The 446,477-nt window shown below is 66.2% G+C and carries 451 protein-coding genes, 6 tRNA genes and 3 pseudogenes (2 of these 460 only partly in view); 199 read left to right on the forward strand and 261 right to left on the reverse strand.

Features of this window, described 5'->3' with window-relative positions; all coding sequences use genetic code 11:
* A protein-coding gene (locus tag WDM86_05965) for an acetyl/propionyl/methylcrotonyl-CoA carboxylase subunit alpha (GenBank protein ID MEI9989565.1) crosses the window boundary here: on the forward strand, nt 1-1,023 show its 3' portion. It extends 855 nt beyond the left edge of the window; only the last 1,023 of its 1,878 coding nucleotides appear in the window; its start codon lies off the left edge, out of view; its stop codon occupies nt 1,021-1,023.
* Nucleotides 1,020-1,454 carry a DUF1489 domain-containing protein gene (locus WDM86_05970; GenBank protein ID MEI9989566.1) on the forward strand — a complete coding sequence of 145 codons (435 nt, stop codon included), beginning with the start codon at nt 1,020-1,022 and terminating at the stop codon, nt 1,452-1,454. The genes WDM86_05965 and WDM86_05970 overlap by 4 nt, the downstream gene beginning before the upstream one ends.
* Nucleotides 1,455-1,463: 9 nt before the next feature.
* Here WDM86_05970 and panC read toward each other — a convergent pair whose 3' ends face one another.
* Nucleotides 1,464-2,309 carry a pantoate--beta-alanine ligase gene (gene panC, locus WDM86_05975; protein ID MEI9989567.1) on the reverse strand — a complete coding sequence of 282 codons (846 nt, stop codon included), beginning with the start codon at nt 2,307-2,309 and terminating at the stop codon, nt 1,464-1,466.
* Nucleotides 2,310-2,377: 68 nt separating this feature from the next.
* On the opposite strand from panC, the gene putA reads away from it, so the two are divergent.
* The 3 genes from putA to WDM86_05990 all read left to right on the forward strand — a co-directional run bounded on the left by putA (nt 2,378) and on the right by WDM86_05990 (nt 7,101).
* Nucleotides 2,378-5,488 carry a bifunctional proline dehydrogenase/L-glutamate gamma-semialdehyde dehydrogenase PutA gene (putA, locus tag WDM86_05980; GenBank protein MEI9989568.1) on the forward strand — a complete coding sequence of 1,037 codons (3,111 nt, stop codon included), beginning with the start codon at nt 2,378-2,380 and terminating at the stop codon, nt 5,486-5,488.
* A gap of 200 nt (nt 5,489-5,688) precedes the next feature.
* Nucleotides 5,689-6,390 (forward strand): hypothetical protein, encoded by a 702-nt coding sequence (locus tag WDM86_05985; GenBank protein ID MEI9989569.1) that lies wholly within the window; start codon nt 5,689-5,691, stop codon nt 6,388-6,390.
* Nucleotides 6,391-7,101 carry a DnaJ domain-containing protein gene (locus WDM86_05990; GenBank protein MEI9989570.1) on the forward strand — a complete coding sequence of 237 codons (711 nt, stop codon included), beginning with the start codon at nt 6,391-6,393 and terminating at the stop codon, nt 7,099-7,101.
* Here WDM86_05990 and WDM86_05995 read toward each other — a convergent pair whose 3' ends face one another.
* Entirely contained in the window at nt 7,102-7,953 is an 852-nt protein-coding gene (locus WDM86_05995) for an SPOR domain-containing protein (protein ID MEI9989571.1), read from the reverse strand.
* Nucleotides 7,954-8,520 (reverse strand): annotated as a pseudogene (locus tag WDM86_06000) (D-alanyl-D-alanine carboxypeptidase family protein).
* A 535-nt stretch (nt 8,521-9,055) separates the two neighbouring features.
* Here WDM86_06000 and WDM86_06005 point away from each other — a divergent pair.
* The 4 genes from WDM86_06005 (at nt 9,056) to WDM86_06020 (ending at nt 12,829) form a co-directional block, all read left to right on the forward strand.
* Complete coding sequence (locus tag WDM86_06005; GenBank protein MEI9989572.1) at nt 9,056-9,517, forward strand: phasin family protein; 462 nt, start codon at nt 9,056-9,058, stop codon at nt 9,515-9,517.
* Nucleotides 9,518-9,697: 180 nt separating this feature from the next.
* The gene (gene clpS / locus WDM86_06010) at nt 9,698-10,051 is read left to right on the forward strand and encodes an ATP-dependent Clp protease adapter ClpS (protein ID MEI9989573.1); all 354 of its coding nucleotides are present in this window, start codon (nt 9,698-9,700) and stop codon (nt 10,049-10,051) included.
* Nucleotides 10,052-10,058: 7 nt separating this feature from the next.
* Nucleotides 10,059-12,389 (forward strand): ATP-dependent Clp protease ATP-binding subunit ClpA, encoded by a 2,331-nt coding sequence (gene clpA, locus WDM86_06015; protein MEI9989574.1) that lies wholly within the window; start codon nt 10,059-10,061, stop codon nt 12,387-12,389.
* A gap of 17 nt (nt 12,390-12,406) precedes the next feature.
* Complete coding sequence (locus WDM86_06020) at nt 12,407-12,829, forward strand: hypothetical protein (protein ID MEI9989575.1); 423 nt, start codon at nt 12,407-12,409, stop codon at nt 12,827-12,829.
* A gap of 135 nt (nt 12,830-12,964) precedes the next feature.
* Here the strand turns inward: WDM86_06020 and WDM86_06025 are convergent, their stop codons facing one another.
* Together WDM86_06025 and WDM86_06030 are read right to left on the reverse strand one after the other, a co-directional pair.
* Nucleotides 12,965-13,303: a helix-turn-helix domain-containing protein gene (locus WDM86_06025; GenBank protein MEI9989576.1), complete on the reverse strand. Its 339-nt coding sequence runs from the start codon at nt 13,301-13,303 to the stop codon at nt 12,965-12,967.
* The gene (locus WDM86_06030) at nt 13,300-13,623 is read right to left on the reverse strand and encodes a type II toxin-antitoxin system RelE/ParE family toxin (protein MEI9989577.1); all 324 of its coding nucleotides are present in this window, start codon (nt 13,621-13,623) and stop codon (nt 13,300-13,302) included. Before WDM86_06030 ends, WDM86_06025 begins: the two co-directional genes overlap by 4 nt.
* A 162-nt stretch (nt 13,624-13,785) precedes the next feature.
* On the opposite strand from WDM86_06030, the gene WDM86_06035 reads away from it, so the two are divergent.
* On the forward strand, nt 13,786-14,115 hold the full coding sequence (locus WDM86_06035) for a hypothetical protein (GenBank protein MEI9989578.1): 330 nt from the start codon (nt 13,786-13,788) through the stop codon (nt 14,113-14,115).
* A 360-nt stretch (nt 14,116-14,475) separates the two neighbouring features.
* Here WDM86_06035 and WDM86_06040 read toward each other — a convergent pair whose 3' ends face one another.
* The 5 genes from WDM86_06040 to WDM86_06060 are packed head-to-tail and all read right to left on the reverse strand — an operon-like array spanning nt 14,476 to nt 17,089.
* Entirely contained in the window at nt 14,476-14,721 is a 246-nt protein-coding gene (locus tag WDM86_06040; protein ID MEI9989579.1) for a hypothetical protein, read from the reverse strand.
* A gap of 28 nt (nt 14,722-14,749) precedes the next feature.
* Nucleotides 14,750-15,040: an antibiotic biosynthesis monooxygenase gene (locus tag WDM86_06045; protein ID MEI9989580.1), complete on the reverse strand. Its 291-nt coding sequence runs from the start codon at nt 15,038-15,040 to the stop codon at nt 14,750-14,752.
* Nucleotides 15,037-15,453, reverse strand: coding sequence for an HIT family protein (locus WDM86_06050; protein MEI9989581.1), 417 nt, complete (start codon nt 15,451-15,453; stop codon nt 15,037-15,039). The genes WDM86_06045 and WDM86_06050 overlap by 4 nt, the downstream gene beginning before the upstream one ends.
* The gene (locus WDM86_06055) at nt 15,453-16,631 is read right to left on the reverse strand and encodes a GNAT family N-acetyltransferase (protein ID MEI9989582.1); all 1,179 of its coding nucleotides are present in this window, start codon (nt 16,629-16,631) and stop codon (nt 15,453-15,455) included. The genes WDM86_06050 and WDM86_06055 overlap by 1 nt, the downstream gene beginning before the upstream one ends.
* A complete protein-coding gene (locus WDM86_06060) occupies nt 16,628-17,089 on the reverse strand; it encodes a RidA family protein (protein MEI9989583.1) in 462 nt (153 codons plus the stop codon). Before WDM86_06060 ends, WDM86_06055 begins: the two co-directional genes overlap by 4 nt.
* A 60-nt stretch (nt 17,090-17,149) precedes the next feature.
* Between WDM86_06060 and WDM86_06065 the strand changes: the two genes are divergently transcribed.
* From WDM86_06065 to WDM86_06075, 3 genes are read left to right on the forward strand one after another with little or no spacing between them, the layout of a single operon-like run.
* On the forward strand, nt 17,150-18,196 hold the full coding sequence (locus WDM86_06065) for an agmatine deiminase family protein (protein MEI9989584.1): 1,047 nt from the start codon (nt 17,150-17,152) through the stop codon (nt 18,194-18,196).
* Complete coding sequence (gene aguB / locus WDM86_06070) at nt 18,193-19,053, forward strand: N-carbamoylputrescine amidase (protein ID MEI9989585.1); 861 nt, start codon at nt 18,193-18,195, stop codon at nt 19,051-19,053. The genes WDM86_06065 and aguB overlap by 4 nt, the downstream gene beginning before the upstream one ends.
* A 12-nt stretch (nt 19,054-19,065) precedes the next feature.
* A complete protein-coding gene (locus WDM86_06075; GenBank protein ID MEI9989586.1) occupies nt 19,066-19,866 on the forward strand; it encodes a DUF1849 family protein in 801 nt (266 codons plus the stop codon).
* Here the strand turns inward: WDM86_06075 and WDM86_06080 are convergent.
* Genes WDM86_06080 through WDM86_06095 form a run of 4 tightly spaced genes read right to left on the reverse strand, consistent with a single transcriptional unit; the run spans nt 19,849 to nt 22,963 of the window.
* On the reverse strand, nt 19,849-21,120 hold the full coding sequence (locus tag WDM86_06080) for a DNA polymerase IV (protein MEI9989587.1): 1,272 nt from the start codon (nt 21,118-21,120) through the stop codon (nt 19,849-19,851). The genes WDM86_06075 and WDM86_06080 overlap by 18 nt on opposite strands.
* Nucleotides 21,117-22,034 carry an ROK family protein gene (locus WDM86_06085; protein ID MEI9989588.1) on the reverse strand — a complete coding sequence of 306 codons (918 nt, stop codon included), beginning with the start codon at nt 22,032-22,034 and terminating at the stop codon, nt 21,117-21,119. The genes WDM86_06080 and WDM86_06085 overlap by 4 nt, the downstream gene beginning before the upstream one ends.
* The gene (locus WDM86_06090; protein ID MEI9989589.1) at nt 22,035-22,688 is read right to left on the reverse strand and encodes a hypothetical protein; all 654 of its coding nucleotides are present in this window, start codon (nt 22,686-22,688) and stop codon (nt 22,035-22,037) included. It abuts the gene before it with no gap.
* A complete protein-coding gene (locus WDM86_06095; protein MEI9989590.1) occupies nt 22,685-22,963 on the reverse strand; it encodes a DUF3572 domain-containing protein in 279 nt (92 codons plus the stop codon). The genes WDM86_06090 and WDM86_06095 overlap by 4 nt, the downstream gene beginning before the upstream one ends.
* A gap of 355 nt (nt 22,964-23,318) precedes the next feature.
* On the opposite strand from WDM86_06095, the gene WDM86_06100 reads away from it, so the two are divergent.
* Both WDM86_06100 and WDM86_06105 read left to right on the forward strand, forming a co-directional pair.
* The gene (locus WDM86_06100; protein MEI9989591.1) at nt 23,319-23,693 is read left to right on the forward strand and encodes a response regulator; all 375 of its coding nucleotides are present in this window, start codon (nt 23,319-23,321) and stop codon (nt 23,691-23,693) included.
* A 10-nt stretch (nt 23,694-23,703) separates the two neighbouring features.
* Nucleotides 23,704-25,080, forward strand: coding sequence for a PleD family two-component system response regulator (locus tag WDM86_06105; protein MEI9989592.1), 1,377 nt, complete (start codon nt 23,704-23,706; stop codon nt 25,078-25,080).
* Between the two features lie 30 nt (nt 25,081-25,110).
* On the opposite strand, the gene WDM86_06110 is transcribed toward WDM86_06105, so the two are convergent.
* Entirely contained in the window at nt 25,111-25,869 is a 759-nt protein-coding gene (locus tag WDM86_06110; protein ID MEI9989593.1) for an SDR family NAD(P)-dependent oxidoreductase, read from the reverse strand.
* Between the two features lie 71 nt (nt 25,870-25,940).
* Between WDM86_06110 and WDM86_06115 the strand changes: the two genes are divergently transcribed.
* Nucleotides 25,941-26,600 carry a DsbA family oxidoreductase gene (locus WDM86_06115; GenBank protein ID MEI9989594.1) on the forward strand — a complete coding sequence of 220 codons (660 nt, stop codon included), beginning with the start codon at nt 25,941-25,943 and terminating at the stop codon, nt 26,598-26,600.
* Here the strand turns inward: WDM86_06115 and WDM86_06120 are convergent.
* The gene (locus tag WDM86_06120; GenBank protein ID MEI9989595.1) at nt 26,563-26,961 is read right to left on the reverse strand and encodes a hypothetical protein; all 399 of its coding nucleotides are present in this window, start codon (nt 26,959-26,961) and stop codon (nt 26,563-26,565) included. The two genes, WDM86_06115 and WDM86_06120, sit on opposite strands and share 38 nt — an antisense overlap.
* A gap of 76 nt (nt 26,962-27,037) precedes the next feature.
* Between WDM86_06120 and WDM86_06125 the strand changes: the two genes are divergently transcribed.
* Nucleotides 27,038-28,156, forward strand: a complete 1,119-nt coding sequence (locus tag WDM86_06125; GenBank protein MEI9989596.1) for a CaiB/BaiF CoA-transferase family protein — start codon at nt 27,038-27,040, stop codon at nt 28,154-28,156.
* 6 nt (nt 28,157-28,162) lie between these two features.
* A complete protein-coding gene (locus WDM86_06130) occupies nt 28,163-28,897 on the forward strand; it encodes a histidine phosphatase family protein (GenBank protein ID MEI9989597.1) in 735 nt (244 codons plus the stop codon).
* Between the two features lie 49 nt (nt 28,898-28,946).
* Here WDM86_06130 and xth read toward each other — a convergent pair whose 3' ends face one another.
* The 6 genes from xth to WDM86_06160 form a co-directional block, all read right to left on the reverse strand.
* Complete coding sequence (gene xth, locus WDM86_06135) at nt 28,947-29,729, reverse strand: exodeoxyribonuclease III (GenBank protein ID MEI9989598.1); 783 nt, start codon at nt 29,727-29,729, stop codon at nt 28,947-28,949.
* 298 nt (nt 29,730-30,027) lie between these two features.
* Nucleotides 30,028-31,317 (reverse strand): alpha/beta fold hydrolase, encoded by a 1,290-nt coding sequence (locus WDM86_06140; protein MEI9989599.1) that lies wholly within the window; start codon nt 31,315-31,317, stop codon nt 30,028-30,030.
* Nucleotides 31,314-31,952: an SdpI family protein gene (locus WDM86_06145; protein ID MEI9989600.1), complete on the reverse strand. Its 639-nt coding sequence runs from the start codon at nt 31,950-31,952 to the stop codon at nt 31,314-31,316. Before WDM86_06145 ends, WDM86_06140 begins: the two co-directional genes overlap by 4 nt.
* Nucleotides 31,949-32,251 carry an autorepressor SdpR family transcription factor gene (locus WDM86_06150; protein ID MEI9989601.1) on the reverse strand — a complete coding sequence of 101 codons (303 nt, stop codon included), beginning with the start codon at nt 32,249-32,251 and terminating at the stop codon, nt 31,949-31,951. Before WDM86_06150 ends, WDM86_06145 begins: the two co-directional genes overlap by 4 nt.
* Nucleotides 32,252-32,320: 69 nt before the next feature.
* A complete protein-coding gene (gene erpA, locus WDM86_06155) occupies nt 32,321-32,662 on the reverse strand; it encodes an iron-sulfur cluster insertion protein ErpA (GenBank protein ID MEI9989602.1) in 342 nt (113 codons plus the stop codon).
* 126 nt (nt 32,663-32,788) lie between these two features.
* Nucleotides 32,789-33,187 (reverse strand): GFA family protein, encoded by a 399-nt coding sequence (locus WDM86_06160; GenBank protein ID MEI9989603.1) that lies wholly within the window; start codon nt 33,185-33,187, stop codon nt 32,789-32,791.
* Between the two features lie 122 nt (nt 33,188-33,309).
* Here WDM86_06160 and dgt point away from each other — a divergent pair, with 122 nt between their 5' ends.
* From dgt to scpB, 5 genes are all read left to right on the forward strand, one after another.
* Entirely contained in the window at nt 33,310-34,620 is a 1,311-nt protein-coding gene (gene dgt, locus WDM86_06165; protein MEI9989604.1) for a dNTP triphosphohydrolase, read from the forward strand.
* 70 nt (nt 34,621-34,690) lie between these two features.
* Nucleotides 34,691-35,506: an SPOR domain-containing protein gene (locus tag WDM86_06170; GenBank protein ID MEI9989605.1), complete on the forward strand. Its 816-nt coding sequence runs from the start codon at nt 34,691-34,693 to the stop codon at nt 35,504-35,506.
* 21 nt (nt 35,507-35,527) lie between these two features.
* Entirely contained in the window at nt 35,528-36,556 is a 1,029-nt protein-coding gene (nagZ, locus tag WDM86_06175; GenBank protein ID MEI9989606.1) for a beta-N-acetylhexosaminidase, read from the forward strand.
* Nucleotides 36,553-37,377, forward strand: a complete 825-nt coding sequence (locus tag WDM86_06180; protein ID MEI9989607.1) for a ScpA family protein — start codon at nt 36,553-36,555, stop codon at nt 37,375-37,377. The genes nagZ and WDM86_06180 overlap by 4 nt, the downstream gene beginning before the upstream one ends.
* The gene (scpB, locus tag WDM86_06185) at nt 37,374-38,117 is read left to right on the forward strand and encodes an SMC-Scp complex subunit ScpB (GenBank protein ID MEI9989608.1); all 744 of its coding nucleotides are present in this window, start codon (nt 37,374-37,376) and stop codon (nt 38,115-38,117) included. The genes WDM86_06180 and scpB overlap by 4 nt, the downstream gene beginning before the upstream one ends.
* A gap of 8 nt (nt 38,118-38,125) precedes the next feature.
* Here the strand turns inward: scpB and WDM86_06190 are convergent, their stop codons facing one another.
* Nucleotides 38,126-38,857, reverse strand: coding sequence for a hypothetical protein (locus tag WDM86_06190; protein ID MEI9989609.1), 732 nt, complete (start codon nt 38,855-38,857; stop codon nt 38,126-38,128).
* A 129-nt stretch (nt 38,858-38,986) separates the two neighbouring features.
* On the opposite strand from WDM86_06190, the gene WDM86_06195 reads away from it, so the two are divergent.
* Together WDM86_06195 and WDM86_06200 are read left to right on the forward strand one after the other, a co-directional pair.
* On the forward strand, nt 38,987-40,546 hold the full coding sequence (locus tag WDM86_06195) for a radical SAM protein (protein ID MEI9989610.1): 1,560 nt from the start codon (nt 38,987-38,989) through the stop codon (nt 40,544-40,546).
* A complete protein-coding gene (locus WDM86_06200) occupies nt 40,543-40,851 on the forward strand; it encodes a hypothetical protein (protein MEI9989611.1) in 309 nt (102 codons plus the stop codon). Before WDM86_06195 ends, WDM86_06200 begins: the two co-directional genes overlap by 4 nt.
* A gap of 56 nt (nt 40,852-40,907) precedes the next feature.
* Here the strand turns inward: WDM86_06200 and rnd are convergent, their stop codons facing one another.
* Entirely contained in the window at nt 40,908-42,062 is a 1,155-nt protein-coding gene (gene rnd / locus WDM86_06205; GenBank protein MEI9989612.1) for a ribonuclease D, read from the reverse strand.
* A 39-nt stretch (nt 42,063-42,101) separates the two neighbouring features.
* Nucleotides 42,102-43,988, reverse strand: a complete 1,887-nt coding sequence (locus tag WDM86_06210; protein ID MEI9989613.1) for an alkaline phosphatase family protein — start codon at nt 43,986-43,988, stop codon at nt 42,102-42,104.
* A gap of 126 nt (nt 43,989-44,114) precedes the next feature.
* Between WDM86_06210 and aspS the strand changes: the two genes are divergently transcribed.
* Nucleotides 44,115-45,914, forward strand: coding sequence for an aspartate--tRNA ligase (aspS, locus tag WDM86_06215; protein MEI9989614.1), 1,800 nt, complete (start codon nt 44,115-44,117; stop codon nt 45,912-45,914).
* A gap of 252 nt (nt 45,915-46,166) precedes the next feature.
* On the opposite strand, the gene WDM86_06220 is transcribed toward aspS, so the two are convergent.
* The 11 genes from WDM86_06220 to WDM86_06270 all read right to left on the reverse strand — a co-directional run bounded on the left by WDM86_06220 (nt 46,167) and on the right by WDM86_06270 (nt 54,827).
* On the reverse strand, nt 46,167-46,658 hold the full coding sequence (locus tag WDM86_06220) for an ATP F0F1 synthase subunit B (GenBank protein MEI9989615.1): 492 nt from the start codon (nt 46,656-46,658) through the stop codon (nt 46,167-46,169).
* Between the two features lie 2 nt (nt 46,659-46,660).
* Complete coding sequence (locus WDM86_06225) at nt 46,661-47,203, reverse strand: hypothetical protein (protein ID MEI9989616.1); 543 nt, start codon at nt 47,201-47,203, stop codon at nt 46,661-46,663.
* A 2-nt stretch (nt 47,204-47,205) separates the two neighbouring features.
* Nucleotides 47,206-47,433 carry a F0F1 ATP synthase subunit C gene (locus WDM86_06230; protein MEI9989617.1) on the reverse strand — a complete coding sequence of 76 codons (228 nt, stop codon included), beginning with the start codon at nt 47,431-47,433 and terminating at the stop codon, nt 47,206-47,208.
* A gap of 19 nt (nt 47,434-47,452) precedes the next feature.
* Entirely contained in the window at nt 47,453-48,214 is a 762-nt protein-coding gene (locus tag WDM86_06235) for a F0F1 ATP synthase subunit A (GenBank protein MEI9989618.1), read from the reverse strand.
* Nucleotides 48,215-48,224: 10 nt separating this feature from the next.
* Entirely contained in the window at nt 48,225-48,569 is a 345-nt protein-coding gene (locus tag WDM86_06240) for an AtpZ/AtpI family protein (protein ID MEI9989619.1), read from the reverse strand.
* Nucleotides 48,570-48,746: 177 nt separating this feature from the next.
* On the reverse strand, nt 48,747-49,082 hold the full coding sequence (locus WDM86_06245) for a DUF5615 family PIN-like protein (protein MEI9989620.1): 336 nt from the start codon (nt 49,080-49,082) through the stop codon (nt 48,747-48,749).
* An 8-nt stretch (nt 49,083-49,090) separates the two neighbouring features.
* Nucleotides 49,091-49,324 carry a DUF433 domain-containing protein gene (locus tag WDM86_06250; GenBank protein ID MEI9989621.1) on the reverse strand — a complete coding sequence of 78 codons (234 nt, stop codon included), beginning with the start codon at nt 49,322-49,324 and terminating at the stop codon, nt 49,091-49,093.
* 41 nt (nt 49,325-49,365) lie between these two features.
* On the reverse strand, nt 49,366-52,824 hold the full coding sequence (locus tag WDM86_06255; GenBank protein MEI9989622.1) for an AAA family ATPase: 3,459 nt from the start codon (nt 52,822-52,824) through the stop codon (nt 49,366-49,368).
* A gap of 37 nt (nt 52,825-52,861) precedes the next feature.
* On the reverse strand, nt 52,862-53,524 hold the full coding sequence (locus tag WDM86_06260; GenBank protein ID MEI9989623.1) for a thioredoxin domain-containing protein: 663 nt from the start codon (nt 53,522-53,524) through the stop codon (nt 52,862-52,864).
* Between the two features lie 86 nt (nt 53,525-53,610).
* Nucleotides 53,611-54,273: a DsbA family protein gene (locus WDM86_06265; protein ID MEI9989624.1), complete on the reverse strand. Its 663-nt coding sequence runs from the start codon at nt 54,271-54,273 to the stop codon at nt 53,611-53,613.
* A gap of 56 nt (nt 54,274-54,329) precedes the next feature.
* Entirely contained in the window at nt 54,330-54,827 is a 498-nt protein-coding gene (locus tag WDM86_06270) for a DciA family protein (GenBank protein ID MEI9989625.1), read from the reverse strand.
* A 9-nt stretch (nt 54,828-54,836) separates the two neighbouring features.
* On the opposite strand from WDM86_06270, the gene mutY reads away from it, so the two are divergent.
* Entirely contained in the window at nt 54,837-55,934 is a 1,098-nt protein-coding gene (gene mutY / locus WDM86_06275) for an A/G-specific adenine glycosylase (protein ID MEI9989626.1), read from the forward strand.
* 2 nt (nt 55,935-55,936) lie between these two features.
* On the opposite strand, the gene WDM86_06280 is transcribed toward mutY, so the two are convergent.
* Nucleotides 55,937-56,362, reverse strand: coding sequence for a hypothetical protein (locus tag WDM86_06280; protein ID MEI9989627.1), 426 nt, complete (start codon nt 56,360-56,362; stop codon nt 55,937-55,939).
* Between the two features lie 96 nt (nt 56,363-56,458).
* On the opposite strand from WDM86_06280, the gene WDM86_06285 reads away from it, so the two are divergent.
* The gene (locus tag WDM86_06285; GenBank protein MEI9989628.1) at nt 56,459-57,385 is read left to right on the forward strand and encodes a LysR family transcriptional regulator; all 927 of its coding nucleotides are present in this window, start codon (nt 56,459-56,461) and stop codon (nt 57,383-57,385) included.
* A gap of 496 nt (nt 57,386-57,881) precedes the next feature.
* On the opposite strand, the gene WDM86_06290 is transcribed toward WDM86_06285, so the two are convergent.
* The 3 genes from WDM86_06290 to WDM86_06300 form a co-directional block, all read right to left on the reverse strand.
* A complete protein-coding gene (locus WDM86_06290) occupies nt 57,882-58,958 on the reverse strand; it encodes a site-specific DNA-methyltransferase (GenBank protein MEI9989629.1) in 1,077 nt (358 codons plus the stop codon).
* 73 nt (nt 58,959-59,031) lie between these two features.
* Nucleotides 59,032-59,694: a ribonuclease HII gene (locus WDM86_06295; GenBank protein MEI9989630.1), complete on the reverse strand. Its 663-nt coding sequence runs from the start codon at nt 59,692-59,694 to the stop codon at nt 59,032-59,034.
* A 74-nt stretch (nt 59,695-59,768) separates the two neighbouring features.
* Nucleotides 59,769-60,140 (reverse strand): SET domain-containing protein-lysine N-methyltransferase, encoded by a 372-nt coding sequence (locus WDM86_06300; protein ID MEI9989631.1) that lies wholly within the window; start codon nt 60,138-60,140, stop codon nt 59,769-59,771.
* A 225-nt stretch (nt 60,141-60,365) separates the two neighbouring features.
* On the opposite strand from WDM86_06300, the gene WDM86_06305 reads away from it, so the two are divergent.
* A complete protein-coding gene (locus WDM86_06305) occupies nt 60,366-60,554 on the forward strand; it encodes a hypothetical protein (protein ID MEI9989632.1) in 189 nt (62 codons plus the stop codon).
* A 90-nt stretch (nt 60,555-60,644) separates the two neighbouring features.
* On the opposite strand, the gene WDM86_06310 is transcribed toward WDM86_06305, so the two are convergent.
* Nucleotides 60,645-61,775 (reverse strand): PA0069 family radical SAM protein, encoded by a 1,131-nt coding sequence (locus WDM86_06310; protein MEI9989633.1) that lies wholly within the window; start codon nt 61,773-61,775, stop codon nt 60,645-60,647.
* 124 nt (nt 61,776-61,899) lie between these two features.
* On the opposite strand from WDM86_06310, the gene WDM86_06315 reads away from it, so the two are divergent.
* Nucleotides 61,900-62,724: a hypothetical protein gene (locus WDM86_06315; protein MEI9989634.1), complete on the forward strand. Its 825-nt coding sequence runs from the start codon at nt 61,900-61,902 to the stop codon at nt 62,722-62,724.
* 36 nt (nt 62,725-62,760) lie between these two features.
* Here the strand turns inward: WDM86_06315 and WDM86_06320 are convergent, their stop codons facing one another.
* Nucleotides 62,761-63,936 carry a phytanoyl-CoA dioxygenase family protein gene (locus tag WDM86_06320; protein MEI9989635.1) on the reverse strand — a complete coding sequence of 392 codons (1,176 nt, stop codon included), beginning with the start codon at nt 63,934-63,936 and terminating at the stop codon, nt 62,761-62,763.
* A 94-nt stretch (nt 63,937-64,030) separates the two neighbouring features.
* Here WDM86_06320 and WDM86_06325 point away from each other — a divergent pair, with 94 nt between their 5' ends.
* On the forward strand, nt 64,031-64,687 hold the full coding sequence (locus tag WDM86_06325; protein ID MEI9989636.1) for a glycosyltransferase: 657 nt from the start codon (nt 64,031-64,033) through the stop codon (nt 64,685-64,687).
* 17 nt (nt 64,688-64,704) lie between these two features.
* Here WDM86_06325 and WDM86_06330 read toward each other — a convergent pair whose 3' ends face one another.
* The 5 genes from WDM86_06330 to WDM86_06350 form a co-directional block, all read right to left on the reverse strand.
* Nucleotides 64,705-65,085 (reverse strand): GIY-YIG nuclease family protein, encoded by a 381-nt coding sequence (locus WDM86_06330; GenBank protein ID MEI9989637.1) that lies wholly within the window; start codon nt 65,083-65,085, stop codon nt 64,705-64,707.
* A gap of 65 nt (nt 65,086-65,150) precedes the next feature.
* A complete protein-coding gene (locus WDM86_06335; protein ID MEI9989638.1) occupies nt 65,151-65,426 on the reverse strand; it encodes a MoaD/ThiS family protein in 276 nt (91 codons plus the stop codon).
* Nucleotides 65,423-66,550, reverse strand: coding sequence for a sialidase family protein (locus tag WDM86_06340; GenBank protein ID MEI9989639.1), 1,128 nt, complete (start codon nt 66,548-66,550; stop codon nt 65,423-65,425). The genes WDM86_06335 and WDM86_06340 overlap by 4 nt, the downstream gene beginning before the upstream one ends.
* Before the next feature lie 35 nt (nt 66,551-66,585).
* Nucleotides 66,586-67,833: a DUF6596 domain-containing protein gene (locus tag WDM86_06345; GenBank protein MEI9989640.1), complete on the reverse strand. Its 1,248-nt coding sequence runs from the start codon at nt 67,831-67,833 to the stop codon at nt 66,586-66,588.
* A 4-nt stretch (nt 67,834-67,837) separates the two neighbouring features.
* Complete coding sequence (locus tag WDM86_06350; GenBank protein MEI9989641.1) at nt 67,838-68,185, reverse strand: YciI family protein; 348 nt, start codon at nt 68,183-68,185, stop codon at nt 67,838-67,840.
* A 155-nt stretch (nt 68,186-68,340) separates the two neighbouring features.
* On the opposite strand from WDM86_06350, the gene WDM86_06355 reads away from it, so the two are divergent.
* Nucleotides 68,341-68,565, forward strand: coding sequence for a hypothetical protein (locus tag WDM86_06355; GenBank protein MEI9989642.1), 225 nt, complete (start codon nt 68,341-68,343; stop codon nt 68,563-68,565).
* A 129-nt stretch (nt 68,566-68,694) separates the two neighbouring features.
* On the opposite strand, the gene moaB is transcribed toward WDM86_06355, so the two are convergent.
* The 4 genes from moaB to WDM86_06375 are packed head-to-tail and all read right to left on the reverse strand — an operon-like array spanning nt 68,695 to nt 72,048.
* Nucleotides 68,695-69,231: a molybdenum cofactor biosynthesis protein B gene (gene moaB / locus WDM86_06360; protein MEI9989643.1), complete on the reverse strand. Its 537-nt coding sequence runs from the start codon at nt 69,229-69,231 to the stop codon at nt 68,695-68,697.
* Nucleotides 69,218-71,035, reverse strand: coding sequence for a lytic transglycosylase domain-containing protein (locus WDM86_06365; protein ID MEI9989644.1), 1,818 nt, complete (start codon nt 71,033-71,035; stop codon nt 69,218-69,220). Before WDM86_06365 ends, moaB begins: the two co-directional genes overlap by 14 nt.
* Nucleotides 71,036-71,061: 26 nt before the next feature.
* Nucleotides 71,062-71,895: a uracil-DNA glycosylase gene (locus WDM86_06370; protein ID MEI9989645.1), complete on the reverse strand. Its 834-nt coding sequence runs from the start codon at nt 71,893-71,895 to the stop codon at nt 71,062-71,064.
* Nucleotides 71,896-71,901: 6 nt separating this feature from the next.
* Complete coding sequence (locus tag WDM86_06375; GenBank protein ID MEI9989646.1) at nt 71,902-72,048, reverse strand: hypothetical protein; 147 nt, start codon at nt 72,046-72,048, stop codon at nt 71,902-71,904.
* A 108-nt stretch (nt 72,049-72,156) separates the two neighbouring features.
* Between WDM86_06375 and WDM86_06380 the strand changes: the two genes are divergently transcribed.
* From WDM86_06380 to WDM86_06390, 3 genes are read left to right on the forward strand one after another with little or no spacing between them, the layout of a single operon-like run.
* Nucleotides 72,157-73,809 (forward strand): electron transfer flavoprotein-ubiquinone oxidoreductase, encoded by a 1,653-nt coding sequence (locus WDM86_06380; protein ID MEI9989647.1) that lies wholly within the window; start codon nt 72,157-72,159, stop codon nt 73,807-73,809.
* Between the two features lie 9 nt (nt 73,810-73,818).
* Nucleotides 73,819-75,522, forward strand: coding sequence for a tetratricopeptide repeat protein (locus tag WDM86_06385; GenBank protein MEI9989648.1), 1,704 nt, complete (start codon nt 73,819-73,821; stop codon nt 75,520-75,522).
* Entirely contained in the window at nt 75,506-76,372 is an 867-nt protein-coding gene (locus WDM86_06390; GenBank protein ID MEI9989649.1) for a 4-(cytidine 5'-diphospho)-2-C-methyl-D-erythritol kinase, read from the forward strand. Before WDM86_06385 ends, WDM86_06390 begins: the two co-directional genes overlap by 17 nt.
* Before the next feature lie 133 nt (nt 76,373-76,505).
* Here the strand turns inward: WDM86_06390 and WDM86_06395 are convergent, their stop codons facing one another.
* Nucleotides 76,506-77,522, reverse strand: coding sequence for a polyprenyl synthetase family protein (locus WDM86_06395; protein ID MEI9989650.1), 1,017 nt, complete (start codon nt 77,520-77,522; stop codon nt 76,506-76,508).
* A gap of 103 nt (nt 77,523-77,625) precedes the next feature.
* On the opposite strand from WDM86_06395, the gene WDM86_06400 reads away from it, so the two are divergent.
* From WDM86_06400 to WDM86_06410, 3 genes are read left to right on the forward strand one after another with little or no spacing between them, the layout of a single operon-like run.
* Nucleotides 77,626-78,561, forward strand: coding sequence for a DUF2007 domain-containing protein (locus WDM86_06400; protein ID MEI9989651.1), 936 nt, complete (start codon nt 77,626-77,628; stop codon nt 78,559-78,561).
* Nucleotides 78,558-79,088, forward strand: coding sequence for a VOC family protein (locus WDM86_06405; GenBank protein ID MEI9989652.1), 531 nt, complete (start codon nt 78,558-78,560; stop codon nt 79,086-79,088). Before WDM86_06400 ends, WDM86_06405 begins: the two co-directional genes overlap by 4 nt.
* Nucleotides 79,085-79,816 (forward strand): transporter, encoded by a 732-nt coding sequence (locus tag WDM86_06410; GenBank protein ID MEI9989653.1) that lies wholly within the window; start codon nt 79,085-79,087, stop codon nt 79,814-79,816. Before WDM86_06405 ends, WDM86_06410 begins: the two co-directional genes overlap by 4 nt.
* 26 nt (nt 79,817-79,842) lie before the next feature.
* Here WDM86_06410 and WDM86_06415 read toward each other — a convergent pair whose 3' ends face one another.
* On the reverse strand, nt 79,843-81,360 hold the full coding sequence (locus WDM86_06415; GenBank protein MEI9989654.1) for a M20/M25/M40 family metallo-hydrolase: 1,518 nt from the start codon (nt 81,358-81,360) through the stop codon (nt 79,843-79,845).
* A 288-nt stretch (nt 81,361-81,648) separates the two neighbouring features.
* On the opposite strand from WDM86_06415, the gene WDM86_06420 reads away from it, so the two are divergent.
* Together WDM86_06420 and glyS are read left to right on the forward strand one after the other, a co-directional pair.
* On the forward strand, nt 81,649-82,527 hold the full coding sequence (locus WDM86_06420; GenBank protein ID MEI9989655.1) for a glycine--tRNA ligase subunit alpha: 879 nt from the start codon (nt 81,649-81,651) through the stop codon (nt 82,525-82,527).
* A 3-nt stretch (nt 82,528-82,530) separates the two neighbouring features.
* Nucleotides 82,531-84,729: a glycine--tRNA ligase subunit beta gene (gene glyS / locus WDM86_06425; protein MEI9989656.1), complete on the forward strand. Its 2,199-nt coding sequence runs from the start codon at nt 82,531-82,533 to the stop codon at nt 84,727-84,729.
* Between the two features lie 121 nt (nt 84,730-84,850).
* Here the strand turns inward: glyS and WDM86_06430 are convergent, their stop codons facing one another.
* Together WDM86_06430 and WDM86_06435 are read right to left on the reverse strand one after the other, a co-directional pair.
* Complete coding sequence (locus WDM86_06430) at nt 84,851-85,138, reverse strand: DUF4242 domain-containing protein (GenBank protein ID MEI9989657.1); 288 nt, start codon at nt 85,136-85,138, stop codon at nt 84,851-84,853.
* A 34-nt stretch (nt 85,139-85,172) separates the two neighbouring features.
* Nucleotides 85,173-85,571, reverse strand: a complete 399-nt coding sequence (locus WDM86_06435) for an MAPEG family protein (GenBank protein ID MEI9989658.1) — start codon at nt 85,569-85,571, stop codon at nt 85,173-85,175.
* A gap of 162 nt (nt 85,572-85,733) precedes the next feature.
* On the opposite strand from WDM86_06435, the gene ppdK reads away from it, so the two are divergent.
* Both ppdK and WDM86_06445 read left to right on the forward strand, forming a co-directional pair.
* Nucleotides 85,734-88,409, forward strand: coding sequence for a pyruvate, phosphate dikinase (gene ppdK / locus WDM86_06440; GenBank protein ID MEI9989659.1), 2,676 nt, complete (start codon nt 85,734-85,736; stop codon nt 88,407-88,409).
* Nucleotides 88,410-88,602: 193 nt separating this feature from the next.
* A complete protein-coding gene (locus tag WDM86_06445) occupies nt 88,603-89,256 on the forward strand; it encodes a cell wall hydrolase (GenBank protein MEI9989660.1) in 654 nt (217 codons plus the stop codon).
* Between the two features lie 71 nt (nt 89,257-89,327).
* Here the strand turns inward: WDM86_06445 and WDM86_06450 are convergent, their stop codons facing one another.
* The 10 genes from WDM86_06450 to WDM86_06495 form a co-directional block, all read right to left on the reverse strand.
* A complete protein-coding gene (locus WDM86_06450) occupies nt 89,328-90,098 on the reverse strand; it encodes an SDR family oxidoreductase (GenBank protein ID MEI9989661.1) in 771 nt (256 codons plus the stop codon).
* Nucleotides 90,099-90,131: 33 nt separating this feature from the next.
* On the reverse strand, nt 90,132-90,989 hold the full coding sequence (nadC, locus tag WDM86_06455; GenBank protein ID MEI9989662.1) for a carboxylating nicotinate-nucleotide diphosphorylase: 858 nt from the start codon (nt 90,987-90,989) through the stop codon (nt 90,132-90,134).
* The gene (locus WDM86_06460) at nt 90,989-92,572 is read right to left on the reverse strand and encodes an L-aspartate oxidase (GenBank protein MEI9989663.1); all 1,584 of its coding nucleotides are present in this window, start codon (nt 92,570-92,572) and stop codon (nt 90,989-90,991) included. Before WDM86_06460 ends, nadC begins: the two co-directional genes overlap by 1 nt.
* The gene (nadA, locus tag WDM86_06465) at nt 92,573-93,604 is read right to left on the reverse strand and encodes a quinolinate synthase NadA (GenBank protein ID MEI9989664.1); all 1,032 of its coding nucleotides are present in this window, start codon (nt 93,602-93,604) and stop codon (nt 92,573-92,575) included.
* A gap of 196 nt (nt 93,605-93,800) precedes the next feature.
* The gene (locus WDM86_06470) at nt 93,801-94,328 is read right to left on the reverse strand and encodes a hypothetical protein (protein ID MEI9989665.1); all 528 of its coding nucleotides are present in this window, start codon (nt 94,326-94,328) and stop codon (nt 93,801-93,803) included.
* Nucleotides 94,329-94,344: 16 nt separating this feature from the next.
* The gene (locus WDM86_06475) at nt 94,345-94,899 is read right to left on the reverse strand and encodes a response regulator (GenBank protein MEI9989666.1); all 555 of its coding nucleotides are present in this window, start codon (nt 94,897-94,899) and stop codon (nt 94,345-94,347) included.
* A gap of 128 nt (nt 94,900-95,027) precedes the next feature.
* Nucleotides 95,028-95,570, reverse strand: coding sequence for a DUF1697 domain-containing protein (locus WDM86_06480; GenBank protein MEI9989667.1), 543 nt, complete (start codon nt 95,568-95,570; stop codon nt 95,028-95,030).
* Complete coding sequence (locus WDM86_06485) at nt 95,567-96,526, reverse strand: hypothetical protein (protein MEI9989668.1); 960 nt, start codon at nt 96,524-96,526, stop codon at nt 95,567-95,569. Before WDM86_06485 ends, WDM86_06480 begins: the two co-directional genes overlap by 4 nt.
* Nucleotides 96,523-97,041 (reverse strand): hypothetical protein, encoded by a 519-nt coding sequence (locus tag WDM86_06490; GenBank protein ID MEI9989669.1) that lies wholly within the window; start codon nt 97,039-97,041, stop codon nt 96,523-96,525. Before WDM86_06490 ends, WDM86_06485 begins: the two co-directional genes overlap by 4 nt.
* Nucleotides 97,042-97,078: 37 nt before the next feature.
* Nucleotides 97,079-97,666: an HD family hydrolase gene (locus WDM86_06495; GenBank protein MEI9989670.1), complete on the reverse strand. Its 588-nt coding sequence runs from the start codon at nt 97,664-97,666 to the stop codon at nt 97,079-97,081.
* 133 nt (nt 97,667-97,799) lie between these two features.
* Between WDM86_06495 and WDM86_06500 the strand changes: the two genes are divergently transcribed.
* Nucleotides 97,800-100,190 carry an AAA family ATPase gene (locus WDM86_06500; protein ID MEI9989671.1) on the forward strand — a complete coding sequence of 797 codons (2,391 nt, stop codon included), beginning with the start codon at nt 97,800-97,802 and terminating at the stop codon, nt 100,188-100,190.
* 47 nt (nt 100,191-100,237) lie between these two features.
* Nucleotides 100,238-101,107, forward strand: a complete 870-nt coding sequence (locus tag WDM86_06505; protein MEI9989672.1) for a universal stress protein — start codon at nt 100,238-100,240, stop codon at nt 101,105-101,107.
* A 3-nt stretch (nt 101,108-101,110) separates the two neighbouring features.
* Here the strand turns inward: WDM86_06505 and WDM86_06510 are convergent, their stop codons facing one another.
* The 3 genes from WDM86_06510 to WDM86_06520 all read right to left on the reverse strand — a co-directional run bounded on the left by WDM86_06510 (nt 101,111) and on the right by WDM86_06520 (nt 103,080).
* On the reverse strand, nt 101,111-101,494 hold the full coding sequence (locus WDM86_06510; GenBank protein ID MEI9989673.1) for a hypothetical protein: 384 nt from the start codon (nt 101,492-101,494) through the stop codon (nt 101,111-101,113).
* Nucleotides 101,495-101,534: 40 nt separating this feature from the next.
* Nucleotides 101,535-101,777, reverse strand: coding sequence for a hypothetical protein (locus WDM86_06515; GenBank protein ID MEI9989674.1), 243 nt, complete (start codon nt 101,775-101,777; stop codon nt 101,535-101,537).
* A 181-nt stretch (nt 101,778-101,958) separates the two neighbouring features.
* Nucleotides 101,959-103,080, reverse strand: a complete 1,122-nt coding sequence (locus tag WDM86_06520) for a beta-ketoacyl-ACP synthase III (GenBank protein ID MEI9989675.1) — start codon at nt 103,078-103,080, stop codon at nt 101,959-101,961.
* A gap of 144 nt (nt 103,081-103,224) precedes the next feature.
* Here WDM86_06520 and WDM86_06525 point away from each other — a divergent pair, with 144 nt between their 5' ends.
* From WDM86_06525 to queE, 3 genes are read left to right on the forward strand one after another with little or no spacing between them, the layout of a single operon-like run.
* Nucleotides 103,225-104,571 (forward strand): PAS domain-containing sensor histidine kinase, encoded by a 1,347-nt coding sequence (locus tag WDM86_06525; GenBank protein MEI9989676.1) that lies wholly within the window; start codon nt 103,225-103,227, stop codon nt 104,569-104,571.
* A gap of 38 nt (nt 104,572-104,609) precedes the next feature.
* The gene (gene queC / locus WDM86_06530; protein MEI9989677.1) at nt 104,610-105,296 is read left to right on the forward strand and encodes a 7-cyano-7-deazaguanine synthase QueC; all 687 of its coding nucleotides are present in this window, start codon (nt 104,610-104,612) and stop codon (nt 105,294-105,296) included.
* Nucleotides 105,293-105,922, forward strand: coding sequence for a 7-carboxy-7-deazaguanine synthase (gene queE, locus WDM86_06535; GenBank protein MEI9989678.1), 630 nt, complete (start codon nt 105,293-105,295; stop codon nt 105,920-105,922). The genes queC and queE overlap by 4 nt, the downstream gene beginning before the upstream one ends.
* 171 nt (nt 105,923-106,093) lie before the next feature.
* Here the strand turns inward: queE and WDM86_06540 are convergent, their stop codons facing one another.
* The 3 genes from WDM86_06540 to WDM86_06550 are packed head-to-tail and all read right to left on the reverse strand — an operon-like array spanning nt 106,094 to nt 107,786.
* On the reverse strand, nt 106,094-106,585 hold the full coding sequence (locus tag WDM86_06540) for a sulfatase/phosphatase domain-containing protein (protein MEI9989679.1): 492 nt from the start codon (nt 106,583-106,585) through the stop codon (nt 106,094-106,096).
* Nucleotides 106,552-107,625 (reverse strand): sulfatase-like hydrolase/transferase, encoded by a 1,074-nt coding sequence (locus WDM86_06545; GenBank protein ID MEI9989680.1) that lies wholly within the window; start codon nt 107,623-107,625, stop codon nt 106,552-106,554. The genes WDM86_06540 and WDM86_06545 overlap by 34 nt, the downstream gene beginning before the upstream one ends.
* 14 nt (nt 107,626-107,639) lie before the next feature.
* Nucleotides 107,640-107,786 carry a hypothetical protein gene (locus WDM86_06550; protein ID MEI9989681.1) on the reverse strand — a complete coding sequence of 49 codons (147 nt, stop codon included), beginning with the start codon at nt 107,784-107,786 and terminating at the stop codon, nt 107,640-107,642.
* 32 nt (nt 107,787-107,818) lie between these two features.
* Between WDM86_06550 and WDM86_06555 the strand changes: the two genes are divergently transcribed.
* From WDM86_06555 to WDM86_06565, 3 genes are all read left to right on the forward strand, one after another.
* Entirely contained in the window at nt 107,819-108,373 is a 555-nt protein-coding gene (locus tag WDM86_06555) for a hypothetical protein (protein ID MEI9989682.1), read from the forward strand.
* Nucleotides 108,374-108,827: 454 nt separating this feature from the next.
* Nucleotides 108,828-109,016, forward strand: a complete 189-nt coding sequence (locus WDM86_06560) for a hypothetical protein (protein ID MEI9989683.1) — start codon at nt 108,828-108,830, stop codon at nt 109,014-109,016.
* Complete coding sequence (locus WDM86_06565; protein ID MEI9989684.1) at nt 109,010-109,261, forward strand: hypothetical protein; 252 nt, start codon at nt 109,010-109,012, stop codon at nt 109,259-109,261. The genes WDM86_06560 and WDM86_06565 overlap by 7 nt, the downstream gene beginning before the upstream one ends.
* Before the next feature lie 211 nt (nt 109,262-109,472).
* Here the strand turns inward: WDM86_06565 and WDM86_06570 are convergent, their stop codons facing one another.
* A complete protein-coding gene (locus WDM86_06570) occupies nt 109,473-110,732 on the reverse strand; it encodes an FAD-binding oxidoreductase (GenBank protein ID MEI9989685.1) in 1,260 nt (419 codons plus the stop codon).
* Between the two features lie 104 nt (nt 110,733-110,836).
* On the opposite strand from WDM86_06570, the gene WDM86_06575 reads away from it, so the two are divergent.
* Entirely contained in the window at nt 110,837-111,067 is a 231-nt protein-coding gene (locus tag WDM86_06575; GenBank protein MEI9989686.1) for a DUF3126 family protein, read from the forward strand.
* A 6-nt stretch (nt 111,068-111,073) separates the two neighbouring features.
* Here the strand turns inward: WDM86_06575 and recQ are convergent, their stop codons facing one another.
* A complete protein-coding gene (gene recQ, locus WDM86_06580; GenBank protein MEI9989687.1) occupies nt 111,074-112,879 on the reverse strand; it encodes a DNA helicase RecQ in 1,806 nt (601 codons plus the stop codon).
* A 336-nt stretch (nt 112,880-113,215) separates the two neighbouring features.
* On the opposite strand from recQ, the gene WDM86_06585 reads away from it, so the two are divergent.
* A complete protein-coding gene (locus tag WDM86_06585) occupies nt 113,216-114,217 on the forward strand; it encodes a hypothetical protein (GenBank protein MEI9989688.1) in 1,002 nt (333 codons plus the stop codon).
* On the opposite strand, the gene WDM86_06590 is transcribed toward WDM86_06585, so the two are convergent.
* Nucleotides 114,214-114,960, reverse strand: a complete 747-nt coding sequence (locus WDM86_06590; GenBank protein MEI9989689.1) for a hypothetical protein — start codon at nt 114,958-114,960, stop codon at nt 114,214-114,216. The genes WDM86_06585 and WDM86_06590 overlap by 4 nt on opposite strands.
* A 277-nt stretch (nt 114,961-115,237) precedes the next feature.
* Here WDM86_06590 and WDM86_06595 point away from each other — a divergent pair, with 277 nt between their 5' ends.
* Entirely contained in the window at nt 115,238-115,513 is a 276-nt protein-coding gene (locus WDM86_06595) for a hypothetical protein (GenBank protein MEI9989690.1), read from the forward strand.
* A 49-nt stretch (nt 115,514-115,562) separates the two neighbouring features.
* Here WDM86_06595 and WDM86_06600 read toward each other — a convergent pair whose 3' ends face one another.
* The gene (locus WDM86_06600; GenBank protein MEI9989691.1) at nt 115,563-116,303 is read right to left on the reverse strand and encodes a PhoH family protein; all 741 of its coding nucleotides are present in this window, start codon (nt 116,301-116,303) and stop codon (nt 115,563-115,565) included.
* A gap of 208 nt (nt 116,304-116,511) precedes the next feature.
* Nucleotides 116,512-117,429, reverse strand: a complete 918-nt coding sequence (locus WDM86_06605) for a DUF6635 family protein (GenBank protein MEI9989692.1) — start codon at nt 117,427-117,429, stop codon at nt 116,512-116,514.
* A gap of 80 nt (nt 117,430-117,509) precedes the next feature.
* Between WDM86_06605 and WDM86_06610 the strand changes: the two genes are divergently transcribed.
* Nucleotides 117,510-118,037, forward strand: coding sequence for a gamma carbonic anhydrase family protein (locus WDM86_06610; protein ID MEI9989693.1), 528 nt, complete (start codon nt 117,510-117,512; stop codon nt 118,035-118,037).
* 3 nt (nt 118,038-118,040) lie between these two features.
* Here WDM86_06610 and WDM86_06615 read toward each other — a convergent pair whose 3' ends face one another.
* Nucleotides 118,041-118,640, reverse strand: a complete 600-nt coding sequence (locus WDM86_06615; GenBank protein MEI9989694.1) for a DUF4339 domain-containing protein — start codon at nt 118,638-118,640, stop codon at nt 118,041-118,043.
* Between the two features lie 107 nt (nt 118,641-118,747).
* Between WDM86_06615 and WDM86_06620 the strand changes: the two genes are divergently transcribed.
* On the forward strand, nt 118,748-119,548 hold the full coding sequence (locus WDM86_06620; GenBank protein MEI9989695.1) for an enoyl-CoA hydratase-related protein: 801 nt from the start codon (nt 118,748-118,750) through the stop codon (nt 119,546-119,548).
* Nucleotides 119,549-119,619: 71 nt separating this feature from the next.
* On the opposite strand, the gene WDM86_06625 is transcribed toward WDM86_06620, so the two are convergent.
* A complete protein-coding gene (locus WDM86_06625; GenBank protein MEI9989696.1) occupies nt 119,620-120,090 on the reverse strand; it encodes a hypothetical protein in 471 nt (156 codons plus the stop codon).
* A gap of 190 nt (nt 120,091-120,280) precedes the next feature.
* Here WDM86_06625 and WDM86_06630 point away from each other — a divergent pair, with 190 nt between their 5' ends.
* Entirely contained in the window at nt 120,281-122,968 is a 2,688-nt protein-coding gene (locus WDM86_06630) for a M1 family aminopeptidase (GenBank protein ID MEI9989697.1), read from the forward strand.
* A 20-nt stretch (nt 122,969-122,988) separates the two neighbouring features.
* Here the strand turns inward: WDM86_06630 and WDM86_06635 are convergent, their stop codons facing one another.
* The 7 genes from WDM86_06635 to sdhC form a co-directional block, all read right to left on the reverse strand.
* On the reverse strand, nt 122,989-123,627 hold the full coding sequence (locus tag WDM86_06635; protein ID MEI9989698.1) for a hypothetical protein: 639 nt from the start codon (nt 123,625-123,627) through the stop codon (nt 122,989-122,991).
* Nucleotides 123,628-123,710: 83 nt separating this feature from the next.
* On the reverse strand, nt 123,711-124,121 hold the full coding sequence (locus WDM86_06640) for a DUF2306 domain-containing protein (GenBank protein MEI9989699.1): 411 nt from the start codon (nt 124,119-124,121) through the stop codon (nt 123,711-123,713).
* Nucleotides 124,122-124,201: 80 nt separating this feature from the next.
* Nucleotides 124,202-124,396 (reverse strand): hypothetical protein, encoded by a 195-nt coding sequence (locus WDM86_06645; GenBank protein ID MEI9989700.1) that lies wholly within the window; start codon nt 124,394-124,396, stop codon nt 124,202-124,204.
* A gap of 51 nt (nt 124,397-124,447) precedes the next feature.
* Nucleotides 124,448-125,254 (reverse strand): FkbM family methyltransferase, encoded by an 807-nt coding sequence (locus WDM86_06650; GenBank protein ID MEI9989701.1) that lies wholly within the window; start codon nt 125,252-125,254, stop codon nt 124,448-124,450.
* Between the two features lie 386 nt (nt 125,255-125,640).
* On the reverse strand, nt 125,641-127,431 hold the full coding sequence (sdhA, locus tag WDM86_06655; GenBank protein ID MEI9989702.1) for a succinate dehydrogenase flavoprotein subunit: 1,791 nt from the start codon (nt 127,429-127,431) through the stop codon (nt 125,641-125,643).
* On the reverse strand, nt 127,428-127,811 hold the full coding sequence (gene sdhD / locus WDM86_06660; GenBank protein MEI9989703.1) for a succinate dehydrogenase, hydrophobic membrane anchor protein: 384 nt from the start codon (nt 127,809-127,811) through the stop codon (nt 127,428-127,430). Before sdhD ends, sdhA begins: the two co-directional genes overlap by 4 nt.
* Nucleotides 127,808-128,227, reverse strand: a complete 420-nt coding sequence (gene sdhC / locus WDM86_06665) for a succinate dehydrogenase, cytochrome b556 subunit (GenBank protein ID MEI9989704.1) — start codon at nt 128,225-128,227, stop codon at nt 127,808-127,810. Before sdhC ends, sdhD begins: the two co-directional genes overlap by 4 nt.
* Nucleotides 128,228-128,428: 201 nt before the next feature.
* Here sdhC and WDM86_06670 point away from each other — a divergent pair, with 201 nt between their 5' ends.
* The 5 genes from WDM86_06670 to WDM86_06690 all read left to right on the forward strand — a co-directional run bounded on the left by WDM86_06670 (nt 128,429) and on the right by WDM86_06690 (nt 133,425).
* Nucleotides 128,429-129,871 carry a hypothetical protein gene (locus tag WDM86_06670; protein MEI9989705.1) on the forward strand — a complete coding sequence of 481 codons (1,443 nt, stop codon included), beginning with the start codon at nt 128,429-128,431 and terminating at the stop codon, nt 129,869-129,871.
* 51 nt (nt 129,872-129,922) lie between these two features.
* Complete coding sequence (gene rpe, locus WDM86_06675; GenBank protein MEI9989706.1) at nt 129,923-130,582, forward strand: ribulose-phosphate 3-epimerase; 660 nt, start codon at nt 129,923-129,925, stop codon at nt 130,580-130,582.
* Between the two features lie 4 nt (nt 130,583-130,586).
* Complete coding sequence (locus WDM86_06680) at nt 130,587-132,296, forward strand: heparinase II/III family protein (protein MEI9989707.1); 1,710 nt, start codon at nt 130,587-130,589, stop codon at nt 132,294-132,296.
* A 75-nt stretch (nt 132,297-132,371) separates the two neighbouring features.
* The gene (locus WDM86_06685; protein MEI9989708.1) at nt 132,372-133,166 is read left to right on the forward strand and encodes a succinate dehydrogenase iron-sulfur subunit; all 795 of its coding nucleotides are present in this window, start codon (nt 132,372-132,374) and stop codon (nt 133,164-133,166) included.
* A gap of 4 nt (nt 133,167-133,170) precedes the next feature.
* Nucleotides 133,171-133,425, forward strand: coding sequence for a hypothetical protein (locus tag WDM86_06690; protein ID MEI9989709.1), 255 nt, complete (start codon nt 133,171-133,173; stop codon nt 133,423-133,425).
* Nucleotides 133,426-133,459: 34 nt separating this feature from the next.
* Here the strand turns inward: WDM86_06690 and WDM86_06695 are convergent, their stop codons facing one another.
* The 6 genes from WDM86_06695 to WDM86_06720 form a co-directional block, all read right to left on the reverse strand.
* Nucleotides 133,460-134,317 carry a ferritin-like domain-containing protein gene (locus WDM86_06695; protein ID MEI9989710.1) on the reverse strand — a complete coding sequence of 286 codons (858 nt, stop codon included), beginning with the start codon at nt 134,315-134,317 and terminating at the stop codon, nt 133,460-133,462.
* Between the two features lie 120 nt (nt 134,318-134,437).
* Nucleotides 134,438-134,833 (reverse strand): F0F1 ATP synthase subunit epsilon, encoded by a 396-nt coding sequence (locus tag WDM86_06700; GenBank protein ID MEI9989711.1) that lies wholly within the window; start codon nt 134,831-134,833, stop codon nt 134,438-134,440.
* Nucleotides 134,834-134,982: 149 nt separating this feature from the next.
* Nucleotides 134,983-136,458: a F0F1 ATP synthase subunit beta gene (atpD, locus tag WDM86_06705; protein MEI9989712.1), complete on the reverse strand. Its 1,476-nt coding sequence runs from the start codon at nt 136,456-136,458 to the stop codon at nt 134,983-134,985.
* 24 nt (nt 136,459-136,482) lie between these two features.
* Nucleotides 136,483-137,346: a F0F1 ATP synthase subunit gamma gene (locus tag WDM86_06710; GenBank protein ID MEI9989713.1), complete on the reverse strand. Its 864-nt coding sequence runs from the start codon at nt 137,344-137,346 to the stop codon at nt 136,483-136,485.
* 19 nt (nt 137,347-137,365) lie between these two features.
* The gene (gene atpA, locus WDM86_06715) at nt 137,366-138,907 is read right to left on the reverse strand and encodes a F0F1 ATP synthase subunit alpha (protein ID MEI9989714.1); all 1,542 of its coding nucleotides are present in this window, start codon (nt 138,905-138,907) and stop codon (nt 137,366-137,368) included.
* 2 nt (nt 138,908-138,909) lie between these two features.
* Nucleotides 138,910-139,467, reverse strand: a complete 558-nt coding sequence (locus tag WDM86_06720; GenBank protein ID MEI9989715.1) for a F0F1 ATP synthase subunit delta — start codon at nt 139,465-139,467, stop codon at nt 138,910-138,912.
* Nucleotides 139,468-139,748: 281 nt separating this feature from the next.
* Between WDM86_06720 and WDM86_06725 the strand changes: the two genes are divergently transcribed.
* Nucleotides 139,749-140,129: a hypothetical protein gene (locus WDM86_06725; protein MEI9989716.1), complete on the forward strand. Its 381-nt coding sequence runs from the start codon at nt 139,749-139,751 to the stop codon at nt 140,127-140,129.
* On the opposite strand, the gene WDM86_06730 is transcribed toward WDM86_06725, so the two are convergent.
* Nucleotides 140,073-140,531, reverse strand: a complete 459-nt coding sequence (locus WDM86_06730) for a helix-turn-helix domain-containing protein (protein MEI9989717.1) — start codon at nt 140,529-140,531, stop codon at nt 140,073-140,075. The two genes, WDM86_06725 and WDM86_06730, sit on opposite strands and share 57 nt — an antisense overlap.
* Before the next feature lie 99 nt (nt 140,532-140,630).
* On the opposite strand from WDM86_06730, the gene WDM86_06735 reads away from it, so the two are divergent.
* The gene (locus tag WDM86_06735; protein MEI9989718.1) at nt 140,631-141,212 is read left to right on the forward strand and encodes an NAD(P)H-dependent oxidoreductase; all 582 of its coding nucleotides are present in this window, start codon (nt 140,631-140,633) and stop codon (nt 141,210-141,212) included.
* A gap of 98 nt (nt 141,213-141,310) precedes the next feature.
* Here WDM86_06735 and lepB read toward each other — a convergent pair whose 3' ends face one another.
* Nucleotides 141,311-142,102: a signal peptidase I gene (gene lepB, locus WDM86_06740; protein ID MEI9989719.1), complete on the reverse strand. Its 792-nt coding sequence runs from the start codon at nt 142,100-142,102 to the stop codon at nt 141,311-141,313.
* Between the two features lie 116 nt (nt 142,103-142,218).
* Here lepB and queF point away from each other — a divergent pair, with 116 nt between their 5' ends.
* On the forward strand, nt 142,219-142,671 hold the full coding sequence (gene queF, locus WDM86_06745) for a preQ(1) synthase (protein MEI9989720.1): 453 nt from the start codon (nt 142,219-142,221) through the stop codon (nt 142,669-142,671).
* Entirely contained in the window at nt 142,671-143,138 is a 468-nt protein-coding gene (locus WDM86_06750) for a GNAT family N-acetyltransferase (protein ID MEI9989721.1), read from the forward strand. The genes queF and WDM86_06750 overlap by 1 nt, the downstream gene beginning before the upstream one ends.
* Nucleotides 143,139-143,164: 26 nt before the next feature.
* On the opposite strand, the gene WDM86_06755 is transcribed toward WDM86_06750, so the two are convergent.
* From WDM86_06755 to WDM86_06770, 4 genes are read right to left on the reverse strand one after another with little or no spacing between them, the layout of a single operon-like run.
* Complete coding sequence (locus WDM86_06755) at nt 143,165-143,785, reverse strand: SHOCT domain-containing protein (protein MEI9989722.1); 621 nt, start codon at nt 143,783-143,785, stop codon at nt 143,165-143,167.
* 51 nt (nt 143,786-143,836) lie between these two features.
* The gene (locus tag WDM86_06760) at nt 143,837-144,433 is read right to left on the reverse strand and encodes a DNA-3-methyladenine glycosylase I (GenBank protein ID MEI9989723.1); all 597 of its coding nucleotides are present in this window, start codon (nt 144,431-144,433) and stop codon (nt 143,837-143,839) included.
* Nucleotides 144,430-144,906: a VOC family protein gene (locus tag WDM86_06765; protein ID MEI9989724.1), complete on the reverse strand. Its 477-nt coding sequence runs from the start codon at nt 144,904-144,906 to the stop codon at nt 144,430-144,432. Before WDM86_06765 ends, WDM86_06760 begins: the two co-directional genes overlap by 4 nt.
* Nucleotides 144,907-144,962: 56 nt before the next feature.
* The gene (locus WDM86_06770; protein MEI9989725.1) at nt 144,963-145,748 is read right to left on the reverse strand and encodes a hypothetical protein; all 786 of its coding nucleotides are present in this window, start codon (nt 145,746-145,748) and stop codon (nt 144,963-144,965) included.
* A gap of 65 nt (nt 145,749-145,813) precedes the next feature.
* Between WDM86_06770 and WDM86_06775 the strand changes: the two genes are divergently transcribed.
* From WDM86_06775 to WDM86_06790, 4 genes are read left to right on the forward strand one after another with little or no spacing between them, the layout of a single operon-like run.
* Nucleotides 145,814-147,151, forward strand: a complete 1,338-nt coding sequence (locus tag WDM86_06775) for a dihydroorotase (GenBank protein MEI9989726.1) — start codon at nt 145,814-145,816, stop codon at nt 147,149-147,151.
* Nucleotides 147,148-147,582 (forward strand): PaaI family thioesterase, encoded by a 435-nt coding sequence (locus WDM86_06780; GenBank protein MEI9989727.1) that lies wholly within the window; start codon nt 147,148-147,150, stop codon nt 147,580-147,582. The genes WDM86_06775 and WDM86_06780 overlap by 4 nt, the downstream gene beginning before the upstream one ends.
* Before the next feature lie 58 nt (nt 147,583-147,640).
* Nucleotides 147,641-148,627, forward strand: a complete 987-nt coding sequence (locus WDM86_06785) for an MDR family oxidoreductase (protein MEI9989728.1) — start codon at nt 147,641-147,643, stop codon at nt 148,625-148,627.
* 12 nt (nt 148,628-148,639) lie between these two features.
* Nucleotides 148,640-149,290 carry a LysE family transporter gene (locus tag WDM86_06790; protein ID MEI9989729.1) on the forward strand — a complete coding sequence of 217 codons (651 nt, stop codon included), beginning with the start codon at nt 148,640-148,642 and terminating at the stop codon, nt 149,288-149,290.
* Nucleotides 149,291-149,293: 3 nt separating this feature from the next.
* On the opposite strand, the gene WDM86_06795 is transcribed toward WDM86_06790, so the two are convergent.
* Nucleotides 149,294-150,265, reverse strand: coding sequence for a nitronate monooxygenase family protein (locus tag WDM86_06795; GenBank protein MEI9989730.1), 972 nt, complete (start codon nt 150,263-150,265; stop codon nt 149,294-149,296).
* Between the two features lie 112 nt (nt 150,266-150,377).
* Between WDM86_06795 and WDM86_06800 the strand changes: the two genes are divergently transcribed.
* Nucleotides 150,378-151,220, forward strand: coding sequence for a hypothetical protein (locus WDM86_06800; GenBank protein ID MEI9989731.1), 843 nt, complete (start codon nt 150,378-150,380; stop codon nt 151,218-151,220).
* Nucleotides 151,221-151,233: 13 nt separating this feature from the next.
* Here WDM86_06800 and WDM86_06805 read toward each other — a convergent pair whose 3' ends face one another.
* Nucleotides 151,234-152,517 (reverse strand): Hsp70 family protein, encoded by a 1,284-nt coding sequence (locus tag WDM86_06805; GenBank protein MEI9989732.1) that lies wholly within the window; start codon nt 152,515-152,517, stop codon nt 151,234-151,236.
* A 104-nt stretch (nt 152,518-152,621) separates the two neighbouring features.
* Nucleotides 152,622-153,254, reverse strand: coding sequence for a DUF2306 domain-containing protein (locus WDM86_06810; protein ID MEI9989733.1), 633 nt, complete (start codon nt 153,252-153,254; stop codon nt 152,622-152,624).
* Between the two features lie 69 nt (nt 153,255-153,323).
* Here WDM86_06810 and WDM86_06815 point away from each other — a divergent pair, with 69 nt between their 5' ends.
* Nucleotides 153,324-153,971, forward strand: coding sequence for a TetR/AcrR family transcriptional regulator (locus WDM86_06815; protein MEI9989734.1), 648 nt, complete (start codon nt 153,324-153,326; stop codon nt 153,969-153,971).
* Here the strand turns inward: WDM86_06815 and WDM86_06820 are convergent.
* Nucleotides 153,961-154,740, reverse strand: coding sequence for an SDR family oxidoreductase (locus WDM86_06820; GenBank protein MEI9989735.1), 780 nt, complete (start codon nt 154,738-154,740; stop codon nt 153,961-153,963). The genes WDM86_06815 and WDM86_06820 overlap by 11 nt on opposite strands.
* Nucleotides 154,741-154,889: 149 nt before the next feature.
* Between WDM86_06820 and WDM86_06825 the strand changes: the two genes are divergently transcribed.
* From WDM86_06825 to WDM86_06840, 4 genes are all read left to right on the forward strand, one after another.
* Nucleotides 154,890-156,143: a hypothetical protein gene (locus WDM86_06825; GenBank protein MEI9989736.1), complete on the forward strand. Its 1,254-nt coding sequence runs from the start codon at nt 154,890-154,892 to the stop codon at nt 156,141-156,143.
* A gap of 1 nt (nt 156,144) precedes the next feature.
* Nucleotides 156,145-156,603, forward strand: coding sequence for a hypothetical protein (locus WDM86_06830; GenBank protein ID MEI9989737.1), 459 nt, complete (start codon nt 156,145-156,147; stop codon nt 156,601-156,603).
* Nucleotides 156,604-156,750: 147 nt separating this feature from the next.
* The gene (locus tag WDM86_06835) at nt 156,751-157,269 is read left to right on the forward strand and encodes an FKBP-type peptidyl-prolyl cis-trans isomerase (protein MEI9989738.1); all 519 of its coding nucleotides are present in this window, start codon (nt 156,751-156,753) and stop codon (nt 157,267-157,269) included.
* Between the two features lie 66 nt (nt 157,270-157,335).
* Nucleotides 157,336-159,996 (forward strand): glycosyltransferase, encoded by a 2,661-nt coding sequence (locus WDM86_06840; protein MEI9989739.1) that lies wholly within the window; start codon nt 157,336-157,338, stop codon nt 159,994-159,996.
* Between the two features lie 132 nt (nt 159,997-160,128).
* Here WDM86_06840 and WDM86_06845 read toward each other — a convergent pair whose 3' ends face one another.
* From WDM86_06845 to WDM86_06865, 5 genes are read right to left on the reverse strand one after another with little or no spacing between them, the layout of a single operon-like run.
* A complete protein-coding gene (locus WDM86_06845; protein MEI9989740.1) occupies nt 160,129-161,511 on the reverse strand; it encodes an FAD-binding oxidoreductase in 1,383 nt (460 codons plus the stop codon).
* Entirely contained in the window at nt 161,508-162,452 is a 945-nt protein-coding gene (locus WDM86_06850) for an L-threonylcarbamoyladenylate synthase (GenBank protein MEI9989741.1), read from the reverse strand. Before WDM86_06850 ends, WDM86_06845 begins: the two co-directional genes overlap by 4 nt.
* A 20-nt stretch (nt 162,453-162,472) precedes the next feature.
* Entirely contained in the window at nt 162,473-163,033 is a 561-nt protein-coding gene (locus WDM86_06855; GenBank protein ID MEI9989742.1) for a YceI family protein, read from the reverse strand.
* Nucleotides 163,030-163,614 (reverse strand): cytochrome b, encoded by a 585-nt coding sequence (locus WDM86_06860; GenBank protein ID MEI9989743.1) that lies wholly within the window; start codon nt 163,612-163,614, stop codon nt 163,030-163,032. Before WDM86_06860 ends, WDM86_06855 begins: the two co-directional genes overlap by 4 nt.
* Before the next feature lie 3 nt (nt 163,615-163,617).
* Nucleotides 163,618-164,232 (reverse strand): YceI family protein, encoded by a 615-nt coding sequence (locus WDM86_06865; GenBank protein MEI9989744.1) that lies wholly within the window; start codon nt 164,230-164,232, stop codon nt 163,618-163,620.
* Nucleotides 164,233-164,381: 149 nt separating this feature from the next.
* On the opposite strand from WDM86_06865, the gene WDM86_06870 reads away from it, so the two are divergent.
* Both WDM86_06870 and WDM86_06875 read left to right on the forward strand, forming a co-directional pair.
* Nucleotides 164,382-165,437 carry an MBL fold metallo-hydrolase gene (locus WDM86_06870; protein MEI9989745.1) on the forward strand — a complete coding sequence of 352 codons (1,056 nt, stop codon included), beginning with the start codon at nt 164,382-164,384 and terminating at the stop codon, nt 165,435-165,437.
* 63 nt (nt 165,438-165,500) lie between these two features.
* Nucleotides 165,501-166,277: a thermonuclease family protein gene (locus tag WDM86_06875; GenBank protein MEI9989746.1), complete on the forward strand. Its 777-nt coding sequence runs from the start codon at nt 165,501-165,503 to the stop codon at nt 166,275-166,277.
* Between the two features lie 220 nt (nt 166,278-166,497).
* Here WDM86_06875 and WDM86_06880 read toward each other — a convergent pair whose 3' ends face one another.
* The 4 genes from WDM86_06880 to WDM86_06895 form a co-directional block, all read right to left on the reverse strand.
* The gene (locus tag WDM86_06880) at nt 166,498-167,067 is read right to left on the reverse strand and encodes a CarD family transcriptional regulator (GenBank protein ID MEI9989747.1); all 570 of its coding nucleotides are present in this window, start codon (nt 167,065-167,067) and stop codon (nt 166,498-166,500) included.
* Nucleotides 167,068-167,373: 306 nt separating this feature from the next.
* A complete protein-coding gene (gene fdxA / locus WDM86_06885; GenBank protein ID MEI9989748.1) occupies nt 167,374-167,712 on the reverse strand; it encodes a ferredoxin FdxA in 339 nt (112 codons plus the stop codon).
* Between the two features lie 46 nt (nt 167,713-167,758).
* On the reverse strand, nt 167,759-168,058 hold the full coding sequence (locus WDM86_06890) for an RNA-binding S4 domain-containing protein (protein MEI9989749.1): 300 nt from the start codon (nt 168,056-168,058) through the stop codon (nt 167,759-167,761).
* Complete coding sequence (locus WDM86_06895) at nt 168,055-170,631, reverse strand: helicase-related protein (protein MEI9989750.1); 2,577 nt, start codon at nt 170,629-170,631, stop codon at nt 168,055-168,057. The genes WDM86_06890 and WDM86_06895 overlap by 4 nt, the downstream gene beginning before the upstream one ends.
* Before the next feature lie 357 nt (nt 170,632-170,988).
* Between WDM86_06895 and scpA the strand changes: the two genes are divergently transcribed.
* Genes scpA through WDM86_06910 form a run of 3 tightly spaced genes read left to right on the forward strand, consistent with a single transcriptional unit; the run spans nt 170,989 to nt 174,448 of the window.
* Nucleotides 170,989-173,142 (forward strand): methylmalonyl-CoA mutase, encoded by a 2,154-nt coding sequence (gene scpA / locus WDM86_06900; GenBank protein ID MEI9989751.1) that lies wholly within the window; start codon nt 170,989-170,991, stop codon nt 173,140-173,142.
* A gap of 29 nt (nt 173,143-173,171) precedes the next feature.
* Entirely contained in the window at nt 173,172-173,564 is a 393-nt protein-coding gene (locus tag WDM86_06905) for a hypothetical protein (protein ID MEI9989752.1), read from the forward strand.
* On the forward strand, nt 173,561-174,448 hold the full coding sequence (locus WDM86_06910; GenBank protein MEI9989753.1) for a 2-dehydropantoate 2-reductase: 888 nt from the start codon (nt 173,561-173,563) through the stop codon (nt 174,446-174,448). The genes WDM86_06905 and WDM86_06910 overlap by 4 nt, the downstream gene beginning before the upstream one ends.
* 322 nt (nt 174,449-174,770) lie before the next feature.
* On the opposite strand, the gene WDM86_06915 is transcribed toward WDM86_06910, so the two are convergent.
* Entirely contained in the window at nt 174,771-175,004 is a 234-nt protein-coding gene (locus WDM86_06915) for a DUF433 domain-containing protein (GenBank protein ID MEI9989754.1), read from the reverse strand.
* A gap of 66 nt (nt 175,005-175,070) precedes the next feature.
* Nucleotides 175,071-175,925, reverse strand: a complete 855-nt coding sequence (locus WDM86_06920) for a DUF3108 domain-containing protein (protein ID MEI9989755.1) — start codon at nt 175,923-175,925, stop codon at nt 175,071-175,073.
* A gap of 67 nt (nt 175,926-175,992) precedes the next feature.
* Here WDM86_06920 and meaB point away from each other — a divergent pair, with 67 nt between their 5' ends.
* Entirely contained in the window at nt 175,993-176,994 is a 1,002-nt protein-coding gene (gene meaB, locus WDM86_06925) for a methylmalonyl Co-A mutase-associated GTPase MeaB (GenBank protein ID MEI9989756.1), read from the forward strand.
* Between the two features lie 38 nt (nt 176,995-177,032).
* On the opposite strand, the gene WDM86_06930 is transcribed toward meaB, so the two are convergent.
* Both WDM86_06930 and WDM86_06935 read right to left on the reverse strand, forming a co-directional pair.
* Complete coding sequence (locus WDM86_06930) at nt 177,033-177,782, reverse strand: glucose 1-dehydrogenase (protein MEI9989757.1); 750 nt, start codon at nt 177,780-177,782, stop codon at nt 177,033-177,035.
* Nucleotides 177,783-177,859: 77 nt separating this feature from the next.
* Nucleotides 177,860-178,150 (reverse strand): helix-turn-helix domain-containing protein, encoded by a 291-nt coding sequence (locus WDM86_06935; protein ID MEI9989758.1) that lies wholly within the window; start codon nt 178,148-178,150, stop codon nt 177,860-177,862.
* Nucleotides 178,151-178,262: 112 nt separating this feature from the next.
* Here WDM86_06935 and rpmB point away from each other — a divergent pair, with 112 nt between their 5' ends.
* Both rpmB and WDM86_06945 read left to right on the forward strand, forming a co-directional pair.
* The gene (gene rpmB / locus WDM86_06940; GenBank protein MEI9989759.1) at nt 178,263-178,559 is read left to right on the forward strand and encodes a 50S ribosomal protein L28; all 297 of its coding nucleotides are present in this window, start codon (nt 178,263-178,265) and stop codon (nt 178,557-178,559) included.
* A gap of 187 nt (nt 178,560-178,746) precedes the next feature.
* Nucleotides 178,747-179,457, forward strand: a complete 711-nt coding sequence (locus WDM86_06945; GenBank protein ID MEI9989760.1) for a hypothetical protein — start codon at nt 178,747-178,749, stop codon at nt 179,455-179,457.
* Between the two features lie 16 nt (nt 179,458-179,473).
* On the opposite strand, the gene WDM86_06950 is transcribed toward WDM86_06945, so the two are convergent.
* From WDM86_06950 to WDM86_06965, 4 genes are all read right to left on the reverse strand, one after another.
* Nucleotides 179,474-180,231, reverse strand: a protein-coding gene (locus WDM86_06950) for an IS5 family transposase (protein MEI9989761.1) whose coding sequence is annotated in 2 segments (ribosomal slippage) — nt 179,474-179,892 and nt 179,892-180,231 — 759 coding nt in all. Because the reading frame shifts where the segments join, the coding sequence is not laid out codon by codon here.
* A gap of 221 nt (nt 180,232-180,452) precedes the next feature.
* A complete protein-coding gene (gene cobT, locus WDM86_06955; GenBank protein MEI9989762.1) occupies nt 180,453-182,333 on the reverse strand; it encodes a cobaltochelatase subunit CobT in 1,881 nt (626 codons plus the stop codon).
* 139 nt (nt 182,334-182,472) lie between these two features.
* A complete protein-coding gene (cobS, locus tag WDM86_06960; protein ID MEI9989763.1) occupies nt 182,473-183,465 on the reverse strand; it encodes a cobaltochelatase subunit CobS in 993 nt (330 codons plus the stop codon).
* 69 nt (nt 183,466-183,534) lie between these two features.
* Nucleotides 183,535-184,140 (reverse strand): J domain-containing protein, encoded by a 606-nt coding sequence (locus WDM86_06965; protein ID MEI9989764.1) that lies wholly within the window; start codon nt 184,138-184,140, stop codon nt 183,535-183,537.
* A gap of 90 nt (nt 184,141-184,230) precedes the next feature.
* On the opposite strand from WDM86_06965, the gene WDM86_06970 reads away from it, so the two are divergent.
* A complete protein-coding gene (locus tag WDM86_06970; protein ID MEI9989765.1) occupies nt 184,231-184,509 on the forward strand; it encodes a BolA family protein in 279 nt (92 codons plus the stop codon).
* Between the two features lie 164 nt (nt 184,510-184,673).
* Here the strand turns inward: WDM86_06970 and WDM86_06975 are convergent, their stop codons facing one another.
* The 3 genes from WDM86_06975 to WDM86_06985 all read right to left on the reverse strand — a co-directional run bounded on the left by WDM86_06975 (nt 184,674) and on the right by WDM86_06985 (nt 187,669).
* Nucleotides 184,674-185,960, reverse strand: coding sequence for an HlyC/CorC family transporter (locus tag WDM86_06975; protein MEI9989766.1), 1,287 nt, complete (start codon nt 185,958-185,960; stop codon nt 184,674-184,676).
* Between the two features lie 90 nt (nt 185,961-186,050).
* Nucleotides 186,051-187,142: a 3-dehydroquinate synthase gene (gene aroB, locus WDM86_06980; GenBank protein ID MEI9989767.1), complete on the reverse strand. Its 1,092-nt coding sequence runs from the start codon at nt 187,140-187,142 to the stop codon at nt 186,051-186,053.
* Entirely contained in the window at nt 187,139-187,669 is a 531-nt protein-coding gene (locus tag WDM86_06985) for a shikimate kinase (protein MEI9989768.1), read from the reverse strand. Before WDM86_06985 ends, aroB begins: the two co-directional genes overlap by 4 nt.
* A gap of 88 nt (nt 187,670-187,757) precedes the next feature.
* Here WDM86_06985 and WDM86_06990 point away from each other — a divergent pair, with 88 nt between their 5' ends.
* From WDM86_06990 to WDM86_07010, 5 genes are all read left to right on the forward strand, one after another.
* Nucleotides 187,758-187,925, forward strand: coding sequence for a hypothetical protein (locus WDM86_06990; GenBank protein ID MEI9989769.1), 168 nt, complete (start codon nt 187,758-187,760; stop codon nt 187,923-187,925).
* Nucleotides 187,906-189,699, forward strand: a complete 1,794-nt coding sequence (locus tag WDM86_06995) for a hypothetical protein (protein ID MEI9989770.1) — start codon at nt 187,906-187,908, stop codon at nt 189,697-189,699. The genes WDM86_06990 and WDM86_06995 overlap by 20 nt, the downstream gene beginning before the upstream one ends.
* Nucleotides 189,696-190,613, forward strand: a complete 918-nt coding sequence (locus tag WDM86_07000) for a site-specific tyrosine recombinase XerD (GenBank protein MEI9989771.1) — start codon at nt 189,696-189,698, stop codon at nt 190,611-190,613. The genes WDM86_06995 and WDM86_07000 overlap by 4 nt, the downstream gene beginning before the upstream one ends.
* A gap of 154 nt (nt 190,614-190,767) precedes the next feature.
* Nucleotides 190,768-191,760 (forward strand): CoA ester lyase, encoded by a 993-nt coding sequence (locus WDM86_07005; protein ID MEI9989772.1) that lies wholly within the window; start codon nt 190,768-190,770, stop codon nt 191,758-191,760.
* Between the two features lie 203 nt (nt 191,761-191,963).
* Nucleotides 191,964-192,923: an acetyl-CoA carboxylase carboxyltransferase subunit alpha gene (locus WDM86_07010; protein MEI9989773.1), complete on the forward strand. Its 960-nt coding sequence runs from the start codon at nt 191,964-191,966 to the stop codon at nt 192,921-192,923.
* Between the two features lie 149 nt (nt 192,924-193,072).
* Here WDM86_07010 and WDM86_07015 read toward each other — a convergent pair whose 3' ends face one another.
* Nucleotides 193,073-194,221: an epoxide hydrolase family protein gene (locus tag WDM86_07015; protein MEI9989774.1), complete on the reverse strand. Its 1,149-nt coding sequence runs from the start codon at nt 194,219-194,221 to the stop codon at nt 193,073-193,075.
* Between WDM86_07015 and WDM86_07020 the strand changes: the two genes are divergently transcribed.
* On the forward strand, nt 194,205-195,365 hold the full coding sequence (locus WDM86_07020; protein ID MEI9989775.1) for a hypothetical protein: 1,161 nt from the start codon (nt 194,205-194,207) through the stop codon (nt 195,363-195,365). The genes WDM86_07015 and WDM86_07020 overlap by 17 nt on opposite strands.
* Nucleotides 195,362-195,931: a hypothetical protein gene (locus tag WDM86_07025; protein ID MEI9989776.1), complete on the forward strand. Its 570-nt coding sequence runs from the start codon at nt 195,362-195,364 to the stop codon at nt 195,929-195,931. The genes WDM86_07020 and WDM86_07025 overlap by 4 nt, the downstream gene beginning before the upstream one ends.
* 3 nt (nt 195,932-195,934) lie before the next feature.
* Here WDM86_07025 and WDM86_07030 read toward each other — a convergent pair whose 3' ends face one another.
* Together WDM86_07030 and secA are read right to left on the reverse strand one after the other, a co-directional pair.
* Nucleotides 195,935-196,870: a magnesium transporter CorA family protein gene (locus WDM86_07030; GenBank protein MEI9989777.1), complete on the reverse strand. Its 936-nt coding sequence runs from the start codon at nt 196,868-196,870 to the stop codon at nt 195,935-195,937.
* 35 nt (nt 196,871-196,905) lie between these two features.
* Nucleotides 196,906-199,695 carry a preprotein translocase subunit SecA gene (secA, locus tag WDM86_07035; protein MEI9989778.1) on the reverse strand — a complete coding sequence of 930 codons (2,790 nt, stop codon included), beginning with the start codon at nt 199,693-199,695 and terminating at the stop codon, nt 196,906-196,908.
* 146 nt (nt 199,696-199,841) lie between these two features.
* Between secA and argJ the strand changes: the two genes are divergently transcribed.
* The 4 genes from argJ to WDM86_07055 all read left to right on the forward strand — a co-directional run bounded on the left by argJ (nt 199,842) and on the right by WDM86_07055 (nt 202,908).
* Nucleotides 199,842-201,116 carry a bifunctional glutamate N-acetyltransferase/amino-acid acetyltransferase ArgJ gene (gene argJ, locus WDM86_07040; GenBank protein ID MEI9989779.1) on the forward strand — a complete coding sequence of 425 codons (1,275 nt, stop codon included), beginning with the start codon at nt 199,842-199,844 and terminating at the stop codon, nt 201,114-201,116.
* A gap of 150 nt (nt 201,117-201,266) precedes the next feature.
* The gene (locus WDM86_07045) at nt 201,267-201,479 is read left to right on the forward strand and encodes a hypothetical protein (protein ID MEI9989780.1); all 213 of its coding nucleotides are present in this window, start codon (nt 201,267-201,269) and stop codon (nt 201,477-201,479) included.
* On the forward strand, nt 201,445-201,999 hold the full coding sequence (locus WDM86_07050) for a GNAT family N-acetyltransferase (GenBank protein MEI9989781.1): 555 nt from the start codon (nt 201,445-201,447) through the stop codon (nt 201,997-201,999). Before WDM86_07045 ends, WDM86_07050 begins: the two co-directional genes overlap by 35 nt.
* A 66-nt stretch (nt 202,000-202,065) precedes the next feature.
* Nucleotides 202,066-202,908 (forward strand): alpha/beta hydrolase, encoded by an 843-nt coding sequence (locus WDM86_07055; GenBank protein ID MEI9989782.1) that lies wholly within the window; start codon nt 202,066-202,068, stop codon nt 202,906-202,908.
* A 12-nt stretch (nt 202,909-202,920) separates the two neighbouring features.
* Here WDM86_07055 and WDM86_07060 read toward each other — a convergent pair whose 3' ends face one another.
* Together WDM86_07060 and WDM86_07065 are read right to left on the reverse strand one after the other, a co-directional pair.
* On the reverse strand, nt 202,921-203,349 hold the full coding sequence (locus WDM86_07060; protein MEI9989783.1) for a nuclear transport factor 2 family protein: 429 nt from the start codon (nt 203,347-203,349) through the stop codon (nt 202,921-202,923).
* A gap of 30 nt (nt 203,350-203,379) precedes the next feature.
* On the reverse strand, nt 203,380-203,910 hold the full coding sequence (locus tag WDM86_07065) for an inorganic diphosphatase (GenBank protein MEI9989784.1): 531 nt from the start codon (nt 203,908-203,910) through the stop codon (nt 203,380-203,382).
* 165 nt (nt 203,911-204,075) lie between these two features.
* Between WDM86_07065 and WDM86_07070 the strand changes: the two genes are divergently transcribed.
* Nucleotides 204,076-204,489: a (deoxy)nucleoside triphosphate pyrophosphohydrolase gene (locus WDM86_07070; GenBank protein ID MEI9989785.1), complete on the forward strand. Its 414-nt coding sequence runs from the start codon at nt 204,076-204,078 to the stop codon at nt 204,487-204,489.
* A 120-nt stretch (nt 204,490-204,609) separates the two neighbouring features.
* On the opposite strand, the gene WDM86_07075 is transcribed toward WDM86_07070, so the two are convergent.
* Complete coding sequence (locus WDM86_07075; GenBank protein MEI9989786.1) at nt 204,610-205,428, reverse strand: methyltransferase domain-containing protein; 819 nt, start codon at nt 205,426-205,428, stop codon at nt 204,610-204,612.
* A gap of 17 nt (nt 205,429-205,445) precedes the next feature.
* On the opposite strand from WDM86_07075, the gene WDM86_07080 reads away from it, so the two are divergent.
* The 6 genes from WDM86_07080 to WDM86_07105 all read left to right on the forward strand — a co-directional run bounded on the left by WDM86_07080 (nt 205,446) and on the right by WDM86_07105 (nt 208,764).
* Entirely contained in the window at nt 205,446-206,225 is a 780-nt protein-coding gene (locus tag WDM86_07080) for a ComF family protein (protein ID MEI9989787.1), read from the forward strand.
* Nucleotides 206,226-206,258: 33 nt separating this feature from the next.
* A complete protein-coding gene (grxC, locus tag WDM86_07085; GenBank protein ID MEI9989788.1) occupies nt 206,259-206,516 on the forward strand; it encodes a glutaredoxin 3 in 258 nt (85 codons plus the stop codon).
* Between the two features lie 145 nt (nt 206,517-206,661).
* Nucleotides 206,662-207,063 carry a hypothetical protein gene (locus WDM86_07090; protein MEI9989789.1) on the forward strand — a complete coding sequence of 134 codons (402 nt, stop codon included), beginning with the start codon at nt 206,662-206,664 and terminating at the stop codon, nt 207,061-207,063.
* Between the two features lie 11 nt (nt 207,064-207,074).
* The gene (locus WDM86_07095) at nt 207,075-207,359 is read left to right on the forward strand and encodes a hypothetical protein (protein ID MEI9989790.1); all 285 of its coding nucleotides are present in this window, start codon (nt 207,075-207,077) and stop codon (nt 207,357-207,359) included.
* Between the two features lie 38 nt (nt 207,360-207,397).
* The gene (locus tag WDM86_07100; GenBank protein ID MEI9989791.1) at nt 207,398-208,222 is read left to right on the forward strand and encodes a carbon-nitrogen hydrolase family protein; all 825 of its coding nucleotides are present in this window, start codon (nt 207,398-207,400) and stop codon (nt 208,220-208,222) included.
* Nucleotides 208,223-208,350: 128 nt separating this feature from the next.
* Nucleotides 208,351-208,764, forward strand: coding sequence for a DUF1178 family protein (locus tag WDM86_07105; protein ID MEI9989792.1), 414 nt, complete (start codon nt 208,351-208,353; stop codon nt 208,762-208,764).
* Between the two features lie 7 nt (nt 208,765-208,771).
* On the opposite strand, the gene ubiG is transcribed toward WDM86_07105, so the two are convergent.
* Nucleotides 208,772-209,500 (reverse strand): bifunctional 2-polyprenyl-6-hydroxyphenol methylase/3-demethylubiquinol 3-O-methyltransferase UbiG, encoded by a 729-nt coding sequence (gene ubiG / locus WDM86_07110; protein MEI9989793.1) that lies wholly within the window; start codon nt 209,498-209,500, stop codon nt 208,772-208,774.
* A 123-nt stretch (nt 209,501-209,623) separates the two neighbouring features.
* Here ubiG and WDM86_07115 point away from each other — a divergent pair, with 123 nt between their 5' ends.
* The 11 genes from WDM86_07115 (at nt 209,624) to WDM86_07165 (ending at nt 223,429) form a co-directional block, all read left to right on the forward strand.
* Nucleotides 209,624-210,616: a hypothetical protein gene (locus WDM86_07115; protein ID MEI9989794.1), complete on the forward strand. Its 993-nt coding sequence runs from the start codon at nt 209,624-209,626 to the stop codon at nt 210,614-210,616.
* 224 nt (nt 210,617-210,840) lie between these two features.
* A complete protein-coding gene (locus WDM86_07120; GenBank protein MEI9989795.1) occupies nt 210,841-212,088 on the forward strand; it encodes an aspartate kinase in 1,248 nt (415 codons plus the stop codon).
* A 160-nt stretch (nt 212,089-212,248) separates the two neighbouring features.
* A complete protein-coding gene (ptsP, locus tag WDM86_07125) occupies nt 212,249-214,507 on the forward strand; it encodes a phosphoenolpyruvate--protein phosphotransferase (protein ID MEI9989796.1) in 2,259 nt (752 codons plus the stop codon).
* A 92-nt stretch (nt 214,508-214,599) separates the two neighbouring features.
* The gene (locus WDM86_07130) at nt 214,600-214,911 is read left to right on the forward strand and encodes a hypothetical protein (GenBank protein MEI9989797.1); all 312 of its coding nucleotides are present in this window, start codon (nt 214,600-214,602) and stop codon (nt 214,909-214,911) included.
* Nucleotides 214,912-215,056: 145 nt separating this feature from the next.
* The gene (locus WDM86_07135) at nt 215,057-216,022 is read left to right on the forward strand and encodes a RodZ domain-containing protein (GenBank protein MEI9989798.1); all 966 of its coding nucleotides are present in this window, start codon (nt 215,057-215,059) and stop codon (nt 216,020-216,022) included.
* Nucleotides 216,022-217,161 carry a flavodoxin-dependent (E)-4-hydroxy-3-methylbut-2-enyl-diphosphate synthase gene (ispG, locus tag WDM86_07140; GenBank protein MEI9989799.1) on the forward strand — a complete coding sequence of 380 codons (1,140 nt, stop codon included), beginning with the start codon at nt 216,022-216,024 and terminating at the stop codon, nt 217,159-217,161. The genes WDM86_07135 and ispG overlap by 1 nt, the downstream gene beginning before the upstream one ends.
* 25 nt (nt 217,162-217,186) lie before the next feature.
* Entirely contained in the window at nt 217,187-218,998 is a 1,812-nt protein-coding gene (locus WDM86_07145; protein MEI9989800.1) for a hypothetical protein, read from the forward strand.
* 106 nt (nt 218,999-219,104) lie between these two features.
* Nucleotides 219,105-220,184, forward strand: a complete 1,080-nt coding sequence (gene prfA, locus WDM86_07150) for a peptide chain release factor 1 (GenBank protein ID MEI9989801.1) — start codon at nt 219,105-219,107, stop codon at nt 220,182-220,184.
* Nucleotides 220,181-221,038, forward strand: coding sequence for a peptide chain release factor N(5)-glutamine methyltransferase (prmC, locus tag WDM86_07155; protein MEI9989802.1), 858 nt, complete (start codon nt 220,181-220,183; stop codon nt 221,036-221,038). Before prfA ends, prmC begins: the two co-directional genes overlap by 4 nt.
* A 250-nt stretch (nt 221,039-221,288) precedes the next feature.
* Nucleotides 221,289-221,741, forward strand: a complete 453-nt coding sequence (locus WDM86_07160; protein MEI9989803.1) for a DUF4167 domain-containing protein — start codon at nt 221,289-221,291, stop codon at nt 221,739-221,741.
* 359 nt (nt 221,742-222,100) lie between these two features.
* Entirely contained in the window at nt 222,101-223,429 is a 1,329-nt protein-coding gene (locus WDM86_07165) for an MFS transporter (GenBank protein ID MEI9989804.1), read from the forward strand.
* Here WDM86_07165 and WDM86_07170 read toward each other — a convergent pair.
* Entirely contained in the window at nt 223,329-223,832 is a 504-nt protein-coding gene (locus WDM86_07170) for a MarR family transcriptional regulator (protein ID MEI9989805.1), read from the reverse strand. The genes WDM86_07165 and WDM86_07170 overlap by 101 nt on opposite strands.
* Nucleotides 223,833-223,864: 32 nt before the next feature.
* Between WDM86_07170 and WDM86_07175 the strand changes: the two genes are divergently transcribed.
* From WDM86_07175 to WDM86_07205, 7 genes are all read left to right on the forward strand, one after another.
* Nucleotides 223,865-225,355, forward strand: coding sequence for an FAD-dependent oxidoreductase (locus WDM86_07175; protein ID MEI9989806.1), 1,491 nt, complete (start codon nt 223,865-223,867; stop codon nt 225,353-225,355).
* Between the two features lie 130 nt (nt 225,356-225,485).
* Nucleotides 225,486-228,116 (forward strand): ATP-dependent chaperone ClpB, encoded by a 2,631-nt coding sequence (gene clpB / locus WDM86_07180; protein MEI9989807.1) that lies wholly within the window; start codon nt 225,486-225,488, stop codon nt 228,114-228,116.
* A 140-nt stretch (nt 228,117-228,256) separates the two neighbouring features.
* Nucleotides 228,257-228,544 carry a RebB family R body protein gene (locus WDM86_07185; protein ID MEI9989808.1) on the forward strand — a complete coding sequence of 96 codons (288 nt, stop codon included), beginning with the start codon at nt 228,257-228,259 and terminating at the stop codon, nt 228,542-228,544.
* 1 nt (nt 228,545) lies between these two features.
* Nucleotides 228,546-228,869, forward strand: coding sequence for a RebB family R body protein (locus WDM86_07190; protein ID MEI9989809.1), 324 nt, complete (start codon nt 228,546-228,548; stop codon nt 228,867-228,869).
* Nucleotides 228,870-228,871: 2 nt separating this feature from the next.
* Nucleotides 228,872-229,147: a RebB family R body protein gene (locus WDM86_07195; GenBank protein MEI9989810.1), complete on the forward strand. Its 276-nt coding sequence runs from the start codon at nt 228,872-228,874 to the stop codon at nt 229,145-229,147.
* Nucleotides 229,144-229,416, forward strand: a complete 273-nt coding sequence (locus WDM86_07200) for a hypothetical protein (protein MEI9989811.1) — start codon at nt 229,144-229,146, stop codon at nt 229,414-229,416. Before WDM86_07195 ends, WDM86_07200 begins: the two co-directional genes overlap by 4 nt.
* Before the next feature lie 67 nt (nt 229,417-229,483).
* A complete protein-coding gene (locus WDM86_07205; GenBank protein ID MEI9989812.1) occupies nt 229,484-230,131 on the forward strand; it encodes a dihydrofolate reductase family protein in 648 nt (215 codons plus the stop codon).
* 152 nt (nt 230,132-230,283) lie between these two features.
* Here WDM86_07205 and WDM86_07210 read toward each other — a convergent pair whose 3' ends face one another.
* From WDM86_07210 to WDM86_07235, 6 genes are all read right to left on the reverse strand, one after another.
* Nucleotides 230,284-231,243, reverse strand: a complete 960-nt coding sequence (locus WDM86_07210; GenBank protein MEI9989813.1) for an alpha/beta hydrolase-fold protein — start codon at nt 231,241-231,243, stop codon at nt 230,284-230,286.
* 7 nt (nt 231,244-231,250) lie between these two features.
* Nucleotides 231,251-232,063 (reverse strand): transglutaminase family protein, encoded by an 813-nt coding sequence (locus WDM86_07215; protein ID MEI9989814.1) that lies wholly within the window; start codon nt 232,061-232,063, stop codon nt 231,251-231,253.
* Nucleotides 232,064-232,079: 16 nt separating this feature from the next.
* Nucleotides 232,080-232,994 (reverse strand): transglutaminase family protein, encoded by a 915-nt coding sequence (locus WDM86_07220; GenBank protein ID MEI9989815.1) that lies wholly within the window; start codon nt 232,992-232,994, stop codon nt 232,080-232,082.
* 90 nt (nt 232,995-233,084) lie between these two features.
* On the reverse strand, nt 233,085-234,716 hold the full coding sequence (locus tag WDM86_07225; protein MEI9989816.1) for a peptidoglycan DD-metalloendopeptidase family protein: 1,632 nt from the start codon (nt 234,714-234,716) through the stop codon (nt 233,085-233,087).
* A 382-nt stretch (nt 234,717-235,098) separates the two neighbouring features.
* Nucleotides 235,099-236,007: a sensor domain-containing protein gene (locus WDM86_07230; GenBank protein ID MEI9989817.1), complete on the reverse strand. Its 909-nt coding sequence runs from the start codon at nt 236,005-236,007 to the stop codon at nt 235,099-235,101.
* Entirely contained in the window at nt 235,982-236,386 is a 405-nt protein-coding gene (locus WDM86_07235; GenBank protein ID MEI9989818.1) for a PadR family transcriptional regulator, read from the reverse strand. The genes WDM86_07230 and WDM86_07235 overlap by 26 nt, the downstream gene beginning before the upstream one ends.
* A gap of 564 nt (nt 236,387-236,950) precedes the next feature.
* On the opposite strand from WDM86_07235, the gene WDM86_07240 reads away from it, so the two are divergent.
* Both WDM86_07240 and WDM86_07245 read left to right on the forward strand, forming a co-directional pair.
* The gene (locus WDM86_07240) at nt 236,951-237,778 is read left to right on the forward strand and encodes a hypothetical protein (GenBank protein MEI9989819.1); all 828 of its coding nucleotides are present in this window, start codon (nt 236,951-236,953) and stop codon (nt 237,776-237,778) included.
* A 426-nt stretch (nt 237,779-238,204) separates the two neighbouring features.
* Nucleotides 238,205-238,780 carry a XamI family restriction endonuclease gene (locus WDM86_07245; protein MEI9989820.1) on the forward strand — a complete coding sequence of 192 codons (576 nt, stop codon included), beginning with the start codon at nt 238,205-238,207 and terminating at the stop codon, nt 238,778-238,780.
* Nucleotides 238,781-239,291: 511 nt separating this feature from the next.
* On the opposite strand, the gene WDM86_07250 is transcribed toward WDM86_07245, so the two are convergent.
* Complete coding sequence (locus tag WDM86_07250) at nt 239,292-239,570, reverse strand: hypothetical protein (protein MEI9989821.1); 279 nt, start codon at nt 239,568-239,570, stop codon at nt 239,292-239,294.
* A 2-nt stretch (nt 239,571-239,572) separates the two neighbouring features.
* Here WDM86_07250 and WDM86_07255 point away from each other — a divergent pair, with 2 nt between their 5' ends.
* Nucleotides 239,573-240,397 (forward strand): arylamine N-acetyltransferase, encoded by an 825-nt coding sequence (locus WDM86_07255; protein MEI9989822.1) that lies wholly within the window; start codon nt 239,573-239,575, stop codon nt 240,395-240,397.
* 80 nt (nt 240,398-240,477) lie between these two features.
* On the opposite strand, the gene WDM86_07260 is transcribed toward WDM86_07255, so the two are convergent.
* The 6 genes and pseudogenes from WDM86_07260 to WDM86_07285 form a co-directional block, all read right to left on the reverse strand.
* Nucleotides 240,478-240,756, reverse strand: a complete 279-nt coding sequence (locus WDM86_07260; protein MEI9989823.1) for a hypothetical protein — start codon at nt 240,754-240,756, stop codon at nt 240,478-240,480.
* A 282-nt stretch (nt 240,757-241,038) separates the two neighbouring features.
* The gene (locus WDM86_07265) at nt 241,039-243,165 is read right to left on the reverse strand and encodes a GLUG motif-containing protein (protein MEI9989824.1); all 2,127 of its coding nucleotides are present in this window, start codon (nt 243,163-243,165) and stop codon (nt 241,039-241,041) included.
* Nucleotides 243,162-245,186, reverse strand: coding sequence for a hypothetical protein (locus WDM86_07270; protein ID MEI9989825.1), 2,025 nt, complete (start codon nt 245,184-245,186; stop codon nt 243,162-243,164). The genes WDM86_07265 and WDM86_07270 overlap by 4 nt, the downstream gene beginning before the upstream one ends.
* Nucleotides 245,187-246,240: 1,054 nt before the next feature.
* Nucleotides 246,241-247,065 (reverse strand): annotated as a pseudogene (locus tag WDM86_07275) (filamentous hemagglutinin N-terminal domain-containing protein).
* A gap of 354 nt (nt 247,066-247,419) precedes the next feature.
* On the reverse strand, nt 247,420-248,310 hold the full coding sequence (locus tag WDM86_07280) for an SDR family oxidoreductase (GenBank protein MEI9989826.1): 891 nt from the start codon (nt 248,308-248,310) through the stop codon (nt 247,420-247,422).
* Nucleotides 248,311-248,338: 28 nt separating this feature from the next.
* A complete protein-coding gene (locus tag WDM86_07285) occupies nt 248,339-249,058 on the reverse strand; it encodes an SDR family oxidoreductase (protein ID MEI9989827.1) in 720 nt (239 codons plus the stop codon).
* 100 nt (nt 249,059-249,158) lie between these two features.
* On the opposite strand from WDM86_07285, the gene WDM86_07290 reads away from it, so the two are divergent.
* Entirely contained in the window at nt 249,159-249,986 is an 828-nt protein-coding gene (locus WDM86_07290) for a helix-turn-helix transcriptional regulator (GenBank protein ID MEI9989828.1), read from the forward strand.
* 106 nt (nt 249,987-250,092) lie between these two features.
* Here the strand turns inward: WDM86_07290 and WDM86_07295 are convergent, their stop codons facing one another.
* From WDM86_07295 to WDM86_07310, 4 genes are read right to left on the reverse strand one after another with little or no spacing between them, the layout of a single operon-like run.
* Entirely contained in the window at nt 250,093-251,202 is a 1,110-nt protein-coding gene (locus WDM86_07295; protein MEI9989829.1) for a hypothetical protein, read from the reverse strand.
* Between the two features lie 18 nt (nt 251,203-251,220).
* On the reverse strand, nt 251,221-253,014 hold the full coding sequence (locus WDM86_07300) for a POTRA domain-containing protein (protein MEI9989830.1): 1,794 nt from the start codon (nt 253,012-253,014) through the stop codon (nt 251,221-251,223).
* Nucleotides 252,977-262,939: a GLUG motif-containing protein gene (locus WDM86_07305; GenBank protein MEI9989831.1), complete on the reverse strand. Its 9,963-nt coding sequence runs from the start codon at nt 262,937-262,939 to the stop codon at nt 252,977-252,979. Before WDM86_07305 ends, WDM86_07300 begins: the two co-directional genes overlap by 38 nt.
* Complete coding sequence (locus WDM86_07310; GenBank protein ID MEI9989832.1) at nt 262,932-263,147, reverse strand: hypothetical protein; 216 nt, start codon at nt 263,145-263,147, stop codon at nt 262,932-262,934. Before WDM86_07310 ends, WDM86_07305 begins: the two co-directional genes overlap by 8 nt.
* A gap of 408 nt (nt 263,148-263,555) precedes the next feature.
* On the opposite strand from WDM86_07310, the gene WDM86_07315 reads away from it, so the two are divergent.
* Entirely contained in the window at nt 263,556-264,497 is a 942-nt protein-coding gene (locus WDM86_07315) for a hypothetical protein (protein ID MEI9989833.1), read from the forward strand.
* A gap of 326 nt (nt 264,498-264,823) precedes the next feature.
* On the opposite strand, the gene WDM86_07320 is transcribed toward WDM86_07315, so the two are convergent.
* A tRNA-Ile gene (locus WDM86_07320) sits at nt 264,824-264,900 on the reverse strand.
* A 150-nt stretch (nt 264,901-265,050) separates the two neighbouring features.
* Between WDM86_07320 and WDM86_07325 the strand changes: the two genes are divergently transcribed.
* Nucleotides 265,051-265,761 (forward strand): SIMPL domain-containing protein, encoded by a 711-nt coding sequence (locus tag WDM86_07325; GenBank protein MEI9989834.1) that lies wholly within the window; start codon nt 265,051-265,053, stop codon nt 265,759-265,761.
* Nucleotides 265,762-265,786: 25 nt separating this feature from the next.
* On the opposite strand, the gene WDM86_07330 is transcribed toward WDM86_07325, so the two are convergent.
* Nucleotides 265,787-267,685, reverse strand: a complete 1,899-nt coding sequence (locus WDM86_07330; protein MEI9989835.1) for a M3 family oligoendopeptidase — start codon at nt 267,683-267,685, stop codon at nt 265,787-265,789.
* A 119-nt stretch (nt 267,686-267,804) separates the two neighbouring features.
* Between WDM86_07330 and WDM86_07335 the strand changes: the two genes are divergently transcribed.
* From WDM86_07335 to WDM86_07345, 3 genes are read left to right on the forward strand one after another with little or no spacing between them, the layout of a single operon-like run.
* On the forward strand, nt 267,805-269,832 hold the full coding sequence (locus WDM86_07335; protein ID MEI9989836.1) for a M3 family metallopeptidase: 2,028 nt from the start codon (nt 267,805-267,807) through the stop codon (nt 269,830-269,832).
* Nucleotides 269,829-270,332, forward strand: a complete 504-nt coding sequence (locus WDM86_07340; GenBank protein MEI9989837.1) for a thioredoxin family protein — start codon at nt 269,829-269,831, stop codon at nt 270,330-270,332. The genes WDM86_07335 and WDM86_07340 overlap by 4 nt, the downstream gene beginning before the upstream one ends.
* On the forward strand, nt 270,329-271,093 hold the full coding sequence (locus WDM86_07345; protein ID MEI9989838.1) for an enoyl-CoA hydratase/isomerase family protein: 765 nt from the start codon (nt 270,329-270,331) through the stop codon (nt 271,091-271,093). The genes WDM86_07340 and WDM86_07345 overlap by 4 nt, the downstream gene beginning before the upstream one ends.
* Here the strand turns inward: WDM86_07345 and WDM86_07350 are convergent.
* Nucleotides 271,080-271,691 carry a DUF1800 family protein gene (locus WDM86_07350; protein ID MEI9989839.1) on the reverse strand — a complete coding sequence of 204 codons (612 nt, stop codon included), beginning with the start codon at nt 271,689-271,691 and terminating at the stop codon, nt 271,080-271,082. The two genes, WDM86_07345 and WDM86_07350, sit on opposite strands and share 14 nt — an antisense overlap.
* 179 nt (nt 271,692-271,870) lie before the next feature.
* On the opposite strand from WDM86_07350, the gene WDM86_07355 reads away from it, so the two are divergent.
* The 3 genes from WDM86_07355 (at nt 271,871) to WDM86_07365 (ending at nt 275,809) form a co-directional block, all read left to right on the forward strand.
* Nucleotides 271,871-271,945: transfer RNA gene (locus WDM86_07355), tRNA-Gly, on the forward strand.
* Nucleotides 271,946-272,693: 748 nt separating this feature from the next.
* A complete protein-coding gene (locus tag WDM86_07360; protein ID MEI9989840.1) occupies nt 272,694-274,160 on the forward strand; it encodes an exopolysaccharide biosynthesis polyprenyl glycosylphosphotransferase in 1,467 nt (488 codons plus the stop codon).
* Nucleotides 274,161-274,967: 807 nt separating this feature from the next.
* Nucleotides 274,968-275,809 (forward strand): IS5 family transposase gene (locus WDM86_07365; protein ID MEI9989841.1). Its coding sequence is split into 2 segments (ribosomal slippage): nt 274,968-275,355 and nt 275,355-275,809, totalling 843 coding nucleotides; the frame shifts between segments, so codons are not numbered across the junction.
* 106 nt (nt 275,810-275,915) lie between these two features.
* Here the strand turns inward: WDM86_07365 and WDM86_07370 are convergent.
* The gene (locus WDM86_07370) at nt 275,916-277,052 is read right to left on the reverse strand and encodes an acyltransferase (protein ID MEI9989842.1); all 1,137 of its coding nucleotides are present in this window, start codon (nt 277,050-277,052) and stop codon (nt 275,916-275,918) included.
* A gap of 518 nt (nt 277,053-277,570) precedes the next feature.
* Here WDM86_07370 and WDM86_07375 point away from each other — a divergent pair.
* A complete protein-coding gene (locus WDM86_07375; GenBank protein ID MEI9989843.1) occupies nt 277,571-279,718 on the forward strand; it encodes a hypothetical protein in 2,148 nt (715 codons plus the stop codon).
* A 43-nt stretch (nt 279,719-279,761) separates the two neighbouring features.
* On the opposite strand, the gene WDM86_07380 is transcribed toward WDM86_07375, so the two are convergent.
* The 19 genes from WDM86_07380 to WDM86_07470 all read right to left on the reverse strand — a co-directional run bounded on the left by WDM86_07380 (nt 279,762) and on the right by WDM86_07470 (nt 302,893).
* A complete protein-coding gene (locus tag WDM86_07380) occupies nt 279,762-280,439 on the reverse strand; it encodes a hypothetical protein (protein ID MEI9989844.1) in 678 nt (225 codons plus the stop codon).
* A gap of 273 nt (nt 280,440-280,712) precedes the next feature.
* A complete protein-coding gene (locus WDM86_07385; protein MEI9989845.1) occupies nt 280,713-282,245 on the reverse strand; it encodes a lipopolysaccharide biosynthesis protein in 1,533 nt (510 codons plus the stop codon).
* Nucleotides 282,242-283,396, reverse strand: coding sequence for a glycosyltransferase family 4 protein (locus tag WDM86_07390; GenBank protein ID MEI9989846.1), 1,155 nt, complete (start codon nt 283,394-283,396; stop codon nt 282,242-282,244). Before WDM86_07390 ends, WDM86_07385 begins: the two co-directional genes overlap by 4 nt.
* Complete coding sequence (locus tag WDM86_07395) at nt 283,377-284,525, reverse strand: hypothetical protein (GenBank protein ID MEI9989847.1); 1,149 nt, start codon at nt 284,523-284,525, stop codon at nt 283,377-283,379. Before WDM86_07395 ends, WDM86_07390 begins: the two co-directional genes overlap by 20 nt.
* A gap of 57 nt (nt 284,526-284,582) precedes the next feature.
* Nucleotides 284,583-285,422: an FkbM family methyltransferase gene (locus WDM86_07400; GenBank protein ID MEI9989848.1), complete on the reverse strand. Its 840-nt coding sequence runs from the start codon at nt 285,420-285,422 to the stop codon at nt 284,583-284,585.
* Between the two features lie 186 nt (nt 285,423-285,608).
* Nucleotides 285,609-286,877, reverse strand: a complete 1,269-nt coding sequence (locus tag WDM86_07405; GenBank protein ID MEI9989849.1) for a glycosyltransferase family 4 protein — start codon at nt 286,875-286,877, stop codon at nt 285,609-285,611.
* Between the two features lie 102 nt (nt 286,878-286,979).
* Complete coding sequence (locus WDM86_07410; GenBank protein ID MEI9989850.1) at nt 286,980-288,572, reverse strand: hypothetical protein; 1,593 nt, start codon at nt 288,570-288,572, stop codon at nt 286,980-286,982.
* Nucleotides 288,573-288,693: 121 nt separating this feature from the next.
* A complete protein-coding gene (locus tag WDM86_07415; GenBank protein MEI9989851.1) occupies nt 288,694-289,923 on the reverse strand; it encodes a glycosyltransferase in 1,230 nt (409 codons plus the stop codon).
* A complete protein-coding gene (locus tag WDM86_07420) occupies nt 289,920-291,029 on the reverse strand; it encodes a glycosyltransferase (protein ID MEI9989852.1) in 1,110 nt (369 codons plus the stop codon). Before WDM86_07420 ends, WDM86_07415 begins: the two co-directional genes overlap by 4 nt.
* The gene (locus WDM86_07425) at nt 291,017-292,138 is read right to left on the reverse strand and encodes a glycosyltransferase (GenBank protein MEI9989853.1); all 1,122 of its coding nucleotides are present in this window, start codon (nt 292,136-292,138) and stop codon (nt 291,017-291,019) included. Before WDM86_07425 ends, WDM86_07420 begins: the two co-directional genes overlap by 13 nt.
* Before the next feature lie 45 nt (nt 292,139-292,183).
* Nucleotides 292,184-293,131 carry a UDP-glucuronic acid decarboxylase family protein gene (locus WDM86_07430; protein ID MEI9989854.1) on the reverse strand — a complete coding sequence of 316 codons (948 nt, stop codon included), beginning with the start codon at nt 293,129-293,131 and terminating at the stop codon, nt 292,184-292,186.
* 1,064 nt (nt 293,132-294,195) lie between these two features.
* Nucleotides 294,196-295,692 carry an O-antigen ligase family protein gene (locus WDM86_07435; protein ID MEI9989855.1) on the reverse strand — a complete coding sequence of 499 codons (1,497 nt, stop codon included), beginning with the start codon at nt 295,690-295,692 and terminating at the stop codon, nt 294,196-294,198.
* Complete coding sequence (locus tag WDM86_07440) at nt 295,689-296,366, reverse strand: hypothetical protein (GenBank protein MEI9989856.1); 678 nt, start codon at nt 296,364-296,366, stop codon at nt 295,689-295,691. The genes WDM86_07435 and WDM86_07440 overlap by 4 nt, the downstream gene beginning before the upstream one ends.
* A 23-nt stretch (nt 296,367-296,389) precedes the next feature.
* The gene (locus tag WDM86_07445; protein ID MEI9989857.1) at nt 296,390-298,618 is read right to left on the reverse strand and encodes a polysaccharide biosynthesis tyrosine autokinase; all 2,229 of its coding nucleotides are present in this window, start codon (nt 298,616-298,618) and stop codon (nt 296,390-296,392) included.
* Between the two features lie 141 nt (nt 298,619-298,759).
* Nucleotides 298,760-300,262, reverse strand: coding sequence for an outer membrane beta-barrel protein (locus tag WDM86_07450; protein MEI9989858.1), 1,503 nt, complete (start codon nt 300,260-300,262; stop codon nt 298,760-298,762).
* 204 nt (nt 300,263-300,466) lie between these two features.
* Complete coding sequence (locus tag WDM86_07455; GenBank protein MEI9989859.1) at nt 300,467-301,087, reverse strand: hypothetical protein; 621 nt, start codon at nt 301,085-301,087, stop codon at nt 300,467-300,469.
* A 93-nt stretch (nt 301,088-301,180) separates the two neighbouring features.
* Nucleotides 301,181-301,321: a hypothetical protein gene (locus WDM86_07460; GenBank protein MEI9989860.1), complete on the reverse strand. Its 141-nt coding sequence runs from the start codon at nt 301,319-301,321 to the stop codon at nt 301,181-301,183.
* A gap of 40 nt (nt 301,322-301,361) precedes the next feature.
* Nucleotides 301,362-302,021: a polysaccharide biosynthesis/export family protein gene (locus WDM86_07465; protein ID MEI9989861.1), complete on the reverse strand. Its 660-nt coding sequence runs from the start codon at nt 302,019-302,021 to the stop codon at nt 301,362-301,364.
* Nucleotides 302,022-302,077: 56 nt separating this feature from the next.
* Nucleotides 302,078-302,893, reverse strand: coding sequence for a metallophosphoesterase family protein (locus WDM86_07470; GenBank protein MEI9989862.1), 816 nt, complete (start codon nt 302,891-302,893; stop codon nt 302,078-302,080).
* A 234-nt stretch (nt 302,894-303,127) separates the two neighbouring features.
* Between WDM86_07470 and WDM86_07475 the strand changes: the two genes are divergently transcribed.
* The gene (locus WDM86_07475) at nt 303,128-303,832 is read left to right on the forward strand and encodes a transglutaminase-like cysteine peptidase (protein MEI9989863.1); all 705 of its coding nucleotides are present in this window, start codon (nt 303,128-303,130) and stop codon (nt 303,830-303,832) included.
* Between the two features lie 164 nt (nt 303,833-303,996).
* Here WDM86_07475 and WDM86_07480 read toward each other — a convergent pair whose 3' ends face one another.
* On the reverse strand, nt 303,997-304,248 hold the full coding sequence (locus tag WDM86_07480) for a hypothetical protein (GenBank protein MEI9989864.1): 252 nt from the start codon (nt 304,246-304,248) through the stop codon (nt 303,997-303,999).
* A 656-nt stretch (nt 304,249-304,904) separates the two neighbouring features.
* Here WDM86_07480 and katG point away from each other — a divergent pair.
* Nucleotides 304,905-307,115, forward strand: coding sequence for a catalase/peroxidase HPI (gene katG, locus WDM86_07485; GenBank protein ID MEI9989865.1), 2,211 nt, complete (start codon nt 304,905-304,907; stop codon nt 307,113-307,115).
* An 11-nt stretch (nt 307,116-307,126) separates the two neighbouring features.
* On the opposite strand, the gene WDM86_07490 is transcribed toward katG, so the two are convergent.
* From WDM86_07490 to WDM86_07515, 6 genes are all read right to left on the reverse strand, one after another.
* The gene (locus WDM86_07490) at nt 307,127-308,197 is read right to left on the reverse strand and encodes a hypothetical protein (GenBank protein ID MEI9989866.1); all 1,071 of its coding nucleotides are present in this window, start codon (nt 308,195-308,197) and stop codon (nt 307,127-307,129) included.
* 245 nt (nt 308,198-308,442) lie between these two features.
* Nucleotides 308,443-308,874 carry an OsmC family protein gene (locus tag WDM86_07495; protein MEI9989867.1) on the reverse strand — a complete coding sequence of 144 codons (432 nt, stop codon included), beginning with the start codon at nt 308,872-308,874 and terminating at the stop codon, nt 308,443-308,445.
* 44 nt (nt 308,875-308,918) lie between these two features.
* The gene (locus WDM86_07500) at nt 308,919-310,283 is read right to left on the reverse strand and encodes a cytochrome c (GenBank protein MEI9989868.1); all 1,365 of its coding nucleotides are present in this window, start codon (nt 310,281-310,283) and stop codon (nt 308,919-308,921) included.
* The gene (locus tag WDM86_07505) at nt 310,280-312,475 is read right to left on the reverse strand and encodes a molybdopterin cofactor-binding domain-containing protein (protein MEI9989869.1); all 2,196 of its coding nucleotides are present in this window, start codon (nt 312,473-312,475) and stop codon (nt 310,280-310,282) included. Before WDM86_07505 ends, WDM86_07500 begins: the two co-directional genes overlap by 4 nt.
* A gap of 19 nt (nt 312,476-312,494) precedes the next feature.
* Complete coding sequence (locus WDM86_07510) at nt 312,495-312,956, reverse strand: (2Fe-2S)-binding protein (protein MEI9989870.1); 462 nt, start codon at nt 312,954-312,956, stop codon at nt 312,495-312,497.
* 127 nt (nt 312,957-313,083) lie between these two features.
* Nucleotides 313,084-313,536 carry an ATP-binding protein gene (locus WDM86_07515; protein MEI9989871.1) on the reverse strand — a complete coding sequence of 151 codons (453 nt, stop codon included), beginning with the start codon at nt 313,534-313,536 and terminating at the stop codon, nt 313,084-313,086.
* Between WDM86_07515 and WDM86_07520 the strand changes: the two genes are divergently transcribed.
* On the forward strand, nt 313,535-313,951 hold the full coding sequence (locus WDM86_07520) for a hypothetical protein (protein MEI9989872.1): 417 nt from the start codon (nt 313,535-313,537) through the stop codon (nt 313,949-313,951). The genes WDM86_07515 and WDM86_07520 overlap by 2 nt on opposite strands.
* Before the next feature lie 213 nt (nt 313,952-314,164).
* Here WDM86_07520 and wrbA read toward each other — a convergent pair whose 3' ends face one another.
* The 3 genes from wrbA to WDM86_07535 form a co-directional block, all read right to left on the reverse strand.
* On the reverse strand, nt 314,165-314,764 hold the full coding sequence (gene wrbA, locus WDM86_07525) for an NAD(P)H:quinone oxidoreductase (GenBank protein MEI9989873.1): 600 nt from the start codon (nt 314,762-314,764) through the stop codon (nt 314,165-314,167).
* A 107-nt stretch (nt 314,765-314,871) separates the two neighbouring features.
* Nucleotides 314,872-315,783 carry a methyltransferase gene (locus WDM86_07530; protein ID MEI9989874.1) on the reverse strand — a complete coding sequence of 304 codons (912 nt, stop codon included), beginning with the start codon at nt 315,781-315,783 and terminating at the stop codon, nt 314,872-314,874.
* The gene (locus WDM86_07535; protein ID MEI9989875.1) at nt 315,780-316,691 is read right to left on the reverse strand and encodes a 2-dehydro-3-deoxygalactonokinase; all 912 of its coding nucleotides are present in this window, start codon (nt 316,689-316,691) and stop codon (nt 315,780-315,782) included. The genes WDM86_07530 and WDM86_07535 overlap by 4 nt, the downstream gene beginning before the upstream one ends.
* A 64-nt stretch (nt 316,692-316,755) precedes the next feature.
* Between WDM86_07535 and WDM86_07540 the strand changes: the two genes are divergently transcribed.
* On the forward strand, nt 316,756-316,929 hold the full coding sequence (locus WDM86_07540; protein MEI9989876.1) for a hypothetical protein: 174 nt from the start codon (nt 316,756-316,758) through the stop codon (nt 316,927-316,929).
* A gap of 4 nt (nt 316,930-316,933) precedes the next feature.
* Here WDM86_07540 and WDM86_07545 read toward each other — a convergent pair whose 3' ends face one another.
* A complete protein-coding gene (locus tag WDM86_07545) occupies nt 316,934-317,680 on the reverse strand; it encodes a hypothetical protein (protein MEI9989877.1) in 747 nt (248 codons plus the stop codon).
* 115 nt (nt 317,681-317,795) lie between these two features.
* On the opposite strand from WDM86_07545, the gene WDM86_07550 reads away from it, so the two are divergent.
* From WDM86_07550 to WDM86_07560, 3 genes are read left to right on the forward strand one after another with little or no spacing between them, the layout of a single operon-like run.
* A complete protein-coding gene (locus WDM86_07550) occupies nt 317,796-318,692 on the forward strand; it encodes an ABC transporter permease (protein MEI9989878.1) in 897 nt (298 codons plus the stop codon).
* Nucleotides 318,692-319,501, forward strand: coding sequence for an ABC transporter permease (locus tag WDM86_07555; protein ID MEI9989879.1), 810 nt, complete (start codon nt 318,692-318,694; stop codon nt 319,499-319,501). The genes WDM86_07550 and WDM86_07555 overlap by 1 nt, the downstream gene beginning before the upstream one ends.
* Nucleotides 319,498-320,565, forward strand: coding sequence for an ABC transporter ATP-binding protein (locus WDM86_07560; GenBank protein MEI9989880.1), 1,068 nt, complete (start codon nt 319,498-319,500; stop codon nt 320,563-320,565). The genes WDM86_07555 and WDM86_07560 overlap by 4 nt, the downstream gene beginning before the upstream one ends.
* On the opposite strand, the gene WDM86_07565 is transcribed toward WDM86_07560, so the two are convergent.
* From WDM86_07565 to ccmE, 8 genes are all read right to left on the reverse strand, one after another.
* The gene (locus WDM86_07565) at nt 320,562-323,432 is read right to left on the reverse strand and encodes a bifunctional [glutamine synthetase] adenylyltransferase/[glutamine synthetase]-adenylyl-L-tyrosine phosphorylase (GenBank protein ID MEI9989881.1); all 2,871 of its coding nucleotides are present in this window, start codon (nt 323,430-323,432) and stop codon (nt 320,562-320,564) included. The genes WDM86_07560 and WDM86_07565 overlap by 4 nt on opposite strands.
* An 86-nt stretch (nt 323,433-323,518) precedes the next feature.
* On the reverse strand, nt 323,519-324,730 hold the full coding sequence (locus tag WDM86_07570; protein MEI9989882.1) for a hypothetical protein: 1,212 nt from the start codon (nt 324,728-324,730) through the stop codon (nt 323,519-323,521).
* 201 nt (nt 324,731-324,931) lie between these two features.
* Nucleotides 324,932-326,314, reverse strand: coding sequence for a HAMP domain-containing sensor histidine kinase (locus WDM86_07575; GenBank protein MEI9989883.1), 1,383 nt, complete (start codon nt 326,312-326,314; stop codon nt 324,932-324,934).
* Between the two features lie 3 nt (nt 326,315-326,317).
* Nucleotides 326,318-327,004 carry a response regulator transcription factor gene (locus WDM86_07580; protein MEI9989884.1) on the reverse strand — a complete coding sequence of 229 codons (687 nt, stop codon included), beginning with the start codon at nt 327,002-327,004 and terminating at the stop codon, nt 326,318-326,320.
* 162 nt (nt 327,005-327,166) lie between these two features.
* Nucleotides 327,167-328,723 carry a DegQ family serine endoprotease gene (locus WDM86_07585; protein MEI9989885.1) on the reverse strand — a complete coding sequence of 519 codons (1,557 nt, stop codon included), beginning with the start codon at nt 328,721-328,723 and terminating at the stop codon, nt 327,167-327,169.
* A gap of 132 nt (nt 328,724-328,855) precedes the next feature.
* Entirely contained in the window at nt 328,856-329,254 is a 399-nt protein-coding gene (locus WDM86_07590) for a cytochrome c-type biogenesis protein (GenBank protein ID MEI9989886.1), read from the reverse strand.
* Nucleotides 329,251-331,173, reverse strand: coding sequence for a heme lyase CcmF/NrfE family subunit (locus tag WDM86_07595; protein MEI9989887.1), 1,923 nt, complete (start codon nt 331,171-331,173; stop codon nt 329,251-329,253). The genes WDM86_07590 and WDM86_07595 overlap by 4 nt, the downstream gene beginning before the upstream one ends.
* A gap of 10 nt (nt 331,174-331,183) precedes the next feature.
* Nucleotides 331,184-331,627: a cytochrome c maturation protein CcmE gene (ccmE, locus tag WDM86_07600; protein ID MEI9989888.1), complete on the reverse strand. Its 444-nt coding sequence runs from the start codon at nt 331,625-331,627 to the stop codon at nt 331,184-331,186.
* A gap of 119 nt (nt 331,628-331,746) precedes the next feature.
* Here ccmE and WDM86_07605 point away from each other — a divergent pair, with 119 nt between their 5' ends.
* On the forward strand, nt 331,747-332,322 hold the full coding sequence (locus WDM86_07605) for a hypothetical protein (GenBank protein MEI9989889.1): 576 nt from the start codon (nt 331,747-331,749) through the stop codon (nt 332,320-332,322).
* A 4-nt stretch (nt 332,323-332,326) separates the two neighbouring features.
* Nucleotides 332,327-332,914 (forward strand): hypothetical protein, encoded by a 588-nt coding sequence (locus WDM86_07610; GenBank protein MEI9989890.1) that lies wholly within the window; start codon nt 332,327-332,329, stop codon nt 332,912-332,914.
* Nucleotides 332,915-332,963: 49 nt separating this feature from the next.
* On the opposite strand, the gene WDM86_07615 is transcribed toward WDM86_07610, so the two are convergent.
* Entirely contained in the window at nt 332,964-333,305 is a 342-nt protein-coding gene (locus WDM86_07615; protein MEI9989891.1) for a hypothetical protein, read from the reverse strand.
* A gap of 107 nt (nt 333,306-333,412) precedes the next feature.
* Here WDM86_07615 and WDM86_07620 point away from each other — a divergent pair, with 107 nt between their 5' ends.
* Complete coding sequence (locus WDM86_07620; GenBank protein MEI9989892.1) at nt 333,413-334,621, forward strand: CoA transferase; 1,209 nt, start codon at nt 333,413-333,415, stop codon at nt 334,619-334,621.
* An 8-nt stretch (nt 334,622-334,629) separates the two neighbouring features.
* Here the strand turns inward: WDM86_07620 and WDM86_07625 are convergent, their stop codons facing one another.
* From WDM86_07625 to WDM86_07650, 6 genes are all read right to left on the reverse strand, one after another.
* Nucleotides 334,630-334,920, reverse strand: a complete 291-nt coding sequence (locus WDM86_07625) for a type II toxin-antitoxin system RelE/ParE family toxin (protein ID MEI9989893.1) — start codon at nt 334,918-334,920, stop codon at nt 334,630-334,632.
* Nucleotides 334,920-335,192, reverse strand: coding sequence for a type II toxin-antitoxin system ParD family antitoxin (locus WDM86_07630; protein MEI9989894.1), 273 nt, complete (start codon nt 335,190-335,192; stop codon nt 334,920-334,922). The genes WDM86_07625 and WDM86_07630 overlap by 1 nt, the downstream gene beginning before the upstream one ends.
* A gap of 43 nt (nt 335,193-335,235) precedes the next feature.
* A complete protein-coding gene (locus WDM86_07635) occupies nt 335,236-336,633 on the reverse strand; it encodes a hypothetical protein (protein ID MEI9989895.1) in 1,398 nt (465 codons plus the stop codon).
* Between the two features lie 114 nt (nt 336,634-336,747).
* Nucleotides 336,748-338,133, reverse strand: coding sequence for a sensor histidine kinase (locus WDM86_07640; GenBank protein MEI9989896.1), 1,386 nt, complete (start codon nt 338,131-338,133; stop codon nt 336,748-336,750).
* Nucleotides 338,134-338,301: 168 nt separating this feature from the next.
* A complete protein-coding gene (locus WDM86_07645) occupies nt 338,302-338,976 on the reverse strand; it encodes a response regulator transcription factor (protein ID MEI9989897.1) in 675 nt (224 codons plus the stop codon).
* Nucleotides 338,973-339,512 (reverse strand): hypothetical protein, encoded by a 540-nt coding sequence (locus WDM86_07650; GenBank protein ID MEI9989898.1) that lies wholly within the window; start codon nt 339,510-339,512, stop codon nt 338,973-338,975. The genes WDM86_07645 and WDM86_07650 overlap by 4 nt, the downstream gene beginning before the upstream one ends.
* A 174-nt stretch (nt 339,513-339,686) precedes the next feature.
* Here WDM86_07650 and WDM86_07655 point away from each other — a divergent pair, with 174 nt between their 5' ends.
* Both WDM86_07655 and WDM86_07660 read left to right on the forward strand, forming a co-directional pair.
* Nucleotides 339,687-339,986 carry a hypothetical protein gene (locus WDM86_07655; protein ID MEI9989899.1) on the forward strand — a complete coding sequence of 100 codons (300 nt, stop codon included), beginning with the start codon at nt 339,687-339,689 and terminating at the stop codon, nt 339,984-339,986.
* Nucleotides 339,987-340,219: 233 nt separating this feature from the next.
* Nucleotides 340,220-340,792 carry a DNA-3-methyladenine glycosylase gene (locus WDM86_07660; protein MEI9989900.1) on the forward strand — a complete coding sequence of 191 codons (573 nt, stop codon included), beginning with the start codon at nt 340,220-340,222 and terminating at the stop codon, nt 340,790-340,792.
* Nucleotides 340,793-340,820: 28 nt separating this feature from the next.
* On the opposite strand, the gene WDM86_07665 is transcribed toward WDM86_07660, so the two are convergent.
* Complete coding sequence (locus tag WDM86_07665; GenBank protein ID MEI9989901.1) at nt 340,821-341,495, reverse strand: nitroreductase; 675 nt, start codon at nt 341,493-341,495, stop codon at nt 340,821-340,823.
* Nucleotides 341,496-341,571: 76 nt separating this feature from the next.
* Complete coding sequence (locus tag WDM86_07670) at nt 341,572-342,177, reverse strand: methyltransferase domain-containing protein (protein ID MEI9989902.1); 606 nt, start codon at nt 342,175-342,177, stop codon at nt 341,572-341,574.
* A 284-nt stretch (nt 342,178-342,461) separates the two neighbouring features.
* On the opposite strand from WDM86_07670, the gene WDM86_07675 reads away from it, so the two are divergent.
* A complete protein-coding gene (locus WDM86_07675; protein ID MEI9989903.1) occupies nt 342,462-343,094 on the forward strand; it encodes a hypothetical protein in 633 nt (210 codons plus the stop codon).
* Between the two features lie 55 nt (nt 343,095-343,149).
* Here the strand turns inward: WDM86_07675 and WDM86_07680 are convergent, their stop codons facing one another.
* The 16 genes and pseudogenes from WDM86_07680 to WDM86_07755 form a co-directional block, all read right to left on the reverse strand.
* Nucleotides 343,150-343,314: a hypothetical protein gene (locus WDM86_07680; GenBank protein ID MEI9989904.1), complete on the reverse strand. Its 165-nt coding sequence runs from the start codon at nt 343,312-343,314 to the stop codon at nt 343,150-343,152.
* A gap of 244 nt (nt 343,315-343,558) precedes the next feature.
* Nucleotides 343,559-344,797 (reverse strand): DUF2793 domain-containing protein, encoded by a 1,239-nt coding sequence (locus tag WDM86_07685; protein ID MEI9989905.1) that lies wholly within the window; start codon nt 344,795-344,797, stop codon nt 343,559-343,561.
* A complete protein-coding gene (locus WDM86_07690) occupies nt 344,790-347,156 on the reverse strand; it encodes a glycoside hydrolase/phage tail family protein (GenBank protein MEI9989906.1) in 2,367 nt (788 codons plus the stop codon). The genes WDM86_07685 and WDM86_07690 overlap by 8 nt, the downstream gene beginning before the upstream one ends.
* A gap of 53 nt (nt 347,157-347,209) precedes the next feature.
* Nucleotides 347,210-348,718: pseudogene (locus WDM86_07695) on the reverse strand (glycoside hydrolase TIM-barrel-like domain-containing protein).
* Nucleotides 348,719-348,765: 47 nt separating this feature from the next.
* The gene (locus WDM86_07700; GenBank protein ID MEI9989907.1) at nt 348,766-349,188 is read right to left on the reverse strand and encodes a hypothetical protein; all 423 of its coding nucleotides are present in this window, start codon (nt 349,186-349,188) and stop codon (nt 348,766-348,768) included.
* A complete protein-coding gene (locus WDM86_07705) occupies nt 349,178-350,059 on the reverse strand; it encodes a DUF2163 domain-containing protein (GenBank protein MEI9989908.1) in 882 nt (293 codons plus the stop codon). The genes WDM86_07700 and WDM86_07705 overlap by 11 nt, the downstream gene beginning before the upstream one ends.
* Nucleotides 350,056-350,676, reverse strand: a complete 621-nt coding sequence (locus tag WDM86_07710) for a DUF2460 domain-containing protein (protein MEI9989909.1) — start codon at nt 350,674-350,676, stop codon at nt 350,056-350,058. Before WDM86_07710 ends, WDM86_07705 begins: the two co-directional genes overlap by 4 nt.
* On the reverse strand, nt 350,676-351,209 hold the full coding sequence (locus WDM86_07715; protein MEI9989910.1) for a phage tail tape measure C-terminal domain-containing protein: 534 nt from the start codon (nt 351,207-351,209) through the stop codon (nt 350,676-350,678). The genes WDM86_07710 and WDM86_07715 overlap by 1 nt, the downstream gene beginning before the upstream one ends.
* Nucleotides 351,210-351,492: 283 nt before the next feature.
* Entirely contained in the window at nt 351,493-351,840 is a 348-nt protein-coding gene (locus tag WDM86_07720; GenBank protein ID MEI9989911.1) for a GTA-gp10 family protein, read from the reverse strand.
* Nucleotides 351,841-351,962: 122 nt separating this feature from the next.
* Nucleotides 351,963-352,379, reverse strand: coding sequence for a phage major tail protein, TP901-1 family (locus tag WDM86_07725; protein ID MEI9989912.1), 417 nt, complete (start codon nt 352,377-352,379; stop codon nt 351,963-351,965).
* 134 nt (nt 352,380-352,513) lie between these two features.
* Nucleotides 352,514-352,918 (reverse strand): DUF3168 domain-containing protein, encoded by a 405-nt coding sequence (locus tag WDM86_07730; protein MEI9989913.1) that lies wholly within the window; start codon nt 352,916-352,918, stop codon nt 352,514-352,516.
* Entirely contained in the window at nt 352,915-353,241 is a 327-nt protein-coding gene (locus tag WDM86_07735; protein MEI9989914.1) for a phage head closure protein, read from the reverse strand. Before WDM86_07735 ends, WDM86_07730 begins: the two co-directional genes overlap by 4 nt.
* 9 nt (nt 353,242-353,250) lie before the next feature.
* Entirely contained in the window at nt 353,251-353,814 is a 564-nt protein-coding gene (locus WDM86_07740) for a head-tail connector protein (protein MEI9989915.1), read from the reverse strand.
* Between the two features lie 188 nt (nt 353,815-354,002).
* Entirely contained in the window at nt 354,003-355,241 is a 1,239-nt protein-coding gene (locus WDM86_07745; protein ID MEI9989916.1) for a phage major capsid protein, read from the reverse strand.
* 1 nt (nt 355,242) lies between these two features.
* A complete protein-coding gene (locus WDM86_07750; GenBank protein MEI9989917.1) occupies nt 355,243-355,806 on the reverse strand; it encodes an HK97 family phage prohead protease in 564 nt (187 codons plus the stop codon).
* 31 nt (nt 355,807-355,837) lie between these two features.
* Nucleotides 355,838-356,098, reverse strand: coding sequence for a hypothetical protein (locus WDM86_07755; GenBank protein MEI9989918.1), 261 nt, complete (start codon nt 356,096-356,098; stop codon nt 355,838-355,840).
* 110 nt (nt 356,099-356,208) lie between these two features.
* On the opposite strand from WDM86_07755, the gene WDM86_07760 reads away from it, so the two are divergent.
* Nucleotides 356,209-356,787, forward strand: coding sequence for a hypothetical protein (locus WDM86_07760; protein ID MEI9989919.1), 579 nt, complete (start codon nt 356,209-356,211; stop codon nt 356,785-356,787).
* Here WDM86_07760 and WDM86_07765 read toward each other — a convergent pair.
* The 4 genes from WDM86_07765 to WDM86_07780 form a co-directional block, all read right to left on the reverse strand.
* Nucleotides 356,763-357,914: a phage portal protein gene (locus WDM86_07765; protein ID MEI9989920.1), complete on the reverse strand. Its 1,152-nt coding sequence runs from the start codon at nt 357,912-357,914 to the stop codon at nt 356,763-356,765. The two genes, WDM86_07760 and WDM86_07765, sit on opposite strands and share 25 nt — an antisense overlap.
* A 167-nt stretch (nt 357,915-358,081) precedes the next feature.
* The gene (locus WDM86_07770; GenBank protein ID MEI9989921.1) at nt 358,082-359,401 is read right to left on the reverse strand and encodes a terminase family protein; all 1,320 of its coding nucleotides are present in this window, start codon (nt 359,399-359,401) and stop codon (nt 358,082-358,084) included.
* Nucleotides 359,289-359,969: a hypothetical protein gene (locus WDM86_07775; protein MEI9989922.1), complete on the reverse strand. Its 681-nt coding sequence runs from the start codon at nt 359,967-359,969 to the stop codon at nt 359,289-359,291. The genes WDM86_07770 and WDM86_07775 overlap by 113 nt, the downstream gene beginning before the upstream one ends.
* Nucleotides 359,970-360,151: 182 nt before the next feature.
* Nucleotides 360,152-360,946, reverse strand: coding sequence for an enoyl-CoA hydratase/isomerase family protein (locus WDM86_07780; protein ID MEI9989923.1), 795 nt, complete (start codon nt 360,944-360,946; stop codon nt 360,152-360,154).
* Nucleotides 360,947-361,103: 157 nt separating this feature from the next.
* Here WDM86_07780 and WDM86_07785 point away from each other — a divergent pair, with 157 nt between their 5' ends.
* Nucleotides 361,104-361,586 carry a hypothetical protein gene (locus tag WDM86_07785; protein MEI9989924.1) on the forward strand — a complete coding sequence of 161 codons (483 nt, stop codon included), beginning with the start codon at nt 361,104-361,106 and terminating at the stop codon, nt 361,584-361,586.
* A gap of 173 nt (nt 361,587-361,759) precedes the next feature.
* Here the strand turns inward: WDM86_07785 and WDM86_07790 are convergent, their stop codons facing one another.
* Entirely contained in the window at nt 361,760-362,632 is an 873-nt protein-coding gene (locus WDM86_07790) for an aldo/keto reductase family oxidoreductase (GenBank protein MEI9989925.1), read from the reverse strand.
* 95 nt (nt 362,633-362,727) lie between these two features.
* On the opposite strand from WDM86_07790, the gene WDM86_07795 reads away from it, so the two are divergent.
* Entirely contained in the window at nt 362,728-363,618 is an 891-nt protein-coding gene (locus tag WDM86_07795; GenBank protein ID MEI9989926.1) for a LysR family transcriptional regulator, read from the forward strand.
* 80 nt (nt 363,619-363,698) lie between these two features.
* Nucleotides 363,699-365,882, forward strand: a complete 2,184-nt coding sequence (locus tag WDM86_07800; GenBank protein ID MEI9989927.1) for a PBP1A family penicillin-binding protein — start codon at nt 363,699-363,701, stop codon at nt 365,880-365,882.
* Nucleotides 365,883-366,327: 445 nt separating this feature from the next.
* Here WDM86_07800 and WDM86_07805 read toward each other — a convergent pair whose 3' ends face one another.
* Nucleotides 366,328-367,107 (reverse strand): RMD1 family protein, encoded by a 780-nt coding sequence (locus tag WDM86_07805; GenBank protein MEI9989928.1) that lies wholly within the window; start codon nt 367,105-367,107, stop codon nt 366,328-366,330.
* A 256-nt stretch (nt 367,108-367,363) separates the two neighbouring features.
* Between WDM86_07805 and WDM86_07810 the strand changes: the two genes are divergently transcribed.
* Both WDM86_07810 and WDM86_07815 read left to right on the forward strand, forming a co-directional pair.
* On the forward strand, nt 367,364-368,356 hold the full coding sequence (locus WDM86_07810) for an ABC transporter substrate-binding protein (GenBank protein MEI9989929.1): 993 nt from the start codon (nt 367,364-367,366) through the stop codon (nt 368,354-368,356).
* A gap of 7 nt (nt 368,357-368,363) precedes the next feature.
* Nucleotides 368,364-369,110, forward strand: a complete 747-nt coding sequence (locus WDM86_07815; protein MEI9989930.1) for an ABC transporter ATP-binding protein — start codon at nt 368,364-368,366, stop codon at nt 369,108-369,110.
* A gap of 7 nt (nt 369,111-369,117) precedes the next feature.
* On the opposite strand, the gene WDM86_07820 is transcribed toward WDM86_07815, so the two are convergent.
* Both WDM86_07820 and WDM86_07825 read right to left on the reverse strand, forming a co-directional pair.
* Nucleotides 369,118-369,441, reverse strand: coding sequence for a BrnA antitoxin family protein (locus WDM86_07820; GenBank protein ID MEI9989931.1), 324 nt, complete (start codon nt 369,439-369,441; stop codon nt 369,118-369,120).
* Entirely contained in the window at nt 369,431-369,694 is a 264-nt protein-coding gene (locus tag WDM86_07825; protein ID MEI9989932.1) for a BrnT family toxin, read from the reverse strand. The genes WDM86_07820 and WDM86_07825 overlap by 11 nt, the downstream gene beginning before the upstream one ends.
* A 65-nt stretch (nt 369,695-369,759) precedes the next feature.
* On the opposite strand from WDM86_07825, the gene WDM86_07830 reads away from it, so the two are divergent.
* From WDM86_07830 to WDM86_07840, 3 genes are read left to right on the forward strand one after another with little or no spacing between them, the layout of a single operon-like run.
* A complete protein-coding gene (locus WDM86_07830) occupies nt 369,760-370,545 on the forward strand; it encodes an ABC transporter permease (GenBank protein ID MEI9989933.1) in 786 nt (261 codons plus the stop codon).
* A 27-nt stretch (nt 370,546-370,572) separates the two neighbouring features.
* Nucleotides 370,573-370,926, forward strand: a complete 354-nt coding sequence (locus WDM86_07835) for a type II toxin-antitoxin system RelE/ParE family toxin (protein MEI9989934.1) — start codon at nt 370,573-370,575, stop codon at nt 370,924-370,926.
* A complete protein-coding gene (locus WDM86_07840) occupies nt 370,913-371,260 on the forward strand; it encodes a helix-turn-helix transcriptional regulator (GenBank protein ID MEI9989935.1) in 348 nt (115 codons plus the stop codon). The genes WDM86_07835 and WDM86_07840 overlap by 14 nt, the downstream gene beginning before the upstream one ends.
* Here WDM86_07840 and WDM86_07845 read toward each other — a convergent pair.
* Nucleotides 371,257-371,670, reverse strand: a complete 414-nt coding sequence (locus WDM86_07845) for a PaaI family thioesterase (protein ID MEI9989936.1) — start codon at nt 371,668-371,670, stop codon at nt 371,257-371,259. The two genes, WDM86_07840 and WDM86_07845, sit on opposite strands and share 4 nt — an antisense overlap.
* Nucleotides 371,667-372,980 (reverse strand): MFS transporter, encoded by a 1,314-nt coding sequence (locus WDM86_07850; protein MEI9989937.1) that lies wholly within the window; start codon nt 372,978-372,980, stop codon nt 371,667-371,669. Before WDM86_07850 ends, WDM86_07845 begins: the two co-directional genes overlap by 4 nt.
* 359 nt (nt 372,981-373,339) lie before the next feature.
* Here WDM86_07850 and WDM86_07855 point away from each other — a divergent pair, with 359 nt between their 5' ends.
* The gene (locus WDM86_07855; protein MEI9989938.1) at nt 373,340-374,290 is read left to right on the forward strand and encodes an IS110 family transposase; all 951 of its coding nucleotides are present in this window, start codon (nt 373,340-373,342) and stop codon (nt 374,288-374,290) included.
* Nucleotides 374,291-374,345: 55 nt separating this feature from the next.
* On the opposite strand, the gene WDM86_07860 is transcribed toward WDM86_07855, so the two are convergent.
* The 6 genes from WDM86_07860 to WDM86_07885 are packed head-to-tail and all read right to left on the reverse strand — an operon-like array spanning nt 374,346 to nt 381,597.
* Nucleotides 374,346-375,713: an APC family permease gene (locus tag WDM86_07860; protein ID MEI9989939.1), complete on the reverse strand. Its 1,368-nt coding sequence runs from the start codon at nt 375,711-375,713 to the stop codon at nt 374,346-374,348.
* On the reverse strand, nt 375,710-377,101 hold the full coding sequence (locus WDM86_07865; GenBank protein ID MEI9989940.1) for an APC family permease: 1,392 nt from the start codon (nt 377,099-377,101) through the stop codon (nt 375,710-375,712). The genes WDM86_07860 and WDM86_07865 overlap by 4 nt, the downstream gene beginning before the upstream one ends.
* Nucleotides 377,094-379,010 carry a hypothetical protein gene (locus WDM86_07870; GenBank protein MEI9989941.1) on the reverse strand — a complete coding sequence of 639 codons (1,917 nt, stop codon included), beginning with the start codon at nt 379,008-379,010 and terminating at the stop codon, nt 377,094-377,096. The genes WDM86_07865 and WDM86_07870 overlap by 8 nt, the downstream gene beginning before the upstream one ends.
* Nucleotides 379,003-380,922 carry a hypothetical protein gene (locus tag WDM86_07875; protein MEI9989942.1) on the reverse strand — a complete coding sequence of 640 codons (1,920 nt, stop codon included), beginning with the start codon at nt 380,920-380,922 and terminating at the stop codon, nt 379,003-379,005. Before WDM86_07875 ends, WDM86_07870 begins: the two co-directional genes overlap by 8 nt.
* A 42-nt stretch (nt 380,923-380,964) precedes the next feature.
* Nucleotides 380,965-381,360, reverse strand: a complete 396-nt coding sequence (locus WDM86_07880; GenBank protein ID MEI9989943.1) for a type II toxin-antitoxin system VapC family toxin — start codon at nt 381,358-381,360, stop codon at nt 380,965-380,967.
* 6 nt (nt 381,361-381,366) lie between these two features.
* Nucleotides 381,367-381,597 carry a hypothetical protein gene (locus WDM86_07885; GenBank protein MEI9989944.1) on the reverse strand — a complete coding sequence of 77 codons (231 nt, stop codon included), beginning with the start codon at nt 381,595-381,597 and terminating at the stop codon, nt 381,367-381,369.
* Between the two features lie 177 nt (nt 381,598-381,774).
* Between WDM86_07885 and WDM86_07890 the strand changes: the two genes are divergently transcribed.
* The 8 genes from WDM86_07890 (at nt 381,775) to WDM86_07925 (ending at nt 388,092) form a co-directional block, all read left to right on the forward strand.
* Nucleotides 381,775-382,077, forward strand: coding sequence for a DUF2849 domain-containing protein (locus tag WDM86_07890; protein MEI9989945.1), 303 nt, complete (start codon nt 381,775-381,777; stop codon nt 382,075-382,077).
* A gap of 124 nt (nt 382,078-382,201) precedes the next feature.
* Complete coding sequence (locus WDM86_07895) at nt 382,202-383,863, forward strand: nitrite/sulfite reductase (GenBank protein MEI9989946.1); 1,662 nt, start codon at nt 382,202-382,204, stop codon at nt 383,861-383,863.
* Nucleotides 383,864-383,897: 34 nt separating this feature from the next.
* On the forward strand, nt 383,898-384,347 hold the full coding sequence (locus WDM86_07900; protein MEI9989947.1) for a DUF934 domain-containing protein: 450 nt from the start codon (nt 383,898-383,900) through the stop codon (nt 384,345-384,347).
* 61 nt (nt 384,348-384,408) lie between these two features.
* Nucleotides 384,409-384,651: an AbrB/MazE/SpoVT family DNA-binding domain-containing protein gene (locus WDM86_07905; GenBank protein MEI9989948.1), complete on the forward strand. Its 243-nt coding sequence runs from the start codon at nt 384,409-384,411 to the stop codon at nt 384,649-384,651.
* On the forward strand, nt 384,648-385,046 hold the full coding sequence (locus WDM86_07910) for a type II toxin-antitoxin system VapC family toxin (protein ID MEI9989949.1): 399 nt from the start codon (nt 384,648-384,650) through the stop codon (nt 385,044-385,046). Before WDM86_07905 ends, WDM86_07910 begins: the two co-directional genes overlap by 4 nt.
* 85 nt (nt 385,047-385,131) lie before the next feature.
* Nucleotides 385,132-386,451: an MFS transporter gene (locus WDM86_07915; protein MEI9989950.1), complete on the forward strand. Its 1,320-nt coding sequence runs from the start codon at nt 385,132-385,134 to the stop codon at nt 386,449-386,451.
* A complete protein-coding gene (locus WDM86_07920; GenBank protein ID MEI9989951.1) occupies nt 386,451-387,149 on the forward strand; it encodes a DUF969 domain-containing protein in 699 nt (232 codons plus the stop codon). Before WDM86_07915 ends, WDM86_07920 begins: the two co-directional genes overlap by 1 nt.
* A gap of 1 nt (nt 387,150) precedes the next feature.
* Nucleotides 387,151-388,092: a DUF979 domain-containing protein gene (locus tag WDM86_07925; protein ID MEI9989952.1), complete on the forward strand. Its 942-nt coding sequence runs from the start codon at nt 387,151-387,153 to the stop codon at nt 388,090-388,092.
* A 1-nt stretch (nt 388,093) separates the two neighbouring features.
* On the opposite strand, the gene WDM86_07930 is transcribed toward WDM86_07925, so the two are convergent.
* On the reverse strand, nt 388,094-389,170 hold the full coding sequence (locus WDM86_07930; protein MEI9989953.1) for an aromatic ring-hydroxylating dioxygenase subunit alpha: 1,077 nt from the start codon (nt 389,168-389,170) through the stop codon (nt 388,094-388,096).
* A gap of 170 nt (nt 389,171-389,340) precedes the next feature.
* Here WDM86_07930 and WDM86_07935 point away from each other — a divergent pair, with 170 nt between their 5' ends.
* The 5 genes from WDM86_07935 (at nt 389,341) to WDM86_07955 (ending at nt 393,391) form a co-directional block, all read left to right on the forward strand.
* Complete coding sequence (locus WDM86_07935) at nt 389,341-389,712, forward strand: VOC family protein (protein ID MEI9989954.1); 372 nt, start codon at nt 389,341-389,343, stop codon at nt 389,710-389,712.
* A gap of 77 nt (nt 389,713-389,789) precedes the next feature.
* Nucleotides 389,790-390,959 carry an alanine racemase gene (locus tag WDM86_07940; GenBank protein MEI9989955.1) on the forward strand — a complete coding sequence of 390 codons (1,170 nt, stop codon included), beginning with the start codon at nt 389,790-389,792 and terminating at the stop codon, nt 390,957-390,959.
* Nucleotides 390,960-391,103: 144 nt separating this feature from the next.
* Nucleotides 391,104-391,670 (forward strand): hypothetical protein, encoded by a 567-nt coding sequence (locus WDM86_07945; protein ID MEI9989956.1) that lies wholly within the window; start codon nt 391,104-391,106, stop codon nt 391,668-391,670.
* Nucleotides 391,671-391,733: 63 nt separating this feature from the next.
* Nucleotides 391,734-392,396 carry a hypothetical protein gene (locus tag WDM86_07950; GenBank protein ID MEI9989957.1) on the forward strand — a complete coding sequence of 221 codons (663 nt, stop codon included), beginning with the start codon at nt 391,734-391,736 and terminating at the stop codon, nt 392,394-392,396.
* Nucleotides 392,397-392,476: 80 nt separating this feature from the next.
* Nucleotides 392,477-393,391: an alpha/beta hydrolase gene (locus WDM86_07955; GenBank protein ID MEI9989958.1), complete on the forward strand. Its 915-nt coding sequence runs from the start codon at nt 392,477-392,479 to the stop codon at nt 393,389-393,391.
* Between the two features lie 24 nt (nt 393,392-393,415).
* On the opposite strand, the gene WDM86_07960 is transcribed toward WDM86_07955, so the two are convergent.
* Nucleotides 393,416-394,960: a peptide chain release factor 3 gene (locus WDM86_07960; GenBank protein MEI9989959.1), complete on the reverse strand. Its 1,545-nt coding sequence runs from the start codon at nt 394,958-394,960 to the stop codon at nt 393,416-393,418.
* Nucleotides 394,961-395,090: 130 nt separating this feature from the next.
* On the opposite strand from WDM86_07960, the gene WDM86_07965 reads away from it, so the two are divergent.
* The gene (locus WDM86_07965) at nt 395,091-395,714 is read left to right on the forward strand and encodes a hypothetical protein (protein MEI9989960.1); all 624 of its coding nucleotides are present in this window, start codon (nt 395,091-395,093) and stop codon (nt 395,712-395,714) included.
* A 5-nt stretch (nt 395,715-395,719) separates the two neighbouring features.
* On the opposite strand, the gene WDM86_07970 is transcribed toward WDM86_07965, so the two are convergent.
* The 3 genes from WDM86_07970 to WDM86_07980 are packed head-to-tail and all read right to left on the reverse strand — an operon-like array spanning nt 395,720 to nt 397,302.
* Nucleotides 395,720-396,349, reverse strand: a complete 630-nt coding sequence (locus tag WDM86_07970; GenBank protein MEI9989961.1) for a TMEM175 family protein — start codon at nt 396,347-396,349, stop codon at nt 395,720-395,722.
* A gap of 58 nt (nt 396,350-396,407) precedes the next feature.
* Nucleotides 396,408-396,743: a DUF1491 family protein gene (locus tag WDM86_07975; protein ID MEI9989962.1), complete on the reverse strand. Its 336-nt coding sequence runs from the start codon at nt 396,741-396,743 to the stop codon at nt 396,408-396,410.
* 28 nt (nt 396,744-396,771) lie between these two features.
* A complete protein-coding gene (locus WDM86_07980) occupies nt 396,772-397,302 on the reverse strand; it encodes a PAS domain-containing protein (GenBank protein MEI9989963.1) in 531 nt (176 codons plus the stop codon).
* 103 nt (nt 397,303-397,405) lie between these two features.
* Between WDM86_07980 and WDM86_07985 the strand changes: the two genes are divergently transcribed.
* Nucleotides 397,406-398,302: a hypothetical protein gene (locus WDM86_07985; protein MEI9989964.1), complete on the forward strand. Its 897-nt coding sequence runs from the start codon at nt 397,406-397,408 to the stop codon at nt 398,300-398,302.
* Nucleotides 398,303-398,306: 4 nt separating this feature from the next.
* Here WDM86_07985 and WDM86_07990 read toward each other — a convergent pair whose 3' ends face one another.
* On the reverse strand, nt 398,307-400,034 hold the full coding sequence (locus tag WDM86_07990; protein MEI9989965.1) for an ATP-binding protein: 1,728 nt from the start codon (nt 400,032-400,034) through the stop codon (nt 398,307-398,309).
* 227 nt (nt 400,035-400,261) lie between these two features.
* Here WDM86_07990 and WDM86_07995 point away from each other — a divergent pair, with 227 nt between their 5' ends.
* Nucleotides 400,262-401,848, forward strand: a complete 1,587-nt coding sequence (locus WDM86_07995) for a PAS-domain containing protein (GenBank protein MEI9989966.1) — start codon at nt 400,262-400,264, stop codon at nt 401,846-401,848.
* Here the strand turns inward: WDM86_07995 and WDM86_08000 are convergent.
* Nucleotides 401,814-403,253 carry an amidase family protein gene (locus WDM86_08000; protein MEI9989967.1) on the reverse strand — a complete coding sequence of 480 codons (1,440 nt, stop codon included), beginning with the start codon at nt 403,251-403,253 and terminating at the stop codon, nt 401,814-401,816. The two genes, WDM86_07995 and WDM86_08000, sit on opposite strands and share 35 nt — an antisense overlap.
* Before the next feature lie 303 nt (nt 403,254-403,556).
* On the opposite strand from WDM86_08000, the gene WDM86_08005 reads away from it, so the two are divergent.
* Both WDM86_08005 and WDM86_08010 read left to right on the forward strand, forming a co-directional pair.
* The gene (locus WDM86_08005) at nt 403,557-403,826 is read left to right on the forward strand and encodes a hypothetical protein (GenBank protein ID MEI9989968.1); all 270 of its coding nucleotides are present in this window, start codon (nt 403,557-403,559) and stop codon (nt 403,824-403,826) included.
* Nucleotides 403,827-403,906: 80 nt separating this feature from the next.
* Nucleotides 403,907-404,371, forward strand: a complete 465-nt coding sequence (locus tag WDM86_08010; protein ID MEI9989969.1) for a MaoC family dehydratase — start codon at nt 403,907-403,909, stop codon at nt 404,369-404,371.
* 47 nt (nt 404,372-404,418) lie between these two features.
* Here the strand turns inward: WDM86_08010 and WDM86_08015 are convergent, their stop codons facing one another.
* The 7 genes from WDM86_08015 to WDM86_08045 all read right to left on the reverse strand — a co-directional run bounded on the left by WDM86_08015 (nt 404,419) and on the right by WDM86_08045 (nt 409,207).
* Complete coding sequence (locus tag WDM86_08015; GenBank protein ID MEI9989970.1) at nt 404,419-405,813, reverse strand: DHA2 family efflux MFS transporter permease subunit; 1,395 nt, start codon at nt 405,811-405,813, stop codon at nt 404,419-404,421.
* Entirely contained in the window at nt 405,810-406,139 is a 330-nt protein-coding gene (locus WDM86_08020) for a hypothetical protein (GenBank protein MEI9989971.1), read from the reverse strand. Before WDM86_08020 ends, WDM86_08015 begins: the two co-directional genes overlap by 4 nt.
* A gap of 2 nt (nt 406,140-406,141) precedes the next feature.
* Nucleotides 406,142-406,705, reverse strand: a complete 564-nt coding sequence (locus tag WDM86_08025; GenBank protein ID MEI9989972.1) for an isochorismatase family protein — start codon at nt 406,703-406,705, stop codon at nt 406,142-406,144.
* 13 nt (nt 406,706-406,718) lie between these two features.
* Entirely contained in the window at nt 406,719-407,171 is a 453-nt protein-coding gene (locus WDM86_08030; protein MEI9989973.1) for a MarR family transcriptional regulator, read from the reverse strand.
* A gap of 65 nt (nt 407,172-407,236) precedes the next feature.
* Entirely contained in the window at nt 407,237-408,016 is a 780-nt protein-coding gene (locus WDM86_08035) for a DUF6456 domain-containing protein (GenBank protein ID MEI9989974.1), read from the reverse strand.
* Nucleotides 408,013-408,360 carry a helix-turn-helix domain-containing protein gene (locus tag WDM86_08040; protein ID MEI9989975.1) on the reverse strand — a complete coding sequence of 116 codons (348 nt, stop codon included), beginning with the start codon at nt 408,358-408,360 and terminating at the stop codon, nt 408,013-408,015. The genes WDM86_08035 and WDM86_08040 overlap by 4 nt, the downstream gene beginning before the upstream one ends.
* Before the next feature lie 292 nt (nt 408,361-408,652).
* Nucleotides 408,653-409,207, reverse strand: coding sequence for a hypothetical protein (locus WDM86_08045; protein ID MEI9989976.1), 555 nt, complete (start codon nt 409,205-409,207; stop codon nt 408,653-408,655).
* 110 nt (nt 409,208-409,317) lie between these two features.
* On the opposite strand from WDM86_08045, the gene WDM86_08050 reads away from it, so the two are divergent.
* Both WDM86_08050 and WDM86_08055 read left to right on the forward strand, forming a co-directional pair.
* Nucleotides 409,318-409,641 carry a hypothetical protein gene (locus WDM86_08050; GenBank protein MEI9989977.1) on the forward strand — a complete coding sequence of 108 codons (324 nt, stop codon included), beginning with the start codon at nt 409,318-409,320 and terminating at the stop codon, nt 409,639-409,641.
* Entirely contained in the window at nt 409,638-409,904 is a 267-nt protein-coding gene (locus tag WDM86_08055) for a hypothetical protein (protein MEI9989978.1), read from the forward strand. The genes WDM86_08050 and WDM86_08055 overlap by 4 nt, the downstream gene beginning before the upstream one ends.
* Nucleotides 409,905-410,178: 274 nt before the next feature.
* Here WDM86_08055 and WDM86_08060 read toward each other — a convergent pair whose 3' ends face one another.
* Nucleotides 410,179-411,396 (reverse strand): threonine ammonia-lyase, encoded by a 1,218-nt coding sequence (locus WDM86_08060; protein MEI9989979.1) that lies wholly within the window; start codon nt 411,394-411,396, stop codon nt 410,179-410,181.
* A 21-nt stretch (nt 411,397-411,417) separates the two neighbouring features.
* A tRNA-Met gene (locus WDM86_08065) sits at nt 411,418-411,492 on the reverse strand.
* Between the two features lie 102 nt (nt 411,493-411,594).
* On the opposite strand from WDM86_08065, the gene WDM86_08070 reads away from it, so the two are divergent.
* Together WDM86_08070 and WDM86_08075 are read left to right on the forward strand one after the other, a co-directional pair.
* Nucleotides 411,595-411,951: an MmcQ/YjbR family DNA-binding protein gene (locus WDM86_08070; protein ID MEI9989980.1), complete on the forward strand. Its 357-nt coding sequence runs from the start codon at nt 411,595-411,597 to the stop codon at nt 411,949-411,951.
* Nucleotides 411,948-412,322: a VOC family protein gene (locus WDM86_08075; protein ID MEI9989981.1), complete on the forward strand. Its 375-nt coding sequence runs from the start codon at nt 411,948-411,950 to the stop codon at nt 412,320-412,322. The genes WDM86_08070 and WDM86_08075 overlap by 4 nt, the downstream gene beginning before the upstream one ends.
* On the opposite strand, the gene WDM86_08080 is transcribed toward WDM86_08075, so the two are convergent.
* The 3 genes from WDM86_08080 to WDM86_08090 all read right to left on the reverse strand — a co-directional run bounded on the left by WDM86_08080 (nt 412,319) and on the right by WDM86_08090 (nt 413,168).
* Complete coding sequence (locus WDM86_08080; GenBank protein ID MEI9989982.1) at nt 412,319-412,879, reverse strand: hypothetical protein; 561 nt, start codon at nt 412,877-412,879, stop codon at nt 412,319-412,321. The two genes, WDM86_08075 and WDM86_08080, sit on opposite strands and share 4 nt — an antisense overlap.
* A 73-nt stretch (nt 412,880-412,952) precedes the next feature.
* Nucleotides 412,953-413,027: transfer RNA gene (locus WDM86_08085), tRNA-Lys, on the reverse strand.
* Nucleotides 413,028-413,094: 67 nt separating this feature from the next.
* Nucleotides 413,095-413,168, reverse strand: a tRNA-Gln gene (locus WDM86_08090).
* A gap of 131 nt (nt 413,169-413,299) precedes the next feature.
* Here WDM86_08090 and WDM86_08095 point away from each other — a divergent pair.
* Nucleotides 413,300-413,374, forward strand: a tRNA-Glu gene (locus WDM86_08095).
* A 252-nt stretch (nt 413,375-413,626) separates the two neighbouring features.
* On the opposite strand, the gene WDM86_08100 is transcribed toward WDM86_08095, so the two are convergent.
* From WDM86_08100 to flgK, 4 genes are all read right to left on the reverse strand, one after another.
* Nucleotides 413,627-414,253, reverse strand: a complete 627-nt coding sequence (locus tag WDM86_08100) for a hypothetical protein (protein ID MEI9989983.1) — start codon at nt 414,251-414,253, stop codon at nt 413,627-413,629.
* Entirely contained in the window at nt 414,250-414,750 is a 501-nt protein-coding gene (locus WDM86_08105) for a hypothetical protein (protein MEI9989984.1), read from the reverse strand. The genes WDM86_08100 and WDM86_08105 overlap by 4 nt, the downstream gene beginning before the upstream one ends.
* Nucleotides 414,751-414,941: 191 nt before the next feature.
* Nucleotides 414,942-415,889 carry a flagellin gene (locus WDM86_08110; GenBank protein MEI9989985.1) on the reverse strand — a complete coding sequence of 316 codons (948 nt, stop codon included), beginning with the start codon at nt 415,887-415,889 and terminating at the stop codon, nt 414,942-414,944.
* Nucleotides 415,890-415,899: 10 nt separating this feature from the next.
* Nucleotides 415,900-418,038: a flagellar hook-associated protein FlgK gene (gene flgK, locus WDM86_08115; protein ID MEI9989986.1), complete on the reverse strand. Its 2,139-nt coding sequence runs from the start codon at nt 418,036-418,038 to the stop codon at nt 415,900-415,902.
* 263 nt (nt 418,039-418,301) lie between these two features.
* Between flgK and WDM86_08120 the strand changes: the two genes are divergently transcribed.
* From WDM86_08120 to WDM86_08190, 15 genes are all read left to right on the forward strand, one after another.
* On the forward strand, nt 418,302-419,729 hold the full coding sequence (locus tag WDM86_08120; protein MEI9989987.1) for a flagellar hook-length control protein FliK: 1,428 nt from the start codon (nt 418,302-418,304) through the stop codon (nt 419,727-419,729).
* A 10-nt stretch (nt 419,730-419,739) separates the two neighbouring features.
* On the forward strand, nt 419,740-420,417 hold the full coding sequence (locus WDM86_08125) for a flagellar hook capping FlgD N-terminal domain-containing protein (protein ID MEI9989988.1): 678 nt from the start codon (nt 419,740-419,742) through the stop codon (nt 420,415-420,417).
* A gap of 79 nt (nt 420,418-420,496) precedes the next feature.
* Nucleotides 420,497-421,819, forward strand: a complete 1,323-nt coding sequence (locus WDM86_08130; protein ID MEI9989989.1) for a flagellar hook protein FlgE — start codon at nt 420,497-420,499, stop codon at nt 421,817-421,819.
* A 170-nt stretch (nt 421,820-421,989) separates the two neighbouring features.
* The gene (locus tag WDM86_08135) at nt 421,990-422,265 is read left to right on the forward strand and encodes a DUF1153 domain-containing protein (protein MEI9989990.1); all 276 of its coding nucleotides are present in this window, start codon (nt 421,990-421,992) and stop codon (nt 422,263-422,265) included.
* Nucleotides 422,266-422,456: 191 nt separating this feature from the next.
* Nucleotides 422,457-424,091, forward strand: a complete 1,635-nt coding sequence (gene fliF, locus WDM86_08140; protein MEI9989991.1) for a flagellar basal-body MS-ring/collar protein FliF — start codon at nt 422,457-422,459, stop codon at nt 424,089-424,091.
* Between the two features lie 6 nt (nt 424,092-424,097).
* Nucleotides 424,098-425,132, forward strand: coding sequence for a flagellar motor switch protein FliG (gene fliG, locus WDM86_08145; GenBank protein ID MEI9989992.1), 1,035 nt, complete (start codon nt 424,098-424,100; stop codon nt 425,130-425,132).
* A complete protein-coding gene (locus WDM86_08150) occupies nt 425,132-425,749 on the forward strand; it encodes a FliH/SctL family protein (protein MEI9989993.1) in 618 nt (205 codons plus the stop codon). Before fliG ends, WDM86_08150 begins: the two co-directional genes overlap by 1 nt.
* 3 nt (nt 425,750-425,752) lie before the next feature.
* Nucleotides 425,753-426,109 (forward strand): flagellar motor switch protein FliN, encoded by a 357-nt coding sequence (gene fliN / locus WDM86_08155; GenBank protein MEI9989994.1) that lies wholly within the window; start codon nt 425,753-425,755, stop codon nt 426,107-426,109.
* 20 nt (nt 426,110-426,129) lie between these two features.
* Nucleotides 426,130-427,506 (forward strand): sigma-54 dependent transcriptional regulator, encoded by a 1,377-nt coding sequence (locus WDM86_08160; protein ID MEI9989995.1) that lies wholly within the window; start codon nt 426,130-426,132, stop codon nt 427,504-427,506.
* 153 nt (nt 427,507-427,659) lie between these two features.
* Complete coding sequence (gene flhA / locus WDM86_08165; GenBank protein ID MEI9989996.1) at nt 427,660-429,786, forward strand: flagellar biosynthesis protein FlhA; 2,127 nt, start codon at nt 427,660-427,662, stop codon at nt 429,784-429,786.
* Nucleotides 429,787-429,966: 180 nt separating this feature from the next.
* Nucleotides 429,967-430,992 carry a hypothetical protein gene (locus WDM86_08170; GenBank protein ID MEI9989997.1) on the forward strand — a complete coding sequence of 342 codons (1,026 nt, stop codon included), beginning with the start codon at nt 429,967-429,969 and terminating at the stop codon, nt 430,990-430,992.
* Nucleotides 430,989-431,771 (forward strand): P-loop NTPase, encoded by a 783-nt coding sequence (locus WDM86_08175; protein ID MEI9989998.1) that lies wholly within the window; start codon nt 430,989-430,991, stop codon nt 431,769-431,771. Before WDM86_08170 ends, WDM86_08175 begins: the two co-directional genes overlap by 4 nt.
* A 138-nt stretch (nt 431,772-431,909) precedes the next feature.
* Complete coding sequence (locus WDM86_08180; GenBank protein ID MEI9989999.1) at nt 431,910-432,251, forward strand: hypothetical protein; 342 nt, start codon at nt 431,910-431,912, stop codon at nt 432,249-432,251.
* Between the two features lie 50 nt (nt 432,252-432,301).
* On the forward strand, nt 432,302-432,853 hold the full coding sequence (locus WDM86_08185) for a LemA family protein (protein MEI9990000.1): 552 nt from the start codon (nt 432,302-432,304) through the stop codon (nt 432,851-432,853).
* Nucleotides 432,853-434,874: a DUF2207 domain-containing protein gene (locus tag WDM86_08190; GenBank protein ID MEI9990001.1), complete on the forward strand. Its 2,022-nt coding sequence runs from the start codon at nt 432,853-432,855 to the stop codon at nt 434,872-434,874. Before WDM86_08185 ends, WDM86_08190 begins: the two co-directional genes overlap by 1 nt.
* A gap of 4 nt (nt 434,875-434,878) precedes the next feature.
* On the opposite strand, the gene WDM86_08195 is transcribed toward WDM86_08190, so the two are convergent.
* From WDM86_08195 to fliI, 3 genes are all read right to left on the reverse strand, one after another.
* On the reverse strand, nt 434,879-435,295 hold the full coding sequence (locus tag WDM86_08195) for a DoxX family protein (protein ID MEI9990002.1): 417 nt from the start codon (nt 435,293-435,295) through the stop codon (nt 434,879-434,881).
* A 188-nt stretch (nt 435,296-435,483) separates the two neighbouring features.
* Nucleotides 435,484-435,912: a flagellar FliJ family protein gene (locus tag WDM86_08200; protein MEI9990003.1), complete on the reverse strand. Its 429-nt coding sequence runs from the start codon at nt 435,910-435,912 to the stop codon at nt 435,484-435,486.
* Nucleotides 435,909-437,249, reverse strand: a complete 1,341-nt coding sequence (fliI, locus tag WDM86_08205) for a flagellar protein export ATPase FliI (protein ID MEI9990004.1) — start codon at nt 437,247-437,249, stop codon at nt 435,909-435,911. The genes WDM86_08200 and fliI overlap by 4 nt, the downstream gene beginning before the upstream one ends.
* 236 nt (nt 437,250-437,485) lie before the next feature.
* Between fliI and WDM86_08210 the strand changes: the two genes are divergently transcribed.
* The gene (locus WDM86_08210; GenBank protein MEI9990005.1) at nt 437,486-438,184 is read left to right on the forward strand and encodes a response regulator transcription factor; all 699 of its coding nucleotides are present in this window, start codon (nt 437,486-437,488) and stop codon (nt 438,182-438,184) included.
* 82 nt (nt 438,185-438,266) lie between these two features.
* Here the strand turns inward: WDM86_08210 and WDM86_08215 are convergent, their stop codons facing one another.
* The 3 genes from WDM86_08215 to WDM86_08225 all read right to left on the reverse strand — a co-directional run bounded on the left by WDM86_08215 (nt 438,267) and on the right by WDM86_08225 (nt 441,904).
* Nucleotides 438,267-438,908, reverse strand: a complete 642-nt coding sequence (locus WDM86_08215) for a hypothetical protein (protein MEI9990006.1) — start codon at nt 438,906-438,908, stop codon at nt 438,267-438,269.
* Nucleotides 438,909-439,016: 108 nt separating this feature from the next.
* Entirely contained in the window at nt 439,017-440,081 is a 1,065-nt protein-coding gene (locus WDM86_08220) for an SMP-30/gluconolactonase/LRE family protein (protein MEI9990007.1), read from the reverse strand.
* Between the two features lie 2 nt (nt 440,082-440,083).
* Nucleotides 440,084-441,904, reverse strand: a complete 1,821-nt coding sequence (locus WDM86_08225; GenBank protein MEI9990008.1) for an ABC transporter transmembrane domain-containing protein — start codon at nt 441,902-441,904, stop codon at nt 440,084-440,086.
* A 110-nt stretch (nt 441,905-442,014) separates the two neighbouring features.
* On the opposite strand from WDM86_08225, the gene WDM86_08230 reads away from it, so the two are divergent.
* A complete protein-coding gene (locus tag WDM86_08230) occupies nt 442,015-443,049 on the forward strand; it encodes an SDR family oxidoreductase (GenBank protein ID MEI9990009.1) in 1,035 nt (344 codons plus the stop codon).
* Between the two features lie 75 nt (nt 443,050-443,124).
* Nucleotides 443,125-443,349: a 50S ribosomal protein L31 gene (gene rpmE, locus WDM86_08235; GenBank protein MEI9990010.1), complete on the forward strand. Its 225-nt coding sequence runs from the start codon at nt 443,125-443,127 to the stop codon at nt 443,347-443,349.
* 131 nt (nt 443,350-443,480) lie between these two features.
* Here rpmE and WDM86_08240 read toward each other — a convergent pair whose 3' ends face one another.
* Both WDM86_08240 and WDM86_08245 read right to left on the reverse strand, forming a co-directional pair.
* Nucleotides 443,481-443,993: a DUF1465 family protein gene (locus WDM86_08240; GenBank protein ID MEI9990011.1), complete on the reverse strand. Its 513-nt coding sequence runs from the start codon at nt 443,991-443,993 to the stop codon at nt 443,481-443,483.
* Between the two features lie 158 nt (nt 443,994-444,151).
* Nucleotides 444,152-444,343, reverse strand: coding sequence for a DUF1192 domain-containing protein (locus WDM86_08245; protein ID MEI9990012.1), 192 nt, complete (start codon nt 444,341-444,343; stop codon nt 444,152-444,154).
* A 62-nt stretch (nt 444,344-444,405) separates the two neighbouring features.
* Here WDM86_08245 and WDM86_08250 point away from each other — a divergent pair, with 62 nt between their 5' ends.
* The gene (locus tag WDM86_08250; protein ID MEI9990013.1) at nt 444,406-445,380 is read left to right on the forward strand and encodes an NAD(P)H-quinone oxidoreductase; all 975 of its coding nucleotides are present in this window, start codon (nt 444,406-444,408) and stop codon (nt 445,378-445,380) included.
* Between the two features lie 63 nt (nt 445,381-445,443).
* The gene (locus WDM86_08255) at nt 445,444-446,349 is read left to right on the forward strand and encodes a hypothetical protein (GenBank protein ID MEI9990014.1); all 906 of its coding nucleotides are present in this window, start codon (nt 445,444-445,446) and stop codon (nt 446,347-446,349) included.
* Here WDM86_08255 and WDM86_08260 read toward each other — a convergent pair.
* Nucleotides 446,341-446,477 (reverse strand): IS5 family transposase gene (locus WDM86_08260; protein ID MEI9990015.1) (it continues 711 nt past the right edge of the window). Within the gene, nt 446,341-446,477 belong to an annotated coding region that runs on past the window's edge; the region does not span the whole gene. The genes WDM86_08255 and WDM86_08260 overlap by 9 nt on opposite strands.

The following is a 446,477-nucleotide window of genomic DNA, read 5'->3' on the forward strand; positions in this document are numbered from 1 at the left end:
GCCGACCGCATCTGGTTCATGGAGATGAACACGCGGCTGCAGGTCGAGCATCCCGTGACCGAGGCGATCACCGGCACCGATCTCGTCGAATGGCAGCTCCGCGTCGCCGCCGGCGAACCGCTTCCGAAACTGCAGCCCGATCTCGCCATCGCCGGCCACGCCATCGAGGTCCGGCTCTACGCCGAGGATCCGCAGGCCGGCTTTCTCCCCTCGATCGGCACGCTGGAGCGCCTGCGCTTCCCGCAAGGCGTGCGCATCGACAGCGGCGTGCGCGAGGGCGATGTCGTGACGCCGTTCTACGATCCGATGATCGCCAAGGTGATCGCCCATGGCCCGACGCGCGACGACGCGATCCGGACGCTCGCCGCCGCGCTGGACGAAACGCAGATCGCCGGCCTGAAGACCAACAACGCGTTCCTCGCCCGCGCCCTGCGCGAACCCGACTTCCGCGCCGGCGACATCGACACCGCCTTCATCGAGCGCCACCTGGCCAGCCTCGTTCCGCCGCCCACGCTGCCGCCGCGCATTCTGTCCGCCGCCGCCGATTTCATCGTCCATGAACACACGGCCGAAAGCGCCGATCCCTGGGCCGCGCGCGACGGCTTCCGCCTCGGCGGTGCCAAGACGCCCCGTATCGCCTTCGCCGTCGACGGCAAGCCGGTGTTGGCGCCGGCCGCCGCCTCGCCGGACGCGACCGCGATCCGTCTCGCCAACGGCGCCGTCGCGGTGATGGAAAAGGGCGAGACCTACACGGTGCGCGAATACGATCCCTTCGACGCCGCCGATGCCGCGGGCTCCGCCACCGACCGCGTCGTGACGCCGATGCCGGGCAAGATCATCCAGGTCCTCGTCAAGTCGGGCGACGCGGTGAAGCCGGGCCAGGCGCTCGCCGTTCTCGAAGCGATGAAGATGGAGCACACCCTGGCCGCGCCCGGCGCCGCGACCGTGGAGGCCGTCGCCGTCGCGGTCGGCGATCAGGTCGGCGAGGGCACCATCGTCGTGCGCTTTGTGGTGTCGGCATGACTCTGCACATCCTCAAGCTCTGCGTCGGCGTCGAGACGGTCGAGGAGCTGGCGCAATGGCAGGCCGGCCGCGTCCGCGATCAGAAGAAGCGCGGCGTGAAAACGCCCGAACTGATCCACGTCACCCGCATGATGCCCAAGCGCAAGGACGAGGTCCTGGACGGCGGCTCGCTCTATTGGGTGATCAAGGGCCAGATCGCGGTGCGCCAGACGCTGATCGACATCCGCCGCGTGACCAAGAACGGCACGCCGCATTGCGGCCTGGTCTACGCGCCCGAGCTGGTGCCGGTGCGCCGCCGCGCCCACCGCGCCTTCCAGGGCTGGCGCTATCTCCCCGCGAAGGACGCCCCGCCCGACGCGCGCGGCGCCAAGGGCCTCGAAAAGCTTCCCGAAAGGCTGCAGGCCGAACTGGTCGAACTGGGTCTTCTGTGACGCGGGCGTTCACACCGCCATGTTGTCGATCAGCCGCGTCGCGCCGATCTTTGCCGCCGCGAGAATCCGCGCCGGCCGGTCGAGGCTTTCGATCTTTTCCAGGCTCGCCGCGTCGCGGATCGCGACATAGTCGACGGACTCGAATCCCGCTTCCAGCAGATCGCTGCGCCCGAACTGTTCCGCCACCGCGACGCTGTCGCCACGTTTCAACCGCGCGACGGCATCGCGCAGGACAAGATTGAGCCGCCCGGCGATCCGGCGCTGTTCGGGCTTGAGATAGGCGTTGCGCGACGACATCGCGAGCCCGTCGGCCTCGCGCACGATCGGCCCGCCGGCGATCTCGATCGGCAGGCCGAGATCGGCCGTCAGGCGGCGGATGACCAGAAGCTGCTGGTAGTCCTTCTCGCCGAAGATGGCGACATCCGGCATCGCCGCGATCAGCAGCTTCGATACGACCGTGGCGACACCCGCGAAGAAATGCGGCCGGAAGTCGGTTTCGAGGCCATTGGCGGGTCCGCCGACCTCGATCCGCGTCGCGAAGCCTTGCGGATACATCTCCGCGACCGACGGCGCGAAAATCAGGTCGAGCGCGGCCCCGCCGAGCTTGGCGGCATCGCTCGTGAGGTCGCGCGGATAGCGGTCGAAATCTTCGTGCGGCGCGAACTGCGCCGGGTTCACAAAGATGCTGGCGACGCTCCTGTCGGCGCGGCTTTGTGTCTCGCGCACCAGCGACAGATGCCCATCATGTAGCGCCCCCATCGTCGGCACCAGCCCGATGCGCGCGCCGTCGCGGCGCCATCCGGCAATCCGAGCGCGCAGCGCGGCGATGGTCGTGACGATCTCGGGCGTTTTCATCGCGCGAACATAGCGCGCCGGGCAGGGGCCGCGCTACAATCGCCTCCGCCATCCGAACCGACATCGCCATGACGCCGCCGCGCGACGCAATCTCAGCCGCCTATCTCGCCGACGAAGACGCCATCGTGGACCGGCGCATCGCCCAGGCCACGCTGTCGCCCGCCGAGGCGCGGGAGACCGCCCGCGTCGCGGCCGACCTGGTCGCGCGCATCCGCAAGGCCGGCGGCAAGAGCGGCGGCATCGACGCCTTCATGCGTGAATACGCGCTGTCGAGCGAGGAGGGCGTGGCCCTGATGTGCCTCGCCGAGGCGCTGCTGCGGGTCCCCGACGCGGAGACCGCCGACCGGCTGATCCGCGACAAGATCGGCGGCGCGCAATGGGACCGCCACCGCGCCAAATCGGACTCGCTGTTCGTCAACGCCTCGACCTGGGCGCTGATGCTGACGGGCCGCATCGTCCGCCTGGACGAGACCTCGAAATGGGATTTCGACGGCATCTTCAGGAAGCTGGTCGCCCGTTCGGGCGAGCCGGTGATCCGCCAGGCCGTCACCTATGCGATGCGCATCCTCGGCCGCCAATTCGTGCTCGGCCGCACCATCGGCGAGGCGCTGAAGGAGGCGAGGCCGCTGGCCGAGAAGGGCTACCGCTTCTCCTTCGACATGCTGGGCGAGGCCGCCTACACCAAGGCCGACGCGGCGCGCTACGCGCGGTCTTACCGCGATGCCCTCGACGTCATTGCCGCGACGACCCCGAAGGACTCCCGCGCGATCTTCGAGCGCCCCAGCCTGTCGGTAAAGCTCTCCGCGCTCCATCCGCGCTACGAATGGGTCAAGCGCGAGCGGGTCTTCGCCGAGTTGGTGCCGGTCGTGCTGTCGCTGGGCGCCCGCGCCCGCGCCGCCGACATTGCGCTCACCGTCGACGCGGAGGAGGCTGAGCGCCTCGATCTGATGCTCGATCTGTTCGAAGCCTTCGGCGCGGCGCCGGAGCTCGCCGGCTGGGACGGCCTCGGCCTCGCGGTGCAGGCCTATCAGAAGCGCGCCATGCCGGTGCTCGCCTGGCTGATCGATCTGGCGCGGCGCCAGGGCCGGCGCATTCCGGTGCGCCTGGTGAAGGGCGCCTATTGGGACAGCGAGATCAAGCGCGGCCAGGAACTGGGCCTCGACGACTATCCGGTGTTCACGCGCAAGGCCGCGACCGACACGTCCTACCTCGCCTGCGCCCGCGTCATGCTCGGCGCCGGCGCCGCGCTCTATCCGCAATTCGCGACCCACAACGCCCATTCGCTCGCCGCGATCGACGCGCTGGCCGGCGGCCGGCGCGACTTCGAATATCAGCGCCTGCACGGCATGGGCGAGGCGCTGCACGAGATCCATCGCGAGCTGGGCGGCGTGCCGACGCGCATCTATGCGCCGGTCGGCAGCCATGAGGACCTTCTCGCCTATCTCGTCCGCCGCCTGCTGGAGAACGGCGCCAACACCTCCTTCGTCAACCGCCTCGCCGACGACGACGCGCCGGTCGCCGACATCATCGCCGATCCGGTGGCCCAGATCGCCGCCGCCCATCCGCATCGCAATCCCCGGATCGCGTTGCCGAAGGACATTCTGGGCGAGCGGAAGAACGCGCACGGCTTCCTGCTGAGCGATCCGAAGATCAGCGAACCGCTGTTGTCGCAGATCGAAGAAATTCTGCGGACCCGCCACGACGCGGCGCCCGTCATTGCCGGCGCGGTGAGCGGCGGCGCGCCGTCCGAGATTCGAGATCCCACGGATCGCCGCCGGATCGTCGGTACGGTCCTCGAGACCGCCTCGGACGACGCGCGCGCCGCGTTGGCACTGGCGCACAAGGCGCAGCCTGATTGGGACGCGACGGGCGGCAAGGTCCGCGCCGGCATTCTTTATCGCGCCGCCGATCTCTTCGAGAAGAACCGGCCGCTCCTGATGGCGCTGGCGGTGCGCGAGGCCGGCAAGACGTTGCCGAACGCCTTGGGCGAAGTCCGCGAGGCCGTCGATTTCCTGCGCTATTACGCGACCCGCGCCGCGCGGACCTTCGAAGAGCCGCTGCGCCTGCCCGGGCCGACCGGCGAGTCGAACGAGCTGACGCTGCACGGGCGCGGCGTCTTCGCCTGCATCAGCCCGTGGAATTTCCCGCTGTCGATCTTCGCCGGCCAGGTCGCCGGCGCGCTCGCCGCCGGCAATGGCGTGCTCGCCAAGCCCGCCGAGCAGACGCCGCTGATCGCCGCCGCCGCCGTCCGGCTGCTGCACGAGGCGGGCGTGCCGGCGAATGTGCTTCATCTGCTCCCCGGCGACGGCCCGCGCATCGGCAACGTGTTGTTCGCCGATCCGCGCCTTGCCGGCGTCGCCTTCACCGGCTCCACCGACGCCGCCAACGCCATCAACCGCGCGCTCGCCGCGCGCAGCGGCCCCATCGCCACGCTGATCGCCGAGACCGGCGGCCAGAACGCGATGATCGTGGATTCCACCGCGCTGCCCGAACAGGTCGCGCGCGACGCGCTGGCCTCGGCGTTCGACAGCGCCGGCCAGCGTTGCTCGGCCCTGCGCGTGCTGTTCGTGCAGGACGATGTCGCCGACAAGATGCTGGCCATCCTGCTCGGCGCGATGGACGAATTGAAGATCGGCGATCCGTTGCGGCTCGACACCGATATCGGCCCGGTGATCGACGAAGCCGCCCGCGAGATGCTGGAAACCCACGCGGCGCGGATGACCCGCGAGGCCAGGCTGCTGCGCAAGCTCACGGTGCCGCCGGAATTGTCGAACGGCATCTTCTTCGCGCCGCACGCCTTCGAATTGGATTCCCTCGACCGGCTGAAGCGCGAGGTGTTCGGCCCGGTGTTGCACGTGATCCGCTATTCCGCCGACAGCCTCGGCAAGGTGTGCGACGCGATCAACGCGACGTCGTTCGGATTGACGCTCGGCGTCCACAGCCGGATCGAGGAGACCGCCGATTTCGTCCGCGCCCGCGTCCGGGTCGGCAACATCTACGTCAACCGCAACCAGATCGGCGCCGTGGTCGGCGTCCAGCCCTTCGGCGGCGAGGGCCTGTCCGGCACCGGCCCCAAGGCCGGCGGCCCGCACTACCTGCCGCGCTTCGCCCTGGAGCGCACCTACACCGTCAACACCGCCGCCGCCGGCGGCAACACGGCGCTGCTCAGTTCGAGTTAGGGTGGGGCGGGTGCTTCCGCCTCCATCTCCACTGTCATGCCCGCGAAGGCGGGCATCCAGCGTCCCAAGCACCGTTCCTGTTGCTCTGGATTCCCGCTTTCGCGGGAATGACAAGTTGTGAGAGGGGCATCAAACTCGCCCTATCGTTCCTACACTTGGAATCGCGCCTTCGAATGCCGACATTGCGACCGGAGGGACTCATGGCCAGCGACAATCTTCCGTCCAAACCGTCCTCGGCGGGCGACATCGATGCCTTTCTCGGCCGCGCCGCCAAGCTTCCCACGCTCGCCCAGACCAAGGGGCGCCTGATCTTCGCCATCGACGCGACGATGAGCCGCCAGCCGACCTGGGCCAAGGCGACCGAGATCCAGAGCGACATGTTCGCCGTCGCGCAATCCATCGGCGGTCTTGCGGTGCAGCTCGTCTATTTCCGCGGCCACGAATTTCGCGCCAGCGACTGGACCGCCTCGGCCACCGTGCTCGCCAACCGCATGCGCGACGTGACCTGCCGCAGCGGCTTCACCCAGCTTTGCCGGGTGCTCGGCCACGCGGCGGCCGAGGCCGGCCGGACCAAGGTCGGCGCGCTGGTCTATGTCGGCGATGCCTTCGAGGAAAGCCCGGACGCGGCAGCGGCCGAGGCGGGCAAGCTGGCGCTTCTGGGCGTGCCGGCCTTCATGTTCCACGAGGGCGACGACCCGCATGCCGGCGCGGTCTTCCGCGACATCGCGCGCCTGACCAAGGGCATCTATGCCCGCTTCGATTCCGGCGCTGCCAAGCAGCTTCGCGACCTTCTCATGGCCGCCGCGATCTACGCCACCGGCGGCGCCGTGGCGCTGCGCGAGCACGCCGCGAAGACGGGCGGCGAATTCCTTCGGATCGCCGACCAGATGGACCGCAAATAGATGGGCGAGTTCCTGCTCGGCGCCGTCGTCCTGGTGCTGCTGATCCTTTTGCTGCGCGCCTTCGCGGGCGCCAATCCGACCGCGCTGGCGAAGGGCCTGCGCTATGTCGGCGCCGGCGTCCTGGCGGCCCTGGCCGTCGGCCTCTTCTTCCTCGACCGGCCGGCGGTTGCGGTGTTCGTCGCGAGCGCCGCCTGGGGCGTCTTCACCGGCGGCCATGCCTGGCCCGGCGGCTGGCCGCATTTCGGCCGCTGGGGCAAGTCGGCGTCGTCGCGCGGCCAGACGACCGGCGTGCGCACCTCCTGGCTGGAGATGGAGCTCGATCATGACAGCGGCGAGATGCGCGGCACGGTCCTGCGCGGCGCCCATGCCGGAAGGCGCCTCGACCAGCTCGACAAGAAAGCCCTGTCGGAGCTCTACGCCGAAGCCGCATCGGACGATGCGGAAACCAAAAGGCTGCTCGAAGCCTGGCTCGACCGCACCTTCGGAACCGACTGGCGCCAGGACTTCGAACCCTCGCCGCCCGAACGCGCCGCGACCGGCATGACGCGCGCCGAAGCGCTGAAGGTCCTCGGCCTCACGGAGGGCGCCTCGGAGGAAGACATCCGCGCCGCGCATCGCCGCCTGATGCTGCAGAACCATCCCGATCGCGGCGGCACCGACTATCTCGCCTCGAAGATCAACGAAGCGAAAGACATCCTGCTCGGGACCTGATCAGCGCGACGACGCCAGCACCGTGAAGCAGGTCTGGCCGCGCTGGGTCAGCCGCGAGCAGACTTCCCGCGCCTCGCGCTCGACGAACGGCCCGAACCGCGCGCGATAGAGCGTGTGGCCGTCGACGCCCGTGAAGGGGATCACGAGCCGCGCCGCCTGGCCCAGGATGTCCATCGATTTCTCGGCATAGGACGCGAGCTGGCCGCGTGCCTGGTTGATGTCGGCGAAGGCGCCGATCTGGATCGTCCAGGCCTTCGGCCCCATCACGACCGGCGTGCCGGCGTCGCCGATGTCGCCCTCGCCGATATCGCTGCGCAGCCGCGCGGCCGGCTTGGCGGTCGGCGCGATGGCGGCCGCGACCTGCACCGGCTTCGGCTTGACGACCGGCAGGTCGGTGGCGGCGACCAGGACCTGCTGCGGCTTCGCCTTGGGCCTGGGCGCGTTGGCCACCCGGATCGGCACGGGGGCCGGCGCCGGGCGCGGCGGCGGCGGGGCGACGGCGACGCGCTGCGGCGGCGGCTGGTAGACCGGAACGGCGGCCGCCGGCGGCGGCGGCGGGGCCGCCTGCGCCACCACGGGCGCGGTGGTGGGGCGCGGCGGCGGCGGGGCCGCGATCACATTGGCGTCGTCGTCCTGGTCGGTGGTGGCGGCGGCCTCCGCGGCCTCCTCGTCGTCGGCGGCGGCCGGCGCGACGTCGAGGGTCGCGACCACGGGCGGCGCGTTCACGGCGACGTTGCGCCACGGAACCCCGGCATGCGCCACCAGCGTCGGATTGACGGCGATCTTCGCGAACGCGTCGTCGAGCAGGCGGACCATCTCCAGGTCGCGGCGGTGCGCGGTGCGCCCGCCCATCACCACGCCGATCACATGGCTTCCGTTGCGCACCACCGACGAGACCAGGTTGAAGCCGGACATGCCGGTGTAGCCGGTCTTGATGCCGTCGGCGCCGTCATAGCGGCCGATCAGGTTGTCATGGGTGACGTAATTGGTGCCCCGGAAGGTGAAGCCCGGCGTCGCGAAATAGGGGAAATACTGCGGAAAATCATAGGCCAGATGGCGCGCCAGGACGAGCAAATCGCTGGCGGTGGTGATCTGCAGCGGATCGGGCAGGCCCGAGGCGTTGTGGTAGAACGTGTCGCGCATGCCGAGCGCCCGCGCCTTGGCGGTCATCAGCTCGGCGAAATGGCCTTCGGTGCCGCCCAGCGCCTCGCCGATCGCCACCGCGACGTCGTTCGCCGAGCGCACCACGATCGCCTTGATCGCGGTGTCGACCGGGATCATGTCGCCGGCATAGAGGTGCAGGTTGGTCGGGTGCTGGGTCGCGGCATGCTCGGAGATCGGCAGCATGGTCTGCATCGTCACGTCGCCGCGCTTCAGCGCCTCGAACAGCAGATACAGCGTCATCATCTTGGTCAGCGAGGCGGGGGTGGCGCTCGGCCGAGGCGTTGCGGGCGTAGAGCACCCGGCCGGTCTCGCCGTCGGCGATCAGCGCGGCGTCCTTGCCCGGATCGGTGGCGCCCATCGGTATCGGGATGCGCGCGCGAAAGCCGCCCCGGTGGTGGTGCCCCCGGGCCAGGGCGGTGTCGGCGCCTGCCGTAAGGGCAAGGGCCAGGACAGCCACCGCGACCAGCGTCCGCATGAGCGCGCCGAAGGCGGCGCGCGGCTGCTCAGACATCACAGCCCCGTTTCGTTAATGTCGGCGCCCCAAACAGGTTCGATAAGACCAAATCGAAGCTCCTATCGCAATTGGAATTGATCGTAGGAAGCCCCCATTTACGAACCGTTAACGCTCAGGTCCATAAGGGTTATTCCCGGTCGGATGGGAACCTTGGGTGCGGTGCAGCATTCCTCTTGACATAACCGCTGCTGCACTGCATATAGATCATGTTGCACCGCAACAAGGCCGCTGGCCGAACCCGACGGTGCGCCATGAACCTGACGAGGAGTATTCATTATGGCGAAAGCAAAAACGGCCGGCGAGAAGCTCAACGGCACGACGGAGACCATCGAGACCGCGTTCAAGACCGGCACCGAGGCGCTCAAGGCGAATTTCGAGAAGGCCGTGAAGAGCTACGACCAGCTCCTGGGCTTCTCCAAGGACACGGTTGAGGCCTATGTGAAGGCCGCGAACGTGGCCGGCAAGGGCGCCGAGACGCTGCACAACGAAATCTACGGCTACTCCAAGGCCGCCATCGAAGGCTCGATCGCCAACGCGAAGGCCCTGATGGCCTCGAAGTCGGCGCATGAGGCGTTCGAGCTGCAGACCGGCTTCGCGAAGTCGGCGTTCGAATCCTACATCGGCGAGCTGACCAAGCTCGGCGAGCTCATGGTCGCCACCAGCAAGGAATCGCTCGAGCCGATCCAGGGCCGCGTCCAGGCCTGGGTCGATGTCGTGCAGAGCGCACGCGCGGCTTGATCCTCCGCCCGAATACGCCGCAAGGCGTCTGAAAAGGCCCGGGAGCGATCCCGGGCCTTTTCTTTTCCGCGCCCGCCGGCCGCGATAACCGCGCCGCCATTGCGTGCTTTATGGGGGCTTTGCTCCGGCCCCTTATGGAATAGGATGCGCATCCCTATATTCGGTTTATGATACGGCGACATGAAAGACGGACGTGACGGGCGCGGCCAGGGCGGCCAGGGAACACGCGACGGTGACGGCGCCGGCACGGGCATCGTCACGAAGACGCGGCCGAAGACCAAGAAGCCGAGCATGTACAAGGTGCTCCTGCTCAACGACGACTACACGCCGATGGAGTTCGTCGTCCACATCCTGGAGAAGATCTTCAACAAGAGCCGGGAACAGGCCGTCGAGATCATGCTGCACGTCCACCGCCACGGCGTCGGCATCTGCGGCGTTTTCACCTATGATGTCGCCGAAACCAAGGTCGCGCAGGTCATTGAATTCGCCCGCCGCCACCAGCATCCTCTGCAATGCACCATGGAGAAGGAGTAGCGTCTAGATGCCCTCACTCTCGCGAAGCCTCGAACAAGCACTACATCGCGCCATCAAGCTCGCGAGCGACCGGCACCATGAATACGCCACGCCCGAGCACCTGCTGCTCGCTTTGATGGACGACACCGACGCGGCCCAGGTGATGAAGGCCTGCAATGTCGACCTCGAAGCATTGCGCAAGACCGTGCAGAAATATGTCGACGAAGAGCTCATGACGCTGGTGATCGAGGACGGCGAGGACGCCAAGCCGACCACCGGCTTTCAGCGCGTCGTGCAGCGCGCCGTGCTGCACGTCCAGAATTCCGGCCGCGAGGAAGTCACCGGCGCCAATGTCCTCGTCGCGCTGTTCACCGAGCGCGAGAGCCACGCCGTCTATTTCCTGCAAGAGCAGAACATGACGCGGCTCGACGCGGTCTCCTATATGAGCCACGGCATCGCCAAGCGCCCCGGAATGAGCCAGCAGAAGGCCGCCAAGGGCGCCGAGGAAGAGGGCGAGGAGGGCGAGCCCAAGAACAAGCAGGGCACCGAGGCGCTCGAAGCCTATTGCGTGAACCTGAACGAGAAGGCCAAGCAGGGCCGCGTCGATCCGTTGATCGGCCGCCTCGCCGAGGTCGACCGCACCATCCAGATCCTCTGCCGCCGGCAGAAGAACAATCCGTTGTTCGTCGGCGATCCCGGCGTCGGCAAGACCGCCATCGCCGAAGGCCTGGCCCGCAAGATCGTCAAGGGCGAGGTGCCCGAGGTCTTGAAGAACAGCGTCATCTACTCGCTCGACATGGGCTCCTTGATCGCCGGCACGCGCTATCGCGGCGATTTCGAGGAGCGGCTGAAATCGGTCGTGAAGGAGCTGGAGGCGCTGAAGGGCGCGATCCTGTTCATCGACGAGATCCACACCGTGATCGGCGCCGGCGCCACCTCGGGCGGCGCGATGGACGCCTCGAACCTGCTGAAGCCCGCGCTCCAGGCCGGCACGCTGCGCTGCATCGGCTCGACCACCTACAAGGAATACCGCCAGTATTTCGAGAAGGATCGCGCGCTGGTGCGCCGCTTCCAGAAGATCGATGTCGTGGAGCCGACCATCCCCGACACGATCAAGATCATGATGGGCATCAAGCCCTATTACGAGGAGTTCCACAAAGTCCGCTACACGACCGATGCGGTGAAGGCCGCGGTGGAGCTGTCGGCGAAATACATCAACGACCGCAAGCTGCCGGACAAGGCGATCGACGTGATCGACGAGGTCGGCGCCTCGCAGATGCTGCTCCCCGAGTCGCGGCGCAAGAAGGTCATCGGCGTGAAAGAGGTCGAGGACGTCATCGCCACCATGGCGCGCATTCCTCCCAAGTCGGTGTCGAAGGACGACACCGAGGCGCTGCGCACGCTGGAAGCCGATCTCAAGCTGGCGGTGTTCGGCCAGGACAAGGCGCTGCATGCGCTGGCGAGCGCGATCAAGCTCGCCCGCGCCGGCCTGCGCGCGCCGGAAAAGCCGATCGGCTCCTATCTGTTCAGCGGCCCCACCGGCGTCGGCAAGACCGAAGCCGCCAAGCAGCTTGCGAAGACGCTGGGCGTCGAATTGCTGCGCTTCGACATGTCGGAATACATGGAGCGCCACACCGTCAGCCGCCTGATCGGCGCGCCGCCGGGCTATGTCGGCTTCGACCAGGGCGGCCTGCTCACCGACGGTGTCGACCAGCATCCGCATTGCGTGCTGCTGCTCGACGAGGTGGAGAAGGCGCATCCCGACCTGTTCAACATCCTTTTGCAGGTGATGGACCACGGCAAGCTGACCGACCACAACGGCAAGAAGATCGATTTCCGCAACGTGGTCCTGATCATGACCACGAATGCGGGCGCCTCCGACGCCGCCAAGGACGCCATCGGCTTCGGCCGCGGCAAGCGCGAAGGCGAGGACGAGGAAGCGATCAAGAAGCTGTTCACGCCGGAATTCCGCAACCGTCTCGACGCGACGATCACCTTCGCGCCGCTCGGCCGCGAGACCATCGACCGCGTGGTCGAGAAGTTCGTGCTGGAGCTCGAGGCGCAGCTTACGGACCGCGACGTGACCTTCGATCTGACGCCGGAAGCGACGCGCTGGCTGGGCGAGAAGGGCTATGACGACGCCTTCGGCGCGCGGCCTCTGGCCCGCGTGATCCAGGAGAATCTCAAGAAGCCTTTGGCGGACGAGATTCTGTTCGGCAAGCTGAAGGACGGCGGCACGGTGCGTGTGTTGCTGGATCGCGACGCCGACAAGCTGGCCTTCGAGTTCATCACGGAAACCGGCAAGAAGCCGAAGGCCCTCCCGCCGCCGAAAAAGCCGAAGGCGGAAGAGAGCGTGTAGGGCTTCGGGAGGTTGACGTGACTCCGCTCGAGCGCATCACTGCGCGCGTCAACCGGCTCGGCGATGTGAACGCACCTGGCACGCCGCTGCCGCTGCTGACCATTGCGGAGTTCTTCGACGGCAACGACAACGTGGGCAGCATCGGAGCCAATTTACCCGGTTCGCCGCCCCCCTCCGTCTTTCGCGCCTTGTGCGAGGCGATTGCCGCTCGTGGCGATGTCAAGGATTTGCGCGTCCTGGTCAGCCAATTCGACGAGCCGGATTGGCCATTCTCGGATGCGATCTATGTGATGACGGCTGCTGAGCCGGAAGAGGTTCTGAGTTGGTTTCCGAAAGAGCTTGCGCCGGACGAAGTCTTCATCCGCCCTTTCGACGACGACGCGTTCGAACCCTACGACGTTCCGCCGGGGACACGCCCGATCGGTTGCTGGTGGGATTGACGTTCGGGCCGCAGCTTTGAACCAACGCCAATCCGCCATCGACGCCGCCCAGCACGTCATCGATGCCTTCACGGCCGCGTTCAACGCGCGCGACTTCCCGGCATTCGAGGCGACGTTCAAACGGAAGTCGAGGGGTTAGCGGCCCGCGGCGGTTCGGCGAGTGCGATGCGCTTCTCTTGATGCACTCTTTGGCTCGAACGTGATCTTCAGCTGCGTCCCCGTCGCGCGGGCATAGCGCCGGAGCGTTTCCAGAGAGGGATTTCCGCGCCCGCCTTCGAGCCTCGCCACGGCGGGCTGCGAGGTGCGCATGCGCTTGGCGATGTCCTGCTGGGACAGATCGGCACTCGTCCGCGCCGCGATCAGCGCCGCCGCCAGGGCGAATTCCTCGTCCAACGCCGCATAGGCGGCGCGGTACGCGGGGTCCTTCCGCCACTTGGCGAAACTCTTCTCCACCGGGATCGGCTTGTTCTTCACGAAACCTCCTTCGCGCGTTCCCGCGCCAACTCCAACTCGCGCCTCGGCGTCTTCTCCGTCTTCTTGACGAAGGTACGCAAGACCACGATCCGCCGCGCCGACGCCGTCATGTAGACGGCACGAGCGATGCCGTCGCGCCCCGTCAGTCGCATCTCCCAGAGCCTGCCTTCGAGATGCTTCACATAGGGCTCGTGGACCTTTTCGAGCCCATTGTCGCGGATGAGGGTTACGATCCGCTCGAACCTGGCGCGCATATCGGCCGGCAAGGCGTGCAACTCGGCCGGTGCGGCGGCGTTCACAAAAACAACCGTCCAGTTCACGCTCGCCTCCCGTATATACCATGTATGATATATATGCAAAGTTGTCAAGCCAGCCGTCGGATGTGTATCGGACGCCGACGTCTAGATGTTGCTGAGGGAGATCGACTTTGACCGACCGCCAATCCGCCATCGACGCCGCTCAGGGCGGTCCTGGATGCCTTCATGACCGCGTTCAACGCGCGCGACATCCCGGCCTTCGAGGCGACGTTCAATTTTCCTTCTGTGCGGCTGGCATCGAACACGATGGTCATCCTGAACAAGGGCGACATGACGCCGGAGCGTTTCACGACCGGTGCGCTGGCGGAGTGGGACCACTCCGCCTGGGAGCGGCGCGCCGTCATCCATGCCGGCGCCGACAAGGTGCACATCGACACGCGCTTCACCCGCTACCGCAAGGACGGCTCGGTGATCGGCGGCTTCGACTCGATCTACGTCATCACCTGCGAGAACGTCCATTGGGGCGTGAAGGCGCGGTCGTCCTTCGCCCCCTGAAAAATATTTTCGCGCAACAAAATATCGTTCGCCGCGCTGCAGCACTCGGACATATCCCACACCCATCGGGAAAATCTCCGCGTTCTCCGCGCCTCCGCGTGAGTCTGGTCGTGGATAAGTCCGCATACGGATTTATTTCCGCGCGCCCCTTGAACCGAGTCGGTCTACGCACCAAATCACACAAATCCTGACAATTGCATCCGGACGAAAGGCGGCGCTTCGGCGCCCGCCACGCATTCGCCGCATCGGCGAGGAAAGGCAGCCATGCGCGAAGCCGCTATCCAGGAACAAACGCCAAGTCCGGCAAGGGCTTGGACGTCATCGGCGCCAATCGAACCGCTTTTTCGCTTCGAAGGATGGTCAGTCCCGCCGGCTCATCGCATTGGCGACCCAGCGGGCACGGCGGTCTTCACGGGCGCTGTTGATCGCCAGAACGGCGTGCACGAAGGCAATGAGCCACAGCAGGAAGCCCGCATGGAAGAAGATGATCGTGACCCAGCAGACGATCGCCAGAATGTAGAGGATGAAGTTGAACAGCGCCGAGATCGGCTTGCCCGTCAGGAGCAGCGCGAGCGGCGAACAGAAGATCGCGACCAGGTAGATCATGGCTCCGATATAGCCATCACCGCGCCGCCTACAAGGGATTGCCGTAATGCTGCACGACCGGAAACGGCTCGTAGAACCCATGCAACAGCTCGCGCCAGGGGCCGTAGCGGTCCGACTGGCGGAAGCCGACGCTATGGGCCTCGACCGAGCTCCACCACACCAGCATCAGATAGCGGTCCTTGGTCTCGACGCAGGGCCGCACTTCCATTTTCTGGAAGCCCTCCGTCGCCTCGATCAGCGGCCGGGCCTTCGCCAGCGCGGCCTCGAAGGCCGCCGCCTGGCCTTTCCTGATGTTGAGGATGGCGTGCTCGACGATCACAGCGCGGCCTTGATCTTGTCCGCGATCGGCAGCAGCGTCTTGGGATCGACCATCTTGCGGCCGTGGAAATTCATGTCGAGCCCATGATCGCGCGGCAGGATATGGAAGTGCAGATGCGGCACCGACTGGCCCGAGGCCTTGTCGTTGAGCTGGACCAGCATGATGCCGGGAACGCCGAGCGCCTTTTTCACCGCGGCGGCGACCTTCTGCGTCGTCTTGATCGCGGCGGCGGCGCCCTCGGGCGAAAGATCGAAAATGGTCTCGGCCGCCTCCTTGGGGATCACCAAAGTGTGGCCCTGCGTCGCCGGCATGATGTCCAGGAAGGCGAGGGTGAGGTCGTCCTCGTAAATCGCGATCTTCGGCAACTCGCCGCGCAGGATCTTCGCGAAGACGTTGTTGGGATCGTAGGCCATCAGTCCTCCTCCGGCGCTTCGACTTTGCGGAACGGCCCGCGCTCGGCCAGTTCCTCGATATGTTCGGCGACGGCCGCGCGCTCGCGTTTCAGATAGTCGTCGACGGCGCGGCGCAGGCCCTCATGCGCGATGTAATGCGCGCTGTAGGTCGGCGTCGGCATGTAGCCGCGCAGCAGCTTGTGGGCGCCCTGGGCGCCCGCCTCGACCTTGGTGAACTTGTTCTGAATGGCGAAGTCGATCGCCTGATAATAGCAGGTCTCGAAATGCAGGAACGGCACGAACTCGGTGCAGCCCCAGTTCCTGCCGTAGAGCACGCCGCCGCCGGAGAAGTTCAGCGCGCCGGCGATGGTGCGGCCGCCGCGCCGCGCGAAGATGAGGACGACCTGGTCGGCCATGGCGGCGCCGATCCGGCTGAAGAAGTCACGGGTGAGATAAGGCCGGCCCCATTTGCGCCCGCCGGTGTCCATGTAGAACGCGAAGAACTGGTCCCAATCGGCCTCGGTGATGGCGCTGCCCGTGCGCCAGTCGAATTCGATGCCGGCCTCGCGCACCGCGGCGCGTTCCTTGCGCAGGTTCTTGCGCTTCGAAGAGGAAAGTTCGGCAAGGAACTGATCGAAGGTATCGTAGCCGCGGTTTTCCCAATGGAATTGCTGATCGGTGCGCTGGAGATAGCCAATGGCGCCGGCCGCGCGCCATTCGTCTTCGGTCAGGAAGGTGATGTGCAGCGACGACGCCTTCAACTCGCGGACCGCCGTGGCGCCGGTCGCCAGCAGGGCCTCGCGAACCGCCGCGACATCGGCGCCCGGCGCGACCAGCAGGCGGGGGCCGGTCACCGGCGTGAACGGAACGGAGCATTGCAGCTTGGGATAGTAGTCGCCGCCGGCGCGTTCCAGCGCGTCGGCCCAGGCGGAATCGAAGACGTATTCGCCCTGGCTGTGGTTCTTCAGATAGGTCGGCAGGAGGCCGACGATCCGGCCCTCATGTTCGATGACGAGATGCGACGGCCGCCAGCCGGTGCGCGCCGTGGCCGAGCCGGATTCCTCGCAGGCCGCGAAGAATTCGTAGCGGGTGAAGGGGTGCGGATCGGCGACGCCGTCCGGATTGGCGCAGGCGTTCCAGGCGGCTTTGCCGATCTCGGCGGCGCGTCCGGCGATGCGGGCTGTGAATTCGCCGGTCACGCGATCTCGAACACCGCTTCGACCTCGGTGGCCACGTTGCGCGGCAACGAGCCCGCGCCGACCGCGGCGCGGGCGTGTTTTCCGGCCTCGCCGAACACCGCGACGAACAGGTCCGAGGCGCCGTTGGCGACTTCCGGATGCTGCGCGAAGCCGGGAACGGCGTTGACGAAGACGGTGACTTTCACCACGCGCTTGACGCGGTCTAGGTCGCCGCCGCAGGCCGCCTTGGCCTGCGCGATCACGTTGATGGCGCAGAGCCGCGCCGCCGCCTTGCCGTCTTCCAGGCTCAGTTCCTGGCCCACGGTGCCGACATATTTCAGCCCGTCGGTGGTGATGGTGACCTGACCGGAAACGTAGACGAGGTTGCCGCTGACGACATAGGGCACATAGCTCGCCACCGGTGCCGGCGGGCTGGGAAGCACGATGTCGAGTTCTTTCAGGCGATGGTCGATGCTCATGTGTCGTCCTCTCGAGTGCAAAACATTATCGCGGGCCGGCGCGGCGCGCTATAAGCGAGCATGACCAAACGGCTGGATGCCGACGATCCGTGTCCCGCGCGCGACGGCTATGCGATGCCGGCCGAGTGGGCGGCACATGCGCACACCTGGATGTGCTGGCCCTGCCGCACGGAGGCCTGGGGCGGCCCGGAAGGCTTGCTGCGCGCCAAACAGGCAACCGCGCGCGTGGCGCGGGCGATCTCGACCTTCGAGCCCGTCATCATCGCGGCTCGTCCGACGGACGCGGCCGAGGCGAAACTGGCGACGCAGGGCAAGACCGCGGTCTTCGAGGTGCCGCTGGACGATTCCTGGGCGCGCGACATCGGCCCGACCTTCGTGACCTCGCCGGACGGCAGGCGGGCCGCGGTGCAGTGGCAGTTCAACGCCTGGGGCAACAAATATCATCCGTGGACGGAGGACGCCCAGTTCGCGACCCGGGCCGCCCGGCAGGCCGACGTTCCGGTTTACATCGCACCGCTGGTTTGCGAGGGCGGGGCGATCCACACGGATGGGGAGGGCACGCTGATCACCACGGAGCAATGTCTGCTCAATCCCAACCGCAATCCGCATCTCGACCGCCAGCAGGTCGAGGAGCGGCTGGCACTTTATACCGGCGCGCGCCGGGTCATCTGGCTCGGCGAAGGCTTTTCCGACGACGAGACCGACGGCCATATCGACAACATCGCCTGCTTCGCGGCGCCCGGCCGCGTCCTGGTCGGCGTGCCGTCGTCGCGCGGCCATCCGGATTTCGAACCGGTCATGGAAACCATTCGCCGCCTCGAAGATGCGCGCGACGCGCAGGGCCGCCGCATCGAGATCGTCGAGCTGGAGCAGCCGCGCAAGGCCGGCAGCGATTGGCGCGGCCGGCCGCTGCAGGCCAGCTATGTGAACTTCTATCTCGCCAATGGCGGCGTGGTCATGCCGGGCTTCGACGATCCGAACGATGAAAAGGCCCGCGCCGCGCTGGCCGATTGTTTCGCGGGCCGCGATGTCCTTCAGATCCACGCGCTCGACATCGTCGCGGGCGGCGGCGGCATTCACTGCATCACGCAACAGGAACCGGAATGAGGAACGTCACCTTCGCCGCGACACAGTTCGCCTGCTCCTGGGATCGCGCGGCGAATGTCGCCAAGGCCAAGGATCTCGTGCGCGACGCGGCCGGGCGCGGCGCGAACGCCATCCTGATCCAGGAACTTTTCGAGACGCCTTACTTCTGTCAGGACCAGTCGGCCGACTACTACAAGCTCGCCGCGCCGTTCGAGGGAAATCCGCTGATAGTTGCGATGGCGGAACTCGCGAAGGAGCTCCGCGTCGTTTTGCCCATCAGTTTTTTCGAGCGTGCGGGCCATTCGCACTTCAACTCCCTTGCCATGATCGATGCAGACGGTACCGTGCTCGGGCTGTATCGGAAGTCGCACATTCCCGATGGGCCGGGCTACCAGGAAAAGTTCTACTTCACGCCGGGCGATACCGGCTTCAAGGCTTGGCGCACGCGGTTCGGGACTTTCGGTGCCGCGATCTGCTGGGACCAGTGGTTCCCCGAGAGTGCGCGCGCCATGGCGTTGATGGGTGCCGAAGCCCTGTTCTATCCGACCGCGATCGGCAGCGAGCCGCCGCCGGCGCCTCCGGTCGACAGCCGCGACCATTGGCGCCGCGTGATGCAGGGCCATGCCGGCGCGAACTACATGCCGCTGATCGCCTCCAATCGCATCGGCACCGAAAAAGGCTTGGCGGGCGAGATCACATTCTACGGTTCCTCCTTCATCGCCGGCCCGACGGGCGCGATCGAGGCGGAACTGGACCGAACGCACGAAGGCGTGGCGACCGCGACTTTCGATCTCGACGAGATCGCGAAGGCGCGGGCGTCTTGGGGTTTGTTCCGCGACCGGCGGCCGGATCTGTACGGACCGCTGGTCGGGCATTGACGGAGTAAGACCGTGAAACGTGTCGTCTTCCTGGCCGCTTTGCTGGCGGCAACGATGTCCGCCGCGCAGGCGGTACCGGTCGTGCTGGGTTCGCACCGCGCGCAATACGACGTGACGCTCGCCTCGACGCAGCCGGGCGGCATGGTCGCGGTGCGCGGCCACAGCGTGATCGAATTCCGCGACGTCTGCACCGGCTGGACCACGACGCAGCGCTTCATCGCCGACATGACGGATGGCAAGGCGAGCGCGCTGCACAGCGATTACATCGTTTCCTCCAGCGAGGATAAGCAGGGGCGGCAGATCCGCTTCAAGGTGCGCAATTTCGTCAACGGCAAGGCGACGCAGCATTTCGACGGCACCGGCATTCTCGCCTCGACCGGCGGCGAGGTGCGGATGACCTCGCCGCACGGCCAGCATTTCGCGCTGCCCAACGGCACGCTGCTGCCGACCCAGCACACGCTGGCGGTGTTGCGCGCCGCGGCAGCGGGCCACGATTCCTTTCACCAGACGGTGTTCCAGGGCGGCGACAGCACCGATCTCTACGACACCGCGACGGTGATCGGCCGTCCGGTATCGAAGGCGAAGCTGAAGGACGACAGCGCCGTGGACGGCAATGGCCTGCTCGCGGGATTGTCCGCCTGGCCGGTCCTGATCAGCTATTTCCCCCACGACTCGCAGGGCGAGCGCGCGGACTATGAAGTGGCCTATCGGCTCTACGCGAACGGCGTGATCTCCTCGATGACGCTGATCTATCCGAATTTCACGATGAAGGCCGAACTGGTGAAGCTGGAAAAGCTACCGTCGAAGTGCTGAGCGCGCCGCGCGGCCTTTCACGACGGCTTCACCGCCGAACTTCGCGCGGACCTTGTCCATCGCCCGCTCGGTCGCGGCGCGCTTGGCCGAACCGTCGTCGACCAGATCGGCCGGATCGCAATCGGTATCCGGCGCGAGCTGGCTGATGCCGACGCCGAGCAGGCGGAAGGCGGTGCCGTCGGCTTCGCGGCGCAGGGCCTCCCGCGCGGTTCTGAAGATGCGGTCGGCAAGCTGGGTCGGGGAGTCCAGCGAAACGCTTCGCGTGCGGGTTCGAAATCCCGCCGTCTTCAGCTTGAGCACGACGGTGCGTCCGCCATGGCCGGAGGCCTTGGCGCGGGCTGAAACGCGCTCGGCCTGCCGCCACAATACCGCTTCGAGGTCCTCGAATTTCGCGATGTTGGTATCGAACGTCGTTTCGGAAGAGATGCTCTTGAGTTCACCGTCGGGATCGACCTTGCGGCTGTCCTGCGCATGGGCGAGATGGTGCAGCCACAGGCCGGTGTTGCCATAGCGCCGCGCCAGATCCTTTGCCGCCATGTCCTGGATCTGGCCGATATGGGTGATGCCGTCCTTGGCGAGGCGCGCCTGCAGCGCCGCGCCGGCGCCGCGGATGAAACCGACCGGCTTGTCGCGCAGGAAGGCGACGGCCTCCGCCTCGCCGATCACCGCGAAGCCGCGCGGCTTGTCGAGTTCGCTGGCGAGCTTGGCGAGGAATTTGTTGAAGCTGAGGCCGATGGAGACCGTGATCCCGACTTCGATTTCGATCCGTTTCGCCAGCCGTGCCATCAGCTTGGCGGGCGCAAGGCCGTGGAGCATTTGCGTGCCGGAAAGATCGAGAAACGCCTCGTCCAGCGACAGCGGTTCGACCTGCGGCGTCAGTTCCAGCATCATGCCGCGGATCGCCTTGGCGGCGGCGGTATATTTGGCGAAGTTCGGCTTGATGACGACGGCCTTCGGACAGAGTTCGAGCGCCTTGAACATCGGCATCGCCGAACGCACGCCGTCGATGCGCGCGACATAGCAGGCGGTCGACACCACGCCGCGGCGCGAGCCGCCGCCGACGATCACGGGCTTGTCGCGCAATTCGGGATTGTCGCGTTTTTCGATTGCCGCGTAGAACGCATCGCAGTCCATATGCGCGATGGCGAGGCTGTCGAGTTCGTCGTGCGCGAGCAGGCGAAGGCTGCCGCAGGTCGCGCATCGTTTCGCGCCCGCTCGCGCGTCCGCCAGGCAGTCGCGGCAGAAGGCACTCACCCTGCGGCCGCCGCTTCGGCCTCGCTCCACAGCCAGGCCGCGCCGCGCACGCCGCTCGAATCGCCGTGGCGGTTCTTGACGATCCGCGTGCGTCCTTCCGGCGTGAAGGCATAGCTTTCCACCCGGGCGGGCAGCTCGTCGTAGATGGCGTCGATGTTCGACAAACCGCCGCCGATCACGATGGCGTCCGGATCGAGCACGTTGACGATGGTCGAAAGCGAGCGCGCGAAGCGATCGTAGAAGTCCTCCATCGCGGCACGGGCTGCCGGGTCGCCGGTCGCCGCAGCCGTCGCGATGTCCGGACCGCGAAGGTCGCGGCCCGTATGGCGCTTGAAATCGGCGGCAAGTCCCGTGCCGCTGATCCAGGCTTCGATGCAGCCCTTGCGGCCGCAATAGCATTGCGGGGCTGCTTCGATCTCATCGGGCCGGGGCGCGGGCAGGGGATTGTGGCCCCATTCGCCGGCGATGCCGTGGGCGCCCGCCAGCACGCGCCGTCCGACGCTGACACCGCCGCCGCAGCCGGTGCCGACGATCACGCCGAACACCACGTCCGCGTCGGCGCCGGCCCCGTCGCTGGCCTCGGACAGCGTAAAGCAATTCGCGTCGTTGGCGACGCGCACCGGCCGGCCGAGCGCCGCCGCGAGGTCGCGGTCGAGCGGATGGCCGATCAGCCGGGTGGAGTTGGCGTTCTTCACCAGGGCCGTATTGCGGCTGATCGTTCCGGGTATCGCGACGCCGACCGTGCCGGTCGTGCCGAGCTTCGCTTCCGCCGCGCGCACGAGGTCGCGCATGGCGCGGATCGTATCGTCATAGACGGTTTGCGGCGTGGGTATCCGCTCGCGCAAGGTCACGCGGCTGCCATCCAGCGCGACGATCTCGATCTTCGTTCCGCCGAGGTCGATTCCGAGCCGCACTCAGTGCCCCGCTTCGTCGAGGCGCGCATGGACGAAGGCGCCGGCCTCGGCCCAGTCGTTGGCGCGCAGATGGGCATGGGTGGCCGGCGGCAGCAGCGGCTTCAGCCTTTCGTCGCCGATCAGATGGATGCGGAACACCTCCGGCGCCGCTTCGGCGACCGAAGCCAGGTGCTGCGGGATGTCGTCGACGAAGAAGGACGCGGCCGCGCGCGACGTCAGCGCCTTGACGGCGGGGCCCTTGGGTCCGCTGTTCGCCACGACCGGAAAGTGCAGGCCGTGTATTTGAAGATTGCGCAGGCGCGCCGGGGCCTGCGCCTCGGAAATATTGGTCAGCACGACCACATCGGCGCGTGCCCCGAACGAGGCAAGCGCGTCGGCGGCGCCTTCCACGAGGTCGAGCGAATCAAGGTCGCCGCGGAATGCGTCGAGCAGCGCGGTGACTTCGACGTCGAGTACGGGCGTGTTGTCGTCCAGGCGCTTCACATTGCCGTGCAGGCGATAGCTCGACAGGTCGAGGTAAAGCCCGTTGTTCCGCAGGAAGCGGTCGAAGCCGTCGACGAATCGCAGCAGCACCTCGTCGGCATCGACGATGACGAGCGGCCGCCCGGGGCTCAGTCTGGCGCTCGCCGCGCCGATGTCGAAACGCGCGCTCATCCGGCCAGGACGTGCCTTGCCAGGTGGATATCGCGCGATTCCAGCGATTCGCCGTCGCAGAAACCGGTCAGAAGCGCATCGTCGGCCAGCAAAAAGTCCAACACCGAGCCGAGCAGTTCCGGCTCGGCCGCCCGGTCGCGCAGATCCTGCGGTTCCACGCCCGACAGGGCCAGGAAGCGATCACGGCTATCGGACAGATTCATCAGATACGCCAATCCTTTGAGCGCCAAAGTTTCCGCGCTCTCGCGCGCCATTTGTCCGCGGGCCTTCATCATGTCCGCATTCTGTGGCCGGGGCTTGGCGCGACACAAGGGACCGCCGGGACACCGGAGAAGGACGGCGTGCAGACGAGCCTTTGTTCCTCGGGGTCGAAACAAGTTATATCGACGAACCGCACCTGCCGGTTGTATTGCCGCGAGGCCGCCGGCGAAACGGCTTTAGGTCGTTGGAATCGCGCGGAAAACGGCTGCGGCCAAATGCGCGGCCAAGCGCCGCCGCCAAGGTTTCGTTGAGGGAGCGTTAAGACATCCGATCTAATACTGCGCCTACCCGGGGGCCAGTCCGCAGAATTTCGTACGCGGCCATTGGCTTAGGCAGCGATTGGGCGCGCGGGAGCTGGAGTGTGACCTCATGGACGTCAAGACCAAGACCGTGCTGATCGTCGAGGACAACGAGCTCAACATGAAGCTGTTCCACGATCTGCTGGACGCCCATGGCTACAACATCCTGCAGACCAAGGATGGCATGGAAGCGCTCGACATCGCGCGCGAGCATCGCCCCGACCTCATCCTGATGGACATCCAGCTTCCCGAAGTGTCGGGCCTGGAAGTCACCAAATGGCTCAAGGAAGACGATTCGCTGAAGGCGATTCCGGTCGTCGCCGTCACCGCCTTCGCGATGAAGGGCGACGAGGAAGTCATCCGGCAGGGCGGCTGCGAGGCTTACATCTCCAAGCCGATCTCCGTCACGAGTTTCCTGGACACTGTCCGCCGGTTCATCGGGTAAGGCACACGCCATGACGGCGCGCGTTCTGGTCGTCGACGACATCCTCTCCAACGTCAAGCTTCTCGAGGCGAAGCTGACGGCGGAATATTTCGAGGTCGTCAGCGCGTTCAACGGGCTGGAATGCCTCGCCAAGATCGATCAGGCGGCGCCCGACATCGTGCTTCTCGACGTGATGATGCCGGGCATGGACGGCTTCGAGGTCTGCCGCCGCATCAAGAACAATCCCAAGACGGCTCATATCCCGGTCGTAATGGTCACGGCGCTGGACCAGCCGTCCGACCGCGTCGCGGGCCTGGATGCCGGCGCCGACGATTTCCTCACCAAGCCGGTCGACGACGCGGCACTGTTCGCCCGGGTGCGCAGCCTGGTGCGCCTCAAGATGATGACCGACGAATTGCGGATGCGCGAGACGACCGGCCAGAGCATGGGTCTGATCGATCCGGCGGCGACACTGATGGACGCCAATCCGACCGGCCGCATCCTGATCATCGAGGACCGGCCGGAATCGGTCGCCTGGTTCGCCAATGCGCTGCAGCCCGGCGGCCATGAGGTCGCTTCGGTCGATACCTTCGAGGAAGCGCTGGTGCGCGTGCGCGGCGGCGACTACGACCTCATCGTGGTCAGCCTTGGCATGCGCGGCTTTGACGGGCTGCGGCTGTGCTCACAGCTCCGCTCGCTGCCGGAAGGGCGCAACGTGCCGATCCTTGTCGTCGTCACCGATGGCGACCGCCGCAAGCTCAACCAGGCGCTCGAAATGGGCGTCAACGACTATCTCACCCGTCCGGTCGACAAGAACGAGCTGGTGGCGCGCGTCCGCACCCAGCTGCGCAAGAAGCGCTATTCCGACCGGCTGCGCCACAACGTGCAGCTCAGCCTGGAGATGGCGATCACCGACCAGCTCACCGGCCTGCACAATCGCCGCTACATGGCGCGTCACCTCGACAATCTGGTGTCCAACGCGGTGCGCAGCGGCAAGCCGCTTGCCTTCCTGATCATGGACATCGACTTCTTCAAGGCGGTCAATGACGGGCACGGCCACGACATCGGCGACGAGGTGCTCAAGGAATTCGCCAACCGCATCTCCGCCAATGTCCGCGGCATCGACTTGGCCTGCCGTTATGGCGGCGAGGAATTCGTGGTCGTCATGCCGGACACCGACATGAACCTCGCCTATTCGATCGCCGAGCGCCTGCGCAAGAGCATCGAGACGACACCCATCGTGATCTCGCGGGCACCCGGCCGGCTCGCCATCACCATCTCCATCGGCATCGCGGGCACGCAAGGACCGGGCGACATGGCTGAAGCGCTGCTGCACCGCGCCGACCAGGCGCTCTACAGCGCCAAGCGCAACGGCCGCAACCGCGTCGTCACCGCGGCGGCGGCGTAACGTTCCTCGGGGCTTGTCCCTCCAACGTACTCACAGCGCCTGGCCGTCGTCCACGGTCAGCAGCGAGCCGGTGATGGCGCGCGAGGCGTCGGATGCGAGCAGCAGGAGCATGCCGTCGAGATCGCTCTCCCGCGCGAGGCGCTTGCGCGGAAAGCTTGCGACCTGCGCCTTGCCCTTGTCGGAGGCGAACCATGCGTCGTTCAACTCGGTCTCGATGAAGCCGGGGCAGAGCGCGTTGACGTTGATGCCCTTGCGGGCCCATTCGCGCGCCAGGCACTGGGTCATCATCGCGACTCCGGCCTTCGAGATGCAGTAGGGTGTGACGCCCGGCAGCACGCGATAGGCGCCGATGGACGCGATGTTGATGATGCGCCCTTCCCGCTTGCCCGCGATCATGCGGCGGCCGACCTCGGTTGCGAGGAGGAAGGGCGCGCGCAGATTGGTCGCCATCACCTTGTCGAAATCGTCCGCCGAGATTTCCACCGAAAGGCCGAGCACGCTGAGGCCGGCGTTGTTCACCAGAATGTCGATCGGGCCGAGCGCGGCTTCGGCGGCATCGAGCGCCGGCGCGATGGCGGCGGCGTCGGTCACGTCGAGCGGGATCGCGGCGGCGCGGCCGCCGGCGGATTCGATTTCGGCTTTCACCTCCGCGAGACGGTCGGGGCGGCGGCCGGATAGCGCGACCGCCGCCCCGGCACCGGCCAGGATTTTCGCGAAGTGCCGTCCGAGGCCGCTGGTCGCACCCGTCACGAAGGCGACCCGGCCGGCAAGGTCATTCCGATCGGTCATGTATCTCTCGCAAACTCAAGATGTTGCGCATTGTTTTGCGGTTTCGGCATCTTTCTTGGTAAGCTTCCGCCATGCAGATCGACGTCGTCTCCGACACGGTGTGTCCGTGGTGTTTCATTGGCAAGCGCCGACTCGGCCGCGCGCTGGCGATGCGGCCGGATGTCCCGGTCGAAGTATTCTGGCGGCCCTATCAGCTCGATCCCACGATCCCGCGTGAAGGCGTCGACCGGCGGGCCTATATGAAAGCCAAGTTCGGCGACTCGCCGCGCACCGCCGCGATGGGCGAGACGATCCGCGGCGAAGGCGCCGGCGAGGGCATCGACTTCGCCCTCGATAAAATCGTCAAGTCGCCCAATACGCTGGACTCGCACCGGCTGATCCGCTGGGCCGGCGGCGCGGGCGTGCAGGACGACGTGGTCGAGCGGCTGTTCAAGGCGTATTTCATCGAAGGGCGCGATATCGGCGATCCCGGTGTCCTGACCGATGTGGCCGGCGAAGCCGGAATGGACACGGTCCTGGTGCGTAATCTGCTCGCCGGCGATGCCGATTACGCACTCGTCGAGCGCGAGGCGGGCATGGCCAACCAGATGGGCATCAGCGGCGTGCCGACCTTTATCTTCGACAGCAAGTTCATGATCTCGGGCGCGCGCGAGCCGGAGATCCTGGCGCGGGTCATCGACAAGGCGCTGCAGGCTAGGGACGAGCAGGCGGCGGGCCGATCGGCGCCGTGACCGAATTGGTCTCCGATAGCACTTTCACCTGGACCGTCGCGTAGCGCGGCAGCGGGAACACCGCCGTCGCGGTGACCGGCAGCAGCGCCTGGATCACGACCTCGCCGGCACCCGGCGGCGAGGCGAGGAACTCGATCACCTCGGTGTCGGATTCGGGAACGCGAAATTCCTTCATGTGCAGGCGCGGCAGTTTCCAGCCGCCGCTTCGCACCGCGCCCGTCGCGCTGACCACGAGACGGTTCCGGACGATCGCGGCGGTGACCTTGTCGATCTTGAAGACCAGCGTCGGGGCCGCATCCGCGCCGGTTGCCGTAGCGGCGGCAAGGGCGAAGATCAGGCCGGCGAGAACGGTATGGCGCATGCTCTTCCCCTTCTGTTGTCCTGTCCGAAACGGACGGCTAAGAGGGAAATGCGGCGCAATTGCGATGAGGGTTTGCATGGGTCCCCTGAAGGGCATTCGGATCGTGGAATTCGCCGGAATCGGGCCGGGTCCCTTCGCGGCGATGCTGCTGTCCGACATGGGCGCCGAGGTCATCCGCATCGATCGCAAGGGCGGCCGTTCGCCGTCGAACGGCGAAGTGACCTATCGCGGCCGCAAGGCGGTGGCGCTCGACATGAAGAAGCCCGAGGCCGTCGAGGCGGCGCTGGAGCTGATCGACCGGGCGGATGCGCTGATCGAAGGCTTCCGCCCCGGCGTGATGGAACGGCTGGGCGTCGGACCCGATGTGTGCCTCAAGCGCAATCCGAAACTCGTCTATGGCCGCATGACCGGCTGGGGCCAGACCGGACCGCTGGCCAGCGCGGCGGGCCACGACATCAACTACATCGCGCTCACCGGCGCGCTGCACGGCATCGGTCCGGCCGGCGGCAAGCCGGTGCTGCCGCTCAACCTGGTCGGCGATTTCGGCGGCGGCGCGCTCTATCTCGCCTTCGGCGTGGTGTGCGGCATCCTGGAGGCGCGGGCCTCGGGCAAGGGCCAGGTGGTCGATGCCGCGATGACCGACGGCGCGGCGTCGCTGATGGCGATGTTCTACGGCATGACGGCGATGGGCATGTGGAAGGATGAGCGGGGTGCGAACCTGCTCGACGGCGCGGCGCATTTCTACGACACCTATGAGACCAAGGATGGCAAGTTCATCGCGCTCGGCTCGATCGAGCCGCAATTCTACAAGGAGCTGATGGAGCGGGCGGACATCACCGATCCGGCGTTCGCGGCGCAGATGGATCGGGATGCGTGGCCTTCGCTGAAAGAGAAGCTTGCGGTCGTGATCAAGACCAGGACGCGCGACGAATGGGATGCGATCATGTTGGGCTCCGATGTCTGTTATGCGCCGGTGCTGTCCTTGGCTGAGGCGCCGAAGCATCCGCACAATGTGGCGCGGCAGGCCTTCGTCGAGATCGGCGGCGTGACGCAGCCGGCGCCGGCACCGCGCTTTTCGCGCACCGTGCCGCAGGTGCAGGGACCGCCGGAGGGCGCGGACAGCGCCGGCGCGCTGGCCGCGTGGGGCTTCTCGCCGGACACCATCGCAAAACTGACAAGTGCGGGTGCGATCTAGAGATTCATGAGCGCGCTTCCCGGAACGGCTTCGCGCCGGCGCATCTATCTGATGCGGCACGGCCATGTCGACTACCTCGCCAGGCATGTCGCGGCGGAAGGCGCGATCAACATCGTGCCCTTGACGACGCGCGGGCGGCTCCAGGCGGAAGCGGCGGGCGCCGCGCTTTCGCATGTCGTCTTCGACCGCGCGGTTTGCTCGGGCTATCCGCGCACCCATCAGACGGCGTCCCATGTGCTGGCGGCGCAGACGGCGCCGCCGGCGCTTGCGATCGACGCGGACCTGGTCGAGATCGCCGGCGGGCAGATGAACCCGCCGCCCACGAGCCGCGCCGAACTGATCGAGCGCATGAAGGTGCGGTTCTCCGAGGCGGGCAATCCGGGCGCCACCAACCATGATGGCGGCGAGGAATATGCGAAGGCGCAGGCGCGGGCGGTGGGTGCGCTGAAGCGGCTGCTCGGCGAGGCGGGCTGGCACACGGCGCTGGTGGTGGCGCATGAGGGCATCAACCGGCTGGTGCTGAGCTGGGCCTGCGGCGCGGGGCTTTCCGCGATGGGCGCGTTCGAACAGGATACGGGGTGCATCAACGTCCTCGACTTCGACCTCGATGCGGAGGGTGGGATCGTGCGGGCGATGATCAAGTCGGTGAACCTCACGCCGTACAACTGGCTGAAGCACGGGATGAACATGACGAGCCTGGAGGCGATCTTCGAGCGCGACGCGACGGAGGAGCTGCGCTGACGCGTCAGCCCTCTTCATTCATCGATCGGGCCATGACATCGGTGTGACTCTAGATCGCCAATTCGCACCACACCGGGACGTGGTCGGAGGGTTTCTCGCGTTCGCGGACGTATTTGTCGATGGCGCAGGTCTTGAGGCGGTCGGCGGCCTGGGGCGTCAACATGATGTGGTCGATGCGGATGCCGTTGTCGCGCTCGAACGAGCCGGCGAAATAATCCCAGAACGTGTACCGGTGCGGCTCGGCATTGCAGGCGCGGAAGGCGTCGGTGTAGCCGAGGTTCGCGAGCTTGCGGAACGCGGCGCGCGATTCGGGCTGATACAGCGCGTCCTTCATCCAGTTCTTCGGATCCTTGCAGTCTTCCGGCATCGGAATGATGTTGTAGTCGCCCATCAGGGCCACGGCTTCCTCGCCCGCGAGCAGCGCCTTGGCGCGCTTGTGCAGCCGCTCGTGCCAGGCGAGCTTGTAGGTGAATTTCTCCGTGCCGAACGGATTGCCGTTGGGCGCGTAGATCGAGGCGACGCGCACCACGCCCGCCGCGCCGGGGATCACCGCCTCCATGTAGCGCGAATGGTTGTCTTCGTCGTCGCCGGGCAGGCGCGGGGTCACGTCCTCCATCGGCCGCTTGGAGAGGATCGCGACGCCGTTGTAGCTCTTCTGTCCGTGTACGGCGCAATTATAGCCGAGGGCCTCGAACGCCTCGCGCGGGAATTGCTCCTCCTGGCATTTCAGTTCCTGCAGGCAGACGACATCGGGGTTGGCTTCCTTGAGCCACAGCACGGCCGCGTCGAGGCGCGTGCGGATCGAATTGACGTTCCAAGTGGCGAATTTCATGGCGGCCCTCGATGAGGCGGCAAGTCTAGCGGGGATTCGGCGCGCGGTCTCGCGCCGGCGACGCGTTGGCGTCGTCCGCGGTCTGCTCATAGCTGTTGGGATATGCGTGATTTGGTGCCTGGACCGACTCGGTTCAAGGGGCCGACGAAAATTTTTCCGGACGCGATTTTATCGGCCGTTATCCAACGGAGGACTTACGCGGAGCCGCGGAGGACGCGGAGGAATCTGTTTTGCCGCGTGGATAAGTTTTTCGGGCGCGTTGCGGCCAACGATATTTTGTTGCCGCGAAATATTTTTCTCAGTGCGTTTTGATGAAGCTCGCGATGGTGTCGACGAGGCCGGGCGCGAGCGGGAGGCTCGGATCGGTTTCGGCCACGCCGGGCGGCGGAAGCTTCAGCGCATGCGTCATGCCCGGCACGACCAGCAAGGTCGCGTCCGGCCGCGCGGCGGCGAGCGCCTTGGCGTCCTCGACCAGGATGTTGCGGTCGGCGTCGCCCTGCACGATCAGCACGGGAACGGTCAGCCGCTTGAGCAGCGCGGCCGGATCGAGCGCGATCTCCGAGAGGACATAGGGCTGCAGGCTGGGGCGGAACAGCAGATCGTTCGCCGGCCGGTCGACCGTGCGGCCGGCGGAAAGCGCGTCGATGGCGTCGTAATAGGATTTGCGCTGGTCGTCCGGCAGGTGGGCGAGCTGGGCGCGCAGCACCTCGGCCATCGTCCGCCCCGGACCGGCCAGGAGGATGAGGCCGCAGATGTCGGGATTGTCCCGCGCCGCGAGCTCGGCGATCAGCGCGCCTTCGCTATGGCCGGCGAGCCAGACGCATTTCGCGCCGGTTCGGGCCATCAAATCCTTGGCCCAGGCCTTGGCGTCGTCGACATAGTTTCCGACGCGCATATCGGCTTCGCCATGCATCGCGGCGGCGCTGCCGCCGACGCCGCGCTTGTCGGTGCGCAGCGAGGCGATGCCCTGCAGGGCCAGTCCGTAGGCCAGCAGGCGCTGCGTATCGGCTTTGTAGCCGAAGGTCGGGGAATTGCCGTTGCGGTCGGTTGGGCCGGAGCCGGCGATCATCAGGACCGCCGGCGGCGACGGCGCGGCGCCGGCATAGGCGAGCGTGCCGGCCAGCCTGTCGCCGCCGAGGTTCAGCGACCGGTCGGTTTCGGCGATGCCGGCGGGGCGCGGCAGCGTGGCGGGTTGCGCGGGCGCGGGGGTGCCGAGCGGGTGCCAGGCGAGGGCCAGGGGAACGGCCACGCCGCGCTGGCTCCAGGTGCCCGTCAAGGCTTTTCCGTCCGGCGCGAGAACGCCGTCGAACCTGCCGGCGATCAGGGGAATGTCGAGCACGACCCTGTCGCCGTCGCGGGAAGCGGTCGCCACCGGCATTTTGACGCCGCCCTGGTCGACGCTGATCAGCGTCGCCGATATCCCGGCGGCGACGGTCTCGATGTGGAAGACGATGCGCAGCTTCTGGGGGCCGGCGACGATGGTGCCGCTCCAGTCGCCGTCGATGGCGGGCTGCGCCGCGCCCGCGCCCAGCGGCAGCAATAGGGCGCAGGAGAAGAGCAGGACGGCGAGAGACAGGCGCTCGATCATATGTTGTCCCCTTTCAGGCGGGCCCGCTTCTGCCGGGCGAAGTGCCACGACGCGCCGATCACCACGATCGCCGTCGCCAGCGTGGCGCCTGTCGCGATCCGGGTCGTCGCCGACGCGTCGAAGATGAGCGCGGCGTTGAGGACGACGAAGCCGCAGATCACGAAGATCCAGCCGCCGAAGCGGTGCGTCTTGTCCCAGACTTCGTCGTCGGCGAGGGTCCAAGGGGTTCGGATGCCGGCGAAATGATTGGGCCGCAGCTTGCCGCTCACATTGCCGATGACGATCAGCGCGATTCCGGATGCGGCATGGACAAGGTTCGGACCGGCCCAGGCGAGATGGAACACCGGGCCCAGGGCGACGCTGAAGCTTGCCGCCGACATCGACGTGACGGCAAGCCAGATCGCGCCATAGGCCGATTGCGATTGGAAAAGATTGCGGCCACGGGGTGTGATCCACGGTACGGCGGCGAACAGGAGCCAGAACAGCGCCGCCAGGGCCGGGATGAAGAAGAGCAGCGCCACGCGGGCGAAATTGGCGGCGAGCGCGACCGGCATTCGCAGTGCGATCACGGCCGCCACGGCGAACATGCCGAGGACGAGAAGGGCGCTGACGGCGGCGTAGGGCTTGGCGATCATGCGAGGCCCTTGGCGGCGCGCGCGCGGCGCGGCTTGGGCTGGCCGATGCCGAAACCGTCCGCGAAGCCGAGCAGGGCGTCTTCGAGCACCGAAAGATTGAGGCGGTAGGTGACGGTGGTGCCGCTCTTCTCGGCGGTGACGAGGCCGGCGTCGCGCAGGATGGTGAAATGTCCCGACAGTGTCGGCTTGCTGACGCTGAAATGCGACGCGATCTCGCCGGCATTCATGTTGCGCGCGCGCAGAAGCTGAAGGATGCGGCGGCGGGTCGGATCGGCGAGGGCGCGGAAGACGAGGTTCATGTTCGGTATTTAGGCAAATACCGAATTAAAATTCAAGCGCGAAACGCGGCGTGCCGGGGGGAAAACCGCTTAGACCGAGAAGCTGGTGCCGCAGCCGCAGGAGGATTGGGCGTTGGGGTTGTTGACCTTGAAGGCGGCGCCGATCAGGTCGGTGGAGAAATCGATCTCCGCGCCCTTCAGGAAGTCCAGGCTGACCGGATCGATCAGCACCGTGGCGCCGTCGCGCTCCACCACCAGGTCGTCGTCCATCCGCGCGTCGTCGAGCGCGAAATTGTACTGGAACCCCGAGCAGCCGCCGCCGGTCACCGCCAGCCGGAGCATGGTGGGCGCGGGTTCCGATTTCAGGATGTCCGCGATGCGCTTGGCGGCGCGGGCGGAAACGGTCACGGGCAGGGCGGTTTCGACGGTCATCTTCTCTATCTAGTACGCCGGGGCGCTCTAAAAAAGGGGCTCACGCGGAGGCGCGGAGACGCGGAGGGGCGAAACTCCGCGTCCTCCGCGGCTCCGCGCGCGGAATAAGCCGGTGCGGACCGGGGTTTACCACGGCGATTGGCGATGGCGCGGCGCCGCGTCGGTGGTGTCGAACCAGCCGATGTCGCTTTCGGTCCAGATATGCAGGTCCGGCTTGACCAGCGCGGGGTCGTCCAGCGTGGCGGCGTTGACGCCGATCCGCGCCGCGCCGTCGCGGCGGAAGACAAGCTGGGTCCCGCAGGCGCCGCAGAACTCCCGCTGAACCTGCGCCGTCGAGCGATAAAGGGCGGGCGCGCCGCGCGTGTAGCGAAAATCGGCCGCTCCGACATTCGCGAAAGCGGCGAACGCGGCGCCGAGCGATCTTTGGCAGGAGCGGCAATGGCAGATGACGGTCCGGACCACCTCGCCCTCGACGGCATAGCGCAACGCGCCGCAATGGCAGCCGCCTTCGATCGGTGCGCTCACGGACGCGGCTCGCGGGGGACGGGAATTGTGATGGCCATGGCGCCAATCTAACGCCGGCACCACAGGGCGCGGCGTGCGGAATTTGGATAGCCCCCATGCGCCGGCCATGACAAATTGCGGGCATGCAGAGTCGCGAGACCGCACAGCCGCCCGGCCGCCTTCTCCCGCCGATCTACCTTCCCCCGGCCGAACGCGCGTCCTTCGCGGCGCGGCCTTCCGACAGCCGGGGGCGGTTCTTCGCGGAGCCGGAGAGCGCGACGCGGACCTGCTATCAGCGCGACCGCGACCGGATCATCCATTCCGCCGCCTTCCGGCGGATGAAGCACAAGACCCAGGTCTTCGTGCAGCATGAGGGCGATTATTACCGCACAAGGCTGACGCATTCGCTGGAGGTGGCGCAGATCGCGCGCAGCCTAGCGCGCGTGCTGGCGCTGGACGAGGACCTGGCCGAGAGCCTGGCGCTGGCGCACGACCTCGGCCACACCCCGTTCGGCCATGCCGGCGAGGAGGCGCTGAACGCCGTAACCGAATCCATCGGCGGCTTCGATCACAACGCCCACGCGCTGCGGCTGGTGACCAAGCTCGAACACCGCTATGCGGCGTTCGACGGGCTGAACCTGACCTGGGAGACGCTGGAGGGGCTGGTCAAGCACAACGGACCTTTGATTTCCCCCCTCCGCCCTTCGCCGGCCGAGGGGCCGGCTACGGGCACCTCCCCCGCCGGCGCTCCGCGCGCGGGGGAGGCGGGCCTTTCTTCGCGGCCGATGGTATTGCCTGGGCCGATCCAGTCCTTCGACGCGCGCTGGACGCTCGATCTGGCGCACTGGCCGTCGCTGGAGGCGCAGGTGGCGGCGATGGCGGACGACATCGCCTATGTGAACCACGACATCGACGACGGTTTGCGGGCCGAGCTGTTCACCATCGACGATCTCGCCGGCGCGCCGCTGGCGGGCGAGCATGTCCGCGAGGTCATCGCGCGGTTCGGGCGGCTCGAACTCGGGCGCTTCATCGGCGAGCTCGTCCGTACACTGATGAGCCGGATGGTCGACGACCTGTTGGCGCAAACGCGGGCGCGGATCGCCGCGGCGGGACTGGCCTCGGCGCGGGATGTCCGCGCGCAGGCGCTGGCCCTGGCGGCGTTTTCCCCGGCCATGGGGTCGCAGGTGGAGGCGCTCAAGCGCTTCCTGTTCGCGCACATGTATCGCCATCCGCGCGTGATGGTTCCGATCGGGCGGGCCAAGGCGGTGGTCGCGGAATTGTTCGCGGCGTTCAGCGCGGAACCCGCCAAAATGCCCGCCGACTGGGCGGCGCTGTGCGGCGCGCCGGGCGACGCGGTGACCGGCGGGGTGGTGCGCGATTACATCGCGGGGATGACCGATCGCTACGCCTTGCTGGAATATGGCCGGGTTTTCCGCGAGGTTATCGAGCTTTAGGCCTTGCCGGTGCCATGATTCGGGCGCGGACGGGTGCTAGATTGGTTTCAAGAGAATCGGAGCCGGAGCCATGGCCAATTTCGAGAGAGGATCGGACGACGTTCGCGTGTTCGACGCCGCCGAGGACGAGGAAGACGTCGAAGGCTCGCGCCTTCCGCTTCTGATCGTCATCGCGCTGCTCGTGCTGGCGGCGTTCGGCGCGGTGGTCTGGCTCGCCTATCAGAAGGGCGTGCAGCAGGGCCATGCGGAGGCGCCGCGCGTGATCGCGGCCGCGCAGGGACCGGCCAAGGTCGCGCCCGAGAATGCCGGCGGGACGCCGACGCCCTATACGGGTCTCAAGATCTATCAGCAGCCCGCGCCGTCGGACGCGGAGGCCAGCGGCGATACCGCGCCGCCCTCGAACGATGCGATGAAGCCGGCGCCGGCTCCCGTCCAGGCGACGCCGGCCCCGCCGCCGCCCAAGCCTGTCGCTACGGCGCCGGTGCAGACGCCGGCCGTGACGGCGCCGCCGCCGGCCGCGCCCAAGCCGGCGCCGGTTGTCGCCAAGCCCGCGCCGGTCGAGCCGAAGACTGTGCCGGCCCAGACCGTGGCAGCGCCGCCCAAGCCGGCGCCCGCGCCCGTCGTGGCGCCGGCCGCGCCCGCCGGGTCCGGGTTGCTGCAGATCGGATCGTACAAGTCGGAGGCGGACGCGAATGCCGCCTGGGCCGCGTACAAGGCCAAGCACGCTTCGCTGGTGAGCGGATTGTCGTCCGATGTGAAATCGGCGGACCTCGGGGCCAAGGGGACTTGGTACCGCCTGCGCATCGTGGCGGGCAGCAAGGCCGAGGCGAGCGCTTTGTGCGCCAAGCTGAAGGCCGAAGGCGGCGATTGTCTCCTGGCCAAATAAGCCGGGCGGAAGAGCAGGGGCATGCGAACACGCGCGATCTATGGCTGCGCCGGCTTGGAGCTTGGCGCCGCGGAGCGGGATTTTTTCCGCGAGGTTCAGCCTTGGGGATTCGTCCTGTTCGCACGGAACATCGATACGCCCGACCAGATCCGCGCGCTGGTGGCGGCGCTGCGCGAGACGGTCGGCGATGCGCGCGCGCCGGTGCTGATCGACCAGGAAGGCGGGCGCGTGGCGCGGCTGAAGCCGCCCGTGTGGAAGGCCAGGCTGCCCGCGGCGCGCTTCGGAGAAATCTATGCGGCGAACCATGAAGCGGCGCTCGAAGCGGTCTACCTGAACGCGCGGTTGATCGCGCACGATTTGACGGAGCTCGGCATCAACGTCGATTGCCTGCCGGTGCTCGATGTGCCGATCGAGGGTGCCGATGCGGTGATCGGCGACCGTGCCTTTGCCCACGATCCCGCGGCGATCATCGATCTGGGCCGGGCGCAGATCGAGGGACTGCTGGAGGGCGGCGTGCTGCCCATCATGAAGCACATTCCCGGCCATGGCCGCGCCACGGCCGATTCGCATCTGGCGCTGCCGCGCGTCGCGACCGAGGCCGAGGAACTCAGCGCCACGGATTTCGTGACCTTCCGCAGTCTCAACACCTGCCCGATGGCGATGACGGCGCATGTCGTCTACGAGGCCATCGATCCCCAGCGCCCGGCGACCACCAGCCCGAAAGTGATTCGCGACGTGATTCGCGGCGAGATCGGTTTCGACGGCCTGTTGATATCGGACGATCTTTCGATGAACGCGCTGGACGGGCCCTTGCCGGTGCGTACAAAGGCGGCTCTGTTTGCGGGCTGCGATGTGGTGCTTCACTGCAACGGCAAGATGGATGAGATGGCCGAAGTGGCATCCGAGGTGAAGGAACTGGACGGGCAGGCGCTGCGGCGCGCGGAACATGCGCTGTCGCATCTGAGCGTGCCCGACGCGTTCGATCCGGCGGCCGCCGAGGCGCGCCTCGCCGAGCTCATGGCCGCCAATCACGCCGGCGTGAGCGCATGAGCGACCCGGGCGAGAATTTCGGCGATTTCGACGCCATCGTGGCCCCGGCCGACGAAGCGCTGATGATCCATGTCGACGGCTTCGAAGGGCCGCTCGACCTGCTCCTGACCCTGGCGCGCAACCAGAAGGTCGACATCGCCAAGATCTCGATTCTGAAGCTCGCGGACCAGTATCTCGAATTCATCGAATCCGCCAAGAAGATGAACCTGGAGCTGGCGGCCGACTATCTGGTGATGGCGGCGTGGCTGGCCTATCTCAAGTCGCGGCTCATCCTGCCGCAGCCGCCTTCGGTGGACGGCGAACCGTCGGCCGACGAGATGGCGACGCGGCTGCGCTGGCGGCTGCAGCGGCTGGAGGCGATGCGCCAGGCGGCGGCGCGGCTGATGGCCGGCGACCGGCTGGGGCGCGACGTGTTCGGGCGCGGCGATCCGGAGCCGGTCAATGTCGTCAAGCTCAAGACCTACAAGGACACGCTGTTCGACCTTCTGACCGCCTATGCGACGCAGCGCACCAAGACGCTGGGCGGCCGGACCTATGTGCGCCAGCACGCGCCGGTGCTCCTGATCGAGGAGGCCCGGGCGCGGCTGGAGCGGATGCTGGGCCGCATCGCCGACTGGAGCGGGCTGGAGCGGCTTCTGCCGTTCGAATGGTCCGGCGGGCAGCGGCGGCGCTCGGCCATCGCGTCCACGCTGTTGGCCTGCCTGGAGCTGGCGCGGGACGGGCGGATCGAGATCCGCCAGATGGCGCCGTTCGAAGAGGTTTATATTCGCGACAAGATCGCAGCTTTTTCAGTCGACGAAACAGCAAAGGTCACGCCATGAGTGGAGTCGCCCGCCTGGTCGCCAAGATCGAAACGGAAATGGGAGTGGAAGTGGAACAAGAGGGGGCCGAGTTTGCGGCCGAGACGCCGGCGGAAGCTGTGGGCGTAAACCCCGAGCATTTGCGCATGATCGAAGCGCTGCTGTTCGCCGCCGGCGAGCCGCTGGATGCGAAGGCGCTGTCAACATCTTTGCCGGAAGGCGCGGACGTGCCGGCGCTGCTGGCCGAGCTTCAGGCGGGCTATGAGAAACACGGTGTAAACCTTTCGAATGTCGCGGGAAAATGGCAGTTCCGCACCGCGCCGGACCTCGCTTTCCTGCTGCGCAAGGAGCAGCCCGAGCAGCGGCGGCTGAGCCGCGCCGCGATCGAGACTCTGGCGATCATCGCCTATCATCAGCCGGTGACGCGGGCGGAGATCGAGGATATTCGCGGCGTCATGTTGTCCAAGGGGACGCTTGATGTCCTCATGGAAATTGGCTGGGTGAAGATCCGCGGCCGCAAGAAGACGCCGGGCCGGCCGGTGACCTTCGGCACGACGGAGACTTTCCTGGTCCAGTTCGGGCTGGAGAATGTGAACCACCTGCCGGGCGTGGACGAGCTGAAGGCGGCCGGCTTCCTGGAAGCCATCCCGCCCGCCGGCTTCGACGTGCCGAGCCCGAGCGACGAGCTGGGGCCGGACGAAGACCCCTATACCGGCGAGGAAGAAGCCGATCTTGCGACCGGCGGGCCGGAGCTGAACTAGGCGGTGCGTCAGGCCGGCGAAACCAGCGTCGCGAGTGCGGCGAACGCGGCGAGCTCCGCGGCGCCGGTCGCGAGCGTCATCGCATAAAAGCGGCGGGCGGTCGCGGGATCGAACCAGTTCCATTTGCGGGACCGTCCCCGGATCGCGACGCCGTCGACCAGCGCGAAGGCCGCGATCGCGGGCGCGGCGGCCCAGGCCGGGCCGCCGGCGATCGCGAGATAGACCAGGCCGCGCGAGCCGACATGGCCGAGCGTGGCGCCGAGCCGCTCGATGAACAGCATGTGGCGCACCCAGGGTGAGAGCCGGGCGCCCGCCAGCCAGGCTTCCAGCACTTGCGGATCCAGTCCGCGCAGCCGTTCGGCGATGCCGCTGGCCAGCACGAAGGCGATCTCGCTCGAAGACGCGCCGATGCCGAAAGCCACGATGCCGCTTGCATCGGGGCGCACGCCCGACCAGAGGACGGCGGCGGCCAGCAGGCCGAGTTCGTCGACCGCCGAGAACAGGCCCCACGCGGCGGCGCCGGCGATGCCGGCTTCCACGCGCCGGCGCACGCCCGAAAGGCGCATCAGGCCAAATTTCACCGCGACCGCCACGGCCCAGCTCGCGGCGCCGATCGCCAGGCACGGTCCGGCGGACGGCGCGGCGAAGCCGAGCGCCAGCGGCGGGACGATCATCAGCGCCAGGGTGCCGAACAAGGACGGCAGGCCCGACGGCACGGCGGACTGTGGAACTGGCGTCATGGAAAACCGGGCTTTTCATGGATTCAATGGATGTTGCAAGTATTCGTATAGTATTACTGTTGACAACCTTGAGTTATATTATATTCTCCAATGAACGTCGTGACGCAGACCTGTAAAGGCGCTCGCTCCATGATTGTTCTTCTGATCGCTCCGCCCATCATGGACTATGTGCAAGGTCGGCTGGTGTCGATCGCGATGGACGCGCATCGCGAATGCCCGCCCTACGGGATGTATCTGCTGGTCAGCATTCTGCGCGCGCAGGGCCACGAGGTGATCTTCGCCGACCTGATTTCCGACGGCACCTCCTCGGTGAGCGCCTATGATGACGCCATCGCGCGGGCCGAGCTGGTCGGGATCGGCGCCACGTCGATGTCGTGGCCGACGGCGGTGGCGGTCCTGAAACAGGTTCGCGAACGGCGCCCCGACGTGCCGGTGGTCGCGGGCGGCATCCATCCCACGATGTTCGACCGCTATGTGCTGACCGCGTTTCCGGTCGACTACATCATCCGCGGCGAGGGCGAGATCGGCCTGGCGGCGCTGGCCCAGGCGCTGGAGCGCGGCGGCGACCTTGCCACGGTGCCCAACCTGTCGTGGAAGACGCCCGAAGGGGAGATCGTCCGCAATCCGCTGCACCAGTTGATCGCGCCCGAGGCGCTGCCCGATTTTCCGCTGCCCGACTACAGCCGGCTTCCGGAGGGGATCTACAGCGCGCTGTCGATCGAATCCTCGCGCGGCTGCGCCTTCGATTGTTCGTTCTGCAGCACGTCCTACCGGCGGACCTGGCGCGGCATCGAGCCGGAGGCGTTTGTCGACCGGCTGGAGACGATCATGCCGCATGCCGGGCGCACGACGCTCGGCAACATCCACATCATCGACGACGAGTTCTCGATGAACCCGGCGCGCGCCACCCAGATCGCCAAGGTCATCGCCCGCCGCGGATTGAATCCGGCGCTGGTGTTCGATTCGCGCGCCAACGACCTTCTGAAGGAAGGCTATGTCGACGCCATCGCGCCGTTCACCAGCCAGTTCCTGGTCGGCGCGGAATGCGGCTATGACGAGGGGCTCGGGCGCATCGGCAAGGGCACGACCTGCGAGAAGCTCGACCTCGCGGCGGGCATCCTGGCGAAATACGGCATCGCCGGGCGCGCCGATTTCTCCTTCGTTCTCGGGCTGCCCTGGGAGAGCCGGGCGGAGGTCGAGAAGACCATCGCCTTCGCGGTGAACCTGCACGCCACCTATGGCGTGCGCATCCTGCTGCAATGGTATTGCCAGATCCCCGGCTCGCGCCTGTGGGACGAGGCGCAAGCGCGCGGCGCGGTCACCGAGGCGATGTACGACGATTACGGGTTCTTCAGCGACCTGTATCTGTTCCGCAGCGGCGTCAACCTGACGCCCGACGAGATCTACGCGATCTCGGACAAGGTGGCCGGCGTATTGACGCTGGCCCAGGTCCAGTACCCCACGCACAACATGATCGAATACGCGTTTCCCGATCCGGTCGCGCGCTACTACCCCCGGATCCTGCAGAGCTTCCACGACACCGGGCTTGCCAGCCTGCGCGACGTCGCCCGTCCGCAAGGCCACAAGCAGAAATCGCGCGAGGCCAGGCGCGAGAAGCCCGCCGCGACGCGGGTGGGAATTCCATTGCGGCACTTTGAAGGAGTCCACCAGAAAGGAAGTGTGACATGACCGACGTACATCCGAGCGAAGTGAAATATGCCGAGGCGATGCGCAAGGTGTTCACCGACGCCGCGGTGCAGAAGAAACTGGAGCATGATCCGGTCGGGACCCTGGAAGGGCTCGGCTTCGATCTCAGCGCCGACGCCAAGCACAAGCTCAAGGCGGGCGGCGCGGCGCAGGCCGAACTGGGCGTCGCCGCGGTCCCGGCGGTGCTCGTGCGGGTCGTGACGAGCGGCACGCGTCCCGCCGTGAGCGTGGTCGTGCAGTCTTCGACCTTCGCATCGACGCGGGGCAAGGCGGCCGAACTCGACTGAACGGCAGCGAGGGCGCGGGCGGTTTCGCCGCGCGCCCTCTCATGCCGCTTGCCGGATCAGTCCTCCAGCTCCACCACGACCGCTTCGCCGCCTTCCAGCGCGATGGCGAGGTCGCCCTTGCGCAGGGCCAGCGCGTCGTTGCCGAAGACCTGGGCGCGCCAGCCATGCAGGGCGGGAACGCCTTCGTCTTCCAGCGCCGCCAGGCGCTCGATGTCGTCGGCGTTGGCGATCAGGCGCGGCGCGACGCCGACGGCCTCGGCGCGCAGGCGCAGCAGGGTCTTCAGAAGATCGACCGCGGCCTGCGACGGCTCGCGGCGGCGGCGCGGGCGGTCGTGCTCCAGCGGCTCGGGCGGCTTGGCGTGGCGGCCTTCCTCGATGGCGTCCATCAGCGTCTTGCCCAGCCGCGAATTGGCGAAGCCCTTGGGCACGGCGCGGATGCGTTCCAGCGCCTCGGCATCCTCCGGCGGATGGGCGGCGATCTCCATCAGCGCCTCGTCCTTGAGGACGCGGCCGCGCGGGATGTCGCGCGCCTGGGCCTCGCGCTCGCGCCAGGCGGCGAGCGCGGCGATCATCGCCAGGAAGCGTTTGTTGGAGGTACGCGGCTTCAGCCGCTTCCAGGCGATCTCGGGCTGCATCGCGTAGAGGTCGGGGTCCTGCAGCGCGGCGATCTCCTCCTGCACCCAGGCGGCGCGGCCGGTCTTCTCGAGCTGCTTCTTCAGATATTCGTAGATCGTGCGCAGATGGGTGACGTCGCCGATCGCGTAGTCGAGCTGCTTCTGGCTCAGCGGCCGGCGCGACCAATCCGTGAAGCGCGAGGATTTGTCGATCTCGACATGGGCGATCTTGCGGCACAGCGTTTCATAGGACGCCGCATCGCCGAAGCCCGCGACCATCGCGGCGATCTGGCTGTCGAACAAGGGATCGGGGATCATGCCGCCCTGGTGGTGGAAGATCTCGATGTCCTGCCGCGCGGCGTGCAGCACCTTGACGATGCCGGGCTTCTTCAACAGCTCGTAGAACGGCGCCAGATCGATGCCCTCGGCCAGGGGGTCGACGATGGCCTCGACGCCGGGCGCCGCCACCTGGATCAGGCAGAGCTTGGGCCAATAGGTCTGGTCGCGCATGAACTCGGTGTCGAGCGCGATATAGGGCGCGTCCTCCAGGTCGGCGATGAGGGCGCCGAGGTCGGCATTGTTGTCCACGATCCGCATCGGATCGTGATAGCGGATTCGCGCGGCGCTTGCGCGCGGCTATTTGGCCTTCAGGCCGACCGTCCGGCCCGGAATGCCGCCGGCGTCGAAATAGCGGACGCCGCCTACGTCCTGGTACTCCAGAACGGTGGCGAGGCCGCCGGCGCCGGGGGCCGAGCGGAGCGTGCCGGAGGTCGCCTTGACCGGCGCGCCGCCCGCCAGGGCCTCGGTCGCGGGGCGGCCGGTGAGGGTGCCGGGACCCGCCAAAGATATCCCCAGGATATGGGCGATGGTCGGCGCGATGTCGGCGTTGCTGACCGGCGCGGTGTCGACGAAGCCCTTGCGGAAGTCCGGGCCGATGGCGGCCATGAAGTTCCGCGTGTCGGCGCGGCTGAAGGTGCCGTGCATGCCCTGGCCGGTGTGGAGCGGCGTGTCGGCGATCTCCACGGTGCAGAGCAGGGCCTGGGGCGCCGTGCAGCCCTTGGCGAGGAAGGAGCGGAAGCCGACCACGATGGCGGGCCGCGGCACGTTCGAGGAACCGATCAGGTTGATCTTGCTCATCGGCAGGGCGCCGGCGAAGGCGGCGGGATCGGCGCCCAGCAGCGCGTCGTTGACGAACAGCGCGCCGACATAGGGCGCCGAGACCAGCTTGGCGAAGACCGCCTTGGCGGTCGCGGCGCCGTTCGGTCCCGGCGCGTAGATGAAGTCCGAGCCGCCATTCGAGGCGACGATGGCCACCGGCGCGTCCGGCGTCGGGCCGATCAGGGCGTTGCCTTGGCTCGGGCGGTCGCCGTCGTCGCGGATGATCTCGGTGTTGGAGCGGTCGGGATCGAACAGCTTCTGGCCCCCCAGCCACGCGGCGACGTCGAAGGCGAGGAAGCCCTGAGGCAGCGAGGCCGGCGGCGTCGAACCGTCGGCCGGCGGGGTGCCCTTGGCGATGGTCGAGAAGCCGTGATCGGCGGTGACGAAGATGTCGGTGTTGCCGTCCTGGCCGGCGAGCTTGAGCGCCTCCATCAACACGCGGAGCTGGAAGTCGGCGCTGGCGATGGCGATGCGCGCCGACGGGCTGTTGATGCCGGGGACGAGACGGCCCTCGCTGTCGATCGCCGAATGCTGCGTCGCGTCGGGATCGCGCGACCAGTACAGCATCACGAAGGGCTTGCCGTTGTCCTTGAGGTCGGGAACCAGCGCCTGGGCGGCGATGGAGACCAGCCAGGCCTGCTGCGTCAGGTTCGGCGCGCTGGTGAAGGCGGGGCGGTCGTCGCCGGAGACGGCGAAGGCCTCGGCGCCGAGCGCGCCGTTCAGCCTGGTGCTCCTGGTCGGCGTGCCGTCGGCATTGGCCGGGCGGTTGGTGGCGTCGTCGATGAAGACGCCGAGCGGATCGTCGACGCGCGCGTCCTTGGCATCGAGCGAGCCGAGGTTCTGGATCGCGGCCGGACCTTTCTTGCCGAGGATGGCGGTGTTGAAGCCGGCGGCGCGCGCGGCGCCGATCAGCGTGGTCTGGCCCATATAGCCGTCGTGGAAATGGTCCTTCACGTCGCGCAGGACGCAATCGTCCTCCAGGAAGGTCACGACCGCGCCGAGGCGGCAGGGCACGGGGAAATCGACGAACAGCGTGTTGCCGTAATCGCCGGTGTCGCCGAGATAGTGGCCCGAGGCGATGGCCGAGGCGTTGGCGGTGGTGACCGTGGGATAGATCGAATGGCTGTTGGCGAAATCGACGCCGTCCTTGCGGATGCGGGCGAAGGTCGGCGCCACGTCGGGATTGACGCTGTCGTAACGCAGGCCGTCGGCGACGAAGACGATCACGTTGTGCGGCTTGCCCGGGGCGGCGGGCGCCGTTTGCGCCGGCGGGATCGGCTTGGCGTGGCGGGCCGGCTTGGCTGAGGCGGGCAGGGCGACGGCGAAGGCCAGGGCGGCAAGGACGGCGAGACGGATCGGCTTCATCAAGGGAATCCTCTATTCTGTCCGTAGCTTAGGCCGGGTTTCGCGACAGTTTCACTATGCCCGTCCGGGCCTTGACCGCGACACGGATACCCGTCAAACACCGCTGCTTTCAAAGGTTTTTTCGCCATGCATGCCTATCGGACCCACACTTGCGGCCAGCTTCGCAAGAGCGATGTCGGACAGACCGTCCGGCTCTCCGGCTGGGTCAACCGGCGGCGCGATCATGGCGGGCTGCTGTTCATCGATTTGCGCGACCATTACGGCATCACGCAATGCGTGGTCGAGCCGGACGAGCCGGCTTTCGCCGAGTGCGACAAGGCGCGCTCCGAATGGGTGCTGACGCTGACCGGCCGCGTCGTGGCGCGGACGGCGGAGACCGTCAACAAGGACCTGCCGACCGGCGAGGTCGAGATTCGCATCGACGCGGTGACGGTGCAGGCGACGGCGCCGGAACTGCCGGTGCCGGTGTTCGGCGACCTCGACTACCCTGAGGAGACGCGGCTGAAATACCGCTTCCTCGATTTGCGCCGCGAGCGGCTGCACAGGAACATCGTGTTGCGCTCCAAGATCATCCAATCGCTCCGCACACGGATGATCGGGCAGGGCTTCACCGAATACCAGACGCCGATCCTGACCGCGAGCTCGCCCGAAGGCGCGCGCGATTTCCTGGTACCGTCGCGGCGCTATCCGGGGCATTTCTACGCGCTGCCGCAGGCGCCGCAGCAGTTCAAGCAGCTCATCATGGTGGCGGGCTTCGACCGCTATTTCCAGATCGCGCCGTGTTTCCGCGACGAGGACGGCCGCGCCGACCGCTCGCCGGGCGAATTCTACCAGCTCGACATGGAGATGAGCTTCGTTACCCAAGAGGACGTGTTCGACGCGATCCAGCCGGTGCTGCTGGGGACCTTCGAGGAATTCGCGGAAGGCCGGAAGGTGTATGCGGAGGTGCCGCACATCACCTATGAAGACGCGGCGCTGAAATACGGCACCGACAAGCCGGACCTGCGCAATCCGATCGTGATCTGCGACGTGTCGGACGTGTTCGCGCGCGACGACGTGGCATTCAAGGCGTTCAAGGGCAAGACGGTGCGGGCGATCCCGGCGCCGGGCGCCGCCGCGCAGCCGCGCTCGTTCTTCGACAAGCTGAACGACTGGGCGCGCAGCGAAGGCGCGGCGGGATTGGGCTACGTGATCTTCGAAGCCGACGGCGACAAGATCGTGGGCAAAGGTCCCATCGCCAAGTTCATCCCCGAAGCGGCGCAAGCGGAACTGATCGCGCGCGCCGGCATCAAGGCGGGCGACGCGCTGTTCTTCGCCGCTGACAAGACCGAGCGGGCCGCGAAGCTCGCCGGGCTGGCGCGCACGCGCATCGGCACGGAACTGAAGCTGGTCGAGGAGGGCGTCTTCAAGTTCTGCTGGATCGTCGACATGCCGATGTATGAGTGGAACGAGGACGAAAAGCGCATCGATTTCGGGCACAACCCGTTCTCGCTGCCGCAGTTCCCGACGCCCGATTTCATGGCGCTGGACGCCGAGCGCGACCGCGAGACGATCCTGGGCATCAAGGTCTTCCAGTACGACATCGTGTGCAACGGCTATGAGATGCTGTCGGGCGCGGTGCGCAACCGCGACCCCGAGGTGATGCTGAAAGCGTTCGAGATCGCCGGCAGCGGCCGCGATTTCACCGAGAGCAAGTTCGGCGGCATGCTGAACGCGTTCCGCCACGGGGCGCCGCCGCATGGCGGCTGCGCGGTGGGCCTGGAGCGCGTGGTGATGCTGCTGGCCGGCGAGGAGAACATCCGCGAGGTCACGATGTTCCCGATGAACCAGCAGGGCCAGGACCTCCTGATGAACGCCCCGACCGAGGTGCTGCCCAAGCAGCTGCGCGAACTGCATATCCGCGTGGTGCAGCCGGAGAAGGCGTAGACCGCGCGATTGCTCGGATTGACCGTATTTTCGCGGTCGCTCAGGCCGACGAGGCGCGGCTCTGGATCGGCAGCACGATCACTCATGGAAGATTCGATTCACGCGGAGAACGCGAAGAACAAGAAGCTTCCGCGTTCTCCGCGGCTCCGCGTGTGTCCTTGTTGCGCGCGACCAGGATGCGCAAGCAGCGGCCGTGATCATCGTCATCGCCGGGACAAGCCCGGCGATGACGATGATTGGGATGGGGAAAGCCTAGTTCAGCTTGCTGCCCAGCGACTTGATGCTGGTCTCGATCATCGCGGCGGCGCGGGCTTCGTCCAGCCGGGCGGCGATCAGCTTCTCGGCGGCGGCGGTCGCGGCGTCGGCGGCGAGCTGGCGGATCTCCGACATCGCGGCGGCCTCGGCCTGGGCGATCTTGTCCTGCGCGACCTGGGCGCGGCGCGCGATCTGCTGGCTCAATGTCGCGCGCGCCTCGACGGCGAAACGCTGCGCTTCCGCCTTGGCCTCGTCGACGATGGATTGCGCTTCGCGGTCGGCGCCGGCCGCCTTGGCCTTCAGGCCGGCCAGCGTCGCCGCGGCCTCCTCGCGCAGGCGGCGCGCCTCGTCGAGCTCGGCCTTGATGACGGCGGCGCGCGAATCGAGCAGGCCGGCGACCATCTTCGGCACGCCGACATAAAGCAGGAGGCCGATCACGGCGACGAAGCCGACCGCGACCCAGGTTTCGGGTTCCAGAAGGAATTCCATGGTCAGCTTCCCGTGGCGGTGCGGACCGCGGCGGCCGCGTCGTCGGCCGAGACGGTCTCGCCGGTCAGATGGGCGACGATGGCGATGGCCGCTTCCTCCGCCGCCTTGACGACCTGCGAGCGCGCCGCGTCGCGCGAGGCGGCGATGCGGGCCTCGGCGGTGGCGATGTCGTCATGCGCCTTGGCGCCGGCCGCGGTGCGGTCGCGCTCGAGCTCGTCGGCGATCGCCTTGCGGTTGGCGTCGGCCAGCGACTGGGCGCGGGCGCGGGCGCCGGCGAGCGCGACCTGGTAGCTGGCCTCCGCGGCTTCGGCGCCGCCGCGGTCCTTCTGCGCCGCCGCCAGATCGTCGGCGATGCGGTGGCGCCGCGCCGTGATCGTGCCGGCGATGCGCGGGCCGGCGACGCGCCACAACACGACGAACAGGAAGGCGAAGGTGATCGCGAGCCAGAACAGCTGGCTCGGGAACGTCTCCGTCTTGAACGGCGGAAAACCGGCGCCCTTGTGAGGAGCCGCCCCCGTCGTCGCCGTGGTCGCCGCGTCCGCCATTATCAGAACGCGAACAGGATGAGCAGCGCGATGACGAGGCCGAACAGGCCGGTGGCTTCGCACAGCGCGAAGCCGAGGAGCAGGTTGGTCGACTGGGTGGCCGCGGCGCCCGGGTTGCGCAGCGCGCCCGACAGATAACTGCCGAACACGTTGCCGATGCCGATGCCGGCGCCGACGAGGGCGATACAGGCAAGGCCCGCGCCGATCATTTTCGCTGCTGCGAGATCCATGGTGTGACTTCCTTTGCGTTCAGTGATGGTCGTGGAGGTGGAGGGCTTCGTTGAGGTAGATGCAGGTGAGGATCGCGAAGACATAGGCCTGGAGGAACGCGACCAGCAGCTCCAGCAGCATGATCGCGACGATCAGCGCCATCGGCGCGATGGAGAGGATCGAGAGCACGCCGCCGGCGCCGCCGAGCAGCACGACGAAGCCGCCGAACACCGCGAGCATGGTGTGGCCGGCCAGCATGTTGGCGAAGAGACGCACCGAAAGGCTGATCGGGCGGGTGAGGAAGGAAATCACCTCGATCGGGATCAGCAGGATCAGCAGATACCACGGTGCTTGCGGCACGAAGAGCTTCAAGAAGCCGATGCCGTGCTTGGCGAAGCCGACGATCAGCACCGTCAGGATCACCAGGCAGGCCAGCGCGAAGGTCACGGCGATCTGGCTGGTCACCGTGAACGAGCCGGGGATCATGCCGAAGAAATTGCTGAACAGCACGAAGATGAAGAGCGTGAAGACGAAGGGAAAGAATTTCAGCCCGTCCTCGCCCGCCGCGCTCTGCAGCATGTTGGCGACGAATTCGTAGGACAGCTCCGCCATCGACTGGCCGCGCGACGGCACCAAGGCGCGGCGCGACATGGCCAGCGTGAGGAACAGCGAGGCGGCGACCGCGACGATGATCATCAGCAGCGCCTGGTTGGTGAAATAGATGTCGTGACCCGCGATGGAGAGGAGCGGCCGCGCGATGAGCGGCTTGACCTCGAACTGCTCCATCGGGTTTAGCGCCATCGCCACGGGGTCAATTCTCCTCGTCGTCCCTGACCGAGGGGGCTGGCCCATGGGCCGCCATCTCGGCGTTGATTTCTCCGGCCGCGCGCATCACGTTGCGGATTCCCGCCGCGGCGCCCAGCACGAACAGCACGATGAGGAAGACCGGTTTGGTATGGACACCGAAATGTCCGAACAGCCAGTCGATGCCCCATCCCAAGGCGCCGCCCACCAGCAGCGCCGCCACGAGCTCCGTCGCGAAACGGGAGGCGATGCCCAGTTGCGTCGGCGCCGCCCGCTTCACGGGCGCGGCGTGCTTCGCCTGGGCTTCGTCCAGCCGCTTGCCGAGATCGCGCAGATTTCGAGGGTCGGGCATCGAAGACCTTCCCGTCTCTTTTGGCCGAAATTCCGCGCTAAACCGGCCTTCGCGGCTCGCTCGAAGGCGCGCGGAACATAGGGTTGGGTTTTGGAGGTGTCAACAACGCAAGAATGGCCGTAAGTAGCGGAACTTGCTGGCAAAATATGAGGCGCGGCGATATGCGCGCCGGTTCCTCTACCAATTCAATTCCACCAACCGAGCACCGGTATCGAAGCGATTCAGGATCGTGGAGAAATCTCTCTCGAATCGATAGAGCAATTGCCAGTTGGAACAATTGCCCAAGCAAACGCGCAAAACACGGGGGCCAGGCGTAGCTGCGGCCGGCACGATGAAGTCGGCATCTTTGGTGACGATGATAGCCTCGCGCTCGATGGCATAGCGCCAGATATCCTTATCCTCCGCTTGGCCCAGACCCAGGTCGAGGACGTGAATTCCATCATGACCCTTGGTTCGGAGATAAGGAACCAATTGTCGAGGGATATGGACGTCGCAGACGAAGAAAACGCCCATTCTCGGGGCTATTCCGCAGCTTTGACGACGGGATGCTCGAGCGCGTTTGCGGCGTATGCCAGGGCCGCGCGAATGTCATCGGCCTCAAGGAAATCGAAGTCGGCCAATATCTCCTCGGGTGTCATACCGCCAGCGAGCATCTGGAGAATGTCGATGACGCGCATGCGGTAACCCCTGATGCAAGGGCGGCCGCTCATCTTGCCCGGCTCGACGGTGATGCGCTTCAGCAGGTCTTCCGACATGGTCGTTAACATAGCGCAATCGGCCAAAAAGGGCCACTTGCCTACTCCGCCGCCACCTTCTCGGCCTGGGCGAGGGTCACGGAGACGAGCTGGCTGACGCCGCGCTCCGCCATCGTCACGCCGAACAGGCGGTGCATGCGGCTCATCGTCAGCGCGTGGTGGGTGATCACCAGGAAGCGCGTGTCGGTCAGGCGGGTCATCTCGTCGAGCATGTTGCAGAAGCGCTCGACATTGGCGTCGTCGAGCGGCGCGTCCACCTCGTCCAGCACGCAGACCGGCGCCGGGTTCACCAGGAACACCGCGAAGATCAGCGCCATCGCGGTCAGCGCCTGCTCGCCGCCCGACAGCAGCGCCAGCGACTGGAGCCGCTTGCCCGGCGGGCGGGCGAAGATCTCCAGGCCGGCTTCGAGCGGGTCTTCCGATTCGGTCAGCGTGAGCTTGGCCTCGCCACCTTCGAACAGCTTGCCGAACAGCGTCTGGAAGTTGGCGTTGACCTTCTCGAAGGAGGCGATCAGGCGCTCGCGGCCTTCCTTGTTCAGGCTGGTGATGCCGCGGCGCAGGCGCTCGATGGCGCCGACGAGGTCGTCGCGGTCGGCGATGAAGGCCTGCAGCCGGGTCTCGTGCTCGGCCGCCTCTTCCTCGGCGCGAAGGTTTACGCCGCCGAGCTGCTCGCGCTCCTGCTTGAGCTTCTCGACGCGCTTGTCGGCCTGTTCGAGCGGGGGCAGTTCTTCGCCCTCCCTGATCTCGGCGCGTTCGGGCAGGTCTTCCGGCGTCGCTTCCAGCTCGTCGCGGATGCGGTCGCGCAGTTCGGCGATGCGCGCGTTGGCGGCTTCGAACAGCGCCTGGCCGCGGGCGCGTTCCTCGCGGGCGGCGGAGAGCGCGGCGTCGGCGGATTTCGCCGCCTTGTCGGCTTCGGCGAGAACGGTCTCGGCGACGGCGCGGGCGTCGGCCGCTTCCTGCCGCGCGACATCGGCCGCGCCGATGGCGTCGAGCAGCGCGCCGCGCTTGGCGGCGATCGCTTCGGGCAGGGCCTCGGCCGTGGCGAGTTCGGCGGAGAGTTCCTCGCGGCGGCGCTCCAGTTCCTCGATATGGCTGAGCGCGGCCTGGCGGCGTTCTTCCCAGCGACCGCGCTCGTCGGCGATGGCCGTGAGCCGGCGGGCGCGGACCTCGCCCTCGCGCTTGAGGCCATCGAAGGTGGCGCGCGCTTCGGAGTAGGCGGTGCGCGCCTCGGCATTGCGGCCGCGCGCGGTCGCGACATCGTTGGTGAGCGTCACGCCGTCGCCGAGCTGTTCCAGCTCGGTTTCGGCGGCGCGGCGCGATTCGAGCGCGGCGTCGTGGCTCTGCGTCAGGCGGCGGATTTCGGCTTCGAGCGAGGCGAGCTGCGAGGCGCGCTCGGCGGCGGCGCGGGCGGCCTTGGTCGCGAAATCCTGCGCGGCGATCAATGACTGGTCGAAGTCGCGCTGCTCGCGCTCGGCGGCGCGTTCGGCGTCGCGGGCGGCGACCGCGGCCTCCTTGGCGGCGGTCCAGGTGGCGAACACCGCGGCGCGGCGCTCGCGCGCGCCTTCGATCTCAATATCGAGCGCGGCGAGGCGGTTCTTCTGCGACAGGCGGATGGCGGCGGCGGACGGCGCGTCGGCGCTCGCCGAATAGCCGTCCCAGCGCCACAGATCGCCGCGCGGCGAGACCAGGCGCTGGCCGGGCTTGAGTTCGAGCTGCAGGCCCTTGCCCTGATCAGGAAACACGACGCCGGTCAGCGCCAGGCGGCGCGCCAGCGCGCTGGGACCCTTCACGAAATCGCCGAGCGGCCTTGCGCCCTCGGGCAGCGGCGCGCCTTCGTAATAATAGAGTCCGAGATCGCGCCAGTGATGCGGCGAGGCCTCGTCCAGCGGCGCGTCGAGATCGTCGCCCAGCGCGGCGGCCAAGGCCGCCTCGTAGCCGGGCTGCACGGTCACCGCATCGACCAGCGGCGGAAAGAGATCGTGGCCGTCGGGACGCAACAGGTCGCCCAGCGCCTTGGCCTCGGCCGACAGGCGCTGCCATTCGCGCTCCGCCTCTTCGAGCGGCGTGCGGGTCTCGCTTTCGATCCGCTGCGCCTCGGCGAGCGATTCGCGCGCGGCGGCGGCGGCGGCACGCGCCGTCTCGGCCAAGGCACGGGCACGTTCGGCGGCGTCTTCCGCGTCGCGGACGTCCGGCGCCTGGGCGGCTGCTTGCATCGCGGCGTTCAGGCGGGCCTGGGCCTGCTGAAGCTGGGCGGCGCTGGTCTCGGCGAGCGCGCCGGCGAGTTCGCGCGAGCGTTCGGCGCTCGCCTTGCGGGCGTTCCACTCGGCGAGTTCGGCGGTGAGGCGTTCGAGCGTCTTTTCTGCCTCTCCCAGCGCTTCGTTCAGGCTCGCGGCAAGCGCGTCGGCTTCGACGAGTTCGTCGGCGGAGCGGGCGATGGCGGCTTCGAGCGTCTCGGTTTCGGACGAGAGCGTGCCGAGCGCCGCCTGCGCGTCGTTGTCGAGCACGCGGTCGCGTTCGATATCCTGTTCGGTCTGGCCGATGCGCTGGCGCAAGCGCTGCGCGGTCTCGCGCGCGCGGGCCTCTTCCCGTTCGAGCTGTTCGCGCTCGACGGTGAGGCGGTGCAAAGCGGCGTTGCGTTCGGCCTCGGTCTGGCGCAGCGGCGGCAATCCGCTGGCCGCGTTCGCCTGCGCGGTCGAGGCTTCGGCCGCCAGCGCGGTGCAGGCTTCGACCGCGGCGATCGCGGCGGCGAGATTCTCCTCGTCGGCGCGCAGGCGCAGTTCGGCGGCGGTCCAGCGCAGGTGATGCGCCAGCGCCTCGGCCTTGCGGATATGGCCGGAGAGGTTGCGGTAGCGCGAGGCCTGGCGCGCCTGGCGCTTGAGGCTGGCGAGCTGGCCTTCGACCTCGTGGATGACGTCTTCCAGCCGGCCCATATTGGTTTCGGCGGCGCGCAGGCGCAGCTCCGCCTCATGGCGGCGCTGGTGCAGGCCCGCGATGCCGGCGGCCTCTTCCAGGATGGCGCGGCGCGCCAGCGGCTTCTGGCTGATCAGCAGGCCGATCTGGCCCTGGCGCACGAAGGCGGTCGAGCCGGCGCCGGACGACGCATCGGCGAAGAAAAGCTGCACGTCGCGCTGGCGCACGTCGCGGCCGTTGATGCGATAGACCGAACCGGCCTCGCGCTCGATGCGGCGGGAGACTTCGATCGAATCGTATTCGTTCCAGGCGCCGGTGGCGGTGCGGTCGGTGTTGTCGACGAACAGCGTGACCTCGGCCATGTTGCGGGCCGGGCGCCCGCCGGAGCCGGCGAAGATCACGTCGTCCATCTCGCCGCCGCGCAGCGAGGACGGGCGCGTCTCGCCCATCACCCAGCGCAGCGCGTCGAACAGGTTGGATTTGCCGCAGCCATTGGGCCCGACCACGGCGGTCAGCCCGGGCTCGACATGCAACTCGGTCGGTTCGACGAAGGACTTGAAACCCGACAGCCGGAGCCTGGTGAACTTCAAATGCTGTGCGCCGTCCTACGCTTTAAAGCCGGCGGTGCTACTTTTTCGCCAGCAGTGAATCCAACTTCGCCTTGATCTCGGGCCATTGCGCGCCGGCCGTCTGCACTTCGCCGTTGATGACGAAGGTCGGCGTGCCGTTGATCCCGTACCGCGTCTGGGCGTCCTGCGAGACGGCCATGACGCGGGCATTCTTGTCCTTGTCCCGCATGCAGGCGACGGCTTGATCGGCGCTCATACCGGCGATTCGCGCCTGGCCGACCAGTCCGCCCTCGACGTCCTGCACGCCGTTTTCCGGGTCCCACTTGTCCTGATTCCGGTAGAGCTGGTCAATGAACGCGAAATAGTTATCCGCAGGCAAACAGCGGGCGAGCGACTCGGCGGCGACGTCGGGCTGGCCGATGGGGAAGACGCGGAAGATGTAAAAGACCTTGCCGGTGTCGATATACTGCGATTTGAGGACCGGGATGCCTTCCTCGTTGAACCGCGCGCAGTGCGGGCACATCGGCGCGGCATATTCGATGGCGACGATCTTGGCCTTGGGATTGCCCAGCGTCCGGTCCTCGGCGGTGAGGTTGGTGCTGGCGCCGGCCGCCGGAACGATGGCCGCCCCGCCCGAATTTCCCATCACGTACCAGGCGACGGCGCCGAGAACGACCAGCGCCAGGACGACGGCACCGACAAGGATCTGGTTGCGACTCACGGGCGCTCTCTCCAATTTGGAACCGCCTGCTTTTGGCAGACCGGCCGCAAAGCTTCAATGCCGGCAAGACAGCGCGGAACAGGGGGCTATTTCAAGAGCTTGGCGTCGAGGGCGGCTTTCATGGCCGTCCAGGGCCATTCGCCGCTATAGGCCTTCTGGCCGTCGACGATGAAGGTGGGCGTGGCATTGACGCCGTAGCGGGTGGCGCCGTCCTGCGCGATCCGCAGGGTGCGGGCCTGGGTGTCCTTGTCGTCGATGCACTGGCCGGCCTTGTCTTCCGGCATGCCGGTGGTGGCGGCCATCGCGATCAGCGCGGCGCGCACGTCGAGGATGGTGTGGCCGTCGGGGTCCCATTTCTCCTGGTTGCGGAAGAGGAAGTCGATGAAGGCGAAATACCGCGACCGGGGCAGGCAGCGCGCGATGCCTTCGGCGCCGATATCGGGATCGCCGATGGGAAAGACGCGGAAGGTGTAGAACACCTTGCCGGTATCGATGTACTCGGCCTTCAGCCGGGGAAATTCGTTCATGTCGAAGCGGGCGCAGATCGGGCACATCGGCGCGGCGTATTCGATCATCTTGATCGGGGCGTCGGGCGAGCCGAGCGTGAATTCGTAGTCGGCGGGCGTGGCGGCCTGGGCGTCGGCGGACGGGGTTTCGTCGTCGCGCTCATGCGACGTGTACCAGGCGAAGATGCCGAGCCCGACCAATGCCAGGACGATGATGCCGAGGAGGACCTGGTTGCGGTTCACCTTGTGCGCTCCTCGCGCCGGTTGCTCCGCCGTTTTGGCAGAGCGCCCAAGATCGTTCAATCGGCACCGCGTCCGCGGGTGCGCTGGCGGGCGAGATTGAGCAGGGCCTGGCCGAGCTCCGGCGGTCCCTGCCAGCGCCGCGCCGGATCGGCGGACGAGGGATCGGTGGGCTTGGGACGTTTCGGCGGCGGCGGATGGCGCTCGGCCAGCGGGCCCTGCACGAAGCGCAGGCGCACGACGGCGACGCGGCCGAGATAGGAATTGATCCGGGCGCACAGCGCGCGGCTCTCGTGCTGAAGGAACAGGGCCGCCGCCGGCTCGGCCTTCAGGGTGAGCAGGCCGCCGCTCGCCGTTTCGGAGAGCCGGATCGGGCGGGCGAGGCGCGCGGTCTCGGCGCCGGCGATCTCGGCCCAGCGCAGCACGAGCGAGGGATCGGCGAAACCGGCGCGCGCGAAGGCGGTCCGGGCGGCAAGCGTCGCGTCGCCGCCGACCTCGCCGATCCAGCCGCGACGCTTGGGCGGTTCTGGTTGTTTCTCGGACTTCTCTTGCGCCATGGTGCGAGTATGCCCGCCTCCACGAAGAAGAAGCAAAAGCCGACCGGCGTTTCCGCACGGCAACTGCTCGATTGGTACGACGCGAACCGGCGCAGCCTGCCATGGCGCGCCAAGCCGGGACGCCGGGCCGATCCGTATCATGTGTGGCTCTCGGAGATCATGCTGCAGCAGACGACGGTGCAGGCGGTCGGCGCCTATTACGTCAAGTTCCTCAAGGCGTGGCCGACGGTCGGCGCGCTGGCCGCCGCCGAGCAGGACGAGGTGCTGACCGCCTGGGCCGGCCTCGGCTATTACGCGCGGGCGCGCAACCTGCATGCGGCGGCGAAGGTCGTGGCGGGCGAGATGGGTGGTGCGTTTCCGGAGAGCTTCGAAGGCTTGCGCGCGCTGCCGGGCGTCGGCGACTACACCGCCGGCGCGATTGCGGCGATCGCGTTCGACCTGCCGCATGCCGCGATGGATGCCAATGCCGAGCGGGTGATCGCGCGGGTGTTCGCGATCGGCGAGCCGCTGCCGAAATCCAAGCCGGCGATGCGGGAGGCGCTGCAGGCGCTGGTGCCGGCGAAGCGGGCAGGGGATTTCGCGCAAGCGCTGATGGATCTGGGCTCGCTGATCTGCACGCCGAAGCGGCCGGCCTGTCCGCGCTGTCCGTGGTTCGAGGATTGCGAAGCGCGGCGGCGCGGCATCCCGGAAGAATTGCCGGTGAAGGCGCCGAAGATGGTGCGGCCGCTGAAGCGCGGCGCGGCGTTCGTGGCGCGCGACGCGGAGGGCGCGGTGCTGCTGGTGAAGCGGCCCGAGAAGGGGCTGCTCGGCAACATGATGCAGCCGCCGCTGGGGGCGTGGGGCGAGGATTTTCCGACTCGCGACGAGGCGCTGAAACAGGCGCCGTTCCAGGCCGATTGGCATAAGCGCGTCGGCATCGTCCGCCACGGCTTCACGCATTTCGAGTTGGAGATCGAGGTGTATGTGGCGGAGGTCGCGAAGCGGCCGCCGGTCGCCGGCGCTGTCTGGGCAGGCGACCTCGCGGCCGTCGCGCTGCCCACGGTGATGAAGAAGCTCGTCGAGCATGCCTTTCCCGATGAAGGGCCGCTCTTCGCGCGACGGCGCTAGCCTCACCGGAACGACCAGGAGCGCCAGCCCTTTGCCAGGACGTAGCTGAGCAGCGTCACCACGGCGAGGCTGCCGTCGACCATCACGATGTTGCTGCTATCGTCCGAGACTGACGCGCCGGCGATGTGCGTCGGCACGATGAACAGCACGAAGATCGTGATCGCCGCCTTGTGGAAGAAGGCGAGCTCCCAGATGCCGGGCAGGCGGCGCGGCAAAAGGCCGAGCAGGATGAAGAGGCCGGCGAAGACCAGGAAGGCCAGCATCCGCCACGCCTCGATGTTGATCCGCGCTGGCGCGATGGCGTGGAAGCCGAGCGCGGCATTGGCGAAGGCGCCAATCGAGGCGATGCCGAGGACGAGCATCAGGAGGCGCGCGAGGCGGTCGCGGGCGGGCGAGACGCCGGGCTGCCGGGTGGATTGGGACGTCATCGATGGTCTCCCGTTTGGGTCTGCATCCTTTCAAGATTGGCGCGTCCGGCTGTAAAATAAATTGCTGAGCTTCGTTCTTCTGCTATAGGAAAAACCATGAGCCAGGAGCCGGATTGGACGCTTTACCGGACGTTCCTCACTGTCATGCGGCATGGCTCGCTGTCGGCGGCGGCTCGCCTGCTGGACCTGACGCAACCCACCGTCGCGCGGCATATCGCGCTGCTCGAAGCGGCGCTGGAGGTGGATTTGTTCCTGCGCTCGCCGCGCGGCCTGTCGCCGACCGACATCGCGCGCGATCTGCTGCCGCAAGCCGAGGCGATTGCCGCCGCCGCGGCGACGCTGATGCGGACGGCCGAGAGCGGCAAGGGCGAGATGACGGGCTGCGTGAAGATCAGCGCCAGCGAGAACATGGGCGTGGAGCGCCTGCCGCCGATCCTCGCCGCGCTGCGCCGTCAGCATCCGCGGCTCGATATCCAGCTCGTGCTGTCGGACGATGTGCAGGACCTGTTGGCGCGCGAGGCGGACGTTGCTGTCCGGCAGGCGATCCCGACGCAGAACGCGCTGTTCGTCAAAAAGCTGGCGCCGACGGCGATCGGGCTTTATGCCCATCGCGCCTATCTGGAGCGTAGGGGCGAGCCGCGCTCGCTCGATGCGTTAGGCGATCACGATCTTATCGGCTTCGATACGCAGACGCCGGCGCGACGCGCGGTATCGCAGGGGTTTCCGGAGCTGAAGAATCTGCGCTTTGCGTTACGGGCCGACAGCGACCTGGCGCAGCTTGCCGCAATCCGGTGCGGCTTGGGGATCGGCCTCACGCAAGCCAACATCGCGGCCCTCGATCCGAACCTGAAGCGTGTGCTGGCAGACAAGTTCTCTTTCGAGCTGCCGCTTTGGATCGCGATGCACGAAGACCTGAAATCGAGCGCCATCTGCCGCGCAGTGTTCGATGCGCTGGCGAAGGGCCTTTCAGCGCCGGTTCGCTGGTCCGGGAAGGGAATTGTAAACCAAGCCCTCGACTTTTGAGCGCGACGTCCCCCGCCGCGCCTGTGAGGCGGCAGTTCCTCGCCTTAAATATCCTGGCGAGGAGGACACCAGATGGCGATTCCGCAAGCGCGTAGACGGATAGGCCGGCGTGCCGCGCGCCGCCTGGCTCTCAGCGAGGCACAGGGCCATCGTTGCTGTTATTGCGGCATCGCATTGGCTGACCCCAGCGTGAGCCCCAACTCGGCGACTCTAGAGCACGTGATTCCGATGGCGGCCGGCGGCTGGGACGGCTGGCTGAACACCGTCGTCGCCTGCCGGCTCTGCAATTTGGGACGGGGGGCGATGGTGGCCACGTCCTATTTCGGTCTGGTCCGCAAATTTGGCCGTGACGGCGCGCGTGAGAGGGGGCTGGCTTGGTATCGACGCCAGATGCTGCGCGGACGAGACGGCGCGAGCCGTGTCTGCCGCGAACAGCATCGTTCCGCTCCGCTCTATCGTATGCTGGCGCAGGTCGGCAGCGGCTGGCGGCGCGCGGTTAGGCGAGATCGGCCCGCAGCCGCTGACGCAGCACGTCGATCGGTACCAGCGCGCCGTTGTGCTCGTATTGCCAGAAGGTCCAGCCGTTGCACGCATCGAGCCCCTGCACATGCGCGCCCATCTGGTGGATCGAGCCCGTCGCGTCCGCCGTCACCAGCGTGCCGTCGGCGCGCACCTTGGCGCGGTGGCGCTTCTGGGTGCCGTGCAGCACGGTGCCCGGCGGCAGGAGGCCGCGCTCGACCACCCAGCCGAACGGGATGCGCGGCTCGGAGCGCTTGGACTTGGTGACTTCGATGGCGTCGTCCGGCGCGCGGGTCACGGCGGCGATGCGCTCGCGCGCGATGCGGGCGTAGTCGCGGTCGCGCTCCAGCCCGATGAAATGGCGGCCCAGCCGCCGCGCCACCGCGCCGGTGGTGCCGGAGCCGAAGAACGGGTCGAGCACGACGTCGCCGGGCCTGGTCGAGGCCACGATCACGCGGTGGAGCAGCGCCTCGGGCTTCTGAGTCGAATGCGCCTTCTGGCCGTCGGCGCCCTTCAGCCGCTCATTGCCGGCGCAGATCGGCAGCGTCCAGTCCGAGCGCATCTGCAATTCGTCGTTCAGCGCCTTCATTGCCTCGTAGTTGAAGGTGTATTGCTGCTTGGGCGTCTTGGTCGCCCAGATCAGCGTCTCGTGCGCGTTGGTGAAGCGGCGGCCGCGGAAATTCGGCATCGGGTTGGTCTTGCGCCACACCACGTCGTTCAGGATCCAGAAGCCGAGGTCCTGCAGGATCGCGCCGACCCGGAAGATGTTGTGGTAGGAGCCGATCACCCACAGCGTGCCGGTGTCCTTCAGCACGCGGCGTGCCTCGGTCAGCCATTCGCGGGTGAAGCGGTCGTACTCGGCGAAGCTGCCGAACTGGTCCCAGGCGTCGTCCACGGCGTCGACCTTGGACTGGTCGGGGCGGCGAAGCTCGTTCTTGAGCTGGAGATTGTAGGGCGGGTCGGCGAAGACGAGGTCGGCGACGCCGTCGGGCAGCGTCCGCATGCCTTGGACGCAATCGCCCTCGATCACCTGATCCAGCTTCGTGCCCGCCATGCGCCCCACCGTTTATCAACAGAAGGGCGCACAGTGATTCGGCGGCGAGTCGCCGTCAAGAGTCCGTTTTGAATCAGGGCGTTAATGCGGAGTCTTCGAGAGCGGCGATTTTGGAGTCCCCAGGATTCACACCGTACAAGATGTTGTGGACGGGCGCGAAACTGCGCCGGTGGTGGTGGCAGGGGCCGTGCCGGGTCAGCGCCGACAGGTGCTCCGGCGTGCCGTAACCTTTGTTGGTCAGCCAGCCGTAATGCGGATGCGCCGCGTGCAGCGCCGCCATCATGCGGTCGCGCGTGACCTTGGCGATGATCGAGGCGGCGGCGATGGAGACCGACTTGGCGTCGCCGTCCACGATGGTGTCGCAGGGGCAGGGCAGCGCCGGCGCGTCGTTGCCGTCGACCAGCGCGAAGGCGGCGGCGACGTCCAAGGCGCGGACGGCGCGGGCCATCGCCATATGCGTCGCCTGACGGATGTTGATGAGGTCGATCTCGTCGACCGACGCCTCGCCGACGCCGACCGCGACGGCGGCGGCCATGATCAGCGGGAACAGTTCCTCGCGCGTCTCGGCATCGAGCTGTTTGGAGTCGTTCAGGCCCTTGGGAATCTTCTTGCGGTCGAGGATCACCGCTGCCGCGACCACCGGACCCGCCAGCGGGCCGCGCCCGGCCTCGTCCACCCCGGCCACGGGGCCGGGGCGGAGCTTCAGCACGCGCGATTCGTAGATGTAGTGGGGCATCGTCTCGACAGTATCAGGACGATTCGGTCGGAAAAGCGAACGGAGCGGGTCCGCCGCGACTTATGCACATTCCCTCACGCCGATTTCGCGAACCACAGCGGCACGCCGTAGTCGATCGTGAGTTCCTCGCCTTGCGCGATGTCGCGCAGGGCGTGGACGGCGATCTCGTCGGCGTCGTAGCGGTGGTCGAAAGTCACGTTCGGCGCCTCGGAATGATTGTAGAGGCTGAGATAGCCCAGCCCGATGGCGCACTCCTTCCCCGGTGCCAGCCCGCCCGGCGCGTCCTCGCCCCAGGCGAGGCTGTAATCGGTGAGGCCGGGACATTCGGAATCGGCGAGCGCCAGCGGCAGGACCGGCGAGCATTCCAGCATCTCGCCCTGGGCGATGGCGGCGGTGGCGACGACGCCGCGGCCTTTGCCGGCGAGGCGCTTCCAGGCGATCTTCATGTCCGACTCATTGCTGGAACCGATATCGAGTTTCCGCGCCGGCGCGATCCTGTCGAGGGTGAGCGAAGCCGCAGCGCCAAGCGACGCGGATTTCCCGCCTTCGCTCCGCCCTGCCGTTTCATAATGGCACAGGCGCGCGGCATAAGGGGCCGGTCCGTACGTATATCAAACGAATTATCCGCGCGTCGCGCCGGGCCTATCACTGTGCGCAACGGAGTGCGCAACATGACGGACGAGTATCTCGTGCAATCGACGGCGGATGTTCTGCTCGCGGGGTTTCCGCGCGAGGCGCGCCGGATCGCGATCCTGCTGTGGGACGATTGCATGACGCAGGGCGATAGCGCGCGCGCCGACATGTGGGCCGACGTGGCGCACGCGATCGAACAGATGACGCGGCGCGACCGGCTGAATTAGTCCGCGTCGCCCCGGATCGTTTCCCGGAACATTTTCGGCCATTCGAACCGCGAAAAAATCGCGGGGGATCCCCTCCCGACCTTCTTTCGATCAGACCGTCGCTCGCGCCGGTTCGGCTTCGAACAGGCTGAGCTGGTCGCCGGTCCTGGGCGGGCGCTTGAACTTGGCGAGCGACAGCGGACGGGAATTCTGGTTCAGGCCCAGCCGCTTGACCGCCATGTGGAAGCGGCGCGCGATCATCTCGGCATAGGGCCCGGTGCCCTTCATGCGCACGTTCCACTGCGCGTCGTAATCCTTGCCGCCGCGCATCGAGCGGATCAGCGACATGACGTGTTTGGCGCGGTTCGGCTCATGCGCCTCCAGCCATTCGCGGAACAGGTCCTTGATCTCGAGCGGCAGGCGCAAGAGCACATAGCCGGCCGAGGTCGCGCCATGCTTGACCGCGGCGGCGAGCACCGCTTCCATCTCCCCGTCGTTGAGCGCGGGGATGGCGGGGGCGAACATCACGGCCGTCGGGATGCCGGCCTCAGACAGCGCCCGGATCGCGGCGAGGCGGCGCTGCGGCGTGCCGGCGCGCGGCTCCATCGAACGGGCGAGGCGGCGGTCGAGCGTGGTGACCGAGAGCGCGACCTTGGCGAGGCCGTCCTTCGCCATCCCCGACAAGATGTCGATGTCGCGCATGATGAGCGGGGATTTCGTCACGATGCCGACGGGATGGCGGAAATCGCGCAGCACTTCGAGGACCGAGCGCATGATGCGCATCTTCTTCTCGATCGGCTGATAGGGATCGGTGTTGGTGCCGATGGCGATGACCTTGGGCACATAGCCGGGCGCCGACAATTCCTTCACGAGAAGCTCGGCGGCGTTCGGCTTGGCGAACAGGCGCGACTCGAAATCGGCGCCGGGCGACATGCCGAGATAGGCGTGGGTCGGCCGCGCGAAGCAGTAGATGCAGCCATGCTCGCAGCCGCGATAGGGGTTGATCGACTGGTCGAACGAGATGTCGGGCGATTTGTTGCGCGCGATGATGGTGCGGGTGGCGTCGCGGATGACCTCGGTGCGCAGCGGCGGCGGCGCGCCGTCCTCGTCGCGCCAGCCATCGTCCCAGCCGTCGTCGACCAGCACGCGCGCCTGAGTCTCGTAGCGCCCCACCGCGTTGGAAAGCGCCCCGCGCCCCCGCAAAAGGCGCCTGTCGGTGGTGATGTCTAGGACCGTCGTCATGGTGACGAGGAATATAGGGCGATGATGAGAACAAAGCAAGTACATAATTGGCGTAGGCGATTATCCCGGACTTGCCGGTCGGCACGGAATGGAAGACTGAGACCCGCCGTAAGACAGGACCGTCATGCCCCAAACCCACGCCCCTTCCGAGCATCTCGCGATCGATTTCGGGATGGTGATGCATGCCTGGGGCGCGCTGCGCCAGGCGCTGGCCAAGCTGCCGATGCTGTTCCTCAGCGGCGCGCTCGTCACCGCGCTGCTGACTTTCGCCGCCTGGAAGCTGCAGGGCGCCTATCACGACCTGCTGTCGGGCGCGCCCGACAGGCTGCGCGACGCAATCGATTTCGGCTACACGCTCGCGATCGACATCCTCGATTCGATCGTGATGGCGGCGGTCGCGGTGCCGGTGCATCGCATGGTGCTGCTCGGCGAGACGCGCGACGGCTTCGTCGCGCTGTTCTCCGGGCGCACCTGGCGCTTTGCCTTCTGGCTTGTCGTGCTGGAGATGAGCGCCTTCCTGGCGCTGCTGCCGCTGCCGCTCCTGCTGCGGGCCTCGCCCGTCGAGACCTATCTCGTGGTGGCGGCGATGGCCGCGTTTCTTGTCGCGCTCGCCTTCGTGGTGGTGCGGCTGAGCCTGGTCTTCCCCGCCATCGCCATCGATGTGCGCGGCGGCGCCGCGGCGAGCTGGGCGCTGTCGCGCGGCCGCTTCTGGCGCATCGTGGTGACCGCGGTCTTCACGCTGATCCCGCTGCTGTTCGCCATGCTGCTGGCGACGCTGGCGGCGAGCTGGCTCATCGGATTGTCGGGCTCGCTCGTCAATGTGTTCGACACGCTGATGTGGTTCGAGATCGTCGTCACCGCGCTGTCGCGCCCCATCGGCGTCGCGCTGGCCGCCGCGGTGCTGTCGTGGAACTATCGCCTCGCGCGCGAGGAGATGGCCGAGTCCTAGCCGGAACGGCAGCCATTGCGCGTCACGCGCGCGGGGTCAAATCGTCTCCTTCGCCTCTTTCCGCTTGGCCGCCAGCGGATGCATGACGCCGGCGCCGGCGGGCCACACGCCCGGTTCGGTCTTGATGTAGCGGCAGGCGCGCCGGGCGTGCGGCGACAGCGTCTCCCAGATTTCGTGCGGCATCGACTTCCAATAGGCCGACGCGTCCACCCAGGGCGCGTGGTATTCCACATTGGGCATGGCGCGGATTTCGCGGCTGAGATTCGGCGTGGCGCCGTGCCAGGCGCGGTTGTCGCGGAACACGCCGGCGCCGGCCTTGGCGCCGACCAGGGTGGAGAGCCGCATCCATTCCGGCTCGTCGGCGAGCAGCGGCGGCTTGGGGACGCGGCCCTGGGTGCCCGGGATCTGCCGCACCGGCCCGTTCTCCCAGGTGAAGTCGCTCATCAGGAAGTTGATGGTGACGTGCGGCGGCGTGCGCTCCAGGATGAGCGAGGCGGTGGCGGGGTCCAGTTCGTCCGTGCCCGGAACGGTTTTGAGCGTGATGCCGACGCGGCCTGCCTGTTCGCGCCGGGCCGGCGTGATCTCGAAGCTGTCGCGGGTGTCGGAATGCAGGCCCTGATATTCGATCGCCCCGGGCAGGCACAGATCGCCGCCGGCGCCGCGCACGAAATAGTCCGACGTGCCGAAGATCCTGGTCAGGATCGGCGTCGTGGTCGGCAGGTCGATCATCGAGGCCCAGACCGGATCGTGCAGCAATTCGCGCGAGGCGGACGCCGTGCCGTAGGAATAGCGGTGGGGCAGGCGGCTGGTCTCGGTGACGTATTTGCGGCCCCCCTCGCCCTTGATCGCGAGGAGCTGCGCCAGCACGCGCGCGCTCGCCGCGCGCCAGGTTTCCAGCCGCTCGGGATCGAGCAGAGCGTTCACCACCACGAAGCCGTCGCGGAAGAAGATGCGCGCGGCGCGCTCCACTTCATGCGGCTCGACGATCTCCAGGCCGACGATGCCGTTCTTGTCGCGCAGGCGGGCGCGCAGACGCTCGACGTCCGGGTCGTCATAGACCCGGTTGGCCGGCGCTCGCGGGTCGACCCGGCCGGACGCCAGCTCGGGGACATAGGGCCGGCCGGTCTCGTCGGTGGTTTCGTTGGGCGGGGTGGCGGCGTCCCAGCCGATATCCGTCTCGCCGAAGATTCGGAGCGTCTCCAGGTGGGTCATCGAAGGCCCCTGTATTGGCGGTAACATTCTGCCTCTTTACCCATGCGACGAGAAATATTTTGTCGGTCCCGCCGGGCCGGGTAATAGTTACGGCATGATAAGCGTCGTCATCCCGACTCTCAATTCGCAGGCCGCGCTGCCGCGCTGTTTCGACAGCCTGATCGGCGCGACGGTCCGTGGGCTGGTGAAGGAAGTTGTCGTAGCGGACGGCGGCTCGACCGACGAGACGCTCGCCATCGCCGACGGCACGGGCTGCCATGTGGCGCGGGGGCGCAAGAGCCGGGCGTCGCGGCTGATCGCCGGCGCCGCGACGGCGCGGGGCGACTGGCTGCTGTTCCTCCTGCCGGAGACCGCGCTGGAGGCCGGCTGGGAGAACGAGGCCGATTCGTTCATGGCGAGCGCCACGCTGGAGCGGCCGCGCGCCGCGGCGTTCCGCTATGCGCTCGACGATTTCGCCGGGAGCGCGCGGCGGCGCGAGGCGATGGTGGCGTGGCGCACGCGGCTGTTCGCGCTACCCTATGCCGACCAGGGGCTGCTGATCCCCAAGCGGATGTACCAGAAGCTCGGCGGCCATCGCGAGGTCGCGATGGAGGACGCCGATCTGGTGCGCCGCATCGGCCGCACGCGGCTGGTGCAGCTTCGCAGCAACGCGATCAACAAGCCCGAACGCACCGAGCCGCGCCGCGGCGCCCTGGTGGCGATGCTGCACGCGCTGCGCGTGCCGGTGAGCGTGGTGGCGCGGATCGGGTAGGGATTCCCAAGTCAGTCCTATCCTTTTTCGTCATCGCCGGGCTCGTCCCGGCGACCCATGAACACCCAATCCGGCAATTTGCGGTTCATCCCAACCAAGTTCGGATACAGGTCATCCCAAAAGGGATTTTCCCGCTCGATCAGATTGATCTTCCATTCGCGCGGATATTTTTTGATCGATTTTTCGCGCCGGATGGCGGCAACCATGCTTTCGAACGGCTCGTACCAGACGAGGCGATGGACACTGTACTTCTTGGTGAAGCCGTCGATCAGCCCTTCGCGGTGCTCGTGAATGCGAGTGGGCAATTTGCTGGTGACGCCGGTATAGATTGTGCCGTGACGGCGGCTCGCCATCATGTAGACGGCGATGAACACGTTGAAGGTGTCTTTCGCGACCAAATTCAAGTTCCGTGTTCATGGGTGGCCGGCACAAGGCCGGCCATGACGATCTTGAATTGAAAATACTATCCTCCCGCGAGCGCGTTCGTAATCACCACTTCGTCGTCATCCTTCAACCGCCGCGCGCCCGCTTCCCTGGCGCGGACCATCGCGCCGTCGTGGAGGAAGACGATGTTGGGGCGGATCGCGCCGGCCTCGTCGAACAGATGCAGCGCGAGCGGCGGATGCTGCTTCGCCAGATCGTTCAGCGCGGCGGCGATGGAACCGCCTTGCGCTTCGAGGACGCGCCGTCGGCCGGTCACGGCGCGCAGGATCGGCGGCAATTGCACGCGGATGCTCACGCGGCGTAGGCCTCAACGCTCAGGATGCGCGGAAGGCCGCTCGCCACTTCGCGCCAGCTCTCGCCGAGATCGCCGCTGCCATAGATCGTGCCCGACGCGGTGCCGAAATAGAGTCCGCCGCGCTGGTCGGCCGACAGCGAGCCGCGCAGCACCGCGGTGTAGCAATCGCCGGGAAGCCCGTTGGTCAGCGGTTCCCAGCGCCGGCCGTCGCGCGAGCGGTAGACCGCGAGCTGGCCGCCGCGCGGAAAGCGGAAATTGTCGCCATCGAGCGGCACGACGAAGACGGCGCCGGATTTCAGGTCCATCGCGCTCGCGAAACCGAAGCTGCAGCGATAGCCGTCCGACAATTCGGCGACCGGCAATCCGTCTTCCATGACCTCCCAGCTGTCGCCGCCGTCGAGGCTCTTGTGCACACCACGGTGTTCCTGGCGGTAGAGGATGTTCGCGTCGGCGGGATCGTGCTGCACGCTGTGGACGCATTGCCCGGTCGCGGCCGGCGCGGAATCGACGGCCGGATTCACGCCCTTGTTCTTCGGCGTCCAGGTCTTGCCGCCGTCGTCGCTGCGGAAGAAGCCCGCCGCCGAGACGCCGACCCAGAGGCGGTTGGGATCCTTGGCATCGGTGAGGATCGTGTGGGCGCCGAGCCCGCCGAAACCCGGCGACCAGGTCTCGCGGCCCGGCTGCTCGTTGAAGCCGTCGACCGGCTGCCACGAGGCGCCGCGATCGCGGCTGACGAACAGGCCGGCCTCCGAGACGCCGGCATAGAGCGCGCCATGCGCGGCATGGAGCGTCCAGATCTGGTCGACGAAGCGGCCGCCGCCGTTGAGCAGCCCGCCGAAATCGTCGCGCGCGATCAGGCGGTGATGCTCGGCATTGCCGCGATCGGTGGGGCGATAGCGCGGCGCGGCATCGAGCTGCTTCCAGTCCGCCATGTCGTCGCTCGCGAACAGCGCGACGCCGTAATTGGGACTGTTCACCGCGATATAGGCGCGGCCCTGTTCGTCCCTTACGCTCGCCGTCACCGGCCAGCCGGGCAGGACGAAATCGCGGTCCCAGTTCCGTCCGTCCCTGCTCTTGAGGATGGCGGCGCCCTTGGGCGTGCCGACGATGAGGGAGATGCTCAAACCTTCCTCCTGTCCTTTTCGGGAGCGTAGCGCCGTCAGTGCCGCGTCGCCAGCCGCGCGCGCCGGCGCTGCAGGAACGCGCGGATGGCGGGATCGGCCTGCAGGCCGATGGCCTGTTCATAGGCGTCGTCGGCTTGCGCGATCCGGCCCTGGCGCGCAAGCAATTCGGCGCGCGCCGCCCAATAAGGCTGGTGCTGCGCCAGGCGCGGATCGGCCGACAAGGCGTCGAGCGCGGCGAGGCCTTCCTCGGCGCCCGCCGTTTCCGCCAGCGCGACGGCGCGGTTGATGGCCACGACCGGCGAGGCGGCGAGCGCGAACAATGCGTCGTAGAGCGCGAGGATCGCGTGCCAGTCGGGGCCGCCGGTCAGGCGGCGGACATTGTGCGCCGATTGTATCGCGGCTTCGAGCTGGAAGCGGCCGAGGATATGCATGGCGCCGGCGCGCCGCAGCAGCGTCTCGGCCTGGTCCATCGCGGCGGCGTCCCAGAGGGCGATGTCCTGCTCGCCGAGCGGCACGAAATCGCCGCCCGCGTCGCGCCGCGCCGCCCGGCGGGCCTCCGAATGCAGCATCAGGGCGAGCAGGCCGAGCGCCTCGGGTTCTTCCGGCAGGAGCGAAGCGACAAGGCGGCCGAGCCAGATCGCCTCGCCGGCGAGGTTGCGGCGCCGCGGATCGGTGCCGGCCGGATCGCTCCAGCCCTCGGCATAGGCGGCGTAGATCGCCTGCAGCACCGCGTCGAGGCGCGGGCGAAGCTCGTCGCGCGCCGGCACGCGGAAGGGGATGCCGGCACCGCGTATCTTGGCCTTGGCGCGCACCAGGCGCTGGCCCATCGCCGACGGCGCGACGAGGAAGGCACTGGCGATGGCGGCGGCGTCGAAGCCGAGAACGGTCTGCAGGATCAAGGGCGCGCGGACCGCTTCGTCGATCGCGGGATGGGCGCAGGCGAACATCAGCGCGAGGCGCTCGTCGGGAATGTCGGCTTGCGGCTGCGTTACCATTTCTTCCGCCAGGAGTGCGAGATGCGAGGCCGCGTCCTCGCCGCGCCGGCGCCGCCGGCCGGCGTCGATCGCCTTGCGCCGCGCGGCGGTCAGGAGCCAGGCCTGCGGATTGTCCGGCACGCCGCGCAGGGGCCAGGTTTCGAGCGCCGCCGCGAAAGCCTCGGACAGCGCGTCCTCGGCCGCCGCGACGTCGCGCGTGCGGGCGGCGAGGAAGGCGACGAGCTTGCCATAGCTTTCGCGCGCCACCGCTTGCGCGGCATCGCGGGCAAGCGCGCCGCCCTCGCTCATCGCATCACATCTGCCAGACGGGACGCACTTCCATCGTGCCCAGGCCGGCGCCGGGACAGCGCGCCGCCCAGGCGATGGCCGCGTCGAGATCGGGCGCCTCGATCAGGTAATAGCCGCCGAGCTGTTCCTTGGTCTCGGCATAGGGGCCGTTGAGCACCTGGGTCTTGCCGTCGGCGACGCGCACGGTGGTGGCGGTGGCGATGGGTTTCAGCCGGTCGGCGGACACCAGGGCGCCGGCCTTTTTCAGCGCCTCGGTATAGGCGCCATAGGCGGCCATCACCTGGCCCATGTCCTGCTCGCTGCGCTTCGCCAGTTCGGCCTCGTTGTCGTAGATCAACAGCATGTACTGCATGACGGTCTCCTTCGCCGGCCGGCTCCATGCGCGGCCCGACAGGATGACGCGCGGGGCGGGCGGATTTCGACAGGGGCAGACAAATTTGTCATGTCCGGGTCGCGATTGCCCGCAAATTTGCGTGCTGAAAACTGCAAAAATGTTATATTTCGCCTATGATAAGGGATCAAATTGCAGCCGTGCTGGAAAGTGTCCGATCCTGGCCGGAACAGGATCAAGCCGAACTCGCCGAACTGGCACGCGAGATCGAGGCCCGGCGTAAGGGCGTCTATCAATTGACCGACGACGAACGGGCCGCGATCGAAATAGCCCGCCGCAGCGAGATCGTGCCGGACGATGATGTCGCGGCCTTCTGGAAGGCGCGCGGCATCGCAATTTGATAAAAGTTGTCATGGCCCGCGAATGCGGGCCACCCAGGTGACATCCGCTCCGAACGTGCAGGTTTCAACTGGGTCCGCCGTTCGTACGCTGTCGCTACGAACTCGCGGCGGATGACACCGAGCGGAAGACTAACGCCTGTGCTCTTCCAGCCTCGGCATGATGTCGACGAAGTTGCAGGGCTTGTGGCGGATGTCGAGCTGGTATTTCAAAATCCCGTCCCAGCCGTCCTTCACCGCGCCCGGCGAGCCGGGCAGGGCGAAGAGATAGGTCCCCTTGGCGACGCCGGCGCAGGCCCTGGACTGCAGCGTCGAGGTGCCGACCTTGGCGAAGCTGATCTGGTGGAAGATCACCGAGAAGCCGTCGATCTCCTTCTCGAACAGCGGTTTCATCGCCTCGACCGTCACATCACGGCCGGTGAGGCCTGTGCCGCCGGTCGAGATCACGACGTCGATCCCAGGATCGTCGATCCAGGCCTGAAGCTGCGCCGCGATTTTGTCCTTGTCGTCGCGCAGCAGCATGCGCGCGGCGAGGATGTGTCCCGCCTCGGCGATGCGCCCGGCGAGTGTGTCGCCGGACTTGTCCTCCGCCGCGGTCCGCGTATCCGACACGGTCAGCACCGCGATGCGGACGGGGATGAAGGCGACGGTCTCGTCAATACCGGGCATCACTGACGACCTGGTTGTCGGGCGGCGGCGGCGCGACCACGGGCGGCTTGGGCGCCGGCGGCTGGGCCGGCGCGCGATAGATCGGCCATTGGCCGGCGACGGTCTGGTCCAAGGTCGGCGTCGGCTCGCCGAGGCGCCGGCTGTACAGCCAGTGATACATCAGCAGGCGCTTCACATAGAACCGTGTCTCGGTGATGCGGATGCTCTCGATGAATTCGAGCGCGTCGTCTTCCTTGCCGGCGCGCGCGTTGATCCAGCCGGCGAGGCGCAGCGGCCCGGCGTTGTAGGCCGACGGCACCTGCACGAGATTGCCGCCATAGGTGTCGAGCAGATAGGCGATGTAGCGCTGGCCGATGGACATGTTGTAGGTCGGATCGCTGAGCGCGGAGACCGCGCCGCTGCCGCCGAACTTGGCCGCGGTCGGCGGCATGAGCTGCATCAGGCCGCGGGCGCCGGCCGGCGACACGGCATCGGCGACGAAGCGGCTCTCGCAGCGGATGAAGGCGAGCACCAGCGAGGGATCGATGGTGTAGCCGCCGTCCGGCTTGTAGCCGGGAACGGGAAACAGGCCGGTGAGCAGAACGCCGGTGCGCGCCACGGTCTCGCTGGCGCGCAGTTCGATGTTGGTCGCGTTCATGCGGCGGGCGAGCGCGGCATAGCCCATGTCGCGGCTGCCGTCGCTTTCGCCGAAGGCGCGGTTGAGTTCGCCCGGAACGGCGGCGCGTTCCTCGCCCACTTGGGTCAGCGCCACGGCGCGATGCGCGGAGGGCACCGCCATGATGGCGGCGAAATCGGCGGCGGTCAGGACGGGATCGCGGAATCCGGTCTGGGTGTCCTGGCCGAGCATCTTCTCGGCCAGCAGGCCGTAGAAGCTCGGTTGCTCGCGCGCGGCGGCGTTGAGCAGAGTGACGACGCGCTGCGGATCGCCGTAGCGCAGATGGGCGCGCGCCGCCCAGAACGCGGCCTGGGCGCGCAGATAGTTCGGAACGCTGCCCGTCGCCGCCAGCACTTCGAGGCGGTTGGCGGCGTCCTCGTAATTGCCGAGCCGATAGGCCGCGAAGCCGGCGTACCAGTCGAGCACCGGCGTCGTGAGCCGGACGTCGCCCTTCACGCCCATCGCCGCGTCATAGGCCGCCTGATCCTCGCCCTCGGCGATGTAGGAGGCGGAGACGCGGCTGATCAGGCGCGCCAGGTCGTAGGGCGCCGCGCCGGCGTCCTGTGCCTGATGCACCACGGCATAGGCCTGGTCCGGCTGGTCGGCCTTGATGAAGCGTTCGACCTGCGCCTGCGCGTTGCGTCCCGCCTCGGTGGTGAGCGGCGGATCGGAGGTGTCGAACTCCTCATAGCCGCCGCCGCGCCGGCGCCCGGGCGGGGCGGGGACCGGCACGCTTGCGGTCATGACGACGGCGACGACGTGATGGCGTTTGTGCACGCGCTTGGAGGCGCGCTGCACCGCCAGCCGGTAGACGCGGTCGGCGATCGGCAGCTCGGCGTATTGGTGCATCCAGTCGACCAGTTCGGCCAGCGAGGCATGGCCGCGCGGCGACAGATAGTGCTCGGCCAGGACATAGCCTTCGAGCGAGCGGTCGGAGACCTTGGTGTAGAGGTCCTTGGCGTCATCAAAACGACCGGCGCGCTCGGCGGCGAAGACCTGGCGGTAGAGCGTCACGTCGGCGGGCGAGAGGATCTCCATCGGAACCGAGACGGCGGCGCCGGCATCCTCGGGCAGCGGCATGTCGGCGCGCGCGACGCCGAACGTCGCGGCGGCGGCGAGGGCCAAGGCAGTCCAGGTCGCAAGACGCATCAAAAAGTTCCGCATCAAAGGGTGAGCTATTTCGCGTTCAGATCGTCCAGCCTGTCGGCCACCGCCTGCAAATCGCGCCAGGCCAGTTTCTTATGCGCGGGCTGCCGGAGCAAGTAGGCCGGATGCAGCGTCGGCATCACGGGAACCATCCGCGTCCCGATCCGGTATTCCAGCCAGCGGCCGCGAATCTTCATGATCCCATCATTCAAGCCTAGCACATGCCGCGCCGACACCGCGCCCAGGAGGATCAGGATGCGCGGCTGCGCGAGTTCGATGTGGCGGCGCAGAAAGGGGATGCACATCGCGACCTCGCCGGGATCGGGATTGCGGTTGTCCGGCGGGCGCCACGGCATGACGTTGGCGATATAGGCGGAGCTCCGGTCGAGACCGATCGCCGCCAGCATGCGGTCGAGCAGCTTGCCGGCGCGACCGACGAAGGGCAGGCCGGCGGCGTCTTCGTCCTTGCCCGGGGCTTCGCCGATGAACATCACGCCGCTCGCCGGATTGCCGTCGGCGAAGACGGTGTGCTTGGCGAGCTTCTTGAGCTGCGAGCCGTCGAAGGCTTCGAGCGCGGCCTTTAGTTCCGCCAGGCTGTTGCAGCGCGCGGAGATTTCCAGCGCCGAGCTGAACCCGTCCGTCGCCAGCGGCGCGACATTGGTGGGGGTGATCTGCGCGAGGGGGCGCGGGCCTTCGGGTCGTTGCGGCGCGGGTTTCGCCGGAGCGACGGCGGCTGGCCGAGCCGTCTGCGCGGGAGGCGGCGTTTTCGCAATGAACCGATCCACCGGCGCTTCGCCGATGGCTTCGTCGGCACCGGCGTCGAGGAGCCAGGACAGGGTGGAGAGCGGGTCGGCGTTCGACATGTCCGGCTAGCTGAAGACCACGAAGCAATGATGGGCATCCGTGCAGGTGCGCGGCCCAAACCAAGTCACCGCGGCGATCAGGATAAGGACGCCCGCCGCGACGGTGCCCACACCGGCCACGGCCGCGATCAAACTCCGCTGAATCAACGTCATGACCATCCGCCTTTCCGCTAGGGACCGTAGCATGATTTGCGCCGGTTGACCGCCGATTCCGCCCGCCCCATAAGGGGTTTACGGGGATGAAATTGGGTTTTCAGGTCGATGGCCGAAGAAGTTCAGCGCGAGAGCATGGAATACGACGTCGTGATCGTCGGCGGCGGCCCCGCGGGGCTCGCGAGCGCGATCCGGCTCAAGCAGATCAATCCCGAGATCACGGTCTGCCTGCTCGAAAAGGGGTCCGAGGTCGGCGCGCATATCCTGTCGGGCGCGGTGATCGATCCGATCGGGCTGAACGAGCTCATCCCCGACTGGAAGGCGAAGGGCGCGCCGCTCGACACGCCGGTGACCGACGATCGCTTCTACATGCTGGGACCGGCGGGACATATCCGCATCCCGAATTTCATCTTCCCGCCCTTCATGTCGAACCACGGCAACTACATCGCGAGCCTGTCGAATGTCTGCAAATGGCTGGCGACCGAAGCCGAAGCGCTGGGCGTGGAGATCTATCCCGGATTCCCGGCCGCCGATCTCGTCGTCGAAAACGGCGTGGTGAAGGGCGTGACCACCGGCGATCTCGGCATCGCCAAGGACGGCCATCACAAGGCGGGCTTCACGCCCGGCATGAACATCCTGGGCAAATACACGCTGTTCGCGGAAGGTGCGCGCGGCTCGCTGACCAAGCGGCTGCTCAACGACTACAATCTCAGCGAGGGCCGCGACTACCAGAAATTCGGCATCGGCATCAAGGAGCTCTGGGAGCTGCCCGCCGACCAGCACAAGAAGGGCCTGGTGCTGCACACCATGGGCTGGCCGCTCGACAACGGCACGGGTGGCGGCGTGTTCATGTACCATTGGGGCGAGAATTTCTGCTCCATCGGCTTCGTGGTGCACCTGAACTACTCCAACCCCTATCTCTCGCCCTTCGACGAGATGCAGCGGGTCAAGCAGCATCCGGTGCTCAAGCAATATCTCCAGGGCGGCAAGCGCATCGGCTATGGCGCGCGCGCCATCACCGAAGGCGGCCTGCAGTCGGTGCCGAAGCTGGCCTTCCCGGGCGGGGCGCTCGTGGGCTGCGCCGCGGGCTTCGTCAATGTGCCGCGCATCAAGGGCAGCCACAACGCGATGAAGACGGGCATGCTGGCGGCCGAAGCGGTCGCGGCCGCGCTCGCCGCGGGCCGCGCTGGCGACACGCTGGACGGCTACGAGGCCAGCTATCGCGCCAGCCATGTCTACAAGGACCTGCACCGGGTCCGGAACGTCAAGCCGCTATGGTCCCGGTTCGGGACGATCCTGGGCCTGGTGCCGCTGGGCGGCATCGACATGTGGTTCAACCAATTGTTCGGCTTTTCGCCGTTCGGGACGCTGAAGCACGGCAAGCCGGACTATGCGACGCTGAAACCGGCGGCGGACTCGCGGAAGATCGCCTATCCCCGGCCGGACGGCGTTATCAGTTTCGACAAACTTTCGTCGGTATTCTTATCCAATACAAACCATGAGGAAGATCAGCCGGTTCACCTGAAATTGACCGATCCCGCGATCCCGATCCGGGATAACCTTCCCCGGTACGACGAGCCGGCGCAGCGCTATTGTCCGGCCGGCGTCTACGAGGTCGTGCAGGAAGCGGCCGGGCCGCGTTTTCAGATCAACGCGCAGAACTGCGTGCACTGCAAGACCTGCGACATCAAGGATCCGGCGCAGAACATCAACTGGGTGACGCCGGAAGGCGGGGGCGGACCGAACTACCCCAACATGTGAGGATAAAGGTTGCGCATCGCTCTACGGATTTCGGCCCTGGCTCTCGCGATCGCGCTGGGCGCCTGCGCGGCCGCCGACCACGCCACGACCGCGCAGACCGGACCGGCCGCCGCCGCGGATTCGACGGAGTTCGGGAACTATCTCTCGGCGCGCTTCGCGGCCAGTCAGCACAACATGAAGGACGCGGCGCTTTACTATCGCGCCAGCCTCGCCGCCGATCCCGATAACAAGGACCTGCTCGCGCTGTCCTTCTTCTTCTCGACCTCGGCGGGCGACGTGCCGGACGCGGCGAAGCTGGCCGACCGCGTCGTCGCGGTCCAGGCCGATGACCGCGCGGCACGGCTGACGCTGGCGGTGGCCGCGCTCAAGCGGCGCGACTATGCCGGCGCGCGCAAGCAGATGTCGCTGTCGGCCAAGGGACCGTTCAGCTCGCTGACCGTGTCGTTGATCGATGCCTGGGCGGCGGCCGGCCAGGGCGACAAGGCCGCGGCGGAAGGCGAGCTGGCGGCGCTGCGCGCCCAGGGCGGCGCCGATGCGCTGGCGATGTATCACCTCGCCTTGCTGGCCGATTTCGTCGGCGACGACGCGCTGGCCGATACGTCCTATCGCAGCGCGCTGGCTTCCGGCCCGACGCCGCGGATCGTGGATGCCTTCGGCCGCTATCTGGAGCGCAACGGAAAGTCCGACGAGGCGGCGGCGCTCTACACGCGGGCGGCGCAGGAAGTCGGCATCAAGGAGATCGCGGCGGCGGGCCTCGCCCGCATCAAGAACCATAAGAAGCCCGACGGGCTGATCCCGCGCGCCGAAGACGGCGCCGCCGAGGCGCTGTTCGGCATCGCGGCCTCGCTGACCGACCAGGCGAGCGCGGACGTCTCGATCCTGTATCTGCGGCTGGCGCTCTATCTGCGGCCCGACCTCGACCTCGGCGCGGTGCTGCTCGCCGACCGGCTGGAGGGCTTGCAGAAATACGACGACTCCATCGCGGCCTATGGCATGGTGCCGAAAAGCTCGCCCTATTGGCGGCTGGCGGCGGTGGAGATCGCGCTCGACGAGGCGCGGCTTGGCCGCACCGACGACGCGATCGCCAAGCTCAAGGACCTGACGGCGGCCAATCCGGCGGATTCGGAAGCCTGGACGGCGCTGGGCGACACCTATCGCAGCGCGAGCAAGTTCCTGGAGGCGGCCGACGCCTACGATCACGCGCTGGCGCTGCGCGGCGACGCGAAGGCGAACGACTGGCCGCTCTATTTCGCCCGCGCCGTGGCGGAGCAGGGGACGCAGAACTGGAGCGCCGCCGAGATCGATCTGAAAAAGGCGCTGGCGCTGTCGCCCAACGAGCCGACGCTGCTCAACTATCTCGGCTACACCTGGGTCGACCAGAACCGCAACATCCCCGAGGCGCTGGCGATGCTGGAGAAGGCGCGCGCCTTGAAGCCGAGCGACGGCTATATCGCCGACAGCGTGGGCTGGGCCTATTACAAGCTCGGCCGCTTCGCCGACGCGGCCAAGGCGCTGGAGAGCGCGGTCGAACTGGTGCCGGGCGATCCGACGATCAACGACCATCTGGGCGACGCCTATTGGCGGGTGGGGCGCAAGCTCGACGCGACGTTCCAGTGGAACCACGCGCTGGCCTTCGGGCCGTCCGACGCCGACAAGGCCGTGATCGAGAAGAAGCTCAAGGACGGACTGGACACCGGTGCCAAGCCGAACTGAGGAATTCGCGCCGGCGAAGATCAACCTGTTCCTGCATGTCGGAGACAAGCGTGCCGACGGCTATCACGCGCTGGAAAGCCTCGTCGTTTTCGTCGATGCCGGCGACACCCTGACATTCGAAAGCGCGGACGCGCTTTCGTTGGCGATCGACGGGCCGTTCGGCGAGGGACTGGCGGCGGAGACGGACAATCTCGTGCTGCGCGCGGCGCGGGCGCTTGGCGAACATGCCGGCATCGACAAGGGCGCGGCGATCACGCTGACCAAGAACCTGCCGGTGGCCTCGGGCATCGGCGGCGGCTCGGCGGACGCGGCGGCGGCGCTGCGCGGCCTGGCGCGGTTGTGGGGCCTCGATATCGGATCCGACACGATGATGAAGATCGCCGAGACGCTCGGCTCCGACGTGCCGGTCTGCGTGGCGAGTCGCTCCGCCTGGATGGAAGGCCGCGGCGAGATCGTAACGCGCGCCGCGGGCGTGCCGCCGGCGGCGCTGGTGCTGGTCAATCCGGGTATCGCGGTGCCGACCGGCCCGGTGTTCCAGGCGCTGACGACGCGGCGGGGCGTAGGCCCGGTCGCGCACGAATTGCGCGCCGGGGATTCGGAAGTGCTGGCAAGACTCCTCCGGTCGATGTCCAACGATCTGGAGGCGCCGGCGAAGGCGATCGCGCCGGCCGTGCGCGATGTCCTCGGCGAGCTGTCGCGGATGCCCGACATCCTGCTGGCGCGGATGTCCGGCAGCGGCGCGACCTGTTTCGGCCTGTTCGAGGACGAGACCGGCGCGCAAATGGCAGCGATCGCGCTCGAACATTCGCATCCGGGCTGGTGGGTGAAGGCAACGCGGGTGCTGGGGTAGTCAAAAATCGGTGTCATTCGCCGCGAGTTCGTAGCGACAGCGTGCGAACGGCGAACCCAGGTGAAACCTGCGCTGATGTCAGCTGGGTCCGCCGCATTCGCGGCGGATGACAGGGTGTTGTGTTGAAACGGCTCTAATATGCCCGCTCGACGCAGAAATCCGCGATGTCGGCCAGCGCGGCGCGGATGTCGCTCGCCGGCAGCGGCGCCAGCGCCTGCTTGGCGCTGTCGGCATAGAGCCGCGCCCGCGTCATGGTTTCCTGGATCGCGCCGGTCTCCTCGACATAGGTGATGGCGCGTTCGAGGTCGGATTCGCTCTGCGGTCCGCCCTCGATGGCGCGCTTCCAGAAGGTCTGTGCCTTCGCGTCGGCGCGGGCATAGGCGAGGATGACCGGCAGCGTGACCTTGGCTTCGCGAAAATCGTCGCCGACCGCCTTGCCCATCAGCGCCTGGCGGCCGGAATAGTCGAGCGCGTCGTCGACGAGCTGGAAGGCGATGCCCAGGCTCATGCCATAGGCACGCAGCGCGCGGACGAAATCGGCGCCGCGGTCGCACAGCGTCGCGCCCGATTCGGCGGCGGCGGCGAACAGCTCCGCCGTCTTGGCCCCGACCACTTTCAGATAGTGCTCCTCCGTCGTCGCGAGATTGCTCTCCGATTTGAGCTGCATCACCTCGCCCTCGGCGATGATCGCCGAGGCGCCGGCGAGAATCTCCAGCACGCGCAGCGAGCCGGTGCCGACCATCATCTCGAAGGCGCGGGAGAACAGGAAGTCGCCGACCAGCACCGTCGCCTTGTTGCCCCAGACGAGATTGGCCGCGACCTTGCCACGCCGCAGCGTGCTGGCGTCGACCACATCGTCGTGCAGGAGCGTGGCGGTGTGGATGAACTCGACCGCGGCGGCGAGATTGACGTGCTTGTCGCCGCCATAGCCGCCCATCTGCGCGGCGGCGAGCGACAGCATCGGGCGCAACCGCTTGCCGCCCGAATCGATCAGGTGCTTGGCCAGATCGGGAATGAGCGCCACGGCGCTGCCCATCCTTGTGTGGATCATGCGGTCGGTCGCCGCCATGTCGTCGGCCACCAGCGCGTGCAGGCGCTCCACCGGTGAGACGCCGTCGCTTCTGGTCTTGCGCAGATCGGGCTTGAGCATAGGCTCGGTCCTTGCCGGAGGCGCCCGGCATTTGCGACATTGGTAGGGGAACCCAACCCCGTCAAGCCGACCTATCCCCGCAGCACCCGAGCGAAAAACACCGATGCGGCCCGTCCTCAAGACCAACGATCCCGTGCTGCTCAGCTTCGCGCAGAGCCTGCTCGCGCAGGGCGATATTGCGAGCGTGGTGTTCGACGAGAACGCGAGCGTGATGGACGGCAGTCTGGGCATTTTGCCGCGCCGGCTGATGGTGGCCGACGAGGATCTGGAGCGCGGCAAGACCCTCTTGCGCGAGGGCCTGGCGCGGCGCGACGCGCCCAAAGAGGTCAGCGAAGACCGGTTTCTCGGCGGCAAGCTCGTCGTGCGGCAGTTCCGCGATGGATTTCGCGCCGGACTGGACGCGGTGATGCTGGCGGCGGCGGTTCCGGCGGGCGAGGGCGACGAAATCTTGGAACTCGGCAGCGGCGCGGGAACGGCGAGCCTGTGCCTGGCGGCACGCGTGCCGGGCGCGCGCCTGACCGGGGCGGAGATCGAAAGCGAGTTGGTGACGCTGGCGAATCGGAACGCGACGGCGAACGGGATGGGCGAACGCGCGGTGTTCGTGACGGTCGATGCGCTCGATCTGCCGGCGGACATGAAGCGGGACTACGATCACGTCCTGTGCAATCCGCCATTCCATGGCGGCGAGGGCGAGACTTCGCCCGACGCGGCGCGGGTGCTGGCGATGCAGGACAATGGGACGTTGCCGGACTGGCTCGCGGCCGGCTTGAAGCGGACGATTTCGGGAGGAACCTTCACCGCGATCCTGCGCGCCGACCGTCTCGGCGAGGCGCTGGCGGCATTGCCGCGGACGGGTGTGCGTGTCTTTCCGCTCTGGCCGCGGGACGGCGAGCCGGCCAAGCGCGTCATCGTGCAGGCGACGAAAGGCTCGCGGGCGCCGCTTGCGCTGCTGCACGGGCTGGTGCTGCACGAAGCGGACGGGTCCTACACCGCGGCGGCCGATGCCGTGCTGCGCGGCGAAACGGGGCTCGATCTTTGAGCCGGATCTTCGGAAACGTCCGCCAGAACGGCTATGTCGTGCGCGACATCGAGGCGGCGATGCGCCATTGGACCGAAGTGCTCGGCGTGGGGCCGTTCTACTATATCGAGCGGGTCGCGATGGACTGGTTCCGCTATCGCGGCGCCCCGTCGGCGCCGCAGGTCAGCATCGCGCTGGCCAATAGCGGGGCATTGCAGATCGAGTTGATCCAGCAGCGCAACGATGCGCCGAGCATGTACCGCGACTTCCTGGAAGCCGGCCGCGAGGGCCTGCAGCACATGTCGTACTGGACGACCGATTATCAGGCGGCGCTCGACCGCTTCACCGGCCTCGGTTACCGGATCGGACAGGAAGGCCAGATCGGCGGGCCCAAGGGCCGGTTCGTCTATTTCGACACCGAGGCGCATCCGGGAACGGTGATCGAGGTCTCCGACATCTCGGGCGGCAAGGGCGTTTTCTTCGAGCGCATCAGAAAGGCGGCCGAGACCTGGGACGGCTCGCGCCCGGTCCGGCCGGTCAAGGCGTGAACCGCCTACGCCTGGGCGCGTTGGCGGCCATCCTGTCGGCTTCCCATGCCTGGGCCGGGCCGCCCTATGTCACGGACGATCCCGAGCCGACCGATGTCGGCCATTACGAGATCTATCTCTTTGCCGGCGGCACGGCGATGCGCGACGGTTCGGGCGGCGAGGGAGGCATCGATTTCAATTACGGCGCGGCGCCCGACCTGCAATTGACGGCGGTTCTGCCGCTCGACTGGGACCGACCGACCGGCGGTCCGTCGCGCGTCGATCTGGGCAACATCGAACTCGCGGCCAAGTACAGGTTTCTCCATCAGGACGATTTCGGCGTCGATGTCGCGTTCTTTCCGGGCGTGATCCTGCCGGCGGGATCGCCAGCGGTCGGCGAGCGGCACGTCTCGCTGCTGCTGCCGATCTGGATCGAACGGTCCTGGGGCGCATGGTCCACGTTCGGGGGCGGGGGCTGCACGATCAACCACGGCGGCGATTCGCGGAATTTCTGCCAGATGGGCTGGGCGCTGACGAACCAGATCACGCCGGCGCTGCAGATCGGCGCCGAACTCTATCACCAGACCGCGGACACCATCGGCGGCAGGGCCTCGACCGGCATCGGGGTCGGCGCGACCTACGACCTCAACGACAATCTCCATGTGATGGCGTCGGCCGGACCGGGCATCCAGAACGCGGAAGAGACCGACCGCGCCACATGGTACGCGGCGTTGCTCGTGACGTTTTAGAGTCCCGAGCACCTGTCAGCCATGCGTCATCCCGTTGCCGCGATCTGGTAGAGGTACTGCACGTAAGCGAGCGTCGCGTCGTCGAAGCCGGCGATCTTCGGATTGCCGCTCTCGATCACATAGAACTCGTTGGGCGCGTGCGCCCCGGTGCCGTAGCCCATGCCGAAATGGCTGGCGGCGAGGCGCAGCGGCGCGCCGGTGAAATTCACCCCCGGCCACGATCCCGCGCCGCGCGGGCTGAGCGACGGCGGATAGCCGAGCCGGGTGTAGAGCGCGATCTCGGACTGGATCAGCGAACTCTTCTCGTCGGTCTCGGTCGGATCGTAGCCGCCGCTGACATTGAGCTCGATGTCGGTGAAGCCGTTCTTGTCGAGGAAGGCGCGCAGCTTGCCGCGGACCTCGGCCAGCGTCATGTCGGGCACGAGGCGGCAGTCGATCTTGGCGACCGCGCGGCCGGGCAGGATCGTCTTGCCGCCCGGGCCGGTATAGCCGGCGACCAGGCCCTCGATGTTGATCGTGGGCTGCGACGCCAGCCGCTCCATCGCCGCCTCGAACGGCAGATTGTCGATCCAGTGCGAGACGCCGAGCGCGCTCATCTCGGCCGCCTCGTTGCGCGCGCGCACCGAGGCCGCGATCAGGTCTTTCTGGTGCCGGCTGAGCGGGCGCACATGCTCGAACCAGCCGTCCACCGCCGGCGTGTTGCCATCGGCCGAGACCAGCGTGTTGAGCGCGTGGATCAGCCGCCAAGTCGGGCTGTCCACCGCCGCCTTGAGGCTGGAATGGATGTCGTGCGTCGGCCCGCGGCCCCAATGCGCGCCGGAGGAGACCAGCTCGGCCTCCATGATGCCCTTGGCGCCGAGCTGGATGGCGACACCGCCGGTGGTGTCCTGCGAGGCGGACGGCATGGTGATGCCGACGCATGTCTTCAGCGCCGCCAGGATGTCCGGCCGCTGCACGATTTCGGAGAAATGCGGCGAGCCGATCTCCTCCTCGCCCTCGGCGACCAGCACGAGATTGACCGGCAGCTTGCGCCCGCTGGCCTTGAACGCGGCGAGCGCGGCGAGGAACGTCGCCTCCGGCCCCTTCTGGTTCACCGCGCCGCGGCCGACGATGACCTTGCCGAAATTCGGCTTGTCGACCAGCCGGCCCTCGAGCGGCGGCGACGACCATTCCGCCGGATCGTACTGCTTCACGTCGTACATGAAGTAGAGGCCGAAGGTCTTGGGCGCGCCGGCGTCCAGCGTGGCGAACACGCCCGGCACGCCGCTGGTCGGCACGATTTCGACGTGCTGGAAGCCCGCCTCGCGCGCGAGGTTGGCCATGTATTCGGCGCCCTCCTTGGTGTTGCGGTTTTCCGCCGCGATGGAGGGAAACGCGATCCAGTCCCGCAGCCGCTTGAGCGCGGCGGGATGGCCGTCGGCGATCGCCTTCTTGACGTCGGCCAGATCGTCGGCGGCGCGGGCGGCGAAGGGCATCGCCAGGGTGGCGGCGGCGGCCGCGCCGGCCAACAGGACGGTGCGCCGGTCGGCGGTGTGCTCGGACATGCGATATCTCCCTCTCTTGGCGCCAGTTTGGTCGGGGGCGGCGGCACAAAGCAAGCTATCGGACCGTCCAATTCTCTCACCAAACAAACGGTGTCATTCGCCGCGAATGCGGCGAACCCAGGTGACGACCTTGCGTCGGTGGTGCGGGTTTCAGCTGGGTCCGCCGCATTCGCGGCGGATGACAACTTTATTTGAATTTGGGACCTCCATTTTCTTCAAGGCTCAATGCCTTGTAGCCCGGCGTCCCGGCCTATAGTTTCCGCCCCCTCGATTTTGGGCTTCGACACCATGGCCAAGACGTTCCAGGACCTGATCCTGACGCTGCAGAATTTCTGGGCGTCGAAGGGTTGCCTGATCCTCCAGCCTTACGACGACCAGATGGGCGCCGGCACGTTCCATCCGGCGACGACGCTGCGCGCGCTGGGGCCCCGGCCGTGGCGCGCCGCCTATGTCCAGCCGTCGCGGCGGCCCAAGGACGGCCGCTATGGCGAGAACCCGAACCGGCTGCAGCACTATTACCAGTTCCAGGTGATCATGAAGCCGGCGCCTTCCGACATCCAGGACCTCTATCTGGAGAGCGTGCGCGCCATCGGGCTCGATCCGGCGCTGCACGACATCCGCTTCGTCGAGGACGATTGGGAAAGCCCGACGCTGGGCGCCTGGGGGCTGGGGTGGGAGGTGTGGTGCGACGGGATGGAGATTTCCCAGTTCACCTATTTCCAGCAGGTCGGCGGCATCGATTGCGATCCGGTGTCGGCGGAGATCACCTACGGGCTCGAGCGGCTGGCGATGTATGTGCAGAATGTCGAGTTCGTCTACGACCTCGCGTTCAACGAGCAGTTCCGCTACGGCGAAGTGTTCCACCAGGCCGAGCAGGAATTCTCCGCCTACAATTTCGAGATGGCCGATACCGAGATCCTGTTCCGGCACTTCAAGGACGCCGAGAAGCAGTGCCAGGAGCTGATTTCCGGCAACGAGAAGCTGGCGCTGCCGGCTTACGACCAGTGCATCAAGGCGAGCCACACCTTCAACCTGCTCGACGCGCGCGGCGTGATCAGCGTGACGGAGCGGGCGGCCTATATCGGCCGGGTGCGGGCGCTGGCCAAGGCCTGCTGCGAGGCCTGGCTGGCGACGCCGATGGGCGACTACAAGCCGAGGTTCGGGTGAGCGATGTCTGATCTCCTGCTCGAACTTTTCAGCGAAGAAATCCCCGCGCGCATGCAGGCGCAGGCGGCGAAGGACCTGGAGCGCCTCGTCGTCGGCGCGTTGTCGGATCGCGGGCTCCTGTTCGAAGGCGTCAAGGCGTTCGCCGGGCCGCGGCGGCTGACGCTGGTGGTGAGCGGCCTGCCGGCGAAGCAGCCGAACGTCAGCGAGGAAAAGAAAGGCCCGCGCGTCGGCGCGCCGGACAAGGCGGTGCAGGGTTTTCTGCGCTCGGCCGGCGTGCGGCTCGAAGATTGCGTGACGCGCGACGACGGCAAGGGCGAGTTCTATGTCGCGATCATCGAACTGAAAGGCCGCGCGACCGCCGACGTGATCGCGGAATTCCTGCCCGACGTTCTGGCCAAGCTGCCCTGGCCCAAATCGATGCGCTGGCCGCAAACGACCAATACGCCGGTGCGCTGGGTGCGGCCGCTGCATGCGATCCTGTGCACGCTGGACGGCGAGGTCGTGTCGTTCACGTTTGCCGGGGTGACCAGCAATAACCGCACGCGGGGCCACCGCTTCCTGTCGAGCGGCGAGATCGAGGTCAAGCGGTTCGAGGACTATGCGAAGAAGCTGCGCGACGCGCATGTCGTGCTCGACGCCGAGGAGCGCAAGGCGATCATCTTCGAGGGCATGAAGGGCGCCGCCTTCGTGCATGGGCTGGAGATGATCCCGGACGAGGGCCTTCTGGATGAGGTCGCGGGGCTGGTGGAATGGCCGGTGGTGCTGATCGGCGCCATCGAGGACCAGTTCATGGACGTGCCGCCGGAGATTTTGCAGACGGCGATGCGGACGCATCAGAAATATTTCAGCCTGCGCGATCCGGCGACCGGCAAGTTCGCGAGCCGCTTCGCACTGGTGGCGAATATGATCGCCGACGACGGCGGCATCAACATCGTCGCCGGCAACGAGCGCGTGCTGCGGGCGCGGTTGAGCGATGCGAAATTCTTCTGGGACCAGGACCGCAAACGCACCCTGGAAAGCCGCGTCGAGGACCTGAAGGCCATCGTGTTCCACGCCAAGCTTGGGACGCAGTACGAGCGGGTCGAGCGCATCGAAGCGCTGGCCGGCGAAATCGCCGAGAAGATCGGCGCCGATGTCGCGAAGGCGAAACGCGCCGCGCGCCTGTGCAAGGCGGATTTGACGACCGGCGTCGTCGGCGAATTCCCCGAGCTGCAAGGCGTGATGGGCAGGTACTACGCGCTTAATGACGGGGAAGATTCCGCAGTCGCCGATGCCATCCGTGATCACTATAAGCCCCAAGGCCCCACTGATGTGGTGCCGTCAAGTGCAGAAGCCGTTGCCACTGCACTGGCAGACAAGCTTGACCAATTGATTGGTTTCTTCGCGGCTGACGAGAAGCCGAGCGGCTCGGGCGATCCCTATGCGCTACGTAGGGCAGCGCTTGGCGTAATTCGTCTGATACTTTCATCTGGAATACGATTACGGCTTGCGTCGCTCGAAAGCCCAGTGTCGACGCACATTCTTCGATTCGACATCGAAGAATTGGCGGAAATGCGTATTTCAAATAAGCTGGCGAGGGACGATGGCCCGCGCTTGCATCCCAACCCTGTCGTCCATCGCATATTGCGAGTCAAAGCGGAAGACGCTGCTGCCTACGATAAGGTTGTTGGAATTTCAAACGATTTGCTTGGTTTCTTCGCCGACCGCCTGAAAGTCGCCCTTCGCGAAAAAGGTACACGTCACGATCTGATCGACGCCGTGTTCTCGCTCGGCAATGAGGACGATCTCGTGCGTCTCGTGGCCCGGGTCGAGGCGTTGCAGGCGTTCCTCAAGACCGACGACGGTGCGAACCTGCTCACCGCCTATCGCCGTGCGGCGAATATCCTCAAGGCCGAGGAGAAAAAGGACAAGATCGCCTATGACGGCGAGCCGGACCCCGAGGCGTTCGCCCTCCCGGAAGAGAAGGCGCTGTTCGTCGAACTCGCCACCGCGTCCGAACTCATCAAGGCCGAGATCGAGCGCGAGCGCTTCGCCGAGGCGATGGGCGTGATGGCGCGGCTGCGCGGGCCGGTCGATGCCTTCTTCGAGAAGGTCACGGTGAACGACAAGGACGCGGGGTTGCGCAAGAACCGGCTGCTGCTGCTGTCGCGGCTGCGCGCCGTGCTGCACACGGTGGCGGATTTTTCGAAGATCGAGGGGTAGGTCATGTCTCCCGCTTGCGGGAGAGGTCGACGGCGCGAAGCGGCGTCGGGTGAGGGGATGGCGCAGGCCCTCACCCGCTCGCTGCGCTCGCGACCTCTCCCGCTCCGCGGGAGAGATTAAATCACGCCCCGTCCTTTTCCGTCGTCGGGTCGATCATCTTGCGGATCTCGGTGATCTTGGTCGCGGGGAATCCGGAGAGCTCGGCGTGCTTCTTGATGATCGCCTCGTCCTTGGCGAGGTAGACGCAGAACGTCTTGTCCGCCGCCACATAGCTCTCCTGCCACTGGATGTCCGGGCCGAGCTCCTTCAGCACCTTGTTGGACTGGGCGGCGGCGCCCTTGAGCTGCTCGCGCTCGAAGGAGCCGACGGCGGGGATGTCGCGTTCGATGATGAATTTTCGCAAGGTCATGGCATCACTCCTCCTTGAACGGGCCGGCGCCGGGTCAATTCCCGAGCGGCGGGATGAAGAAGAACACCCACATCGCCAGCACCGCGAAATTCGACAGCGCGAACAGTGCCGTCCTGTGCGAGCGCTTGTCATAGGTCAGGTGCACGGCGCTGTGGGCGGCGCGCAGGGCGACGTAGATCCAGGCCAGCCAGAGCATCGTGTCGTCGGTCCGCCCGGCGAGGATCGCCATCAGGCAGACGATGTAGAACAGGACCGGCATCTCCAGCAGGTCGGCGAAATTGGGATTGTGGGTGCCGCCGGGGATGTCGCCGGTGGCGCTGTTCTGCACCTCGGACCGGCCGCCGAACATCCGCCGCGCCGGAACGAACAAAAGGACGAAGAAGGTGATTCCGGCAAGCACGCCCATGGGCGCGAAAAGGGGGCTTTGGGTCATGAGCGAGTCCTGGGTGGCGGCGGGACGTTAGCGCTGTCACTCCGAACTGTCATGGGTGCATCGGGCGTGTTGTCATCTCGCCATGCGCCGGGATAGTGCTCTACGATCACCTGGGTGGCCCGCATTCGCGGGCCATGACACCGGTAGGATGCGGACAGGGCAATGGCAAAGTGGGTCTATTCGTTCGGTAACGGCACCGCCGAGGGCGAGGCCGGGATGCGCAATCTGCTCGGCGGCAAGGGCGCGAACCTGGCCGAGATGAGCAATCTGGGGCTTCCCGTCCCGCCCGGCTTTTCCATCACCACCGAGGTCTGCACATATTATTATGCGCATGGCGAAACCTATCCGCCCGAGCTGAAGCCGGAGGCCGAGGCGGCGCTGGCGCGCATCGGCGAGCTGGCGGGCGGGCGGCTGGGCGATCCGGCGCGGCCGCTGCTGGTCTCGGTCCGGTCCGGCGCGCGGGTCTCGATGCCCGGCATGATGGACACGGTGCTCAATCTCGGCCTCAACGCCGAGACGACGGAGGGCCTGGCCCGCATCACCGGCGACGCGCGCTTCGCCTACGATTCCTATCGCCGCTTCATCCAGATGTATTCCGACGTGGTGCTGGGCGTCGAACATTCGGTGTTCGAGGAAATCCTGGACAGCGAGAAGGAGGACCGGGGCTTCGAACTCGACACCGACCTCACGGCGGAGGACCTCAAGAAGATCGCCGGCCTGTTCAAGGCCCGCGTCGCCAAGACGCTGGGCCGGCCGTTCCCGGAAGACGTGCACGAGCAGCTCTGGGGCGCGATCGGCGCGGTGTTCGGCTCCTGGCAGAGCCCGCGCGCCAACACCTATCGCCGCATCCACAACATCCCGGAGGATTGGGGCACGGCGGTGACGGTGCAGGCGATGGTGTTCGGCAATCGCGGCGAGACCTCGGCCACCGGCGTCGCCTTCACGCGCGATCCCTCGACCGGCGAGAACATCCTTTATGGCGAGTTCCTGATCAACGCCCAGGGCGAGGACGTCGTCGCCGGTCTGCGCACGCCGCAATCGATCTCCAAGGCGGTGCGCGAGCGCCAGGGCGCCAAGCGGCCCTCGATGGAAGAGGCGATGCCCAAGGCCTTCGCCGAGCTGAAGGCGATCTGCGACCGGCTGGAGAACCACTACCGCGACATGCAGGACCTGGAATTCACGGTGCAGGAAGGCAAGCTCTTCATGCTCCAGACCCGCGGCGGCAAGCGCACGGCGGAGGCTGCGCTCAAGATCGCGGTGGACATGGAGCGCGAAGGGCTGATCGACCGGCATGCCGCGGTGGCGCGCGTCGATCCCTCGGCGCTGGACCAGCTTCTGCATCCCACCCTCGATCCCAATTCGCCGCGCGAGCAGATCGCGGCCGGGCTGGCGGCGTCGCCGGGCGCGGCGACGGGCGAGGCGGTGTTCACCGCCGACGAGGCGGAGAAGCTCGCGGCCGAGAACCGCGACGTCATCCTGGTGCGCGCCGAGACCAGTCCGGAGGACATCCACGGCATGCACGCGGCCCGGGGCATCCTGACCGCGCGCGGCGGCATGACGAGCCATGCGGCGGTGGTGGCGCGCGGCATGGGGCGGCCCTGCGTCTCCGGCGCCGGCGCGATCAAGATCGACGTGGCGGGCGGGGTGATGGTCTGCGGCCGCCACACCATCCGGCGCGGCGATATCATCACCATCGACGGCAGCAGCGGGACGGTGTTCAAGGGCCGGGTCGAGCTGCGCCAGCCGGAGCTGACGGGCGATTTCGGCGTGCTGATGGGCTGGGCGGATTCGATCCGTACGCTGAAGGTCCGCACCAACGCGGACACGCCGGAAGACGCCGCGACGGCGCGCAAATTCGGCGCCGAGGGCATCGGGCTGTGCCGCACCGAGCACATGTTCTTCGACGCCGACCGCATTATCGCGGTGCGCCAGATGATCCTGGCCGACGTCAAGGCGGAGCGCGAGGCGGCGCTGGCCAAATTGCTGCCGATGCAGCGCCACGATTTCGAGGGCATCTTCAAGGCGATGGAGGGGCTTCCCGTCACCATCCGGCTGCTCGATCCGCCGCTGCACGAATTTTTGCCGCAAAAGGACGAGGAGATCGCGGAGGTGGCGCGCGCCGCCGGCAGCGATCCGGCGAAATTGCGCGCCCGCGCCATCGCGCTGCACGAATCCAATCCGATGCTGGGCCATCGCGGCGTGCGCCTCGGCATCACCTATCCCGAGATCTACGAGATGCAGGTGCGCGCCATCCTGGAGGCGGCGCTCAACGTGCAGGCGGCGGGCGGCGCACCGGTGCAACTGGAGATCATGGTGCCGCTGGTGGCGTTCAAGACCGAACTCGACCGCATCAAGGAGCGCATCGACGCGGTGGCCGCCGCGGTCGCCGCCGAGCGCGGCAAGGCGCCGGATTACATGGTCGGCACGATGATCGAGCTGCCGCGCGCCGCGCTGCGGGCGCGGGAGATCGCGGAGAGCGCCGAATTCTTCTCCTTCGGCACCAACGATCTGACCCAGACGACGATCGGAATCAGCCGCGACGACGCCGGCGGCTTCCTCACCGAATATCTCAACAAGGGCCTGATCGCGCGCGATCCGTTCGTCAGCATCGATGTCGACGGCGTCGGCGAACTCGTGCGCATCGCGGCGGAGCGCGGACGCGCGGCGCGCGCCAATCTCAAGCTCGGCATCTGCGGCGAGCATGGCGGCGATCCGGATTCGATCCGATTCTGTCACGACAGCGGCCTCGACTACGTGTCGTGTTCGCCGTTCCGCGTGCCCGTCGCGCGCCTCGCCGCGGCGCAGGCGGCGTTGGCGAATCGCAAACGCGGTGATTAATCCTTGTACGGACGATGCAGGAAAACCCTGGGTTTTCCGGCGTCAAATGACGCCGCGTCACGAATAAGCAATTTTTGATTTGACGATTCGATTTTTTGTCGGCACAAGCCGCGCTCACATCGAGGGCGGGGACCATTCGGAATTGTTTTTATCAAGTGAACTGAAATCCGAAAGAGTCGAGAAAGCCGAGATCATGAAAACCAGAGATGCCTTGTCGCGATCCGATCGCGTGCTTGTCGGTGCGCTTGCCATCGTGCTCGCCACCGCGAGCGCCGCCGTCGGCGCTTCGCTCAATGCTCGTCCGCATACGGACGAAATACGCGTCATCAAGGTCGAGAAGCCGGTGGTGCGGGTCGTGCGCGCGCCGGCCATTCCTGCGACGATTCCGGTGCAGGGTTCGTCGACCAATGTCGTGCTGACGCGCCTTCTGCAGGAACACACCTGCCTCTCCGAGGTGATGTATTACGAGGCCCGCGGCGAGGGCGAGGAAGGCCAGAAGGCGGTCGCCGAAGTGGTCTTCCACCGCATGAACACGGGCAATTACGGCCATTCGATCTGCGCCGTGGTCTATGAGGGCGTGGGCACCGGCACCTGCCAGTTCAGCTTCGCCTGCGACGGCGCGCGCGAGGCGACGCACGAGCCCGGCCCGTGGCGCGAGGCGCAGGCCATCGCGGCCCGCATCATGGTCGGCGAGGAGCAGCTCCAGAATGCCACCAACGGCGCGGTGAACTTCCACACGACCGCCGTGCAGCCGGAGTGGTCGGACTCCGGCCACTATGTTCGCACGGTGCAGATCGGCAACCACGTCTTCTACCGCCGTGGCCGCGCCAAGCTGAACGGCGCATAGTTCGCGCACTCTTGGAATAGAAAACGCCGGAGCGCGCCAAACGCTCCGGCGTTTTGTTTGGCGGAGGGCGCTCAGAAATTCACACGCCGGCTGATTGCGCCGTCCACCAGCATGTTGATGCCGGTGGTGAAGGACGAAGCGGGACTCGCCAGGAACACGGCGGCGTTGGCGATGTCCTGCGGCGTCGCCATGCGGCCCGTCGGATTGCGTTCCATCGCGCCCTTGAACACGGCGGGCATGTTCTTCTCGATCATCTGCCACACGCCGCCGTCGAAATAGACCGTGCCGGGCGAGACGACATTGGTGCGGATGTGCAGCTTGGCGTATTGCCGCGCCAGGCCCTTGGCGTAGTGGATCAGCGCCGCTTTGATCGGACCGTAGGAGCTGGCGCTGTCGCTCTCCGCCGCCGACACGGACGAGATGATCACGACGGCGGCATCGCCGTTCGCGGTCGCGGCCTTCTCCAGGAACGGCTTGGCGGCATCGAAGGCGTTGACGATGCCGAGCACGTCGAGCTTGAAGTTCTGTTCCCAGGAGGCCGGATCGCCGCCTTGCGCCATCGCGCCGGCATTGGAGACGAGGATGTCGATGCCGCCGAGCTCGCCGCCCGCACCGGCGATCCACGCCTTGAGGGCTTCGCCGTCCATGATGTCGACCGGAGCGCCGGTCGCCTTGACGTCCTTGTCCTTCAGCGCCGCGACCGCGTCTTTCACCTGGTCGGCGTTGCGGGCGCAGATCGCGACATTGGCGCCTTCGTTTGCCAGCGTGTCGGCGATGGCGCGCCCAATGCCGCGCGTGCCGCCGAGGATGACGGCGTTCTTGCCCTTGAGATGAAGGTCCATGTGCGTCTCCGGATTGTTCCGGGCGCAGCTTATCTAGAAGTCGAGCGCCACGTCGAGGTTCGGCGCGCTATGCGTGATCGCCCCGGAGGAGATGTAGTCGATGCCGGTTTCCGCGATGGCGCGGACGGTGGCGAGCGTGACGTTGCCGGAGGCTTCCAATGTCGCGCGGCCCTTGGCCAGCGCGACGGCCTGGCGAAGCGTATCGGGCGTCATGTTGTCGAGCAGGATGGTGTCGACGCCCAGCGACAGAGCTTCTTCGAGTTGGGCGAGACTGTCCACTTCGAGTTCGATCCTCGCCATGTGGCCGAGGCCGGCGCGCACGCGTTCGATGGCGGGCTTGATGCCGCCGGCGGCGACGAGATGGTTGTCCTTGATCAGCACCGCGTCGTCGAGGCCGAAGCGGTGGTTGAAGCCGCCGCCGCAGCGCACCGCGTATTTCTCCAGCACGCGCAGGCCGGGCGTCGTCTTGCGGGTGCAGACGATGCGCGCTTTGGTGCCCGCGACCGCGTCGACCAGCGCCCGCGTCGCGGTGGCGACGCCGGAAAGATGGCCGGTGAAATTCAGCGCGACGCGCTCGCCGGTCAGCACGCCGCGCGCCGGACCGGATATGACCGCGACGACCGTTCCGGCCTCCACCGTCGATCCGTCGGGCGCGCGGACCTCGAACGAAAGAGAGGGATCGGCGAACCGAAAGGCGATCCGCGCCGCGATCAGTCCCGCGATGGTGCCCGGCTTGCGCGCCACGAGCTTCGCCGTCGCTTGGGTGTCGGCGGGAACCGTCAATTCGCTGGTGATGTCGCCGGCGCGGCCCAAATCCTCTTCGAGCGCATGGCGCACGATGGGCTCGACCAGCAGCGCGTGCGGCGTGCGTGCGAAGGGCAGGGCGATCATCAGACGGCGGCGCGGATGGACTGCTGGCCGGCCCGTTCGGTATCGATGCGCTCGGCATCGGCCAGCGTCATGAAGGTGCGCTTGGGCGCGGCGTCGGTCGCGGGATAGTCGGTGCGGTAGTGGCCGCCGCGGCTTTCGTGCCGGGCCAACGCCGCCGCCGTCACCAGACGCGCCGCCGAGGTCATGTTGAGCAAAGCGGGCTCGCTGCCGCCGGCACGCTCGACCTGGCCGATCACCGCGAGCGCTTCGCGCAGGCCCGCCGCGTCGCGCTCCAGGCCGACATGACGCGTCATCGCATCGCGCAGCACATGCGGCGGCGCGGGCGAGGCGAAGCGCTCGGGCGCCGGCGGGTTGCCGCGGCCCGGCTGCGCCAGAACGGTCGCCGCGATGTCGTCGGCGGCGCGGGCGCCGAACACGATGGCTTCGAGCAGCGAATTGGAGGCGAGCCGGTTGGCGCCGTGCAGGCCGGTCGCGGCGCACTCGCCCACGACCCACAGGCCGTCGAGCGAGGAGCGGGCGCGCGCGTCGCTGGCGACGCCGCCCATGTGATAGTGCGCGGCCGGCGCGACGGGGATCGGCCGCGTCGCCGGATCGATGCCGGCGGCGATGCAGGCGCCGTAGACGGTCGGGAAGCGCTGCGCGAAGCTGGCGCCGATCGCCTTGGTGCAATCGAGATAGGTCTTGTGGCCGGCGGCGCGCTCGCGATGCAGGGCGCGGGCGACGACATCGCGCGGCGCCAGCTCGGCGTCGGGATGCACGTCGGGCATGAAGCGGCGGCCGGTTTCGTCCACCAGGATCGCGCCTTCGCCGCGCAGCGCCTCGGTCGCCAGTGGCGCGGGGTCCTTGCCGATGTCGATGGCGGTCGGATGGAACTGGACGAATTCCGGATCGGCGATGATCGCACCAGCGCGCGCCGCCATGCCGAGGCCTTCGCCGCGCGATTCCAGCGGGTTGGTCGTCACGGCATAGAGTGCGCCGACGCCGCCGGTCGCGAACACGATGGCTGGGGCGCGGAACAGGACGAGGCGGGTGTGCGGGCCATAGCCGGTACGGGCGAACAGGCCGGTGACGCGGCCGTCCTCGACCGCCAGTTCGACGGCGTGGAAGCCCTCGCGCAGCGTGATCGACGGCGTCGCCAGCGCGCGCTCGGCGAGCGTGCGCGAGATTTCCGCGCCGGCGCGGTCGCCTTTGACATGCACGATGCGGTTGCGGGCATGCGCCGCCTCGCGGCCGAGCGCCAGCGTGCCGTCCGCCTTGCGGTCGAACGGCGCGCCATAGGCGAGCAGGTCCTCGATCCGCTCCGGCGCTTCGCGTGCCACCAGCGCCGCGATGGCGGGGTCGCAGAGGCCGGCGCCGGCCGCCAGCGTATCGGCGGCGTGGCTCTGCCAGCTATCGTCGGCGCCCATCGCCGCGGCGATGCCGCCCTGGGCCCAGGCGCTCGAACCGGACAGACCGGGCCGCGTGCCGGCCAGCACGGTGACGGGAAACGGCGCGAGCTTGAGCGCGGTGAACAATCCGGCGATGCCGGCGCCCAGGATGAGCGCGCCCTTGCAGGCAATGACGCTGTCGATGTTGTGGGCCATTTAAGCGGCTTTCTTGACCGGAAGCTTGACCGCCAGCATGCGGTCGATGGCGCGTTTGGCACGGTGCGCGATGACCGGATCGACCGTCACCTCGACCGTCATGGTCTGCAGCGCGTGCAGGATCTTGTCGAGCGTGATGCGCTTCATGTGCGGGCACAGATTGCACGGCCGCACGAATTCGATGTCGGGATATTCCGCCGCGACGTTGTCGCTCATCGAGCATTCGGTGACCATCACCACGCTCTTGGGCCGGTAGCTGCCGACATAGTCGATCAGCGCGGCGGTCGAGCCGGCGAAGTCGGCTTCGGCGACGACTTCCGGCGGGCATTCGGGATGGGCCAGCACCACGATGCCGGGATGCGCCTTGCGGTAGTCGCGGATCTCGGCGGCGGTGAAGCGCTCATGCACCTCGCAGGCGCCTTCCCAGGTGATGACCTTCACGCCCGTCAGGTTGGCGACGTTCTGCGCCAGGTACTTGTCGGGGATCATGATCACGGTGTCGGTGCCGAATTCGCGGGCGATCTCCTCGACCACCGCGACCGCGTTGGACGAGGTACAGCACACGTCGCTCTCCGCCTTCACGTCGGCGGAGGTGTTCACATAGGTCACCACCGGCAGGCCGGGATATTTCTGCCTGAGCAGGCGCACATCGGCGCCGGTGATCGAGGCGGCCAGCGAGCAGCCGGCGCGCGGATCGGGGATGAGCACGGTCTTGTCCGGCGAAAGGATCTTCGAGGTCTCGGCCATGAAATGCACGCCGGCCTGGACGATCACCTTGGCATCGGTGCGCGCCGCCTCGCGCGCCAGCGCCAGGCTGTCGCCGACGAAGTCGGAGACGCAGTGGAAAATCTCCGGCGTCATGTAATTGTGTCCGAGGATCACCGCGTTCCGCTCGCGCTTGAGGCGGTTGATCTCCGCGATCACCGGCGCGAACACCGGCCATTCGATTTCCGGAATGACATGGCTGACTTTGCGGTACAGCGGTTCGGTCGCCCGTGCGACGGCTGCGGTATAGGCCAGTTCGACACCCATTTTGCGTCTCCCAATTCTGCCGCTATTAATGCTCAACTTGAGCATATATGTAGGGCAAAAAGACCGGCCTTCAAGGGCCGGTCTTTCTTGTCAGTTATGCTACATCTGAGCATAAAGCTGTCAAGCGACTTGGAAAAAGCCGGGAATTCCGCCTTTCCGAGGGGGCGGCGGCCGAACGGAAGCCTGGCATGGGCGGCTATGGCGCGGCGGCGGCGACGAACTCGTCCTGGCCCGCGGCTTCCGCCAGCGATCCGAATTTGAAGTGATCGGTGACCTTGGCGAGCTCGGCCAGCATCTGGGTGGTGTGTCCGGCCGACAGCGCCATCGTGCCGGGCGCGAGCAGGTGCATGGTCTGGACATGCACCGCGATGGGCGCGCGATCATGCAAGCCGGCACGCAGCAGACCGTCGGCCAGGTCGCACAGGCTGCGCGCGGCGGTGTCTAGCGCGGCATAGCCGAACATCCCGGCCAGCGTGACGACCTGGTCGGCGTGCTTGAGGACGGCCGAGATCCGCTCGGCGTCCAGGCCGCGGCCGGCGTCGAAGGCGATCTCTTCCATCGCGGCGATCGCGGCGCGGATCGCGCCGTCGGCCTCCGCGCGCATCGATTCCAGGCTCCGGGCCGCGGCGTCGACCGCATCGTCGCGCAGCAAGCCGCCGGGGCGCGCCGCGAGTTCGGCGAGCCTTATGGTGGGGAAGAACACCTTCTTCTTTGCTTTGGCCATGATCTTGCCGCTCCTTTCAGGCCGCGGAATTGACGTTCTGCTGTTCGGCGACAGTGTCGTCGTCCGAAGCCTGGTTGTCGGTATCGCGCTTGTAGGTGCCGTCCAGCGGCGGCAGATCCCTAAAACGGCGATCGGGGCCGGTGAATTCTCCCGCTTCGATGAAGGGCCGCGAATTGCGCGCGATCCAGCTGATGCGGTCGAACAGCGCCGCAGGAGAAAGCGGTTTCTTGACGACGAGATTGGCGCCCGCGTCGCGCGCCGACGCGACGAGGCGAAGCTGGGTATAGCCGCTCATCACGATCACCGGCACGAAGCGGAAGGGGCTTTTCTCCTGGCGCCGGATCCAGCGGATGAAGTCGGCGCTCGTCATGTCGGGCAGCGCGCCTTCGACCACGATGAGATCGGCGTAGTGATGGGTGAGGTGATGCTTGGCCTGCGCGCCGGTCTCGCACACCTTGGGCGAGTCCATGCCGAAGCCGCGAAACATCTGCGCGACGAGCCCACGCGTGAAGTGGTCGCTGTCTATCAGAATCGTCGTGACACTACGCAGGTTCAGGCGAGATTGTGCCATGCTGAGCCGCCCCGGGGCCGTGATCGCACTTGAAAGCGGGCAGAGCCTAGAGCGGATTGGTTAACGACGTGTAAGTACCGGTCGTTGAATTAAGGATGCGTACCCACTTTGGGTAGTAACGAGGCGCATCAGCCTGGCGCCATCGCGGCCAGCTTGAGCACGGTGTTCCAATTCCGCGCCGTCCCCGGCATGCCCAGATGGCGCGCGAGCACCGCCGGCGTCAGCTTCGACTGACCCATGCCGTCGGGATAGAACATGTAGGCCTGCCGCCCGCCGGCGCGCACGACCTCGCGCCCCTTGATGGCCGCCTGGAGCGCCTCGAAGGCCGCCGCCGTCGGCGCCTCGCGCAGGAACAGGACATGGACGCGGGCCCCGTCGGCCCTGGCCTCCTTGGCGAAGGGATTTGCCGCGACCAGCGCGGCGAGATCCTTCGGCGTCCGCACATGGATGTCGGAGGTCAGGCCGAACGCCTTCGCGCACAAGGCTTCGAGCTTCTTTTCCGTCGCGGCGGGCGCCAGCGCGCCGGCGTCGAACACCAGATTGCCGCTTTGCAGGAGCGTGCGGACGTCCTTGAATCCGGCCTTCTCGACCGCGGCGCGCAGATTGGCCATCGGCAGGACCGCCGTGCCGCCGACATTCACCGCGCGGAGCAGGGCGATCTGGACGCTCATGACGCCTTGCGCGCGCCCAGGCGCACGCCGGGGGCGGGACGCTCGCGCAGCACCTCGCGGCGGAAGCGGAACAATTCGGCGGGACGGCCGCGCGCTTGGCTCGCGAATTTGCCGGTGCCCTCGACAAGGCCCTGGCCCTCCATCAGGCGGCGGAAATTCTGCTTGTGCAGGCGGATGCCGGAGATCGCCTCGACCGTGCGCTGCAGTTCGAGCAGCGTGAAGCTGGGCGGCATCAGTTCGAACACGACGGGGCGGTATTTCATCTTGCCGCGCAGCCGCGCGATGGCGGTCGCCAGGATGCGGCGATGGTCGAACATCATGCTGGTGCCCAGCGCCGGCAGGGCCACCGCCGGCTTGCGGCCGTCGCGCATCGCTTCGTGGACAAGACCGGCTTCATAGAGAAGCTCATAGCGTTCGAGCACCTTCTCCTCGTCCCAGGCGAGGCCGTCGATGCCGAAGCACAGCCGGATCCGTTCGCGCCGCAGCTCCGCGATCTCGTTGTTGGCGGCCGCCTTGGCGAACTGCCGCAGCGCCGGGACGATGATGGTATCGATCAGCGCCGGCTTGGCGTCGCGCCAATCCTCCCAGGGGAAATAGCGATACCAGTCGCTCCATTGCGTGTCGGGGCTCTTGCGCTCGCCGGCCTGGCGCGTCAGCGCGAGATAGCCGACCGACACGACGCGCGCGCCCTCGTCGGGCTTGGGCAGGTGACGGCCGCGGTCGCCGAAGGTGTAGAGCTGCTCGGCATAGCCGAGTTCGAGCTTGGTCTGCTCGCCGACCCAGCGGCGCAAGCCGCTGTCCAGCGTGCGGTGGTTCAAGGGATCGAACGGGCCGAAGGGCAGGGCGTCCTCGGCGCCGGGATGCTGCACGACCAGGACGCAGGGCCGCTCGTCGGCGACCGAAACGATGGCGGCCGACAGGCCGATACTGACGACATGCTCGGCGATCGCGCTCACAGGCCCACCAGGGGGAATTCGACCACGTCTCCTTCCGCGACCATCTTGCCGGCGCCGATGCTCTTGATCGCCTCGACCATGCGGCCCTGGCGGCCGAGCAGCTCGTCGGCATGGCGCACGAGCAGGGCATTGGGATAGGCGTGCGGCGCGCGGCTGCGGATCGCCTTGGCGGCATAGAGCTCGCTGCCGCGGCCGAGCCGGTCGCACAGGACGATATAGGTCGCCGCCATGGACCGGCTGATCCCGGCCCAGCAATGGACCAGCATCGGGTCCTCCGCCGGCCAGGTGCGGGCGAAAGAGAGCAGCTCCTCGACATGGGTCTGTTCGGGCGGGGTGTCGCCGGCGGCGGCGTCGACCACGTCGTTCATGCCCAGGCGCAGATGGCGCTCCCGCGGGAAGCCCGCCGGGGTCTCGATCATGTGGTCCGGCGAGAGCAGCGTCACGATGTGGGACGGCCGGTGAACCCGGATGACGTCCTCGACGGCGGAAAGCGGCGTGACCAGGATGCGGGACATGTCCTCTTGCTAGCCGAGGAAAGCGACAGGAGGAAGGCTAAGCTGCCAGCTTCTTGAACCTGTCCAGAAATTGGGCTTGCGCCTCGGCGGTCGGGAGGGGCACCAGCTTGGGGGTGCGCACCGAGGGCGGCGGCACGACGAAGATCTTGCGGGCGACCTCCAGCTCGAAGCCGGCGAGCTGGGTGGCTTCGAAATAGGCCGCGATCAGGTCGGCCTTTTTGAAGAGCTTTGTCAGGACCGCCGGAAGCGTCGCCGGCAGCCCGAAGCGCAGGTGAATCGCGCTCTGAAGTTTCAACTCCAAGGCCTTGTAATTCGTGCCGATTACAACCTTGAACGGCGAAATGAGGTCACCGATAACATACTCCGGCGCGTCGTGCAGGAGGGCCATCAGGCGGGTTTCCCGGGTCAGGCCCGGCCGAAGCTCGGAGGTGATCCGCTCCACCAGGACGCAATGCTGGGCGACCGAGAAGGCATGCTCGCCCTTGGTCTGGCCGTTCCAGCGCGCGACCCGGGCCAGGCCATGGGCGATGTCCTCGATCTCCACGTCCACCGGGGACGGGTCGAGCAGGTCCAGGCGGCGGCCGCTCAGCATGCGCTGCCAGGCGCGGGGTTTGTCCTTGGCCATCCGGTTTCCGTCGATTCGAAGGGTGAGGGTTTAACCAAACCGGCCCCCCGGCGCGAGCCTTGCTTTGCTCCCCTGGCAACGAGCCGAAGCCGTGCCGAAAAGGTGCGGTCCTCTGGCTGCGCGGGGAAGACGGATGAGCGTGAAGCCCCTGGGGGCGGAGAGGCTGCGGCTGGTCACCGATCCGGACCGGCTGCCCTTCGAGAGCACGGCCGGCCTGCCCGAGCCCATAGGGCCGGTCGGGCAGGACCGCGCCATGCGGGCGCTCAATTTCGGCGCCGGGATGGCCCAGCCGGGGTTCAATCTCTTCGTCACCGGCCCGCAAGGGTCGGGCAAGCGCAATTCCGTGCGCCGGGCGCTGGAGCGGCTGGCCGCCGCCATGCCGGCGGCACCCGACATCGCCTATGTGTTCAATTTTGAACAGCCGCACCGGCCGCGCGCCCTGCGCTTCGCGGCGGGAGATGGGGTACGCTTCAAGGCGGCGCTGGCCGAGTTCGTCGCTGGCCTGAAGACCTGCATGCCGCGTTTGTTCGAGGGCGAGGACTACCGCAAGCGCCGCTCCGCGCTGGAGCAGGATTTCCACGATGCCGCCGAGGCGGCGATCGACCGGCTGCGCCGCGACGCCGAGGCCCAGGGACTGGCCCTGGTCGAACGCGACCGCGGCTTCGACTTCCGCCCAACCCGCGACGGGCTGGCGATGTCGGAGGACGACTACCGCGCTTTGTCCAAGGCGGAACGCGAGCGGCTCGCCGAAGAGACCCGCCTGCTGCGCGGCACGCTCGAAAAGACCATGGAGCGCCTCGAAGCCCTGCGCCTCGCCGCGGTGGAGAAGATCAAGGCGCTGGAGCGCCAGCTCGGCGAACACGCGATCGGCGCCCTCGTCGCGCCCTTGGCGCAGCACTTCACCCAGCACCGCGAGGCACATGCCCATCTGGCGGCGATCTACAAGGACGTGCTGGGCCAGATCGAGGCGCTGCAGGCGCTGGCGCGCGGCGAGGAGCGGCGCGAGGCCGTGCCGATTCACCGCTACGAGGTCAATCTGATCGTCGACAATGCGAGCGCGACGGGCGCGCCGGTCGTCACGCTCGGCTTGCCGTCGCTGACGCAACTGGTCGGCAAGGTCGAGCATGTGACGGTGATGATGACCGTCGTCACCGATTTCCGCCACATCAAGGCCGGCGCGCTGCACCACGCCAATGGCGGGTTCCTGCTGATCGACGCGCTGGACCTGGCGCGGCAGGACGTCTCCTGGGAGGCGCTGAAACGGGCGCTGACGACGCGCAAGGTGAAGATCGAGAGCCTGTCGGAGATCCACGACCGCGCCTCGTCGGTGACCATCCAGCCCGAGCCGGTGGCGCTGGACGTCAAGATCGTCTTGTTCGGCGAGGCCTGGGTCTATCAGCGGCTCGGCCAGATCGATCCGGAATTCGCCGACCTGTTCAAGGTCCAGGCGGATTTCTCCGCGACCGCGCTGCGCAACGACGAGAACTGCGCCGGCCTCATCGCCGCCATGGCGTCGATGGCGCGGACCGAAGGATTGAAACAGCTCGACCGCTCCGGCGCGGCGCGGCTGATCGACGAGGCGGCGCGCCAGGCCGGCGATGCCGAGAAGATCAGCGTGCGCACCGGCCGCCTCGCCGACCTGGTGCGCGAGGCCGATCACTATGCGGCGCTGTCGGGCATGAGCCTGATCGGCGCGGAGGATATCGCCGCTGCCGTCGCGGCGCGCGACGACCGCTCCGGCCGGCTCAAGGCGCTGGAGCACGAATTGGTGCAGCGGCGCATCCTGTTCATCGACACCGAGGGCGAGAAGGCCGGGCAGGTGAACGGCCTCACCGTGCTGAGCGCCGCCGGCTTCGCCTTCGGCATGCCGGCGCGCATCACGGCGCAAGTGGCGCCGGGCGAGGGCCGCATCGTCGATATCGAGCGCGTCGCCAAGTTCAGCGGCCCCAGCCACGTCAAGGGCGTGCAGATCCTGTCGGGCTATCTCAGCGGCGCCTATGCCACCGGCCGGCCGTTGTCGATCCATGCCAGCGTCGCCTTCGAGCAATCCTACGGGCCGATCGACGGCGACAGCGCCAGCGCCGCCGAACTGATTGCGATCCTGTCGGCGATCGCGCAGGTGCCGGTGCGCCAGTCGATCGCCATCACCGGCTCGATCAACCAGCACGGCCAGATGCAGCCGATCGGCGGCGCCAACGAGAAGATCGAGGGCTTCTTCGACATCTGCGCGGCGCGCGGCCTTGGCGGGCATCACGGCGTGATCATCCCTGCGGCCAATGTCGTGACGCTGATGCTGCGCGAGGACGTGGTCGAGGCGGCCCGGCTGGGCAACTTCGCGGTCTACGCGGTCGAGACGGTGGACGAGGCGATCGGCGTCCTCACCGGCATGACGCCCGGCTCGCGGCGCCGCGACGGCGCTTTTCCGCGCCGCAGCTTCAACCGCAAGGTCCAGGAGCGGCTGGTCGATTTCTCCCGCCCGCGCCTTCTGAAGCCGGTGCACCTTGACGGCTGGTGGCGGATTTAGGAACGCTGTTCGGCGATCGCGCGTTCCAAGGCGCACCGGAGGCATCCATGACGTTCGTGAAAATCCTGGCCCCGCTCACGGGTGGGTCGCGCGATGCGGCGGTGCTGGCCAGCGCCTTCGCCGCCGCCCAGCCGTTCCACGCCCATGTCGCCGCGCTGTTCGTGCGGCCCGATGCCATGGACGCGATGCCGTTCTACGGCGAGAGCGTCTCGACCGTTGTGATGCAGGAAATCGCCGAGGCGACGACGAAAGCCTCCGACGAGGCGAGCGCCAAGGCGCAGGCCACGCTGCGGGCCGCGGCGGCCGAGGCGGGGGCTGCGATCACGGCGGCGCCGGAACTGCGTGACGCGCCCAGCGCGTCGTTCAAGGAAGTCACCGGCAACTTCGCCGACCAGGTGACGCTGGCGGCGCGGCTGTCCGATCTCGTCGTGTTCGGCGCGCTCAAGGAGGACGACCGCCCCGGCCTGACCGAGGCGTTCGAGGCGACGCTGCTGGAAACCGGGCGGCCGGTCCTGATCAGCGCCCATGCCGCGCCAGCGAGCTTCTGCCACAACAAGATCGCGCTCGCCTGGAACGACAGCGTGGCCTCGGCCCATGCGGTGACCGCGGCGCTGCCCTTCCTCAAATGCGCCGCGTCGGTGGAGATCCTCTGCGTCAAGCGCGGCAAGGAGGATGCGATCGACGCGAGCGAGCTGAAGACCTATCTGAAGCTGCGCGGCATCGACGCCAGCGAGCGCGCGATCGATGCCGGCACGCGCGTGGTGGGCGACGTGCTGCTCGAAGAGGCGTCGAAGGGCGGGGCGGGAATGCTGGTCGCCGGCGGCTACGGCCACAGCCGCCTGCGCGAGATGTTCTTCGCCGGCGTGACGCGGCACGTGGTGAGCCATGCGGCGCTGCCGTTGTTTTTGGTGCATTAACCGTCAGGACAAGTCGCGAAAGCCCCCGATCGTCCAAGTGATCCCCAAAAATACCATCCCCAAAAGAAGTATGCCAGACAGTGCCTCTTCAGCGAAAGTAATCAGCGACGCGACAGCGACGTCCCTAGTCATTTGCGGGCGCGGAACGCCTTTTGGCTCTGGACCACAATCGTTTGGATTGCCTGGTACTAGATGGTCTTGTCGAGCAAAATAACAACCGGCCCAATCACCGGATGGCTTTAGAGCCAGCTGATATTCAACGGCGCTTGGCGCACCAATGTAAATCGCATGCATCGCAAGCGGCACGTTTTGCATATAGCCAACAATCAAAATCCCCAGCGCCGAGAGAACTATCCAGGCTCGGAAAAGACCGCGTTTCCAGTTCATTTCCTGCCCTTTCTGTCGAGGATCAGCACATCCGCGCCGTCTAGCAAATTACTTCGATTTCTGGTTTGCCGCAGATAATCACATAGCTTTTGTCGATCCGAAGTACATGGAAGCCTCGATCTTGAGCCTCATCCTTTAGGTCCTTGAGCGACGATTTTGTGTGCACGTCAACCACGCTGCGATATAGCAAGCCACCGCTGGCGCGCTTGACCCTCTTGGCATCAAAGTATCTTTTTGCTGCCTGTTTTCGCGCTCGGTCCGAGGGCACCGATTTATTTGTCATTTTCCAATTCCTTATTTTCAAGCCCCTCTCTTGTGATGAGGCCGGCGAACATCTAGCGGCGATAGCACACACGAAACGCTTTTTGTCTGGGGGACTTTTCTCTCCGCCCCGGCACCTTCCCCACCCGAAAGTCGCTTCGCGATTTTCGACCTCCCGACAAAGGGGGAGGTGATGGTCGACCCTACAGCTTTCGCAGGATTACACTGCCCGCCGAATAGCCCGCGCCGAACGAGCAGAGCAGGCCGATGTCGCCTTTTTTCAGATCGGCGCTGTATTTGTGGAAGGCAATCACCGAACCCGCCGAGCTGGTGTTGGCGTATTCGTCCAGGATGTTCGGCGCCTCGCCGGGCACGGGATCGCGGCCCAGCACGCGCCGCGCGATCATCTCGTTCATGCCGAGATTGGCCTGGTGCAGCCATAGCCGCTTCAGCGCCGCCGGCGCGATGCCGTTCTGGGCCAAATGGCCGGTGATAAGCTCCGACACCATCGGCACGACTTCCTTGAACACCTTGCGGCCCTCCTGGACGAAGAGCTTGTCCGGCTTGCCGATGCCCTCGGGCGCGGCGCGGTTCAGGAATCCGAAATTGTTGCGGATGTTGTTGGAGAACTTGGTCTTCAGCCGCGTCGCGAGGATTTCCCACGCATTGCCGCCCTGCGCGGTCTGGCTGCGCTCGACGACGAAGGCGGTCGCCACGTCGCCGAAGATGAAATGGCTGTCGCGGTCGCGGAAGTTGAGATGGCCCGAACAGATCTCCGGATTGCACACCAGGATCGCGCGGGCATGGCCGGCCGCGACCATGTCGGCGGCGGCCTGGAGCGCGAAGGTCGCCGACGAGCAGGCGACGTTCATGTCGAAGCCGAAACCGTCGATGCCGAGCGCGTCCTGCACCTCGACCGCCATGGCCGGATAGGCCCGCTGCATGTTGGAGGCGCCGACCAGGACGCCGTCGATGTCGGCCGGCACGCGGTCGGCGGCCTTCAGCGCGTCGCGCGCCGCGCTCACCGCCATCTCGGCCAGGAGGGAGTTCTGATCGTTCGGCCGCTCGGGAATGCGCGGGCACATGATGTCGGGATCGAGGATGCCCGCCTTGTCGACGACATAGCGCGCCTGGATGCCGGACGCCTTGACGATGAACTCGGCGGAGGATTCAACCAGCGCCGTCGCCGTGCCGGCGGCGATGGCCTGCGCATTGGCCGCGTTTGTATTTCGTACATAAGTATTAAAGGCCGTCACCAACTCGTCGTTCGAGATCGAATTGGGCGGCGTGTATAGGCCGGTGCCGCTTACGGCGAGCGTCGTCACGCGTGCCATCCCTTTGAAATACCTGCCGGTTGAAGCTGGCGCAGGGAGCGGTCAAAGGCAAGCAATTCACCAACTGATAAACCCGGCGTTCAGACATTCCGCCTAAGAATTCAACCCATTGTGGTGTAGCGGGTGCGGGGCGGCGTGGATTTGGCCTGGACGGCGAGCAGGACGGTTGCGCGCGAGACCCGCCCGGGACTCGCCGGCGCGCTGCTGGCGTTCAGCCTGGGCGCGGTGATGGCGGCCGCGGCGTTGCGGGCACCGGCCGGCGAAGCGATCGCGGGCCTTGTGGTTTTCGCGCTGCTCGGCGGCGCGGTGTACTTTCTCACCCGGCTAGCGGAGCGCAGCGACGAGCGGCTGCTCACGGCGGAATCGAGCTATCGCGCCTTCTTCGAGCATGCACTCGAGGGCATTTTCCGCACCACGCCGGACGGGCGCTATATCGACGCCAACCCGGCGCTCGCTCGCATCTACGGCTATGGCAGCGTCGCGGCGCTGAAGGCCGGCCTGACCAACATCGCCGACCAGCTCTATGTCGATCCGTCGCGGCGCGCGCAGTTCCAGGCGCTGATGCATGCCGACGACCAGGTGAGCGCCTTCGAATCGGAAATCCGCCGACGCGACGGCGCGACGATCTGGATCTCGGAGAATGCGCGGGCGGTGCGCGATTGGACCGGACGCATCGTCTGCTACGAAGGCACGGTCGAGGACGTCACGGCGCGCTATGCCGCGCAGCGCGCCCTGCGCAAGGCGCTCGCCGAAGCCGAGGAGGCGAGCCGCGCCAAGAGCGCCTTCCTGGCGGCGATGAGCCATGAACTGAAGACGCCCCTCAACGCCGTGCTCGGCTTTTCCGAGATCATCAAGGACGAGGTGCTGGGTCCGATCCAACCGCGGCGCTACCGCGCCTATGCCAGCGACATCCATGCCAGCGGCACGCGGCTCCTGGCGATCATTTCCGATGTGCTGGACGTGGCGCGGCTGTCCGGCGGCGCGATCACGCTGAACGCGCGGCCCTGCGCGGTCGCGGCGCTGGCGGAGGAAGCGGTGGCGCTGGCCCGCATCGCCACCGAGGATCGCCGCGAAGTCGCCATCGAAATCGCCGCCGGATTGCCCCAGGTGGACGCCGACCCCCAGCGCCTGCGCCAGAGCCTCGCCAATCTCTTGAGCAACGCCCTGAAATTCACGCCGGAGGGCGGCCGGATCGTGCTGAAGGCGTGGCAGGACGCCGGCGGCGGGATCTGCCTGGCGGTGCGCGACACCGGCATCGGCATGGACCGCGGCAAGATCGCGGCCGCTTTGGAGCCGTTTCGCCAGCTCGACGGCAGCCTGGCGCGGCGCTTCGAGGGGGCGGGTCTGGGCCTCGCCATCACCAAATCCCTGGTCGAGCTGCATGGCGGAACGCTCGCCATCGAGAGCGCGGTCGGCGCCGGAACGACGGTGACCATCGCGCTGCCGCCGGCGCGGACGCTCACGCTGGCGCTGGCGAGCTAGCTCTCGCCTTGGCGGGCGCGGGGCGCTAAAAGCCGCGGATGAAAACGGCTCTGGTACTCTTTTCCGGCGGACAGGATTCGACGACCTGCCTCGCCTGGGCGCTCTCCCATTTCGAACTGGTCGAGACGGTTGGGTTCGACTACGGCCAGCGCCACCGCGTGGAACTCGATGCGCGGCCGGTGCTGCGCGAGGCGATCGCGCGCTTTCCGCAATGGGCGGGGCGGCTCGGCGCGGATCATCTACTGCCCATCGACACGCTGCGCACGATCGGCGGCACGGCGCTGACCGATGACATGAAGATCGAGATGGGCGCGAACGGGTTGCCGACGACCTTCGTGCCGGGACGCAATCTGATGTTCCTGACGGCGGCGGCGGCGCTCGCCTATCGGCGCGGTATCGCTGATCTGGTCGGCGGCATGTGCGAGACCGATTTCTCCGGCTATCCCGATTGCCGCGACGAGACGATAAAGGCGATGGCGCGGTCGCTATCGCTGGGGCTGGCGCGCGACACGCGGGTGCACACGCCGCTGATGTGGCTCGACAAGGCGGCGACGTGGAAGCTGGCGGAAGAGCTCGGCGGCGCGGCCCTGATCGAGCTGATCGTGCGCGAGACGGTCACCTGCTATGAGGGCAATCCGGCGCCGCACGATTGGGGCAAGGGCTGCGGCACCTGTCCGGCCTGCGAGCTGCGCGCGAAGGGCTACGAAAAGTACCGCGCGGCATGACGTACTCCGTCAAGGAGATCTACTACACGCTGCAGGGCGAAGGCGCGCAGGCCGGGCGCGCGGCGGTGTTCCTGCGCTTCGCCGGCTGCAATCTGTGGAGCGGATTGGAGCGCGACCGCGCCACGGCGCAATGCCGCTTCTGCGACACCGATTTCGTGGGGACCGACGGGCCGGGGGGCGGAAAGTTCGCGGACGCCGAGGCGCTGGCCGATGCAGTCGCCGAAAAATGGCCGGGCGGCGGTAAGCCCTATGTCGTCTGCACCGGCGGCGAGCCGCTCTTGCAGCTCGACGAGGCCGCCATCGCGGCGCTGCACGCGAAGGGCTTCGAGATCGGCATCGAGACCAACGGCACGCAGGAGCCGCCGGTGGGGATCGACTGGATCTGCGTCAGCCCCAAGGCGCGCGCCGATCTTGTGCTGACGCGCGGCAATGAATTGAAGCTGATCTATCCGCAGGAGGGCGCCGAGCCGGAACGCTATGCCGGTCTCGCCTTCGCGAACTTCTTCCTTCAGCCGATGGACGACGCGGCGCGCGCCACGAACACGCAGGCGGCGACCGCGTATTGCCTGGCGCATCCGCAATGGCGCTTGAGCCTGCAGACCCACAAGCTGATCGGAATTCGTTAGACGCCCCGATCGGGCGCTCGCCAAAATCAAACAAGGTGTCATGCCCCGCGAATGCGGGGCACCCAGTTGACGCATGCGATGCAGGATTTCACCTGGGTCCGCCGTTCGTACGCTGTCGCTACGAACTCGCGGCGGATGACATCGTGTTGTGTAAGCGTCTGAGCCAGGATGCTAGACCGACGCCTCGACCTTGCGCCGCCGTGTGTCGCCCTTCGGCGTGCGCTCACGCAGATCGTCCAGCAGGTCGCGCTTCGTCGCGGCGGCCGACGGCTCGTTCCACAGATTGCGCCACTGCCTCGGATCATTCTTGAGATCGTAGAGTTCGCCCTCGTCGCCTTCATAGATCGAGGTCTTGCCATAGGCCGTGATCGTCCAGCCGTCGCGATACAGCGTGCGCAGCGACACCGAGACGCCTTCGAACTCGCTGTCCCATTCGGTGAACACCGCTTCGCGCTTCGCGGCGGCCGCCGTGTCGCGGGGCCGGGCGGTGCCTTCCATCCAGTCCGGCGTCTCGATGCCGGCGATCTCGCAGAAGGTCGGCGCGAAATCGACCTGGCCGACGGGCGCTGCAAAACTCGCGGGCGCCACCGTCGCGTTCGGCGCCGGACGCCAGATCAGCGGCAGCCGCATCAGGCTGTCGACATGGTGCGGGCCCTTGAACAACAGGCCGAATCGCCCTGGAACTCGCCATGGTCGGTGGAGAAGATCACGTCGGTGTCGCCGTCCCAGCCGCGCGCGGCGACGCGGCCCATGACGCGGCCGACCGCCTCGTCGATCAGCTCGTTCTTGATGTGCGTCATCGCATCGATCTCGCGGAGCTGGTCGGTGGTCAGGCTCGACGGCACCCAGGCCGGCGGCGCCTCGAAGCAGGTCATCCGCTTGCCGGTCCACCAGTCGCGCCAGTGGTGCGGCTTGCCGGAGAGAATCGCGTCAATCTTTTCCGCGCTGCCGGGATAGCCTTCAGGCACGGACAGGTCGCGCCAGTTGTGGCGGCCGAGCTCGCTTTGCGGCGGGTCCCAGGGATGATGCGGATCGGGGAAGCTCATCCACACGAACCAGTCCTCGTCGGGCGCGAGCGAGTCGAGATAGGCGATGGTGCGGTCGGCGACCCAGTCGGTGTGATAGAGCCCGCGCGGCGTCGCATTGCGTTTCACCTGCACGGCGCCCGTGTCGCCGGCGCCGAACGAATTCTGGTGCAGGTCCATGCCGAGCACCGGATAGAAATTGTCCAGCACCTCGGGATGCGTCTTCATCAGCCATTGCGCGTAGTGCAGCGGCCCGCGCGCGCCATGCGCCGCCAGCTCCATGTGATCGAAGCCGCGATGCGGGCCGAACGTGCCTTCGCGGCCCATGCGGTTCTCGGGGAATTTCCCCATCAGATCGAGGAAGGGCTCGAAATGCGCCTTGCCGATCAGCGCGGTGCGATAGTTCTTCTTGTCCTTCAAGAGCCGCGCCACCGAGGGCGCGTCCTGCGGCAGCGGCACGCCGTTCATCCACACGCCGTGGGTGGTGACGTATTGCCCGGTGATCATCGTGGCGCGCGCCGGCATGCAGACGACGTTCTGCGCGTGGCAGCGCGTATAGTTGATCCCGGCCCTGGCCAGCGCGTCGATATGCGGCGTGCGCGCGATCTTCTGCCCGTTGGCGCCGATGGCGTCGAAGCGCATCTGGTCGGTGGTGATGAAAAGGATTTTGCGGCCCATGTCGTGTCCGATTGCTAGAACCGCGTGACGATCTTCGCCAGGTCGGGCCGCACGCGTTCCTCGAGCGGTTGCGCCGGCTGGCCGATATAGACATACCCAGCGATGCGCTCGCCGGATTTGAGCCCGAGCCGGTCGCGTACGCCAGGTGGAAGGCGCACCATTCGGTCAGCCAGTTGGCGACGAAGCCCATCGCGTGCGCCGCGATCAGCATGTTCTGGCACACCGCGCCGGCGGACAGCACCTGCTCCCATTCCGGAATCGGGATCGCCTCGCGCACGCGGCTGACCACGGCCACCACGACCGGCGCGCGCAGGAAGCGGTGGCGCTCCAGATCGAGACGTTCCTGCCCCGCCGGCTCGGTTTCGAGCAGGCTCGCCGCCAGGAGTTCACCCATGCGGCGGCGGGCTTCGCCCTCGAACACGATGAAGCGCCAGGGGAACAGCTTGCCGTGATCCGGCACCCGCGCGGCGGCGGTCAGGATCGTTTCGAGCTGCTCGGGCGAAGGCCCCGGTCCCGTCATGGTCTTGGCCGAGCCGGAACGGCGCGACAGCAGCAGGTCGATGGCATTGGGGGCGGGACGGTTGAGGGCGGGCGTTGCGGAATCCATATCGGGCCTATGCGAGGGCAAGGGGTTGGCGGCGTGCGGCAGCACCCTATCTTAGGTCAGGAAGGGTCGGGGGCGAGCCTTGAGGGGACGTTCGCGCATCTGACGCGTTCTTTTGTCACAAACCCGCGTCGGCTGCTATAAGGCGGCGCTTCGGGAGCGAAATGGCCGTCAAACGCGAGAAAATCGCCACCTGCGATCCGATCTGGCACGCCTTGCGGGAGCAGGCGGAAACCCTGGCCGAGCGCGAGCGGCGCTGGCCAGCTTCGTGCACGGCGCCGTGCTTAAGCACGATCGGCTGGAGAACGCGGTCTCCTATCACCTGGCCAAGAAGATCGGGTCGGAAGACCTCTCGCCGATGATGACGCGCGAGAATCTTCGAGGAGGCGATGACCGCCGATCCGGGAAATCGGCGACGCGGTGCGCGCCGACCTCTCGCGGCGGTGTTCGACCGCGACCCGGCCTGCAAGGCGCATATCGAGGCGCTGCTGTTCTACAAGGGCTTCCAGGCGCTGGAATGCCACCGCATCGCCCATTGGCTGTGGCACCAGAACCGCCGCGCCATGGCGCGCTATTTCCAGACGTCGGCATTTCGGAGATGTTCGGGGTCGACATCCATCCCGCCGCGAAGATGGGCAAGGGCATCATGATCGACCACGCCACCGGTGTGGTGATCGGCGAGACGGCGGTGGTGGAGGACGACGTCTCCATCATGCAGGGCGTGACGCTCGGCGGCACCGGCAAGGATCGGGCGACCGCCATCCCAAGGTGCGCCGCGGCGTGCTGATTTCGCTCGGCGCCAAGATCCTCGGCAATATCGAGATCGGCGAGTATTCGCGCATCGGCGCGGGAAGCGTGGTGCTGAAGCCCGTGCCCCCCGGCTGCACCGCGGTCGGCGTACCGGCCCGGCTGACCAACTGCGCCGCCGGCGACCGCCCGTCCGCACGAGATGAACCAGGTCATCGAATACGACCAGGACAAGAGCGGCTGAAGGCGATTCACGCGGAGTCGCGGAGAACGCGGAGCGTTTAGGCTCGGTTCAGTTTGAGGTGCCAACACGAAAATCGTCATTGCCCGGCTCGTCCGGGCAATCCATTTTTCGTGGGGCCAAATTGGATCGCCCGCATGAAGCGGGCGATGACGCCCCTCTTTAAATAGTGCAGTTCAAACAAAATGAACCAGGAGCTCCGCGTTTCTCCGCGGCGTCCGCGTGCAAATACTGATTCGCGGCGTTAGCTCGGGTTCAAAACAAGTCGGCCCACTTCAACAGCGTCAGCGCCGCCGTGACCATCGGCTTGCGCAGCAGCGGCCCGCCGGGGAATTTGCGCGGCGGCCACACACGCCAGGATGTCGAAACGTTCCGGCCGTCCCAGCGCCGCCTCCGCCAGCGCCTTGCCGCCCAGGACCGATAGCGCGACGCCATGGCCGGAATAGCCGTGACCGAACAGGACGCGCGATCCGAGGCGCCCGAAAATGCGGCATGCGCGTGCGCGTGATGCCGACCGTGCCGCGCCAGCCATAGTCGATGGCGGTGTCCGCCAGGGCCGGAAACACCTTCAGCATGCGCGGACGAACCATCGCGACGATATCGGAAGGCGGATTCCAATAGCTCTCGCGCCCGGCGAAGATCAGACGGCCGTCGGCGCTCTTGCGGTAATAGTCGAGCACATGGCGCGTATCGGCGACCGCGAGATCGCTGGGAAGGATGCTCGCGCTCAATCGCGCCGAGCGGCGCGGTGGCGATGAGGAAGCTCTCGACATGCGCGATATAGGGCGCGAGCTCGGGCGCCAGCGCGTCGCTGAAGGCGTCGCAGGCCAGCACCACATGGTCGGCGCGAACCCGTCCATAGGCTGTCTCGACCACGCCGTCGTCGCGCGCGATGGCGAGGGCGGGGCTGTCTTCATACAGAACCGCGCCGGCGTCCGATGCCAGCGCCGCGAGCCGCCGCGCGAATTTGAGCGGATGAAGATGTCCGCCGCCGCCGTCGAACCGCGCGGCGGGATAGGCCGTCGTGCCAAGCGTCGCCGCTGTCTCGACGCGGTCCAGCATGCGCAATTCGCGATAGCCGTAACGCGCTTCGATATGGGCCGCGTCTTCGGCGAGATGGCGAGCGGCGCTTGCATTGTGCGCGGCGATGACGAGGCCGCGCTTCAGGTCGCAGCCTTCGCACGCGAGATCGAAGACGAGGGCGCGAGCCTCCTCGCTCAGCCGCCACAGATCGCGCGCCTGGCTTTCGCCGAGCCAGCGTTCGAGTTCCGCCTGGTCCTTGCGGTGGCCGGGATGAATCTGTCCGCCATTGCGTCCCGAGGCCGCGAAGCCGATCGTCTCGGCTTCGACGAGCACAACCTTGGCGCCGGCCCGCGCGGCATGGAGCGCGGCGGAGAGGCCGGTATAGCCGCCGCCCACGACGCAGACATCGGCGCCGATATCGCCCGCCAGCGGGGCGCGCGGCGCGGCGGCGGCGGCGCTGGCGGCATAATAGCCTTGGGGTTGCGCGCTCATGGCCGCGTGCTTGCGCGCGCCTGGGGTGCGCGGTCAAGTTCGGGCCTTGACCGGGCCCGGCACGCGTGCAAGTTGGGCCTTCCCAATCTTCTCCGGAGACACCGTTGACCCGCAGCGAAATCTGGCGCCTCGAGAAATACCTGCGCAACCTGTTCCGCCTGGACACGATCACCATCGTGGAGCGGCCCAAGCAGGCGGATTCGGTCGAGGTGCAGGTCGCCGGCGAATTCATCGGCGTGATCTTCAAGGACGAGGAGGACGGCGAGACGTCCTATGCCTTCAACATGGCGATCCTGGAAATGGATTTGCCGGAAGCGCCGTCGAGCCGGACGTAGGAGAATCTACTCTCCCCGTATCACCTTCAGGAACACTTCCCCGAACTCCTGCAGCTTCTTCGCGCCGACGCCGTTGACCTCGGCGAACTCGGCCGTCGTTTGCGGACGGCGTTCGACCATGTCCTGGAGCGTGCGGTCGGGGAAGATCGCATAGGCCGGCACGCGGCGCTGCTTGGCGAGGCGCAGGCGCAGATCCTTGAGCGCCGCCAGCAGCGGCGCGTCGGCGTCGTCCGACTGGGCCGCGGCGATGGCGCGGATCGAGCGCTTGGCCGGCGCGCGGGGCGGCGCCGGACGATGATGAAACGTCCCTTCGCCGCGCAGCAAAGCGCGGCCCTTGTCCGCCAGGGTGAGCCCGCCATAGCCGGCGATATCGAGAGCCAGGAAACCGCCGGCCACAAGCTGGCGCAGGATGGTCTGCCATTCCGCCTGGCTCTGCGCCGCGCCGCTGCCGAAGGCGGCGAGCCTATCGTGGCCGCTGCTGGCGACCTTGTCGCCCGCCATGCCGCGCAGCACATTGGCGATATGCACCGCGCCATAGCGCTCGCCGGTCTGGCGCACGGCCTCGAGCGCGAGCCGCGCCGGCGCCGTCGCGTCGATCAGCGCGCCCGGCTCGCGGCAGATATCGCAATTGCCGCACGGCTCGGCGGTCTCGCCGAAATAGTGCAGCAGGATCTGGCGGCGGCAGGTCGTGGCCTCGCAATAGCCGATCAGGGCGTTCAGCCGCTGGTGCTCGCGGCGGCGGCGATCCTCGCCGGCTTCCTCCTGGTCGATGAACATCCGCCGCATGCGGATGTCGCCCAGCCCGAACAGCATATGCGCCTCGGCCTCGGCGCCGTCGCGGCCGGCGCGGCCGATCTCCTGGTAATAAGCCTCGACGCTGCCGGGCAAATCGGCGTGGAACACGAAGCGCACGTCGGATTTGTCGATGCCCATGCCGAAGGCAATGGTCGCGACCATCACGATGGCGGGCTCGGTCATGAACAGGTTCTGGTTCGCCTCGCGCGCCTCCTTCTCCATGCCGGCGTGATAGGCGAGGGCGCGGATGCCGTGCTTGTTCAGCATCTCCGCGGTGGCGTCGGTTTTCTTGCGCGACAGGCAATAGACGATGCCGCTCTGGCCGCGATGCCGTTCGAGGAAGCGCAGCAATTGCGCGGTGCTCTCGCGCTTGGGCTCGACGGCGAGGCGGATATTCGGCCGGTCGAAGCCGAGCACGACCTGCTCCGCGTCGCCGCCGAACAGCTTGGCCACCACGTCGGCGCGGGTCGCGTCGTCGGCGGTGGCGGTCAGCGCCGCGATCGGCACGCGGGGGAAGATTTCACGCAAGCGTGAAAGGGCCTCGTATTCGGGCCGGAAGGCCGGGCCCCATTGCGAGATGCAATGCGCCTCGTCGATGGCGATGAGGCGGACGTCGAGCTTCGCCAGCGCCTCCAGCATGCGCTCGGTCATCAGCCGCTCGGGCGCCAGATAGAGCAGGCGGGTCTCGCCCGCGGCGGCGCGGCGCCACGCCGCGACATTGGCCTCGCGCGCCTGCGCCGAATTGATCGAATCCGCCGCGACTCCGGCCAGGCGCAGCGCCGAGACCTGGTCCTGCATCAGCGCGACGAGCGGCGAGACCACGACGGTCAGCCCGCCCCTGACCAGCGCCGGCACCTGGAAGCACAGCGACTTGCCCGAGCCGGTCGGCATCACGGTCAAGACGTTGCGGCCGGCCAGAAGCGCGTCCATCGCCGCTTCCTGCCCGGGGCGGAACGCCTCGTAGCCGAACACGTCCTTCAGGACTTGCCGCTTGGAATCGACGCTGTGGAAATTCATGGCGCGAACCTGCCCGAGGCGCGGGGCGCGCGCAATCGGCGCGCTTGAGCGGGTTGTGCGCGAGTGCGATCATGGCGCCATGCCGCATCGCGACCCGCGCCGCACGGAGCAGCCTTGGCGATCCTGACCTTTGCGTTCCGCATGCGCTGGGCGATTCTGGTCTTGCTTGTCCTGGTCGCGGCGGCGGGCGGTGTTGCCGGCCTGCGAGGCCTTGCCCTGCCGCGCGAGGCGTTGGCCTTAGGCGCGGCGTCCTTCGCGCTCGCGACGGGTGTCGGCTTCGTTCATTTTCGTCACGCCGGCCTGGCGGGCATCGCGGCCATCGCCCCGGCTTTGGGGATGATCGCGGCGGGCGCCTTCGCGCGGCACCTGGCGCCGGGCGATTTGCTGGCGGTCTACGGCGTGGGCAGCGTCGCGGCGGCGCTGGCCGGCGGCGAGATCGTGCGCCGCATACTGGTCGAGGGCGCGGAAGACGCCGCGACGCTGTCGCTCGCGCGGCTGTTCGCGCCCACGCTGCTGGCCGCGGTCGCGGGCGCGGCCGTGCTGGCTGCGTGGCTGTTTCGCGGCGAACCGGCGCTCGCCCTGGATGCCGCGTGCGTGCTTCTTGCAAGCACTGTCTTCGGCGTCCTCGTCACGGCATTCGGCGCGTCGGTTCTTCCGTTCGGCGAAGGCTTCTTCACGGCGGCGAACCGCGTGCGGGAGCGGCGCGAGCACCTGTTGCGCACGCCAACCGCAATCGTCGAACCGCGCTGGGCCTTGAGCATAACCGGCATCGCGATCGTGATGGCCGTGCTCGGATGGTTCGGCGTCGCGCCGTTCCTCGCGCACGGCGCATGGATCGCTAAGCCCGCGTTCTGGGGCGCGTCGACCTTGGGTGTCTTCCTGTTCGCTTTCGCGGCAGGCCGGGACTGGCGCGAGGCGCTGGCCGCGACGGCGGCGCTCGCTGCGTTCGTCCTGCTGATCCTTTGGCTGTGGAGTCAGGCTCTCGGTCGTATTTCGCCGGCGGCGTTCGTCGAGATCGTGACGGCATCGAGCGCGGCCTATATGCCGATGCTGGCGCTCATGTCCGCGCGGCGGCGCTTCCTGGCGGCCGGCGACGAATCCGGCGTGGCGCGGCTGCGCGCGCTGGAGGAGCTCGGCGCATCGCCCTATTTCGCGGCGGCGGTTTCGGTGGTGGTCCTTCTGCCTTGGATCGTGCTGCACGGCTCGGCCGCCGTGCTGGCGGCGATGTTCGCATTGGCGGGTGTCGCGGCAATCGTCGTGCAGCCTGCCATCGCGACCGCGCTGGAAGGGTTCATCCCGCGCCGCCGCTCCTTGAACCAGCTTTACGGACGCGGCTAAGGCTCCGCCGCGGCCTGCGGCTTGGGCGGTTTCTCGAATTGCTCGATCAGCCGGTCGACGCCCTGGCCGATCTCCTGCCAGCGCGCCAGATGCTCGCGCTTGAAGCGATAGGACAGCGCCACGGCATGCGCGATCGGCCGGTCGCGCAGGCAGCTCGGGCTCGGGACTTCCGGGGACAGGCGGTCGCAGCGCAGCACCTGCAGCCCTTCCGGCGTCTGGCCGACGAACAGGTCCTGGTTGCGATAGCCGGAATCTTCGCGGAACGTATACTGCGTCAGCCCGAACGGCCCCGGCGTGCCGCGCGGATTGGAAATATAGGCGCTGTAGATGCGCGACAGCCTATCGGCCTCGGTCAGGTTCAGCTGCTCCTCGCGGATCAGCAGGAAGACCACCGGCGAGTCCGGCGTGTTGGCGGTGAAGTTGGATGCCTCCCAATTCGACCAGCCGGCCATGTCGGGAAGGATCGCGAACAGAGCGAGGTCCTTGCGCGTGCCGCCCTGGCGGGCGCTTTCGAACTGCAGGTAGTTGGCGGGAACCCAGAGCTTCAGATCGTGGACGCGCAGGGCGATGAGATCGCCGCGCGAGGTCGGCGCGACCTGTTCCTCCAGGAAATTCGGCGCCGTCGGGGCGAGATAGTAGAGCAGCACCAGCGCCGACAGCGCCGCCGTCACCAGGAAGACGCCCAGTGGGATCAGCCAGCCGGAGCGTTTGCGGATCGTGCCGTCGGTATCGGAATACGTCATCTTCAAGTCCAGGCCCGACTCGGACGAGTCGTGCCGGCTATCCTTAACATAGAGGTCGCAACGATCCGTCGGGTGCGGCGCGGCCTGCGCCAAATTGTTTCGCGGCGTGGCGCGGAAGCCGCGCCGCATGGCGCATTATCCGGAACCGCTGTTCCGCAGTCGGACGCATCGAAATGGCACAGCGGATGCGCAATTCGGCGTCAATCGCGAGGCACGGTGCCTGCATCCGTCGCTCCTGGCGGTTCCACTGGGGCGAAGATTGTATCGGGATATCTTTTTGGTCGCGTTCGCGACACTCGCGGGGTTCACCGCCTCGGGCATTCTCGCCAACCTCTACCGGATGGTCGCCAAGAAGCCGGAGACGCTGGGCGGCCGGCTCGGCTATGCCGCCGTCATGGTCATCGCGGGGCCGAACGTGCTGTTCGAGAACGCGGCGACCTCGTTCCGCGCCAAGGATTGTTCCAGCTTCGCGTTCTGGCTGGCCGCCTCGATCTCCGCCTATTGGAGCTTCGGCCTGGGCATGATCGTGATCGAGATCGGGCTGTCGGTCTGAACGAGGTGTCATGGCCCCACGGCCATGACACCTCGCAGGCATTGTCGCTTCAGAGCACCGTCAGCATGCCCGCGACCAGCGGGTGGCGCACGATGTCGGCGTCGGAGAGGCGTACGACCGAGATTTCCGGCACGCGTTCCAGCCGCTCGGCGATGTCGCCCAGGCCCGACATGCCTTTCAGCAGGTCGGTCTGGTCGGGGTCGCCGGTGAGCACCATGGTCGAGCGCCAGCCCAGGCGCGTCAGCAGCATCTTGAGCTGGGTGTAGGTGCAGTTCTGCGCCTCGTCGATCACGACATAGCAATCGCTGAGCGTGCGGCCGCGCATATAGGCGACGGGCGCGATCTCGATCACGCCGTCGGCGAGCAGGGCCTTGAGGCGCTTGGTGCCGAGCCGTTCGGTCAGCGCGTCGTAAAGCGGGCGCAGATAGGGCGCGAGCTTTTCGTTGAGATCGCCCGGGAGGAAGCCGAGATTCTCGCCGGCCTCGACCGCGGGACGCGACAGCACGATGCGGCCGCAGCGCCCGGCTTCGAGCGCTTCAACGGCTTTGGCGATGGCGAGATAGGTCTTGCCGGTTCCGGCCGGGCCGAGCGCCAGGACGACGGAGCGCTCTTCGATGGCGTCGAGCAGGATCTGCTGCGTCGCGCTCATCGCGCGGATGTTTTTTACGTATTTGCGGTCGCGGACGTCGTCGTCGCCGCGCGGATTCCAGCCGCCGCGGGAAGGGAAGGGGTGAACGTTTTCGGATTCCTGAAAGTCGCGAGCTTTGTAACGCGCGGAACGCTTGGCCATGGAGACTCCCTGGTCAGGAACGAGATACTTGGGTTGACGGAGATATCGGCGTGCGTGGAAGGGCGGACTTCGGTGCCCGGGTATTTTGGGAATGAAGTGCAAAGCTGCACTAAATCCGGCCCCCTCTATGTCGAATCACGCTCCGACAAGAAAAGCGTAGCAGCGTTTGTGCGACGGCGATGTGAAATCTGTGGATTGTTGCGTTCGGTTACGTCCGCATATGGCCCGCGATCGAGACGATCGCGTCGACCAGATCGATCAGCCGTGCCGCATATTGTTCCGGGATCGCGAGCCGCGCGTCGCCGCCGAGAAAGGCGCTTTCCAGCGTGTCGAGCAGCGCGACCAGGCGCAGGTGATGGATGCCGAGCGCGCTCTGGATCGGATCGGTGACGACACCGGCGAAGGCCGCCGCCGTAGCGCTCGCCGCCAGCACCGCGCCGGTCACGCTGAAGGCCGCGAAACCGCCGATCTTGGCGCCCAGCGCCTGCGCCAGCGCGGGCCCGAGCGTGAGGAACCCCGGCGTCGCCTGGTGCAGCAGCGCACCGCCCGCCGCCATCGTCACGCCGGCGCTGACCACTTCGCCGGCCGCGCCGCGCGCGTTCAGATAGATCGCCACCTGTTGGGCCAGCTTCTCGTCCATCATCAGGCGCTGCTGCTCGCCCCACGGACCGTTGAGCGCGCCGAGCGCGCCGTCGAGGCGGCTGTCGCCGAGAATCTCGACCGCCAGCGCGTCGTGGAAACTCGGCTCGCCGAAGCCGGTATAGGGAAGTTCCAACAGATCGACGATCAGGTGGCGCTCGATCTCGACCGTTACGGTGGTGCGGAAGAAGAGTTCGCGGGCGCGCAGGCGCGCCGCTGTTTCCTTCCGCCCCGCCAGCTTGAGCACGGACGCGGCGGCGTTCAGGCCGAGCTGCGGCCCGGCCAGCGCGGCGTTCAGCGGCGCGCGCCACAGATCGTGGCCGAAGGCGTTGCGATGGGTTTCCAGCGCGCCCTTCAGCGAGAAGGTACGCTCGACGAAAGCGGGCACGCGGCTGCGCCGCTTGCGGAAATAGGTGCGGATCGAATCCTCGACGATGCTGTGCGCGATCGCGTGGTCGAGGGCCGGCAGTCTCGAAGCAGGAGCCATGACGCCAGTATGCCCTTCAAGCCTCGCCTTCGCAAAATTGTCCTGCCACAATGGCGGCGCAATCCTGTCACGGGACTTTCATGCCGATCTACGCGCTGGACGATGCGACGCCCGACCTTCCGCCCGAGGGCGACTATTGGGTCGCGCCCACCGCCGTCCTGATCGGCAGGGTGCGGCTGCTGAAGGGCGCCAGCGTCTGGTGGGGCAGCGTCCTGCGCGGCGACAATGACTGGATCGTGATCGGCGAGAATTCCAACATCCAGGACAATTCGGTGATCCACACCGATCCGGGCCAGCCCGTGACCGTGGGCGCCAACTGCACAATCGGCCATCGCGTGATCCTGCATTCGACCACGATCGGGGACGGCTCGCTGATCGGCATGGGCTCGACCCTGCTCAACCGCACCCGCATCGGGGCGAACTGCCTGGTCGGCGCCAATTCGCTGGTGACCGAGGGCAAGGAATTCGAGGACGGCTCGATGATCCTGGGCGCTCCGGCGCGGCGCGCGCGGGCGCTGCTGGAGGAGGAACTGGCGGTGCTGAAGCTGGGCGCCGCGAGCTATGTCTACAACCACCAGCGCTACAGGACCCAGCTGCGGCCGGCGTGACGGTCAGCCGGCCTTGGCGATCACGTCGTGCTGGGCGGTCCACACGCGGCGGATGCGGGTGTCGGCTTCGGGGCCGAAATTGAACCAGGCGGCCTTGTTGTGCGTCGCGTCGACGATGAACAGCATGTCCATCTTGCCCAGCTTCTGGACGAGGGCGTTGCGGATCTGGTTGATCGGCTGGTCGCTGATCAAGAGCCAGGCCTGCGGCATCAGCGGATAGGCCGGCCCCATGTTCATGATCTCTTCCTCCAGACCGGAGATCGAGCGCGACTTCATGTCGGCGACGACGACGAAACGGCCGCGCTCGCCGGTGCGCGGCTCGTCGTTGCTGCGCCCGAAGGTCGGCGAGATGGTGTCGTCCTCGCTCTCGACGCCGCTGGCGGTGACGAATTTGCCGGTCGCCGAGGGCGCCGGCGCGTTGGCGGGCGCGAAGAACCGCGCCAGCATGGGATAGGTCCCGGCGGCGCGGAACTGGCTGTTGCCCGCCGGCGCCACGAGCGAATGCGCCGCCAGCCGTCCCTCGCCGACGAAGGCCTGGAGCTGCTGCTCGGTATAGGGGCCATAGGTTTGGCCCCCCGCGTTGATGGTCCAGTTATCCGACATGAGAACTTTCCGTTGCTGCCGAAAAGTTACGTTCAAATGGTTACGCAAGCCTTGCCGCCGCCGGGCGGCCACGGGACAGTTGGGCCGGAAAACAAGGAAAACGCGCCATGGCGGATTACGAATTCTGCAAGGTCGAGCGGGAGGGGCGGCTGACGGTCGTCACCCTGAACCGTCCGGAGGTGATGAACGCGCTGCACGGCCCGGCCCATGCCGAGCTGGCGGAGGTGTTCGACGCCTTCGCCGCCGATCCGGAACAATGGGTGGCGATCGTGACCGGCGCGGGCGGGCGCGCCTTTTCCGCCGGCAACGACCTGAAGGTCACCGCGGCCGGCGGCGGCAGCGCCGGAACCGTCCTGCCGCGCCATCCGAGCGGCTTCGGCGGCCTCGTCTCGCGGTTCGATCTCGACAAGCCGCTGATCGCGGCGGTGAACGGCATCGCGATGGGCGGCGGCTTCGAGATCGCGCTGGCCTGCGACATCATCCTGGCGGCGGACACCGCCGTGTTCGCCTTGCCCGAGCCGCGTGTCGGCTTGGCGGCGCTGGCCGGCGGCCTGCACCGGCTGCCGCGCGAGATCGGCGCCAAGCGGGCGCTCGGCATGATCCTGACCGGACGGCGGGTCGGCGCGGCGGAAGGCAAGGAACTCGGCTTCGTCAACGAGGTCGTTCCGGCGGCGGAGCTGATGACGCGGGCCAAGGCGCTGGCGACGCAGATCATGGAGCTGTCGCCGATGTCGGTGCGCGCCTCCAAAGAGGCGGTCTATCGCGGGCTGAACGAGGCTTCGATCGCCGACGCGCTCAAGAACCAGGGCACCTATCCGGCGGTGGCGGCGATGTTCCGGAGCGAGGACCTGCGCGAGGGGCCCAAGGCCTTTGCCGAGAAGCGCGCACCGCAATGGAAGGGCAAGTAGCGGCGCATGCAAACGAAAACCCCGCGCCGGCGAAGGCGCGGGGAGCTCGTCCCGTCATCGAACGATGACGTTCAGTCCACGAATTCCCATTCGTGATGGCGGCGGCATACCGTGCCGTTGTGCTCCAGCCGGTCGCCGTGGCGCCACACCACCTGGGTGAAGTCCCGGCAGCGATGGCCGTCGCGGCGATATTCGCTGGTCACGACGATATAGCCGTGGCCGCCATGGCGGCCGGTCCATTCGTAGCGGCGGCCGATGTCGCCGTCGAACGCGTCTTCATAGGCGCGGCCGGCATAGTCGCGATCGTCGCAGTCGATGTCGCGGCTGAGCGCGTTGCCCGCCAGGCCGCCGAAGATGGCGCCGCCGGCGATCGCCAGGCCGTTGCCATGGCTCGCCACGCCGCCGAGCACGCCGCCCGCGATGGCGCCGAGCACCGTGCCGCCCGTATGGTCGCTGTGGCAATCGTCGGCCCAGGCGGCGCTGGTGCCGAAACTCAATGCCAGCAATGCGGCGCCGGCGATCAATCCAGATGTCTTCAACATATCGTCCTCTCCTATTTTGGGGCCGGCCCGTCGGACCCGCCCCTTGCGTCGAAGCCGGTTATGCCCGTCCGGCATGAACCCCGCCTGAACAGAATAGGGCAGAATCAGGACAGTATGGACAGGGCTGCCGGGAAAACCTTCAATGGGCCGGATTGTTCCCTTCCGGGACGGAGCAGGTCGTTTGATTGCCATGCACAGAATCGGGCGCGCCGCCGGGCTCGCGCTCCTGGCCGTCGTTTTGTGCCTTTCCGGCTGCGGCAAGGCGCCGGAGAAGCATGCCGCGGGGCGCAAGGGCGTCTCGCTCGGCGGCGAGGCCGTGCCGCTCGGAAAACTGCCGCGCGATGCCGTGCCGGAGCGCTACCGCGTCGCGCTCCGCATCGATCCGCGGACCGACCGCTTCGCCGGCCATGTCGAGATCGACGTGCTGTTCCCCAAGCCCCGGCGCGCGCTCTTCCTGCACGGCCAGGACCTGAACGTCTCGGGCGTGACGGTGCGGCTGAAATCGGGGCAGAGTTTCGCGGCGCATTACGACCAGGTCGATCCGTCCGGCGTGGCGCGGCTCATCTTCGTCGACAAGGTGCCGGCCGGCGAGGCGACGCTGATCTTCGATTATGACGCGCCGTTCAACCGCTCGCTGTCGGGACTCTACAAGGTCGTCGATCGCGGCGATTCCTATGCCTTCACCCAGTTCGAATCGACCGACGCGCGCCGCGCCTTCCCCTCGTTCGACGAGCCGGGCTTCAAGACGCCGTTCGACGTGACCGTGATCGCGCCCAAGGGCATGCGGGTCATCGGCAACACGCCGATCGTCGCCGCCGCGCCGGCCGCGCACGGCATGGTCGACACCGTGTTCCAGACGACGAGGCCCCTGCCGACCTATCTCGTCGCGCTGGCGGTCGGCCCGCTCGACGTGGTCGACGGCGGCACCGCGCCGCCCAACGCCTATCGCGCGCACCCGCTGCACATCCGCGGCATCACCGCCCGCGGCAACGGCAAGCGCATCGCCTATGCGCTGGCGCTGACGCCCAAGATCGTCGTCGCGCTCGAGAATTATTTCGGCATCGGCTATCCGTTCCAGAAGCTCGACATCCTGGCGGTGCCGGATTTCGCGGCCGGGGCGATGGAGAACGCCGGCGCCATCACCTTCCGCGAGCGCCTCCTGCTCATCGATCCGGATTCCTCGCTCGACCAGAAACGCGGCAGCCTGACGGTGCAGGCGCACGAACTGGCGCATCAATGGTTCGGCGATCTGGTCACGCCGGCCTGGTGGGACGACATCTGGCTGAACGAATCCTTCGCCAATTGGGCGGAATACAAGGCGTCTTCGGCGGTGCTGCCGGAGATGGATTTCTCGACCGACACGCTGCGCGGCGGCCTCGACGTGATGGATCTCGACGAACTGCCTTCGGCGCGGCAGATCCATCAGCCGATCGGCAACACCGACGATCTCGCCAATGCCTTCGACGCGATCACCTACGACAAGGGTGCGTCGGTGCTGCGCATGTTCGAGAATTATGTCGGGCCGCAGGACTGGCAGCGCGGCATCCATGCCTATCTGACGAAATTCGCGCGCGGCAACGCGACGGCGCGCGACTTCATCGGCACCATCGCCGCGACCACGGGACATCCCGAGATCGTGGCGGCGTTCGGCGATTTCATCGACCGTTCGGGCGTGCCGCTGCTGAAGGTCGCGCCGAGCTGTACGCCGCCGACGCTCAGCTTCGCGCAGTCGGCCTATGCGCCGTTCGGATTCGCCGCGCCGCTACGGACCTGGCGCGTGCCGGTCTGCGCGCTGGACGGCGCGTCGCGCGCGTGCCGGATCGGGGAGGGCGCGCGTTTCACGCTGCCCCTGACGGGCGCCTGCACCGAGATGGCGCTGCCGAACGCCGATGGTGCGGGCTACTACCATTTCGCCCTGGACGAAGCCGATTGGCGCAAGCAGATCGCGCTGGCACCCAAGCTGGACGCCGCGGCCCAGATCACGCTGCTGGGCAACATCTTCGCCGGCCTGCGCGACGGCCAGGCCCGCGCGGCCGATGCGTTCGACCTCGTCCACGCGCTGGCGCCGACCGCGCGCTGGGACGTGCTGCGCAGCCTGGTCAAGCGGCTCCAGCCGCTGCGCCAAAGCCTCGCGCCGGCCGATCTTCCCGCCTATCGCGCGTTCCTCAGCCGCAACTTCCTGGCGCGCTTCAAGGCGGCTGGCGTTTCGCCGAAGAAGAGCGAGAAGCCGGCGGACGCCTTCGCCCGGGCAGCCCTCGCGACCTTGCTCGTCACCGAGGCGCACGATCACGACGCCATCGCGATGCTGGCGCTGCCGATCGCGGTGTCGCAGGCGCCGGGCGAGGGGCGGTGGCAGTCCCTGGCGCCGGAAGTGCGCGCCGAGGCGCTGCGGGCGGCGCTGTTGTCCGACAAGGGCTTTGCCGACGCGCTGATCGCGATATTCCAGACCACGAACCAGGAACAGGTGCGGCGCGACGTCGTCTATGCCTTCGCCGGCAGCGACGATCCGGCGGTGGTCGGCAAGCTCCTGGCGCTGGCGCCCGCGAAGATGCGGATCGGCGAACTGCGCTATCTGAGCGAATTCATGCCGGAGGAGACGGTGGCGCGCGAGGCGCTGTGGTCCTATGTCGGGGCGCATTTCGATGCCTTCGCGCAGCGCGTGAGCCTGCGCGGCATGGGCAACATGGCGGGCATCCTTCGGGGCGCCTGCGATGCCGGCGCGCACACCCAGACCGAGGTGTTCCTGCAGGACAAGCTTGGCGGCGCGCTGGGCGTGGCGCGGCGAGCGGCGCACACCGAAGAACAGATCGACCGCTGCGTCGCGCTGCGCAAGAACGCCGGCGCCGACATCGCCGCGGCGCTGGCGGTGGCGAAGTAGGGACGGGCTCGGCCGACGCTTCAGTCGTCGAAATGCCAATAGCCGTCGCGGCCGTAGCAGGCGCTGCCGTCGTGGTGGAATTCCTCGCCATGGCGCCAGGTCACGCTGGTGAAGGCGCGGCAGCGCAGCCCGTCCTCGCTGTATTCGCGCGTCGGCGTGAAATAGCCGTAGCTGTCGCCATGGCGCCATTCATAGCGCCGGCCGATGTCGCCGTTCAGGCCGTCGGCATAGACGTTGAAGGCATAGCGCTGGTCGTCGCAATCGATGTCGTGCGTCACGGCGTGGCCGAACAGCCCGCCCAAGAGGACGCCGCCGACGATGGCGGCGGGATTGCCGTGGCTGGCCGCGCCGGCGATCAGTCCGCCGCCGGCGGCGCCGAACACGGTGCCGGCCGCGTTGCCGGCATGACAGTCGCGCTCGTAGTCGCCCTCGTGGTAATAGCGCGGCGGCGGAGGCGGCGGGCCGTCATCGTCATCCGGCGGCGGACGATCGGCATCGGTGAAATGCTGGTAATGCCCGTTGCGGTCGTAATAACCGTCATGGTCGGTGCGGCTGTAATAGCCTTGCGGATCGGGGCCGTCGGACGGGTCGGCGAGGGCGCCGTCGACGCTCATCGCGATCGCGGCAGCGGCTGCCAGAAGAAGGATTTTCGTCCGCATATGCATCTCCATGGCAAACGCCCCGCGCGACGGATACGCCGGAGGACCGGATTTGTTCCGCAACCGCCGGCGCGCCCCGCGCGTCAGCCGCCGAATGCAACCGCGTGCATGATGCGGCCGGGCAGGAAGGTGAGCGCTCCCGCGATCAGCATGCCGCCGACATAGAGCCCGATCATCGCGCGCTTGTGCAGGGCGACATTGTGCGTCCAGGCGCCGCGCAGCGCGCCGACCACGGCGAACAGCGTCAGCGGCACCAGGAGATGGATCGGGCTCAAGCCCCAGAACGGGCTATGGGGCATGAGCTGGTGGACGAACAAGGTCGTGACCGCCGTGACGCTCATCAGCACGAGGTAGAGATAGCCGAACGCGCGATGCAGCGCCGAGCCCTTGCGGCTGACGAAAATCAGGAAAGTGCCGATCAGGAAGGCCGGAACGACGGTGGCGACATGAATCTGCACGGCCGGCGGCGTATGCAGCAGCGGCTCCAAGGTCATGGCAGGCCCCGTCTTCTTACGACGTAAATAATCTGGGTGGCGCCGGTCGCCGTTTCAAGACGCCGAACGATCGGGCGGCCTCAGTATGTCCGCGCCTTGGGTGGGATGTATTCGACTTCGTTGGTCAGCGTGTAGGTGTGCACCGGGCGGTAGTCGAGCTTGGTCCACCCGGTCTTGATATCGAGCCAAGCCAGGGTGCGCTTCATCCAGTTCTGGTCATCGCGAGCGGGGAAATTCTCGCGCGCATGCGCCCCGTGGCTCTCATGCCGGCCGATCGCCGCTCAAACATGCGCGACGAAAGGTGACGGAAAGCAACGAGCGGAAGATCAGACCTTTAGGATGTGTCGCATCCAGTTCATGGCCCGCAACACCGGCGATTTCCTTTTAGATGGCTCCGCATAGCGCTGATCGCGACGAAATCGGCCATTTTCCTTGACAAAAGCGATGTCGACCTGCCCGAGCGCCCCATCGAGCGGACGGCCCCAGCCGTCGAACATGTCATAGGCGACAAACCCTCTCTCGGCCATGTAGCTGACCACCTCGTGAAGCACCGGCTGCTTCAACCCGAAATTGAAGAGCGACACTTCGAGGATCGCGACCTCGACTTGGTCGAGAATGCCGCTCGCGCCATCGAGAACCTGCAGTTCGGTGCCCTGCGTGTCGATCTTGAGCAGGATCGTCCCGGCTATCTTGTGTTCCCGCGCAAGCGCGTCGAGCCGGCGAACGGCAACATTTCGGGAATTCGACGCCGCTTCAGAATTAGAGCTTTCCGCCAACGTGGCGCCGTGCATATCCGCCAATTGCGGGCTGTAGTGTATCGTCAAAGTCGATTCCGATCCGCCCGCAGCGACCGGCTCGACGTCGGCCCTATAGTGCTCGCTTATCCACCGAAGTGCGCCGGAGAACTCGCTCATCGGCTCTACCAGCAGATAACGTGCCTTTGGAAAGTTGGTGTAGATGTCTAAGGTCCCATCGGCGACGCCGACGTCGATGACCCATTCCGGCTCGAAGCCGAGAGCTTTCAGGTGGCGACAGAACTCGGACTTCGATGCATGAAGCGGCAGCGTTTCGCGAAAACGAAGCCCAAACCATCCGACGGCGATCCTCAGTCTGTGCTTAAGTAGTGGGTTCATTGGTCCGGATTGGGGCAATATTGGAAGGCAAGATCGCATACGAGAGAAGCATTTTATCGCCGCTGATGGAATGGGAGACTCGGGGAATTCAAGCCGCGGAGACACAGTCGCAAGATGGGGCCCCGGTGCTTCGTCGCAATGAAGCCAACGCATCGAATGGCTTACTGCCTGCCACCAGACACGTCGGCGCAACGCGCGTCGGGTGACGAGTTTCCGATGGCGACCGGTGCCGCTACAAGGTCGACATGGACACAGGTGCCGCTCCCGAGCAGGTCAATGACGGAAAACAATCGGCACCGGGCTGGCTCGCAATAGCCGGCCGAAAGGCGTCTGACGGCCTGACATGACTTGCCAGAGATTCGGAGCGAATGTCTTGGCCGCCATCGTTAATACGTCCGCGCCTTGGGTGGGATGTATTCGACTTCGTTGGTCAGCGTGTAGGTGTGCACCGGGCGGTAGTCGAGGCGCGCCACGCCGGTCGCCGGGTCGAGCCACGACAGCGTGTGCTTCATCCAGTTCGCGTCGTCGCGGGTGGGGAAGTCCTCGCGGGCGTGCGCGCCGCGGCTTTCGTGGCGCACCACCGCGCCTTCGATGGTGACGATGGCCTGCTGGATCAGATTCTCGAATTCGAGCGTCTCGACGAGGTCGGTGTTCCAGATCAGCGAGCGGTCGCTGACCTTGATGTCCTTCAGCCGGCCGTAGATCTCGTCGATGTTCTTCTGGCCGCTCTTGAGCGTGTCGCCGGTGCGGAACACGGCGGCGTCGGCCTGCATCGCCTTCTGCATGGCGAGGCGCAATTCGGCGGTCGGCGTGCCGCCCTTGGCGTTGCGGTATCTGTCGAGCCGCGCGATGGCTTCGTCGCCCGCGCCCTTGGGCAAATCGTGATGGCCGGTGACGCCCTTGAGCGACTCGCCGGCATGCACGCCGGCCGCCTTGCCGAACACCACCAGATCGATCAGCGAATTGGAGCCGAGCCGGTTGGCGCCGTGGACCGAGACGCAGGCCGCTTCGCCCACCGCCATCAGGCCGGGGATCGGGGTGTCGGGGTCGCCGTTCTTCAGCGTCAGCGCGTCGCCGGTGTAGCGGCAGGGAATGCCGCCCATGTTGTAATGCACCGTCGGCAGCACCGGGATCGGCTCCTTGGTCACGTCGACGCCGGCGAAGATGCGCGCGCTCTCGGAGATGCCGGGCAGCCGCTCATGGATGATCTTCGGGTCGAGATGCGACAGATGCAGGTAGATGTGGTCCTTGTTCGGGCCGACGCCGCGGCCTTCGCGGATCTCGATCGTCATGGCGCGGCTGACCACGTCGCGCGACGCGAGGTCCTTGGCGTTGGGCGCATAGCGCTCCATGAAGCGCTCGCCCTGCGAATTGGTGAGATAGCCGCCTTCGCCGCGCACGCCTTCGGTGATCAGCACGCCGGCGCCGAAGATGCCGGTCGGATGGAACTGCACGAACTCCATGTCCTGCAGGGGCAGGCCGGCGCGCAGCACCATGGCGTTGCCGTCGCCGGTCTGGGTGTGGGCGCCGGTGCAGGAGAGGTAGATGCGGCCATAGCCGCCGGTCGCCAGGATCACCTTGTGGGCGCGGAAGCGGTGCAGCGTGCCGTCGTCCAGGTTCCACGCCATCAGGCCGACGATGGCGTCGCCGTCCTTGATCAGGTCGAGCGCGAAATACTCGATGAAGAAGTTCACCTCGTGCTTCACGCACTGGCCGTAGAGCGTGTGCAGGATGGCGTGGCCGGTGCGGTCGGCGGCGGCGCAGGTGCGCTGCGCGATGCCCTTGCCGTAATTGCTCGTCATGCCGCCGAAGGCGCGCTGGTAGATCTTGCCTTCCTCGGTGCGGCTGAACGGCACGCCGAAATGTTCGAGCTCGTAGACGGCTTCCGGCGCGTTGCGGCAGAGATATTCGATGGCGTCCTGGTCGCCCAGCCAGTCCGACCCCTTGACGGTGTCGTACATGTGCCAGCGCCAGTCGTCCTCGCCCATATTGCCGAGCGCCGCGGAGATGCCGCCCTGCGCGGCCACGGTGTGGCTGCGGGTCGGGAAGACCTTGGTGATGCAGGCCGTCTTGAGGCCCTGGCGGGCGCATTCCAGCGTGGCGCGCAGCCCCGCGCCGCCGGCGCCGACGACGACGACGTCAAAGGTGTGGTCGACGATGGTGTATCCGGCGGTCATACGATGGGTCCAGCGATGCGGAGCAGGGCATAGAGGCAGGCGGCGATGACGGCCAGCGAGAAGCCGCGCACCAGCAGCATCAGCGAGAGCTTCTGCCAGGAGACGTAGAAGTAATCGTCGATCACGACCTGCATGCCCAGCGCCATGTGATAGACCGCGATGACGACGAAGGCCGCCATCAGGATCGCGTTCAAGGGCTGGGACAGGAAGGCCAGCGTCGCCGCCTCGTGCGCGCCGACCAGGCCCAGCACCGAGACCGCGAACCAGATCGCCAGCGGGATCAGCGCCGCGGCGGTGATGCGCTGGCGCCAGAAATGCGTCACGCCGGAATGGGCGGAGCCGAGGCCCTCGACCTTGTGCAGCGGGGTTTCGAGGCTCACTGGTAGTATCCCCCATAGCCGCCATAGGCGAGCGCGAAGAACGCGGCGGCGACCAGGATCGAGGCCGCGATCACCAGGATCGAATTGGTCTGCGCCGTCTCTTTGGAAAAGCCGAAGCCCATGTCCCAGGCCAGATGGCGAAAGCCGTTGAGCAAATGGAAGGCGAGCGACCACACGATCAGGAACAGGATGACCTGGCCGAGCGGCGTTCCGGCCAGATCGACGAATTCGCGGAACGATTCGGGCCCGCTCGCCACGGCGTAGAGCCACCAGGCCAGAAGCACGGTGCCGGCGGCCAGCCCCATGCCGGTGAACCGGTGGACGATCGACGTCGCCATGGTGACGGGCCAGTGATAGATCGTCACGAAAGGCGACAGCGGGCGCGGGCGCCGCGCGCTGTGCGGGTTATCCGCCATGAATTTCCTCGAAAAAGCGGGTATGCGAAGCGGGCCGGAGTGTAGGGCGGGGCGACCTTGTGTCAACCGGTTCGGCGCCCCGGAATCGGCAGGATTTCCGCGCCCTTTGCCCCCAGTGTTGCGCCTGTCCATTTTGTCACTTTGCAGTGCAGCATGGGTTGCGGCATTGTCCGGCATTGCGTTGGGGGCGTCCGCCGGACAATGAGCGAGTTGGGAAGCACCGTTGCGGGACTGCGCCCGTTTCGCTTCGCGCTTGCCGCCGCGCCGATCGCGCGGCCGCTCAACGAGATTCTCGGCGTTCTGCTCCTGACGCCCATCCTGCTGTCCGTCGCGGCCTGGAACGGCTTTCCGATCATCTTCTACGATACCGGCGCCTACATGCTGCAGGGCCTCGGGCATCTCTTCATCGCGGAGCGCTCGCCGATCTATTCCGCCTTCCTGGCGGCGAGCGGCGGCGCGCAGAGCCTGTGGCTGGTGGCGGCGGCGCAATGCCTGATCACCGCCTTCGTGATGGTGCAGTTCGCGCGCGCCATCCGGCCGCAAATGTCGCTGTGGGCGCTGCTCGCGATCGGCGCGGTGCTGTGCCTCACGACGGGGCTTCCCTGGTATGCCGCACAGATCGAGCCGGACTGCTTCGTGGCGGTGGCGCCGCTCGCGATCTACCTCTTGGCCTTTCATGGCGAGGGACTGGGGCCGGCGCGCAAGACGCTGCTCGCCGCCGCGGCCGCCATCGCCATCGCGTGTCACTCCTCCCATGTCGCGCTCGCCGCCGGCCTGCTCGTCGTGCTGGCGGCGATGCGTCTGGCGCCCGTCGCCTGGATCGAGGCCAACGCCTTGCCGCGGCCGCGCCTGGCGCTCGCGGTGACGAGTTTCGTGCTGGCGATCCTGTCGATCTATGCCGCCAACTACATCTTCACCCGGCACGTCTTCTTCAGCCGTTCGGGCATGGTCTTCCTGGAAGCGCGGCTGATGGAAGACGATCTGATCACGCCGGTGCTCGACACCGATTGCCCCAAGGCCGGCTACGCCATCTGCCCCTACAAGGACAAGCTGCCGGCGCATGCCGATAGCTGGCTGTGGATGGGCGGCATCACCAGTCCGTTCCACAAGGCCGGCGGCTTCGAGAAGCGCGGCAAGGAATCCGCCCTCCTGGTCGGCGAGAGCCTGAAGCGTTATCCGCTCGAAAACGCGATCGTGGCGCTGCAGGACGCGGCGCTGCAGTTCTTCTGGTTCCAGACCGGCGACGGGATCGTGCCGCAGGAATGGGTGCTCAACCGCGAGTTCAAGATCGCCATTCCGCAGCAACTCAGCGACTACGACCACGCTTATCAGCAGGAGGGCGCGATCTGGTTCCTGCCGATCAACCTGGTGCATGTGCCGATGGCGCTGCTGTCGCTGGCGGCGCTGTACCTGGTCCTGCGCAACGCCGTGCGGCGGCGCGACTGGCGCGGCAGCCTGCTGCCGGCCTTCGTCCTTCTGGCGCTGCTGGGCAACGCGTTCGTCTGCGGCGTGTTCTCCGGTCCGCATGGCCGCTACCAGTCGCGCATCATGTGGCTGCCGACCTTCGCCGTGGTGCTCGTCGCCTGGCCCCGGATCGAGGCCGAAGCGCGGCGCCGCCTGCGGCTGGATAGGCCCACCGCGTAAGTACTTTGGCGCCTTGCGGGGCCGGTCAGAATCCGTCACTTAATGGCCGCCATGGCCAGCAAAATCCGCATCGCTCCGTCGATCCTTTCGGCCGATTTTTCGCGGCTGGGCGAGGAGATCGAGGCGGTGCAAGCCGCCGGCGCCGATCTCATCCATGTGGATGTCATGGACGGCCATTATGTTCCCAACATCACGATCGGCCCGATGGTGGTGAAGGCGATCAAGCCGCACGCCACAAAGCCGCTCGACGTGCATCTGATGATCTCGCCGGTCGATCCCTATGTGCAGGATTTCGCGGACGCCGGCGCCGACGGCATCACCGTTCACACCGAGGCGGGGCCGCACATCCATCGCACGCTGCAACTGATCAAGAGCCTGGGCAAGCGCGCCGGCGTGGTGCTCAATCCCGGGACCCCGGTCGAGATGCTCGACAATCTGATGGACCTCGCCGACCTCATCCTGGTGATGAGCGTCAATCCCGGCTTCGGCGGTCAGACCTTCATCCATAGCCAGTTGAAGAAGATCGAGGTCATCGCGACGCGCATCGCGAAGACCGGCCGCGCCATCGATCTGGAAGTCGACGGCGGGATCAATCCGCAGACCGCGAAGCTCGCCATCGCGGCCGGCGCGAACATCCTGGTCGCGGGAACCGCGGTGTTCACCGGCGGGCCTTCGCGCTACGCGGCGAACATCGCCGCGCTCCGCGGCTGACGCCGTGGCGGACAGGGCGACGCCGTCACTTCCGCTCGGTCTTCTGCCCGAGGTTCTCCGCGCCCTGTTGCGCGTCTGGCTCCGCCCGATCCGCGTCTGGTACCGCCGGACCTGGCTCTATCGCCGCTTCCTGAAAGGTCCGCTGTCGGACCGCATCCTGTTTCATCCCTACGATGCGTTGCCGCGCCGGCTGGAAGACGCCGACGCGCTCTTGCGCGGGCGCTTCCGCTTCGCGGGCGAGACGGTCGAGGTGAAGGACGGTTCGGTGTTCGACAAGCCGATGCCGTCGGACGACTGGGCGCGCGCGCTGCACGGCTTCACCTGGCTGCCGCCCCTGGCGCTGGCCGGCGGCGAGGCATCACGGACCCTGGCGACCAACCTGATCAGCCAATGGCTCAAGCGCAATGCGCGCTATTCCGAGCCGGCCTGGTCGGCGGAGGTGATCGCGCGGCGGCTGATCCATATCTTCGCGCATGGCCGGCTGGTGATCGCCAATTCGGACCTGCTGTGGCGCTCGAAAGTCTTCGTCTCGCTGCGCGAGCAGTCGCGCATGCTGTCGCGCATCGCAAGCGAGGCGCCGGACGGCATGCCGCGCTTTGAGGCGGCGGCGGCCTTCGCGCTCTCCGGCGCCTGCCTCGGCGACAGCCAGCGCCGCCTCGAAGAGGGCCTGAAATGCCTGGAAGGCGAGATCGCGCGCCAGATCCTGCCCGATGGCGGGCATGTCAGCCGCTCGCCGGAGAACCTCGTCAATTGCTACCGCCTGATCGTGATGGTGATGGACGCGCTGGGCGCCGGCGGGCTCGACGTGCCGCATCCGGTCCGCAGCGCCCATGACCGCGTCGCGCCCGCGATCCGCTTCTTCCGCCATGGCGACGGCGCGCTGGCGCTGTTCAATGGCGGCGCGGAATCGGATTCGCGCATGATCGCCGGCCTGCTGGCGCGGGACGAAGTGCGCGGCCAGCCCTTCGCCTTCGCGCGCCATTCGGGCTATCAGCGGCTGGTGGCCGCGAAATCGCTGCTGGTGCTCGATTGCGGCGCGGTGCCGCCGGCCGCGTTCTCGACCGTCGCGCATGCCGGCTGCCTCGCCTTCGAGTTCTCGAGCGGCAACCAGCGCATCGTCGTCAATTGCGGCGCCGCCAACACGGCGCATCCCAAATGGGAGGGCGCGCTGCGCGCCACCGCGGCGCATTCCACGCTGGTGATGGATGACGCCTCGATGGCGGCGATCCTGCCGGCCGGGCTGGCGCGCCGCATGCTCGGCCCACGCCTGCTGCAAGGTCCGCGCGAGATCGTGACGCAGCGCAGAGAGACGCCGCAGGGCTGGAGCGTCGAGGCGAGCCATGACGGCTATCTGTCCCAGTTCGGCGTGCGCCACGAGCGGCAGGTCACGCTCGCGGCGAACGGGCTCACCCTCACCGGCGCCGACCGGCTGCTGCCCCGGGCGGAGAAGGGCCGCAAGGACACCGCCTTCGCCATCCGCTTCCACATCCATCCCGACGTGCGCATGTCGCCCAGCCAGGGCGGCGGCATCCTCCTGAAGCTCCCGAATGGCGAAGGCTGGCGGTTCCGCTCCGGCGGCGAGGTCGCCATCGAGGAAAGCGTCTATCTCGGCGGCGATCTGGTGCGGCGCACCGAACAGATCGTCCTGACCGGATCGGTCAAGGACCAGCCGGTCGAAACCGCCTGGGTGTTCGAGCAGATCGGGGCGGGGTAGGCGCCGCTTTGGCGCGTTGCCAGAGGGGAGGGGGCTTGCTAAACCCGAGGCCCGATATTTCCCGCCAGGACGGTCATGGTTCAGCTCACATTGCCCAAAGGTTCGCGGCCGACCAAAGGTAAGGTCTGGCCGGCGCCGAAGAACGCCAACGGCAAGAAGCCCAAGGGCACCAAGGAGTTCAAGGTCTACCGCTACGATCCCGACGGCGACGCCAATCCGCGCGTCGACACCTACACGGTCGATCTGGCGAGCTGCGGGCCGATGGTCCTGGACGCCCTCATCAAGATCAAGAACGAGATCGATCCGTCGCTGACCTTCCGCCGCTCCTGCCGCGAGGGCGTGTGCGGCTCCTGCGCGATGAATATCGGCGGCGGCAATACGCTGGCCTGCACCAAGGCGATCACCGACATTTCGGGACCCGTCGCGGTCTATCCCCTGCCGCACATGCCGGTGGCGAAGGACCTGGTTCCCGACCTCACCAATTTCTACGCGCAATACGCCTCGATCGAGCCGTTCCTGCAGACCAAGACGGCCGAGCCGGAAAAGGAATGGAAGCAGTCGCCGGAAGAACGCGCCAAGCTCGACGGGCTCTACGAGTGCATCCTGTGCGCCTGCTGCTCGACCGCCTGCCCGAGCTATTGGTGGAATTCGGAGCGCTATCTGGGACCGGCGGCGCTTCTGCAGTCTTATCGCTGGCTGGCCGACAGCCGCGACGAGCACACCGGCGAGCGGCTCGACAAGCTGGAGGATCCGTTCCGGCTCTATCGCTGCCACACGATCATGAACTGCACCAACACCTGCCCCAAGGGTCTCAACCCCGCCAAGGCGATCGGCGAGATCAAGCAGATGCTGGTGAAGCGCAGCGTATGACGCGGTGACGGCCCCCGCCCGGCGCCTGGTCGCGGCCATCGTCCTGGTCGCCTTCGGCTGCTCGTTGGGCCTGGCGTTGTTCTTCGGCCCGAACGGGATCGGGCTCTATCTGCTCTACCAGTTGCGCTGGCCGCTGATCGTCCTGGCGGCGATGATCGCCGCGACGATCTGGCAGCGCCGCCAGCACCCGCGACCGCCGGCGCCCAAGCCCAGGCCGACGCATCTGAAGATCGTGAAGTCGGACGAGACGCGGCATTAGGGCCGGTCGTTATCGGATTGAATCGCCAAAGGCCTCAGGCGAACGCGGCCGTCATTCCCGCCCGCATGCGCAGGAAGCGCCACAGCACCGCGCCGGCAACCTTGGCGAACGGGCCCTGCGGCGCGGCGCCGACCGCCTTCGCCACCATCTGCACCAGCTTCTGGATGTGATGGCGGCGGTAGATCGTGTTGAGGATGCCGGCCGCGACCTTGGCGTATTGCGCGCGCCGATAGGGCAGGCGCTCCGTCTCGCTCGCCGGAACATTGGCGCAGTAATAGGCGTAGGCGATCTCGTCGTCGTCGGATTCGGTGATGCGGCCGGCCGCCACCGCGAGCTTCTTCCACAAGGGCAGGTCGGGCTCATCCTGGGCGTGAAGAGTCTCGTAGAAGAGCTTGTAATGCCTGAATTCGTCGGCGGCGATGCGGCCGGCGATCTCCTTGAGGACCGGCTCCTCGGTCGCGTCCTTGATCGCGGTGTAATAGGTCGAGGTACCGCTCTCCACCACGCAGCGGGCGATCATCTCGCCGCGCCGGCTGCCGCGGATCGAGACGCCGTCCTCGTCCTGGAAATGCTCCGGCTTGTAGCCGGCGCGGAAGCGGGCGAACGCCTCGTCGACATTGTAGCTGGGGTCGGCCATCTCGGCCCAGCGCCCGAGGGCGCGGCCGTGCTGGCGCTCCTCGCCGCCCCATTGCTCGATGGCCTGATGCATCTCCGGTCCCGCATCCTTGAAGACGCGTTTCAGGTAGACGACATAATCGGGAGCATTCATCTCCACCAGGGCGGCCGCCTTGACCGCCGCGATCATCCGCGGCGCCGCCTTGGAGCGGTCGAAGGCGTCCCATCGGACGTCCTCCAGCTTCCAGCCCTGCTTGTATACGGTCGCTTCCGCCATGATTGCCCTACGGGTCCTTACGCGGTTCGATCCCCGTCAACGCAGTATATCAAATCCGGTTGCGCGGTGGGAACCCCGTGGGAGGGTCCCGCGGCCGCGAATCGCCCGCCACCCCCAAGATCAGAACGCGGCGCGGACCAACCTCAGGTCGTCGAGTTCCTCGGCGATCCGGGCTTTCTGGGCATCGCCGGTGGCCGCGATCAGGTCTTCCTCGGTGTCCTTGATGCGCTGGTCGAGCACCGGCAGGGCCAGTTCCGCCATCGGAATCGCTTCCTCGGCGAGCACGGTGATCTTCTCGGCGCCGATCTCGGCGAAGCCGCCGCGCACGAAGAAGCGGGTGTCCGTACCGTCCTTGAGGATATCGATCATGCCGGGGCGCAGGGTGGTGATCACCGGCGCATGGCCGGCCATCACACCCATATAGCCCTCGGTCGCCGGCACGGTGACCATGTCGGCGGTGTCGGAGAGCAGAAGCCGCTCCGGCGAGACGAGGTCGAAGGAAATCTTGTCTGCCATTCTAACTTCCCATCACTGTCATGGCCCGCGAATGCGGGCCACCCAGTTGAAACCGCCGCGATCTCGATTGCGTCGCGGCGAAACTCCTTCAACACAGTACCGGCGTCACCTGGATGGCCCGCATGCGCGGGCCATGACACCGGGCGGTATTACGCGTCCGCCGCCATCTTCTTGGCCTTGGTCACCGCGTCCTCGATCGTGCCGACGTTGTAGAACGCCTGCTCGGGCAGATCGTCGTGCTGGCCGTCGACGATCGCCTTGAAGGAGCGGATCGTGTCTTCCAGGCTCACGAACACGCCCGGAAGGTTGGTGAACACTTCGGCGACGTGGAAGGGCTGGCTGAGGAAGCGCTGGATCTTGCGCGCGCGCGCCACGACCAGCTTGTCGTCTTCCGACAGCTCGTCCATGCCGAGAATGGCGATGATGTCCTTCAGCGCCTTGTACTGCTGCAGCACTTCCTGGACGCGGCGGGCGACGGTGTAGTGCTCCTCGCCGATGACGTTCGGGTCCATGATGCGCGAGGTCGAGTCCAAGGGATCGACCGCCGGGAAGATCGCGAGCGCCGCGATGTCGCGCGACAGCACGGTGGTCGCGTCAAGGTGTGCCATTGAGGTGGCGGGCGCCGGATCGGTCATGTCGTCGGCCGGCACGTAGATCGCCTGCACCGAGGTGATCGAGCCCTTGTCGGTGGATGTGATGCGCTCCTGCAGCGCGCCCATCTCCGACGCGAGCGTCGGCTGGTAGCCCACCGCCGACGGGATGCGGCCGAGCAGGGCGGACACTTCGGAACCGGCCTGGGTGAAGCGGAAAATGTTGTCGATGAACAGCAGCACGTCCTTGCCCTCGACATCGCGGAAATACTCTGCCTGGGCGAGACCGGTCAGCGCGACGCGGGCGCGGGCGCCCGGCGGCTCGTTCATCTGGCCGTAGACCAGCGTGCACTTGGAGCCTTCGGTCGAGCCGTTGTTCTTCTTCGGGTCGATGTTCACGTTCGACTCGATCATCTCGTGATAGAGGTCGTTGCCCTCGCGGGTGCGCTCGCCGACGCCGGCCAGCACCGAATAGCCGCCATAGGCCTTGGCGATGTTGTTGATCAGCTCCTGCATGGTCACGGTCTTGCCGACGCCGGCGCCGCCGAACAGGCCGATCTTGCCGCCCTTGGTGTAGGGGCAGAGCAGGTCGATGACCTTGATGCCGGTGACGAGGACTTCGGCGGTGCCCGCCTGCTCGGCGAAGCTCGGCGCCTCGCGATGGATCGGCGCCATGTGGGTCTCGGCGATCGGGCCGGCTTCATCGATCGGCTCGCCGATCACGTTCATGATGCGCCCGAGCGTGGCCGGACCGACCGGCACGCGGATCGGCTTGCCCGTATCGGTGACTTCGGCGCCGCGCACCAGGCCCTCGGTCGCGTCCATGGCGATGGCGCGCACGGTGTTCTGGCCGAGATGCTGGGCGACCTCGAACACCAGACGGACCGGCTTGCCGGTCTTGGCGTCGACATTCATCGTCTCCAGCGCGTTCAGGATCGCCGGCAGCTCGCCGTCGAACTCGACATCGACGACGGCGCCGATCACCTGGGTGAGGCGGCCTTTGGCATTCGCAACGGTGGTGCCTGTAGCGGACATGTTCGATCTCTTTCTTCCAATCGGTCAGACGGCGGACGCACCGGAGATGATCTCGATCAGCTCCTTGGTGATCTGCGCCTGACGGGTACGGTTCATCTTGATGGTCAGCGCCTTGATGAGGTCGCCGGCATTGCGGGTGGCGTTGTCCATCGCCGTCATCTGCGAGGCGAAGAAGCCGGCCTGGTTCTCCAAGAGCGCGGTCAGAAGCTGCACCGCGATGTTCTGCGGCAGCAGCGCTTCGAGGATGGTCGCCTCGTCCGGCTCGTATTCATAGAACGCGGCGGTGCCGGCATTGGCGTCGACGGCGGCCGGGATGAGCTGGCGCGCGGTCGGCGTCTGGGTCACGACCGACTTGAAGCGGCTCGACACCAGCGTGACCACGTCGGTCTCGCCGGCGGTGTACATGTCGATGATCTTCTTGGCGATCGGGCGCACCAGCGCGAAATCCGGCGCCTTGGTTCCGACCTCGTAATTCTCCACGAAACGCGAGGCGTATTGACGGCGGAGCTGGTCGCGCGCCTTGCGGCCGATGGTGATAATGCGGACGTCCTTGCCCTCGTCCAGCAGCCTGGCGATGCGCTCGCGCGCCGCGCGCACGATGCCGGAATTGAATCCGCCGGCGAGGCCGCGGTCGGAGGTCGCCACGATGAAGAGATGGCGCTGGTCGTTGCCGTTGCCGGCCAGCAGCAGCGGCGCGTCGGCGCCGGAGACGCCGGCCGCCAGGTTCGCGATCACGCTCGCCATGCGCTGGGCATAGGGGCGGGCGCTTTCCGCCGCGGCCTGGGCGCGGCGCAGCTTCGCCGCCGCCACCATCTGCAGCGCCTTGGTGATCTTCTGCGTGGACTTCACGCTTCCGATCCGTGTGCGCATTTCCTTGACGGATGCCATGGAAAATCAGCCTTGTGCGTTACGCCACGAACGTCTTGGCGAAGTCGGCGAGCGCGTCCTTGAGCTTGCCTTCCAGATCCGGCGTCAGCGCCTTGCCGGTGCGGATGCCGTCCAGGATCTCGGGCCGCGACGCCTTGAGCTTCGACAGCAGCGCCTCCTGATAGGCGCCGACCTTGTTCACCGGGACCGGATCGAGGAAGCCGCGCGTGCCGGCATAGATCACCACCACCTGCTCCTCGACCGCGAAGGGCTTGTATTGCGGCTGCTTGAGCAGCTCGGTCAGCCGCTCGCCGCGCGCCAGCATCTTTTGCGTCGAGGCGTCGAGGTCGGAGCCGAATTTCGCGAAGGCCGCCATCTCGCGGTACTGCGCCAGCTCGGACTTGATCGGACCGGACGCGGTCTTCATCGCCTTGATCTGCGCCGACGAACCGACGCGCGACACCGAGATGCCGACGTTCACCGCCGGACGGATGCCCTGATAGAACAGGTCGGTTTCGAGGAAGATCTGGCCGTCGGTGATCGAGATCACGTTGGTCGGGATATAGGCCGACACGTCGTTGGCCTGGGTCTCGATGATCGGCAGCGCGGTCAGCGAGCCCGAGCCGTTGTCCTCGTTCAGCTTGGCGGCGCGTTCCAGAAGGCGGCTGTGCAGGTAGAAGACGTCGCCCGGATAGGCTTCGCGGCCCGGCGGGCGGCGCAGCAGGAGCGACATCTGGCGATAGGCGACGGCCTGCTTGGACAGGTCGTCATAGACGATCACGGCATGCATGCCGTTGTCGCGGAACCACTCGCCCATGGCGCAGCCGGAGAACGGCGCGAGGAACTGGAGCGGCGCCGGCTCCGACGCGGTCGCGGCGACGACGATGGTGTAGTCCATCGCGCCGGCATCCTCGAGCGTGCGCACGATCTGCGCCACGGTCGAGCGCTTCTGGCCGATGGCGACATAGATGCAATAGAGCTTGGCGCTCTCGTCGGTGCCCTTGTTGACGGACTTCTGGTTGATGATCGTGTCGACGGCGACGGCGGTCTTGCCGGTCTGGCGGTCGCCGATGATCAGCTCGCGCTGGCCGCGGCCGACCGGGATCAGCGAGTCGATCGCCTTCAGGCCGGTCTGCACCGGCTCGTGCACCGACTTGCGCGGGATGATGCCCGGCGCCTTCACGTCGACGCGGCGGCGCTCGGCGATGCCGGCCGGATCGAGCGGGCCCTTGCCGTCGATCGGATTGCCGAGCGGATCGACCACGCGGCCGAGCAGGCCCTTGCCGACCGGCACGTCGACGATGGCGCCGGTGCGCTTGACGGTGTCGCCTTCCTTGATCGTCGAGTCGTTGCCGAAGATCACGATGCCGACATTGTCGCTTTCGAGGTTCAGCGCCATGCCCTTGATGCCGCCCGGGAACTCGACCATCTCGCCGGCCTGGACGTTGTCGAGGCCGTAGACGCGCGCGATGCCGTCGCCGACGCTGAGCACCTGGCCGACTTCGCTGACCTGCGCTTCGGCGCCGAAATTCGCGATCTCGCGCTTGAGGATGGCGGAGATTTCCGCGGGCTGGATGTCCATTGTCAGTTACCTCTCATGGCCGCACGGATGCCGTTCAGCTTGGTGCGGAGCGATGTATCGATCATGCGCGAGCCCACCTTCACGACGAGGCCGCCGAGCAAAGTGGGATCGACTTTGGTTTCGAGGCGCGGCTCGCGGCCGAGCTTGCCCTTGAGCGCCGCCTTCAATTCGGCGGTCTCGCCGTCGTTGAGCTTGCGGGCGCTTGTGACCTGCGCCTGCACTTCGCCGCGGCGCGTCGCCAGGATGCGCTCGAAGCTCTTGATGATGTCGGTCAGATAGAACAGCCGGCGCTTGGCGGCGAGCACCAGCACGAATTTGGTCCCGAGATCGGAAGCGCCGATGCGCTCCAGCACCGCCTTCAGGGCGCGGGCCTGGTCGTCGCTCGCGAACACCGGAGAGCGGACGAGGCGGGTGAGATCGGCGCTTTCCGCCAGCAGCTCGCGCAGAGCGGCGAAATCCTTCTCGACGGCGGGGAGGGATTTGCCGTCCTCCGCCAATTCGAAAATGGCGGTGGCGTAGCGTCCCGCGATGCCGGTTTCGTGCTGCTGTTCGGTAGCCACGTTCGCCCTTTAACCCTTGGCGCTTTTGCGTATCGCGCCGGCCGTTTAAGCACTTGAGTTCATTGGTGAAATTACACCGCTCACGGGTGAGTCCCCGCGCGCGCGAAGCAGTTAGCACGCGACCCTGCCGCGCGCAACAATGTGCCACTAGGCGTGGTGTCGCGGGGTTTGGGGGCCACCAGCCACTCCACGATCGCGGAACCCTTCGCTAACCAGGCTTCTGAGCCATCCCTTAAGAGATCGCGGCGCATGCTCGTATCGTGGGGCAGAGGCGCAAAGCCATGCAGGAACGCGTTCTGGGTGCTTTCAAGCACGTCGTCGGTTTTCTCATTCAGGGCGTGGACTTCGATGCCGAGGGCTGGCGCGCCTTCGAGGTCGAGATGCGCGAGCTGATCGCGCCCCATATCGCGGCGCTGGCCCATCGCCGGGCCAAGCTGCTCGACGGCTCCGACGGCGTGCGCTGGGGCGAGGAGCTCGACGCCTTCATGCAGAACGGCCTGTGGCCGCTGCTCGGTGACGAGCGCGATTTCGCCGAGCGCAACCGCACTTTCGTGACACTCATGCTGGACGTCGCCGTGGCCGAGGAACAGCGCCGCCGGCACATTTCAGGCGCGCAGTCTTTTCCGTTCGTTCGCGGCTTCGACGCGAGCTGGGCCGGCTGACGGCGCCGGGCGCACGGGGATTTTCGGCGCGGCGTCCGGCGCGGCCGCGTCGAACGCCGCGCGGGCGGTCTCCAGTCTGCCGATATTCGCGAGCGCCCACGCCCTCAAGGCGCTGACCGGCTCCAGCAGCGAGCGGCCGAGCGCGGTCAGCGCGTAGTCGACCCGCGGCGGAATCGTCATAAAGACGGTACGGGTGACCAATCCGTCGCGCTCCAGCCCCCTTAAGGTCAGGGTGAGCATGCGCTGGGAGATCCCGCCGATGTCGCGCTTCAGCTCGCCGAACCGCATGGCGCGGGCGCCGAGCCGGCTGACGATCAGGACCGACCATTTGTCGCCGATCCGCGCCAGCACGCCGGAGACCGCGCGGCAGTCGCCGGTTTCATGGATGTTACCCTGTTTCATGGACGTGCCTTCTTGCGCGGCGATCTCTTGGGCACCATCCTAGTCTCAGTCACTTTTTGATACCAGGCATCGAACCGATACCCTTTGCAGGAGACAGACATGGCCTTGAAGCTTCACACCGTCATCGGCACCACGCGTCCCGGCCGCCAAGGGCCGATCATCGCTCAATGGTTCCACGGCGCCGCCAAGGCGCACGGCAATTTCGACGCCGAGCTGATCGACCTGGCGGATTTCGAACTGCCGCTTTACGACGAGCCGCATCATCCGATGCGCCGGCAATACGAGCACGCCCACACCAAGAAATGGTCGGCCAGCGTGGACGCCGCGGATGCCTTCGTGTTCGTGATCCCGGAATACGATTACATGCCGCCGCCGGCCTTCGTGAACGCGATCGACTACCTGTTCTGGGAATGGCAGTACAAGCCGGCCGCCTTCGTCAGCTATGGCGGCGTGTCCGGCGGCCTGCGCTCGGCACAGGTGGCGCGGTCGCATGTGTCGACGCTCAAGATGATGCCGATCCCCGAAGGTGTGGCGCTGCCGGGCGTCTTCGCCCAGATCAAGGACGGCAAGTTCGAGGCCAATGAGCTGAACCTGCAGGGCGTCGCCGCGACGCTGAACGAGCTGCACAAATGGTCGACCGCGCTGGCCCCGCTGCGCGAACAGATCCGCAAGCCGAAGTGAATGACTCACGCGGAGGCGCGGAGACGCGGAGGCAGGCACTCCGCGTTCTCCGCGGCTCCGCGTGATCCTATTGGCGCGCCTGCGCGCGCCGAAAAGAATCAATTCACGCTGTTGAACACGCGCGATAGGCGGAATTCGCCGATCCACGACCAGATCGCATGCGCGTTGAGGAAATCGTAGGAGCCGACGACGAACTCGGCGCGGCCGACGAGGTTCTCCACCGGCACGAAGCCGACGCCCTGCTGCTCCGCCGACCAGCGGCTGTCGAGCGAGTTGTCGCGGTTGTCGCCCATCATGAAAAGGTGGCCGGCCGGCACGACGAAAATCTGTGTGTTGTCGCCCGGGCCTTCCCAGTTCCATTTGAAGATCGGATGCGACACGCCGTTGGGCAGCGTCTCGATATAGCGCGGCGAGGCGGTGATCGTGCCGTCCTCGGCCTCGACCTGGCCGTCGCCGTTCGCCTTCAGCGCCAGTTCCTTGCCGTTGATCCACAGATGGCCGTCGATCATCTGCACGCGGTCGCCGGGCAGGCCGATGACCCGCTTGATATAGGTCTGGCTCGGATCGCGCGGCAGGCGGAATACCACGACGTCGCCCTGCTTGGGCATCGTCTGCAGCAGCCGACCGGTGGAGGCGGGCCCCAGCCCGAACGGCACCGAATAGCGGCTGTAGCCATAGGGATACTTCGCCGCGACGAAGGCATCGCCGATGGCGAGCGTCGGCTGCATCGAGCCCGAGGGCACATAGAAGGGCTGGGCGATGGCGGTGGTGGAAGCGAAAGTGATGGCGATGATCGCGATGGGTTCGAGCACGGCGCGCGCCACGCCCTTGCCGTCCTCGACATCGAGGATGCGTTTGACCACCGACCAGGCCGAATTCAGGAATTCCATATTTTGCCCTGCGCGCATCCCTGCAACTTCGATATTGCCGGGGGCGAATTCAAGATGACATTAGCGCATAAAAGGATTTCTTGACGGAAATTCACCGGGCTGCCAAAGCCCTGGGCATGGCGAAGAAGCTTACCCAACTGGGCCGTCCGGTGCCGGTTCCGGCCTCGCCGGACAAGGCGATCCTGGAAGCGGTTCCCAATCCGCAGGCCGGCGAGAGCTATGTCGTGCGCTTCACCGCGCCGGAATTCACCTCGCTCTGCCCGGTGACCGGCCAGCCGGATTTCGCGCATTTTGTGATCGACTATGTTCCTGGCGCGAAGATCGTCGAGTCGAAATCGCTGAAGCTGTTCCTGTTCAGCTTCCGCAACCACGCGGCGTTCCACGAGGACTGCACGGTCTATATCGGCAAGCGCATCGCCGGCGCGATCAGGCCGCGCTTCCTGCGCATCGCCGGCTACTGGTATCCGCGCGGCGGAATTCCGATCGACGTGTTCTGGCAGACCGGCAAGCTGCCGTCCGGCGTGTGGCTGCCCGAGACGGGCGTGGCGCCCTATCGCGGCCGCGGCTGATGGAAGTCGAGATCGTGCCGGTGCGCGAAAGCGACAAGGCGCTGCTGTGGGACAGGTTCCAGGACTATGCGCTGGAGCTGACGCGCTACGGCACGCATGAGCGCGTGAACGGCGTCTTCGAATATCCGTATTTCGATCTTTATTGGCGCGAGCCCAACCGCTACCCGTTCTGGGCCATCGTCGACGGCCGGCGCGTGGCTTTCGCGCTGGTGCATTGCCTGGACGGCGTCACCGAGATGGCCGAGTTCTACAGCTTCCCGGAAAACCGCCGCACCGGCGCGGCGCTGCAATTCGCGCAAGCGATCCTGGAGCGCTTCCCCGGCCCCTGGGAGCTGACGCAATACCGCGCCAACGAAGCCGCCGTGGCGTTCTGGCGCCGCGTGATCGGAGAACGACCGTACACGGAAGACTCTTATATTGGCGGCTCCGGCATCGAACGGCTGCGGCAGACTTTTTCGGTCGCTTAATCTCTCCCGCTTGCGGGAGAGATTATTCAAATCCGCTTCAGCAGCTCCGCCTTCTTCGCGTCGAATTCTTCCTGGGTCAGATGCCCCTGGTCGCGCAGCTCCGCGAGGTGGCGGATCTGGTCGGCGATGTCGGCGGCGCTGGGCGCCGTCGAGGGCGGCGGCGTGAAGATCGGGGCCGTGGGCTGCACCGCCGGCGCGCCGCCGCTGACGCTGGGCGAGGCGCGCATCTTGACGCCGATCCTCGCCAGCGTGTCGGCCGGCCATTTGTTGAACACGCTCCAGAACAGATAGCCCTCGGCGGCGATCACGATCAGGAACCACAGGCTGTTCAGGCTGCTGAAGAAGAATCCGCCGAACACCAGCGCCACCAGGCCGATGCCCAGCGCATAGACCACGAACTGGGTCGCCGGCTCGATCACCAGCGTGACGGTGGAAGCCCCCTCCGGCGCCGCCGCGACCACCGCGCGTCCCGGCATGGTCACGTCCATCGAGCCGGTGTCGGCATCCTTGCGGGTCAGCGCGAAGTCGAGACTGGTCGGCGGAATCTGGGCGCCGAGGACCGCGCCGGACGCCTGCAGCGCGCCGCGCGTGTAGTCGAACGCGTCGCCCGGCGTCATCGCCACATTGTAGACCGCCGTCGCCGGCATCCGCGTTCTCCCTGGTCAGGCCGCATCCTGTCAGAGAAACGCGCGAGAACGCTAGTGCGGCGCATGCCGGCCCAGCGCCGCGACCGCGCCGTGGCGGTAGCAGGGCACGATATGGTCGTTGACCATGCCCACCGCCTGGGCGAAGGCGTAAACGATCACCGGCCCGACGAAGTTGAATCCGCGGGCTTTCAGCTCCTTGGACAGGCCCTGGCTCATCGCGGTCTGCGGCGGGATTTGTTTCAGGGTCTTGAAGCGGTTCTGCTGCGGCTTGCCGTCGACATGCTTCCAGATGAAGTCACGGAAACCGCCCGGTTCCTTCTCCTCGATCTCCAGCCAGAGCTGGGCGCCCTTGATCGCCGCCTTGATCTTGGCCTCGGAGCGGATGATCCCCTCGTTCTTGAGCAGCCGGTTCACCTCGCGCTTGCCGTAGCGCGCGATCTTCTCCGGATCGAATTTATCGAAGGCGGCGCGGAAATTCTCGCGCTTCTTGAGGATGGTGATCCAGGAGAGCCCGGCCTGGAAACCGTCCAGCACCAGTTTCTCGTAGAGCGCGCGCGGATCGTATTCCGGCACGCCCCATTCCTCGTCGTGATAGGCGGTATAGATCGGCTCCTTGCCCACCCAGCCGCAGCGGACGATGTCGCTCAACGGCGGCTCTTTTTCTTGGCCTTCTTCTTGACGGATTTTTTCGCCACTTTCTTGGCGGCCTTTTTCACGGTCTTCTTCTTGACCGCTTGCTTCGCCGGCGCGGGGCGCAGCGTCGCCTCGATCTTGTTGCCGTCCAGGTCGAAGACGAAAGCGCCGTAATAGTCCGGGCCGTAGTCGGGGCGCGGGCCCGGCTCGCCATTGTTGCTGCCGCCATGGGCGAGCGCGACCGAATGGAATTTGTTCACCTGCGCCCTGGTCCGCGCCGCGAAGCCCAGATGGGTGCCGTTGCCCGCGCTTGCCGGCTTGCCGTCATGCGGCGCGCCGATCCAGAACTCCGGATAGGTCTCGCCATAGCCGATCGCATGCGGCGAGTAATCGGCGACGCGCTTGAAGCCCAGCGCGGCCAGCACCGCGTCGTAGAACGTCGCGGCGCGCTCGAAATTGGTGACGCCGACCGAGACATGATGGAGCATGGCGGGAATCCCCTCGAAGAATGCGCCGCGAACGAGAGGCTTTCGCGGCTACGCCGTCAAGCGAAAAGCCATGCCGGCCGGGTCAATTCGACCACGCCGCTGCCAACCGTGACAGCAGCGCCTTGCGCCTCCTCCAGCCGGTCGAGGCGGATGAGGGCGAAGTCCGCCGAGACGACCTCGCCGATGTCCTTGCCGCCGGCGCTCACCGCCGCGCCGGGCTCGCCCTTCAGGGGCAGAAGCCGTTTGCGCGCCGTGCCGCGATGCTTCATCCGCGCCGTCAGTTCCTGGCCGACATAGCAGCCCTTGGTGAAATCCACCGCGTGGAGTTCGTCCAGATCGGCGTCGAGCGCGAACATCCTGTCGGAGCCGAAATCGCCCGCCTCCGGCACGCCGAGGGCGAGGCGGTGGGCGTGATAGGTAGCCGTGGGCAGCAGGTCCTGGCGCATCTCGCCCTTGGCGATGATGGCGCGCCGGCCCAGCGCGGCCAGCCGCGGATCAGAATAGGCGATGGCGTATTTCGCCTCGGCGCCGTTCCACTCGGCGAGCACCGCGAGCTGGTCGCGCGCCTCCAGCACGACCTTGGCGCGCAGCTTGTAGAGCGTCAGCCGCTTGAGCAGCGCGTCGCGCGCTGCGGCGTGGCAATCGATCAGGATCGCGCCGTCGCCCTCGACCAGGAAGAAGTCGAACAGGATCTTGCCCTGGGGCGTCAGCAGCGCGGCATAGATACCGGCGCCCGGCTTGAGCCGCTCGACGTCGTTGGTGATCAGCCCCTGCAGGAAGTCGCGCGCCTCCGGTCCGGCGACGGCGACGACGGCACGGTCCTCGAGAAGGGCGATCGGCATGGCATAAGAAGTAGTGGGGCCCGACAAGGTTGCCAAGGGAAGGGCGGAAGGGATACGCCTTCGCCATGTCACAGGCCTTCGATCTCCTTATTCGCGGCGGGGTTGTTGCCACGCCGAACGGCATCGCCGAGGGCGATGTCGGCGTCGTCGGCGGCAAGATCGCCGCCATCGGCGCGCTTTCCGGCGCCAAGGCCGCCGAGGTTTTCGAGGCGAAGGGCCTGCATGTCCTGCCCGGCGTGATCGACAGCCAGTGCCATTTCCGCGAGCCCGGCAACGAGCACAAGGAAGACCTCGAGAGCGGCAGCCGCGCGGCGGTTCTGGGCGGCGTCACCGGCGTCTTCGAGATGCCCAACACCAACCCGCCGACCACCACCCGCGCTGCGATGGAGGACAAGCTCGCCCGTGCCGCGAACCGCATGCATTGCGACTATGCGTTCTATATCGGCGCCACGCCGGCCAATATCGGCGCGCTGGCGGAGCTGGAGCGCATGCCCGGCGTGGCCGGCGTGAAAGCGTTCCTGGGTTCCTCGACCGGCACGCTGCTGCTCGACCACGAAAGCGACATCGCCGCGATGCTGCGCGCCGGCCGCCGCCGCGTCGCGGTGCATTCGGAGGACGAGGACCGCCTCAAGGCCCGCAAGCATCTCGCCCTGCCGGGCGATCCGCGCACGCATCCCATTTGGCGCGATGCCGAAGCGGCCCGGATGTCGACCGAGCGGGTGATCCGCCTGGCGCGCGCCGCCGGCCGCCGGCTGCACGTGCTGCATGTGACGACCGCCGACGAAATCCCGCTGCTGGCCGACGCGAAGGAAATCGTCACCGCCGAAACCACGCCGCAGCATCTCACGCTGGCGGCGCCCGAATGCTATGAACGCCTTGGAACTTACGCGCAGATGAACCCGCCGATCCGCGACGCCACGCACCGCGCGGCGCTGTGGCAGGCGGTGAACCAGGGCGTGATCGACGTCATCGGCTCCGACCACGCGCCGCATACCCGCGCCGAGAAGGACAAGACCTATCCCGACACGCCGTCCGGCATGCCGGGCGTGCAGACGCTGGTCACGATCCTGCTCGATCACGTGAACGCCGGACGCCTCACGCTCGAACGCTTTATCGATCTGACCAGCGCCGGCGCGGCGCGCATTTTCGGCATCGCCGGCAAGGGCCGCATCGCGCGGGGCTACGACGCCGATTTCACCATCGTCGACCTGAATGCGCGGCACAAAATCGAAAATAGCTGGATCGCCTCCAAATGCGGCTGGACGCCGTTCGACGGCATGGAGACGACCGGCTGGGCGCTTGCCACCATCATCCGCGGCCGGATCGTCATGCGCGACCGCGCGTTGATCGCGGGGGGCCTCGGCCGGCCGATCCGCTTCGGCGAGACCCTGGAGCCGGCATGACCTGGGCAACCGAGCGGCTGGATGCATTGATCTGCGGCAAAGACGATCCGCCGCCCGTGGTCCAGACGATGCGGCTGGGAACGCTGGATGCGTGGGACGAAGGATGGGTCGGCAAGCGTTGGGAACCGGATCCGGACCTGTTGAACGACGACGGCACGCTGTTCGGCGGCTACATCGCGGCGCTGGCCGACCAGTTGCTCGGCTTCGCGGCCATGACCGTGATCCCGCAAGGCAGCATGTTCCGCACCATCAATCTGCAGGTGCAGTTCCTGCGCGTCGGCCGCGCCCATCCCGTCCTGATGGAGGCGCGCGTCACCGCGCACACCAAGTCGCTCATCGCGGTCGAGGCCGATTTCTACCGCGAGGACGACAAGACACTGATCGCCAGGGCCAGCGCGCAGCAGATGGTGCTGCCTTTGGCAACGCCTTGACGGCGCGCGCGAATTCGGGTCGCCTCCCGGTCAACTTTCTCCAGATGGGCAACGACCGATGAAGAGCCGTTTCAGGGCCATCATGCTGCGCAAGGACGGCGACAAGCAGACCGTCGAGGACGTCGAGCTGACGCCCGACGATCTGATGCCCGGCGACGTGACCGTCGCGGTGTCGCATTCGACGGTGAACTACAAGGACGGGCTGGCGCTCACCGGCCGCTCGCCCGTGGTGCGCAAATTTCCGATGATCCCCGGCGTCGATCTCGCCGGCACGGTCGAGGAATCGTCGCATCCCGACTTCAAGCCGGGCGACAAGGTCGTGCTGAACGGCTTCGGCCTCAGCGAGACCCATTACGGCGGCTGCTCCGAACTGGCGCGCGTCAAGGGCGATTGGCTGGTGCCGCTGCCTCCGGCATTCACCGCGGCGCAGGCGATGGCGATCGGCACCGCCGGCTACACCGCGATGCTCTGCGTCCTGGCGCTCGAGGACGCGCATGTGACGCCCGCGAAGGGCGCGGTGATCGTCACCGGCGCCAGCGGCGGTGTCGGCTCGGTCGCGATCGCCGTGCTGGCCAAGCTCGGCTACAAGGTCATCGCCTCGACGGGGCGGACGGAAGAGGCGCCGTATCTGAAGGACCTCGGCGCCGTCGAGATCATTCCGCGCGCCGAGCTTGCCGGCGATCCGCGTCCGCTCGCCAAGGAACGCTGGGCCGGCGGTGTCGACAGCGTCGGTTCCAAGACACTCGCCAACGTCATCGCGGCGACCTCCTATCAGGGCGCCGTGGCGGCCTGCGGCCTTGCCGGCGGCATGGACCTGCCTACCAGCGTCGCGCCGTTCATCCTGCGCGGCATCTCGCTGCTCGGCATCGACTCGGTGCACATGCCCAAGCCGCGCCGCATCCAGGCGTGGAACAGGCTCGCCAAGGATCTCGATCCCGCCAAGCTCGCTTCGATGACGCGGACGATCCCGCTGTCGGGCGTGCGCCAGGCAGCGGACGACATCCTGGCGGGGAAAATTCGCGGCCGCCTGGTCGTCGAAATTTAGCGCGCGGATCGGATGGACTACATCGTCCTTGGCCTCTCCGGTGTCGTGATCGGACTGTTCGTCGCCGTGCCGATAGGCCCGGTGAACCTGATCTGCATCCGCCGCACGCTGGCCTTCGGCCCGCTCAACGGATTCATGTCCGGGCTGGGCGCCGCGGCCGGCGACACGGTATTCGCCATCGTCACGGCTTTCGGCCTGACGGCCGTCGCCCAGCTCATCGAGGGCTATTCCTCGATCATCGAGCTCGCCGGCGGCGCGCTGCTGGTCTATTTCGGCGTTCACACCTACCGGGCCAAGGTCGAGGCACGGCTCGACGACAAGCTTGCCGCCAGGGAAAAGGGCGCGTCCACCCTGTTCCGCGCGGTCGCGTCGACCTTCGCGCTCACCATCACCAATCCCGCGACCCTGCTCGGCTTCGCCGCGCTGATCGCCGGCCTCGGCGGCCTCGCCGGCGGCCATCCCTCGCTCGCCTCGGCGTCTTTCGTGGTGATCGGCGTGACGATCGGCTCGTCGCTGTGGTGGCTGGTGCTGACGGCGATCGTCGGGCTGTTCCACGCCAGCATCAACGACCGCACCATGGCGCTGATCAACCGGATCTCCGGCATCGCCATCGCCGGCTCGGGCCTCGCGGTGCTGGTTCACCTCGCCACGAAGATCTTCTGACGCTCAGCGCCGCGCCAGCTCCGCGATGCGGGCGATGACGTCCTCGGCCTCGGCCATGATTTCGGCGATGATCTCGCGCGACGGCTTCACGTCGTGGATCGCGCCGGCGCCCTGGCCGATGGCGAAGGCGGAGCGTTCGCGCGTCAGCCCCTCGATCTGGCCGCCGATGCCGCCCATCACGCCGGCCTGGCTCGACAGGATCGCCTGCGCCGGGAACGGCTTGATGTCCTGCGGCCGCTTCTCCCAGTCCGCGACCCATTCGTTCTTGAACACGCGCATCGGCTTGCCGGAATAGGACCGCGTGATGATCGTGTCCTCGTCGGACGCGTCCACGATGACCTGCTTGTAGAGCCCGCCGGCATGCGCCTCGGTCGAGGCGATGAAGCGCGTGCCCATCCACACGCCCTGCGCCCCCAGCGCCAGCGCCGCCGCGAGGCCGCGGCCGTCGACGATGGCGCCCGCCGCGATCACCGGAATTTTCACCGCGTCCACGATCTGCGGGATCAGCGCCATGCCGGCGATGCGCCCGGTATGGCCGCCGGCCTCGGTGCCCTGCGCCACCACCGCGTCGAGCCCGCCGGCCTCGGCGGAGCGCGCATGCTTCACCGTGCCGTTGACGTTCATGACCAAAAGGCCCGCGTCGTGGAATTTCTTGACGAGATGCGGCGGCGGCACGCCGAGGCCGGAGATGAACGCCTTGGCGCCGCCCTCGATGATGATGTCGGCGGTGGCCTCCAGCGATTGCGGCACCGCGGCGAGCAGGTCGACGCCGAACGGCTTGTCGGTCAGATCGCGCACGACTTTCATCTCATGCGTGATCTCCTCGGCGGAGCGCCCCGCCATGCCGAGCGTGCCGAAGCCGCCGGCCTCCGACACCGCCGCGGCGAGCGCGCCATAAGACACCCCGCCCATGCCCGCGAGCATGATGGGATACCGGATGCCGAGCATGTCGCAGAGAGGCGTGCGGAGGGTCATGGCGCTACTCAAACAATTGATAGGGTCTGCGCGAATTTAGCAAACATTTTCGGACAGGGATGGCAAAAACGGCTGTTCAATAAGGTAATATAAACAGGGCAGGGAGGCTATGATGGCAAATTGCATTTATTGTAAGCAACCAGCAGGGATTTTGAGAACGATGCACCCTGAGTGCGAGATAAGTCATTCTCACGGTATCGCTGAAATCAAGTCTGTAGCTATTCAGAGCTTGCAGCCAGGCGCCGATCTATCTTCGTTGCCAGCAACCATCGCGCAAATCAACGCACGATCTCTTATCTCGGCAGGCGATTCTAAAAAGCTTCTCATTCAGGCTTGGGACAATATGATCGAGAGCCGTATAGATCAGAGTGGAATTGACGCTGAAACGGAGGCTCGACTACTCGCATTCGCGAACGCCGCCGGTATTTCACAACAAGATTTGAATTTAGATCAGTCCTATCAGAAGCTCGTAAAAGCGCTTGTGCTTCGCGACATAGCTGAGGGCAAATTGCCAAATCGTGCCAAGATCGAGGGCGCCCAGCCGATTAATTTGCAAAAAGGCGAGCAAATAGTCTGGCTGCATCAAAACGCTGAGCTTCTGATGGATAAAACTTATCGAGAGTATGTAGGCAAATCCGCTGGTGTAAGCGTCCGGATTATGAAGGGTGTTTATTATCGAACCAGCGCCTTTCGTGGCCATCCGATTGAGCGGACCGAAAAGGTTATTGTTGATCGAGGGACCACGGTTATCACCAACAAACATATTACTTTCGTCGGCGCCCGAAAAAGCTTTCGTTTTCCGTATCGAAAGATCATTTCGTTTATTCCGTTTAGCGACGGGATCGGTATCATGAAAGATGCGGCAAACGCCAAGCTTCAAACCATTGTCACTGGCGATGGCTGGTTTACATACAACCTGGTCATGGGGCTGTCTCAGTTCGACGCAAGCAACTGAAATTTTCGACGACTCAACCAAATCTTTTTCGCGCCTCGCGCGTCAAGCCTAACGCCACGGAAAGGAAGTCCGAGCCCGTCGTCGCGCGGGCGTTCGGCGCGGCGCGCCCGATCGCCGCGCGCACGGCGGGGACGCGCCCAGAACCTCCGGTGAAGAAGATCGTATGGATGTCGTCGGGCCGAAGCCCCGCGTCGCGGATGCAATCCGACGCGGTGCGGAACAGCCGCTCGGTCCGGCTCTCGATGGCGTGGTCGAAACCTTGGCGCGTGGCTTCCGCCGCGAGACCGCGCTCGATGAAATCGAGGGGCAGGGCCGCGGCGGCCGCTTCGCTGAGCGCGATCTTGCCGTCCTCCACCGCGAAGGCGATGCGATGGCCGAGCCGCTCGCGCACCACCTTCAGCAGCCGCGCCACCTTTTGCGGCTCGCGCGCCCCGGCGACGAGTTCGATCAGCATGCGCTCGTTCTGGAACGTGTAGGCGAAGTTGATCGTCGACCAGGTGCTGAGCTCGTAATAGAGCCCGTTCGGCATCGGCAGGTTCTTCTCGACAAGCTGCGTGCCGAGGCCGAGCTGCGGCATCACCGCGTCCAGGCTGAGCAGCGAGTCGAAATCGGTGCCGCCGATCCGCGCGCCGTCATTGGCGAGGATGTCGGAGGTGCGGTCGTCGGCCTTGGCCCGCTCCGGCCCGATGCGGATGACGGTGAAGTCGGAGGTGCCGCCGCCGATATCGGCGATCAGCACGGTCTCCTCCCGCGTCGCGGTCTCCTCATAGTGATAGGCCGCCGCGATCGGCTCATAGACGAACGCCACGTCGCGAAAGCCCACCCGGTTGGCGATGCCCTGGAGCACGCGCTGCGCCTTGGCGTCGGCCGCGTCGTCGTCGTCGACGAAGCGCACCGGGCGGCCGTGCACCACGGCGGTCAATTCCGCGCCGGTAAAGGTCTCGGCCTTCTCTTTCAGATGCCGCACGAAGATCTCGACCACGTCGGTCAGCGCCACCATCCTGGAGCCCAGCGCGGTCTTCTCGTCGATCAGGGGCGAGCCCAGGATCGATTTCAGCGCCCGCATCAGCCGCCCGTCATGCTGGCCGATATAGGTCGCGATGGCCTCGGCGCCGAACCGCACCTTGCCTTTGGTCTCGTAGTCGAAGAACACCGCGCTCGGGATCAGCGTCTCGCCGCCCTCGACCGGCGCGAGCACCGGCGCGTTGCCACGCACCACGCCAATCGCCGAATTGGAAGTTCCGAAGTCTAAGCCGCAGGCCGCCATGGGTATCCCCGTGAGTTGAGGGGATGCCATCTATTACACTGACAGGGCCCTTGCCAGTCTGTTTCTTCGCGCCTAAACTATCTCTTATGTTGGGATGTCCGGAAAACGGGCGTCCCTTTTTGTTTGTGTACGGATCATCGCGCCGCCGGCCGGCGCAGCGCTTGCGCCATCGAATAGAGCGCCACCACGATCACGTTCGGCATCCATGACGTGTAGGCCAGCCAGACCGAGGCGGCGCTATAGCTGGGGAATCCTGCCATCAGGAAGAGCGGGATCTGGAGGCGCAGCGTCACCGCGCCGAAGGTCATTGCGTAGCTGAAGGTCATCAGCAGCTTGTGCAGTTCGAACTTCCGCATCACCGCGGCGCGCCAGGCGCCGGCCGTGGTGACGATCCACAGGAAGGCGAGCGTGCCGAAGCCCAGGCCGGCGACCGGCCCGCCCGACGCGTAAGGCGCGGTCGCGAGCCCGGCGACGCCGGCGATCAGGCAGGCGGCGACATAGACCTTGCCGAGCGTGCGATGCAAAGCGGGGCGCCTGACGCGGATCGAGGTGAAGAACTGGAACGGCCCGACCAGCAGCGCCACCGGCGCCACGATCATATGCGTCAGGGCCTGAAGCGGCACGCGCGCGATGACGCCGCGAATGCCGTCGTCGATTCCGAGCCAGACATGCGCCGGCACGGCGGCGAAGCGGAACGAATAAAGAGCGACCCCCACCGCGAGAAACGCCATGGCCCCCAGGCCCAGCCGCGCGATCCCTCTTTCCATTGCCCGCTCCCTGCGCCAGTATCTTAACAATGTACAGATAACTTAGGTCGCGATTTGAACAGTGTCAAGATGAAGCGGAAGGCGAAAGCGCCGGCCAGGAAACGGGCCTATCACCACGGCGATCTGAAGGACCAGCTCGTGGCGGCGGCGGAGGCGATCCTCCTGGAGCGCGGGGTGGAGGGCTTCACGCTGCGCGAGGCGGCGCGGCGGGCCGGGGTCTCGCCGGCCGCGCCGGCGCATCACTTCAAGGACGCCAAGGGCCTCCTGGCGGAGGTCGCGCTGCGTGCCTTCAAGGATTTCGGCGACGCGCTGGCCGCCGGCGATGCCAGCGGCGGCGGCGATCCGGCGGCGCGGCTGCTCGGGCAGGGGCTAGCCTATGTCAAATTCGCCATGGCCCATCCGGCGCGGTTCCAGCTGATGTTCCGCCATCCGATCTACGACAACGACTATCCCGGCCTTCAGGACATCGGATCGCGCGCCTTCGCCGTGCTCGAACACGCGGTGCGCGCGGCGATGGGATTGAACGAGGGCGACGCGATGACGCCCGACGCCTTCGGCTTCCTCCTGGCGAACTGGTCGATCGTCCACGGCTTCGCGCATCTGGCGCTGGGCGGCGAATTCGATCCCGCGGCAGCCGGACACGGCGGGAGTAAGGCGATCCTCGAACGCTTCCTGCCGCTGATGCTCAAGCACCTGCCGCTGCCGGTCAGAAAATGACGTAGCCGCCGTCGATGATGAACGTGTCCCCGGTGTGGTACTTCGAAGCGTCGCTCGCGAGATAGACCGCGATGCCGCCGAAATCCTCCGCCGTGCCCCAGCGGCGCATCGGCACGCGGCTGATCACCTTTTCGGTGAAGACCGACGAATTCTGTGCGCCCGCCGTCATGTCGGTGGCGATCCAGCCCGGCGCGACGGAATTGGCGCGGACGCCGTAGCGCGCATGCTCCACCGCGATGGAGCGCATCATCGCCAGCAGCGCGCCCTTGGTCGCGCTATAGGCTTCGTTGCGCGCCGCGCCTTCGATGCCCGCCAGGCTCGCCACGCCGACCAGCGAGCCGCCCGCGTCGCCCTTGGCCGATCGCTCCACCATGTGCTTGCATGCCTCGCGCAGGGTGAAGAACGCGCCTTCCTCGTTGACCGCGTGGATCTTGCGCCAGCTGTCGATGGTCGTCTCGCTGAAGGACTTCGCGCCGAAGCCGATGCCGGCATTGGCGATCACCGTGTCGACCCGGCCGAATTCCTTCACCGCCGCGCCCATCGCGTCGATCACCTCGGCCTCGCTGGCGACGTTCACCTTGCGCGCGCCGACGCGCGTGCCATGCGCCTTGAGGCTGGCGGCTGCCGCGGCGTTCTTCTCTTCGTTGGTGCCCCAGATCACGACATCGGCGCCGGCCTGCGCCAGCGCGTCGGCCATGCCGAGCCCGATGCCGCCATTGCCGCCGGTGACGAGCGCGACCTTGCCGCTGAGATCGAACGGTTTGTACATGAGCTTCCCTCCGGGTTTCGACTGGCGCCGAACCTAGCCACTGCCCGAAAGACGGGCAATGTGCCCACGTCAACCATGATGGTCCCCCGCCTCCCAATTGCCACGTGCCTGTGGAATACTCTCGGCAAAAGGTGGGGCAGGGCGTTGGCATGACATCCGAGATCGCGGTGATGAACCAGCGCGCGGTGGCGCTCGCCGCGGATTCGGCGGTCACGCTGATCGACGGCGGCACCGTCGTGGTGCGCAACGACCAGCGCAAGCTCTACAACCTCGTCGGCGGCCAACCGGTCGGCGTGATGTTCTTCGGCGTGGCCGACATGATGGGCCATCCCTGGGAGCATCTGATCGAGCACTACCAGAAGACGGTGAAGCCCGGCGCGCTGCCGCATATCCGCGGCTACGCTTCCGGCTTCGTCGGCATGCTGGACAATCTGGAGGAGTTCTTTCCCAAGACCCGCCAGCGCGACGAGTACAAGCGGCTGCTGGCCTCGGTGTTCCGCTACATCTTCCACCTGGCGCAATATCTGCGCGAAAGCGGCGGCGAGGAGCGCCAGAGCGTCTCCGACACCGTGATCCTGGAGGAGGCGATCGAGCGGGTGTGGCGCGACTATCAGTTCCGCGAGGACGGCAGCCCGCGCGGCGACCTCGCCTGTTTCCCGGCCGGCTTCGCCGAGACCGTGCGCCAGACCTACGCCGCCGACATGGACGAGGTCATCGCCTATGGCTTCCAGCCCTTCGGCCTCGGCAAACAGGGCCTCGCCCATCTGAAGGAGATCGCGGTCTTCGCGGTGATCAAGGACCTGTTCCTGGAGGACGTGACGGGCCTGGTCTTCGCCGGCTTCGGCTCGGAGGAGCGCTATCCCATCGTCACCACCTGGTTCGTCTCGGCGATCGTCGGCGGCATCGTCAAGCGGGCCGAGGCCTCGTTCGACCAGATCGACGGCGACACCCGCTCCAAGATCCGCGTCTTCGCCGACAGCGAAGTCACCAACGCCTTCATCCGCGGCATCGACTTCAACCTGGAGCGGCGGGTCTATGGCGCGCTGAACATGCTGATGCATGCCCTGGTCGACCAGGTGGTCGGCGCCTTCCCCAACGCCGATCCGGTGGTCAAGGAAGACATCCGCCGCCAGTTTCAGTCGAACTACATCCCGCAATATTTCGACGTGTTCCGCGGCATCATCGGCGACTACCAGCAGCATGCCTATATCAACCCGGTGCTGCGGGTGCTGGAGATCGCCTCGCGGACCGAGCTGGCCGAGACGGCCCGCGAACTGGTCTCGCTCAACGTTTTCAAAAAGCGTATCATGGCGCAGAAACAGACGGTCGGCGGCGCCATCGACGTCGCCATCATCAGCCGCGAGGGCGGCTTTCAGTGGCATTCCAGGCAGGGTGGAGGCTGACATGGCCGAAAGACTGGCAAGCGCGACGGGATCCTTGGCCGACGGCGCCGAGCGCCTCGAACGGCTGATCCGCGGCGTCAAGGACCGGCAGTTTTCCGAGGCGCTGAACGCGCCTCAGCCCAAGAGCGTCTCGAATGCTTATGCCGTCAGCCCGGAGGAAGAGTGGTCCAAGAAGTTCATGACCGCCGGGATCGGGCCGCACGATTTCAAGCCGGTCCAGATGCCGGTGGTGTCGATCGCCGCGCCGTCGGCCGCGCTCAAGCCGGCGCCCAAGACGCTGGAGCCCGCGCTGGCGGTCGCCGCTCCCGCCGCGCCGAAGAAGGTCGCCGCTGCCCCGCCCGCGCCGAAGAAGATCGAGGCCGCGTCGCCCGGCTCCGTCCGGCCCGGCCCGATCGGCGCCGCGATCGCCAGGCCGGCGCGCAAGCGCACCTGGTTCGGCCGCCTGGTGCGGGGGAATTGACCGCCGCGTCTTCGCCATGAAATCCGGATTTGTCGCGAGCCCGCAGGGGCTTGTAGGATTGTGTTGTGTCGGCCGTTCAATTGAGCGGCAGGGCGGATTTTGCGATAAGGTCGCGGATTCGCGCCGGGATAAGCAGGGAGCTGAGGCATGAAGTGTTTCGGGGCCATCATGGCCGCGCTGACCGCGTTTTTGTCGTTCGCAGGGGCCGAGGCCGCCGATCCGGCGCTCAGCGGTCCCGCCAACGACGCCTATCTGGCCGCGAACGCCCACCGCGCGGGCGTCGCCGTCCGCCCCAGCGGCCTGCAATACAACATCATCAAGAGCGGCTTCGGCGAGCGGCCGCGGCCGACCGACGAGGTCGACGTGTCCTACACCGGCATGCTGATCAACGGCCGGGTGTTCGACGGCACCGAGCCGATGACGCCGGCCCATTTCACCGTCAACAAGCTCATCCCGGGCTGGACCGAGGCGCTCGGCCTGATGCGGGTCGGCGACAAATGGCACATCGTGATCCCGGCCAATCTCGCCTATGGCGCGCGCGGCGCGGGCGACGGGCTCATCCCGCCGAACCAGGTGCTGGTGTTCGACATGGAACTCCTGTCGATCACCCATCCCAAGGCGCCGCAGGGTCCCGACCCCGACGACCCGAATGGCGGCGGTCAATAGTCGCGGAACCGCGGCGCGCCGGCGGAACTTGATATAGAGAATGGGCGAGCCCAGGCAGCGATAGGCGTGGTCAAAAAGGTCCTCAGCTTCTGGCGTAGATGGGTCGGGGGCGGCAAGTTCCGGATCGCCGCGGCCCTGTTCCTGGTCGTCAGCGCCTCGGTGCTGTTCTGGGCCAGCCGCGACTACACGATCGTGGCGCCCGACTGGGAAGGCCAGATCCGCGGCGTCACCTATGCGCCGAGCCATGTGTTCTCGCTGCGCGAGCACAACCACATCACGCCCGCCCAGATCGACCGCGACATGGCGCAGCTCTCCCAGCTCACCGGGCGGGTGCGCACCTACACGGTGGGCGGCGGCATGGACAAGGTGCCGGAGATCGCCCGGCGCTACGGCCTGATGGTGTCGCTCGGCTGCTGGATCTCGCCCGACGCGGAGCTGAACGAGACCGAGCTGGCCCTGTGCATCAAGACCGCGCTGGCCAACCGGCGCGTCATCGACCGCGTCTTCGTCGGCAACGAGGCGATCCTGATGGGATACGTCACGCCCGACCAGCTCAACGGCTACATCAAGCGCGTGCGCGAGGCGCTGCCCGACCGCATCAAGGTGACGACGTCCGAGCCGTGGTCGACCTGGCTGTTGACGCCGGAGATCGGCCAGTATGTCGATGTCATTTCGGTGCACCTGCTGCCCTATTGGGAAGGCGTCTCCGCCCACGATTCGCTGCGCATGCTCGAGCACGCCTACAACGACGTGCAGGAGGAATTTCCCGACAAGCCGGTGATCATCGGCGAGGCCGGCTGGCCGTCGGAAGGGCGCACCAAGCGCTTCGCCGAGCCGTCGGTCGCCAACGAGGCCTATTTCATGCGCGGCTTCGTCCAGCTCGCGCGCGAGAAGGGCTACGACTACTACCTCATGGAAGGCTACGACCAGCCCTGGAAGATCGCCAATGAGGGTTCGGTCGGGGCGAGCTGGGGGCTCTACGATTCCCTCGGCACGCCGAAATTCAGCTTCAGCGGATTGCTGCGCACATTCCCCGAATGGCGCACCTATGCGCTGTTCGCCTCGGTGCTCACGCTGGTTCTCGGCCTGATGATCCTGGGCTGGATGCCGCGCATGCGCCAGCAGGGCTATCTCGTGATGGGCGGCCTCGTCGCCGCGGTGACGACGGGTCTTCTGGTGCTGATCGACGCGAGCTCGCTCGAATATGTCGATCCCGCCGACCTCGCCATGATCATCGCCATGGTGCCGCTGGTCTTGCTCGCCTCGACCGTGATCCTGACCGAAGGCATCGAACTGGCGACCAGCCTGTGGCGCGTCGAACGCCGGGCGCTGCGCACCGCGATCCCCAAGGTGAGCCCACGCGTCTCCATCCATGTGCCGTGCTTCAACGAGCCGCCGGCGATGGTGATCGAGACGCTGAACGCGCTGGCGCGGCTCGACTACGACAATTTCGAAGTCATCCTGCTCGACAACAACACGCCCGACGCGGCGACCTGGAAGCCGGTCGAGGCGCATTGCGCCACGCTGGGCGAGCGCTTCCGCTTCTACCACTACGACAATATGGCGGGCTTCAAGGCCGGCGCGCTGAACGAGGCGCTGCGGCTCACCGATCCTTCCACCGACTATGTCGCGGTGATCGACAGCGACTACCAGGTCGAGCCGTTCTGGCTGCGCCGCGCGCTGCCGTTCTTCGCCGCGCCCGACATCGCGCTGGTGCAGGGCCCACAGGACTATCGCGACGCCCACCAGAACGCCTTCAAGGCGATGGCCTATCAGGAATATCGCGGCTTCTTCCAGATCGGCATGGTGGAGCGCAACGAATACAACGCCATCATCCAGCACGGCACGATGACCATCGTGCGCCGCCACGCCTTGCAGGAGGTCGGCGGCTGGGCCACCTGGTGCATCACCGAGGACACCGAGCTCGGCCTCAAGCTGTTCGAGGCCGGTTATGGCGCGGCCTATATCCCCGAAAGCATGGGTTCGGGCCTGATGCCCGACACGCTGGATGCGTTCATCTCGCAGCGCTATCGCTGGGTCTATGGCGCGATGCAGATCATGAAGCGCCATGCCGGCGCGATCTTCCTCGGCCGCACCAGGCTCACCGCCGGCCAGCGCTACCAGTTCCTGGTCGGCTGGCTGCCCTGGATCTCCGACGGCTTCGGCCTGATCGTGACCTTCCTGGCGCTGGCCTGGACCGCGGCGATGTGGGCGGCGCCCCAGACCTTCGACGTGCCGCTGCCCGCGCTCTCGGCCGCCGCGCTGGCGCTGTTCGTCGCCAAGACGATGAAGACGCTGCTGCTCTATCCGCAGAAGGTGCGCTCCGGCATGAAGGGCGCCATCGTCGCCTCGGTCGCGGGCCTCTCGACCACCCACGCCGTCGCCAAGGCGGTGATCGCCGGCCTGTTCACGCGCGGCCAGCCCTTCCTGCGCACGCCCAAATGCGAGGACCAGGCGCTGCTCAGCCAGGCGCTGCGCAAGGTGTGGCAGGAGACGACGCTGCTGGTGCTGTGCGCGCTGGCGCTTCTGTCGCTGGCGACCGGTGCCGCGCTGGACGATCCGGCGATCCAGCTCTGGATGGTGATGGTCGCGGTACAGTCGCTGCCCTATCTGGCGACGGTGGTGACGGCGGCGATCAGCGCGATCTCGAACAAGCAGCGCAATGCCCGCCTCGCGGTGCCTGCCGCCCCAACCGCGCCCGATCCCGCTTTGCCGAAAGCGGCGTGATATTTTCCTCCCCCGCGTTGGCGGGGGAGGTGGCACGGCGTCGCGAAGCGAAGCCGTGACGGAGGGGGCCAGCGCGCTGGCCCCCTTCGCCTCGCTGCGCTCGGCACCTCCCCGCCAACGCGGGGGATGAAATCAGAGCGCGATCACCTTCCCCGGATTGAGGATGTTCCTCGGATCCAGCGTGCGCTTCAGCATCCGCATCACGTCGAGCTCCGCCGCGCTCTTGTAGAGCGGGAGCTGGTCGCGCTTCTGCACCCCGATGCCGTGCTCGGCGCTGATCGAGCCGCCGAAGGCGTGCACGATGTCGTGCACGATCCGCTGCACCTCTTCCCAGCGCGCCAGGAACGCCCCCGGATCGCCCCCGACGGGCGCGCTGAAATTGAAATGGATATTGCCGTCGCCGATATGCCCGAACGATACCGGCCGCGCGCCGGGAACCGCCTTCAGCACCGCCGCCGTCGCCGTGACGAGGAATTCCGGGATCGCGCTCACCGGCACCGACACGTCATGCTTGATCGAGGCGCCCTCGCGCTTCTGCGCCTCCGACATGTTCTCGCGCAAGGACCACAGCGCGGCGCGCTGCGCATCGCTCGCGGCGATGACGGCATCGTCGACGTCCGCCAGCGCCGCCTCGAAGGCGCCGGTCAGATCGGAACCGCTGCCCGCCTCGACCAGCACGTACCAGGGCGAAGGTTTGGACAGGGGATCGCGCGCGCCGGGAATGTGCGCCAGCAAGAGTTCGAGCCCGATCCGCGGCAGGATCTCGAAGGCGCTGACGAGCCCGCCCGTCGCCTCCTGCATCCGCCCCAGCAGCGCCACGGCGGCGGCGGGCGAGGGCAGGGCGACGAACGCCGTGGCGCGCATCGCCGGCCTGGCGAACAGCTTCAGCGCCGCGGCGGTGATCACGCCGAGCGTGCCTTCCGCGCCGATGAAAAGCTGCTTGAGGTCGTAGCCGGTATTGTCCTTGCGTAGCGTGCGCAAAAGGTCGAGCACCCGGCCGTCCGCCAGCACGACCTCCAGCCCCAGCACCAGGTCGCGCGCCATGCCGTAGCGCAGCACCGCGACGCCGCCGGCATTGGTCGAGAGGTTGCCGCCGATCGTGGCGCTGCCCTCGGCGGCCAGGCTCAGCGGAAACAGCAGGCCGGCGTCGTCCGCCGCCTTCTGCACCCGGGCGAGGATCATGCCCGCCTCCACCGTGATCGTGTGCGCGGCGGCATCCAGCGCGCGCAACCGGTTCATGCGGCCGAGGCTCAGCACCACTTCGCCGTCGAACGGGATCTGCCCGCCGACCAGTCCGGTATTGCCGCCCTGCGGCACCACCGCCGTGTTCGTCTCGTTGCAGATCGCCAGCAGCGCGGAGACTTCCGCCGTCGTCGCCGGCTTGAGCAGGAGCGGCGAATGGCCGTGATATTTGCTGCGCCATTCCTCCAGATGCGGCGCGATCTCCGCCGGGTCTTCCGAGAAGCCCTTGGCGCCGGCGGCCGCCTTCAAGCGTGCAAGCGTTTCGCTGTTCATGACGCGTCTCGCGGGGCCGCCGCGCGGCGCAGCCGGTCGTTGATCGCTTCGCCCAGGCCCTCGTCCGGGATCGGCATCACGGCGATGGCCCGCGCCGCGTCCAGTTCGTGCAGCATCGCGAACAAATGGGCGGCGGCCTCGCGCAGATCGCCGCTCCGGCTGAGATTGCGCGCCTCGGCCGGCGCATCCGGCCCGAAACCGAGCAGCGTCTCGCCGGGGCCTGCCGCGCGCGCGTTCAGGCGTAACACCGCGTGCGGTGCGTAGTGGCTGGCAAGCTGTCCCGGCGACTGCACCTTTGCATCGCGCGGCGCAACCAGCCCGCCGGCGACGGCTTCGATGGCCGCGCGCGAAATCGCTCCGGCACGCAGCAGGACCGGCTCGCCGGCATCGAACCCGATCACGGTGGATTCCAGCCCCAGCGGCGCGGCGCCGCCGTCGAGGATCAGATCGACCGTGTCGCCGAGGCTCTGCGCGACATGCGCCGCCGTCGTCGCCGTGATGCGGCCCGAGGCGTTGGCGCTCGGCGCGGCGATGGCGAGGCCGCTTTGCGCGATCAGCTTCGCCGCCACGGGATGCGCCGGCACGCGCAAGGCCACGGTGTCCAATCCGGCGCTGACCAGTTCGGAGAGGCGGCAATCGCGGCGGCGCGGCAGGACCAGCGTCAGCGGTCCCGGCCAGAACGCCGCCGCCAGCTTGCGCGCCATCTCGTTGAACATCGCATGCCGCTCCGCCTCGGCGGCATCGCGGACATGCACGATCAGGGGATTGAAGCGCGGCCGTCCCTTGGCCTCGAAGATGCGCGCCACGGCGCGGCCGTTGGCGGCATCGGCGCCGAGGCCGTAGACCGTCTCGGTCGGGAACGCCACCAGCCCGCCGTCGCGCAGCAGGCGCGCGGCATCGGCGATGGCGCCGTCGTCGGCGTGGCGGATCGTGGTGGTCATGCCGCCATTCTATACGGAATTCACGAGGCCTTTGTCGCGGTCAGGTCGACCGTGATGGTCACGGCATGGGCGATGGGCGTCTCGCCCGCCCATTCGCCGCTAGTGCCAAGCCCGAAATCGAGCCGGCTCACCACCGCCTTGCCGGTCATGTGCGCCGTATTGCCGGCGATGGTCAGGGTGAAGGGCAGGGTGATCGCCTTGGTCACGCCGTGCAGGTTCAGCCGGCCGGTCGCGACATAGGTGTTGCCGCCGGTGGCCTTAAAGCCGGTCGTCTCGAACACAGCGGTCGGAAACTGGGTGACGGAGAATCCTTCCGCGCCCTTCAGGCCGTCATCGTTGTCCGCCGAACCGGACTCCTCGCTGTCGAGCGCGATGGAGACCTTGGCATGCGCCGCCGCCAGGTTCGCGCGATCGAAGTCGATCGTCGCGTTCCACGACTTGAAGCGCGCGTCGAACGCCTCGCCACTCCATTGCACCGAAAAGCCGAGCCGGCTCTTCGCCGGATCGACGGTCCACCGTGCCGCCGCCGCCGGCGAAGCCGCCAGCAGCACGAGGCACAGAACCGCCAGCGCGCGCTTCACGGATCGCCCACCGTCGTGCCGGGCACCATCCGGCGCAGCACGTCGTCGCCGCGCAGGACATGGTGATACAGCGCCGCGATCACATGGATCGGAATGAGCACGATCGCCGTCCAGGCGAGATAGACGTGCACCGCCTCGTACATCTCATGGACGGAATGAAGCTGCTCGCGGGTCTGCCCGGCGTAGAAGCCGAGATTGGGCCAGACGAACAGCCCGAAATAATTCGTGCCGTTGCCCAGGGGCGAAGCCGACACCATCAGCCAGCCCGACAGCGGAATGACGATGATCAGGAAATAGAAGAACGCATGCGTGAAGCGCGCGAACCCCGCGACGACGGGATGCATGCCGGGCGGCAGGCGCGGCACGGGGTTGACCAGCCGCCAGCCGAGCCTGAGCAGGCTGAGCACCAGCACGGTCAGGCCGATCGACTTATGCGTCTGGATGATCATGAACTTGTCGGGATCGCTGCGCGGCAGATCGCCCATATAGAGGCCGAGCGCGATATTGGCGATGAGCAGCGCCGCGACGATCCAGTGGAAGGTCATCGCGACGGTGTTGTAGCGGAGCGGACGTGCCGGCACGGCTCAGCCTTTCTGCTTCTGGAACAAGGCTTCGATGGTCAGCTTGACCTCGTCGCCGACCAGGCTGTTCCAGCGCATCTTGTCCATCCCGAAATCGCTGCGCTTGATCGTGGCCGTGGCGTGGAAGCCGAGATAAAAGGCCGGCCCCATCGGCGAGGGCGCCCCGCCGTTGAACGTCACGTCGAAGGTGACCGGCCGGGTCACGCCATGGATGGTCAGATCGCCCGTCATCTTGCCCGACGCCGGCCCGGTGCGCGTCAGCGCCGTGGAGGTGAACGTCGCTTGCGGGAATTTGGCGGTGTCGAACACGTCGGCGGCCGCCAGCTCCTGCAGCAGCTCGCTGTTGGGGACGTTGAGGCTGAGCATCTCGATGGTGACCGACACCGAACTTTTCTCCGGCGCGCCCGGCGTGAAGTTCAGCGTGCCCGAGGTCTTCTCGAAGCGGCCGTAATAGTCGGTCAGATCCAGATGCGGAATCGCGAACAGCACGACGGTGTGGCGCGGCTCGATCTGATAGGCGCCGGCCGGCGCCTGCTTGGGATCGGTCGAAACGCCGGCGGCCTGCGCCACGGCGGCGTGGAGCGCGAAGGCGGCTCCCAGAACGGCAAGTCGGCGCATGATTCCTCGCTGAGGGATGGGTTCCCTCCACATATAACGCGTATCCGCCCCGCATGCAGCGCCGTGACGGGGTAAATATCGCCCGCTTGACGGGCCCGCCGCCCCCTACCCATAGTCGAAGGAACCGCTATTTCCCGAAAGGCTCCCTTGTGAGCGCCACCGAAGTCCGGGTCCGTCCCGGCAGCAATCTCGATTATCCGTTCGAACACAGGCCCGAGACCGGCGACAGCATCGTCGTGGCGCCCGGCGTGCACTGGGTGCGCATGCGCCTGCCGATGCAGCTCAATCACATAAATTTGTGGCTGCTCGAGGACGGCGACGGCTGGACCGTGGTCGACAGCGGCATCCGCAACGAGGAAACCACCCAGGCCTGGGAACAGCTCTTCGCCGGCCCGATGCAGGGCCGCCCGGTCAAGCGGGTGATCGTCACCCACATGCATCCCGATCATATCGGGCTCGCCGGCTGGCTGGTGCGCAAATTCGGCGTGCAGCTCTGGATCACGCGCACCGAATATCTGATGTGCCGCAACCTCGTCTCCGACACCGGGCAGGAGGCGCCGGCGGAGGCGCTGCGCTTCTATCGCGCCGCGGGCTTTCCGGAGGACATCCTCGAAAACTACCGCACCCGCTTCGGCGGTTTCGGCCATGGCGTCTACAAGCTGCCCAGTTCCTATCGCCGCATCGTCGAAGGCGAAGAGCTCGTCATCGGCGCCAACACCTGGCGCGTCGTCGGCGGCAACGGCCATTCGCCCGAGCATGCTTGCCTGTGGTGCCCGGAGCTGAACGTGTTCATCTCGGGCGACCAGATCCTGCCGAAGATCTCGTCCAACGTCTCGGTGCATCCGACCGAGCCCGAGGCCAATCCGCTGCAGGACTGGATCGACAGTTGCGCCAGGCTGAAGCGCGTCGTGCCCGACGACGCCCTGGTGCTGCCCTCGCACAACGAGCCGTTCCGCAAGGCCACGCTGCGCCTCACCGAACTGATCGCGCATCACGAGGAAGGGCTGGAGAAGCTTTACGCGCTCTGCGCCGAACCCAGGCGCGCGGTGGACGTGTTTCCCGCCCTGTTTCGCAGCCGCATCACCCAGGGCAATTTCGGCATGGCGACGGGCGAGAGCCTGGCGCACCTGAACTGCCTGCGCGCCCGCAGCCGCATCCTGCGCAGCACCGACAAGGACGGCATCGACTGGTACGAGGCGATCTGAATTCCGGTTACCTTTTGCGCATATCCCGCGTGCAAGCTGGCGCGAGCCGTGCTGAATGGGCGAATGCTTCGCACCTTCCTGCCAGCCATCTTGCTTCTCGCCGCCGCGCCCGCCCATGCGGCGGTCTTGCCGTCCTGCGCCGGGCCGGTCGAAATCTCCGGCACGCAATTGCTCCGCGTGGAGCGCAACGGCGCGGTGATCCTCACCGACGGCCGGGCGATCCATCTGGAGGGCATCCGCCTGCCGGGTGGCGCCGCGGATCGCGCGCCGCAGAGCTTCGCCGACCAGGCGATCTCCGCGATCCTGGCGCTGGCGCGCAAGGCGCCGCTGACGCTGACCGCCGTGCCGCCCAAGGAAGACCGCTACGACCGCGTGCGCGGCCAGCTCTTCGCCGGCGACGGCGCCTGGGTTCAACTGGCATTGGTGCAGCGCGGCCTGGCCCGGGTCGCGCTGGCGCCGGATCGCACCGACTGCTTCACCGAACTCTATGAGGCGGAGGCCAAGGCGCGGGCCGCACGCATCGGCCTGTGGTCGGTGCCGGCCTATGCGGTGCGCACGCCCGACAGCGTCGGCCGCGACACCGGCACCTTCCAGGTCGTGGAGGGGACGGTGAAGAACGCCGAACTCAAGAATGGCCGCGCCTATCTCAATTTCGGCGCCGACTGGCGCACCGATTTCACGGTCACTGTCGATCCGGAGGACATGCCGAACTTCCGCAAGCTCGGCGTCGACCCGCGCGCCTATGCCGGCCAGACCGTCCGCGTGCGCGGCCTGGTGCAATTCCTGAACGGCCCGGAGATCGAAGTGGCCAATCCGCAGAGCGTGGAAGTGGTGCCTTAGCAACCACCAAAATTGTCATGGCCCGCGAATGCGGGCCACCCAGTTGAAAGTGGCAATCTGCTTGTAAGGTTGGGGCTCTCAAAATTGTGAGAAGATGCAAACGTCACCTGGGTGGCCCGCATTCGCGGGCCATGACAGCTTATTTTGTGTTTTCGCCCATGCCGCAAAAAAGGCCCGGAGTTGCCTCCGGGCCTTTTCGCAGTCGATAGAGCGAAGGGGCTTACGCCGCCTTCTTCAGCAGCATGCCTTCGACGCGCTTGACGGCCGACGGCTCGTCGGTCTTCTCGACGGCGGCGACTTCGCGCGCCATGCGGGCCAGCGCCGCTTCGTAGAGCTGACGCTCGGAATAGGACTGCTCCGGCTGGCCGGAGGCGCGGTGCAGGTCGCGGACCACTTCGGCGATCGACACGAGGTCGCCCGAATTGATCTTCGCTTCGTATTCCTGGGCGCGGCGCGACCACATGGTGCGCTTGATGCGGGCGCGGCCCTTCAGCGTGTTGAGCGCGTTGTTCACGATGTCCGGCGAGGAGAGCTTGCGCATGCCCACGGCCTTGGCCTTCATGGTCGGCACGCGGAGCGTCATCTTGTCCTTCTCGAAGGTGATCACGAACAGCTCCAGCTTCATGCCGGCGACTTCCTGTTCCTCGATCTTCATGATGCGGCCGACGCCATGGGTCGGGTACACGACATGGTCGTTGGTCTTGAATTCATGCTTGGTCTTGGTGTTGGTGTTCGCGGGCGTCTTGGGCTTCGCGGGGACGGGTGCGGGGGCGGTCTTTGCGGTCGTCATGGTTCACTTTCGTTCGGCTCCGCCGTCGCGCCTGAAAGCGCCCGGGGAGCCTTTGGCCTTACTCTGAACTGCAACCGAAACGTGCTTCGGCGCCGGAATGTTGCCAGACCGGTGAGGGGTGCCGTCGAACGTTTCAGATCGTGGAATTATATATCACAGTTCCTCCGTAAACGGAAGGAGAAACTGACAAGGCCTTGAAATTTCGGCGTTTATTACGATTCGCGGCCAAAAGACCCGAAAATTCAACTGGTTAAATTCGCCGCCGGCAAAGGTTAACGACCGGCGGCCGCCGGCCAATGGTTAATTCTACGAGCCGGAACCGGGTTTATCCGAAAAGTACTTGGCGAACTTGTCCGGTTTGCCTTCCCAGTCCTTGGCATCGGCCGGCGCGGTTCCGTGCTGGGTGATGTTCGGCCACTTCTTGGCGTATTCGGCGTTCAGCGACAGCCATTGTTCCAGGCCGCTCTCGGTATCGGCCTTGATGGCTTCCGGCGGGCATTCCGGCTCGCAGACGCCGCAATCGATGCACTCGTCGGGGTGGATGACGAGCATGTTCTCGCCCTCGTAGAAGCAGTCCACCGGGCAGACCTCGACGCAGTCCATGAACTTGCACTTGATGCAGGCTTCGGTGACGACATAGGTCATGTGCGGGCGGTCCCTTAGGCGTAGGCGAATGTAAGTCAGCGAAGCGTCATACGGGAGGGGGGCCTTGAGGATCAAGCCCGCCGTCCGCGACGATTTCGTACAGCAGCCGCGCTTCCGGCGCGGGCCCGCGCCGCTCCCCGAAGGCAACCACGCGCACGACAAGGACATCGCGGCCGGTCGGCACGGTCAGGAGGTCGCCGATCTTGATCCCGCGCCCGGCCTTTTCGGTCCGCGCGCCGTTGAGCCGGATGCGGCCCTTCTCGGCCGCCTCCTGCGCCAGCACGCGGGTCTTGTAGAACCGCGCATGCCACAGCCATTTGTCGATGCGGACGCGGTCTTCGCTCACTTGCGCACGAGCGCAGCCAACCCCGCGAATGGAGAATCCGGGCGGATCTCCACTTTGAATTCCTTCGGCGCGCGGCGGTCGGGGCGATGCTTGGCCTTTCGCTCCGGGCGGGGCAGGGCCTTGCGCCAGACTTTCGTCACGCCGTTGCCGGTGTCGGCGACATCGACGATCTGCCAGCCCATCTCGGCCAGCACGCCTTTCAACTCATCATTGCCCGAGCCGATCAGCGAAACCAGCTTGGGCAGCAGCGTCTCCGCGTCGATGCCGGCGGCGGCCCCCTTCTCGAGTTCCTCGTCGAGCCGCTCCAGCATGTCGAGCCGGATGGCGCGCCTGCCGATGACGCGGAAGCCGGCGGCGGCGAGGAATTCGCGCGGCAGCTTCGCGTCGTTCACGAAGGACGTAAGTCCCGGCTGCGGCGGCGCCGGGATCCGCTCATGCTTGGTCCACACGCCCCACAGCAGCGCCAGCAGCGACGCCGCCTCGGGCCGCAGCATCTTGGGCAGGTAGACCGAGCGCCGCCCGAACCACACGCCGAACGTCTTCAGCGCACGGATTAGCGGACCGAGCTGCTCGGGCAGTTGCAGCTTGGCGCGTTCCAGCGATCCGAAATGCTCCAGCAATTGATGCGCGATGCCGCGCGCCGCGCCGGGCAGGGCGTCCGCCGTGCCGGCCTTGGCCTCGACCGCCTCGCGCAGCGCCAAGAGGGGCTGCAGCCGCGCCGCGATCCGTGCACGGACGAAAGTCTCCAGCCGCGCCTGCACGCCCTCGCGCAGATCGCCCTTCAGCCGCTCGTCGGCCAGCATGTCGACGCGCGGTTCGAGCGCCGACGGCCCGGCGGCGAGATGCGCCACCACCGCGCCGTCCCACCACAATTTGCCGTGCTCGCTGAGCGAGATCGCCTTGTCGTCGGCTTCGGAAATCCGCCGTGCCCGGGCGTAGAACTCGCCCTCCAGCCCGCGCATCGCCGCCGCGCGCAGGGTGCGGCCGTGAATGCCTTCCGCCCGCGCATCGGGCTCGAAGCGGAAGCCTTCCAGCTTGCCGACCACTTCGCCGCCGATGGCGACGCCGCCGGAATCGTCCAGCGTCAGGTCGATGATGTCGTCCTCGCGCAGCCGCTTCATCAGCACCGAGGTACGCCGGTCGATGAAGCGCTGGGTCAATTGTTCGTGCAGCGCATCGGACAGCCGATCCTCGACCGCGCGGGTCACGCCCTGCCAATGGACGCTGTCCTTGGTCCAGCTCGATCGATGCGAGGCGTAGGTCCAGGTGCGGATCTGCGCCAGCCGTCCGGAGAGCGTCGCGACATCGCCTTCGGTGACGTTCAGCCGCTCGATCTGCCGCGCCAGCCAGTCGTCGGGCAGGACGCCGTCGTCGCTGGCGAGGAACAGGAAGATCGCGTGCACCAGCCGCACATGCTCGTCCACCGACAGCTTGCGGAAGTCAGGCAATTGGCAGGCGTCCCATAGCCGGTGCACGCCGCCGCGCGAATTGGCCAGCGCCTGCACGTCTTCGAGCGCCGCGAGCGTCCTGAGCGCGATGAAATCGCTCGACGGCCGCGCCTTGGCCAGGCCCTTCAGCGGCGGTGGTTCGTCGAGGCTTGCGATCAACCTGTCCAGCGACGCGAAATCCAAATTCGAATTGCGCCATTGCAGCACGCGCACCGGATCGTAGCGGTGGCCCTCCACCCGCGCGACGAGTTCGTCCTCCAGCGGCTCGGCCTCGGCGGTCGTGCCGAAGGTGCCGTCGTTCATGTGCCGCCCGGCGCGGCCCGCGATCTGCCCGACCTCGTCGGGGCGCAAGGGCCGCATCTGGGCGCCGTCGAACTTGTCCATCGCCGCGAAGGCGACGTGGTCGACATCCATGTTGAGGCCCATGCCGATCGCATCGGTCGCCACCAGGAAATCGACGTCGCCGCTCTGATAGAGCTCGACCTGCGCGTTGCGCGTGCGCGGGCTGAGCGCGCCCAGCACCACCGCCGCGCCGCCGCGCTGGCGCCGGATCAGCTCGGCGATGCCGTAAACGTCGTCGGTGGAGAACCCGACCACCGCCGCGCGGCGGGGCAGGCGGGTCAACTTCTTGTGGCCGGTATAGGCGAGGTCGGAGAACCGCGCCCGGGTCATGAAATAGGCGCCCGGCACGAAGCGCTGGATCGCGCCGCGCATGGTGTCGGCGCCGAGCAGGATGGTCTCCTCCTCGCCGCGCGCATGCAGCAGCCGGTCGGTGAAGACATGGCCGCGCTCGAAATCGGCGCAGAGCTGAATCTCGTCGATCACCAGGCAGGCGACCGGAATATCGAGCGGCATCGCCTCGACGGTGCAGACATAGTACCGCGCGTCGGGCGGCACGATCTTCTCCTCGCCGGTGATCAGGGCCGCGACGCCCGCGCCCTTCAGCCGCACGACCTTGTCATAGACCTCGCGCGCCAGGAGGCGCAGCGGCAGGCCGATCATGCCGGAGCGGTGCGCCAGCATGCGTTCGATGGCAAAATGCGTCTTGCCGGTGTTGGTCGGGCCGAGGACCGCCGTGGTCCTGGCCGCCGCTGGCGCACCGTGTCGCGCCGTTCTCTGGTTCATCGCCTGCCGAACATGGGTGGGTTGGGTGACAGTCGCAAGCGGCAAGGGCGCTACGGAATGCCGCCCGGGGAGGCCGCTGTGGATCGTCCGTAAACGGAAGGTACGTTCCGCGAACGAACCGGGCCCGAATCACTAACCGATAAAATATCATCCTTTGTTCTCATACGTTTAGTGGAAAGTCAAGACTATCGGACCACTACATCTTGTGGATTTACCTAGTCGTGGAGTCGGACGGGCTTATCCACCGGTTAATCCGTACCCGGATGATTTGTTACGGAACGAAGACAAAGGCATGACAGGTTTGACGGCCATTTCGCACCTGCGATACTGCCGCCAAACACCAGGAAAGCGGGAACCATGAGCGGCGACGGGAAGACACCGGAAAGCTGGGCCAAGGCGGCTCGGAAGGAATTGAAGGACCGCCCCCTGGCGAGCCTGACCTGGCGCACCCCGGAGGGCTTCGACGTCAAGCCGCTCTACACCGCCGCCGACCTGGAAGGCTTCGAGGCGGCCCATTCGCTGCCCGGCCAGATGCCCTATATGCGCGGCGTGCGCGCCACCATGTATGCCGGCCGGCCCTGGACCATTCGTCAGTATGCGGGCTTTTCGACGGCGGAGGAGTCCAACGCCTTCTACCGCAAGAACCTCGCGGCCGGGCAGATGGGCCTGTCGGTGGCGTTCGACCTCGCCACCCATCGCGGCTATGACAGCGATCATCCGCGCGTCGCCGGCGATGTCGGCAAGGCGGGCGTCGCCATCGACTCCGTCGAGGACATGAAGATCCTGTTCAGCGGCATCCCGCTCGACAAGATGTCGGTCTCGATGACCATGAACGGCGCGGTGATCCCGATCATGGCGAATTTCATCGTCGCCGGCGAGGAGCAGGGCACGCCCGCGGCCAAGCTGTCAGGCACCATCCAGAACGACATCCTGAAAGAATTCATGGTGCGCAACACCTACATCTATCCGCCGACGCCCTCGATGCGCATCGTCGCCGACATCATTGAATACACCGCCAAGAAGATGCCGAAATTCAATTCGATCTCGATCAGCGGCTATCACATGCACGAGGCGGGCGGGACGGCGGTGCAGGAGCTTGCCTTCACGCTGGCCGACGGCATCGAATATGTCCGCGCCGCGCTCGCCAAGGGCCTGGGCGTCGACGAATTCGCGCCGCGCCTGTCGTTCTTCTTCGGCATCGGCATGAATTTCTTCATGGAGGTCGCCAAGCTGCGCGCCGCGCGGCTGTTGTGGTCGCGGATCATGGACGGCTTCGGCGCGAAGAACGCGGAAAGCCTGATGCTGCGCACCCATTGCCAGACCTCGGGCGTGTCGCTGACCGAGCAGGACCCGTACAACAACGTGGTGCGCACGACGATCGAGGCCCTCGCGTCGGTATTGGGCGGCACGCAGTCGCTGCACACCAATTCGTTCGACGAGGCCATCGCGCTGCCGACCGAATTCTCCGCCCGCATCGCGCGCAACACCCAGCTCATCCTCCAGAACGAGAGCCAGATCACCAAAGTGGTCGATCCGCTGGGCGGCTCGTACTACGTCGAGGCGCTGACGCATTCGCTGGCCGACGCCGCGCAGGCGATCATCGACGAGGTCGAGGCGATGGGTGGCATGACCAAGGCGGTCGAGGCCGGCATCCCCAAGCTGCGCATCGAGGAAGCCGCGGCGCGGCGCCAGGCGCGCGTCGATCGTGGCGAGGACGTGATCGTCGGCGTCAACAAGTTCCAGCTTGCCAAGGAAGACGCGCTCGATGTCCGCGCCATCGACAACGCGCAGGTGCGCGATTCCCAGATCGCCCGGCTCAAGCAGGTAAAGGCGGCGCGCGATCCGGCGAAGCTGAAGACCGCGCTCGATGCCCTGATCGCCGGCGCCAAGGGCAACGGCAACCTCCTCGAGCTCGCGGTCGAGGCGGCGCGGGCGCGCGCCACGGTCGGCGAAATCTCCGACGCGATGGAGAGCGTGTTCGGCCGCCACCGCGCCGAGATCCGCTCCATCGCCGGGGTCTACGGCCAGGCCTATGAGGGCGACAACGAATTCGGCGCCATCCGCGGCGAGGTCGAAGCCTTTGCCAAGGAGGAGGGCCGCCGCCCGCGCATGCTGGTCGCCAAGATGGGCCAGGATGGCCACGACCGGGGCGCCAAGGTGATCGCCACCGCCTTCGCCGATCTCGGCTTCGATGTCGATATCGGCGCGCTGTTCCAGACGCCGGAGGAAGTCGCCAAGGACGCGATCGACGCTGATGTGCACGTGATCGGCGTTTCCAGCCAGGCGGCGGGCCATCTGACGCTGGTGCCGCTCCTGATCGATGCGCTGAAGAAGCAGAAGGCCGACGACATCCTGGTGGTGGTCGGCGGCGTGATCCCGGCGCAGGATTATGACACGCTGAAAAAGGCCGGCGTCGCCGCGATCTTCGGCCCCGGCACCAACATCCCCGACGCCGCCCGCAACGTGCTCAAGCTGATCCGCGCCCGGGCCCTGCACCACGCGGCGGAGTGATGCGGGTGCCGACGCGCCGCGGACTTCTCGTGACCGTCGTGCTGACCGCAGCAGGCGCGGCGGTCGCGACGATCGTCGAGATCGCTGCCACCTACATCGCGATGATAACGACCCTGTACAGCAAATTCGGGCTGCCGGTCGGCGCAATCTATTCCGCGATTGCCGGCGGTCCGATCTGGCGAGAGCTTGTCGAGACGCTCCTCGCTTATGCGGTTCTGATTTGGCCGCTCGCGGCATGGCGCCTGCCGCTAGTCGGATCCATCGGCGGCCTTGTCGTCTTGCAGGGCGTCTTGTTCACGGTTGCCGGCGGCGGGCGAATCCAAATCGCCATGGTCCTGCTGTCCATCGTCGGAATGTTTGTCATCGTGTTGCTGCGAGCATTTGACTGGGCACACAAGAGATTTGGCGGGGAGACAACATGACCGAAATCGCCCTCATCGGACCCGGCGCCATCGGCGGCACGGTCGGCTTCGCGCTCCTGGAGAAAGGACGGGACCTTATCGTCTGCGCCAATCGCAGGTTTTCGGAACTCGCCCTGACGCGGGCCGACACCAAAGAGCGCCGCGCGCTCCCCGTCGAGGTCGTCACGTCGCCCGCCGACGCAAGTCCGGCCGATTGGGTGCTGCTCTGCGTGAAATCGCATCAGACGGATTCAGCCGCCGCCTGGCTGAAGGCGACGGTCGGCCCGGACACCAAGATCGCCGTGCTGCAGAACGGCGTCGAGCACCGCGAACACGTCGCGCCCTATATCGGCCCGGGCAACGCGGTGGTGCCGGTGGTGGTGATGCTGCCCGCCGAGCGAACCGCGCCCGGCGAGATCATGACCTTCGGCGGCGCCGCGCTCACTGTTCCCGACGATGCCGCCGGCCGCGCATTCGCGAGCCTGTTTGAAGGAAGCTTCGTCAAAGCCGTCACGGACGCCGATTTCACTTCGCGCGCCTGGGAGAAGCTCTGCATGAACGCGTGCAGTGGCGCGTTGTGCGCGATCCTGAACCATCCGGCGGCGCTGGCCGTCTATCCCGATTTGCGCCCGCTCGGCGAGCGCATCGTCGAGGAGACCATGGCGGTGGGCCGCGTCGAGGGCGCGACCTTCCCGGACGGCTTCGCCAAACAGATCGTCGGTCTTTTCATCCATCCGGGCGGGCGCGGCAATTCGATGTATTACGACCGCCGCGACGGCAAGCCGCTGGAATGGGACGCCCGCAACGGCGTCGTCGCGCGCCTCGGCAGGAAGCACGGCATCGCGACGCCCGTGGCCGACACCATCGTGCCGATCTTGAAATCGCTGAGCGAAGCACCGGCATAGGTGCCGGGTATCTCCACTTCCGTAAACGATCCCGGCTGTGCGCTGTCGATCGCCGCCGCAATTTCGGATTGCCTTGCCCGGATAAGCTTCCAGCGGCCCTTGCTAAGAACGACGATTGCGATCTTTCGTCCGGCCAAATTCTGCTGGTAACGAAGGTTTCGATCGGTCGTGACGAAGACGCCGAAACCTGCACGCTCGGCCGCGTCGAGCAACTCGCCGTTTCGCAAGGTGTCCCAGCCTCGGGCGCGGGTCTCCTCAACGAGGTGCCCCGTCAGTACGACAGCAAGTCCGCGCGGCGTTCCGTTGTCGAACAGAACGCGGATCAGCGCTCGGTCAGCGCCGGATCGAGGCTGCGGGCGGCGAACTCCAGCACGGCCTGGATTTGCTCGCGTGTGACGGGAAACTGCGCCATCACCTCGTCGATGGTCAGTCCATCTTCCAGGTTCTCGAAAATCGTCGCGACGGGAGTCCGCGTGCCCTTGAACAGCCACGCGCCGCTGACCTTGCCGGGAATGCTCTCGACCGCCGGACATCGCGACCAGTCCAAGACCGGCATTGCCACTCACTCCTGCGCCTTCCGCCACAGTCTAGCCGAAGAGACGTTCACGGTCACCGCCCCGCGCTACCCCGCCGGCTTCAGCGGCGCGCCGTCGACCCGAAGCTGCGTCGCCACCGCGGCGATCACGCCGTAATCGGTGCTCGCCCAGACGCGCAGCGGAACCACATAGCGCCGCCCCGTCACCGCGCTCGGGATCGTCGTGACCCAGGCGTTGATCAGCGGGAATTTCGCCGCGTCCTTGAGCACGCGCGGCTTGTAGCCGGAGATCTGCCGGTACTTCATCTCGCACAGCACCGCCGGCCCCTTGTAGAGCCCGTTGTCGAGCGCGACCGTGGTGTCCTTCACCTTCACGAACTCGACGTCGTAGCGCCGCCGCCCATCGAACACCGGCAAGAGGACCGAGCACGGATTGTCCGCCGACATGCCGACGCCGGAGACGAAATAGGTGATCGCGCTCAACGGATCGAACGTCCCCTTCTGCTGCGCCGGCGGCACCTCATAGCCGGTGGTCGGATAGACCGGATCGGCATAGAGCCGGACCGGCCCGCCCTCGTCATAGGTCAGCGAGACTTCCTGCTTCTTGTCGGCATGCCCCGTGTAGAACGAATCGTAGAGGCCGGGATGGAACGCCTTGGGCGCCACCGTGCCGGTGGACGTCGCCTGGATCTCCGACTGCCAGAACGCATTGACGATGCCCGAGGTCTGCAGGTTCGACACCGAATGGTACTGGTCGCCGATGATCTTGGTGTTGAGGTCGACCTTGCCCAGCGTCACGCCGCCGGCATAGAGCGTCATCGCCATCTGCAAGGTGGAGCCCGGCTGGGACGGCGTCTCGCCGCCCGAACCGCCGGCGGCGAAGGCGGTGCCCCCAAGCAGCGCGGCGGCGACAAGCGCAAGGACGGCGTGACGAATTTTCATTGTTCCGGGCTCCTTGTGGAGGCGCAAAGTAGCGGCGCGGACGCTCCAAAACCACTATGGTCCAATTATGGCCAAGCCCCTGGATTCAAAAGCGGTTAACGGCGCGGACCTTGCCGCGTCCGTAACCCTTGGCGACCGCCGGGCCCTGGCGCGGGCGATCACGCTCGTGGAGTCCACGACGGTACAGGATCAGACGCAGGCCGAGGCGCTGCTGACCGCGCTCCTGCCCAGAACGGGCGGAGCGATGCGCATCGGCATCTCTGGCGCGCCGGGCGTCGGCAAATCGACCTTCATCGAGGCGTTCGGCGGCCATCTTACGAGCCTGGGCAAGCGCGTCGCGGTGTTCGCCATCGATCCGTCGTCGCGGCGCTCCGGCGGTTCGATCCTCGGCGACAAGACGCGCATGGAGAAGCTGGCGCGCGATCCGGGCGCCTATATCCGTCCCTCGCCGGCGGGCACGACGCTGGGCGGCGTGGCGCGGCGCACGCGCGAATCGATGCTGCTCGCCGAGGCGGCCGGCTTCGATGTCGTGCTGGTGGAGACGGTCGGCGTCGGCCAGTCGGAGACCGCCGTCGCCGACATGACCGATCTCTTTGTGCTGCTCGCTTCGCCGGGCGGCGGCGACGACCTGCAGGGCATCAAGCGCGGCGTAATGGAACTGGCCGATCTTCTGATCGTGACCAAGGCGGACGGCGATCTGCTGCCGGCGGCGATGCGCGCGGCCTCGGACTATCAGGCGGCGCTGCACCTGATGCGGCCGCGCTATGCCGGCCTGGCCGCCGCCGTGCTGACGGTCTCGTCGATCGGCGGGTTGCGCATCGATGCGGCGTGGCGGGAAATGGAAAAGATCCACGGCACGCTGGCCGCGACCGGCCAGCTCAAAGGCTTGCGCGCCGAGCAGAACCGCCGCTGGTTCTGGAGCGAGGTCCAGGCCGGCCTCTCCGAGCGCATCCTGGGCGACCCGGCGCTGGAACGGCGGGTCGGCGCGCTCGAAGCCCGGGTGCTCGCGGGCGAGACCTTGCCCAACGCCGCGGCGCGGTCGCTGCTCGCCGGCGTGTCGTTCCGCTGACGGCAACGCGCCCCTTTGGGGAGCGCGTTGCCTTGCAGTCAGCGCAGGCCGCCGGAGACGAGGATGGTCTCGCCGGTGATCCAGGCGGAGTCGGCGGAGGCCAGGAAGGTCGCGACCGTCGCGACGTCGCCCGGCTGGCCGAGGCGGCCGAGCGGCGTCTTGGCGATCATCTCGTTCATGAAGTCGCTGCCGATGACGCCCATGGCGTGCGTGCCCTCGGTCTCGGTGCCGCCCGGATTGATCGCGTTGACGCGGATCTTGCGCGGTCCCAATTCCGTGGCGAGCACGCCGGTGATCGCATCCACCGCCGCCTTGGTCGCCGTATAGGTCGCCGTCTCGGGAAGAGACATCTTGGACGCGGTCGAGCTGATATTGATCACGCTGCCGCCCTCCGGCCCGAACAGGCGGGCCGCCTCCTGGGTCGCCAGCAGAAGTCCCAGCACGTTGATGTCGAACTGGCGGTGGAATTCCTCCGCGGTGATCTTGTCGAGCGGCGCGAAACTGTAGACGCCGGCATTGTTCACCAGCACGTCGAGCCGGCCGAAATGCTTCTTCGTTTCGGCGAACAGCCGCGCGATGTCGGCCGCCTTGGAGACGTCGGCCTGGATCGCGACGGCCTTGCCGCCGCCGTCCTTGATGTCGGCGACGACGCGCGACGCGCCATCCCGGTCGCTGGAGTAATTCACCGCGACCGCCGCACCCTCGGCGGCGAGCGCCCGCGCGATGGCCGCGCCGATGCCTTTCGACGCGCCGGTGACCAGCGCGACCTTTCCTTCAAGCCTGTGCATGTGGAACATTCCCTTTGGTTCGACAGTTAGATAATCGTCTAACTGTCGGCATCAAGGGGCCGTGGCGGAATCCGGTTTCAAATCGCCGCCAGCCGGTCGAGATAGGCCTTGAGCACGTCCCGCTCCAGGACGAGGAAGGCGAATTTGCCCTCGCGGACGATCCGGATCAGGCCGGCGGTCTCCAGCTCCTTCATGTGATGCGACAGCGTCGCCATGCTGATCTTGTGGGCCTCGCGAAGCTGGCCGCAGGGCGTCGGCCTGGTGGATTCGCCGATCTGCCGCAGGATCTGGTAGCGGCGCGGCTCGGCCAGCGCCCGGGCGATGCGGGTGAACTGGCGGTCGGTGAGGGCTTGGGCCTTGGCGGTCATGTCCTCTCTAATATGGGGTAGGGCGGCGCCGGTCCAAAGCCGGGGCCGGTCCCGGCTTGACCGCGCCGGGCCTAATCCTTATGAGAGCGCCTCTTTTGGACACGAGACTCCCATGGCACGCCGCTGCGAATTGACCGGAAAAGGCACGTTGGTTGGCAACAATGTCAGCCACGCCAATAACAAGACCAAGCGGATCTACCGCCCGAACCTGCAGCAGGTTTCGCTCGCCAGCGAGGTCCTGGGCAATTCCTATGTGCTCAAGATCAGCATGAACGCCCTGCGCACCGTCGATAAGGTCGGGGGCCTGGATCCCTTCCTGCTCAAGTCCAAGGACGCCGTGCTGTCGGCCAAGGCGCTGCGCCTGAAGCGTGCCGTCGCCAAGAAAACCGCGGCCAAAGCGGCGGCTTAAGAGTTCCCGCTAAGCTCCTATAAAATTTACCTTGTTTAGCCTGTCCACAGGCATGGCTCCTGCACGAACTTTGCCCTAGTGTCTCAAAATGTGTCAGGCGCGGAAAAGGCGGCCGGCACAGGGGTGGGGTGAAGTGCGGGCTTACGAATCAGGTTCGGTATCGGCGCGGGATGGGGCATCGCGGCGTTTGGCGATCGGCATCGATGACGGGCCATACCGGCTGCGCGGGGCGAGCGACACAACCTGGCACAACCAGGGCTACGGCCAGAATGCCGGCCTCGGCCGCCGCCTCGCGGACATGTTCCGCGCCATACTGCGAACCGTCATTCCCGTTTTGGCGCTCTGCACCGCGCTGGCGGCCATGTACCTCTACATGGACACGACGCTGCCCTATTTCGCCCAAGGCGGCGTGCGCTGGCTGACGGTCAGCCATCTTCTCCTGCCGGCGGCGTTCCTGACGGTCCATCTCACGAATCGCCGTTACGGCCCGGCCTATGCCTTCGCCCAGGTCGTGCTGTCCTTCGCGGCGCTGACCGCGGGCATGATCTTCGGCGGCCAGGTGATCACGCTGTTCCTTCCCGAGGCGGTGGTGCCCAGCATGCGCGCCGTGGCGGCGTTCGGCGGCGCGTTCTTCATCGCGAGCTTCGTCGGCATCATCGCCTTCGACGGCGCGCGCGGCCCGCGCTGGTGGACCGCGCCCCTGATCGGCTCGGTGGTGGCCTCGCTGGTCTTCGCGCCGATCTTCTACGCCGCCGCCTATGCCGGCACGCCGGCGCCGTGGTTCGCCCAGATGGGCATCCACACCGGCCTGCTGGTCGGCGGCGCGATCCTGGCGCTCGTCCCCTATTGGCTGCTCCGCCGCATCGTGCAGCCGCTGCCGGGGTTTGGCGGGTACTAGGGTTAGGACTCATAACTTATAGCCAAAATGCGACGATGGAAGCGATGAAGACGGCGGCCATGAAGATATAGGGCTGCCGGTCATAGCGTGTTGCGACGCGGCGGAAGTCCTTGAGGCGACAGAAGAAGCGTTCGATGCGATTGCGGGTTTTGTAGAGCGCCTTGTCGTAGCGGTACTGAACCTTGCGATTCTTCTTCGGCGGAATGACGGGCTTTGCGCCGCGCGCTTTGATGAAGTCGCGCAATTCATCGCTGTCGTAACCACGGTCGGCAATAACGGCAGCGGTTTTCGGCGCTGCCTCGATGCACGCTTTGGCAGGGACATAGTCGCTGACATTGCCGGCCGTCAGAACCAGAACGACGGGACGGCCTTTGTCGTCGGTGACCGCATGAACCTTGCTGTTTCGGCCTCCGCGCGAACTGCCTATGCCGCGATCCGCGCCCCTTTTTTACGCCCGCTTCCGGCGGTGCGGTGAACTTTAATGTGCGTGCTGTCTATGGCCAGACTGTCGGGGGCTCCGGCCTCGGCAACCAGGGCCGCGAATATCCGCGCGAACACGCCTTTCTCGCCCCACCGCGCATAACGGTTATAGATCGTCTTGGCCGGACCGTATTCCGCCGGGCAGTCCGACCAATGCAAACCGCGCTTGATGACATGGATGATGCCGCTAAGGACGCGTCGGTCATCGACGCGCGGCACACCGCGCACATCATTGGGCAGCAACGGCTTGATCTTCTCGAACTGCTCTTCGCTGAGCCAGAACAGGTTGCTCATGGGCAAACTCCCGAGAATCAACCCAACAACGGAATCACAAATCTAACTGCCTGAGAATCCCAAACCTTTAATAGGTCCACACCCTAGTTTCCTCCCCCGCTGTTGCGGGGGAGGTGCCGAGCGAAGCGAGGCGGAGGGGGCCTGCGCTGGCGTCGGCCCCCTCCGTCATGCCTCCGCTTCGCTACGGCATGCCACCTCCCCCGCAACAGCGGGGGAGGAAATCAGTGCGCCACGTGCCGCGGCGTGCGCTTGGCGAGGCCGCGCGGCGCGCGGATATGGCCTTCATGGCCCTTCTCTTCCTTGAACAACCCGATGAGCTGTTCGGTCATCGCGCCGCCGAGCTGCTCGGCGTCGACGATGGTCACGGCCTTGCGGTAATAGCGCGTCACGTCGTGGCCGATGCCGATGGCGGTCAGCTCGACGTCGGATTTCTCCTCGATCTCCTCGATCACCCGGCGCAGATGGCGCTCCAGATAATTGCCGGCGTTGACCGACAGCGTCGAATCGTCCACCGGCGCGCCGTCGCTGATCACCATCAGGATCTTGCGCTGCTCGGGCCGCCCGACGATGCGGTTATGCGCCCACATGAGCGCCTCGCCGTCGATGTTCTCCTTGAGCAGGCCCTCGCGCATCATCAGGCCGAGATTCTTGCGCGCCCGGCGCCACGGCTCGTCGGCCGCCTTGTAGATGATGTGGCGCAGATCGTTGAGCCGGCCGGGATGCGGCGGCTTGCCGTCGGCGATCCACTTTTCGCGGGACTGCCCGCCCTTCCAGGCGCGCGTCGTGAAGCCGAGAATCTCGGTCTTCACCGCGCAGCGCTCCAGCGTGCGCGCCAGGATGTCGGCGCACATCGCCGCCACCATGATCGGCCGCCCGCGCATCGAGCCCGAATTGTCGAGCAACAGCGTCACCACCGTATCGCGGAAGGTCATGTCCTTCTCGCGCTTGAAGGAGAGCGGATACATCGGATCGATGATGATGCGGGGCAGGCGCGAGGTGTCGAGCATGCCTTCCTCGATGTCGAACTCCCAGGTGCGGTTCTGCTGCGCCATCAGCAGGCGCTGGAGCTTGTTGGCGAGGCGCGAGACCACGCCCGACATCGCCTGGAGCTGCTGGTCGAGGAAATTGCGCAGCCGCGACAATTCCTCGGCGTCGCACAGCTCGTCCGCCTCGACCTCCTCGTCGAACTGGAAGGTGTGGACCTTGTAGCCCCAATCGTCCTTGTGGGCGAAGGGCTGTTCGGGCCGCTGCGGCTTCATCCCGTCTTCGGGCTCGGCCGCGTCCGACATCTCGTCGGTCTGCTCGGCGCGCATCTCGGCGGAGGAATCCTCGCTTTCCTCGCCCTCCGATTCCTGCATGTCGGCTTCGGCGGTTTCCGTCTGGGCGTCGGAATCCTGCTCCTCGCCTTCCTGTTCCTGGTTCTCGGCGTTCTCGCCCTCGCCGGTGTCGTCGGAGGATTCGTCGGCGTCGAATTCGTCGGAGAGCTTCAGGTCCTTCAGGATCGTGCGCGTCAGCTTGGCGAATTGCGCCTGGTCGCGCAGCGAGTTCTCCAGCCTGGCGAGGTCCTTGCCGGCATGCTCCTCGATGAAGGGCCGCCACAATTCGACGGCGTTCTTGAGCACCTCCGGCGGCTTCTCGCCGGTCAGCTTCTCGCGCACCATCAGGCCGACGACGTCGGCGATGTTCGCGTCGGCCCGCACCCGCGCCTTGCCGAGGCCGCGCTGCACCAGCCGCTGTTCGAGCTGCGCCGTCAGATTGTTCGCCACGCCCTTCATGGCGAGCGATCCGATGGCTTCGACGCGCGCCTGCTCGGCGGCTTCGAACACCGCGGCGGCATCGGCCGATTGCGGGCGGAACTGGTCGTGGATCTTGTCGACGTGATGGGCCCGGCGCAGCGCATAGGCGTCGCCGGCGCCGCGCACGATGGCGACCTCGTTCGGCGGCAGGTTGCGCGACGGCAGGGGCAGCCGCGCCTTCAGGCCGCGCAGCGCCGGCGGTTCGGCGCTGAACGTGACCTCCATCTCCGGCTCGCCCGACAGCGCCCGCACCGAGGCGGTGACGGCGCGCTTGAACGGCTCGGAGGGATTTTCGGGTTTGGACATGCCTAGTCGAACCAACCATGGTTGTCATCGCCCGCGGTCCGTAGCGGCAGCGTACGGACGGGCGACCCAGGTGACACCGCCGCGACGGTGCAGATTTCAACTGGGTGGCCCGCATTCGCGGGCCATGACACCTTTTGTGTCACGTCACCAGCACCTTCGCCGCGCTTTCCGGCAGGTCCTCGCCGAAGCAGCGCTGGTAGAACTCCGCCACGCTGGCGCGTTCGAGCTCGTCGCATTTGTTCAGGAAGGTCAGCCGGAAGGCGAAACCGATATCGTTGAAGATCTCGGCGTTCTCCGCCCAGGTGATCACGGTGCGCGGGCTCATCACGGTCGAAAGGTCGCCGTTGATGAAGGCGTTGCGCGTCATGTCGGCGACGCGGACCATGGCCGCGATCTGCTTCTTCTTCTCGGGCGTCGCCGCATAGGACGGCACCTTGGCCAGCACGATCTCCTGCTCGGCATCGTGGCTGAGATAGTTGAGCGTGGTGACGATGCTCCAGCGGTCCATCTGGCCCTGGTTGATCTGCTGCGTGCCGTGATAGAGGCCGGTGGTGTCGCCGAGCCCGATCGTGTTCGTCGTCGAGAACAGGCGGAACGCCGGATGCGGCCGGATCACCTTGTTCTGGTCGAGCAGCGTCAGCTTGCCCTGGACCTCCAGCACGCGCTGGATGACGAACATCACGTCCGGCCGGCCGGCGTCGTATTCGTCGAAGGTCAGCGCCACGGGATGCTGCAGGCACCACGGCAGCAGGCCCTCGCGGAACTCGGTGATCTGCTTGCCGTCCTTCAGGACGATGGCGTCCTTGCCGATCAGATCGATGCGGCTGATATGGCTGTCGAGGTTGATGCGGATGCACGGCCAGTTGAGCCGCGACGCCACCTGCTCGATATGGGTGGACTTGCCGGTGCCGTGATAGCCCTGGATCATCACGCGCCGGTTGAAGGCAAAGCCCGCCAGGATCGCGAGCGTCGTCTCGCGGTCGAAGCGGTAGGCCGGGTCGCGGTCCGGCACATAGGACGTCGTGGTCTTGAAGCCCTTGATCTTCATCCTGGTGTCGATGCCGAACGTGGCCTTCACGTCGACATCCACGTCGGGCATCATCGCGGCGTCGAGTTCCTGTTGTTCCGTCATGTCCTGGTATCCGGCTCTAGATTCTTGGACGCGCGCCGGATGAGGGGAGGGCGTTGGAAGGAGCCCTCGTTAGGTCAGCCCGGAGGCGCGCAACACGCCATAGGCCTTGATAACCTGCTTCAGACGCTCCTCGGCGCCCCGATCGCCGCCGTTCGCGTCGGGATGAAACCGCTTCACAAGTTCCTTATACCGCGCCTTGATCTCTAGCAAGGTGGCGGAATGCGCCAGCTGCAGGGTGTCCAGGGACTGCATCTGCAGCCGCGTCAGGGTGCGCTCCGGGCGGCGGATATGCGGCTTGGAATCGGCGTCATCCTCGAACTGGCCGTAATTGTCGTCCACCGTGAAGGCGCCGAACGGATTTTGCATACGGGCCGCGCGTTTGCCGAGCGGCCAGGTCGGGCGATGGCCGGTGATGGCGTCGTTGCGGAAGGATTCGATGGCTTTCTCGTCCATGCCGGCGAAGAAGTCCCACGACTCGTTGTGCTCGCGGGCGTGGGCAAGGCAGAGCCAGATATATTCGCCGAGCCGCTCGCGCGAGCGCGTGACCTTGAACTCGCCGTTCGCCTCGCAGCCGGCGCGGTCGCAGGGGCGCGCGACCTTCTTCGGTTCCACGCGCGGGCCGTCCGGCTTGATCCGGATGTCGGTCTTGAACTTTGCACTCTGCTTCGCGGCCATCTGGGAATTATGGGGCGCGGACGCGAAAAAACAAGAAAACGTATCGCTTGACTTAACGCCGCGGACGGCTGACACGCTTGAAGCATGACGATGGCCGACACAATCCGGCAAAAGCTGCAAGACGCCTTCGCGCCGGCAGAGCTGGTTGTCGATGACGACAGCCACAAGCATGCCGGCCATTCCGGCGCGCGCCCGGGCGGCGAGACGCATTACAGCGTGCGAATCGTGTCGCAGGCCTTCGAGGGTCTCTCGCGGGTGGAGCGCCAGCGCCGCGTCTACGCCGCGCTGGCCGAGGAACTGAAGCCCAACCGCGTCCACGCGCTCGCGCTGACCACGATCACCCCCGCGGAGATGTGGCAGGAGAAGTGAAAACAACCCTCCCGCTTGCGGGAGGGTCGAAAAATACGCCGCGCAGCGGCGGATTTTTCGGGGAGGGGACAGCCTCTCCATGGAAGCGCGATCTCACCACCGTCCCCTCCCCGAAAAATTGTTCGCTTCGCTCCAATTTTTCGACCCTCCCGCATGCGGGAGGGTTAAGAGGCCGGCGTTTCGGTTGCCGCCGCCACCGGCGGCGTCACGCGCAGCGCGGTGATCTGGTTCCGCTGCCGCCGCAGCACCTCGAACTCGTAGCCGAAGAACTTGAACCGCTGCCCCACATCGGGAATCGTCCGCGCCTCGTGGATCACCAGCCCGGCGATGGTCGTCGCCTCCTCGTCGGGCAGGTTCCAGTCGAGGTCGCGGTTCAGTTCGCGGATCGGCACCGTGCCGTCGACCAGGAACGAGCCGTCGGGCCGGCGGCGCACGTCGGGGCGGCCCTGCACCTCGTGCTCGTCGGGGATGTCGCCGAAGATCTCGCCCAGGATGTCCTCCAGCGTGATCAGGCCCTGCAGCGCGCCGTACTCGTCGACCACCAGCGCGAAATGCGACCGCTTCTCGCGGAACGCGTCGAGCTGTTCCTCCAGCATCGTGGTCTCCGGCACGAACCAGGGCGCCGTCGCCAGCGCCGCGACGTCGAGCATGGCGCGGTCGTGCTCCAGGATCGCGCGCACGATGTCCTTGGTGTGGACGATGCCGATGATGTTGTCCGGCTGCTCGCGCCACAAGGGCACGCGGGTATGGTTGGTCTCCAGGATCTCGTGCAGGATCTGCTGCGGCGGCAAATCGGCGTCGATCGTCGCCATGTTCTTGCGGTGGATCATCACGTCGCTGACGGTGAGCTCGCGAAGGTCGAGGATGCCGCCGATCATGTCGCGGTGCTCGCGCTCCACCGTGCCTTCCTTGTGGTGCAGGTCGACCGTGCCGCGGATCTCCTCATGCGCCTCGACGACGTCGTCCTCGTTCTCGCGCACGCCGAACAGCGCGAGCACCCGCCAGACGATGAACTGCACCGTGTTGACGACCGGCGCGAGCACGCCGACCACCAGGCGCACCGGCGTCGCCACGGCCAGCGCGAAGCGGTCGGTGCGGGCGATGGCGAGCGTCTTGGGCAGCACCTCGACGAAGAACAGGATCAGCACGGTCATGATCGCGGTGGCGATGATGACGGCGCGGTGGCCGAAGCTGTGCTCCAGCACCATCGTGGCGATCGACGAGGCCAGGATGTTGACGAAGGTGTTGCCGAGCAGGAGGGCCCCGACCATCCGCTCGCGGTTGTTGACGAGGCGGTTGACGTCGCGGGCGGCGCGGGAGCCTTCCTTTTCGAGCTGGTACATGCGCCCGCGCGACACCGCGGTTAGCGCGGTTTCCGACCCGGCGAAGAACGCGCCCAGCACCAAAAGGGCCAGGACGGGCGCGAAGGAGAGCAGAAGAACGGTATCCATGGGGAATCTCGCATCAACGGATGACAAGAATGTCATTCAAGGGGCAGGGGGGCCAGCGGCGTAAATCACCTCCCCGCAAGGGGAGGTGATTTAAGCGAGCATCGCCTTCACCGCCTCCAGCGGAACATCGCTCGTCACGAAGGCCTGCCCGATCCCGCGCAGCAGGATGAACGTCACCCGTCCGTCCTTGACCTTCTTGTCGTGCGCCATGTGCGCCAGCAGCGTCTCGACGGAAGGCCGCTCGCCCGGGATGTCCGCGATGGAGGAGGGCAGGCCCACCGCCTTCAGGTGCCGCACGAACCGCTCGGCGTCCTGCCCGCGGCATAGCCCGAGCGTCACCGACAGCCGGAACGCCAGCGCCATGCCGATGGCGACGCCTTCGCCATGCAGCAGCCGGTCCGAAAAGCCGGCCGCCGCCTCCAGCGCGTGGCCGAACGTATGGCCGAGATTGAGCAGCGCGCGGTCGCCGGTCTCGCGCTCGTCGCGCGCCACGATCTGCGCCTTCATCCGGCAGGAATGCGCCACCGCATGCACCATCGCGTCGCTGTCGCCGCCAAGCGCCTTGGCGCCGTTCGCCTCCAGCCATTCGAAGAACGCCGCGTCGCCCAGCGCGCCGTATTTCGCGACCTCGGCATAGCCGGCCAGCAATTCGCGCCGCGGCAGCGAAGCCAGCACGTCGGTATCGGCGATCACGATCCTCGGCTGATGGAACAGCCCGACGAGGTTCTTCCCCGCCGCCGTGTTGATCGCGGTCTTGCCGCCGACCGATGAGTCCACTTGCGCAAGAAGCGTCGTCGGAATTTGCGCGAAGGCGATGCCGCGCTTCAGCACGCCCGCCGCGAAGCCCGTCAGATCGCCGATCACCCCGCCGCCGAACGCGACGATGAGGCCGCCGCGATCCACGCCGGTATGCAGCAATTCGTTGGTCAGCCTTTCGAGGCCGGCGAAACTTTTCGTCCCTTCGCCCGGTTCCATCACGATCGGCCGCGCATCCAGTCCGGCATGGCCGAGCACGTCCAGCAGCATCGCCAGATGCATCTCCCCGACATGGCTGTCGGTGACGACCGGCAGAGGCCCGCGCGCCAACGGCTTCAGCAGCGCGCCGGCGCGGGCCAGCATCCCCGGCCCGATATGGATCGGATAGGACCGTTCGGCGAGGCTGACGTCGACGGTCTGGTTCATGCCGCCAGCGCCCCGGTTTCGCTCAGCAGGGCCACGATGCGTTCGACGGAGGCGGTGTGCGGCCCGTCCTCGCCGTCCAGCGTGTAATCCGCCAGGGCATAGATCGGCGACCGCTCCGCCAGCAGCCGTTCCAGGGTCGCGCGCGGATCGCCGCCCTGCAGCAGCGGCCGGCTGTCGCGCCGCCCGGTGCGGGCGAGCAGCACGTCGAGCGGCGCCTGCAGCCAGATGGTGACCGCGTCGTGCTTCAGCCGCTGGCGCGTCGTCGGGTCCATGAAGGCGCCGCCGCCGGTCGCCATCACATGCGGCGGCTCGGCCAGCAGCCGTGCGATGACCTTGCGCTCGCCGTCGCGGAAGGCCGGCTCGCCATAGCGGGCGAAGATCTGCGAGATCGAGCAGCCGGCGGCGTGTTCGATCTCGCTGTCGGCGTCCTTGAACGGCACGTTCAGTCGCGTGGCCAGGCGCCGGCCGATCGAGCTTTTGCCGGCGCCCATCATCCCCACCAGTGCCACGGTCCGCGTCAGTTTCATGGCTTCCGCTTACACGCCCTTGGCGTTTCCTGCCAGCAGGTCTTGCCTAACCGCCTGCAATTCCGCCACAAACCTCCAGGAGTTTGCCATGCGCAGCAATTACAGGGAGCCGTCGGGTTGGGGCTTGTGGATCGCGATCGGCGTCGGCGTGCTGGTCCTGCTGGCCGCTGTCGGGCTGGCGGTCTATGGCGGCCGGATCGAGCCGCAACGCCATCCGGTCGAACTCACCGTGCCCAATGACCAGTTGCCGCGCTAGCCTCGTTTTCGCCGCCGTCCTGGCGCTGGCGGTGAGCGCCGCCGCGGCCCAGGACCAGCCGCCGGCCGCCACCGGCGCGCCGACGCCGCTCGGTGGCCCCGCTCCGGTCACGACCGACACCCCGCCGCCGCCGGACGACCAGCCGCCCGCCGCCGACACCGCGCCGGTCGAGTACAAGCCGGGCATCCTCGGCAATCCGGCGCAATCCTCGGTGGTGCAGGGCGATCTCAGCGGCCTGGTCGACGGCCCGCCGGTCGGTACGCTGGACGAAGCCCATGGCGGGCTCGGCCAGTCCATGTGGGTCAATGCCCCGCGCGAGGCGATCGAGGATCTGCTCGGCCGCATCCCGTTCGTCAGCGCCGATCCCTTCGTGCGCGGCCTGTCGCGCCGGATCCTGCTGACCCCGTCCGACGCGCCGACCGGCGCCGCCAAACGCGCCCTCGTCACCATCCGCGTCGAGAAGCTGTTGCAGGGCGGCGCGATCGACGACGCCGGCACCATCGCCGCCTCGCTGCATCTCGACAACGACCCGGACTTCGCGCGCGTGCAGGCCGATGCCTTGCTCTATGCCGGCCGCGACAAGGATGTGTGCAGCGACCTGACCGCGACGCGGCAGACCGCGCCCGATCCGTTCTGGCTGGAGCTGCGGGTCTATTGCTTCGCGGCCGGCGGCGACACCGCCTCGGCCGAGCTGGCGCATGCGGCGCTGGACGGGACCGGCGTCAAGGACCCGGCCTTCGACAGCCTCGCCGCCGACGTGCTGACCGGCGCCAAGCGGCCGGTCGCCGCCATCGATCATCCGACATCGCTGCACATCTATCTGCTGCGCAAGGCAGGATTGGCCGTGACCAACGCCATCGCCGCCAAGCTCGGGACGGCGGCGAACGTCCTCGCCGCGCGCGAGGCGCGAAACCCGCCGGCCGACCGCCTCGCCGCGGCGGCGCGCATCGCGGCGACCGGCGCGCTGTCGAACGCCGAAATGCTCGCGATCCTCAATCTACAGGCGATCCCGGCGAAAGACCTCGCGCAGGCGCAGGCCAACGCCGCCAAGCTCACCTTCCTGCCGTCGCAGGGCCTTCTGCGCCGCGCCGCTCTTCTGGAATCGCGACCGCCGGTCAAGACCGATCTGCTGCTCGCGGCGCTGTCCGCCGGCGGCCATCCCGACCGGCTGCCGCAGACCGCCGCGCTCCAGGGCGATGTCGCGCTGTCGATCAAGCCGGACGCCACCGTGGCCAAGGGCCGCCCCCAGATCCCGCACGCCCTTGTCCTGAACGGCAAGATCGACGCCGCCTCGGCCTGGTTCGCCGGCGCCGCCGATGGCGACGACTTGCAGACGTTCCGGATTCTGGTCGATCTCGCCGCGCCGAATGCCACGCGGGACGCGGGGGCGCAGGCTGCCTATGGCTGGTTCGCGGCCAGCGCCGCGCCGCAGAAAAGTCCCGACGCGCAGGCCGCGCTGGCGCTGGGGCTGGCCGACGTGCTCGGCCGGTCGATGCCGCCGGCGGCGCGCTCGCTCGCCGCGAACCTGGAAGCCATGCACTGGCCGGGCACGCGGCCGGACGGCGACGAGATCCGCAAGCTGGAAGAGGCCGCCTCGCAGCCGGGCCGCAAGGGCGAGGTCGCGCTGCGCGTGCTCGACATCGTCGGCGTCAACGGCCCGGGCGATCTGCCGGCCGACGTGGTCATCGAATGCGCGCGCATCCTGGTGCAGGCGGGCCTGCCGAACGAGGCGCGGGCGCTCGGCGTCGAGGCGCTCGCCATGCAGGCGCCATGAAGGACCTGATCGAGGCCTTCCTCGACATGATGGGCGCCGAGCGCGGCGCGAGCATCAACACGATCGCCGCCTATCGCCGCGACCTGCTCGATTTCGCCGCCGCCGCCAGGGGCGCGCGCGACGCCAGCCGCGACGACATCAAGGCCTATCTCGCGCGGCTGTCGCAATCGGGCATCGCCGGCTCGACCCAGGCACGGCGGCTCTCCGCGCTGCGCCAGTTCTTCGCCTTCCTCTATTCCGAGGGCATCCGTAAGGACGACCCGACCGACGCCATCGACGCGCCGCGCCGCCAAAGGCCGCTGCCCAAGGTGCTGTCGCGCGAGGATCTCGACACGCTGATCGCCGCCGCGCGGACACAATCGGAGAAATCCGCCGAAGGCTTGCGGCTGCTCTGCGTGGTCGAGATGCTTTACGCCTCGGGCCTGCGCGTCTCCGAGCTCGCGACGCTGCCGCTTGCCACCGTGCGCAGCCGCGACGGCTTCCTGCTGGTGAAGGGCAAGGGCGGCAAGGAGCGCCTGGCGCCGCTCAACGATCACGCCCGCGATGCGATCAAGTCCTACATGGCCGTGCGCGAGGAATTCCTCCCCGCCGGCCTGCGCCGCGGCCATGCCGAGCGCTTTCTCTTTCCCTCGCGCTCCGCCGAGGGTCATCTGACGCGCCGCCGCCTGCACCAGATGCTGAAGGAGCTGGCGCTGAAGGCCAACATCGACCCCGACAAGCTCTCGCCGCACGTCCTGCGCCACGCCTTCGCGACCCATCTGGTGGAGGGCGGCGCCGATCTGCGCAGCGTGCAGACCCTGCTCGGCCATTCCGACATCGCGACGACGGAAATCTACACCCATGTCGCCAAGGACCGCCTGACGCAGGTGATGGAGAACGCCCACCCGCTTTCGCGGCGGCGCCATAAATCCTAGGTGTCATCGCCCGCGCATGCGGGCGACCCAGGTGACATTAAACCGCTCTTGCGGCGCCTGCTCGGATCGCAGCATCATCTTTGCTGTCGTAATTGCCTCAACTGGGTGGCCCGCATTCGCGGGCCATGACAGCGTGGGGATGGAGAGAAAACCCGTGTCCTTCACCACCATCGAACGCCTTGCGCCGGTGCGCATCTACCGCTCCAAGCTCTTCGTGCCGGGCTCCAAGACCGCCTTCTTCGAGAAGGCCGCCGCCGGCGCCGCCGACTGCGTCTGCCTCGACCTCGAGGACGCCGTCGCCCCCGCCGACAAGGACAAGGCGCGCGACAACGTCGTGGCCGCGCTCAACGATATCGACTGGAAGGGCAAGATCGTCACCGTGCGCATCAACGGCCTCGACACCGGCTGGTGCTACAAGGACGTGATCGCGCTGGTGGGGAAGGGCGGCGAGAAACTCGACGCCATCATGATCCCCAAGGTCGCGAACGCCAAGGACGTCTACGCCATCGACTGGCTGGTGACGCAGTGCTCCATGACCGCCGGGCGCAGGAAGAAGATCGGCCTCGAAGTCATCATCGAATCCGTCCTCGGCCTGACCAATATCGACGAGATCGCCGCATCGTCGAAACGGATGGAGACGCTGCATTTCGGCGCCGCCGACTACGCCGCCAGCCAGGGCATGCGCACCACCAATATCGGCGGCGGCAACGCCGACTACGTCATGCTCACCGACAAGGACGCGTCCGGCGCGCGCGCGCGGCACTGGAACGACCTGTGGTACTACCCGCTGTTCAAGCTGGTGCAGGCGGCCCGCGCCCACGGCCTCGTCGCCATCGACGGCCCGTTCGGCGACTACCAGGACCCGGACGGTTTCCGCGCCCAGGCCAACCGCACCGCGATTCTGGGCTGCGAAGGCAAATGGGCGATCCATCCCAGCCAGGTCGAGCTCTGCAACGAGATCTTCACGCCGCCCGAAAAGGAAGTCGCCCGCGCCCAGGCGATCCTGGATTCGATGAAGGACGCGCACAGCACGGGCTCGGGCGCCGCCTCGCTCGGCGGCGTCCTGATCGACGCCGCCTCGATCCGCCAGGCCGAAGTGATCGTCAAGCAGATGGCGATGATCAAGGAGAAATCCGCGAAGTCCTGACGCCGCCCGCCCGCCGCCGTTCTCGGCGCGAAGCCCGACAACCATTGCCGGCTGCGGGGCGTTACCAGGGTTAAGACGTCGGGCCCTCTGGATTTATGACCGCGATTGCGCATATCAGTGGGGTTGGCCGGAACGGAAATCCCCGTTTTCCGGCCTTTTCGCCCGCCGGGGCTCATTTTTCATCCGGACCCTAGCGAGAGACCATGCACGCCTATCTGGATTTCGAACGCCCCATCGCCGAGCTGGAGGGCAAGATCGTCGAGCTTCGCAAGCTCGCCGAGGAAGACCCGGCGATGCAGATCGACGCCGAGGTCGGCCGCCTGCAGACCCGCGCCGACGGCCTGATCAAGGACACCTACGCCAAGCTCACCGCCTGGCAGAAGGTCCAGGTCGCGCGCCATCCCGGCCGGCCGCACTTTTCCGATTACGCAAGGAGCCTGTTCGACGAATTCACCCCGCTCGCCGGCGACCGTTCCTTCGGCGACGACAACGCGATCGTCGCGGCGCTGGCGCGCTTTCGCGGCCGCGCGGTGGCGGTGCTCGGCCACGAGAAGGGCAACGACACCAAGACCCGCCTCAAGCACAATTTCGGCATGGCGATGCCGGAGGGCTACCGCAAGGCCGAGCGTGTCTTCGCGCTGGCCGATCGCTTCGGCCTGCCGGTGATCTCGTTGGTCGACACCGCCGGCGCCTTCAACGGCGTCGCGGCGGAGGAGCGCGGCCAGTCCGAGGCCATCGCGCGCTCCACCCAGGCGGGCCTCGAGATCCGCGTGCCCTTCGTGACCGTCATCATCGGCGAGGGCGGCTCGGGCGGCGCGCTCGCCATCGCCACCGCCAACCGCGTCTTCATGCTGGAGCATTCGGTCTATTCGGTGATCTCGCCGGAGGGCTGCGCCTCGATCCTGTGGCGCAAGCAGGACAAGACGCAGGAAGCGGCGATCGCGATGCGCGTCACGGCGCAGGATTGCCTGAACCTGAAGGTGATCGACGCGATCATCCCCGAGCCGGTCGGCGGCGCCCACCGCGCGCCGGACGAAACGATCCTGAATGTCGGCGAGCAGATCGGGCGCGCCATCGCCGAGATGGACCGCGTCCCCGGCGACCAGCTCCGCAAGGAGCGGCGGGAGAAGTATCTCGCGATGGGCCGGGATTTGCTGGTTTAGTTTCCTCCCCCGCGTTGGCGGGGGAGGTGCCGAGCGCAGCGAGGCGGAGGGGGCCTTGCACCGCCCGGCGGCGCCTGCGGCAGGCCCCCTCCGTCACGCCTCCGCTTCGCTACGGCGCGCCACCTCCCCCGCAAACGCGGGGGAGGAAATCAGGTAAGCCCCCGCGCGAACGCCCGAATGCTTCCCACCAGATCGTCCGGCCGTTCCAGCGCGGCGAAGTGGCCGCCTTCCGCGAAGCTCGTCCAATGCGCCACATTGATGCTGCGCTCCACCTGGCTGCGCGGCGGGAAGGGGATGAGGTCCACCGGAAACGCCGCGATGCCGGTCGGCTTGTCGAGCCGCGCGCCTTTCGGCAGCGGGTTGATGAACGCCTCCTCCGCCCGGCCGCGATACATCCAGGTCGCGGTGTTGAACGTCCGCGTCGCCAGATAGATCATCACGTTCGTCAGCAATTGGTCCTTGGTATAGACGTTCTCAAATCCCTTTCGCGTGTCGGACCAGCCGTGGAATTTCTCCACGATCCACGCCGCGGTGCCGACCGGCGAATCCATCATGCCGTAGGACAGGGTCTGCGGCTTGGTCGTCTGCTCGCGGAAATAGGCGCCCTCCATCTCGAAAAGCTGCGCCGCCTTGGCGGCATGCGCCTTTTCCTCCTCCGTCTCGGGAACAACTCCCGGCGACCCCCAGCCCATCATGTTCAGATGCGCGGCGCGGCAGCCCTGGCCCTCATAGGACATGTAAGCCGAGATCACGCTTCCCCAATCGCCGCCCTGCGCGATATAGCCTGGCAGATCCAGCACCTCGGTCATCAGCTTGTCGAACAGCGCGGCGGTGCGGCGCGGCCCGACCGGGCGCTTGGGCTTGCCCGACCAGCCATAGCCGGGCAGCGATGGCACGACGACGGTGAACGCGTCGTGCACGCTGCCGCCATGCCGCTCGGGATGCGCCAGCTTGTCGATGAGGTGAAGGAACTCGAACACCGAGCCCGGCCAGCCATGGCTGAGGATGATCGGCTTGGGCGTCGCGCCCGAACCCTTCTCGTAATAAAAATGCAGGTCGATGCCGTCGACCGGCGCAATGAATTGCGGATAGGCGTTCAGCTCGGACTCCCAGCCGCGCCAATCATAGCCGTCCACCCAATAGGCGCAGAGCGCCTTCATGAAATCCAGATTGGCGCCATAGGCCCAGGAGCCTTCCACGCCGTCGTCGAGCGGCATCTCGTGCCACTCATAGGCGCGCACCTTGGCGCGGATGGAATCGAGCGTCTTCTGCGACACGTCGATGGTGAAGGGCGTCATGGCGGATTCCTCGAATTTTCCTGGGCGCATGTTGATCCGCCGCGCGCGAAACAAAAAGGGGGCCGAAGCCCCCTTTCGCCTGCCATGGCGGCAGCGTTACTTCGCCAGTTCGAACAGCAGCGACGACACCCAGCCCCTGTTGCCGAGTTCGTCGGAGACTTCCTACCACACGCCGTCCTTTTCGCCGTGGGATGAAAGCATCATGCCGGCGGAGAGCTTGCGCACCACGCCGCTCTTGCCGCCTGATTTTTTGTACATCGTGCCGGGCTTGGTCATGTTGACCGCTGGCGCCGCCGCGCAAATCGCCACCGCTGGCCAGGGCGCGTTCCTGCTCCGTCGCCTCGATGCCCTTGCCGCGGCCGATGGCGGTGAAAAAAAGCGGGACGCAAAACGCGATCACGGCCCGGTGGCTGCGGGAAGCGGTGTGGCTCCGTCGCGAATACCTTGCCGGGGCAGGGATAGCCGTTTAAGAATCCTCCGAGCAATTGGGGCCGCCGCCGGAGCGGCGCGTCGATCGGGGAAATGCTTGTCCATCATGCATGCCGTTGGGCGCGTGCTTGCGCGCGCCGCCGCCGCCGGGGCGCTCGCCTGCCTCGGGGCCTGTGCGGCCTTCTACGTCGACAACACGACGCACGATCTGACCGCCGCGGAGCGCGCCACGGTGCCAACGCCCCGGCCGGTCCAGCTCCTGTTCGATTTCCAAACCAAGGGCGTGACCAACACCGCCGCCCGCGACCAGATCCGCGATACCGTGACGGTAGCGGTCCAGGACAGCGGGCTGTTCTCGAAGGTCGGCAATGATCCGCAGGATGGCGGCGCCGTGCTGCAGGTGACGATCAACAATGTGCCGCTCAGCGACGACGCCTTCATCAAGGGCTTCGCGACCGGCCTTACCTTTGGCCTCGTCGGCAGCACGGTCGGCGACGGCTATATCTGCACCGCCGATTATCTCGGCGGTACCGGCGCGACGCGGATCACCAAGCAGGTGCGCGATGCCATCTACACCTCGCTCGGCGCGACGGCGCCGACTCCGGACCACGCGCGGAAGATGTCGAACGGCACGGAAGCGATCCGGGTCATGACGCACAAATGCGTCGGCAATGCGCTCGATGCGCTGGCGCGCGATCCGGGATTCCCCAAATGAGTCGCATGCTGCTGCGCGGCCTGGTCGTCGCCGCCTTTTCGCTTGGCGTGGGCGCCTGCGCCCACGATATCGGCACGCCGCAAACCAACATCGACACCATCCAGACGCTGCGCAAGGTCGATCTTGCGCCGATGGCGGTCGGCTCCTTCGTGCCGGGACCGAAGGTCTCCACGGGCGAGGATCGCTCGACCACGATCCGGGCGATCAACGAGGTCACCGCCCCCGGCGGCACCTTCTCGGGTTATCTGAAGACCACCTTCGAGTCCGAGCTGCGCGCCGCTGGCCGGTTCGATCCCAACGCAACGCTGGTCCTGAGCGGCGTGCTGACCGACCGTAGTCTGGATTCGGCGATCGGGACGGGCACCGCATCGCTCGCCGCCACGATCACACTCAGCAAGGACGGCAAGACCGTGTTCGAGAAGCCCTATCGCGTGGACGCGAAATGGGACTCGTCATTCCTCGGCGCCATCGCCATCCCCGATGCGATCAACAATTTCACCGGACTGTTCGACAAGCTGGCGACGAAGGTCTTGACGGATCCGGAGCTCGCGGCCGCCGCGCGCTGAACCTCACCACCATCCCCGCCATTTGAACCACGCGATGGGGATGATCGTGCTCACGATGATCAGCAGCCAGCCCCACTCGTAGCCGTACGCCCAGTGATATTCCGGCTGGTTCTGGAAGTTCATGCCGTAGAGCCCGGCGATGAACACCGGCGGGATGCCGACCACCGAGGCGATGGTCAGCACCTTGAACATGTCGTTCTGCTCGTTGTTGATGAAGCCCAGCGTCGCGTCGAGCAGGAACTGCACCTTGTCGGTCAGATGGGTCTCGAAATCGTTGAGCGACTGGATGTCGGCGGTCGCCGTCTTGAGGCGCAGGGTCACGTCGTCGCCGATCCATTTGGCGCCGCGGTCCGCCACGAAGGGCAGGGTGCGCTGGAGCGTCAGCAGCGTTTCGCGGGTTTCCGACAGCCGCTCGCCCATGTCGCCGAGCTTGATCAGCGTCTCGCGCAGCATCCGGCTGCTTCGCGTGACGTTGTGCGGCTTTTGGGGCGCGCGGTGGAACACCTCGCGCGATACCGTGCGGGTGTCGGTCTGGACGTGCTCCAGCTTGTCGGCGCTGTAGTCGACGATGGTTTCGGCGATCAGGGTGAAGATCTGGGCGCTGGTGTAGGTGTTGCTGTCCTGCTCCATCTTTTGCGCGGCATCGCGAAGGGAGTGCAGTTCGTCGAACCGCACGGTGACGAGCAGTTTCGGCGTGAGCACGAATCCGATCGGCGACGGGACCGGATCGACGCCGGGATTGTAGGGCGTGATCGGAACGCTCAGGGTCAGCACGTCGCCCTCGGCCTGGAGCCGGCTCGAGGCCTCGATCTCGTCCAGCTCGGCGCGCGTGGGAATGCGCAGATGGCACTCTTCGCAGGCGGTCGCGATCTCTTGCGGCGTCGGATCGTGCAGGTCGACCCAGACGGCCGTCCCGTTTTCCTTGTAGTCATGCCGCATGCGCGTATCGCCTCAACGTCGCGGCCGGGAGAGCCTCAGACCAGCGCCCCGTGACAATGCTTGAACTTGCGGCCCGATCCGCAAGGGCAGGGCGCGTTGCGCTGCACCTTGCCCCAGGTGCTGGGATCGTTCGGATCGACGGCCACGTCGCGGTCGCGCGGGACCGTGCGCGGGCCGCCGAGGACGGCCGAGGGCGGCGCCGCGGCGAACTCGTCCTCGCCGGTCAAGGGATCGATGTGCGAGGCGCGCAGCGACTGGATCGACGGATCGACAAGCTGCGGGATCGGTTCGGACGCGACCTGGAAATGCATCAGCTTGCGGATCACGCCGGTGCGCATGCGCCCCAGCAGGCCCTCGAACAGCGTGAAGGCCTCGCCCTTGTACTCGTTCAGGGGATCGCGCTGGCCATAGCCGCGCAGCGCCACATATTGGCGCAAATGATCGAGCTGGATGATGTGCTCGCGCCAGTCGTGGTCGAGCGTCTCCAGCAGGATCGCCTTCTCGGCATAGCGGATCAGTTCCGGCCCGAAATTGGCGGCGCGCTCGGCCGCCTTCTTGTCGACCGCTGACATGATGCGGTCGCGCACCTCTTCGTCGGCGATGCCTTCTTCCTTGGTCCAGTCGGCGATCGGCAGGTCGACGCCGAAGATGTCGAGCACTTCGTCATGCAGCCCGGCGGCGTCCCATTGCTCGGCATAGGCGCGCTCGGGGATGTGCGCGGCGACGAGATCGCCCACGACCTCGGCGCGGAATTCCTCGACCTGCTCGGTCACCTCGTCGGCCGACATGATCTCGCGGCGCTGCTCGAAGATCACCTTGCGCTGGTCGTTCAGCACATTGTCGTATTTCAGGATGTTCTTGCGGATCTCGAAATTGCGCGCCTCGACCTTCTGCTGCGCCTTCTCCAGCGCCTTGTTCACCCAGGGATGGGCGATGGCCTCGCCCTTCTCCAGGCCGAGGCGGGTCAGGATGGCGTCCATCTGCTGCGATCCGAAGATGCGCATCAGGTCGTCCTGCAGGCTCAGGAAGAATTTCGACGCGCCGGGATCGCCCTGGCGGCCGGACCGGCCGCGCAGCTGGTTGTCGATGCGCCGGCTCTCGTGCCGCTCGGTGCCGACGATATAGAGGCCGCCGGCCTGGATGACCTTTTCCTTGTCGATCCTGATCTCGCTCTTGATCTGGTCGATCCGCCGCGCCCGTTCGTTCTCGTCGAGCACGCCGCCGAGCTCGACCTTGACGCGCATTTCGAGGTTGCCGCCGAGCTGGATGTCGGTGCCGCGGCCGGCCATGTTGGTGGCGATGGTCACCGCGCCCGAGACGCCGGCCTGCGCCACGATGGCCGCTTCCTGCTCGTGATAGCGCGCGTTCAGCACATTGTGCACGATCTTGCGCTTCTTCATCAGCTCGGAAAGCTGTTCCGACTTCTCGATCGAGGTGGTGCCGACCAGGACGGGTTGGCCCTTCTTGCGGCATTCCTCGACCAGCTTGATGATCGCGTCGTTCTTCTCCTCGGCGGTGCGATAGACCTCGTCGTCGGCATCGATGCGCCGCACCGGCATGTTGGTCGGCACTTCCATCACGTCGAGATTGTAGATGTCCATGAACTCGGCGGCTTCGGTCATCGCCGTGCCGGTCATGCCCGCCAGCTTGTCGTAGAGCCGGAAATAGTTCTGGAAGGTGATCGAGGCGAGCGTCACGTTCTCCGGCTGGACCTCGACATGCTCCTTGGCTTCGAGCGCCTGGTGCAGGCCCTCGGAGAAGCGCCGTCCTTCCATCATGCGGCCGGTGAACTCGTCGATGATGACGATCTTGCCGTCCTTGACGATGTAGTCGCGGTCCTTCTGGAAGATGGTGTGCGCCTTCAGCGCCTGATTGACGTGATGGACGATCGAGATGTTCTCGATGTCGTAGAGATCGCCGCTCTCGAGCAGGCCGACGCCCTTGAGCAGTTCGACCATGTGCTCGTTGCCGGCCTCGGTCAGCGTCACGTTGCGCGACTTCTCGTCGAGCTCGTAATCGCCCGGATCCTCCAGCACGTCCTTGCCGTCGCGGTTCTTGATCTTCTTGGTGCCGGGCTTGCGCAAGAGCGGGATCATCGCGTCGACCCGCTTGTAGAGCTCGGTCAGATCGTCGGTCGGCCCCGAGATGATCAGCGGCGTGCGCGCCTCGTCGATCAGGATCGAATCCACCTCGTCGACGATCGCGAAGGAATGGCCGCGCTGCGCCATCGTCGCGATCGAATACTTCATGTTGTCGCGCAGATAGTCGAAGCCGAACTCGTTGTTGGTGCCGTAGGTGATGTCGGAATTGTAGGCGGCCTTGCGCTCCTCGTCGGTCAGCCCGTGCACGATGCAGCCGACGCTCATGCCGAGGAAGGTATAGACCTGTCCCATCCAGCCCGCGTCGCGGCTGGCGAGGTAGTCGTTCACCGTCACGACATGCACGCCTTCGCCGGCCAGCGCGTTCAGGTAGACGGCCAGGGTCGCCACCAGCGTCTTGCCTTCGCCGGTCTTCATCTCGGCGATGTTGCCGTAATGCAGGACCATGCCGCCGACGAGCTGTACGTCGTAATGCCGCTGGCCGAGGGTGCGCTTGGCCGCCTCGCGGACCACCGCGAAGGCCTCCGGCAGAAGATCCTCCAGCGTCTCGCCCTTGGCGAGGCGTTCCTTGAAGGCCGGCGTCTGGGCGCGGAGCTGCTCGTCGGTCAGGGCGGCGAATTTCGGCTCCAGGGCGTTGATTTCGGCGACCCGGGCCTTGTAGGGCCTCACCTTGCGCTCGTTGGAAGAGCCGAAGAGTCGTTGCGCTATGCCGCTGAAACCCAGCATGAAATTCCTCGTAAAACTGCCAGAAAGGGCGGCCGTGGGGCACTGGTCCGGCATGGCAGCCGCGCGGGAGACATAAGAACGGCTCACCCCCTTGTCAAATCAAGGGATTCCGGTCACATCCGCGCCCGATTTACGAGGGGCGGTCGATGGCGCAGGCAAGGACGGCGGCGAAGCCCGCAAAGGGCGCGGACCACGCCGTATCGCCTTTGGCTCCCAAGACTTATCCGGCCCTCCCGCCGCTGGCCGGCGTGCGCCTGTCCACCGGCGAGGCGGGCGTCCGCTACAAGAACCGCACCGACGTGCTCCTAGCGGTGTTCTCCGCCGGAACTCAAGTGGCCGGTGTCTTCACCAAGTCCAAGACCGCCTCGGCGCCGGTGGACTGGTGCAAGGCGAGCCTTTCCGGCGGCGGCGCCCGCGCCCTGGTGGTCAACAGCGGCAACGCCAACGCCTTCACCGGCAAGGCCGGCCTGGAGGGCGCCCGGCAGGTCGCCGAGTCGGCCGCCGCCATCGTCGGCTGCAAGCCGAGCGAGGTCTTCCTGGCCTCGACCGGGGTGATCGGCGAGCCGCTGCCGGCCGGCCGCATAACCAAGATCCTGGGCACGCTGGCGGAGGAGGGCGCCGCCGGCGGCTGGCGCGCCGCCGCCGAGGCGATCATGACCACCGACACTTATCCCAAGCTCGCCACCGCCCAGGCGACCATCGACGGCAAGCGGGTGACGATCAACGGCATCGCCAAGGGCTCGGGCATGATCGCGCCGGACATGGCGACGATGCTGTCCTTCGTCTTCACCGACGCGACGCTGCCGGCGCCGGTGCTGCAGGAATTGCTGAGCGCGGGCGTGAAGCCGTCGTTCAACGCCATCACCGTGGACAGCGACACCTCGACCAGCGACACGCTGCTGCTGTTCGCGACTGGCAAGGGTGCCAGCCATCCGACCATCACCAAAGCCAGCGACAAGCGGCTGAACGAATTTCGCCAGGCGCTCGACAAGGTGCTGCTCGGCCTGGCGCTCCAGGTGGTGCGCGACGGCGAGGGCGCGCGGAAGCTGATCCGCATCGACGTGACCGGCGCGGAGACCGACGACTCCGCCAAGCGCATCGCGCTTTCCATCGCCAACTCCCCGCTGGTGAAGACCGCCATCGCCGGCGAGGACGCGAACTGGGGCCGCATCGTCATGGCGGTCGGCAAGGCCGGCGAGCCCGCCGACCGCGACAGGCTGAAGATCAGCTTCGGCGCCCAGGTCGTGGCCGAGAACGGCGAGCGCTCGCCGAAATACAACGAGGCCGCCGCGACCAAGGCCGTGAAGGGCCGCGAGGTGGAGATCGCGGTGGACATCGGCCTGGGCAAGGGCTCGGCCCGCGTCTGGACCTGCGACCTGACCCACGGCTACATCGACATCAATGGCTCTTACAGGAGTTGATTCGTTCGAAATCGATGGAAATGTCCCGGTTCCTGGATAGAACGACATTCGGAATAGAACGACATTCGGAATTGAAGTAAGATTTATTTGTTGGAGTTAGACTCACGGTCCCGGCGTTTTGCCGGACTTGAATCGGTATCGATACCGGCCATGGCAGCACCTTTTTCCATTCGCGAATTCCTGCGCCGCGCATTCGGGGGCGGCAAGAAGCAATCGCCGTTCGAAAGCGAACAGGAGGCGTTCGAGTTCTGCGAGAGAGTCTATCGGGACACCGGCGGCATCACGCCGGAGTTGCGGCGCGCCTATAGCTTTTATCTGAAGAATTTCCATGACGACTGCCCGCCAGCCGCTGGACTTTCGTGAGGTCGTCATCTGTCCGCTGGCTCTAACGGCCGGATTCCCGAAATTTAAGTGCGGCGTCAGGGAAATCGACGATTGGTGCCGTTCAAAGGCATCGGAGCGCGACCGTACGAACAAATCGCGCGTGTTCTGTGCAACGCTGCGCGGCACGACGGACGTGGCCGGATTTTACTCGCTGTCGATGCGCGGCTCCGACTCCAAACTCATCGACGCCGAAATCGTGCGCGACTATAACGACGCCGGATTTGTCCCGTTCGTTTATATCGACTATCTGGCCGTGAACGCCGAATATCAACGTCGGCAACTGGGAACCTATTTACTGATGGACGCGCTGCGGCGCTGCCGTATCATCGTGCAGAACATGGGGTGTCTCGGGGTCGCACTTCACAGCCTCACGCCCGAAGCGACCGCCTGGTACAAGCGTTTCGGGTTTCGAGAGAGACAGAAGGGCGCAACACAGTTTCCCCTGATGGTCTTGCCGGCGCAAAGCCTGCTTGACCTTCCCGACGCCAACGCTTCTTGAATTGCTTCGGCGTGGCCGTGTGTCTTCCCGTCACCAAGTCCAGGCTGTCGTGCGAGGAAGTGAGAAATGACAAACACCCGCTATGACGTCGTCTTCGCCGATGCCGGCAACCGGCCGCTGACGCTCGACATCTATCGTCCGTCGGGCACCGGAAATGGCGCCGCGGCTCTCATGCTGCATGGCGGGGCCTGGGCACGCGGCAGCAAGGCCATGCTGGCGCCGCACGCGGCCGCGCTGGCCGCGCAAGGCTTCGTTGCCATCGTGTCGGAATATCGCCTGGTCGGCGAGGCGCGTTTTCCCGCGCAGATCCACGATGTGATGCGTGCGCTACGCTGGGTCCGCGGCCACGCCGGCGAACTCGGTTTCGACCCGGACAAGCTTTGCCTCGAAGGCCACTCCGCCGGCGGCCATCTCGCTTTGCTCGCGGCGGGCAGCGGCGACGATGCGCGGCTCGATCCGCCCGAGGGCGCGGGCGGCGTCTCGGCGGCGGTGGCGGCCGTGGCCGCGATCTATCCGCCGGTCCTCTTTTATGTCGGCGGCGAACGCCCAGCGGGCGGCGTCCCGGCGGCGGCTCTGCCCGGCGCGGAGATTTCGGCCGAGATGGCCGCGCTGGCCAGTCCGCTCCACCATATCGGGCCCGGCCTGCCGCCGGTCATGCTGCTGCACGGCGACGCCGACCGGATCGTTCCGGTCGACACCTCGCGCACCTATGAGGCGCGGGTGCGCGAGGCCGGCGGCAAGGTCGATCTTCACCTCTTCGCCGGCTTTCCGCACGGCTTCGCCAATCATCCGAAGGTGGTGCCGCAGGTCATGGCGATGATCGGCGACTTCTTCCGCCGCACGGTGGTCGAGCCCGACGCCTATGTCTTCGGCCCCTCGCGCTTCGAGCTCGCCGCGGCGCAAGGCTGAGCGTTCCCGCGTTCAGCCCGCCGTCAGCGCGTTCCACGCCGCGAGCGAGTCCATGTAGTCCCTCCACCACGCGATTTTCCGGTTTTCGATCCCGAGGATCGAGGCGAAGCGGTTGTCGTATGTCGCGCCCGTCGCGAGGATGGTCCCATGGACATCATACTCGATCACGACGACGCGGCCGTCCTCCGTCTTGTGCGCGATCAGCTTGTCCGCCGCCCGGAGCCTGATGTTGTCGCCATAGCCGGCGAACCGGGCCATCAGCTCGGCCCGCCCCCGCACGATGCGCGGCCAGCCGGGGAAGTCGTAGCGGACCTCGTAGACGATGTCCTCGGCGACGACATTGAAGAAGTGCTCGCCATCGACCAGATCGCCCAGCGCGCCCCGGACCAGATCGAAGTAAGGCCGGGCGGCATCATAGGCGGCATATTTCGAACTCGGCATTCCGGACTCTCCCATGTTTCGCGACGGCGTCTAGCCGTTGCCGAACTTCGCCTCGGCCGTCCTGACCGCCGCCATCGCCGCTTTGGCGCCGCGCCAGCCTTCGAAGGTGAGTTCCTTCCCGGTGCCGGCGATCGCGGCCTGGAAGAACCCCTCCAGCTCCTGCTTCATCGGCTTGGACAGCGACAGCACATCGCGCATGTTCTTCTGGCGCGGCGCCGCCATCGGCACAAACAGCACGCGGTCGTTGCGGAACGTCTTGCCGTGCTCGCGCTGGATGACTTCCAGCACGCCGACCGGCCGGCAGGGGATGACGACGCCCGGATAGCTCTCCCCGTCATGCAGCACCAGCGCGTCGAGCGGATCGCCGTCATCGGCTGAGCTCGACGGCACGAAGCCCCAGTCGAACGGATAGCGCAGCCCCAGGGTCAGCGGCCGCGACATGCGGAAGGCCTTGAGCTGTCCGTCATATTTGAACTTGGTACGGGCGCCGCGCGGGGTCTCGACCACGACATTGACGCCGCCTTCGTGAAAGCGGGAGGGAAGGTGGAGATAGTCCGTCATGCTCGAAGTTCCGCCGGATGCGCGCGACCGGTACGTCCGCCGTCCCGCGCCGACAAGCCGCCCCGGCGGCGAGGGCGCACATGCCGCAGCCGCCCAGGGCGTGCGTTCGACGGCCCCGAACGCAACTGCTACTTGTTAATCGCTCATTAGCACGGACCCCGCATCATGGAACGCACAAGCGCTAGGCTGGTTCTTGTCGCCGCCTGCGCCCTGATCGATCCGGATGGCCGCGTGCTCATCGCGCAGCGCCCGCCGGGAAAGGCGATGGCCGGGCTATGGGAATTTCCGGGCGGAAAGATCGAGCCGGGCGAGCGTCCGGAAGAGACCGCGATCCGCGAACTGCACGAGGAGCTCGGCATCGCGGTCAAGGAGCCGTGCCTGGCGCCCTTCGCCTTCGCCTCGCACGCCTATCCGGACTTCCATCTGCTGATGCCGCTCTATGTCTGCCGCCGCTGGGAGGGCACGCCGACGGCCCGCGAGCACAGCGCGCTCAAATGGGCCCGGCCGCGCGATCTGGCGCGGTATCCGATGCCGCCGGCGGACCTGCCGCTGATCCCGATGCTGCGCGATCTGCTCTGAGCCGCTTCGCGCGCGACGCCTCCGGCGCCACCGCGATCGAATACGCCCTGATCGCCAGCATCATTTCCATCGTGATCGTCACCGCCGCCACCAGCATCGGCACGACCCTGACCGTCTTCTTCACCTCGCTGGCCGGTCACCTCTGACGCCTGGCGGCGCATCGCCGGCCGGCAATTCCTTCGTCCCCAGCGCGTTCGCGAGCCGCGCCGTCGCGCTTCCCGGCTTCAGCGGTTTCTGCTGGCTCTCGTGCGGTGCCCAGCCGGTGAGGTACACGATGTCGAAAGTGGCGCGCAGCCTGCCGTCGGGATCGGCGAAGTGCCGCGCGTAATGCGCCAGCGCCGCCGCCAGCATGTCGCGCCGCATCGGCTTTCTGCTGCGCTCGACCAGCGCATTGGTCTCGCCCATGGCGCGCAGGTCGCGGATCAGCTGCATGAAATCGCCATAGCGCACGATCGTGCGCTCGACATCGGCGACGGGCAGGGCGAAGCCGGCGCGCTGCAACAGGCCGCCCAGGTCGCGCACATCGGCGAACGGCGCGACGCGCGGACTGACGCCGCCCTTGATCTCGATCTCCGCCGCCGCGAGCGACTGGCGCAGCTCCGTCAACGTCTCGCCGCCGAACAGCGCCGCGAGGAACAGCCCGTCGGGCTTCAGCGCGCGCCGCGCCTGCACCAAAACGCCGGGCAGATCGTTGACGGCGTGCAGCGCCAAATTGCTGGTGATCAGATCGAGCGACTCGGGCTCCGCGTCGACATGCTCGTTCGCATCGATGGTCAGTTCACGCCGGTGCGGAAAGCTCCGGGTCACAGCGTCGAGCCGCTCCGCCAGCCCCGCGATTGCCTCCTGTCGAAGAAACGCATCGCCCGCGATTTGCGCCGCCCGCGCAAGGTGCAGCGCGCGGGCCTTGTGGTCGAATATTCGCGGCGGTCCGTCGGTCATTGCGCTACACTAACGCCATGAGCGGAGGATTGCAGGGCGGCCTCAAGCGCGGCTTGACGAGAACGGGGCGGGCGGTGCTCGACCTCGTCTATCCGCCGCTCTGCATCGGCTGCCGCGCCCAGGTCGCCGAGCCGGGCGCGCTCTGCGCCGCCTGCTGGCGGAACATCCGCTTCCTCGACGGCCCGATGTGCGCGGCCTGCGGCGTGCCGTTCGACTTCGACCCCGGTGGCGACACGCTCTGCGCCGCCTGCCACGCCCATCCGCCGGCCTATGACCGGGCCCGCGCCATCATGCGCTACGACGAGGCCAGCCGGGGCCCGATCCTGGCCCTCAAGCATGGCGACCGGCTCGACCTGCTGCCCGCCTTCGCCCGCTGGCTCGACCGCGGCGGCCGCGCCCTGCTGGACGAGGCGGATGTCCTGGTTCCGGTCCCGCTGCATCCGAGCCGGCTGTGGACCCGCCGCTACAACCAGTCGGCGGAACTCGCGCGGTCCCTGGCCCGGCTCGCCGGCAAGCCATGCGACGTCCTGGCGCTCACCCGCGGCCGCGCCACGCCCAGCCAGGGCGCCATGCGCTCGGCCAAGGCGCGGCGGCGCAACATGCTGGGGGCGTTCAAGGTTTCGCCGCGCCTTAAATCGGCCATCGCGGCGCGTAACGTTCTTCTGGTCGACGACGTATTGACCACCGGAGCCACGGTCGACGCCTGCGCGCGTGCGCTAAAGCGCGCAGGGGCCGCGAAAGTCCTGGTTTTGGCGCTCGCCCGCGTTGTCCGTCCCACCGTGGGCGATATTATATAACCGTCACGGAGAGGTGCTTACGAGTCGCCCGCCATGTCCAAGATCAAGATCTACACGACCCCCATCTGCCCCTATTGCGTGCGCGCCAAGGCGCTCCTGAAGAAGAAGGGCGCCCCGTTCGAGGAGGTCGACGTCTTCATGGACGCCGACGCCCGCGCCGAGATGGAATCCAAGAGCGAAGGCCGCCGCAGCGTGCCGCAGATCTTCATCGGCGATACCCATGTCGGCGGCTGCGACGATCTCTACGCGCTGGAAAGCCAGGGCAAGCTCGACCCGCTTCTGGCGGGGTGACGATTTCGCCATTTCTGACCAAATGTCAGCGAAACGGCCCAGCTTTCGCCGCGTTGCATCCTCAGGTTCGGCTGGCTGAAGGGGAAAGTCTTGGAGGACGACCCCATGCTGGCATCTTGGCATGACCCGCAAAAGTTGTGTAAGCATGTCACCCGCGACCTGCGTCGCGGGGGAGCAGACACTGACCTTCGCAGCAAAAAAGAGCCACGGGCCTTCGACGTTCTCGCTGGAGCCCGCGATGCCTTCTGAGCCGTTTCGCGATCCGCCGTTGCGCGGTGCGGACTCGGGCAAATCCACCCGGCCTATCCCGCCGCCATCAGAGACTCGGCTGCTCGCAAAGCCGAAATCCGCCGGCCGGGCGACCGCCGCCATGGCGATCGGCGCGGCCATTCTTTTCGTGCTGGCCGTGGCGGTGGCCGGCCCCTTCCACTCCGAGAAGCTCATCCCGCCCGCGGTTCGCGAGAAATTGCTCCTGGTCATATTTGTGCTCTGCGCGATTGAAGTGATTTACGGCTTTGCGATGTATCGGAAAAATTCTTCGACCTGACTCAACGCTCGATGTCCACGCCGCTATGGCTCTACTCGATCATGCTCGGCACGGTGGGCGGCTCGCTCGCCCTGGGCTCGTTCGTCCGTGGTTATGAGCCTCAATATTTCGCGTACCTGCTGTGCCTGATCGGCATCCTGTCCGGACTGTCGTGGGGTCACTCCGCGATCTTGGCGATGCAACACGCCAATGCCGGCGGGATTCAATCGACATTTCAGGAGAAGAGCAATCGATGGAACTACGCCGCCGCTCTTTTGACGGCAGCGCTTGCCGCCGTCCAGGTCGCCGCGGCATAATTCTCGTTCTTGGCGCTGGCTGAGGGTAGATTTCGCGCATGTCGCAATCGTTCAAAGCCGCCTGTATCCAGCTCCGTTCCTCCGACGACGTCGTGGAGAACATCCGCGTCGCCTCCGAATTCGTCCGCGAGGCGAAAGGGAAGGGCGCGCAGTTCATCGCCACGCCCGAGAACACCACGCTGATGGCGCCCGATGGCGGCGCCAAGCTGGCGAGCAGCTATGACGAAGACCACGATCCGGCGCTGCCGGCGTTCCGCGCGCTCGCGGAAGAACTCGGCATCTGGCTGCTGATCGGCTCGCTCGCCATCAAGGTCAGCGACACCAAGACCGCCAACCGCCAATTCCTGATCGACCCCAAGGGGCGCATCGCGGCGCGCTACAGCAAGATCCATCTCTTCGACGTCGATCTGCCCTCGGGCGAGAAATACCGCGAATCCAACACCGTCGCCGGCGGCGACGAGGCCGTCCTCGCCGACACGCCCTGGGGCAGGATCGGCCTGTCGATCTGCTACGACATGCGCTTTCCGCAGCTCTACCGCGCGCTGGCGCAGAAGGGCGCCTTCCTGCTCACCGCGCCGTCGGCCTTCACCGAGACCACCGGCAAGGCGCATTGGCACATCCTTTTGCGCGCCCGCGCCATCGAGAACGGCGCCTTCGTGCTGGCGCCCGCCCAGGGCGGCACCCACGCCAACGGCCGCAAGACCTATGGCCACTCGCTCATCATCGCGCCCTGGGGCGAGATATTGGCGGAAGCCGGCACCGAGCCGGGCATCATCGTCGCCGACATCGATCCGGCGCTGTCGGCCGACGCGCGCGCCCGCGTGCCGAACCTGCGGCACGACCGCCCCTTCAAGGGCCCGTAATGCCACCCGCATGGTTAACGCCGCCGTCCTTGCCAGCGCGGCGGCGCAGGCGCTAAGCGTTGGCAATTGTCAAACCGGCCGGCGATTTCGTCGTGTAAGCTGGTGCCGGGACGGAAGAAGGCTCGGGCGTGATCGTTTACAATCTTCGCTGCAGGAATGCCCATGAGTTCGAGGGCTGGTTCCGCGACTCGGCGGCCTATGAGGAGCAGGCGAGGGGCGGCGCGCTGACCTGCCCGGTCTGCGACTCCCGCAAGGTGGAGAAGGCGATCATGGCGCCCGCCGTCGCCGGCGCGAAGAAGCCGACCGTCACCGCCGAGGAAGCCAGCAAGATGCGCCAGTTCATGACGGGCCTGCGCAAATATGTGCAGCAGAACGCCGACTATGTCGGCCCCAATTTCGCCGAGGAAGCCCGCAAGATCCATTACGGCGAAGCCGACGAGCGCCACATCTACGGCGAGGCCTCGATCGAGGAAGCCAAGGAATTGCTGGAGGAGGGCGTCGACGTCGCCCCGCTGCCGCCCGATCTCGACGGCGCGAACTGAGGCCGGGCTACCGGCTCGCCACCACCATGTAATTCACGTCTACATCGTCCGACAGCCGCCAGTCCCAGGCCAGCGGATCGAACGCCACGCCCTGCGTTTTCAACGGGTTGAGTCCCGCTCCTTGAAGTAACCGGCGAAGCTCCGCTGGTTCGACGAACCGGTTCCAGTCATGCGTGCCGGGCGGCAGCCAGCGCAGGACATATTCCGCTCCGATTTTGGCCAGCGCCAGGGATTTGAGCGTCTTGTTCAGCGTCGCCACGATCATCAGACCGCCCGGCTTCACCAGGTGGGCGCAGGCCATCAGATAAGCCTTGAGGTCGGCGACATGCTCGACCACCTCCATGTTGAGGACCACGTCGAAACCGAGCCCCTCGGCCGCCAGCGTCTCGGCGCTGGCGGCGCGGTAGGTAATGGGCAGGCCGGCGGCATGGGCCTTGGCGGTGCCGATGTTCTTCTCCGAGGGATCGACGCCCGTCACCGCGAAGCCGAGCCGGCTCATCGGTTCGCTGAGCAGCCCGCCGCCGCAGCCGATATCGAGCAGGCCGAGGCCCTCGAACGGCTTCAGCCCCGAACGGCCGAAATGCGCGGCGGCGGTATCGCGGATGAATTTGAGCCGGACCGGATTGAACTTGTGCAGCGGCGCGAACTTGCCGGCCGGATCCCACCACTCCGCCGCCATGGCCGAGAATTTGGCGACTTCGGCGTCGTCTACCGTCGGATCGATCATGGTCGTCATGGCGAAGGAATAGCACAAGGTCCGTGGTCTTGGCGCCGGTGTCGCGCCATGCGACGCTGGTGCCGCGCCGGCGTCTCCTGCGGCCCTGTCCACCGATCGTTCCAACGAATTCGTGGAGGACTCATGCGCATTCTCCAAACCATCTTCACGGTCGCGGCGTGGCTTTGTCTGGTCGGTGCCGGGCCCATGGAGGCCGCGCCGGCGCGGAAGATCGTGCTGCCTCCCGTGGTGGCGACACTTTCCGTCGGCGCCGTGATTGTCCCCGCCAGCGATCCTGGCCGATTCAATCTGCTGATCGATGGCACCCCTCGGGCCGCCGGGGTCGGAAACGGCGGCTCGACGGCGGCGATCGTGTTGCCGCCCGGCACGCATGCCGTGAGCGTCACGGCGGCCGGTGGAACCGTTCTCTCGAACTATCAGGACGTAATAGGCGGAAACTGCGCCGCAAGCGGTGCGGTCCATCTCGGCGTCGGGCAGCACGCCAGTTGCACGGTCACGCTTACGCGGTTGGGGCAGCAGCAGCACGGTTCCTGGGTGCGCGGACCTGGAACCTACACCTTCACGGCCTGCGCCAATGGCGGCGCGTGCAACGTCGTCGCCGCGCCGGGCCAGTCCGTCGCCGTCACGTTCGAGGTGTGGGGCGCGGGCGGCGGCGGTGGCGGCGGCGAGGACGGATCGATCGCCGCCGGACGCGGCGGCGGCGGTGGAGGGGGCGGCGGCTACGCAAAAACCGTCGCGACGGTTGCAATCCCGCAAGTTGGCGTCACCAGGCTTTACGTAATCGTCGGCGCGGGCGCCAGCGGCGGTCTCACCGCGAGTTCGAACGCCAATCAGATGAACGGAGGCTATGGCGGCAACACAGTGGTTTGGACGGACGCGTTCTACGGCACGCAACTCGTTCGGGCGACCGGCGGCGCCGGAGGCGGGACCGGAGTCGGCCCGTCCTACGGTTACAACGGCGGCCAGGGCGGCGGTCCCGGCAGCGGTTCGACGAATGGCTGGTCCGGCACCGCGGGCTATCACGGCGGCGTCACCAGCGGCTGCAACGGCGCGGGCCGGCGGCCTTGGCGGCGCCGGCGGCGGCCCGGGTCGCACCGGGCCCGGCTACGTCAATGACGGCGGCCAGGGCGGCCACGGCGGGTATCATCGCGGCGGCTTGTTCTCCTGCAATTCGGCGCACATGAATTACCAGATCTCGGACGGCAGCCCCGGCGGCAACGGCAAGATCGTCGTGAGCTGGTAAGCGCGCCGCGCAACCGTATTGGCCGCAGGCGTCTGCGTTGAGCATTGGCGCCCCGCCGTCTATGTATCGGCCGGAAACGCGCGCACCCTTAGGATCGATGGCGAAGATCGCGATGAAATTCGGCGGCACCTCGGTGGCCGACCTGGACCGCATCCGCCATGTCGCCACCCTGGTGAAACGCGAGCGCGACCGCGGCAACCAGGTCGCCGTCGTGGTCTCCGCCATGGCGGGCGAGACCAACAAGCTCGTCGCCTGGTGCAACGACATCGCCAAGGCGCCCGGCTCCAACGCGCATGCCATCCCCGACCCGCGCGAATACGACGTCATCGTCGCGACCGGCGAACAGGTGACGAGCGGGCTTCTCGCGGTGGCGCTGGGCGCGATCGGCGTGCCGGCGCGCTCCTGGATGGGCTGGCAGATTCCGCTGCGCACCTCCTCGGTGCACGGTTCCGCCCGCATCGAGGGCATGGATGCCGAGCTGATGAACGAGAGCCTGGCCCGGGGCGAGGTCGCCGTCGTCGCGGGGTTCCAGGGCGTCGCCGCGCATGACCGCATCTCGACGCTGGGCCGCGGCGGCTCCGACACCTCCGCCGTCGCGGTGGCGGCGGGATTGCGGGCCGACCGCTGCGACATCTACACCGACGTCGACGGCGTCTACACCACCGACCCGCGCATCGTGCCCAAGGCGCGGCGGCTGGAGAAGATCGCCTTCGAGGAAATGCTCGAAATGGCCTCGCTCGGCGCCAAGGTCCTGCAGACCCGCTCGGTCGAGATCGCCATGCTTCACCGCGTTCCGACCCGCGTATTGTCGACCTTCGACCCCGACGCGGGCGGCACGCTTCTCTGTGACGAGGAAGACATCGTGGAAAAGAAACCGGTCACCGGCATCGCCTATAGCCGCGACGAGGCCAAGATCACCCTGCACAAGATCCCCGACCGCCCCGGCATCGCCGCGGCGATCTTCGGTCCCTTGGCGGACAGCGGCGTCAATGTCGACATGATCGTCCAGAACGTCTCGGAGGACGGCAAGAAGACCGACCTCACCTTCACCGTGTCGCGCAGCGAGCTGGCGCGCGCTCTGTCGTCGATCGAGAAGGCGGCCGAGCAGATCGGCTATCGCGAGATGACGCACGACGCCGACGTGGCGAAGGTCTCGATCATCGGCATCGGCATGCGGGCCCATCCCGGCGTGGCGCAGACCATGTTTCGCACGCTGTCGGAGAAGGGGATCAACATCCAGGTGATTTCGACCAGCGAGATCAAGGTCTCCGTCCTGATCGCCGAAGAATATGTCGAACTCGCGGTACGCGCGCTGCATTCGGCGTATGAATTGGACGTGGCGTGACGGCGATGCGCATCATTACCTCTCCCGCTTGCGGGAGAGGTCGAAAAATGCGCAAGCATTTTTCGGGTGAGGGCCCACCCGCCGCCACCAAGCCCTCACCCGAAATTCGCTGCGCGAATTTCGACCTCTCCCGCGAAGCGGGAGAGGTTGGGAGGCCCTGATGCCCGTTGCCGCCGGCGGTCCGCGCATTCTCCTGCGACGCCTGCGCGAGATCATGGCCGAGCAGACCAGCGCCCAGACCCGGCTCGACAAGCTCGTCACCGTCATCGCCACCATCATGGTGGCGGAGGTCTGCTCGATCTATCTGCGCCGCGCCGGCAAGGCGCTCGAACTCTTCGCCACCGAGGGCCTCAACCGCAGCGCCGTCCACAACACGCGGCTGATGGAAGGCGAGGGCCTGGTCGGCCTCGTCGCCGAAACCGCCGAGCCGGTGAACCTGTCGGACGCGCCCTCCGATCCGCGCTTCTCCTACCGGCCGGAGACCGGCGAGGACCCGTACAGATCCTTCCTCGGCGTGCCCATCGTGCGCGGCGGCCAGGTGTTCGGCGTGCTGACGGTGCAGAACCGCAAGGCGATCCTCTATTCCGAGGAAGAGGTCGAGGCGCTCCAGACCGTCGCCATGGTGCTGGCGGAAGTCGTGGCGCAGGGCGGCCTCTTCAAGCTCTCCGAGCTCGACGAGCCCGAGCTGCGCGTCGACCGGCCGCGCATCTTCCAGGGCGAGGGACTTTCGGAAGGCGTCGGCATCGGCCGCGTCGTGCTCCACGAGCCGCGCGTCAAGGTCGAGCGCATGATCGCCGACGATCCGCAGGAGGAACTGACCCGGCTCGAAGAGGCCATCGGTTCGCTGCGCGACGCCGTCGACCACATGCTGGATTCCAGCGAGCTCGACCTTACCGGCGAGGGCCGCGAGGTCATCGAGGCCTATCGCCTGTTCGCCCACGACCAGGGCTGGCGCCAGCGCATGCGCGACGCGGTGCGCACCGGCCTCACCGCCGAGGCCGCCGTCGAGCGCGTGCAGGACGAGATGCGGGTGCGGGTGCAGCGCCTCGACGATCCGGTCCTGCGCGAGCGCCTGCACGACCTCGACGATCTCGCCCGCCGCCTGCTGCGCCATCTGACCGGCGACGGCGGCATCCAGGAATTGCCGCTCAACGCGGTGGTGATCGCGCGCGCCATGGGCCCGGCCGAGCTGCTCGACTACAGCCGCGAGCGCCTGGTCGGCCTGGTGCTCGAAGAGGCCGCGTCCACCTCCCATGTCGCCATCGTCGCCCGTTCGATGGGCCTGCCGCTGATCGGCTCGGTCGAGGGCATCACCGATTCGGCGCGCGGCGGCGACACCATCGCGATCGACGGCGAGACCGGCGAGCTGCATCTGCGCCCGCAGGCCGAGATCGTCGCCGCCTTCGAGGTCAAGCAATCGCTGCGCGAGCAGGTCCAGGCGCGCTTCGCGGCGCTGCGCGATCTTCCCGCCGTCACCAAGGACGGCGTGCCGATCAAGCTGATGATGAATGCCGGCCTCAAGCTCGACATGCCGCATCTGGCGGAATCGGGCGCCGACGGCGTCGGCCTGTTCCGCACCGAGCTGCAATTCATGATCGGCGAGACGATGCCGCGCCTCGCCGACCAGGTGCAGTTCTATCGCGAGATCCTCGACGCGGCGGGCGACAAGCCGGTGGTGTTCCGCACCCTCGATCTCGGCGGCGACAAGGTGCTGCCTTACGCCCGCTGGGAGCGCGAGGAGAATCCGGCGCTCGGCTGGCGCGCCATCCGCATCGCGCTCGACCGCCCGGCCTTGCTGCGCTACCAGGTCCGCGCGCTCCTGATGGCGGCGCAGGGCCGCATCCTGCGCATCCTGCTGCCGATGGTTTCCAACGTCGACGAATTCAACCGCGCCCGCGCTCTGGTCGACCGCGAGACCGAGCGCGCGCGTCTGTTGGGAATAGAACGTCCCCGCCAGGTGCTGGTGGGCGCGATGCTGGAGGTTCCCTCGCTCGCCTTCATGCTGCCCCAGCTCATGCGCTCGGCCGATTTCGTGTCGATCGGCTCGAACGATCTTCTGTCCTTCGTCTTCGCGGTCGACCGGACGAATCCGAGGGTCTCCAAGCGCTACGACGTGCTCAACCCGGCCGCCCTCTATCTGATGCGGCTGATCGTCAAGAGCGCCGCCGAGGCCCATGGCGAGTTGTCGCTCTGCGGCGAAATGGCCGGGCGCCCGCTGGACGCCATGGCCCTGCTCGGATTGGGGCTAAGGACCCTGTCCATGCATCCGGCGAATATCGGCCCGATCAAGCTCATGATTCGCAGCATGAATCTGAGCGAAGTGACGCCCTTCGTGGACAAGCTGTGCGGCCGCACGGACCACAGTCTTCGGACCCGCCTGGCGGCTTTCGCGGCGGAGCGCGGCATCGCTCTAAAGTGAGCGCTAGCATCATGTCCATGTTGCATTGCAACACTTGATTTCGGTTGTAACTATTGACAAAATTCACACAACGATCATCGAAGGGATCCTTCATGCGCTCCGCGTTGTCCATTCTTTTTGCCGCCGCCCTGGCTGCCTCTTTCGTGGGCGCATCGGCGCAGACCGAGTCCACCGTGTCGCCGGCGACGCCCCCGGCCCCCGCCGCGACCGCGCCCGCGACACCTGAGCCCGCCTCCGTCACCGACACCAACGACGTCGTGAGCTGCCGCTACGAGCAGACGACCGGCTCGCTGCTCTCCAAGCGCATCTGCCACACGCAGCGCGAATGGAAGCAGATGCGCGAAGACGCCCGGGAGTTGATGGACAATGTGAGCAGCCGGACGGCAAATCCGCCGACCCACTGATCGCCCGCAACTGGGGATTTTCCGCGCGCGCTGTTTCGCGCCGCTCCGGGGCGCGCGTCGTGCCCGGCGCGGGAAACCGTAAGTTTCTGTCCGATTCCAAAGAATTGGCTGGCAGGCTTGCGTCGCAGCGGATATTTGTTGCCCGATGACCAAAGTGACACGTCTCACGGTGGACGATGGCGGCAACATCAAGAGCCGCCGCATCCATTTGCGTGAAATCTCCGGCGATAGCGACACGCCGCTGGAAACGGTGGGGCAGGATCTGCGCGCCGCGCGGCTGCGGCGCGGCGACGATCTGGCGACCGTCTCCAAGTCGCTGAAGATCCGCAAGGACCATCTCGAAGCGATCGAGGAAGACCGGCTGGAACAGCTTCCCGGCCGCACCTATGCCGTCGGCTTCGTCCGCTCCTATGCCGATTATCTCGGCCTCGACACCCAGCAATGCCTGGAGCGCTTCAAGGCGGAGATCGCCGGACGCTCCGATACCGACAACGTGCCCGCCGTCACCGTCATCGACGAGGACGAGCACCGCCGCCTGCCGCAGGGCTGGAAGATCATCGCCGGCGTCGTCGTGCTGCTGATGATCTACGGCGCCTATTACGTGCTGACCTCGACCAGTTCGATGACCTCGCAGCCCGTCGCCGCGCCGCCGCCGCAGCTCGCGCCCAAGCCGGTCGTGCAGGCGGCGCCGCAACCGGCACCGCCGCCGCCCGCGACGACGCCCGCGCCGGCCGTCACCACACCGCCGCCCGCCGCCGCGGCGACCGCCAACGGCGCCGCGCCGGCGCCCGCCTTGGCGCCGCTGCCGCCGGGCCAGGTCTATGGCGTGAACAACCACGGCGCCCGCGTCGTGCTGCGCGTGCACCAGACGACGCGCGTCCTGGTCCAGGGCGGCGACGGCATGGTGTACATCAACCGCACGCTCCAGCCGGGCGACACCTACCAGGTCCCCAATGTCGTCGGCCTGACGCTGACGACGACCAGTGCCAACGCGGTCGAGATCGACCTCGACGGAGAGTCCAAGGGCTTTGCCGGCAAGGATCCCGGCATGGCCGAAGGGCTTTCGCTCGATCCGCAATCGATCGTCGACCGCACCAGCGGAGGCTTCTGATGAGCGTGCGCGCCTATCGCGACATCCACCGGCGCAAATCGCGCCAGATCATGGTCGGCAAGGTGCCGGTCGGCGGCGACGCCCCGATCAGCGTGCAGACCATGACCAACACCGTCACCGGCGACGCCCGCGCCACGATCAACCAGATCCGCGGCATCGAGGAGGCCGGCGCCGACATCGTGCGCGTCTCCTGTCCCGACGAGGACGCGACCAAGGCGATGAAGGCGATCACCCGCGCCGCCAACATCCCGGTCGTCGCCGACATCCATTTCCACTACAAGCGCGCCATCGAGGCGGCGCAGAACGGCGCCGCCTGCCTGCGCATCAATCCGGGCAATATCGGCAACGCCAATCGCGTGAAGGAAGTGGTGCAGGCGGCCAAGGATCACGGCTGCTCGATGCGCATCGGCGTCAACGCCGGCAGCCTCGAAAAGGAACTGCTTGAGAAATACGGCGAGCCGTGCCCCGAGGCGATGGTGGAGAGCGCGCTCAACCACGCCAAGATCCTCGACGACCTGGATTTCCGCGAATACAAGATCAGCGTGAAGGCGTCCGACGCCTTCCTCGCGGTCGCCGCCTATCAGCAGCTCGCCGACGCGGTCGATTGCCCGATCCATCTCGGCATCACCGAGGCCGGCGGCATGATCTCCGGCACCGTCAAATCCTCCATCGGCATGGGCATGCTGCTCTGGAGCGGCATCGGCGACACGATCCGCGTCTCGCTCAGCGCCGATCCGGTGGAAGAGGTGCGCGTCGGGTTCGATATCCTGAAATCGCTGAACCTGCGCCATCGCGGCGTGAACATCGTGTCGTGCCCGTCCTGCGCCCGCCAGGGCTTCAACGTGATCGAGACGGTCAAGACGCTGGAGGATCGCCTCAAGCACATCTCGACGCCGATGTCGCTGTCGATCATCGGCTGCGTCGTGAACGGCCCGGGCGAGGCGCGCGAGACCGATCTCGCTTTCACCGGCGGCGGCGCCGGCAAGGGCCACGGCCAGATCTATCTCAACGGCAAGCCGGCCTACAGGCTCGACAACGAGAAGCTGGTCGAGCACGTCGTCGAGCTCTGCGAGAAGAAGGCGGCCGAGATCGAGGCGTCGCGCGGCAATGTCGCGCCCGTGCTGGAACCGGCGCAATAGAGACAATGACGGCAGGGCGTCCGTGTTGAACGACGCGATGGGCCCCTGGATCGAAACGCTGTTCGAACGGGCGCGGGCGCGCCGGCTCGACCGCATCGCCGCCACCTATGCCGTCGGCGGCTGGCTCCTCGTGCAGGCGGCGTCGATCGCGCTGCCCGCTTTCGACGCGCCTCCTTGGGCGCTGCGCTGGCTGATCGTCGCCAGCGTGGTCGGCTTCCCGCTCGCTTTGATCGCCGGCTGGACGCTGAACCGGGACAGCGCCGTCCCTGGCGCGCCGCTTAAGGGGCGCGAGGCGGTCTTTCTCGGCGCGATCGCGCTGGTCGCGGTGCTGTCGCTGGGCGAACTCGCGCTCTACTGGTCCGCGGCCACGCCGGCCGCGCCGCCGCCGGCCGAGTCGGGCGCGCCGCCACGCTCCGTCGCGGTGCTGCCCTTCGACAATCTGGGCGGCGATCCGAAAGAGAAATATTTCAGCGAAGGCGTTTCCGACGAACTCATCGGGCTTCTCGCGCGCAATCCCGCCTTGCGCGTCGTGGCGCGCACCTCCTCGTTCTTCTTCGAGGGCAAGGAGCAGGACATCCGCGTCATCGCCCAGAAGCTGAACGTGCGCTCCGTGCTGGAGGGCAGCGTGCGGCAGGACGGCGAGCGGGTGCGCATCGAGGTCTCGCTGGTGAACGCGGCCGACGGCTATCAATTGTGGTCGCAGAGCTACGACCGCTCGCTCAGCGACATCCTCGCGGTGCAGGCCGACATCGCCCAATCCATCGCCACGGCCCTGGCGCCCAAGCTCACCGGGGAGAATGTCCAGCCGCGTATCCCCAAGCCGGCGCAGATCGATCCCGACATCTACCGCGATTATCTGCAGGGACAGGTCTATTTCGACCAGCGCCTGACCGAGCGCCAGACGCCGGCCTCGCGCGATGCGCTGGACCGCGCGGTGGCGCTGTTCCGCAAGGTCGTCGCGGCGGCGCCCGACTTCGCCGACGGGCAGGCCGCGCTGGCCTCCGCGCTGCGGTACGAGAACGTCGACGTCGCGCAAATCCAGCAGGCGATCGCGCGGGCCCTGGCGCTCGATCCGGAAAATCCCGGCGCCCTGACGGTCGCGATAGACATCGCGTTGAACGCGCAGGATTGGGACGCCGTCATCCGCGACGTGACGATCCTGCGGCGAACGGGCCAGCACACGGCGCTCGGCGCGCAGGGCCTGGCCACCGCCTATGAGGCGTTCGATTTTTCGGAAGCCGCGCTGGCCGAGCACCGCGAATGGGCGCGCCTGGATCCGTTTTCCAATCCCGCCTGGCAGGGCGTCGCGCGCGACAATTTCGTGCTGGCGCGCTTCGCCGACGCCGTCTCGGCCAGCGACGAGGCCCTGGCGCTGCATCCGGGCGATCCCGTCACGCTGCAATACAAATGCGTCTCGCTCGCCTTTTTGAAGCGCATCGCCGAAGCCCGCGCCGTGCTGGGCGGCCTGTCGGCGCCTGGCATCCCGGCGCAGCTCGCGACCCATTGCAAGTTCTTCATCCTCCTCAACAGCGAGGGCGCCGAGCCGGCGGTCGCGTTCGTCCAGGATGTGCTCAAGCACGACCCGACGAAGATCGGCGATCCGGGCGATCTCGGCTTCATGCTGAGCCATGCCGGGGCCGACGACCAGGCGATGGACTCCTACGAGAAGGCGCTCAGCGACGGCGCTTTCATCTTCGGCTTCTACCCCGGCCGCTCGACGCCGGCCGCGTTCCTCCAGACGCCGCGCTGGATCGCGCTGACGCAGACCCCCGCCTTCCGGGCCTGGTCCGAGGCGCGTGAAGCGGCCCGCCGCGCCTGGTCGCCCGACGCGCCTTGATCCGCCGCGCCCCCTTGAGAACCGCGGACGCCGCGTGATAGCGCAAGGCCGGGTGGACGATGTTCCCCTGAACCGCGTTTACCCCTAGATAGCCCAGGACCGCTTCATGATCCCCACCGCCAAGCTCGAACGCCTGCTCGACCGCTTCCACGCGGTCGAGGCGGAGCTTTCGTCCGGCGCCGGCGGGCCGGCCTTCGTGAAGCTGTCCAAGGAACACGCCGAGCTCGCCCCCATCATCGACGTGGTGCGCGACTACCGCTCGGTGCAGGACCAGCTCGCCGGCGCCGAGGCGATGATCGCCGATCCCAAGACCGACACCGAGATGCGCAATCTCGCGGAAGAGGAGCGCGCCGAGCTCAGACAGCGCGCCGAACAGCTCGAACACAATCTGCAGATCCAGCTTCTGCCGAAGGACGCCGCCGACGCCTCGTCGGCCATCGTCGAGATCCGCGCCGGCACCGGCGGCGACGAGGCCGCGTTGTTCGCCGCCGACCTTCTGGAGATGTACACGCGCTATGCCGCGCTGCAGGGCTGGCGCACCGAAGTCTTGTCGCGCACCGACAGCGACCTCGGCGGCATCAAGGACGCGGTGCTCGACGTGACGGGGCAGGGCGTCTTCGCCAAGCTGAAATTCGAGAGCGGCGTGCACCGGGTTCAGCGCGTGCCGGTGACCGAGGCCCAGGGCCGCATCCACACCAGCGCCGCGACCGTCGCCGTGCTGCCCGAGGCCGAGGATGTCGACGTCCAGATCGACGACAAGGATCTGCGCATCGACGTCTACCGCGCGCAAGGCGCCGGCGGCCAGCACGTCAACAAGACCGAGAGCGCGGTGCGCATCACGCATCTGCCGACCGGCATCGCCATCGCCCAGCAGACCGAGAAGTCGCAGCACAAGAACAAGGCCGCGGCGATGAAGATGCTGCGCGCCAAGCTCTACGAGATGGAGCGCGAGCGGGTGGATTCCGCGCGGGCCTCGACGCGCAAATCGCTGGTCGGCTCGGGCGACCGCTCCGAGCGCATCCGCACCTATAATTTCCCGCAAGGCCGCGTCACCGACCACCGTATCAACCTGACGCTCTACAAGCTGGACCGGATCATTTCCGGCGACGATCTGGGCGAGATCATCGACGCGCTGGTGGCCCAGGACCAGGCCGACCGCCTCGCCGCGATGGAAGACGAAGGGTGAGCGATCCGCTGGCGCAAGCCGTCGAGCGCCTACGCGAAGCCGGCGTCGACAATCCGCGCCTCGATGCGAGGCTGCTGTGGGAGTTCGCGCGGTCTCTTTCCTCCCCCGCGGTAGCGGGGGAGGGGGACCGCGAAGCGGTGGAGGGGGCCGCCGCGGGCACATCGTTCGACGCACTGGTAATCCGCCGCGCCGCCCGCGAGCCGCTCGCCTACATCACCGGCCACCGCGAATTCTGGAGCCTCGATTTCGCCGTCGGTCCCGGCGTCCTCATCCCGCGTCCCGACACCGAGACCCTGATCGAGGAACTGATCCATCTTCATCCCGACCGGTCCGCGCCGCTGTCGATCCTCGATCTCGGCACCGGCTCCGGCTGCCTGCTGGTCGCCGCCCTGACGGAGTACCCCAACGCCCATGGCATCGGCATCGATTCCTCGCCCGAGGCGCTCGCCTGGGCCCGGCGCAACGTCGCCGCCCATGGCCTTCAGGCCCGCGCCAGCCTGATCGAGAGCGCCTGGCCGGAAGAGGCCAGCCCCGGCTTCGACGCGATCCTGGCCAACCCGCCCTACATCCCCACCGCCGACATCGACGCCCTGGAACCCGAGGTTTCCCGCCACGAACCGCGCCAGGCCCTGGACGGCGGAGCGGATGGGCTGGTCGCCTACCGGGCGCTGGCCCCCCGAATCGCCCACCTGCTGAAGCCGTCCGGCAGCGCATTTCTGGAGTTCGGCATCGGCCAGGCCGATGATGTCACCGCCATCATGGCCGCTTCGGGCCTTGGAAACATGAAGATTGCGCCAGATTTGGCCGGAATCCCGCGCTGCGTGGTCGTAAAATCCCCGGCGCGGCCTATATAAAAACAGTTGGAAATCGGCCCCCGAGCCGTTAGTTTCCCGGCCCGTGGGGACATGGGACCCTGCCGGCAGTCGATCCTAATCGATCGGGGGGGCCGGAAAGCGGCTAGGCCGCGGTTCTTGTGCTAAGCGAAAGACGAGCCCTGCATTGCTGTGGCAGCCGGATTTGCGCGGGGCGCGGCCCGCGAGCCGCAAATGCGCATCCATCGCGCGCAGCAAAGCGATGCTCGTCCTCTAAAGGTTAGGGGCAGAAGTGAAACGTTCACGCAGAGGCGGCCGCAGGCCGCAACACACGGGCGGCGGCGGTCACAACAATGGTGGCGGCGGCGGCGGTGGAGGAAATGTCCACAATCCGAACCGGACGTTCGATTCCTCGGGTCCGGAGGTGAAGATTCGCGGCTCGGCCTCGAATGTGTACGAGAAATATCTCCAGCTCGCCCGCGACGCCAACGCCTCCGGCGACCGCGTGATGGCGGAGAACTATCTGCAGCACGCCGAGCACTATTACCGCATCATGGCGGCGCAGCAGGCCCAGCTTCAGCAATACCAGCAGCAGCAGGCCCTGCAGCAACAGCAGCCGCGCGGCGGCAATGGCAACGGCAATGGGAGCGACCAGCCCTATGTCCAGCAGCCGCCGGTCCAGAGCGCCCCGTCCTTCTCCCTCGCCGAGGGCGAGGAAGAGGGCGAAGAGGAAACGGCGGAGTAGGTCCTACTCAATTTGAAGCGGCCAATTCCATAATTTGTCATGGCCCGCGAATGCGGGCCACCTAGGTGAAATCTGCTCCGACGGCGCATCTTTCACCTGGGTCCGCCGTTCGCACGCTGTCGCTACGAACTCGCGGCGGATGACACCGAGTAGTACGCGCGCCGCTGATTGCGTTTGCGGACGGCCCCGCGTAATTTCCGCATCCTACCCCTCGATGCCGGGCCGCCGGTGGAACAGGCAGTGCCATGAAGGCTCTCTCTACCTTCTGATCTCGTCCGTCTTTCGCGACGGCTGAGTTGCGCCATCCGCGCCGCGCGCGGATGCGCCTGGGCATGCTTGCTTTCAATGGGGGAATTTCCGTGCGGATATCGCTTCCGACCGGCGCGCTGTGGCGGCACGCCGGCTTCCTGCGGCTGTGGGCCGCGCAAACCGTTTCGTCCTTCGGCGCCCGCATCGCGCGCGAAGGCTTCGCCATGACGGCGATCCTGACCATCCAAGCCACGCCGGCCGAGCTCGGCGTGCTGGCGGCGCTGTCGCGCGGCCTGGGCATCGTGGTCGGCCTCGTCGCCGGCGGCTTCGTGGACCGCTCCAGCCGCCGCGCGATCATGATCGCCAGCGACCTCGCCCGCACGGCGCTGATCGCGACCATCCCGCTCGCCGCCTGGGCGCATTCGTTGGCCATGCCGCAGATCTACGCCGTCGCCGCGCTGGTCGGCGCGGCCTCCGTGCTGTTCGAGATCGCCGATCACGCCTTCCTGCCGACGCTCGTCGCGCGCGAGCACCTGATCGACGGCAACGCCAGGCTCGGCGTCACGGACTCGGCGTCGGAGATCGCCGGACCCGCCGTCGCCGGCGCGCTGTTCCAGCTTCTCACCGCGCCGATCGCGATGCTGGGCACGTCGATCACCTATCTCGCCTCGGCGCTGTTTCTGCTCGGCGTTCCTTCCGACACGCCCGCGCCGCGCCCGGCGTCGCAGGTCGCGCATTGGCGGCGCGACATCGCCGACGGCGTCGCCGCGATCCTGGCGCATTCCTTGTTGCGGCCGCTGTTCTGGATGACGGTCGTCTGGAGCTTCTTCGCCGCCTTCTTCGCGCCGCTCTACCTGGTGTTCGGTCTCAAGGTGATCGGCCTGTCGCCGGCGCTGATGGGCGCGAACATCGCGATGGGCGGCATCGGCGCCTTGTTCGCCGCGGGGCTATCGGCGCGGCTGGCGCGGCGCTTCGGCATCGGCCCGACGCTCGTCGCCACGCGCTTTCTCTATGTCGGCTTTCTCGCCCTGGTGCCGCTGGCGGGCGGACCGTTCTGGCTGGCGGTGGCGCTGCTGATGGCGGCGCAACTGTTCGGCGATGCCTTCGCCGTGACCGGGGACATCCTGGCGGTGAGCCTGCGCCAGGCGGTGCTTCCGCCCGCCATGCTCGGCCGCACCGCGGCCCTCTTCAGCGCGGTGAGCGGCGGGATGATCGTCATGGGCGCCATCATCGGCGGCTTGCTGGGCGGATGGATCGGCGATCGCGCCACACTCGGCTTGGCGGTGGGCGGCATGGCCCTGGCACCGTTCTTCGCCGTCTTCTCGCCGCTGCGCGGCCTTAAGGCGATCCCGGACGAGGCAGCGCCCGCGCCCCATCCACCAGCCGCCGCAGGAGGCGGACCAGGGTCCGCCGATCCGCCTCGCTCCAATCGGCGATGACCGGCGCGGCGATCCGCTCGCGCGCCTTGTCCAGCGCGCGGGTCATCGCGAGGCCCTTCTTCGTGATCGCCACCGCGCGGACGCGCTTGTCCGCGTCGCTCGCCTTGCGCGCGACGAGGCCGAGGCTTTCAAGTCTGGCGACCTGGCGGCTGACCGTGGTGTGATCGCGCCCGGCCATGTCGGCGAGCTCGACCACGCCGAGGGGCCCGCGCCGCCCGATCCGCACCAGGAGCGGAAACAGGGCGCGATCCAGCGAGATCCCGGCCTCCGCGATCAGCGCCGCGTCGCGCTGCGGTTCGTTCAGGATGCTCATCAGATCGAGGATGGCGTCGTGCAACTGGCGCAGATCGTCCTTCATGCGTGTATTATGCACATTGTTCTTGACGCCGTCCACCCGGGCCATTATGTGCATTATGCACACAATCGGAGGCCGCGATGAAAGCGATCGAAACCGACGTCCTGGTGACCGGCGCCGGCGCCGCTGGCCTCACCCTCGGCATCGAGCTTGCCCGCCGCGGCGTGGCGTTCCGCCTGATCGACCAGGCGCCGGCGCCATTCGAGGGCTCGCGCGGCAAGGGCATCCAGCCGCGCACGCTGGAAGTGTTCGAGGACATGGGCGTCGTCGACCGCATCCTCGCCGCCGGCGGTCCCTATCCGCCGCAGCGCGAGCATCGGGACGGCACGTTCAAGGACACGGCGCTGACCGAATATCGCGCGCCGACGCCGGCGGAGCCCTATGGCAATCCGACGATGCTGCCGCAATTCCTGACCGAGAGGGTCCTGCGCGACCGCCTCGCCGAGCTCGGCCATCGCGTCGAATTCGGCCGCGCGCTCACGGGCTTTCGCCAGGACAAGGACGGCGTGACCGCCACCGTGGCCGGCGAGACCGTGCGCGCCCGCTATCTCATCGGCTGCGATGGTGGGCGCAGCTTCGTGCGCCACGCGCTCGGCATCGACTTCCCCGGCAAGACGCTCGGCATCCGCGCCGTCGTCGCCGACATGCGGCTCGAAGGCCTCTCCGACGACGCCTGGCACCGCTGGAACGACGGCACGCCGGAGCAGATCTCGCTCTGTCCGCTGCGCGGCACCGAACTCTTCCAGCTCCAGGCGCCCATCCCGCTCGAAGGCGACATCGATCTTTCCGCCAAGGGCCTCGGCGCGATGATCGCCAAGCGGACCGGCCGCAAGGACCTTGTCGTGCGCGCCGTCACCTGGGCCTCGGCCTACAACATGAACGCGCGCCTCGCCGACCGCTATGCGCAGGGCAGGGTCTATCTCGCCGGCGACGCCGCGCACATCCATCCGCCGACCGGCGGGCAGGGCCTCAACACCTCGGTCCAGGACGCCTACAATCTCGGCTGGAAGCTCGCCGCCGTCCTGGCCGGCGCGCCGCTGTCTTTGCTGGCGAGCTACGAAGCCGAGCGCCGCCCCGTCGCCGCCGAAGTGCTCGGCCTGTCCACCAAGCTTCTCGACGCCCTCAAGCAGCGCGGCGATTTGCGGCGCGGGCGCGAGACCCAGCAGCTCGACCTCTTCTATCCCGACTCGCCGCTGTCGCTGCCCTACACCTTCGACCTTCGCGGCCCCAAGCCCGCCATCCTTCCCGGCGACCGCGCCCCCGACGCGCCCTGCCGCGGCGTCGGCGGCCAGCCGACCCGTCTCTTCAGCCTGTTCGGCGGCCCGCATTGGACGCTGCTCGGCTACGAGACCGATCCCGCTCTCGCGGCACGCGCGGGCCTGCGCATCCACCGCACCGGCCGGCGCGGCGATCTGATCGACGACGGCGGCCACATCCGCGCCGCCTATGGCCTGACGCCCGGCCTTTGGGTCCTCGTCCGGCCCGACGGCTATGTCAGCGCGGTTGTTCCCGCCGCCGGCCTGGCCGCCCTGGAGACGTTCCTCAAAAGCGTCGGCCTCGGCGCCCCTTGAAGAGTACGGATCGGGAACCCAGATATGCCTCTGGAACAGGGCGCCCCTGCGGGGCCTTATTCCAAATCAAATGAGACTCGCCCGGACGGCCCTACAAGGCGCCCTGGGGCAGAGGGCTTGAGAGGCAAAAATGGACGCAGAGAAATTCACCGAGCGGGCGCGCGGCTTCATGCAATCCGCGCAGGGCTTGGCCCTTCGCTCGAACCACCAATACTTCACCCCCGAACATCTGCTGAAGGTCCTCATCGACGACGAAGAGGGCCTCGCCGCGCGGCTTATAACGGCCGCCGGAGGGCGGCCGGAAGATGTACGAGCCGGAATCGAGCGCGCGCTGGCGAAGCTCCCCCAGGTCCAGGGCCAGTCCGGCCAGGTCTATCTGTCGGCCGACGCCGCCAAGCTGTTCGACAATGCCGAGCAGATCGCCAAGAAGGCCGGCGACAGCTTCGTGACCGCCGAGTACCTGCTGCTGGCGCTGACCGTTTCCGGCAGCACCGAGAGCGCCAAGATCCTGAAAGCCGCCGGCGTCACCGCGCTGAACCTGAACAAGGCGATCGCCGATCTGCGCCAGGGCCGCCACGCCGACAGCGCCACGGCCGAGAACAGCTACGACGCGCTCAAGAAATACGCCCGCGACCTCACCGAGGCGGCGCGCAGCGGCAAGCTCGACCCGGTCATCGGCCGGGACGAGGAAATCCGCCGCACCATCCAGGTGCTGGCCCGCCGCACCAAGAACAATCCCGTCCTGATCGGCGAGCCCGGCGTCGGCAAGACCGCCATCGCCGAGGGCCTCGCGCTGCGCATCGTCAATGGCGACGTGCCGGAGAGCTTGCGCAACAAGAAGCTGATGGCGCTCGACATGGGCTCGCTGATCGCCGGCGCGAAATTCCGCGGCGAATTCGAGGAGCGGCTGAAGGCCGTGCTCGGCGAAGTCACCTCCGCCGAAGGCAACATCATCCTCTTCATCGACGAGCTGCACACCCTGGTCGGGGCCGGCGCGTCGGAAGGTTCGATGGATGCGTCCAACCTGCTCAAGCCGGCGCTGGCGCGCGGCGAGCTGCATTGCGTCGGCGCCACCACGCTCAACGAATACCGCAAATATGTCGAGAAGGACGCGGCGCTGGCCCGCCGCTTCCAGCCCGTCTTCGTCAACGAGCCGACGGTGGAGGACACCATCTCCATCCTGCGCGGCCTGAAGGAGAAGTACGAGGTCCATCACGGCGTGCGCATCACCGACAGCGCGATCGTCGCCGCGGCGCAGCTTTCCAACCGCTACATCACCGACCGCTTCCTGCCCGACAAGGCCATCGACCTGATGGACGAGGCCGCGAGCCGCCTGCGCATGCAGGTCGACTCCAAGCCGGAGGAGCTGGACGAACTCGACCGCCGCATCATGCAGCTCAAGATCGAGCAGGCCGCGCTCAAGAAGGAGACCGACGCCGCGTCGAAGGACCGGCTGAAGACCCTCGAGCACGACCTCGCCGAACTCGAGGAGAAGGCCAACGTCCTCTCCGCCAAATGGCAGGAAGAGAAGAAATCCGTCCAGGACGTCCAGGGCCTGAAGGAACAGCTCGACAAGGCGCGCATGGAAGTCGAGGTCGCGCAGCGCAAGGGCGACTTCGCCCGCGCCGGCGAACTCTCCTATGGCGTGATCCCCGATCTGGAACGCAAGCTCAAGGCCATCGACGACAAGGAATCCAACTCGCTCGCCAAGGAAGCGGTGACGCCCGAACAGATCGCCGCCGTGGTGTCGCGCTGGACCGGCATCCCGGTCGACAAGATGCTCGAAGGCGAGAAGGACAAGCTCCTCAAGATGGAGGACGCGCTGGAGCAGCGCGTCGTCGGCCAGCACGAAGCCGTGCGCGCCATCGCCAACGCGGTGCGCCGCGCCCGCGCCGGATTGCAGGACCCGAACCGTCCGATCGGCTCGTTCCTGTTCCTCGGCCCCACCGGCGTCGGCAAGACCGAGCTGACCAAGGCGCTCGCCTCCTTCCTGTTCGACGACGACACCGCCATGGTGCGCATCGACATGAGCGAGTTCATGGAAAAGCACTCCGTGGCGCGGCTGATCGGCGCTCCGCCGGGCTATGTCGGCTACGAAGAGGGCGGCGTGCTCACCGAAGCGGTGCGCCGGCGTCCCTATCAGGTGATTCTGTTCGACGAGGTCGAGAAGGCGCACAGCGACGTGTTCAACGTGCTGCTCCAGGTGCTCGACGACGGCCGGTTGACCGACGGGCAGGGCCGCACCGTCGACTTCAAGAACACGGTGATCATCTTGACCTCCAATCTCGGCACCGAACTGCTCTCGACCGGCGAGGAGACCCGCGAGGCCCGCGCCGCCGTGCTGCAGGCCGTGAAGGCGCATTTCCGTCCCGAGTTCCTGAACCGGCTCGACGAGATCATCCTGTTCCACCGGCTCAGCCGCGCGAACATGGACAAGATCGTGGAGATCCAGCTCGGCCGGCTGGAGAAGCTGCTGGCCGATCGCAAGATCGAGATCACGCTCGACAAGCGCGCCACCGAATGGCTCGCCAATGCCGGCTACGATCCGGTCTATGGCGCGCGTCCCCTCAAGCGCGTGATCCAGCGCCGCCTGCAGGACCCGCTCGCCCAGATGCTGCTGGAGGGCAAGATCCTCGACGGCTCGAAGGTGAAGGTCAGCGTCGGCAAGAACGGGCTGACGGTCAACGGCGTGGAATTCGCGACCAGCGAGGACGACGTGGACATCGACCACACCCCGCAGGTCAGCCGCGCGGTGCATTGAACCAAGGCTTCCCCTCTCCCTGCTTCGGCGGGGAGAGGGCGCTTCGTTCCTTCACGAATATTTCGCCATGATTGCATTGGCGGCCTTTTGTTTTCATCGAATTCTGCGTTAGCGTCGCGCCTCAGGTCCGGAGGAGCACCATGGCAGAACCGACACTCGTCAACGGCCAGATCACCGATGCCGTCACCCAGGCCAATGTGAAGGTCTTGGGCGACGCGCCCGCCATGGCGATGGGCTCGCTCTATCAGGCGCTGGCGCATTCGACCGGCATCCTGTTCGAGAACGCGGCCGCGGCGCAGCAGCAGCTCGCCATCACGGCCCAGGCGGCCACGACCCAGGGCGTGATGCAGATCTATTCCGTCGACACCGCGGCGGCCGCCGCGGCCGTCGCCGACGACCTCAAACCCGACAGCCCGGCGGATAAGTGACATGGCTGACAACACGCTCGTCAACGGCCAGATCACCGACGCCGTCACCCAGGCCAATCTCACCACGCTCGGCAGCGGCTCGGCGGTTGCCGCCGGCAGCCTGTTCCAGGTCTCGTCGCAATCCTTCGGCCTCATGATGCAGAACGCCGTCGCCGCGCAGCAGCAGCTCAACATCGCGGCGCAGGCGGTCACGACGCAGGGCGTCGCGGTGCTGTACGCGGCGGGCGCCGCCTCGGTCGCGAAGCTCGGCCAGTCGGACGTGCCGGACAACATGCTCGCGCTGCTTGCCGCGCTTCGGGCCGCCACGCCCGCTTCGCAGGCCTGATCGTGTCGGGGTCCGGCGACGCGGCGGGGCCGCAGACGACGCTCAACCAGCAGATGCTGGACGCGCTGACCCAGCTTCGGGCGATCGGCGGCGAGGTCGGCGAGGTCGCCGGTGCCTCGCTGGCGCAGGTGATCGCGCAAAGCGCCGGTCTCGCCATGCTGAACGCCGTCAGCGCGCAGCAGAACGCCCAGGTCGTCGCGACGGCGACGACGCTCGCGACGGTCACCCGCATCCTGGCCGGGCGTCCGTCGAACGACACGCAAGAGACGCCGGCGTGAGCGACGCGCCGGATGGTCATGCCCGCGCCATGGTCGCCCAGGCTTGCGCCATGGCGATCCAGGACGCCGTCGCCTATTTGCGCAATGTCGAGATCGTCGCCGGCGCGGCGATCGGCGTGGCACAGGACCGCCAGCTCCATGGCGTGTGGGGCGACGATCCGGTGAAGATCATCGCCACCGCGCAGGAAACCGTCGCCGCCGCGGTCAAGAACCTGGAGGCCGTCAGCGCCGCCGCCGGCAAAATCCTCGCCGATTTCCCGCCCGGCTAGGGCGCGGGCCCGTTGAAGGGGCATGGCGAGCCGGCGTATCACTTGGGCGGCTGACCGGGGAACGATCATGTCCAAGCTTCGCGTGGCGGCTTTCTCCCTCTCGGCGGACGGCTTTGGCGCCGGTCCCGACCAGAGCCTCGACGCGCCGCTCGGCCGGGGCGGCGAGCAGCTGCACCAATGGTTCTTCCCGACCCGCACCTTTCAGCGGATGCACGGCGGACGCGACGAGGGCGAGACCGGCATCGACGACGACTTCGCCGCGCGCAGCTTCGACAATGTCGGCGCCTGGATCCTCGGGCGCAACATGTTCGGTCCGGTGCGCGGCCCATGGCCCGACGACGCCTGGAAGGGCTGGTGGGGTCCCAATCCGCCCTACCACATGCCGGTCTTCGTCCTCACCCATCATCCGCGCCCGCCGCTCGAGATGGAGGGCGGAACGGTCTTCCACTTCGTCACCGACGGGACCGCGGCGGCCCTCGCCCGGGCGCGCGCGGCGGCGGCCGGCCAGGACGTGCGGGTCGGAGGCGGGGTCGCCACCGTGCGCGCCTATCTGACAGCGGGAGTGATCGACGAACTGCATCTCGCGGTCTCGCCGGTGCTGCTGGGCGCGGGCGAACCTCTGATGTCGGGGATCGACCTGCCGGCGCTGGGCTACCGGATCGACGAGCACGTGCGGTCGGAGCGGGCGACGCATCTGATCGTGCGGCGGCATTAGAGTCGTTTCGGTTTGGGTTGTCATGGCCCGCGAATGCGGGCCACCCAGTTGCGGCGTGCACTTCGTCGGCATTTGCCGTTGCTTCGCAAGAATTGTTAGCGCGAACCGGCGTCACCTGGATGGCCGACTGTTGCGGGCCATGACAACCCATCTTACCGATACCCCCGCCACAGCCATTCCAGCGCGCCCGGCAGCGTCGCTTCCGTCACGCGCGGATCGACATGCCCCGCGCCCTTCGCCAGCACATAGCGGTAGTCGTAGCCCTTCGCCTTCAACGCCGCCGCCATCCGCGCATTGGCCAGCGGCCAGTTGTGCCAGGTCTCTTCCGGATCGTCGAAATGCAGGTCCTTCTCGCCGACCGCCATCCAGATTCGGATCGGCTTCTTCGCCGCCTGCGCGATGAGATGGTCGTGATACTCCCACGCGCCGCGCGGCGTCGCGGGATCGGGCGGCGATTGCTGGTTCACGAAGGTGCCCGAATAGGACAGCACCTTGCCGTAGCGCTCGGGATGGAACCACGCCATGGTGAAGGCGGCCGCCGCGCCGGAGCTGGCGCCCATCGTCGCCCGCCCGTTCGGATCGCTTGTCAGCGTGACGCCGGTTTCCGCGACCACGCGCGGCAGCACCTCGGCCTCGATGAAATCGCTATAGCGTCCCGACACCGTGTCGTATTCCAGCCCGCGTTCCGAGCCCTGCGCGTCGCCGCCGCCGCTGTCGACGAACACCGCGACCAGCGCCGGAATCCGCTTTTGCGCGACCAGATTGTCGAGCACGCGCGGCAGCACTTTCATATAGCCATAGCCGTCCTGCGCCACCAGGAACGGCGCCGCGCTCCCGCGCTCGTATTGCCGGGGCACATAGACCCACACGGTGCGCGTATAGGGCAGGGGCATCGACTGCTCGTGCGCCGCCGCCGCGATGCGGTTGCCGTAAGGATCGCGCCGCCTGGTGATCGCGTTCTCGATCCGCGCGATGCCGGGATAGAATTTGCTGTCGCCGGAATACAGCGTGAACGCCGTCACCGCCCCGACCGGCACGCCCGCCGCGACGCGCGTCTCCGGCGCCGGCGCGTAGTCGGGCCCGATGACGAGATCGCTCTCGGCCGCCGCCATCGTTCCCTCAAGCGTCCGCGATTTCTTTCGTAACCACGTCGAACTTCACCAGGTCGGCCTTGCCGAACGCCGTCGACAGCGCCACGTCGGCCGCGTCGCGTCCGCGCGCCATCAGGATGCGGCCGATGCGCGGCTTGTTGTGGCGCGCGTCCCAGGTGTGCCATTGGCCGCCGAGATAGACGTCGAACCAGGCGCTGAAATCCATCGGCGAGGGATCGGGCGGCACGCCGATATCGCCGAGATAGCCGGTGCAATAGCGCGCCGGGATGTTCATGCAGCGGCACAGCGTGATCGCCAGATGCGCGTAGTCCCGGCACACGCCGATCCCTTCCACGAAGGCGTCATGCGCCGTCCGGTCCGCGCGCGCCTGCTGGTAGCTGAAGGTGATGCGGTCATGCGTGAAGTCGGTGATCGCCTTCACCCGCGACCATCCCGGCTCGACCTGGCCGAACCGCGCCCAGGCGAAGTCGGCCAGCTTGTCGGTGTCGCAATAGCGGCTGCCGAGCAGGTAGATCAGCAGCTCGTCCGGCAAATCGTCGATCTCAGCCTGTCGCGCGCCGAACGGCACGCGGTCCGGCAGGCCGCTGTCGCGGATCACGAAGTCGTTGGTGAGATGCGTGATGCCCGGCGGCACCACCATCCGCGTGCACAGATTGCCGAACACGTCGTGATAGGTGCGGAAGCGCACGCCGCGGTCGACCGCGAAATTCTCCGGCGCCAGCAGATCGCCGATCCGCTCGGACCGCACATGGAGCATCAGGAGCAGGGGGGTCTGCCCGGTGCATTCGAAGGCGATGTCGTAGCCGCACCGGATCAGCAAACCGAACCTCCAGACTTCAACGCATGCGCACCACGCGCCTGCGGTCGCCGGGATCGTCGGCCACGACGTCGACCTCGACATCCATGCCGAGATAATCGTCGGCCTCGCCGTCCCACACCCCCGACAGCGGCACGGCCTGCACCGGATCGCGCACCACCGCGACGCGGATCAGGTCGCGATTGCCGACAAGGCCGTTGGTCGGATCGAATTCGGCCCAGCCGCCGCTCGGAAGGAATACGCGCACCCAGGCATGGGTGTTCCCGCCGCCCCGGTGCGCCGGCCTGTCCTCGCGCTCGGGCACATAGAGATAGCCCGATACGAACCGCGTGGCGAGGCCGAGCGAGCGCGCCGCCTCCATCATCAGGACCGCGAAGTCGCGGCAGGTTCCGCGCCCCAGCGCCAGCGTCTCCAGCGGCGTGCGCGGCGGCCCGGTGTGGCGCGCCTCGTATTTGAGCTCGTCATGGATCGCCAGCGTCATGGCGGCGAGGGCATGCGGCGCGTCGACCTTGGTGAGGCCCTCCAGGAACCGGCGCGACCACGCGGCGAGCACGCCGTCGGGATCGGGATGGATCGGGGTCTTGGACGGCGCCAAATCCGGCTCGTCCACCGCGTCGTAGACGAAGGGATAGGCGTGGGCGCCCTCGCGGTCGTCCGGCGTGTCGAGCGCGTGTTCGGGCAGGAGTTCGAGCCGGTTGATGCTCTCGAAGGTCAGCTCCCGCGCCTTGGATTCGAACCGCGCGATGCCGATCGTGTTGCCGAACGCGTCGTGGATGTAGCGGATGGAGGACGGCTTGGGCGTGATGCGCAGCACCGATTCCAGCACATGCTGGTCGAAGCTCTCGCGCGGCCGGAACATCATGCGATGCTCGCCGAACGCGACGGGGCGCGCGTAACGGTAGCGCGTAAGATGACGCACGCTCAGAACGGTCACTTGTCGGCCACGCCCGCGATTCCAGCCGCCATCATGCGCCATCGCGCCGGAGCGAAAGCGTGACGGAACGTCGCGCAAACGTCTTAGTGATTAACGCGCCTTGGCCTGGCGCAGCTCGGTGGCGTTGTCGGCGACCTTGCTCTCCAGCGGCGTGGCGGCGAGCACCGCGTCGGTGTGCAGCTTGCCGAACAGGAAGTCGCGCAGGTCATGGCCCGACAGAACCCGTCCCTGCGCGATCTTGAGAGTCAGCGGATTGACCTGCGCATTATGGACCAGGGTCTCGTAGTGCAGATGCGGCCCGGTCGACAGGCCGGTGTTGCCGCTATAGGCGACGATCTCGCCCTGATGCACATGGCTGCCGGGATGGATGCCCGGCGCGAAGCGCGACAGGTGGCCATAGGCGAAGCCATAGCCGTTGCCCATGTCGACGCGCATGTAGTTGCCGTAGCCACTGCTGCGGCCCGCGATCTTCACGACGCCCGAGCCCGAGGCCATCACCGGCGTGCCCACCGGCACCGCGAAATCGATGCCCTTGTGCATGCGCGTATAGCCGAGCACCGGATGGAACCGCATGCCGAAGCCCGAGGAGATGCGCGCGCCGTCGACCGGCGTCTTCATCAGCATGCCCTTGAGGCTCTCGCCATGGGCGTCGAAATATTCCGCCGGCTGGTTCGGATCGGGCTGGTAGCGATAGACCGCGTATTGATGCCCGCCGGTGTGCATCATCGCGTAGTCGATATTGCCTTCGCGCGCCGGCAGTCCGTCGGGCGTGTAGTAATAGCTGTAATAGACCTCGAACGTGTCGCCCGGCCGAAGGTCGCGCTGGAAGTCGACCTTGTAGGAGAACAGCTTGATCATCGCGACCGTGACGTCGGTCGGAATGCCGGCCTGGGTCGCCGACAGATAGAGCGAAGAATCGATCGTCGCGCCCGCGCGATGGGTGTGCGCGGTGAGCTCCTTGACGGTGTCCTGCGCCGCGAAACTGTTGTCGGCCTGGCGCGCCACGGTGATGTCGTGCTCCACCGAAGGCGAGAACGCGAGCGACAGCAGCCGCCCGGCCGGCGTCGTCACCGGCGTGACGTCGTCCTGGCCCGAACTGTCGTCGTCGGTCGCGTTGCTGCCCGCGACCGTGACCGGCTTGCCGTTGACGTTCACGACCGCGGTGGCCGGCTTCGGCTTGGCGGCGGGCGGGGCCGGCGGCTGGGCCACCGCCTCGAACGTCGTGGTGAAGGTCTGGCCGGCGCGCGCATCGCGCAAATCGTAGATCTTGGCGAGCGCCAGCACGGCGGCATTGGCGTCGTCCTTGGGAACGCCGGCGTCTTCGAGCGCGCCGACCAGCGTGTCGCCGGAATCCAGCGTCAGCGTGCGGGTCTCCGGCGCCGGCGCGCCGTTGTCGCCGGCGTCTTCGTCGGCGAGCGAATCGTCGAGATGCGCCGGCGGCGGCGCGGCCTGGCGCGCGGGATGTCCCGCAACGAGATTGTTCCCGGCCTGCACCAGGTCGGAGAACAGCCGATAGGGCAGGAACGTGGTGGAGGCCTGCTGCGTTTTGACATGCAGCGGCGGCAGCGCGCTCGCCGCCAGCCACGCCATCGATCCGGCGACGAGGCCGGTGATCGTGGTCGAGACCAGCGCCCAGCGGCCATCGGTGGTCGCGAGCGCGGACGTCGCCGCGTTCAGCGAGCGGCGCATGCGATTGAGGCGCATCGACAAAGTGCGGTCCACGTCGGCTCCTGTCTTTCAGGTCTGACGCATATCCCGCGCCAACCCCAGCCCAGTGTTATGCCCCCAGCGCTCAGCCGGCGTGCAGGAAGCATATAGCCCGCTCGATTATAGGGCCGTCAACCCTTGCCGCCCGGTTAACGGCGCATTGACCAAGATCGACTCGGCTCGGGGAACTTGTTCGCGCTCCGATTCTGGTCACGCGGAGCCGCGGAGAACGCGGAGGTGTCTTGGCGATTTTTTCATTCGTCATCGCCCGCTTTATGCGGGCGATCCAATTTTTGCCGCGGGAAACTCGCCTCCGCGTTCTCCGCGGCTCCGCGTGAATCGAAAAAAAGCCCGCGGCGCTTGCGCGTCGCGGGCCAATGCCGGCTCAAGGGGGTTATCAGAGCCGGACGAGAAGAGCCTCGGCGATCTTGCCGTGCACCCAGCCCACGGCGCGGGCGACGTGCAGCGCGACGAAGAACACCAGCACGCCGACCAGCGCGGCCACCAGAAGGCCCGGGGCGGTGTGCAGGAAGTGCTCGAGATAAGGCGCATTGCTCATCTGGAAATGCGATTCGCCGGTGATGAGCGCATGGAGCGCGCCGCCGACGAAGCCGAGCGGGATGACGAGGCCGAGCAGCGCGATCACGAAATAGCACACGCCGAGCGGCAGCATCAGCAGCATGTAGAACAGCGACGACCAGGTGCGGATGTCGCTGAGGGCTTCCCGCACCTTGGTCCAGATGCCTTCGTCGGCGGCGGGGCCGGCGGGCAGGCGGCGCGGCATGCGCACGCCGAGCAGGGCCTCGACGATGCGGCCCTCGACATGGGCGAGCACGCGGATCGAGGCGACGAACATCAGCGCGAAGGGAATGCCGATGATGAGAATGAAAAGGCCGAAGGACAGCGCGATGCCCGTCACCGCCCAGGTGAAATAGAAGATGCCGGTCGCCAGCGACAGCAGCATGTAGAGCAGGGCGCCATAGGTGCGCGGATCGGACACCACGTTGAAGAAGCCGAAGCGGCGGTCCGCGCCCTGGGATTCGGGCTGCGGGAACGGGGTTGAGATGGTGTGTTCCATGTCTCGATACTCCTCGGCGATCTCCGCCGGCGTGCCATAGGTCCTGATCACGCCGGCAAGGATCTGGGTTTCGGTCAAATCGGGATTTTGCGCGATCTCGCTGTTGAGATGGTCCTCGCAGTCGGCGAGCGCGTCGGCGATCAGGCCGGCCGGCGCGCCCTTGAGCGCGCGCCGGAGCTGGACCAGATACGCGTTGACGGTCTCAGGCGGCGGCGCCGGCATGACCATCGGGGGTCGCTCCAGGGGTTGCGCCGGCCTGCAGGGCATCGTCGACGAATTCGCGCATGTCGCGCCAGGCGAACTGCCATTCGGCGAGGGCTTTGCGGCCGTCGTCGGTGATGTCGTAGTAGCGGCGCGGCGGCCCGAAGGCGCTCGCCTCGACCCGGCTGTGCAGCAGGCCGGTGGCGTTGAGCGAGCGGAGCACGGGATAGATCGCGCCCTGTTTGAAGATGAGACCGCCTTCGCCTTCGGCCTTCACGGCCTTGGCGATTTCGTATCCGTACATTTCACGTCCCGCGCGGGCGAGCACCGCCAGCAGGACGAGCGAGGAAAGCCCGGCCATCAGTTCTTTACGGAATTTGCGCGTGTATTGGGATTCTTCGGTCACAACGCGCCTTGTCCGCCTCCTTGGCTATTGCGAAGTTCTATCTAGCATGAACTTCGCACTATGCAAGAGTGAAGTGTAGTGAGGTTGAAAATAATTCGATCTGGGGCGGAGGGGGCATACAACAGAAGCGTTGTTCTTGTTCTGTACCAGGCAGGCGGTTCGGTGCACAATCGTCAATCGGGAAGAATCACACTAACGTCCAAATCCGATTGGAATGCCATGACGACGCTAGCCCAGTTTGATTTTGCAACCGAGCATGAGTTGGTCGCAGTTGCCATGGCGATTGTTGGCAGTCGCTCGCCTCTTTCCGTGCGGGAACGGGGCCGCGGTAGCCGGTATACGCCCGTCGCAATCGGCGGCCCTGATCGACAGGACCCGTCGGGCCATCAGATCGGGCCACGATCCCCTTGGCGATGGCGTTATGAAATTGCGATCCGCCAATGACCGCCGCGAGCTGGGCGCCGTCTACACGCCGCGCACGATCATTCAATCGATGATCACATGGGCCGGCGCGCAGAGCGAACCCGCGCGAGTCGTCGATCCGGGAGCAGGGACGGGCCGTTTTTGCTGGCTGCCGCCGCGCAATTTCCCAACGCCTTGTTGGTGGGCGTCGAGCTCGATCCCGTCGCTGCTCTGCTGCTTCGAGCAAATATCGTAGCACTTGGCTTGGAGCGGCGAACGACTGTCATCGTGGACGATTATCGCTCGGCTGTCATTCCGGACATCGCAGGACGCACGCTCTTCATCGGCAATCCTCCTTACGTCCGCCATCATAAAATCTCTAAAGGCTGGAAGGATTGGTACGGCAACGCCGCGGCCAAATTTGGCGTGCCGGCAAGCAAGCTTGCGGGCCTGCATTTGCATTTCTATTTGCGCACGCTCCAACTCGCAAAGCATGGCGATATCGGCACATTCATAACGTCGTCAGAATGGCTCGACGTGAACTACGGTCAGACACTTCGCGCCCTTCTGCTGCGCGAGCTTGGCGGATTGGCAATTCATGTTCTCGAGCCCGGCGCAATGCCGTTCGCCGATGCCATGACGACCGGCGCGATCGTATGTTTTCGAGTCGGAGAGCCTTTGCCCTCCATGTGCATTCGCAACGTGCCGGCCATTCAAATGCTCAACGGCCTCTCTAGCGGCACAATCGTGCCGCGCGCGGAATTTGAAAAGGCAAGGCGGTGGTCGGTCATTGTAAAGCCGACGGCCGCACCTCCGCCCGGATACATTGAATTGGGCGAATTGTGCGCCGTGCATCGGGGCCAGGTGACGGGCTCAAATGCGACCTGGATAGCGGGCGAGGTCGCAAAGAATTTCCTTCCTGGCCGGGTCCCTGAAGCCGACGGTCACCAAGGCAAGCGAGATCATCGCTGCCAAAGGCGTTTTGCGTGAGCCTGGTAAGCTCCGTCAGGTCGTGGATTTGCCGAGCAGTCTTGACGAATTCGGCGCAGATGAATTGCAGGGATCGAGAAGTTCCTGCGGTGGGCCAGTTATGGGGGGGCTGCTGACGGCTACATCGCACGGCATCGTCGCTCGTGGTGGTCGGTGAGGCTCTATGATCCTGCACCAATCGTCTGCACCTATATGGGTCGTCGTCCCCCTGAATTTGCGCGCAATCTTTGCGACGCTCGACATATCAACATTGCGCATGGACTTTATCCGCGTCACACACTGTCGAATGACGAGCTCAATGCCCTTGTCGCTTATTTGCGCGCGCCGTCGGCGTTTCCTCCGGCCGAACTTACGCCGGGGGCCTCACGAAATTTGAACCGAAAGAACTTGAGCGTATTCTAATCCCACCCTTGGCGCAGATTCTCTATGAAGGCACCTCCCCGTTGGGATCACACGCGACTTGCCACTGAAGCGGCAGCCGCCAGAAAGATATTCCGACAGGAACGTCTTGAAGAGCCGGCAGCCAAGTGGAGAGCGGCATTTGATCGATACCAGGCCAATTTCGCGATGCTGTTGAACGAGCATGGCGCGATCAATCTGGGGAAAGCTGTCGCCAGCAGAATTGCCGGCATTTTTGGCGCCAAGCTTGGCGACGAATTGCGATACATGGCCGGCCCGCCGATTTCTGCTGACGACCTCGCCGTGTTGGCCGACACCACGCTTGCGACGAGCGTGCTGAGGCGCGATCCTGACGCTGCGAAGCGCGTGGTCGACATCATACTTCAAGCCTTCGATCCCTATCGCTTCCCGTGGCTTGCCCAAGGACGTGAGCCGACCAACGCCGAGCGGATGGCTGCCATCCTTGCGTCGGCGGCAATGCTCACCAGACAGCGCGTTCAGACCGACCGGGCCAATCAAGGAAAAAAATGCGCAGGAAGCTGCGCTCAAGACCTTCCTTGTCGGTATCGGCTTTGCCGAAATTCCGGCGCGGCCGATACCTAACATGATGAATGCGCCGCCACTTGGCACTTTTTGTGCGGAAACGTTGGTAGGTAGCCGAAAGGCAGATGTGCCCGTTCGGCTATTTGACGGCCGCCTCATGCCAATTGAATGCAAGGTGACGAACAGTTCGACCAATAGCGTGAAGCGACTCAACAACGATGCCCAAGTAAAGGCCGCGATCTGGGCGCGGGAGTTCGGAACGAGCAACATCGTGCCGGCGGCGGGTCTTGTCCGGAGTTTTCAAGGTGCACAACCTTGAGCAGGCCCAGGAGGGTGGTCTGACGCTGTTCTGGGCTCACGACCTAAGACCAATGGAGGAATTCATAAATGGGACGCGGTTAGCGCCGTGCGCCTCGATCCCCGCTGGCTATTTGCAAGACCATCCCTCCGCACAAATAATTCGTGCCAGACCTCTTGAAATTCCGGTTGCAATCTCCACATCCCACAACTCACAACAATTGGCGCGGTCGCTAACACGGAGGGCCTTCGTGCACGGTTTCGATGTCGTCGCTCATGAGCTCGACCGGCGCTTTCGCGCCCGGCGCGCGGCCGGGCATCGTCTCGGTCGATTCGATATCCAGCCTGGTTCGCCAATACGTCCAGGCGTTTTGAGCGCGATCCGCGCGAAATCGAACCGCATTTTCGCATCGAAGCTGAAACGCCGCCGCGGCCCGGCAATGAGAACCGTCGCATTCACGGCTATTATTCCCGCGACGCCAAATACCTGCATGACGGCATCCGCGCCTTCGAATGGCTGATGCGGGTTCTGGCCGCCGATCTGGAGGGGCATTCATGAACATCGACGCCTATCTCGCCCGCATCGGGCTCGACCATCGCCCACCGCCGACGCTGGCGGGGCGGACCGAGGTCCATCGCGCCCACATGCTGGCCGTCCCGTACGAGAATCTCGACGTCCAGCTCGGCCGGCCCGTCACCATCGCGCGGCCGGCGATCTACGAGAAGATCGTGAACCGCCGCCGCGGCGGCTGGTGCTACGAGATGAACGGCATTCTCGGCTGGGCGCTCGGCGAACTCGGCTTCCGCGCGACGCGCGCCACCGGCGCGGTGATGCGCGAAGCCGCCGGCGCGGCGGTGGAGGCCAATCACCTGGTGCTCAAGGTCGAACTGGAGGAGGGGACATATCTCGCCGATGTCGGCTTCGGCGACGGGCCGCTCGAACCGATCCGCGTCGTGCCGGGCGACTTCGCCTCGAATGGCTATGTCTTCAACTTGTCGCGCGCCGACGGCGCGTGGTGGCGGATGCGCAGCCACCCGAACGGCGCCGCGCCGAGTTTCGATTTCCACCTCGATCCCGCCGACGAGACGCGCCTCGCCGCCCGCTGCGCCGAGCTTCAGACCGCGCCGGACTCGCACTTCGTGCTGAACCTGTTCTGCTTCGCGCACAGGCCGGGCGGCACGGTACGGCTGCTCCGCGGCCGCGTCCTGCGCACGATCACGCCGGCGGGCTACACCGACCGCGTGCTCGAAAACGCCGACGATCTCGTCGCCACCCTGCGCGAGGATTTCAGGCTAGATGTACCGGAGACCGCGACGCTGTGGCCCAAGATCGTCGCGCGGCACGAGCAGGTCCTGGGGCAGGAGGCCGCCGCGCCATGAACGCGATGCGGCCCGCCGCAAAAGAAAAGACCCGGCGCGAGACTTTCGCACCAGGCCCCTCTCATGCCGGCGTAACGCGTTCAGTCGTGAACGGAGAAGTCCGTCGTTTCGCACAGATTCTGGTTGCGGAACTCGGCGGTGCCGCCGTCGCTGAACACGGCCTTGATGTCGTACGAGCAGGTCGAGCGGCCATCGGTGATGTCGACCGACAGGTCCTCGCCCGGGTCGACCTTCCCGCTCAGGATGTTCTCTTCCCACGAATTCGTCCCGACGTGAGAGACATACAGCTCCGTCAGCTCCGTGCTCGTGTTGTTCTTGACGTTGATCTGCAGGTCTTCCGCGAGAGCCGGCGTTTGCAAAGGCCAGGACGGCAGCGACGACCGCGGTTGCGTAAAACTTCATGAATGCGCTCCTTGTTGATGATCCCACATATGGCGCAGCCCCTGCCACGCGCCTGAGAGTTGCGACACTTTGCGAATGATTTTCGAAAAGGCAATACGAAGTGGGACGGTTCCCGGCGTTCTTTTTTGGAACGTTCGAAGACGATTAACGACAAATGGCTGCGGAACCCGGAACCGTTTGCCGATCCCTGTGGGACCGGATGCGGTGGGCGCTAGGCCGACGTCAGTTGTTCGCGAGGATCATGTTGCGCACGATTGGATAGATCTGCGTTTGCCAGCGCGTGCCGGAGAACACGCCGTAATGGCCGACTCCGGCCTGCACATAGTGCTTCTTGCGGAACGGCTTGATCGACGGCGTGAGGTCGTGCGCCGCCAGCGTCTGGCCGACGGAGCAGATGTCGTCGCGCTCACCCTCCACGGTGAGCAGCGCCGTCTTCCTGATCGCGCCGGGTTCCACGCGCGTGCCGCGATGCTCGAACTTGCCGAGGGGCAGGTGGAACTCCTGGAACACCTTGCGCACGGTCTCGAGATAGAACTCCGCCGGCAGGTCCGCGACCGAGAAATACTCGTCGTAGAATTTGCGGTTGGCTTCGGCCTTCTCGTCGACGTCGCCAGCGCATAATTGCCCTGAAGCGCCGCGTCGGAGGCGTTGACGTTCTGAACGTCGGTGCTGTTGTAAAGCAGCGTATAGGCGTCGCCATTGACGACGAGGCGGCCGCCATTGTCGGCCGGGCCGTAATCGACATCGGCGCCGTTGCCGAACGAGAGCTGCAGCACGGAGAAGCAGCCGCAGCCCACCGGAACCTCGGTCGCGTCGAGTTCGAGCTTGCCCGCGCCCGAAACCGTGATCGGCGCGTTGATGGCGAGCGTGTTGCCGGCGTTCAGGGTCAGCGCCGTGGTGCCGGTGACATCGATCGCATCGGCCACCGTCAGATTGTCGGCGGCGCGCAGATAGAGCCCGTCCGACAGCGTCAGCGGCGTGTCGACGGTGAAGTCGCCGTTCGCGATATAGCCGTAATTCGTCAGGCCGGCGACGAGGTTTGCCGCCGCCGGGTTCGTCGAACCCACGGCCTGCGCGATCAGCGCGGCGTCCTGCGTCTGCAACGCACTGGCGATCACGGCCGAATAGGTCGTCGCTGCCGTCGGCGCGATGAACGTGCCGCCCCAGATGTCGAGGCCGCCGACCGTATCGCTTGCGGAGATCAGGCTCGCAGCATCGGCAGCGCCGGTCGCGGGATTCTGCGTGGTATAAGCAAGGATGGCCGAGCCGCCAGACGAGATCGTGCCCGGTGCTTCGAGGAAGTAGTAGTAGCCATTGGCGCCGGTCGCGACCGAGCCATGGCTGGTCCCGTCGATCAGCAGCGAAACGGTGGCGGAATTGTCCAACGTCTGCGCCAGGGGCGTCAGGCCGCCATCCTGATAGGCGATGCCGGCGACAGCCTGCGGCGCGCCGCCCGCGGCGGGATATTGCCAGAGGAAATACGAATAAAGACCGGTGCCCGATCCCCACACCGCATTGTCGAAGCCCGGCAGAATCTCGCTTTGGAGCTGCGCCGTCGTTCCGCCGAACGCAGTCGTGCCGGAGCCGCCGTCGTGACCGACGGCGCGGGTTTGCCCGCTGGTCTGGGTGTTCCAATAGGCGTTCGCGATCTGGCCGTCGTTCACCCCGACCAATGCGCCCATTCCGAACGGCGCCGGGGCGCCGGACGCCAGCCCGACAAAGCCGGTGGCGTACGCATTCGTGATTTGGTCGATGTTCAGGCCGGTCAGGCCGCCGATCTCGTCGCGGCCGACGACATTGCCCGTCGCATAGACATCGGTCTCGCTGCCATGAACGTTTTCACCGACCAGGCCGCCGACCGCAATGGTGCCGGTCACCGAGCCGGTGGCATAGGACTGCGTCAGGTTGCTGTTGCCCGCGGCGGCTCCGATCAATCCGCCGACGAATTGGGCGCCGGTGACATTGCCGGTGGCAAAGGAATTGGAGACTGCGTCGAAGCTTCCCCCGATCAAACCGCCGATCCCGTCGCCGCCAGAGCCGCTTTGCGGCGCATAGACATCGCCCGTGGCAAACGTGTTGTCGACGGTGACCCCGACATGGGTCTTGCCGATCAACCCGCCGACGTTTTCGCCGTCGACGGCGACGACATTGCCGGTGGCGTGGGAATAGGAGATCGTGCCGGCGTCCGCCTCGCCGATCAGTCCGCCGATCGGCCCCGGCGTGCCGGTCGAGCCGCTGCCCGGAACGATCTCGCCGGTCACGAGGCTCGACGAATAGGAATTCGTGACGTCGCCGACCGAATTGCCGATCAGGCCGCCGACGACGCTGAAGCCGGTGACCGTGCCGGTGGAATAAGCGTTCGTCACAGGTCCGCCGCTCGCCCCGGCCAGCGCACCGACACCGAGGGACGCCGGCGAAGGAGCCGTCGACGATGCCGACATTGCGGAGGGTGCCGATCGAAAACCCGAACAGGCCCACGGGGCCGGCCAGCCTGTTGACCGTCAGCTCCGAGACCGTGAAGCCGAGGCCGTCGAAGATGCCGGTGAAGCCGTTGCCGAAATTCAGGACCGTGCCAGCTCCATCGGTGCCCAGCGGCACGAAGCCCGCGCCCCGCATCCCAGCCGGCCGTCGCGGAGGCGTCGATGTCGTTCGCGAGCACATAGTTGCGCGAGAGATCGGTATTGATCGCCTGAAGCGCGTTGACGTTCTGGATGACCCAGAACAGATCGCTGGCGTCGCTGCCGACATAGACCGGACCCGGCAGGTTGAGCAGATAGGGCGTCGTCTGGTTGCTGGCATTGCCCCAGATCGAAGCGGAAAGACCGGCCGGCAGCGCGCCCGACAACCCGGCTGTCGTCAGGCCGTGCACCGCCAGGTGGTTGAAGTCGTATCCAAAGCCGACCCCCTTTCCGGTGGTCTCGGTGTCCCAATAGGCGTTGGAGACCGTGGTGGCGAAATTTAACCCACCCAGTCCGCCCACATAGATGCCAGCGCCGGTGTCTGTGACCACGCCCGTGGCGAAGGCGTCGCTGATCGAGCCGTTATTGATCCCCACCAGCCCGCCAACGTAGTCGGAGCTGCCCGTGACCGCACCGGTGGCATAGGCCTCGCTGATCGCGCCCGAATTATTTCCCACCAGCCCGCCGACGGTATCGCTGCTGCTTGTGACCGCACCGCTGGCATAGGCTTGGCTGACCGTACCGGCATTGTTGACCCCCACCAGCCCACCGACGCCGGAGCCGCCGTCGACGGTGTCGGCGGCGAAGGCATCGGTGATCGTGCCGCTCTCGCTGTCCCCCACCAGCCCGCCGACAGCGCTGCCGCCGCTGACCGATCCGCCGACCACACCGACATTGCGGATCGTGCCGCTCAGATAGCCGAACAGGCCGGCATAGCCGTTTGAGCCGGTATCGACCGTCAGGTTCGAGATCGTGTTGCCGAAGCCGTCGAAAATGCCGGCGAACCCATGGCCCCCATTGATGGCGAGCCCCGCGCCGTCCGTGCCCAGCGGCGTCCAGTCGGCCGGAGTCGTCGGATCGGTCGCGGCGTCCAGCGCATTCGCCAGCGCATAATTTCCCTGCAGCGTCGTGCTGGACGCATTGATGTCCTGCAACTGCCCCATTGTGAAGAGGAGATGGAAGATGCCTTCGCTGCCGTCGCCGATATAGACCGTCTGCGGGTTGCCGGTCAGCGCGAGAAGATAAGGTGTGGTCCGGTTGTTGACGTTGCCCCAGATCGAAGATGAGAGGCCACCCGGCAGCGCGGCGGTCAACTCCGCCGTGGTGAGGCCGGTTACGGTCTGAGCGTTAGCGTTGAAGTCCGCACCGAGCCCAACCGTCGTTCCGCTGGTCTCGGTGTCCCAATAGCCATTGGAGACCAAGTTGAAGTTGCTGCCTACCAGTCCGCCTATTTCGGGGCCGCCATTATTGCTGACTGCGCCCGTGGCGTAGGCGTCGGTGATCGTGCCGCTATTGCCCCCCGCCAACCCGCCGATATTGAAGGTACCGCCATAGACCGCGCCCGTGGCATAGGCCTCACTGATCGCGCCGCTGTTGATCCCCACCAACCCGCCGACGGAGGCACTGATGCTTGTGACCGCACCGCTGGCATAGGCATCGCTGATCGTGCCGCTATTGGACCCAACCAGGCCCCGACGGTGCCGACGCCGTTGACGGTATCGGTGGCATAGGCATTCGTGATTGTGCCCGCCGTTGCCGCCCGCCAGACCGCCGACGCCACCGCCGCCACTGACCGAGCCGCCGACGACGCCGACATTGCGGATCGTGCCGTGCGAATAACCGAACAGGCCGGCTAAGTTCGAGCCGATGTCGACCGTCAGGTTCGAGACCGTATGTCCGAGGCCCGTCGAAGATGCCGCCGAAGCCATGGCCCGCATTGCTGATGTTTCCGGCGCCGTCGGTGCCCAGCGGTACGAGGCCGGCGCCCGCGTTCCAGCCGGAGGTCACCGAGGCGTCGATATTGTTTACGAGCGCGTAGTCGGCGGACAGCAAAGCGGTCGACGAGTTGATGCCCTGAAAGCCATAGATGTCGGCGATCTGGTAGGGATTGCCGCTCGATCCGTCGCCGCCCGCGACGCGCAGGAATGTGCCGCCGCCGATGGTGAAATTGCTCGCCGTGAAGGCCGGCAACGCGGCCGTGTTCTGGCTCCAGGCGCCGGATTGCAGCACGAAGCTGCCGACATTGACCGCATCGGTGGCGCCGATGGCATTGGCGGCGTTCAGGCTCAGCCCGCCATGGGTCGCGGTGATCGCCGCATCGATGTCAATATTGTTGGCCGCCACGAGGGTCAGCGTGTGGGCACTTGACCAGGTCACCGGGTCGACGACCGTAATGTCGCCGGCGTCGCTGCCCGAGGCGCCAGTGGTGACCGTGACATTGGTGGAAGCCAGGCTGCCTTCGAGATCCGAGACGCTGACGTTCGACGTGGCCGAGGGTGTGTAGCTGTTGGTCGGGCTGCCGCCATCGAACGAGCCGCCCGAGGTCGGATCGTTCGAGATGGTGACGTCGTAGGGATCGAGCGTCCAATTGCCGGTCAGGCCGTGCAGCGCGCTGGTGTCGATCCTGGCGCCGCCGACGTCGAGCACATGGCCCGAGGTTTCGATCGTGCCGCCATTGCCGGATTGCGATCCGCCGCGCGCCGAGACGCTGCCGTGAAAGGCGGTGGTCTGCGCGATGACGGAGACGCTGCCGCCATTGCCGGACCGCGCCGCCGAAGCCTCCAGCCTGGTATCGGCATCGGCGGTCACGGAATTGGTCGACCACCCGCCGACGGAAATTGTGCCGCCGCCGTTGTTGCCGTTCGCCGTGACATGGGCTCCGGTCAAGGCGACGGAGCCGCCATCGACCGTGACGCTGCCGCCGGTTCCATCGGCATTGGTAGCGGAGACGGTGCCGGAGACGGCGGTCGTGCCGCCGGCCGTCAGCCAGACATGGCCGTTGATCGTGCCGGCGCCGGTGGCATTGACGACCCCGCTGTTGCCGGCCAGGGCGTAGACATTCCCGCCGGCGGCGTCGAGCTGGACCTGTGCCGCCTTCACCGCGCCGGAATTGGTGACGTCTCCGCTGCCGCCGGAGACGGCGATGCGCGAGTCGCCATCCACCGGCTGCAGGAGGATCTCGTTACCGGCGGCCAGGGTCGCCCTGCCCGAAGGCGCGGAAATCGTCCCGCTATTGGATACGGAACGGCCGACCAGGATGGCATTGCCGGTCTTGGAGGTGATGACGCCCGCGTTCACTACGTCGCCATTCGACGTGCCGCTCGCGGTCATCGGTCCGCCCTGCAGGAAGGCACCGTTCGAGACATCGCGGGTGGAGGCGACGAAGCTTCCGTTCGTCACGATCTTGCTGCCCGGCCCGATGACGATGCCTTGCGGATTGATCAAATAGACCGAGCCCGTAGCGCTCAGATTTCCCTCGATCTGCGAGAGATTGCCGCCGGTCACGCGATTGAGCGTGGCGCCCGACCCGTTGTTGAACTGAACAAGGTTACCGCTGCCGATCGAGAAGCTGTGCCAGTCGATGATGCCGTGCGTGGAAGACTGATTGATCGTCACCGAACCCGGTGCGTTCGCTATCGTACCTTTGCCCGCCGTGAATTGGCCGTTGGTCGGAAGAGCGCCGCCGGCAAGCGCCGATGTGCTCGCCAGCAATATGCTGGCGCCAAGCAACGCAGACGGGCGCGCGGCACGCGAAGCGCCCGCCACTAGAGCCGCCGCATACACGCGGCAGGCGTTTACGAGCCCCACGTCAACCCCACTATGCGCCCCTGCGGCAGGCGCAACCCATTCTGCCGTTATAACTAGCCCACTCGGTCCCGATACCGATGTGCGCCTTGCACGCCTCCAAAGCAGGCGCGGGACGTGGAACCTCAACCGTTCGCTTGATTATCCCATCACAATGAAATGTTTTTTACAATGGTGCGGCCGAATTCCTGACTTCCTTGGTAGGAAGAGAGTCGGTGTCGGAAGGGCATGGGCGTTTGCGTTTCCAACGGCTTTACATGCCATCTTTATAGGGGCTGGCGCGAGAGCTTCCCCATAGAGGAGGCGGGGGCACCCGCGGCCCTGATGGGGAAGCTGATGATGAGCCTGGCGGTCTTTTTAGCTCGCGAAATAGTTCGGCTGGCCGATGTCCGCGATGAGGCCGATCTCTTTCGGGTTCCATCCCAGCCATTGCTGCGTCTTCGCGCCGGACGCCGGCAGGTCGAGGCCGGCGAACATCGCAAGCGGGCCGAAATAGGCGCCAGCTTCTTCCTGCTTTATCGATTTCACAGGCACGTTCAGAGCACGGCCGATCACCTCGATGATTTGGCGCATGGCCACGCCTTCTTCGGCAACGGCATGATAGACCCCGTCCGCGGCGCCTTTCTCCAGCGCGAGCCTGTAGAGACGGGCGACATCCAATCGGTGCGCCGACGGCCAACGCTCGCTGCCCTCGCCGACATAAGCAGCGGCGCCCATCTGACGCGCGATGTCGAGGAGATACGTAATCAAGCCGGCCTTGCCTTCGCCGCCATGCACTTGCGGCAAGCGTATCGCCATCGCGCGCACGCCGCGCGAGGCATAGGCCAGACCGATCTGTTCCGACACGCGCGGAAGATACGCGCTGGCCGCGGGCCGCATGTCTTCGGTGGCCACCTTCCCCGGCGCGGTCAGGCCGGTTCCCGACGTGACGATGAAAGGCTTGTTCGTGCCTTCCAGCACGTCGCCCATCGCCTCGATGGCGCGTTTGTCGATCTGCCCGTTCTCCGCGAATTTCGTGAAGTCGTGGATGAAGGCGAGATGGATCGTGCCGTCGGTCTGCTTCGCGCCCTTGCGCAAGCTGTCGAGATCTTCGAGCGAACCGCGATGCACTTCCGCGCCGGCCGCTTTCAGCGCCGCGGCATTGGCATCGGAGCGGGCGAGGCCCAGCACCTGGTGGCCGTTGGCGATCAATTCCCTGGTCGTGGCGGCGCCGATGAATCCGGCCGCGCCGGTGATGAATACGCGCATGTGAATTCTCCTTGTTGGAACGAAACGATCAGCCGGCGAGCGCTATGCCGCCTTCGATCTGGATGACCTGCCCGGTCAAGAAGGTGTTGCGCATGCAGGTGAGATAGGCCTCGCCCGCCTCATCGGTTCGCCCCGGACGCTTCACCAATTGTTTCTGCGTCGCCGCCATCAGCATGTCGCGATAGCCCGCAGGGAATTTGTCCCACATTTCGGTTTCGATCAGCCCCGGGCACACGCAGTTCACGCGCACCGGCGCCAGGTCGACGGCAAGGCCGAGCGTCAGTCCTTCCACGGCGCAGGCACCGGCCGTCACGACGGGCATGCCCTTCATCGGTCTGTGCGCGAGCATGCCGTTGGTGATGGTGTAGGAACCGCCGGGCGGCAGCCTGGTCGCGCCATGCTTGGCCACGGCGACCGCGCCCCAGAACCGCGTGGTCATTCTTTCCGCCGCCTTCGCCAGATCGAGATCGGCCAGCGCGCCGGGCACAAGGCCCTCCCAATCGCCCGCGGTGAACGCGATGTGATCGAACGCGCCCTGCGCCTCGAAGAATTGCGCGATATTTTTCTCTTCCCGTACGTCGATGACGGCGGATGCAGCGCCGATGGATTTCGCGGCCTCGGCGATCTTCTTGGCATCGCGCGAGGCGATCACGACTTTTGCGCCTTCCAGCGCGGCGCCTTTCGCGACGCCGAACCCGATGCCGGAGCCGCCGCCGATCACCAGCACGCGTTTGTCTTTCAGTGTCATCGCAGACCGCCTTTCAAAATTGCACGCGGGCTTTTTCTGCCGATATGCTATGCTGGTAAAGTAGTGACATCATACCGGTAAGATCGCTAACAGGATGACCATGTCCGCCGCAAAGGACAATTTGCTTGGCACCTACCTGAAAGACCGCCGCGCGAAGCTCGACCCGGCGTCGTTCGGCCTTCCGCTGACGCGGCGGCGGACGCCCGGCCTTCGGCGCGAGGAAGTGGCGCAGCGCGCCAATGTCAGCGCAACCTGGTACACATGGCTGGAGCAGGGACGCGGCGGCGCGCCCTCCGCCGATGTGCTGGACCGCATCTCGCGCGCCATGATGCTGACGGATGCGGAGCGCGAGCATCTGTTTCTGCTCGGTCTGGGGCGCCCGCCCGAAGTCCGCTATCACGCGCCCGACGGCATCACGCCCCGCCTGCAACGCCTGCTCGATACGCTGGAATACAGTCCCGCTTTCATCCGGACGGCGACATGGGACGTGATCGCGTGGAATAAAGCCGCGGCCGCCGTGTTGACCGATTACGGCATGCTGCCGGAAGGGCAACGCAATGTGCTGCGCATGATGTTCCAGGACCCGCGCCTTCGCGCGACGCAGTCCAACTGGCAAGCCGTCGCGCGGTTTGTGGTGGCATCCTTCCGCGCCGATGTGGCGCGCGCCGGCGCGGCGCGGAACGTGCAATCGCTCGTCGACGAGCTGTGCGCGACAAGTCCCGAATTCGCCGCGATGTGGCGCGCCAACGATGTGCAATCCCACGGCGACGGCACAAAGGTCCTGCACCATCCCATCGCCGGGCCGCTCGCGATGGAATTTTCGGCCTTCGCCGTCGACGGCCGGCCCGATCTCAATATGGTGATCTACAATCCCGCAACGCCCGAAGATGTGGACAAGATCAGAACATTGCTCAAATCCCAGCCATGACCTTCCCACTGCGGGGGGATTCGCTATGGGGCAAGTTCGGCAGTACCGCATTTGACGCGGTTGTCGATATCGTTTGCATCCATTGCGAATATGCGTGGCCCTGTGATCAATCCATCGAGAGTTTTGGCAGTTTCAAGCCGAGTGAAGCCCAGAGCGCCGTCATCGCATCTGTCGCCGCATGAGCGCGTGTTTGCCATTTGGGGTGCGCGCTTGATTTGTCATGCACCAGCACCGCCTCCGGGGCGATTTTTTTTGCGTCATCGAGGCCGTAGTGCTCCCGGAACTGCGCTATCACACCCTCGAGCTGCGGCTTGCCGTAGGGGATGATGCGTATTTCGTCACGGTTCCCCAGGAACAACCCGGATGTCGCCATCCGTGCGTAGAAATTGCTCCAGCTCACCTGCACCGCATCGAAATATTCCATCCCGGCAATTTGTTGCATGGAAAATCCGAGCAGCATCAGGTCCGTGATGATCCAGCGCTCGATGGCGCTGCGTGGATGTGTTGCGGGAAACAGGCGATCCGCCGGCAGACCGCCGCTTTTCTCGTAAATTGAAATCGCGGTTGGCAGCGGATTGCGGATGGTGACCAGATAGTCCGAATTGCATTGACCCAGCAGCATTTTAAAACTGCCCGCCCAGTTGACGATCTTGTGCATCTTCTTGGGCGCCAGCCACGTGCCATTGGCCCGAGGTTTTGTTTTTATCTGGTAATACAGATTTGCGATCACCAGAAATTCGGCGGTCTGGAAAATCGCTTCCTGCAAATGATAGTAGGGCCGGTTGCCGTTCCAGTCGTACCAGATCTCGCGCAACTCGGGGAACCCGTCATGCGCCAGCGCTTCGGAGACGCGCGTGTGGTTCAGGTCGAGCGTCTTCAACAATTCCTTTGTCAGATAGCTGCCGCCGCTGCGCGGATATCCGATCACGAAGGCAAAGCGCATATGCTTGAGATAATGGCGCACGAGCGGGTAATTCCCAGCCATGATCGCAACCGCCATATTCAGAAGGTCGCTCACCGCGCGCTGGCTGAGCGGCGTTTGGAACAGCGTCTCGTCAAACGCCGGCAACGGGATGGGGTTGTGCAAGAAATCGGTCGTCTGGTCGGCCCAGTCATAGGAGCCATCCGTCCAGTCGGCGTATTTTTCATTGATCTCGGCCAGCACGCCGAGAAACCATTGCGATGGCTGAAACTTCAGATTGATGTTGAAGTCCAAGGGAAAATCCTGCCGCGCTTAGAACGCTGAACTGATCTGGAACCAGAATTGGTTGCCGCCATTATCGCTGCCCGGCGCGCTGCTCTTGCCCACCCGAAACACATAATCGGCGTTCACGCTGATCCGCCACAACGTATAATCCAATCCGAACCCGACGCCGCTCTCGCTGACGCGGTTCTTGCCCGTAAAGCCGGAATAGACGTTGTGGTTGGTCCATACCGCGCCATTTTGCGCCAGCACCTCGGCGCTGAGCTGCCCGGGCAGATGCGGCACCGGCAGCACATGGGCCAGGTTGGCATTGAACAGATAGCCCTCGTCGCCGCCGCCCGACCCCACCTGGTAGCTCATCACGCCATAAGGCCCGCCGATATAGAATTGCTGCGAGCTGTCCAGATTCTTGTCGGATATCTGGCCGTTCGCGTTGACCGAAAGCACAAAGTCGGCGGGCAGGTTTTGCGAGCGCCCCAGCCGGAGCTGACCGATCAGATAATCGCCCGCGGCCTTCGGCCCGCCGGCGTCGGTGGCTTTTGCCGTATCCGGCGTAATCGTCAGCTGCCCATGTGAGAGCGACGCATTTGCGGTTGTGATGCCGCCCCAGTCATCCTGCAGCGCCCCATTCACGCTCAGCTGCTCGGTCACGATCATCTGCCGGGATAGATCGTGCGTGCTGTGCGTGACTTCCGTCAGCCAATTGCCGATCGTATCGAACCGCACATTGAGCTGCCCGCCCGGTTGCAGGATCAGCGGATAGATGAGGTCTCCGCCCACCTGCATCTCGCGTCCCACCTGCTGCAGGCTCGAGAATTTGCCGCCCAACCGGTACCACACCGCGGACCCATAAGCCCCGGCGCGCAATCCGTTCCAGATATTCGGCGAGACCAGCGTAAAACCGCCGGCCTTGAGGCCGCCGGTCTGCGACACGATGCCATTCGCCGCGACCGAACCGCCATATCCGAACGGGTCGCTCGCGGTGACGGTCGCGTTCGTCAGATAGGTGCCGGTGTAGCGGTTACCGTAATTGCTTTCCGAGAGGTCGGCCGTGAACACCGGCAGATCGTGGCGCTCGATTACCAGCGTGCTGGTTTGCGGCTGCGCACCGGGGATCAGGCTGCCTTTAACCTCCAGGCCGGGCGTCTGGCCGAGCAGCAACAGGCTGCGGTCGAGCGTGGCGGAGGTGATCGGCGCGCCGGGCTGTGCCAGCACCGTGTGCCGCACCACGCTCTCGCGCAGGCGTGACTGCCCGGTGACCTGGATCTGGTCGTATTTCGGCTCGACCACCGCGATCTGCACCACACCGTCGCTGATACTCTGGGGCGGCAGATACGCATAGGCAATCGGATAGCCGCGCGCGTGATATGCCTGCGTTATGAGCGCTGCATAGGTCTGCAACGCGGCGAGGCTCATCGTCTGGCCCCGCGCCGGCGCCAACAGGTCTTCCAACAGCGCCGCGGGCAGCAGATGACTGCCGACGACCACCAGCTGTTTGACCGTGAGCATCACCGTCGAACTGAGAGGCTGCGCGGCGCTGTTGGGCGGCAGCGACAGCACCGGCCCGGGCGGCGCCAGCGTGACCGGCGGTGGCGTGGTCTGCTGCAATACCGAGCCCGCGCTGGGGGGGGCCGCCAGCGCCTGGGGCGCGCGGGCGCACAGAACGGCCAGTCCCGACGCGACCGCCAGCGCGCCGCGCCATTTGAGCCGGCTGCGGGTTTTTATCGGGGATACAAAATCCATTGGCCTGTTTCTTTCCCGGCGTGCGGTAACATCCCGCGCATTGCTATGGCGGCGCGTTGGCGTCTTCAGCGTCCGGCGCATTCACGCCGCCATCCACAATGGAAACTGGCGCGGGCGGCTCGAATGTGGAGGGCGGCAGAAAATTGTTCGGCGGTACGATCTGTCCTTTGCTGATGAACACGAATTGGGCGCCGCTCTTCGGCGTGATCGTCCCCGCGCCGATCGCCGTGACCGGCAGCACGTAATTGCCCAGCAGCGTGCCGCCCGCGGCGACGAAGTCCGCGCCGGTTAGAGAGGCCGTCACGATATCGTTGGTCCCGGCATTGGCCGAGGCATAGCTGCCGGACGTCTGCGAGACGCTGGCTCCCTGGCCGGTGACAAACCCGCTCACGCTGTAGTTCGCCGCCGACAGCGTCGCCTCGGTGGTACCGTCATAGATCTTGGTCGGGTTGCCGACAATGCTCGCGCTTAGCGCCTTCCGGGCAATCGCCCCCGCGCCGCTCGCCGTGGTCGGCAGCACGTAGTTGCTCAGCAGCGTGCCGTTGGCGGCGATGAAGTTCGCACCGGTCAGGGATACCGTCACGATATCGTTGGTCCCGGCATTGGCCGAGGCATAGGTGCCGCTTGCCGGCAGGTTCGTCTCGCTGGCCCCCTGGCCGGCGACAAACCCGCTCACGCTGTAGTTCGCGGCGCTCAGCGTCGCCGCGTCGGTGCCGTCATAGGTCTTGGTCGGATCCCCGATGATGCTCGCGCTCAGCACCTTCTGCGTGATCGTCCCCACGCCGCTCGCCGTGACCGGCAGCACGTAATTGCTCAGCAGCGTGCCGTTGGCGGCGATGAAGTCCGCGCCGGTCAGCGATGCCGTCACGATAACGTTGGTCCCGGCATTGGCCAAGGCATAATTGCCGAAGGTCTGCGACACGCTCGCCCCCTGGCCAGTGACAAACCCGTTTATGCTGTAGTTCGCAGCACTCAGCGTCGCCTCGTCGGTGCCGTCATAGGTCTTGGTCGGATCGCCGATGATGCTCGCGCTCAGCACCTTCTGCGTGATCGTCCCCGCGCCGCTCGCCGTGACCGGCAGCACGTAATTGCTCAACAGCGTACCGTTGGCGGCGATGAAGTTCGCGCCGGTCAGGGATGCCGTCACGATATCGTTGGTCCCGGCATTAGCCGAGGCATAGCTGCCGGAGGTTTGCGACACGCTGGCCCCCTGGCCGGTGACAAACCCGCTCACGCTGTAGTTCGCGGCGCTCAGCGTCGCCTCGTCGGTGCCGTCATAGATCTTGGTCGGATCGCCGACGATGCTGGCGCTCAGCGCCTTGGGCGTGATGGTCCCCGCCCCGTTCACCGTGGTCGGCAGCACGTAGTTGCTCAACAGCGTGCCGTTGACGGCGATAAAGTTCGCACCGGTCAGGGATACCGTCACGATATCGTTGGTCCCGGCATTGGCCGAGGCATAATTGCCGAAGGTCTGCGACACGCTGGCCCCCTGGCCGGTGACAAACCCGCTCACGCTGTAGTTCGCGGCGCTCAGCGTCGCCTCGTCGGTGCCGTTATAGGTCTTGGTCGGATCGCCGACGATGCTCGCGCTCAGAGCCTTCCGGGCAATCGTCCCCACACCGCTCGCCGTGGTCGGCAGCACGTAATTGCTCAACAGCGTGCCGTTGACGGCGATGAAGTTCGCACCCGTCAGGGATGCCGTCACGATATCGTTGGTCCCGGCATTGGCCGAGGCATAGCTGCCCGACGTTTGCGACACGCTGGCTCCCTGGCCGGTGACAAACCCGCTCACGCTGTAGTTCGCGGCGCTCAGCGTCGCCGCGTTGGTGCCGTCATAGGTCTTGGTCGGATCGCCAACGATGCTCGCGCTCAGCGCCTTCCGGGCAATCGTCCCCGCGCCGCTCGCCGTGGTCGGCAGCATATAATTGCTCAACAGCGTGCCGTTGGCGGCGGTGAAGTCCGTGCCCGCCAGCAACGCTGTCACGATGTCGTTGGTCCCAGCATTGGCCGAGGCATAGCTGCCGGAGGTCTGCGACACGCTCGCCCCCTGGCCGGTGATAAACCCGCTCACGCTGTAGTTCGCGGCACTGAGCGTCGCCTCGTCGGTTCCGTCATAGGTCTTGGTCGGATCCCCGATGATGCTCGCGCTCAACGCCTTCCGGGCAATCGTCCCCGCGCCGCTTACCGTGACCGGCAACACGTAATTGCTCAACAGCGTGCCGTTGGCGGCGATGAAGTTCGCGCCCGTCAGAGATGCCGTCACGGTATCGTTGGTCCCGGCATTGGCCGAGGCATAATTGCCGAAGGTCTGCGACACGCTCGCCCCCTGGCCGGTGACAAACCCGCTCACGCTGTAGTTCGCGGCGCTCAGCGTCGCCTCGTCGGTGCCGTCATAGGTCTTGGTCGGGTCGCCGACGATGCTCGCGCTCAGAGCCTTCCGGGCAATCGTTCCCGCACCGCTGGCCGTGGTTGGTAGAACGTAGTTGCTCAACAGCGTGCCGTTGGCGGCGGTGAAGTCCGTGCCCGTCAGCGACGCCGTCACGATATCGTTTGTCCCGGCATTGGCCGAGGCATAGCTGCCGGAGGTCTGCGACACGCTGGCCCCCTGGCCGGTGACAAACCCGCTTATGCTGTAGTTCGCGTCACTCAGCGTCGCCCCGTTGGTGCCGTCATAGGTCTTCGTCGGATCGCCGACGATGCTCGCGGTCAGCGCCTTCGGCGTGATGGTGAGTTGCGCATTCGTGACACTGATCCGATAGCCTTGCTGGTCGGACCACAAATCCGCCCCATAGGTGCCGACGTTCACCGCGGCGATATAGGGCTGGCCGAATATGCTGCCCGAATTGCCGAACAGCGTTCCGCCCGGCGCGTTGCCGGTTCTGGTATCCGTCTCGTTCAGCAGGCCGAGCGTGGAGCCCGCGCCATTATACGTCGCGCTCTGGTTCGATGCTGCGATGGTCAGCGGCGTCAAAAACACATTCAGCAGCGGCGCCGTGTGGCCGTCATAAATCACCCAGACGGGGCTGCTGAAATCAAACCCGGCAAAACTGCTTTGTTGCTGCATCTGGCTGGCGTTCAGCCCGATGGCGCCGGTTGTGGTCCCGCCGCCGATGCCGGTGTTGCCCGAAGTCGCGGTGTCCCAATAGCCATCGGTGACCGTGCCGAGGTAGTTGCTCCCAACCAGCCCGCCGACACGGAAGCTGCCCGTCACGCTGCCGATGGCATAGACATTGCGAACCGTGGCGCCGTTGGAGTTCCACCCGACCAGCCCGCCGACATTGCTCTCTCCCGACACGCTGCCGGTGGCATAGGCGTCGCTGATCGTGCTGCCGTTGATGTTGTACCCAGCCAGCCCGCCGACATTGCTCTCTCCCGACACGCTGCCGGTGGCATAGGCATTGTTGATCGTACCGCCGTCGCTGTTCCCAAGCAGGCCGCCGATACTGTTCGTGCCCGAGACGCTGCCGGTGGCATAGACATTGCTGATCGTGCCGAAATAGTTGGTCCCAACCAGCCCGCCGATATTTTCGCTGCTCGAGACATTGCCGGTGGCATAGGCATCGCTGATCGTGCCGTTGACGTTGACCGCAACCAGCCCGCCGGCACTGTCGATAGAGGCTCTCACGCTGCCGGTGGCATAGACATCGCTGATCGTGCCATTGACGTTGGCCCCAACCAGCCCGCCAACGGCGTCGGAGCCCGACACGCTGCCGGTGGCATAGGCATCGCTGATCGTGCCGCCGGCATTGCTCCCGGCCAGCGCGCCGACATTGAAGTAGCCCGTTACGCTGCCGCCGACGAGGCCGATGTCGCGGATGATGCCTCCGCTGCCCACGACACCGAACAGCCCGACATTGGTGCTGCTGGGTCGGTTGATGTAGAGGCCGCTCAGCGTGTGGCCCAGACCGTCGAACACGCCAGTGAATCGGCTGCCGTTGTTGCCGATCGGGGTGAAGCCCGGGCCGGTGGTCACGCTGTCGACGAGGTTGTTGCCGAGGACGTAGTTGAGGGCGAGACCGGTGCTGTTGATGGCCTGCAATTGCGTCATGGTCTGCACCACGCCGTACTGCGTAGGTGTCGCGCTGCCATCGCTGCCGAGATAGACCTCGCCGCCGACCGTGCCGAAGCTCGCATTGGCCAGAAGATAGGGCGTGGTCCGGTTGTCGCCATTGGCCCACACCGAGCCGTCAAAGCCGCCAGGCAGCGCCGCCGCCAGCGCCGCCGTGCTCAGCCCGGTGACGCCGGTTGTGGCCCCGCCGCCGATGCCATTGCTGGCGATGCCCGAGGTCGTGATGTCCCAATAGCCATCGGTGACCGTGCCGTTGGTATTGTATCCAACCAGACCGCCGACAATGCTGCCGCCCGACACGCTGCCGGTGGCGTAGGCATCGCTGATCGTACCGAAGCGGTTGTACCCAACCAGCCCGCCGACACCATTGTTGCCCGACACGCTGCCGGTGGCATAGGCATCGCCGATCGTGCCGCCATTGGAGTTGACCCCAACCAGACCGCCGACAATGCTGCCGCCCGACACGCTGCCGGTGGCATAGGCATTACTGATCGCGCCGGCACCAATATTGTCCCCGACCAGCCCGCCGACATTGCCGCTGCCCGTCACGTTGCCGGTGGCATAGACATCCCTGATCGTGCCGCCATAGCTGCGCCCAACCAGCCCGCCGACATTGGTGCTGCCCGTCACGCTGCCGGTGGCATAGGCATTGCTGACCGTGCCGCCGAAGTTGCCCCCAACCAGTGCGCCGACATTGTCGGCGCCCGTTATGCTGCCGCCGACGAGGCCGATGTCGCGGACGATGCCGCCGCCGCCGACGACACCGAACAACCCGACATTGTTGTTGCCCGGGGCGTCGATGTAGAGGCCGGCCAGCGTGTGGCCCAGACCGTCGAACACGCCGGTGAATGCGTTGCTGTTTCCGATCGGGGTGAAGCCCGGGCCGGTGGTCACGCTGTCGGTGAGGTTGTTGCCGAGGACGTAGTTGTGAGAGAGACCGGTGCTGTTGATGGCCTGCAACTGCGTCAGGGTCTGCACCACGCCGTATTGCACCGGCGTCGCGCTGCTGTCGCTGCCGAGATAGACCTCGCCGCCGATCGTGTTGAAGCTCGCATTGGCCAGAAGATAGGGCGTCGTCTGGTTGTCGCCATTGGCCCACACCGAGCCGTCGAAGCCCGTGGGCAGCGCCGCCGCCAGCGCCGCCGTTGTCAGCCCGATGGCGCCGGTTGCCGTCCCGCTGCCGACACCGGTGCCGATCGAGGTCGTGATGTCCCAATAGCCGTCGGCGATCGTGCCGAAGTTGTTGCCAACCAGCCCGCCGATCTCGAGGGAGCCCGTCACGCCGCCGGTGGCATAGGCTTCGCCGATCGCGCCGCCGTTGGCCCCAACCAGCCCGCCAACATCGGTGTCGCCCGACACGCTGCCGGTGGCGTACGCATCGCTGACCATGCCGCCGAAATTGGTCCCAACCAACCCGCCCACGTTATAGAAGCCCGTCACGCTGCCGGTGGTATAGGCATCGCTGATCGTACCGAAGTTGCTCCCGACCAGCCCGCCGACATTGACGTTGCCCGTCACGCGGCCGGTGGCATAGGCGTCGCTGATCGTGCCGCCGGCGTTGATCCCAACCAGCCCGCCGATAGCGGAACTGCCCGACACGCTGCCGGTGGCGTAGGCATCGCTGACCGTGCCATTGGAGTTGTACCCAACGAGCTCGCCGACGGCGAAGGAGCCGGTCACGCTGCCGCCGACGAGGCCGATGTCACGGACAACACCACCGCTGCCCACGACACCGAACAACCCGACATAATCGTCGCTTGGTGTGTCGATGTAGAGGCCGCTCAGCGTGTGGCCCAGGCCGTCGAACACGCCGGTGAATGCGTTGCTGTTGCCGATCGGCGTGAAGCCCGGGCCGGTGGTCACGCTGTCGGTGAGGTTGTTGCCGAGGACGTAGTTGAGGGCGAGCCCGGTGCTGTTGATGTCCTGCAACTGCGTCATGGTCTGCACCACGCCGTACTGCACCGGCGTCGCGCTGCCATCGCTGCCGAGATAGACCTCGCCGCCGATCGTGTTGAAGCTCGCATTGGCCAGAAGATAGGGCGTGGTCTGGTTGTCGCCATTGGCCCACACCGAGCCGTCGAAGCCCGCGGGCAGCGCCGCCGCCAGCGCCGCCGTTGTCCGCCCGGTGGCGCCGTTTGTGCTCCCGCCGCCGATGCCGTTGCTGGTGAGGCCCGAGGTCGTGATGTCCCAATAGCCATCGCTGACCGTGCCGTTGTTGGCCCCAACCAGCCCGCCGAAAAATATGCCAGCCGATATGCTGCCGGTGGCATAAACATCGCTGATCGTGCCGCGATAGTTGCTCCCAACCAGCCCGCCGACAAAGGCAGCGCCCGACACCCTGCCGGTGGCATAGGCATCGCCGATCGTGCCGTTGGAGCTGTATCCAACCAGCCCGCCGACATACTCGCTGCCTGTCACACTGCCGGTGGCAAAGGCTTCGCTGATCGTGCCGGTGTCGTTAGACCCAACCAACCCGCCGACATAATAGCTGCCCGATACGCTGCCGGTGGCGTAGGCATCGCGGATCGTGCCGGCGTTGAGCCCAACCAGCCCGCCGACAGTGTTGCGGCCCGTGACGGTGCCGCCGACGAGGCCGATGTCGCGGATAATCCCGCCGCTGCCCACAAAACCGAACAACCCGACATAATCGTCGCTTGGTGTGTCGATGTAGAGGCCGCTCAGCGTGTGGCCCAGGCCGTCGAACACGCCGGTGAACGCGGTGTTGCTGTTGCCGATCGGGGTGAAGCCCGGGCCGGTGGTCACGCTGTCGGTGAGGTTGTTGCCGAGGACGTAGTTGAGGGCGAGACCGGTGCTGTTGATGTCCTGCAATTGCGTCATGGTCTGCACCACGCCGTACTGCACCGGCGTCGCGCTGCCATCGCTGCCGAGATAGACCTCGCCGCCGACCGTGCCGAAGCTTGCATTGGCCAGCAGATAGGGCGTGGTCTGGTTATCGCCATTGGCCCACACCGTGCCGTCAAAGCCCGTGGGCAATGCCGCCGCCAGCGCTGCCGTCGTCAGCCCAGTAGCGCCGGTTGTGCTCCCGCCGCCGATGCCGATGCTGGCGATGCCCGAGGTCGCGGTGTTCCAATAGCCAGCGGTGACCGTGCCGTTGGAGTTGCTGCCAACCAGCCCGCCGACATTGCTGCTGCCCGTCACGCTGCCGGTGGCATAGGCATCGCTGATCGTGCCGTGAGGATTGTTACCAACCAGCCCGCCGATATAACCGCTGCCCGACACGCTACCAGTGGCATAGGCATCGCTGATCGTGCCGGTGTCGTTAGACCCAACCAGCCCGCCGACATCGCTGCTGCCCGACACGCCACCGGTGGCGTAGGCATCGCTGACCGTGCCGTGATGGTTGCTGCCAATCAGCCCGCCGACGTAGCGTCCGCCCGATACGCTGCCGGTGGCGTAGGCATCGCTGATCGTGCCGCGGAGGTTGTCGCCAACCAGGCCGCCGACATTGGTGCCATTGCCCGACACGCTGCCGGTGGCATAGACATTGCTGATCGTGCCGTCATTGTTGCTGCCAACCAGCCCGCCGACATTGTCGCTGCCCGTCACGCTGCCAGTGGCATAGACATCGTTGATCGTGCCGGTGTTGCTGCCAACCAGCCCGCCGACCTCGCTGCGCCCCGACACGCTGCCGGTGGCATAGGCATGGCTGACCGTGCCATTGGTGTTGTGCCCAACCAGCCCGCCGACGTGGCCGATGCCCGTCACGCTGCCAGTGGCATAGACATCGTTGATCGTGCCGGCGTTGGTGCCAACCAGCCCGCCGGCGGTGAAAACGCCCGTCACCCGGCCGGTGGCATAGGCATTGCTGATCGTGCCGCTGTTCCACCCAGCTAGCCCGCCGACAGTGTCGCCGCCCGTGACGCTGCCGCCGACGAGGCCGATGTTGCGGACAACGCCGCCGTGGCCCACAGTATCGAACAGCCCGACATAGCTGTTGCTCGGGGTGTTGATGTAGAGGCCGCTCAGCGTGTGGCCCAGACCGTCGAACACACCGGTGAATGCACTGCCGCTGGCGATCGGGGTGAAGCCCGGGCCGGTGGTCACGCTGTCGACGAGGTTGTTGCCGAGGACGTAATTGCCGCTCAGGCCCGTGCTGTTGATGGCCTGCAACTGCGTCATGGTATCGATGACCGTGTAGGTCACCGCGGCGCCGGACGAGCCGAGCTTGGTCTGGAAGCCGGCATTGCTGGAGAGGTTGACCGGCGCGGCGATGCTGTAGCTGGCGCCGGTGCCGGCCGCGCTGCTCTGCCCGTAGAAAAATTGCAGTGTGGGCGTCGAGCCGGTGGCGCTGATCGCGGCGTTCACCGCGATATTCCCCGCCGCGTTCAATTGCAGCGTGGCCGATGTGTTCCAACTGATCGGCGCATCGACCGCGATATCGCCGTTGGAGCTGCCGCCCGCGCCCGTGGTGATGGTGACGCCGGTGCCCGCATTCAGCGCCGTGTCGATGCTGCTATTGAGAATCACCGAGGCCGTGGTGGGCGTGTAATTGCTGGAAAACGCCGTGCCGGAGTTGTTGTTGCTGGCGATCGTCACATTGTACGGATCCAGCAGCCATGAGCCCGCCCGCCCGGCCGGGGCGGAGGCGTTCACCGCCGCGCCCGTCACATCGAGCGTATGACCGGAGGTTTCCACGAACCCGCCATCGCCGCCGCCCGGTCCGCCCTGGGCCAGGAAGGTGCCTTGGGCCCGGGTGACCGAATCCGGATTCCCAACCGCCGACCAGACACTGATCTTTCCGCCATCGCCTTTGACTGTGGCGCTGGCGTCCAGCACGGCGCCCTTGTCCACTGTGGTGGTGACCGCCTGCGGCAATGGACCGGCGCCATGCACGCCACCGCCCACCGCGATGGTGCCGCCGCCGACCGAGCCCGTGGCGATGATCCGCGTGCCCTGTTGGAGCACCACATGCGGGCCGGAAACCTGCACCGTTCCGCCGACACCGCTGTCCGAGCTCGCATCCAGCGTGCCGCTGTTCACCGTGCTGCCGGAATCGCCGCCGAGCAGCTGGATGACGCCGCCCTGCTGACGAACTCCCTGGGCCTGGACGACGCCGCTGTTGTTCACGACGGTTTGCAGCAAGGCGTCCCTGGCCTGCGCCGAAAGGATCACCGTGCCATTGGGCGCGACGATCGCGCCGCCGTTCTTCACCGCCGCTCTCAGCGCCGCGGAGCTCACCTGGAAATGCGCCAGGCTATTGCCGGCGAAACTGAGATCGACCGTGCCGCCCGCGCCCAGCGCGGTGGTACCGCCCGGCGTGCTGATCCGCCCTTCATTATCGACCGTCGCGCCGATGAACGCGACGTAGCCGCCGGGCGCCGCCGTGATGCTGCCCTTGTTCACCACTCCATTGGGGCTGCTGCCGGTGAAATGGTCGTTTCCGGCATTAAAATCCTGGTCGGAGATATTGTGCGTGGACACCACCAGCCCGCCGACGCTCACCTGCGCGCCGGGGGCGAAATAGACCCCGTTCGGATTGACCAGGAACACCTGGCCGTTGGCGTTGATATGGCCATAGATCGCGCTGGAATCGGTGCCCAGCACGCGGTTCAGCACCACGGCGCTGGCGCCCGGCTGGCGGAAGTTCACTGTCTGGCCGGCGCCGACACCAAAGCCCTGCCAGTTGATGATGGCGTTCTGGCTGGATTGGTTGACGTTGAGCGTGTCGGCGTTTGGCTGCTGCAGGCTTGCTTGCCCGCTGACCACCTGCCCGCCGACCGGCAAAGCGGCCGCGTGGAGCGGAAGCAGAATCAATCCAAGCGGAATGGCCCCCGCCGCCACCTTCCGCGCCCGCGCCGCCAGCTTGCGCCGCACCCGGCGCGGCAGGCGCCCACGGCCCAGCGCGGTGGCCGATTCCGGAACCGGAATCAGCATGCCCAAGGCGCGGTTCCAAATGAGCTTGTAGACCTTATTCACCCCAGCCCCCGACGGTGACGGTGTCGTTATCAATCATCTGGATACGGGTGCCGCCCGTCGGGGTGTTGCCGGTTGTCGCGCCATCAGCGCGACAAGCAATCGTGCCGCCGCCGACCGGCAACACATCGGCATGAGCCCCGATCCACAGGCCGAACGTATTGGCGGCCACGCCGGCCAAACCCAAAGCAACGCGGATGAGATCGTTCATTTGTACTTCCCCCAAGGGACTATGTGTCCCTGCTCACCGGGGGGACCCTGCTCACCAAGCCAAACTGCCCAAATCGCGGCAGCCCCAATAACGAAGTCGATCAAGCGCACGCCCTGCCACCGCCGCGGACACGCCGAGCAGGCAGCAAGAAACCAGCCTCCGTGCGGGAGGCGCCGATACTTCCGCGATGATGGAAAGCCCCTGCAGCAGCTTCCTAGTGGCGATTTATTTCCACCAATCTCCGGGGGGCGCTAGATGGCACAATTTGATCCCGCATGATTTTTTGCGACAGCCCAGATCGTGTGTCCGTGTGACAATGCGCGTCTAAGTCATTCGCCGAAGAGTTCGACATTTCGCTGAAATTTTATATTGTGGCGTTCTTTGGTCGACATTTGACACCGTGCCACGATGATTCCGGTTGAACACAGCAAGGGCATTTCGCCCGACTCGCCGCTTCGCGACTGGGTCGCGCTCGAGGAAAGCGGCGATATTCCTGAAGCGACCTTCAAGCGGCTCGCGGAACATCCGCTCTACGACACTATCGTCCGCGAATTCATGCAAGGTTCGATGGTGCTGGCCGCGGCCGACAGCCGCATCGACGACATATTCAAGGACATGGGCCGCTATGGCGCCGCCGTCTGGGCGGTCTATTTGCACTTCACCGGCGGACTGACCCTGCCGCGCCTCAAGGAGATCTGCGCACGGTCGGGCGTTCTCAGCCCCGGCCGCGCCCGCGCGCTTCTCATTTATCTACAATTGCTGGGCTATGTGAAAAAGATGCCGAAAACGGAGCCCGGCCCAGCGCGATACGCGCCCAGCGATGCGTTGCTCCATGCGCTCAAGGAACACGCACGCCTCGGCCTCACCGCAATGGCCGCTGTCGAGCCGGTCTTCCAGGTCGTCCTCGATCATTTCGACACGCCCGCCGTTTTCCAAACCTATATCGTGAAATTCGGCGAAGGCGCGTTCAAATCGGTCGTGGCGATAGATAGCAACCGGCCCATCTGGCCGGTCTTTCTCATGCGGAACGCCGGAATGCAGTTGCTGTATTGCCTTCTTCTGGCGGAGGCCGACGCGCGAGATAGAAAAGATCCGCCGGCGAGACCCAGGATCTCCATCGCCTCGTTGGCGCGCCAGCTGAACGTGGCGCGTTCACACGTGCTGCACGTTTTGCGCCTCGCGGAGAAGGACAAACTGCTAAGCCGGACCGAAAGCGGCGAAATCATACTGTCGGATGATTTTCGCCGCACAGCCGGCCGCGCGCTGCAACTTCAATTGCTCGGCTGCGCCTTCAGCGGTGCTTACGCCTATGAATACATATCCGCCAGCGGGCTCCTGCCATCCTCGTAGGAAGGCCAAAGCCTCACATGGTCAAGCGGAGACGGACGCCGCTTGAAGGCTTGAGTCAGCCACAGACGCGTATGCTTGGCGTCCGACCAAGTCGCAAGGCCCAAATTCAGGCACTATTGCGCGGCTTTTAGAACTGAGTTCACTGAGAGCGAGTTCGACGGAGTGAGAGCAGTCGGAACAAGGTGGCCGGCTTGGCACCCGCCATAGCCCCAGCCGAACACCGTCTGGAACGATCATCTGTCTGGGGTAATTCGGATGTGTGAAAAGCTGCGTGCCACTTGCGTGTCACGCCTCTCGCGTTAACTTTCAAAATCCAAGGGAGATGCTGGTGGGCCCGGCAGGACTCGAACCTGCGACCAGACCGTTATGAGCGGTCAGCTCTAACCACCTGAGCTACAGGCCCCGGCGAGCCCCATAGCAGGAAAAATCCCGCGCCGAAACCAGCCGCCTCGCGGCTTTGTGTAGGAGCGCCTATGATCGGTCGCCGGGTTGCCACGGTTTTGCCGCGCGGGCCGCAAACCCTCGGCGCTCCCCTCTGAAAGGACAAGACGAGATGAGATTTCCAGGATTTGCCGGGCTTGCCTTCGGCGCCGCCCTCGCCCTGCTCATGGCCGCGACCTCCGCCGATGCCGCGGACGTTTCGCGCACCATCTCGGTCAACGGCCAGGGCGAGGCGCGCGGCGTTCCCGACCAGGCCGAATTGAGCGCGGGCGTCGCCACCGTGGACGCCACGGCCGACGCCGCGCTGGCGGCCAACGCCCGCAAGATGACGGCGGTGTTCGATGCGCTGAAGCGGCTGGGCGTGCCCGAACGCGCGATCCAGACCTCCAACTTCTCGGTCCAGCCGCAATATGCGCAGGCCACCGGCAACGGCCCCGAGCGCATCACCGGCTATCAGGTGTCCAACCAGGTCGACGTGACGCTCGACGATACGAAGAAGCTGGGCCCGGCGCTGGATGCGCTGGTCGGCGCGGGGGCGAACCAGATCAATTCGGTCGGCTTCGACATTCGCGACCCCGGCGCACTGCAGACGGCGGCGCGCGAGGCGGCCATCGGCGATGCGCTGAAGCGGGCCAAGACCTACGCCGAAGCGGCCGACGCGGAGGTTGGTACTGTCATCTCGATCCAGGAGAACGGCACGGAGGCACCGCGACCGATGTTTCGCGCGATGGCGGTTTCGAGAGCGGGCGGAGCACCGACACCCACCGCGGCCGGCGAGTTGGGCGTGACAGTCAACGTGACGGTGGTGTTCGAACTGAAGTGACCGGCGCGACGGGCCGGACGCGCCGTCATGGCCGCTTCGCCTCGATCGTGTCGATCTGATCCATCGTGCGGTTCATGCGCGCGAGCAGCGCCTCATAGGGCGCCGGCGTCGCCATGTCGAGGCCCGCCTTCTTGTAGATGTTGTAGGGATAGTCCGAGCCGCCGGCCTTCAGGAGCGCGATGAAGCGGTCCTGCGCCGGCTTGCCTTCATGCTCGATCGCATCGGCGAAGCTCGCGGCGCCGGCCATCGACGTGGCGTACTGCCAGACATAGAAGCCGTAATAGAAGTGCGGGATGAATTCCCACTCCGTGCAATAGGCCGGGTCGATCTTCATGACGCCTTGTGCGTCGCCGTGATATTTCTTGAGCAGGCCACAATAGATTTCCGACATGCGCGTGCCGGACAAAGCACGGCCGGCCTCGACCTCCTCGTGCAGCGCGAGCTGGAATTCGGCGAACATGGTCTGGCGGAAGAAGGTGGCGCGTTCCAGCTCCAGCGCCTCGCCGAGATAGTAGAGCTTTTCCGCGTCGGTCCTCGCATGAGCGACCATGTAGTCGCTGAGCAGCATCTCGTTGGTGATCGAGGCAGTCTCGGCCGTGAAGGTCGAATAGTTCGAATTCTCGAAGGGCTGGGTGTCGTGCGTCAGCAGCGTATGGACCGCATGGCCCCATTCGTGGACGAAGGTCGACAACGCCTCGTAATCGTAATTGTGATTGAAGTGCAGATAGGGATGCACGTCATAGGCCGAGCCCTGCATATAGGCGCCGCCGGCCTTGCCGGGACGCGGCAGCACGTCCATCCAGCGGCCCGCGAAACCCTTCTTCAGCTCGGCGACATATTCGGGACCATATTCAGAGGTCACGTCGAGCGCGATGTGTTCGGAATCCGCGACGGTGAAGTGCTGCGGCTGGCCGAGTTTGAACATCGAGGGATAGATGTCGTAATAGGCAAGCTCGTCCTTGATGCCGAGCAGCTTCCTGCGCAGCTTCAGATAGCGATACATCGTCGGCAGCCCGGCATTGGCCTGCGCCACCAATTGGCGGTAGACCGCTTCGGGCATATCGTCGGCGAAGACGGCGGCGGCCAGCGAATTGGGATAGTGCCGCACCTTGGCGTTGAACACTTCGCCCATCACCTGCGTCGTCAGCGTCGCGCCCAGCGTGCCTTCGTACTTCTTCCACATGCCCCAGAACGCATCGAATACACGCTTGCGGTCGGCGCGGACCGGCGACTGGCGGTATTTCGAATAGCTGCCCTGGTCGATGGTCGCGGTGCTGCCGTCCGACAGCTTCACGGAGGGAAACGGCACCTCGGCATTGGCGAGCACGCTGTAGATCGCGGCGGGCTGGGAGAGCACGTCGCCGGCCGAAGCGAGCACCGATTCCGACTCGCCCGACAGCGTATGCGGCGCCTGGCGCAGGACATTGTCGAGATAGAAGCCGAAGCGGCGGGCAAGTTCGGGCTCGGCGGCTTCGAAAGCGTGCGCCTTGTCGGCGCCGAGGCCGAGGATTTCGGGCGTCACCCAGGCCGTCTTCTCATTATAGAGCGTGCTCAAAGAGGCGGCGAGCTGCTGCCGCTCCTGGTTGGCGGCAACGCGGACGTCCTCGTCGGCTTTGAGGCCGGCATAGGCCGTAAGCCGCGCGCCGGCGCGCTGGGCGTCGCTGAAGGCGGTCAGCGCCGCCAGCATGTCTTTCGCGCTCTTGCCGAGCGTGCCTTTGTATTTGCCGAAGCCCTCCGTCGCGGTCTTCACGCGATCACGTTCCGCGGTCCAGGCTTCCGCCGAGGGATAGAGGTCGGATAAGTCCCACATGTAAGCAGGGTCGATGGGCGCCGGCGCCAGTTTCGCCGCGGGTTTGGCGACCGCCAGCACGCCGCCAAGAACGGCGACCGCCAGGAACAGCGCTGCAAACCGTATCGTTTTCATGGGATTCTCTGTGCAACCGGCTCGATTTCCCTAGCACATCGCGCGGGCATATCCAGCAGCCACACGCAGGCGTGAAGACGGGCGGTTGCCCGGACCGGCCCACTTGTTAGGATGGCGCGATGACAGCCAATCCTTTCTTCGAGCCCTGGACCGCGCCGTTCGAGGCGCCCCCTTTCGACCGCATCGCGCCGGAGCATTTCCGGCCCGCCTATGAACGCGCGCTGGCCGAACACGCGGCCGAGATCGCGGCGATCGCCGGCGATCCGGCGCCGCCCAGCTTCGCCAACACGATCGAGGCGCTGGAGAATTCCGGGCACTTGCTGCGGAAAGTGGAAGCGGTGTTCGGAAACCTGGCGGCCTCGCACACCAGCGACGCGCTCCAGGAAATCGAGCGCGACATGGCGCCGGTGCTCGCCAAGCACTGGAACGAGGTCTATCTGAACACCGCCCTGTTCTCGCGCATCGATGCCTTGCAGGCCCAGCGCGAGACGCTCGGCCTGGATGCGCAGGCCTTGCGGGTGCTGGAACGCTATCACCTCGATTTCGTGCGCGCCGGCGCGAAACTCAAGGATAAGGACAAGGAACGTCTGGCAGCGATCGTCGAGACGCTGGCGACGCTCGGCACCGATTTCGGCCAAAACGTGCTCGCCGACGAGCAGGCCTGCATCCTGCCCTTGCGGGAAGCCGACATGGCCGGCGTGCCGGATTTCGCGCGCGAGGCGGCGGCGGAAACCGCGAACGAGCGAGGCCTCGACGCGCCCTATGCGCTGACGACATCACGGTCGAGCGTCGAGCCATTTCTGACCTTCGCCGACAATCGCGACCTGCGCGAAAAGATCTTCACGGCTTGGGTGTCACGCGGCGGCAATGCCAACGCGCACAACAACACCAAGATCATTCGCGAGATGGTCGACCTGCGGGCCGAGCGCGCGAAGCTGCTCGGCTATGCGACCTTCGCCGACTACAAGCTCGCCGACACGATGGCGAAGACGCCGCAAACGGCGCGCCATCTGCTCGAACAAGTGTGGGCGCCGGCGCGGCGCCGCGCGCTGGAAGAGCGCGATGCCCTGCAAGCCGTGATCGCGCGGGAAGGCGGGAATTTCGCGCTGGCCGCCTGGGACTGGCGCTATTACGCCGAGAAGCTGCGCAAGGAGCGCTACGACCTCGACGAGGCGGAGCTGATGCCCTATTTCCAGCTCGACAAGATGATCGCGGCGGCGTTCCACACTGCGCATCGCCTGTTCGGCCTCGACTTCACCGAGCGCAAGGACATTCCCATCTATCATCCCGACGTGCGGGTGTGGGAGGTGACGCGCGGCGGCGCGCATGTCGGACTGTTCTACGGCGATTATTTCGCGCGTTCCTCGAAGCGCGGCGGCGCCTGGATGAGCTCGTTCCGCGACCAGGAGAACATGGGCAAGCTCATCACGCCGCTGATCGTCAACAATTGCAACTTTCCCAAATCCGAGCCGGCGCTGCTGTCGTTCGACGAGGCCAAGACACTGTTCCACGAATTCGGCCACGCGCTGCACGGCCTTCTGAGCCAGGTGCGCTATCCGCGCCTTGCCGGCACCAATGTCGCGCAGGATTTCGTCGAGCTGCCGTCGCAGATCTTCGAGCATTGGCTGGAGGTGCCCGAAACGCTGGAGCGATTCGCGGTGCATGCCGAAACGGGCGAGCCGATCCCCAAGACGCTGCTGCAAAAGCTGACCGCCGCGCGGAACTTCAACAAGGGCTTCGCGACGGTGGAATTCCTTGCCTCGGCCTTTGTCGATCTGGACTATCACGCGCTCGACAATCCGCGCGATCTCGACGTCGCCGCGTTCCAGGCCAAGGCACTGGCGGAGATCGGCATGCCGAAGGAGATTGTGATGCGGCACGCCAGCCCGCATTTCCTCCACATCTTCAGCGGTGACGGCTATTCCGCCGGCTATTATTCGTACATGTGGTCGGAGGTCCTGGACGCGGACGGCTTCGAGGCGTTCGAAGAGGCGAAAGACGCGTTCGATCCGGCAACGGCGAAGCGGCTGCACGATTACATCTATTCCGCCGGCGGCACGCGCGACTTCGCGGCGGCCTATCGGCTGTTCCGCGGCCGCGATCCCAAGATTAACGCGCTGCTCGAAGGACGAGGATTGGCGGCATGAGACGCACTGTGTTCGTTCTGGCCACGCTGCTGTGCGCCACCGTTGCATCCGCCGCGCCGGCGCCCAAGGTCGCGCTTGCGAGCATCGCCGATCTTCCGGTCGTCGAGCGCAATCCCTATGACGAGGCGGCGGACGCCGACAAGGACGTCGCGGCCGCCTTCGCGCGGGCGCGGGCGAACCACAAGCGGGTGTTCATCGATCTCGGTGGAAACTGGTGCGGCGATTGCGTCGTGCTGGCGAACATCATGCAGCTCCCCGAGGTCAAACCCTTCATCGCGGCGCATTACGAGGTCGTGAGCGTGGATGTCGGGCGTGAAAACAAGAACCTTCAGATTCCGGCGCGCTTCGGCGTCGACCTGAAGGGTGGCGTTCCGACCGTGCTGATCGTCGAGCCCGACGGCAAGACGCTGGTCGACGCCGGCCATATCGCGGCGCTCGAGGATGCGCGGCACATGACGCCGCAAGGGATCGCCGACTGGCTGGCGCAGTGGGCGAAGTGAGTCTGATACACTTCAGTTCTCCCGCCAGCCATGTCGCGCTCTTGGAGATCGACAATCCGCCGATGAACGCGCTGGGCCGCGAACCGCGCGCGGAACTGCTGGCCCGGCTGGAAGAAATCGACGCCGACAAGAGCTTTCGCGCCGTGGTGCTCACGGGCCGCGGGCGGGCATTCTGCAGCGGCGACGATCTGAAGGAACAGGCGGAAGCGAACAAGGCCGGAAGCGGCGCGCATTTCGGCGAGTTCGGCCGCGTGCTCGAACGCATCGAGACCTTCCGCCTGCCGGTGGTCGGGGCCGTGAACGGCCATTGCCTGGGCGGCGGTCTGGAGCTTGCCAGCGTCTGCGATATCCGCATCGCATCGACCGCGGCGCGCTTTGTCTGCTCGGGCGTCAATGTCGGACTGATGGCCTCGGCCTATCGCCTGCCGCGGCTGATCGGCGTGGCGCGCGCCAAGCATATGCTGCTGACCGGCCTGCCCCACGATGCGGCGACGGCGGAGGCATTCGGCCTCGTCACCGCCGTCCATGCGCCGGACGCGCTGCTGGAGGAGGCGATCAAGCTCGCGCAGCGTACCGCCAGCCGCGCGCCGCTGTCGGTGGAAGCGGTCAAGCGGAACGCGTCGCTCGCGCCGAACCTGTCGCCGGAAGAAGCGGCCGAGGCGAACGCCAGGGAACTGGCGGTGCTCAGCCGCAGCACCGACCACCGCGAAGCGCTTGCCGCCTTTGCGGAAAAGCGCGAGCCGAATTTCAGGCGCGAATAAGTCCGTCGAGATAGAACAGCATCGCCGGATGCTTGGATGAGGCCATCAGCATGTCGGCGAAACGGCCGGTGATGTTGGGCCGAACCACGTCGCGCTCGAAGGAGGGCGGCATGGCGATCGCGCCGGGCTTGGCGCCGGAGACGACGAAATGGTTGGTCCAGAAATGCACGAGGCGTTCGAAGAACGGCCGATCAGTCGCCACCGCGACGTCGTAGCGCGCTTTCACGGCGACGGCGTAGCGCGGCAGGAAGGCCCTCACATATTCCCGCTCGATGCTGAAGCTACCGTCGTCTGCAGTCCCGCTGCCCGCCCTGGCTCCGCCGCCGGCCATCGCAGCGCCGGGCTCGCCCTGCGGTTTTAGATGGTAGGGATCCATACCATGGGCCTTCGCCTCGGCCGCGATCTGGCGGATCCATTTGAAGAAGGCGCTCATGTCGTCGACGGTCGACGGCAGCGACGCGAGCGGCCCGGGCAGATCCCGTTCCGGGGTCAGCTGGGCCAGCAGCCAGCCCCTGGGATCGCCCGACACCGCCGCGACCTCGCCCGGCCGAGCGCCGAGGCCGAAGCGGTTGGCGGCAATAACGCTCTCAATGGACATGGAAATTGCTCTCCCGGACGCTGGATTTAACGCCAGCCGGATGGGTCTCCGTTGCTCGCCCCGGCAGCGAAGCCGTTCCTGCGGCGGGCCCCGCCGGGAACCCGCTGCTAGCCCCCAATTTTGGAATGCGGCTTGAATCGGGACTGGGCTTAAGCCATAACCGCCCCCCAACTTGGATTGCGGGCGTAGCTCAGGGGTAGAGCATAACCTTGCCAAGGTTAGGGTCGGGCGTTCGATTCGCCTCGCCCGCTCCAGGTTTTTCGAGGGCTAAGACACTCATATCTAGAAGGCACAAGGGCTCGCCTACGCCAGCCTCATTTATCGACCGGACAAAACCCACCCGTCTCGCGGGCCATTGCACGGTGTTGGTCGGACGCGTTCCCAAATCGCGTAGCCGGGCAAGGGTAGGGGCGCTTGGATAAACCAACTCGGTTCTGAACGCCTCTAGCGGGGAGGCCATATTCGGCCTTCACACGGGCGACGTAGCAAGGCTCTAGTACTCGCCTCGGATTTTGCGCGCTTATTAGGTGATTTGTTCGTAGGTCGTGATGGCGCTCTGCGTTCGCATCGAGCCATTCAATTTCACCATGCACAGGCCGGTTCAATATTTGTAGATAAGCGCGCATCACCAGTTCGCAAAGAAAGGCCAACCCTTTCTGTGGGATAATCTGTGTTCCTGACGAAGCGAGCGGCGCGGGCGGCGGAAATCAAGAATTCGCTTCCAGCAGCAACGCTGGCGAAGTTCCCCGCGCGCAGGCAACCGTCCATCGATTAACTACTAGTTTTGGTCTTGATTGCAGGTCCGTGGAGAATTTTATACTTACAAATTCGCGCTTTACGGTTTTTCTTCCACTTCTTCTTGTTGCGGTGCACAAAATTTGCTTACACTGTTTGGGCGGTGAGGGCACAGTTTCCGACTGCGTTTCAAATCGGATTTTGGTTTGAATTGTGAACTGGGGAGCGAGTTGCGTTGATGTCCGCTGCAATTTTGGTGTGGGGCCAATGAACGTCAGTGGCAATACTTTCCCCGGGGACGCGAGGCCCATCGGTATACCTCAGACTTGGCGGGCCGACGTTCCGGCGGATCAAGCTGCGTCGCCGTTCGCCCTGGCGATCGACGCGGCGGTCATTGTCGGGCTTAGCATCGTCACCGGGGCTTTGTTTCACCTGGCGACGCGGGGAGTCCTCGGTGACATACCAGCGTTCACGGCGACCGGCATCATCGTAGCTGTTCTGTTCGGCGGCATGGCACGGCTGCAGGCCACCCGCGACAGGCGCGCCAGCACGACACGCCTAGGGCGTGCTCGCATGGCGGCGCTTGCATGGTGTACGACATTCCTCTTCCTTCTGACTCTGGCCTTCTCGATGAAGATCAGTTCGGAATTCTCGCGCGGGACGATATTCTTCTTCTTCTTGACCGGTTTCGCTGGGAGTATCGCTTCACGCGTGCTCGCGCCGCGGTTGTTGGCGCGCTGGATGACGACGAATGCCTATCGCGGCCTGGAGGTCCTCATCGTTGCGCCGCATCGGTCGGGGAGCGCAGCTGCCCTGTTCGCCGAACTCGCGCAGCGCGGCTGCACGAATGTCCGCGCCATTGAATTTGACGATGCCTGTACAGGCGCACCTTGGGCTGGCGAGCGTCGGCGCCTGTTGCTGAAGGTGTTCGAGATCGCACGTTCGGCAGCACCAGGTGAGATCTATGTCGTCGCGGGCCGCCTGCCCTTCGACGCCGCGGCCAGCTTGATGTCGGGGCTGCGTCTCTTGCCGCGGGCGGTGTACTTTGTGCCGGACGAGCAAATCTCGACCCTGCTACAGAATTCGGTAAATGGCCTCGGCAGCATCGTGACGCTGGAGATGCAGAAGTCGCCGCTTACAAGGATAGAACGCGGCATCAAGCGAGCAATGGATGTGACGATTGCCGGGACCGTACTGTTGTTCACATCTCCACTTCTGGCCGCCGCTGCTGTCGCGATCAAGCTCGACTCGTCTGGTCCCTTGATCTTCCGCCAAACCCGCCTTGGATTTCGCGGGCAGCCGTTTCAAATCCTCAAATTTCGCAGCATGACAGTGCAGGAAGACGGCGCCATGATCACGCAGGCGTCGCGCAACGACCAGCGGATCACCCGCGTCGGAAAGTGGCTGCGCAAGTCCAGCGTCGACGAACTTCCGCAGCTTTGGAACGTGCTGAAGGGCGAGATGTCTATCGTGGGACCGAGGCCGCACGCTGCGGCACATGACGCGTATTTCGCGAAGCTCATAGAGAACTACGAGGTGCGCCAACATGTGAAGCCAGGTCTTACCGGCTGGGCCCAGGTCAACGGCCTGCGCGGTGAAACGCCGATCCTGGATTTGATGTATCGCCGAATCGAAGCAGACCTGTGGTATGCGAGCAACTGCAGCTTGGGCCTGGATCTTCAAATCCTGATTAAGACGATCGGCGCGGTGTTCGGACAGAAGAACGCGTATTAGCACCCGAACGATGATTGTAGGACCACCACTTGCAAGGCATCACTACAACGTGCGGCTGTGCGGGCGGAAGGTCGCCCGCTAGCCGGCGTTAGGTTGGCCCCGCGATCATTCCCCCTGAAGTCACGCAAGCGCTGCCTACGAGCTGTAATGGTTCGCGTGGTTTGGCCGGATGCGAGAGCCGGGGTTGCCGGCGCCAGCACAGCTCGTGCGGGGGAAACAAAATGCAGAGTTCGATCGAAAAGCCTTTGTTCATATCGTTGCACTGGACAGGCATCGGCGAGTACATGGATTTTGGTGATCGGTCCGCCCCGCAAGCGACCCATTCAACGGGATCGCGTCGCTTTTTCGACCGTTGGCGGACAGATGATCCACCCGGATAGATGAGGAATCGATAATTTGCAGCTTGTCATCATAAGCCTTTGAAGCTGTTTGCAGGATGCGACCCTAACCGCCAGCCTTGCGCCAGCGGTTGAAGCGGTCCACACACGTCGTGTGCGGGCCGTAGCGCTCCGGGATGTCCGCCCAGGGCACAACCGCTGGAATATACTGTTCAGCACCCGCAGGCAGTCCTCCCGCGCAACCCCGTGCACTTTATTCGGTAGCAAAGGTACAATCACAGACTATCCGAAATCCGTCAGATCAAACCGTGCCATCCAAACCTCCAGCGTTGGAAATTTGAAACACTGTTCGCTACAAAACGGAATCACCTTCATGGGTATGTGACTTAGAGCCGATCCGGAAAGAAGTTGAGTCGGGTGAATCGGTTGTGATTCCGTTGTGGGTGCTGATTCGCAACAGGAGCACCCGATGTGGAAGCCGGAGCACCGGCTGTCGGCGAGACGCAATGGTCTTCGCTATTCCAGCGACATGACGGATGAGGAATGGTCACTTGCGGCGCCGTTGATACCCCCGGCCAAGCGCGGCGGGCGCAAGCGCACGACGGATGTGCGTGAAGTCTTGAACGCCATTTTCTATGTGCTTTGGACGGGCTGCCAATGGCAGGCGCTGCCGAAGGATTTTCCGCCCAAGAGCACGGTTCACGACTATCTCGAACTGTGGAACTGGGACGGGACGTTGGAGCGCATCCATCACGCGCTCTATGTGGCAGTGCGCGAGAGCCAAGGCCGCGAGGCCAGCCCCACCGCCGCCATCATCGACAGCCAGAGCGCCAAGGGAGCGCTCAAAGGGGGGCTCTGCTCGATCCTTCAGGCTACGACGCGGGCAAGAAGGTCAAGGGCCGCAAGAGGCACATCCTCGTCGATACGCTCGGCCTGTTGCTGAGCGTCGCCGTCCACAGCGCCGACATCCAGGATCGCGACGGCGCAGCGCTGGTCCTCGACAAGCGGACGCGGCGATCGTTTCCCTTCATCGAACGTATCTTCGCCGACGGCGGTTACAACGCCAAAAAGACCGCCGATGCCGTCGCCGCCACCGGAACCTGGGTCATCGAGATCGTCAAGCGCAGCGATGCCCACCGCTTCGTGGTCATGCCAAAACGCTGGATCGTCGAACGCACCCTGGCCTGGATCAGCCGCAACCGACGCCTGGCGCGCGACTTCGAGCGCTACGCCACAACCGTCGCGGCCTTCATCCGCCTCGCCATGATCCGCATCATGCTCAAGCGACTTGCCGCAAATCCCTCAAAATGATTCAGTTCTTTCCGGATCGGCTCTTAGAAATCGGCAATCTGCAGTGGACGGATGCGCAGGGCCGATTGGCCTCGTAGCCTTAATTGCCACCCGACAGAGACTGCGCTCATGCGTCTGCGGGTTTAGTGCCTTCGTAAGGAGTGCGAGGCCCAACAAATGCGTTTTTCAAGCGCTGTCGAATGACGCCTGTTTGGCGCTCGAAAAGCAGCCAAGCCACCATTCCGGCCGCGACGGCGATGGCGCAAAATACTAAGAACGCGGCCAGCCGGTATAGATCGCCGTGTCCCTGTAGTGGTTGCCAGCCGAAACCCATCGTCGCAACGGCACGAACCGTGTCAATCACCGGCGCGTGAAATAGATAAAGTGAATAGGAAATTGCGGCGCCGGCTGAAAACAGACTAGCCAAACGATAATGAACCACTACGCCCCGGTTGGCCAGTATACGCGCGACCGAAAGTGAGATAGCGACAACAATCGCGACAACACCGTCCTGCCAAACCTGTTTGTCCCGCGCCCAAAGACAATAGCCCACATAGGCCAGCGTGACAAAGGTATATCCAAGGCAGCGTCTCTTGAAACTGGCCTTCTCATCGTATGCGACTAGTGCACCTAGGGCCCATATCGCGGAGTAGCCAAGAATCGCCAGCGACGGCTCCGTAATGACGTATAGGGTTAGTATGACGAAGCCGATCCATCCCCCAATCTGGAGCTGCCTTACGCTCGCTTTGACCGCGACGGCCAGCGCGGCAAACCAAACATAATAGAAGACCTCGTAGTCGAGGCTCCAGAAAGGCCCGTTGCAGGCATGGCCGGCCCAGATTCCCTTATGAACAAAAAACGTGGTTCCGACGATGTCGATCCAACTCACTTGGCAGTCGACGCCGCTGACTGAAAAAGCATGGCCGTAGAAATAAATCTGGCCGACGGCAAGCGAGAATGCCAGTAGGCTGGCCGGAATCGAAACAGTGTAGATGCGTGAGGCGCGGTCGACAGCATAGGAGCGCACAAACCGAGCATCGAGGGTCTTCGTGTTTATCAACTTTCCGCCGACAAGGAAGCCGCTAACCACGAAGAAAACAATGACTGCGGAATGACCGTAGCTGCCAAGCAATGACACCAACCTAGTGGGCGCCGAGGTATGCATCTGACTGTTTTTCAATTGCCCAAAGACCTGCAGCCGGCAGTGGGCGAAGACCACCAGAAAGGCAGCAAAAAATCTGAGAAAATCAATATATCCGATCAAGAACGGAACGCCCGTCCGAATGTTGCGGTGCGCGTCCCGCGCTCTTCCGAATGTCCACGCAAACATCTACCTACCGCCTGTCTTGATTATAGAATACCGATTAGACGGTATATGTGGCAGGATATTTTGCGTTAGCCAATCTCTACTCGGCCGGTCATTTTGCGGCGCGCTGGCGTCAACGAAGCCAGTACAGGTAGCGGACAGAATACTCGAACCGATCCTTGCGCCATTTTCATACTTTTGAGCATAGCAACTTAGCCAACCACCACGTACAATTCCAGTGCTGTCGCTCCGCTTTTTTGCAAGTCATGCACGCCTATACTGTTACTACTAACGCTGAAGGAGAGCGCATTGTTGTCATGTTTGGTTTGAACCGAAGACGCGCGCGGACCGATGACGCATTCGCCGCAGACCGCGCCAGAAGGAATTCCTCGAAGTTTACTTGAACAAGTATCGCTGAGCCTGACTGCAATGGAGCGGAGACAATCGGCCGACCAAGGTAACCAGACGAGCGAACCGTGAAAGCGCGCGAAAGACGATCAATAGCGATGACGCACTCGATTTTTGTGGCGGCCTTGACGCGCCGATCCATCCTCCTGGGTGCCGGCGCTGTGCTGGGCTCGAACTACGCTCTTGGCCGGTCGGCGATACTCGTGTCGGATGGTGGCATGTCGGCAGGGCGCCCGCCCGGACTGACCATGCCATTTGTAAAATCCCTGTTCGACGCCGATGTTGATCTAACCCCGGGCCTTCCCTTGAGGATCGCCGGTTCAACCGACGCAAACGGCCCATCGCAGGGCTATTTTCGCTATGCGCGAGATGAGGCCGCCGTTCGGGCGCGCATGGCCACGACGTTCCGCGATGATCAGGGCCGCGTATTCGCGCATATGGAGCCAAGATACCGAACTGTCGAGGGCCTGGACCGGCTTGAAGGAACATCACGGGATGCCATTCCCGTTTTGCAGTCTGCGATCGATGATGCTGCGGCTGACGCTACGCCCGATAGCCCCGTGGTCATCTCAATTCCCGAGGGAACATTTTTTCTCGACATGACAAACCGCAATGACGGGATATATCTGAGGCATAGCAACGTCTGGCTCACAGGCGCCGGAATGAAAAGCACGATCTTCAAAATCCCCGAAGGTTGCAAAAGGCAGCGGATATTTTTTGTTGGAGATCCGAACTACGACGCAGCCCAAAACCGTGTGGTTCCACAAAACATCCGGATTCAGGACTTCACCCTGGATCTGAACAACACAACCGCGTTTGTTTCCGGTATCGCGTTTCGAAGGCCCATTGATGGCGTAGTCGTCGAACGCATTCGGGGCGTGCAAAGTCCGATCGCCGCAGGCGTCCCATCCAATCACGATAAGGACTCGTGGTTGTGCAATTTCGAGTGTTATGAGCAAGATATCAACCGCAACATCGTGCTCGTTGACGTTGAATCCTATGACCAAATGCAGCTCCATGCCGGAGGCGGTCGTGGCATAAAAAACTTCTATAATATCCGTCCTCGGTGCTTCGCGGGTCGGGCAAACGGCATGACCATCACGAATGTCGGACTCGAAGGCCGGTTCGAGAATATCAATTTCATCGAACCGCATACGGAGCATCATAGTACACGAGCGATATGGATCGGGCCTGACGATGCGCCGAAGCGCGTGCACGATCTTTCGAATATTTCACAGCCCTGCTATATGCGCGGTCTTAAAATCCTGCGCCCGACCATCGGTCCGGCCGAAGGCAGTTACAAATATGCATCGGGAATTATGTTACGTCCGTTCCCCGGCGGAATTTCGGACGTAGAAATTGTAGCGCCGGACATCGACGCCCCGAACGCGGATTTGGCGCTGACCACCGCATCCTTCGATTATCATTGGCAGGAACAAGTCCATGGTGGCAACCTGCCGCAATTTCTGCCTTCCGATATCGACCTGTCAGATGGGACCGTCGCGCTCGGTCGTCACGGGCTCTTTACCGGCGCAGCGGTGATATTGCGGCCGGCAACCCAGGGCGGACGCCTGCCCAAGCCGCTAGTGCCCGGCAAACCCTACTTCGTTAGAGTAGTGGATTCGGGCAGACTTCGCTTTTATGCCGATATGGACGGCGATCTCACGCTGCTCAACCCCATCGCCCTGACAGATCGCGGGGAAGGCGCCGGGCTTGTCGCCCTGCGACCCCAGATCAGCAATCTGGAATGTCGCGGACTGCGCCACAACGTACCAGGCGGCGTCAGGCTCCAGTCGCTGCGCGACAGTCGCTTCGATGATTGCGATTTTGCGCGCTTGGATCTTGCCGAAGTGCACGGCCTGATGATCACGAATTCGCGCGCGGAGAGCATCAATATCGCCGACGACATCGATGTTGTCTTTCACAATCAGACCATCAGGACAACGGCGGCGGCAAGCTATCGTGACGCGCTTGTTCGCATCCAGCCGACACGACCGACGAGGATCGATGTTCGCTTCGCGCAATGCCTTTTCGAGGTGGCTCCGCTCACGCCCACGACGCCAGTGCCGCGCTACGCGGTGTCATGTTCGGGCGGAGAGGCGACAACAGTCAGAATTACATGCTGCCGGACGGAAGGCTTTTCGAACAATCCCTGGAACTTCGCCGGAAATGCAAGCGTTACGCTTCTAAAATGCGAAAGCTCGCCGCGGCGGTGACCCGACCAAGCGGCGGTGGATCGGGCTTTGCATCGGGATACGTTCAAGTGAAGGCGAGAGAGCCCGGCGGGACCTTCGGCAATATTCGGAATTCAGGCGAGCTCGAAGGTATGGGAGCGTTTGGAAACAAGTGCTTCCACTTAGCGGGTTCGCGACTTGCAACGGCAAGAACATAGACCGAGCTCCGTCGATTGGAATTCCATGTCAGATGGATGGTTTCCATGTCATTTTCGTCGAACATTTTAATGACGGCTTGCGGCGAAAACCGCCAATAGTCGCCATAATCTGAATGCAGCGGCTGAAGCCATGGAACTACAACAACAACCATGTCGCTTGAAAGCGAGCATAAATTTTTGAAAGCCGTTCGAAAATCGTATATGTGCTCAAGGGTCGTATGATTGAAGACAACGTCAAATCTGCGATCTAGATTTCGAGGCACGTCTTCTAGATCAAGAAAAAACTCGTTTTGCGCGCCCTGCAGCTGACCCTGAGACGTTCCAAAATTGGTCAGAAAATACTCCGTAGATTTAGAGAAATAATCTCGATAGTAACCACCCTCTTTATCCTTGTCCTCCCAGGCACTCACATTCACGATAGTTCCAGGGAGTTGGTGGCTAAATTTTCGCAGTTCGGCATTGGACCAATTGCGCGCCGCAGAGAACGCTGAATAGTTATAGGATCTTCGCAGACGAAGGACCTCTCCTAGCTTTTTGAACTGCATGGTTTCCTCCGATGTTTGAGGTATGGAGATATATAGGCGTCGATGCGATCGGCTCAGAACTGCTCGTTCCAAAACAGTTGGCGAAAGCGAACGACTTGTTCGAGGAAGAGGCTCATGTAGCCTTGTATATTCAACCGCGGGCTCAGATTGCGCCTGTGTGCGGCTTCGACCATGTGATTGCGCTTCCGGCTCACGGACTGAGCCTACTGCCGACGTAGTTTTCCAGCTCTCTAGGAAGTAGTCACCATCCAGGCGGATTGACGGCGATCTCAGCTATTTCGATCTGAAGCCGGATAGGCCTCTTATTAGGTCGGCGCCGTCCGTGCCAAGAATGGCCGACGGCCGAAGATAAAGCGTAACAGCAAAGCACAGACCGACCGCAAGGGCGCCCGTCGTCATAACAAGCAGATCCGGCCACCCAGCTAGAATCAGTTTGATCAAGCCGCTGCTCAGACATACCCCCGCAGCGGCGATCACCGGTCTCGTATGAACCGACAAAAAGTCCCTCAGTGAGACACCCGTGTGCTGACAGCAGAAGTAAGAGTAGCAAAGAAAACTGAAGCCATTGGCGATAACGACGGCTGCAGCCACTGCCTCGACACCAAAAGGCGCGCTCAATAGCGCCCCTACCGCCACGGAAATAGCGTAGAGCACCTGCATGGATATCAGATGGACGTTATTTCCCGTCGCAAGGAATACCGTGCCGCAAACCTTGTAACCGACGCGGAAATAAATGCCTGCCGAAAACAGCATTATCGGAACAGTAGCCGAGATCCACTTGGCACCAAGGAAGGTGGCGACGAATTCATGCGAGAAGATGACCATGAATGCACTGAATGGCAGTGCAAGAGCGGCCGTGAGGGCGAAACCCTTGAGTATGGCATTTCGCAACCGTACGGGATCATCTTGAACGCGCGCCATCAGCGGAAATACGACGGACCGATTGAGGTTGCCGAAAAGGTTGGCGGGCATCGCGATGAGATAATAGGATCGGGAATAGATGCCCAACTGCGCGGTGCCGATAAACCGCGCGACCACGAAATTATCGACATAGGTCGCGATATAGGTGAGCACGGCCGTCAGCGAGAATCCCAGGCTTGGACCTCTGATTTCGCGATAGGCGACGCGGTCGAAGCGCGGCAGCACGAGAAATTTTCGCGCCATCACCAAATAGCTGGCGCATAACAACAGGGATTCGGTCATGCTTGCCGCCACTAGCGCCCAATAGCTGAAGCCCAGATAGGCCATTGGTATGCCGACCAGAAAGTTCGCCGCCGCCCAAGCTACCAGCTGTGCAACCGAAGTGCGCCGAAATTGAAAATGGCGTGACAGCAATGCGTATGCGACGAGGTTGAACGCACCGGTAAACATCAGGAAGGCAAGCACCCGCGATACTTCTCCAAGCTCCGGTACGTGCATAACGCTGGCGATGCGATCTGCGAATATCCATTGAGCCAACGCCAAGAGGGTCGCGATCGAATAAGAAATGAAGCTCGCGGTCGCTATGTGACGGATCTCCAATGCTTTCCGTTGAATCATCACTTCCGACATACCGAGATTCGAGAGCGTCGACCCAATGGCAACGACGATCATCGCCGCGCCGGCGATGCCATATTCCCGCGGCGAGAGCAGATGAGCCAAGACCGAGGCAACCACGACATTGAGCACGGTCCGAACGACGAGAGTTGCGCCGTTCCAGGAAAGTCCGTGTGCCGCGCTATGGGTGAGGCGTTTGGCTTCCCGTTGCGCGGCAGGCGCGCCGGCCTCCTTTGGCTCAAGGCGGGCAGCTTCCGATGTTCCCGTCATGCCGGCAGACCGGAAAGGACACGTTCTGCCCGTGCCTTCCAAGTGTAATTTGCTTCCAGCGCCGCGCGAGCCCTCTGTCCCAGCGACTTTGCAAGAGTCGGGTCGCTGGCAATCTTCGCCAACGCCACCGTCCAGGCCGACACATCGTCCGGAGGGCATAGAAGAGCCGTCTCATTGTCGGTCAGGATTTCACGCAACACCGGAAGGTCCGAGCACAGTATGGCTTTCCCTTGCGCCATATATTCAAAGATCTTCAGCGGCGACATCCAGCGGGCAACGTCCGTTCTGCCGTCCGACACCTGTACCCGACTCTGATAGGGCGCCAGGACCGCTTGGCAGCCGGCAAGATAATTCGGCACTCGAGCATGATCGACAAAACCGACAAGCAGGATATTCGGGAGCGTCGCCAACCGCGCGCGCCATGTTGCAACGGCGTCGTCGGTACCGCCCACAACGAGAAAATCCGCCCATGGGCAACGCGAGGCGAGTTCGGCGATCAGGTCCATGCCTTTGCCGGGATAGAGGTGCCCGGCGTAGCCGATCTGCGTTCGGCCAGGTCGTGCCGGAACAATGGGAACGCGCACGCAGCCCTGCTGCTCCGCATCTGCACCGTCATGGGCGACGGTGATACGATCGGAAATGTTGGGACTGCGCATTGCAGTCTCGTTCCTGAGAGCCTCGCTGATCACCACGACGCGGGCCAGCTTGGCAGACCGACGAAGCAACGCAAAAAGGAGTTTCATCTGCGAGGCACTGCTATCTATCGGCGAATGAACCTCGAAAATGACGCGAAGGCCAACGAGTACCGCGTAAACCAAGAACACAGGATTACGAGCGTATACGATATCGGCCCGATCTCGGCGTGCCGCCCACGCGATCTTTGCCGCCATGAGATGATATCGTCCGAAAATCCGCCGAATCTTGCAGCACCAAATATTCGGCTTTGCGGATAGACCTAGCTCCAATTGCGTTGCTTGCGCAATGGCTTCTCGATTGGCGGGGTCGCCCTCCACCACCAGTGTCACCTCGTGGCCATTGGCAGAAAACGCGTCGCACATTTTGGCGATGTTGACGGCATGCGCAGCCCGATTGGGGAACGGGCCGCCGTAGACGTACCAAATCCGCATCGTATCAGAGTGCTTCAGTGCCAAGCCGCGGACCGATAATCTGGAGGAGTTGTTCCTCAATAAACTGTCCGTAGCGTGTCATGCTGAGCGGATCGGCCAAGGCGTGAATGTTCTTTGAAAGTTTTCTCGCATAATCTCGATTCCGAACGATGCGATAGATGGCGGCGGCGGCTGATTCGGGATTTCCACGCTCGAAATGTTCGCAGTTTTCCCCAGGCACCAGCCCATACGCTGCGAGATCGTAGCTCTCATCCAGTACAAGGGGAACACCCAGACAAGCGGCGACACCGACCGTGGTCGAGCCCGAAAATCGCTCGTTCTGCTGAGTGGCAAGGAGAATACATGGCGCTCTCTTCATCTGCGCAGCTGAATCGGCCAAGGTAAGGTTGAAAAGCAACTTCAAGCTCTGGACTTTGTCTTTGTATTTCGCGTCATAGAGGCTCTTTACTTGGCTATTTTGGGTCAGGATGAGCGCGCTGACACCCTGGTCTGGTAACGAGAAGGCCAAATTCCAGTCTCTCATCGGATCGTTTCCGACCGCGACGGTGTCAAAGTCGGCCGCCTCATATGTATCGTTCGCGGTTGTATCGTTCGCAGTCAATTCGGCATAAAGCTTGGAATCCACGCCGGTCGGGTGAAAAACGAATTTCTCTCTATGCTCATAGTATATCGACGTCCACTTCTGCAGTTCGTGACGGCTGATCAGATGCACTCTGTCCATCTGCGTTATTATCAACTTCCAGTACATGAAATATAATCTATCCTGATTCAGTCTATTGAAGTCGACGTCGGCCCCCAATAGGGACAGAAAGCTTGGCGTCCGGATCAGGCCGGACCATTTCAATATTGCGATAATCAACGCCCAATTTTGCACATAAGTGTAGAGAACGGTTGTCCCAAACCTGATGCGCCCGGCAAATTCTGCAAGTGAAAGCAGGTATAGAACGCGGCTCCCCAAGAGCCGCTGTAAGATACGCCCAACGCCTTTCTCCCTGGCACGTGGATAAATCGAATCGATTTCATAACCGAGCGCGACGAGTTCGGCACCTCCCCAGAACATATTGGATGGCGTGTTTGGCGTCCCCCAAAGCTTCGGGTCGCGCTGCGCGGACCAAAGCATGAGGATGCGCGGTCTTACTGGTCGTTTACCCATGGGAAATCCTGTTTGTGCCGGCTGAAATCGTTCCGCGCAAAAGGCCCAGCGACAGCGCTAATTCATAAAAACCAGCATGTTCTCGCCGCGCTGGCGCAGATGAACCGATCGCTGGGCAATGGAGTTGAGAAAATTAGCGCTGGTACCTTCTTTGATCCAGTCGTGAAGCTCAATAATGATCAGCTGCGTACTGTCGATCCAATCGATGTTAGACTGAAAAAGTGCCGCCTCGGCACCTTCAATGTCGATCTTGGCAATCAGAATTTCTTCCGCTCCAGCCATCGCCATCAGATTTCCTATCGTGAAGGCCTCCACGGAATCGCTGGAAGATTGGTGTTTGGAATCGGCGCTTACTTGGAACGACCAGAAGTCGGCGTCCGGATTTTCGATGCTGAGTTTGGTGGTCTCGTTCCAGACCGCTCCGAGCACAGGCAGAATGTTTGGATAGCCAGCCGTGTTCGCCTTCAACAGAGCGAAGTTCGGCTTCGACGGTTCCACAGCTACAACCATGGCCTTCGGAAACATGTTTGCGAACCAAACGGAACTCAAGCCGATATTCGCGCCACAATCGAGAATAAGCGGCGTCTTACCTTCCTCAAGCATTCTCTCATAGTGCGCCTTCACCGCCTTAAAGCGGCTAATCTTGTTCAGATCGTACGACTGCTCTGTAAATATCTGACGGAACGTGGGCACGTCACTGGTACCCGGTCGAAGATGCACTGCCCCCTTGATTCCAGGTAGCGTCAGCGTGGTGATTTTGCCGGGTCGGTTTCGCTCCAGATGAAATCGGACTTCGGACAACACCCCCGGCATCAGCCCGACACGACGACCGAGTACCACGCCTCGATAGAAAGCACGGAGCAGCGAAAAGCGTTCCGGACGACTGTACGGGTTCACGAGATTACCTCCTCCTTGTTACGGCCGCTTCGATGCGCGGTGTCAAAGACTTCCACATGCAACGTCGGCCAGCCGTCAAAGCACCGTCCCACGGACAGCCCTCGATATCTTAACTCGGACAGTGCCGCGACATTGGCAACGGTGCCGACCGCCCAAAATGATCAAGCAGCGAAGCTGCCGCAGTATCTAGCGGTGACGGGCCTGTGGCAACGGGAGTTGCTTAAGCAGGCCCTTGACGATTTCGGTGTACCCCACGGCGCTCTTTTTGGGATCGAAAAGCTGGCCGGCGACAATCGGGCCGCGCTGGCGGTACGAAGCCATTCTGGCGCGGTCGGAGAGGAGCTCGACGATTCGCATACTCATAGCCACATAATCCCGCCCCGGTACGACAACACCGCAATCATGGCCTCCCAAAATCTCCCGCACGGAACAGACATCGAAAGAAACGACGGGCGCGCCGCATGCAAGGCCTTCGATCACGCAACGCGGTAGGCCTTCGCGCTGCGAGGCAAGGATCACGACATCTGCAACCCGATACCAATCCGCGATCCGCCGACTGTAACCGACGAACCTGATGTTATCGGCGACTCCCAAGGCGATGCTCTCCTGAACACAGGTCGCGGCGTAGTCATCGTGTTCCGGATCAAAATCTCCCACCATATAAACGAGCGCGTCCGGTCTTTGCTGCCGCAGAACGGGAAGCGCTGATCGGATGAATACAAGCTGCGCCTTCTTGGTGTCGAAGCGGCCGACATACACCAGCGCCGGCTTGCCGGATGCAACTCCAAGCTCGGAACGCAGTTTCTCGCGATCTTCCTCACCGATCGGAAAATAGATGGCCTTGTCGACGATACTATAGAGATAGGCGAACTTTGCCGCATTTCGTGGCGTGTCGGATGTCGGCCGCAGCATCATGCGGTAGTGCTCGATCATCTCCTGCGAGAGCACGAGGAACCGGTCGCACAGTGCCAAGCAGGCGCGCCACAGCGGCACCGTTCGCGCGCCTTCCCGCATGGTGTCGCGCACGTTGAAGACGATGCGCGCCCCTGCGAGCTTCGCGCCGAGCGCCGTATTCCAGAACGCCCGATGATCATTGAGGTGAACGATTGATGCGCCTGTACCAACGACCAGAAAATACATGCGCACGTTGTTGGCGAGGCGATGATAGATCTGAGATAGCCGATACAGCGTCCGTGATCCGGATTCAAGATATTGCGCTTCAGTCATTGACCAGAGACGGACCCTTGCGTGCTCCGCCCAAGCTATCTGCGCGTCAGATTCAAGATTTGTAACGACCTCCTTGGAGATCGATGTTGTATTCCTGATGATTTCTGAAATGCTCTGAATTCCGCCGTCCGCCTGACTCCCAATCTGATGAATCACAAAAATAACCTTCGGCCCGCCAGCCGTGGCGTGGTCGATACCCGAAGAGGTGTTTGCGATTGTGTCAACCATGGTTCGATGTCACGTTTTCCGGATCATCCGGGCCCTATTCCGTATAACCGAAGCGACCGCAATGTCTAACGCTGATAACATCGGGCTCTCAGCCGATGACCGTCATGGGGCGCCTCTTCCGGACGATCTTCCCGCGGACCAAGACTGAGGTGCCCACCTCCGCCCAAGATTGATCGGGTCCGGAAATCGCCATGCCACGGACCGGCCGAGCGTTCGCTCATCTTCCAGCCGGAAAATCCCCAGCAAGTAGCAAAGCATGCCGAGCATCAGGATGTCCCGGACGGTGTTGGCGAACGAACCCGAGTCGCCGCGAAAATTCATCACGACCCAGGTCGAAAACACGAGCACCACCGGCGACTGCGGATGCCGCCATACAAGGTCCGAAAGCCAGCGATGGAATGCTCCGAAAAGAAGGAATATCACGACAACACCCGGAAGATAGAAATTCCAATACGCCTCGGTGGCCGCACCGACCGGGATTCCCCAATAAACGTCAGTGCCGAACTGCTCGATAGGCCTTCCGGCAAAATTGACCCACATATTGTATGCGCCGGCGGCGTGTGGCTTGCCATGCCAAAGCGTCCGAGGAATCCAGAACGAAATGGCGCCAAGGTAGCTGCGCCCCCAAAGCAACGTTTGATTCTCCGCCGCAAACGCGGCGAGGTCGCCCTCTTGATTGCTGCGCGCTTCGAATTCCGCATGGGCGCGATTTAGAGTATCCGAGAGCCTCGATATCTTAAAAACGGACGTATCGATGGATCGGCTTCCCCAGTCCATGCGAATGGCGCCAAAAATCCCGAACACCAGCAAGGCAAGTACAGCGAGCGCGGCGGTCGGCAGAACGAGCGGCCGGCCTTTCCGCTTCCACCACAGGAGCAGGAGCACAACGAGCCCGGAAATAAGGCTTGAACGGGAGCCAGTGATCACGATCGTCGTGAAAGCGGAAGCTGCCACCGCCACGAGCCACAATGTATTGTTGAATGGCCTGCGTAGATACACGAACCAAACGATCACGATGATCATTGAAAATTTGGCGATCACGAGGAATTGGCCCTGGCCCTGGAGTAGGAAAGACCGGCCAGAGCGCATTGCCACGAGATAACTTGTGAGACCGCCTCCGAAGAGCTGAATGAAGAGCAACCCCACGCCGATGCACAGAGCGGTCGCAATGGCACAGGTTGTCGAAAGGTGGCGTGGAGGATGCAACCTGAGCGACGGTGCTTTGAAGAAATTCAGAGTGAAATATCCCATATAATAGCATAGGAGCGCCAATATCTGGACGGTCTCATACCAGAACCGCGTAGCAGCCAGATCGCCAAGGCCCATCCTTAGCGAGAAAGCCGGACTCGTGGTCGGAACCGTGTAGTCCACAAGCGGCGCCTCTAGTGGAAAAATCAGGTTTAGCGGCGTCTTTAACGCGTCCTCGGCAATTGCCATGATTGTCGGCAATAACAGCGGATGAAGGAAACCGTACTCCCGCCGATAGAACAATAAAGGCCAACTGATAAGAAGCACGTGGACAGACGTCAGCAGGAAGCGCGGAAAGAGCAAGATATCCGTATGCGGCATGAACATCGCCGCGATGATCGGAAAAAAGATATGATAGCACACTAGGTACAGGACGATCAGCAAACGCCACAACGAAGGGATTGTCAGGAACGGTGACTTTATAAATGTTGCCGCCTTCGAGTTCATCGCTCACATTCCTCGATGAATCGTGTACTTCGTCGTCCAGAGACGGCATGGGAGCGCTCTCCACTGCCCGCTAGACCGATCGCTTGTCAGGCAGCGGGTTAACCGATGTCTCTCGTTGATCTCAGTCATTGTGGGAACCGCCTGCATCCGGACATTCCGGCTGGGGTGTGGTTTCTTGAGGAATCCGATTGGCAACGCAAAACCTGCTCCAGAAGTCCCGCCGTAACAAATCCAACTTGCCAGGCGCATAAGCGGCGGCCGTTGCGTGATTTTCGGCCGCGAGCCGGATGCGTATGTTTTTATCACGAAGCCGAAGCATTTGCGCGGCAAGGTGCTTCGTGTCGCCTGGATCGTGCCGCCATTCATCGGAAACAAGCTCGTTCGTACCTCCCGCACTGGATGCCAGCGCAGGTGCGGCACGGCTCATTGCCTCTATGAGCGCGCGCGGCAACCCTTCCTGAAAGCTCGTCTGCACATAAACGTCGATATCATCGATCCACGAGAAGAGCTTCTCCCCGTGCGGCAGGACGCCCCGGAAAAGGACACGATTCCCGACACCGAGCCGTGCCGCCAAGGCCTGCAGGTCATTGGTATTGCCGGAACCAACTATTTCGAGTCGAAGGTTGTCCGCTTCTTGGCTGGCGAGGGCGAGTGCGCGGATGGCAATATCAACGCGCTTTTCGTTGTGAAACATGGCGGCGATCATGCCGAAGGTCAGTCGCTCGGTATCGTGGCTCAGCGCCGATAGGCGTCGCCTCAGGACGTTGGGATCGTGAGGCAAAATCTGAACATCCGAGACACCGAGTTGCTTGCCCCGGGCCGGATAGCGGGATTGGAGAAAGTCCTGCGTTACATAAACCGTCCACTCACTTTGGGCCACCGACATTTGCATGCGCCTAAACGCCAGAGGCGCATAGGTCCGTGCAACAACAGACCCATGGCTCATTAGTCCATCCCAGACGCAAGCGACAACCTCGACAATCAGAGGCTTGCGTTGCCTTCTTGCGATCTCGGCTGCGAGAAGACCGATCTCGCTCGGAAGGCGGACCACGACGACATCCGCATCTGCCACCGCCTTTTCGAGGCGCTGGCGAGCGTGTGAGTCACCGAAAAGAAGAGCGCCTAGCGAAGACAGATTTGGAAGCGAGACAAAGCGTGTTCTGTCAGAAAAAAGAACGTTGAGCCGCCCCGACAGTTCAGGAACCAATCGCTGCTCGCGTCCCGCGATGCGCATCTCTCCGAATGCCTGTTCGTAACGAGCAACGATTTGGGCGCTATACTGGCCGCGCGAACAAACATTGCCGCTCGCATCGATGACAAAGCGGTGATCATGACAAAATAGAACACTCATGCCGGCGCCGATCCGAATATGAGGTTCATGTATTTCGGTGCAAGCTTTTCCACGCTGAATTCCATTCCGCGCGCGACAAGCTCATCTCGCTCCACGGTGTCATCGAGCGCGGTGCAGATGGCGTCCGCAAACGCGGCCACGTCGCCCACGGGGACGAGTCTGCCGTACTTACCGTCCGCGAGTATTTCTGCCGGTCCGCTCGGACAGTTCGTCGAGACCACGGGCGTGCCGCAGGCAAGGGACTCCGCCACGACGTTGGCGAAGCCTTCCCAACGCGACGACAACACAAGCAGATTGGCGCGCTTCATCAATGAATAGGGATTTTCGACGAACCCGGCGAAGTCCACGGATGTGGTTATGTGGAGTTCGTCCGCGAGTTGCTCGAGATTCGCCCGCTCCTCGCCGTCTCCCATGACGATGAGTCGAACGGGGCGATGCTCCAGGACGCATGCCACAGCCCGCAGCATAGTCGGATAATCCTTTTGCCGAGCAAGCCGTCCAGCAGCCAGCAGAACCGGAACCGCGCCGCCAAGCCAGGGATGCGTCGGCTCCTCCGAAAGCTTCTCGGAAAATCCTGGAGCGATCACGGGGTTGTTAATGACTGGAATCGTGCCGGCACGCCGGCCGAGTAATTTCTCGAGCGCCGCCGTCACCCCCGCCGATATGCCAACGACGCCGTTCGCCTGGCGATAAAGCAGCTTGATCACAACAGGCCAGAAGCGGTCGAGCAGATCGCGGCCATGGCGGGCCACTTCAATGGGATGATTCTGAACACTGATGAACACTTTCGATTTCCAGCCGAGGAGGCGTTTTCCGATGAGCGCCACAACATCACAGGGCACGAGCGCCGACAGAAGAGCATCTGGTTCCTCTTTTCGCATATAGTCGCGCATCGGCCATAACATCTTTCGATAGCGAGTAACGCCAAGGTCGATGATGCGCACGTCCGGACTGATATCGGCCAGATATGGGCCCTGCCGGCGACCCAACACCAAATCGACCTTCGTTCCACCGGCCACGATGTAGTTGGCGATGGCAATCATCGCCCGTTCCGCGCCACCACCGCTGGCGGATGTAAGAAAGAATGCAATTCTCAACTGCTGCACTCCATACGCGTCGTTTGGCTTACATGACCGGTCGTCGCCAGGAGACCACGGGAGCCCAATACATCCCTATATGTCCTATCAATTTCGTTGAACATGCGCTCGGCCGTGAACAGCATCTCAAATCGCTTCCTGCCGTTAATGCCTAGTTGGCGCACGTTCATCTTTGAAAGCCTTAACACGCCCTCAATAATCGCGTCGGACGAATTGGGAGCGCAGAGAACCCCGGTCTCGCCGTCGACGACAATTTCCGAAAGCCCTCCGACATTCGATACGACAAGGGGACGCCCGGCCCTCATGGCCTCCACGGCAACAAAACCAAACCCTTCCCATCTTGATGGCACTACGATGATGTCCGCAGCTCCCATGGCTTTCTGTACCTCACTCGCATTCTGCCATCCGCGATTGACGATATAATCGGGAAATTTGTCGACGAGCGGCTTGCCGACAACCTGGCCGCCAATCGTTTCCAACGCGAAGCCGTGACGGGACAGCGTCTCCATCGCTTCCAGCAGTTGATCGATGCCCTTTTGGCGGTCATAGCGTCCGACAAAAAGGAGTCGTTTTGGCTCCCGCCTTTCCTCGATCGGCGTCCACGGCGCATCATGTATTCCGTTGTAAATCATTCGGCACTTGTCGCGCGGCACGCCCGCCCATGCCGCCAGAGCATCCTCGTTCCGCGAGATGTTTATGATCGCGTCGGCGCGATACGACAGAAGTCTCTCAGCGAATCCATAGAACCTCTTTCGGCTGGCAGAGTTGTCCATGGCGAACGACCAACCGCGCGAACAGTATATGATCGGTGTTTCCGACTGAGCGAATTGTAGTCGGCCGACAGCACCGGCGAACGACGAATGAAGGTGGACGATGTCATATGAGTTTTCCAGCATGTGCTGACGCCAATGGCGATAAAGTTCCGCGAACCCCTTGATCGTTCGTTGGGTGTCGGGGAACAAGCAGACCCGGACGCCGGCGCATTCAATGAGGTGGCCGTGCCTTTGGGGGCAAAAGACCGACACCTCGTCGTAGGCACGCACCTGAAATGGCAGCAATTGGTTCAGATGGGTAGCCGGGCCGCCTATAAGCGTTTCAGCGAAATGAACGACACGCATAGCGAGCCTCTTCGATTGCGTTCACCGATATCCGTCGGCTCGCCGTTAGGAACCGCTGCGAAGCAGGTCGTCGAAGAAGGCAATCGTCTTGGTAAGCCCGTCGCGCAACTCGGTCGTCGGAGACCATCCGAGAACACTCTTCGCAAGACCGATATTAGGCTGGCGCTGCTTTGGGTCATCTTGCGGTAGCGGCCTTATGACGATCTGGGAACGACTGCCGGTCATCTCGATAACGATTTCGGCTAACTTGCGGATCGTAAATTCATTGGGATTGCCGAGATTGATTGGTCCAATGACCTCGCGATCCGTGAGCATCATCCGCGTGATGCCGTCCACTAGGTCGTCGACGTAGCAGAATGATCGCGTTTGACTGCCATTGCCGTAGACTGTGATATCTTCGCCCCTCAGCGCCTGGACGATGAAATTCGAGACTACGCGTCCGTCCGTCGGGTGCATGTTTGGACCATAAGTGTTGAAAATGCGCACCACTTTGATGGCAACATTATTCTGCCGGTGATAGTCGAAGAAGAGTGTCTCAGCGCAGCGTTTGCCTTCATCATAACAGGCCCGCAGCCCTATTGGGTTGACGCGTCCCCAATAGTCTTCCGGTTGCGGGTGGACGTCGGGATCGCCATACACCTCTGACGTGGAAGCCTGGAGAATTGGAACACGAAGTCGCTTAGCCAGCCCGAGCATATTGATGGCGCCCATGACGCTCGTTTTTGTCGTCTGCACGGGATCAAACTGGTAGTGCACAGGCGATGCAGGGCAAGCAAGATTGAAAATGCCGTCAACCTCCACAAAGAGCGGAAAGGTAACGTCGTGACGGAGAAGCTCGAAGTTCTCGTGATCGAGCAGGGGAATGATGTTCCGGCGGCGCCCGGTAAAGAAATTGTCCACGCACAAGACTTCATGACCGTCTTCGAGCAAGCGTGCGCAAAGATGCGAGCCTATGAAACCGCCACCGCCAGTCACGAGCATGCGCTTTGACATTTTGATTGCTCCGTAAGCTGAGACTCGCCGGAAGTGCGATCGCTATGTCGCGATCGAGACCGGTGATCAAACGATCTCGATCAACCATCCTTCGCTCCGGACGGTGTATGCATTAGCGAGACCAATTGCATCGCTCCTAACTCCCGTCCCGTTGTTCTTTTCCCGCTTCGACGGCGTCCCAATTGGCGGCCTCGAAGCACAACGGAATTCTCAAACTTATATCCGACTCACAGCGTGGGCGGAGCGTCGATTTGAACTATCGATAACACTTTCAAGGATGCTTCCGCCATTCGGGTGAAACTGTGTTCCACCCGTCGCGCATGTGCGATGTCGTGACATCGGCTACGCCGCAGTCAGAGCATCGCATCGCAGGGCGACCGACACCGACCGCCCAAGTAGGTCGAGCAGCACCTGTACCCGGCCCGATGCATCGAGATGTCTCAGCGTTCCCAGAAAGTCGGTGAACGGCCCGTCGATAATGCGAACGGATTGACCCACTTTGAGAGTTGGCAACGTAACCGCACAATCATCGCCGGCCCGACGCCGAAGGGCTTCGACAATGCCAACGGGCACCGGCTGGGGATTTTCACCAAACGCAATGAGCCTGGACACACCTCTCGTGCCGTTTACCGCGCGCCATGGTTCGCTCGAAATGTCCAGGTCAAGGAAGATGTATCCCGGAAACAGCGGGGCTAGAACGTGTGTGACCTTGCGGGCATGGCGAACTGTCTTACGAATTCGGGGGCAGAAGACGCGATAACCCTGCTGCTCGAGATGGAAAATCGCACGAGCTTCCGCGTGCGATTGGGTTTGGACAACATACCAACGTCTGCTGCGATATCCGCCCGTTTGGCCAACCCGCAGGAAGCTTGGCACGGCTTGATGTGGATGCCAAGCGTCGGCAGGTTCACATGACATGAGCCAACATTTCGACGCGGCCTTGGCTTCTGAAGTTGCCCATCGACTGCGAAACGCCCCTACAAAGCTGTAGCCAAAGACTAATTCAGTATTGCTGCATTGCACAAGCCTGAGGACTGTTGCGGGGCTTGTTTTTGTCTCCTCGGTTAATTCAGGTGTCCAAGATCGGGTCTGACTGTGGCCGATGCTGCGTCTTTCGAGCCCATTTCTGTCGTGCGCTGGGATTGCGCCACACCCAAGCCCAGCATGATCGCAAAAAGTGTACCCACAGCTGGCATTTGCAGACTGAAATCGACACTCGAATGGATTGCCACAAGCACAGCGGCGCAAAAACCCAGCAATGGGATGTGGCGATTGCGGCGGCGTGCGAAGGTTCCGCGTAGGCAGAGCATGGCAAGCCCGCCAAGCGCGACCCACCAGGCAATTGCCGCTGGGAGGCCAACGCCGGCTGCAAGCTCGAGGTAGTCGCAATGGGCCCTGTCCATGACGTAGGGCAGTGCTTGGCGGGCATAAAGCGGGTAGGCATCTTGAAATGTCCCAAGACCAAGGCCGCGCCAAGGCATATCGACGATCATCCGCCATGCGGCGTCCCAGAGCGCCAAGCGGATCTGGTCGGGATCTCCGGCGTCCGCCAATTTTGCGAACCGGTCTCCAAGGGTCTGACCGTTAAGAGCGATTGTTAGAAATATTGCAATAAGCGCGGCGGCGGCGGCGGCCATCGTCCAGAGCCGAAGCTCGGAGTGCCGGGCGAGGATCGTTGCGACCACAGCCATAACCAGAATTGCCACGGACGTCGCGACGAATCCGGCCCGCGAGGCGGACGCGATGATGGCGGTGAAGCACAGGATCACACCGAGAAGGGGTGGTGTTCCACGGCCAAAGGCGAAACGAAACGTCGTGAGAAACAGCTGACGCAGGCCTCTTCGCATCACAATGCTTTCGCGTCCAGCATCGAATGCTTTGACCAGCGCGGCAAGCGTGCCCAAGCCCTCGAATGTGGCAAAGCTGTTGTGTAGCATAAATGGTCCTGAAATGTACGGCCGGGGAAATGGCACCGCATAAATCAGCTCGGCTTGCGCGACGTCGAGGATGGCAAGTACGAAACCATAGAAGGCATAGAAAGTCGTGATGGCGACGATGGCGTTCAACAACGTCTTGGCGGCTTCTGATCTGCGTGCCAGTGAAAGCGTTAGCCAGAACGCCGCTACGTAACTTGCCAGTTTGAGGATCTCGGCTTTCGTTCGCCAGGGATCTATTGATATTGTTCCGGCCAGCGGTTTGCCCAGCGCCTGAGCGGCCATGCCCCATATTGGATGCGCCCAGTCGGCCGGAACAATCGGAAGAATCTGAATTCCGCACCAAAGCAATACCGAGAGAACCATCAGGCCGGAAAACCACACCAATCTGAAATTTCGAACGATTTCGCCCGGTTCCGCGATCATCGAAACAGACCAAAACAGCCAGGATACCGCTACGGCCATCTCGATCAGCGATGCCCCCCAGCTGACCGCGCTTCCCAACGGAAACGGCGCCCATGCGATGGTGGCAATCAGCGACCAAAGAGACAGACTTCGTGCCAAGCGCGCGAACGAACCAGTGCGGGGCTGATCAAGGACGACGGTAGAGACGACCGCTTCACTCATTGTTCTGGATCGGCGGCTCGGCGAAGTTCGCGCGAGAGCCATCGGTTTATTGCGCGCAAATCGTCGGGTCTTTTGGAGAAAGCCTGGGTTAGCAAGGCGACGCCTTCGGGCGAAGACAGAAGCATAGGAATGTACATGCGGAGCTCTTCATCGTCCCACAGCAATTGCGCTTGGCGCAGGGCTAACGCACGCGTTCCGGGATCGAGATCACGCCATTGCTGAGCGGCTTCCTGCGCTCGCGACCCGGCGAGCCAAAAATCATACGGAGCGAGTAGGAGCGCCTGCGATAGCGCGGTTGCCGCTCTAGTCTTGTCGATTGTCACCAGCGACGTCGATAGAAGCAACCAGCCGCGAGGAACAGTTGGCGCATCCCGAACGCCGCGCTCTAGTCGCTCAAGCTGGCTCGCGGCGGTGTTGCCCGCATCGATGGACGCTTCGGCCAACGCGACTTGCGCGCCGCCGTCCTGGTTGTTTGCACGAAGTAAAGCATTTGCTGCTCTTCTATAGGCCGCGACGGGCATTGGCATTTGGCGAATGATGTAGTTCGGCACCGGTATCGCCGAGTCGAGCGCCGCGCCATTTTGAAAGTGCGGCACCGCAAGGAAACCTAGCGCAATGCCGGGAACTCCCGCGAGAAATGCAATGAGCCCTTTCGTCGGTCCGGCGAGCGTCATCGCAACGACGGCCTTCCAACCAGCTAGCTGTAGTACTTGTTGTAGTTATAATAATTCTGATAGCCGTAGCTGTAATAGCGGAAGCGCTTGGAGTCGGCGCGGGTCAATGCGATGCCGACGACAGGCGCATGCACGTCAGCCAAGGACCGTAGCGCATTTACGGCTGCTTCCCGGGGCGTCTTCTCCCAGCGGACGACGAACAGCACGGCATCGGCCATTCGGCTGAGAATTTTCGTGTCGTTAACGGGCAGCATCGGTGCTGAGTCGATAATGACCATGTCGAACGCCTTAGACAGGTTGGTCACAAGCAAACGCATTGCCTGCGAGCTTAGCATATCGGAGGGGGTCGCAGGGGCCTTCAAACAGGGCAGCACGAAGACATCCGACTTTGTGTCTTTGATCAAACATTGATCGAGAGGCAGCTGGCCGAGCAGAACTTCGACGAGCCCATTTTGGAAATGGTCGCGGCCGAACGACTTGGCGACGTTCGGCCGGCGAAGGTCGCCATCGACGACAATCGTCTTGAGGCCGCCGCGTGCCGCGATTCGCGCGAGGCTCATAGCAACGGTGGTCTTTCCTTCGCCTGGAACCGATGAGGTGACGACGATCACCTTGGGCTGGTGGTCGACATTCGCCAGCGACAAGCCTAGCTGCAATCCGCGTATGGCCTCAGCGAACGACGACATGGGTTTCTCGACGACATAGTCTGCCGCTTCGCGACCTTCCTTGGCCGATCCCTCCAATTCTGGCACGGTCGACAGAACCGGGAGGCTGAGCAAGGCTTCGACCTGCTGCGTGGTGCGGAAGCCCGAGTCGAGACGTTCAAGAGCGAAAGCGAGCACTAGACCGAGGATGAGGCCGGCGGGTACGGCAATCCCCAATGTGAGGCCTTTCTTCGGAAAGCTCGGGGCTGTCGGGGTTGATGCATTCGAAATGATACGCGAATCCGGCGTCAAGATTCCTTCCTGGCCTTGCGTCTGGTTCAATTTGCCAAGAAACGCCTCGTACATTGAACGCGCGGACGTCGCCGCGGATTGCAAGGCCGTCAGCTGCACCGCATCCTGATTCTGCGACGCGCCCTGGTTTTCGAGAGAAGCCAAACTGCCCTGCAGCGAACCAACATGGGCGGCGGCGATAGATACGTCGTTTCGCGCCGAGTCGACGATGCGCTGAACTTCCTCGCTGATCTTCGCGTCGATGTTAGCCTTCTGTGCCTCCAGGTCGAGAATTTTCGGATGCCCGGGCAAGTACTTCGTCGACAGGTCGGCCAACTGCCGTGCGATATCGGATTCTTGCGATCGCAGAGCCCCGATCACCGGAGAAGCCATCGCCGCAGCGGAGTCCGCCGCCCGCCCGGCGCGCGCTAACGACAAGAGGCCGGAATAGGCGGCCTGCTTCTCGGCAAGCACGGTCTTGGACATGACCAGCTGGCTGTTAATGTCGGACGTCTGTTGCTCGACTACCGAAATGCCGTTGCCGGTACTCGTGATATTGTGTGCGGCTTTGTAACGCTGAACCGCTTCGTCGGCTTCCTCGGCCTTGCGCGAGAGCTCGCCAATACGAGCTGAAAGCCATTGCGTGGCTTTTTGCGTCGCGTCAAATTTCGCTTCCAGCTGGTCTTCGACGTACGCGTTGGCAATGCTGTTCGCAATCATGGCCGCCTTCGCCGGATCCTCTGACTGGAACGTGATGGTCATAGCCGTGGATAGGCCAATCGGGTCCACGGACAGCCGCGACAAAAGCCTGCGGCTGATAGCGTCGCGAGTAATATCTTGTCCCTGCGCTGCGGCTTGCGTTTCGCTGTCCCCGGAAATCCATTTGTACGGGTTGAGATATGATAGAAATGATGTCCAACCGCCCATCGTAGGGTTGAATTCCGGATCCTGGTCGAGCTTCAGCTTGTCGACGACCCGGCCAGCGAGCTCAAGGGATGTTAATATTTGAACCTGATTTTGGATCGTTGCTTGATCGCTTCCAAGACCAGTTAAGATCGCATCGGCGCTTTCGACATTGTTCTTCTGCTGGTCCAGCATCACAATCGCAGTTGCCGAATAAAGCGGGGTAATCAGGACGATCATCGCGGCGGCGAGCGCTGTAGTCGCGACGACCGCCGCCGCGATCAACTTCCATCTGACGCGGATGATGCGCAGGAAATCGACGAGACTGAACCCGGCGTTTTCCCGTGCGAAGGTCTCGGACAGAGTATCCGTCGGCTCTAGCTCTTCATCGGAGACGCGTTTCTGCATGTTCATCTGCATCACCGTACCAGGGGCCGGTTTGCAAGCACCTGTGTTTTGTTATACCGCGCGGGTTCCCGCCAATTGACGACCAAACAGTCTATCTCGCGCCGGTCCCAAAAAACCGCCTGCTCGCCACGTCCTTGCCTGACCTCGCTAGATGTGCAGAGAAAGACCAACGGCGATTTCGTTATCCGTATAGTCGACTCCAGAGAAGTTCGACGAGCGCTTGCTGAAGTTATAGTTTATCGTCGCGCTCATATAGCGATTTATCAGGTATTTGGCACCCACGCCGGCGCCAGGATAGTCGTCCGTACGGGAAGATCCGATCAAGCTGCTCTGGGTGTAGGATGCATAGCCCTGCAAAATGATGTTCCTGCGAAACTCATAGTCAGCGCTTAGCTTGACGAGCCTGTCGTCACTGGCCGATACGCCGCCCAGCGTCACGTCGGAAACTTCATGCGACCCGGTCAGATGCACGGTCAGGACCGGTGTCGCGAACCAGTCAAGGTTGACGCCATAGTCCAGGCCGGAAATGTTCTTCAACGGCAGAGCGAAATCTTGGGTCAGATAGCCCAAATAAGCCTCGCCAGACAACAAATGCGTGAGCTGGACCGTCAGTCCGGCATCGAACCGATAGCCGTTCGAAGAGCGGTGCGCGCCCGTCCGATCCAAGAACTGGTCGAACTGCCGTGAGTTGTAAAGCGCCCTCACAAACCCGGTATAGCCCGGTGAGAAATCATAGTTGACCTTGGCGAAGCCCTGGAAAACATCTTCGTTGCGGTCGGAGTTGAACAAGATGCCGCCACCGACCCGCGGCGTGTTCAGCCAATCGTAACGGTCAAAGCTAGCGCCGGCGCTGAATCCAAGCCGATTGGGCTGGTAGCGCGCCGTACTGTCGGCGTGGGCTTTGTTGTAGCGGTTCGGCGATGCCTGAAAGCCCACGGTGTTCGCCGAACTCAGCGATTCGTGGTACTCGCCATATGAAACGTTGGCCGATAGATCAGCGGCGCGTGATATGTCCAGACGGCCGTCGCTGCCGACCGACCAGTCCGTCAGATTGAGGTGGCTGAAGCTCGAATAGTTGTAATTGTCGACCCCGCCATAGACCTCAAGGAAATGGCGACCCCATTGCGACATCAGTCGAAACGACGGGGCTTCCTCGAAATACCAGTCCGAACTCGCCGCTGGCCTCTTGAAGACGTTGTCATCGTAATTGGCGCTGGCATCCAGCATCGGGTACAAGCGGAAGGCCCCCAGCGGTATGCCTTTGGCGTCGTATTCCGGCCGGTGGCGTGTCATCACGCCGTCATCCTGGGCGGTCATGCCAATAAGTGTTGGCGTCGTGTCGTCATCAGCGATGGCGGGGACGGCGAAACCCGTTACACCCGCGCCAGCGACGGTAAAGCCCACGATAAGCGCGGCGCGGCGCAGCGCGCGCTGCACGGGTTCCTTGTTCCAGGAACGGCGTGCGCCTACCGCGGCACGCCGCCATGCGGTCGTCTCGACCGCAGCAAGCACGGCCGACAATTCCGCGAGTGCGTCGTCTATACGGCGAAGGCTTGCAGCGCGGGGATCATTTGCCGCGATGCGCTGCGATAGCGCCTCGCGCAGCAATACCAATTCGGCAAGGGCGCCGGCCAATTTATCGGAAAGCATTTCATCGTCTTGCTGGGAACCACCCGCGAGACGTTGGGCAAGCAGTGAAAGACAGCCTGCAATACGTTCTAGCGGATTCGTCCTCGAATCGCTGTTTGCAGCTGGCGCCGCGATAACTTTGCATTGCCGCGGCGGACCACTCATCAACACCACCCCACCCTTATTTAATCTTCAATCGATCTCAATTGATATATTGCCGGCGAGTTACAGGCTGGTGCATGACGGATTAAGACACCCCCCGCCGCTTCCACTGCTGCCACCCGAGAAATTGCCGGTGTTGGTGCTTGTCAGGTTCCCGCCGGTCTGACTCGTCGCTGACGGACTTCCGCCGGCGATCGACGCGAGACTGGCATAGCCAAGCGACGACGTCGTCGTTTCGTAAGCTGCAATTTCGTCTGCCTTGCCTTCATTGGCCAAGGTCGACGCGATCACCGATGCAGCGCCGATGTTGGCTGTAGCGATAATGGCCGAAGCCTGGCCAAGGCCAATGCCGATCTCGAGATTTGTGGCACCGGCGGATTCTGCGATCGTCAGGATCGCAGATGTGATCGAGGCGGCGGCATCGGCGCCGTAGGTCGCAAGGGCATTCTGGGCAGCCGTCGAGATGGCCAATTCAATCGCCGCGGGATCGCCATTGGCGATCTGGATGGCCGCCGTCAGCGATGTTTGAAGGGAAAACGTCTGACTGGTTGTCAGCGAAGTTGCCGCGAAGGCCGGCGCGATCATCGCGAACTCGGCGACGCCGACCGAGGAACTCACCAACGCCACACTGAGCGCCAGAGACGCGGCGCCGGAACGCAGCGACTTTAGGAAAGACTTCTTCATGGCAAACCCCTCCAAAAACACCTACTACGAGCATTCATCTGCAATCTTCGATTGCAGCCCTCGCAGTTGCAGCATGATACTAGCCGAAAAAGATCAAGCTCTCAATGCAGCCAAGCCTTCACTTTGAAACATGCTCAATGCGGTTTGATCAAAAATAGGCGCAAATTTTTTGGCTGTCTCTTTCTTGCAACCCAGATTTGGTGCAACCCGCTCATGCGCTGGCTTTTCATCCATCGGGACGGGAACTTTCAAAACAAGTCCAATCCGGTCGATTTCAAAAAATCCTCTCGCCAATCCGAACGATGTCGCCGGGATAGATGCGAGTCGATGCGTTTGCCGGAAACGCCTCCTCCTTTGTCGTGCCGTTGCGGCGGATATACACGTCGGAGTCGTCCGCCCGATAGGTGTAGCCGCCGGCCAGAGCAACAGCGCCCAGCGCATTCAGGCCATTTTCAAAGGGATATTCGCCCGGCTTGTTCACCTCGCCCATGATGTAAAACGGCCGATAGTTCTCTATCTGGGCACTGACCTTGGGATCGCGAAGATATTTGCTGCCAAGCATCGTCTGAACTTCAATGACGAATTCATGGATTGTGAGGCCAGCCGCCTTCACCTGCCCGACCAGCGGCAATTGCACTTGCCCGGACCCATCGACGAAGAACTCGCCGCTCAGATCATCCTCGCCATAGACCGTCACTTTGACCTTGTCGCCCGTGCCCAAGTGGTAATTTTCATCGACGAACACCGGTCCAGTTCCCAGTGGGGTTACCGGCGGAGCCGCCGCTTCGGAAGGCGGCGGCGCATCCGTTATTTGGGTGCTGGGGCCCGGCAGAGCCGATTCTGCAGCAGCAGGCGCCAAGCCCGCCAGAAACACGACGAGAATCGCAAACATCGCCGCCGTAACGGCGCGAACTTCTGGACAGAAGCGGTTCATTCTTGTCATTTCCCAAAATCGAGCAGTCTTATGCCCCACCAAGCAAGGACCGTTCCTCACGACAGAACGGCATCCGCGCCGGCCCTCGCCGTTGCCAGAAACGTGCAACTCTCCCCTTCCAAGACGGCAGCCGTAAGGCAACCGGTCGCGTGCGCTCCGGTATCGACCCCGATCCGGTTTCGCCGCCGCACTGGCATTTGCGTCGGGGTGTGACCATGTACGACAACCTTGCCGAACCGGCGACTGGACAACAAGAAATCGTCACGAATCCACAGCAGGTCTTCCGGCACCTGCGCATCCAGCGGAATGCCCGGGCGGATCCCCGCATGCACGAACAAATAGTCGCCTTCTTCGTGCATCAATTTCAAATCGCCGAAAAACTGCAGATGCGACGGCGGGCATTTCGCTGCGAGCTCGTCCCTGGCTTTCGAAAAAGCCGTTTCGTCGTCGAACCGCGGCGGCATCACGCCATAGCTGAGGAGCGTCTCGGGCGCGCCGAAATTGCGCCAGGCCCGGTAGAAGTTCGGATCGCCGAGGAAATCCAGAAATGCCTGATCATGGTTGCCGCGCAGAAAGGTCGTTTCCCATCCCGGCAGACGCAGATCGATGAGATAGTCGACGACCTCCTTCGACCGCGGGCCCCGATCGATGTAGTCTCCCAAGAGGACAAGCGAATTCACCGCAGGCTCGCCGTTGGCGGCGTAGTCGCGAAGTTGTCCTATCAACCGTTCCAGCAGATCGAGGCGTCCGTGTACGTCGCCCACCGCGAACACGCGCCGGCCGGCGGGCACCGCAGGTGCTTTCGCATTCTGGCCCAACAGGCGGGCAAGCCAGCCGCTGCGCTCGTTAATCACTGCCGCTTTTGTCGTCATGGTATCTCGCTGAACGCCTATTTTAGATTTTTCTAGTTCGCGACCGCAACAAGCGTCTAAGCAATTGGAAAACAGGCTTCTATCACACCAGCCAGGACGCGGATCAGCGTCAATAAGATCATTCGAATTTTAATCAAACGATCCGAAAATGCGTATTAAATACAGATACTTAGCTTAAACCGACCGAAATCGGCCCCTGCCTAGTCTCGCCCGCGAATTGAAGGGCAGAGACCGGTGGACCAGACGCTTTCAAGATTCATGGCGATCGTCGCTCTCGCCATTGCGGTGTCGGGATGCGCGACCGCGGACCTGCCGGTCGCCTCCATCCCGTCGGGGCCGGTGCCGGCCATGCCATCGGCCGTTTCGAGCCTCGCCGCACCTCTCGCCGATCCTATGCCCGCGTCGGCCAGCGCCGCCGTCACTCCTGGCGGCTATGTCAGCTTTTGTCTGCGGTTTCCCGACCAGTGCGAGACCACGCCTAACGCGCCGACCTCGATTGCATTGACGCCTCAAGCTTGGGCAACGCTCGCAAAGGTCAATTCCGACGTCAACGCCGCGATCTGGCCGGAAGACGACAGCCGCCACTATGGCCGTGTCGAATATTGGACGATTCCGTCGGACGGCTATGGCGATTGCGAGGACTATGCCCTGACCAAGCGCAAGAATCTGGCGGGCTTGGGCCTGCCGCTCTCAGCCTTGCGGATAGCCGTGGTTGTCACACCCAGCGAGGTCCGGCATGCCGTCCTGACGGTGGTGACGGACAAGGGGGACTTTGTGCTGGACAACCTCACCAATGACATTCTGCCCTGGGACCAAACCGGCTTTACCTGGATCGAACGGCAGGCGCCCGGCAATGCGATGGCCTGGGTGTCCCTGAGGCCTGCGGATCGGATGCTGGCTTCAACGGGCGACAGCATGATCACCGGCGGCACGCATTAAGGGCAGCCGAGACAATCCCACTATACTGAAGCACATGGCCGATTGGAGCGCTGATAGGCCGTAGTCTTCGCCGGTCTGCTGTTTATCGGGAAGTTTTTCGCGAAGGGCGCCGGAGACGTTCACAGATCTCTGTCACGTCAGGCGATCAGATTCTGTCCAGCAATCTAGCGCAGGATAAGAACAACCGTCGCAGCGGCCAGCCAGAAGAAGCCGCAGCTTGTCACGACGAAGCGCAGTGTCTTTCCCGCGCCCCACCGACCCTCGTCATCAAGCGGCTCGTTGCCGAACATGAGCGCAAGCTCGGACAATGCCCGGTTAGCCGGGCCGCCGCCGCGTTGATCGACGGACGGCAGAATGACGCCTTCATCGAGGATCGGAGCGGCTGTCGAACCGATGAATGGGGCACGTTGTGCCATCGGCACTCTTTCGACCAGGGAATATTTCCAGCCCTCAGCTTCGCAGTAAGTCGTTAATCGGCCGTAAAACAGTGCTGAATAATATTCAGGCCGATGGTGCCCAATGGCCGGTCCGGCAGACGCGTCACCGGGAAAAAATCTTTAGGATTTCGCTCCGCATTTGTTCACTTTATGTTCCGACATGGGGTGCCTCCGCTGGAAACGTCGTCCACCATCTCTTCATTCTTGGTTCGCACTGCCTTGGCGCGCTCGGGGATCAAGCGTCCAGCCTCGCCCGGCGTCTGTGGGTTCTCCTGCATTTGGACGACATGGCAGTCTTCGCAAGATTTGCCGTCGACTTCGTTTGCCGACACCCCGAAGCCGCTCCAAACTTTCGTGGTGGTAGCGCCTTGCGGGATCGTTTTCCATTCGCGACCGCCGATCTCCACAAAGGCCCACGAGAAGCGCGGGAGCAATAGCGCCGCCCGCCCCGGCTTCGTCGTACGTTTGTGGAATCCGCGCTGCGGTCTGGAAGATGTGACAAGCGGTTGCGGACCAATCTGGCTATAATCTTTGCGATAACCGCGCGAACCGCAGATCCCAGCCGCGATTTGGGTCCCTGAGCCGTCGAATGGGCACGTCGGCGGGCCGCCAGCCAGTCATGATCGGAGGAATTTATGGACGAACAGGATACGGGAACCGCCGGCAAATGCCCCGTGGCGCACGGCCCCAAAGCCGGTCTTGGCGGGCGGTCGAACCGGGACTGGTGGCCGAACCAGCTCAACCTCAAGATCTTGCAGCAGCATTCCCCCCTGTCCGACCCCATGGGTTATGGCTTCAGCTACGCGGAGGCGTTCAAGACGCTCGATTTCGCGGCGCTGAAGAAGGACCTCCTGGCGCTGATGACGGACAGCCAGGACTGGTGGCCGGCCGATTTCGGGCATTATGGCGGGCTGTTCATCCGCATGGCCTGGCACAGCGCCGGCACCTATCGCATCGGCGATGGTCGCGGCGGCGCCGGCGGCGGCCAGCAGCGCTTCGCCCCGCTCAACTCGTGGCCGGACAACGCGAATCTCGACAAGGCGCGCCGGCTGCTCTGGCCGATCAAGCAGAAATACGGCCACAAGATCTCCTGGGCCGACCTCATCGTGCTCACCGGCAATGTCGCCCTCGAGTCGATGGGCTTCAAGACGTTCGGCTTCGGCGGCGGACGCGCCGACACCTGGGAGCCCGACGAGTCCGTCTTTTGGGGCGCCGAGGACACCTGGCTGGGCGACAAGCGCTATAGCGGAGACCGCGACCTCGAGAACCCGCTCGCCGCGGTGCAGATGGGCCTCATCTACGTCAATCCGGAAGGACCGAACGGCAAGCCCGATCCGCTCGCGTCCGCCCGGGACATCCGCGAAACCTTCGCGCGCATGGCGATGGACGACGAGGAGACGGTCGCGCTCATCGCTGGCGGGCATACTTTCGGCAAAACCCACGGCGCCGGCGATCCGGCGCTGGTCGGCCCGGAGCCGGAAGGGGCCGGCATCGAGGAACAGGGTCTCGGCTGGAAAAGCCGATTCGGCACCGGCAAGGGCGACGACACGATCACCGGCGGCCCGGAAGTCACCTGGAGCCAGACGCCGACAAAGTGGAGCAACAATTTCTTCGAGAACCTGTTCGGCTTCGAATGGGAGCTGACCAAGAGCCCGGCCGGTGCCTATCAGTGGAAGGCCAAGGACGGCGCCGGCGCCGGCGCGTTCCCGGATGCGCAGGATCCAGCGAAACGGCACGGGCCGACCATGCTGACGACGGACATCGCCCTGCGCGTCGACCCCGTCTACGAGAAGATTTCGCGGGACTTCCACAAGAACCCGGACAAGCTGGCGGACGCGTTCGCCCGCGCCTGGTTCAAGCTCACGCATCGCGACATGGGCCCGCGCGTCCGCTATCTCGGCCCCGAGGTCCCGGCGGAGGAACTGATCTGGCAGGACCCCGTGCCGGCCATCGATCATCCGCCGGTCGATGCGGGCGATATCGCGGCCCTCAAGGCCCGGATTCTCGCATCGGGCCTTTCGATCTCCGAACTGGTCGCCACGGCCTGGGCCTCGGCGTCGACCTTCCGCGGCTCCGACAAGCGCGGCGGGGCGAACGGCGCGCGCATCCGGCTCAGCCCCCAGAAGGATTGGGAGGTCAATCAGCCGGCCCGACTGGCAAAGGTGCTCGAAACCCTTGGCGGCATCCAGGCCGCGTTCAACGGCACGGCAAGCGGGGCCAAGAAGATTTCACTCGCCGATCTCATCGTCCTGGGCGGTTCGGCGGCCGTCGAGCAGGCGGCGAAGAAGGCCGGGCATGAGGTGACCGTTCCCTTCACGCCGGGGCGCACGGACGCGTCGCAGGAGCAGACCGATATCCACGCCTTTGCTCCGCTCGAGCCGGTCGCGGACGGGTTCCGCAACTATCTCAAGGGCAAATACGCGATAGCGGCGGAGGCGCTCCTGATCGACAAGGCGCAGCTTTTGACGCTGACGGCGCCCGAGATGACGGTCCTTATCGGCGGCCTGCGGGCCTTGAACGCGAATGTCGGCGCGTCGCCGCATGGCATCTTCACGAAGCGCCCGGGAACGCTGACCAACGACTTCTTCGTGAACCTTCTGGACATGGGCACGGAGTGGAAGCCTGCCTCGGCCGACGCGGACGTATTCGAAGGACACCACCGCGCCAGCGGCGAGTTGAAGTGGATCGCCACCCGGGTCGATCTCGTCTTCGGCTCGAACTCGCAGCTCCGCGCGCTCGCCGAGGTCTATGCCAGCGAGGACGCGCGGAAGAAGTTCGTGGATGACTTCGTCGCGGCCTGGACCAAGGTGATGAACCTTGACCGGTTCGACCTGGCCGCCGCTTAGGGAAGGCCGCTTCAGAGCAGACCGATACGCTGGCTCGACGCACGGTCTAGAGACCGTGTTGTCGCCCAGCGCGTCAGGATCGCGCCAAGCCAGATGGCCGCGAAGGATCCGACGATGAGGAAGCCGAAGCCGGTGAGATCGATCGATGCGAGATCGGGCGCGCCGCGAACGTGTTCGCCGATCAAGGGGGCGATCTCAACGGTCGCGACGACGATGCCGATCGCCGAGGACAGCGCCGTGAGGCCGAGATCGTAATAGAGCCTGCGCAGGGGGCTCGCCCAGCTCCAGCCATAGGCGGACGTCATCAGCGCGCTGTCGAGCGTGTCGAACAGCGACATCCCGGCGGCGAACAGAACCGGCAGGCAAAGAACCTCATACCAGGGCAGGCCCGTCGCCGCGCTCGAACTCGCGAGCACGAGGAGAGCGATTTCGGTCGCGGTGTCGAAGCCGAGGCCGAACAGCAATCCCACGAGGCACATGTGCCAGGGCTTCCCGACGAGGTTCATCGCCGGCCGCAGCAGCCGGCTCATGAAGCCGGGGCGGCTGCCATCGGGCTCGTCCTCGGTGGGCCGGCCGGTGCGGGCGCGCGCCAGCTTCCGCCAGAGGTCGCCCAGCACGATCAGGTTGAGGACGGCAATCGCATAGAGAAAGCCACTGGAGAACAGGGTCCCGGCCACGCCGGCAAGGAGGTGCAGCGCGGAGGTGCCGTCGAACAACGGCCGCGCCAGGCCGCGAACGCCGAAGGCGAGCAGCGTGGCGAGCCCGAAGACCACGCTCGAATGGCCGATCGAGAACCAGAATCCCACGGAGCGGGGCTGCTGTCCCGCCCGCATGAGCTTGCGGATGGTGTTGTCGATCGCCGCGATGTGATCGGCATCGAAGGCGTGACGGACGCCGAGAAGATAGGCGGCCAATCCGGTTCCCGCGCCAAACGCCTTGGCGCCGATCGCCGGATGCGGCAGCGTGATCGCGACAAGCAGGATCGACCAGCCCACGACATGGAGAAGGCCGATCGAGCCGACGATGCCGATCCATCCCCGCCGGCGCCGGAGCGTCTCGGCGATGCCGCGTCCCAATGTCATTCCTTTTCCAGCGCGCCTAGTCCGCCAACCGCTCGAGCGAGCTCTGGAACATACGGGAAAGTGAACGACGGTTGGATGTGACAGATTCTTTGCCAATGCCCCCGGTGCGGCCGGATTGAGCCGGTTTCGGCGACCGGATTCCGTTCCCGGGCGCACTTCACGGCGGTCTTCAACGCGTTTCCGGTCCGAGATCCGGCCGGCGACGGCAGAGCCGTCGCCGATAACGGATATCGTGCGACGCGGTCCTAGCTCACCAGCGTCGCATCGAGCGTGATGTCGGCCTTCAGCAGTTTGGAGACCGGACAATTCGCCTTCGCCGCCGCGGCGAGCTTTTCGAACGTCTCCTGATCGGCGCCCGGAATCTTTGCCGTCAGCGTGAGATGCACCGCCGTGATCGCGTAGCCGCCCGTGACCTGCTCCAGCGTCACCTGCGCCGTGGTCTCCATGTGCGCGGCGACCAGCTTGGCCTCGCCCAGGATGAGGGAGAGCGCCATGGTGAAACAGCCGGCATGCGCGGCGCCGATCAGCTCTTCCGGACTGGTGCCCGGTTTGCCTTCGAAGCGGCTCGCGAAGCCATAGGGATAGGCATTAAGCGCGCCGCTTTGCGTCGAGATGGCGCCCTTGCCGTCCTTGATGCCGCCTTCCCAGACGGCGGAACCCTTGCGATTGATCTTCATCTTGCTTCTCCTTGGCGTTGGTCCATCGAGGCGCGGCTGCGCCATCAATTCTCTTGGCGCAGCTTGGCGATGTCCCTCGCGGTGATGCTGGACGGCTGCGCGCCGAAACGGGCGGTGACATAGTTCGCGACCGCCGCGATTTCCTGATTGGTATAGGCACTTCCGAAAGCCGGCATGAAGACCTGGCCGTGCGGCGTCTGGCGCGCCTCGCCGTTCAGCACGACCTGCGCGACGTTGATCGCGGTGCGGTCGTTGACGGCGCGGGCGCCGGTCAAGGTCGCGGCGGCAACGACCGGGCTGACGCCCGTCCAGTCATGGCAGCTCGCGCAGGCGCCTTCGAAGATCTGCTTGCCGCGCGGGTCATAATCCGCGACCAGGCCCTGCTTGTGGGACACCGGCGCGGGCGAGGTTTTCGGCGCGGGCAGATCGGACGAGGCGATCGGCGGCACGCTGCGCAGATAGGCGACGATCGCGGCGATATCGCCTGGCGACAGATGACTCAGGCTGTTGTCGACCGCTTCGGCCATCGGGCCGCCCGCCGTGCCGTGTCCCTCGGCATGGCCGGAGGAGAGATAGTCCGCCAGAGCGGCGTCGCTCCAGGCGCCGACGCCGCTGTCGGCATCGGAGCTGATGTTGTAGGCGCGCCAGCCGGCCTGCAGGGCGCCGGCGAATTTCCGCCGGTTGTCGAGCGATTGGAACAGCGTGCGCGGCGTGTGGCATTCGCCGCAATGTTCGAGATTCTCGGCGATATAGGCGCCCCGGTTCCATTGCGGGCTTTGCGCCGGGTCGGGCGCGAAGCGCTTGTCGGGATTGAACAGGAACGACCACACGCCCATCAGCCAGCGCTGGTTGAACGGAAACACGAAAGTGTTGCCGGGCACGTCGGCATGCACGGGCTTGAGGCTGAACAGATAGGCCTTGATCGCGAGCGCGTCGGCGTCGGTCATGCCCGTGTAGGAGACATAGGGCATGGCGGGATAGAGATGCTGGCCCTCGTCATCGATACCCTTGTGGATCGCACCGAGGAACGCCGCGTCGCTCCAGCCGCCGATTCCGGTTTCCTTGTCCGGCGTGATGTTGGGCGTGTAGATCGTACCGAAGGGCAGCACGATGGGAAGGCCGCCGGCAAAGGGCACGCCACCCTTTGCGGTGTGACAGGACGTGCAATCGGCCGCCTGGGCGAGATATTCGCCGCGCGCGACAAGGCTGGCGCTGTGCAGCTCCGGCGGGACGCCGGTCGGATCGGCGCCATGATAATCGGCCAGCGCAATGCGGCTGCCGCGCGCGAAATCCGTCGGACCGGGGCCGAGCACGATCCAGGCGAATCCGAGCAGCAGAACCACGGCGACCGCGGCGATTCCGAGGATGGTGTAGCGCCAGGCGGGACTCAGCTTGAAGAAGGCGCTCATGCCGGCTTCCTCCCCGCCAGGATGTCACGGTCGAAGGGCAACCGACGCAACGCAATGCCCGTCGCGGCGAAGATCGCATTGCGGATGGCGGGTGGCGCGGCCGTCGTGCCCGTCTCGCCGATGCCGCCGGGCGCCTCGCCGCTCTTGATCAGATGGACGTCGATAACCGGCGCCTGGTCGATGCGCAGCATGCGATAGTCGTTGAAATTGCGCTGCTGCACCCGGCCCTTGTCGATGGTGATCTCGCCATAGAGCGCCGCCGTGGTCCCGAAGATCAGGCCGCCCTGCAATTGCGCGATGATGGTATCCGGATTGACCGCGATGCCGGTATCGACCGCGCTGGTGATGCGGCGCACCTTGACCTCGCCCTCCCGGTCGACTTCGACTTCGGCGATGGTGGCGATGAAGCTTGCGAACGCCACCTGCACCGCGACCCCGCGACCGGTGCGCGGCGGCAGCGGCGTGCCCCAACCGGCCTTGCGCGCGGCGAGTTCGAGCGCTGCCTTCAGGCGCGGCGTCTTGCCTTCCAGCATCGCGAGGCGGAACGCGACCGGGTCCTTGCCGGCCCTTTTCGCCAACTCGTCGATGAAGCTTTCGATGGCGAAGACATTGTTGTTCGGCCCCACGCCGCGCCAGAAGCCGGTCGGCACGGCGGGCGGTTCGTGCTGGAGGAATTCGACCCGCATGTTGGGAATGTCGTAGGGTTCGTCGACCGCGCTGTCGACGCCGTCGCCGTCGACGCCGTGCTGGAAGCCCAGCGGAAACCAGCGCGCCATGACCGACGATCCGGTGACGCGGTGCTTCCAGCCGTGGATGCGTCCATCCTTCAACGTCGCCGTGAGGCGGTCGTAGTAGAGCGGACGGTAGAAGTCGTGCTGGATGTCCTCCTCGCGCGTCCACACCACCTTGACGGGGCCGTCGACCTTCTGCGCGATGCGCACGGTTTTTTCGATGCCGTCGACGTCCAGCCGGCGGCCGAAGCCGCCGCCGAGAAGCTGGTTGTGCACCGTTACCTTCGCGAGCGGCAAGCCGGTGACTTTGGCGGCGACGGCCTGCGTGCGGGCGGCGACTTGCGTTCCGACCCAGACCTCGCAGCCATCGGGGCGCACATGCGCGGTGCAGTTGATCGGCTCCATCGGCGCGTGGGCGAGGAAGGGGACTTCGTAATGCGCTTCGAACGGATCGCCGTCCTTCAGGGCCTTTGCCGCATCGCCCAGCGATTTCGCGACGGCGCCGTCATGCGCGCTGGCGGCCTGGATGTCCTTGCGGATCAGCGCGGAGTCGACATGGGCGTTGGCGCCCTCGTTCCAGTGTATGACCAGCGCCTCAAGGCCCTTCTTGGCCGCCCACATGTGATCGCCCACCACCGCGACGAGATCGTCGAGCACGACGACCTGGCGCACGCCGGGAATGGCCTTGGCGGCACTGTCGTCGACATGCGCGACCTTGCCGCCGAATACCGGGGACGCGGCGAGCGTCGCGAACTTTACCCCGGGCGGCAGCATGTCGATGCCATAAAGCGCCTTGCCGTTGACCTTGTCAGGCGTGTCGAGCCGCCTGAGCGGCCTTCCGATCAGCTTGAACTGCTTGGGATCCTTGAGCGGCGGATTGGCGGGCAGCTTGAGCTTCGCCGCGGCATCGGCCAACGCGCCATAGGCCAGCCTGCGCCCGGTCGGCGCGTGAATTACTTCGCTGTTGGCCGCCGTGCAGCTCGCGGGATCGACTTTCCATTGCGCCGCAGCCGCCTGGACCAGAAGGGCGCGCGCCGCGGCGCCGGCGGTCCGCAGCTTCGTCCAGAAGGCGCGTATGGAATTGGAATTGCCCGTCGCCTGGATGCCGAAAACGGGATTGGCGTAGAGCGCATCGCTCGGCGGCGCGGCTTCGAGCACGACGCGGTCGAACGCGGCATCGAGTTCTTCCGCGAGGATCATGGACAGGGAGGTGTAGACGCCCTGCCCCATCTCGACCTGCGGCATGACCAGCGTGACCTTGCCCGTACGGTCGATGCGGATGAAGGCATCGGGCGTGAAGGGACCATCGTTCGGCTGAGCGCCGCCGGTGTTGACCGGCGTCGCCGCTGCAACGCCCGTGTAGAGACCGAGCAGCAATCCACCGCCGGCGGCCGCGCCGGCGCGCAGGATGGTGCGGCGGGACAGGATGTCTTTCGGACGGGGAACCGCGTGAATTGTCATGGCTAAATGCCCCTCCCGCTCAGACCTGCTCCGCGCCGGCCGCCTTCTTGATCGCCGCCCGTATCCGCACATAGGTCCCGCAGCGGCAGATGTTGCCAGCCATGGCGGCGTCGATGTCGGAATCGTCGGGGCGCGGCGTCGTCGCCAGCAGCGCGGCGGCGGACATGATCTGGCCGGACTGGCAGTAGCCGCATTGCACGACTTCCAGGTCGAGCCAGGCCTTCTGGACCTTGGCGCCGGCGGGCGTTTCACCGACCGCCTCGACGGTCGTGATGGCGCGGCCACCGATCGACCCGACGGGGAGCATGCAGGAGCGGACCGCCTTGCCGTCGACATGGACGGTGCAGGCGCCGCACTGCGCGATGCCGCAGCCGAACTTCGTGCCGGTCAATCCCAGAATGTCCCGCAGGACCCAGAGCAGCGGCATCTCGCCGGGCGCGTCGACTTCGCGATCCTGACCGTTGATGCGCAAACGCGTCATGCTGGACACTCCCCTGTCGTTCTGGGCCGACGGTAATCCCTAAAAGGAACAAAAGTCAGGCGAGGACGCAAACAGCCGCGAACACCAACGCGCCAGGACGCATTTGGGTCGCAAGGCATCGGCCGTTCTAGTTGCCGCATCCCGGGATCCTCAGGACGATCGAGGTGCCCTGCCGCGGGGTGCTCTCGATCTGCGCCGAGCCGCCGACGCGCCGGACGAAATCGGCCACCATGGCCAGGCCAAGCCCGTTGCCGCGGCCGATCGCCTTCGTCGTGAAACGGGGCTGAAAGGCGCGCTTGGCCGTCTCGGGAGACATGCCGCGTCCGGTATCGGTGACGCGCAGGATCACGATCGCGTCGTCCTCCAGGCCGCCTCGGCTCGCGGCGATACAAAGTTCGCCGCCCTCCGGCATCGCTTCCCTGGCATTGACCACGAGATTGAGCACGGCGTTCTCGAATTCCCGGACGTCGCAGAAGACCGGGGGCAGATCGCCATCGAGATCCAGCTCGACCCGGATGGCGTCACCGGCCATCCAGCGTATCGGCTGTTCGAGCGCGCCGAGCGCCAGGTCGATGTGCATGACTTCTTCGACCGTCGTCTCCGCCCGCGAAAAACTGAGGATTTTCCGACTCAGCGCGGTCGCCCTGCCGACCGAAGCCAAGACCCCTTGCGTCAGAAGGCTCAACTCGGCGCGCTTGGGCGGTTCCAATTTTCGCTCGATGAGATCGACGGCGCTCGAGATGACCTGCATGAGATTGCCGAAATCATGGACGATCCCGGTTGTCATCAATCCCAGCGCCGCCAGCCTGGCGATTTCCTGGTCCGAGCGCCCGGCCATGAGCGCTTCGACTTCTTCCGGCGTTTGGTATGGCGGCTGGTCGGGAGGAAACGACGATTTCATGGCACTCGTCTTTCGCGAGGCCGACCCGCGCGGGCAGCCAAGGAACCGGAAGAGAGCATTCTACCGGATCGGAGGCGAAGCTATTGGACAATAGTATCGCCAATTGTCCGGGATGGATTGGCCGGATACAAAATACCCGCGTCAATACGCGTCGACTTCGACCACCGCGTGGGCAAAGGCACCCGGCGTCGCTAGGGGATGGTGCGCACTGTAAAGACCGGACCTTCGGTAAGGCTTTTCCAGAGCGATGGTACCGAGGCGCGGCACCGCCACGGCGCGAAAGAACTGACGCCGCGCCCCGAAATCGCTATCCGTGAAGCTTGCGCGCCGTCTCGGCGATCCTGCGGCCCTGATAGCGGGCGCCGATCAAATCCGCCTCGCTCGGCTGGCGCTGGCCCTGGCCGCCGGCGATCGTCGAGGCGCCATAGGGCGAGCCGCCGACGATCTCGTCGAGCGTCATCTGCGCCGCGTGGCCGTAGTCGAGACCCACGATCACCATGCCGAAATGCAGCAGATTGGTGATGATCGAGAACAGGGTGGTCTCGTTGCCGCCGTGCTGGGTGGCGGACGCGGTAAACGCGCCGCCGACCTTGCCGTGCAGGGCGCCCTTGGCCCAGAGGCCGCCGGCCTGGTCCAGGAAGCTCGTCATCTGCGACGCCATGCGGCCGAACCGCGTGCCGACGCCGACGATGATCGCATCGTAATCGGCAAGCTCCTCGATCTTCGCCACCGGCGCCTTCTGATCGAGCTTGAAATGCGATGCCTTGGCGACCGCCTCGGGGACAAGTTCAGGAACGCGCTTGATGTCGACCTGCGCGCCGGCCTCGCGGGCGCCTTGCGCGACCGCTTCGGCCATCTGCTCGATATGGCCATAGGCCGAGTGATAGAGAACAAGAACCTTGGGCATGGAAATTTTCCTCGCGAAAGACCTGCGAGGCTCAATATTCGACTCGCCCGTATGCAGAAATAGAAACTGTCGAAACACATTGTTTCAGAAACCGAGACTCCGCCGGTTCACTTAATCGCACGGTAGACCGTGAACTCCCTGTCCTGCGCGACCGTCGCGACGCCCGCGAACGCGTCGCGCAGCGCCGGCGCATAGGGAAGATGGCGGTTGGCGACGAGCCAAAGCTCGCCGCCCTTCTTCAGCATGCCGGACGCCGAGCGCGCGACCGCAAGGCCGAGCGCGCGGTTTTCGGTGCCGCCTTCGTGAAACGGCGGATTGGTCACGACGAAATCGAGGTCCGCGGCGATGGGTGCGGTGGCGTCCGTCCAATGAACGCCAGCGCGCGGCTCGACGACGTTGCGCCTGGCGGCCGCGACGGCGCGGCGGTCGATATCGGCGAGGGCAAGCGACTCGACATCCTTCGACGCCAGCACCTTGCGCGCGAGATAGCCGGTGCCGCAGCCGAGATCGGCGCCGCGTCCGTGCAAATCGGGGAGATGCTCGACAAGCAGGCGGCTGCCGGCATCGATCCGATCCCAGCCGAAGATTCCAGGCTGCGACCACAGGCCGGTGGCCGCGACGAACTGCAAGCCGCCGGCGGCGACCGCCTCGGCGATGCCCGCGAGTTGCCTTGGCCGCCTGCCTTCGCAGAGACGAAAATGCGCGCGGGCGGTTTCGTTCGCGGCAACGCCGAATTCTTCGAGTTCGCCGCGCAGGCGCGTCCCGCCCCGGTTGCGCGGCGCGAGCGCGACGAGCGTGCCGCCGATGCCGAGCGAACGGAGCGACAAGGCAAGCACATAGCGGCGCTCCAGCGTGCCTGGCGGCGCGAGCACGGTCATCGACGCCAGGCTCTCTTCGGCGACCGATTCCAAGCTCCACGAGCCGGGAATCAGCGGCGAGAATTGTTCGGCGCCGGAAGGCGCATCGGCCAGCCCGGCCGGGATGACGCCATAAAGACCGTGCTTCTCCGTCACTGTCATGCCCGGGCCGTCGTCGCGAGGATGCCGGCGTGGCGCGCGAGTTCGAAAAGTCCGCGCGCGGCGAGCGGTTCGGGATCGATCGTCGAAAAGGCTCGGCCGCGCAGGGCCGCTTCATAGGCTTGCGCGACAGCGCCGCGTGCGACGAGGACGATCTCGGACGCGTGCTCGCGCGCGACTTCCTCCGCGATGAGAACGCCGTCGACGAAGGCGGCGGTGTGCTCCGGCGCGAGGGTCCCCAGGAGGCGCCGGGCGCGGGCCTGAAACAAAGCGCGGGTGACGCCTTCGGCGATGGCGCGCATGCCTTGCGCAAAGGCGTCGGGCGAAGGCTGCTGATCGACGCCGGTGGCGAGCGCGCCGCGTTCGAGCAGCGCGGCGCGCAACTCGCCCGTCATATAGGTGCGGAAGCCGACGATGCGGCCGTCCGCGATGTCGGCCCATTTGCTGTGGGTGCCGGGCAGGCACGCCGTGGCAGGCGCGATCCCGGCCTGGAGCCCGACGATGAGCGTTTCCTCGCCGCGCATCACCTCGCGGCTGTCGCCCTCCGCGAAGGAGATTCCGGGCACGATCCAGGCGGGTCGTTCGAACGGAACGCGGACCAGCGCCCGCGCGAGATCGGCGGCACCAGCCGGCGCCGGTACATAGGGCGCGTGCAGCCAGCCGCGATCGCTGCCGACCATGCCGCAGAGCAGGATCGGCGCGTCGCCGGCGAGCCAGTCCCCGAGAACGGCGCGCAAACGGTGCTCGAAGGCGCCGCTGCCGGTAAAGACGCCGTCGGGCGTGCGACGGATCTGCAACACCGATCCGTCGGCCGCGATGCGAAACGCCCGTAGGCTCGACGAGCCCCAGTCGACCCCGATCAGGGCCGCGCCGCGGGCCCGCATCGGCGGATCGGAAAACCTGTTCGTCATGGATTTCTTATAGCAAGGTGGCGGCCATGGCGCCTGTACGCGCCGCGAAGGACAGGGACGCCGGATGCAGGAGGACGACGACGAAAGGCGGCACAACGCCAACATTACCGCGCTTGTGGTGGTGGCCGTCCTTGTGATCCTGGGCGTCTTGGTGATGCAGTATCTGTCCGCCAGTCTCAAGACCGAACGCTGCATCGAGGAGAGACGGCGGGGCTGCGATTCCTCGCAAAACCCCTGACCCGTTACGCCGGGCGCGCGATCTGCCGTTCGTCCAGGCGGCTGATGATCATGATCTTCTGCCAGATCTTGCGTCCGAGATCGGAGGTCAGCTCCTCCACCTCGTTCACCGCTGCGATCACCGTCTCGTCCTGCACCGGGCCGGAATAGAGCGCCGCGAGCTTGGCGATCAGCGCCAGCGCCTCGGCGCAATAGTCGAGATAGCGGGACAGTTCGAACTCGCTCATCCGGCGCTGCGGCGAGGACGCGGTCGGCGGCCTGGCGGAGAGGATCACGGTGGGGTCCTTGGTCAACTGGTGCATGTCGACGACATGGGCGAAGGACCTGATCTCGAACAGCCGACGCAGCACGGCCCGGCGCTTCAGCCGCCGCTCCAGGGTCAGCACGAACCAGATCGCGCCGAACGCCAGGAGCAGCAGATTGACCACCGAATCCAACCCCTGCGTGATCCCGACCACGTCGGAGCGGCGAATGACCGCCGCCCAATCGACCAGCCGGGCGACATAGACCTGCGCCGCGAGGCCGGCGGCCACCGCCAGCAGCGCCAGGGACCGCAAGGCAAGATTCGGCCTGCCCAACGCGTCCACGCGCGATGCGGTGGCGCGTGCGGTCTCAGCGAGGCCGGCGGCGACGGATGCCAGGCCCGAACCGGGGAAGCGCTCCTCGATCCGCGCGCGCAGGCGTGCGACGGTTTCGACGATCTTCCGGGCATTCAGGACCGGCACATCCGATCCGTTCGGCAAAAGCGGCATCGTCGATTCCGTCCGGTGCGCGCTTAATTCTATACCGCAAACCGCCCGGTGGTTCACGCAAGGCTGTTGCCGGCGCCGCCGGCTTGCTAGAACGCCTGCGGGACAGGAGGCGGCGATGGCGCAAGACGGATTGGCGGGACGGCTCGTCCACGCCTACCGCCGGTCGGAAGCCGCCCGCGGGCTCCTCCTGCTGTCGCCGACCCTGGCGATCATGCTGACGGCACTGGCGGCGCCGATGGTCCTGCTGGCGCTCTACAGTTTCTGGACCCAGGACGGTTATGCGCTGAACACCCAGCCCACGCTGGCGCAATACGCCACGAGCCTGGGCCGGCCGACCTATCGCGCGCTGTTCTATCGCTCGATCGAGATTTCCGCGGTGGTGACGTTCATCACCGTGCTGCTCGCCTATCCGATGGCTTATTTCGTCGCCTTCCGGGTGGAGAAGACCAAATTCGTGTGGCTGATCCTCCTGACCATTCCGTTCTGGACGAGCTATCTGCTGCGCGTCTTCGCCTGGAAGCTGATCCTCGGCTATAACGGCGTGATCAATTCGGGACTGATGAGCCTGGGACTGATCCGCCAGCCGCTCGAATTCCTGCTTTATAACCCGACCGCGGTCGTGGTGACGCTGGCACATGCCTGGGCGCCGTTCGCGATCCTGCCGATCTATGTCAGCCTGGAGAAGATCGACCGGTCGCTGCTCGATGCCGCCGCCGATCTCGGCGACGGGCCGGTGCGCCGTTTCCTGCGCGTGACGCTTCCGCTGTCGCTGCCCGGCGTGATCGGGGCCGCCGTGCTGATCTTCGTGCCGACGACGGGCGACTATGTGACGCCGACGCTGGTCGGCGGATCGGGCGGCGTGATGATCGCCAATGTGATCGAGGAGCAGTTCGACAAGGTCGGCAACTGGCCGCTCGGCGCGGCGCTGGCCATGGCGAGCATGGCGGCGGTCGGCATCGTGACGTTCCTATTCGTGGCGGCGATGCGCGCCGCCGCGGCGAGGATCCGCTGATGGCAAGGAAACGCGGCGGCTTCGGGCTGCTGGCCTATGCGGTGCTCTACCTGGCCTTTCTTTACGTGCCGGTGTTGTTCCTGCCGTTGTTCTCGTTCAACAACTCGACATTCATCGCCTTTCCGCTGAGCGGCTTCACCACGCAATGGTACGGGCAGATGTTCGCGGACGAAGCGGTGCAGCAAGCCCTGTTCAACAGCCTTCGCGTCGGCGCGGCGGCGGCGCTCGCGGCGACGGCCCTCGCGCTTCCCGCCGCGAAGGCGCTCACGCGTTATCGCGTTCCCGGCGGCGCGGCCGTGCTGGGCCTGACCAATCTCTCGCTGTTCATTCCGGAGATCGTGCTCGGCATATCGCTGCTGATCCTGTTGAGCGCCTTGGGCATACCGTTGTCGCTGTGGACCGTGACGCTGGGCCATATCGTGGTTTGCGCGCCGTTCGCCATCACCGTGCTGATGTCACGCATGGAGGGCTTCGACAAAAATCTCGAAGAGGCATCGCTGGACCTGGGCGAGAACGGATGGATGACCTTCTGGCGCGTAACCTTTCCACTCGCCTTGCCGGGTGTGATTTCGAGCCTGCTTCTCAGCTTCATGGTCTCGTTCGATGATTTCCTGATCGCCTATTTCCTCGTGGGCAACGATGCGACGCTTCCGATCTACATCTGGGGACAGCTCCGCTTTCCCTACAAGCTGCCCTCGGTCCTGGCCTTGGGCGCGATGATCCTCGTGACCTCGGCCATCCTGGTGGTGGTCGCGGAGTGGGTGCGCAGCCACGGCCTCAAGGACCGCCACACGATGGTGGGCGCATGAGCGCGGACGCCTTCCTTCATATCGACCGCGTCTGCAAGCGCTTCGGCGCCATGACGGCGGTGGACACGGTGGATCTGACGATCCGGCGCGGCGAGTTCTTCTCCCTGCTCGGTCCCTCCGGCTGCGGGAAGACGACGCTGCTGCGGATGATCGCCGGCTTCGAATATCCGGACAGCGGCGACATCTTTGTCGAGGACCAGCGCATCACCGACACGCCGCCCAATTTGCGCCCGTCGAACATGGTGTTCCAGTCCTACGCGATCTTTCCGCACCTGAACGTGTTCGACAACATCGCCTTCGGCCTTCGCAAGGACCGGCTGAAGCGCGGTGAACTCAACCGGCGCGTGACGGAAGCGCTGGCGATGATCAAGCTGGAAGGCTTCGGGGCGCGGCGGGCCGACGAATTGTCGGGCGGGCAGCGGCAGCGCGTGGCGCTGGCGCGGGCGCTGATCCGCCGGCCGAAGGTGCTGCTGCTCGACGAGCCGCTCGGCGCGCTCGACAAGCGGCTGCGCGAGGCGATGCAGATCGAGCTGCGGCAATTGCAGAGAACCGTCGGCATCACCTTCGTGTTCGTGACCCACGACCAGGAGGAGGCACTGTCGATGTCGGACCGGATCGCGGTGATGTCCGGCGGCAAAGTATTGCAGGTCGCGTCCCCGCGCCAACTCTACGAGGCGCCGAATTGCCGCGAAGTCGCGGACTTCATCGGCGAGATCAATTTCTTCGACGGCGTCGTCAAGGGGCGCGACGGCGGGATGGCCGAGATCGATGCGCCGCCGCTGGGGCGGATACGGGCGAAGACGACCGCGGCGACGGGCGCAAAGGTTCTGGTCGCGCTGCGGCCGGAGAAGATCGCGCTGTCGCCCGAGGGCGTGCCGGGCACGATTGCGGCAGCGGCGTATCTGGGCGAGCGGAGCCATTATGCGGTGACGGTGGCCGGACGCACCATCGCGGTCGCGGCGCAGAACATGGCGAAGGCCGCGACCGAGAGCCATGCGCCGGGCGATGCGGTGCATCTGAGCTGGTCGCCCGATGCGGTCGTCGTGCTGCCAGCGGAGGATTAGCGCAGCACGGCGTCGAGCACGGCGCGCGTGGCTTTCTGCGCGGCGGCGAGCCGCGCTTCCAGTTCCTCGAAGCTCTCGTAACCCGCCGCGCGCACCAGCAGCGCCTTCAGCCCGGGCGTGGCGTGCTCGGGTTCGAGAGTCCCGTCGAGCGCGATGCGCAAGACCTGGGTGAGCGCGTGCTCCAGCCGCGCGGCGGCGATCAGCGTTTGCGCACGCTCGGGCGACAGCGCACTGGCGGCTTCGAGCTTCTTCAGGGCCTCGATCGTGTTGGTATCGAGAACGTCCGGGCGGGCGGGCGCCGCGCAGAGCTCCAGCGCCTGGGCGACGAACTCGATGTCGACCAGCCCACCCGGCGCGAATTTCAGGTCCCAGTGGTTCTTGCCGGGAAATTGCGCCGCGAGCTTGTCGCGCATGTCGCGCGCGTCGGCCACGATCTTCGAAGGCTCGGCGCCGGCGGTCAGCGTGGCGCGGATCGCGGCTTCGACCTGGGCGGTGAATGCCGCAGGCGCGTGGATCACGCGCGCGCGGGTCAGCGCCAGGCGCTCCCAGGTCCAGGATTCGTCGGCATGGTAGCGCCGGAACGAGGCGAGACTGACCGCGACAGGGCCCTTGTTGCCGGTCGGACGCAACCGCATATCGACTTCATAGAGGCCGCCGGCGGCAGTCAGCGCGGTGAGCGCCGCGATGAAGCGCTGCGCCAGGCGCGCATAATAGACGATCACCGGCAGCGGTCTTGGACCGTCGCTCGCTTCGACCTCTTGCAGCACGTCGTAGACGAAGATGAGGTCGAGATCGGAACCGGCCGTCATCTCGCGCCCGCCGAGCTTGCCCATGGCGACGATGGCGAAACGGCCGCCCGGCATGTGCCCGGCGGTCTCGGCGAGTTCGTCCTCCACCACCGGCAGCAGGCCGGCGATCACGGCTTCGGCGATGTTGGCGAGCGCGGGACCGGCCTGGTCGGGCTTCGCGGTGCTTTCGATGACCTGCACGCCGACGCGGAAGATCTGCTCCTTGGCGAAGCGGCGGGCGGCGTCGAGCGCGGCTTCGTAGCCGCCGGCGCGCGCGAGCTGGTCGGCCAGCGCCGCATCAAGCGCGGCACGCGACGGCAGCGTGTGGAGAAAGTCGGCGTCGATCAGCGCGTCCAGCGTCGCGGGCGCGCGACTCAGATGCTCGGCCAGGCGCGGGGCCGAGCCGACGATGGTGGCGATCAGGCGCAGGAAATCCGGTCTGGCCAGGAATTGGGAAAAGAGCTGGACGCCGGCCGGCAGGTTGGTGAGAAAACGGTCGAACTGCGCGAAGGCGGCATCCGGATCGGCGGTCCCGGCGAGCGCGGGCAGCAGCGCCGGCACGAGCTTGGTCAAAAGCTCGCGGGCGCGCGCGCTGCGCGTGGCGCGGATGCGGCCGTGATGCCAGCCGCGGATCGCCGCGGAGACATGCGGCGCGTCGCGGAAGCCCATCCGCTGCAAGGTCTTGATCGTTTCGGGATCCTCCTCCACGCCGGTGAAGACAAGATTGCCCTCCGACGCGGTCAGTTCCTGCTCGCGCTCGAACAGGCGGGCGTAGTGGGCCTGCACGGTCTTGAGCCGCGCGATCAGCGCCTCGCCGAACCCGGCCGCGTCGGGATAGCCCATGAAGCAGGCGATGTGCGCGATGCCGTCGGGCGATTTGGGGATCGAATGGGTTTGTTCGTCCTCGATCATCTGGAGGCGGTGTTCCAGCGTGCGCAGGAAGCGATAAGCGAGTTTGAGGTCTTCGGTGGTCTGCGGCGCCACGAGGCCGCGGCCGCACAGCGCGTCGAGCGCATCCACGGTGCGGCTCTGGCGCAGCGCCGGCATGCGGCCGCCGAGGATAAGCTGCTGGGTCTGGGCGAAGAATTCGATCTCGCGGATGCCGCCACGACCGAGCTTGATGTTGTGGCCCGCGACCGCGATGGGGCCGTGGCCGCCATGGGCGTGGATCTGCCGCTTGATGGAATGGATGTCCTCGATCGCGGCGAAGTCGAGATGGCGGCGCCAGATGAAAGGCTCGAGCGATTTGAGGAATTGTTCGCCGGTCGCGGGATCGCCGGCGCAGGCGCGCGCCTTGATGAAGGCGGCGCGTTCCCAGTTCTGGCCCATGCCCTCATAATAGGTTTCCGCCGCGTCGGTCGAGATCGCGACCTGGGTGGCGCCGGCATCGGGGCGCAGGCGCAGATCGACGCGGAAGACATAGCCATCCGCGGTGATCTCGGTCAGCAGCCGGACCACGCCGCGCACGATATCGACGGCGGCGCCGCGCGCGTCGTCGCGCTTGCGGAACGGAAAGCGCGCGGGATCGTAAAAGACGACGAGATCGATGTCGGACGAGTAGTTGAGCTCGAACGCGCCATACTTGCCCATGGCGAGCACGGCGAGGCCGGTCGTTTCCTCCAGGACGGCGCCGTCCTGCTCCGCCCTCTCGGCGCGGGCCGCGGCGGCCTTGAGCACGAAGCGCAGCGCGCCCTTGACGCAGCCATCGGCGAATTCGGTCAGGGCGCGGGTGACCCGCTCCAGATCCCAATGGCCGGCGATGTCGGCCAGCGCGATGGCGAGCGCCGCGCGCCGCTTGGCGATGCGCAGGCGCGACATCGCTTCGGCCTCGCTTGTCGCATCGGCGGCGCAGAGCGCGAGCATGACGGCGTCCGCGACCGCCGGGTCGGCGCCGTCCGCGAGAAGCGCGGGCAGGATCGCATGCTCGCGCACGGCAAGGCGGCCGAGGAACGGGCTGTTGCCGAACACCGCATCGAGCAGCGGACGGTCGCCGTCCCCGGCAACAAAGCCGCGCTCCGCCAGGGCCTCGTGGACACGCTGGGCGCGGGCGGCGTCGAAGGGCGGGGGCGGGACGATCATGCCCCAGTGTAGAACGATTTGGCCGCGCACGGACGCCCAAGGCGCCCGCGCCCTGTTCCTTATTCCTTCATCGCTCCAAGGGCGTATTACGGCGACTTTTTCGGCGGCGGCGCCGTGCAGGGCTGGAACCCGGTATTCGTCGGATTGGGACAGGCCAGCGCCAACGACCACAGGAAGCCGCGCGTGATGAACCCGACCGGAAGCGATACCGCCAGCCCGATGGGCGCGGAATCGGTCGCGAAGAAGCTCGCGCCATCAACGCCCGAGGCATTGATCGACGACATCGAATGGCAGCTGATGCAGGAGGATTCGCCCGCCGGCGTGCCGGCGGCCTCATACTCGGTGATCGAGTTGCCGTTGAGGATCGCGCGGCCTCCGGCGGTAAAGTCCGTCTGCGCGCCGACCAGGCGGTAGTTCGCGAAGCCCATGGGCAGGTTCGCTTGCTTTATCAGGGCGGCCAGCGCCGGCGTCAGCGTCGTGATCGACGACGCGCCGACCGCGACCGAGGGCGTTGCGCCCCACTTGTCCAGGCACGGACCGTAGACCGCGCAGCGGAACGGATTGGTCTGGACGTTCTGCGGCTCGAAGGTGGTCCATAGCCAGTTCGGCAGAAGATGCGAGGTGACGTGCATCGCGACCATCGCGTAGCAGATGCCGTCGATCGTCTCGACATAGACCGTGGGCGTCGGCTTCGTGCAGGAAAACGACGGGCTGGCGAAGTCGGACGTCGGCAGCCAGTCGATCTTAACCTCGATAGCGTCGGTCCCGAAGGAGATCTTGGTGCCGGCCGCCGCCGCCGCCATCTGGCCGGTCCGGTATTGATAGCCGTTCTTCTGGATCGTGGCCTGCGCCGAGGGGTTGATGTGAACTTCTTCGCAGATGGTCGCGCCGGACGTCACGTTGGACGGCACGATGCTCATCTTGTTGCAGGGCCCAGGCGTCGCGGCCGCCGTGACGCCTTTGATCCCCGACGCCGGGTGCAGCAGGGCGGCGAGCGCGCTGCCATGGAGGCGCCGGCCGGCCACGGCGAGGGCGCCCGGCGCACCGGAGGCCGGATAGAGCTGCGCCTGCTCGATCCAGTTCTCCCATACGAGCTTGCCGTTGGGGGCGCGGCAGTTGACGGCGACGAACAGCTCCCACGCCGTCTGGTCCGGCGTCGCGGCCGGTTTGGCCGGTATCGTGCAGGCAGAGGATGTCTGCGCCAGCGCCGGCGTCACCACCGTGTCGTCGGAGGACCCAAGAAGGGCGGCCGCGGCGGCGACCAGCGAAATCGCGGCGAGTCTTATGTTCTTCGGCATGTCGGGACTCCGTTTGAGGCAGCAGGAACGAGACGAACTCGATTGCGCTACACAGGAGACACGCGGTCGCGGATACTTGAAGGTTGGAACGGCTATTCGGGCTACGTGGGGTCGGATACTTGCCGACGAAAGACTCAGGCTGACGATTTCAAATATACGAAATTCTGCGTGCAAAAGCCAGTCGTCGTCGACTTGGTTTTTCTAGCGCGCCCGCGGCGCGGGCCGCGGGAAGCGGATGATGGCGCGCAGGCCGGGGGTATTGTCTTCCAGGATCAGGCGCGCGTCGTGCAGCCGCGCCACGGCGGCGACCAGGCTGAGACCGAGGCCGGTACCGGGCGAGTTGCGGCTGGCTTCGAGGCGGACGAAGCGTTCGACGACGCGCTGGCGTTCCTCGACCGGGATGCCGGGGCCGCTGTCGGCGACGCGCAGCTCGACGCCTTGCGGCGTTTCGAGCGCGGTGACGGTCACCCGGCCGCCCGACGGGGTGTATTTGATCGCGTTGTCGACGAGGTTGGCGAGCGCCTGGCTGATCAGGCTGCGATTACCCTCGATCATGGTGGCCCCTGCCGGATCGATCTTGAGGCCGACGCCTTTTTCCTCGGCGAGCGGGGCATAGAGCTCCGCCATGTCTTCGGCGATGGGCGCCAGGTCGATCGGTGCCATCTTGCCCCGCCCCACGCCGGCATCGGCCTCGGCGATCAGGAGCAGCGCGTTGAAGGTGGCGATGAGCTGGTCGGTCTCCGCGACCGCCGCCTCGATCTCGGGAGCCTGGTTGCTGGCGGGGTCGATGTGGCGCAGCACCGACTCCAGCCGGTTGCGCAACCGATTGAGCGGCGTGCGCAGATCATGAGCGACGGAGTCGGTCACCTCGCGCACGCCCTTCATCAACCGCTCGATCCGGTCGAGCATGGCGTTGAGGTTCTCGGCCAGCGCGTCGAACTCGTCATGCGCGTCGCTGACCGGAACGCGGCGCGTCAGGTCGCCCTCGATGATCTCGGCGCTGGTGCGGTTGATCTGGTCGAGGCGCGCCAGCATGTTGCGGCTCATCAGTGCTCCACCGATCAGGCCCAAAAGCAGCACGAGGCCGACCGTCCAGGGCAGCGTGGTGGTGAAAAGCCGCTCGGTCAGGTAGCGCTCATGGACGTCCTGGGCCACGAGCAGGTTGAAGCCGCCGGCCAGCGCGAAGACGCGGCCGCGCGCCTCGCGCGTTTCGAGCTGGTTCTCGACGCGGCGCTGGTAGTCGAAATCGACGAAGCTGTTGGGCTTCTCGCCATTGCCGGGCCACGCGTCCAGATTGCCGACGATGGGCTGCTTGTAGCGGTTGGCCAGAAGATAGAGGCCGGGGCCGCCATGGGCGGAGCGGCTGATCACCACGTCGGCCAGGCCGCGCAGGCCGAGCTGCTGGTACTGCTCGGACAGGCCCGCGATCTCGGCGGCGATGATCTGGTCGGTCTGGGCGTCGAGCGCCCGCTTGGTGTTCCAATAGGTGAAGGCGATCAGCGCCGTCACCGAGACGGCGAAGACCGCGACATAGACGAGGACGATCCGGTAGGCCTGCGTCCTGAGGATGCTCGGTGCACGCACCGATCACGCCGCCGGGCGCGCCGCGCGTATCATGTAGCCGGCGCCGCGCACCGTGTGCAGCAGCGCGGTGTCGAAGCCCTTGTCGATCTTCGCGCGCAGGCGCGAGATGTGCACGTCGATCACGTTGGTCTGCGGATCGAAGTGATATTCCCACACGCTCTCCAGCAGCATGGTGCGGGTCACCACCTGGCTGGCATGGCGCATGAGATATTCGAGCAGGCGGAATTCGCGCGGCTGAAGATCGATGGCGGCGCCGGCGCGCTGCGCGGTGCGGGTGAGCAGGTCGAGTTCCAGGTCGCCGACCTGGAGCCTGGTCTTCACCGATTGCGGCGAGCGGCGGCGCATCAAGGCGTCGATCCGCGCCAGCAATTCGACGAAGGCATAGGGCTTGGTCAGGTAGTCGTCGCCGCCGGCCTTCAGGCCCTTCACCCGGTCGTCGACTTCCGACAGCGCGCTCAGGAACAGGACGGGCGTGGTGTTGGAGTGCTCGCGCATGTCGGCAACGACCTTCAGGCCGTCGAGCTTGGGCAGCATGCGGTCGATGATCGCCACGTCGTAAGGTCGCGACAGCGCCAGCGTCAGGCCGGTCTCGCCGTCGGCGGCGTCGTCGACGACATGGCCCGCTTCCTTCAACCCGTTGACGAGGTAGCGCTGGGCTTCCAGGTCGTCTTCCACCACGAGAATGCGCAAGCGGTCCCTCCACTCTGCAATAGGGTCCGCGCCGGCGGCAGCAACGGGGGGATGGGGCCACCACCACCGGCGCGGGGGCCGGGGCCGCGACTTGCGTCACGGACCCGGTACACGTGATATCCGAGGCCTTCGCTCCGGATAATTCGTTTTCGTCTCGCCCCCTCAGGCTTGTCCGATGTCCACGGCGACGAAACGGGTGCCGCCCTGGGTCGCGACGAGAAGCAGGACAGATTTATGGCCGGCTGAGCGCGCGGCCGCGATCTCGGCCAGCACGTCGCGCGGATTGCGCACCGGCTTGTTGGCGACCGAGAGCACGACATCGCCCGGCTGGATGCCCTTGTCGCCGGCATCGCTGTTGGGATCGACGCGGGTGACGAGCACGCCGTCGATGGCGGCGTCGATGTTGAAGTTGCGCCGCGCTTCCGGCGTCACCGAGGCGAGGCCGAGGCCCATCGCCTGGGCTTGGTTGCCGCCCATCGTCTGGGCGCCGTCATTGTTGTCCGGATCGTCGTTGGAGGCGACGCGCTGGTCGGGGCGCGCCCCGATCTTGGCGGTGATGTTCTTCTGCGTGCCGCCGCGCAGCACCGTGAAGGTCGCCGAGGCGCCGGCTGGCAGCGAGGCGATGTGGCGCGTCAGGTCGCGCGAATCCTCGACATTGCGGCCGTTGAGCGCCACCACGACGTCGCCCTGCTGGAAGCCGGCCAGCGCGGCGGGACCGCCGGGCACGACCTGGGCGACGATGGCGCCCTTGGGATCGGCGATGCCGAGCGAAGCCGCGATGTCGGGCGTGATGCTCTGGATGTTCACGCCCAGATAGCCGCGGTCGACATGCCCGTGGCTCTGAAGCTGCGCGATCACGTCGTGGATGGTGGAGGCCGGAATGGCGAAGCCGATGCCGACGCTGCCGCCCGAGGGCGAGAAGATCATCGAATTCATGCCGATGACCTGGCCGCGCAGGTCGAAGGTCGGGCCGCCGGAATTGCCGCGGTTGATCGGCGCGTCGATCTGGATGAAGTCCGTATACGGACCGTTTCCGATGTCACGGCCGAGCGACGACACGATGCCGGCGGTGACGGAGTTGGAAAGGCCGAACGGATTGCCGACCGCGACCACCCAGTCGCCGACGCGGACCTGGCGATCGTCGCCGAATTCGACGGTGGGCAGCGGCTTGTCGCTCTTGATCTTGAGCAGGGCGACGTCGGTCAGCGCGTCGCTGCCGATCAGCTTGGCGTCGAAGCTGCGCCCGTCGGGCAGCTTGACGGTGATCTTGTGCGAATTCTCGATGACGTGGTTGTTGGTCACGACGAGGCCGCCCTTGTCGATGATGAAGCCCGAGCCGGCGGAGATCGCCTTGCGCGGCGTGGTGGGACGGCCCTGGCCCTGGCCGTACTGGTTGAAGAAGTCGCGAAGCTGCGGCGGCAGATCGTCGTTCGCGACCGGGCTGGTATCGACCGTTTCGGCGGTGATGGTGACGACGGCGGGGCTCACCCGCTCGACGAGGTCGGCGAAGCTGAACGGCGCGCCGTTCTCCAGCATGCGCGGCGGGGCGCTGCGGACCGGCTCGGCGGCGGCGAATTGGCGCGGCGCGGTGTCGTTGACCGGGCGGACGCCAGGCACCAGCGCGAAGGCGCTCAGACCGATCAGGACGACAGCGGCGGCCGTGCCCATGGCGATGGCGTGGCGGTGGCGCTTGATGGGATGGGGCTTGGGGTCGTTCATCTGACTCTCCTGGACCGGCGGTCACTCCGCCAAGTACACGATCTACGTTGCTTAATTCCTACTGTATCATTAACTCGCCGTAATGAACCGGTGCAGCCCGGGAGTCTCGCGCATTCGTGACTGGTGGCTGGTTCAGGCCTCGCCTGTTCGGCTGGACCGGACAACAACCCAAATGGCGACGCCCGCGGCCGTTATCAAGACCAGAAAAGGTGTCAGCCATAAGGCGTAAGTGTTCGCGTCGAACGGCGGCTGCATCAGGATAACATCGCCGTAACGCGCGACGAGGAACTGCTTGATGTCGTCGTTGCTCTCGCCGGCCGCGATATGGGCGCGGATCAGGGCGCGCAGATCGGCGGCGAGCGGCGCGTTGGATTCGTCGATCGACTCGCCCTGGCAGACCATGCAGCGCAGTTCCTTCTGCAAGGCGCGGGCGCGCGCTTCCTGCGCCGGATCGGACAGCGTTCCCGGTGCCGGCGCGGCGGACGCCGCCGCCGATATCAGCAACAGCAGCGCGGCGAGGATCGTCCTCATTCGGCGGGGACCGCGACCGCGTCGGGAACGCCGCGCCGGCTGCGCAGGCGGCCGGCGAGCGAGGCGAAGCCGCCGAGCGCCATCACCACCGCGCCCAGCCAGATGAACGGCGCCAGCGGATTGACATAGGCACGGAGGGTCCAGTGCGTATCGTCGCGCCGGTCGCCGAGCGCGAGATAAAGATCGGCCAGGATCGTGGTGCGGATCGCGGTCTGGATGGTTTCCTGCCGTTCGGCGGGGAAGATCCGGCGCTCGGGATGCATGACCGCGATGGCCCGGCCGTCGCTCAGCACCGTCACATCGGCATGCGCCGCCTGGTAGTTGGGCCCCTGCACCCCGCGCACGCCGTCGAGCCGAAGCGTGTAGCCGCCGACATGCATGCTCTCGCCGAATTTCAGGACTTCGAGACCCTCGCTTTTCCACAGCGTGGTGCCGGCGATGCCGATCAGCGTCACGGCGAGGCCGGCATGGGCGAGCGCCGAGGCGAAAGCCCCGATGCGCGCGGCGCGCCAGTTGAGTTTTGCAAGGTCGATGGCGCTCGACGCGATCAGCCAGGCGGCGAGGCCGAACATCGCGGCGCCGGTCAGCGTATGCGGCGACGTGAAGGCGAGAACCGAAATCGCGACGACGAGCGCGATGCCGAAAGCCGGCGCCAGCGTGCGCAGCGCCTGGCGCAGATCGCCCTTCTGCCAGGAGAGCCGGGGTCCGAACGGGACCAGCAGGAGCAAGAGGCCGAAGATCGGCGCGAAGGTGATCGCGAAATAGGGCGGCCCAACGGAAAGCTTGGTTCCGGTCAGCGAGTCGAGCACCAGCGGATAGAGCGTGCCGATGAAGACGGTCGCGGCCGCGGCGGTGAGGAAGACGTTGTTGATCAGCAGCGAGGTCTCGCGGCTGACGATCTCGAAATGCGTCCCCTCCTCCAGCTTGGGCGCGCGCCAGGCGAACAGCGCCAGGGCGCCGCCGATGGCGGTGAAGATCAGCGCGAGGATGTAAAGCCCGCGCGTCGGGTCCTTGGCGAAGGAATGCACCGAGGACAGCACGCCGGAGCGCACCAGGAACGTGCCGATCAGGCTGAGCGAGAAGGCCGCGATGGCGAGCAGCAGCGACCAGGAGCGGAAGGCGCCGGTGCGCTCGGTGGCGAGCGCGGAATGGAGCAGCGCGGTGGCGACCAGCCAGGGCATCAGCGAGGCATTCTCCACCGGGTCCCAGAACCAGAAGCCGCCCCAGCCCAGATCGTAATAGGCCCACCAGCTTCCTAGCGCGATGCCGAGCGTCAGCGCGATCCACGCCACCAGCATGAAGGGCCGCGCCGCGCGCGCCCAATCACGCTCTTGCGCGATCAGCGCCGACGCCGCGAAGGAGAACGCCGCGGAAAGCCCGACATAGCCGATGTAGAGCACCGGCGGATGGATCGCGAGGCCCGGATCCTGCAGCAGCGGATTGAGTCCCGCGCCTTCGAACGGCGCCGGATCGAGGCGCAGGAAGGGATTCGACGTAAAGAGAATGAAGAGGATGAAAGCGGCGGCGATCAAACCCTGGACGCCGAGCGCGCCGCTGACAAGGCGTTCGCCGCCGCGGCGGCTGAGCGCGACGGCGCCGGAATAGAGCGCCAGCACCAGCACCCACAGCATCATGGAGCCTTCGTGGTTTCCCCACACGCCGGAGATCTTGTAGATCAAGGGCTTCAGCGTGTGCGAATTCTGCGCCACGTTGAGGATCGAGAAATCATCGGTCACCGAGGCATAGGTCAGCGCGCCGAAGGACAGGCCGACGAAGACAAGCAGTCCCAGCGACGCGGTAGTCGCCACGCGGCGCGCGAGTTCGGATTTGGGGCGCGTGCCGGCGAGCCCCGTCATCGCCTGCACGAGGGCCAGCGCCAGCGCGAGGCAGAGCGCCAGAAGGCCGATCTCGCCGGTCATCTTCTCTTGCTCATTGGGGGCCTTCCTTCCAGCGTCCCGCTTTCTTGAGCGCGGCCACGACCTCGGGCGGCATGTAGCGCTCGTCATGCTTGGCAAGCACTTCGCTGGCGTCGAACGTGCCGGCCTCGTCGATGGCGCCGAGCGCGACCACGCCCTGGCCCTCGCGGAACAGCGCCGGCAGCACGCCGTGGAAGCGCACCGGCACCTGCGCCCTGCCGTCGGTGACGGCGAAGCGGACGTCGGCGCCGGGACCGCGGTCGACGCTATGCACGACCACAAGACCGCCGATGCGGAAATTCACCCCGGCCTGGACATGCTTGGCGAAGACGTCGCTCGGACTGTAAAAGTAGAGAACGTTATCCTTGAGCGCGAAGACGACGAGCACGGCCGCGACCCCGCCGGCGACCACCAGGGTCGCGGCGAAGGCAAAACGGCGGCGCTGTTTGGCGTTCATCGGGTGTTCGGTTGTGCGGGCGGCGCGGACTATACTGAGCCGACGCGGGCAAACCAAATATCGGCCGCTCTTCCGCCCAATTTGTCGCGCAGGCTTTGCCCATCCCAGGGGATCGTTCCATGACCAGGATCAAACTCGTGCTTGCGCTTGCGGCGACGTTGGCGCTTTCGGCCTGCTATCCGCCGACGACCGGCCATCCGCTTGGGACCACTGCGGGGATCAAGCCGGACCCGGTCCTGACGGGCACCTGGAAAGGGACGAATTCGGACGGCAAGCCGTTCTATCTGCATCTGCTCCAGCAGAGCGACGGCACGCTCGCGGCGGTGATCGTCGAGTCCGGGCCGAAGGCGGAAGACTGGAACGTCGTGACCGCGACCACCGCGACGCTGGGCGCCAACCGCTATATGAACGCGCGGCTGCTGTGGACCAACGGCAAGCCGGAAAACGCGCCGGCGGGCACGGTGCCCGTCCTCTACCGGCTGGACGCCAAGGGCGTGCTGACCTTTTCGCTGATGGACGAGGACGCGGTGAAGGCGGCGATCGCGGCCGGCAAGATCAAGGGCACCGTCGAAAAGGGCCAGTGGGGCGACGTGACGATCACCGCCGACCCGAAGGCGCTCGACGCCTATTTCGCCGCGCCGGGCGCGGCCAAGCTGTTTTTGCAGCCGTTCTTCACCGTGCGCAAGGTGGAGTGAGGCGATGAGGCTCGCCGTCGGCGTCTGCGCCATGCTTCTCGCGCTCGTCCTCGCGGGCTGCGTCGCGGTGAAGGAGCCGGTCGGCACCAGCGTCGGCTATGTCAACGATCCGGCGCTGGAAGGCACTTGGCGCGGCAAGTCGGACAAGGACCGCGCCGAAGGCTATTACCACGTCATCCTCAACGCCGATGCCACGCTGACGGTGGTCGGATTCGCGCCGAAGAACGGGGACGACAAGGCGTCCTGGGGCACGCTGACGCTGACGACGGTGACGCTGGGCGCCAATCACTACATGAACGTCCGCGAGACCGGCGAAGATGGCGGGCCGCCGAAGGACAAAATCGCGGGCCAGAGCATCCCCCTCCTCTACCGGATCGAGGGCGACAGGCTGGCGCTGTTCACGCTGGACGAAAAGAAGGTCACGGCCGCGATCCGCGCGGGGAAGATCGAGGGCACGATCACGCCGAACAAGGTGGGCGCGATGAGCTTCGATTCGGTGGCGATCACGGCGGACGGTCCGCATCTGGACGCCTATCTCAAGCAGGCCGACGCGCCGGATCTGTTCGAACCGGTGATGGAGATGCATCGGTGACGGCATCGCTTTCATTACTGCCCTCCCCTCGAGGGAGGGTCGACTCATTCTAATGCCCGCTCTTGTGCAGGATCTCGCCCGCGAGGCCGGTCTCGTAGGCAAGGCCCTCCGCCGTGAGAATCATCTCGCGCGGATAGTCGGCGCGGGCGAGGCCCTTGCGGGTCAGCGCGTTCCACACCGCCTCGTTGTAGAGCCCAGTCGCGTCCTTGCCGGCGACCACGGCGTCGCCCAGGTGGAAGTGATCGCCATGCGCATTGGGAAACTGCGCGATGCGAACCTCGCCGCTGGGGAGCACGCCGCCGGCGCCGGGAATCGCGGCAATGGCCTGCAGCAGGGTCAATGTCCGGAGCTGCAGCGGGTTCAGTTTGAGCGGGTTGTGTTTCGGCGGCATGGCGGTTCCTGGCGACGACCCCGCTCCTTTGGCATGGAAGGCGGCGCCATGCAATTTCCGGCACGGGCGCTATAGTCGCCGCCGCATTCCAGAAGGGTTCGAGCGCCGTGGCCGAATATTCCCCGGGGCCGTTCGACGGGCTCCGCGTCGTCGATTTCGGCCGCTATATCGCCGGACCCTATTGCGCGGCGCTGCTCGGCGATCTCGGCGCCGACGTCATCCGGGTGGAAAAGCGCGAGGGCCGCGAGGACCGCACCCTTGTGCCGCTCGCTTTCGGCGAAGGCGGCGAACCGCGCGAAGGCGCCATGTTCCTGCAGATGAACCGCAACAAGCGCAGCCTGACCTGCGATCCGATGAACGACGCCGGACGCGAGGTGGTGCGCCGCCTGGTGCGGAGCGCCGACGTGGTGGTGGCGAACCTGCCGGCCGAGACGCTGAAGGCGATGGGGCTCGACTGGGAAAGCGTCAGCGCGCTCAACCCGCGCGCCATCCTGGCGGTCGGCACGGCGTTCGGCCTCGAAGGACCCTATGCGGGGCGCGTCGGCTTCGACGGCGTGGCGCAGGCGATGTCGGGCGCGACCTGGTTCTCCGGCACCGAGGAGCAGCCGGTGCGCTGCAGCGCGCCCTATGTCGATTTCGGCACCGCTTCGCTGCTTGCGCTCGGCGTCGCCGCGGCGCTGCGGGCGCGCGAGGCGAACGGCAAGGGACAATTGGTCGAGGGCGCGCTCCTGCGCACAGCGCTGACCTTCTTCGCGCCGACCCTGATCGAGGAGGATGCGCTGAAACTCGATCGCCGTCCGACGCTGAACCGCAGCCAGACGGCGGGGCCGTCGGACATCTACAAGGCCAGGGACGGCTGGATCACCGTGGCGGTGAACGGCGATCCGTTGTTCCGCCGCGCCGCCAGGCTGATCGGCGCGGCCGAATGGCTCAAGGACCCGCGTTTTTCCTCCGACAAGGCGCGCGGCGATCACGGCGCGGTCATCTCCGAGCGCGTCGGGGCCTGGGTGGCGCAACGCACCCGCGCCGAAGCGATCGCGGCCTTCGAGGGCGCGCGCGTGCCGGCCGGACCGGTGCTGCGCCCGCGCGAGACGCTCGACGATCCGCATGTCGCCGGCGGCGATTTCTTCGCGGACATCGACTTTCCCGGCATCGGCGCGGCCAAGGTTGCGGCGACGCCGGTGAAACTGCACGGCACGCCCGGAACGGTGCGCGCGCGTCCGCCGCTGTTGGGCGAACACACCGACGAGGTGCTGCGCGAACTGGGCTTCAGCGGAATCGAGATTGCGGCGCTGAAACAGGAAGGCGCGGTGTGAGCCGCGCCTTAGAGATGCCGGTCGAAGTCCATGTTTTGGTGCAGCACGCGGACGATGACGATGCCGGTTTCCATCGTCCGATAGAACACGACATGTGAGCCGACGGAGATGCGATGATAGCCGGGACGGATGTCGTCGCACATCCGTCCACGCGCGGGCCGCGCGGCGACACGTTCAATCGCGCGTCTCAATTGAACGGCATAGATATTGGCCTGACGGACACCCCAGCGATCGGCGCCGAATTCCCAGATGTCATCCAGGTCCGCTTCGGCGAGCGGCGCAAGGATGTAGGCGGACATCAGGGCTTCTTCGGCGACTTGCGCTTGCGGGCGCGAAATTCGCGATTCTTGCGCTTCAAGAACGCGTCGAAGTCGAAAGGCCGGGGCGGGCCGCTGTTCTCACCGGCGATCAGGGCGTCGCGGAGCGCCTTGAGCTTGGCTTCCCGTTCTTCAAGCAGGCGCAGACTGGCACGCACGACATCGCTCGCCGAGCCGTAGCGGCCCTGCGACACCTGTTCGTCGATGAAGGCGGCGAAGTGATCGCCGAGGCTGACGGACGTGTTCCGGCTCATGATTGTCTCCCGGAACGGGTATACCAATTTTTGGTACTGGCGTCTACGCCGCGGCGGCGGCCTGGATCGCGGCCTTGCCGCGGCGGCGCAGGAGATCGGCTTCCTCTTCGCTGAAAAGGATCGCGGTCAGGTTCGAGACGACCTCGAACTGGCTTTCCACCACGGCGCGACGCGCGCCGTCGGCGGTGCGCAGCTCCTTCACCACGTCCTCGTTGTAGCTGCGCAGGAGCTGGCACATTTCCTCGTCCGCCTTCTTCTGCGCCGCGCCGAAGGAGGCGGCGGCGGCGAGCGTCTTGCAGCCGGCGACGAGCCTGGCATAGCGCAGCGCGCGCTCGCTCTTGTCGGAATCGACGGGTTTGGTGAAATCCGGATATTTCGGCCCGCCGCCGAAGCTGCCGCTCTTCTGCAAGGGCAGCGCTGCCGACAATTCCTTGGGCGCGCGCTCCATCAGGCCTTCCATTACTTCGGCGAGCGCCGCGCGGTCCTTCATCAGGCGCTGGCCCCATTTGCCGTCGCGGCGCATCTCGATGCCCTTGACGATGCCCGAGGACAGCGTGGTGAAGCGCGCCAGGCTATCGAGCAGCTGGTTGGGATCGAAGTTCGGCGGCCGCACGTCGCGCACCGCATTGCCGTGGCTCTCGATCTCGCCGAACAGGATCTCGCCGACGAGGCCCATGTCGGTCGAACTGATCAGCGTGTCCTGGGTCTGGCGCGAGACCAGCAGCGGCAGCTTCAGCGCTTCCCAGGGCCGCGCCAGGCGGTGCATCGCGATGACCGCGACATAGGGCGCCGCGTCGGGCGCGTTCGCCGCCAGCCGGTCGTAGATCTTGCGCAGCGACCACAGCAGCTCGTCGGTCAGCGAGGGCACGAGCCTGGGCAGCAGATGCTGGATGGCGATGACATCGGCCCCGATGCCGAGCAGCAGCGCCATCTCCGCCGCATCGGCGCAGACAAGGTCGGATCCGAGCGCGGCCCGCGCCTTCTTGGTATCGGCGAGCGCGCCGCCCAGCGCGGCCGCGGCGACGGGCCAGAAGGCGGCGGCACGGGCGCCCGCTTCAGCCTGCTTGCCGGCCGTCACCAGTGCCTTGAAGTCGCGGATGTAGTCCTTGGTCTGCTCGACGAGCAGCGTCTGGCTGACGAAGGCCCATACCGGCGTGACGCTGCCGCGCGCGATGGAACCCTTCTGCTTGGCGTTGCGCGGCAGGAGTGTGAAGAGATCCTCGAATGGCAGGCAGAAGGCGCGCAGCGGCGTCGGCGTGCGATCGGCACCGGTGTTGCGGCGCAAGACCGGGCGCAGGCCTTCGAGGATCATCTCATGGGGGAGCGACTTGCCGTCGACCAGCCTGTCGACCTCCACCGCCTGCGCCAGACGCGTGGCGATCTGCTCGGGCAGGCCGCCCAAGAACGATTTCAGCAGTCCGGTTCGTTCCGGCGTAAGCATGCAATCCCCAGGGCCGCTGTCGCATCCTGTCGCGTCGCGGCCATACCCTCCAGCTATAGGCGATGGTCGGTTAATGCGATGTTTCGCCGGCCAACAGACTTGTCACAATTAGGCCTAAACGATTGCCGGCAGTGTCAATTTTGTCGCCAAACCGCCCAAATCCGAGGCCCCGAGGTCGAGCGCCCCACCATAGAGCTTGGCGATGTCGCGCACGATGGCAAGACCGAGGCCGGTGCCGGGCACGCTCTCGTCCAGCCTTTCGCCGCGTTCGCCGACCTGCTCGCGCTCCCGCGGCGTCAGGCCGGGGCCGTCGTCCTCGACCAGGAGCGTGAATTGCGCGCCGGCGGGCTGCGCCGTGATGCGCGCCCGCGACGACGCCCATTTGCAGGCATTGTCGATCAGATTGCCCGCCATCTCCTCCAAATCCTGGCGTTCGCCGCGGAAGGCCAGGGCCGGCGGACAGGCGATGTCGATCACGATATCGCGGTCGCGATGGATGCGCCGGAGCGTGCGGGCAAGATCGTCGAGCACCTGCGAAACCGAGGTACGATTGCCGAGGACGTCGAGCGCGCCGGCGGCGCGGGCGCGGGCAAGGTAGTGATCGACCTGCCGGCGCATGGCCAGGGCCTGGCGGTTGACGACGTCGGCGAGCGGGCCGGGCTGCGCCTCCGCCTCGCTCGTCAGCACGGTCAGCGGCGTCTTCAGGAAGTGCGCCAGATTGGAGACGTAGGAGCGGGCGCGGCCGACGACCTCGGCCGAGTGTTCGATCAGGCTGTTCAGCTCGGAGACGAGCGGCTCGATCTCCGACGGAAAGCTGCCGTCGAGGCGGCGCGCGCTGCCGTCGCGGATGCGGTGCAACGCGAGCGTCACCCGGCGCAGCGGCTGCAGGCCGATGCGGACCTGGAGGAAGACCGCGGCGACGAGGCCGATCCCCAGGACCACGAAGGACCAGAACAGCGTGCCGTTGAAAGCCGCGACGCGGTCGTTCATCTCCTTCATGTCGGCGGCGACATAGAACATGTAGGCGCGGTTGTCGTCGGGCTTGGCGGTCGCGTCGATGGGAAATTCGATGCGGCGCGCGAAGATGCGCAGATATTGGCCGTCGGGGCCTTCGCCATGGCCGGCCACGACGCCGTCATGGATTTGCGTGGCGCCGACGAAGGCCAGCGTGTGATCGAGCAGCGAACGCGAGAACAGCGGCTTTTCGGCGTTGCCGACGGACGCGATCTGCCAGTACTTGCCGGAATAGGCGGGCAGGTATTCCACGCTCAGATATTGACGGTCGAGCAGGATTTCGCCGTTGGGGTCGTGACCGGCGGCGGCGACGAGCTGGACGAGATCGGAACGCAGCTTGGAGTCGAAATCGTCCTGCACCGAGGTGCGGAAGGCGTTGGAGAGGATGAGCCCGCCCGCCACCAGCGCGAACAGCGTCCAGACGGCGGCCGCCGCGATCAACCGGAAGGCGAGCGAGTTGAAGCGGAAGCGGGCGGTGAGGTTCATGCAACGTCGCAAATGAAGATCGTCACAACCGTCTCCGTGCCGGCCATCCATGAACACATCATTTCGGAGCTTGTCATTGGCGCTTCCGCTTATAAGAGAATCGCGCTCGTAACTGCGGCGTCCGGGATTATGGGTGGCCGGCACAAGGCCGGTCATGACGAACTATAACTAGCGCGAATCCGACTGCTTCTCGTCCAGGCAATAGCCGAGGCCGCGGACGGTCTGGATCAGGTCGGTGTCCAGCTTCTTGCGCAGGCGGCCGACGAACACCTCGATCGTGTTCGAATCGCGGTCGAAATCCTGGTCGTAGAGATGCTCCACCAGCTCGGTGCGGCTCACCACCTTGCCCTTGTGATGGGCGAGATAGGACAAGAGGCGGTATTCCAGGCTCGTCAGCTTCACCGGATTGCCGTTCACCGTGACGCGGCTGGCGCGGGTGTCGATGCGCAGGGGGCCGATCTCGATCTCGCTGGTGGCGAGGCCGGCCGCGCGGCGCAGCAGCGCGCGGACGCGGGCGAGCAGTTCCTCGGTCACGAAAGGCTTGGCGAGATAGTCGTCGGCGCCGGCGTCGAAGCCCGCGACCTTGTCGCTCCAGCGGTCGCGCGCCGTCAGGATCAGGACCGGCATGGTCTTGCCGTCCTTGCGCCATCGCTCGAGCACGCGCACGCCGTCGAGCTTGGGCAGGCCGAGGTCGAGGATCACGGCGTCGTAAGGCTCGGTGTCGCCAAGGAAGTGGCCTTCCTCGCCATCGGCCGCGGTGTCGACCACATAGCCGGAATCGCTCAGCGCCTTCTTCAGGAGACGCTGCAGGTCTTTGTCGTCTTCAACGAGCAGGATTCTCATCTTCCGTTGCTGCCGTGGTGACGGTAGCCTCCATTATCGCCCCGATTGCCGCCGCCGCGCCAGCCGCCTTGGCCGCCGCCGCGATGCCAATTTCCGCCGTCGCGGCCATGCCAGTCGCCGCGCCCGCTCCAATCGCCGTTGCCGCGCCAGTCGCCATTGCCGCGATCCCCGTAGTCGCCGTTCCAGTGCCGGCGGCCGCCGCGATCTTCGCCTTCGTCCCGGCCGCCGCGGTTGCCGCCATATCCCCAGTCGTCGCGGCCCTGACGGCCGCGCGAGTCGTTGCGCTCGTCGCCGCCGGCGTTGGAGTAGCGCCCGGTATTCGCATCGGCGTCGAAATAGAGGATGCGGCCTTCGGGCGTCATCCACTTGATGCGGTAATGCGGCCTGCCCTCGCCGTCGGTCCAGGGCTCGGCGTCGGAGAGCCGTCCGGGATGCTGGGCGCGGATATGCGGCAGGATGCTGTCCAGCGTGCTGCGCGCGAAGGCCGGTGTGGCCAGCAGCAACGGAATCAGGGCGAGGATAAATCGAGCGCGCATGCCGGTTTTTATGGCCCGCGACATGAACCTCGAATGAACACTGCGTCCAGAACGCGTTCAGGCGGCGAGGCGCATCTTACGCGACATCGAAACGGGGTCCAGACGGACCCGGAGCCAAGGCCAAGGCGCCGCGGCTCCCTTAACCAAGGCCCGACGGGCGAGATGGAGACGAAGATGCAGATCAGGAAGATCCTCACGGCCGCCGCCGCGGCGATCACGCTGGGCCTGGCGGCCGCGCCCGCGGCGCAGGCCGATGTGTGGGGCCATGCCGGACATCGCGGCGTCGAGCGCCGCGTCGTGGTCGATCATCGCGTCGTGTTCAGCACGCTGCGCGCCCACCGCATCCGCTATGTCGGAACGCCCTATTTCCTGCGCGGCCACTATGTCGTGCGCAGCTTCGACCGCCTCGGGCATTCGAGCTTCGTCGAGGTCAATCCCTATACGGGCGCGTTCATCGGTTTCATCCGGCTCTGACCGGATGACGCGAAACTTGAGGGCCGGTTCCGCAGTAAGCCCCTCCCTGTAGGAGCCGAACTTTCAAGCGAGAGCCCGCGTCGGCGAAAGCCGGCGCGGGTTTCTCATTTGCCGGCATCGGCATCGGCCGCGGTTCGACATCGTTTCGTTCGGTTGAAAGGTCATCGGCGCGGCGCTGTTGCCTGCCAGGGTGGTATATAATAGTGGGCACGGCGCTCCTATCAGGTCCTGGCATGCCCGCGCGCAAACCCCTGCCCAAGAACTTCTTCGCGCGCGACGCCGATACCGTCGCCCGCGCCCTGATCGGCACGACGCTGACCTTCGGCGGCGTGGGCGGCGTCATCGTCGAGACCGAGAGCTATGACAGTTCCGATCCGGCCTCGCACGCCTTCGGGCGGCGGCAGACCAGGCGCAACGCCGTGATGTTCGGCCCGCCGGGGCACGCCTATGTCTATCGCATCTACGGCATGCATTGGTGCCTGAACTTCGTGTGCGTCGAGGCCAGCGCCGTTCTGATCCGCGCGCTGGAGCCGCGCTTCGGGATCGCCAAGATGCAAGCGCGGCGCGGGACCGACGTGCCCGGCCTTCTGTGCAGCGGGCCCGGGCGGCTGTGCCAGGCGCTGGGCATCAGCGACGCGCAGAACGGGATGGCGCTGGGCGCGCCGCCCTTCGCGCTCTATCGCGCGGCCGACATGGCCGAGCTTTCGGTCGGGCCGCGCATCGGCCTCACCAAGGCCGTCGAGGCGCAGCGCCGCTTCGGACTGGCGCGCTCGCGCTTCCTGAGCCGGCGCTTTCCGGACGCCTGACAGACCGCGACGCGATCCGTTCGCCGGTTCACGCCGTCTCGCGGATCACGGCCCATTCCGACAGCGGCGCGCGCTCGGAGACGAGGCTGTTGATCGGCGCGGCGTCATCGGCATGGCCGACCGCCATGCCGCAGAAGATCATCTCTTCCGGCGGGATCTTCAGATAGTCGCGGATGACCTCGTGGAACGGCGCCCAGGCTTCCTGGGCGCAGGTCGAAAGGCCGTATTCGCGCGCGAGCAGCATGATCGACTGCAGGAAGCCGCCGAGGTCGGACCATTGGCCCTGCTGCATCTGCCGGTCGATGGAGAAGATCAGCCCGACGGGGGCGCCGAAGAATTCCCAATTGCGCACGAACTGCGCCAAGCGGGCGCGCTTGTCCTCGCGCGGAATGTTCATCGTCGCGTACATCTGCTCGCCGACCTGGAAGCGGCGCGTCTTGTAGGGCTCGGTCAGTTCGGGCGGATAGATGTGATACTCCGGCACGCCGCCGCGCGGGTTGACCGCCATGCGCTCCTTGGCGCGCCGCACGAGCTCGTCGCGCGCCGCGCCGAGCAGGACATGCACCTTCCAGGGCTGGAGGTTGCCGCCCGACGGCGCGCGCGCGGCCTTCAGCAGGATTTCCTCGATCGTGGCGCGCGGGACGGGATCGGGCCGGAAGGCGCGGACGGATTTGCGCGTGGCGAGCGCTTGGCTGACGTTCATGGGCGTATACTCGATAGCGTTGCGCGGATGATGCGCCGGTGCGGCGCGGCGGCGCAAGCTTTCGCAGCGTAACGGTTCAGGCGGCGCGCGGCCGCAGCAGTTTCGTCGTCGTCGTGCCGGTGGACTGGGTGACGGTCATCGCGTCCTCGACCGCCATCGCCTTCTCGATCAGCGCCCAGGCGGCGCGGGTGCGGCCGGTGTCGTACATCGACACCACGATGCGCCCGTTCGGCATCAGATAGCGCGCATAGCGCAGCAGCACGGCGTCCGGATCGAGAACGTAGTTCAGGACCTGACTGAAGATGACGACGTCGAAGCGGCGGTCGGAATGGAACTCGCCGGCCTCGGCGACCGCGAAGGCGGTGCGCGCGTCGGCGACGGGCGCGGCCTGGGCGATCGCCTCCGCCGAAAGATCGACGCCGAGATAGGATTTGTAGGGCAGCACCTTCAGCTTGCGCGCCAGAAGGCCGGCGCCGCAGCCGACATCGAGGATCGAATCCGGCGCCAGGAACTGGCAATAGCCGAGCACGCTGGCGAGGCCGCCGAGACTGTCGAGCCGGCCCAGAAAATCCCAATGGCCGGACTTGTATTCGTTGTCCCAGGCCTTTGCGCTGACCCGCGACGGACGAAAGCCGATCACCTGGAACACGGCGTAGCTGGCAATCCTCCTGACGAAGTCCATGAACGGCACAGTTCCGCGGCAACCCTGGGCAGCGCTGCAAATTTCATGCGAGACCGAGCGTCGCAGTTTGAAACGCATCGGCATACCCGGACCCGGTGGCGTATTTTTGGGCGGCGGCCCCGTGGCGCGATCACGCGGCAGAATCCTAGGCGAAGCCGCGATTTTTTTCCGTCACAAAACTGCGATACGGCGCGGCGGCACCGGATTCACCACGCGGCGCGGCCGCTTCGTTTTGGCACAGAAATGCGCTTATGCTCAGCTCCAATGAGCGCGAGCGGATAACAATGTCCGCGATCGAGTGGGGGCTGGTGATGCGGTTGGCGTATTGGGCGCGCGGGATCGGTGCGTGCGGCTTGGTGGTCGCTCTTGCGGGTTGCGGCGGAATGCTCCTGCCGAGCCAGAGCGAAGTCGGCGAGACCACGTTCAATTCCTACGGCGCGGTGCGCCGGGCGTTCGACGACATCGCGCTGCACCAAAGTTCGGTGAGCGATCTGTCCCATCTCGGCTTCGACGCGCAGCACACGCCCAATGTCGCGGTGCTGTCCTATCTGGAGATCGTCGAGCGCTTCATGCCCAACAGCTCGATGGCGTTCGACAAGCTCGATCCCGCGGTGCAGGACTGCATCATGGCGCGCACCTCCTGCGAGGGCTTCGTCTTCAAGGTCGAGCACCACGAATTCCAGCGCAGCGGCAGCCTGTTCCTCGACCTGTTCGGCTTCGAGCATCTGACGACCGAGACCGGCTGGACCGCGCAGGTTTTCGTGTTGGTGCAGGACGGTCGTGTGACGCACAAGATCCTGTCCGGCGAGCCCAATGTGCGCATCGTGCGCGACGACGTCGAGCCGCTCGGCCCGATGCAGAACCTCGCCGGCGTGTTCGCGACCGGCACCGCCGTCGCCTCGCGCGCGATCAAATAGGGACGGCGCCGTCTTCGCCACCGCCGGAGACGGCGGCGAAGGGCGCCGCGGCCCGCTAGCCGGCGGTGCTGGCGACGCCATGGCGCACGGTCATGGCGAGAACCGCCGGCACGGCGAGGTTGAGCGCCGCGACCGGCGTCAAGTCGCCGGTGAGCCAGCCGCCGAGCGCACCGAGCGCGGTGAGCGCGCCGACGATGTAGGTCTTGTATCCATTGAGCATGACGGGATCCTTTCGTGTGAGCCGCGGGCAAAACGCGCCGCAGCGGGCGGCCGTCCCGCGCGGGAACGGCCGCCCGATGGGGCGTGGTGCGCAGGAATGCGGTGGCGCGGTCGCAAGATTCGCCCGTCTTGGCGCATCTGCCGCCGCACCTGGTCGAGAAATTCGCGCTATCGCAAAAGAAGCGACTCCATGCGCGCGAAGATCTCGCCCGCGCGTCGCCGATGCGGCCGCCTTCGTCGATCGGTTAACTCACCACCGCCCGGTCCGTGACGCGGCGCCAATTGGCGCCGTCCGAGAAGGCGAGCACCGCGCCGCCGCTTTCGTTGCCGACATAGACGATCTGACCGGCCTGCGCCGGGCTCGGCAGCGCCGCCACCGTATAGCTCGCCACGCCGACCGGCCCGTTCACGTCGAGCAGGATGCCCGCCGTCGCCGTCTTGCCGACACCCAACTCGCCGGTGGCGTTGATGCGCACCCGTTCGGCGCGCGTGGCGCCGGTGCCGGTCTCGAAGGTGATCCGCTGGGGCAGCGCGCCCGACGCCACAATGCCGTCGACGCCGAAGGTGATCGCCGCCGTGGAGCGCTGCGCCGCGCCGTCATAGCCCGATCCCAGCAGCGAGAAGGTCCAATCGCCGGACGCCACCGCGGCGGGCGCCGCGAGCGTGCCGCGGGCGCGCCGGCCGCCGAACACCATGCGTTTGTTCGCCGTACTCGCCACGAATCCGCTGAGACCGATGCCGTTGCTTTCCTTGACGATGACGAGATCGTCGGCGGAGTACCACGACGCATCGGGCACCGAGCCGTCGACATGCAGTTCCAGCAGCGAGCCCGGATTCGTCGTGTTGATGCCGATCCGTCCGGTGTCGGCGCGCACCGTGAGCGCGTCCTGCCAGGCCGAGCCGTCCGGCGAAACCTTGACGTGCAGATGATCGTCGCCGGCGAGGCCGAGCTCGGCGCGGCCGGAATAATTCGTCTGGTAGAGCAGCGAGGCGGTATCGCCGGACGCGTGCTTGTTGAGCTTGGCCTGCACGCCGCCGCCGACATTGTCGAACAGGATGGCGGAGGATTTGGCGGCGAGCTTGTTGGTCGCGTCGGCCGTGGTGTTGACACCCAGCAGGGGCACGTTCTGGAGATTGAGGATGCTCGCATAGTCCACCCAGGCCGCGCCGGTGAAGACGACGAGCCTGGCTTCGTCGACGACCAAGGCGGCGAGCCCGGTGAAGGGCACCACGAAGCGCCAGCCGCCGTCGACCGCGTAGGCGATCTGGCCGTCCTGTCCGGTCCAGTCGCCGGCCCCCGTGGCGTGCACGAGATAAGTGTCGCCGTCGGCCGGCGAGGCCGGCGGCGCGGTCAGGTCGCGGTCGAGGAAGCGCGCGAAGACAAGGGCGTCGAGCTGCAGGAGCGCTTCGTTGTGGGTGACGTGCGGCTGCACCGGGGTCGGCGGCAGCGTGGGCAGGCCGAGACGCGGCGTGGTGTCAGACATGGAGGAGCTCCGTTTTCACCCGTCCGCGCCCGACCACGGAGGAGAGTTGATAGACGTTGACGACCAGCGGACTGGGCAGGCCGGCGGGAAAATCGGCCGCCTGCGCGGCGGCGGTGTAGGTCTGCGAGGATTGCGGCAGCGACGCGAATGTTCGCACCGCCGCGCCGCCGCCGCCGAGGATTTCCAGGTCGTAGAGCTCGCTGGTCTCGCTCATCGGCGTCGCGACCAAGTTCCAGCCCGCGGCGGCGGGCGAGCGGTCGCGCCGCAGCCAGGATATCGATAGGTCGCCGCCCGCCAGCCGCCGCGCCCGGACGTGAAAGGGACTGAACGGCACGAGGCCGGCGGCGGAGAATTGCAGCGACGCGCCCTGCCAGGATGGATCGGAAATCGGCGCTCGCGGCGGGCCCCACAAATAATTGTACGGCAGACGGGCCTCGCTCTGGCCGAGGGAAAGCTGTTGCAGCGCGCCGTCCAGCGCGACGACGCGCGCGCCCGCGGCGAGCGGCGCGCGCATGGCGCCTTCCGTTCCGGCCTGGCCGCGCAACAGGCGCGTCAAGGTCCATTGGTCCGGCGCCGTCAGTTCCGCGGTCGCGAACTGGAGCACTTCCCAATCGCCGTCGGCGTTTTGCGCCGCCACGGCGTTGGCGCCGGCGAGCACGGACTGGTCGTCGCGCGATGCGAAGGCGCCGGCATAGAGCTTGACCCGGAGCGCGTTGACACGGTCCCAGCGCCAGACGGGACCCGCGTGGAAATCGGCCGTCGTGACGCCGACGGCCGCGGAGCGGGTCAGCGTGGTGTCGAGCGCAAAGCCGGCGTCGGTGGCGCTGCGGAGCACCTGCACGCTGCCGGGCCAGGGCGACGCATGGACCGCGACGTGCGGCGCCCACGGCACCTCGCTGCCGGTGAGCAGCGGCAGATCGAGGAAGACCGCGAGGGCCCGGCCAGGCTGCGTCAGGCGCTGCGTCGCCAGCGGGCCGCGCGACGGGCCGGCGAGCGGTTCGTAGATCGAAGGATCGGTCGCCACGGCCTCCAGCGCGCGCGATGTCGCGTCGTCGATCTGGGTCAGGCGCAGGCGATGGGCCCGGCCGCTCGACGTGAACACGATCTCGTCGGTCGGATCGAGCGCGAGACGCGAGGGCGGCAGCGCCAGCGTCGCGGTCTCGCGCATCACCCAGGCGTCCTGCAACAGCCGCTCGCCGATGCCGATGGCCTGGCCCTGGTCCATCACGAGCGGAATCTGCGAGGTCGCGACGCGGTCGGAGCGGGTGACGAGGCGGCGTGCCTCGACGCTGGCCTGGCGATAGTCCGCGTCAGCGTCGATATAGGCGATGCGCGAGACGTTCGGCAGGTCGGTCTCCTGGGCGCGGACGAGGGAGAAGCCGAGCCCGTCGGCACTGTCGGGAAGCGCCAGATCGTCCTCGGCGACGGCGGGCGCCGAAGGGCGGCCGCGCATCGCGAAGCGGATCGCGCCCTCGCTCTCGGCGGCATCGAAATGAAACGCGGTGGCGAGCGGATCGAGCGCGTCGCGTACGCTCATCGTGTCGGTGACGGCGAAGCCGGTGACGAGGCCGTCGAGGTCCGACGTGTCGGCGCCGGAGAAATTCGCCGCGGCGCAGACATCGGCGACGAGGACGGGCAGCGAGACGGCGCCGAGCCGGCCGTTCAGCCAATGGCCGAGCCGCCAGTTCGCGGCATCGCCCCACACGGTGGAGAGCGCCGGGAAGAACGGATAGGGCCGCGCGTCCCAGCACCACACATATATATTGGACGTGTCCACCATGCGGCCGGCGTAGTGCGACGAGGCCGGGTTGTTCGCGGGCGCGGCCCAGAACGCGAAATGCGCTTCGAGGAACCGGCGCTGGATCAGATCGTCGCGCGCGCCGGTCGAGAAATAAGGCAGCGCGCTTTCCGAGGACTTTGGATCGTAGAACACGTTGGGCTGGTTGGCGCCCTTGTCGATGGCGGGACAGCCGAGCTCGGTGAACCAGATCGGCTTGCCCTGCGGCGTCCAGGCGGTGGGCGCGGCGGATTCGCTGCCCGTGGGGCGGTCGTAATGGGCGCTGCTCCACCAGTTCCATAAATCCTTCGCGCGCCACACGAACGGCTTGCCGAGCCCATCGGTGATCGGCGTGCGGATCTGCGCCGCGCGATCGGCGTCGCTGGCGTAGTACCAGTCGTAATCCTCGCCGCCCCGGATGTTCGCGGTGAGATAGTCGGTGTCGTAGATCGAGGTCGTGCCGTTCGGGTCGTAGTCGAGCTGCGCGGTGCCGTCGCGCCAATCGGCCAGCGGCAGGTAATTGTCGATGCCGACGAAATCGATGTTCGGGTCCGACCACAAAGGATCGAGATTGAACAGCAAAGCGCCGCCGCCCGTCTGGTGATTGTTGTATTCGCTCCAATCGCGGCGTAGCCGAGCTTGGCCGCCGGCAGGATCGCGCGCATGTCGGCGGCCAGCGTCTTGAGCGCCGCGACGGCGGGATAGTGCGTGGCGCTGTCGCGCACGCGGGTCAACCCGCGCAGTTCGCTGCCGATCAGGAAAGCGTCGACGCCGCCGGCCGCGGCGGCGAGCTTCGCGTAGTGCAGGATCATGCGGCGAAAGCCCCAATCGGCGCCGCCGCTCCAGGTGACGGTGGTGCCGCTCACCGCGAAGTTCGCTGCGGTCGCGCTGCCGAAGAAGGCGTTCACCTGCGTCGCGGCGGCGGCGGTCTGGTCGGGCGAACCGGCGACGCCCGGCGCCGGCGAACAGGTGATGCGGCCGCGCCAGGGAAAGGCGGGCTGGCCGGTCGCGCCGCTATAGGGGTCGGTCAGCGCGTTGCCCGGCGCGATATCCATGAACAGGAAGGGGCAGAGCATGACGCGAAGCCCGCGCGCTTTCAGGTTTTGGATGGCGCTGACGATCGAGGCGTCGGATGGCGTGCCGCCATAGGCGGGAACGCCGCCGAGCTGGCTCACCACATGGGCCGAGCCGCGCGCGATGCCGTTCACGCTCCAGGTCTCGGGATAGGTCGTCTTCGCCGCGGTCTCGACGCCGGGCTTGATCGTGCAGGTGCCGGCGCGCAGATCGCTCGCGAACCAGCCGGTGACCAGCGATACCGCGCCGAGATTTGGCGCCAGCGCCGCCAATTCGTCGAGCGAGGCGTCGATGTCGGCGGTGCCGGCGGAATTGTGCGCGTTCTGCGGCACGGTGCCGCCTTCGCCGTCGTCTTCGGAGACGATCGTTCCGTCGTAGTCGAACTCGCCGGCGCCGGGGATCAGCGCCACGCCGGTCAGACCGCTTTCGAGCGCGCCCGGATCGGCGAGCGTGCGAAAGACCTCGAAGGAAAGCTGCGGGATGCGGTTGCCGAAATCGGCGAGCTGCAGATCCTCGAACACGACATAGGCGAGATCGCGGAAGGCCGGCGCGTTATCGGCGCCTTCGATGTCGGCGATCAGCGGATCGGGCGCCTGCGCCGCGCCGCCGGAATGAAAGCGCGTCGTGACCTTCGACAGGTCGAGCAGATTGCCGTCGGCCCACACCCGGCCGATCCGCGTCACCGAAGCGCAGAGCCCGACCGCGAAGGAGATCGAATAGGTGTAGTCGGTCTCGCTGACCGAGGGCGCGCCGATGCCCTTGCCGCCGCCGCTGGACGTGGTGGTCGCGGTCTCCTTGTAGCGGCTGGCCCAGATGACCTGGCCCGCCAGCCGCATGCGGCCATAGAGGCGGGGGATCGGCGCGCCTTCGGTCGAGGCCTGGAGCGAGGTGTCGGTCAGGCGCGGACCATAGGTGTGGCGGCCGGGCGCGATGGCCGCGTCGATCTCGCTTCCGGCCAGCGTGCCCAGCGCGCCGCCGAGCTGCGCGCCGGTCACGCCGAGAAAGGAGAGGCCGCCGAACAGCGACCCGCCCAGCGCCGAGCCGGCGATGCCGAGGACAAGAGAAGCCATGTGTTTGCATCCTCCCTCTTCCCTTTGGGCAGAGGGCTTCTTTCGAACTACAGCCGGAAGGCGTAAGCGAGCTTGGCGCGCCAGAACGGCGAGAACGGTTCTTCGCTCACGCGGCGGTTCTGGCGGGCGTGGATCAGGGTCGGCGCGCCATCGCGTTGCGCGATGATCCCGCAATGCTTCGCCGGACCGCTGCGCGCCATGCGGAACACCGCGACATCGCCCGGCGCCAGGGCGGCGCGGTCGATCTCTCTTAGGTGGCGGGCCAGCGCCATATATAATGTCTCGCGGCCGGTGGCTTCCGCCCAGTCGGGCGAATAGGGCGGCGGATCCTCGGGCTCTTCGCCGTGCAGCTCGCGCCACACGCCGCGCAACAGGCCGAGGCAATCGCAGCCGGCGCCCTTCGCGCTCGCCTGATGCACATAGGGCGTGCCGATCCAGGAACGGGCGACGGAGACGACGTCAGTTGCCATAGCGGCTGCCTCCGTCGAGCGGCTGCGACTGGGTCGGCGGCGCCAGCGCGGCGTCGTTGCCGGGCATGTAGGGAAAGCCGCGGAAGTTCACGCCATTGGCGAATTTCGCCTTGCAGGTCGAGAACTGCTTGTCGCAGCCGGCGCTCAGCGTGAAGCCGTCGCCGGGCGCGATCGCCTCGCTCATCGCCTGCCAGAGCTCGATCGAGCCGGCGGCGTGGCGCTTGATCTCCATCGCGCGGCCTGAATTGGCGCCGGTGGTGAAGGCGAGCCTGCCGCCGCTGAACCAGCCGGCGGCATAGACGCCGAGGCCTGCCGTGGTGAAGCGGCGGTTGTCGAGGACGGCGAGCACGGTGGCCGAGGCGGTGAAGGCCGCGCCCGTAATGTCCTTGCCGCAGCGCGCGTCTCCGAGATCGGCGTCGCAGGAATAGCCATAGACGCGGCCGACCGGCTGGTTCAGCCGGTGCGCCAGGCCGCGCACCTCGCAGGAGAAGGCGGTCTTGCCGCGCTTGACCTCGCCCAGGCTGCCCTTGCGCATCAGCACGCGCTGGTCCGGCGCGGCCCAGTTGACGCGCCAGATCTCGATATCGGCGTCGTCATAGAGGCCGGCGGCGAGATCGGATTCGTTCAACGTCGCCGAGCTGAGCGCGCCGGTGACGGTCAGATTGTCGACCGCGAGGCCCAGCGTCGACTGCACCTCGCTGGCGGTGAAGCCGGCGACCGCTTCATAGGCGAGCGTGTCGATGGTCACGGGGACATCGTGATCGGTGAAGCCCTGCACCGCGCCGTCGCGGCGCATGATCTTCCAGCACCAGCACAGAGTCGTCGTGCCCGAAGAAAGATGGGATTGCAGAGAGGGAGAGAGGGATTTCATATCCTGATCTCCACCAGCGGGATGCTCGGGATTTCGCCGGCGGCGAAGCTGGAGAGGTTGATCGACAATTGATCGGTGTCGAAACGCACCGGCACGTCGAATTCGAAACCGGTGGTGATGGAGCCGGTCGGCGCCGACGTGAAGGTGACGAGGCCGGTCGTGCTGTCGACGGAAAAGCCGCTTGTACGTTCGACGCCGGCGACCGCGACGCGGACGGTGCCGGCGACGGGCTTGGCGATCACGCGCGTCCAGCTCGCGGGACCCGAGGGATAGGTCTTGGCAAGCTGGAAGACGGTCCGATGCCCGTCGCCGGTCCCGAGCGCCTGGTCGAGCGGGGAGGCGATCTCGCCCGGCGTGCAGGATTTGAAATCGCTCCAGTCCTTGAAGCGGAACCCGGTGAGCCGGCCCTGGCGCGCCTCGAAGAAGGCGATGGCCGCGTGCAGATCATTCAGCGAACGCACGCCGTAGCCGGCGTCGTAGCGGCGGCGCGAATTGGCCCACACCGCGTTGCGCTCCTCGAAGCCGGAGCCGAGCGTGACGATCTCCGTCTTGCGCTCGGGCCCGCCCGTCGAGTGGAAGGCAAGCGCGGTGGGGAAGCGAATTTCGTGGAAGGCCATCAGAGATTCCTCTGCCCGCGCGCCAAGGCGCGGCTCAGCATCGCGGCGACCTGGGATTGCGATTTCAGGAAGCTCGCGGCGTCCGGGGTCTGCACGTTGAGCGTGATGGCGCGGGGCGCGAGCGCCGCGTTGGGCGCGATGGCGCCGGATGCGCCCGGCACGAAAAGCTCCGGCCCCTGCTCGCCGACGAGATAGGGCGTGCCGGCATCGACCGGCCCGCCCGCCGCGCGGGCGCCGCCGATGGGCAAGAGCGAGCCGGCGATCGAGGTCAGCGCGTTCTCGATCGGCTTGACGATGAACTGGGTCGTGGCGATGCGGTCGAAGCCGGCCAGGATCGAGGTGACGAGGCCGTCCATCGAGGTTTTGCCGGAGATCACGGCGCGCGCGATCGTGTTCTCCACCGAGGTGAAGCTGCGCGTCACCGCGGTTTCGATGGCGCTCGTCGCGCTCTGCACCGGGCCGCCGACGAAGGCGGACAGCGCCTGCCCCGCCGCGGCGAGGGATTGGTCGATGGGCGATTGAGGGTCAGCCATAAGGTCGATCTTTCGGTTCGCGGCGAAGGTGGCTCACGCGGAGCCGCGGAGTACGCGGAGAAGCGCGTCACCTCCGCGTACTCCGCGGCTCCGCGTGAAACATCTCAATTGCGCTTCGCGCAACGACGGCGATTTCAATCCGGATGCAACAACATCAAACGTTCGAGCTCCTTGCGCGCGAGCGGCGGCGTGCCGCGCGGTGGCGCTGTCAGCGCACGCCATTCGGGGAGCGACAGGCGCCAGAAGGTGTTGGGCGTCAGGCGAAGACGGCCAAGGCCCAGGCTCAGCCAGTCGCTCCAGCGAAAGGGCGGGTGGTGTCTCCGCCATTGCTTCCCGGTTCGAGGCCGGCGGCGTCGAACGCGGCTGCGACCGCGATAACGAGCGTACCGAGATCGCAGGGCAGGCGCAGGACGTCGGCCGGCTCGAACTCGTGCCCGCCGCCGCGCAGGAGCGCCGCCGCGACGACGGCGAGATCGGCGGCCCGCACCGTCTTCAGCCGCGCCGCGACGTCGGACAGGTTGGCGAGGCCGAGGCCGTCCTCGATCTCGGCCAGCGCGCCGAGCGTGAGCAGAAGGCGATAGCTACAGCCGCCGGCGGTGAGGCCGGCTTCGCCACGGATGCGGTTGGGCACGATGCTTTCCTTTCCTCCCCCGCGTTTGCGGGGGAGGTGCTGAGTGAGCGAAGCGGAGGGCGCGGCGCGGCCCCCTCCACCGCTTCGCGGTCCCCCTCCCCCGCAAACGCGGGGGAGGAAAGTTATATGGATGCAAACGCCAGCGCGCCGGCGCTCGCCAGCGAGAGCGAAATCTTCAGCTCGCCGTCATACGGCCCGTCATATTGCAGCGAGGCGATCTTGAACGGGCCGGTGACGGTGCCGAAGCTGGGGATCGCGAGCTGGAAATTGCCGGTCGCCTGGGCGAAGAACGCGGCGCGCAGCGCGGCGTCGGAGGCGGCGTCCTTGAACACGCCGGAGCCGCTGACCGACGCGGTCTTGACGCCGCCGCCGGCGAGCAGCTCGCGCCACTGATCGGCGGAATCGGCGTTGGTGATGTCGACCGTCGTGGCGTTGAAGGTGAGCTGGGTGGCGCGCAGACCGGCCACGGTGGTGAAGACTTCCGGCGACGCGCCGTCGCCGATCTTGATGAGCAGGTCTTTGCCTTTTTGGGCGGACATGGTGGTCTCCTGTGTTTCCTCCCCCCGCGTTTGCGGGGGAGGTGCCGAGCGGAGCGAGGCGGAGGGGGCCAGCCCAGCCGGTCCCCCTCCACCGCTTCGCGGTCCCCCTCCCCCGCAAACGCGGGGGAGGAAATTCATTCCGGCTCGGTCACCGCGCGGAAGCGAAGCTGCGCATGCACCGTCTCGCCGTCGCTTTCGCGGCTGCTTTCGCTTTCGAGCCAGCGCAGGTCGATCAGCGTCTGGCCGGACAGCGCGAGCTCGGCGCCGTTCAGCGCGGCGATCACCGCCTGCGCCGCCAGCCGCGTCTCGCGGCGGCCGGCGGCGCGCGACCAGACATGGATGGTGAGCGCATGGGCGCTGCCCGGCTCGGTGGCGGTCGACCAGTCACTCTCCTTGTCGTCGCCGATGACGATGTAGGGATAGGCGGCGCCGCGCGGCACCGCGTCGAAGATGCGCTCGCCCACCGCGTCGGTGACGCCGCTGTCGGAGGACAGCGTGGCGAAGATCGCCTGTTGCAGGGCCCAGCTCGCGGCGCTCATGACGGATCTCCCGGAAGTTCTTCGACGGCAAGCGCGATCGCGGCGGCGCGGGGGCCTTCGTCGACCACGGCGTGGACGCGGAAGAGGCGTGGCCCCACCTGGACGCGCTGGCCGGCGGCAAGGTCGTCGCGGCGGCGCAGAGTGATGCGATGGCGCACGCGCGATTGCAGATGGTCGGCGCCGACCGTGTCGCTGGCGCCGAGCGGCTCGAGCGCGATCCATACGGAGGCGAAGGCCTCCCAGGCCTGCGTGAAGCCGCCGCCGCCATCGGGCGTGAGCGTGCAGGCGAGCAGCGTGGCCCGCTGGGTGAGCGTGGAGAGCATGGGAATTCCTTAAAGCTTCAGCACCCGGAACGGCGCGAGCAGCGCCAGCGCCGCGAGCGGGAGTTCGGCCGGCGCCTCGCCGCGGTTCTCGTAGAGAAAGGCGACGAGTTCGAGGATCGCTTCCTTCAGAAGGCCCGGCACGTCCGACGCGGCGGCGCCATAGCCGGCGGTGAAGGCGATGGCGAGCGCGTTGACGTTGCGCAGATTGGTCGGCGGCGGCGCGCCGGTCTTCAGCGCCAGCCGCGCCGGGGCGGACGCCGCGTCGACCGTGTAGAGCGACGGGCTCAGCACCGCGGCGGAATCGTCGCGGGCGTAGCTCGTCACCGAGACCACGCTCTGCAGCGGCGGCAGCGGGATCTCGATCGTGCCGGAGGCCGGCCAGCAATCCAGATGCAGCGTCCAGGCCTGGGCGATCAGCGCGCGGCCGGTGTGCCATTCGGCGCGGGCCCGCGCGGCGGTGATCATCGCGGTGATCAGCGCGTCGTCGTCGGCCGTGTCGACCTTCAGATGCGCTTTCGCCTCGGCCAGCGTGACGGGCTCGAGCGCGGGGGGCGTGGTGAGCGTGAGGGGCATGCGTTGTGACCTTGAAATTTCACGCGGAGACGCGGAGGCGCGGAGAAAAACCACACATCACTCGTCATGGCCGGCCGGCCATCCATATGCACCACCGCCAGACGGGTGTTCATGGGTCGCCGGGACAAGCCCGGCGATGACGGCTTTGTAGAGCTTCGCTCCGCGTTCTCCGCGGCTCCGCGTGCAGCTTAAGACGCGCTGAACTTCATCAGCTTGATCGCTTCGAAGTTCTGCACGCCGCCGCCGACGCGCTTGGTCGTGTAGAACAGCACATAGGGCTTGGCGCTGTAGGGATCGCGCAGGGTGCGGATGCCGATCCGGTCGACCACCAGATAGCCGCGCGCGAAATCGCCGAACGCGATCGAATAGCTCGCCGAGGCGATGTCCGGCATGTCCTCCGCTTCGGCGACCGGATAGCCCATCAGCGTCGGCGGCTGGCCGGCGGCGACGCCGGGCTGCCAGATGTAGTTGCCGGTCGTGTCCTTGAACTTGCGGATCGCGCTCTCGGTCTTGCGGTTCATCACCCAGGTGCCGTTGGCGCGATAGGCCTGCTTGGGCGCATAGACGAGACCGACCAGCGCGTCGATCGGGTTGGACGCGGCGAAGGCGCCGTCGGCCCCCGATGCGATATAGCCGAGCTTGGCCCAGACCCAGCTCGCATCGGCGACGATGGTCTCCGACAGGAAGCCCTTGGGCTGGGTCGTGCCGTTGCCGGAGATGAAGGCGGCGCCTTCCTGCTGCGCGAAGACGAGCTGCACCTCCGAAGCCAGCCACTGCTCGATATCCACGGCGGAATCGTCGAGCAGATGCGGCGTCGCGGCCGGCATGGCGTAGAGCTCCATGGTCGGGAAATCGATCACCGCCAGGGTCGGCGTGTCGGTCTGCGGCCGCGCCGCGGTCTCCGCGACCCAGCCCGTGGCGGGGCCGTTGGTGGCGATCGGCTTGCGATAGGTCGTGCCGCCGATCTGGCGGACGGTCGCGATGGCGCGGATCGGCGAGGCCTTGATCAGGATGGAGTCGATGGTGTTCTCGATCTCCAGCGGCACGGTGTAGCCGCCATCGGGGTTGGAGCCGGCGGAGAACGACGACTTCAGTTCCAGCGCGTCCAGGCCGCCGGCGTCGCCCCGGCGGACATAGCGGTCGAAGGCGGATTTGCGTTCCAGCGCGTCGCGATCGGTCTGCGACTTGCGCTCGGCGCCGAGCGCGGGACGGCCGGCCTCCAGCGTCAGCGCGTCGAGGACGCGCTTCTGCTCGTCGAGCGCCTTGTTGATGCGGTCGACCTTCTCTTCGGTGACGACATCGGCCGAGCGGCGTTCGAGCGCGGCCAGGCGTTCGTCGTTGGCGTCCTTGAATTGCGCGAAGGCCTGCAGGAACTCGTCGAACGCGTCCTTGATCTGCGGCGTCGCGGCTTTGGTTTCGTAGTCCATGTCATTTCTCCTTGGGGGTGAAGGCGTGTTGTGCGCGCAGGACATGCGCGGCGTGCTTGAGCAGTTCGGCTTCGCGGGCCTTGCGGCCGATGGCGGTGACTTCGCTGCCGGGCAGCAGCGGGAAGGTGACGACCGAGATCTCCCAAAGGTCGATCTCGTTCAGGACGCGCTGGCCGGTGGCGCGGTCGCGCTTGGCGCGGATGGCGCGGAAGCCGATGGAGAGCCCGTTGAGCGCGCCCTGCGCGATCAGCGAGCCGACATCGCGGGCGCGCTCGACCTCCAGGTTGAGGCGGCCGCGGACATAGAGGCCCTTGCCGTCCTCGGCGATGGCCTCCCACACGCCGAGCGGCTCGTCGGCGTGATGCTGATAGAGCATGCGCACGCGGTCGGGAGCGCGGTGCTTGAGCGAGCGGGCGAAGGCGCCGGGCGCGACGACGTCGCCGGCGCCGTCGGCCACGGAGAACAGCGAGGCATAGCCTTCGAATTCGCCGTGACCGAGCGCTTCGATCAGCGCGGGCGTGTTCTGTCGCGCGAGGCGGGGCCTCACGCGTTGGACGATGGGCATGTGGGGGTTCCTGTGTGAGCCCTACCCTCCCTCAAGGGGAGGGTCGGTCTTTATCCAGCTTGTTCTCGATCCGGCCGAGCGTGGCGCGGATGTCGGAGAGCTGGGCCTCCAAGACCGCGACGCGCTCGATGGCGGCCTGGTCGTGCGACTGGGTGCGTTCCAGATCGGCGATGCGCTCGGCGGCGGAACCCGCCCAGAACAGCGCGCCCGCCGTCTGCAACAAAAAAGCCGCCACAAGGGCGGCCGGAAGTTTCTTCTCCAGCACCGGCTGGAAGGTTTCGGCGAGGGTCATGACGCTGGGCTTTCCCTTTCCCCCGGCGGACAGGTTAAGGCGACGTTTACGTCTTCGAAAACGTGGCGCGCCTTTACGGCCGATCAACGGGTTTGGCGCAGGATCGCGCCATGGTGAAACCGCAGATCGACGAATTCAACGCCTGGGCCGAACGCGACGGCTGGTCGACGCGCGCCGATGGCGCGCTGGACTTCCGCTCGCCCAAGCTGCGCGAGTGCCTGGCGGTGTGGACGCATGCCGCCGCCGGCAACCCGCTGCCGACGCGCGCCGACCTGACGCCGCGGGCAATGAAGACCTTCCTGTCCAATGTCATCATCTGGGACGTGCTCGGCGGCGAAACCGCAAACCGCTACCGCCTGCGCGTGATGGGCGGCCAGCCGCAGCGCATCTGGGGCGGCAAGGCCGGCGACTTCATCGACGAAGTGGTGCCCGAGCCGTTCCGCACCCGCTGGCATCGCCTGGCGCAACTGAGCCTGGATCTGCGCGCGCCGCTGCGTTGCCACGGAATCGTGCAATTCGCCAACCGGACCTATTTCCAATCCGAAACCTTCCAGGCCCCACTCGGCGGCGAAGGCGGCGTGCCGGATGCGATCCTGTTCGTGCATATCGTCGAACCCAAAGCCTATCTGCCCACCGCCCAGGCGGCGACGGACGTTCCATTGCGTCAAGCCGGCGGCAGCGGTCCATAGCCCGCCGCCGCGCGTTTCTCGTCCTCGGTCAGGAATGTCGCCGCGTTCAGGCGGTCCCACACGCTTTCGCGTTCGATCGCCAGCGCGTCCACCGCGTCGGGGTCGTAGCCGATGCGCAGATTGTCGCCGAAGCGCGGGCCGAGCCAGCGACTCAGCGCCGAGGCGGTGCGCGCCACCAGGGGCAGGATCGTCTGGCGCCACAGGCTTAAGTTCGCCTCGCGGTAGTTCGCGAAGGTGTTGTCGCCCGGAATGCCGAGCAGCATCGGCGGCACGCCGAAGGCGAGCGCGATCTCGCGCGCGGCGGCATCGCGCGACTGCGCGAAGTCGAGATCGGCCGGCGAATAGCTCATGGACTTCCAGTCCAGGCCGCCTTCCAGGACCATCGGGCGCCCGGCATTGCCGGCGCCCTGATAAGCGTCTTCCAGCTCGCGCTTGAGCCGCGCGAACTGATCGTCGGTGAGGCCGCTCGCCCCGTCGGGGCCGCGATAGACCAGCGCGCCGGAGGGCCGCGCCGCGTTGTCGAGCAGCGCCTTGGTCCAGGCCGCGCCGGCATTGTGCACCTCGATGGCGCGGGCCGCGGCCTCGACCGGCGAGAGGCCGTAATAGTCGTCGAGCGGATGGAACAGCGTGGTGTGCAGCACGGGGAGGAAACCGTCGGCGCCGCGCGCGATGCGCGTGGCGCGGCCGTCGACCGTGTAGTCATAGGCGCTCGGCCAGCCGCGCGCGCCGGGCACGACGGCGACGCGGTCGGGCCGCAATGTGTAGAGCGCCTTCACGTCGCCGCCGGCGGCGACCGCCTCGATATAGGCGTTGCCGGCGCATTGCAGGAAGGAATACCAGCGCGCGAAGAAGGTGGCGCCGTCCTCCTCGGGATTGGGATTGGTGAGGAGCGCGAGCAGCGGATGGGCGTCGAGCTCGGCCGCGCCGTCATAGAGCAGGAACGGCACCGAGGCGGCGCCTTCGGCGATCAGGCGGACGCAGCGATAGACGATGGCGTTGGCGAGCACGCCCTCGCGGGCGAGCGAAGCGTAGTTGCGCGGCGCCCAGCGCGCGGTGCCCGAGAGCGAGAGCGCGATAAGCGGCGCGGCTTTGCGTTCCGGCGCGCGGCGATTGAGGAATTCGAACATTGGGTCACTTCCCAGACAATAAACGGTGTCATGGCCCGCGAATGCGGGCCACCCAGGTGAGAGCGGCACGTGCTTCTCAAGGAAGCTCATCTTGAATTTCGAGAACGAGGCTACGTCAGCTGGGTGGCCCGCATTCGCGGGCCATGACAGCGGGCGTGGGGCGAAGACTAGATATTCCGTACCTTCGGATTGGCGCGCGGTTCCATCGGGAACAGGTGCGACAGCGCCCAGACCAGCGCGTCCATGCGGTCGGGGCTTTCGCCGGTGCCGTCATATTGGCACATCTGGTCCTCCAGCTCGGCGAAGGCGCCGACGTGATGCACCCGGCCCTGCTCGTACAGCGCGGCAACCGGCATCGCGCGGATTTTCTTGCCGCGCGTCGCATGCACCAGCCGGATCGGCAAGTCGGGAAATTGTTCGGTGAGCACCGCGCGCACCATGTCGCCGCCCTGGTTCGCTTCGGCGATCACCAGATCGGCGTCGAATTGCGTGAAGGCGTCGCTCGCGCGCCGCGCCCATTCGCCGGGCGTCAGGCCATCGGACGAGACATCGGCCAGCACATAGCCGTCGCCCTCGTTTTCCACCCGGCCCGCCACGACGATGCCGCAGGCGTCGCCGCCGGCGCTGGCCGGCGGATCGACCGCGACGACGACAAGGCCGAGCGCCGGCGCCGTCTTCACCCGCGCCAGATCGATCCAGACGCGGCGCCACAGCGCGACATCGTTGTCCTCGATGATCTCGGCGTCGAGCTCCTGGCGGCCGAGCCGCGAGCCGGCATAGCGCCGGCGCATCGTTTCGAGAAAGCCGGGCGCGAGATTGGCCGCGTTGTCGGCGGTGACGCCCCTGGTGACCGTCACGTCGGGCGAGGCCAGGAGATTCTTCAGCGCCGCGATGGCGCGCGGCGTGGTGGTGATCGCCATGCGCGGATCCTTGCCGATGCGAAGGCTCATCAAGGCCATGTCGAGCGCCTCCTGCGGATCGGACCATTTGGCGAATTCGTCGGCCCAGATGGCGTCGAACTGGTGGCCGCGGATGCCGTCGGGCTCGTCGGCGCTGAGCACGGTGGCGATCGCGCCGTTCGGCCATTTGATGCGGCGGAGCGAGGGTTCGAAATCCGCGCCCGCGCTGACCGCCTTCAAGCCGGAGCCGCCCTCGATCATGACCGCCCGCGCGTCGTTGTATGTGGCGCCGATGAGGCCGATGCGTTGCATGGCGCCGCAATCGACGCCTTCCGCGATCCATTCGGCGCCGCTACGCGTTTTTCCGGTGCCGCGTCCGCCGAGGAACAGCCAGATTCGCCAGTCGCCTTGCGGCGGGATTTGTTCGGGCCGCGCCCGGACGAGCCAGTCGTCCCGGAGGAATGCGAGTTGATCGTCATCGAGACTCTCCAGTGCCGTCCTTAGTTCGTCCGGCGTGAACCGCCGCCAGAACGTCGCGTTGTAGGCGGGCGCGGGTTTCGGTTCGGGTTCCGGTCTTCTTGGTGGCACGCAATGAGGCACGCTCCGTCTCCATCCGGGTCAGGCGTTCGAGTTCGCCGCGAAGGCGCACGAGCACGCGGGCGCGCTTTTCGCGCGTTTCCAGCTGCTTGCCGGATTCGGTTTCGTCCTTCTTCAGGTCGGGCTCCTGGATGCTGGCCTGTTCGGCGCGGATCATCTGCCTGTTCAGTTCGTCGAAGAGTCGTTTGACCATGTCGTCCATCCATCCTGGCGGAATGTCTTCGGCGGTGACGCCGATCCAATGCTTGGCGTTCGTGCGCGGCAGCGCACGGCGCTCCGTTTCCGGGTCCGTTTCCATCTTGGCTACACTTGTGGGGATATGGGGGATTTGGTGCGTAGACCGACTCGGTTCAAGGGGCCTGCGAAAAAATTTCCAGAGCGCTTCGAAACCGGACTTATCCAACAGAGCGATTCGCGCGGAGGCGCGGAGACCGCGGAGAAAAATGTTTTGCCGCGTGGATAGTGTTTTTGGATGCGATGCGGCGAACGATATTTTGTTTCGCGAAAATAAATTTCGAGGCACATGTAATCGTCCGAACAGCGCCTTCGCGTCAGACATTCATCCACGGCTGTCATCCGCCGCGAATGCGGCGGACCCAGGTGAAACAGCACAGCATTGTCAGTCAGCAGCGCGGTCCAATGCGCTCCGTCGGGGCGGATGTCAGCTGGGTCCGCCGCATTCGCGGCGGATGACACCGAGAGGGTGGATAGCCGCGCCTCGCAACGGCTCCGCTTACGCCCCTATTTCCCGCTGAACACCGGCTTGCGCTTTTCGAAGAACGCCTTGCGGGCTTCCTTGGCGTCCTCGCTGCCGAACGCCATGCGGATGTTGGAGAGCTCGTAGCGCAGCTGCTGCTCCATGTCGGTGGTCTCCAGCGACTTGACCATGCCGCGCTTGAGCAGGCGCAGCGTGATCGGCGACCATTCGCAAAGCTGGGCGCAATAGGCGGCGGTGCGTTCGGCGAGCGCCTCGTCGTCCACGACCTCGCCGGCCATGCCGAGCGTCACCGCCTCCTCGCCCTGGACGGTGCGGTTCTCCATCATGAAGCGCAAAGCGCGCTCATAGCCCATCGCCTGGGGCAGCGTGATCGTCAGGCCGGCGTCGGGCGAGCCGCCGATGCGGGTGTAGCCGGCCATCAGCCGCGCGCTTTTTGCGACGAGGCGCACGTCCGTCGCCATGGCGAGGCCGAGCCCGGCGCCCACCGCGACGCCGTTGATCGCGCCGACCACCGGCTTGTCGCAGCGCTTGCGGATCGCGAGCAGGAAATTGCCGACCCAGCTGATGTCGTCGAGCTGCGCGGTCTGCGGCGAGGCGGGATGGAAGCGGTCATTGCCCGAAAGGTCGAGGCCGGCGCAGAACGAGTCGCCGCTGCCGGTCAGCGCGACGACCCAGACGTTATCGTCCTTCGCCGCGTCCTCGATGGCGGCGACGATGCCCCAGGCCAGCGCGTTGCTGAGCGCGTTCTTCTTCTCCGGCCGGTTGAGGACGATGGTGCGCACATGGCCGTGGTCCGAGATCTTGATGACGTCCGACATTCGAAATTCCTCCCGCGGCGGGTTTGGGCGCATTGTTCGTCGCCAAGGCGGCGGAAGCAACGCGAAATCGCGCGGCATTGCCCCTGCGACATGGCCCGAATAGGCTCGGCGCTTCCCAGCGGGGCTGCTTGTGCCGCATCCCATTCGATTCCTTCCGTTGCGTCTGGCCGTTGCCGCGCTGGCCGCGTTCGTCGTCGTGCCCGCCCATGGCGCCGACGATGCCGGCCTCGCGCGCATGGCGGCGTGCCAGGATTCCTGGCTCGACTGGCAGAAGAGCAATCCGGCGAAGCTGAAGGCGTTCGGCGATCGTTTGCGCGCGGGCTTCGAACGCGGCGACAACGATCCCTTTGTCGTGCCGAAGGCGGAGGTCTCGGTCGACGGCTTGCGCATCGCGCAGGCGTTTCCCGAGAGCGTCGGCATGGGCGTGGGCTTCTCGCTTCTGGTCGATGCGAAATTCGATACGGCGAAACGGGCGCTGGAGCGGCGCGTCGGCAAGCCGCTCGCGCACTGCGAGGCCAGCGACGGCATGCGGAGCTGCGAAATGCCGATCGCCGAACAGCGGACGCTGACGGTGATGGCTGAGGACGATCCGAAGACGACGCAGACGCTGATCGGGTGCTATTATTTCTACGAGAAGTAAGCGGCGGTGCGTTGCGAGGTTCGTTGCGGTGAGTTTTATAAACGGTGTCATGGCCCGCGAATGCGGGCCACCCAGGTGACGTTTGCATCTTCTCACAATTTTGAGCGCCCCAACCTTTCGAGCAGACTGCCGCTTTCAACTGGGTGGCCCGCATTCGCGGGCCATGACAACCTTTATTTTTGCGCGCCCGCCTTGCCGATGGCGTCCAGCCTGGCGAGCACGTCTTGGGACAACACGATGTCCGCCGCCGCCAAATTCTCGCGCAGGTGACCCACCGACGACGTGCCGGGGATGAGCAGGATGTTCGGCGAACGGTGCAGCAGCCAGGCAAGCGCGACCTGCATCGGCGTGGCGCCGAGCCCCGCCGCGACCTCGGACAGGATGTCCGACTGCAAGGGCGAGAAACCGCCGAGCGGGAAGAACGGCACATAGGCGATGCCCAGCCCCGCCAGCTCGTCGATGAACGCGTCGTCGGCGCGATGGGCAAGATTGTAGAGGTTCTGCACGCATACGACCGGCGCGATGCCGCGCGCCTCCTTCAACTGCGTGGCCGTCACATTGCTGAGGCCGAGATGGCGGATGAGGCCCTGGCGCCGCAGGTCGGCCAGCGCCGAGAATTGCTCGGCGATCGATTCCTCGCCCGGCTCGTGCATGCGACCCATCGCCCGCAGATTGACGACGTCGATCGCATCGATGCCGAGATGGCGCAGATTGTCGTGCACCGCGCTGGCCAGCTCGGCCGGCGCCATCGCCGGTAGCCACGAGCCGTCTTCGCCGCGCCGCGCGCCGACCTTGGTCACGATGGTCAGGTTCCGCGGATAGGGATGCAGCGCCTCGCGGATCAGAAGGTTGGTGACATGGGGACCGTAGTAATCGCTGGTGTCGATGTGATCGACCCCGCTGGCGACGGCTTCGCGCAGCACGGCGACGGCCGCCGCCCGATCCTTTGGCGGCCCGAAGACCCCGGGGCCGGCGAGCTGCATCGCGCCATAGCCCATGCGGTTCACGGCGCGGTCGCCGAGGGAATAGGTGGGCGTGTCGGGCATGTCGGGTCTCCTGAAAGGTACAACGGGAATGTGGGGCCGTTGGCATCGCGCGATAATCCCGTATAATCGGCACGGGTCGTGCGGAATTTCGAACAATGGATCTGAACGATCTTTCCGCCTTTATGACGGTCGTGCGCGCGGGCGGGTTCCGCGACGGGGCGCGGCTGACCGGGCAATCGCCCTCGGGCCTCTCCGAGGCGGTGCGCCGGCTGGAGGCCAGGCTGGGCACGCGGCTGATCAACCGCACGACGCGCAGCATCGCGCCGACCGAGGCGGGGGCCCGGCTGTTCGAGCGGCTGGCGCCGGCGCTCGGCGAAGTCGAAGCCGCGCTGGACGTCGTCAACGCCTTCCGCGAGCGGCCGACCGGAACGCTGAAGCTCAACGTGCCCGGCAGCGTCGCGGTCCTGGTCCTTCCCGCGATCGTCCCGGACTTCCTCAAGGCCTATCCCGACATCAGGCTGGAGGTCGTGGTCGAGGAAGGATTCGTCGACGTGCTGGCGGCCGGCTGCGATGCCGGCGTGCGCTATGACGAGCGGCTCGAACAGGACATGATCGCGGTGCCGATCGGGCCGCGCATTCAGCGCATGGCCACCGCCGCGGCGCCCGCCTATCTCGCGGCGCGCGGCAAGCCCGAACATCCGCGCGATCTGCTCGGCCATGCCTGCCTCAAGGGCCGCTTCGCCAGCGGCGCCTCGCCGCCCTGGGAATTCGAGCGCGACGGCGAAATCATAAAGATCGATCCCGCCGGTCCGCTCGAAGTGCGGGTGGGCGCGGGCAGCGACCTCATCGTCGACGCCGCGATCGCCGGACTTGGGATCGTCCATCACTTCGAGGCGTGGCTGCGGGCCGCGCTCGACAGCGGCGCGCTGGTGCCGGTGCTGGAGCCGTGGTGGCAGGAATTTTCGGGACCGTTCCTTTATTATCCCGGCCGCCGCCATCTGCCGGCGCCGCTGCGGGCGTTTGTCGATTTCATCAAGAGCAAATGACGGCCCGCCGCGCCACATTACGTCTCCGTTAAACCCTAAAGCCTTGATTGCGCCGCAAATATGGGCGACGAACGCGCCCGATGGCTGGCAACGAACCCCTTGAGGCGATTTCGCGGAACGTCCAGGCGCTCGCCGACTTCTTCGTCAAGCGCCGCCGGTTCTTCGCGCCGCTGCTCGCCATCCTGACGACCGCGGTCGCGGTGCCGCTGGCGCTGCTCCTGATGGCGCCGACCATCCTGTCCTGGTTCGCCTCGCCGCTGGACATGTCCAAGGACCTTTACGCCGTCAACCGGCCCATCGCGTTCACTTTCCTCGATGCCGAGGGCAACGAGGTCGGCCATCGCGGCGCGATCATCGGCCAGCGCCTGACGCTGGAGCAGATGCCGGCCTATGTGCCGGCCGCCTTCATCGCCATGGAGGATCGCGACTTCTATTCGCATGGCGGCTTCTCGGTGCGCGGGCTGGCGCGCGCGCTGTGGACCAATTGGCGCGCCGGCCACACGGTGCAGGGCGGCTCCACCATCACCCAGCAGACGGTCAAGATCGTGTTCCTCTCCCAGGAGCGCACGATGAGCCGCAAGATGGAGGAGCTGGTCGACGCCGCCAAGCTGGAGAAATCGCTCAGCAAGAAGCAGATCCTGGAACTCTATCTCAACCGCATCTATCTGGGCTCGGGCGCCTATGGCGTGGACGGCGCGGCGCATGTCTATTTCAACAAATCGGCGAGCGAACTGACGCTGCCCGAGGCCGCGATGCTGGCGACGCTGACGCGCGCGCCCTCGGTCTTCTCGCCCCGGCGCGATTTGGTGCGGGCGCAGGCGCGCGCCGCCGTGGTGCTGCGCGCCATGGTGGAGACCGGCGCGATCACGCAAGGCCAGGCCGACGCGGCCAAGGCGAGCCCCGCCATGGTCGCCGACCGCGAGGGCCGCGACACGCAGAACTACTACTTCGACACCGCGGCCGACGAGGCGATGCGGCTGGCGACCCGCGACGGCGTGGCGCCGAACGAGGACCTCATCGTCCACACCACGCTGATCCCCAAGATCCAGAACGCGGCGCGCGCCGCCGCCCAGAAGGTGATCGCCAAGAGCGGTCCCAAGGCGCATGCCAGCCAGGCCGCCGTGGTGGTGATGACGCCGGACGGCGCGGTGGTCGCCCTGGTCGGCGGCACCGATTACGACGAGAGCACCTTCAACCGCGCCACCCAGGCGCATCGCCAGCCGGGCTCCGCCTTCAAGCCCTTCGTCTATCTCGCGGCGCTGGAGAGCGGGTTGACGCCGTGGGACCAGCGCGAGGATCAGCCGGTCGATATCGGCGGCTGGACGCCGACCAATTTCGGCGGCCGCTCCTATGGCACGATCACGCTGGCCGACGCGCTGGCGCATTCGGTCAACACGATCACCGCCAACCTCGCCCAGGAAGTCGGCGTCGACAATGTCGTGCTGGCGGCGCAGCGCCTCGGCATCGAATCCAAGCTGACGCAGAACGCCTCGCTGGCGCTCGGCACATCCGAAGTCACGCCGCTGGAGCTGACGCGCGCCTATGCGGTGTTCGCCAATGGCGGGCTCAAGGTCTATCCCTATTTCGTGACCGAGATCGACGATCGCGGCGGCAATGTCCTCTATCGCAGGAAGCCCGCCGACCAGCCCGAGCGGATCGTGGCGAGCCATGTGAACCGCGACCTCGTGGCGATGCTGAACGGCGTGGTCCTGCACGGCACCGGCATGTCGGCGGCGCTGGCGGGGCACGACGCGGCGGGCAAGACCGGCACGACGCAGGATTTCCACGACGCGTGGTTCGCCGGCTTCACGCATGACTATGTCGCGGCGGTGTGGGTCGGCAATGACGATTCGACGCCGATGAAGGGCGTGACCGGCGGCTCGCTGCCGGCGCAGATCTGGAAGGCGACGATGACGGTGGCGGAGAAGGGACTGGCCTCGACGCCGCTCGACAAGTCCGACGTGCAGCCGCCGACGGATTCCTCGACCATCTTCGGCGACTCCGGCGACGTCTATACGCCGGCCACCGGCGACGACGAGTCGGGGAGCGGCGGTTATGGTGGCGGGCGCGGTTCGCATGACGGCGACGAGCAGCCGCCGGCGGACGCCGACGGCAACCACGGCAATTTCTGGGACTGGCTGTTCAACCGCCGCGGCCGCGATTCCGACGGACGGCCCGTGCAGCAGCAGCAACAGCAGCAGGACGGCGCGCCGCAAGACGGCGACAGCCAGAACTCGGACGGCAACGGCCGGGAATCGAATTAGACCCGTTTCGGTTTGGGTTGACTCGCCAAAATATGGTCCGTCATCGCCCGCTTTATGCGGGCGATCCAATTTTGGCGCCCAAAAAATGGATTGCCCGGACAAGCCGGGCAATGACGAACTCCATTTGGGTAATTTCAGACCGAAACGAGTCCAACGTGCCTTCGGCGAGATGACTCACGCGGAGCCGCAGGAGAACGCGGAGTTCGTTGCGATCTCGGCGACTTGGCCTTCTTGCCATCAACTTCCCGCTGTCATCCGCCGCGAGTTCTTGGCGACAGCATACGAACGGCGGATCCAGGTGAAATCCGCGCCGCCGGCGCAAGCGTCACCTGGGTGCCCCGCATTCGCGGGGCATGACACCTTCTTATTATTTCGGACCACAAAGTTCTTGAGCGCGGCAAGCAACGGAATTCGCGCCGCCCGGCCCGCGGGTCGAGGCACAGCGTCAGCGGAACAGCGCGACGATGCCGATCACGAGCTCGGCCAGGATCAGCACGACGATGAGAAGCTCCAGCCGCGTGGAGCGCGCGGTGTCGATCATGTCGGTGAAGGTCTCCGCCACCGTGCCGATCACGCCGAGCTTGCCGTTGAGCAGCGTGCCGCGCTCGATGATCTCGTACTCGTCTTCCAGCCTGGCGTAGAAACGGCCGAGTTCGGGATGATCCCACAGGATGTCCGGCTTTTCCGCGAACGCGATGCGGCCGGAGACGCGGTGCTGGGCCAGCAGCGCCGAGCCGACCAGGCGCAGCATCGGCCGCTTCATGTCCGGCACGCGGCCGGTGGTGGCAAGCGAGGAGGCGGCGGATTCGATGGTGTCGAACACCTGCGCGATCTCGCGCTCGTAACGGGCGAGCGCGACGCTCTTTGCCAGGATGTCCGCAAGCACCAGCACATAGGGCAGGCTGAGCGTCTTCATGCGGAGGATGCCGTCCGGCGCCGGCCCGTCCTCCGCGCCGGCGGTCTCGAAATCCACCCGCTCTTCCTCGACCGGCGTGGCATGGCGCACATCGCCGTCGAATTGCGCCAGGGCCGCCGCCTCCTCCGCCGCGTCGAGCCCGACGAACACGACCACGCCATAACGGAAGGCGACGACATAGCCCGCGCCCGCGCGGTAGCTGAACGGCGCGGCCGACACGACATGGGCGAAGCGGGCGCGGTCGATGGCGAGGCGTTCGCCAAGCAGCACGGCGCGGGCACGGCCGCGCGCCGCGGTTTCCGTCCGCACCAGAGGGTCCACAAGGCTCATGCCTTAGTATGCGCGCGCGGCGGCGGCCTGCCCAGCCGCAAGCGAAGGAATGTCATGGCCCGCGAATGCGGGCCACCCCGGTGACGCCTTGCACGACGCGCGCAAGATTGTGAAAGTCGTGGACCTCCCGACAGCGTGCAGAACCCAACTGGGTGGCCCGCATTCGCGGGCCATGACACGGGGTTCTTGGATGAGACAAAGACCTATTCTCCTCGCACTTCTCGCCGCACTAGTCATGACGGCCACGCCGGCGGCGGCCCGTCTTGTCCAGCCCATGCCGACCATTCCGGCGGTTCTATCGCCGCCGATCAAAATCCGCTTCGTCACCGACTGGAAGGCGCAGGCCGAGCATGGCGGGTTCTATGAGGCGCTGGCCGAGGGGCTGTACAAGAAGGCCGGGCTCGACGTCGTCATCGTCGAGGGCGGACCCACGGTGAACGTGCCGCAGATGCTGGCCGGCGGCGCGGCCGATCTGGGCATCGGCTCGGACTGCTTCATAGCGCTCAACCTCGTGCGCCAGCGCGCGCCGATCCGGGCGGTGATGGCGATCTTCCAGAAGAACCCGCAGGTGCTGCTCACCCATCCGCGCGCCGACGTGAAGCGGCTGGCCGACATGAAGGGCAAGCCCATCCTCCTGTCGGACGCGGCGACGGTGGCGTGGTGGCCGTGGCTGAAGAAGAAATACGGCTTCTCCGATTCCCAGATCCGCAAATACACTTTCAACCTGGCGCCGTTCATCGTCGACCCGTTGGCGATCCAGGAGGGCTATCTGTCGAGCGAGCCCTATACGATCGAGACCCAGGCGCATATCCGGCCGCAGGTCTTCCTGCTCGCCGACAACGGCTTTCCCGGCTACGCCAACATGGTGTTCGCGCCGCAGAGTTGGATCGACGGCAACCCCAAGGCGGTGCAGGCCTTCGTCGACGCGACGCAGCGGGGCTGGCTCGATTACCTGAACGGCAATCCGGCGCCGGCCAACGCGCTCATCAAGCGCGACAATCCGGAGGAGAGCGACGCCTTGATCAAGCAGGCGATCGCCAAGCTGAAGGCCTATGGCATCGCGATCTCGGGCGACGCGGTGACGCTGGGGCTGGGCACGATGACGGACGCCAAATGGAAGGAATTCTTCGATACGATGGTGAAGGACGGGCTGTACGATGCCAGGCTGCCCTACAAGCAGGCCTACGATCTGCGCTTCGTCCGCGCCATGCCGATGAATTTTCAGTAGACCGGACGTGCCGCCGCTCCTCCTCTCCCTTTCCGGCATCGCCAAGCGGTTCGACTCCGGCACGCAGGCGATCGGGCGCCTCGATCTCGATGTCGCCGATGGCGAGTTCGTGTCGCTGGTCGGGCCGTCGGGCTGCGGCAAGTCCACGGCGTTGCGCATCGTCGCCGGATTGCTGAAGCCCGACGCTGGAACGGTGGCATTTCCCACCGGCAAGCCGGAAATGAGTTTCGTGTTCCAGGAGCCGACGCTGATGCCCTGGGCCCGGGCGCTGGCCAATGCGCGGCTGCCGCTCGACCTCAAACATGTGAACCGCTCCGAGGCGAGCGACCGCGCGGCGCGGGCGCTCGCCCGGGTTGGGCTGGCGGGATTCGAGAAGGCGTTTCCGCGCGAGCTTTCCGGCGGCATGAAGATGCGCGTCTCCATCGCGCGCGCCATCGCCGCCGAGCCGAAATTGCTTTTGATGGACGAGCCCTTCGCGGCGCTAGACGAATTGACGCGCCAGGCGCTGAACGACGACCTCTTGAAGCTGAAGGCGGAGGACGCGCTGACCGTGCTGTTCGTCACCCACAGCGTGTTCGAGAGCACCTATCTGTCGTCGCGCGTGGTGGTGATGACGCCGAGGCCCGGGCGCGTTGCCGCCGAGGTCGCGCTGGCGCCGCCGCCGGCGCGCGACGAGGCCTGGCGCCTGACGCCGGAATTCACCCGCGAGGCGGCGCGCGTGTCGGCGGCGCTGAAACAGGCGATGGCGGCATGAGCGCGCGTCACGACCGCTTCTTCTTGCGCGGCGACGGCTTGCGCCGTTTCACGAGCTTGACGAGTTCGTCGTTGATGCGCGTGCGCCAGCCCGGACCGTCCTCCTTGAACGATTTCACGACGACCGGATCGAGGCGGAGCGAGACATGTTCCTTGGTCTCTTCGAGTTTGGGGCGGCCGAGACGGACGCGCAGCCGCTCGGCAGCCTCGATCAATTCAGGCATGACCTCACGCACCGGGCGGGCGTTGCGGAAATCCTCCGCAGTCCACTCCGGATTCTCATCATCCGGCACGCCATATTCCGGCGGCCGGTTTTTTTTCTTACGAGCCATACAGTCTCCTTTCCATCCGGTTGGCGCGGCGGAAGCTCATGATGCGAAGCGCACCGGCTCGGCGCGTGAATGCGATCGAGCAGAGAACGCCGTCCATCGTCAAAAAGGCGCGATACCGATCCTCGCCATAGTCGAAGCGGTGATCCGGGAGAATGCTCGCCCGCGCCCAATCGAGCTTGGCCGCATTGACAAAGTCGAGCCCATGCTTGGCCAGGTTCGACAGCCGCTTGGCTTCGTCCCATTCGAAGTCCATCGCTTTATTGTAGCACGAAAAATCCGGGCGTCCGGACTTTTCGTGGCACGGAAAAGGGCTGCGGCATGAAGACCTGGGCCCGCTATGCCGTGCCGGCGCTGGTGTTCGCGGCGGCGCTCGCCTTCTGGGAATGGCGGGTGCATGCGCTGGGCATCTCGCCGCTGGTGCTGGCGACGCCGAGCGAGATCTGGGCCGCGTTCTTCGAACATGCCGACATCCTGCTGCCGGCGCTGCTGTTCACCGTGAAGATCACCGCCGCCGCCTTCGTGCTCGCCACCGTCGCGGGGGTCGGGCTCGCCGTGCTGTTCAGCCAGAGCCGGCTGATCGAATACGCGCTCTATCCCTTCGCCGTGGTGCTGCAGGTGACGCCGGTGGTGGCGATCGCGCCCCTGCTGCTGATCTGGATCGGCTACGACAATGTCAGCGAGGTCCTGGTCGTGCTGGCCTGGATCATCGCCTTCTTCACCGTGCTGTCGAACACGATCACCGGCCTGCGCTCGGCCGACCACAACCTGATCGACCTGATGAAGCTCTATGGCGCGTCGCGCTGGCAGGTCCTGTGGCGGCTGCAACTGCCCGGCGCCCTGCCCTATATCCTGACCGGCATGAAGATCTCCGGCGGCCTGGCGCTGATCGGCGCGGTGACGGCGGAGTTCGTCGCCGGATCGGGCACCGATCTGGGGCTCGGCTGGGTGATCACGCTCGCCAACCGCAATCTCGACACCGCCCAGGAATTCGCGGCACTGGCTTTGCTGTCGATCCTCGGCATCGCGATCCTGTTCGCGATGACGGCGCTGGAATGGGCCCTCCTGCACCGCTGGCACGAAAGCGCGGTCAAGCGGGAGGGTTGACAAATATGGTAATTATGCCATATTGCCATGCATGAAGAATTAAGACCGGTCGTTTGGCTTGCGAGCAGCCGCGATGACATCGCGGAAATGCCGAAGTCTGTTCGAGGCTCTTTCGGAATTCGTCTGCAGGATATTCAGCGCGGTCGAATGCCGCCGGGAACCACTGCCCTGACACAGTTCGGCCCGGGCGTTTTTGAAATGCGCGAAAGTCACCACGGAAACGCGTTTCGGATGATGTATGTGTTGAAACTGAGAAAAGCGATCTACGTTCTGCACGTCTTCATGAAGAAATCGAAGTCCGGCATCGGATTGCCGAAGCCGGATGCGAATCTGATCGCAGCACGCCTGAAGCGCGCGAAGGAGATGGATGCGGAAAACTAAGACGACCAAGAAGATTGCAGCCTGGCCCAGTAGCGGCGATGTTTTTATTGACATGGGTTTCACGTCGGCAGAAGCCGAGGAACTCAACGCCAAAGGCGCTTTGATCCGCGCGATCGACGATACGATTCGACTCAGAAAGCTCACGCAGATCGAGGCCGCGCGCCTGTGCGAGACCGATCAGCCTACTCTATCGAAGGTCCTGCGCGGCCGTGTCGAGAGCATCACGATCGATCGTCTGGCGTACTGGCTGCGTGCGCTCGGCCGAACTGTCGAGATCAAGATCAGACCGTACAGCGCCACGGCGAAAACCGGCCAGTTGCTGACCGTTTCCTAACCCGGCCGTTTCATCGGCACCAGGCGGACGGTCGAGGAGCCCTTGGCGAGGATCTCGCCTTTCTCGTTCCGGATCAGGCCTTCGAGGAAGGCGGTGCTGCGGCCCCGGCGCTCGATCCAGGCTTCGGCGACGATCAGGCCGGGCGCGGCCGATTGCAGGAAGGAGACCTTGATCTCCAGGGTCAGCGGCGAGAACTCGAACTTGGTCTGCGCCATCACGACATAGGCCATCGCCGCGTCGATCCAGCCGGTGACGAAGCCGCCCTGCACGATGCCGCCGGAATGGCACATCTCCATCCGCGCCCGGTAGTGGATGATCGCGCGGCCGCTCTCGCCGTGGTCGATCACCTTTTCGAGGCCGAGACTGTGCGAGAGCGCGTGCGGCTTTGCCTCATGCTCGGCGCCGGTCATGCGGGGACCTTCGCGGCGGGCGCGGATTCGCGCAGCGAGAACATCGCGACCAGGCTGACCACGGTCATGAGCAACAGATACCAGGCCGGCGCCAGCGCGTTGCCGGTCACGTGGATCAGCCAGGCGATGAAGGCCTGGGTGGGGCCGCCGAACACCGTGATCGAGGTGGCATAGACGGTGGCGAAGATCGTGCCGCGCACCCTTTTGGGCAGCGCCTCGCCGAACGCGACATAGAAGGCGCCGGAACTGACGTTCAGCAGGATCGAGAGCACCGCCGTGCCGAACAGAAGCGCGCTGGTCGAATGCCAGTTCACGATGGCGAGGAACACCGGATAGACCGCGAGCAGGAACAGGCCGCGCGAGGCGATCATCAGCCGCTTGCGTCCGAACAGGTCGGAGAGCAGCCCGCCGGCCAGCGAGGCGGCGACGCCGAACGCGCCGTTGACCAGGGTCGCCGCGAAGGACGGCGAGGCCGCCATGTGCAGCGTGACGCGCGCGAAGGTCGTCATGTAGTTGAGGACATAAGTCGCCACCGTGCCGCCGGCGAGGATGGCGAGTCCGGTCAGGATGGCGCGGCCATTGTCGTGCACGACACGCAGCACGCCGCGCGCCTTGGCGTCGTAATGCGGCAGGTGGTCGGGATGGTGCAGCGTCTCGGGCAGCGAGCGGCGGATATAGAGGCCGAACGGCAGGGTCAGCGCGCCGAGCAGGAAGGCGATGCGCCAGCCATAGACGTCCAGCCGCGCCTCGGTCAGCACCAGCGCCAGGAGCACGCCGATGCCGCCGCCGGCGACGCTGGCGATGCTCTGGCTGGCGCTCTGCCACGAGGCGTAAAGGCCGCGGCGATTGATCGGCGCGCTCTCGACGAGATAGGCGGTGGTCGGGCCGACTTCGCCGCCGAGCGCGAAGCCCTGCAAGAGGCGGGCGCAGACCGCGAGGATCGGGGCCGCGACGCCGATGCTGGAATAAGACGGGATCAGCGCCAGAGCGAGGATCGCGATACCCATCAGCGAGAAGCTGACCAGCATGGCGGCGCGGCGGCCGACGCGGTCGGCATAGGCGCCGATGACGATGCCGCCGACCGGGCGCAGCAGGAAGCCGGCCCAGAAGGTGCCGAGCGAGGCCATCAGGCTGCCGAATTCGGTCTGGGTCAGCCCGCCGGGGCCGGAGGGAAAGAACGCCTGGCCGATGGCGACGGAGAAGAAGGCATAGGTCGTGAAATCGTAGAATTCGAGTGCGTTGCCGATCACCGCGGCGCCGACATGGCGGCGCTTGATGACGGGCGGGCTGGCGGCGGCGACGTCGGACACGGAAACCCCGGATGGCGGCGGAGCGCCTAGCTTTGCACGGAACGGGGGCGGCGTGTCCATTGTGCCCTACTGTCATGGCCCGCGAATGCGGGCCACCCAGGTGAGACGTCACTGTCGGTGCGATTCAAGCGAGCCCGAAACATTCCACACCGGCGCGGTTTCACCTGGGTGGCCTGTATGTGTGTTCTTGCGGGCTTGTTAAGCTTGCCGGTGCTGCCGTAGCGCGCTGGGTGGCGGAACGATCCTTCGGATCGGTTCGAGACGCGGGTTTGCGCACGGCGGCATCGTAGGAGTTTGTCCGGACAGTCAGAAGGGCCGTCGCCGTGGCGGCGAGCCCGCATACAGGCGAGGACCATCTCATGACAGCACTTTGTGTTGCCGGGATCGACGTGTCGAAGGCCCGGCTGGATGTTTTTGTATTGCCGCAGCGCATCTCGTTGGCCTTCGACAATGCCGGGCGCGGGATCGCGGCGCTGCGCCGGCAATTGCAGCGTCGCGGCGTGCAGCGGGTCGTGCTGGAGGCCACCGGCGGGCTCGAGTATCCGGCCGCCCGGGCGTTGAGCGACGCCGGCCTTCAGGTCGCCCGCGTCCAGCCCGGCCGGGTGCGCGGCTATCGCAACTTCCTGGGCCGGCGGGCCAAGACCGATGCCCTCGACGCCGAACTCATCGCGCGCTTTGCTCTGGCCATGCCGGAGGATGACATCCGTCCCATTCCCAGCCAAAAGGCCGAAGCGATCCGCGGCCTGTCGGCCCGGCGCCGCCAACTGGTCGAGCTCCTGGTCCAGGAGAAGACCCGGCTGAAGATGACGCGCGACCGCTTCGTCCTTCAAAGCCTGCGAACCGTCATCGCCGGCCTCAACGCCGAACGCTGCCGCATCGAGGCCGCGCTCGCCCAGGCGATCGCGCAGGACGACGCCATCCGTCACAGGAACGAGCTGCTGCGCACGATTCCGGGGATCGGACCCGTCGTGGCATCCGTCCTCATCACCGACCTGCCCGAGCTGGGAAGCCTCAACCGCCATCAGGCCGCCAGCCTGGCCGGTCTTGCCCCCCATCCCCAGCGCAGCGGAACATCCCTGCGGAGCGATCATATCGGCGGCGGCCGCTCTTGCGTGCGAACCGCAGCCTATATGGCGGCGGTCTCCGCCATCCGCTGCAATCCCACCTTCAAGGCCTTCTATCGGCGGCTCGTCGACGCCGGAAAGCCCAGAAAAGTCGCCATCGTCGCCGTCGCGCGAAAGCTCATCGCTCTGGCAAACAGCATCGTCAAAGCCGATACCCCCTGGCATCCCGCCAAAATGCTTGACTGACAACACAGTCACCCGCATGCGCGGGCCATGACACCGATAGATTGGGAGAGGGCATTCATCCTTCCACCGGCAACTCCGTCGATCTGCCGAGAACGCGCAGCACCGCGAACAGCACCAGCCCGCCGATCATCCAGAGCACGCCGGCGATCTTGGCGTTGGCCTCGGCGTTGACCAGCACTGTCGCCACAATGGCCAGGCCGATGCCCGGCAGCACCAGATGCCGCAGCCAGTCGCGGCTCTGCTTGCGCCACAGGAACCAGGCCATGACCGAAACATGGAGAAGAAGAAAACCCACCAGCGCGCCGAAGCTGACCATGGATGTGAGCAGCTCCAGCTTGTCGACCAGGAAGACGCCGAGCACCAGCGTCACCGCGGCCACGGCGAAGATCGCGCGGTCGGGCACGCGGCGGTGCGGATTCACATGCGCGAGAAAGCGCGGCAGCTTGCCGTCGCGCGCCATGCTGAAGAGCAGCCGCGCCGTCGCCGCCTGGGCGGTCAGCGCGCCCGCGACTCCGGCCACCGCCGCGACCGGCACGGTCAGGAGGAATTTCAGCCAATAGCCGCCGATCGCCTGGGCGATGTCGTAGAAGGCCGCGTTGGTCGGATCGCCGGGCGGAAAGCCGGTGCGGCCGAGCACGAAGAGCGAGGCGAGCCAGGTCTGCGCCACGAACAGCACGGCGGAGACGCAGAGCGACGCCATGGTGGCGCGGGCGACGGCGTGCGCGCCGCCGCGCGATTCCTCCGACAGGGTCGAGATCGCGTCGAAGCCGAGGAAGCTCAGCACCGCCAGCGACAGCGCGCCGAAGAGCAGGCCGAAACTGGCCTCCTTCGGATTGTAAAGCGGCAGCGCCGTCAGATGCGCCCCGGCGATGCCGTGGACGAGCGCGAGCACACCCACCACGGCGAAGACGCAGAGGACCGCGAGCTGGAACACCAGGAGATAGACATTGGTCTTCGCCGTGGTCTCGATCCCGAAATAGTTCACCAGCGTGGCGAAGGCGAGGAAGGCCACCACCACCGTCCAGGCCGGCAACAACGGAAACGCTGCGTGCACCGCGATGGCGGAGGCCACGTAGTTCAGTGTCGGCAGCAGCAGATAGTCGAGCAGGATCGCCCAGCCGGCGAAGAATCCGGCCGCCGGGCCGAGCGCGTGCGCCGCATAGGCATAGACCGAGCCGGCCACGGGAATGGCGCGGCTCATCGCCATGTAGGACAGCGCGGTGAACACCATGGCGATAAGGCCGATGGCGTAGACCAGCGGCACCATGCCGTGGCTGGCGTTGTACACGATGCCGAACACCGCGATGGGCGCGCCCGGCACGATGAAGACCAGGCCATAGACCAGAAGATCGAACAGGCTGAGCGAACGCTTCAGCTCCTGCTTGTAGCCGAAGGATTCTATCCCGGCGGCGGTGTCGGTCACGCCGCGGCTCCGGTCGCGGCCAGGCGGCGGCGGTTGGAGAACCAGTAGAGCAGCAGCCCCACCACGCCCATCGCGACGGCCGAGGCGACGATCTTGAAGACGGCGGCTGCCGGATGGGCCTCGCCCGGCCCCGGCACCAAGGTGCAGGCGATGGCAAGAAGCGTCGACACCATGCCGATCCAGCCGAAGACGAGGCTGGTCCTTGCTCCGCCCGGCGGCGCCCAGGCGCCGGCGACGGGCGCGAGGCGGGCCGTCTTCAGATAGACGGCGAACATGAAGACATAGGGGATGGTGGCGGTCAGCACGCCCGTCGCCACCATGAAGTCGTAGGCGCCGGCGACGCTGGCGCCGGCCTGGCTGAGCACCACCATGACCGCCGTCATCGCCGCCTGGAACAGGATGGAGACGGTCGGCGCGCCGGTCTTCGGATTGCGCCGCGCGAACGCCTCGGGCAGGAAGGCATCGATGCCGGCCGCGAAGGGCAGCCGCGCGCCGACGCCGAACCAGGCGGTGAACTGGCCCAGCATGGAGAGCGCGAACAGGCCGATCACCGGCACCGCCCAGCCGCCGGCGCCGACATGGGCGAGGCCGAGGCGCAGCGCGTCGGGAAAGCCGCTCAGCCGCGTCAGCGCGCTTTGCGGCAGGATCACCAGGAAGGCGACGGTCCCGGCGATGTAGATGAAGGCCGAGCCGAGGCCGACGATGGTCAGCACGCGCAGGATGCTTTTCATGCCGCCTTCGACCTCGTTGCGCAGGAAGGCGACCGCTTCGACGCCGCTATAGGCGAAGACGATGGTGCCCCACAGGATCGCGGTGTCGAAATTCAGCGACGGGAAATAGGACGCCGCCGCGAACGCCGTGGCGCTCTCGCCCCGCGCGGCGAGGACGATGCCGACGGCGAGGATGACGGCGAGCACGGTCCAGCCGCCCAGCGTGCCGAAATTCGGCAGCCATTTGCCGTAGCGCAGCCCCGCGAGCTGCACGCCGGTGACCAGCGCCAGCAGGCCCAGCGAGATCGCGAGATAGGACAGCGTGTCCTTGGGATCGCCGCCGAGCGCGGCGAGGATCAACCCGCTCAGGAAATAGAGGATGCCCGCGAAATAGGGGAGCTGCGCGATCCAATAGGACCAGCCGCAGAGATAGCCGGCCATCGGGCCGAGCCCATGGCGCGTCCAGGCATAGATGCCGCCTTCGCCGTCGAACCGCGCGGTCAGCTCCGCCGTCGCCGCCGCCAGCGGCAGGAAGAAGGTGGCGAGCGCGAGCAGCCAGAGCGGCAGCGAGGACGGACCCACCGCCGCGGCGACAGCGATCCAGCGCATGCCGGTGCCGAGCGCCAGGGTGTAGAGCGCCGCGTCGGCGAGTTTGATCTTGGGAGGCAACTCAGCCATGGAACGTCCTTGCATGCGAAAGCTCGGCCTGTTCGGCGGGCGTCAGGAACAGCGCGGCGGCGGCGGCGAACCGCTCGGCCGCGCCGGCCTTGTCGCCCGACCACAGCAAGGCCTCGCCCCATTTCAGATGCAGCCTTCCCCAATTGGGCGCGTAGCGCGCCGCCTCTTCGAACTTCGCCAGCGCCAGGTCGGAGCGGTTCGTCGCGATCAGCGCCTCGCCCCACATTTCAAGCGGATCGGCGAAGCGCGGGCCTTTCCCATGCGCGCGCGCGAGCTTCGCGATGGCCGCGCCGGGCTCGCCCTTGGAAAGCAGCATGCGGCCCCAATCGGTGTCCGCGAAGGGAATATGCGGCGAGCGGTCCGACACCAGCTTGAACCAGCGCGCCGCCCCGGCCCAGTCGCGCGCCGCCGCCTCGACGCGGCCGCGTGCCAGGGCGCAGCCGTCGCAATCCGTCCGCGTGGCCGCGATCGTCGCCCGCGCGGCGGCGAGCTGGCCGCCCCGCGCCAGCGCTTCGGCCCACAGGGGGAAAAAAAATATCTCGCGATCCAGTTTTTCGCCCGGGTCGGCCGCGCTGAGCGCATCCGCCTTGGCGGCCAGCGCGATCGCCCGCGGGATATCGCCGGCCGCGAGCGCGACATAGGAGCGCGTGAACGCCGCGGCGAAGTTCAGCCGGCCCCTGCTGTCGGCGGCAGGCGCCCGGTCGAGGGCGCGCTGCGCCTGCTCGATGTCGTGGATACCGGCGTACAGAAATCCAAGTCCGCTCGCATCGCAGGCGCCTCGATCCGGGCCGACCATTTGGCGGCACGTCGCGATCGCGCCGAGCCCGTCGCCCTGATCGGCCAGCAGACCCGCGCGCATCGAGACGGCGGTCGCGGCGGCGGCGGCGGGATCGATCTCGCCATGCGCGGCGCGACCCGCGACGGCGAGGAAAGCCTTCGTCCCGACGTAGAGCGCCTCGTTATGGTCGACATTGTTCGCCGCCGCGACATGGGCGAAATGGGCCACCGGATTGGCCGGATCCAGCGCCAGCGCCATCGCGCTGTGGACGGCGAGGGCGTCATTGTCGCCCTTCCAGAAATCGAGATAGGTCCAGCTCAAATAGGCGGCGACGCGATGGGCGGCGTCGCCGGTCGTGCTCTCGCGCCGAATGATCGCCAGCGCCTCGGCGAAGCGGTTGTGCGAGGAAAGATAGTCCGCGAAGCGCAGCGGCCGCACCGCGGCGAACATGTTCTCCGCCGAGGCCTGGATCAGCGCGTCGAGCCCGTCCGCCGGACCCTCCGCGGTGACGCCCGGCCTTCCGTCATAGCGCACGGTGACGGCAAGGCCCTTGGCCGTGTGCACCAATTCGCCCGAGACATGCGTCTCCTGGCCGAGCCAGGCGCGCAGCAGCCGGTCGATCTCGCCGATGGAGACGCCGGTCGACGGAATCTCCACCCGCACCTCGTCGGGGGCGCGGCCGTGATAGCCGGAGAAGTCCTCGCTGAAGGTCAGGATGCCCGCGTCCATCGCGCCGAAGCGGTCGAGCACGCGCGCCGCCAGCACATTGCCGGTCATGCCGGTCTGCGCGATGTCGGGCGGCACCGAGAAGGCGTCGACGACGAGATCGCGATCCTGGGCGGCGTTCCACACCATGGTGCCAAGGCCGGCGACGACCAGCAGCACGACCAGGGCGACGGAAAGCTCCAGCGCGAACTTCGCCCAGTCGCTGAAGCGGCGGAACCGCAGGTGCGACAGCTCGAAGGCGTTCTGCTCCAGAAGATTGGCCTTCTGCAGGCGGGTGAGATCGGTCTGCTCGCGCAGATAGGCGCGCGCGTCCGCGGCGAATTCGGGAGCGGCGCCCAGCGCAAGACCGGCCGCCGCCGCGCCAGTCGCATCCGACGGCCTCGCGCTGTCGCCGTCCTCAGACATGGTCTCCCTTCAGCCGCGCGAGGATCGCGCGGTCGGCGGGTGTGAGGAAGAGCGCGCCGGCTAGCGCGAACTGCTTCCGCGCGCCGGCCGCGTCGCCGGTCCACAGCAAGGCCTCGCCCCATTTCAGATGCAGGTGGCCCCAATTGGGCGCGAAGCCGTTCGCCGCCGAGAATTCGGCAAGGGCGAGGTCGGAGCGGTTACTGGCGATCAGCGCCTCGCCCCACAATTCCATGACGGGGAAGTCGTGCGGGCCGCGCTCCAGCGCATGGCGGAATTTGACGATGGCGGCGTCGGGATCGCCCTTTTGCAGCAGGATCTCGCCCCAGTCGCCGAACGCGAACGGGGTCGACGGCGCGGACGCGGCGGCGCGCGCGAACCAATAATCGGCCGCGCCCCAGCGATGCTCCCGCGCGGCGACATGGCCGCGGGCGCGCAGGCAGATGTCGCAATCGGGCGGCATCGGCGCCGCCGCGGCGTCGGCGGCCTTGAAGTCGCCGGCTTCGGCATAAGACCAGGCGAGCAGCGGATCCACGGCCCTGAGGGTGAACATGACCCCGATCGGCCCGAGCTGCTTCAGGTTCGATGCGAGAAGATTGCCTTGCGCGATCGCCTCGGGCCAGATTTCGAAGGTGGCGGCGGCCTGCTGGATGTTGGCGGTGCGGTTGAGCGCCCGCACGCTGCCGCCGATCGAGGCGGTCGCGTCCAGGGCATCCTGGTAGCAGGCATAATCGTGCAGCGCGGCGCACAGCCCGATATCGGAAACACGCTGCTGCGCCAGGCTGCCATTGCTGTTGCCCAGCGCCTCGGATTGGCGGTTGAGGCGCGCCGCTTCGGCGACGTCGCCCAGCGCCTCCGCCCGCCCGCCGCGGTTCTGCATCTCGAGGATGCGCACGTCGAGTTCGCCCATGGTCGCGTCGCGGCCGCCGCGCGCCGTCATCTCCAGGGTCTTCTGGGTATAGAACAGGGCCAGCTCGTCATGCTGCATCGAACTGTGGTTGGCGGAGAGATTGCCGTAGATCAGGGGAATGTCGGGCTTGACCGCCAACGCCCGCATGAGCGATGCGTTGGAGCCGTTAAAATCGCCCGCGCCGCTCCTCTGCGCGGCGATGCCGATATAGGCCCAGGCGCGGTCGTCGACCGAGGCGCCGGCGAGCAGCGTCTGGTAGATCGCGCTCGCCTCGGCGGCGCGGCCGTGATTGTCGAGATAGACGGCGTAGCGATAGGGCTGGGTGGTGCGGTAGACCGCCTCGGCGGATTGCTGGACCAGCTTGTCGAGCTCCGCATCGCTGCCATGGACCGTGGTGGCGGGCTGGCCGCCGACCCGCGCGGTGACGGCCAGGCCCTGCCCGTCGCGATAGATCTCGCCGGTGATGTGCGTCTCGTTGCCCAGCCATCGCGCGAGATAGCGGTAGAGCTCGCCGATCGAGACGCCGGTCTCGGGGATCTGCACCTTGATGTCGGAGCCCCAATTGTTGACGTAGCTCGACGCGGCGCGGTTGGAGGTGGTCTGCGCCTGCAGGCTGGTCAGCCGGTCGAGCACCTTGCCGGCCACCACCTCGCCGGTCAGGCCGCGGTTCGCGAGCTCCGGCGGCACCGAGAAGGCCTCGATGACGAGGCCGTTGTCGTGGCTGGCGTTCCACAGGGCGGCGGCGACCGCGGCCCCGATCACGATGACGATGAGGGCGACGACGAATTCGAAGGCGAGTTTCAGGACCGCGCTGGTGTAGTCGACGAATTGCGACCAGTTGCGCAGGCGTTCCTCTTTGTGCTCGCGCGCGATCTGCAGGCGGGTGAGCTCGGTCTGCTCGGCAAGATAGGCGTCGGCGCGCGCGCGGCTGGCGGCGGCCAGGGCCACCGCCGGCCCTGCCCCCGAAGCCTCGCCCTGCGGTTCGGAATTCGTCTCGTCGCCCATCCGGGGACGAGCGTGCCAGCAGCGGCGGGAGGGCGCAATCGGCTAGGGGATGGTCCAGTTTTCCAGGACAAGGCCGGGTATGCCCGCGAAATCGGCCTGATTGTTCGTCACCAGCGTGGCGCCCAAGCTGAGCGCGTGCGCGGCGATCATGCGGTCGAAGTCCTTGCCGCGCGCCCAACCGACATCGGCGATGATGCGTCCGTAGCGCCGGGCCGCGTCCGCATCGAACGCCACCACCGGAATGCGCGCGACGAGCTCTTCGAGCCTTGCCTTTCGCAGGTCGGCTTGCGGTCCGGCCTTGAAGAATCCGCGTTGCAATTCGGCGAGGACGATCGCCGATATCGAGATGGAACCGTCAAACTCGGCGAACTTCGCGAGCACGGGCGCCGACCCGTCGCGCGCATATATGACCGTGTTGGAATCGAGCAGATAGAGCAAAGGCCGTCAGTCCCATTCGCGTTCGGGGACTTCGGTGCGCTCGAGCAATTCGATCGTGTCCGGCTTCGGCATCCGGTTCAGGATGTCGACCAGTTCCCGAAGGCCTCCGGCGGCGGGGCGAATTGTAACGGTATCGCCGTGGCGCGTGATCTCCACCTCCGTGTTGACCGGATAGGCGATTTCGGCGGGCAGGCGAACGGCATTGCTGTTGCCGGACCGGAAGACTTTGCTGCGCATGGCGATTTCCTCAACGGATGCCAGGCTAGCACAGGGAGGCTTTCATGTATATACGCGTATATACACCGGAAAGACGGCCGGAGAGCCTATCTACACAAGAAAAATGTCATTTTTTGAAATTCACACAAACTCTCTGTGAAGCATTGAAGTTTGCCGCCCGGCATGTGATCTACCGCCATGGCCAAAATCCAGGACCCGCAGATGCTGACCGCGAACCGTCTGGTCGACGGGGACGTTCTGTATTGGAAGGGTGGCGACTGGGTGCTGACGCTGGCGGCGGGCGACGTGTTCGCCGATCCGCGGGATGCCGAGGCCGCGCTGGCGGCGGCGCAGAAATATGTGACCGGGAACGTGGTGGTGGCCCCCTATCTGTTCGACGTGAAGCTGGTCGGCGGCGTCGTCAGGCCGGTCAAGGAGCGCGAGATCATCCGCGCCGCCGGTCCGACGGTCAGGCTGGATCTGGGAAAGCAGTCGGCGTGATGCGTGGTGTGATCGGATTTTTCACGCGGAGCCGCGGAGAACGCGGAGGAATATGGGCGCTCCGCGCCTCCGCGCCTCCGCGTGAACCCTTTGTTGCGCGCGGCGCGCGCGGGACGGTCGGCTGATGTATCGGTATGACGAGTTCGACGCGAAATTCGTGGCGGAACGCGTGGCGCAGTTTCGCGGCCAGGTGGCGCGCCGGCTCTCCGGCGAACTGAACGAGGACGAGTTCAAGCCGCTTAGGCTGATGAACGGGCTCTATCTGCAATTGCACGCCTATATGCTGCGCATCGCGGTGCCTTACGGCACGCTGAACGCGCGGCAGATGCGGATGCTGGCGCATATCGCGCGCAGATACGACAAGGGCTATGGCCATTTCACCACGCGGCAGAACATCCAGTTCAACTGGCCCAAGCTGATCGACGTGCCCGACATCCTGGCCGACCTCGCGACCGTCGAGATGCACGCGATCCAGACCAGCGGCAATTGCATCCGCAACGTCACCGCCGATCATTTCGCCGGCGCCGCCGCCGACGAGATCGAGGACCCGCGCCCGCTGGCGGAGATCGTCCGGCAATGGTCGAGCCTGCATCCCGAATTCGTCTTCCTGCCGCGCAAGTTCAAGATCGCGGTCAGCGGCTCGCCGCACGACCGCGCGGCGCTGAAATTCCACGACATGGCGATCGAGATCGTGCGCAATGCGGCGGGCGAGACCGGCTATCGCGTGCTGATCGGCGGCGGCATGGGTCGCACGCCCTATGTCGGCTTCGTCATTGGCGAATTCGTGGCGAAGGAAGACATCCTCGCCTTCCTCGAAAGCGCGATGCGGGTTTACAACCAGTCCGGCCGGCGCGACAACAAGTACAAGGCGCGGGTGAAGATCCTCGCCAATGCGCTCGGCCCCGAAGAGATGCACCGCCAGGTGATGCGCGAATTCGAGGAGATCAAACAGGCCGGTACGCTGCAGGTGCCGCGCGAGGAACTCGACCGCATCGATGCCTATTTCGCGCCGCCGCAATTCGAGGCACTGCCGGACGAGATACCGAAGGGCGACGCCGATTTCGAGAACTGGGCGAAGACCAACACCCATCCGCATCGCGCCCCGGGCTATGCCATCGCGACGATCTCCTTGAAGCCCATCGGCGGCGTGCCGGGCGATGCGACCGACGCGCAGATGGACGCGCTGGCCGATCTGATGGACGCTTACGGCATCGAGGAAATCCGCGTCAGCCACGAGCAGAATTTGGTGCTGCCGCATGTGCGCAAGAAGGACCTGCCGGCGATCCATGCGCGGCTGAAGGCGCTCGATCTCGCGACGCCGAATGCGGGGCTGATCACCGACATCATCGCCTGTCCGGGGCTCGATTATTGCGATCTCGCCAATGCGCGCTCGATCCCCATCGCGCAGGACCTGTCGCGGCGTTTCGCCGATCTCGCCCGCCAGCAGGATATCGGCGAGCTGAAGATCAAGATTTCCGGCTGCATCAATGCCTGCGGCCATCATCACGCCGGCCACATCGGCATTCTCGGCGTCGACAAGAAGGGCGTGGAATTCTACCAGCTCCAGCTCGGCGGCTCCGGCGCGGAGGATGCCTCGATCGGCGACATCATGGGCCCGGGCTTCGGCGAGCACGAGATCGCCGGCGCGGTGGAGCGCGTGGTCGACCTGTATCTCAAGGAGCGGCAGGGCGGCGAGCGCTTCCTCGACACCTATCGCCGCATCGGCATGGAGCCGTTCAAGAACGTCGCTTACGGGGCCGAGGCTTATGCCGTTCATCCGGGTTGAAGGCGGCCGCGCCGCGGCCGCCGAAAACGGCTTCGTGTCCGTGTCCGACGATGCCGCGCTGCCGCAGGATGGCGGCGCCGTCGTGTCGCTGGCGCGCTTCATCAAGGATCGCGAGACCTTGCTCGCGCGCAACGCGCCCATCGGCGTCAGGCTGAAACCCGACGAGTCGCCGGAAGGCCTCGGCCCCGACCTGGAGCGGCTGTCGCTCGTCGCCATCGAATTTCCGAAATTCGCCGACGGGCGCGGCTTCTCCTGGGCGCGGATGCTGCGCACGCGGCTGGACTACAAGGGCGAAGTGCGCGCGGTGGGCGACTATATCTACGACCAGATCGCCTATCTGGTACGCGTCGGCTTCGACGCGTTCGACCCGACGCATCCGCTGACGCCGGACGATTTCAACCGCGCACTGGCGGAGATGACGAACGTCTATCAGCCCAGCACCGACGGGAAGAAGACGATCCGGGAGCTCAGGGCGGGGAAGTAGCGCTTTGCCGCGCCGCTGCCCCGTGATAAGTATTACCGAGAACCCACCAGGTAATACCGCAATGGCCACCACGAATGTAACGAGCAAAGGCCAGGTGACGATTCCCAAGCGCGTGCGCGACGCGTCCGGCGTCAAGGCCGGGACCAAGGTAACGGTCGAGTATCGGGACGGAGGTGTGCTGATCAAGCCGGTGCGCAAGACCGCCAAAAGCGACTATCGCAAGCGCATCGAAAGCGTCATCGGAACGCTGGATCTCGGCATGTCGGTCGACGAATACATGAAAATGTTGCGGGGAGACGATTGATCCTCGTCGATACCAACGTCATTCTCGATGTGGTGGGAAGCCAATCGCCTTGGCGGTCCTGGTCCATGGTCGCTCTGGAAGACTCGGCCGGCGGAGACGAATTGTCCATCGACGACGTGGTCTACGCCGAACTCGCATCCGGCTATCAGGAGATGGCGAGGCTCGACGACGCGCTGGAGGCGCTGCGGATCACGCGAGCGCAAACGCCAAAATTGGCGCTGTTTCTGGCCGGACATGCCTTTCGGCAATACCGGCGGCGGCGAGGCGCGAAGATGGGCGTGCTGCCCGACTTCTTCGTCGGCGCCCATGCGTTCGTCGCTGGCGCGACGGTGCTCACCCGCGACCGGGGTTTCATCGCGACTTACTTCCCCACCGTGACGCTTATTTCGCCTTGAACGCTCACCGATTGGGCACAATCGGCGTGTGACAAAGGCGGCGAAGCAACGCACACTGACGACACGCAAGGGGTGGGATGGTGCGATGAGCGTGACGGCGAGCAGCGGAGTCGTGTCCAAGCCCGCCGCCATCCCGCTCCGCCATGTCGCGGCGGTGTCGCTCGGCAATGCGCTCGGCTTCTACGATTTCCTCGTCTACGTCTATTTCGCGGTCCATATCGGCCACGCCTTCTTTCCCGCCCATAGCGAGACCGCGAGCCTGCTCGCCACGTTCGGCGCCTCGTTTATCGGCTTCGTGGCGCGGCCGGTCGGCGCGATGGTGATCGGGCCGATGGGCGACCGCATCGGCCGCAAGGCGGCGATGATGCTGTCCTTCGTGCTGATGGGCATCGGGGTCGTCGGCGTGGCGCTGACGCCCACCTATGCCAGCATCGGCATCGCGGCGCCCATCCTCGTCGTCGTCTTCCGCATGGTGCAGGGCTTCGCGCTGGGCGGCGAGGTCGGGCCGACCACCGCCTATCTGATCGAGGCGGCGCCGCCGATGCGCCGCGGCCTCTATGCCTCGGGCCAGTACGCCACCCAGGACATGGGCGTGCTGGCGGCGGGATTGATCGCGACCGCGCTCGCCTATTGGCTCGCCCCGCAGCAATTGCAGGACTGGGGCTGGCGCGCCGCGATGCTGATCGGCGCCTGCATCGTGCCGTTCGGCCTGTGGCTGCGCAGCAGCCTGCCCGAGACGCTGCACGCGGTGGACGACGCGGCGCTGGCGCCGGACGGCACGACCGGCGACACGCGCGTGAAGACGCCGCTGCGCCCCCATCTCGCGCTCATCGTGCTCGGGCTGATGATGCTCGCCTCGGGCACCATCGGCTCCTATGTCGGCAGCTATATGACGACCTATGCGCTGACCACGCTGCACATGGCGCAGACCGTGGCGTTCGGCGTCATCATCGTGAACGGGCTGTTCGCCGTCCTGTTCGAACCGGCGAGCGGCTGGCTCTCCGACCGCTTCGGGCGCAAGCCGGTGATGCTGATCCCCGGCGCCTTGAACCTCGTCATCGTGTTTCCGGCGTTCTGGGCGATCTCGCACTACCGCACGACCTTCGTGTTCTATGCCGCGATCGCCGTGGTGACCGTGCTGCAGGCACTGAGCACGCCGCCGGTGATCGTGGCGCTGACCGAGCAATTGCCGCCGCGCGTGCGCTCCGGCGTGGTCGCCATCGTCTACGCCTTCGCCATCGCCAGCTTCGGCGGCTCGACACAGTTCATGCTGACCTGGCTGCTCGATCTGACGAAAAATCCGCTGGCGCCCGCCTATTACTGGGCCGCGGCGCTGGCGGTGGGCCTGGTCGCGATGGCGCTGGTGAAGGAATCCGCGCCGATCAAGACGGGCCGCCGCACGTAATGTGGACGCTGATCGGCATCGCGGTGGTGATCGCCGGCTTCGGCCTCAGGCTCAATCCACTGCTGGTGATCGCCGCCGCGACGGCGGCGACCGGATGGGCGGCGGGCCTGTCGCCGCATCGCATTATCGAGTCATTCGGCCACGCCTTCGCGGCCAGCCGGCTGGTCAGCATCTCCTTCCTCGCCTTGCCGGTGATCGGCTTGCTCGAACGTTACGGGTTGCAGGAGCGGGCGCGGATGCTGATCGCGCGGCTCAAGCGCGCCACGGCGGGGCGGATTCTTCTTTTCTATTTCCTCCTGCGCCAGCTCGCGGCGGCGACCGGCGTGTCGTTCGGCGGCCAGGTGCAGATGGTGCGTCCGCTGCTGGCGCCGATGGTGGAAGCCGCGGCGGAGGCCGAGGCCGGGGAACTGACCGACGCGCAACGCTTCCGGCTGCGCGCGCACGCGGCGGCGGCGGAGAATATCGGCCTGTTCTTCGGCGAGGACATCTTCATCGCCATCGGCTCGATCCTCCTGATCAAGGCCTATCTGGAGAGCAACCACATCCTCGCCGAGCCTTTCGCCCTGTCGGTCTGGGCGATCCCGACGGCGGTGCTGGCGGCGGTGATCCACGGCGCGCGGCTTCTGCTGATCGATCGGCGGTTGCGACGGGAAAAGAAGCTCCCCGCTTCGTCGCGGGGAAAGAGCGAACCCGTTTGACATGATCACCCTCGAACATGTCTACATCCTGAGCGGGTTGTTCCTCGCCTGCTATGCGCTGCTGAGCGCGCGCGACCGGAGCAATCCCAAGCGCTTCGGCAATGCGGCGTTCTGGGGCCTGCTCGCCGCGAGCTTCCTCGCCGGCTCGCATCTGAGCGATTTCGCCAACGGCCTCGTCGCCGTCGCGCTGATCGCGGTCGGCGGCCTCGGCCTGATGCACCGGGGCGCCGGCGCGACGACCACCGCCGAGGCCCGCCGCGCCAGCGCCGCGACCCACGGCAATCTTCTGTTCGCGCCGGTGCTGATCGTGCCGCTGGTGGCGCTCGCCGGCACGCTGTTCCTCAAGAATTCGGGCATCGCCGACCCGAAACAGGCGACGCTGGTGTTCCTGGGCCTGGGCGTCCTCATCGCGCTTGCCGCCTGCGCGCTCTGGCTCAGGCCGCCGGTGCTGGCGCCGCTCCAGGAAGGGCGCCGGCTGATCGACACGATCGGCTGGACGGCGGTCTTGCCGCAAATGCTGGCGGCGCTGGGCGCGGTGTTCGCGCTGTCGGGCGTCGGCGACGCGGTGGGAAAGCTTGCGACCGAGCACCTGCCGCTCGGCACGCCGTTCGCGGCGGTGGCGTTCTATTGCGTCGGCATGGCGGCGCTGACCGCGGTGATGGGCAATGCCTTCGCGGCGTTTCCGGTGATGACGGCGGGCATCGGCCTGCCGCTGATCGTACACCGCTTCGGCGGCGATCCGATCGTGATGAGCGCGATCGGGATGCTGTCGGGCTTCTGCGGCACGCTGGTGACGCCGATGGCGGCGAATTTCAACCTGATGCCGGCGGCGCTCTTGGAGATTCCCGACCGCAACGCCGTCATCAAGGCGCAGCTTCCCACCGCGCTGATGCTTCTGGCCGCGAACACCGGATTGATGGCGGCGCTGGTGTACCGGTTCTGAGCTATTCGGCGGCGGTGGCCGTCGCGGCCGCGTCCATCGGCACGCCGCAGCGCGCCAGGACCGTGCGCAGATCCTTGACCGGCGGGAACACCTCGTTGTTCCAGTCGGAACCTTGGGCGTCGTGCGCCCGCTGCTCCTGCTCCACGATGTCCTTGTCCTGGGCGAAGATGCCTTCGGTGAACCAGGTGATGAACGGCCAGGCCGCGTGGATCAGGCCGGGAATCTTCGGCTTCTTCACCGAAAGATAGCCGAAGGTGCGGTTGGTGCGCTGATCGCGGTCGAGCGGGGTGTAGCCGAGCCAGACGTCGAGCACCGGCTCGCCGCCGTTCACCCAGACCTTCAGGCTCTGATAGGGATAGCCGGTGCGGATGGTCATCAGATCGGCGTTCACGCCTTCGTCCTCGCTGCGCATCACGTTGAGGATCGCCGCCTCGCCCAGCGACTGGCGGCCGGCGGTGCGCGTGAAGGTGTAGTCGACCTCGCACCAATCCTCGCCCTGGCGGCGGCCCAGGCACGTCGCCTTGATCGTGCCCATCAGGCTGCGATGCAGGAACTGATGGTTCATGTCGAACAGGTTCTCGTGCATGAAGCTGTAATGGCAGGCGACCTCGCGGTTCAGCCGCCGCGTCTTGTAGGCGCCGTCCGCCTTCGAGCCGAGCGCGGCCGGGGCGCGTTCCTGCGCCAGCGCGGCATTGCCGGGAAACACGAAGATCAGGCCGTCGACCTCGCGGGCGGGATAGGCGCGCACGCCGTTGGGCAGGCGCTCGCGGCCCAGATAGGGCACGTCGATGCACTTGCCGGCGCAGCTATAGGCCCAGCCGTGATAGCCGCATTTCAGCGTGTCGCCGTCGACGACGCCGAGCGACAGCGGAACCTGGCGATGGGCGCAGCGGTCTTCCAGCGCGGACACCGCCCCGCTGGTGCCGCGGAACAGGACGATGGGATCGCCGGCGAAATGCCGCGCCAGCGTCTTGCCCTGCTTGAGTTCGCTGCTCCAGGCGAGCGGATACCAATAGTCGGGATGGGTCCCGACGCGGCGCAAATCGACACCGCGTGGAAAAGCGCTCGCGACAGTCATGACGTAATTCTCCGGACGCGTCCCCCCGACGCCGCCGCTAAGCTAGGCTTATTTCGGCGCAATGCCAAATCCGGTGTCGAATCCGCCTATGTCGAATCCAGACATAAGTACATGACATGTTATGCGTGATCAGAATGTGCCATCCTGCGTCCGCGGGAGGCCGTTTCGGGATGCTCAGCCATCTTTCCTTTGGGGTTCGCGATCTCGACCGCGCCACGGCGTTCTACGCGGCGGCGCTGGCGCCGCTCGGCTATGTCTGCGTGTGGCGGCACGAACGCGCCAGCGGCTTCGGCGCGGCGGGCGGCGAGGACCGGCTGGCGCTGTTCGCGCGCGGCGCCGAGGCGCATCCGCCCGGCGCCGGATTCCATCTCTGCTTCGCGGCGAAGAGCCGCGCGGCGGTCGATGCGTTCCATGCCGCGGCGCTCGCGGCGGGCGGCGGCGAAGCCGGCGCGCCGGGACCGCGTCCGCACTACGGCGCCGACTATTACGCCGCCTTCGTCGTCGATCCCGACGGATACAAGCTGGAAGCGAAAGTCGAGTAGTCTTGTCACACATATCTTCTTGACCCCCACCCCCCTTTGCCCCAAAGAGGCCGCGCAACGGATTTGAGGTGCCGGCCATGAACGCACCCGCGCGCATCGACACCCTTCCGCGCTTCGGCACGGTGGAAAAAGCCATCGCCACGATGAAGCCGGGCGAGCCGGTCTATTGCATCTTCCCGGAGAAATTCGCCGCCGCGGCGAAGCGCTTCCTCGACGCGTTTCCCGGCGATCCGCTCTACGCGATCAAGGCCAATCCGGCGCCGCATGTGCTCGACCAGGTGTGGGCGGCGGGCATCCGCCATTTCGACACCGCCTCGGTGCCCGAGATCGAGATCGTCAAGACCCGCTTTCCCGAGGCGCATTGCCATTTCATGTCGCCGGTGCGCCAGGTCGGCGCCGCCAAGAAGGCGTTCGAGCAGTACGGCGTGACCGACTATGTCGTCGATTGCGATTTCGAGCTCGACAAGCTCCTGGCCGAGACCAAGGCGCCCAAGAAGCTGCGCATCTTCGTGCGCATCGCCACGCCGCTCGGCGGCGCGGTGCTGGAACTGTCGAGCAAGTTCGGCGTCACGCCGGCCGAGGCCGCCAAGCTTCTGAGGCGCGTGCAGGAGTCCGGCGCCGCGCCCTGCATCACCTTCCATGTCGGCTCGCAATGCCTGTCGCCGTTCTCCTATGCCCAGGCGATCGAGATGGCGCGGCGCACGGCGCAGATCGCCGGCGTGGAGATCGCCGCGCTCGACATCGGCGGCGGCTTTCCGGGGCCGTACCAGGGCGACGACGTGCCGCCCTATCACTGGTATTTCGACACCATCAAGGAAGCGCTCGAGACGCTGCCCAACCCGAAGGTCCCGCTGATCTGCGAGCCGGGCCGCGCGCTGATCGCCGAGGGCATGTCGCTGATCACCCAGGTGATCCTGCGCAAGGGCGACCGGCTCTACATCAACGACGGCACCTATGGCTCGTTCGACGAGCTGACGCTGCCGGGCTGGAGCGCCGATTACCCGACGCGCGTCTTCACCATGGACGCCAAATCGCGCGTGCTGCCGCTGCCGGGCGCCACCATGGCGTTCCGCGTCTATGGCCCGACCTGCGATACGCTGGACGTGCTGCCGCGCCCGATCATGCTGCCGGCCAATATCGGCGCCGGCGATTTCATCGTGTTCGACAATATCGGCGCCTATTCCGTCGCGGTGCGCACCTCGTTCAACGGCTTCTTCCCCGACACCTGGGCGATCGTGGGGAATTGACCCGGTGCGCCGCAAACATCTCTGGTGTCATCCGCCGCGAACGCGGCGGACCCAGGTGACGCCTGCATCGTAAGGTGTCACCTGGGTGGCCCGCATTCGCGGGCCATGACAGCATGTTATCTTGACGAGCGCCGCGAGGTTGGAATGCGCATTGGTTTGGCGGTTGCCGTTCTGCTTTGCCTGTGCACAGGCGCGTTCGCCGAGCCGGCCTGGCACACCTATACCGACGCCAGGCGCGGCTTTTCGATTTCCTATCCGGACGGCTGGACCGTCGATCCGGATTTCCGCGACCTCGGCTACGGCTTCCACCAGGGCGATGCCGACGATTATCGCGACGGCGTGGCGCTGAAGCCGGCCGGCGATCTGGCGCCCGGGACCAACCTCGAAAGCGACCAGCTCGTGCTCGCGATCGAGATGGCCCGGCCGGCCGACCGCTGCGTGGCGCGCGCCTTCCTGGTCGATCCGTCGCCGGACGTTCCCACCGACATGCCGGTCGACAAGCCCGACGCGGTGCGCACCATCGCCCAGCCCGGCGACCGCTATATCGTCGAGCACTTCGTGATCGTGCTGAGCCACACGCCCTGCGTCGCGGTGCATTATTTCGTCAATTCGGCCCGGCTGCGCCCGGGCGACGGCAAGAAGCCGTTCGACGAGGGGGCGCTGGTCGCCTATCTGAACCGCATCGCCGAGACGCTGAAATCCGTGAAATAGCGCGGTTCTCAAGGCGAACAGACCGTTAACGTCTTTCGGCTAAGGTCCCTTTGGGATACCGCGATGCCGACACCGAAAGAACGCCTCAGCCATCTTCTCGAACTCGCCGCGCAAGGCGCGGGCGAGCGCGCCCATCTGGCCGACGAGGTGGCGGATCTGTTGCTCGACTGGCCGGCGCAATACCCGCAGGCGATGCGCGCCACCTTCGTGGCGCTGCTGGAGAAGATCGTGCGCGAGATGGCGGGGCCGTCGCGCGCCGTGCTGGCGGCGCGGTTCCGCGACCGCGACGACTTTCCGCTGTCGCTGCTCAACGAATTCTTCCTGTTCGCGCCGGCGCCGATGAAGGACGCGATCCTGGCCCGCAACGACGCCGAGGGCCCGGTCGAATGCGGCCCGCTCGACGCCGAGGCGCTGCTCCACGCGGCGCGGACGGCGCGCGATTTCGCCGCCGACCTCGCCCATATCGCGGGCCTGCCGCTCCCCGTCGCCGCGGCGATGCTGAGCGATCCATCGGCGCGCGCGCTGGCGGCGCTGGCGCGCGCCACCGGTGTCAGCCGCGCCACCTTTTCCGCCATGGCGCTTTTGGCCGGACCGGCGCGCTCGGTGCACGAGAATTTCGCGATGCTGGGCGTGTTCGACGCCGTGCCGCGTGACGGCGCCCGCCGGCTCGTCGCCCTCTGGCGCGCCCAGGGCGACGCCGTCGCCCAGGTCGAACGGGCGGCCTAGGACAAAATCTTCGCGCCCGGTTCTTTCGCGGCGCGCAGCGACGGGTGAGACTGCCGCCACAGCCCATCCGGAGAATCGCCATGTCGCGCCGTCTCGCTGCCTTGTTCGCCGCGCTGCTCCTCGCCGTGCCGGCCTCGGCCAAGGTGCTGCCCTATCCCGGGAGCTTCCAGGCGCGGACGATTCCGACCAACGGCACCAACCTTTATGTCCGCGTCGGCGGCCACGGCCCGGCGGTGGTGCTGCTGCACGGCTTCGGCGACAGCGGGGACATGTGGCAGCCGCTGGCCGTCAGGCTCGCCGAGGATCACACGGTGATCGTGCCCGATCTGCGCGGCATGGGCCTCTCGGCGCATCCGGACGGCGGCTACACCAAGAAGAACGAGGCGCTCGACATCGCCGGCGTGATGGACGCGCTGAAGATCGCCAAGGCCGATCTCGTCACCCACGATATCGGCAACATGGTCGGCTACGCGCTGGCGGCGCAGTTTCCCGCGCGGATAACGCGGTGGGTGGTGATCGATGCGCCGCTGCCGGGGCTGGGCAATTGGGCGGCGCAGCTTTCCAATCCGAAGACCTGGCATTTCAATTTCCACGGCCCGGACGAGGAACGCCTCGTGGCGGGCCGCGAGCGCATCTATCTCGACCGCTTCTGGGATGAACTATCGGACGATCCGCGCCGCATCGACGAGCAGACGCGGCGGCACTATGCGGCGCTTTATGCGCGGCCGCACGCGATCCACGACGCCTTCGAGCAGTTCGTCGCCTTCCCGCAGGACGGCATCGACAACCAGGCGCTGCTGGCGGCGGGCGGCAAGTTGACGATGCCGGTGCTGGCGCTGGGCGGCGAGAAGTCCTACGGCGCCGGGATGAAGACCGAACTCGATTTCGTGGCGAGCAACGTGCAGGGCGGGGTTATCCCCAATTCCGGCCACTGGATCATGGAAGAGAACCCGGCCGCGACAGTTGAGATGGTGATGGGGTTCTTGGAGAAGTAGGCAAGCCCCCGTGGGTAAGGAAGGTTACTTCTCCGCGTTCACGTCGTGGCGTTCGCGGGTCTTGGCGAAGGTGATGTTGGGGAATTTGTCCGCCACATAGCCGACTTCCCATTGGCTCTTGGCCAGGAACACCGGCGCGCCGTCGCGGTCCGCCGCCATGCCGCCGCGATTCGAGGCTTGGAATTTCTCCAGATCGGTCTCGCTGCCGATCAGCCAGCGCGCGGTCTCGTAAGGCGCTGGCTCCAGATCGGCGTCGAGGCCGTATTCGGCGTTCAGCCGCGACTTCAGCACGTCGAGCTGCAGCGGCCCCACCACGCCGACGATCCAGGCCGAGCCGATCTGCGGCTTGAACACCTGCGTCACGCCCTCTTCCGCCAGGCTTTCGAGCGCGCGCGTCAGGTGCTTCTGCTTCATCGGATCGGCCAGCCGCACGCGGCGCAATATCTCGGGCGCGAAATTGGGGATGCCGGTGAACACGACCTCGCCGGTCTCCGACAGCGTGTCGCCGACGCGCAGCACGCCGTGATTGGGGATGCCGATGATGTCGCCGGGCCACGCCTCGTCCACCGTCTCGCGCTCCTGCGCGAAGAACAGGATCGGGTTGTGCACGCCGATGCTCTTATGCGTGCCCGACTGCGTCAGCTTCATGCCGCGGCGGAAGCGGCCAGACGCCAGCCGGAGGAAGGCGACGCGGTCGCGGTGGTTGGGGTCCATGTTGGCCTGGACCTTGAACACGAAGCCGGTGACTTCGCCGTCCGACGGCTCGACCATGCGGCCGCGCGTCGGCGCCGGGCCGGGCGGCGGCGCGTTCTTCGCCAGCGCCGAGAGCAGCTCGCGCACGCCGAAATTCTTCAGCGCCGAGCCGAAATAGACCGGCGTCTGGTGCCCCTCACGATAAGTGCCGTGGTCGAAGCGCGGCATGCCGGCGCGCGCCAGCTCGACATCCTCGTCGAGCTTGTCCTTATCGGCCGGCGCCAGGTCGGCCAGCACGCGATCGCCGAACGCGGCGAATTTCTCCGTGTAGAGATCGATCGTGCCGCGGAAGTTCAGCCCCATGCCGACCGGCCATACCATCGGGGCGCATTCGAGCTGGAGCTGGTCGGAAATCTCGTCAAGCAGTTCGAGCGGATCGCGCGCCTCGCGGTCCATCTTGTTGACGAAGGTCATGATCGGGATGTCGCGCATCCGGCAGACCTCGAACAGCTTGCGGGTCTGGGTCTCGATGCCCTTGGCGGCGTCGATCACCATCACGGCGCTGTCGGCGGCGGTCAGCGTGCGATAGGTGTCTTCCGAGAAATCCTCGTGGCCCGGCGTGTCGAGCAGGTTGAACACCGCGTTCTCGAACTCGAAGGTCATCACCGCGCTGGTGACGGAGATGCCGCGCTCCTGCTCGATCTTCATCCAGTCCGATTTCGCGCGCCTGGCCTCGCCGCGTGCCTTGACGCGGCCGGCGGCATGGATCGCGCCGCCGAGCAGCAGGAGATGCTCGGTCAGCGTGGTCTTGCCGGCGTCCGGATGCGAGATGATCGCGAAGGTCCGGCGCCGCGCGGCTTCGGAGGCTGGGCTCATGACGGCGGGGGCGTAGCAGGATCGGCAGGACCTGTCATCTCCGTCATCCGGACGCGGCCGAGCCGCGCGGGGATGGACGGGCGCGGCACCGTCCCATTAGAAAGAAGCGGTGGCGGCGGGACGACGCGAGATGAAACGGAAAATAGCGCTTGCGATCCTGTCGGCCGCGGTTTGGCTTGCCGTTCCGGCCGCCGCCCAGATGCCGGGCGGCCAGGGCGGCCCGCCCAACCAGCCGATCGATCCGGAAGGCGACCATATCCCGCCCCGCACGGAACTGCCGCCCGATCCCGAAGGCAAGGCGGAGGATCTGCGGCTGGCCGGAAAATGCAACGAGGCCATCCCGATCCTGCGCCGGCTGGCGGAAGGCGGCGATGGCTTTGAACTTGCCCAGTACAATCTCGGTCTCTGCCTGCTCGACACCGGCAAGGCGGATCCGGACGTGCCGCATGGCGCGAGCCTGAAGCTGGAAGGCGCCGCGTTCGTCCTCAAGGCCGCGAGCCACAACCTTCCCAAGGCGCAGGCCAGCTTGGCGCAGATGTATCTCGACGGCGACGGCGTCGCGCGCGATCCCGTCGAAGCGGGCAAATGGGCGTTGATCTATCGCGCGAACGGCGCGCGCTTCGCGCTCGGCCTGCCGAACATCTCGGCGGATCTGCAGGCGCGGCTGGACGGCGCCCTGAGCGCCGCGACATGGGCGCAGGCCCAGGCGCGCGCCGATGCCTGGGTTCCGGTGGCGCAGGCCTCGCCCGAATAGGCGGCTCACATCCGGTTGAACGGCCAGATGCGCGGGGCGATGACGTAGTTGAGCTGGACCGCGAAGATCACCGCGATGCTCCACCAGGTCGAGAACACGCACAGCGCCGCGCCGATGGCGTAGAGCGCCTGCGCCCGGAAGACGCGCTTCACGAAGGCGTCGTCGGCGTTGTATGGCGCGTTGGGACTGACGAGGCCGAACCATTTGGCGCGGTACCAGCCCGCCAGAAGGAACACGCCCAACAGCAGGATGTTGAACCAATAGACCAGCAGCGCGGCGCGGAATTCGATGTATTCGGACAACAGCGCGGTGGAGAAGGGCAGCACGCACACCGCCATCAGGAAGCCGATATGCAGCCAGGTATAGGCGCGGTCGGCATGCGCCAGCGCGTCGTGCTGGGTCTGCTGGCCGACCCAGAAGATGCCCAGGGTCATAAAGCTCATGACGAAGGTGAGGAAGCGGGGGGCCAGATGCATCAGGGCGCGGACCAGGCCGGCCTCGCTGTGGATGTCGTCCAGCGGCGGCGGGCGGATGTCGAGCACCAGCACCGTCATCGCGAAGGCGAAGACGCCGTCGGAGAGGGCCGCCAGGCGCTCGCGGTTGCGGCCGGCGATGCGGTTGTAGAGCGTGATCACGCGCTGCAGTTAGCAAGCGCGCGCCGCCGCGGCAAGACGGACCGGCCGACGCGGCGCGTCACACCACCGGATCGTCGACGAAGGCGCGGCCCTTTCGGTCCTCGATCTCCACGATCCACAAATCCGGATCGAATTTCATCTGCCGGTCGAGATAGGCGCGCGCCTTCTCCTCGTCCGACCAGTCGCCGAGCGGCCGCGCCCAGACCAGCTCGCCGTCGCCGCGCCGCGCCTGGGACAGCACCAGCACATGGCCGTCGAGCCGGTTGATCTTGAGGAACACGGCGCCGGCTTCCTCGATCCCCTTCTTGGCGACATAGGCCTGGGCGCCCTCGACCTCGGCGCGGCGGATGATGGCGCGGACGAAGATGCCGGCCTTGAGGCGGGGAGCGGTCATGCGACCGACTATAGGCGATTTTCGCGCCTTACGCCTTGCGCGGCGAATAGACCGTGGAGGTGAGAAGGCCGCGGGGCTCGCCTTCCGCGTCGCAGAGCGGCGCGACAAGGCTCTCGGCCGTCATGAATTCCAGGCCGAGGGAGTGGAAATGCGCCACGAAGCGCAGCGGCGCGGCGATGTCGAGCACCAGATCGTAGGCGGCGTTCCAGCTCGCGATGAATTGCGGGCCGATGATCTCGTCGAGATGCTTGCCGGTCATGTCGGCGCCGCTGCGGATCTGGCCGCGGCCGACCATGCGGAAGCGATAGCGGCGCGCCCGTCCGGCCTCCTGCAGGCGTTCGATGATGGCGATGTCCTTGAGATGGCGCACCAGGGCGCGGGCGGAGAAATCGGCGCGCATCGGCAGGCGCCGCTCGCCGGTGACCGTCCGCCAGATGCCGAGCAGGTCCTCGAGCTGGGCGCTGTCGAAGGAAAGCGTCGCGTCGCAGGCGGCCGTCCAGCCCGCTTGCGCGGCGCGGGCGTTGTACTCGTCCGAGGGTCGCCGCGCATTCGCAAGCATGGCGCGAACTTGTCGCTTCGCGGTGAACGCGCGGTAAACCGGCGGATAGGGAATATTACGGAGGGCGCCGCCCGGCGTGCTAGGCTTTGCGTGGAGGCGCATCATGTCCGGACCCCACTTCCCGTTGCTGGAACTTGCCGTCGAGCCCAGGACGGCGCAAGCACAGGCGCGTCTCGATGCGGCGCTCCCGGCCTTGAAGGCGGCGGATCCGCTATTCGATTTCGCCACGGACTCCGAGAGCGGCCAGACGCTGCTGCGGGGCGCGAGCGAGGCGCAACTCGCATCGAGGCTGGCACAGCTTAAGGACCGGCACGGCATCGCGCTTGCGAGCGGCGCCTTGCAGGTCGTCTATCGCGAGACGTTGTCGGGTCCGGCGACCGTCACCTATGCCTACAAGAAGGCAGAGGGACAGTCGGGGCAGTTCGCCGTGGTGACCGTCCGCTTCGAGCCCCTCCCCGAAGGAAGCGGGTTCGAATTCGCGGATGCGACCGCGGGGCATCCGATACCGCCGGATTTCGTGCCGGCCGTGCGGCGCGGCATCGAAAGCCAGATGCCAAACGGCCCGCTGGCCGGCTTTCCGCTGGTGGACGTCAAGGCGACGCTGCTCGACGGGCGCTATCACGAGATCGACTCCAACGAATTGACCTTCGAGATCGCCGCGCGCGGCGCGGTGAGACGGCTTGCGGACGAAGGCGTGGCCGTTCTGCTCGAGCCCGTCATGCGACTGGAAATATCGGCGCCGGCCGATCGCCTCGGCGATGTCGTCGAAGATTTGACGGCGCGGCGCGCGACGATCCTGCAAACCGAGGAAGATGGGCCGGATATGCGCCTGGTCGCCGAGGCGCCGCTCGCCGGGTTGTTCGGTTATGGGGCCGCGCTCGCGGTCCTGAGCCAGGGACAGGCCCGGTGCGTCATGACGTTCAGCCATTACGCGCGCGTGCCGCGGCGCGACGATCCCGATCCGCGCTTTCCCGGCGCCGCGGCCATGCGCGTGGCGTGACAGCCTACGCCGCGCCCTTGAAGGGGATGATCTTGGCTTCGCGGGGACGCGAGGCCTGGCCGTTCTCGTCCACGGTGGCGAAGGGCAGACGGATGATCACCGTGGTGCCCTCGCCGAGCGTCGATTCGATCTGCGCCTCGCCGCCATGCAGCGCGCTCAGCGCCTTGACCAGCGCGAGGCCGAGGCCGGTGCCTTCCTTGGCGCGCACATGCTCGCCCTCGACCTGCTCGAACGGCTTGCCCAGGCGCTGCAGGTCCTTGGCCGAGATGCCGACGCCGGAATCGGCGACCGCGATCACGATGCCGCGCTCGTCGCGCACCGCCTTCAGGCGCACATCGCCGCCGCGCGGGGTGTATTTGATGCCGTTGGTGAGCAGGTTGATCAGCATCTGCTTCACCGCGCGCTTGTCGGCGAAGATCGTGCCGGCGCCGGGACCGACCGACAGGCGCAGCGCGACGCCGGCCCGCTCCGCCTGCAGCTTGACGAAGCGCAGAGCGGATTCGGCGGTGTCGGCGAGGTCGAACACCTCTTCGTAGAGGTCGAGCTTGCCGGCCTCGATCTTCGACATGTCGAGGACGGAATTGATCAGTTCCAGCAGATGGCCGCCCGATTCGTGGATCAGCCGCGAATATTCGAGATATTTCGCGCTGCCGACCGGGCCGAACATCTCATGCGTCATCACCTCGGAGAAGCCGAGGATGGCGTTCAGCGGCGTGCGCAGCTCGTGGCTCATATTGGCGAGGAAGCTCGATTTGGCGCGGTTGGCGGCCTCGGCCGCGTCGCGCGCCGCGATCAGCTCGCGCTCCTGCGCCTTGCGCTCGGTGATGTCGCGCGTCACCGCGACGATGTCGGAGGCTTCGCCATGGCTCTGCGGCGCCGGGCGGCAGCGGATCTCCGCCCACACATAAGAGCCGTCGCGCCGCCGCATGCGCACTTCCGCCGTCGCGGGCCGCGCGTAATAGGCCGATTCCATGAAGGCCGACTGCATGCGCTTGAGATCGTCGGGATGCACCAGGCTGGCCGGCGCGGCGCCGATCAAATTCTCCGGCGGCATGTCGAGGATGGTCTGCGCCGCGGGGCTGGCGAAGCGCACCCGCCCGTCGGAGGAATGGCGCGTGATCAGGTCCATCGCGTTGTCGGCGAGGAAGCGGTACATCGCGGCGCCTTCGGCGGCGGCCTCGTCGGCGGCGCGCTGGCGGTCCTGCGCCGCGACGGCGACCAGGGCGGCCTGGATCACCGCGGCGAGCACGGACACCGCGTAGAGTTCCCAGAGCGGAACCGGCAGGCGCGACACCGGAAGCGCGCCCACCGCGCCGATGGCGGCGACGACGATAAGGGCGATGGCGGCGGCGCCGGCGGCGCGCAGCACGGCGGGACGCCCACCGGCCAGGGCCGCTTCGGCGGGAACCAGCGCGAACCACACGACCAGCGGCGACAGCACCCCGCCAGTCAGCGCCGCGAGATAGCCGATCAGCACCGCGAAAATGGCGAGCGCCGCCTGTTCCAGCAGCGAGAGCGGGATCGAGGTGAAGGCCAGCAGCGCCAGGATGGCCGGCGCCATCAGCCCGGCGATGGCGATGGCCTCGGCGGCGTCGGGGCGGCCGATATAGGATACGAAGGCCAGGCCCAGCACCGCGCCGACCACCGCCTTGGACGCCTGCACCGAGACGAACAGCCGGCGCAGCGCGCGGCTGTCCCCGCTTTTGCTCGCAATCGTATCGTTAACGCCCATTAGGCTCTGCCGATTCAAGAACCACCACCCGCCCGCGAGGATGGGTCTGCAAACTTAACGAACTCTCAACGGCCGGGAACTTCGTTCGTTAATCGGCAAGACCTGTGGCGGGAACCCATTCACCACTTGTTAGGGATGATGACGCGATTCGGGCGGAGTCCGGTATTGCGCAACCAAACCGCAACGCCTTGGGCCAACACTCCCGCCCCTGTCGAAGGAGGGACCGGGTGGCAACTGCGACGGCACAGAAGGTGCGCGCGCCGGAAGACGACGCGGCCCAAGCAGCCATGGCGGCGGGCCTGGTGCCGGCGCTCGACTGCCTGCGCACCGCGATCACGCTCTATGATCCGGACGAGCGGCTGACCTACGCCAACCAGCATTTCGATTATCTGTTCCGCGGCTTGCCCGCCCGCGCCCTGCTTCTGGGCCAAAGCTATGGCGACATCGTGCGGCTGGAGGCGGCGGGCGGCGAGATCGCGCCCCAGGCGCTCGGCCGCGGCGTGGAGGATTTCGTGGCGCGGCGGCGCGCCCAGCTCACCAGCGGCGATTTCAAGCCGTTCGACCTCGAAATGGCCGACGGCCGCATCATCGAGATCAAGGCGCGGCGCGCCCCGGCCGGCGGCTGGATCGCGCTGTGGAGCGACGTGACCTTCGCCCGCCACGCCTTCGGCCGGCTGGAGGACGCCATCGCGCTGTCGGCCGACGCCTTCGCCTTCTTCGACAAGGCCGACCGGCTGGTCGTGTGCAACAAGGAATATGCCGCGCTGCACGGGCGCGGCGTCGAGGCGATGCGCGGCGCGCCGTTCGGCGACATCCTGCGCGAGGCGGTGCAGGACGGCCGCGTCCGCGTCGACGGCGACCCGCAGGCCTGGCTGCGGCGCTGCATCGACCTGCACCACGCCCCGGCGGGGGCGATGACGCTGGAGATGGCGAGCGGCGCCGCCTATCTGGTGCGCGACCGCAAGACCCGCGACGGCCATGTCATCGTGCTGACCGACGTCACCGACGAGCGCCGCGTCGAGAAGGCGCTGGCCGAGACCAGGGCGGAACTCGCGACCTCGCGCGAGCAGGCGACCTATCTCGCCGATCTGACCAGGCGGCTGGACGCCGCGGCGGCCTCGGCCGACACGACGAAGAAGACCCTGCTGCGCACGATGAGCCATGAGCTCAAGACGCCGCTCAATGCCATCATCGGCTTCTCCGACCTTCTGAACCAGATGGCCGAGCGCTTCGACACCGCCCAGGTGCGCGAATATGCCAGCCTGATCCATGCCGGCGGGCACAACCTCCTGAGGCTCATCAACCACATCCTGGATCTGACCAAGGTCGCGGCGGGACGGTTCGAGAAGCGGCCGGTGCGCATCGATGCCGGCGGCGCGCTGTGGATCGCCAAGGACGAGCGCGCCGAGCGCGCGGCGGCCAAGGGCCTGGCGATCGACGCCGACGCCTGCCCGGTCGGGCTGATCGTGGAGGTCGACGAGAATGCCTTCAACCAGATGGTCGGCCAGCTTCTCGACAACGCGATCGCCTTCACCCAGGAGGGCGGACGGATCGTGCTTGCCGCGAAGGCGCTGGGCGGACGCGTCAGGCTCAGTGTTTGCGACAACGGACCCGGCGTCGCGGCCGAAGACCTGGCGCGCATCCTCGAACCGTTCGAGCAGGTCGGCCGCACGACCACCGACCACGCCCATGGCGCGGGACTGGGACTGACGCTGGTGAAGGCTTTCGCCGAGCTGCACGGCGGCGGCCTTGCGATCGAGAGCGCCCCGGGCCAAGGCTTCACCGCGACGATCGATCTGCCGGCGGCGGGATAAATCCGCCGCACGCCGTTTCGACGGCCTGCGCGACGGCAAGCAGCCTGGCATCGCCATTGCGCGGACCAATGAGCTGCACACCGATGGGAAGACCCTGCGGCGACAAGCCTACCGGCATCGCCGTCGCCGGCAATCCGCACAACGTGGCGAGCGCGACCCAGCGCATCATCTCGCGATAGCCGACGCGGCGCCCGTCGGCGAGCGCCAGCGTGCGCCGAAGGAAAGGCGAATGATCGTGCGGGAACGCGGCTACCGGCGCGACAGGCGCCAGCAGCACGTCGTGGCGTTGAAAGAATTGCGCCATCCGCGCGCCGAGATTGTCGCGTGCCCGATCCGCCGCCGCCCATTCCGCGCGCCGCGCGGTGTGGCCGAGCAGCGCCTGGGCCCAGGACATCGCATCGGCGCCGCCCCGGCGCGCGATAAGGGCCACGGGCCGCGCCATCTCATAGAGGGCGCGCACCGGCGCGGGGAGATCGGCGCCCAGGATCGAGAACAGCAGCATCGTATAGGTCGCCATCAGCCTTTCGGCATCGACCGGCGCGGCGACCGGCTCGACGATCGCGCCGGCCGCTTCGAGCTTTCGCGCGAAAGCCGCGACCGCGTTCTTCTCCGGCACATCGAGCACGAAGCCCGGCGCCTCCAGCCAGAGCGCGACGCGAAGGCCTTTCACCGTTGCGGGCGGTGCCGGCTGGAACGGCGCGATGACGGACATCAGAAGGCTCAGATCGCGCGCCGAGCGCGCCAGCGGTCCGACCACCGCCAGATCGATGTCGGCGGCCCGGTCGGGCGGCGGCACGAGGCCGCGCTGCGAGACGAGGCCGAAGCTGGGCTTGTGGGCGAACACGCCGCAGAAGCTTGCCGGGATGCGCAGCGAGCCGCCGATATCGGCGCCGATCTCCAGCGCGGTGAAACCGGCGGCGAGCGCCGCCGCCGATCCGCCGGAGGAGCCGCCCGGCGTGCGCGCCGGATCGAACGGATTGTTCGTCGTGCCGTAGAGCGGATTATAGGTCTGCCAGTCCGCCGCTTTCACCGGCGTGTTGGTCTTGCCCCACACGATCGCGCCGGCGGCGCGGATCGCGGCGACCACCGCGGCATCGCACGCGGTGCGGCCCAAGAGCGACGCCATACCCGCGGAGGCCGGCAGGCCCTCGACATCGAGCGTGTCCTTCACCGTCATGGGCAGGCCGGCGAGCGGGCCCAGGGCGCCGCGCGCGGCGCGGATGTCGTCGATGCGCCGCGCGTCGGCGAAAGCGCGATCCGGATCGCGCGCCACGACCGCGTTGATCGCGGGGTTCAGCCGGTCCGTCCGTGCAAGCGCGGCCGCAAGCAGCTCGCGCGACGAGATGCGGCGCGCCGTCAGCGCCGCAAGCTGCGCCGTCGCGTCGAGGGACAGGATGTCGGACAATGGGCATCCCCTTGTTCGTCCGAAACTATCACGGAGGGCGCGTCCCCTTTCGCGACAATTCGATTCAAACTCGAGTCAAGGACGCGCAAAACTTGTCTCGAAGTCGAACAAAATTCGTCTCGATATGGAGCCAAGCTTGAATTTCATTCGCGCGAAATCGGCAGCGTATTTTTTGCAAGTTTTGCTCTAAGGCCCTGAATTAACCGGATTGTTTCGAACTTTACCGAAAGGTTTCAGCGCCCGATAAAGGCCCCCGCGCATGATCGCTGCATGGCTTCGGGCGAGCCTTAAAGGGTGTCTGTCATGATCATGCGCGCGATCTTCTGGATCGGCCTCGTCTCGTTTCTCATGCCGCGCGAGCCGGATCTCGGCTTCGGCCGGCCGGGCGCGGCGGTCTCGCCCGCCTCGATCGCCTCGCTCATCCAATCGACCGACGTTCAGGGCGCCTGCGCTCAGCACAAGGAGGCCTGCGCCGGCGGCCTTTCGATTCTCGACGGTTTCCAGGCCTATGCGGTGCGCTCGCTCGACCAGGTGCGCGCCGACATCGAGGCCAACCGGGTCAAGACGCGTTAGCCCCCACATCCGCCGCCGCCCGTGCGTATTTGCGGGCGGCGGCGGATGACCCGCCCGGCGCGACGGGCTAGAACACCGCCATGAGTTTCGATCCGAAAGAGCACCGTCTCGTGGCGCTGCGCGGCTTCGACGAACTCGCCGTCGGCGAGGTCTTCGCGCTGCCCTCGCGCACGATGACCGAGGCGAATTTCGCCGCCTTCCAGACGGTGAGCCTGGACAATCATCCGATCCATTACGACGTCGAATATTGCAAGCGGCTGGGCTATCCGGCGCCGCTCGCCCATGGGCTGCAGGTGTTGAGCTTCACCGCCGCCGGCGCCGGGCTGTTCCCGCATGTCATCGGCGAGACGCTGATCGGCTTCATCGAGGTGAACGCGAAATTCCTCAAGGGCGTGTTTGCCGGCGACACGCTCTATCCGGCGCTGACGATCGCCGAGCTGGTGCGCCAGAAGACCACCGGCATCGTCGCGATGCGCGCCACCGTGCACAACCAGAAAAGCGAGCTGGTGCTCGACGGGATGCACAAGTATCTGCTGCGGCTGTAGCGCTTTCCTCGCCCGCCGTGTCGCCACCCCGGGTACCGTTTCCACGGTCATCGACCGGAAACCTGCCAGGGTAGCCGGAGGGTGGCGAGGAACAGCAGCGCGTGCAGGGCGCAGAGCAGGCCGAACGCCGCGATGAAGGCGCCGGGCATCGACCCGGCCGTCGCCGACAGGCGCCATCCCAGGAAGACCGCGCAGAGCGTCGTCAAGGTCGGGCCGCCCAGGCGCTGCACGATGTTCATGGCGGTCGTCGCCATCGGCAGGTCCCGGCGCGCCACGGAGGCATAGCCCGAGGTGATCGACGGAATGCCGATGGTGCTGAGCCCGACGCCGCGAATGAAGAGGCTCGCCGCCAGGACGGCGATGACGAGGCCGTGCTCGGCCAAAAAGACGAACGGCAAAGTCCCGGCCAGCGCCAGGAGCGAACCGCAGGCGGCCAGCTTGCGGATGCCGAACAGCTTGGTGAGACGGCCCATGAACGGATAGGTGCACATCATGCCCAGTCCCAGCGGCGCCAGCATCAGGCCGGTCCGGCTCGGCGACAGGCCGCAGGCGCGCACCAGATAGATCGGAATCAGCATCTGGCCGGCGAAGGAGATGCCGTTGGCCATGAACATGGTGCCGAGCGACGCGGAGAACACCTTGCTCTTGAGCAGCCTCAGATCGATCAGCGCGGCGTCGCCCTTGGCCCGCGCGGTGCGGTAGAACAGGACGAATAGAATGATCGAGGCGCCCAGGGCCGCGATGCCGATGCGCTCGCCCAGATGGTCCGAACCGTAGAGGAACAGCACCAGCCCCGGCGACAGCAGGGCAAGCCCGAGCAGGTCGAGGCCGCGCGGCCGTCGCTCCTCCCGATCGTTGGGCAGGAAGACGGCCGCCAGCGCCAGCGCCAGGATGCCGACCGGCAGGTTGATGAGGAACAGCCAGCGCCAGGATGCGAATTGCAGGATCGCGCCGGCGATGACGGGACCCAGCAGCGGCGCGAGCAGGACCGGCAGGGCGGCGATGCCGACCACCTGCGCCATGTGCCTGCCGGCCGCGCGGGCGAGCATCATCTGCGCCATGGGCGCGAGCAGGCCGCCGCTCATGCCCTGGAGGATGCGGAAGGCGATCAGCGCATTGGCGGACCATGCCAGCCCGCACAGGGTCGAAGACAGCGTGAAGGCCGCGAAGCATCCGAGATAGAGCGCCTTGGCCCCGATACGGTCGACCAGCCAGCCGCTCAGCGGGAGCATCAGCGCCAGCGCCAGCAGATAGCCGCTCGTCACCCACTGGATCGCCGAAAGGCCGACCTTGAGATCGGCGGCAAGGCTGGCGAGCGACACATTGACGACCGTGGCGTCGAGCTGTGCCATGAAGGAGCCGATGGCGGCGACCGCGACCACTTTCCAGACCCCGGGCGCGAGCCGGTCGGCGCGATCGCCGGCCGGCGCCGAAGCGTTCATGAACGCTCCGGCGGATTGCCGCCGTGGAAGCGGCCGAAATGCCGCGCGCTGAACAGCCCGATCAGCAGAATACCGAGGCCGAACGGCACGACGTCGCGCGTGGTCCGCAATTCGAAATCGCCGACGCGGCAGACGAGGACGTAGCCGACGACGATGTTGAGAACGCCCCAGAGCACGTTGACGGTCGACGACGACAGCCCCTGCCCCGGCGGCTTCGCGAACGGGCTTTGGAACGGTTTTCCCATCACGCCGCTGACGAAATGCGGCACGGCGTTCGCCAGGAAGGCACCGCCGAAGAAATAGGACACGAGATAAAGCCACGCCATTGTCAGCCGCTCCTCTTGCCGAGCAGATCGATGATCTCCCGGGTCGTGCCGGTTTCGCCCAGCCGCGGGAAAACCTGCGCGATGCTGTAGTCGTGGGCCTCGCGGCGCCTGTCGGTCATGGCGTCGACGGCAAGGGTGACGTTGAATCCCTGCTCATAGGCCTGGCGCGCGGTCGCCTCGACGCCGGTCGCGGTGGCGACGCCGACGATGACGACCTGCGTGACGCCCAGCGCTTTCAGCCGCTGTTCGAGATCCGTGCTCGCGAACGCACCCCAGGTCCGCTTCGTCACGACGATGTCGCCTTGTTGCCGGTCCAGTTCGGGGATGAGGTCGGTCCAGCCTTCGGGAAACGGCATGCTGGGGCGTGGCTGCTCCGTGCGGCCGGGTGCGCCGCCGGCGACGTTGACGAGCACCACCGGCAGGCCGCGTCGGCGAAACGCATCGGCCAGCGCGCGAGCGCGTTCCACGACCTCGTCGATGGGATGCACGGAGGGCAGGCCGACGATGCCCTTCTGCAGGTCGATGACGATGAGCGCGGTCTTCGGGTCGAGGGTCGTGACGGTCATGGGCGGGCCTTTGCTAGGAGTCGAAGAGGCGTTTGAGGAGCTTCACGGCGCCAGCGAGCTGGCGTTGTTCCCGCGCGGTCAGCCGCGCCTGCAGGGCGCGAAGCAGCCAGTCCTGCCGCGCCGCCCGCGCCGCGCTCACCCATTCACGGAAATGATCGGTGAGCGAGAGGATGGTCTGGCGCCCGTCCGAGGGATCGGGCGCGCCCGCCACATAGCCGGCGGTCTCCAGGGCGGCGATGATCGCGCCCATCGATTGCGGCCGCATGCCTTCCGCCCGCGCCAGCGCGCTCGCCGTCGCGGGGCCGTCGCGCTCCAGCCGCAGGAGCACGGATTTTTGCGCCGAGGTCAGGTCGGCTTCGTCGGCCTGCTCGCGCAAACGCCGCCTGAGCGCGCCGATCACGATGCGGAGCTCCGCGGCGAGGGCGGCGGCTTCCGTGCCTTCGGGTTCGGCCAATTCCGGCTTCATCCGACCAGTCTGGCATATATGAAGGTAAACTACAAAGTCTTCCTACATATTCCGGACGGTGAACGCTATTCCTCCATCGCCCAGGAGCGCATGCGCGCGCTTCTCTGGCCGCGCAGGCCGTAATGGTCGGCCAAGCGATCGAGCGCGATCGCCAGCACCACGCGCGCCGACCGGCTCGGCCAGGCATTGGCGCGCTCGGCCTCTTCCAGCCCGCGCAGGTGGCAGCAGATGTCGAACAGAAGATCCGACAGCCCCGGCCCCACCGCGCGCATGGCGAGGGCGAAGCGCTGCTTCGCCGCCACCACCATGTCGGTGAACTCGGCCTCGTTCTTCTGGCCGCGCTTGCCCATCGCCACCGCCGCGGAATAGTCGACGCCGAGGCGCGGCATGAGCTGGGCCAGCGTGAAGTCGCGCCGCAGCTTCTCGCCCGCGTCGAACTGCGCCCCGTCGATCAGGCCGCGCTGCTTCAGCCGCGCCAGCGGCGACTCGCCCTCGTCCACCGTCACGCGGCGTTCGATGCCATGCGCGTCTTTCACCAGGCGCGTGCGGCGGAGCTGGTGCTGCTCCTCGAACGGATCGCCGGTGGCGGCCGCGCGCTCCAGCCAGCCCTTGCCGGCGTCGCTGAGCACATAGGTCTTGCCCGCGCCGGCGCGCCGGATCCAGCCCTGGCGCGCGAACGCCTCCACCGTCGCGGCGCTGAGCGGCGCGACGCGCGCGGCGTGGAGCTCGTCGCGGCTGACGAGCCGGAACGTATCGGCCCCTTGCGGGACCAGATGCGCCCCCGGCGCCGCCAGCTTGCGGAAGATGCGGCGCGCCTCGCGCTCGATCTCGCCCTGCGCGCTCACGGCCGCTTCTCCGCGACGACGCGCAGCGTGGCCTCGAGCCAGCCGAGCGTCCTGTTGAGCTCCGGATCGTCGCGCATCGCCTCCACCCGCTGGATGGCGTGGCAGGCGGTGGAGCGGTCGCGGCCGAAACCGCGGCCGACCTCCGTCATGCTCATCGAGAACACGATATGCGCGAGATACATCGCGACCTGCCGCGCCTGCGCGATGTGGCCGACGCGCGACGGCGAGCGCAGATCGTCGAGCGTCACGCCATAGGCGTGGGCGACGACGATCTGGGTCATGCCGGCGCGCAGCGGCGCGAGCGCGCCGGGCCTTTTGTTGTCATTGCTGTCGAACGGATCCATGAAACACCCCTTGTTTTTGCCGATGGGCCGCGCCTCCTTCAGGACGGCCTTCGGAGGAAGATTATCCTACTTCCGGTGGTGTTGGATAAGAAATACAACTTATACTAGAAAATCCCGGGAAAATATCCCGGTTTTGGCCGAGTTATCCACACCCCGGCCTGCGCCGCGCCGCCCGTTTCCGGCCTCCGGCGGGGAGCGGCGGGAGGGGCGGGGCGGGCCGATATTCCGCGCACGGACTATCTGAGGTTGTGGGAGCGAAATCGGATTTGGGAGGAGTGTCCCAGCCGGACGGCTAGACGAACGTCGTGTCGACGCCGGGCGCTTCGGTCACCGAGACCTTGGTCTTCTTGGCCGTGCGCGTGCGCCGCTCGTCGCCGCTCCAGGTCGTGGTGCCGCGCCGCGCGCGGCGGTCGGGGCCGAAGAAGGTCGGCGCGGCGATGAAGGGCCGCGGCGCCTTGATCGCGGCTTCGAGCTTGCGCGCGATGGTCGAGGCGCTGACCGGATGGGTGAGCACGTCGGTGACGCCGACGTCGCGCGCCTGCTCGACCTGGCGCTGGCGGGCATTGGTGTAGATGACGAACAGCGGCGCCATCGGATTGAGGATGCCGTTGGCGCGGCGCGCCGCGACCGGGAAACTCATGTTCTTGTACGGCTCGGCGGCGGCGTCGCAGAAGATCGCGTCGAAGGTCTGGGCGCGCAGCGTCTCGATGGCGCGCGCCGATTCGGCGATCACCGTGACCTGCTTCATGCCGAGCAGGCCGAACGCCGTGCGCAGGATTTGAATGCCGGCCGGCCGCCCGCCGACGAGCAGCACGTGCAGATTGCGAAGATCCGCCGATCCGATCATGTCACCATGTCCCAACGCCCGAAGGATTACCGGGACCGCGTTAAACGGCGGTTAAACGGGCGGACGGACGGCGAGTTTCGAACGCCGTGCCGGGCTGATACAGTGGCGCCATGACCCATGGAACCATCCTTCGCCGGGCGGCCACGATCGCGCTGGCGCTCGCGCTCACCGGCTGCGTCTTCTTCGAGAGCAAGCGCGACCGCGCCATGCGCAACGATCCGTCCTTCCAGGCCGGCTATTCCGACGGCTGCGCCAGCGCCAATTCGCGCGGCACCAATTATCGCGGCGACAAGATCCGCGACGAGGCGCTTTACGCCACCTCGCAGCCCTACCGGTCCGGCTGGGGCTCGGGCTATTCGCTGTGCAACAACCAGTACAATCGGGGCAGCAATCCCAACACCCAGGACATGCCCGACCAGAGACCCAATCCGTGAGCGCGTTGCCGCGCTCGGCCCGGCTGCGCGCCGGGCTGCTGGTGCTGTTCGGCGTCGTCGTCTTCGCCTTCGGCTCGCTGTTCGCGGCCTATGGCCAGGCCGATCCGTGCCGCGCGCTGGCTGTGGAGCGGGCCCGCCGCTCCCACGCCGGCGCCGCGGCCGAACCGTGGACGCGGGTCGAGACCAGCCAGATGTCGACCGGGGCCTGCGCCGGCGGGCTGCTCGATTCCTGGGGCGAGCGGCTCACGCACTATGTGCGGTGACGCGCGCTGAGCGCGCCGAAGCAGTCTTAACGCGCGGTTAACCACTTTCCCGCATTGTCCATGCTTGACACGGGCCCGCGACAGGCAAACTGTCATATTATCCGTGTACGTCGGTAATGCTCTCTATGAGGAGCTTTCGATGCTGGGATTGCTGGTCTCCACTCGCCCGCCTGACGAGCCGCATCCGAGCGCGCCGATTTTGCCCGACTTCCTGCGCCGCGCCCTGCGCGCCCTGCTCAAGAGACGATAGACTTCGCAGCGAAGCCGGCCGGGCTCAGACGCCGGTCGTGCGCAGCGTGAACCCGGCGCCGGTCAGCGCGGCGCGGATCTCGTCGGCATGGCCGCTGTCGCGCGCCTCCACCACCATGCCGAGATAGGCCGACTTGACCGGCATGTCGGTCATCATGCGGTTGTGGCTGACTTCCAGGATATTGCCGCCGGCGTCGCCGACCAGCGTGGCGACGCGCGCCAGAAGGCCGGGGCGGTCCTCGATCTCGACTTCGAGGCTGAGCAGGCGGCCCTCGCGCGATAGCTCGCGCAGGATGACGTTGGAGAGCAGCCGCATGTCGATATTGCCGCCCGACAGCACGACGCCGACGCGCCTGCCGTGGAACAGCTGCTTGTTGTCGAGCACCGCGGCATAGGCCGCCGCGGCGGCGCCTTCGACCACGGTCTTCTCGATCTCCAGCAGCGCGGCCAGCGCCTGCTCGATCTGAGCCTCGTCGACCAGGAGGATGTCGTGGACATGGGCGCGCACGATCTCGCGGGTGATCTTGCCGGGGTCCTTGACCGCGATGCCTTCGGCGATGGTCTGGCCGGCGCTCGGCAAATTGGCGCTCTTGACGTTGTCGTACATCGACGGATAGGCGCGGGTCTGCACGCCGTAGATCTGGATCGCCGGATTGATCGCCTTGGCGGCGATCGCGATGCCGGAGATCAGTCCGCCGCCGCCGATCGGCACCACGAGCGTGTCGAGCGGCTCTTCCGCGTCGGCCAGCATTTCGAGCGCCACGGTGCCCTGGCCGGCGATGATCATCGGATCGTCGTAAGGATGGACGAAGGCCAGGCCCTGCTCCCGCGCGATGGCGAGCGCATGGGTGTAGGATTCGCTCAGCGTGGCGCCTTCCAAAATGACATGGGCGCCGAAATCCTTGGTGTGCCGCACCTTGGTGAAGGGCGTGCCCACCGGCATCACGATGGTGACCGGAACGCCCAGCCTGCCGCCGTGATAGGCCACGCCCTGGGCGTGATTGCCGGCCGACATCGCAATGACGCCGCGCTTGCGCTCGTCCTCGGAAAGCGAGAGCAGCTTGTTCAGCGCGCCGCGCTCCTTGAAGGAGGCGGTGTATTGCAGGTTCTCGAATTTCAGGTGCAGGCCGGCGCCGGTGATGCGCGAGAGCGTCTCGGAATGGCGGGTCGGCGTGCGTTCGACCGCGCCCTGGATGGCGCGTGCCGCGGCGCGGACATCGTCGATGGTGATCGGGGCGTCCAACGCGTCACCTCATTCCAAGTCTGGTAGCAGCGGAGGGATTTGAACCCCCGACCAAGGGATTATGATTCCCCTGCTCTACCACTGAGCTACGCTGCCAAACCTTTCGCGGCGCGGCATGTAATGGGCGGGGGGAAAGCCTGTCAAGGCAAGCCCGCCGGCGGGACCAAGCGGGCGGCCCGTGGCATAATCTGCCCCGCCATGCCGAACCCGCGCATCAAAACGCCGCCGAAATACGCCTTCCTCAGGAAGGTGGCGCTGGCGTTGCCCGGCACGCAGGAAATCCACGACCGCCATGGCATCTGGTTCAATATCGGGAGCAAGACCTTCGCGCTGTTCGGCGGCACGACGCAGCGCTGGATCCTGCGCCTGCCCAAGGATCAGGTGACGATGCTGGCGGAGGCGGCGCCCGACACTTTCGCGCCGATGCGGGCCGGCGCGCTACTGTGGGCCTATGTCGACGTGACGAAGCTGAGCGCGAAGGAATTGCGCGGCTATATCGAAGCCGCCTGGCGGTATACCGCGCCCAAGAAATTGCAGGCGCGCCATCTGCCATGAGAGCGGGCGATGCGGATTGGGGGCCGGCGGCGATGAAGACCAAGATGAAGATGGCGCGGGTGATCCTGTTCACCAACCAGATGGAGGCGATGACCGCGTTCTATCGCGACGTGCTCGGCCTTGCCCAGGTGACGGACGAGAAGGGCTGGCGCGAATTCGACGCCGGCGGCGTGCGCGTCGCGCTGCATTCTGGGCCGCCCTCGCCAGGCAGGAAGGGTCCCAAGATCGTGTTCCTGGCCAGGGACGTGGCGGCGCTGCGCGAGACGCTGATCCGGCGCGGCGCGAAATTCGGCAAGCCGAGCGCGGGCACGTTCCAGCTCTGCAACGGCAAGGACCCGGACGGCAATCCGATCCAGCTCTCGAACCGCTAGGGGCGCGCGCTCCACGGTTCGACCGTGCCGACGATGAAGAGCGGCGCGCCGGATTGCAGCGCGGCGAACACGCCGCTCGATATTTCGTCATTGGTCAGCCAGCGCGAGCGGCCCTGCTCCACGACGAAGCCGAGCACCACCGACTGGTAGTCGATGGGAAGGCCGTCGGCCGCGGCGGCCATCTCGGTCAGGCGCTCGGGATGGGCCGGATCGCCATGCGCGCTGCCCAGCACCTGGACGAAGCGCCCCTCGGCGGCGACGCATTCGGCCAAGGCGCGGCGGGCGGACGGCGCGCGGCCGTGGATCCAGGCGATCAGCAGATCGGGCGGTTCGAGCAGCGCCAAGGTCTCGGCCAGGGCCATGCCGTCATTGTAGTCGCACGCGACCGGCTCGATGTCGGGCGCGACGGCGCGGATGCGCCGGTCGTTGCGCGCCAGGACGGAAACCCGCCGCGCGTGCGCGCGCAGCGACCGGCAAAGACCCGCGAGCATGCCGGAGCCCCCGACCACCAGCGCATGGCCGACCGGATCCACGCCGCCGCCTTCCCTGCGAGACATCGAACGACAATATAGAGCGGCACGGGCGCCGGACAAACATCCGGCCCGGGCCTTCGGTGCGTCGGGGAAAGGGTGGTAGGCCCGGTGGGGATCGAACCCACGACCGGCAGATTAAAAGTCTGTTGCTCTACCGCTGAGCTACGGGCCTGTGTCGCCCCGGCGAGGCGGCCCGCTTATAGCGGTTGGCCGGGCCAAAGCAAGGGAGGGCAAGGGCATGGCTGGGGGACATGGATTCGAACCATGATAAGCAGAGTCAAAGTCTGCTGTCCTACCATTAGACGATCCCCCAACGGAACCGGCGGCGCTTTGGCGGCCTTTTCGCTGGTCGAGGCGCCTTCTTAACGTCAGTGCGGCAGCGGCGACAAGGGCCGCGCAACGTCCATTGCAAGCCGGCGGCTTGCTTAGTATAGGCACCGCCACGCGCCCTTCGTCTATCGGTTAGGACTCGAGACTTTCAATCTTGCAAGAGGGGTTCGACTCCCCTAGGGCGCGCCATTTTTGATGGCGGCGGCGTGCGGTGCCGCCCGCCAACCCACCGCACGCCGCCGTGCAGTTCTCATCTTTGTCCTGTATGGCGCGCCATCTTTGTTGGCGGGCGGGCAAAGCAGCCGCCACGCCAACCCTGCTTTGCCCGCCCGCGCTGTTCTCAGTTTTGTCCCGTAGGGCGCCCCAACTTTTCTGGCGGGCGGGCACTTTGCCGCCCACCAACCCAAAGTGCCCGCCCGCCGAGTTCGGGAGCGCGGATGTCTAAGCGGCTGCCTCGTCGAGCAGCTTGCTCACTTCGACATAATATTGGGTGGCGGGCCGATGGACCCAGAAGGTGTAGGCCAAGGCCCCGACGGCCAGGATGGCGTAGCCGAGGACGGCCTGGTTCGAATCGCCGCCGAACCAGCCGCTGAAAAAGACGACACTGCCGAAGAAGTAGATCCCCAGCGATATGAGAATCCGGGAGATCGGCGCGCGCGCCTGGCCCTGCATGCTCGACGAGACGATCAGCCCGCCGACGATCGCGCCGAGGCCGCCAAAGAGCGCGGTGAACTGGCCCAGGAATGGAATAAGGAGAAGCACCAGCGCCACGATCCGCAGGGCGATCGATCCGAAACTCGAGCCCTTGCCGGCCTGGTTGTGCCAGATCGACAGGTCGAAGCGCTGACCGGTCTGGCGATCGACGAGAAAGATCGCCTGGTCGGTGCCCCGATGCGCGACGATGCCGACCTGGGTGCCCGGCTGAAGCGCCGTGGCGGGGCCCTTTATCTTGAAGCCGAGGGCGCTCCCGTCTTCCTTGCGGACGCGCATGAAATCGTCATAGCTGGCCGTGACGATCCCTTTCACGACCTCGTAGTCCCGCCGGACCTTGTCGGCGAGATCGCTCATGGACTGCCGGTGCTCGCGAAGAGCATGGCGCCGAGGAACACGACGAAGATCAGCTCGACGACGACGACGAGGGAAGCGATCGCGATGCCGATCGCGCCCAGCAGCAGGCCCGTCGAGTTGCCGGCCACCTTGGCTTGCCGGCGCGCGATGATGCCAAGGACGAACCCGGCGATCAGGAACAGCACGCCGAAGCCCGGCAGCAGGCCCAGGACGGCCGCGCCCACCGACAGGCCGCCGAGCAGGCTGCCGTCGCTCGTGGACGGACTGGCCACGGGACCGCGCGGCGCCTGGGACGGCGCGGATACCGGCGCCTGCCGGATCGCGAAGATGTCCTTGGCCGATCCGCTGTCGGTCACGAAATCGACCGTGAGCCCCGCCACCGGTCGAGACACCTTGTCCGACCAATATTGTTCGGTGAACGCGCAGCGATTGCCGTCGTCGCCGAGAATGATCCCCTCACCCCGGCTGGGATCGAAACTCAGTACACTGCCCCGCATCCCGCCCCTCGCCACATTGCCCAGATTAAAGTTACGTCATCTGCGCAAGCGCGATCAACGGAATATTTACCGAGAATGGCGGCGAAATCTTTGGTGCGTGGACGATCGGCGACCGACGTCTTGGTGTATCTCATCCTAGCTGCAACCGCTTCACGGCTTCGCCCAATGCCCGGTGGGACGCCGCCGCCCGGCTAGGACGTGGGCATATAGTTCAGCAGCGAGACCTGGTTCAGCTGCGCGGTCACCTGCAGCGCGGCCTGGAGCGCGACCTGGTTCTGGTTGAGCTGGCTGATCGCGGTCGGCATGTCGACTTCCTCGATGTTCGAGACGAAGCCCTTGTAGAGCGTCGACAGCGCGGTCTGGTGATCCGACGCGTCCTGGAGCTGGTTGTAGACGAAACCGTTGGCGGCGGCGGCGGCGTTCACGCCGGTAGCGGCGTCCGCCGAGGTCTGGATCTCGCCGGTGAGAAAAGTGTTCTGCGCCGCGCTGAGATTGGTGCTGGCCGCGAGATTGCCGTTCGGGCCGGCGTCGAACCCCGCGATGTCCTTCAGCGTCTGCATCAGGCCGGTGCCGATATCGGAGGCGAGGACGCCGATCTGGACGCTCTGGCCGTCGCCGACCAGCACCGATTTCTTCATCGTGCCGTTGGAGAAGGCGCCCGAGACCGACGGCAGCGACGCGAGCTGCGACAGCGAGGTGACGTTGAGCGGCGGCGTGTTGTCCTTGTCGCCGCCATAGAGGTAATTGCCGTTGGCGTCCTTGGTGTTCAGGATCTGGCTCGCCTGGTCGAAGATGCCCTGCGCGGTCGCCATCAGCGTCGAGCCGTCGCCGTTGGCGACCGAGCTGGTGATCGCCTGGCGCAGCTGGTTGGCGAGGTCGGACAGCGAGCTGAGCTGCGAATCCTGCAGATCGGCCTGGTTCACCGCCTGGGTCGTGTTCGCCTGATAGGCGTCGGCCTTGTTGGCGGCGGTGCGCGCGGCTTCGAGCACCGCGACCTTGTCGCCGAGGCCGGAATAGTCGCTCGAGACCTTGCCGCTGGCGACCTGGGCCTGGGTCTGGTCGAGCTGCTGGGCGGCGTTCTGGATCAGCCCCAGCATGATCTGCGACTGGCCGGCGGTGGAAACGCGGTCGATGCTCATGGCTCGCCTCTTACTGGATCTGCAGCAGCGTGTCGTAGAGCTGCTGGACGACCGACAGCATGCGCGCGCCCGCGCTATAGGCCTGCTGATAGGACATCATGTTGGTGAGTTCCTCGTCGAGATTGACGCCCGAATTGGAGGCTTGGCGCGTCTGCGCTTCCTGCAGCCGGTCGTCCTGCGCCGTCTGGTTGGCGGTGGTGGCGGCGCCGCGCGTCGCGACGTCCTGGTAGAAGCCGGCGGCGTAGTCGCTGAGCGCGCCGGTCTGCGCCGCCATGTCGCCGGCGCTGGCGAAGCTCTGCGTCGCCGAGCCGACATTCTGCAGCGCGACGGCGCCGGAATTATCGCCATGGCCGACGATCGCGTCGCCCGCCACGGTGGTGGACGTGATCTGCGAGGTCGCGAAGGCCAGGCGCTGCGGCGACGCCGCGATCTGACTGTTGACCGCGAAGCCGGAGGCCTCGAGCGCGGTCTGGTTGGTGCCGAGCCCGAAGATCTGGCTGAAGCTCATGCCGGTATTGCCGCGCGCCGTGGTGTCGTTGGTGACGTTCAGCGCATAGCCGGCGAGGTTGGTCGACTGGGTCTCGCCGATCGAGCCGTCGGGATTGAGCGTGAAAGTGGCGGCGCCGCCCATCGCGGTGTTGAGCGCGGTCACCACATTGCCGATCGTCATGCCGGCGGTCAGCGTCACCGTCGCGGTCTTGGCGACGTCGCCATTGGGGCCCTTGAGCTGGAGGCTGATCTGGCTTCCGGTGGCGAAGCCGCCGGCGTCGCTGGCCGAGAGCCCGGTCGACAGGATCGAGGGCGCGGCGGAGCGGAAGAGGTCGTTGAGGCCGAAGAACTGCGAGAAGCCCGAGCCGCCGCGGCTCGCCGGCGTGGTCGCGTCGTCCTGGGTGACGATGCCGTTGCCGCCGGTGGCCGAGACGCTGAGCACGCCATTGGCGAAGCTGGCGCTGCCATTGGAGCCGAGCGCCGTATTGAGCGCGGTGGCGAAGCCGCCCACCGTGTTGGTGAAGGCGGTCGCGGGCGCGCCGTTGACCGATATCGTGTGGGCGTCGAAATCGACGTCGATCCGGCTGACCATATTGCCGTTGGCGTCGGCCACGGCGACCGTCGTCTTGCCGGTGAAATTCAGCGCGTCGGCCGCGACCAGGCCGGTGTTGCGCCCGGTCAGCGAGGCGGGCGGCGGAAACGCCGTGTTGGCGTTGTGCTGGGTGTTGTAGGCGAGCGCGGTGGTGCGCGCGAGATTGCCGACCTCCTGGCCGAGATCGGACAGCGCGCCGTCGCGCATGTCGAGCAGGCCCTTCAGCTTGCCCGAGTCCAGATGCGGCTCGAAATTCTGCGGCGGCGAGATCGGCTGGCCCGACGCCGGGTTGATGTCCTGGGTGGTGATCGAGCCATAGGTGCCGTTGTTGGCGCCCGGCGAATAGGACAACTGGGCGTAGCTGTCGCCGACCAGGCTGATGCCGTCATTGGTCATCACCGTCACGCGGCCGTCGTCCTGCGGGACAGTGCGGATGCCGACGAGCTGGGAGAGGCTCTGCAGCGCGGTGTCGCGCTGGTCGAGCAAGGCGGAGGCGGTGTCGCCGCCGGCCTGCGCCGACTTGATCTGCATGTTGAGATCGTAGACCTGCTTGATCAGGCCGTTGACGCCGGTGACCGTGGTCGAGACCTGCTGGTCGACCTGGCTGCGCAATCCGGAGATCTGCGAGGACAGGTTGGAGAGCGTGGACGCCAGGTTCTGCAGGCTGTTCAGCGTGCCGACCTGGTTGGCGCTGGACGCCGGCGCGAGCGCCGCCTGGCCGAGCGCGGCCGATACATCGCCGAGCTGGGCGGTGAGGCTGGTCGAATCGCCGGGCGCGCCGAGAATGCCGTTGAGCTGATCGAACACCGAGGCCTGGGTGTCGTAGCGCGCGGAGGAGGCGCCGGCCGCGAGCTGCTCGGCGCTCAGGAACTGGTCGGTGACGCGCTGGATGTCGGCGATCGAGACGCCGCCGAGCGTGCCGCCATTGCTGAGCGTCGTCTGGTTGACGATGCGCCGCGCATAGCCCTGGGTGTTGAGGTTGGCGACATTGTTCGAGACCACCCGCAGCGCCGTGCTGTTGGCCTGTAGGGCGCTGAGCGCCGATGCTGCTATTCCACTCAGGCTCACGCGTTCTGTCCGCGAAATGCTTTGCCGCCGAAGACGGATCGCAAGGCCCATGCCATGGATTTGGCGCGCTTTTCGCGGGCGTCGCGCGGCGCTCGCGGCAGGAATCGTCCCTTGGGCAGGCAGAGTTTGCCGGTCGCGGCAGTTCATGCCGTCTCGCGCCGCGTCGCGAACGGCGCCTTTCCGCATAAGAAGCGCAAAGGCGCGCGAAAATGATCTGGTCCGGGCCTTGCTACGACGCCGTGCGGAATAGCGCGGATCGGCTTGTGAGCACCATTGCAGCGAATGTCGTGACGAGTGGACAGCAAACGGCTGCCGCGGGCTCCGCCACGATCGGGCCGTCCGCCACGGACGATACGTTTGGCCCGATGCTCGACGAGGTCGTGCAGGGCGACAAGCCGGCGGGCGCCGATGCCGCCGCGCCGACGGACGCGAAGGACGCGAAGGCCGATCCTTCGACACCTGCCGCCGACAAGCCTTCGCCGGATGGCGATCCCACGGACGCGGCGACGGCTGCCCGTCATCAAGCGCCGGCGGATACATCGACGCCGGTCCCGGCGAAGCCGCGGCCCGCCCATGAGGCCTCGGACGACGACACGGCCGCGACGGCCGATCCGCAAAAGACCTCGGCCAAGACGGCTCGCGCTTCCCGCCGGCAGGCGGATGCCACCGATCCGAATCCGGCGCCGACCCCGCAACCGCCGACGACCGACAATTCGGCGGCGACGACGCAAGCCGCGACCGCGGCGGCACAGGCCACGCCGCAACCCGCCGCCGCCGCGCCGCAGGACGACGCCACCGACATCGCCGCCGCCGCGATGCAGCCGGTGGGCACGGTGGCCAAACCGGACAAGCCGGCCGACGCCGCCAAGCCGCAAGGCGGCAACACGAAGGCGCAGACCCGCCAGTCCGCCGCATCGGCGCTGGCCGATACCGGCAAGGCCCTCGGCCGCGTGTTCACCGATCAGAAGGCGACCGGCGCCACGCCGCCCGCCCATGGCGCGACCGATCCGTCCAAGCCCCCTGCGACGCAAGGCACCGATCCTTCCGCCGCGCCGGACGCCACCACGCAACCGTCTTCCGCCGATGCGTCGGCATCCGCGCCGCCGCAGCCCGGGACGCAAGCCGTTTCCCAGGCCGCCGGTCCGACGCCTGCACAGGTCGCACCGCCGCAGCCCGACTCGCTCGCCGCCGCGGCCGCGCCGTCGCAGCCGGCGCCGACAGCCGCCAACGCCGCCGTCTCGGCGCAGCTCCAGGTCGGCCATCCGGCGGCGCCCGATATCGCGACGCTGGCCTTCAACATCGCGTCGAAATCCGACGGCGGCACGAAGCATTTCGACATCCGGCTCGACCCGGCCGAGCTCGGCCGCGTCGACGTGCACCTGACGGTGGACGATGCCGGCAAGGCGCAGGCCATGCTGTCGGTCGAGAAGCCGCAGACGCTCGAACTTCTCCAGAAGGACCAGCCGCAGCTCGAACGCGCGCTGAAGGATGCGGGCCTGGATCTGTCGCAGAACGGCCTGAACTTCTCGCTGAAGGGCCAGCAGCAGGGCGCCGGCAATGGCGGCAACGCCCCATCGCCGCGCGGCCGCATGCTGGCGGCGCGCGCCATCGCGGCGGTCGACAGCGCCGCATCCACCGTTTCCCTGGGCCTCGTGTCGTCAAGCGACACGCGGCTCGACATCCGAGTCTGAGGCAACCGCCATGACGACCGCACCCACCAGCACGACACCGCCCGGCACAACGCCGCCGACCTCGACGACGCCGCCGACGGCGCAGCAGCAGCTCGCGGGAAATTTCGACACCTTCCTGACGCTGCTCACCACGCAGCTGCAGAACCAGGATCCGATGAGCCCGATGGACTCCAACCAGTTCACCCAGCAATTGGTCGAGTTCAGCCAGGTCGAGCAGCAGATCAACACCAACGACAACCTCCAGACCCTGATCGGCCAGGGCTCGAGCCAGACCGGCGCCTATGCGGTGTCCTATCTCGGCAAGGCGGTGACGGTCTCGAACGGCCAGGCGCCGCTCGCCAGCGGCCAGGCAATCTGGGCCTATAACCTCGGCACGAGCGCGGCGAACACCCAGCTCAGCGTCACCGACGCCAACGGCAACGTGGTCTATACCGGCAAGGGCGAGACCGCGGCGGGCACCCACGCCTTCACCTGGAACGGCGAGAACACCAACGGCACCCAGCTGCCCGACGGCACCTACAAGCTGAGCGTCACCGCCACCGCGGCGGACGGCACCGCCGTCACCTCAACCGTAACCAGCACCGGCGTGGTGGGCGAGGTCGATATGACCGGCGCCTCGCCCGTGCTGATGGTCGGCCCGATGCCGGTGCAGCTCACCGACATCGCGGGCGTCCAGAGCCTCGATTGAAACCCGCGCCCGAGAAACGGGCGCCTGAAACGCTTAGCGCCGGCCGAAGCCGGCGCATGGCGGAAGGAAAGCGAACCCCATGAGTTTGTATGGCGCAATGATGATCGGCGTCGCGGGCCTTGGCGCCAACAGCCAGGCCCTCAGCGTCGCCTCCTCCAACATCGCGAACGTCAACACCGTCGGCTACAAGACCAGCGACAGCGCGTTCTCGACCCTGCTGGCGTCCAGCGCCGGCTCGGGCAGCGATGCCTCGGCCAGCGTGATCTCCCACACGATCCAGAACGTCACCGCGCAGGGCGGCATCAATTCGACCGAGTCGAACACCGACCTGGCGCTTTCGGGCAACGGCTTCTTCGTCGTCAGCCCGACGTCGAGCGGCGGCTCGGGCGCGAGCCAGTCCTATCTCTACACCCGCGCCGGCTCGTTCCTGCCCGATTCCGCCGGCAATCTGCAGAACGCCGCCGGACTCTACCTGATGGGCTGGCCGCTCGACGGCAACGGCAATGTGCCGACCGACCGCAACGACCTGACCAACATCAACCTGAACGACCTGTCGGGCAAGGCGGAAGCGACCACCAAGCTTTCGTTCAAGGCCAATCTGCAATCGAGCACGACGATCACCTCGCCCTATACCGCGGGCAACATGGCGTCCGGCGCCGTCACGCCGGATTTCCAGCGCACCATCAACATCTATGACAGCCAGGGCGGCACGCAGCCCTTGCAGATCTCCTACGTCAAGACCGCGGCCAACACCTGGTCCTATGAGGTGACCTATCAGGGCGCGGGCGCGAATATCGGCAGCCCGACCAACAACCTGCTCGCCTCGGGCACGATGAGCTTCAACGCGGACGGCACGCTGAAGACGGCGAACACGGCATCCGCCACGCCGACCGGATCGATCAACGTCGCCATTCCCTGGGCGGCGGCGTCGGGCCTCAACCCGCAGACGATCTCCCTCGACATGGGAACGCCGGGCAATTCCGACGGCGTGACGCAGTTCGACAACCCCTCCGCGCTGGTGTCGTCCTCGGTCGACGGCTCGCTGTTCGGCGCGGTGTCGAGCGTCTCGGTGGACGCCGACGGCTTCGTGTCGGCGCATTTCTCGAACGGCCTGACGCAGAAGGTGTTCAAGCTGCCGGTCGCCACCTTCGCCAATCCCGACGGATTGCAGGCGGTGGACGGCAACGCCTATGCCGCGTCCAATGCGAGCGGCGCGCCGACGATCGGCGAGGCCTCTCTCGGCGGCGCCGGAACCATCCAGTCCAAGGCGCTGGAAGGCTCCACCGTCGACCTCGCCTCCGAGTTCACCAACCTGATCACGACGCAACGCGCCTATTCGGCGTCGGCCCGTATCATCACCACGGCCGATCAAATGCTGCAGACGCTGGAACAAATCCAGTAACGCAGTCGCGGAAACATCGGCGCCCGCCGCGGTCGCGGGCGCCGGAAGTTCCCAATTCGCTAAAGTTCGAAGAGCAATCGTACGACTTCATTTACCACGCCCCTTGGCAAAATCTTAGAAGCCACACGGGTAGATTGCGCGAGGGTAATGAAGTTGGGAGACCAGAAAACATGGTCGAAGATAGAAAAGGACGCGTGAGCTACGTTATCGGGCCGGATGGCAGCCCGCTGACGCTCGCCGACCTTCCGCCGCCGGGAACGCGCCGCTGGGTCATCCGCCGCAAGGCCGAAGTCGTCGCCGCGGTGCGCGGCGGCCTGCTCAGCCTGGACGACGCCTGCAAGCGCTATACGCTGACGGTCGAGGAATTCCTCGCCTGGCAGCGCGCGATCGATCGCTTCGGCATGCCGGGCCTGCGCGCCACGCGTGTACAGCAATACAGGAACTAACGGGCGGCACGTCGCGAGGGCGAGCAGGGAGCGCGGGACGAAAAGGTTAGCAAATCGCTACGCGTCCTTCGCCGCCCGCCATCCGCTTTGACGCAGTTCCTCGTTAAGCACGGCTTTACCATCCGCACGGCAATGTTTGCCTAGCACGGCGCGGGGCCCCTTCGGCTTCGCGTTCGAGAGCGGAGGGCACTTTGCCGGAATTCGTCAAAGCGATCGGTGCGGCGCGGTTCGGCGTCATGGCGGGAGTCGCCGCGGCGTTGACCGCGTTCTTCCTTTATGTCGCAGGCGCGCTGACCGAGCCGCCCAAGTCGATCCTGTTCTCCGGGCTGGAGCCGCGCGACGCCGCGGCCGTCACCGCCAAACTCGACTCGCTGAACGTCAAATACGAGGCCAAGGGCGACGGCGGCACGATCCTGGTTCCCGCCGACGACGTGACCAAGCTGCGCATGACGCTGGCCTCCGACAACCTGCCGGCGGCGGGCGTCGGCTATGAGATCTTCGACAAGTCGGACGCCTTCGGCGCCACCGCCTTCGTGCAGAACATCAACCGGTTGCGCGCGCTCGAGGGCGAGCTGGCGCGTTCCATCCAGACCATCGACGGCGTCGATGGCGTGCGTGTGCACCTCGTCATCCCGGAGAAGGAGATATTTTCCCACGACGACCAGTCGCCGACCGCCTCGGTCGTGCTCAAGACGCGCGGCGTGATGGCGCGCGGCCAGGTCCTGGCGGTGCAGCATCTCGTGGCGGCCGCGGTCGCCGGACTGACGCCGGAGCGCGTCGCGGTGGTCGACGACAAGGGCGACCTGCTCGCCGGCGGCGACGATAAGACCGGACCCAACGCGGCCTCGATCGGCGAAGCCACCGAGACCAGCGATTTCGAGGATCGGCTGCGCAACCGCGTCGAATCCATCGTCGCCTCCGTGGTCGGGGCCGGCCATGTCCGCGTGCAGGTCACCGCCGACATGTCCTACACCCATACCTCGACGACCAGCGAGCATTACGATCCGGACAGCAAGGTCGTCCGCTCGACCCAGACGACGGAGGCCAACGATACCGATCCCGGCGGCAATGGCGCGGCTCCGGTCTCGGTCGGCAGCGCGCTGCCCGGTGCCGCGGCCCCGCCGCCGGCCGACGGCACGAAATCCGGCTCCTCGCACACCGAGGAAACGACGAATTACGAGATCAACAAGGACATCACGACCTCCACCGTCGACGGCGGCGCGATCAAGCGGCTCTCGGTCGCGGTCGTGGTCGACGGCACGCCGGGCACCGGCGGCGCCTACAAGCCGCGCACCGCGGCCGAGATGAAGCAGATTTCCGACCTGGTGAAATCGGCGATCGGGTTCGATCCCAAGCGCGGCGACATCGTGCAGGTCGACAACATGGCGTTCGCGCGGATGGATGTCGGCGACGGCACGCCGCCGCCCACCCCGTTGCTCGGCCTCGACGGCCAGGACTGGTTCAAGATCATCGAAGTGGCGATCCTGTCGCTGACCGCGCTGCTGATCGGCTTCTTCGTGGCGCGGCCGCTGATCGCGCGGATGTTCGCGCCGGTCGCGCTGACCACCGTGACGACGCAAGGCTCCGTCGTCGCCGGCGCCCTGCCCGCGCCGGCCGGCGGCGCCGCGCCCGCGCCCGCCAACCCGCAGCTCGACGCCAGCGGCCAGCCGCTCGCGATCGCCACATCGCAGCGCTCCTCCATCGACATCGCCCAGTTCGAGGGTCAGGTGCGCGATTCCTCCATCAAGAAGGTCGGCGAAGTCGTCAGCGCACATCCCGAGGAAGCGCTGGCGATCATCCGCACCTGGCTCCACGAACCGGCATAAGAGACCATGGCACCCCGCAGCAAAACCGCCGCCAAGGACGACGTCCGCCAGCTCACCGGCGCCGAGCGCTCGGCCATCATCATGCTGTCGCTCGGCGAGGAGCATAGCCAGCGGCTCTGGCAGCTGATGGACGAGGACGAGGTCAAGGAAGTGTCCCAGGTCATGTCGACCCTGGGCTCGGTCAGCTCCAACCTGGTCGAGAAGCTGCTGGTCGATTTCGTGTCGCAGATGTCGGGCACCGGCTCGCTGATGGGCTCTTACGAGTCCACCGAGCGCCTCCTCTCGCGCATGATGCCGGAGGATAAAGTCTCCCAGATCATGGAGGAAATCCGCGGTCCCGCCGGCCGCACCATGTGGGACAAGCTCGCCAATGTGAACGAGACGGTGCTGGCGAACTACCTGAAGAACGAATATCCGCAGACCGTTTCGGTGGTGCTGTCCAAGATCAAGCCGGAGCATGCCGCCCGCGTGCTGGGCTCGCTGCCCGAGGAATTCGCGCTCGAAGTCGTGCAGCGCATGCTGCGCATGGAATCGGTGCCCAAGGAGATCCTCGACAAGGTCGAGCAGACCCTGCGCATCGAGTTCATGTCCAACCTCGCCCGCACCGCCAAGCGCGACGCGCACGAGCACATGGCGGAAATCTTCAACAATTTCGACCGCCAGACCGAAAGCCGCTTCGTCACCGCGCTGGAAGAGCGCAGCCGCGATTCCGCCGAGCGCATCAAGGCCTTGATGTTCACCTTCGAGGATCTGGGCAAGCTCGATCCGGGCTCGATCCAGACGCTGCTGCGCCATGTCGAGAAGGACAAGCTCGGCCTCGCGCTCAAGGGTTCGACCGACACGCTGCGCGACGTGTTCTTCTCCAACATGAGCGAGCGCGCCGGAAAAATCCTCCGCGAGGACATGGAGGCGATGGGCCCGGTGCGGCTGAAGGACGTCGACGAGGCGCAGATGCGCATGGTCAACGTCGCCAAGGACCTCGCCAACAAGGGCGAGATCATGATCGCCAACGGCAACGCCGAAGACGAGCTGGTGTACTGATGACCGCCGCCAAATACACCTTCGACATCGAGTTCCGGCCCGAGGGCGACCTCGTCTCCAACGCCGCACGGGCGCGCCAGAAGCGCGCCTATACGATGGACGAGATCGACCAGCTCTCGGCCCGCGCGCGCGAGCAGGGCATGAAGGCCGGCCAGGTGCGCGCCGCCGAAGCCCAAACGCAGGAAGTGGCCAAGCTGGTCGAGGCGCTGAAGGCCGTCGTGACGCGCTCGGCCAAAGCGACCGACGAGGTGCGCGAGGAAGCCTCGATGCTGGCGCTCGCCGCGGCGCGCAAGCTGGCCGGCGCGGCGGTCGATGCGCTGCCGACGGCCGATGTCGAGGAGGTGCTGCGCCATGCCCTGCACCAGGCGCTGGGCGAACCGCGCATCGTGCTGCACGCCAGCCCCGCCGTCGCCGAGCTGTTGCGGCCGAGGCTTGCCGAGATCGCGCATGAGGAAGGCTTCGAGGGCCGCGTCGTCGTCAGCGGCGAGGCGGCCATGGGCTCGGCCGATTGCCGCATCGAATGGCGCGGCGGCGGCGCCGAACGTTCCGCCCAGCAAATCGAGAGCGCGATCGGCGAACTGATCGCGCGGCGTTTTTCACATCCGTCGGAGGAATAGACCATGGCAGCCAGCGACAATGTCGATCTGCCCGATCTGGGCCATGACGCGCCGGGCGCGTCGCCCGCGCTCCTGACCACGGACGCCTCGCAGGAGGCCGACATCAAGCGCACCGCCCAGGACCTGGAAGCGGTGTTCGACGTGCCGGTCACGGTCTCGGCCGTGCTCGGCAAGTCCGCGATGGAGGTCAGCCAGCTTTTGAAGCTCGGCAAGGGCACGATCGTCGAGCTCGACCGCAAGGTTGGCGAGGCGATCGACATCTATGTCAACGACCGGCTGGTCGCGCGCGGCGAGGTCGTGCTCGTCGAGGACCGCCTGGGCGTCACCATGACGGAAATCATCAAAGCCGGCCAGTCGTAAGCGGCGGAAGGAAGAGTGCCATGAGACTACTCATCGTCGGACAGCTCCAGGGCCAGCTCACCACCGCGACCAAGATCGCGATGGACCGCGGCGCCAAGGTGACCCACGCTATCGACATCGAACAGGCGCTGGCGAGCCTGCGCGGCGGCAAGGGCGCCGACCTCGTGCTCTGCGACGTCAAATGCGACATCGGCCAATTGGTGCGCGGGCTCTCCACCGAGCGCATCTGCACCCCGGTCGTGGCCTGCGGCATCGGCACGGATGCGAGGAGCGCGGTCGACGCGATCCGCGCCGGCGCCAAGGAATACCTGCCGCTGCCGCCCGATCCGGAGCTGATCGCCGCCGTGCTGGCCGCCGTCGCCGACGAAAGCCATCAGATGATCTTCGAGGATCCCGCGATGGAAGCGGTGATCTCGCTGGCCGACCAGGTGGCGCCGAGCGAAGCCTCGATCCTGATCACCGGCGAGAGCGGCACCGGCAAGGAGGTGATGGCGCGCTATATCCATCGCAAGTCGCAGCGCGCCGACAAGGCGTTCATCTCGGTCAACTGCGCCGCGATCCCCGAGAACCTGCTGGAAAGCGAATTGTTCGGCCATGAGAAGGGCGCCTTCACCGGCGCCATCGCCCGGCGCATCGGCAAGTTCGAAGAGGCCAATGGCGGCACGCTGCTGCTGGACGAAATCAGCGAGATGGACGCGCGGCTGCAGGCCAAGCTGCTGCGCGCCATCCAGGAGCGCGAGATCGACCGCGTCGGCGGCACCAAGCCGGTCAAGGTCGACATCCGCATCATCGCGACCTCCAACCGCGACCTCGCCGAGGCGGTGAAGCACGGGCTGTTCCGCGAGGACCTGCTCTATCGGTTGAACGTCGTGAACCTGCGGCTGCCCGCCTTGCGCGAGCGCCCCAAGGACATCCAGGCGCTGGCGCGGCATTTCGCGCACAAATACGCCCAGGCCAACGGCGTGGCTTATCGCGCTATCGCGCCCGTGACGGAGAGGCTGTTGGCCGGCCATCCCTGGCGCGGCAATGTCCGCGAGCTGGAGAACACCATCCATCGCGCCGTGCTTCTGGCGAGCGGGCCGGACATCCAGCCCGAGGCGATCCGCCTGCCGGACGGCACGCAGGTCGGCAACCGGGTGACGAGCGATCTTCCCGCGCCGGTGCAGGCCGCGGTGAACAACGCGGTGGCGGTGACGCGCGGCCTCGTCGGGCGCACCGTCGCCGATGTCGAGCGCGATCTGATCCTGGACACGCTGGACCACTGCCTGGGCAACCGCACCCATGCGGCGAATATTCTGGGCATCTCGATCCGCACGCTGCGCAACAAGCTGCGGGAATATTCGCAGTCGGGCCTGGCGATCCCCAACCACGGCGAACAGCGCGTGGCGGCGGGATGAACATGAAAATCACTGTCATCCCCGGCCGAGCGAAGCGAGGGGAAGGGGACCCAGGCGTCGCCACCGCTCCGGTGTTCGACGCCTGGGTCCCCTTCCCTCGCCGTGCTTCGCACGGCTCGCCGGGGATGACAGCTTTGCTTGCGGAGAGAGTCGATGGCTGACGTTTCCGCCGCCAATACGACCGCCGCGCCCGCCGCCGGCGCGTTCAACTTCAGCGCCGGCCAGATCGTCGATATCCTCAAGCGCTCCGACCTGGCGCTCGCCATCGGCATCATGGCGATCCTCGTCGTGCTGCTGCTGCCGCTGCCGCCCTGGCTGCTCGACATCTCGCTGGCGCTGTCGCTCAGCTTCTCGATCCTGATCCTGATGACGGCGGTGTTCATCCGAAAGCCGCTGGAATTCAGCTCCTTCCCGACCATCCTGCTCATCACCACGATGCTGCGGCTGGCGCTCAACCTCGCCTCGACGCGGCTGATCCTCGGCCATGGCAATGAGGGCACCGCCGCCTCCGGTTACGTCATCCAGGCCTTCGGCAAGCTGATCATGGGCGGCAATTTCGTCATCGGCCTGATCGTGTTCGCCATCCTGGTAATCGTGAACTTCATCGTCATCACCAAGGGTTCGGGCCGCATCGCCGAAGTCGCGGCGCGCTTCAGCCTGGACGCGATGCCCGGCAAGCAGATGGCGGTCGACGCCGATCTCTCCGCCGGCCTGATCGACGAGAAGGAAGCCAAGCGCCGCCGCAAGGACCTCGAAGCGGAAAGCAACTTCTTCGGCGCCATGGACGGCGCCAGCAAATTCGTGCGCGGCGACGCCATCGCCGGCCTGATGATCGTCGCCATCAACGTGATCGGCGGCATCATCATCGGCGTGGCGCAGCACGGCGTGAGCTTCGTCGATGCGTCGCAGACCTACACGCTGCTCACCGTCGGCGACGGCCTGGTCAGCCAGATGCCGGCGCTGATCGTCTCCACCGCGGCGGGCCTGATGGTCTCCAAGGCGGGCGTCGAGGGCGCCACCGACAAGGCGCTGATCGGGCAATTGTCGTTCTACCCCCAGGCGCTCGGCATGGCCTCGGCCGTGATGGGCATCATCGGCCTGTTGCCCGGCATGCCGACCCTCGTATTCCTGGGATTGGCGGGCGGCGCCGGCGGCCTCGCCTATGTCGCCTACAAGAAGAAGGACGCGATCGCGGCCGTCGAGCGCGCCGAAGAGGAAAAGACCAAGACCGCGGAGACCTCCAAGGAGGAGCCGATCTCCACCGCGCTGGCGCTCGACCTGCTGCGCGTCGAGCTGGGCTACGGGCTCCTGCCGCTGATCAACGACGTGAAGGGCCATCGCATCACCGACCAGATCAAGGCGCTGCGCCGCCAGCTTGCCACCGAGATGGGTTTCGTCATGCCAGCGGTGCGCATCCTCGACAACATGCAGCTCGGCGCCAACGAGTACCGCATCCGCGTCAAGGAAGTGGATTCGGGCCGCGGCGATCTTTATCCGGGGAGCCTGCTGGTGATGGATCCCAAGGGATTGCCGGTCGACCTTCCCGGCACGCACACCACCGAGCCGGCCTTCGGCCTGCCGGCGACCTGGGTGGCGCAGGCGCTGCGCGAACAAGCGAGCTTCAAGGGCTACACCGTGGTCGATCCCGGCACGGTGCTGACCACGCATCTGACCGAAGTGCTCAAATCGCACATGGCGGAGCTGCTGTCCTATGCCGAGACCAAGAAGCTGCTCGACGATCTGCCGCCGGAGAACAAGAAGCTGGTGGACGAGCTGATCCCGTCGCAGATCTCGGTGACCGGCGTGCAGCGCGTGCTGCAGACGCTGCTGGGCGAGCGGGTGTCGATCCGCGACCTGCCGGCGATCCTGGAAGGCATCGCCGAGGCGGTCGGCCACACCAAAAACGCGATGTACATCACCGAGCATGTCCGCGCCCGGCTGGCGCGCCAGCTCTGCCACGCCAATCTGGCGCCGGCGGGTTACCTGCCGCTGGTCGCGCTGTCGCCGGCCTGGGAGCAGGCCTTCGCCGAGTCAATCGTCGGCCAAGGCGAGGACCGCCAGCTCGCCATGGCGCCGTCGCAGCTTCAGGCGTTCATCCAGTCGGTGCGCGACCGCTTCGACGAGGCGAGCAGCAAGGGCGAAGTGCCCGTGCTGCTGACCAGCCCGCAGGTGCGGCCCTTCGTGCGCTCGATCGTCGAGCGCTTCCGATCGCAGACCGTGGTGATGTCGCAGAACGAGATTCATGCCAGCGTGAAGCTGCGCACGATGGGGCAGGTGTGATGAGCGACGCCCATGTTTCGACCATCGAGATCCTCTCCCGCGTGCGGGAGAGGACGCAAAATCCTGCACTTAGCGAAGCTAAGTGCTTGGATTTTGCTGGTGAGGGGAACGGACACGCGACGGGCCCTCACCCGCTCGCTGCGCTCGCGACCTCTCCCGCAAGCGGGAGAGGTTGACACCATGCAGCTTCGCACCTTCCTCGCCAAGGACATGAAAGAAGCACTCGCGACCGTGCGCGCCGATATGGGGCCGGAGGCGGTCATCATCGCCACCGAGAAGGCCAAGAGCGGCGGCGTCATGGTGCGCGCGGCGCTCGACACGCCCGATACCGACGAACCCGCGCGGGAGATCGAGACGGCGGCGCCGGTCGCCGATTTCGACCTGCACTATCGCGACGGCCTGCTGCGCCGCCTGCGCGGTGCCGGCGAGACCAAGGCGCGCCTGTCGTTCAGCCGCACCGAGCTTCTCGCCGCGCTCGCCCGCCACCGGCTGCCCGACGCGCTGGCGCACGGGCTGGCCGAGACCGCCGCCAAGGCGCAGCTCACCGACATGACGCTGGCGCTGGCCTTCGCGCTCGACAAGCGCTTCAAGCCCTATCCGATCGACATGGCGGGCGCCGCCGCGCTGCTGCTGGTCGGGCCCAACGGCGCGGGCAAGACCGCGGTCGCGGCCAAGATCGCGGCGCATGCGCGGCTGGAAGGGCGGCGCATCACGCTGGTCGCCTCCGACTCGGCGGGCGCCGGCGCGGTGGCGCGGCTGGAGACCTTCGCGCGGCATCTCGATTGCGCCGTCACCACCGCCGACAGCGCCGCCGAACTCCATTCGCTGGTCGGCGAGTGCATCGCCAAGAAGACCTTCGTCATCGTCGACACCGCCGGCTTCGATCCGCGCGACGCCAAGGCGCGCACCGCCTTCGCCGCTCTCGCCCAGACGCCGAAGCTCGAAACCGTCGGCGTCGTCTCGGCGCTGAACGACGCGGAAGAAGCCGCCGAGATCGCCGAAGCACTGGCGGCGCTCGGCGCCAAAAGGCTGATCGTGACGCAAGCCGATCTCGCCCGTCGCGCCGGCGCGTTGATCGCGGTGGCGGCGCAGAGCCTGCCGCTGGCCCATGTCACCCGCTCGCCCTTCATCGCCGGCGGATTGGATTTGCCGACTTCGCTGACGCTGGCGCGGCTTCTGCTCGACGAACAACGGAGCGCACAATGACGACTCGCCTGACGGCCATCGGCTCCGGCAAGGGCGGCACCGGCAAGACGCTTATCGCGGTGAGCCTCGCCTATGCGCTGGCGCATCGCGGCGAACGCGTGCTGCTGTGCGACGCCGATCTCGGCCTCTCCAATGCGGGCGTGCATCTGGGACTGTCGCGGACCGGCGATCTCGGCGCCGTTCTTGCCGGCAGGAAGACGCTCAAGAGCGCGGTGGCGCGCGTCGCCTGCGGGCCGCGCAACGGCTTCGACATCCTCGCGGCGCCGTCCGGCTCCGGCGCGCTCGCCGATGCCGGCGAGGAGACGGTCGAGCGCTTGATCGAAGCGGTGGCGCAGGCGGGGCAATATGACCGCGTGCTGATCGATTTGGGCGCCGGCGTCGATGCCAAGATCATGACCTTCGCCGCCCATGCCGACGACGTTATCCTGGTGGTTACGCCAGACCCGTCGTCGCTGACCGACGCCTATGCCTTCGCGAAACTCTTGCTGCGCCGCACAACGACGCGCGTGCCGCAGCTTCTGGTTAACATGGCGCTGAACGCCACCGAGGGCCGCCGCATCGCCGAAGCGCTGATGAGCTCGGCGCGCGCCTTCCTGAAATGCACGCCGGATTACCTCGGCTACATTCCCTATGACGCGCGGGTTTCCGAGGCGGTGCGGCGGCAAAGCCCGCTGCTCGCCCTCTTCCCGCAGACGCCGGCGGCGACCGCCATCGAGACCGTCGCGCTGCAATTGCACGGCAGGTCCGGCGCGTCCCTGGCGGCGGCGGGCCTGCGTTAACCGTCAATCGTCATTAGCGGAATTTCCCGCTGCCCGAATTCTCGGCAGGTCGGAACTGGTGTATGATCCCTTAACAGACAGCGCGGGCCGGGGCGGCCCGAAGCTGTTCGCGCAAAGCGTCTGTCACACGGGGGTCACATGCCTTTTCTCTTGGATATCTGGCACGCCATTCACGACATCGTCCTGTCCTCGGACTGGAAGACGCTGGCGATCATGGCGGTCATCGCGCTCGGCGCCGGCTATTTGATGCAGAGCTTCGGCTCGGTCGTTTCGACGACGATCATCGCCCTCGTCGCCTTCGCGCTGATCGAATATGCGATGGCGATCACCATCGGCAAGCAGAGCCCGGCCGGCTATGCCACGATCGACTGGGAAGCGTACAAGCATCTGCCGCAGCTTACGCTCCTTGCCTATGGGCTGATCTTCGGCGTCGCCATCGCCATCGCGCACGCCGCGCGGTCGTTGATTCTCGACCGCTGACCGGGCTTGCCGGCATGGACGCCGAGCGGCGAAGCAGCTAGCTTCGCCGCATGGGCCTTTACATCGCTCTCGCCGTCGTCGTGGTCGTCGCCCTGTGGGCGATCCTGACCTATAACGGCCTGGTCTCGCGCCGCGCCATGGTGGCCGAGGGCTGGAGCGGCATCGACGCCCAGCTCAAGCGCCGCGCCGACCTGATCCCGAACTTGGTCGAGACCGTGAAGGGCTATGCCACGCATGAGCGCACCACCTTCGACGAACTCGCGCGTCTGCGCAGCCAGGGCGGCAGCCAGGACCCGGCGCAGCGCGCGGCCTCCGAACAGGCGATCACCGCGGCGATCGGCAAGATCATGGCGGTGGCCGAGGCCTATCCCGAGCTGAAGGCGTCGGAGAATTTCCAGTCGCTGCAGAAGGACCTGGCCGATCTGGAGGACCAGATCCAGCTCGCGCGGCGCTATTACAACGGCGCGGTGCGCAACCTGAACGTCAGCGTGCAGCAATTCCCCTCCAACCTGATCGCCAATGCGACGGGCTTCACCGCGGCGCAGTTCTTCCAGCTCGACAATGCCGCCGACCGCAACGCGCCGAAGGTCTCGTTCGGCTGATGCTGCGCGGCGTGCTCGCGCTGCTGTTCGCCCTCGCGGTCCTGCCCGCCGCCGCCCAGCAGTCCGAAAGCAGCGAGTCCATGCATCGCCGCGGCGCCGTGCCGACGCGGCCGGCACCCACCGAAACGCCCGCGACCGCGGTCGATCCGCGCGACGACACCGAACGCATCATCGCCTTCGACAGCGACATCACGGTGGCGCGCAACGGCACGATGACGGTGGTCGAGACCATCCAGGTCCACGCCGCCGGCGACGTGATCAAGCACGGCATCTATCGCGACTTCCCGACCCGCTACACCGACAGGCACGGCGCGAACGTGCATGTTCGCTTCGACGTCACCCAGGTGACGATGGACGGCCACGCCGAACCCTACGACACCGAGAACATCGACAACGGCGTGCGCGTGAAGATCGGCGACAAGGACACCACTGTCGATGTCGGCGACCACACCTATGTGCTGACCTACATCACCGCGCGCCAGATCAGCTTCTTCGCCAAATACGACGAGCTTTATTGGAACGTCACCGGCAATGGCTGGGTGCTGGGGATCGACAAGGCGTCGGCGACGGTGCACCTGCCCCCGGGCGCGAGCATCCTGCAGGACGCGGTCTATACCGGCAGCCAAGGCTCGACCGACCATAACGCGACCGCCGACCAGCTTTCGAGCGACACGATTCGCTTCGTGACGACGGCGCCGCTCGATGCCTATCAGGGGCTAACCATCGCGGTCGGCTTCGCCAAGAACGCCGTGATGCCGCCGAGCGCGGAGGAGCTGCGCCGCGATTATATCGTCGACAATGCCGGGACGTTCGTCGCCGTGCTGGGCGTGCTGGTGCTTGGCATCTTCTATCTCGCCGCCTGGTGGCATGTCGGGCGCGATCCCAAGCGCGGCACGATCATCCCCTTGTTCGCGCCGCCGGCCGGGCTGTCGCCGGAATCGGTGCGCTTCATCCACAAGATGGCCTATGACCGCAAGGCGTTCGCCGCCGCGCTGATCAACATGGCGGTGAAGGGCTTCCTCACGATCGCCGAGGACGGCGGCACCTATACGCTGAAGCGCACCGGCAAGACGGTGGGCGATTGCGGGCTGTCGCCCAACGAGATCGCCATGGCCGACACACTGTTCGACGACCTGACCGCCTCGATCGAACTCAAGCAGACCAACCATGCCGTCATCCAGCGCGCCATCACCGCGCTGAAGAACGGGCTGAGCCAAGAATGCGAGAAGCATTATTTCGTCACCAATGCCGGCTGGTTCATCGGCGGGTTGGCGATCCTGGGGTTGACGGGCCTCGCCTCGGCGCTGCTGGCGGAGGATCCGGGCAGCGCGATCCCGGTCATGCTGTGGGTGGCGGGCTGGTCGGTCGCCGCCGCCTACCTGCTGCACCAGGCCTGGCAGGGCTGGGTCAGCGTCTTCACCGGCCCCGGCTCGCGCTTCGCCAATTTCTTCGGCGCGGTGGTGACGAGCATCTTCGCCGTGCCGTTCGCGGGCGGCCTCGTCTTCGGCTTCTACATGTTCGGCCTGTCGGTCTCGACCGGCTCCTTCGCGGCGCTGGTGGTGGGCGGCATCCTCGCCTACGTCTTCTATTACCTGCTGAAGGCGCCGACGGCGGCGGGCGCCGCCACCCTGGACCAGATCGACGGCTTCAAGCTGTTCCTCGTCACCGCCGAGAAGGACCGGCTGGAGATGCTCAACCCGCCCAACGTCACGCCGGAAGTGTTCGAGAAATTCCTGCCCTATGCCATCGCGCTCGACTGCGAGAACCAGTGGAGCAGGAAGTTCGAGGCCGAAGCCGCGGCGGCGGGCGCCGGCGCCGACAGCAATTACGGCTACACGCCGCTCTGGTACACCGGGAGCAATTTCGGAAATCTCGGGACGGCGGGCTTTGCCTCGTCGATCGGCTCGGCGATCGGCAGCGCCGCGGCGTCCGCCTCGACCGCGCCGGGATCGAGTTCGGGATCGGGCGGCGGCGGGTTCTCCGGCGGCGGTGGCGGCGGTGGGGGCGGCGGCGGCTGGTAGGAAGCTATCGTTTCTTCGGCGCGATGCTGTCGAACGCGACCGGACCCGGCCCCAGGCCGACGACCACCAGCAATCCGCCGGCGATGGCCATGTTGCGCGCGAAGACCTGGAAATCGGCGGCGCGATCGATCGGATTGGCGATCAGCCAATAATCGTGCATCGCGACCGAGGCGATGATGGTGAAGCCGAACAGCAGAACCGCGCCGTAGCGTGTCTGGAAGCCGAACACCAGCGACAGCCCGCCCAGGAACACCACGATCAGGGCCAGTGCCAGGAGCAGCGGCGCGGCGGGAACGCCCTTGAGCACCATGAGCTGGATGGTGGCGTCCCACTGGTTGGCGTAGTCGAGCGCCGAGCCGAGGAAGAACCAGGCCAGGATCAACCGCCCGATCAAGGGAGAGATGTATTCGGAGAAGGACATGGCGCGCGCCCGGACGAATCAGCGGGAAGGAGTGTAAGGCCCTACCCTCCCCTTGAGGGAGGGTCGAAATCTTTGAGCGCAGCGAAAAGATTTCGGGGAGGGGTCGGGCAACGCGGCCCTACCCCTCCCCGAAAAATCTCCGCTGCGCTCCGATTTTTCGACCCTCCCTCAAGGGGAGGGTCGAAGACCTATGCGCCGCGCAGCGCGTGTTTGCGCAAATGCCGCACCAGCGCCATTTCGTCGAGGCGCGACTGGGCGCGGCGCTCTTCGAGCTCCTGGGCGCGCTTGGCCTGCTGCTCGTTGGCGAATTCCAGACTCTTCAGTTCCTGGAAGGCGACGTTGAGATCGGCCTGGGCGGTGACGCGTTCGCGCTCGATGTCCTTCAGCGTGGCTTTCAGATTCTCCCGCCGCGCCTCGATGGAGCGCAGGAAGGACGGGAAGGCGAGCCGCCCGATATCGGAATCGCCGGCGCGCTGGCGCTCACGCGCGACGCTGTCCTCCAGATCGGCGAGCTTGCGTTCGGCGTCGGATTTCATGCCGTCGAGAGTCGCCATGCGGCGCTTCATCTCGTCGACGCGAAAACGCCTGAGCCGGATCAATGTGTCCCCACGCTTCATGACCCATCACCTTTCCCCGCAATGCCACCCACGATCTTCGCAAGACCGGCATAGCATTCGGTAAACGTTGCGCACTCGTCCTTCTTCTGGGACAGGAAGGCTTCGAGCTGCGGATAAACCTTTATGGCCCTGTCCACTTCAGCATTCGTGCCAGACTTGTAGGCGCCCAGCCGGATCAGCTCGGCCATGTCGTCGTAAACCGCGAGCGGCGCCCGCGCGCGCTGCACAAGCGCCTGTTCCGCCTCGCTATTGCAGCCCGGCATGGCGCGGGAAACCGATTTGAGAATATTGATCGCGGGAAAGCGCCCGCGCTCGGCGATGTTCCGTTCCAGGACAATATGGCCGTCCAGGATGCCGCGCACCGCGTCGGCGACTGGTTCATTATGATCGTCGCCCTCGACGAGGACGGTGAACAGACCGGTGATCGAGCCGCTCTCGCCCTGCCGGCCGGGACCAGCGCGTTCCAAGAGGCGCGGCAGTTCCGCGAACACGGTCGGCGTGTAGCCCTTGCTCGCGGGCGGCTCGCCGGCGGAGAGCCCGACCTCGCGCTGCGCCATCGCGAAACGCGTGACCGAATCCATCAGCAGCAGGACATGCAAGCCGTCGTCGCGCAATTTCTCGGCGACCGCCATCGCGACATAGGCCGCCTGGCGGCGCACCAGCGGCGGCTCGTCCGACGTCGCCGCGACCACGACGGACCGCGCCAGGCCCTCTTCGCCCAGATCGTCCTCGACGAATTCCTTCACCTCGCGGCCGCGCTCGCCGACCAGCGCGATGACGATCGCATCGGCGTCGGAATTGCGCGCCAGCATCGCAAGCAGCGTCGACTTGCCGACGCCGGAGCCGGAGAAGATGCCCATGCGCTGGCCCTGGCAGCAGGTCGTGAAGGCGTTCAGCGCGCGCACGCCGAGATCCAGCTTGGCCCCGACCCGGGCGCGTGAAGCGGCGGCCGGCGGATTGGCCTTGAGCGGATAGGGCTCGGTGCCGCGGGGAAGCGCGCCCTTGCCGTCGGCCGGGTTCCCGAAGCCGTCGACCACGCGGCCGAGCCAGGAGCGGCTGGGAAAGATCGTGGCCGGCTGGTTTTCGAAATCGGCGCGAGCCCCCAGCGTCATGCCGTCGAGGCTACCGAGCGGCATGGCAAGCGCCCGTCCGTCGCGGAATCCGACCACTTCGCAGGGAATCTTCTTGCCGGAACCGGAGGTTAGGCGTACCTGTCCGCCCAGGCTGATGGCCCCGGCGGCGCCGGTGATCTCGACCAGCAGGCCCTCGATCCGGGCCACGCGGCCGAAACGGCGGACCGGCGAAATATCGGCGATGTCCTTGAGCAATGCGTGCATGGGGCCCTTTTTCGCGAAGACTTTCTGTCCGGCGATGCGGGTCCGATCTTGCCGACAAGGTTTTAAGTGGCGGTAAACTTAACAAAGCGAATCAAGGGGATGATCCCCTGCCACGAACGGTTTCTTAAGCCCGGATGAGTCGGAAGTGAGCCGGCATTAATCAATGCAACAAGATGTTAACCAGTTAAGGATAGGGTTCCTTAAGCGACGACCTGCCTGAAGAGGGGTTTATCGATATGCGTGTTCTCCTGATTGAAGACGACAGCGCCATGGCGCGCAGCATCGAACTGATGCTGCGCAGCGAGGGCCTCAACGTCTACACGACGGATCTGGGCGAAGAGGGCATCGATCTCGGCAAGCTCTACGACTACGACATCATCGTGCTCGACCTGCAGCTGCCCGACATGAGCGGCTTCGAAGTCCTGAAGGCCCTGCGCGTCGCCAAGGTGCAGACGCCGGTCCTCATCCTCTCCGGCAACGCGATCGTCGAGGCCAAGGTCAAGGCGCTCGGCTTCGGTGCCGACGACTATATGACCAAGCCGTTCCACAAGGACGAGCTGGTCGCCCGCATCCAGGCGGTGGTCCGCCGCTCCAAGGGCCATTCGCAGTCGGTCATCACGACCGGCAAGCTGATCGTCAATCTCGACGCCAAGACGGTGGAAGTCGACGGCCAGCGCGTGCACCTGACGGGCAAGGAATACCAGATGCTCGAGCTGCTCTCGCTGCGCAAGGGAACGACGCTGACCAAGGAGATGTTCCTGAACCATCTCTATGGCGGCATGGACGAGCCGGAGCTCAAGATCATCGACGTGTTCATCTGCAAGCTGCGCAAGAAGCTGGCGGCGGCGACCAACGGCGACAACTACATCGAGACGGTGTGGGGCCGCGGCTATGTCCTGCGCGACCCGAGCGGCGAAGAGATCGTCGCGGCGTAACGATTACCCCGAACAGCGGGCACGAAAAGGGCGCCGGAAACGGCGCCCCTTTTTTGTTTCGGCCAGGGCCGGAAAGTCCGCGCTACGCGATGTGCAGCCAATGCGCCGCGGCGACACCCAGGCCGAAGGAACCGCCGACCAGGGCGCCCAGCAGCGCCCAGTCTTCCATCGTGAAATCCGATATCTTCAGGAACGCGAAGCCCTCCAGGGCCGCGCGCCGCTTTTTGCCGCGCGTCGCCACGCGTTCCCTGATCCAGGCCTGGATCGAGCCGACCACGTCGGGATGCCGGAGACTTTCGCTCGTGAAGTCGATCTTCTGCACGTACCAGTCGGTCTTGCTTTCGATCAGGCCCTCTTCCTTCAAGCCTTTCTGGGCGATGATGTAGATCGGCAATCCCAGGCTATACGCTATGGCGGATTCGATGTGGTTCCACGCGGTGGTGTAGATCTCGCCGGACAGGCGGGTTTCGTTGGCGCCGCCCCGCCGCTCCACGCCCGCCTGAACATATTTCCGCTCATAGGCCACGATCATCACGCCGTCGCAACCGCGCATCACCTCCGCGATCTTTCCGATGGGGCTGCCGGTCGGATATTCGTTCTTGCCGATGATGCGCGGATCGCATTGGCATTGGCTGCGAAGGAAATCCTCGAGCGTATCGCGAAATTTTGCATAGGTTTCGGTATAGGGCGTTCCCATGCTGACGAAAATGCGCGGCGTGTGCATGACGTCTCCCGGCCACCTCTCCGTCAGATTACCAGTTTATGGAGCCACTTTGCAGATCAAAGGCGGCGTCGAGCGGCCGATGGGATGACCGACGCCCGCGCGCGTTCGCTATAGCCGGCAGTCCAAAAGGTGGCCGTCCAGGGGCGAGCCGATCAGCATCCGGTCGCCGCTCACCGCGGCGACGCTGGCGCCGCCGATCTGTTTGCCGAGATCGGTGTAGACCGCCCGAGCCGATTGCGGGATGCCGTTCGCCAGCGTCACCCTGAAGATCTCCGACGGCGCTGGCCTCGACGGATCGTCGCGGAACGCGGCCATTGCCAGGCCCTTGGGATGGCTTCCGACCCACAGCGTTCCCTTCGCGTCGAAGCGCAGATTGTCGACGCCGGAGGGGATGTCGAGCGTGCCGGCCTGGTCGAGCGAACCCGACACCGGCTGGCGCGTGAACGCATCGAGCCGGCGGGCATTGGTTTCGGTCGCGTAGAGGAAATGGCCGTCCGGCGACAGCGCCAGGCCGCTCGGATAGGCCAGATGCTGCGCCACGACGCGGAACACCATGCCGTCGAAATAGAGAATATCGGCGCGCGGCAGCACGAGAAGGTCTTCCAGCGCGCGGCCGAACGCGGTCGCGCTGCCGTGGTCGTTGGCGATGTAGAAATGATCGCGGTCGACCGCCGCGATGGCGTTGGGGCTCGACAGTTCGCGGCTTTCGATGTCGCCGATTTCGCTCAGCTTGACGGGGCCGGACGCCGGGACTTCGAAGACCTCGACGCTGCTCGTGCCGTCCTTGTGATGGTCGATGGCCAGCAGTGCAAGGCCGCCCGCGTCGCGCACCAGACTGATGCCATGGGGATGGAAATCCGCCGGCGCGCCGGCGAGCTTCGTCGGATGGGCGGGGCCGTCGAGCGGCAGGACGTAGATCCCGTCGCGCGGCGAAGGCGTGCCGCGCGCCAAAGCGCGGCGGTCGGTCGCGGAAATAAATGCAAGGCGAGATTGCGCGTCGATCGCGATGTCTTCCGTGCCCGCGATGCCGCCTATCGCGGCGCACTGCCCCGCGAAGCCCGGCGTCACATCGGTGAACACGCCATAGGCGTTGAGCGTGCGCACGACGAAGCCGATGGCGACCGCGGCCAGGACGGCCGCGGCGGTGAGCGCGGCGCGGACGTAAGGGCGCATCGTCAGCTCGCCAGCGCCATGGCGCTGGTGAATTGCAGGTCGGCGAGGCGGGCATAGAGCCCGCCATGGGCGACCAGCTCGGCATGGCTGCCCTCGGCCACGACGCGGCCCTGCTCCATCACCACGATGCGCTTGAGGCGCTGGATGGTGGCGAGGCGGTGCGCGATGACGATGGTGGTGCGCCCCGCCATCAGGTTCTCGAGCCCGATCTGGACCAGACGTTCGTTCTCCGCGTCGAGCGCGCTGGTCGCCTCGTCGAGCAGGAGCAGCGGCGCGGCGCGCAGGATGGCGCGGGCGATGGCGACGCGCTGGCGCTGGCCGCCCGACAGGGTCACGCCGCGCTCGCCCACCAGGGTCTCATAGCCGTTCGGAAGTTTCGCGATGAACTCGTCCGCCGCCGCGGCCTCGGCGGCGCGGCGCACATCGGCGTCGGAGGCGCCGGGGCGGCCATAGCGGATGTTCTCCGCCAGCGAGCCGGAGAAGATCACACTGTCCTGCGCCACCACGGCGATGTTGGCGCGCAGATCGGTCGGATCGAGCTCAGCAAGATCGACGCCGTCGAAGGTGATGGCGCCGGACTGGGGCGCGAAGAAGCGCAGCAGGAGCTGGAACACGGTCGACTTGCCGGCGCCGGAGGGGCCGACCAGCGCCACCGCTTCGCCGGGACGGATGTCGAGTGAAAAGCCGTTCAGCGCCTTGAAGTCCGGCCGCGACGGATAGCGGAACACCACGTCGCGGAACGACACCGCGCCTTTCGCCGGCCGGGGCAGCGGCTTGGGATTTTGCGGCGCCGCGATGTCGGGCTCGGCGTGCAGCAACTCCATCAGCCGCTCCGACGCGCCGGCGGCGCGCTGCAGGTCGCCCCAGGTCTCGCTCATCGCGCCCATGCCGGTGACGAAGATGATCGCATAGCCGGCGAACTGGGTGAGCACGCCGATCGACATGCGGTGCGCGATCACGTCGGTGGCGCCGACCCAGAACACCCCGACGATGCAGGACGCCACCGCCGCCATCACCACCGCCGTCATGATCGCGCGCGCCCGGGTGCGCAGGATGGCGACCGCGAAGGAGCTTTCGACCGCCGCGCCGAACAGCTTGCGCTCGGTGTCCTCGCGGGTGAAGGCCTGCACCGTCTGCACCGCGTTCAGCGTCTCGCTGGCGCGCGCCGAGGTGTCGGCGACCTTGTCCTGGCTGCGGCGGCTGAGTGTACGCACCCAGCGGCCGAACAGGATCAGCGGCAGGAGCACCAGCACCACGATGCCGATCACCAGCAAGGTGAGCTTGACCGAGGTGACGAACAGAAGAATCAGCGCGCCGACCAGCATGACGAGATTGCGCGCCGCGACCGAGGCGGAGGAACCGACCACGGTCTGGATCAGCGTCGTGTCGGCGGTCAGGCGCGACAGCACCTCGCCGGTGCGCGTCACCTCGAAGAAGGCGGGCGTCATGCCGAGAATGTGGTCGAACACGGCCTTGCGGATGTCGGCGATGACGCGCTCGCCGAGCCAGGTCACGAAATAGAAGCGGATGGCGGTCGCCACCGCCAAGGCGCAGGCAATGGCGATCAGGGGGAAGAAGTACCGGTCGATCTGCGACGCCATCGCCTCGCTGAAGCCGTTCTGCACCAGCCGGCCGAGCGCGGGCGGGATCAGGAGGCTCGCGGTCGAGGAACAGACCAGGGCGACGAAGGCCACCGCGATCGCCACCCGGTAAGGCTTTAGGAAGGGGACAAGCTGACGCAGCGGCGCGAGCGAGCGCGCCTTCGGGCGGGCGGCGGCCACATATTGTACCTGCTCGGCGTATTCTTCCCCGGTTTGCGCCACGGTTCCTGCCAATCCTGGTCTGTCGGACTGATATATAGGAGCGCGTGGGAGCGGCATAAGGGGCCCATCGCCGCGCGCCCTTTTGCTGGACATGCGTCGGGGAGACCGGCATGACGAAACCGCTGGACGGACAGGTGGCGCTGGTGGCGGGCGCGACGCGGGGCGCGGGCCGCGGCATCGCCCGCGAATTGGCGGCGGCCGGCGCCAAGGTCTACTGCACCGGGCGCAGCACGCGCGGCCATGCCGCGACGCCGGGCCGGCCAGAGACCATCGAGGAGACCGCCGAGATCATCGCCGGCGAAGGCGGCCGCGCCGTCGCCGTCCGGGTCGATCACACCGTGGAGGCCGAGGTCGCCGCACTCGCCGAGCGCCTGCGCGCCGACGAGGGCCGGCTGGACGTGCTGGTCAACGACATCTGGGGCGGCGACGCGGCGATCGACTGGGATGCGAAGTTCTGGGCCCTCGACATCGCGAAGGCGCGAGCGCTGGCGGACCAGACGGTGTTCAGCCATCTGATCACCGCGCGCCATCTGGCGCCGCTGATGGTCGAGGCGAAGCGCGGCCTGATCGTGGAGGTCACCGACGGCGAACACGCCGGCTATCGCGGCCAGTTGCTCTACGATTTCATCAAGGCTTCGGTGATCCGGCTGGCCTATGGCTTTGCCTGGGATCTCGTGGGCACGGGCGTCACCGCGCTGGCGATCTCGCCCGGCTTCCTGCGGTCCGAGGCGATGCTCGACCATTTCGGCGTGACCGAGGCCAATTGGCGCGAGGCGGCCAAGACCGAACCCGATTTCGCCTTCTCCGAAACGCCGCGCTATGTCGGGCGCGCCGTCGCGGCGCTCGCCGCCGATCCTGCGGTCGGCCGCCGGTCGGGGCTGGCCCTGTGGGGCGCCGACGTCGCGGAGGACTATGGCCTCACCGATGTCGACGGCAGCCGCCCCCATTTCTGGCGGGCCATGGAGGCCTGGCTCGCGCGCGAGATCGCCGCGCCGGGCGAACTACCGCCCAGGACCCGCTGGGTCCTGGCGGCGCGCTACGCCCAGATCCACACCACGCCGGCCAAAGCGGCGCTGGCCCGGCTCTATGCGGAAAAACTGGGTTTTCAGGGACTCGGCGCCGGGCTGGCGCCGTTCGGGTCCTGAGCCGGGCGCGCTTGCTTTGGGCCGGTCCTGCCCCTATAAGGCGCGGCTTCGCAGCGCGTCAGAGAGCCATAGGCCATGAAAAAGGGCATCCACCCCAATTATCACTTCGTCGAGGTCCGGCTGAACGACGGCTCGACCTACAAGACGCGCACGACCTGGGGCGAGGCCGGCCAGCAGCTCACGCTCGACATCGATCCGACGACGCACCCGGCCTGGACCGGCGGCCAGCAGCAGCTGATGGACCGCGGCGGCCGCCTGACGCGCTTCAACAAGAAGTTCGCGGGTTTCGTGAAGCCGTAAAAATCTGGACGTCACGGCCCGCGACTGCGGGCCGCCCAGGTGACGCTTGCACCAAACTTCTTTTATTTTTCTGAAAAACGGAAGCGAACTCAACTGGGTGGCCCGCGATCGCGGGCCATGACAGCGCGATTCTATTCTTCCGCGCCGAACGCCTGCTCCAGACGGTTCATCTGCGCCTGGATGCCGGACTGCGCCTTCAAACCGCCCTCGAACAGCACATCGTCGAGCCGCGCGATGCGGCGATAGAGATTGTCGCTGCGCGCCAGCAGATCCTGCAGCGTCGCGGGAAGCAGGTCGATCCCGGCCGCGCCGCCGAGGCAGATATCCTTCGAGCCGAGACGATAGCGCTCGTCATGCGCGTCTTCCGGCGCCATGTCGCCTTCGTGCACCGCGCGCTGCACCAAAAGCCAGCTCGCCGCCTGCATCAGCCGCGTGGTCACGCGCATGCTTTCGCCGGCATAGAGCAGCGCGGTCTTGCGCGGCAGGTCGCGCGCTTCCTGGCGGCCGCGGCCGTCGAGGTATTTCGCCGTCTCCTCGACCAGCGACATGCCTTCCTCGAAGGTACGATCGAACAACGCCGAACCGGTGAAGCTCTGGATGGAAACGTCACGCAGAAATTCGTCGTCGGCTATGCTGGTGCCCATATCGATCTGTTGCCCGCTCGTGCGAGGTGCAAGCTATCAACTCGTGCGTGCCGCGCAATACGTATTGCGCTGCGGCGTCCGCGTAAACCAAACGAATGGTTGCGCAGGAGCAACGAATAGCTGTGCGTATTAATCTTGATATGGAACCCCACCCGCGATTAACGCTTAAAGAACGCGTCCGCTGCGGATTTCGTGCGCGCGCGGTCGGATATCGCTTCGCGGCAGCGCGCGATCTCGGTTTCGAGCGCCGCGATGCGGCGTTCCAGTTCGTTCGCCGACATCGCCGAGATGTCCTCGCCGAGCACGATATCCGGCGCCTTCTTTCGCGGCTCCTCGGGATCGATCGCCATTTCCGCCTCCGCCGGTTCGCCTGCTATCTTCGCCCGCGATATTGCCAAGCGAAAGAGACGCCATGAAGGCCATCGAAGTTGCAAATCCGGGACAGGATTACGGGCTCGCGGTTGCGGACATCGCCAAGCCCGCGCCGGGCGCCGGCGAGGTTCTGATCAAGGTCGCCGCCGCCGGCCTCAATCGTGCCGATCTGGCGCAGGCGATGGGCGCCTATCCGCCGCCGCCGGGCGCCTCGACCACGCTCGGCATGGAAGTCTCCGGCACGGTCGAGAGCGTCGGCGCCGGTGTGACGCACTGCAAGGCGGGCGACGCGGTGTGCGCGCTGATACCCGGCGGCGGCTATGCCGAATACGCGGTCGCGTCGGAGAAATCCGTGCTGCCGGTGCCGAGGGGCGTGAGCCTCATCGATGCGGCGGCGCTGCCCGAAGTGCATTTCACGGTGTGGACCAACCTCATGGACTCGGCGCGGCTGAAGCCGGGCGAGAGCGTCCTGATCCATGGCGGATCGAGCGGCATCGGCACGGCGGCGATCCAGCTTTGCGCCGCGCGCGGGCACAAGGTGTTCTCGACCGCGGCGAGCGCGACGAAATGCGCGGCGATCGCGGCGCTGGGCGCGCGGGCGATCAACTACAAGGAACAGGATTTCGTCGCGACGGTGAAGGACGCGACCGGCGGGCGCGGCGTCGACGTGATCCTCGACATGGTCGGCGGCGAATACATCCAGCGCAACATGAGCGCGGCGGCGATCTGGGGCCGGATCGTCAACATCGCCTATCAGAGCGGCATGAGCGCCACCGTGAACTTCGCGCCGATGCTGATGAAGCGGCTGAGCCTCCTGGCGACGACGTTGCGCGCGCGGTCGAACGACGAAAAAGGCGCGATCCGCGACGCGGTGCTGCGCGAGGTGTGGCCGCTGATCGAAGCGGGCAGGATCAAGCCGGTGGTGGACCGGACCTATCCGCTGGCCGAAGCCGCCGCCGCGCATAAGCGGATGGCGGGCAGCGAGCATATCGGGAAGATCTTGCTGACGCTGTGAGCAATATCCAGGTACGAACCAATGCACAGTTGCTATTGTTGGCTGCGCTCTTGGGACACGACCGTGGTGGAGAACAACCGACAAAGAAGCAGCGATCTCGGCATTATCGGCAATTTGATTGCTACTTTACTTGTCAGCGGCGGATCAAGTGCCGGCATAAAGTATTTAGGACGCTTCACAGGACTAAACTTTGCAAGCGATCTCTGGAACGCACTTTCTGCGCTCGTGTTCCTTGTCTTATTTGTTGCTTTAACACTGATACAAAGAGGGACGCGGGTTTTAATCCTAACCGCCGTCCGAAGACTCCGATATCCGCGCGCGCAGGGAGACAGATTGGCGATTGCGATAGCTACCCTCTCCAACGACGTTGAAAGGCACATCGCCCATCACATCGAGTTATCACTCGCCGAAGTGTTCGGCGGACGAGTGGAAATTGTCCCATGCGAAGAGACTATTGTATTGGGAAAACGCGGCAACCTCGAAGACAGACAAATGGCGGGAGCACTGTCGGCGCAGGAAATTGCTGCGAAAGCAAACGCGCATCTGGTTATATGGGGGCAAGCACTTAGGCAAGAAAAGATCGTCGATCTATACTTCACGGCGCGCGGACACAACGACGGAAGTGTTCATTCCTATCTATTGACGCCCACTCTTCGGCTCCCAGAAAATTTCGGCACTGAACTTGGCACTGCGATTGCAGCGATCGCAGCCTCGTCAGCTGCGCCAGCTTACGACGGCGGCAAATACGCCGTCGACCTACTTCGGCCCGTGATATCGCAACTTCAACGCCTTGCCGGATCGCCGCCAGCCTCCCTGGACGGCGACACAAGGGCACAATTGTATTTGTCCTATGCAAGTTCATTGACGCTGCTTGGCGAGCAGGATCGCGACGAAGTTTCTCTTGAAAAGGCCGTCTATTATTATAGGCAAGCACTAAGAGCCGATCCACGAAGTTTGGATTCATGTTGAGGGATTTGGCTTTGTGAGGCGCCGGAGCATGATGCGGACCATGGCGAGACGGATGAAGGCCGCGACGGTGTTTGCATAGCGTTCGAAGTCGCGGCAAAGGCGTCGATTGCGGCTGATCCAGGCGAAGG

Source organism: Rhizomicrobium sp. (genome assembly GCA_037200045.1).
GTDB lineage: Bacteria > Pseudomonadota > Alphaproteobacteria > Micropepsales > Micropepsaceae > Rhizomicrobium.

What these genes read in the sequence shown, in the direction of transcription:
- WDM86_06125 (MEI9989596.1), top strand. Translation starts at nt 27,038, where the DNA reads ATGGGTCCCCTGAAGGGCATTCGGATCGTGGAATTCGCCGGAATCGGG.
- WDM86_06820 (MEI9989735.1), bottom strand. Translation starts at nt 154,740, where the DNA reads ATGTACAAACCGTTCGATCTCAGCGGCAAGGTCGCGCTCGTCACCGGC.
- WDM86_06795 (MEI9989730.1), bottom strand. Translation starts at nt 150,265, where the DNA reads ATGACCCTCCGCACGCCTCTCTGCGACATGCTCGGCATCCGGTATCCC.
- erpA (MEI9989602.1), bottom strand. Translation starts at nt 32,662, where the DNA reads ATGACCGTCGAAACCGCCCTGCCCGTGACCGTTTCCGCCCGCGCCGCC.
- WDM86_07760 (MEI9989919.1), top strand. Translation starts at nt 356,209, where the DNA reads ATGGTGAAACCGCAGATCGACGAATTCAACGCCTGGGCCGAACGCGAC.
- WDM86_06770 (MEI9989725.1), bottom strand. Translation starts at nt 145,748, where the DNA reads ATGCCGATCGCCCTTCTCGAGGACCGTGCCGTCGTCGCCGTCGCCGGA.
- WDM86_06510 (MEI9989673.1), bottom strand. Translation starts at nt 101,494, where the DNA reads ATGAACTGGAAACGCGGTCTTTTCCGAGCCTGGATAGTTCTCTCGGCG.
- WDM86_07975 (MEI9989962.1), bottom strand. Translation starts at nt 396,743, where the DNA reads ATGACCGCTCCCCGCCTCAAGGCCGGCATCTTCGTCCGCGCCATCATC.
- WDM86_06295 (MEI9989630.1), bottom strand. Translation starts at nt 59,694, where the DNA reads ATGCCCCACTACATCTACGAATCGCGCGTGCTGAAGCTCCGCCCCGGC.
- WDM86_07820 (MEI9989931.1), bottom strand. Translation starts at nt 369,441, where the DNA reads ATGGCTCGTAAGAAAAAAAACCGGCCGCCGGAATATGGCGTGCCGGAT.
- WDM86_08215 (MEI9990006.1), bottom strand. Translation starts at nt 438,908, where the DNA reads ATGCACACGCCGCGCATTTTCGTCAGCATGGGAACGCCCTATACCGAA.
- cobT (MEI9989762.1), bottom strand. Translation starts at nt 182,333, where the DNA reads ATGTCCAAACCCGAAAATCCCTCCGAGCCGTTCAAGCGCGCCGTCACC.
- WDM86_08250 (MEI9990013.1), top strand. Translation starts at nt 444,406, where the DNA reads ATGAAGGCCATCGAAGTTGCAAATCCGGGACAGGATTACGGGCTCGCG.
- mutY (MEI9989626.1), top strand. Translation starts at nt 54,837, where the DNA reads ATGCCCGCCTCCACGAAGAAGAAGCAAAAGCCGACCGGCGTTTCCGCA.
- WDM86_07445 (MEI9989857.1), bottom strand. Translation starts at nt 298,618, where the DNA reads ATGAACATGCAGAAACGCGTCTCCGATGAAGAGCTAGAGCCGACGGAT.
- WDM86_06345 (MEI9989640.1), bottom strand. Translation starts at nt 67,833, where the DNA reads ATGAGCGAGGGCGGCGCGCTTGCCCGCGATGCCGCGCAAGCGGTGGCG.
- WDM86_07045 (MEI9989780.1), top strand. Translation starts at nt 201,267, where the DNA reads ATGGCAGCACCTTTTTCCATTCGCGAATTCCTGCGCCGCGCATTCGGG.
- WDM86_07415 (MEI9989851.1), bottom strand. Translation starts at nt 289,923, where the DNA reads ATGAGTGTTCTATTTTGTCATGATCACCGCTTTGTCATCGATGCGAGC.
- WDM86_08105 (MEI9989984.1), bottom strand. Translation starts at nt 414,750, where the DNA reads ATGCGGGGCAGTGTACTGAGTTTCGATCCCAGCCGGGGTGAGGGGATC.
- WDM86_06350 (MEI9989641.1), bottom strand. Translation starts at nt 68,185, where the DNA reads ATGCAGTACATGCTGTTGATCTACGACAACGAGGCCGAACTGGCGAAG.
- WDM86_07170 (MEI9989805.1), bottom strand. Translation starts at nt 223,832, where the DNA reads ATGGCCCGGGTGGACGGCGTCAAGAACAATGTGCATAATACACGCATG.
- WDM86_06685 (MEI9989708.1), top strand. Translation starts at nt 132,372, where the DNA reads ATGGTTCAGCTCACATTGCCCAAAGGTTCGCGGCCGACCAAAGGTAAG.
- WDM86_07735 (MEI9989914.1), bottom strand. Translation starts at nt 353,241, where the DNA reads ATGCTCTCCACGCTCACCCAGCGGGCCACGCTGCTCGCCTGCACGCTC.
- WDM86_06545 (MEI9989680.1), bottom strand. Translation starts at nt 107,625, where the DNA reads ATGGGCCGCAAAATCCTTTTCATCACCACCGACCAGATGCGCTTCGAC.
- WDM86_06670 (MEI9989705.1), top strand. Translation starts at nt 128,429, where the DNA reads ATGAGCGAGTTGGGAAGCACCGTTGCGGGACTGCGCCCGTTTCGCTTC.
- fdxA (MEI9989748.1), bottom strand. Translation starts at nt 167,712, where the DNA reads ATGACCTATGTCGTCACCGAAGCCTGCATCAAGTGCAAGTTCATGGAC.
- WDM86_07775 (MEI9989922.1), bottom strand. Translation starts at nt 359,969, where the DNA reads ATGTCTGACGCGAAGGCGCTGTTCGGACGATTACATGTGCCTCGAAAT.
- WDM86_06985 (MEI9989768.1), bottom strand. Translation starts at nt 187,669, where the DNA reads ATGAAACTGACGCGGACCGTGGCACTGGTGGGGATGATGGGCGCCGGC.
- WDM86_06765 (MEI9989724.1), bottom strand. Translation starts at nt 144,906, where the DNA reads ATGCTCCATCATGTCTCGGTCGGCGTCACCAATTTCGAGCGCGCCGCG.
- WDM86_06775 (MEI9989726.1), top strand. Translation starts at nt 145,814, where the DNA reads ATGTCACAGGCCTTCGATCTCCTTATTCGCGGCGGGGTTGTTGCCACG.
- WDM86_06180 (MEI9989607.1), top strand. Translation starts at nt 36,553, where the DNA reads ATGAGCGACCCGGGCGAGAATTTCGGCGATTTCGACGCCATCGTGGCC.
- clpB (MEI9989807.1), top strand. Translation starts at nt 225,486, where the DNA reads ATGGACGCAGAGAAATTCACCGAGCGGGCGCGCGGCTTCATGCAATCC.
- WDM86_07120 (MEI9989795.1), top strand. Translation starts at nt 210,841, where the DNA reads ATGGCGAAGATCGCGATGAAATTCGGCGGCACCTCGGTGGCCGACCTG.
- WDM86_07560 (MEI9989880.1), top strand. Translation starts at nt 319,498, where the DNA reads ATGAGCGCGGACGCCTTCCTTCATATCGACCGCGTCTGCAAGCGCTTC.
- WDM86_08180 (MEI9989999.1), top strand. Translation starts at nt 431,910, where the DNA reads ATGCCTTTTCTCTTGGATATCTGGCACGCCATTCACGACATCGTCCTG.
- WDM86_08150 (MEI9989993.1), top strand. Translation starts at nt 425,132, where the DNA reads ATGACCGCCGCCAAATACACCTTCGACATCGAGTTCCGGCCCGAGGGC.
- queE (MEI9989678.1), top strand. Translation starts at nt 105,293, where the DNA reads ATGACGTACTCCGTCAAGGAGATCTACTACACGCTGCAGGGCGAAGGC.
- WDM86_06270 (MEI9989625.1), bottom strand. Translation starts at nt 54,827, where the DNA reads ATGGCGCAAGAGAAGTCCGAGAAACAACCAGAACCGCCCAAGCGTCGC.
- nagZ (MEI9989606.1), top strand. Translation starts at nt 35,528, where the DNA reads ATGCGAACACGCGCGATCTATGGCTGCGCCGGCTTGGAGCTTGGCGCC.
- WDM86_06515 (MEI9989674.1), bottom strand. Translation starts at nt 101,777, where the DNA reads ATGACAAATAAATCGGTGCCCTCGGACCGAGCGCGAAAACAGGCAGCA.
- WDM86_07495 (MEI9989867.1), bottom strand. Translation starts at nt 308,874, where the DNA reads ATGAAGATCAATCGCAAGGGTTCCGCCGTCTGGGAAGGCGGCATCAAG.
- WDM86_07870 (MEI9989941.1), bottom strand. Translation starts at nt 379,010, where the DNA reads ATGTCTGAGGACGGCGACAGCGCGAGGCCGTCGGATGCGACTGGCGCG.
- WDM86_07840 (MEI9989935.1), top strand. Translation starts at nt 370,913, where the DNA reads ATGCGGAAAACTAAGACGACCAAGAAGATTGCAGCCTGGCCCAGTAGC.
- WDM86_07245 (MEI9989820.1), top strand. Translation starts at nt 238,205, where the DNA reads ATGAAGGCACCTCCCCGTTGGGATCACACGCGACTTGCCACTGAAGCG.
- WDM86_08160 (MEI9989995.1), top strand. Translation starts at nt 426,130, where the DNA reads ATGAGACTACTCATCGTCGGACAGCTCCAGGGCCAGCTCACCACCGCG.
- WDM86_07745 (MEI9989916.1), bottom strand. Translation starts at nt 355,241, where the DNA reads ATGGACTACGAAACCAAAGCCGCGACGCCGCAGATCAAGGACGCGTTC.
- WDM86_06460 (MEI9989663.1), bottom strand. Translation starts at nt 92,572, where the DNA reads ATGGCCCACAACATCGACAGCGTCATTGCCTGCAAGGGCGCGCTCATC.
- WDM86_08100 (MEI9989983.1), bottom strand. Translation starts at nt 414,253, where the DNA reads ATGAGCGATCTCGCCGACAAGGTCCGGCGGGACTACGAGGTCGTGAAA.
- WDM86_06115 (MEI9989594.1), top strand. Translation starts at nt 25,941, where the DNA reads ATGCAGATCGACGTCGTCTCCGACACGGTGTGTCCGTGGTGTTTCATT.
- WDM86_06750 (MEI9989721.1), top strand. Translation starts at nt 142,671, where the DNA reads ATGGAAGTCGAGATCGTGCCGGTGCGCGAAAGCGACAAGGCGCTGCTG.
- WDM86_06400 (MEI9989651.1), top strand. Translation starts at nt 77,626, where the DNA reads ATGCGGCCCGTCCTCAAGACCAACGATCCCGTGCTGCTCAGCTTCGCG.
- WDM86_06790 (MEI9989729.1), top strand. Translation starts at nt 148,640, where the DNA reads ATGGACTACATCGTCCTTGGCCTCTCCGGTGTCGTGATCGGACTGTTC.
- WDM86_08005 (MEI9989968.1), top strand. Translation starts at nt 403,557, where the DNA reads ATGATCATGCGCGCGATCTTCTGGATCGGCCTCGTCTCGTTTCTCATG.
- WDM86_07605 (MEI9989889.1), top strand. Translation starts at nt 331,747, where the DNA reads ATGACCAGGATCAAACTCGTGCTTGCGCTTGCGGCGACGTTGGCGCTT.
- WDM86_08050 (MEI9989977.1), top strand. Translation starts at nt 409,318, where the DNA reads ATGACCCATGGAACCATCCTTCGCCGGGCGGCCACGATCGCGCTGGCG.
- glyS (MEI9989656.1), top strand. Translation starts at nt 82,531, where the DNA reads ATGTCTGATCTCCTGCTCGAACTTTTCAGCGAAGAAATCCCCGCGCGC.
- WDM86_06060 (MEI9989583.1), bottom strand. Translation starts at nt 17,089, where the DNA reads ATGAGCATCGACCATCGCCTGAAAGAACTCGACATCGTGCTTCCCAGC.
- WDM86_06615 (MEI9989694.1), bottom strand. Translation starts at nt 118,640, where the DNA reads ATGTCGGATAACTGGACCATCAACGCGGGGGGCCAAACCTATGGCCCC.
- aspS (MEI9989614.1), top strand. Translation starts at nt 44,115, where the DNA reads ATGCATGCCTATCGGACCCACACTTGCGGCCAGCTTCGCAAGAGCGAT.
- WDM86_08025 (MEI9989972.1), bottom strand. Translation starts at nt 406,705, where the DNA reads ATGACCGTCACGACCCTCGACCCGAAGACCGCGCTCATCGTCATCGAC.
- WDM86_07885 (MEI9989944.1), bottom strand. Translation starts at nt 381,597, where the DNA reads ATGCGCAGCAAAGTCTTCCGGTCCGGCAACAGCAATGCCGTTCGCCTG.
- WDM86_05985 (MEI9989569.1), top strand. Translation starts at nt 5,689, where the DNA reads ATGGCCAGCGACAATCTTCCGTCCAAACCGTCCTCGGCGGGCGACATC.
- sdhC (MEI9989704.1), bottom strand. Translation starts at nt 128,227, where the DNA reads ATGGCGGATAACCCGCACAGCGCGCGGCGCCCGCGCCCGCTGTCGCCT.
- WDM86_07855 (MEI9989938.1), top strand. Translation starts at nt 373,340, where the DNA reads ATGACAGCACTTTGTGTTGCCGGGATCGACGTGTCGAAGGCCCGGCTG.
- WDM86_07670 (MEI9989902.1), bottom strand. Translation starts at nt 342,177, where the DNA reads ATGGACTTCGTCAGGAGGATTGCCAGCTACGCCGTGTTCCAGGTGATC.
- WDM86_06995 (MEI9989770.1), top strand. Translation starts at nt 187,906, where the DNA reads ATGACCAGTTGCCGCGCTAGCCTCGTTTTCGCCGCCGTCCTGGCGCTG.
- moaB (MEI9989643.1), bottom strand. Translation starts at nt 69,231, where the DNA reads ATGCCCGGTATTGACGAGACCGTCGCCTTCATCCCCGTCCGCATCGCG.
- WDM86_07930 (MEI9989953.1), bottom strand. Translation starts at nt 389,170, where the DNA reads ATGACTGTCGCGAGCGCTTTTCCACGCGGTGTCGATTTGCGCCGCGTC.
- WDM86_07185 (MEI9989808.1), top strand. Translation starts at nt 228,257, where the DNA reads ATGGCAGAACCGACACTCGTCAACGGCCAGATCACCGATGCCGTCACC.
- WDM86_06130 (MEI9989597.1), top strand. Translation starts at nt 28,163, where the DNA reads ATGAGCGCGCTTCCCGGAACGGCTTCGCGCCGGCGCATCTATCTGATG.
- WDM86_07095 (MEI9989790.1), top strand. Translation starts at nt 207,075, where the DNA reads ATGTCCACGCCGCTATGGCTCTACTCGATCATGCTCGGCACGGTGGGC.
- panC (MEI9989567.1), bottom strand. Translation starts at nt 2,309, where the DNA reads ATGAAAACGCCCGAGATCGTCACGACCATCGCCGCGCTGCGCGCTCGG.
- WDM86_06210 (MEI9989613.1), bottom strand. Translation starts at nt 43,988, where the DNA reads ATGAAGCCGATCCGTCTCGCCGTCCTTGCCGCCCTGGCCTTCGCCGTC.
- WDM86_08075 (MEI9989981.1), top strand. Translation starts at nt 411,948, where the DNA reads ATGAGAGCGGGCGATGCGGATTGGGGGCCGGCGGCGATGAAGACCAAG.
- nadA (MEI9989664.1), bottom strand. Translation starts at nt 93,604, where the DNA reads ATGGGTGTCGAACTGGCCTATACCGCAGCCGTCGCACGGGCGACCGAA.
- WDM86_06695 (MEI9989710.1), bottom strand. Translation starts at nt 134,317, where the DNA reads ATGGCGGAAGCGACCGTATACAAGCAGGGCTGGAAGCTGGAGGACGTC.
- WDM86_07585 (MEI9989885.1), bottom strand. Translation starts at nt 328,723, where the DNA reads ATGAACGACCCCAAGCCCCATCCCATCAAGCGCCACCGCCACGCCATC.
- meaB (MEI9989756.1), top strand. Translation starts at nt 175,993, where the DNA reads ATGGCCAAGCCCCTGGATTCAAAAGCGGTTAACGGCGCGGACCTTGCC.
- WDM86_06815 (MEI9989734.1), top strand. Translation starts at nt 153,324, where the DNA reads ATGAAGCGGAAGGCGAAAGCGCCGGCCAGGAAACGGGCCTATCACCAC.
- WDM86_06500 (MEI9989671.1), top strand. Translation starts at nt 97,800, where the DNA reads ATGAGCGTGAAGCCCCTGGGGGCGGAGAGGCTGCGGCTGGTCACCGAT.
- WDM86_07300 (MEI9989830.1), bottom strand. Translation starts at nt 253,014, where the DNA reads ATGCGCCGGACGCTGAAGACGCCAACGCGCCGCCATAGCAATGCGCGG.
- argJ (MEI9989779.1), top strand. Translation starts at nt 199,842, where the DNA reads ATGGCGCAGGCAAGGACGGCGGCGAAGCCCGCAAAGGGCGCGGACCAC.
- aguB (MEI9989585.1), top strand. Translation starts at nt 18,193, where the DNA reads ATGAGGAACGTCACCTTCGCCGCGACACAGTTCGCCTGCTCCTGGGAT.
- WDM86_06915 (MEI9989754.1), bottom strand. Translation starts at nt 175,004, where the DNA reads ATGCCGGTCTTGGACTGGTCGCGATGTCCGGCGGTCGAGAGCATTCCC.
- WDM86_06830 (MEI9989737.1), top strand. Translation starts at nt 156,145, where the DNA reads ATGGCCGAAAGACTGGCAAGCGCGACGGGATCCTTGGCCGACGGCGCC.
- WDM86_05990 (MEI9989570.1), top strand. Translation starts at nt 6,391, where the DNA reads ATGGGCGAGTTCCTGCTCGGCGCCGTCGTCCTGGTGCTGCTGATCCTT.
- clpS (MEI9989573.1), top strand. Translation starts at nt 9,698, where the DNA reads ATGAAAGACGGACGTGACGGGCGCGGCCAGGGCGGCCAGGGAACACGC.
- WDM86_07310 (MEI9989832.1), bottom strand. Translation starts at nt 263,147, where the DNA reads ATGAACGATCTCATCCGCGTTGCTTTGGGTTTGGCCGGCGTGGCCGCC.
- WDM86_08070 (MEI9989980.1), top strand. Translation starts at nt 411,595, where the DNA reads ATGCCGAACCCGCGCATCAAAACGCCGCCGAAATACGCCTTCCTCAGG.
- WDM86_06320 (MEI9989635.1), bottom strand. Translation starts at nt 63,936, where the DNA reads ATGACCCACCTGGAGACGCTCCGAATCTTCGGCGAGACGGATATCGGC.
- WDM86_07325 (MEI9989834.1), top strand. Translation starts at nt 265,051, where the DNA reads ATGAGATTTCCAGGATTTGCCGGGCTTGCCTTCGGCGCCGCCCTCGCC.
- WDM86_06570 (MEI9989685.1), bottom strand. Translation starts at nt 110,732, where the DNA reads ATGAGCGCGCAACCCCAAGGCTATTATGCCGCCAGCGCCGCCGCCGCC.
- WDM86_06065 (MEI9989584.1), top strand. Translation starts at nt 17,150, where the DNA reads ATGACCAAACGGCTGGATGCCGACGATCCGTGTCCCGCGCGCGACGGC.
- WDM86_07895 (MEI9989946.1), top strand. Translation starts at nt 382,202, where the DNA reads ATGTATCGGTATGACGAGTTCGACGCGAAATTCGTGGCGGAACGCGTG.
- WDM86_07505 (MEI9989869.1), bottom strand. Translation starts at nt 312,475, where the DNA reads ATGACAATTCACGCGGTTCCCCGTCCGAAAGACATCCTGTCCCGCCGC.
- WDM86_07250 (MEI9989821.1), bottom strand. Translation starts at nt 239,570, where the DNA reads ATGCCCCTCCAGATCGGCGGCCAGAACCCGCATCAGCCATTCGAAGGC.
- WDM86_06490 (MEI9989669.1), bottom strand. Translation starts at nt 97,041, where the DNA reads ATGTCCCGCATCCTGGTCACGCCGCTTTCCGCCGTCGAGGACGTCATC.
- WDM86_07680 (MEI9989904.1), bottom strand. Translation starts at nt 343,314, where the DNA reads ATGCTCAATGGATACAAGACCTACATCGTCGGCGCGCTCACCGCGCTC.
- WDM86_06935 (MEI9989758.1), bottom strand. Translation starts at nt 178,150, where the DNA reads ATGACCGCCAAGGCCCAAGCCCTCACCGACCGCCAGTTCACCCGCATC.
- ccmE (MEI9989888.1), bottom strand. Translation starts at nt 331,627, where the DNA reads ATGAACGCCAAACAGCGCCGCCGTTTTGCCTTCGCCGCGACCCTGGTG.
- WDM86_07080 (MEI9989787.1), top strand. Translation starts at nt 205,446, where the DNA reads ATGAGCGGAGGATTGCAGGGCGGCCTCAAGCGCGGCTTGACGAGAACG.
- WDM86_06100 (MEI9989591.1), top strand. Translation starts at nt 23,319, where the DNA reads ATGGACGTCAAGACCAAGACCGTGCTGATCGTCGAGGACAACGAGCTC.
- WDM86_06220 (MEI9989615.1), bottom strand. Translation starts at nt 46,658, where the DNA reads ATGGAATTCCTTCTGGAACCCGAAACCTGGGTCGCGGTCGGCTTCGTC.
- WDM86_07875 (MEI9989942.1), bottom strand. Translation starts at nt 380,922, where the DNA reads ATGGGCGACGAGACGAATTCCGAACCGCAGGGCGAGGCTTCGGGGGCA.
- WDM86_07315 (MEI9989833.1), top strand. Translation starts at nt 263,556, where the DNA reads ATGATTCCGGTTGAACACAGCAAGGGCATTTCGCCCGACTCGCCGCTT.
- WDM86_07255 (MEI9989822.1), top strand. Translation starts at nt 239,573, where the DNA reads ATGAACATCGACGCCTATCTCGCCCGCATCGGGCTCGACCATCGCCCA.
- WDM86_07985 (MEI9989964.1), top strand. Translation starts at nt 397,406, where the DNA reads ATGTCCGGACCCCACTTCCCGTTGCTGGAACTTGCCGTCGAGCCCAGG.
- WDM86_06050 (MEI9989581.1), bottom strand. Translation starts at nt 15,453, where the DNA reads ATGGCCTACGATCCCAACAACGTCTTCGCGAAGATCCTGCGCGGCGAG.
- WDM86_06650 (MEI9989701.1), bottom strand. Translation starts at nt 125,254, where the DNA reads ATGAACCCACTACTTAAGCACAGACTGAGGATCGCCGTCGGATGGTTT.
- WDM86_06875 (MEI9989746.1), top strand. Translation starts at nt 165,501, where the DNA reads ATGCTTCGCACCTTCCTGCCAGCCATCTTGCTTCTCGCCGCCGCGCCC.
- WDM86_06735 (MEI9989718.1), top strand. Translation starts at nt 140,631, where the DNA reads ATGGCCTTGAAGCTTCACACCGTCATCGGCACCACGCGTCCCGGCCGC.
- WDM86_07025 (MEI9989776.1), top strand. Translation starts at nt 195,362, where the DNA reads ATGAGTCGCATGCTGCTGCGCGGCCTGGTCGTCGCCGCCTTTTCGCTT.
- WDM86_07470 (MEI9989862.1), bottom strand. Translation starts at nt 302,893, where the DNA reads ATGACGACAAAAGCGGCAGTGATTAACGAGCGCAGCGGCTGGCTTGCC.
- WDM86_07530 (MEI9989874.1), bottom strand. Translation starts at nt 315,783, where the DNA reads ATGACAGTGACGGAGAAGCACGGTCTTTATGGCGTCATCCCGGCCGGG.
- WDM86_06805 (MEI9989732.1), bottom strand. Translation starts at nt 152,517, where the DNA reads ATGGCATCCCCTCAACTCACGGGGATACCCATGGCGGCCTGCGGCTTA.
- prfA (MEI9989801.1), top strand. Translation starts at nt 219,105, where the DNA reads ATGATCCCCACCGCCAAGCTCGAACGCCTGCTCGACCGCTTCCACGCG.
- WDM86_08170 (MEI9989997.1), top strand. Translation starts at nt 429,967, where the DNA reads ATGCAGCTTCGCACCTTCCTCGCCAAGGACATGAAAGAAGCACTCGCG.
- atpA (MEI9989714.1), bottom strand. Translation starts at nt 138,907, where the DNA reads ATGGACATCCAGCCCGCGGAAATCTCCGCCATCCTCAAGCGCGAGATC.
- WDM86_07635 (MEI9989895.1), bottom strand. Translation starts at nt 336,633, where the DNA reads ATGCTTACGCCGGAACGAACCGGACTGCTGAAATCGTTCTTGGGCGGC.
- WDM86_06930 (MEI9989757.1), bottom strand. Translation starts at nt 177,782, where the DNA reads ATGCACAGGCTTGAAGGAAAGGTCGCGCTGGTCACCGGCGCGTCGAAA.
- WDM86_07205 (MEI9989812.1), top strand. Translation starts at nt 229,484, where the DNA reads ATGTCCAAGCTTCGCGTGGCGGCTTTCTCCCTCTCGGCGGACGGCTTT.
- WDM86_07550 (MEI9989878.1), top strand. Translation starts at nt 317,796, where the DNA reads ATGGCGCAAGACGGATTGGCGGGACGGCTCGTCCACGCCTACCGCCGG.
- WDM86_07545 (MEI9989877.1), bottom strand. Translation starts at nt 317,680, where the DNA reads ATGCCGCTTTTGCCGAACGGATCGGATGTGCCGGTCCTGAATGCCCGG.
- WDM86_07100 (MEI9989791.1), top strand. Translation starts at nt 207,398, where the DNA reads ATGTCGCAATCGTTCAAAGCCGCCTGTATCCAGCTCCGTTCCTCCGAC.
- WDM86_08130 (MEI9989989.1), top strand. Translation starts at nt 420,497, where the DNA reads ATGAGTTTGTATGGCGCAATGATGATCGGCGTCGCGGGCCTTGGCGCC.
- WDM86_06250 (MEI9989621.1), bottom strand. Translation starts at nt 49,324, where the DNA reads ATGTCGGAAGACCTGCTGAAGCGCATCACCGTCGAGCCGGGCAAGATG.
- WDM86_08015 (MEI9989970.1), bottom strand. Translation starts at nt 405,813, where the DNA reads ATGAACGCTTCGGCGCCGGCCGGCGATCGCGCCGACCGGCTCGCGCCC.
- WDM86_07685 (MEI9989905.1), bottom strand. Translation starts at nt 344,797, where the DNA reads ATGTCTGACACCACGCCGCGTCTCGGCCTGCCCACGCTGCCGCCGACC.
- WDM86_06825 (MEI9989736.1), top strand. Translation starts at nt 154,890, where the DNA reads ATGACATCCGAGATCGCGGTGATGAACCAGCGCGCGGTGGCGCTCGCC.
- clpA (MEI9989574.1), top strand. Translation starts at nt 10,059, where the DNA reads ATGCCCTCACTCTCGCGAAGCCTCGAACAAGCACTACATCGCGCCATC.
- WDM86_07210 (MEI9989813.1), bottom strand. Translation starts at nt 231,243, where the DNA reads ATGGCGGCGGCCGAGAGCGATCTCGTCATCGGGCCCGACTACGCGCCG.
- fliG (MEI9989992.1), top strand. Translation starts at nt 424,098, where the DNA reads ATGGCACCCCGCAGCAAAACCGCCGCCAAGGACGACGTCCGCCAGCTC.
- WDM86_06560 (MEI9989683.1), top strand. Translation starts at nt 108,828, where the DNA reads ATGTTCGGGGTCGACATCCATCCCGCCGCGAAGATGGGCAAGGGCATC.
- WDM86_07175 (MEI9989806.1), top strand. Translation starts at nt 223,865, where the DNA reads ATGAAAGCGATCGAAACCGACGTCCTGGTGACCGGCGCCGGCGCCGCT.
- WDM86_06710 (MEI9989713.1), bottom strand. Translation starts at nt 137,346, where the DNA reads ATGGCATCCGTCAAGGAAATGCGCACACGGATCGGAAGCGTGAAGTCC.
- WDM86_06725 (MEI9989716.1), top strand. Translation starts at nt 139,749, where the DNA reads ATGCAGGAACGCGTTCTGGGTGCTTTCAAGCACGTCGTCGGTTTTCTC.
- ispG (MEI9989799.1), top strand. Translation starts at nt 216,022, where the DNA reads ATGAGCGTGCGCGCCTATCGCGACATCCACCGGCGCAAATCGCGCCAG.
- ppdK (MEI9989659.1), top strand. Translation starts at nt 85,734, where the DNA reads ATGGCAAAGTGGGTCTATTCGTTCGGTAACGGCACCGCCGAGGGCGAG.
- WDM86_06200 (MEI9989611.1), top strand. Translation starts at nt 40,543, where the DNA reads ATGACCGACGTACATCCGAGCGAAGTGAAATATGCCGAGGCGATGCGC.
- WDM86_07705 (MEI9989908.1), bottom strand. Translation starts at nt 350,059, where the DNA reads ATGAAATCCCTCTCTCCCTCTCTGCAATCCCATCTTTCTTCGGGCACG.
- WDM86_06420 (MEI9989655.1), top strand. Translation starts at nt 81,649, where the DNA reads ATGGCCAAGACGTTCCAGGACCTGATCCTGACGCTGCAGAATTTCTGG.
- WDM86_07740 (MEI9989915.1), bottom strand. Translation starts at nt 353,814, where the DNA reads ATGCCCCTCACGCTCACCACGCCCCCCGCGCTCGAGCCCGTCACGCTG.
- WDM86_07790 (MEI9989925.1), bottom strand. Translation starts at nt 362,632, where the DNA reads ATGCCCGACACGCCCACCTATTCCCTCGGCGACCGCGCCGTGAACCGC.
- WDM86_06910 (MEI9989753.1), top strand. Translation starts at nt 173,561, where the DNA reads ATGACCGAAATCGCCCTCATCGGACCCGGCGCCATCGGCGGCACGGTC.
- WDM86_07425 (MEI9989853.1), bottom strand. Translation starts at nt 292,138, where the DNA reads ATGCGTGTCGTTCATTTCGCTGAAACGCTTATAGGCGGCCCGGCTACC.
- WDM86_06370 (MEI9989645.1), bottom strand. Translation starts at nt 71,895, where the DNA reads ATGTCGAACGCCGACCCGCTCTCCACCCTGTCCTGGCTCCTCGACGCC.
- WDM86_06365 (MEI9989644.1), bottom strand. Translation starts at nt 71,035, where the DNA reads ATGCGTCTTGCGACCTGGACTGCCTTGGCCCTCGCCGCCGCCGCGACG.
- WDM86_07835 (MEI9989934.1), top strand. Translation starts at nt 370,573, where the DNA reads ATGCATGAAGAATTAAGACCGGTCGTTTGGCTTGCGAGCAGCCGCGAT.
- WDM86_07905 (MEI9989948.1), top strand. Translation starts at nt 384,409, where the DNA reads ATGGCCACCACGAATGTAACGAGCAAAGGCCAGGTGACGATTCCCAAG.
- putA (MEI9989568.1), top strand. Translation starts at nt 2,378, where the DNA reads ATGACGCCGCCGCGCGACGCAATCTCAGCCGCCTATCTCGCCGACGAA.
- WDM86_06975 (MEI9989766.1), bottom strand. Translation starts at nt 185,960, where the DNA reads ATGGATACCGTTCTTCTGCTCTCCTTCGCGCCCGTCCTGGCCCTTTTG.
- WDM86_07925 (MEI9989952.1), top strand. Translation starts at nt 387,151, where the DNA reads ATGATCACCCTCGAACATGTCTACATCCTGAGCGGGTTGTTCCTCGCC.
- WDM86_06150 (MEI9989601.1), bottom strand. Translation starts at nt 32,251, where the DNA reads ATGAACCTCGTCTTCCGCGCCCTCGCCGATCCGACCCGCCGCCGCATC.
- WDM86_07825 (MEI9989932.1), bottom strand. Translation starts at nt 369,694, where the DNA reads ATGGACTTCGAATGGGACGAAGCCAAGCGGCTGTCGAACCTGGCCAAG.
- WDM86_07050 (MEI9989781.1), top strand. Translation starts at nt 201,445, where the DNA reads ATGACGACTGCCCGCCAGCCGCTGGACTTTCGTGAGGTCGTCATCTGT.
- WDM86_07555 (MEI9989879.1), top strand. Translation starts at nt 318,692, where the DNA reads ATGGCAAGGAAACGCGGCGGCTTCGGGCTGCTGGCCTATGCGGTGCTC.
- WDM86_07565 (MEI9989881.1), bottom strand. Translation starts at nt 323,432, where the DNA reads ATGATCGTCCCGCCCCCGCCCTTCGACGCCGCCCGCGCCCAGCGTGTC.
- WDM86_06375 (MEI9989646.1), bottom strand. Translation starts at nt 72,048, where the DNA reads ATGACGTTGATTCAGCGGAGTTTGATCGCGGCCGTGGCCGGTGTGGGC.
- WDM86_07625 (MEI9989893.1), bottom strand. Translation starts at nt 334,920, where the DNA reads ATGTCCGCCTACATCCTTGCGCCGCTCGCCGAAGCGGACCTGGATGAC.
- WDM86_07800 (MEI9989927.1), top strand. Translation starts at nt 363,699, where the DNA reads ATGGCTGGCAACGAACCCCTTGAGGCGATTTCGCGGAACGTCCAGGCG.
- WDM86_06395 (MEI9989650.1), bottom strand. Translation starts at nt 77,522, where the DNA reads ATGCTCAAGCCCGATCTGCGCAAGACCAGAAGCGACGGCGTCTCACCG.
- WDM86_06170 (MEI9989605.1), top strand. Translation starts at nt 34,691, where the DNA reads ATGGCCAATTTCGAGAGAGGATCGGACGACGTTCGCGTGTTCGACGCC.
- WDM86_07430 (MEI9989854.1), bottom strand. Translation starts at nt 293,131, where the DNA reads ATGTCAAAGCGCATGCTCGTGACTGGCGGTGGCGGTTTCATAGGCTCG.
- WDM86_06325 (MEI9989636.1), top strand. Translation starts at nt 64,031, where the DNA reads ATGATAAGCGTCGTCATCCCGACTCTCAATTCGCAGGCCGCGCTGCCG.
- WDM86_07795 (MEI9989926.1), top strand. Translation starts at nt 362,728, where the DNA reads ATGGATCTGAACGATCTTTCCGCCTTTATGACGGTCGTGCGCGCGGGC.
- WDM86_06305 (MEI9989632.1), top strand. Translation starts at nt 60,366, where the DNA reads ATGACGGACGAGTATCTCGTGCAATCGACGGCGGATGTTCTGCTCGCG.
- WDM86_07515 (MEI9989871.1), bottom strand. Translation starts at nt 313,536, where the DNA reads ATGCACATCGACCTGGCGCTCGGCGCGCTCGAACAGCCGATACGCTGG.
- WDM86_06005 (MEI9989572.1), top strand. Translation starts at nt 9,056, where the DNA reads ATGGCGAAAGCAAAAACGGCCGGCGAGAAGCTCAACGGCACGACGGAG.
- xth (MEI9989598.1), bottom strand. Translation starts at nt 29,729, where the DNA reads ATGAAATTCGCCACTTGGAACGTCAATTCGATCCGCACGCGCCTCGAC.
- WDM86_06480 (MEI9989667.1), bottom strand. Translation starts at nt 95,570, where the DNA reads ATGAGCGTCCAGATCGCCCTGCTCCGCGCGGTGAATGTCGGCGGCACG.
- WDM86_07065 (MEI9989784.1), bottom strand. Translation starts at nt 203,910, where the DNA reads ATGACGGACTATCTCCACCTTCCCTCCCGCTTTCACGAAGGCGGCGTC.
- WDM86_06755 (MEI9989722.1), bottom strand. Translation starts at nt 143,785, where the DNA reads ATGCCGGCGACGGCGGTCTACAATGTGGCGATGACGCCGGGCGACGCG.
- WDM86_07750 (MEI9989917.1), bottom strand. Translation starts at nt 355,806, where the DNA reads ATGCCCATCGTCCAACGCGTGAGGCCCCGCCTCGCGCGACAGAACACG.
- WDM86_07630 (MEI9989894.1), bottom strand. Translation starts at nt 335,192, where the DNA reads ATGAGCCGGAACACGTCCGTCAGCCTCGGCGATCACTTCGCCGCCTTC.
- WDM86_07945 (MEI9989956.1), top strand. Translation starts at nt 391,104, where the DNA reads ATGCGCATTGGTTTGGCGGTTGCCGTTCTGCTTTGCCTGTGCACAGGC.
- wrbA (MEI9989873.1), bottom strand. Translation starts at nt 314,764, where the DNA reads ATGCCCAAGGTTCTTGTTCTCTATCACTCGGCCTATGGCCATATCGAG.
- WDM86_06285 (MEI9989628.1), top strand. Translation starts at nt 56,459, where the DNA reads ATGAGCCAGGAGCCGGATTGGACGCTTTACCGGACGTTCCTCACTGTC.
- WDM86_07350 (MEI9989839.1), bottom strand. Translation starts at nt 271,691, where the DNA reads ATGTCCATTGAGAGCGTTATTGCCGCCAACCGCTTCGGCCTCGGCGCT.
- WDM86_06435 (MEI9989658.1), bottom strand. Translation starts at nt 85,571, where the DNA reads ATGACCCAAAGCCCCCTTTTCGCGCCCATGGGCGTGCTTGCCGGAATC.
- WDM86_07700 (MEI9989907.1), bottom strand. Translation starts at nt 349,188, where the DNA reads ATGGCAACTGACGTCGTCTCCGTCGCCCGTTCCTGGATCGGCACGCCC.
- WDM86_06865 (MEI9989744.1), bottom strand. Translation starts at nt 164,232, where the DNA reads ATGCGCCGACTTGCCGTTCTGGGAGCCGCCTTCGCGCTCCACGCCGCC.
- WDM86_06280 (MEI9989627.1), bottom strand. Translation starts at nt 56,362, where the DNA reads ATGACGTCCCAATCCACCCGGCAGCCCGGCGTCTCGCCCGCCCGCGAC.
- WDM86_06625 (MEI9989696.1), bottom strand. Translation starts at nt 120,090, where the DNA reads ATGTTGAAGACATCTGGATTGATCGCCGGCGCCGCATTGCTGGCATTG.
- WDM86_06450 (MEI9989661.1), bottom strand. Translation starts at nt 90,098, where the DNA reads ATGGACCTTCATCTCAAGGGCAAGAACGCCGTCATCCTCGGCGGCACG.
- WDM86_08240 (MEI9990011.1), bottom strand. Translation starts at nt 443,993, where the DNA reads ATGGGCACCAGCATAGCCGACGACGAATTTCTGCGTGACGTTTCCATC.
- WDM86_06640 (MEI9989699.1), bottom strand. Translation starts at nt 124,121, where the DNA reads ATGACCTTGGAGCCGCTGCTGCATACGCCGCCGGCCGTGCAGATTCAT.
- WDM86_08080 (MEI9989982.1), bottom strand. Translation starts at nt 412,879, where the DNA reads ATGTCTCGCAGGGAAGGCGGCGGCGTGGATCCGGTCGGCCATGCGCTG.
- WDM86_06600 (MEI9989691.1), bottom strand. Translation starts at nt 116,303, where the DNA reads ATGGCCAAGCGTTCCGCGCGTTACAAAGCTCGCGACTTTCAGGAATCC.
- WDM86_07030 (MEI9989777.1), bottom strand. Translation starts at nt 196,870, where the DNA reads ATGCGGCATGACTACAAGGAAAACGGGACGGCCGTCTGGGTCGACCTG.
- WDM86_07845 (MEI9989936.1), bottom strand. Translation starts at nt 371,670, where the DNA reads ATGACCGGCGCCGAGCATGAGGCAAAGCCGCACGCGCTCTCGCACAGT.
- cobS (MEI9989763.1), bottom strand. Translation starts at nt 183,465, where the DNA reads ATGACGGAACAACAGGAACTCGACGCCGCGATGATGCCCGACGTGGAT.
- WDM86_07340 (MEI9989837.1), top strand. Translation starts at nt 269,829, where the DNA reads ATGAGACGCACTGTGTTCGTTCTGGCCACGCTGCTGTGCGCCACCGTT.
- flhA (MEI9989996.1), top strand. Translation starts at nt 427,660, where the DNA reads ATGGCTGACGTTTCCGCCGCCAATACGACCGCCGCGCCCGCCGCCGGC.
- WDM86_06310 (MEI9989633.1), bottom strand. Translation starts at nt 61,775, where the DNA reads ATGACGACGGTCCTAGACATCACCACCGACAGGCGCCTTTTGCGGGGG.
- WDM86_07190 (MEI9989809.1), top strand. Translation starts at nt 228,546, where the DNA reads ATGGCTGACAACACGCTCGTCAACGGCCAGATCACCGACGCCGTCACC.
- WDM86_08010 (MEI9989969.1), top strand. Translation starts at nt 403,907, where the DNA reads ATGAGTTTCGATCCGAAAGAGCACCGTCTCGTGGCGCTGCGCGGCTTC.
- WDM86_07335 (MEI9989836.1), top strand. Translation starts at nt 267,805, where the DNA reads ATGACAGCCAATCCTTTCTTCGAGCCCTGGACCGCGCCGTTCGAGGCG.
- WDM86_06965 (MEI9989764.1), bottom strand. Translation starts at nt 184,140, where the DNA reads ATGGCCGCGAAGCAGAGTGCAAAGTTCAAGACCGACATCCGGATCAAG.
- WDM86_08210 (MEI9990005.1), top strand. Translation starts at nt 437,486, where the DNA reads ATGCGTGTTCTCCTGATTGAAGACGACAGCGCCATGGCGCGCAGCATC.
- scpA (MEI9989751.1), top strand. Translation starts at nt 170,989, where the DNA reads ATGAGCGGCGACGGGAAGACACCGGAAAGCTGGGCCAAGGCGGCTCGG.
- WDM86_07980 (MEI9989963.1), bottom strand. Translation starts at nt 397,302, where the DNA reads ATGCTTGCGAATGCGCGGCGACCCTCGGACGAGTACAACGCCCGCGCC.
- WDM86_07710 (MEI9989909.1), bottom strand. Translation starts at nt 350,676, where the DNA reads ATGGCCTTCCACGAAATTCGCTTCCCCACCGCGCTTGCCTTCCACTCG.
- atpD (MEI9989712.1), bottom strand. Translation starts at nt 136,458, where the DNA reads ATGTCCGCTACAGGCACCACCGTTGCGAATGCCAAAGGCCGCCTCACC.
- ptsP (MEI9989796.1), top strand. Translation starts at nt 212,249, where the DNA reads ATGCCCGTTGCCGCCGGCGGTCCGCGCATTCTCCTGCGACGCCTGCGC.
- WDM86_06495 (MEI9989670.1), bottom strand. Translation starts at nt 97,666, where the DNA reads ATGGCCAAGGACAAACCCCGCGCCTGGCAGCGCATGCTGAGCGGCCGC.
- WDM86_06380 (MEI9989647.1), top strand. Translation starts at nt 72,157, where the DNA reads ATGGCCGAAGAAGTTCAGCGCGAGAGCATGGAATACGACGTCGTGATC.
- WDM86_06230 (MEI9989617.1), bottom strand. Translation starts at nt 47,433, where the DNA reads ATGGATCTCGCAGCAGCGAAAATGATCGGCGCGGGCCTTGCCTGTATC.
- WDM86_06445 (MEI9989660.1), top strand. Translation starts at nt 88,603, where the DNA reads ATGAAAACCAGAGATGCCTTGTCGCGATCCGATCGCGTGCTTGTCGGT.
- WDM86_06090 (MEI9989589.1), bottom strand. Translation starts at nt 22,688, where the DNA reads ATGAGCGCGCGTTTCGACATCGGCGCGGCGAGCGCCAGACTGAGCCCC.
- WDM86_06630 (MEI9989697.1), top strand. Translation starts at nt 120,281, where the DNA reads ATGCACAGAATCGGGCGCGCCGCCGGGCTCGCGCTCCTGGCCGTCGTT.
- WDM86_06245 (MEI9989620.1), bottom strand. Translation starts at nt 49,082, where the DNA reads ATGGGCGTTTTCTTCGTCTGCGACGTCCATATCCCTCGACAATTGGTT.
- WDM86_08125 (MEI9989988.1), top strand. Translation starts at nt 419,740, where the DNA reads ATGACGACCGCACCCACCAGCACGACACCGCCCGGCACAACGCCGCCG.
- WDM86_07725 (MEI9989912.1), bottom strand. Translation starts at nt 352,379, where the DNA reads ATGTCCGCCCAAAAAGGCAAAGACCTGCTCATCAAGATCGGCGACGGC.
- WDM86_07940 (MEI9989955.1), top strand. Translation starts at nt 389,790, where the DNA reads ATGAACGCACCCGCGCGCATCGACACCCTTCCGCGCTTCGGCACGGTG.
- WDM86_08245 (MEI9990012.1), bottom strand. Translation starts at nt 444,343, where the DNA reads ATGGCGATCGATCCCGAGGAGCCGCGAAAGAAGGCGCCGGATATCGTG.
- WDM86_06040 (MEI9989579.1), bottom strand. Translation starts at nt 14,721, where the DNA reads ATGATCTACCTGGTCGCGATCTTCTGTTCGCCGCTCGCGCTGCTCCTG.
- WDM86_08175 (MEI9989998.1), top strand. Translation starts at nt 430,989, where the DNA reads ATGACGACTCGCCTGACGGCCATCGGCTCCGGCAAGGGCGGCACCGGC.
- WDM86_07465 (MEI9989861.1), bottom strand. Translation starts at nt 302,021, where the DNA reads ATGAACCGCTTCTGTCCAGAAGTTCGCGCCGTTACGGCGGCGATGTTT.
- WDM86_07435 (MEI9989855.1), bottom strand. Translation starts at nt 295,692, where the DNA reads ATGAGTGAAGCGGTCGTCTCTACCGTCGTCCTTGATCAGCCCCGCACT.
- WDM86_07285 (MEI9989827.1), bottom strand. Translation starts at nt 249,058, where the DNA reads ATGACACTGAAAGACAAACGCGTGCTGGTGATCGGCGGCGGCTCCGGC.
- rpmE (MEI9990010.1), top strand. Translation starts at nt 443,125, where the DNA reads ATGAAAAAGGGCATCCACCCCAATTATCACTTCGTCGAGGTCCGGCTG.
- WDM86_06035 (MEI9989578.1), top strand. Translation starts at nt 13,786, where the DNA reads ATGACCGCGTTCAACGCGCGCGACATCCCGGCCTTCGAGGCGACGTTC.
- WDM86_07455 (MEI9989859.1), bottom strand. Translation starts at nt 301,087, where the DNA reads ATGAAGAAGTCTTTCCTAAAGTCGCTGCGTTCCGGCGCCGCGTCTCTG.
- WDM86_07755 (MEI9989918.1), bottom strand. Translation starts at nt 356,098, where the DNA reads ATGACCCTCGCCGAAACCTTCCAGCCGGTGCTGGAGAAGAAACTTCCG.
- secA (MEI9989778.1), bottom strand. Translation starts at nt 199,695, where the DNA reads ATGCTGGGTTTCAGCGGCATAGCGCAACGACTCTTCGGCTCTTCCAAC.
- WDM86_07610 (MEI9989890.1), top strand. Translation starts at nt 332,327, where the DNA reads ATGAGGCTCGCCGTCGGCGTCTGCGCCATGCTTCTCGCGCTCGTCCTC.
- WDM86_06785 (MEI9989728.1), top strand. Translation starts at nt 147,641, where the DNA reads ATGAAGAGCCGTTTCAGGGCCATCATGCTGCGCAAGGACGGCGACAAG.
- WDM86_07520 (MEI9989872.1), top strand. Translation starts at nt 313,535, where the DNA reads ATGACTTCTTCGACCGTCGTCTCCGCCCGCGAAAAACTGAGGATTTTC.
- WDM86_06730 (MEI9989717.1), bottom strand. Translation starts at nt 140,531, where the DNA reads ATGAAACAGGGTAACATCCATGAAACCGGCGACTGCCGCGCGGTCTCC.
- WDM86_07070 (MEI9989785.1), top strand. Translation starts at nt 204,076, where the DNA reads ATGGAACGCACAAGCGCTAGGCTGGTTCTTGTCGCCGCCTGCGCCCTG.
- WDM86_07060 (MEI9989783.1), bottom strand. Translation starts at nt 203,349, where the DNA reads ATGCCGAGTTCGAAATATGCCGCCTATGATGCCGCCCGGCCTTACTTC.
- WDM86_06190 (MEI9989609.1), bottom strand. Translation starts at nt 38,857, where the DNA reads ATGACGCCAGTTCCACAGTCCGCCGTGCCGTCGGGCCTGCCGTCCTTG.
- scpB (MEI9989608.1), top strand. Translation starts at nt 37,374, where the DNA reads ATGAGTGGAGTCGCCCGCCTGGTCGCCAAGATCGAAACGGAAATGGGA.
- WDM86_07955 (MEI9989958.1), top strand. Translation starts at nt 392,477, where the DNA reads ATGTCGCGCCGTCTCGCTGCCTTGTTCGCCGCGCTGCTCCTCGCCGTG.
- WDM86_08135 (MEI9989990.1), top strand. Translation starts at nt 421,990, where the DNA reads ATGGTCGAAGATAGAAAAGGACGCGTGAGCTACGTTATCGGGCCGGAT.
- WDM86_07675 (MEI9989903.1), top strand. Translation starts at nt 342,462, where the DNA reads ATGTCCGCGATCGAGTGGGGGCTGGTGATGCGGTTGGCGTATTGGGCG.
- WDM86_08020 (MEI9989971.1), bottom strand. Translation starts at nt 406,139, where the DNA reads ATGGCGTGGCTTTATCTCGTGTCCTATTTCTTCGGCGGTGCCTTCCTG.
- WDM86_07960 (MEI9989959.1), bottom strand. Translation starts at nt 394,960, where the DNA reads ATGAGCCCAGCCTCCGAAGCCGCGCGGCGCCGGACCTTCGCGATCATC.
- WDM86_07440 (MEI9989856.1), bottom strand. Translation starts at nt 296,366, where the DNA reads ATGACGCTCGCCGGACCGACGAAAGGGCTCATTGCATTTCTCGCGGGA.
- WDM86_07460 (MEI9989860.1), bottom strand. Translation starts at nt 301,321, where the DNA reads ATGGATGAAAAGCCAGCGCATGAGCGGGTTGCACCAAATCTGGGTTGC.
- WDM86_07230 (MEI9989817.1), bottom strand. Translation starts at nt 236,007, where the DNA reads ATGGTCATGCCGGCGCCGCCGCCTGAGACCGTCAACGCGTATCTGGTC.
- WDM86_07450 (MEI9989858.1), bottom strand. Translation starts at nt 300,262, where the DNA reads ATGCTTTCCGATAAATTGGCCGGCGCCCTTGCCGAATTGGTATTGCTG.
- WDM86_06430 (MEI9989657.1), bottom strand. Translation starts at nt 85,138, where the DNA reads ATGACCTTGCGAAAATTCATCATCGAACGCGACATCCCCGCCGTCGGC.
- WDM86_08200 (MEI9990003.1), bottom strand. Translation starts at nt 435,912, where the DNA reads ATGAAGCGTGGGGACACATTGATCCGGCTCAGGCGTTTTCGCGTCGAC.
- WDM86_06850 (MEI9989741.1), bottom strand. Translation starts at nt 162,452, where the DNA reads ATGACCACCACGATCCGCCACGCCGACGACGGCGCCATCGCCGATGCC.
- WDM86_07665 (MEI9989901.1), bottom strand. Translation starts at nt 341,495, where the DNA reads ATGAACGTCAGCCAAGCGCTCGCCACGCGCAAATCCGTCCGCGCCTTC.
- WDM86_06835 (MEI9989738.1), top strand. Translation starts at nt 156,751, where the DNA reads ATGAAGTGTTTCGGGGCCATCATGGCCGCGCTGACCGCGTTTTTGTCG.
- ubiG (MEI9989793.1), bottom strand. Translation starts at nt 209,500, where the DNA reads ATGACGACCATGATCGATCCGACGGTAGACGACGCCGAAGTCGCCAAA.
- WDM86_06895 (MEI9989750.1), bottom strand. Translation starts at nt 170,631, where the DNA reads ATGAACCAGAGAACGGCGCGACACGGTGCGCCAGCGGCGGCCAGGACC.
- WDM86_07590 (MEI9989886.1), bottom strand. Translation starts at nt 329,254, where the DNA reads ATGAGGACGATCCTCGCCGCGCTGCTGTTGCTGATATCGGCGGCGGCG.
- WDM86_06140 (MEI9989599.1), bottom strand. Translation starts at nt 31,317, where the DNA reads ATGATCGAGCGCCTGTCTCTCGCCGTCCTGCTCTTCTCCTGCGCCCTA.
- WDM86_06195 (MEI9989610.1), top strand. Translation starts at nt 38,987, where the DNA reads ATGATTGTTCTTCTGATCGCTCCGCCCATCATGGACTATGTGCAAGGT.
- WDM86_07395 (MEI9989847.1), bottom strand. Translation starts at nt 284,525, where the DNA reads ATGGGTAAACGACCAGTAAGACCGCGCATCCTCATGCTTTGGTCCGCG.
- WDM86_07540 (MEI9989876.1), top strand. Translation starts at nt 316,756, where the DNA reads ATGCAGGAGGACGACGACGAAAGGCGGCACAACGCCAACATTACCGCG.
- WDM86_07915 (MEI9989950.1), top strand. Translation starts at nt 385,132, where the DNA reads ATGAGCGTGACGGCGAGCAGCGGAGTCGTGTCCAAGCCCGCCGCCATC.
- WDM86_07730 (MEI9989913.1), bottom strand. Translation starts at nt 352,918, where the DNA reads ATGAGCGCCGCGAGCTGGGCCCTGCAACAGGCGATCTTCGCCACGCTG.
- WDM86_08030 (MEI9989973.1), bottom strand. Translation starts at nt 407,171, where the DNA reads ATGAAGCCGGAATTGGCCGAACCCGAAGGCACGGAAGCCGCCGCCCTC.
- WDM86_06605 (MEI9989692.1), bottom strand. Translation starts at nt 117,429, where the DNA reads ATGGCTCCTGCTTCGAGACTGCCGGCCCTCGACCACGCGATCGCGCAC.
- WDM86_06590 (MEI9989689.1), bottom strand. Translation starts at nt 114,960, where the DNA reads ATGACGTATTCCGATACCGACGGCACGATCCGCAAACGCTCCGGCTGG.
- WDM86_06120 (MEI9989595.1), bottom strand. Translation starts at nt 26,961, where the DNA reads ATGCGCCATACCGTTCTCGCCGGCCTGATCTTCGCCCTTGCCGCCGCT.
- WDM86_06505 (MEI9989672.1), top strand. Translation starts at nt 100,238, where the DNA reads ATGACGTTCGTGAAAATCCTGGCCCCGCTCACGGGTGGGTCGCGCGAT.
- WDM86_07650 (MEI9989898.1), bottom strand. Translation starts at nt 339,512, where the DNA reads ATGCGCGCTCGATTTATCCTCGCCCTGATTCCGTTGCTGCTGGCCACA.
- WDM86_07660 (MEI9989900.1), top strand. Translation starts at nt 340,220, where the DNA reads ATGCCCGCGCGCAAACCCCTGCCCAAGAACTTCTTCGCGCGCGACGCC.
- WDM86_07010 (MEI9989773.1), top strand. Translation starts at nt 191,964, where the DNA reads ATGCACGCCTATCTGGATTTCGAACGCCCCATCGCCGAGCTGGAGGGC.
- WDM86_06970 (MEI9989765.1), top strand. Translation starts at nt 184,231, where the DNA reads ATGGCCGACACAATCCGGCAAAAGCTGCAAGACGCCTTCGCGCCGGCA.
- WDM86_07480 (MEI9989864.1), bottom strand. Translation starts at nt 304,248, where the DNA reads ATGGCACAACGTGCCCCATTCATCGGTTCGACAGCCGCTCCGATCCTC.
- WDM86_06920 (MEI9989755.1), bottom strand. Translation starts at nt 175,925, where the DNA reads ATGAAAATTCGTCACGCCGTCCTTGCGCTTGTCGCCGCCGCGCTGCTT.
- WDM86_07765 (MEI9989920.1), bottom strand. Translation starts at nt 357,914, where the DNA reads ATGTTCGAATTCCTCAATCGCCGCGCGCCGGAACGCAAAGCCGCGCCG.
- WDM86_07935 (MEI9989954.1), top strand. Translation starts at nt 389,341, where the DNA reads ATGCTCAGCCATCTTTCCTTTGGGGTTCGCGATCTCGACCGCGCCACG.
- recQ (MEI9989687.1), bottom strand. Translation starts at nt 112,879, where the DNA reads ATGAATTTCCACAGCGTCGATTCCAAGCGGCAAGTCCTGAAGGACGTG.
- WDM86_06585 (MEI9989688.1), top strand. Translation starts at nt 113,216, where the DNA reads ATGATCGCGGCGGGCGCCTTCGCGCGGCACCTGGCGCCGGGCGATTTG.
- WDM86_08230 (MEI9990009.1), top strand. Translation starts at nt 442,015, where the DNA reads ATGACGAAACCGCTGGACGGACAGGTGGCGCTGGTGGCGGGCGCGACG.
- nadC (MEI9989662.1), bottom strand. Translation starts at nt 90,989, where the DNA reads ATGATCGCCCTGCCCTTCGCACGCACGCCGCACGCGCTGCTGGTCGAG.
- lepB (MEI9989719.1), bottom strand. Translation starts at nt 142,102, where the DNA reads ATGGAATTCCTGAATTCGGCCTGGTCGGTGGTCAAACGCATCCTCGAT.
- WDM86_06475 (MEI9989666.1), bottom strand. Translation starts at nt 94,899, where the DNA reads ATGGCACAATCTCGCCTGAACCTGCGTAGTGTCACGACGATTCTGATA.
- WDM86_08185 (MEI9990000.1), top strand. Translation starts at nt 432,302, where the DNA reads ATGGGCCTTTACATCGCTCTCGCCGTCGTCGTGGTCGTCGCCCTGTGG.
- queF (MEI9989720.1), top strand. Translation starts at nt 142,219, where the DNA reads ATGGCGAAGAAGCTTACCCAACTGGGCCGTCCGGTGCCGGTTCCGGCC.
- WDM86_06225 (MEI9989616.1), bottom strand. Translation starts at nt 47,203, where the DNA reads ATGGCGGACGCGGCGACCACGGCGACGACGGGGGCGGCTCCTCACAAG.
- WDM86_06105 (MEI9989592.1), top strand. Translation starts at nt 23,704, where the DNA reads ATGACGGCGCGCGTTCTGGTCGTCGACGACATCCTCTCCAACGTCAAG.
- rpmB (MEI9989759.1), top strand. Translation starts at nt 178,263, where the DNA reads ATGGCACGCCGCTGCGAATTGACCGGAAAAGGCACGTTGGTTGGCAAC.
- WDM86_07715 (MEI9989910.1), bottom strand. Translation starts at nt 351,209, where the DNA reads ATGGCTGACCCTCAATCGCCCATCGACCAATCCCTCGCCGCGGCGGGG.
- WDM86_06470 (MEI9989665.1), bottom strand. Translation starts at nt 94,328, where the DNA reads ATGGCCAAAGCAAAGAAGAAGGTGTTCTTCCCCACCATAAGGCTCGCC.
- rpe (MEI9989706.1), top strand. Translation starts at nt 129,923, where the DNA reads ATGGCCAGCAAAATCCGCATCGCTCCGTCGATCCTTTCGGCCGATTTT.
- WDM86_08220 (MEI9990007.1), bottom strand. Translation starts at nt 440,081, where the DNA reads ATGCGCCCTTACGTCCGCGCCGCGCTCACCGCCGCGGCCGTCCTGGCC.
- WDM86_07535 (MEI9989875.1), bottom strand. Translation starts at nt 316,691, where the DNA reads ATGACGAACAGGTTTTCCGATCCGCCGATGCGGGCCCGCGGCGCGGCC.
- WDM86_06800 (MEI9989731.1), top strand. Translation starts at nt 150,378, where the DNA reads ATGGCAAATTGCATTTATTGTAAGCAACCAGCAGGGATTTTGAGAACG.
- WDM86_07330 (MEI9989835.1), bottom strand. Translation starts at nt 267,685, where the DNA reads ATGAAAACGATACGGTTTGCAGCGCTGTTCCTGGCGGTCGCCGTTCTT.
- WDM86_07510 (MEI9989870.1), bottom strand. Translation starts at nt 312,956, where the DNA reads ATGACGCGTTTGCGCATCAACGGTCAGGATCGCGAAGTCGACGCGCCC.
- rnd (MEI9989612.1), bottom strand. Translation starts at nt 42,062, where the DNA reads ATGCGGATCGTGGACAACAATGCCGACCTCGGCGCCCTCATCGCCGAC.
- WDM86_07645 (MEI9989897.1), bottom strand. Translation starts at nt 338,976, where the DNA reads ATGAGAATCCTGCTCGTTGAAGACGACAAAGACCTGCAGCGTCTCCTG.
- WDM86_07380 (MEI9989844.1), bottom strand. Translation starts at nt 280,439, where the DNA reads ATGCAGTTCAAAAAGCTAGGAGAGGTCCTTCGTCTGCGAAGATCCTAT.
- WDM86_07500 (MEI9989868.1), bottom strand. Translation starts at nt 310,283, where the DNA reads ATGAGCGCCTTCTTCAAGCTGAGTCCCGCCTGGCGCTACACCATCCTC.
- WDM86_06780 (MEI9989727.1), top strand. Translation starts at nt 147,148, where the DNA reads ATGACCTGGGCAACCGAGCGGCTGGATGCATTGATCTGCGGCAAAGAC.
- WDM86_07920 (MEI9989951.1), top strand. Translation starts at nt 386,451, where the DNA reads ATGTGGACGCTGATCGGCATCGCGGTGGTGATCGCCGGCTTCGGCCTC.
- WDM86_07640 (MEI9989896.1), bottom strand. Translation starts at nt 338,133, where the DNA reads ATGAACCTCACCGCCCGCTTCCGCTTCAACTCGCTCGCCTTCCGGTTG.
- WDM86_06550 (MEI9989681.1), bottom strand. Translation starts at nt 107,786, where the DNA reads ATGGTGCGCCTTCCACCTGGCGTACGCGACCGGCTCGGGCTCAAATCC.
- WDM86_06810 (MEI9989733.1), bottom strand. Translation starts at nt 153,254, where the DNA reads ATGGAAAGAGGGATCGCGCGGCTGGGCCTGGGGGCCATGGCGTTTCTC.
- queC (MEI9989677.1), top strand. Translation starts at nt 104,610, where the DNA reads ATGAAAACGGCTCTGGTACTCTTTTCCGGCGGACAGGATTCGACGACC.
- WDM86_07000 (MEI9989771.1), top strand. Translation starts at nt 189,696, where the DNA reads ATGAAGGACCTGATCGAGGCCTTCCTCGACATGATGGGCGCCGAGCGC.
- WDM86_07115 (MEI9989794.1), top strand. Translation starts at nt 209,624, where the DNA reads ATGCGCATTCTCCAAACCATCTTCACGGTCGCGGCGTGGCTTTGTCTG.
- WDM86_07130 (MEI9989797.1), top strand. Translation starts at nt 214,600, where the DNA reads ATGCGCTCCGCGTTGTCCATTCTTTTTGCCGCCGCCCTGGCTGCCTCT.
- WDM86_07830 (MEI9989933.1), top strand. Translation starts at nt 369,760, where the DNA reads ATGAAGACCTGGGCCCGCTATGCCGTGCCGGCGCTGGTGTTCGCGGCG.
- katG (MEI9989865.1), top strand. Translation starts at nt 304,905, where the DNA reads ATGGACGAACAGGATACGGGAACCGCCGGCAAATGCCCCGTGGCGCAC.
- WDM86_06635 (MEI9989698.1), bottom strand. Translation starts at nt 123,627, where the DNA reads ATGCGGACGAAAATCCTTCTTCTGGCAGCCGCTGCCGCGATCGCGATG.
- WDM86_08190 (MEI9990001.1), top strand. Translation starts at nt 432,853, where the DNA reads ATGCTGCGCGGCGTGCTCGCGCTGCTGTTCGCCCTCGCGGTCCTGCCC.
- WDM86_05970 (MEI9989566.1), top strand. Translation starts at nt 1,020, where the DNA reads ATGACTCTGCACATCCTCAAGCTCTGCGTCGGCGTCGAGACGGTCGAG.
- fliI (MEI9990004.1), bottom strand. Translation starts at nt 437,249, where the DNA reads ATGCACGCATTGCTCAAGGACATCGCCGATATTTCGCCGGTCCGCCGT.
- WDM86_06315 (MEI9989634.1), top strand. Translation starts at nt 61,900, where the DNA reads ATGCCCCAAACCCACGCCCCTTCCGAGCATCTCGCGATCGATTTCGGG.
- WDM86_07290 (MEI9989828.1), top strand. Translation starts at nt 249,159, where the DNA reads ATGTCCGCCGCAAAGGACAATTTGCTTGGCACCTACCTGAAAGACCGC.
- WDM86_06095 (MEI9989590.1), bottom strand. Translation starts at nt 22,963, where the DNA reads ATGATGAAGGCCCGCGGACAAATGGCGCGCGAGAGCGCGGAAACTTTG.
- WDM86_07950 (MEI9989957.1), top strand. Translation starts at nt 391,734, where the DNA reads ATGCCGACACCGAAAGAACGCCTCAGCCATCTTCTCGAACTCGCCGCG.
- WDM86_07595 (MEI9989887.1), bottom strand. Translation starts at nt 331,173, where the DNA reads ATGACCGGCGAGATCGGCCTTCTGGCGCTCTGCCTCGCGCTGGCGCTG.
- WDM86_07780 (MEI9989923.1), bottom strand. Translation starts at nt 360,946, where the DNA reads ATGTCGGACGTCATCAAGATCTCGGACCACGGCCATGTGCGCACCATC.
- WDM86_07890 (MEI9989945.1), top strand. Translation starts at nt 381,775, where the DNA reads ATGGCCAAAATCCAGGACCCGCAGATGCTGACCGCGAACCGTCTGGTC.
- WDM86_07360 (MEI9989840.1), top strand. Translation starts at nt 272,694, where the DNA reads ATGAACGTCAGTGGCAATACTTTCCCCGGGGACGCGAGGCCCATCGGT.
- sdhA (MEI9989702.1), bottom strand. Translation starts at nt 127,431, where the DNA reads ATGACCGCCGGATACACCATCGTCGACCACACCTTTGACGTCGTCGTC.
- WDM86_06990 (MEI9989769.1), top strand. Translation starts at nt 187,758, where the DNA reads ATGCGCAGCAATTACAGGGAGCCGTCGGGTTGGGGCTTGTGGATCGCG.
- WDM86_07490 (MEI9989866.1), bottom strand. Translation starts at nt 308,197, where the DNA reads ATGACATTGGGACGCGGCATCGCCGAGACGCTCCGGCGCCGGCGGGGA.
- WDM86_07075 (MEI9989786.1), bottom strand. Translation starts at nt 205,428, where the DNA reads ATGACCGACGGACCGCCGCGAATATTCGACCACAAGGCCCGCGCGCTG.
- WDM86_05995 (MEI9989571.1), bottom strand. Translation starts at nt 7,953, where the DNA reads ATGGGCGGGCGCACCGCGCACCGCCGCGACCTGGAGATGGTCCGCCTG.
- WDM86_08195 (MEI9990002.1), bottom strand. Translation starts at nt 435,295, where the DNA reads ATGTCCTTCTCCGAATACATCTCTCCCTTGATCGGGCGGTTGATCCTG.
- WDM86_07865 (MEI9989940.1), bottom strand. Translation starts at nt 377,101, where the DNA reads ATGGCTGAGTTGCCTCCCAAGATCAAACTCGCCGACGCGGCGCTCTAC.
- WDM86_07020 (MEI9989775.1), top strand. Translation starts at nt 194,205, where the DNA reads ATGGTGAAGGGCGTCATGGCGGATTCCTCGAATTTTCCTGGGCGCATG.
- WDM86_07090 (MEI9989789.1), top strand. Translation starts at nt 206,662, where the DNA reads ATGTCACCCGCGACCTGCGTCGCGGGGGAGCAGACACTGACCTTCGCA.
- WDM86_07655 (MEI9989899.1), top strand. Translation starts at nt 339,687, where the DNA reads ATGCAGATCAGGAAGATCCTCACGGCCGCCGCCGCGGCGATCACGCTG.
- WDM86_07570 (MEI9989882.1), bottom strand. Translation starts at nt 324,730, where the DNA reads ATGCCGAAGAACATAAGACTCGCCGCGATTTCGCTGGTCGCCGCCGCG.
- WDM86_06610 (MEI9989693.1), top strand. Translation starts at nt 117,510, where the DNA reads ATGCCGATCTACGCGCTGGACGATGCGACGCCCGACCTTCCGCCCGAG.
- WDM86_06415 (MEI9989654.1), bottom strand. Translation starts at nt 81,360, where the DNA reads ATGTCCGAGCACACCGCCGACCGGCGCACCGTCCTGTTGGCCGGCGCG.
- WDM86_06620 (MEI9989695.1), top strand. Translation starts at nt 118,748, where the DNA reads ATGGCGGATTACGAATTCTGCAAGGTCGAGCGGGAGGGGCGGCTGACG.
- WDM86_06355 (MEI9989642.1), top strand. Translation starts at nt 68,341, where the DNA reads ATGATAAGGGATCAAATTGCAGCCGTGCTGGAAAGTGTCCGATCCTGG.
- WDM86_07410 (MEI9989850.1), bottom strand. Translation starts at nt 288,572, where the DNA reads ATGAACTCGAAGGCGGCAACATTTATAAAGTCACCGTTCCTGACAATC.
- WDM86_06300 (MEI9989631.1), bottom strand. Translation starts at nt 60,140, where the DNA reads ATGAAGATCGCCTGGAAGCGCCTCGCCGGCAAAGGCCGCGGCGTCGTC.
- WDM86_06845 (MEI9989740.1), bottom strand. Translation starts at nt 161,511, where the DNA reads ATGAACAGCGAAACGCTTGCACGCTTGAAGGCGGCCGCCGGCGCCAAG.
- WDM86_06110 (MEI9989593.1), bottom strand. Translation starts at nt 25,869, where the DNA reads ATGACCGATCGGAATGACCTTGCCGGCCGGGTCGCCTTCGTGACGGGT.
- WDM86_08040 (MEI9989975.1), bottom strand. Translation starts at nt 408,360, where the DNA reads ATGGATCCGTTCGACAGCAATGACAACAAAAGGCCCGGCGCGCTCGCG.
- WDM86_07055 (MEI9989782.1), top strand. Translation starts at nt 202,066, where the DNA reads ATGACAAACACCCGCTATGACGTCGTCTTCGCCGATGCCGGCAACCGG.
- WDM86_08045 (MEI9989976.1), bottom strand. Translation starts at nt 409,207, where the DNA reads ATGATCGGATCGGCGGATCTTCGCAATCTGCACGTGCTGCTCGTCGGC.
- WDM86_07015 (MEI9989774.1), bottom strand. Translation starts at nt 194,221, where the DNA reads ATGACGCCCTTCACCATCGACGTGTCGCAGAAGACGCTCGATTCCATC.
- WDM86_07280 (MEI9989826.1), bottom strand. Translation starts at nt 248,310, where the DNA reads ATGCGCGTATTCATCACCGGCGCGGCCGGATTCATCGGCGCCGCCACG.
- WDM86_08110 (MEI9989985.1), bottom strand. Translation starts at nt 415,889, where the DNA reads ATGAGCATCGACCGCGTTTCCACCGCCGGCCAGTCGCAGATCATGCTG.
- WDM86_06290 (MEI9989629.1), bottom strand. Translation starts at nt 58,958, where the DNA reads ATGGCGGGCACGAAGCTGGATCAGGTGATCGAGGGCGATTGCGTCCAA.
- dgt (MEI9989604.1), top strand. Translation starts at nt 33,310, where the DNA reads ATGCAGAGTCGCGAGACCGCACAGCCGCCCGGCCGCCTTCTCCCGCCG.
- WDM86_06880 (MEI9989747.1), bottom strand. Translation starts at nt 167,067, where the DNA reads ATGACGACCGCAAAGACCGCCCCCGCACCCGTCCCCGCGAAGCCCAAG.
- WDM86_07965 (MEI9989960.1), top strand. Translation starts at nt 395,091, where the DNA reads ATGAAACGGAAAATAGCGCTTGCGATCCTGTCGGCCGCGGTTTGGCTT.
- grxC (MEI9989788.1), top strand. Translation starts at nt 206,259, where the DNA reads ATGTCCAAGATCAAGATCTACACGACCCCCATCTGCCCCTATTGCGTG.
- WDM86_07810 (MEI9989929.1), top strand. Translation starts at nt 367,364, where the DNA reads ATGACGGCCACGCCGGCGGCGGCCCGTCTTGTCCAGCCCATGCCGACC.
- WDM86_07135 (MEI9989798.1), top strand. Translation starts at nt 215,057, where the DNA reads ATGACCAAAGTGACACGTCTCACGGTGGACGATGGCGGCAACATCAAG.
- WDM86_07990 (MEI9989965.1), bottom strand. Translation starts at nt 400,034, where the DNA reads ATGGGCGTTAACGATACGATTGCGAGCAAAAGCGGGGACAGCCGCGCG.
- WDM86_07385 (MEI9989845.1), bottom strand. Translation starts at nt 282,245, where the DNA reads ATGACGGGAACATCGGAAGCTGCCCGCCTTGAGCCAAAGGAGGCCGGC.
- WDM86_06240 (MEI9989619.1), bottom strand. Translation starts at nt 48,569, where the DNA reads ATGCCCGACCCTCGAAATCTGCGCGATCTCGGCAAGCGGCTGGACGAA.
- WDM86_06145 (MEI9989600.1), bottom strand. Translation starts at nt 31,952, where the DNA reads ATGATCGCCAAGCCCTACGCCGCCGTCAGCGCCCTTCTCGTCCTCGGC.
- WDM86_07270 (MEI9989825.1), bottom strand. Translation starts at nt 245,186, where the DNA reads ATGGCTTCGGCGGCATCTTCGACGGGCCTCGGACATACGGTCTCGAAC.
- WDM86_06700 (MEI9989711.1), bottom strand. Translation starts at nt 134,833, where the DNA reads ATGGCAGACAAGATTTCCTTCGACCTCGTCTCGCCGGAGCGGCTTCTG.
- aroB (MEI9989767.1), bottom strand. Translation starts at nt 187,142, where the DNA reads ATGAACCAGACCGTCGACGTCAGCCTCGCCGAACGGTCCTATCCGATC.
- WDM86_06235 (MEI9989618.1), bottom strand. Translation starts at nt 48,214, where the DNA reads ATGGCGCTAAACCCGATGGAGCAGTTCGAGGTCAAGCCGCTCATCGCG.
- WDM86_07405 (MEI9989849.1), bottom strand. Translation starts at nt 286,877, where the DNA reads ATGGTTGACACAATCGCAAACACCTCTTCGGGTATCGACCACGCCACG.
- WDM86_07615 (MEI9989891.1), bottom strand. Translation starts at nt 333,305, where the DNA reads ATGCCGCCGAAACACAACCCGCTCAAACTGAACCCGCTGCAGCTCCGG.
- fliN (MEI9989994.1), top strand. Translation starts at nt 425,753, where the DNA reads ATGGCAGCCAGCGACAATGTCGATCTGCCCGATCTGGGCCATGACGCG.